The following is a 455161-nucleotide window of genomic DNA, read 5'->3' as shown; positions in this document are numbered from 1 at the left end:
CGTGACCAGCCGCAGCGCGAAGAACATCCGCATCGACGGCGCCGACGTGTCGGTGGACATCGAGCTGGGCTACCCGGCGAAAAGCCAGATGGATCACCTGCGCCGGCTGGCGATCGCCCGCCTGCGCGCCATCCCGGGCGTGGGCAACGTGAGCGTCAGCGTCAGCCAGAAGATCGTGTCGCACGCGGTGCAGCGCGGCGTGAAGCTGCTGCCCGGCGTGAAGAACATCATCGCGGTCGCCTCCGGCAAGGGCGGCGTCGGCAAGAGCACCACAGCGGTGAACCTCGCGCTGGCGCTGGCGGCCGAAGGCGCCACCGTGGGTCTGCTCGATGCCGACATCTACGGCCCGTCGCAGCCGCAGATGCTGGGCATCACCGGCCGCCCGGAATCGCCGGACGGCAAGTCGCTGTCGCCGATGACCGCCTATGGCATCCAGGCCATGTCGATCGGTTTCCTGATCGACGTCGAAACCCCCATGGTGTGGCGCGGCCCGATGGTGACCTCGGCGCTGGAACAGCTGCTGACCGAAACCCGCTGGGACGACGTGGATTACCTGGTGATCGACATGCCGCCGGGCACCGGCGACATCCAGCTCACGCTGGCGCAGAAGGTGCCGGTGACCGGTGCGGTCATCATCACCACGCCGCAGGACATCGCGCTGCTGGATGCGCGCAAGGGCCTGAAGATGTTCGAGAAGGTGGGCATCCCCATCCTCGGCGTGGTCGAGAACATGAGCCTGCACACCTGTTCGAAGTGCGGCCACGAAGAGCACATTTTCGGCGAAGGCGGCGGCGCGCGCATGGCGGCTGACTACGACCTCGACGTGCTCGGTTCGCTGCCGCTGGCGATGCAGATCCGCGAACAGGCCGACGCCGGCAAGCCGACCGTGGTGTCTGACCCGGACGGCCGTGTGGCCGAAATCTACCGCGACATCGCGCGCAAGGTAGCCGTGAAGATCGCCGACAAGGCGAAGGACATGACGGCCAAGTTCCCGAGCATCGTGGTGCAGAACACCTGACGCAGGCGGGCGATGCGCGCGTCGCCCGAACTGCTTCCAGCTCGACCCACGGCCCGCTGCTCACGCAGCGGGCCGTGTCATTTCAGCCCAGCGCGGCTTCGTCGCTGCGGGTGCGGCCCTTGTTGTCGGTCCAGTCCACGCGCAGCTTGTCGCCCTTGGCGCCGCCCTTGAAACGGAAGTGCAGGAAGGGGTTGCGCGACACGCCGGTGCCGAACTGGGCGACCAGCACGTCACGACCGTTGTGGGTGATGCGCACGTCGGTGATGTAGTGCGCCGGCACCAGCGCGCCGGCTGCGTCGCGTCGCTGGCCGGTTTCCATGTCGTGACTCATCAGCACCCTCACTTCGGTTTCGCCGCCGGTCACCGTGGCGCGGATGCGGGTGGGCTGAGGCGCCGCGCCGTCCGGCGCGCGACCCGACGGGTCGCCCGGGCCGCAGCCGCCCTGGGTTACTTTCACTTCGCGCGCGGCGCTGAAAACGCCGGCCTTCGTGTGCGCGACGCCCAGTACCCGCGAGCCTTCCGACATCTTGATGCGGGTGTTGATGTTGGCCTGCGTGCCTTCGGGCAGCGTGAAGCGCGCGATCAGCTGGGTGCGGTTCTTCTCGACCAGTATCGACAGCGCTTCGGTGCCCGCCAGCCCGCTCTGCACCGCAAGCGGCACCACCGAGCCGTCCTCCGCCACGTCGGGGGCAGTGATCTGGATGTCGCGAGTCGCGGTGGCCCTGTCGGCGCCCAGCGCCTTCAGCGCCTCGTCCAGCGTGGTGGCGGCAAAGGCCGGGCGCGGCTGCGGGTTTGCGAAGGCGTGCAGCGGCAGGAAGGAAGCCAGCAGCAGGCTGCTGCCGGCGGTGATGAACTGTCTGCGTTGCATGATCGGTTCTGGATTCGGACGTTAAAGGCAATGAAGTCGGAGGGTGCCGAGGGCGCGACTGCGCGCGATTCGCTGCACCGTGAGGGGCGCATCAATACCCTGCCTGCGCCTGCCTGACAAGTTGGGGTCGCTGGCCGCGCAACAGGTTCCGCGCCGGGACTTTTTCAGCCTTATCCGTTCTCCGGATAAGCAATGAACCATCGGTTATTTGAGCGAAGGCCGTTTTTTTAATAGCGTGTGAAGTGTTGCGGGACATGCCGTCCGGCTGCGTCCCGCCGATCCCGGAGACCAGGAGAAATTCCATGAGAAGAATCGCGCCGCTGGCCGGCGTCCTTGCCCTGTTGCTGTCGGCGGCCGCCCAGGCTGCCGACCCCCATCTTGCCCGCAATCTCGCGGCCACCTGCGCCAACTGCCATGGCACCGACGGCCGCAGCGCCGGCGGCATGGCTGTTCTGGCCGGTGAGCCGAAGGACAAGCTGCTGGCCAGCCTGACAGCCTTCCGCAGCGGCGACAAGCCGGCCACCATCATGCATCAGATTTCCAAGGGCTATACCGACGAGCAGCTGGACCTGATCGCCGGCTATTTCGCGGCGATCAAGCCGGCAGGAGGTGCCAAATGAGTCAGCACACCGATTTCGGACGCCGCGGTTTCATCCAGGGCGCGCTCGGCGTATCGGCCATGGCCGCGCTGTACGGTTGCGCCGGTGCAGGCAAGGGCAAGGGTCATGTGGTGGTGGTGGGCGGTGGCTTTGGCGGCGCCACCGTGGCCAAGTACATTTCGATGTGGAGCAATGGCGGCATCAAGGTCACGCTGGTCGAGCGCAATGCGGCCTTCGTGTCCTGCCCGATCTCCAATCTGGTGCTGGCTGGCGAGAAGCAGCTGTCGGACATCACCATCGGCTACGAGGGCCTGGCGAAGTACGGCATCAAGGTGGTGCAGGACGAGGTGGTCGCGGTCGACGCCGACAAGCGGGTTGTCCGGCTGGCCAAGGGCGGCGATTTGGCCTATGACCGTCTGGTGCTGTCGCCCGGCGTGGACTTCATGTACGACACGCTGCCCGGCCTGAATTCGGCCGCGGCGCAGCAGGACATCCTGCACGCCTGGAAGGCCGGCCCGCAGACGGTGGCGCTGCGCCGGCAGCTGGAAGCGATGCCGGACGGCGGCGTGTACGCGCTGACCATCCCGAAAGCACCCTACCGCTGCCCGCCCGGACCGTACGAGCGCGCGTGCATGGTGGCGCACTACTTCAAGACGAAGAAGCCGAAGTCCAAGGTGCTGGTGCTGGATGCGAACGACGAAATCGTGTCCAAGAAGGGCCTGTTCACCAAGGTGTTCAACGAACAGTACAAGGGCATCATCGAGTACCGGCCGCAGAGCGAGCTGCGCGATGTCGATGCGAAGAACCGCACCGCCATCCTGGAATTCGACAAGGTGAAGGCCGACGTGCTGAACGTGGTGCCGGCACAGCGCGCCGGCGACATCGCCGCCAAGTCCGGCCTGAAGCTGGTGAACGGCCGCTGGGTGGAGATCGACTGGCTCACCATGGGTTCGACCAGCACGCCGAACATCCATGTGCTGGGCGACGCCATCTTTCCGGCACCGACGATGCCGAAGTCGGGCCACATGGCCAACCAGCACGCCAAGCTGGCGGCGGCGGCCATCGTGAACCTGCAGGCCGGTCTGCCGCCGTCGGACGCGCCGCTGGTGATGAACACCTGCTACAGCTTCGTCGATGCGAAGAACGTGATCCACGTGGCGTCGGTGCATGCCTACGACCCGGCGACAAAGCTGGTGCAGCCGGTGAAGGGTGCCGGCGGCGTGTCGGCCGCGCCGAACGAACTGGAAGGCCAGTTCGGGCTGGCGTGGGCGAAGAACATCTGGGCAGACATGCTGACCTGATGGCGTTCTGATGCGAAACACGCGGCCCGGCTGGCGTCTGCCACCCGGGCCGCGTGCTTTTCCGGCCCGAAATTGCAACAATTGCGTCCTTTTGCGGCTCCTCCCCCGGGGCCGGCATGCATTCGAGGGCACGCAGATGAGCATCAAGTCCGACCGCTGGATACGCCGGATGGCGCAGGAGCACCACATGATCGACCCGTTCGAGCCGGGTCAGGTGCGCCATGTCGAAGGTCGCCGCATCGTGTCCTACGGCACCTCGAGCTACGGCTATGACGTGCGCTGCGCCTCCGAATTCAAGGTGTTCACCAACATCAATTCCACCATCGTCGACCCCAAGACCTTCGACCCGAACTCCTTCGTCGAGATGGATGCCGAGTCCTGCATCATCCCGCCGAACTCGTTCGCGCTGGCACGCACGGTCGAGTACTTCCGCATTCCGCGCAACGTGCTGGTGGTGTGCCTGGGCAAGAGCACCTATGCCCGCTGCGGCATCATCGTGAACGTGACGCCGCTGGAGCCGGAGTGGGAAGGCCATGTGACGCTGGAGTTTTCCAACACCACGCCGCTGCCGGCCCGCATCTACGCCAACGAAGGCGTGGCCCAGATGCTGTTCTTCGAGTCGGACGAACCCTGCGAAACCTCCTACCGCGACCGCGGTGGCAAGTACCAGGGCCAGACCGGCGTCACGCTGCCCAAGATCTGAATCCCGCTGTCCGGCCGTGCATAAGTCACTGTTGCGGTGTCCGCCGTAACAGTCGTTTGCAGGCACCCGCCGCAGGTGTGACTTTATGAACGGCCGGTGACAGGGCCGGTCCCTAGACTTCGCTCCATTCCTGAATTGCGCGGAGTCACCACGATGAACATCAAGAACCTGCTGCTTGCTTCCAGTCTGGCCCTGGCTTCGGCCGTGGCGTCTGCCGCCGCCCCGACCACCTGGATCGACGGCCTGTACAACACCGGCGAGGTGTTCTTCGCCGGCGAGCAGGACACCAACTACCGCTTCACCGTTGTCACCGGCACCGCGACCGGTACCGGCGGCTATGGCGTGGTGACGACCGGTGAAGGCTTCCCCTTCCCGATCTGGGCGGAAAACGATGTGGCGTCGTCCTGGCTCACGCCGAGCGCCAACGCCGGAGACAGCTACGACCCGTCGAGCAACGGCCTGTACAAGTGGTCGATCAGCTTCGACCTGACCGGCAAGGACACCGGCACCGCGTCGTTCGCCGGCCGCTGGTGGGCGGACAACCAGGGCTATGTGCAGCTGAACGGTCACACCATTTCCAGCGGTGTGAATCTGTCCAGCCCGACCTCGTTCGGCGCCAGTGCCGGTTTCGTGTCGGGCCTGAATACGCTGGATTTCTACGTTACCAACAACGCCCAGAACGGCGGCAACCCGACCGGCGTGCGCGTCGAATTCCTGACCAGCAACGCCGCGATCGCAGCTGCGGTGCCGGAACCCGAGTCGTGGGCGCTGGTGGTGGCCGGTCTGGCCGTGGTCGGTGCCATCGCCCGCCGCCGCATCGCCTGACGCCGGACAGACCCTGTTTCAGACAATCGGGGCCGCCTTGTGCGGCCCCGATTGTTTTGCAATACCGAACTGTTACCATCGCGCGCTTCAAGCCTGCAGCCCCGCTGCAGTCCGGGGGCGCCGCGTCGGGGTGCCCTCTTTTACTTTGAAGGTTGGGCACCATGCGCTTCGAGTTTCCGGTCATCATCATCGACGAGGACTTCCGTTCGGAAAACGCCTCCGGTCTGGGTATCCGTGCCCTGGCCGAAGCGATCGAAAAGGAAGGTCTTGGCGTGCTGGGCGTCACCAGCTACGGCGATCTGACCTCGTTCGCGCAGCAGCAGAGTCGCGGCTCCACCTTCATCCTGTCGATCGACGACGAGGAATTCGGCAGTGGCGGTGAAGCTGAAATCCGGGCGGTGCTGACCAATCTGCGCAATTTCGTTGCGGAAATCCGCCGCCGCAACGCCGACATCCCGATCTTCCTGTACGGCGAAACGCGCACCACGCGCCACATTCCGAACGACATCCTGCGCGAGTTGCACGGCTTCATCCACATGTTCGAGGACACGCCGGAATTCGTGGCCCGCTACATCGTGCGCGAAGCGCGCGCCTACCTGGACTCGCTGCCGCCGCCTTTCTTCCGCGCGCTCACCCACTACGCGCAGGACGGCTCCTACTCGTGGCACTGCCCGGGCCACTCCGGCGGCGTGGCCTTCCTGAAGAGCCCGGTCGGCCGCATGTTCCACCAGTTCTTCGGCGAGAACATGCTGCGTGCCGACGTGTGCAACGCGGTCGAGGAACTGGGCCAGCTGCTCGACCACACCGGCCCGGTGGCGGCGTCGGAACGCAATGCGGCGCGCATCTTCCATTCCGATCACCTGTATTTCGTCACCAACGGCACCTCCACCTCGAACAAGATGGTGTGGCACTCGACCGTGGCGCCGGGCGACATCGTGGTGGTGGACCGCAACTGCCACAAGTCCATCCTGCACTCCATCATCATGACCGGTGCGATTCCGGTGTTCCTGACGCCGACCCGCAACCACTACGGCATCATCGGCCCGATCCCGCTGTCCGAATTCAGTCCGGACGTGATCCGCGCCAAGATCGACGCCAACCCGTTCGCGCGCGAGGCGGTCAACAAGAAGCCGCGCATCCTCACCATCACCCAGTCCACCTACGACGGCGTGCTGTACAACGTCGAGGCGATCAAGGACGTGCTGGATGGCGAGATCGACACGCTGCACTTCGACGAAGCCTGGCTGCCGCACGCTGCCTTCCACGACTTTTACGGCGACTACCACGCGATCGGCGAAGGCCGGCCGCGCTGCAAGGAGTCGATGATTTTCTCGACCCAGTCGACCCACAAGCTGCTGGCCGGCCTGTCGCAGGCGTCGCAGATTCTGGTGCAGGACTCGCAGACCCGTTCGCTCGACCGCGACGTGTTCAACGAGGCCTATCTGATGCACACCTCGACCAGCCCGCAGTACGCCATCATCGCCTCGTGCGACGTGGCGGCGGCGATGATGGAGCCGCCGGGCGGCACCGCGCTGGTCGAGGAATCGCTGGCCGAAGCGGTCGAATTCCGTCGCGCCATGCGCAAGGTCGATGCCGAATTCGGCGCTGACTGGTGGTTCAAGGTGTGGGGGCCGGACCATCTGGCCGACGAAGGCCTGGGCACCCGCGAGGACTGGACGCTGCGCGCCGGCGAACGCTGGCACGGTTTCGGCGATCTGGCCGACGGCTTCAACATGCTGGATCCGATCAAGGCGACGGTCATCACCCCGGGCCTGGACGTCGATGGCGATTTTGCCGACTGGGGCATCCCGGCCGGCATCCTGACCCGCTATCTGGCAGAGCACGGCATCATCGTCGAGAAGACCGGCCTGTACAGCTTCTTCATCATGTTCACCATCGGCATCACCAAGGGCCGCTGGAACACCATGGTGACCGAACTGCAGCAGTTCAAGGACGACTACGACAACAACCAGCCGCTGTGGCGCGTGATGCCTGAGTTCGTCGCCGCCCATCCGCGCTACGAGCGGGTCGGCCTGCGCGATCTGTGCGTGCGCATCCACGAGATGTACAAGAAGCACGACATCGCGCGCCTGACCACCGAAATGTATCTGTCGCCGATGGAACCGGCGATGAAGCCGGCCGACGCCTGGGCGCGCATGGCCCACCGCGAGATCGACCGCGTGGCCATCGACGAACTGGAAGGCCGCATCACCAGCGTGCTGCTGACGCCCTATCCGCCGGGCATTCCGCTGCTCATTCCGGGCGAGCGATTCAACCGCACCATCGTCAATTACCTGTTCTTCGCACGCGAATTCAACCGCGCCTTCCCGGGTTTCGAAACCGACATCCACGGGCTGGTCGCCACCGGCGACGGCGACGAACTGGATTACGCGGTGGATTGCGTGCGCGACTGAGGCGGGGGCGCAGGATCAGGCCTGCAGCCGGCTGCAGGCAGCGTATCGTCCCCGGCCCCTGGCTGGAACGGAGGACGGGACTGATCTAGGCTGCGCGTCGTGCGTAATCGACGAAGGCGTAGCGCAGGCCGCCGGCACTGACCGCGTCTTCCCGGGCGGTTTCCACCCAGTCGGCGCGGTCGAAATCCGGAAACATCGTGTCGCCGTCGAAGGCGTCGGCGATTTCGGTCAGCAGCAGACGGTCCACCCGCGGCAGGGCCAGCGCGTACAGCTGGGCGCCGCCGATCACGAACGCTTCGTCGCCGCCCTCGACCGTGGCCGCCCGCTCGATGGCCGCGTCCAGCGAGGGCGCCACGTGCGCGCCGGCGATGTCCAGATCCGCCTGCCGGCTCACCACGATGCTGGTGCGTCCCGGCAGCGGCCGGCCCAGCGAATCCCAGGTCTTGCGGCCCATGATGATGGGGTGGCCCATGGTGAGCGCGCGGAAGCGCTTCAGGTCTTCCGGCAGATGCCAGGGCATGCCGTTGTCGCGGCCTATCATGCGATTGGCCGCCAGTGCGGCGATCAGCGCGAGCTTCATACCGCCACCTTGGCCGCGATGTGTGGCCACGGATCGTAGCCGTCGAGCCGGAAATCCTCCGGCGTGAAGGCGAACAGATCGGTCACGTCCGGATTGATCCACATGGTGGGCAGCGGCCGCGGTTCGCGCGACAGCTGCAGCCGGGCCTGTTCCAGATGGTTGGAATACAGATGGGCGTCGCCCAGCGTATGGACGAAATCGCCCGGCTTCAGCCCGCACACCTGGGCGATCATCATCGTGAGCAGCGCATAGCTGGCGATGTTGAACGGCACGCCGAGGAATATGTCCGCGCTGCGCTGATAAAGCTGGCACGACAATCGTCCGTCCGCCACGTAGAACTGGAACAGTGCGTGGCAGGGCGGCAGCTTCATCGAAGGGATGTCGGCCGGGTTCCAGGCGCTCACGATGTGGCGGCGCGAATCCGGGTTGCGGCGCAGGCCGTCCAGCAGTTCGGTGATCTGGTCGATGCGGCGGCCGTCCGGCGCCGGCCAGCTGCGCCACTGGGCGCCATAGACCGGACCGAGATTGCCGTCGGCGTCGGCCCATTCGTCCCAGATGCTGACGCCGCGTTCCTTCAGCCAGGCGATATTGGTTTCGCCGCGCAGGAACCACAGCAGTTCGACGATGATGGAGCGCAGGTGCAGCTTCTTCGTCGTGAGTACAGGGAAGCCCTGCGACAGATCGAAGCGCATCTGCCAGCCGAACACCGAACGGGTGCCGGTGCCGGTGCGGTCGGTCTTTTCGGTGCCGTGTTCCAGCACGTGCCGCATGAGGTCGAGATATTGCTTCATGGAAAAGTTCGCGCAGTCGCGTTACGCTACAGGGTCGGCATTCTAGATCACTGTGCGGTGAGCGCTGGAAGCCGTGCGTGGCGGCAGCGGATCGCCGCGCGACCATAATGCATGTATTGAGCGGTCCGGTCGGGGTTTCCCCGACGGCGGAGAGGTGGCAGGTATGTTCGGCGTGTTCTCTTCATCACCGGCAAGCGTGCTCGGCAATCCGGCCGAGCTTCGCCGCGTGCTGGCCGAAATTGCTGCTGCCCAGCCGGAACTGGCGGTCAACGAGCTGACCGGCTGGGTCGAATCGGTGGGCGAAGCCGCCAATATCGACCTCGCCCACCACGTCAATCTGCTCTACCAGTTCGATTCCAGCGCCCAGCCGCATCTGCGCAAGCTGGAGCAGGCCTACGCCGCCGACCCTCAGGGCAGCGACGTGATCTGGCGCACGGGCCGCGATTTCTGGTCCATCCTGTCCTCCGCCTACGAAGTCGCGCTCGACCGCTATCTGGCTGATCCGGCCCACGCCACCGTGCTGAGCGGTCTGTCGCGGCTGGCGTCGCGCACCCTGCGTGCCTGCCGCCAGCGCTTCAAGTGGGATGTCTATCACAACGGTCCGGTCGACGCCGGGCTGTGGCAGGTGGCCGGCCAGGCCTATCTGCTGGCGCAGGCGGCCAACGCCGAATCGCGTGAAGTGGTGAATGCCGCCGACGAGGTGCCTACCTCGGTCGAGCGTGAATACCTGCGGCTGATCGCGCTGCATGTCGCCGCACCCGAAGGTCTGGTGCCGGACAGCGTGCGTCTGGCCGAAAACCTGACCGGCTACTTCGCCGCCCGCTATTCGATGTCGCCGACCATAGAGCGCGGCAGCACCCACTGGCTGGACGCCAACCAGCCGTCGCCGCCGCTGCGGCTGGTGCGTGCGCCACAGCAGGTCGACGGCATCCGCTTCTTTTCCGGCATTGCCGCGGCCGATGCCGCGCTGGCGCTGGCGCGCCGGGTTGAAGGCGGCGATCTGCCGGATTCGCTCAGTCTCGACGACATGCCGGAGCGCGACGCGCTGTCCCGGCTTCTGCGTCATCTGGCGTCCAACTGGGCGCTCGATCCGCCGACCCGCCAGTACCGCCGGCATACGCTGGGCGGTGCGCTGGCAGTGGCCAACGGCATCAAGCACCTGCACCACGTGCTGCGCGGTGCACGCGACGAGGCGGTCATCTACCGCTGGGAAATGTCGGACGCCAGCCTGGGCGGCATCGGTGCCACGGCACCGACCGCCAGCGCTGAATGGGTGCGGGTCGGTTCTCTGGTCGGCATGCAGCCCTCGGGTGGCGACAACTGGCTGGTCGGTGTGGTGCGCCGCTACCTGCGCGGTCGCGATGCGCGCGGCACCGTGGGCATCGAAACGCTGTCGACCACCGCTCGCCCGCTGGAGGTGTTTTCCGAACGGCAGAGCGGCGAGGCGGTCGCGCTGGACGAGCCGGTGAGCGGCGCGGTGGTGCGCCTGGCCATCAACGGCACCGGCTATTCATCCGAATACCCGCTGCACGCATCGATCAACGGCCGTCATGTGCGGCTGGACCCGGTCGAGCTGATCGAGCGCGGCTCCAACTTCGACCTCGCCCGCTTCCGCGTCAGCGACTTCCGCTGAGCGCGCCGCCGGTTCGCGTCAGCGTTCCGGCAGCAAAAAGTCGCAGAGGCGGGTCAGTTCGTCGGCAAAGCACTGCAGGCTGTGATCGCCACCGGCGCGGATCACCATGTTCGCGCCGCGCAGCCTCAGCACCGCCTGCCACCAGTCCAGCACTTCGTCGCCGGTTTCCAGCAGCACCAGATAGCGCTCGGGCCGGGTGACCGCAGGCACGTCGAGCGCGCGCAGCGCATCGACATCCTGTTGCCCGAAGTGGAAGGTTTCGCCGGTGTACATATGGCTGTGTTCGCCGATGTAGTCGCCCAGCGACAGCGGCGCGACCACCGCCGGATTGACCAGCGCGGCGCGCAGGCCGTACTTCTCCGCCAGATGCAGCGCATAGAAGCCGCCCAGTGACGAGCCGGCCAGCGATACCTCGCAGCCGGCCTCCAGCGCCGGGCACAGCGCCGATTCGATCAGCGCGATCGCTTCCTGCGGCGCTGGCGGCAGCTGTTCGCACCACAGCAGATCGGCCTGTCCGCGCCGTGCCAGCCGGGCGCGCAGCTGCTGTGCCTTGGCCGACTGCGGGCCGGAGCGGAAACCGTGGAAGTAGAACAGCTTCTGCATCAGTGGTCAGCCCAGTCCACCCAGCCGAACCAGGCGCTCGCCAGCACGAACAGGCCGAAGGCGATGCGGTACCAGGCGAACAGCTCGAAGGTGTGGCTAGCGATGTAGCGCAGCAGCCAGCGCACGCTGAAGAAGGCGGCCAGGAAGGAGGCGACGAAGCCGGCCGCGAACACCGGCAGGTCTTCCACCCGCAGCAGCGCCCAGTTCTTGTACACGTCATACACCGTGGCCGCGAACATGGTGGGGATGGCAAGGAAGAAGCTGAATTCGGTCGCCGCACGGCGCGACAGCCCGAACATCAGGCCGCCCATGATGGTCGCACCGGAGCGCGACACGCCCGGAAACATGGCCAGCGACTGCGCGAAACCGACCTTGAGCGCGGCGCGCCAGTCCAGGTCGTCCGCGGTTTCATAGCGCGGCACATGGGTGCGGCGCTCGATCAGCAGGATGATGACGCCGCCGACGATGAGCGCGCCGGCCACCGTGAGCGGGTTGAACAGATAGGTCTTGATGATGCGGTGGAACATGAGGCCCAGCACCGCCGCCGGCAGGAAGGCGATGAACACGTGCAGCGCGAAGCGGTTGGCCGCCGGCACCCGGCCCAGGCCGCCCACCACGTCGACGATCTTGCGCCGGTATTCCCAGCAGATGGCCAGGATGGCCGCGAGCTGGATCACGATCTTGAACACCCGGCTGGTGTCGTCGGTGTAGCCGAGCAGGCTGCCGGCGATGATGAGGTGGCCGGTACTCGAAATCGGCAGGAATTCGGTCAGGCCTTCCAGAATGCCGAGGATGACGGCCTTGATCAGCAGCAGGTGGTCCATGGTTTGTGTGCGGTGCGGCAAGACGGAACAGGCGGCTGAGTATAGGCGAGCACGGTGAAGAGCCCGCATCGCCTGTCGCGCGAATTGTCGACCGGGCGGCGGTATTTCACCCGCCACCTGTAAAATCCGCCGCCATGTTCCTGAAACGCGCTGTTGCCCGCACCCCTGCCGTCGCTCTGGCCGCCGATACGCCGGCCGATGCCGGCGTGCCTCCGCTGGCGCTGGGCATTGCGCTGTCCATCCTGGTGCACGCCTTCGCGCTGGCCCTGCATTTCACGCCTGACCTGAAGCCGAAGCAGAAGGCGAAAGACCAGGCGCTGGAAGTCATCCTGGTCAATGCCCGCAGCAAGCAGAAGCCGATCGACCCGCAGGCGCTGGCCCAGGCCAATCTGGACGGCGGCGGCACGGTGGACCAGGACCGCCGCGCCAGCACGCCGCTGCCGGTCAGCCCGCGCGAAAAGACCGGCGACCAGCTGGTGGATACCCAGCGCCGGGTGCAGGAACTGGAATCGCAGCAGCAGAAGCTGCTGTCCGAACTGAAGTCAGGGCCGGCGCTGAACCGGCAGGAGCACCGGCTGGAACAGCCGGATCCGTCACCTGAACAGAAGAAGACGCTGACCGGAGACGAACTGGCCGCCAGCGCTGCCGCTACCGCGAAAAACCTGGCCGCGATCGCGCGCAACGTCGATGACTACAACAAGAAGCCGCGCAAGGCCTACGCACTCACCCGTACCCAGGAATACGCCTTCGCGCGCTACATCGACGACTGGCGGCAGAAGATCGAGCGCATCGGCAGCCTGAACTACCCGCCTGCCGCGCGCGGCAGGGTGTATGGCAACGTGACGCTCACGATCGAAATCCGCCAGGACGGCGAGGTCGCCTCGATCGCGCTGGAGCGCTCGTCCGGCCACAAGGTGCTGGACGACGCGGCCATCCGCATCGTGCGCATGGCCGCACCCTATCCGTCTTTCCCGGACCACATCCGGCGCGAATACGACATCCTGTCCATCACCCGCACGCTCATCTTCGCGCGCGGCGATCTGGTCGAATCAAACTGAGCGCTCACGCGCCCACCCACGTTTCCGAGCACCATGACTGACCGCTACGCCGTCATCGGCCACCCGATCGCCCACAGCAAATCGCCGGCCATCCACGCTGCCTTCGCCGCGCAGACCGCGCAGGATCTGAGCTATGAGGCGCTGCTGGCGCCGCTGGACGGCTTCGCCGCCGCGGTCGCGCAGTTCCGCGCGCAAGGCGGGCGCGGCATGAATATCACGGTGCCGTTCAAGGAAGAGGCCTTCCGAATGGCAAATCGGCTTACCGAGCGCGCCAAACTTGCCCAAGCGGTGAACACCCTAAGTTTTGAGGACGGCGAAATCAAAGGGGACAACACTGATGGCGTAGGACTGGTCCGTGATCTCGAACAGCTAGGTTGCCAATTGGCAGGGGCACGAGTGCTGCTGCTGGGGGCTGGTGGAGCTGTACGCGGCGTTGTCGCGCCATTGCTGCAGACAGGCGTGTCCAGATTGTTCATCGCAAATCGAACTGTAGAGCGCGCGGAGAAACTGATTGGTGACTTTGCTGATTTCTTCGCGTACGAGATGCCTGACACGTTGGCCGCCGGCGGCTGGCAGGAGGCCGCCGACGCACCGTACGACGTGGTGATCAACGCCACCAGCGCCAGCCTCAGCGACGAGGCGCCGCCGCTGCCGGCCGGCCTGTACGCGCAGGGCAGCCTGGCCTACGACATGGTGTACGGCCGGGGCCTGACCGCGTATCTGAAGCAGGCGCGTGATCAGGGCGCGGCGCGGCTGGCCGACGGCCTGGGCATGCTGGTCGAACAGGCGGCCGAAGCGTTCGCGCTGTGGCGCGGTGTGCGCCCGGATACCGCCGCGGTGCGCGACACGCTGCGTGCAGCCCTGCCGCCGCTGGTCTGACCCAGCCATGCGCAGCGCTTTCCGTCTGCTGAAGTGGCTGCTGGCCGGTGCGGTGCTGCTGGCGCTGGCCTACCAGCTGTGGGTGTTCGGCCACCTGCTGTGGTGGACCCGGTTCAACCCGTCGCAGACCAGCTTCATGTCGCTGCGGCTGGACGAACTGCGCCAACGCAGCCCGGACGCGCAGCTGCGCCAGCAGTGGGTGCCCTACGAACGCATTTCGGTGCACCTGAAGCGGGCGGTGGTGGCGGCCGAGGACGATGGCTTTGTCGACCACGAAGGCTTTGACTGGGAGGGCATCCAGAAGGCGATGGAAAAGAACCGCAAGAAGGGCCGCGCGGTGGCCGGCGGTTCGACCATCAGCCAGCAGCTGGCCAAGAACCTCTTCCTCAGCCCCAGCCGCAGCTATCTGCGCAAGGCGCAGGAGGCGGCCATCACCTTCATGATGGAAGCGGTGATGGACAAGCGGCGCATTCTGGAAATCTATCTGAACGTGGTGGAGTGGGGCGACGGCGTGTTTGGCGCCGAGGCGGCCGCCCAGCGCTACTACCGGGTGTCTGCCGCCCAGCTTGGGCCGGACCAGGCGGCGCGGCTGGCGGTGATGCTGCCCAATCCGCGCAAGTACGAAAAGACCTTCGGGCCGCGCCTGGCCGCCCACGCCGCCCGGGTGGCGGCGCGCATGCACTACTCGCAGGTGCCCTGAGCGGCGCTCAGCCCTGGGGCGGCCGCACCGCCGACTTCGGCCGGAAGGCCTTCACCACGGTGTCGTCGGTTTCGATGTAAGGGCCGCCGATCAGGTCGATGCAGTAGGGCACGGCGGCGAAAATGCCGGGCACGATCTGCTGGCCGTCCGCGTCCTTCAGGCCTTCCAGCGTTTCCCTGATCGACTTCGGCTGACCGGGCAGGTTCAGGATGAGGGTGCGACCGCGGATGACCGCGGTCTGGCGCGACAGGATGGCGGTCGGCACGAAGCGCAGGCTGATCTGGCGCATCTGTTCGCCGAAGCCGGGCATTTCGCGGTCGCCCACCGCCAGCGTGGCGTCCGGCGTCACGTCGCGCGGCGCCGGGCCGGTGCCGCCGGTGGTGAGCACCAGGTCGCAGCCGGCGCTGTCGCACAGTTCGGCCAGCGTGGCCTCGATCTGCGGCCGCTCGTCCGGAATGAGCCGGGTTTCGAACATGACCGGATTCTTCAGCGCGGCCGACAGCCATTCCTTCAGCGCGGGAATGCCCTGGTCCTGATAGACGCCGCTGGAGGCGCGGTCGGACACCGACACCAGCCCGACGGTCAGCAGATCCTGTTGCGTGTCACTCATCGTCGTATCCCTCCTGTTCGCTGTCGGAATCGGCATCGGCCTCCGCCTCTTCGCCGCGGGCGGCGTTGTCGAGCTGGCGCAGCTCGCGGAAGATTTCGCGGAAGGCGCGCGGCGGCCTGTTCTGTTCGCGCTCGCGCAGCGCGTTGCGGCGCAGCGTACGCAGCCGGGTCAGGTCGGCGCCCGGCCACTGGGTGGCGATGTCGCCCAGCACCTGTTCGTCCGCCATCAGCCGTTCGCGCATGCGCTCCAGCATGTGTTCGCGTGCCACCGCGGCGGCCGACTGGCCGCGGATCACGTCCAGCGCCTCGATCAGCGGTGCGGTATCGATGCCGCGCATCACCTTGCCGACGTACTGCATCTGCCGGCGCAGGCCTTCGTGGCTGCGGGTGCGCTGTGTTTCGGCGATGGCGATGCGCAGGCTGTCCGGCATGTCGATGCGCTTGAGCTGTTCGGCCGACAGCGCGACCAGTTGCGTGCCGATGTCCTGCAGCGCATGGGCGTCGCGCTTCTTCTGGCTCTTGCTCGGACGGTCGGGCAGATCCTGATCGTCCGGGTTTTCTGTGGTGGAAATCGATTTGGGGCGCATTGGAGATACAGAGGGCGGGGCTGAGCGTGGCAAGCAGCTATTATTGCAGCCTTTGCCCGACCACGAATCCGCCATGTCCCGACAGGGTTTCAGCCATACCGATGCCAGCCTGCGCGACATCGCGCAACAGCTTCTTGATCACGCCCGCGCGGGCGGGGCCTCCGCAGCCGAAGTCGATGTGTCCGAAGGCTTCGGCCAGTCGGTCACGGTGCGCCGCGGCGAGGTCGAAACCATCGAGTACAACCGCGACAAGGGCATCGGCGTCACCGTGTATGTCGGCCAGCGCCGCGGCTACGCCAGTTCGAGCGATTTTTCGCTGGATGCGATGCGCGCCACCGTCGATGCCGCGCTGTCGATCGCCCGCTTCACCGCCGAAGACGACGCGGCCGGCCTGCCGGACAAGTCACTGCTGGCCACCGAATTCCGCGATCTCGATCTCTATCACCCGTGGGACATCCAGGTCGAAACCGCCATCGACATCGCCCGCCGCTGCGAGGACGCCGCCTTCTCGGTGTCGCCGGACATCCGCAATTCCGAAGGCGCCTCGGTGTCGGCCCAGCAGTCGCAGTTCGTGTCGGCCAACAGCCTGGGTTTCATGGCCGGCTACGCCAGTTCGCGCCAGTACGTGAGCTGCTCGGTCATCGCCGGCGAAGGCGACGGCATGCAGCGCGAGGACTGGTATGCCAGCCGCCGCGCGGCCGGTGACCTGCCGGCGCCGGAGGCGATCGGCGAGTACGCGGCGCGGCGCGCGCTGTCGCGGCTGGACGCCCGCCGGGTGCGCACCACCCGGGTGCCGGTGCTGTTCGAAGCGCCGCTGGCCATCGGACTGCTCGGTCACTTCGTGCAGGCGGCCAGCGGCGGCGCGCTGTACCGCAAATCGTCTTTCCTGCTCGACAGCCTGGGCAAGCAGATCTTCCCGAAGCACATCAACGTTTCCGAACGCCCGCACCTGCCGCGCGCGATGGGGTCGGGCATGTTCGACGATGACGGCGTGGTCACCCGCGACCGCGAAGTGGTCGAGAACGGCGTGCTGAACGGCTATTTCCTGAGCACCTATTCCGCCCGCAAGCTGGGCATGCAGACCACCGGCAACGCCGGCGGCTCGCACAACCTGATCCTGCAGTCGGGCACGCAGAGCCTGGACGACCTGATACGCGGCATCAAGCGCGGCCTGCTGGTGACCGAACTGCTGGGCCACGGCGTGAACTACGTGACCGGCGACTATTCGCGCGGCGCCGCCGGCTACTGGATCGAGAACGGCGAAATCGCCTACCCGGTGCAGGAAATCACCATCGCCGGCAATCTGCGCGACATGTTCAAGGGCATACAGGCGGTCGGTTCCGACGCGCTGGTACGCGGCTCGAAGCAGAGCGGCTCGGTGCTGATCGACCGCATGCGGGTCGCCGGAGCCTGAGTGTGAGCCCCCGCGCTCACTTCGCTCGCGGCCCCTCATCTGAGCGGCGCGACCTTGAATGGATCCGGTGACATGACCGACCGCCGTGGCTTCCTGAAAGCGGCGCCGCTGGCCGCAGCGCTGGCGAGTGCGCCGGCCGTGCATGCCGCGCAGCCGGCCTTGCGCTGGCGACTGGCGTCCAGCTTTCCGAAGGCGCTGGACGCGCTGCATGCCGCCGCCGAACAGGTGGCGCAGCAGGTGAGCGCGGCCACCGGCGGCCGTTTCCAGATCCAGGTGTTCGCCGCCAACGAAATCGTGCCGCCCTTCGGCGTGCTCGACGCGGTGCGCGAAGGCACGGTGGAATGCGGCCATTCGGCGTCCTACTACTACATCGGCAAGGACCCCACTTTCGCCTTCGACTGCGCCATGCCCTTCGGCCTGAACAGCCGGCAGCAGAACGCCTGGCTGGTCGATGGCGGCGGCATGGCGCTGATGCGCGAACTGTTCGCCGGCTACAACATCGTCAATTTCCCCTGCGGCAATACCGGCGCGCAGATGGGCGGCTGGTTCCGCCGCGAAATCCGCAGCGTGGCCGACCTCAAGGGCCTGAAGATGCGCATCGGCGGCTACGCCGGCCAGGTGGTGTCGCGACTGGGTCTGGTACCGCAGCAGATTCCGGGTGCCGACGTCTATCCGGCGCTGGAAAAGGGCGCCATCGACGCCGCCGAATGGGTCGGGCCCTACGACGACCTCAAGCTCGGCTTCTACAAGGTCGCGCCCTATTACTACTACCCGGGCTGGGCGGAAGCCGGCCCGCAGCTCAGCCTGTACGTCAATCGCCCGGCCTTCGACGCGCTGCCGGCCGAATACCGGCAGATTCTGGAATCTGCCTGCGCGGCCGCCCATGTCGGCATGCAGGCGCGCTATGACGCGCGCAATCCGGCGGCGATGAAGAAACTGATCGAGGGCGGCGCCCAGCTGCGCATGTTTCCGCGCGACATCCTGCTCGCCTGCCAGAAAGAGGCGTTCGCGCTGTACCGCGAAACCGCCGCCGCTAACCCGCAGTTCCGCAAGGTGTTCGAACCGTGGAACCGCTTCCGCTCCGAGCAGCACCTGTGGACGCGCATCGCCGAGAACTCGGTGGATGCTTTCGTGGGCCGGCATCCGGTGGAGTGAAGGCCAGGCTTCAACTGGCGGAGCGCTCTTGCGCAGTGCCGGATGGCGCCGTGAAAGGTTCCGGTTCCGACGGGCGCTTGTGCCAGGTGCGGGTGAAGGTGGACTTTACCCACCTTGAGCGCACGAAGTAGGTGCCCCAGATCGCCAGCGAAAGCACTGACTGGACGAGCTCAGTGGGGTTGCGCGCGGTTTCGGCGGCTTCCCCGGCCAGCGGCAGCGCCATCACGAGCGCCTGGCCGATCGATTGCGATATCACGAGGCCCGCGGTCAGCGCGATGAAGAAGCGGGGTGTGCTGCTGCGACGCTTGATGAAGAGAACAAGGGTTAGCAGGGCCAGCATGCCGAGGCTCAGGGTTGCCAGCAGGTCGAACAGCAGCGCTGGCGCCCACAGCGGATCGTAAGTGCCTTCTCCTGGGTGGGTCAGCCGGACCCATGTGGGAACCGAGTACACCGATATGTTCGGCAGAAACTCGAGGAGCAGCCTGAATGGCAGCAGGATGAGGCTGAGTGCTGGCAGCAGCAGCCATCCGCGGATGCCGGTCAGCGCCGGGATAGGTGCGAAGTCTGAAGGTGGCGGATCATAGCGATACAGGCGGCGTGCAAGCCAGATCAGCGCGCCGGTGAGCATCGTAGCCAGCAGCGCGATCATCCAGTTGAAGCGCTCGGCAAGCGAGGCAGACGGCTGGTTCAGGTAATGGAAGAGCCGATAGCCCAGCGCATTGCGTGCTCGTTCCAGATTGGCGACATAGGACGGAATGGCGTCCATCTTCACGTGATCGAAGTGCGAGCGGAAATGATCGGTCAGCAACAGTTGCCGGTCGCTGCCTGTGACCTGACGTTCAAGTGTGAAGTGGGCATCCTCGATCCGCGTTGTCTCGGGTCTGATCGGCCACGCTTCCGGCAGCAGGGCTTCAGTGACCAGAGTGACATCCATCGGCTGCGCCAGGGCCACTGGCGAATGGCGTACGGTCGAAGAGGGCAGCCGCAGTACATCCATCATCTCCGGCGAATGGAAACTGGCTTCGCGGCGACTGCCACCTTCAACCAGTGGCCAGAAATCCGGAATGGCGTAGTACTCAGTCACCGTGAGGCGGTTGTGCTCGACGTCGTCGCTGACCGCCATGCCCCGGGTCACCTGAATGCGGGGGTAGTAGCGTGCGTAATAGTTCAGATACTGCTTCTGCAGCGTTTCCGGACTGGTTGTGGCGAGCAGATTGCGTGCCTCTTCGGCTTCGCGCCCCTCGCTTGTCGTTGTGATGGTGAGTTGGGCGGGCTGATCGAAGCCGTCGCGCGCGTCGAATCGTGCGTCGATGCGCCGCTTGATTGCCTCAGAGGGGTCGTGTCGCATCGGCAGCAATTCGCGCGTGGTATCGCTGACCAGCAGTGCGAGGCCGAAGTCCGGTTGATAGACCGCGTTGAGCGCACCCTGTTGCGGTGCGCGGGTCGGGTCCAGCCAGTAGCTGCGACCGTCGACTTTTACATGTACGAGTACGTGATTGAATGCCGCCGGATTTGGTGCCAAGTCGCTGACGCCGCGCGTTCGCACGGTGTTCACCAGCGCTGCCTGGGCGTCTATGCCCATGTGGTGCAACAGGCTCAGCAACAGCAGCGTCTTGTCCTTGCAGTCTCCGAAGCGACGGTCATACACGCGATCGGGCTGCGATGGCACAAAGGAACCGCTGCCGATTTCGACGCCGAGGTAGCGCACGTCGCCTTGCACCAACCGTAGTGCGGCGAGCACCTTGCCAGCTTGGCTGCGGGCGCTGGTTTCGATGGACAGCACTTTGGCGCGCAGTGAGGGGCCGAGCTGCGCCGGCGGACGGTAGAGTGGAACGGCCCAGCGCGCAACGGCATTCCAGTCAACGAACTCGCTCCATTCGAGCGCCGGATATGGATCGAACCAGCCCGGCGCATCGCGTTCGAGAGCCAGCGGTGCCAGCGGTGACTCGTCCCAAACGTATTCGCGATGGGTTGCCGTGATGCGAACGAGCGGCTGGCGCGTGCTGTTGCGGACGGTGATGCGTGTGTCGCGATCGATGGGCAGCAGCAGCCTGACATAGAGGCGCTCGACCGGCACCGCCCACTGCAGCGACTGGGTGCCGAATTCGCGTGTGCCGAATACCGGATTCGCGCCGTTTACGCTGTAGGCGTACTCGACGATATCGCCGGTACGGATGTCGTCGAGGACGATGTGGGCACTTTTTCGCCCGTCGTAGATGCGGTACTCCAGTTCCTTCTCGCGCTGCAGTACGCGGATGGTCGCCCTGTGCAGCTTGTCTATTCTCTTACCGTCGCGGACGACCGCCAGCGTATGGAGGTGCAGCGATTGATAGGATGGGTCGAACAGCAGTTCGATATTCGCGACCGCATCGACGCCTTGGTCGTTGAGCGCCTGTGTGGCGATGTGACGGAATTCCGTTCGACCTTCAGGGCCGCTGCGTGTCTGGAAATCGCCGAGCAGGAAGTGGGCGCCGCTGCTGATCTGATCGACAGGTACTTGTGTGCGACTTCCGTGCTCTATGGGTGTCACCCAGGCTGGCGTCGGTAGAACGCGGTAGTCGGCAGCTCTGGCATCCGCATGCCAGCAGAGCAGTACGAATAGCAGGCCGAATAGGCTGTGGAATGCTGATGTCGGCGTGCGCAAAAGCTCTCTCCGTTCCGGCCGGCAGTGCGACTCAGTGGGCTAAACGGAAATTTTCGCATATGCATTTTTCATTCATATGCGAAGTGCTTCGCGCTGCATCGACAACAGACTGACGGCAGGGCTGTGCAGCAACCCTGCCGTCAACCTCCAAGGAGGTGCCCGGGTCAGAGCCCGGCGTCGGCCCGCAGCGCGGCGGCCTTGTCGGTCGCTTCCCAGGTGAATTCCGGCTCGTCGCGGCCGAAGTGGCCGTAGGCGGCGGTCTTCTGGTAGATCGGGCGAAGCAGGTCCAGCATCTGCACGATGCCCTTCGGACGCAGGTCGAAGTGGCGCTTCACCAGTTCGGTCAGCTTTTCGTTCGAAATCTTGCCGGTGCCGAAGGTTTCGACCATGACCGAGGTCGGCTGGGCGACGCCAATGGCGTAGCTCACCTGCACCTGGCACTTCGACGCGAGGCCGGCGGCGACGATGTTTTTCGCCACGTAGCGGCCGGCGTAGGCGGCCGAGCGGTCGACCTTGGACGGATCCTTGCCGGAAAAGGCGCCGCCGCCGTGCGGTGCGGCACCGCCGTAGGTGTCGACGATGATCTTGCGGCCGGTCAGGCCGCAGTCGCCCTGCGGGCCGCCGATGACGAAGCGGCCGGTCGGGTTCACCAGATACTTGATTTCGCCCTTCACCAGTTCCGGCGGCAGCACCGGCTTGATGATGTCTTCGATCACCGCTTCGCGGATCGCTTCCAGCGACATGTCCGGGGCATGCTGGGTGGACAGCACCACGGTGTCGATGCGCTCCGGCTTGCCGTCGACGTAGCGGATGGTGACCTGGCTCTTGGCGTCCGGGCGCAGCCAGGGCAGGCGGCCGTCCTTGCGCAGGTGAGCCTGGCGTTCGACCAGACGGTGCGACAGGTGCAGCGCCAGCGGCATCAGCACCGGCGTTTCGTCGCAGGCGTAGCCGAACATCAGGCCCTGGTCGCCGGCACCCTGGTTCAGGTAGTCGTCGCTGGCGCGGTCTACGCCCTGTGCGATGTCCGGGCTCTGCTTGTCGTAGGCCACCAGCACCGCGCAGCCCTTGTAGTCGATGCCGTATTCGGTGTTGTCGTAGCCGATACGCTTGATCGTGTCGCGTGCGACGTGGATGTAATCGACGTTGGCGGTGGTGGTGATTTCACCGGCCAGCACGACGAGACCGGTATTGCACAGCGTTTCGGCGGCGACGCGGGCGGTCGGGTCCTGCGCCAGGATGGCGTCGAGAATGGCGTCGGAAATCTGGTCGGACACCTTGTCCGGATGGCCTTCGGACACCGATTCCGAAGTGAAGAAATACTCTGACATGCACCTGCTCCTATCAAACTTCCCTGTTGCGGTTCGTCGAACCGGCTCCGGGAAGCGAGCAGGCGACGCTTTAGCAGTATTTGTAGGCCGCCCTGCAAGTTGTCTCGTTTAACTCGGCGGAAACAGTAGTCTACCGCGTTCTGCAATATTCGCGTACCCAGCTTCCTGTCCATGTCCGACCTCGCGAGCCGTCTGGCCACGGGTGCCTTCCGGCTGCTGTCACTCCTTCCGCTGCGCACGCTGCAGGCCGTCGGGGCGGCGGCCGGCCGTCTGATGCACGCACGCTCGGCCAAGTTCCGCCGGGAATTCGACCGCAACCTCGCCGGCGCCGTGCCGCAGGCCGATGCCGCGCTGATCCGCGATGCGGCGGCCCATTCCGGCCGCACCATGCTGGAGCTGCCCTGGCTGTGGCTGCGGCCGCGCGCCGAGGTGCTGCGCGCGGTGGTACAGGTGAGCGGCTGGGAAACGGTCGAGCGTCTGCACGCCAGCGGCCGAGGCGTGGTGCTGCTGACGCCGCACATGGGGGCGTTTGAGATCGCCGCCCGGCTGATCGGTTCGCGCATCCCGATTACCGTGCTGTATCGCGCGCCGCGCCAGGCCTGGCTTGCGCCGGTGATGGCGCGCGGGCGCGAGGGCGACGGCGTATCGCTGGCGGCGGCCGACGGCAGCGGCGTACGGCGCCTGCTGCGCACGCTGAAGGACGGCGGACTGGTGGGCATCCTGCCGGATCAGGTGCCGGCCAACGGCGAAGGCCTGTGGGCGGATTTCTTCGGCCGTCCGGCCTACACCATGACCCTGGCTGCCCGGCTGACCTCGATCGCCGCCGGCACTGTCATGGTGTTCGCCGAGCGGCTGCCGCACGGCCGGGGCTATCACGTCCATTTCATCGAACCCGGACTGCCGGTCGAGGGCGATACGGTGCAGCGGGTCGATGCGATCAACCGCAATGTCGAGGCGCTGGTGCGGCGGTACCCGGCGCAGTACATCTGGGGCTACAAGCGCTACAAGCGGCCGCCCGGTGTCGAGCGGCCGGCGGCGGTAGAATGACGGCCATGTTCACGAATCCTGCGCCGCAGGCCATCGCTGACCTGTTGCGTGGCGTGCGCACGGCAGCCGTGGTCGGCCTGTCCCCGATCGAATCCCGTCCCAGTCATCGCGTCGCGCGCGGCATGCAGCGCTTCGGCTGGCGCATCGTGCCGGTGCGGCCGGCAGTCGATCAGGTGCTGGGCGAAAAGGCCTATGCCTCGCTGGCCGACATTCCGGACGACCTGCGCAGCCAGATCGATCTGGTCGATCTGTTCATCGCCGCCGACCGCGTCGGCGAGTTCGTCGACCAGGCGATCGCGCTGGGCCTGCCGGCCGTGTGGCTGCAGGACGGCGTGATCGACGAAGCGGCTGCGCTGCGCGCGCAGGCGGCCGGCCTGACCGTGGTGATGGACCGCTGCGTGTGGCGCGACTACAGCACGATGGTGACCGAATGAAACTCCGTTTTTCCAAGATGCACGGTCTGGGCAACGATTTCGTCGTGATCGACGCGATCCGCCAGCAGGTCGACCTGACGCCCGAGCGGGTGCGCTTTCTGGCTGACCGCCACTTCGGCGTCGGCTGCGACCAGCTGCTGGTGGTCGAGCCCGCGCAGCAGCCGGACGTTGATTTCCGCTACCGCATCTTCAATGCCGACGGTGGCGAGGTGGAGCAGTGCGGCAATGGCGCGCGCTGTTTCGTGCGTTTCGTGATCGAACAGGGGCTCACCGACAAGCGGGAAATCCGGGTCGAAACCAAGAGCGGCGTGATCACGCTGAGCGCGCAGGACGACGGTCAGGTCACGGTCAATATGGGCGTGCCGGTGTTCGAGCCGGCGCGCATCCCGTTCCAGTCCGATTCCGACGCCTTCGTCCAGCCGCTGGACGTGGCGGGTGCGGCGGTCGCGATCACCGCGGTGTCCATGGGCAACCCGCACGCGGTGCAGGTGGTGGCCGACGCCGACGCCGCGCCGGTCGGCGTGCAAGGGCCGCTGATCGAATCCCATTTGCGCTTTCCGGCCCGCGTGAACGCTGGTTTCATGCAGGTGGCCGACCCGCATCACATCCGGCTGCGGGTGTATGAGCGCGGCGCCGGCGAAACGCTGGCCTGCGGCACCGGCGCCTGCGCAGCGGTGGCGGCGGGCATCGTCCGCAACCTGCTGGAAAGCCCGGTGCGCGTGAGCACCCGCGGCGGCGAACTGAACATCGCCTGGGCCGGCGAAGGCACGCCGGTATTCATGACCGGCCCCGCGGTCACCGTATTCGAAGCCGACATCCATCTGGAGTAGCACCCCCATGAGAGCCGACGACGTCGCGCGTTATCTGCAGGACCATCCGCAGTTCTTCGATGAGTATCACGAACTGCTCGCCCACCTCAATGTGCCGCATCCGCATGGCGGCCGGGCGATTTCGATCACCGAGCGACAGATCCTGACGCTGCGCGAAAAGACCCGCTCGCTGGAACTGAAGCTGGCCGAACTGCTGCGTTTCGGTGAGGACAATGACGTCATTTCCACCCGCGTGCATGCGCTGTCGCTGGCACTGATGAGCGCCGGCAGCTTCGATGCGGTCATGAGCGCGCTGCGCGAGCAGCTGTCGGAAGGGTTTTCGGTGCCGCACACTGCACTGCGGCTGTGGAACAGCGTGCTGACCCGCGAAGGCGAGGTGTTCGAGCCGGTGGACGAGCGCATCCGCGTGTTCGCCAACGAGGCGCGCCAGCCCTACTGCGGCCCGGTAAACGACCTCGGCGTGGTGGCTTGGTTCGGCGAGGCCGCGCCCCGCGTGCAGTCGATCGCACTGGTGCCGCTGCGCCGCGACGCGCGCGTGGTCGGCCTGCTGGCGCTGGGCGCCAACGACGACGCCCGCTTCGTGCCGGACATGGGCACCCTCTATCTCGAACGCATCGGTGAGCTGCTCGGCGCGTCGCTGATTCGCGAGCTGGGTTGAGAGTGTGGGCCCCCACGCTCACTGCGTTCGCTCAGGAGGGCCGGCTTCGCAAAGCCGGCCCGTTCGGCAGGCGCAGCGCATGCGCTGCGAAACCCCTTGGTACGAGGCCCGGCTTTGCACAGCCGGGCCGTTCAGCCGGCGCGGCGCTTGCGCCGCGAAACCCCGGCTTCACCCCCGCCGAGGGGGCTGCGCTCATCCACGGTCGGCTTTGCACAGCCGACCGGTTGCGCGGGCGGCGAGCAGTGCTCGCCGAAACCCCCGCTACACCCCTCGGGGCGGCCCTTCGGGCGGCGCGTTGGCTCCCGCCCTCACTGTGTTCGCTCAGGAGGGCCGGCTTCGCACGGCCTGCCTGTTCGGCAGGCTCAGCGTCATGACGGATAGCGTATGAGTGCCACCCTGATTCTTGCACCGGGCCGCGAGCGCTCGGTCATGCGCCGCCACCCGTGGATATTCGCCGGTTCGGTCGACCGCCTCGAGGGGCGGGCCCGGCCGGGCGATACGGTGCTGGTGCAGGCGGCCAGCGGTCGCGTGCTGGGCCGCGCGGCGTTCTCGCCGGCGTCGCAGATCCGCGCCCGCATGTGGACCTTCGAGGACGAGTCGATCGACGACGCCTTCTTCCGTCGCACGGTGACGCGTGCGGTCGAACAGCGACGCGATCTGCCCGAACTGGCGGGCGAATTCGGCCCGCGCGGCGGCGTGCGGCTGCTGCACGGCGAGTCCGACGGCCTGCCCGGCGTGATCGCCGACCGCTACGCCGACGTGATCGTGCTGCAGATCACCGGCGCCGGCGGCGAAAAGTGGCGGCAGGCTATCGCCGACGCGCTGGTGCGCGCGACCGGCATCGCCCGCGTCTATGAACGTTCCGATTCCGACGTCCGCGCGCTCGAAGGTCTGGAGCCGCGCTGCGGCTGGCTGGTCGGTGACGGCGAGCCGCCCTTTCCGGTGATTGCCGAGCCCGGCGTGGCCGGCGACGTGAATATCGAGATCGATGTGGCCGGCGGCCACAAGACCGGTTTCTATCTCGACCAGCGCGACAATCGCCGGCTGTGTGGCGAACTTGCGCGCGAGCGCCGGGTGCTCAACTGCTTCTGCTACACCGGTGGTTTTTCGCTGCACGCGCTGGCCGGCGGTGCCGCCTCGGTGCTGTCCATCGATTCGTCCGGTCCGGCGCTGGCGACCGCGCAGCGCAACGTCGGCCACAACCCGCAGATCGACGCCGGTCGCGCCGAATGGCTGGAAGCCGACGTGTTCCAGGCGCTGCGCACCTTCCGTTCCGAAGGCCGCCGCTTTGACCTCATCGTGCTCGATCCGCCCAAGTTCGCACCGTCGGCCGCGCACGCAAAGGCGGCCGCCCGCGCCTACAAGGACATCAATCTGCTCGGCTTCCGGCTGCTTGCGCCGGGCGGGCTGCTGATGACCTATTCCTGCTCTGGCGGGGTCGATCCGGATTTCTTCCAGAAGATCGTGGCCGACGCCGCGGCCGATGCCGGCGTGTCGGCCCGGGTGCTGCGACGGCTGTCTGCGGGGGCCGACCATCCGGTCGGTCTGGCCTTCCCGGAAGGCGAGTATCTGAAGGGCCTGCTGCTGCGCGTGAGCTGAGTACCGGGCTGACCGTGGCCGGGCAGTGATCCGGTCGACGGTTTTTCATCAAAACATTGGTATCCTCTTCGCCTTTCCAAACCTTGGAGTTCATGCGGATGGCCACCAAGAATGCCAGCAAGGCCGACAAGCCGCTGACCGAAGCCGACGTCCTCAAGATGCCGGAAAAGGACTACATGAACGAAGCGCAGCTCGCGTTCTTCCGCGATCTGCTGGCGCGCATGCGCGACGACATCCTGCGCAAGGCCGACGAAACCGTCGAGCACATGCGCGAGGTGGACAATGTGTCCGATCCGGCCGACCGCGCGACGGTCGAGGAAGAGCACACGCTGGAACTGCGCGCCCGTGACCGCGAGCGCAAGCTGCTGAAGAAGATCGAACAGGCGATCGAGCGCATCGACAACGGCGACTACGGCTATTGCGATGAAACCGGCGAACCGATCGGCATCGGCCGCCTGCTTGCCCGTCCGACCGCGACGCTGACGATCGAGGCGCAGGAGCGCCGCGAACGCCTGCAGAAGCTGTACGGCGACTGAGGCCGGGCGCGGACACACGTGATGTTCAGGCGCCTGTCCGCGCTGCGGTTCGGTCCGCTGCGGTTCGTCCTGCTCGTGCTGTGCCTCGTCGGGGCGCAGCACGTATCCCTCGTTCACGCTTTCGAGCACCTGTCGCCGCGCGCGGCGGTGCTGGCTGACAGCGATGACGACGGCGCACCGACCCATGCGGCGGTGTGCCCGGACTGTCTGTCCGCCCATTCCCTGGCTACGCTGTTTTCCGGCACCGCGCCGGATACCGTGGTGGCCGACCTGTCCCATGTGCTGCGCGCTGCCTCGCTGCGGGTGGCGGTTCATGGGGCCGCGCCTGAGCCGTGTGCCCACGGCCCGCCCGTCTTTCCGCTGATCTGATCCGTCGCGCCGTCCGGCGCGTTTCATTCGATTCAGTCATGTCCGTGCGGCCATCCGCGCGGACGCGCCCGCCATGGCGGGCGCCGGGAGATATTTCATGCAGTTCAAGAGCCTTCTGGGCGGCGCCGTTGCGGCGGCCGCCTCCGCATCCTTTTCCGTGCCGGTGTACGCGCAGTCCATCCAGACCCTGCCGGCGGTGGTGGTGACCGGTAATCCGCTGGGCAGCGACCTGTCCGATCTGGTCAGCCCGGTATCGGTGATGGACGACCACGACCTTACGCTGCGCGGCGCCAGCACGCTGGGCGAAACCGTGGGCAATCTGCCGGGCGTCAGCTCGACCTGGTTCGGCCCGAACGCCAGCCGCCCGGTCATCCGCGGCATGGACGGCGACCGCGTGCGCATCCTCGGCAATGGCGGCGCCACCGTCGACGCGTCCTCGCTGTCCTTCGACCATGCCACCACGGTTGATCCGCTGGTGGTCGAGCGGGTCGAAGTGGTGCGCGGCCCGGCCGCGCTGATGTATGGCGGCAACGCGATGGGTGGCGTGGTGAACACGCTGGACAACCGCATTCCGCAGTCGGCCATGAGCGGCGCCAGCGGCCGGGTCGATGGCGTGGTCGGCGGTGCCGATTCCACCCGCGCACTGGCCGGCCGGGTCGAATTCGGCAAGGAAGGCTTCAACCTGCACGCCGACGGTTTTACCCGCAGCACGTCAGACCTGCGTATTCCGCGCAGCAGCGGTGCCTCCCGCCTGCGCAATTCGGCGGCCGACAGCGAGGGTGGCGGCATCGGTGCGTCCTGGGCTGGTGACAAGGGCTATATCGGCGCCTCCTACGGCATCTACGATTCGACCTACGGCACCGTGGCCGAGCCCGGCGTCACCATAGACATGCGCAGCGAGCGCTGGGATCTGGCCGGTGAAGCGCGCGATCTGGACGGCTTCATCACCGGCCTGAAATTCCGCGCCGGCCATACCGACTACCAGCATGTCGAGCTGGACGCCGGCACCCCCGCCACCCGCTTCTTCAGCAAAGGCAGCGACGTCCGGGTCGAAGCCAGCCATGCCGAAATCGGCCGCTTCCGCGGCGTGATCGGCGCCCAGTTCGACAGCAGCGACTTTTCCGCGCTGGGTGACGAAGCCTTCGTGCCGTCGACCCGCACCGACAGCCGCGCGCTCTTCCTGTTCGAGGAAACGCGCATCGGTGCGCTCAAGCTCACCTTCGGCGGCCGGCTGGAGCGGGTCGAGGTGGGCACCGACGGCGGTGGCCCGAACGATCCGAACACCGGTGCACCCCGCTTCGAGCCCGCGCAGGAGCGTCGCTTCACTGCCCGCAGCGCGGCGCTGGGCGCCATCTACCCGCTGAACGACACCTTTTCGGTCACGTCGCAGTTCGCGCATACCGAACGCGCGCCCACTTTCTACGAACTGTTCGCCAACGGTCCGCACGCCGCCACCGGCAACTACGAAGTGGGCAGCGCCGGTCTGCAGAAAGAACAGTCGAATTCGATCGATGCCCAGTTGCGGGTGAAATACGGCGAGCACAGCGGCAGCCTCGGCGCCTATTACAGCCGCTTCGGCAATTACATCGCGCTGGCCGGTACTGGTCGCAACCGCGAAGAGGACGGCCTGCTGAACCCGGCCGGCGAACTGCCGGAATTCGCCTACCAGGCGGTGCCGGCGAAGTTCTACGGAATGGAGGCCCAGGCTCACCTGCTGCTGTGCCGCTGCGCCGGCGAGCTTCACCTCGATCTTCAGGCCGACATGGTGCGGGCCACCAACCGCGACACCGGCGAACCGCTGCCGCGGATCGCGCCGGTGCGTGGCATGGCGGCGCTGAACTGGCATCGCGAGGCAGTGAACCTGCGCATGGAAGTGCAGGGCGCGAGCCGGCAGGACCGGGTGGCATCGGGCGAGTCCGAAACCGCCGGCTATGCGCTGGTGAATGCCTTCGCCAGCTACGACTTCAGGTCGGGCGGCATGAACTGGGAGGCCTGGCTGCGCGGCAACAACCTGTTCGACACCGAAGCGCGCAACCACGTGTCCTTCCTCAAGGGGCTGGCGCCCATGCCCGGCCGCAGCATCATGGCCGGGTTGCGGGCCAGTTTCTGAGCGGAGCGGGCCAGGCGGCGGATGCCGCCTGATACATCTGGGGGATGCGTGGCCCCCGGTTTGGCAGGTAAAGTGACGGTTCATATGCACTTAACTGCCGCCCGGCTGTCCGAGCCGCACCGGCACGCAAACCGACGCACCCGTGGCTTTTTCCTTTTTCAAGAAAACCCCTGCGACGCCGCAGGTCGAAACCCGGAAGCCGGCTCGTCCTGCCGCGCCCTCCGCGGTGCCGGCCAGCCGTGCGCCGGACAGCGCCTTTGAACACAGTGCGGCGCCGTCTTCGGCCGGGCTGATTTCGCTCGACTTCGTGTCCAGGGACCCGCTGGACGGTGCCCGCCGCACCGGCAAGGGCGAACTTGAAGTGCGCGATGTGTCCAGCGGCCTGAACCCGGTGGTTGAAGAAGCCGCCATGCTGTTCGCCAACGGCGACGACGAAGCTGCGCTGTCGGTACTGGAAAAGGCCACGTTCGCCGAATTGGGCAGTTCGACCGAACAGGTGTGGGCCATGCTGTTCGATCTGTGTCACGCACTGGGACGGGTCGATGCCTTCGAGGCGCACGCGCTGGCCTATGCCGAACGCTTCGAGCGTTCGGCGCCCACCTGGCCGGCCACGCCCTCGGGCGGCGCCTGTGGCGGACCGCCGACGCTCACTCTGTCGGGCAAGCTCACCGCGGCCAGCCAGCCTTCGATTGCGCAGATCGAACGCCTGAGCGCCAAGGCGCCTGTGGTGAGGCTGGATCTGGCGCGGCTGCACGAAGTCGACGAAGACGGCGCCCGCCTGCTGCTGGACGTACTGACCGACGTGCGCCGGCGCGGCCATGGCGTGGCCATGCTCAGCACGGCCGGCCTGCGCGACCTGCTGGCACCGCGCATCGTGCCGGGTGAGGCGCAGGGGCCGGCGCAGTGGCTGCTCTATCTGGAAACGCTGCAGCAGCTTGGCGACGAAGCCAATTTCGAGGAATTCGCCATCCAGTACGCGATCACCTTCGAGCTGTCGCCGCCGTCCTGGGATGCACGCTGGGTCGCTTCCGTGCTGGTGCCGCCGGCGGCCGAGACCGTACAGCCCGCCTGTGGCGGTCCGATCGCGCTGCGCGGAGAAGTCGTCGGTGCGCGGCAGGATGCCTTCGCAGCGCTGCAGCAGGCCGATCTGCCGCAGGGCGTGATGAAGGTCGACTGTTCGGAGCTGCGCCGGATGGATTTCATCAGCGCCGGCCTGCTGTTCAACGTGATCACCGCGGTACAGGCCACCGGCCGCCAGCCGCGGCTGGTCGATGTGCGGCCCATGGTGGCCGCGCTGCTGCTGCTGATCGGTGTCGCCGCGGTCGCGGAAATCCAGCAGCGGCGTTTCTGACACCACCCGCCCTGCCGTGCGCGGCGCCGCAAGACGCGCCCCCGGCTGCTTTCAGATCTTTTCGGGAATCGCCATGGAACAGTATCACGGCACCACCATCCTGTCGGTGCGTCGCCCCAATCAGGTCGCCCTTGGTGGCGACGGTCAGGTCACGCTCGGCAACATCGTGGTTAAAGCCACCGCGCGCAAGGTGCGCCGGCTGTATCAGGGCCGCATCCTGGCCGGTTTTGCCGGCGGCACCGCCGACGCCTTCACGCTGTTCGAGCGCTTCGAAGCCAAGCTGGAAAAGCACCAGGGCCATCTGGTGCGCAGCGCGGTCGAACTGGCGAAGGACTGGCGCACCGACCGCATGCTGCGCCGGCTCGAAGCCATGCTGGCGGTGGCCGACCGCGAGTCCTCGCTCATCATCACCGGCAACGGTGACGTGCTGGAGCCGGAAGGCGGCATCGTGGCCATCGGCTCCGGCGGTGCCTACGCACAGTCGGCCGCCCGCGCGCTGGTCGAGAACACCGATCTGCCGGCGAACGAGGTGGTGTCCAAGTCGCTGGGCATTGCCGGCGACCTGTGCATCTACACCAATCACAGCCACACCATCGAAACCCTGGAGTGGTGAATACCGTGTCCGCATCCGCCCAAGTCATGACCCCGTCCGAAATCGTGTCCGAACTGGACAAGCACATCGTCGGTCAGCAGCAGGCCAAGCGCTCGGTCGCGGTGGCCCTGCGCAACCGCTGGCGCCGCGCTCAGGTGGCCGAGCCGCTGCGCACCGAAATCACGCCCAAGAACATCCTGATGATCGGCCCGACCGGTGTCGGCAAGACCGAAATCGCGCGCCGGCTGGCGCGGCTGGCGAACGCGCCCTTCATCAAGGTGGAAGCGACCAAGTTCACCGAAGTGGGCTATGTCGGCCGCGATGTCGACACCATCATCCGCGATCTGGTCGAGATCGCGATCAAGGACCTGCGCGAGCGCGCGATGAAGGCGGTGCGTACCCGCGCCGAAGACGCCGCCGAAGACCGCATTCTCGACGTGCTGCTGCCGCCGGCCCGCCCGGTCGGTTTCGGCGTCGATGCGCCGGCGGCCGACGAGAGCGGCACGCGCCAGAAATTCCGCAAGAAGCTGCGCGAGGGCGAACTGGACGACAAGGAAATCGACATCGAACTGGCGGTGGCGCCGGCGTCGATGGAAATCCTGACCCCGCCCGGCATGGAAGAGCTGACCGGCCAGCTGCAGTCGATGTTCCAGAACATGGGCACGCAGCGCCGGCGCAGCCGCAAGATGACGGTGCGCGAGGCGATGCGTGCGCTGGCCGACGAAGAGGCGGTGCGCCTGGTCAACGAGGACGAGGTGAAGCAGCAGGCGCTGGCCGCGGTCGAGCAGCACGGCATCGTGTTCCTGGACGAGATCGACAAGGTGGCGTCGCGCTCGGATCACGGCGGCGCCGACGTGTCGCGCCAGGGCGTGCAGCGCGACCTGCTGCCGCTGGTCGAAGGCACCACCATCACCACCAAGCACGGCATGGTGAAGACCGACCACATCCTGTTCATTGCCAGCGGTGCCTTCCACCTGTCGCGGCCGAGCGACCTCATTCCGGAGCTGCAGGGGCGCTTTCCGATCCGGGTCGAGCTGGAGTCGCTGTCGGTGGACGATTTCGAACGCATCCTGACCGCAACCGATGCCTGCCTGACCCGCCAGTACGCCGCGCTGCTGGCAACCGACGGCGTCACGCTCGAGTTCGCGCCGGACGGCATACGCCGGCTGGCCGAGGTAGCGTGGTCGGTGAATGAGCGCACCGAGAACATCGGCGCGCGCCGGCTGCATACGGTGATGGAAAAGCTGCTGGAAGAAGTGTCCTTCGATGCTGGCCAGCACAGTCGCACCGTGACCGTGGACGGCGCCTATGTCGATGCGCGTCTGGGCGAACTTTCCCGCAGCGAGGACCTCGCACGCTACGTGCTCTGAGCACGCCTGCATCGCGCAAGCCCCTTACGCAACGATAACGAGAACACGATGACGCCCCTGGTCCGTACGCGCCTGTATTTCCTGCTGTCCTACTTCTGTTTCGGCCTGGTGGCCTTCGCGCTGTGGCTGCAGCATGTCGAGCAGCTGGCGCCCTGCCCGCTGTGCATCCTGCAGCGCTATGCCTTCGTCGGCGCCGGCGTGTTCTTCCTGCTGAGCGGCCTGTTCGGTGGCGCGCTCGCACGCAGCGGCCTGTGGGCGGCCGGACTGGTGGCAGCGCTCGGTGCCGCGGTTGCCGGCCGGCACGTGTATGTGCTCTACCACCCGTCGGTGAGCTGCGGTCTTGATCCGGTCGAGGATTTCGTCAACAGCCTGCCGCCGGCGCAGTGGCTGCCCCAGGTGTTCTTCGCCGATGGGACCTGTGGCGCCAAGCTGCCGCCCATCTTCGGTCTGGACATTCCGGAGTGGTCGCTGCTGTGGCTGGCGGTACTGACCATGGTGGCTGTGCTGCTTTCGTTGCGCCGTGGCTGAAGAGCCGACGGTGACTGTTCCGCCTCGATGACACCGGGCACGGTCAGACCGCCCGGCCTGCACAAGCGCCGGGCGCTGTAGCAGAATGCGCCGTCCGCTCCCGTGCAGGGCGGGTGGAGACCGCAGCAGACGGTCCCTAACGGTCTGAGGAGATCATGAATAATTCCAAGAAACCCGTGATCGTGGTGGTCGGCGGCGGCGCCGGCGGCCTCGAACTGGTTACCCAGCTGGGTGACCGCTATGGCGCCAAGGGCTTGGCCGACATCGTGCTGGTCGATGCCTCGCCCATCCACATCTGGAAGCCGCATCTTCACGAAGTCGCGGCCGGTCGCATGGACATGCACATGCACCGGCTGGAATACGTCGCGCAGGCGCGCTGGCACAGTTTCGAGTTCCAGATGGGCCGGATGACGGCCATTGACCGCGCGCGCAAGACCATCCATATCGAGGCGGTGGCCGACTTTGACGGCGAACCCATGCTGCCGGAGCGCGAGCTGCATTACGACCATCTGGTGATTGCCATCGGCAGCACGGTGAATACCTTCGGCATTCCGGGTGCGGAAGAGCACACGATGGCGCTGGACACCACGCACGACGCAGAGCGCTTCCGCCAGAAGCTGGTGGCCGCCTGCATGCGCGCGGACGCGCGTGCCGAGCGCGGCGAACCGCACGAAGTGTCGATCGCCATCATCGGCGCTGGCGCCACCGGCGTCGAACTGTCGGCCGAGCTGCGCCACACCAGCAAGGTGCTGCGCGCCTTCGGCGTGCACAGCATGGATCCGCGCAGCGACGTGCGGATCACGCTGATCGAGGCGGCCGACCGGGTGCTGCCTGCACTGCCGGCGCGCATTTCGGCCTCGGCTGAAAAGCTGCTGCGCGACATGGGCATCGACGTGCGTACCTCGGTGCGCGTCAGCGAACTGCGCCAGGACGGTCTGGCCACGCCGGGCGGCGAATTCATCCGCGCCGACCTCATGGTGTGGGCGGCCGGCATCAAGGCGCCCAACATGCTGTCCGGTTTCGGCGGGCTGGAATCGAACCGCATCAATCAGCTGGTGGTGGACGACCATCTGGTCACCACGCACGACCCGGACATCTACGCCTTCGGCGACTGCGCGGCCTGTCATTGGCTGGGCGGCGAAGGCACGATTCCGCCGCGCGCCCAGGCGGCGCACCAGCAGGCCAGCTATCTGGTGAAGATTTTCGCCATGCGGCTGGAGGGCAAGGGCGACCCCGGCCCCTTCCGCTACAAGGACTTCGGTTCGCTGGTGTCGCTGGGCAAGAGTGGCGCGACCGGCAATCTGATGGGTGGCGTGGTCGGCGGCAGCATGTTCATCGAAGGTCTGGTCGCGCGCATGATGTACCGCTCGCTGTACCAGATGCACCAGATCGCGCTGCACGGCTGGATCAAGAGCTCGCTCGACGCGGTGGCCCGCTTCATCAAGCAGAGCACCGAGCCGCACGTGAAGCTGCACTAGCCTTTTGAGGGGCTAGGGGCTAGGGGCTAGGGGCTAGGGGCTAGGGGCTAGGGGCTAGGGGCTAGGGTCAGGCGGTCTGACCCGCGCCGCATACCGCGCAGCCCGGGTCGCGCGGCAGCGTGATGCTGCGCCACTCCATGCCGAGCGCGTCCAGCAGCAGCAGGCGGCCGGCCAGCGTGCGGCCGGTCTGCGCCAGTATCTTCAGCGCCTCGGCCGCCTGTACCGTGCCGATGATGCCGGTCAGCGGCGCGAACACGCCCATCACCGCGCAGCGCACTTCCTCCGATTCGCCGCCTTCCGGAAACAGGCAGTGATAGCAGGGCGCGTCCGGCTCGCGGCTGTCGAACACCGCCACCTGACCATCGAAACGGATGGCCGCACCCGACACCAGCGGCGTGCGGGTCGCCACGCAGGCGCGGTTGATCGCGTGGCGGGTGGCGAAGTTGTCGCTGCAGTCCAGCACCACGTCCGCGGCCGCCACCTGTGCCTGCAGTTCATCGCCAGCCAGGCGCTGCTTCAGCGCAATCACTTCGGTGCCCGGATTGATATCGTGCAGCGCATCGCGCGCCGACTCCACCTTGGCGCGGCCGACCGACTGTTCGCGGTGCAGGATCTGCCGCTGCAGATTGGTCATGTCCACCTCGTCGTCATCGACGATGACCAGCGTGCCGACGCCGGCCGCTGCGAGGTAGAGGGCGGACGGGCAGCCGAGGCCGCCGGCGCCGACGATGAGGGCGCGCGAACCGAGCAGGCGGTCCTGTCCTTCGATGCCGATCGGGTCGAGCAGGATGTGGCGGCTGTAGCGCAGCAGTTGCTGGTCGTTCATGGGGGGCGGTGGCCGCCTCGGGGTGCGGGCGGCGAAATGTGGCGGGTGGGACGGCGTACTCAGCGGTATTCGCGCAGTTCGCTCGGGGTGTCGTCGTGGTCGCCGTGCGCGTGGTGTTCCCAGGCCTGCACGTAGATTTCGTTCGATTTCTTGATCAGCCGCTCCGGCTGTTTCAGGTTGCGCAGCTGGGTGTCCTCGCAGAAATAGAGCACGGCGCGAATGAGCCGCATGCCGATCGAGCGGTCGAGCACGAAACCGTGCTTGCGCAACGCCCGTTCAATGCTGCGGAAGCTGTGCTCGGCCAGGCTGTATTCGATCGCGATCACGCGCTCGCGCTGGCCGGTCACCACGATGCGGCCGATGCGCCCGATCAGGTCGAGCGCATCGCCGGCGCTGCGCGGACAGCGTTTGCAGAAGCGCAGTTCGCGGTGCTTCATCAGCCCGGCCTGAGGGCCGTAACCGGGTTTGCGCGGCGCGCGGTGCTCGCGGCCGAAACGACGCTGGCTGGCATGTGCGACCATGATTCAGCTCCTGCATCCGGTGGCGCCCGGCGGGCACCACCCGGTCGCGGCCTCGACAGGCCGCAGTAGGCCCGACCTCAGTTCTTCTGCATGATCTGTAGGCCCTTCAGCAGATTCAGGGCCTGGGTGAACTGGTAGTCCGAGCCGGTGGCGAATTCAAACGGTGCGGCCGGTTTGGCGTCGTCGTCGTCGTCCCGCCCCGGCTTGGCCTTGCCGGCCGCGGGCCTGACCACCGATTCCTCCGGTTCCTTGTCATTGCCCAGATGGCGGTCGAGGTCCGCTTCGCGCAGACGCAGTCCGCCACCCGAACCGTTGGGCGACTCTTCGACCACGATGTCCGGCACGATGCCCTTGGCCTGGATGGAGCGGCCGTTCGGCGTGTAGTAGCGCGCGGTGGTGAGCTTGATCGCGGTGTTGTTGGCCAGCGGCATGATGGTCTGCACCGAGCCCTTGCCGAAGGTCTGGGTGCCCATGATGACCGCCCGCTTGTGGTCCTGCAGCGCACCGGCGACGATTTCTGAGGCCGAGGCCGAACCCGAATTCACCAGTACCACCATCGGCACGGTCTTGGCACCCGCCGGCAGCGTGGCCAGGAAGTCCTCGCGCGAACCGCGCAGATAGTCTTCCGGCGCAGCGATGAAGCGGCGCTTGGCGTCTTCGGTGCGGCCGTCGGTCGACACCACCAGCGACTTCGGTGGCAGGAAGGCGGCCGACACGCCGACTGCGCCATGCAGCAGGCCGCCCGGATCATTGCGCAGATCAAGCACCAGACCCTTCAGTTCGCCGTCCCTGTACAGCCGGCCAATGTGCTTGGCGATGTCTTCGGCGCTGGCTTCCTGGAACTGGGTCAGGCGCAGATAGCCGTAGCCCGGCTCGACCAGCTTGGACTTCACCGACTGCACCTTGATGATTTCGCGGGTCAGCGTGACTTCAAGCGGCTTGGTTTCGCCCTTGCGCGCGATGGTCAGCCGGATGCTGGTGGCCGGCTTGCCGCGCATGCGCTTGACCGCGTCGCCCAGGGTCAGGCCCTTGGTCGAGGTGTCGTCCAGCTTGATGATGAGGTCGCCAGCCTTGATGCCGGCGCGGAAGGCGGGCGTGTCCTCGATCGGCGACACCACCTTGACGAAGCCGTCTTCCATGCCGACCTCGATGCCGAGGCCGCCGAACTCGCCCTGGGTGCCTGCCTGCAGGTCCTTGAACGCGTCCTGATCGAGGTAGGCCGAATGCGGATCGAGACCGGACAGCATGCCGCTGATCGCGTGCGTGATGAGCTTCTTGTCATCGACCGGCTCGACATAGCCGGATTTCACCGCGTTGAGTACGTCGGCGAACTGGCGAAGTTCTTCGACCGGCAGCGTGGAGCCGGGCGTCTTGTTCGCGTTGGCGGAGAAATTCAGGCTCAGCAGTACGCCGGCGCACAGTCCGATCAAGACCAGCCCGGTTTGCTGCAACTTCTTCTGCATCGATGCACTCCGCGAAAATGATGGCCAGGGCGGGCTGAAACCCTTACTGCGCAACCCATTTCAAGGGGTCGAGCGCTTGTCCCTGATGCCTCAATTCAAAGTATAAACCCGATTCCGAAGCCCCACCGCTGGCGCCCACCGAAGCGATCACCTCACCAGCTCGCACCGTGCTGCCGACCGCTTTGAGCACCGCTTCGTTATTGCCATAGATGCTCAGATAGTGATCGCCATGGTCAACGATGACCAGGTTGCCGAAGCCGCGCAGCCAGTCGGCGAACACCACGGTGCCGGCAGCGACCGCCTTCACGTCGCCGGAGGCTGCGCGGATGAAGATGCCGCGCAGCGGTGTGCCGCCATCGGCGCTTTGGGCACCGAAGCGGCGCGCAAGTTCTCCGCTGGCCGGCCAGGGCAGGCGCCCGCGCAGTTTCGTGAAGGCGACGCCGCCGTGGTCCACCGGCGCCGACTGCACCACCGGGCCGCTGGCTTCGCGGCCGCGCGGTGCGGCGGCCGTGCCCTGCGTATCCTCGCCGGCGGGCGTTGCGGGGCTGGTCGGCTGTGCGGCGGGGCGGGGGGGCGTGCGCACGCTGCGGCGTGACAGCGATTCGACCAGCCGGCCCAGCCGGGCCTCGTCGCGCTTGAGCTGGGCCAGTTCCTTGCGCTCGCTGCGCAGCTGGCCGGCGATGCGGTCCAGCACCTTGCGGCGCACGTCATGTTCGGCCTGCAGTGTCTTGCGTTCGCGTTCGCGCCCTTCTTCCAGTGTGCGCAGCTCTTCCAGCTGCGCATCCTGAGTGGCCAGCAGTTCGCGCTGCCTGGCCAGCGTGGCGCGGTGTTCGTCCATCAAACGGAGCTGGCTTTTTGACAGGCTGCGCAGATAGTGCAGGTCGCGCGCGCTCTGGTTGGGATCGGTGCCGGACAGCAGGTGGCGCAGCGCATCGGCTTCGCCGGCGCGCTGGTGGCCGCGCAGCAGCCGGGCCAGCTGCTCCTGCTGCGTATGCAGTTGCGCCTCACCGGCCGCGACCTCGCGCCGGTTGTCGAGAAGAGTGGCTTCAACCGCCCGGCGGCGGTCGCTGATGTCGCGCAGCGTGCGGGTGGCGTCGGAAATCGCTTTTTCCGAGCTGTGCAGCTCGTCGCGGGCTTCGCGGTGGGCGCTTTCAGACTGGTTCAGTTCATCGCGCAGCGCTTCCATGCGCTGCTGCAGAGCGCGCAGCTGGTCCGGTCCGGGCTGGACTGCGCGCTCGGCGAGGGCGGCTCCGGGCAGTGCGCACAGCAGCGCCCGGATCAGCCAGCCCTTCACTCCATCCACGGTGCGCGCTGTTCGGCCGATTGCGGCTCTTCGGATTCCGGAATCGGCGGGCGCTGACGCTGCGGCACCGCACGGCTCTGGTTGGCCACCGCGTCGATGGCGGCGCGGATGGCTTCCTGATCGCCGAGGTAGTAATGGCGGGTCGGCTTCAGGTTTTCGTCCAGCTCATACACCAGCGGCTGTGCGGTCGGAATGTTCAGACCCAGGATGTCCTGTTCCGACACGTTGTCCAGATACTTGATCAGCGCGCGCAGGCTGTTGCCGTGAGCGACGATGAGCACGTTCTTGCCGGCTTTGATCTGCGGCGCGATTTCCGCGTCCCAGAACGGGATGACGCGGGCCACGGTGTCCTTCAGGCATTCGGTGCGCGGGAATTCGGCGTCCGGCACTTCGGCGTAGCGCGGGTTCTTGCGGTCCAGGCGCGGATCGTCCTCTTCCAGCGCCGGCGGCGGGGTGTCGTAGGAACGGCGCCACACCAGCACCTGTTCCTCGCCGAACTTCTGCGCGGTCTGTGCCTTGTTCAGGCCCTGCAGCGCGCCATAGTGGCGTTCGTTCAGCCGCCAGGTCGGGCGGATCGGGATCCACATCAGGTTCAGCTGTTCGAGCGCGACATAGAGCGTTTTGTTGGCGCGCTTGAGCACCGAAGTGAAGGCCATGTCGAAGCGGTAGCCTTCACGGTTGAGCAGACGGCCGGCTTCGCGGGCCTCTATTTCACCTTTGTCGGTCAGACCGACGTCGGTCCAGCCGGTGAAGCGGTTTTCCTTGTTCCAGACGGATTCGCCGTGGCGCAGCAGAACGAGCTTGTACATATTTCGGGTGGGCTATGTGGTGACGCGCGACGCCCCGGTGAGACGTGCTGCACTGCGGACTCGTGGTCTGCAGGTGGACGGACCGCGCTTGGGCTAAAATGCGTATTTTCCCAGAAAACGCAGCGCGCGGCCCGGTAAAAATTGGCCCGGACATGACAGCTTGCAATCCGGCCGTTGCCGGATGAGCCGTTCCCGGTGATGATGCGGACCCCGTTACAGGAGGCCGTTTCCAGCCCCGGACCGCCCCGCCCACACTGCTCTCCAGCCTCTCCTCCCCATGGATTTCCTCACTCAGAACAACAACTACATCTGGGCCATCACCGCGCTCGGCAGCGGCATCGCCCTGATCGTGATGACGCTGCGCCAGAAAACCTTCGGCCCGCGCGTGTCGCCGGCCCAGGCCACCCAGCTGATCAACCGCGAGGACGCGCAGGTGATCGACGTGCGCGAACAGGCCGAATGGGCCACCGGCCGCGTCGCCGGTTCGCGCCACATCCCGTCCGGCCAGATCGAGTCGCGACTGGGGGATCTGGCAAAGTACAAGGATCGGCCGCTCATCGTCGTCTGCGCCAGCGGCCACCGTTCGGCCAGCGCCTGCGCCGCGCTGCGCAAGGCCGGTTTCGACAAGGTGTTTGCGCTCGACGGTGGCATCGGTGCCTGGGAACAGGCCGGGCTGCCGCTGACCAAGAAGTGACGCCATGGCCCATGTGCTGATGTACACCAGCGGCTACTGCCCGTACTGCGTGCGGGCAGAGCGGCTGCTCGCGGCCAAGGGCGTGACCGACATCGAAAAGGTGCGCGTCGACGAAGACCCGTCGCGTCGCGCTGAAATGATGGAGAAAACCGGCCGGCGTACCGTGCCGCAGATCTACATCGACGACTTCCATGTGGGCGGGTGCGACGAACTGCACGCGCTCGACCGCGAAGGCAAGCTGGATCCGCTGCTGCAGGGCTGACCCTGCGGCGTTCATCACCCACCGAGAATAGAGATATGGCCGACGAAGCAGTGCAACCCCAACAGCCCCAGGGCCCGGTGTTCTCGATCGAGAAGGTCTATGTGAAGGACCTGTCGATCGAAGTGCCGAATGCGCCGGAAATCTTCCTGACGCGCGACAACCCGAACGTGCAGATCCAGCTGCAGACCGAAGGCAAGGCGGTGCAGGACGGCGTGTACGACGTGACGCTCACCGTCACCGTCACTGCCAAGATCGCTGAAAAGACCATGTTCCTGGTCGAAGTGCGTCAGGCCGGCATCTTCCAGATCCGCAACGTGCCGCAGGAAGACCTGCAGCCCATCCTCGGCATCGCTTGCCCGAACATCCTGTTCCCGTACGCCCGCGAAAGCGTGTCGGACGCGGTGAACCGCGCCGGCTTCCCGCCGGTGGTGCTGGCTCCGGTGAACTTCGAGGCGCTGTATCAGCAGCGTGCCCAGGCTGACCAGGCCCAGAACGGCGCGCCCACCGTTCAGTGATGAAGCGTCTTGCGCTGGCGGCGCTTGCCGCCGTCGCCCTCGCGCCCGCCGCCCTGGCGGCGGGGCTCGAATACCGCTCGCTTGCCGACGTGGCCGTGCTGTACGACGCGCCGTCGAAGCAGGCGCGCCAGCAGTATGTGATCGCGCGCCAGACGCCGGTCGAAGTCGTGCGCACTCAGGCCGGCTGGGTCAAGGTGCGCGAACCGGGCGGCATGCTGGCCTGGGTGGAATCGTCCGCCCTGTCGCCGCAGCGCTCGGTCATCGTGACCGCAGAAAAGGCGCGCGTGCTCGCCAAGCCTGAAGACGGCGCACCGCTGGTGTTCGAAGCCGAACGCCGGGTGCTGCTGGAACCGCTGCTCAACGAGCAGGCGCCGGCCGGCTGGACGCGGGTGAAGCACCGCGATGGCCAGAGCGGCTTTGTCCGCATCAGCCAGGTGTGGGGGCTGTGACGCACCCGCAATCCGCATGAAACTTTGCATACTCGGCGCCGGTGCCTGGGGCACCGCGCTGGCGGTCGCCTATGCGGCCGATCATGAGGTCCGACTGCGGACCCGCGACGACGGCCACGCCGCTGAACTGCGCACTACCGGTCGCAATGAGCGCCTGCTGCCGGGCATCGCGCTGCCAGCGTCCATTTCCATCCACGATGATCTGCCGGCCGCGCTCGCCGGCTGTGAGCTCGCACTGATCGCCACGCCGATCGCCGGCCTGCGTGCATCGCTGGCCGCCGTCGCGCAGTCGGCGGTGCCGGCGGTGCTGTGGGCGTGCAAGGGCTTCGAACAGGGCAGCGGCCTGCTGCCGCACGCGGTGGCGCGCGAACTGCTGCCGGCCGGTGTCGCCCGCGGCGCCTTCAGCGGCCCCAGTTTCGCGATCGAGGTGGCGCGTGGCCAGCCGACCGCGATCACCGTCGCCAGCGAGGACCTCGCTTTCGCGCAGTCGGTGGTGAGCACGCTGCACAGCCCGCGGCTGCGGCTGTACGCCAACGACGATCTGGCTGGCGTCGAAGTCGGCGGTGCGGTGAAGAACGTGATGGCGATCGCTACCGGCGTGTGCGACGGCCTGGGTTTCGGCATGAATGCCCGCGCCGCACTGATCACCCGCGGTCTGGCCGAAATCGCCCGCCTCGGCGTTGCCCTCGGCGGTCGCACTCAGACCTTCATGGGTCTGGCCGGCATGGGCGATCTGATCCTGACCTGTACCGGCGACCTGTCGCGCAACCGGCGGGTCGGCCTGCTGCTGGCCGAAGGCCGTACGCTGGACGAGGTGCTGGCCACGCTTGGCCATGTCGCCGAAGGCGTGCCCACCGCACGCGAAGCCGCTGCGCTGGCCACCCGCCTGGGCGTCGACATGCCGATCACGCAGGCGGTGGCGGCGGTGCTCGATGGCCGTCTGGCCGCCCCGCAGGCGGTCGAACGCCTGCTGGCGCGCGACCCCAAGGTCGAAACCGCCGGCTGAGGCCGGCGACCTTTACCCGGGCTGCAAGGCCCCGTCGAATCCGTGCTGTCGCCAAGCCTCGTAGGCCACGATGGCGACCGAATTGCTCAGATTCAGGCTGCGGCTGTCCGGGCGCATCGGAATGCGCAGACGCTGCGCTTCCGGCACGGTGTCCAGCAGCGTCTGCGGCAGTCCGGCGGTTTCCTGTCCGAACAGGAAAATGTCGCCGGCGCGGTACTGCGGCTGCGTGTGCGGCGTACGGCCGCGGGTGCTCAGCGCGTACAGCCGGCCGTCGTCCGGCTGCAGGGCCAGCGCGTCCGCCAGCGCCGCCCAGTTCTCGTGCACCGTCACATTCACCAGATCGCGGTAGTCCATGCCGGCGCGCTTCAGGTGCTTGTCGCTGATGTCGAAGCCGAGCGGCTTCACCAGATGCAGCCTGAAGCCGCCATTGGCGCACAGGCGCATCACGTTACCGGTGTTGGGCGGAATTTCCGGCTGGTACAGGACGATGTGGAACATGGGGCGTGCGGAATCGATCGGAGGCCGGATTGTGCCGCGGATCGGCGGTGCGCACGCATTCAGCGCCCGCGCAGCTTCGGCGTGCGCGCCAGCACCAGCGCGGTCACCGTAAGTGCGCCGCCGGCCTTCAGCACCCGGGCCAGTTCGTGCAGGCTGGCGCCGGTGGTGAGCACGTCGTCCACCACCGCCACATGCAGGCCGCGTACGTCCGCGTCGCGGTGCAGCGCGAACGCGCCGCGCACATTGCGTCGCCGCTGCGACCACGCCAGTTCGCGCTGAGGCGGCGTGTCGTGCAGCCGCTCCAGCGCGAAGGCGTCGAAGGTCACTCCGGTGCGCCGGGCCAGCGCACGCGCGATCTCCACCGACGGATTGAAGCCGCGTTCGGCCAGCCGGCGCGGGTGCAGCGGCATGGCCAGAAGACGGTCGACCGGCGGCAGATCGAGCGCCGCGAGCGCGTCGGCGAAGAAGCGAGCAAGCGGCAGCCGGGCATGGAATTTCAGCGCGTGGATCAGGTGGTCGGCCGGCGCCGCGTAGCACCACAGCGCCAGCGTGGCATCGAAGGCGGGCGGGTGCTTGAGGCAGCGGCCGCACACCTGCGCGGTCGCCACCGGCAGTGCGCACACCGGGCAATGGGCGGCGGGCAGGGCCGGCAGATCGGCGCGGCAGCCGGCACACAGCGGGCTGTCGCCCGCGCGCAGACCGCACAGCACGCAGTCCTGCGGCAGCAGCGCGTCCAGCAGGCGGGCGATGCGCCGGGCCGGCGCGACCCTCATCACGCGCTGCAACATGAAGCCCCTGTTTTCGACGAAAATGGCGGCTTCGCCGTTCCGGCGCATTCGCGTGCGCCTCTTCCGTACCCATGCACACCCAGGTCATTCATCTGCCGCCGTCCTCCCGTTCGCAGCCCGCCCAGCGCTGGACCGTCGAACAGGTCGAGGCGCTGTTCGCGCTGCCGTTCAACGATCTGCTGTTCCGCGCCCAGACGGTACATCGCGAGAACTTCGATGCCAATGCCATCCAGCGCTCGACGCTGCTGTCGATCAAGACCGGCGGCTGTCCGGAAGACTGCGGCTACTGCCCGCAGTCGGTGCGCCACGACACCGGCGTGACCAGCCAGGAACTGCTGCCGGTCGACGAAGTGCTGGCCGCCGCCCGCGCCGCGAAGGACGCCGGGGCCACCCGCTTCTGCATGGGTGCTGCCTGGCGCGGCCCGAAGGACCGCGACCTCGACAAGGTGACCGAAATGATTGCGGCGGTGAAAGGCCTCGGTCTGCAGACCTGCGCCACGCTGGGTCTGCTGCGTGAAGGTCAGGCCGAAAAGCTGAAGGACGCCGGTCTCGACTACTACAACCACAACATCGACACCGCGCCGGAGTACTACGGCGAGGTGATCGGCACCCGCACCCAGGGCGACCGTTTCGACACGCTGGAAGCGGTGCGCGAAGCCGGCATGAATGTGTGCTGCGGCGGCATCGTCGGCATGGGTGAAACCCGTCGCGCGCGTGCCGGCCTGATTTCCACGCTGGCGTCCATGGACACGCCGCCGGAATCGGTGCCGATCAACAATCTGGTGAAGGTCGAAGGCACGCCGCTGGCCGACGCGCCGGATCTCGACCCGTTCGAATTCGTGCGCACCATCGCCGCTGCCCGTATCACGATGCCGAAGAGCTATGTGCGCCTGTCTGCCGGCCGCGAACTGATGAGCGACGAAATGCAGGCGATGTGCTTCCTCGCCGGCGCCAATTCGATCTTCTACGGCGACAAGCTGCTCACCACCGGCAACCCGCAGGCGGAGAACGACCGCCGCCTGTTCGAGCGCCTGGGACTGAAATCGGTCTGAACCCGGCTTGGCCACGCCCACCGTTCCTCCGGACTACGCACTCGATGCCCGTGCCGTCGCGCATGGCTTCGAGATTGCGCCGGCGCGCTTCGACAGCGCTGCAGTCCTGCACCGCGAAGTGGCCCGCCGGATGGCGGAGCGGCTCGATCTGGTCACGCTGAAGCCGGCGCGACTGCTCGATCTGGGCTGTGGCAGCGGGGCCGACCTGCAGCCGCTGCGGGCACGCTACCCGGACGCGCTGATGCTGGGGCTGGACCGTTCGGCCGCACTGCTGGCGCAGGCGGCGAGCCGTACGCCACGCTGGCGGCGCTGGCTGCCCGGCGTGCTTGGCGGCAGCCAGACCGCCGTCGTGCGCGCCGACATCGCCGCGCTGCCGGTCGCACCGCGCAGTCAGGACATGGTGTGGTCCAACATGGCGCTGCACTGGCTGCCCGAGCTGCCGGCCGCGCTGCGCGAAATTCAGCGCACGCTGAAGGTGGGCGGCCTGTTCATGTTTTCCATGCTGGGGCCGGACACGCTGCGCGAACTGCGCGCCGCGCTTGACGAAGCCGGCCTGCCCGGCCGCGCCCACCGCTTCATCGACATGCACGATGTCGGCGACATGCTGGTCGAAGCCGGCTTTGCCGAGCCGGTGATGGACATGGAACACATCACGCTCACCTTCCCGTCGCCCGAGGGGCTGTACCGCGATCTGGCCGATACCGGCAGCCTGGCCGCGCTGGCCGGGCGTCCGCGCGGACTGCTCACGCCGCGCGCCCGTGCGCGGCTGGATGCGGCGCTGATGCGCCGCGCCGAGGACGGCCGCCTGCCGGCCACGATGGAAATCATCTACGGCCACGCCTGGCGCGGCGAGCCGAAACAGACCGAAGACGGCCGCGCCATCATCAAGTTCGAGCGCGGCGGCCGGCGATGAACGAAAAGACCGCGGCCCGCCTCAGTCGCAAGCCGCGCACGCTGAAGCCGCGCAATCCGCTGGCCACCGCGGCGCTGCTGCGCAAGGGCGGCGAGCACGCGCGCACCGACAAGAAGGCCGGTCGCGCCCGCCAGAAGGCGGCCTGGCTGAAGTCGCGCGACGAGTGAGCGCGACCGCCGGCAGCGCCTCGGCGACGGTGCGGCTCACGCTGCTCATGTGCAGCGCCGAGGTGCTGGGCATGACCAGCCTCGCGGCCTTTCCGTCCTTCCTGACCGAACTGTCGGCGCTGTGGTCGCTCAGCGGCGCCGAAGCCGGTTTCATCGGCGGCGCCTTCTTCTTCGGCTACATGGTGGCGGTGCCCTTCCTGTCGGGCGCCACCGACCGCGTCGATGCGCGGGTGGTGTTCGTGCTGTCCAATCTGCTGATGGCGCTCGGCATGACCGGCTTCGCGCTTGCCGCGACCGGACTATGGACCGGCGCCCTGTTCCAGGCGGTCAGCGGGGCCGGGCTGGCCGGCTGTTACATGCCCGGCCTGCGCGTCTTGGCCGACCGGGTGCCGCACGATGCCGGCACCCGCCACATCGCTTTCTACACATCGAGTTTCGGCATCGGCACCAGCGCCGCGCTGCTGGTCGCCGGCGCGCTCGGCCGCGCCTTCGGCTGGCAGCACGCCGTGGCCCTGATGGCACTGGGGCCGGTGCTGGCCGCAGCGCTGGTGTGGTGGCGCATCGGAGAGGTGAAACCGCCGGCGGCGCACGAAGCGCGCTGGCTGCCGCGCTTCGGCCCGGTGCTGGCACATCCGCGGGTGCGCATACTGGTCAGTGGCTACGCGGTGCATTGCTGGGAGCTGTTCGGCCTGCGCTCCTGGCTGGTGGCTTTCATCGCCTTCGGCTGGACGCTGTCTGCCGCCGCCCCCTGGCTGACGCCGACCGAAGCGGCGGCGCTGGTCATGCTGCTGGGCCAGCCGGCCAGCATTCTGGGCAATGAAATGGCCGGCAAGGTCGGCCGCAGCCGCTGGATCGTGCGCGTCATGTTCGCGTCCGGCCTGATGTGCTGGCTGGCCGGTGCGGCGGTCGGCGCGCCCTGGTGGCTGCTGCTCGCGCTGCTGTCGCTGTACAACGTGACGGTCATGGCCGATTCGGCCTCGCTGACCGCGGGTCTCGTACACGCTGCGCCGCCGGCCCAGCGGGGGGCCGCGATGGCGCTGTATTCGCTGGGCGGCTTCGGCGCCGGCTTTGTCGCACCGCTGGTTTTCGGCGCCGCACTCGATCTGTCGGGGGGCACGAACACCCCTCTGGCGTGGACCGTCGCCTTCGGCACGCTGGGTACCGGCTGCCTGATCTGGGCGCTGTTCGCCCGCGGCGAAAGGTAGTCCGTTCGGACCATCAAGCCGGAGAAAACCGGCCCATGTGCGGTCATGTTGGTCGCCTAGTCTCGCGCTCCGCATCTGCCGGCTTTCCGCCGGCGACCTCGTTCCAGGAGCCGAAACATGAATACCCGTCCGCTGCGCAAGCAGGCACTCGCTGCCGCACTGTCCGCATTGTTCGCATCCACCGCCTTCGCCGAAGGCCTCACGCTGCTGCATGTCGGCGACCAGGAATCCTGGCTGCTGTCGGCCCAGGGCAATCTGCGCGACAACGCCTCGCAGGCGATTTCCTACTACGGCGGCATCGACCGTCTGGCTTCGGTCATGTCGGGCGCCGAATCGGCTGCAACTGCCGCCGGTCGCACCGTGTTCAAGCTGAACGCCGGCGACGCCTTCCTGCCCGGCCCGCGCCTGAACGCCAGCTTCGTGAATCTGGGCAGCGCCTACAGCGACGGCGGCCAGGATTTCTACGACGCGATCGCGATGCGCCACATCGGCTTTGACGCCGCAGTGTTCGGCAATCACGAATTCGACCTCGGTCCGACGGTGGCCGCGCGCTTCGCCGCTGTGTCCGGCACCACCTATCTGTCGTCCAACCTGAACTTCGGTGCCACCGCCGAGTTCTCGTCGCTGGCCTCAGCCGGCAAGGTGGCGCCCTACACGCTGCTCACCACCGACGGCGGCAAGAAGGTGGCGGTGGTCGGCGTGACCACGCCGCTGCTGCCCAGCATCAGCTCGACCGGCGCGGTGAACATGACCGCCGGCTGGAGCGCGACCAATACCGAAGCGCAGAACCTGAACGCGCTGGTGTCGCACGTGCAGGGCCAGATCGACGCGGCGCGCGCCCAGGGCGCCAACACGGTCATCGTCATGAGCCATCTGCAGAACGCGGCCAACGAGCGCAACGTGCTCATCCCGCAGCTGCGCAATGTGGACGTGGTGCTGTCCGGCGGCGGTCACGAGCTGATGGCCAATGCCGACAACACGCTGATTCCGGGCGACACCCGCGGCATCACCGGTCTGCCGCAGATGGTGAAGGGCGCCGACGGCCGCGATGTCGCGCTGGTCACCTCGAATTTCGGCAACCGCTATGTCGGCGAACTGAATCTCACCATCGACGACAGCACCGGCGCGGTGACCGCCATCGACGGCTCGCGCATGCTGCGCGTGAGCGGTGCCGCGGCCGACGCCGACCGCGTGAGCGGCGACAGCTTCCTGAAGACCGCGGTGGTCGATCCGGTGCAGTCCTACATCAGCGTGCTCAACGCCACTGTCATCGGCACTTCGCAGGTGTCACTCAATGGCGCGCGCGGCGTGGCCGGTGCTCCGGGCAGCTTCACCGCCGGTGTGCGCAATGCCGAAACCAACATTGGCAATCTGGTGGCCGACGCGATGCGCCACGCCGGCGGCACCGACATCGCCATCCAGAACGGTGGCGGCATCCGCACCTCGATCGCTGCCGGCGACGTGACCGTGGGCAACACCTTCGATGTGCTGCCCTTCACCAATCTGGTGAAGACCGCGCAGAGCGTGAATGCCGAACAGCTCAAGGCCATGATGGAACACTCGGTTTCCAACGCTTCGGAAAGCGGCAATGCCGACGGCCGTTTCTCCCAGGTTGCCGGCATGCGCGTCGTGTATGACACCACGCGCCCGGTTGGCAGCCGCGTCATCAGCATCACGCTGGATGACGGCACCGTGCTGGTGCTCGACGGCAAGGCGCTGGCCGGTGTGCGCACCGTGTCGCTCACCACCATCGACTTCACCGCCAACGGCGGAGATGGTTACGCTTTCGCGGCCTGGGGCGTGCTGTTCGACAACGCCACCAACACCATCACCTACCAGCAGGCGCTGCAGGAATACATCACTGACTCGGTGGCCGAAGGCGGTCTGGGTGGCGTGATTTCCGCCAGCCGCTACGGTGCCGCGAACCCGCTGGACAACGCCGGCCGCCTGGTCGACGCCGCCCTCGCACCGGTGCCGGAAGCCGATACCTGGGCCATGCTGATGGCCGGCCTGGGCCTGATCGGTTTCTTCGCACGCCGCCGCGCAGCCGCCTGATCGCGCATCGCTGATCCGCGCCCCGCGCCCCGCGCCCAGCGCGCGGGGCACTTCGATTACGCTACACCCTGTCGACGGAATATTCCCATGGTCTCGTTCTCCCGTACCGCTACGCTTCGCCCGGTTTCCCGCCGGCTTGTTCTGGCCGCCGCCGTGGCCGGCCTGTTCGCGTCGGTCGCTCATGCCGACAACATCGCCCAGCCGCTGCCTTTCGCGCAGGACTGGTCCAACATCGGTCTCATCACGGCCAATGACAACTGGGACGGTGTGCCCGGCATCACCGGCTACCGCGGTGACGATCTGGTCACCGCTACCGGTGCCGATCCGCGCGCCATCACGGTCGACGGCACTGGCGTAATCGACGTCAATGCCAACCAGACCGCCCCGAACACCTTCACCACCGGTGGCGTGGCCGAGTTCCATCTGGCTGACCCGGTGGTGGCCCTGACCGGCTCAGGCACTGCCGACGCCCCTTTCCTGCTGCTGTCGCTGGACACCACCGGCCGCAGCGGCATCACGGTGCGCTACGACCTGCGCGATCTCGACGGCTCGACCGACAACGCGGTGCAGCCGGTTGCGCTGCAGTTCCGCGTCGGCGGCAGCGGCCCGTTCACCGATGTGCCAGCCGCCTATGTGGCCGATGCCACCGAAGGCCCGTCGCTGGCCGGCAAGGTGACGCCGGTATCGGTCACGCTGCCGGCCGCGGCCGACAACCAGCCGCTGCTGCAGCTGCGCATCATCACCACCAACGCGGTCGGCAATGACGAGTGGGTGGGTGTGGACAACATCGTGGTTGAGGGCGGTACGGCCGGCGGTGTCAATGCACCGGTCATCGCGACCTGCCCGTCGCTGTCGCTGCAGGCCGGCCAGTCCGGCAACGTCACCGTTTCGGGCAGTGATGCCGACAGCGTGGTCAATGCGCTGAGCGTGGTCGGCAACCTGCCGGCCGGCGTCACGCTGGGCAGCCTGAGCCCGGCGGCTGCGGATGGCGATGCCGCCACCGCCTCGCTCGACGTGTCGAGCGCCACCGCCGCCGGTTCGTATGCCATCACGCTGCGCTTCGCCAACAATGAAGCGCAGAGCGGTGACTGCACGGTGAACCTGTCGGTGGCCGCCGCTGCGGCGATCACGCCGATTCCGGCCATCCAGGGCAGCGGCGAAACGAGCCCGCTGGTCGGCCAGACGGTGATCACCGAAGGCGTCGTGACCCGCCTGAACAACAACGGCTACTTCATCCAGAACGACCTGCCGGATGGCGACGACGCGACCTCGGAAGGCCTGTTCGTGTTCACCAGCACCGCGCCCGCGGTGAGCGTGGGCCAGCGCCTGCGCGTGACCGGTACGGTCACGGAATTCAACGTCGGTGCGGCCACCAATGCTGGCACGCTGGCTCACCCTGTCACCCAGCTGACGAATGCGACCGCAAGCCTGCTGGGCAGCGGATACGCCATCGCGCCGACCGTGATCGCTGCGATGCCGGCCGAAGGCCTGGAGCGCTACGAAGGCATGCTGGTGCGCGTCGAAGGCCCGATCACCGTGGGTCAGAACTTCTTCCTCGGCCGTTACGGCCAGCTCACGCTGTCCACCGAAGGCCGGCTGGAAAAGCCGACCAACCGCCACCCGGCCGCGTCCGCCGAAGCCGCCGCACTGACGCTGGACAACGCGCGCCGCAGCTTCCTGCTGGACGACGGCAGCAGCCTGCAGAACCCGAATCCGATTCCCTACATCGGTGCCGACAACACGGTGCGTGCCGGTGACACGCTGGCCGGCGTGACCGGTGTGATCGACTTCGGTCTGGCCACCAACAGCAATACCGGTCTGGCCGACTACCGTCTGCACCCGACCGAAGCGCCGGTGTTCGTGCGCAGCAACCCGCGCAGCGCCACGGCGCCGTCGGTTGGCGGCAACGTGAAGGTGGCCAGCTTCAACGTGCTGAACTACTTCAACGGCGACGGCCTGGGCGGCGGTTTCCCGACCAGCCGCGGTGCCAGCAACGCGGCCGAGTTCTCGCGCCAGAAGGCCAAGATCGTCGCCGCGCTGAGCGCGCTCAACGCAGACGTCGTCGGCCTGATGGAAATCGAGAACGACGGCGACGGCAGCCGCAGCGCCATCCAGGATCTGGTGGCCGGCCTCAATGCAGTGCTCGGCGCCGGCACCTACGCGGTGGTGCCGGACCCGGCCAACGGCACCGGCAGCGATGAAATCAAGGTGGCGATGATCTACAAGCCGGCCCGTCTGTCGCGCGCCGGTGCCTCGCTGAGCGATACCCGCGCGGTGTTCAGCCGCCCGCCGCTGGCGCAGACCTTTGCCGCCGCCAATGGCGAGAAGTTCAGCGTGGTGGTGAACCACTTCAAGTCCAAGGGCAGCTGCCCGACTTCGGGCGCCGATCTCGACCAGGGCGACGGCCAGGGCTGCTGGAACGCGCTGCGGGTGCAGCAGGCGCAGGCGCTGCGCGGCACCATTGCCGGCCTGCAGGCTTCGGCCGGTGACGCCGACGTGATCGTGATCGGTGACCTGAACGCCTACGGCAAGGAAGACCCCATCCTCGACCTGACCGCCAATGGCTATGTTGACCAGATCGATCGCTTCGACGCGTTCGGCTACTCCTACGTGTTCGACGGCGAAGCCGGCTATCTGGACCACGCGCTGGCCACCGTCAGCCTGAGCGCCCAGATCACCGGTGCCGCGCACTGGCGCATCAATGCGGACGAACCGTCGGTCATCGACTACAACACCGAGTTCAAGCCGCAGGACCTGTACGCGCCGAACGCCTTCCGCTCGTCTGACCACGACCCGGTGCTGGTAGGCCTGTCGCTGCAGAAGGCGATCCGGGGTGGTGCCGGTCGCGACACGCTGACCGGATCGGCCGGCGATGACGTGATCACCGGCGGCGAAGGCGCGGACACGCTGACCGGCGGCGCTGGCGCCGACACCTTCGTCTATCTGAGCCTGCGCGACGGCGTCGATACCGTGACCGACTTCGTGCCGGGCACTGACCGCATCGACCTGAGCGCACTGCTGGCCAGCCTCGGCCTCGATCGCAGCGTCGCCTGGGCCGCCGGCCACGTGCGCCTGCTCGACGGCAGCGCCGGCGTCACCGTGCAGATCGACACCGACGGTCTGGCCGGCACGGCCGCACCGCGTGCGCTGGTGACCCTGCGCGGCGTGACCGCCGCCCGCATCGACGCTGCCCGCGACCTTGGCCTCTAAAACGAAAGGAATACAGACATGAACATGCTGCGCAATGCCGTACTCGCCGCCGCTTCGGCGCTCACGCTGGCGGCTGCCCTGCCGGCCCAGGCCGCGATCCAGAACTGGGACTTTTCCGGCCAGTTCGACTCCGGCGCCTTCATCGGTGCCGCCTACAGCGGCAGCGTAGCCTTCGATGACGCCGCGCTGACCGGCGTCGGCCAGGAATGGCTGCTGCTCGACAGCTTCAGCTTCACGCTGCTCGGCCAGCACTACGCGCTGGCCGATGCTGCCGCGCCGGCCGAAGCGGCCTTTGTCGATGGCCGTTTCGTCGGCGTGGGTTACAGCGTCGCCAGCGGCGATCCGCTGTTCTCGCTGGTGGCGGGCTACGAGCAGATCGGCGAAGCCTTCGTCGCCTATGACACGGTGGGCGGTCTGTCCGGCGCCGGTTCGCTGGCCTTCACGCCGGCGGTGCCGGAGCCGGGCAGCTGGGCGCTGATGGCCGGCGGTCTGGCGCTGCTCGCCGGCATGGCCCGCCGCCGGGCCTGATCGCGGTTCAGGCCGCCTGCGCCTGCAGCGTGCGCTGCAGGCGCAGGGCGTGCCACAGCCGCAGTGCGAACAGCGTGCCCAGCACGCTGGCGTACAGGATGGGTTCGGTAAGGTCCTTCTTCACCAGCCACCAGTAGTGCGCCACACCGAGCACCGCGACCGCATACACCGCGCGATGCAGGCCCTGCCAGGTGCGACCGCCGAGCCGGCGGATCATCGCGTTCGTCGAGGTGGCGGCCAGCGGCAGCATGAGCACGAAGGCGGCAAAGCCCAGCGTCACGAAGGGGCGCTTGGCGATGTCTTTCAGCATGCCCGGCCAGTCGAAGAACTGGTCCAGCCACACATAGGTGGTGAGGTGCAGGCAGGCGTAGAAGAAGGCATACAGACCCAGCATGCGGCGCAGCCGCACCAGCCAGTGCCAGCCGGTGAGCTGGCGCAGCGGCGTGACCGCCAGCGTGAGCAGCAGCAGCCGCAGCGTCCAGTCGCCGGTGGCGCGGGTGATGTACTCGATCGGATTGGCCCCGAGCGCGTCGCGCAGGCCGGCCGACACCAGCATCAGCAGCGGCAGCAGGCCGGCCACCCACAGCGCGCGCCAGATCAGCGTGAACTGCCGGCGGTCCGGGTTGAAGCGGGGCAGGCGCATCTTCGGACCCATCGTGATACGCATGGTCAGAAATTCTTCTTCAGGTCCATGCCGGTGTACAGCGACGCGACCTGGTCGCCATAGCCGTTGAACATGAGCGTCTTGCGCTTGGTGAATTCCCCCAGCCGGCGTTCGCGCGCCTGGCTCCAGCGCGGGTGGTCGACATCCGGATTCACGTTGGAATAGAAGCCGTATTCGCGCGACGCCGCGCGGGTCCATGAACTGACCGGCTCCTTGTCGGTGAAGCGTATCTTCACGATGGACTTGGCGCTCTTGAAGCCGTATTTCCACGGCACCACCAGGCGCATCGGAGCGCCGTTCTGGTTAGGCAGCACTTCGCCGTACAGGCCGACCGCGATCAGTGTCAGCGGATGCATGGCTTCGTCCAGCCGCAGCCCCTCCACGTAAGGCCAGTCCAGCACGCCGCTGCGCACGCCGGGCATGGTCTGCGGGTCGGCCAGCGTGGTGAACTCGACGTATTTCGCGCTGCCCAGCGGCTCGACCTGCTTCAGCAGCGCCGACAGCGGAAAGCCCACCCACGGAATGACCATGGACCACGCCTCGACACAGCGCAGCCGGTAGATGCGCTCTTCCAGCGGCGCAAGCTTCAGCACGTCGTCGATGGCCAGCGTTTTCGGCTTGTTCACCAGACCTTCGATGCTCACCGTCCATGGCCGCGTTTTCAGGCGGTGGGCGTTGCGCGACGGATCGCTCTTGTCGGTGCCGAATTCGTAGAAATTGCAGTAGCCGGTGATGTCCGAATAGTCGTTCAGCTTCTCGCCGGTCGAGTACGGGCTCTTCACCAGCGGCCCCAGCGGCTGGCCACCGTAGCCGGCCGCCTGCGCGGTACGCGGCAGGCCGGCTCCGATCAGCGCGGCGCCCAGCCCGAGGCCGGCGGTACGGATGAAGTCGCGGCGGCTGTCGAACAGCGCGCGCGGGGTGATGTCAGACGGCGCGATATCGGCCGGGCGTTTGATCAGCATGGGTAAACTCCTCCTGTCACGGCAGCAGACCGTACGCGTTGCCCAGAACTTACCGATAGACCGCCCATGAGCCGAAAGATTTTTCACGAACTGCACGCCGCGCTGATGTGCGCCGACCCGGACGCCAAATGTGCGCAGGTGGCTGCGCTGTGGCGCGACTGGCAGGCGGGCGTGGTGTTCGACCACAGCGCCGGGCCGCCGCATGACATTCCCGACGCAGGCCGGCCCGAGCGGCCAGCACTGGTCGAACCGTCGGCACTGCGTTCGCGCCGCATGGGCAGCCGCGAAGGGCATGGCGCGATGATCCACGCCATCTGCCACATCGAATTCACCGCCATCAATCTGGCGCTGGACGCCGCGTGGCGCTTCCGCGAACTGCCGGACGACTACCTCGCAGACTGGCTGCGGGTGGCCGCCGACGAGGCGCGCCATTTCGGGCTGCTGCGCACCCATCTGCGGACGCTGGGCTACGACTACGGCGATTTTCCGGCGCATGCCGGACTGTGGGACATGGCCAGCCGCACCGCGCACGACGCGCTGATCCGGATGGCGCTGGTGCCGCGGGTGCTGGAGGCGCGCGGGCTGGACGCCACGCCGCCCATCATGGCCAAGCTGCGCGCCATCGGTGACCAGGCGGCGCTGGGCATTCTGGACATCGTGCTCACCGACGAAATCACCCACGTGGCGATCGGCGACCGCTGGTTCCGGCTGCTGTGCGCGCAGCGCGGGCTGGCGCCGGAACCCACCTTCCTGCGCCTGTTCAACGAATTCGACGCGCCGCGGCTGCAGCCGCCGGTGAACGAAAAAGCCCGCCTGGAGGCGGGCTTTTCGGCAGACGAGATCGCGACGCTGGCGGCGGAGCGCCGTGCGCCGCCCGGTGCCGGCTGAGCCGGCCCGGCGCCGCGCGCGGATTACTTCAGGCCGGCAGCGTAGTCGGCGACCGCCTTGATTTCGGCGTCGGTCATCTTCACCGCGATCATGCGCATCATCTTGGCCGGATCGTTGGCGCGCTCGCCGACGCGGAAGGTCTTCAGCTGGGCTTCGGTGTAGTCGGCGTGCTGACCGGCGATGCGCGGGTACTGCGCCGGCAGGCCGGCACCGGCCGGGCCGTGGCAGCCGGAACAGGCCGGCAGACCCTTGGACTGGTCGCCACCGCGCCAGATCTTCTGGCCCAGTTCGATGCTTTCACGCGAGCCGCGGGCCTGACCGCCGGCCGGCTTCTGGCTGGCATAGTAGGCGGCGACATTGCGCATGTCCTGATCGGACAGACCGGCCACCATGCCGGACATCACGCCGTTGACGCGCTCGGCCGGCTTGCCGTCCTTGCCCTTGAAATTCGTGAGCTGCTTGTACAGGTATTCCGGATGCTGACCGGCCAGCTTCGGGTTGGCCGGAATGGTGCTGTTGCCGTCGGCGCCGTGACAGGCCGCGCACACCTGGGTGGCGATCGCCTTGCCCGCGGCAGCGTCTGCCTTGGGAGCGGCTTTTTCTTCGGAAGCCAGCGCGCTGGCCGAAACGAGGGTCAGAGACAGGGCGAAACCGAGAGCGTTGAGGTGGCGCATGACTATCCTTGAGCGGGTGATGCCGGGCAAAGGTCCGGGAAAATTTCGGTGATACGCTAAACTCCCCATTTTACCGCGTTTTCCCGGGCGCGCATTGCGCGATTCTGATTTGTCCTCTCTGTTCCGTGGCGCTGCCTTCCATATCTCCGTAGCCAAGCCGACCGGTCTGCCGGCGGCGGCCGGACCCGAAATCGCGTTTGCCGGTCGTTCCAACGCCGGCAAGTCGAGCGCGATCAACACGCTGGTCGGCCATACACGACTGGCTTTCGTCAGCAAGACGCCGGGCCGCACCCAGCTCATCAACTACTTCAAGCTGGTCAAGGGCGGCTTTCTGGTCGATCTGCCGGGTTACGGCTTTGCCCAGGTACCGCCCGAGGTGCGTCGCGCCTGGGCTGGCCTGATCGAGCGCTATCTGAAGGAGCGCCAAAGCCTGGTCGGGCTGGTGCTCATCATGGATTCGCGGCATCCGCTGACCGAACTCGACTGGAACATGATCCAGTGGTTCTCGCAGAGCGGAAAGCCGATGCACGTGCTGCTCACCAAGGCGGACAAGCTCACCCGCAGCGCGCAGGCCTCTACGCTGGCCGATGTACGCAACCAGCTGTCCGGCATGGGCGATCAGGTGACGGTGCAGCTGTTTTCCAGCCTGAAGAAGACCGGCGTGGACGAAGTGGAAAAGGTGGTGGCGCCCTGGCTGACCGCCGCCCTGCCGGACGCGACCCCAGAGCCCTGAAAAAAAGAAACCCACGGCTCAAGGGGATGTCGCCGTGGGTACGAAACGCCTCGCTTGTAGGCACCCGCTCAGGGAGGTGAAGCGGGTGACGGCTCGCACCGTCCATGCCTGTGACCGGGCGGTGCGGATCAAGTTCCAGCTCTGTCCTGGACAAACAGAATTTCTTTGTGCGCAATGAATGTCGCGCCTTCGATGCGAGAACAGGTGGCACGAACGGGCTGCACATCAGGCCGCCAGACCGTTCGCCTTGAAGGGGCGTCCTGCAGGAGCCGCGCAGCGACTATCATCGCGCTCTGATCACGGCCCCCAGGCCGCCGTTCTGTCTTTCACACCGCCTTTCACGGATTTCCCGATGTCGAATAACGCGCCGTCCAGCAGTCATTTCCCGTCCACCCGCATGCGTCGCATGCGCCGCGATGACTTTTCCCGTCGCCTGATGCGGGAGAACCGTCTGTCGGCCGACGACCTGATCTACCCGGTGTTCGTGCTCGATGGCCCGACCCGCAGTGAGGCGGTGGCGTCGATGCCGGGCGTCAATCGCGTCAGCATCGATCTGCTGCTGGGCGTGGCGGAACAGGCGGTGGCGCTGGGCGTGCCGGCGCTGGCGCTGTTTCCGGTCATCGACAGTGCGCTCAAGACCGAAGACGCCGCCGAAGCCTGGAACCCGGACGGTCTGGTGCCGCGCACCGTGCGCGCGCTGAAGCAGCGCTTTCCCGAACTGGGCGTGATCACCGATGTCGCGCTCGACCCCTATACCTCGCATGGCCAGGATGGCCTGATCGACGCCTCCGGCTACGTCATGAACGACGAAACGCTGGAAGCGCTGGCGAAACAGGCGCTGTGTCACGCCCAGGCCGGCGCCGACGTGGTCGCACCGTCCGACATGATGGACGGCCGGGTCGGCCGCATCCGCTTCGAACTGGACGCCCACCGCCTCATCCACACCCGCATCCTTGCCTATTCGGCGAAATACGCGTCGGCCTTCTACGGCCCTTTCCGCGACGCGGTGGGTTCGGCTGGCAATCTGGGCAAGGGCAACAAGTACACCTACCAGATGGACCCGGCGAACAGCGACGAGGCGATCCGCGAAGTCGCGCTCGACATCGCCGAAGGCGCCGACATGGTGATGGTGAAGCCGGGCATGCCTTATCTGGACATCGTGCGCCGGGTGAAGGCCGAACTGGGGGTGCCCACCTATGCCTACCAGGTGAGCGGCGAATACGCGATGCTGAAGGCGGCGGTGGCCAACGGCTGGCTGGACGAGCGCGCCACCGCCATGGAGTCGCTGCTCGCTTTCAAGCGCGCCGGTGCCGACGGCATCCTGACCTACTACGCGCTCGATGCAGCGCGCTGGCTGAAGGAAGGCTGAGGTCGCTGACCCTCAAACCCGCGCCAGCGCACGGGCGCGGGGCAGTTGCAGCACCGACGGCAGCCGCAGGTCCACATACGGATGGTGGGCCGGACTGCGGCTGATCCACACGGTGCGCATGCCGAGCTGACGGGCGGTACGCAGGTTCTCTGCGGTGTCCTCGACCATGATGCAGCGCGACGGCCTGAGCCCGAAATCGCGCAGCAGGTGCAGGAAGCCGATCCGCCTCGGCTTGGGCGTGTAGCGTGAATGTTCGATGGCGTGCACGCCGTCGATCAGCGTATCCAGCCCGGTCGCCTGCAGCACCGCTTCGGCGTAGTGCAGCGGGCCATTCGTGAACACGATCTTGCGGCCGGGCAGGCGGCGCAGCATGTGGCGCACCGCGCGGTCGAACACGATGCCCGGGCGCAGTGCTTCGACATCATGGGTGCCGTGCAGGAAGTGCGCCGGGCGGGTGCCGTGGTGGCGTATAAGGCCGAGCAGGGTGGCGCCGTAGCGGTGCCAGTAGTGGGCGCGCAGGTGGTCGGCCGCCGCGTGATCCAGCCCGAGTTCGGTCATCAGCCAGGCGGTCATCGCCCGGTTCAGATGCGGAAACACGTGCGGATTGGCATCGTGCAGCGTGTTGTCCAGATCGAAGATCCAGACCGGCTGCCTGCCTGTGTCCGGATTGCGGACTCGAGTGTGCTCAGTGCGGATTTTTCACCCCCTCCGGGGGACGGGCCGGGCGATGCCCGGCCCCGGGGGCGCGTTTACTTGCTCTTGATCAGCGTGCCGACGCCGTCGTCGGTCAGCACTTCGAGCAGCAGCGCGTTCGGCACGCGGCCGTCGATGATGTGCACGCTCTTCACACCGCTGCGCGCCGCGTCGAGCGCCGAACCGATCTTGGGCAGCATGCCGCCGGACAGTGTGCCGTCGGCGATCATTGCGTCCACGTCGCGCGGCGTGATGCCGGTCAGCAGATTGCCCGCCTTGTCCAGCACGCCCGGCGTGTTGGTCAGCAGGATGAGCTTTTCCGCCTTCAGGATTTCCGCCAGCTTGCCGGCCACCACGTCTGCGTTGATGTTGTAGCTCTCGCCGTCCGGGCCGACGCCGATCGGCGCGATCACCGGGATGAAGTCGCCGCTGTCGAGGAAGTTGATGATGGTCGGATCGATCGACGAAATGTCGCCGACCAGGCCGATGTCCAGCATTTCCTCCGGCTTGTCCTTGTTCGGCATCATCAGCTTGGTGGCGCGGATGAAGGAGCCGTCCTGCCCGGTCAGGCCCACCGCCTTGCCGCCGGCCTGGTTGATCAGATTGACGATTTCCTTGTTCACATGGCCGCCGAGCACCATTTCGACGATGTCCATGGTCTCTTCGTCGGTCACCCGCATGCCCTGGATGAAGGTGCCCTGCTTGCCCACCTTCTTCAGCACTTCGTCGATCTGCGGACCGCCGCCATGCACCACCACCGGATTCATGCCGACCAGCTTGAGCAGCACCACGTCGCGCGCGAAGCCGAGCTTCAGCGCCGGGTCGGTCATCGCGTTGCCGCCGTATTTCACGACGATGGTCTTGTCTTGGAAGCGGCGGATGTAGGGCAGCGCTTCCGACAGCACCGCGGCCTTGGCGTGGGGCGTGATTCCGGAAATCAGGTCGTTCGTGGTCGACATGGCGGGAGGCTCGGGCATGGGTTTGTAAAGGCCCGGAATTCTAGCCGTGCACCGCACAAACAAAAAGCGGACACCTGGAGGTGTCCGCTCTGTGCCACTGTGTCTGCGGTGCTTACTGGATGGTGAGCTTGCGCGAACTGGCGGCCACCTTCTTCGGCAGCGTCAGCTCCAGCACGCCGTCGGCGAAGCGGGCTTGGGCCCTGGCTTCGTCGATGTCCTGGCCGAGCTGGAAGCTGCGCGATACCTTGCCGTAGTGGCGCTCGCTGCGCAGCACGCGTTCGCCTTCTCGGTTTTCGACGGCACGCTTCTTCTCGGCGCTGATCGACACCACCGCGCCTTCGATATTCACGTGGATGTCGTCCTTGGCCACGCCCGGCAGGTCGGCATGCACCGTGTAGGTGTCCTTGTCTTCCTTCACGTCGACCTTGAGCGCCGGTACGTCCGGATTGCCGGCGAGGTCTACCGGTTGCAGCACGAGGCCGCGAAAGTCCTTGAACAAATTTTCAAACGGGTCCCAGCGGGTCACTTGATTCATCGTTTCGTCCTTTCCATGTCGGGTGCGGGTATCCGCGTACACCCAAGCTAGGGTTGGAAAAAAACGATTTCAAGAGTGCCTGTTCAGCCGCTTGCGCTGCGTCAACATCCGGATCGCGTCGCGGTTGGTCCACGAAAAAACCGCGTCCAGCGCCTCGCGCCAGGGCAGCCAGCGCCAGTCGCGGTGCTCGTCCGGCGCCAGCCGCACCGGTGTGTCACGCGGGACGCACAGGCTGAAGGCGTGCTCGGTGTTGTGGGTGACGCCGGGTGGATAACGGTGGCGCCAGATCGGATAGATTTCGAAGCGGCTCGTGTGGTGCCAGCGGTCGAAGGCCTCGGGCGGCGCAACGATGCCGGTCTCTTCCTCCACTTCGCGCCGGGCGGTCTGTTCCGGCGTCTCGCCGGCTTCGATGCTGCCGGTCACCGACTGCCAGTAGCCCGGATGCTTGGCCCGCTCGATCAGCAGGATGTCGCCCTCCGGGCTGTGGATCAGCACCAGGACAGACTGCGGGCGTTTCATGCGCTGGCCATGAAGGCACGGCTGCGGCTGTGCGGCTGGTCGATCAGCACCCAGAACGGCGTGCCGCGGCCGCGCCACTCGTCGGCGGCGTCATTGAGCACCGCAACCAGCGCGTCGAAATCGTCCTTGCAGCGTTCGACCGGCTTGGCGCAGTTGCTCAGGTGCAGCAGATAGCCGTGCGCCTGAGGCAGCCAGGACAGATCGCCCAGGCTGTCGCCGAGCGCGTCGAGGTTGTGGCCGAAAGTGTCGGGAAAACCCAGGGTTTCGGCCAGTGCCTGCAGCAGTGAGGCCTGGTCGCGGGTGTCTTTCAGGTCGATGCCGATCAGCAGCAGGCCGGCCTGTTCGGCCACGCGGGCGGCACGGGCGGCGGCGGCCGGTTGGGCGGAGAACACGCCGCTGCGGGCGGCGTCGGCCAGACGGGCCTGCATGGAATCGGCAGGGGGCAGTGCGGACATGCTCTATTCCTTGATGCGGCGGAAGCTGCGGTAGTGGTCGCCGGTGTACCAGTATTCGCCGGAGCGTCGCACGTCGTTGGCCGGACCGCTGCCGGCGACGATGCGGCGCGCGCCGCGATGGTCCAGGCCCGGCGTGGGCACCGTGTATTCGCGGTAGTAGCCGCGCTTCTGCTCCGGCAGACGACGCTCCCGGTTCTGGAACACGATGCCGTCGCGCCGGTAGGGGAAGGGCCCGCCCTGCCGGATCAGCGTCAGCGTCTGCGCTGCCTCCGGCGGCAGCTCGGACAGCGCGACCTCGGGCGGTGCAAACCCCGTCAGCAGCAGCCACAGCGCCGCGATCAGCGGCGCGCGCATGAGCCAGCGGGGCAGGCGGGCCGTCATCGATCAGGCGCCGGCGTCGGCCTTCGGCGCGTTGCGCAGCTTGATGTGCAGGTCGCGCAGCTGGCGTTCGTCCACCGGGCTCGGTGCCTGGGTCAGCAGACACTGCGCGCGCTGGGTCTTGGGGAAGGCGATCACGTCGCGGATCGATTCGGCGCCGGTCATCATGGTGACGATGCGGTCCAGACCGAAAGCCAGGCCGCCGTGCGGCGGCGCGCCGTACTTCAGCGCGTCGAGCAGGAAGCCGAACTTGAGCTGCTGCTCTTCCGCACCGATGTTGAGTGCCTCGAACACGGTTTCCTGCACGTCGGCGCGGTGGATACGCACCGAACCACCGCCGATTTCCCAGCCGTTCAGCGCCAGGTCATAGGCCTTGGCCAGGCACTTGCCCGGATCGGTCTTGAGCAGCGCGATGTGTTCGTCCTTCGGGCTGGTGAAGGGGTGATGGCAGGCGTTCCAGCGCTTTTCGTCCTCGTCGTACTCGAACATCGGGAAGTCGACCACCCACAGCGGGCGCCAGGCTTCGCCGGTCACATAGCCCTTCTCGTGGCCGATCTTCAGGCGCAGCGCGCCGAGCGCGTCGGACACCACCTTGGTCTTGTCGGAACCGAAGAAGATCACGTCGCCGCTCTGGGCGCCGGTGCGGGCCATGATGGCGGCCAGCGATTCCGGGCTCAGGTTCTTGACGATGGGCGACTGCAGGCCTTCCTCGTTCAGCTTGGTGACGTCGTTCACCTTGATGTAGGCCAGGCCCTTGGCGCCGTAGATCTTGACGAATTCGGTGTAGCCGTCGATCTCGCCGCGCGACAGCGAGGCGCCGCCGGGCACGCGCAGCGCGGTGACGCGGCAGGCCGGGTCGTTGGCCGGGCCGGAGAACACTTTGAACGCCACGTCCTTCACCGCATCGGCGACATCCACCAGTTCCAGCGTCACGCGCAGATCGGGTTTGTCAGAACCGAAGCGCGTCATCGCTTCGGCATAGCTCATGCGCGGGAAGGGCGCCGGCAGCTCGACCGACAGCGCTTCCTTGAAGACATGACGGATCATGTCTTCCATCATCGCGGTGATTTCGTGCTCGGTCAGGAAGCTGGTTTCGATATCGACCTGGGTGAATTCAGGCTGGCGGTCGGCGCGCAGATCCTCGTCGCGGAAGCACTTGACGATCTGGTAGTAGCGGTCGTAGCCGGCCACCATCAAGAGTTGCTTGAACAGCTGCGGCGACTGCGGCAGCGCGAAGAACTGGCCGTCATGCACGCGGCTCGGCACCAGATAGTCGCGCGCGCCTTCCGGTGTGCTCTTGGTGAGCATCGGCGTTTCGATGTCGATGAAGCCGCGCTCGTCGAGGAAGCGGCGGAAGGCCATCGCCGTCCTGTAGCGCAGCATCATGTTCTTCTGCATCGCCGGGCGGCGCAGGTCGATCACGCGATGGGTCAGGCGCACGGTTTCCGACAGGTTTTCGTCGTCCAGCGGGAAGGGCGGCGTGACCGAGGCGTTCAGCACCTCGACTTCATGCGCCAGCACTTCGATCTCGCCCGACACCAGGTTGGCGTTGGTCGTACCTTCCGGGCGGCGACGCACGCGGCCAGTCACCTTCAGACAGAACTCGTTGCGCACCGACTCGGCCACCTTGAAGGTTTCCGCGCGGTCCGGGTCGCACACCACCTGCACCAGGCCTTCGCGATCGCGCAGGTCGATGAAGATGACGCCGCCGTGGTCGCGGCGACGGTGGGCCCAGCCGAACAGGGTGACGGTCTGGTCGAGATAGCCCGCATCGAGCAGGCCGCAGTATTGCGTGCGCATGGTGTGTTTCCGGAAAAGGGCGGGGTCGGAAAACCCCGGTTCAGTTGTCGAGTGCGGGCACTGCGGCCGCATGCGGTTTTGTTTTTCTGGGGGGCGGTACGACGCCCATCGACACGATGTACTTGAGAGCCTCATCCACCGTCATGTCCAGCTCGATCACTTCGCTGCGCGGCAGCATCAGGAAGAAGCCGGAGGTCGGATTGGGCGTGGTCGGCACATAGACGCTCACGTGGTCCGGCAGGTGGTCAGTCACGTCGCCGCCCGGCTGGCCGGTCAGGAAGGCGATGGTCCAGCTGCCCTGACGTGGATACTGGATCAGCAGCGCCTTGCGGAACGCCTCGCCTGAGCTGGAGAACAGCGTGTCTGATACCTGCTTCACGCCGTTGTAGATGGACTTCACCACCGGGATGCGCGACAGCAGGCCTTCCCAGTAGCGCAGCAGGCGCTGGCCGATGATGTTGTGGCCGACGATGCCGCTGACCAGGATGATGAGCACGGTCAGGATGACGCCCAGGCCGGGCACGTCGAAGCCGAACAGCTGGGCCGGCCGCCACTGGTAAGGCACCAGCAGCATGGTCTGGTCCAGCGTGCCCAGTATCCATGCCAGCACCCAGAGGGTGATGGCCAGCGGAATCCAGATCAGCAGGCCGGTGATGAAGTAACGCTTCATCAATGGCAGGCGCAGGAGCCGCCGCAGGGCGTGGACGGCGTGGAAGAACCGCTGTCCGAAGATGCCGCGGAGGACGAAGCGGCCGTTTCGGCCTTCGGTGTAGTCGTGCTGGCCGAGCTGCCGGAGCCGCCCTTGAAGTCAGTCACATACCAGCCGCTGCCCTTGAGCTGGAAGCCGGCGGCCGACAGCTGCTTGGAGAAAGTCGATGCGCCGCAGGACGGGCAATCGGTCAGCGGGGCGTCGCTGATTTTTTGCATTACGTCCTTTTGAAGACCGCAGGACGAGCAGCGGTAACCGTAGATCGGCATGTCGAGCTCCAGAAAACGCGAAATTATAGACTAAGCGATTGTTGCACATGCACATTTCGCGCCAGCGCGCAGGGCGGTGCAGGCGCGCATGTCCGGTACATGGCAGGCATTGAAAATGAGGGGCCGGGCGCGGTTATTCAAGCCCCGGCCGTTTCCGGAGGCGTCAGAACAGCCCCAGATAGGTCCGGTTGAGCGTTTCGCCGAAGAACAGCGCGATCAGGCCGGCCGCGGCCAGATAGGGACCGAACGGAATGGGCACGTCACGGCCGTGCGAACGCAGCGCGATCAGCGCGATGCCCACTACCGCGCCGACCACTGACGACAGCAGGATGACGGCGGGCAGCATCTGCCAGCCGAGAAAGGCGCCGATCGCGGCCAGCAGCTTGAAATCGCCATAACCCATGCCTTCCTTGCCGGTGGCCAGTCTGAATGCCCAGTACACCGTCCACAGCACCAGATAGCCGGCCATCGCACCGGTCACCGACGACGCCAGATCGGTGAAGCCGCCACTGAGGTTCAGCAGCAGGCCGGCCCATACCAGCGGTAGCGTGATGCTGTCCGGCAGCAGCTGGGTGTCCAGATCGATGAAGGTGAGCGCGATCATGGCCCATACGAAAACCAGCGCACCGATCATGTGCAACGATGGCCCGAAGGTCCAGGCACAGCCGGCGGACAGCAGGCCGGTCAGCAGTTCGACCAGCGGGTAGCGTGCGCTGATGCGTGTGCCGCACCCGCTGCAGCGGCCGCGCAGCCACAGCCAGGACAGCAGCGGGATGTTCTCCAGCGCGGTGATGGCGTGACCGCACTGCGGGCAGCGCGAACGCGGGCGAGACAGGGTCAGCGTGTCGCCGCCCGGTGCGGCTTCGCCGCGCAGGTCGGCGCACTGGGCTGCCCACTCGCGTTCCATCATGAGCGGCAGGCGGTGGATCACCACGTTCAGGAAGCTGCCGACCGCCAATCCGATCACGCCAGCCAGCGCCGGCAGCAGGCCGGCGTCGGCCAGCGATTCAAGTCCACTCATGATGCGCTTTGCCTGCGTCAGACCGACTGGGCGACCTTGAAGATGGGCAGATACATCGCGACGACCAGGCCGCCGATCAGCACGCCCAGCACCACCATGATGATGGGTTCCAGCAGGCTGGACATGGCGTCGACCGCGTCATCGACCTCCTGCTCGTAGAAGTCGGCCACCTTGGACAGCATGGAATCCAGCTGACCGGATTCTTCGCCGATGGACGCCATCTGGATCACCATCACCGGGAACACGTTGGTGTTCTGCATCGACACCGTCAGGCTGGTACCGGTACTGACTTCGGACTGGATCTGCTTGGTTGCGGTCTTGTAGATATGGTTGCCGGCGGCACCGCCGACCGAATCCAGCGCTTCGACCAGCGGCACGCCGGCCGCGAACATGGTCGACAGCGTGCGCGCCCAGCGGGCGATCGTGGCCTTACGGATGATGTCGCCGAAGACCGGCAGCTTGAGCACCGCGCGGTCGACCGCGATCTGCAGTGGAATCGAACGTTTCAGTGCGGTGGTGAAAGCCACCGCGCCGCCGATCAGGGCACCGAAGATGAGCCACGAGTACTCTACGAAGGCGTCCGACAGCGCGATCACGAACATGGTCGGAGCCGGCAGGTCGGCGCCGAAGCTCGAGAACACCTTCTTGAATTCGGGGATGACGAAAATCATGATCACCGCGGTGATGATGATGGCCACCACGATGATCGCGATCGGGTAGAACATGGCCGACTTGATCTTGCCCTTGATGGCCAGGATCTTTTCGCGATAGGTAGCCAGACGGTCGAGCAGGCCGTCCAGGATACCGGCCTGTTCGCCGGCGGCGACCAGATTGCAGAACAGCTGGTCGAAATGCTGCGGATACTTGCGGAAAGCCTGATTCAGGCTGGAACCGGATTCCACCTCCAGCCGGATGTCGCCCAGCAGTTTCGATACCGCGCGGTTGCCGGCGCCCTTGCCGACGATGTCGAAGGCCTGCAGCAGCGGCACGCCCGCCTTCATCATGGTCGCCAGCTGACGGGTAAACAGCGTGATGTCTTTTTCGGTCACCCGGCCACCGCGGCCGAAACTGCGTTTCTTGACCTTGGTGACCATGATGCCCTGGCGGCGCAGCGTGGCCTGCACCATGGCTTCGCCGCCGGCGCGCATTTCGCCGCGCACCAGCTTGCCGGTCTTGTCCTTGCCTTCCCAGTTGAAGACGGATTCCTTGGAACCGCTGTCCTTGCGTACGGGGCGGGTTGCGGTGGCCAAATCAAGCTCCTTGCCGGATAAGTCCGCCGCAGGGGCGGACGCGACGCGCGGCGTCGTTCATTATTCGTTGGTGGAGGCGAGCACTTCGGCCAGCGAAGTGACGCCCTGCCGGACCTTCAGCAGACCCGACTGGCGCAGATCCTTCACACCTTCGCGGCGTGCCTGATGGGCGATGTCGATCGAATTGCCGTTGGTCATGATGATATGCGCAATCTCATCCGAGATCGGCATCACCTGGTAGATGCCGACCCGGCCCTTGTAGCCGCTGCCCTTGCAGCGTTCGCAGCCCACCGGGCCATAGGGCTGCCAGCTGCCATCCACTTCGGCTTCGGTGAAGCCCGCTTCCAGCAGCGCTTCGACCGGGATATTCATCGGCTGCTTGCAGGAGCATAGCCGGCGGGCCAGTCTCTGTGCGGTGATCAATATGACGCTGGACGCGATATTGAAAGCCGCGATGCCCATGTTGCGCATGCGGTCCAGCGTGGTCGGCGCGTCATTGGTGTGCAGCGTGGACAGCACCAGGTGACCGGTCTGAGCGGCCTTGATCGAAATTTCCGCGGTTTCCAGGTCGCGGATTTCACCCACCATGATGATGTCCGGATCCTGCCGCAGGAAGGATTTCAGTGATGCGGCGAAGGTGAGGCCGGCCTTGTCATTCACGTTGACCTGGTTGATGCCCGGCAGATTGATTTCCGCCGGATCCTCCGCAGTGGAAATGTTGACGCCCGCCTTGTTCAGCAGATTCAGGCAGGTGTAGAGCGACACCGTCTTGCCGGAGCCGGTCGGGCCGGTCACCAGAATCATGCCGTAGGGCCGCTCGATCGCATTCATGAGCGCGGCTCGCTGCTCCGGCTCGTAGCCCAGCGCGTCGATGCCCAGCATGGCCGAACTGGGATCGAGAATACGCATCACGATCTTCTCGCCGTGCAGCGTGGGCAGCGTGCTCACCCGGAAGTCGATCGCCTTGGTCTTGGACAGCACGAATTTCATCCGGCCGTCCTGCGGCACCCGCTTTTCCGAAATGTCGAGCCGGGAAATGACCTTGATCCGGGATGCGATCTTCTCGCGCAGCACCAGCGGCGGCTGGGTGATCTCGCGCAGCACGCCGTCGGTGCGGTAGCGGATGCGGTAATACTTTTCGTAGGGCTCGAAGTGGACGTCGGAGGCGCCTTCGTTGATCGCGTCGAGCAGGATTTTCTGGATGAAGCGCACCACCGGTGCGTCGTCGATTTCGACCTGAGCGTCGTTGCCGGCCGGCGCTTCCTCTTCCGGCGCCATCTCGCCGTCGAAATCGAATTCGGCGGAAGACAGCGATTCGAGGGTTTTTTCGACACTTTCCGACATCTTGTCGACCAGCGCCGACAGCTTGTCGGTTTCCACCACCACCGGATCGACCTGCAACCCGGTCTGGAACCGGATTTCGTCGATCGCCCGCAGATTGGACGGGTCGGCGATGGCCACGGCCAGCCGGTTGCCGCGCTTCTTCAGCGCCAGCACCTTGTGGGTGCGCATCAGCTTCTTGTCGATCGCGTCGGCCGGAAACTGGTCGGCTTCGAACTGACCGAGGTCGAGCAGCGGGTAGCCGAAGGTTTCCGACGCGAATGCGGCCGCGTCGCGCGCGCTCATCTTGCCGCTGGCTATCAGCTGGGCGATGAAACCGTTACCGGACTGTGCGCCCTCGCGTGACAGCGTTTCCGCTTCGTTCTCGGTCAGGCGTCCGCTCTGCGCCAGCGCGCGGGCAAGACCCGACAGTGCAGTTTTGGCGGTGGCGGCCATGATGTATGGAAACGGGCGGGTTCAGTGTTGAAGTATCGTCTTCGATGATGACGATTCGGGCTTGATCTGTAAACGGTTTGTCCGGCCGTAACCTGAATGGCTCCGGTGGCTGCCCGCTGCTGCTCAGTGAGCGTCTGGGGGTCTGAACAGCCGTACGCTGCGCACCATGCGGTCTTCGGTGTGCAGGATTTCCATCGCCACCGTGCCGATGCGTACCGACAGGCCGGATTCCGGAATGTCCTGCAGGTGCTCCAGCACCAGTCCGTTCAGCGTTTTCGGCCCGTCCAGCGGCAGGTTGAGGCCCAGCTTGCCATTCAGTTCCCGCAGGCTGCGTCCGCCATCGACGATGACGCTGCCGTCCTCGTTCCAGCCCAGGCTCTGCGTGCTGCCGGGCTGGCCGGTGGTGAACTTGCCGACGATTTCCTCGATGATGTCTTCCAGCGTGACCAGGCCATCAACCTCGCCATATTCATTGACCACCAGGGCCAGTCGCTGCCGGTTTTCCTGGAAGAACTGCAGCTGGCTGTAGAGCGGCGTGGCGGCAGGCACGAAATAGGGCTTGGTCAGCAGACCGCGGATTTCGTCCTGATCCAGTTCGCCGGCTGACAGCGCACTGACCACCCGTCGCTGCGGAAGCACGCCGAGCACCCGGTCCAGGTCGCCCTCGAATACCGGCACCCGGCCGTGATGGCTGGTCGCGATCTGATGCTGAATCACGTCCAGCGGCTGTTCCAGATCAATGGCCTCGATCTGGCTGCGCGGGGTCATCACGTCTTCGACCGTCACATCCTCCAGTTCGAACAGGTTGATCAGGATGCGCCGGTGTGCGGCCGGAATGAAGTGCCCGGATTCGGTCATCAGCGCACGCAGTTCGTCCGCCGACAGCGTCTGCCCCTCGTCTGCACCGCCCGGCTGCAGGCGGGTGATCTTCAGCAGCGCAGATACGAACAGGTTCACTGTCCAGACCACCGGATAGAACACCTTGAGCAGCGGCACCAGAATGAAGGCGACGATGGGCGCGATCGCGTTGGCGTAGCCGGCGCCCACCACCTTGGGCGTGATTTCCGAGAACACCAGAATCAGGAAGGTGATGAGCAGCGTGCCCATGCCCAGTGCCAGTTCGCCATCGCCGAACAGGTCGATCGCGATCACGCCGGTCATGGTGGCGGCGGCGGCATTGATCAGGTTGTTGAACAGCAGGATGACGCCGAGCAGCTTGTCGGTCTGGGCCAGCAGGTCCAGCGCCCGCTGCGCGCCGTGCGATCCGGCCTGGGCTGCTGCCTTCAGCCGGAAGCGGTTGGCGGCCATCATCGATGTTTCCGCCATCGAAAAAAAGCCGGACAGCACCAGCAGCACCCCCAGCACGATCAGCTGGGTGGAGAGCGATATTTCATCCATGGACGGTCAGCCGCGCCCCAGCACGACTTCGAGTACGAACTGCGTGCCGATGTAGGCGAGCAGCAGCGTGAAGAATCCGCCCAGCGTCCAGCGCAGCGCCAGCCGCCCGCGCCAGCCGCGAAAGTGGCGGCCGGCCAGCAGCGTACCGAATACCAGCCAGGCCAGCAGCGCAAACACGGTCTTGTGATTGAACGACAGCGGCTTGCCGAATACCTGTTCCGAGAAGGCGATGCCGGTCACCAGTGTCGCGGTCAGCAGCACGAAGGCGATGGTGATCAGGCGGAACAGCAGGCCTTCCATCACCAGCAGCGGCGGCATGTTGTCCAGCAGCCGGATCAGCCGTCCGCGATGCAGGTTGCGCTCGACCGCAGACATCAGCATGGCGTGCAGTGCGGCCAGCGTGAACAGGCTGTAAGCCGTCATCGCCATCACGAAATGGGCGCGGAACAGAAGGGTGTCGGCGTTGCCGATGTCGTGCCGGCCCGGCCAGATGACCGGCACCGCGGCGCACAGCGCGGCCGCAGGCAGCGCCAGCATGTGCAGACCGTCCAGCCGTGACGACAGGCTTTCCACCCAGTAGAACACCAGCGCCAGCCAGGTCATGACGGCCAGCGCGTCGCCGGCGCCGAAGCGCATGCGGCCATCGGGGAAGATCTGCAGCGCCAGCACTGCGGCATGAATCAGCAGCGTCACCGCAAGTGCGCCGGTACGCAGCGCGGTCGCGCCGGTGCGCCGGCCATCCGCCGCCGGGCGCATGAACCAGAACGCCAGCGCCGCATACAGGGCGGAAGGAAGCAGTTCGATTAGAATCATTGACCTCAGTTTAACCCAAGGCGCCTGCCGCTCTCCCATGCTGGACAACCTTACCCAACGGCTCGCCAAGGTCGTCAAGACCTTGCGCGGGCAGGCCCGTCTGACCGACGAGAACATTTCGGACATGCTGCGCGAGGTGCGCATGGCCCTGCTCGAGGCTGACGTCGCGCTGCCCGTGGTGAAAGACCTGGTCGCGCGCATCCGCGAAAAAGCGGTTGGCCAGGAGGTGGTCGGTTCGCTGACCCCGGGTCAGGCGCTGGTCGGCGTGGTGCACGACGAACTGGCGGCGCTGATGGGCGGTGCCACGGCCAGCCTCAACTTCGCTACCCAGCCGCCGGCCATCGTGCTGATGGCCGGCCTGCAGGGTGCCGGCAAGACCACCACGGTGGGCAAACTGGCCAAATGGCTGAAGGAAACGCAGAAAAAGAAGGTGCTGACGGTGTCCTGCGACGTCTATCGTCCGGCCGCCATCGAACAGCTGCGTACGGTCACCGGCCAGGCCGGCGCCGAATTCTTCCCCTCCACGCCGGACCAGAAACCGGTCGATATCGCCCGCGCCGCGGTCGAGTTCGCGAAGACGCGCTATTTCGACGTGCTGCTGGTCGATACCGCCGGTCGTCTTGCGATCGATCAGGCGATGATGGACGAAATCCGCGCGCTGCATCAGGCGCTGAATCCGATCGAAACGCTGTTCGTCGTCGATGCGATGCTGGGTCAGGACGCGGTCAATACCGCCAAGGCCTTCAAGGACGCGCTGCCGCTGACCGGCGTGGTGCTGACCAAGCTCGATGGCGACGCCCGCGGCGGTGCCGCGCTGTCGGTGCGCCATGTGACCGGTGCGCCGCTGAAATTCGCCGGTGTCGGTGAAAAGCTGACCGGGCTGGAAGAATTCCATCCGCAGCGCATGGCGTCGCGCATTCTCGGCATGGGCGACATCATGGGCCTGGTCGAGGAGGCGCGCCGCCAGGTCGACGAAGACCAGGCCAAGGAATTCGCGCAGAAGCTCAAGAGCGGCAAGGGCTTCGATCTGAACGACTTCAAGACCCAGATCGCGCAGATGCGCAAGATGGGCGGGCTGTCGGCGCTGATGGACAAGCTGCCGGCCCAGTTCGCCGGTGCCGCGCAGCAGATGCAGGGCGGCGCTGACGACAAGGCGATCCGTCGCATCGAAGGCATCATCAATTCCATGACGCCGGCCGAACGCAGCAAGCCAGAACTGATCAAGGCCAACCGCAAGCGCCGCATTGCGGCCGGCTCCGGCACCTCGGTGCAGGAAGTGAACCGCCTGCTGAACCAGTTCGAGCAGACGCAGAAAATGATGAAGCAGTTCTCCAAGGGCGGCATGCAGAAAATGATGCGCGGCATGAAGGGCATGCTGCCCGGCATGCGCTGATCGGCGGCGGAGCGCGACGCGATGGCGCGTCCGCTGGTGTGCGTGCTGGACGATGACGTGTCCATGCGTCGTGCCCTGTGCCAGGCGCTGTCGGTGCTCGATGCCGATGTGCGCGGTTTTCCAGGCGCGAGTGCGCTGCTGCAGGATCGAGAATCGCTGGAACGCGCCGCCTGCATCGTGCTGAAAGCTTCGCTGCGCGGGCCGGACGGCCAGCCGGTGCAGGACAGCTTGCGCGCCATCGGTCACCGGGCTTTCCGTATTTTCGTATCCGGCCCCTGCGAGGTGGCCGACGCGGTGCGCGCGATGCGCGGCGGTGCGCTGGATTTTCTGGTGGCGCCGATCGAAGTGGGTGTGTTGCGGCTGCGGGTGGCGGAAGCGCTCACCCGTGCGGCGGATGCCGAAGCGCGGCGACGCCGGCTGCAGCAGATCGGCGATGCGCTGGCGGCGCTGACGCCGCGCGAGCGTGAAGTACTGGACCGGGTGGCGGCGGGGGCGTCGAACGCCGACATCGCGACCGGTCTGGGCATCAGCAGCAAGACGGTGGAACAGCACCGTGCGCGGGTGATGGACAAGATGCGCGCCGGTTCGCTGGCCGAGCTGGTGGCGCGGGTGACCGAGTGGCGCCTGCTGTCGGGTAGCTGATCAGGGATTGCTGGCCGCGGTCATTTCCGGCCACGACCAGTGGCGCTCCCAGGCGCCGCGCACCATGTTCGGGTATTCCGCCTTGCCCAGACTGCCGTTGTAGCGGCCCAGCGCGCGGAAGAGGTTGCCCTTCTCGATGTCCAGATAGTGGCGGAGGATGGTGCAGCCGAAGCGCAGATTGGTGCGCAGGTGGAAGAGGTTGCTGTCTTCGCTGCCGATCAGCTTGATCCAGAAGGGCATCACCTGCATGTAGCCGCGCGCGCCGGCGCTGGACAGCGCGTACTTCCGGAAGCCGCTCTCGACCTGTATCAGGCCGAGCACCAGCTGCGGGTCAAGGCCGGCGCGGGTGGCCTCGTAATGCACGGTCTTCAGGAATTCCATGCGCCCGGCCTCGTCCGGCATCCGTTTCGCCAGACGGTCCGACATCGTGCGCAGCCACATCTGCCGCTGCGGTGACGAGAAGGCCGGCAGGTCGGGGGCGGCGCGGTCGCTGATCGCCAGATGCAGGGCCGCGCGCACGCTGTCGGCCAGCGGTTCGTACTGCTGCGACGCGTGCGCACCGCCGGCCACCAGGGCCAGCGAGAGCGCGACAGTCGCAGTCAGGCGCTTCATCTTCAGGCCGGCTCGCCCAGCAGCGCGCGCACCGCGTCCGGTGCCACTTTTTGCGCCGCCGCGTCGCGCCGGTTCTGGTACTCGATCACGCCTTCCTTCAGGCCGCGTTCACCCACCGTGATCCGGTGCGGCACGCCGATCAGTTCCCAGTCGGCGAACATGACGCCCGGCCGCTCGTCGCGGTCGTCGAGCATGACGTCGAAGCCGGCTGCGGTCAGTTCGGCGTACAGACGGGTGGCGGTTTCGCGCACCTGTTCCGACTTGCTCCAGCCCACCGGGCAGATCACCACTTCGAACGGTGCGATCGACTGCGGCCAGATGATGCCGCGCTCGTCGTGGTTCTGCTCGATCGCGGCGCCGACCAGACGGGTCACGCCGATGCCGTAACAGCCCATCACCATGGTGCGCGGCTTGCCGGTTTCGTCGAGATAGGTGCAGTTCATCGCTTCCGAATATTTGGTGCCGAGGAAGAACACATGGCCCACCTCGATGCCGCGCTGGATGGCCAGCCGGCCCTTGCCGTCCGGTGACGGGTCGCCTTCGACCACGTTGCGCAGATCTGCCACTGCCTCCGGTTCCGGCAGGTCGCGGCCCCAGTTCACGCCGGTCAGGTGGGCATCCACCTCATTCGCACCGGTCACGAAATCGCTCATGTTGGCCACCGTCAGGTCGGCGATCACGTGCACCGGCTTCTTCAGGCCGACCGGGCCCAGATAGCCCGGCTTGCAGCCGAAATGCTCGACGATTTCGGCTTCGGTCGCGAAGCGGAAGCCTTCCTTCAGGCCGGCCAGCTTCGTGGCCTTCACTTCGTTCAGTTCGTGGTCACCGCGCAGCATGAGCAGCCACAGTTCGGTCTTGCCTTCCTTATCGGTCGCCAGCACCAGCGACTTGACCGTGCGGTCCAGCGGCAGGCCGAGCAGTTCGGCCACGTCCTCGCAGCGGGCCTTGCCCGGCGTGGGGGCCTTCGCCAGTGTCTGGGCCGGCGCGGCGCGCTCGGCGATCAGCGAAGTGGCTTGGGCCAGTTCGATATTGGCTGCGTAGTCGGAATCCGGACACCAGGCGATCAAGTCCTCGCCGGTGTCTGCGATCACCTGGAACTCGTGGCTGCGAGAGCCGCCGATGGCACCGGTGTCGGCCGCGACCGCACGGAATTCGAGACCCAGCCGACGGAAGATGCGCATGTAGGCATCGAACATGATGTCGTAGCTGCGGCCAGCGGCTTCGTCGTCACGGTCGAAGGAGTAGGCGTCCTTCATCGTGAATTCGCGGCCGCGCATCACGCCGAAGCGCGGCCGGCGCTCGTCGCGGAACTTGGTCTGGATGTGATAGAAATTCTTCGGCAGCTGGCGCCAGCTGTGGATTTCGGCGCGCGCGATGTCGGTCACCACCTCTTCCGAGGTCGGCTGAATGATGAAGTCGCGGTCGTGCCTGTCCTTCACCCGCAGCATTTCAGGGCCCATCTTGTCCCAGCGGCCGGTTTCCTGCCACAGCTCGGCCGGCTGGATCAGCGGCATCAGCAGTTCAATGGCGCCTGCGCGGTTCATCTCGTCGCGGATGATGCCCTCGATCTTGCGGATCACCCGCAGGCCCATCGGCATGTAGTTGTAGATGCCACCGGCGAGCTTGCGGATCATGCCGGCGCGAGTCATGAGCTTGTGCGATACGACCTCGGCGTCGGAGGGCGCTTCCTTGAGCGTGGAAATGAAGAATTTGCTGGCGTGCATGAAAAGTCGGCGTCCGCTGCGGATCGGTCAATAAACCTTGGATTCTAGCGGTTTCACGCGCGTCGGCCCCGACTGGCTGCCTCGCTTCAATTCAGTCCCGAAATGTGGAAGAATCCGTGGAAAATTTCACCAAGCAGGTCCAACCATGCTCGACCGGGAAGGGTACCGCCCGAACGTCGGCATCATTCTGATCAATGCGCGCAACGAGGTCTTCTGGGGCAAGCGCATAGGCGAACACGCCTGGCAGTTTCCGCAGGGCGGCATCAACCACGGTGAATCGCCAGAGCAGGCGATGTACCGGGAGCTCTGGGAGGAACTGGGTTTGCGTCCGGAGCACGTGCGCATTGTCGGCCGCACTCGCGACTGGCTGCGTTACGACGTGCCGCGCAACTGGGTGAGGCGTGAATGGCGCAGCGCCTATCGTGGCCAGAAGCAGATCTGGTATCTGCTGCGTATGGTGGGGCGCGATTGTGACGTCTGCCTGCGCGCCACCGATCATCCGGAGTTCGATGCCTGGCGCTGGAACGACTACTGGATACCGCTCGACTCGGTGATCGAGTTCAAGCGGCAGGTCTATCAGCAGGCGCTTACCGAACTGGCGAGGCTGGCTTTCCGCCCGGTCCGTCCGCGTGGCGCGTCCGCTCGCCCGCCCGGGCTGGAGGGCGAGCCGCCGGCCATGACGTCATCCGCGGCTGACGCGGTCGATCCGCTGCACTCCCACTCGTCTTCCTGAGCGGGCGGGGCTATCCTTCTGCAACGGGTCGTGCGCGCTCGTCGCACGACCGGGCCGGAGGAGATGACGATGCCGCTGAAGGGATCCCGAACCGAAGCTCATCTGAAGGAAGCGTTCGCCAGCGAGGCGCAGGCGAACAGGCGTTACCTGTATTTCGCTGCCAAGGCCGACATCGAGGGTCAGAGCGATGTGGCCGCAGTTTTTCGCTCCACCGCGGAAGGCGAAACCGGGCATGCGCATGGCCACCTCGAATACCTCGAACACTGCGGTGATCCGGTGAGCGGTCTGCCGATCGGCAGCACGCGTGACAACCTGAAAGCATCGATCGCCAGCGAAACGCACGAGTACAGCGATATGTATCCGGCCATGGCGCGCACCGCGCGGGAGGAGGGGTTCGACGAGGTGGCGGACTGGTTCGAAACGTTGGCCAAGGCAGAACGCTCGCACGCCAACCGGTTCAAGCGCGCGCTGGATGAGTTGCTGGATTGAGGGCGCAGGTGGTGCCGGCAATGCTGCGCGACAGTCTGCTCAGCCTTGAGCAGTACGCGCGTGAGAGGCCGGCTTTCCGCAGTCGGGTGATCGCGCACAAGAAGGCGCGCACGGTGACGCTTGGTGAGCATGTCGTGCTGCAGTTCGAGGATGCGCTGACCGTGCGTTACCAGATACAGGAAATGCTCCGTATCGAGCGCATCTTCGAAGAGGAAGGCATTCATGCGGAGATCGCGGCCTATGCGCCGCTGGTGCCGGACGGCAGCAACCTGAAAGCCAGCATGCTCATCGGTTACGATGATGCGCTGCAGCGCCGGCAGTGGCTGGCCAGGCTGGTCGGTATCGAGCATGCGGTCTGGCTGCAGGTGGATGGCCATGCGCCGGTGCACGCGATTGCCGACGAAGATCTTCCGCGCAGCGACGCGGACAGGACTTCAGCGGTACATTTCCTGAGATTCGAACTGACGGATGAAATGAGAAGGGCGCTCGCAGCGGGCGTGGCACTGTCGGCAGGGGTGGATCACGCGCACTATCAGGCGCGATCCGGCGCTCTGCCGCAGGAAGTCCATGCCGCGCTGTGCGCCGACCTGCTTCCTGTATGAAAAAGCATTTCCACTCCCTGCGGCCCATGGCCGCCCTGCTGCTGGCACTGTCGGCTGGCGTCGCATCTGCCCAGATTACCAACTGGCAGAGCCCCGAGCCCTTCCGGGGCGAGGAAAAGGATCCGTCCAAGGTGAAGGAGGACGATTACGTCATTCCTCCGATGCCGTCACGGCCTGACTGGCGCGAGTACTACCTCAATGCGCAGACCCGCAACCGCTACTACATCGCGCGTGAGCAGCTGAACGTGGGTACTGACGGCGCTGTGCGGTTCATTTCGCGGGTTGTGTCGCCCAGCGGCACCGAGAACATTTCGGTCGAGGGCATACGGTGCGGCACCGGAGAGCGCCGGCTCTACGCGACTCTGCAAAGGAATGGCGAGTGGAGCGAAACCCGCGGCAGCCGCTGGTTGCCGATAGGGGGAGGCAACCGCCTCAATTCCTACGTGTTCATGCTGTACTCGGACTACCTGTGTTCGGCCGGCGTCGCGATGGAGTCGCGACGCATCCTGGAAGTGCTGGCAGACAGCTTCAATGCCCGCACCGGCACACCGATCACCGGCTATCGATAAGTCACCGTTTTCCGGATCATCGCCATGCTTGACCGTCTGATCACCGAATTCGACCGCGCCCTGCGTACGCTGGCCGCACCGGCGCGTACCACGCGGCCGCTGCCGGGCGCCGAACTGCCCGAAGCCGAGCTCGACGAGGCGCAGCGCCGCCAGGTCGGCGCCCTGATGCGGGTCAATCACGTCGGCGAAATCTGCGCCCAGGCGCTGTATCAGGGGCAGGCGCTGACCTGCCGCGATCCGTCAGCCCGCGATGCGCTGCGCCACGCGGCGGTCGAAGAGACCGAGCACCTCAACTGGACGGCGTCGCGCATGTCCGAGCTGGGCAGCCGTCCCAGCCTGCTCAATCCGCTCTGGTATGGCGGTGCGCTGGCGATCGGCGTGACCGCCGGAATCGTGGGGGACAGGTGGAATCTGGGTTTCCTGGTGGAATCTGGGTCGGCGGAAACCGAAAAGCAGGTTGAGGCCCATTTGCAGAGCCATCTCGACCGGCTGCCGCCTGCCGACCAGAAGTCCTGGCGCATCCTCGAACAGATGCGACAGGACGAACGCGAACACGCGCATACCGCCGAGCGGCTGGGAGCAGCCGAACTGCCTGCCCCGGTGCGTCTCGCGATGCGTGCCGCTTCGCGTGTGATGACCGGCGTGGCCTACTACATCTGAAAACCACAGCGGCGCCCATTAGGGCGCCGGCCGTGCCGTTCAGGCTGCCGTGTCCACGATTTCCCACGTGTGTTCGATGGTGGCGGTCTTGCCCAGCATGATGGAGGCGGAGCAATACTTCTCGGCCGACAGATGTATCGCTCGCTCTACCGCTTCAGGCTTCAGACCGCGGCCGCTCACCTTGAAGTGAAAGGTGATGCGGGTGAATACCTTGGGATCTTCGCTGGCGCGTTCGGCCTTGATCGACGCTTCGCAGCCCTCGATCTGCTGGCGACCCTTTTTCAGGATGAGCACCACGTCAAAGGCGGTGCAGCCGCCGGTTCCGGCGAGCAGCAGTTCCATCGGACGGGGCGCCAGATTGCGACCACCGGCCTCCGGAGCGCCATCCATATTGATCACGTGCCCCGAGCCGGTTTCGGCCAGGAAGCTCATGTTGTCGACCCACTTGACCACGCATTCCATTGCAACACCCTCATTTGGTGAGCCGCGATTGTAATCGTGCTCAGTGCGATGTCGGGCGCAGCCCGTGTGTTGCGTTGCCGCAGCAAATGCCAGGTTCTGTCAGGGTTGTCTGCGTGTGAACGTTTGTACATCAACAGCTTGCGCAAGAGTGTCTCTTATATACACATGATTTGAAAGGATATTGACAGCCTGAGGGGCGGGCGAGACGGATCGGAAATGCGCGCTGTTTTTCTTGTGCGATGCAAAAAAATCTTGATTTCGGTCAGGTGCTCGGCAATAATCGAATCAAGTTTTCGCGGGTTGCGCCTCAAGCGGGGCCCGCCGCAGGTGTCTCCTCCACCCTCCTCCTTTGGTGTGGATTCAGCGCGACTCCCAGGAGTCGCGCTTTTTTTGTTGTCTTCCAGGGATTGACACGCTCAATATCGCGAGTTACATTCGCGGGCTTTTGGGCGATCTCGCCCAGAATCACAGGACGTTCGAGATGAAAACCTTTTCAGCCAAGCCGCATGAAGTCGTGCGCGACTGGTACGTTGTCGATGCCTCTGACAAGGTACTCGGGCGCCTCGCCAGCGAGATCGCACGCCGTCTGCGCGGCAAGCACAAGCCCGTGTTCACGCCGCACGTGGATACCGGTGACTACATCGTGGTCGTGAACGTGGACAAGCTCCGCGTGACCGGTGACAAGGCGCAAGACAAGAAGTACTACCGTCATTCGGGTTACCCGGGCGGTATCTACGAAACCAATTTCACCAAGCTGCAGCAGCGCTTCCCGGCGCGCGTGCTCGAGAAGGCTGTCAAGGGCATGCTGCCCAAGGGTCCGCTCGGCTACGCGATGATCAAGAAGCTGAAGTGCTACGCCGGCGCCGAGCATCCGCACGCCGCGCAGCAGCCCAAGGCTCTGGACATCTGAGGACGACGGTCATGGCATTCAAAGTTGATTATTACTATGGTACCGGCCGTCGCAAGACTGCAGTTGCCCGTGTCTTCCTGCGTCCGGGCAAGGGCGCATTCGTTGTCAACGACAAGCCGGTGGACGAGTTCTTCTCGCGTGAAACCGGCCGCATGGTCGTGCGTCAGCCGCTCGAGCTGACCGAGCATGTGAGCACCTTCGACATCCTGGTGAATGTCACCGGCGGTGGCGAATCGGGTCAGGCCGGCGCGGTCCGCCACGGCATTACCCGCGCGCTGATCGATTACGACGCGAATCTGAAGCCGGCGCTGAGCAAGGCTGGTTTCGTGACCCGCGATGCCCGCGAAGTCGAACGCAAGAAGGTCGGCTTCCACAAGGCGCGTCGTCGCAAGCAGTTCTCGAAGCGCTGATACGCTGCGCCCTGGCGCACAGAAAAGGCCGCCTTTCAGGCGGCCTTTTTCTTTTCTGGCATCATTCCATCTTTTCGCGTCCGGTCAGGGCTGTCCGGCGCGTGTTCCATCGCAGGAGGAATCGAAGTGGGCATCAGGGTGGGCATCGTCGGCGGTACCGGATACACCGGTGTTGAATTGCTGCGCCTGCTGGCGCGTCATCCGGAGGTAGAGCTGGCAGCAATCACTTCTCGTGGTGATGCCGGGCGCCCGGTGTCGGACATGTTCCCCAGCTTGCGCGGCCACGTCGATCTTGCGTTTTCGGACCCGGCACAGGCCGGACTGGAGCAGTGCGATGCGGTGTTCTTTGCCACACCCAACGGCATCGCCATGCAGCAGGTGCCGGCGCTGCTCGACGCAGGGGTGAAGGTGATCGATCTGGCAGCGGACTTCCGCCTGAAGGATGAGGCGTCCTGGGAAAAGTGGTACGGCATGCCGCATGCCTGCCCGGGCGTGCTGAAAACAGCGGTGTATGGTTTGCCGGAAGTGAATCGCGAGCAGGTGAAGTCGGCGCAGTTGGTGGCCAACCCGGGCTGTTACCCCACGGCCGTCCAGCTGGGCTTCATTCCGCTGATTGAAGCGGGCGTGGTAGACCGGGCTTCGTTGATCGCGGATGCCAAGTCCGGCGTGTCGGGTGCCGGCCGCAAGGCCGAGGTCCACACGCTGTTCGCCGAGGCCGGTGACAATTTCAAGGCCTACGGTGTGCCGGGTCATCGCCATCTCCCGGAGATTCGGCAGGGGCTGGCCGCAGTTGCCGGGGAAGAGGTCGGTCTGACTTTCGTGCCTCATCTGACGCCGCTCATCCGCGGCATCCACGCGACGCTATACGCCCGCCTCACCAAGGATTGCGATCTGCAGGCACTGTTCGAAAACCGTTATCGCGGCGAACGCTTCGTCGATGTGCTGCCGGCTGGCAGCCACCCGGAGACCCGGTCGGTACGGGCGTCCAACAACTGCCGCATCGCGGTGCACCGTCCGCAGGGCGGCGATACGGTGGTGGTGCTGTCGGTCATCGACAATCTGGTGAAGGGTGCGGCCGGTCAGGCGGTGCAGAACATGAACCTGATGTTCGGATTCGCCGAGTCGTGTGGGCTAGAGCTCGTTCCGGTCTTGCCCTGAGGGCGCGCCGCTGGCGCTTTCGTCACGGCATCGCCGCGCGGCGGGTGGCGATCCGCTCGCACGCACCGTGGTGGATGCGGCTGGTCGTCATTGCGCTGCTTTCACTGGTCGTCGTGCTGATCGCGCGCGGTTTCTATGATGCCGGCCGCGGCTGGTCCGGGCTGGATGTCGGGGGCATGCAGAGCGAGGTGGGCGCATTACGCGAAAAGCTGGCAGTGCTCGAAACCGAGCTCACCAGCGCGCGCCAGCAGGCGGATTCGGCTCACAGCACCTTGCAGATCGAGCGCTCGGCGCAGGAGCAGCTCGCGGCACGCATCCGCACGCTGGAGTCTGACAACGCCCGGCTGCGGGAGGACATGTTGATGTACGAAAGTCTGGCCGGCAGCGGTGCCACCGGGCTGGAGCCGGGTTTCCGCATCAACCGCCTCGCGATCGAACCGGATGCGGGTACCGGCGGGCGTTACCGTTACCGCATGCTGGTGGCGCGTGTCGGGGGCAAGGCCGAAGCCGATGTGCGGGGCGTGTATCAGATCGTGGCGTCGATTGACCGCGGCGGGCAGGGTGCTACCATCACGGTCTCGCCGGAAGCGGGGGGCGCAGGCAACCGTTTGACTTTCCGGCACTTTCAGCGCGTAGAGGGCGTTTTCGCGCTGCCTCAGGGCGCCCGGCTGCTTTCGGTCGAGGCGCGCTTCCTGCAGGATGGGCAGATCAGGGCACGGGCAACGGCCTCTCCCTGACTGCCGATAGCGATGGAGCTCACCGATGTTCGGCATGAAACCTGAAAAGCCCAGCAAGCGCATCGACAGCCTGATCGGCGCCGGTACTCGCGTAAACGGAGATATCCATTTCCGTGGCGGTCTGCGCATTGACGGTGAAGTGATCGGCAACGTCCGCGCCGACGACAACGAGCCCAGTACGCTGGTGCTGAGCGAACACGCGCGAATCGAGGGCGCTGTCACGGTCACCCACGCCATGATCAACGGCAGCGTGCAGGGGCCCATCGTGTCGACCGAATTTCTCGAACTGCAGCCGCAGGCACGAATTACCGGCGATGTTGTCTACAACAGACTGGAAGTCCACCTTGGTGCTATCGTCAAGGGACAACTCGAACATCAGGAGGCCGCGCCCCGCGCGGTCGAATTGAAGCTGGCCAGCGCAAGCTGAGGCCGGCACCGCTTTAGACAGGAGTACTGAAATGAATGCAGTGACCGATATGCCGCTCCCGTTCGTCTTCACCGACAGCGCTGCCTCCAAGGTGAAAGAGCTCATCCTCGAAGAGGGCAACCCCGACCTGAAGCTGCGCGTGTTCGTGTCCGGCGGTGGTTGTTCGGGCTTCCAGTACGGCTTCACCTTCGATGAGGTGACCAACGATGACGACACCGCGCTCGAAAAGAACGGCGTGACTCTGCTGATCGATCCGATGAGTTACCAGTACCTGGTCGGTGCGGAGATCGACTACAGCGAAGGTCTGGAAGGGGCCCAGTTCGTGATCAAGAATCCGAACGCGACGTCGACCTGCGGCTGCGGTTCGTCCTTCTCGGTCTGATCGTTCGGCCGTTTCAGGCCGGCCACAGCGTACCGAGTACGCGTAGCCCGCGTGCTCCGGTCACCTCAGGCCGGTTGCCCGGTGTGCCTTTGACGGTGCATCGGGCCAGCCAGGCGAAAGCCAGTGCTTCGACCTGTTCGGGAGGTACGCCTTCTTGCGCGGTGCTTCTGACGGTGCAGCCGGTGCAGGCGGCGATCCGCTGCATGAGGTGACCGTTGTAGGCGCCGCCTCCGCATACCAATACCTCGTCCGCCCGGAAGCCCGCGTCAGTCAGGGCTTGGGCGACTGAGCGCGCGGTCAGCTCCGCAAGGGTCGCCTGAACGTCCTGCTCGACCAGGCGTTCAGGTAAGTGTGCGTAAAGCCAGGGCAGGTTGAACTGCTCCCGTCCGCAGCTCTTCGGCGGCTTCTGGGCAAAGAAGGGGTGGGCGAGCAGGCGTTCGAGCAGCGCGGTGTCCACCTGCCCGCTGGCTGCCCAGCGACCGTCTGCGTCGTAGGCGCGCCCCAGCCGTTCGGTGATCCAGGTGTCCATCAGCGCATTGGCTGGTCCGCAGTCGAATCCCCTTACTGCTTCGTCCGGCGCCAGCAGCGTCAGGTTTGCCATGCCGCCCAGATTCAGGATGGCGCGCCTCTTTCCGTTGCCGAACAGATCGGCATGAAAGGCGGGCACCAGCGGCGCGCCCTGTCCGCCGGCAGCAATGTCGCGGGCGCGGAAATCCGATACCACCCGGATCCCGGTCCGCTCGGCCAGTATGGCCGGTGCGTTCAGCTGCACCGTGTATCCGAGCGCCGGCATGTGCCGTATGGTCTGGCCATGACAGCCGATGGCCGACACGGTGCCATGATCTTTACCTGCGGATGCCAGAAGGGCGAGCGTCAGATCGGCGTACAGGTGTGCCAATTCGATGGCGGCGCGTTGCGAACGGTCGATTTCGTTTTCATCTGGCTGGCACAACGCGAGCAGTGTGTCGTGCAGCGCCGGCGAAAAGCTGCGGTGAGCGTGGCCCAGAACGCGCGGGCGTCCGTCCGGAAAGTCCGCAAGCACGGCGTCCACCCCGTCGAGGCTGGTGCCTGACATCAGTCCCACGAACAGTTCGCTCATGCTCGGGCCGCCCCGGTTCGGTGCTGGCCGTCGCATGCGCTAACATCCTGCGCTTCGTGCGCGGCCGCAGTGAGTGCCGCAGTCATCCGGGATTCAGTCATGAGTGAAGTCGACAAGGCATTGGCACTGATCAAGCGCGGGGTGGAGGAACTGCTCCCCGAGGCGGATCTGATCGAAAAACTGAAGACGGGGCGTCCGCTCCGCATCAAAGCGGGCTTCGATCCTACCGCACCCGACCTGCACCTCGGGCATACGGTGCTGCTGAACAAGCTGAAGCACTTCCAGGACCTGGGGCACGAAATCCTTTTCCTGATCGGCGACTTCACTGGTGCGATCGGTGACCCCTCCGGCAAGAATGTGACCCGTCCGCCACTCTCGCGCGAGCAGGTGCTTGAAAATGCGGAGACTTACCGCGCGCAGGTCAGCAAGATTCTCGACGCCTCGCGTATGCAGGTCGTGTTCAACTCGGCCTGGATGAACGAACTCGGCGCCGACGGCATGATCCGCCTCGCGTCGCGCCATACCGTTGCGCGGATGCTGGAGCGCGACGATTTTGCCAAACGCTTCTCTGGCAACCAGCCGATCGCGATCCACGAATTTCTCTACCCGCTCTGTCAGGGCTACGACTCGGTCGCCTTGAAGGCGGACGTCGAACTGGGTGGCACCGACCAGCGGTTCAACCTGCTGATGGGGCGGGAGCTGCAGAAGCAGTACGGCCAGCCGCAGCAGGTGGTGCTCATGATGCCGCTGCTCGAAGGCCTGGATGGCGTGAACAAGATGTCCAAGTCTCTGGGCAACTATATCGGCGTGTCTGAGCCGGCCAATGAAATCTTCGGCAAGGTCATGTCGGTGTCCGACGAGCTGATGTGGCGCTACTACGACCTGTTGTCCTTCCGCAGTACGGAAGAGATCGCAGCCTTCCGGCAGGACATCGCTGGCGGTCGCAATCCTCGGGATGTGAAGGTGCTGCTGGCGCAGGAGCTGGTCGGGCGCTTCCATGGACAGGCTGCCGCAGAGGCGGCGCTGGCCGACTTCGAATCCCGCTTCCGCCAGGGCGGCATCCCGGACGACCTTGAGGACACCTTGTTGGATACCTCCGGTGCAGGCATTTCGATCGCTCAGGCGCTGAAGGCCGCGGGTCTGACCGCGACCACTTCGGAGGCGCTGCGCATGATCGACCAGGGCGGAGTGCGCCTTGATGGCGACAAGGTTTCGGATCGCGGGCGAGTGCTTGTCGCCGGTTCTTCTGTTGTTGCGCAGGTCGGCAAAAGAAAGTTTGCGCGCCTGATCGTCCGTTGATGGTTCGGATCAGCATTGATCCAAAAGGATTTGTTTGATGCTTTTCGCATCGCCTTTGCCGGCCTGAAAAGAAAACTTCAAAAATCTTTGGCGAAAGTGTTGACCACCTCGAAATTATCCGTAGAATGCGCACCTCTCGTTGCTCAGCAGCGAGCGTTCTTTAACAAACCAAACAGCCGATAGGTGTGGGCACGTTGTGGTTGAGATGGCGAGCAGCTGTCGTTTCCGGGTGACCGGGGTGATGGTTGGTCGCATGACAACTAAATTGAAGTGCTCATACGAATCAAAGGTTTTAAGCGAAAGCTTATACCTGTGAATTCTGACGAGTTTTGGGAATTAAACTGAAGAGTTTGATCCTGGCTCAGATTGAACGCTGGCGGAATGCTTTACACATGCAAGTCGAGCGGCAGCACGGGGGCAACCCTGGTGGCGAGCGGCGAACGGGTGAGTAATACATCGGAACATGCCCAGTCGTGGGGGATAACACTTCGAAAGAAGTGCTAATACCGCATACGTCCTGAGGGAGAAAGCGGGGGATCGCAAGACCTCGCGCGATTGGAGTGGCCGATGTCAGATTAGCTAGTTGGTGGGGTAAAGGCCTACCAAGGCAACGATCTGTAGCTGGTCTGAGAGGATGATCAGCCACACTGGGACTGAGACACGGCCCAGACTCCTACGGGAGGCAGCAGTGGGGAATTTTGGACAATGGGGGCAACCCTGATCCAGCCATTCCGCGTGAGTGAAGAAGGCCTTCGGGTTGTAAAGCTCTTTCGGCAGGAACGAAACGGTGAGCTCTAACATAGCTTGCTAATGACGGTACCTGAAGAAGAAGCACCGGCTAACTACGTGCCAGCAGCCGCGGTAATACGTAGGGTGCGAGCGTTAATCGGAATTACTGGGCGTAAAGCGTGCGCAGGCGGTTGTGTAAGACAGGTGTGAAATCCCCGGGCTTAACCTGGGAACTGCGCTTGTGACTGCACAGCTAGAGTATGGCAGAGGGGGGTGGAATTCCACGTGTAGCAGTGAAATGCGTAGAGATGTGGAGGAACACCGATGGCGAAGGCAGCCCCCTGGGCCAATACTGACGCTCATGCACGAAAGCGTGGGGAGCAAACAGGATTAGATACCCTGGTAGTCCACGCCCTAAACGATGTCGACTAGGTGTTCGGTGAGGAGACTCATTGAGTACCGCAGCTAACGCGTGAAGTCGACCGCCTGGGGAGTACGGTCGCAAGATTAAAACTCAAAGGAATTGACGGGGACCCGCACAAGCGGTGGATGATGTGGATTAATTCGATGCAACGCGAAAAACCTTACCTACCCTTGACATGTACGGAACCCTGCTGAGAGGTGGGGGTGCTCGAAAGAGAGCCGTAACACAGGTGCTGCATGGCTGTCGTCAGCTCGTGTCGTGAGATGTTGGGTTAAGTCCCGCAACGAGCGCAACCCTTGTCATTAGTTGCTACGCAAGAGCACTCTAATGAGACTGCCGGTGACAAACCGGAGGAAGGTGGGGATGACGTCAAGTCCTCATGGCCCTTATGGGTAGGGCTTCACACGTCATACAATGGTCGGTACAGAGGGTTGCCAAGCCGCGAGGTGGAGCCAATCCCAGAAAGCCGATCGTAGTCCGGATCGCAGTCTGCAACTCGACTGCGTGAAGTCGGAATCGCTAGTAATCGCGGATCAGCATGCCGCGGTGAATACGTTCCCGGGTCTTGTACACACCGCCCGTCACACCATGGGAGTGGGTTTCACCAGAAGAGGCTAGCCTAACCGTAAGGGGGGCGGTCGCCACGGTGAGATTCATGACTGGGGTGAAGTCGTAACAAGGTAGCCGTATCGGAAGGTGCGGCTGGATCACCTCCTTTCTAGAGTCACGACTGCGACGTGTCCACAACCTATCGGCTGTTATAGAAGCAACAAGGGCAAGGAGCTCGGGAGAGGCAGAGATGCTGATTCCGCAGTGAGCACCCGACCCTGGAAAGACCGGGTCTGTAGCTCAGCTGGTTAGAGCACCGTCTTGATAAGGCGGGGGTCGTTGGTTCGAACCCAACCAGACCCACCAGATTGCCTGAATGAGGGCATAGGGGGATTAGCTCAGCTGGGAGAGCACCTGCTTTGCAAGCAGGGGGTCGTCGGTTCGATCCCGTCATCCTCCACCACCATCTGGTTCTGGCCGGGATGTCGGCTGTACTTGTTGCCGTAGCTTTGAGTGTGAGGCGTGGGGTGCAGAAATGCTGCCCAGACCTCACCCGCAAGGGTGCGAAGTTTGATCTTTAAAAATTTGGAAGAAGTAAAGGGATGTCAGCGTTTCAACCGCGCTGGCATCTCATGGGTAGTGATTGCATCGTCCCACCACTTTGAACCAGCGGTGGGATAGATAGCGCGAGCGCTTGAGAACTATCCTGTAGTGCGGTGTGAGACGCAAGTCGAGCACAGCGTTATAGGGTCAAGTGAATAAGTGCATGTGGTGGATGCCTTGGCGATCACAGGCGATGAAGGACGTGCAAGCCTGCGAAAAGCTGCGGGGAGCTGGCAATGAAGCTTTGATCCGCAGATGTCCGAATGGGGAAACCCGGCCCGTAAGGGTCATCCCTGGCTGAATACATAGGCCAGAGGAAGCGAACCGAGCGAACTGAAACATCTAAGTAGCTCGAGGAACAGAAATCAACCGAGATTCCCAAAGTAGTGGCGAGCGAACTGGGAGTAGCCTGCACGACTAAACCATTTACTTAGCAAAACGGTCTGGAAAGTCCGACGATACAGGGTGATAGTCCCGTATGCGAAAAGTAGATGGCGGGTCTGAGCGTGCGACAAGTAGGGCGGGACACGTGAAATCCTGTTTGAAGATGGGGGGACCATCCTCCAAGGCTAAATACTCGTGATCGACCGATAGTGAACCAGTACCGTGAGGGAAAGGCGAAAAGAACCCCGGGAGGGGAGTGAAATAGATCCTGAAACCGCATGCATACAAACAGTGGGAGCCTCGAAAGGGGTGACTGCGTACCTTTTGTATAATGGGTCAGCGACTTACGTTCAGTAGCGAGCTTAACCGAATAGGGGAGGCGTAGCGAAAGCGAGTCTGAATAGGGCGATTCAGTTGCTGGGCGTAGACCCGAAACCAAGTGATCTATCCATGGCCAGGATGAAGGTGCCGTAACAGGTACTGGAGGTCCGAACCCACTAATGTTGAAAAATTAGGGGATGAGCTGTGGATAGGGGTGAAAGGCTAAACAAACTTGGAAATAGCTGGTTCTCCCCGAAAACTATTTAGGTAGTGCCTCATGTATCACTCTCGGGGGTAGAGCACTGTAATGGTTGGGGGGGTCATTGCGATCTACCCCGCCATAGCAAACTCCGAATACCGAGAAGTGCGAGCATGGGAGACAGACGGTGGGTGCTAACGTCCATCGTCAAGAGGGAAACAACCCAGACCGCCAGCTAAGGCCCCCAATGCGTGGCTAAGTGGAAAACGAGGTGGGAAGGCATAGACAGCCAGGAGGTTGGCTTAGAAGCAGCCATCCTTTAAAGAAAGCGTAATAGCTCACTGGTCGAGTCGTCCTGCGCGGAAGATGTAACGGGGCTCAAGCCACGAGCCGAAGCTGCGGATATGTCGTAAGACATATGGTAGGGGAGCGTTCTGTAAGTCTGCGAAGGTGTCTGGTAACGGATGCTGGAGATATCAGAAGTGCGAATGCTGACATGAGTAGCGATAAAGCGGGTGAAAGGCCCGCTCGCCGAAAGCCCAAGGTTTCCTACGCAACGTTCATCGGCGTAGGGTGAGTCGGCTCCTAAGGCGAGGCCGAAAGGCGTAGTCGATGGGAAACAGGTCAATATTCCTGTACCAGTCCATGATGCGATGGGGGGACGGAGAAGGTTATAGCAGCCGGGTGTTGGAAGTCCCGGTTTAAGCAGGTAGGCGTGCTGCGTAGGCAAATCCGCGCGGCTTAGCCGAGATGTGATGACGAGGAGCCACGTGCTCTGAAGTGCTAGATACCACGCTTCCAGGAAAAGCCTCTAAGCTTCAGTCATGGATTGACCGTACCGCAAACCGACACAGGTGGGCAGGATGAAAATTCTCAGGCGCTTGAGAGAACCCAGGAGAAGGAACTCGGCAAATTGATACCGTAACTTCGGGAGAAGGTATGCCCCTAGTAGGTAAAATCCCTCGCGGATGGAGCCAAACGGGGTCGCAGAGAATCGGTGGCTGCGACTGTTTAATAAAAACACAGCACTCTGCAAACACGAAAGTGGACGTATAGGGTGTGACGCCTGCCCGGTGCCGGAAGGTTAAGTGATGGGGTGCAAGCTCTTGATCGAAGCCCCGGTAAACGGCGGCCGTAACTATAACGGTCCTAAGGTAGCGAAATTCCTTGTCGGGTAAGTTCCGACCTGCACGAATGGCGTAACGATGGCCACACTGTCTCCTCCTGGGACTCAGCGAAGTTGAAATGTTTGTGAAGATGCAATCTCCCCGCGGCTAGACGGAAAGACCCCATGAACCTTTACTGTAGCTTTGCATTGGACTTTGACGGGACTTGTGTAGGATAGGTGGGAGGCTGTGAGACGTGGTCGCCAGATCACGAGGAGCCATCCTTGAAATACCACCCTGGTGTCGTTGAGGTTCTAACCTAGGCCCGTGAATCCGGGTCGGGGACCGTGCATGGCAGGCAGTTTGACTGGGGCGGTCTCCTCCTAAAAGGTAACGGAGGAGTTCGAAGGTTCGCTTGGTACGGTCGGACATCGTACCTAAAGTGCAATGGCAAAAGCGAGCTTGACTGCGAGACTGACACGTCGAGCAGGTGCGAAAGCAGGACATAGTGATCCGGTGGTTCTGTATGGAAGGGCCATCGCTCAACGGACAAAAGGTACTCTGGGGATAACAGGCTGATTCCGCCCAAGAGTTCACATCGACGGCGGAGTTTGGCACCTCGATGTCGGCTCATCACATCCTGGGGCTGTAGCCGGTCCCAAGGGTATGGCTGTTCGCCATTTAAAGTGGTACGTGAGCTGGGTTTAAAACGTCGTGAGACAGTTTGGTCCCTATCTGCCGTGGGCGCTGGAAGTTTGAGGGGGCCTGCTCCTAGTACGAGAGGACCGGAGTGGACATACCTCTGGTGTACCGGTTGTCACGCCAGTGGCATCGCCGGGTAGCTAAGTATGGAAGAGATAAGCGCTGAAAGCATCTAAGCGCGAAACTCGCCTCAAGATGAGACTTCCCGGGGACTCGATCCCCCTGAAGGGTCGTGGAAGACCACCACGTTGATAGGCTGGGTGTGGAAGTGCAGTAATGCATTAAGCTAACCAGTACTAATTGCCCGTGCGGCTTGACCCTATAACCGTGTGCTCAACAAATCGTTGAAACAGCACCGGTGATCAAAAGTGCCTCGCGCACACAATCACCCCAATCCTTTACTTCTTCCACATGGCGGCCCGATGCACCTCGCGCCTCCATGACAAAGCTTCAGCCTGGTGCCCATAGCGCTGTGGAACCACCCCTTCCCATCCCGAACAGGACCGTGAAACGCAGCCGCGCCAATGATAGTGAGCAATCCGCTCGCGAAAGTAGGTCAGCGCCAGGCTACCCAACAACACAACGCCCGATCACTCATCAGTGATCGGGCGTTCGTGTTTGTACGCCACAAAAGCGGCGCGCGGGGAGGACAATCCCGCACTTTGCGGTGATTCGGCCTTATTGGCCTGATCCTTCGCCTCAGGCCCCTCCAGGCGGTACATTTCGCGAGTGCGGGCAGGTTGCGTCCCGCGCAATCAGGACACGGTCAGCGCTTCATGAACGATATCTCCGACACTTCGAAACCCGCTCCACGTGCGTTTTCCGGGGTCGACCGACTGTACGGCCAGGGCGCGCACGCGCGGCTCGCCGGGGCCTGCGTCATGGTGGTCGGTGTCGGGGGCGTCGGTTCGTGGGCGGTCGAGGCGATTGCACGGCACGGCGTCGGACAGATCATGCTGGTGGATCTCGACAATGTCGCCGAGTCCAATATCAACCGCCAGCTGCAGGCGCTCGAGCCCACCTTGGGCATGGCCAAGGTGGATGCGCTGGGCGAGCGCATCGCACAGATCAATCCACGCTGCCAGATCACGCGCATCGAGGATTTCCTGACACCGGACAATGTTGCGTCCCTGCTGGAGAAGGCACCGGATGCGGTGCTCGACTGCACCGATCAGACCTCCGCCAAGGTTGCGATGGTCGAGCATTGCCACCTGGCGGGCATCGCGCTGTTCATGGCGGGCGCGGCCGGCGGGCGCACCGATCCGACCCGTATCCGCCATGCCGATCTGGGCGCAACCCAGGGTGATGCGCTGCTTGCCCGGGTGCGCAGCCTGCTCCGCAAGAATGGCCGCGTGCGCTGTGAGCGCAAGGAGCATTTCGGCGTACAGGCGGTGTATTCCGCCGAGCCGATGCGCCGTCCGGAAACCGCACGCTGTGACGCCGAGCGCACCGCGCTTCAGGGACTGAACTGCGCCGGCTACGGATCCAGCGTGTGCGTCACCGCCGGTTTCGGCTTTGCGCTGGCTTCCCGCGCGATCGAACATCTGCTCACAAGCGCGCCACGCGGCTGATCGCAGTGCGTGACCGCAAATGCGCTACACTGCGGGCGCGCCGTGCCAATAGGCGCTTTCCCTTGTCTGCCTGACAAGAGGAGGCATCAGCCTCCCTTCCGGAATCCACCCCTGTCTGCCTGTATTGGTGTCACTCAGTTGAGCGACGGGCCGTCGCTGGAGAACTGTTTGAACACTGAAGTCGATTTCGCCGGGCTGGGCCTGGCCGAACCCCTGCTGCGCGCCATTTCCGAAGAAGGCTATACGCGCCCCACGCCGATCCAGCAGAAAGCCATTCCGCTGGTGATCGCCGGTCGCGACCTGCTCGCCGCCGCCCAGACCGGCACCGGCAAGACCGCCGGTTTCACGCTGCCCATCCTGCACACCCTGCTGAACCGTCCCGCCAGCATTCCGGCCGGGCGCCCGCGCGTGCTCGTGCTGACGCCGACCCGGGAACTGGCCGCCCAGGTCGAGGAGTCGGTGCGCACCTATGGCCGCCACGCAAAGATGCGTTCAATGGTCATGTTCGGCGGTGTGGGCATGAACCCGCAGCTGCAGGCGCTGAAACAGCGCGTGGACATTCTGGTGGCCACCCCCGGCCGTCTGCTCGATCACGTCGGTGAAAAGTCGCTGGATCTGTCCGGCGTCGAGATTTTCGTGCTGGACGAAGCGGACCGCATGCTGGATATGGGCTTCATCCGCGACATCCGCAAGGTGATCGCCGTTCTGCCCAAGGTGCGCCAGACCCTGCTGTACTCGGCCACCTTCTCGCCGGAGATCCGCGAACTGGCGCACGGCCTGCTCAACGACCCGGCCGAGGTCGAGGTCGCGCCGCGCAACACCACGGCCGAGCGCGTCGCGCAGGAGGTCTACATGGTGGAGCAGAAGCAGAAGCGCCACCTGCTGGCTCACCTGATCAATCAGGGTGAATGGTCTCAGGTGCTGGTATTCACCCGCACCAAGCACGGTGCCAACAGGCTGGCCGAACAGCTGGACAAGCAGGGCATCACCGCAGCGGCCATCCACGGCAACAAGAGCCAGAACGCGCGTACCCGTGCGCTCGCTGATTTCAAGAGCAACACGCTGCGCGTGCTGGTCGCGACCGATATTGCCGCGCGCGGTCTGGACATCGACCAGCTGCCGCACGTGGTCAATTTCGAATTGCCCAACGTACCGGAAGACTATGTGCACCGCATCGGCCGTACCGGTCGTGCCGGTGCCAGCGGTGCTGCGATTTCGCTGGTTGATCGCGAAGAGGCCAAGCTGCTGACCGCCATCGAGAAGGTGACCCGCCAGTCGATTCCGCGTGCCACCGCGGAAGGTTTCGTTCCGGTTGCAGGCGCCACCGAAGACGCCGATCGCGGTCCGCGCCCGCAGGGTCGTGGCGGCCGCGGCGAAGCCGGTGGCCGATCCGCGCAGTCGAAGCCGGCGCAGCCGCGCCAGCCGCGCACCAGCGAAGAGCGGCCGGCGCGCAGCGCACAGCCGAAGCAGGCGCCGCGGGCCGGTGCGCCCGCGCAGCCGGGCAGCAAGCACGGTGGCGGGCGTCCGCAGGGCCGCAACGCGGCGCCGCAGGGCGGACGTCGTGACGGCGGCCGTAACGGCAATCGCGAAGTGAATGGCAACCGGGCTCTGCCGCCGGTGCGTGAGGACGAAGAGGACGACAACCGCGGCAACCGCATCCAGCCGGCCGCGCGGCCGCGCGAGGTCAATGGCAATGTGATGACGCGCAACGAAGGTGCCCGCCGCCCGCAGCAGCCGGCGCTGTTCTCGTCACGCAACCGCGGCGGTCAGCGCTGAGTCCTGCCTGCCGTCATCCGGACTGAAGCATGAGCGAAGCCGCCCTCAAGGTCCTGAAGGAGGTGTTCGGCCACGCCGGTTTCCGCGGCGCGCAGGCGGACATCGTCCAGCATGTGGCCGGCGGCGGCGACGCGCTGGTGCTGATGCCGACCGGCGGCGGCAAATCTCTGTGCTACCAGGTGCCAGCGCTGCTGCGCAGCGGCACCGCGGTGGTGGTGTCGCCGCTGATCGCGCTGATGCAGGACCAGGTGGCCGCGATGACCCAGCTGGGCGTGCGTGCCGCCTTCCTCAATTCAACGCTTGATCTGGAGCAGGTACGCGAAGTCGAGCGCAGCCTGCTGGACGGCACGCTGGATCTGCTCTACGTCGCACCTGAGCGGCTGAACACGCCGCGCTGTCTCGATCTGCTGAGCCATATCCGGCCGGCGCTGTTCGCGATCGACGAAGCACACTGCGTGGCGCAGTGGGGCCACGACTTCCGGCCGGAATACCTGCAGCTGTCGGTGCTGCACGAGCGCTTTCCGGATGTTCCGCGCATCGCGCTCACCGCCACCGCCGATCCGGCCACCCGCGACGAAATCATCGACCGTCTCGCGCTGCACGACGCGCGCGTGTTCGTGTCGAGTTTCGACCGCCCGAACATCCGCTACACCATCGTGGACAAGGACGACGCGCGCAAGCAGCTGCTGCGCTTCATCCGCACCGAACACCCGGACGACGCCGGCATCGTCTATTGCCTGTCGCGCAAGAAGGTCGACGAAACCGCGGAATGGCTGGTGGCGCAGGGCCTGAAGGCGCTGCCCTATCACGCGGGTATGGACGCGGCGACGCGCGCCGCGCATCAGGCCCGTTTCCAGCGTGAGGAAGGGCTGATCGTGGTCGCCACCATCGCTTTCGGCATGGGCATCGACAAGCCGGATGTGCGCTTCGTCGCCCACCTCGATCTGCCGCGCTCGATCGAAGGGTATTACCAGGAAACCGGCCGGGCTGGCCGCGACGGCGGCGCTGCGGACGCATGGATGGCCTACGGGCTGGCCGATGTGGTGCAGCAGCGCCGCTTCATCGACCAGTCGGAAGGCAGCGAAGCCTTCCGCCGCATTTCAGGCAGCAAGCTGGACGCGCTGCTCGGCCTGTGCGAAACCGCGCAGTGTCGCCGCGTGCATCTGCTGGCCTACTTCGGCGAAGAAGGCGCGCCCTGCGGCAACTGCGACAACTGCCTGAGCCCGCCGGAAACCTGGGACGCCTCGGTGGCCAGCCAGAAGGCGCTGTCGGCCATTTACCGCACCGGCCAGCGCTTCGGTGCCGGTCACCTGATCGATGTGCTGCGCGGCAAGGACGGCGAGCGCATCCGCCAGTGGGCGCATGACCAGCTCAGCGTCTATGGCATCGGCAAGGCGGAGGACGAACATCACTGGCGCAGCGTGTTCCGTCAGCTGGTGGCGCTGGGCCTGGCCCGGGTTGATCATGAATCCTACGGCGCGCTGGTGCTGACCGAAGCCGCGCGCCCGGTGCTGCGCGGCGAGCGGACGGTCATGATGCGGCGCATTCCGGAGCGGACCAAAGAGGCGGCGCGTCGTACGCGCAGCCCGTCGCCGGTGTCGATGGAAGGCGTAGATGCAAATCTGCTGGCGGCGCTGAAGGCCTGGCGGCTGGAGGAAGCGCGTACGCAGTCGGTGCCAGCCTACGTCATCCTGCACGACAGCACGCTGGTCGAGCTGGCGCGCCAGCGCCCGGATGATCTGGAGGGCCTGGCCGACATTCCCGGCTTCGGCGCACGCAAGGTCGAACGCTATGGCGACGCGCTAGTCGAGTTGCTGGGCGGTTTCGGCGGCTGAATCCGAGACGCTCTCCCAAGGGAGTGTTGCACTGCAAAGGTTCTGTTGCCGTTTCTGGCACGACTGTGGTGCGGTTCTGCGTCAGTGCCTTTGATGTGAAATTGTTCAAATACAAACAACTAATAAGAATTTGAGGGTGGGTCCGGATGTTGCATGATGCATATCGACCGTTTCACTACGCAATCGAGGTGCATCGTGCGACGCAACATTCTTGCCCTGCTGCTTGCCCTGTCCAGCAGTCTGGCCTCGGCGGCTCCCGCTGACGGCTGCGCTGCAGGCCGCCTGACGGCCGATGCGGGCGAGGCGCCCCGCCCGGTCTGCGACCCGTCCCGGCGTGCTGTCTACCCTTTTGCCGAATTGCTGGAAGATCCGGCCGCGTCACGGCCGGCTCTGGCGCTGGCGGCGGTGCTGCTCGGCGGCATGGCGCTGCGCGCGAGGCCGCGCTGAAATTCAGTCCGCCTCGATGCGGATGAAGCCGTCGCGGTTGGGCATGCGTACCGCCGGCAGCGACTGTGCGTCCATCACTGCATCCGCCGGTACCACACGGTTGACGTACAGCAGCCAGGCGCACAGCGCGTAGACCTCGTCCGCGCTCAGCGTGCCTGGTGCGCCCATGGGTTTTGCGCGGCGGATGAAGTCGAACAGCGTGGTCGCGTGCGGCCAGTAACTGCCTATGGTCCTGTCGGCGTCCGGGTCGTTCAGCGGACGTACCGCGCCGGCCAGTTCCTCCGCGCTGCCGCCGCGCGCATCGCGCCCGTGGCAGGCGGCGCAATGGCGGGCATACAGCGCGCCGCCCTCGGCCACCGTGCCGCGCCCGGCCGGGAGGCCGCGGCCGTCCGGAAACACGTTCACGCGCTGGTGAGCCAGCCACTGGGGATCGGCCGGCTGGCCCAGCCGAGGGGCGTTTTCGCGCGGGGTGGCCGGTAGTGCGGCGCAGCCGCCCATCCCGGCCATCCACGCGGCCAGCAGTGCGCACGCTCTGATCCGTACTTCAGTAGGTATGACTGACCGTGCCATCGCTGTCGATTGCCCAGGCGACAATCCCGTTGTAGTGGAAATAGCCGGCGCGACCGCGTTCGGCCACCAGCGCGGCGCGCTCCGGCTGCCGGTTGCCCCGCTCGTCGATGGCGCGGCTCTTGAGCACCGCCGGCTGACCGTTCCAGCGCCAGGGGATGCGGAAACGGGTGAGGCAGCGCGGCAGTACCGGTCCGTCGAGCGCAGCGTCGGCCCAGCTGCGGCCGCCGTCCGCCGATACTTCGACCTTGCGGATGCGGCCGTGGCCGCTCCAGGCCAGTCCGCTCACCTGATACACGTCCGGCTGCTTCAGCGACTGGCCGTGAGAGGGCGAGGTGATCAGCGACTTGCAGTCCATCGTGAAGGTGAACTGGCGTGCCTTGCCGGAGGGCAGCAGCTCGGTGTACTTCGCGGTCTCGTTGCGCGACATGACCGGCTGCTCCGACAGTTCAAGCCGCTGCAGCCACTTCACGTGCAGCACGCCTTCCCAGCCGGGCACGATGAGACGCATCGGGTAACCCTGTTCCGGGCGCAGCCGCTCGCCGTTCTGATACAGACCGATCAGGCAGTCCTCGCGCATCTTGGCCAGAGGAATGCTCATGTTCATCGCGCCCGCGTCCGCCCCTTCGGCGATCACCCAGCGCGCGTCCGGCTCGACACCGGCTTCGTCCAGCAGCACTGAAAGCGGCACGCCTGTCCATTCGGCGCAGGAAATCAGGCCGTGCACCGAACCGGCCGGCCGCTGTATTGGCGACTGATGCCAGCCGGCGTTGCTATTGCCACCGCATTCGATGAACAGCATCTGCGAGCGCATCGGGTAGCGCAGCAGCGATTTCACGTCGAACACGAGAGGCTGTTTCACCCGGCCGTGCAGCGTGAGCGTGTGCCGCGCCGGATCGATCTGTGGCACGCCGTTGTGGTGGCGTTCGAAATGCAGGCCGTTGGGCGTGATGATGCCTTCAAGCTCTTCCAGCGGCGTGAAGGACACGCCGTTGCCGGGCACCGCACTGTTGGCGCCGATGCGTCGCGCGGTCAGGCGCTCGTGCGGAGAGGGCTGGCCATAGGGCGTGAAGGGCGCGCCCGGTTCGTGCAGCCAGGGCGGGTCTCCGTCCGGCGTTGCCCGGGCGGTGGCCGCAGCCGCCGTGGCCGTGGCCAGCAGCAGACCCCGGCGCAGGAAGAGCCGTCGGTCGAGCAGCCCGCCACCGGCCACTTCGGGCAGCGTGTGCGGCGAGGGGCGGCGGGCGGGCATCGGACTTCGGGTGGCCGGGGTCAGAGGAAGAGGGTGAGCACGCCGGTGTAGCCGTACAGCTGGTCGTGCGAAATTTCGCCGCCGGCGAAGAAGCCGGCCACCGGCAGGCCGGGGAAGGCTTCTTCCAGCATGGCCGCTTCGGCGTTGTCGTCGCCGAACATGTGGGCGCCACGTGCGGCACAGGCCACATAGAGTGCGCCGCTCGGTGTCTGTTCCAGCGAATCGCGCAGCTCGGCCAGCATGCGGCGCATGTCGGCGCGGGCGCAGTCGGCGTCGCGCCGGAAGAAGCGCAGCCGCTGTCCGGGCTCCACCGCGTCGTTGATCGCGAGCAGGCCGTTGTCCGGATCCAGCCCGATCAGATTGCGCACCCGGAATTCGGCGTCATCGCGGCCGGGCACGCCCAGACCGGGCAGGATGTAGCGCGCGGCGCGTCTGAGGTCCTGGCCGAGCGAGGTGCCGGCCGCGTCGAGAAAGGCGTCCAGCGCCGGCCGGCCGTCGATTTCGGAAATGATGTTGTGTTCGCAGGCGGTGATGGTGCGCACTTCGCCGACCGCGCAGCAGCCCTGGGTGAGCCGGGTGGCAATGGCCACCTGCTCGGTGAAGGCGACGCCGCTGATGCCGCCGTGCAGCGCGCCGTTGGCGATCATCGGCGCCTGACCGCGCGCGATCGCCAGTCCGCCGGTGACGAAGCCGCTGGACACCTTGGTCGCCATGTCAGCCACCAGGTCGGGCATGTCCGGCGTGGCCGGGTCGGCGTGCACCACCGCGAAATAGGGCGGATCGGTGTCTTCGGCGTCCGCACCGGGCAGGCGTTCCCGGCCGGAAAACACGCGGAAGCTGCCTTCCGGCAGCCGGCCCACCATCAGCGACAGGCCCGGCTGTTCCTGACTGGCGATCGCGCGGCCGATCACGCCGACCGAACTGGTGCCGACCCAGTTGCGGATGCCGGTGAGGCGGCCCAGCCGCTCCACCAGATCCTGCACATCGGCACCGTAATGATCGGTCAGGTAGACAAAACCGAGATTGGCGTCCGCCGGCATGTCGAGCGCGGCCAGCGCCCTGTCCATCGCGACCGGCCAGTCTTCGTGGAAGGCCGTGCTTGCCGCGAACCGCCCCATGATCCGGCTCAGCTCCCGCCAGGAGGCGGGGTGTCTCCGCTGCTTGCGGAGCTGCCCTGCGGGTGGCCGGCGGCGTTCTGCATCAGCGTCCACGGCCACATGGCCGCATTGCCGAATGCGTTCATCGGATTGGCGGCGTCGTGACCGGCAGAGGCCGGCGACGGGTGACCTGCCGCACCCGCCGCCATCGCCTGCATGGTGGCCAGCGTCGCCCGCTGCACTTCGAGGCCCTGGATGCTGGTCTGGAGCATGCCCATATTCATGCGCAGCCAGCCCTCTACTGCCTTGAGATCAGCGATGCGCTTGTCCAGCTCGCCGACGTCCAGCGTCGGCGTCACGAAGCCGGGCACCGGAAACGGCATCTGGCCCCAGACCGAACGCAGGAATTCCATCGGATCGTACTGCGATGATTCGCCGGCCATGACATCACCTTTTATGGACTGTACAGACCAAGCATAGCGCGCCGGCTGATGGCTGTGGCCACCCATGCGGGAAAAGCGTGGCGCTGGAGGATGCCGCCGAGCCGCGCGGGGCACAAAGAAAACGCGGCCTCTAGGGCCGCGTGAAGGGAGACACAACGTGCACAACGCCTTCATTCTTGTCGCCGCCCCGGGCACCAGCAATCGTCCGTTCGGCTTAGAACCGCAGTGGTAATGGCGCTCGCCCAGCGGTGGCCGGGCGCGCTGTGGCCGCGCTGCTGTTCAGGCCGCCTGCTCCTTCAGCTTGAACTGGATCAGCGTGCGCAGCTTGGCCGGCATGACCGGCTTCAGCAGCAGGTGATGGCCGAGGTCCTTGGCCTCTTCCAGCCTCTCCGGCGTGGCGCTGCCGGTGACCAGGATGGCCGGGATGTCGCGGTCGAAATGGCGCCGCACCGCGGCCACCACTTCCGGGCCGACTTCGCCGTCGCGCAGTTGATAGTCGGCGATGATGAGATCGGGCGGTGCGCCATGTTCCTCGACCGCCTGCATTGCCTGCGCCATGCCGCCGGCGATCAGCGGGTGGGCGCCCCAGCTGCCGAGCAGTGCGGCCATGCCGTCCACGATGCTGGCTTCGTCGTCGATCACCAGGATGCAGCGGTCGCCCAGATCGGCCTGTGCGCGTTCGCTGCGGGTTGCGGTGGCGCGCACTACCGGTGCGCGGCCCATCGGCACGTCGATGCGGAACACGGTGCCACGGCCGGGGCGCGAGGCCATATTGACCGGGTGCGCGAGCAGGCCGGACAGTCTCTGCACGATGGACAGCCCCAGCCCCAGGCCCTTGCGGCGGTCACGTTCGGCATTCGCCAGCTGCACGAATTCCTCGAAGATGCGGTTCCGGTCTTCCTGTGCAATGCCCATGCCGGTATCCCACACCTCGAAGCGCAGCCGCCCGCCGTGCATGCGGGTGCTCACCAGCACGCCGCCGGCGGGCGTGTAGCGCATGGCGTTCGAAATCAGGTTGCGCAGGATGCGCTCCAGCAGCACCGGGTCGCTGCGCACCCAGGCCGCGCGCGAGCGGATGCGGAAGCTCAGGCCGCGTTCGAAGGCTTCAGGCTCGAAATCCATGCGCAGCCGGTCGAACAGTGCGCTGACCGATACGTCGGTCACTTCCGGCTTCACCTTGCCGGCGTCGATCTTGGAAATATCGAGCAGTTCGTTGAACAGCCCTTCCAGTGCCTCGACCGAACTGCTGATGCTGGTGACCAGATTGGCCACTTCCGGCTCGTGCGCCTTGGCCGACAGCGCGGCGGCGAACAGCCCCATTGCGTGCAGCGGCTGACGCAGGTCATGGCTGGCCGCGGCGAAGAACTGGCTCTTGGCGCGGCTGGCCTGATCGGCGCGGTCGCGCGCTTCCGACAGCTCAACGTTCTGTGTTTCCAGCCGCCGGCTGAGCACTTCGTTGGCATAACGGCTGCGCAGTGCGCGTTCGATCAGCGCGTTGAAGTTCCTGCCCACCCGCCACAGCGCGATCATCAGCACCGACAGGATGAAGGCCACCAGCAGATCGTGCCGGCTGCCTTCCCAGATGTAGCGCGCGATCACCGGCAGCAGCGTGGTGCCGAGGAAGGTGTAGTAGCTGGGCAGATGCATCGAGGTGAGCGCGGCGGCCACGCCGCACACCGATACCAGCAGCGAAATCAGCACGATCTGCTGTTCCGGAGCTTCCGGGGTGAAGAAAAGCCACAGTGTCGAACTCCACAGCACGCCGGAAATGGCGGCGCCGGCCAGCCAGTAGCTGCCCCAGCGCGGCGCGCTGGCGGCATCCGGCGCGGTACGGCGGTAGCTGCGCAGCAGCGTCAGGCGCGACAGCTGGTTGGCGATCGACGCGACGAACCACAGCGCGACCGTCCACAGCGGCGCCGCGTCATACACGGTCCACGCCACCAGCAGCGTGCCCAGGATCTGGCCGCCGAAGGCGGTGCCCAGATTCGCGTACAGCATCTGGATCTGGGTGGCCACCACCTCGCGGTCGAGTTCCGCCTGCTCTGCCGGCGCCAGCCGTGCTGCGGCGTCGCCGCGCTCGCGCGTCAGCGATTCGATCGTCGTGTCTTCGGCCAGCACGACCGGCGGCGGGAGGGCGCTCATGAATGACCGCCCGGGCTGCCCAGCTTCAGGCCGATGCGGCTGGCCGCCAGCACCGCCTGCGTGCGGTTGGAGGCGCCCAGCGCCTTCAGGATGGCGGTGATGTGCACCTTCACCGTGCCTTCGGCCAGATTCAGCTCGCGGCAGATTTCCTTGTTCGGCTTGCCCTGCACCATCAGCGTCAGCACTTCGGCCTGGCGTTCGGTCAGACCGATGTCGGAGGCGGTCTGCGGCCGGCGCGGCGCGTCGTCCGCCCGCTGTGCAGGCGCGCCGAGACCGAGTTCGCCGACGATGGCCTGGCGCGGCACATAGACGCCACCGGACAGCACCAGCCGCAGCGCACCGAGCAGGACCTCGTTGGTGCTGGATTTCGGAATGAAGCCCATGGCGCCCTGGTCGAGCGCGGCCAGCACGGTTTCGGAATCGTCGAATCCGGACAGCACGACAATCGGCAGCGCCGGATGTGCACCGCGGAAGGTCTGCAGCGCGCTCATGCCGCGGCAGCCGGGCAGCGTGAGATCGAGCAGCGCCAGGTCGAGATCGGGATGCACGTCCGCCAGCTTCAGGCCGGTCTCGCAGTCGGCCGCATCCAGCAGCTGGATGTCGGCCGCCAGCCCGGGCAGCACGTGGCGCAGCGCTTCGCGTATCAGCGGATGATCGTCGACGATCAGTATTTTCATGGGGGTCCGGATCGGTCTGCCGGGTGCATGAGGCACCGGGAAAGACCGCAATGATGGCGGAAACCCGGATTGTGCCGGAATCCGGATTATTACTTTCGTCTTAGTCCGCTTGGATGAAATGCACCGGCAAAGTGCGCATTCAGCCAGTACACTCGGCCCGCAGGCGTCCGTATGCATTGCGGGCGCACCTTTCATGCTGTCCGAGCGGAGACTGTTTCTTGGGTTGTGTGCTCATCGTCGAGGATCACGCGCTGGTGCGCGAGGGCATGGCGCAGACGCTGTCGCGGCTGGGTGCCGACTGGTGCGTGATCGAGGCGCCCGATGCGGCGCATGCGCTGACGCTGCTCGACGGCGGTGCCGACATCGATCTGGTGCTCACCGACATCATGCTGCCGGGCATGAACGGCCTGTCACTGCTGGCCACGCTGCGCGAGCGCGACCCGTCGCTGCCGGTCATCGTGGTGTCCGCGCTGTCGGACAAGCCCACCGTGGCACGCGCGATGCGTCAGGGTGCTTCCGGCTTCGTGTCCAAGGGGGATTCCGGTGACCAGCTGGTGCTGGCGGTGCGTACCGTGCTCGATGGCGGTCTGTACACGCCGCCTGACCGCCGTGTGCCGGCAGCTCGGGCCGGGCGCGCTACGCCACCCATACGCCCCGCGGGCGCCGACGGATTCGGCCTCACCCAGGCCCAGACCCGGGTGCTGCAGATGCTGGCCGAAGGGCGCACCAATCGGGAAATCGCGGAATCGCTGGGCCTGGCCGAAGGAACGGTCAAGGTGCATCTGACCCGCATTTTCCGCGCGATGAAGGTGACCTCGCGCGCACAGGCGCTGATCGCGCTGGCGCAGAGCGGCTTCCGCAAGGAAAGCTGAGCGCGGGCGGACACGGCGCTGGCCGCGCCGCCGGTGTCGCTCAGTGGGTGGTGCCGATCACCTGTTCGCTGTCCGCCTGCGGGCGGGCGTGGGCCGGCACCTCGTGTTCCATCGTCTCTTCGGCGTCGATGTCCACGTCTTCGTGGTCGATGCGCAGGATGTCCAGCACCGGCGATGCAACCCGACGGCAGGCGTTGGCCAGTGGGGAGGGCAGGCTGTCCGGAATGCGCTTCTGCAGCAGCAGCTTGGACGAGGAGATCGCGAACACCGGCTCCAGAATGCGGTTGCGGTACTGGCCGAGCTGGCTTTCGACCAGCTTGTCCGCCGCTTCGCGCGCCCACGGATTGGTCGGCCACTGGGTCGGGATGGCCAGCGCGCGCGGGAAGGTTTCCAGATCCTGCTGCACGGTGCGGATGTCTTCGTGCGAGTCGCGGAAGGGCAGCAGCACCAGATGGGCGAGGCTGTACAGATGGCGGTCCATCTCGCCGCGGTTGGCACCGCCGTCGATCACGCCCATCCATTTGTTCAGGCCGCGGATCTTTTCCACCACCTTGGCCAGTGCATCGCGCGAACGGGCATCGGCGGTCAGGTAGCGGCGGCCTTCCGGGTCCAGCGGCTCGCGCCCGAGGTCGGTCAGCACGCACACCGAGCGCTGGTTCAGCAGGCCCAGACCCTGACACAGCATGTGCGACAGCGTGGTCTTGCCGGTGCCGCCCTTGTTGCCGATCACGCAGATGATTTCAGCCATTTCGTGTTCTCCACCTACCGGGTTCGAGCAGCCATTATTCCGCGATCAAATGCGGGGCATCGGCGGGAACTGCTGCGGAAACCGGTGCCATTTCCCGGACCGTGCGGCCGTTTTTGCCGCGCCGTCCGGCAAATGTGTACACATATAGCGCACGCGCTGCCGGGTCGCTGTCGATGACGCGGTCCGCCTTCACGCCGGGGATTTCGAAGCTGTTTGCAATCAGCATCGCGTCCGGCTTCATTTCCACCGAAGCCTTGCGGCCGAGCTGGGGCATGGGCACCGGCGACAGGAAGGCGTAGATCACGTCGTAGTCGCCCAGTTCGAGCGACCACAGATCGTCACGCCGCACCGTCACATTGGGCAGGTTGCGGTTGCGCAGACGGGCGATCAGCCAGGGCAGCGGCGCGTTCTCGACGCCGGTGAAGCGGCAGTCGGGCCGCGACATGGCGAGCCGGCGCAGCAGTTCGCCGGTGCCGCAGCCGAGATCGACCAGATGGAGCGCACGGTTCTTCGGCAGCGCCTGCAGCAGCGCGCGGGCGGTGGCTTGATTGGTCAGGAACAGCGGCACCCGGCTGCGGAAGGTGGACCAGAACACCGCCGACAGCGCGAGGAAGGCGAACAGATACCAGGTCGGGGCGATGTCCAGCGTGCGGGCGGCCACCACCAGCGGTGAGAACAGCAGGTGTATCGCCACCCACCAGCGCGGCGCGCGCAGGGCCAGCGCGAGCGCAGCGGCGACGCCGGCCTGCATGATGACCACCGCTGCCATGCCAGCCGGCGGCGACACCGTGTAGCGCAGCGCGAACAGCGCGACGATCCAGGACACGAACTGTATGGCGAGGGCGCGGAACAGGTGCATGGCAGGCATACGGAAAGCTGACCCACTCACAGTAGACCAGCGGCCGTGCACAAAGTCACCGATTAGCGCGGACATTGGCCCGCATTCTCGGCTTTGCCGGGCGCCGGTCAGCGGCTGCCTTCTTCTTCCAGCTTGCCGAAGCCGAGCAGGCGGGCGCGCCGGCCTTCGGGATTCGGGCCGTACACGCCCAGCATGCGGGCGTGCTCCGGCGCGTAGTAGCGGCCGACGCAACCGGCCGGCACGCACACGGTATCGCCGGCCTGGGCTACAACGGTCACGCCATCGACCTCGACGTGCAGGCAGCCTTCGAGCACGTAGGCGTATTCGGTGTGAGCGTGCTCGTCCAGCCAGTATTCGCCGGTCAGTGCCCATTCCATCAGCACCGGTTCGGCCCAGCCTTCGGGCGCCGGATGGGTGATCCAGCGCGCCATCACGTCGGGGGTCGGGCGCAGCGGCGTGCGCGGGTAGAGCGTAGGGCCGGAGGCGGCCGCGTCGCGGGTGTCTGCAGCGTGCGTCATGGTGTCTGCCATCGGGATACGTAAGGATCCGCGCCAGTGTCGATGGCGCAGCGTACGGCCGCAATCACTCGAAGGGGGTAGTTGCCGCGACGGTGGCTCAGGGCGCCGTGTCGCGCTCCAGCCGCGCGAGCCACACCAGCGCGTGTTCGCGGCGGTCGCCGCACATGTCGGTCGACGGTTGCAGACCGCTGCAGCAGGCCGGGCGTTCCGGCTGGCCGAAAATGCGGCAGCGCAGCTCGGCGTCCAGCTGTACGCAGGGCACGCCCGCCGGCTTGCCGTCCGGCATGCCCGGTATCGGGCTGCTGATCGACGGCGCGATGCAGCAGGCGGCACAGCCTTCGCGGCAGGCGTGTGGCTCAGACATGGCCGGTCCGGGTCTGGGCGTCGAGCAGGCGGCGCACCGGTGCCGGCAGCGCAGCCGTGGCCAGTGTGGCGAGCGGCTGCCAGTGCAGCGTGCTGTCGGCGGCGAATTGCGTCGCTCCAGGCAGGCGGGCGAGCAGCGGCACCAGCCGCAGTTCGAAGTGGGTGAAGCCATGGCTGACCGCGGGCAGCGTCTGCACCTCGTCCGCCGCGAGGCCGCGCACAGCCAGCCAGCGCTGCGCTTCGGCCTGTGCTTCGGTTTCGGTCTGGGCGGCCAGTTCGGGCAGGCTGAGCAGGCCGCCCCAGATGCCCTGTCCGGGGCGGCGCTCCAGCAGCACCGCGTCCGGTGTGCGCAGCAGCAGTGCGTGCACCAGCCGCAGTGGCCGTACCCGGGCCGGACGCGGCGCCGGCAGTTCGCGCTGCCGCCCCTGTGCTTGGGCGACGCAGCGGTCGGCGACCGGACAGGCGTCGCAGCGCGGCCGGTTGCGGGTGCAGACGGTGGCGCCGAGGTCCATCAGCGCCTGGGTGTAGGGGCCACCGTCCCGTGCCGGCATCAGCTCGTGCGCCAGCGCCCACATGCGCTGCTCGATTGCGCGGGTGCCGGGAAAGCCGTCGATGCCGAACACGCGTGCGAACACCCGCTTCACGTTGCCGTCGAGAATGGGTGCCTGGGCGCCGAAGCAGAAGGAGGCGATGGCCGAGGCGGTGGAGCGGCCGATGCCCGGCAGGCTTTCGATGTCGTCCACCGTGCGCGGGAAATCGCCGCCGAAGCGCGTCATCACCTCGCGCGCGGCGCGGTGCAGATTGCGGGCGCGGGCGTAATAGCCCAGGCCGCTCCAGTTTTCCATCACGGCTGCCTCGTCGGCCGCGGCGAGTGCGGCCAGCGTCGGGAAGCGCTGCATGAAGCGGGCGTAGTAGCCGATCACGGTCTGCACCTGGGTCTGCTGCAGCATGATTTCCGACACCCACACGCCGTAGGCTTCGCCGGTCTGCCAGGGCAGGTCGTGCCGGCCGTGCTGCCGCTGCCAGCGCACCAGCGTGGCGGCGAAATCGTCGCTGGCGGCTACCTCTGAGTGAGTATTCATGGGGCGCGATTGTAGGGCGTGGCGCAAAAGCGGCGATAATCCGGGCTTACGCTCAAACCGCCTGTCCGATGAAGCTTCCCTCCGCCCGTGTCCTGCGCCCCCTGTCCGCGGTGCCCGTCTCCGTTCGTTCGCATGGAGCGGCACGATGAGCAATCCCGCGCACGACAGCCGCGCCTTTCGCGATGCGCTGGGCCTGTTCGCGACCGGTATCACCGTGGTCACCGCGCGTACACCGGACGGCGAGGCGGTCGGGCTGACCGTCAATTCCTTCAATTCGGTGTCGCTGGATCCGCCGCTGGTGCTGTGGAGCCTGTCGCTGGGTTCGCCGAGCGAGGCGTCTTTCCGCGCGTGTTCGCACTATGCGATTCACGTGCTGGGCGAAGGTCAGCAGGCGCTGTCGCGCCAGTTCGCCGGCAGCCGGGAACAGCGCTTTGCCGGCCTGCAGTGCGCCGACGGTCTGGGCGGTGCTCCGCTGATCGACGGCTGCCTGGCCCGCTTCGAATGCCGCAACGACCTGCAGTATCCGGGCGGCGACCATCTCATTTTCGTCGGCCGGGTCGAGCGCTTCGAGCGCGGCGCCGGTGAGCCGCTGCTGTATTTCGGCGGCGGCTACCGCGGCATCCGGCAGCCCTGAAGGCCTACCAGGCGTAACCCAGCCCGAGCTGCAGCGTGGTGTCGGTCGACTTGCGACCGGGCGCCGGCGTGCGCTCCCAGTCGGCATTGATCTGCGCCGACGCGGTCATGCCGCCGGCGATCGGCAGCCGCACGCCGGAGCGCGTCCGTATGGTCAGGAAGTCCGGATCGGACAGGCTGAGAAAGCCGTCCTGGTCGTGGAACAGTTCGGCGCCGCGTGCGAACACCTTGCGGCTGGCGCGCACGCCCCAGCCCAGTGCCGGATAGTCTTCGTCCATGCCGACCCGGCGATCCAGCGTCACGTAATCCAGACCGGTACGCAGCGACAGCCGGGTGCGGTCGTCGTCGTACAACTGCCAGCCGTAGCCGGCACCGGCCGTGCTGCGCAGCCGGATGTCCTTGAAGCGGTCCTGTTCCAGCGATGAGCGTGCGTACAGGAAGTGACGATCGTCGATGAAGCGGTCGTAGTTGCCATCGACCAGCCACTGCTGCGCGGTGCGTATGCCGCGCTCTTCCCGCCGGTCCACCTTCAGACCCAGACCCCAGGCGTAATCGCGCGCCCGTGCGTTGAAGGCGGCGTCGCCATAGACCCGCTCGTTCTCGCTGTTGCCGCGCACCAGCGCGGCCGACACATTGGCGTGGCCGCGATAGGTGGCGCCCTGGCCTGACTGTTCGGGCGTGGGGTTGATGAAGGCAATGTCCTCCGGTCGCACATTGCGGCTGCCGGTGGCGCTGTCGACGTCCATCGAGTCATCGTTGCGGCTGTCCAGCCGGGCGTCCTGGCTGAGTTCGCCGTTGCGCGTCATGACGGTGAGCGCGTCGTCGGTGCGCAGCGCGGCGACCTGGTCCCAGCGCAGCGTCAGCCGGCCGGCGTAGTCGGTGTCGATCACCAGATCGTTGCCGGCCTTGCTGACGATGCGACCCGTGATGCGGTCGCCGTTGGCCAGCCGTATTTCGTCGGCGCCGGCGCTGCCTGCCGCGCACAGGGCGGCAATCGAAAAAGAAAGTCGGAGCGGCAGGCGCCGCCATCGTGGCCAGTGCATGGAGGTCTCCCTGATCGTGGGGTGCGCGTGCCGGCGGGCCGTGTCGGACCGGCGGCGGGCACGAGGGTGAGGCGGGGAGTACTGCGGAGCGATGCGGGTCAGATGACCCGAGCCCAGTCTATCGAGGCGGCGCCACGAAGGCTGTAGGACGATCGGAAGCGGGACTGGCGGGAGATTTCAGGCGGTGCGGACTGGAGCGGGTGATGGGAATCGAACCCACGTATGCAGCTTGGGAAGCTGCCGTTCTACCATTGAACTACACCCGCGCAGCGCGGATTGTACGCGTGCACCGCGACCGCGCAAGGCGTGCTGCAGCCCGTCCGTGCCCGCCGTTCACTTCACCTCGATCACCGCCTTCATGCCGGCTTCAGTCAGCGCACGGGTCGACATGACATCTTCGAAGCGACCGGTGCGTACCGGCAGGATCCACCATTCGACCGCATGGCCGGCCGCGATCTCGATGCGGCGTATCGGTCCATACACCTCGGCCACGGTACGCCCGGTCGCGTCGAGTGCCACTACCTTGCGGGTATAGACCGCGTCGGCCAGCGACTGCGAGCCGAAGTAGCACGGCTTGCTGCCGCTGTTGTGCAGGCGCAGCGCGTACAGCTTTCCACTTTCCAGCGTCAGCGTGTCGGGCGAGAAGCGCGGCGGCGTGGCGTCGCAACCGATTTGCAGCGTAACGGCGACCGGCTCCTGCCGGGTGAGGTCGCCGGCGGCCCGGGCGGCGGGCAGTGCGAACAGCACTGCGCACAGCCCGAGCAAATGTCGGGAGAACCGAGTCCGGCGCCGGGGCGCGGGTGTCGTGAGCAGCCGTGCGGATGCTTGTGGCATGAGGGGGCGAGGATTCATCGAAGGTCTCCGGTGGGGGCGGCGAAGAGGCACGGGAGTTTTTCCCTGTGATCGGTTGCAGGCGCTCACTATATTCAGCGCCGCGCTAACAATTAGCACACAAATAAAAAATGTCCATCCGAGGAGATCGCCCCATGTCCAGATTGACCCTGCTGGCCGCCGCTCTGGCGGCCGGCTCCGTGCTGCCGTCCGCAGTCCGTGCGCAGACGCCCGAAACCTCGCCCAGAGTGGTGCTCGATGCGGTCGACATCACCAGCAGCATCCTGCCTTCGCGCATGGAACATGTCCCGGGCTCGACGGCGGTCATCGACGAGAAGGCGCTGGAAGCCCAGCGCCCCTTCACCGTCAAGGAGGCGCTGCGCAGCGTGCCCGGCGTGCACACGGTGGACGAAGACACCTTCGGCCTCGGCCTGAACATCGGCATCCGCGGTCTGGACCCGCGTCGTACTTCGCGCACCCTGCTGCTGGAGGACGGCATGCCGCTGTTCCTCGCGCCCTATGGCGATCCGTCCGCCCATTATTCGACGCCGCTGGACCGCGTGCAGCGCATCGAGGTGGTGAAAGGGTCCGGCCAGGTGCTTTACGGCCCGCAGACCGTGGGCGGCATGATCAATTTCGTTACCCGGCCGGTACCGAAGAACGGCGTCGAAGGCAGCGTCAGCGCCACCGTCGGCAACAATGATTTCCGCGGCTGGCACGCCAATGTCGGCGCCGGCGGCGAGCGTGGCGGCGTCATGCTGGACCTGCTGCAGAAGAGCGGAGACGGCGTGCGTCGCGGTCACGATTTTGACGTGCGCGAAGCCACCCTGAAAGGTCAGCTGAATATCAACCCGCAGCACACTCTGCTCGGCAAGGTGGGTTACTACGAAGAGGATTCGCACATCACCGAAACCGGCCTCGGCGCGGTGGAATATGCGGAAGACCCGCTGCAGGCGCCGACCGCGCGTCAGGACCGTTTCGAGCACGAGCGCAAGAGCGTGCAGCTGCAGCACATCTTCCAGATCAATGACGACGTGAAGCTGGCGACCCAGGCTTACTACGTCGATGCGCAGCGTGCGTCCTTCCGGCAGATCAACGAACCGGGCTCGCTGGGTGGCCGGTCGGAAATGGACCGCTGCTCGGGCGTCGTCGCCACCGAAGCCAATTCGCGCACCTGCGGCGGCCGCTGGCGTCCGCGTGACTACACCTACTGGGGCATCGAACCGCGGCTCGACTTCAGGCATGACCTGTTCGGCGTGCCCAGCGATGCCGTGGTGGGCTTCCGCTATCATGAGGAAGACATCGAACGCAGACAGTACCGGGACGGCGACCCGCGCGCCCAAAGTCTGGGGTGGGCGCGTCAGTTCGGCTCCTTCCGCGAACACATCGACATCCAGGTCGAAGCGAAGTCGTACTACGCCCAGAACACTTTCCACATCGGCGACTGGTCGTTCACGCCGGGACTGCGCTATGAGGACATGCGCATCCGCACCCATGTGCTGCAGGCCGAGGGCGAGTCGCAGAACAATCCGGAGGCACGGCTGACGAACAATACGTCCAAGCTGCTGCCCGGCTTCGGCGCCGCGTGGAACGGAATCGCGAACACGACGGTGTTCGCCGGCGTGCATAAGGGCTTCGCGCCCCCTCGCCCGGACCGCGACCTGAACGTGCCCAATTGCAATGGTGGCAGCGCGCAGGATTGCGCCATCGTGAACCGCACCCGGCCGGAAGAAAGCACAAACTGGGAACTGGGCGTGCGTTCGCGCTACTTCACCGGTGTCGGTTTCGAAGCCACGCTGTTCCAGACCGACTTCGACGACATCGTGATCCAGGACAACGGCCGCTTCTTCAATGGCGGCGAATCGAAGCAGGCCGGCGTCGAACTGGCGGGCCGGGTCGACTTCGGACCGATCCTGAAGACCGCGCACAATGTCTATGTGACGGCGTCCTACACCAACCTGTTCACTGCGAAATTCAAGAAGGATGATCCGGCGGAGAACATCGTGGCCGGCAACCGCCTGCCCTATGCGCCGAAGCACCTGCTGTCGGTGGCGCTGGGCTACCAGCATCCGGTTGGCTTCGATGCACGCATCGGCGCTGATCACGTAAGCAGCCAGTTCTCTGACGGCGAAAACACCCGCGTGGAAAACCTGTCCGGCGAGGAGGGCACCATCCCGTCCTACACGCTGTTCAACGCTTCGATGAACTTCCGGCCGGCCGGCTCGAAAACCAGCTACTTCCTGAGTGCCTACAACCTGACCGACCGCGAATATCTGGTCAGCCGGGTCGATGGCAAGTTCGCCGGCCGCGAACGGCAGGTGTTCGCCGGCATCCGTTACAGCTTCTGATCGCGCACATTCCTCTCGTGCGATTTCGGGCCGCCCTTCGGGGCGGCCCATTTTTCTTCCGGTCTGCGGTCTGACAGGGTGGGCGCTTCGCTGTAGACTTTCGCCCCATGACTCCCCCGAATGCATCCATCACCGTCACGGTGAATGGCGAGCCGCGCGCGCTGGACGCCGGCATCACGGTCGGTGCGCTGCTGCAGTCCCTCGATCTGGCCGGCAAGCGGCTGGCGGTCGAACGCAATGGCGAAATCGTGCCGCGTGCCACGCATCCTCACGCCGTGCTGGTCGAGGGCGACCGCATCGAAATCGTCGTCGCCGTCGGCGGCGGCTGAAACCGGACCATTCCCATGAGCAATGACATCCTGAAGATCGGCGCGCGCGAGTTCTCGTCGCGCCTGCTGGTTGGCACCGGCAAGTACCGCGACTTCGACGAAACGCGCGAAGCGGTCGACGCCTCCGGTGCCGAAATCATCACCGTCGCCATCCGCCGCACCAATATCGGCCAGGAGCCGGGCCAGCCCAGCCTGCTCGACGTGCTGCCGCCGGACCGCTACACGCTGCTGCCCAACACCGCCGGCTGCTACACCGCGGACGACGCGGTGCGCACGCTGCGGCTGGCGCGCGAACTGCTCGACGGCCACAACCTGGTGAAGCTGGAAGTGCTGGGCGACGCCGACACGCTGTTCCCGGACATGACGCAGACGCTGGCCGCGGCCGAAACCCTGGTGCGCGACGGCTTCGACGTGATGGTCTATTGCTCGGACGACCCCATCATGGCGAAGCGGCTGGAAGAGGTTGGCTGTGTCGCGGTGATGCCGCTGGCCAGCCTGATCGGCTCCGGCATGGGCATCCTGAACCCGTGGAATCTGCGGCTCATCATCGACAACGCCAAGGTGCCGGTCATCGTCGATGCCGGCGTCGGCACCGCGTCGGACGCGGCGATCGCGATGGAACTGGGCTGCGACGGCGTGCTGATGAATACCGCCATCGCCAAGGCGCAGAACCCGGTGCTGATGGCCAGCGCGATGAAGAAGGGCGTCGAGGCCGGCCGCGAAGCCTTCCTCGCCGGCCGCATGCCGCGCAAGCTCTACAGCGGCGCGCCCAGTTCGCCCACCACCGGCCTGATCACCGGCTGAACTCACTTTGCGCGACGCCTTGTGCGTCGCGCAGCAGGATTTTTCGCATGAACGAACACGACACGCCGGACAGTGCCGAAGGCGCAGACGACACGCGCCCGCAGCGCCACATTCGCAGCTATGTGCTGCGCCAGGGCCGCATGTCGCCGGGTCAGATCCGCAATATCGAAGAAGGCATGCCGCGCTGGGGCATCGAATATGCGCCGCAGGCCATCGACTACGCTGTCACCTTTGGTCGCAGCGCACCGGTGGTGCTGGAAATCGGCTTCGGCATGGGTTTCACCACCGCCGAAATCGCCGCCGCGCGGCCGGACACCGACTTCATCGGCATCGAGGTGCATGGGCCGGGTGTCGGCAACATGTTCAAGCTGATCGCCGAACAGCAGCTCGCCAACATCCGCGTCATCCAGCACGACGCGGTCGAGGTGCTGCGCGACATGATTTCCGATGGCTCGCTGGCCGGCGTGCATGTGTATTTCCCCGACCCGTGGCCGAAGAAGCGCCACCTGAAGCGCCGCCTGATCCAGGCGCCGCTGGTCGCCCAGCTCGCCGCCAAGCTCGCGCCCGGCGGCTATCTGCACTGCGCGACCGACATCGAGGATTACGGCCAGCAGATGCTGGACGTGCTCAGCGCCGAGCCACTGCTGGAAAACACGGTCGACGGTTTCGCGCCGCGTCCGGACTACCGCCCGCTCACCAAGTTCGAAGCACGCGGCCTCCGGCTGGGTCACGGCGTGTGGGACGTGATCTTCCGGCGCAAGGGCTGAAGCGTCGCCAGCGGCAGGCGGAGCGCCCGCCCGCAGGCAGCTCAGTCCAGAAAGCGCTGCAGCAGCTCGTTCAGGAAGCGGCGCCCCTGCAGCGTCGGCTTCACCCGCCCGCTGTCCAGTTCCAGCAGTCCGGCTTCGCGCGCTTCGAGCAGGCGCGGCATCAGCCGGTCCAGCGTGAGGCCGGTGTGGCGGGCGAACAGGTCAATGTGGAAGCCGTCGTTCAGCCGCGCGGCGTTCATCATGAATTCGAAGGGCAATTCGTCTGCAGTGACCGCGCGCGTGTCCTGCACGAAGTCGCCGCGCGCCGCGCCCTCCAGATAGGCGTTCGGGTGCTTGTGCCGCATGTCGCGGCGGATGCGGTCGTGGAAGCTCAGCTTGCCGTGGGCACCGGCGCCGATGCCGAGGTAGTCGCCGAACTGCCAGTAATTCAGGTTGTGCAGGCACTGCTGGCCCGGCTTTGCGAAGGCCGAGGTTTCGTAATGCACGAAGCCTGCTTCGGCCAGCCGCGCCTCGATCGCCTCCTGCATGTCAGCCGACACGTCGTCGTCCGGCAGTTCGGGCGGCTGCGCGGCGAAGGGCGTGTTCGGCTCCAGCGTCAGGTGGTAGCAGGACAGATGGCTCACGCCGGTGGCGATCGCGGTGTCGAGGTCGGTCAGCGCTTCGGCCAGCGTCTGCTGCGGCAGCGCGTACATCAGGTCGATATTCACCCTCTCGAAGGTGCGCAGCGCGAGTTCGATCGCGCGCCGCGCTTCGCGGGTGTCGTGAATGCGGCCGAGCGCCGCAAGCTGGCGGTCGTCGAAGCTCTGTACGCCGATCGACAGCCGGTTCACGCCGGCGTCGCGGAACCCCTGGAAGCGGTCGGCTTCCACCGTGCCCGGATTCGCCTCCAGCGTGATTTCCGCTTCCGGCGACAGATTCACCCGTGCGCGCACCGCGGTGAGCAGGCGGTCGAGCGCCTCCGGCGTCATCAGGCTGGGCGTGCCGCCGCCGAAGAAAATGGTCTGTACCCGGCGGCCCCAGATGTCGGGCAGCGATGATTCGAGATCGGCGATCAGCGCGTCGATGTAGGCGGCTTCGGGAATGCCGTCGCGCACCGTGTGCGAGTTGAAGTCGCAGTACGGACACTTGCGCACGCACCAGGGGAAGTGGATGTACAGCGACAGCGGCGGCGGTACGGTGAAGGCCGGCGCCTCCGAGGTGGCGGCCAATGCTGCGCCCGCCGTCACCGGCTGCGCGGCGCGCGCCGGCTTCAGCGGGATGACGCGACTCATGACGGAGTCTTGAGCCGGTCGAGCAGGTGGCGCATCGCCGCCGCGCGGTGCGACAGCGTGTTCTTCAGTTCCGGCGCAAGTTCGGCCGCGGTCTGTTCGAGCGTCGGTACGAAGAAGTGCGGGTCATAACCGAAGCCACCTTCACCGCGCGCCTGCGCGATGATTTCGCCATGCCATTCGCCGTCGGCGATCAGCGGCTGCGGGTCGTCGGCCGACCGTACCAGCACGATGACCGAGTAGAAGTGGGCGCGACGGTCGTCCACGCCGTGCAGGTCGGCGATCAGCTTGGCGTTGTTGGCGAGGTCGGATTTCGGTTCGCCGGCGTAGCGCGCTGACAGCACACCCGGCTTGCCGCCGAGCGCGCTCACGCACAGGCCGGAATCGTCGGCCAGTGCCGGCAGCCCGGTTTCGCGTGCCGCGTGACGCGCCTTGGCCAGCGCGTTCTCTACGAAGGTGGGATGCGGTTCTTCCGCTTCGCTGACGCCGAGCGAGCCCTGGGTCACCACCTCGATGCCCAGCGGCGCCAGCATGGCCGACAGCTCGCGCAGCTTGCCGGCGTTATTGCTCGCGAGTACCAGGCGTTCGATCGTCATGGGGTCAGATCTCCAGGGCGCGGCGCTGGGCGGCGATCAGGCCGTTGATGCCGCCTTCGGCCAGATCCATCAGCGCATTCAGTTCGCTGCGGGTGAAGGGCACGCCTTCGGCCGTGCCCTGTACTTCGCACAGGCCGCCGGACGCGGTCATCACCACATTCATGTCGGTGTCGCAGTTCGAATCTTCATCGTAGTCGAGATCGAGCACCGGACGGCCTTCATGGATGCCGACCGACACCGCGGCCACGAGTTCGCGCAGCGGGTTGGCGGGCAGCAGGCCCTTCTTCACCAGACCGGTCAGCGCGTCGTGCAGCGCGACGCAGGCGCCGGTGATCGATGCGCAGCGGGTGCCGCCGTCGGCCTGCAGCACGTCGCAGTCCAGCGTGATCTGGCGTTCGCCCAGCGCGACCAGATCGGTGACCGAGCGCAGGCTGCGGCCGATCAGGCGCTGGATTTCCTGGGTGCGGCCGCTCTGCTTGCCCTTGGCCGCCTCGCGTGCGCTGCGGGTGTGGGTGGAACGCGGCAGCATGCCGTATTCGGCGGTCACCCAGCCCTGGCCCTTGCCGCGCAGGAAGGGCGGCAGGCTTTCTTCCACGCTGGCGGTGCACAGCACGCGGGTGTTGCCCACCTCGATCAGCACCGAACCTTCGGCGTGGCAGGTGAAATTTCGGGTGATGCGCAGGTCGCGCGCCTGATCGGGCCGGCGGCCGCTGGGTCGTGTCACGTCATGGTCCCTTCGAGTATTTGTTGATTGCGGAATTGATTTCCGCGATCGCGGATTCGATTGCCGATTCGTCCCACTCTTCGCGCAGCGAGGCACGGTCGCCGAAGCTTTCGATCACCGTGGTGTGGCGGTCGAGCGGCAGTGTCTTGGTGGTGACCGCGCCGCGCGGTTCGTCGGCGTCGGCGTAGCTGTCGTGCCAGTTCAGGGCCACCGTGGTCAGGTTGTCGGCGGTTTCGCCGCCGGTGGTCTCGGCCAGATCCATCAGCCGCGGCACTGCGGTCATCACGTCCGGATTGTCGAAGGCCTTCAGCAGCGCTTCGTTGCCCAGCGGACCCCACACGCCGTCGCTGCACAGCAGTATGGTGTCGCCGGCCAGCAGCGGGGTCTTGCGCGAGTACTCGATCTGCGGGGCGATCGGGCCGCCGAGACAGCTGTAGATGCGGTTGCGGTGCGGGTGGGTGGCGGCGCCGTCCTCGTCCAGCAGGCCGCGATCGATCATGCGCTGCACCCGCGAGTGGTCGCGCGTCTGCGTCATCACGTGGCCGGCGCGCAGCACGTACAGCCGCGAATCACCGGCGTGCGCCCAGTAGGCGACCGAATCCTGGATCACGCAGGCGACACAGGTGGTGCGCGGGCCGTCCTCCAGATCGCGTTCGTCCGCGTAGTCGAGGATGGCGCAGTGCGCGTTGGTCAGCCCGCGCGACAGGAACAGGAAGGGGTCGTTCAGCCGCGGCTTGGCTTCGCGCTGGAAGGACTCGACCAGGTACTGCACCGCGATCTGCGCCGCCACCTCGCCCTGGAAGTGGCCGCCCATGCCGTCGGCGACCACCAGCAGCAGCGCATCGCGCGAATACGAGTAGGCCATGCGGTCCTGGTTGGACTTGCGCTTGCCGATCCGGCTGTCCTGAAAGATGGTGAATCTCATTTGCTCATCCAGGTGCTGAAGCGGCTGAACTGCGCGCGTACGCGGTCGAGCCAGTGATCGGCGTTGCGCGGCGATGCGGCAGCGGCCTGGGCGACCAGCGCCTCTTCATGTTCGCGGTCCCAGGTGGCGAGCGCCTTCTGCAGCGCGAACACGCTCTGCGGCCGCTTCAGGTGATTGAGCTGCATGCACAGGTCTATGGTTTCGAGCAGCTGTTGCGAGTACTGGCCTATCCAGCGCTCGGAAGCGAGGATGACCGTGTCGTTTTCCATGCGCTGATCGGCCGCCTGCGGCGGTCCGCCGGACAGGCAGGCATACATGCTGGCACCGATGCTGTAGATGTCGCTCCAGGGGCCGAGAAGGTCGCGGTTGCGGTAGTGCTCCGGTGCGGCGAAGCCCGGCGTGTACATCGGCTTCAGCATCGGCGTATCGACCATCAGCGTATTGCGTGCGGCGCCGAAATCGATCAGCACCGGCGAGCCGTTGTTGCGCAGGTAGATGTTGGACGGCTTGATGTCCAGGTGCAGCAGCTTGTGCGCATGCACTTCGCGCAGGCCGTTGAGCAGGCGGGTGAACACGTAGCGGATGAAGCTTTCGCGTATCTCGCCGCGCCGGCGCGTGATGTAGTCCTGCAGCGTGCGGCCGCGCTCGTAGCGCATGACCATGTAGACGGTTTCGTTGGCGCGGAAGAAGTTCAGCACGCGGACCACGTTCGGATGGTTCAGCCCGGCCAGCGTGCGGCCTTCCTCGAAGAAGCACTTCATGCCGTAGCGGAAGGCCGGCAGGAATTCCTCGGGAATGTTCGGCTTGATATGCCCCTCTTCCCGCAGCGCCAGCGCGTTCGGCAGGTATTCCTTGATCGCCACCGGCGTGTTGTCGCGGTCGTACGCCAGATAGACGATGGAAAACCCGCCCAGGCTCAGTTGGCTGTGGATGCGGTAATGATCGAGTTCAAAGCCCGGCGGCAGGGCGCAATTGACTTGTGGGGGCATTCTGCGGGCCGCTATGATCCTTGTTTCGGCGCGATTCTGGGCGTTCGCCCACGGGCTGTAAAGCGGGCCTGCCCGCGCTTCCCGGCACCGGCAAGGCGTTCCGGGGAGCATTCCGGGCGGAACGATTCATCGACAGGGGACATACGGGTGGCAGGCAGCATACACAGCATGACCGGTTTCGCGACCGTTGCAGTCAGTGTCGGCGGGGCGACGCTCAATCTTGAGCTGCGAACGGTCAATTCCCGTTTCCTCGACCTGCATTTCCGGCTGCCGGACGAATTGCGGGTGATCGAACCGCTGCTGCGCGAACAGATCACCGCTGCGCTGGCCCGCGGCAAGGTGGATTGCCGCGGCGGTCTGCAGGCGGGCGGCGAAGCCGCGCGCGAACTGGCGCTCAACCCGCAGCTGCTGGCCCAGCTGGTGTCGCTTGGTGACGCGGTGCGTAAGGCGCTGCCGCAGGCGGCGCCGCTGTCGGTGGCCGAAGTGCTGCGCTGGCCCGGCATGCTGGGCGACGACGCCATTCCGGCCGACGCGCTGAGCGAGGCCGGTGGCCGTGCCATCCGCCAGGCGCTGGCCGATCTGACCGCCTCGCGTGGCCGCGAAGGCGTGCGACTGGCCGCCATCCTGATGGAGCGCGTGGTGCGCATGCGCGAACTGGTGGCCCAGGTCACGCCGCGGGTGCCCGAAGTGGTGCGCGACTACCAGGCGAAACTGGTGCAGAAGCTGCAGGAAGCCATCGGCAGCGCCGACGACGAGCGCATCCGCACCGAAGTCGGCCTGTTCGCGGTGCGCATCGACGTTGCCGAGGAACTGAACCGGCTAAGCGCCCATCTGGATGAGGTGGAGCGCATTCTCGCCAAGGGCGGCAGCGCTGGTAAACGGCTCGATTTCCTGATGCAGGAACTGAACCGCGAAGCCAATACGCTGGCGTCGAAATCGGTCGCGGCCGATGTGAGCGGGGTGGCGATGGAGCTCAAGATCCTGATCGAACAGATGCGCGAGCAGGTGCAGAACATCGAGTGAGGCGGCGCGCGCCGCCTGTGTGTCACGCCGGCCGCGGCATGCGGGCCGGCATTCAGCAAAGTCCTTCAGGTCCAGCAGTCATGAGTTCTCGCGGCGTCCTTTTCATCGTCAGCGCACCGTCCGGTGCAGGCAAGACCACCCTGGTGCGGGGTCTGCTCGAACGCGAGCCGCAGATCGGGCTGTCGATCTCGCACACCACGCGCGCGCCGCGTCCGGGCGAGGTCGATGGCGTGGCTTACCACTTCATCAGCGTCGAGCGTTTCGAGGCGATGCGCGAAGCCGGCGACTTCCTGGAGTGGGCGCATGTGCACGGCAATTTCTATGGCACGTCTCGCCGCTGGCTGGACGAGCGGCTGAACGCCGGCCACGATGTGCTGCTCGAAATCGACTGGCAGGGCGCGCAGCAGGTGCGTGCGCAGTTTCCGGAGGCGGTGAGCCTGTTCGTGCTGCCGCCCTCGTTCGAGGCGCTGGCGCAACGCCTGACCGGGCGCGGCTCCGACGCGCCCGAGGTCATAGAACGCCGGCTGGCTGCCGCACGCGAGGAGATCGGTCATCTTCGGGAGTTCGATTTCGTTATAATCAACAACATACTGAGCCAGGCGCTGGACGAAATGGTCGCGGTTGCGCGCGCTGCGCGGCTGCTCCGTTCGAGCCAGATGGCCCGGAATCCCGAATTTTTCCAATCCCTGGGTGTGAATTGATATGGCACGCATTACCGTTGAAGACTGTCTGAAGCGCATTCCGAACCGTTTCCAGCTCACGCTGGCCGCCACCTACCGCGCCCGCCAGCTGTCCGCCGGCAGCACGCCGCAGGTCGATGGCGACAAGGACAAGCCGACCGTGGTCGCGCTGCGTGAGATCGCCGCCGGCAAGGTCGGCGTGGAAATCCTGAACCGGGGTCAGGCCTGATGAGGCCGGGCTGTCAGCGCTGAGTGGATCATCCGACCGGTGGATAAATTCATCATGCCCACTCCGGTCGCCCACATCCCGCCTGCACAGCCCCTGGCCGGTCTCGGACCGGCCGCTGACAACGACGCCGATGCCGGCACCCCGCCGGCGCCCTGTCCGACGCTGGCCGATCTCGAACGCCTGATCGCCGGCATTTCCGGCTACCTCCGCGAAGAGGACGTGCAGCGCGTGCGCGATGCGTACGCGATGTCGGCGACCGCTCACGCCGGCCAGTTCCGGATGAGCGGCGAGCCCTATGTTTCGCACCCGCTCGCGGTCGCGGAAATCCTGTCGGGCTGGCATCTCGATTCGCAGGCGCTGTGCGCCGCGCTGCTGCACGACGTGATGGAAGACACCGCCATCACCAAGGCCGAGATCGCCGAGCGCTTCGGCAAGGTGGTGGCGGAACTGGTCGATGGCGTGTCCAAGCTGGACAAGATCGAGTTCCAGTCCAAGGAAGACGCGCAGGCGGAAAATTTCCGCAAAATGCTGATGGCGATGGCGCGCGACGTGCGCGTCATCCTGATCAAGCTGGCCGACCGCACCCACAACATGCGCACGCTGGGTTCGATGCGGCCTGACAAGCAGCGCCGCATCGCCCGCGAAACGCTGGAAATCCACGCGCCGATCGCCAACCGGCTGGGCCTGCACGCGGTGTACCGCGAACTGCAGGACCTCTCCTTCCACGCCATGCATCCGATGCGTTACCGGGTGCTGGAGCGGGCGATGAAGGCGGCGCGCGGCAACCGGCGCGAGGTGGTGGGCAAGATTACCGAAGCCATCCGCACCCGCCTGCCTGAGCGTGACATCGAAGCCGATGTGTTCGGCCGCGAGAAGAGCCTGTACTCCATCTTCCGCAAGATGCGCGACAAGCACCTCACCTTCTCCCAGGTGCTGGACATCTACGGTTTCCGCGTCGTGGTGACGGACGTGCCGCACTGCTATCTCGCGCTGGGCGCGCTGCACGCGCTGTACAAGCCGGTGCCGGGCAAGTTCAAGGACTACATCGCCATCCCGAAGGCGAATGGCTACCAGTCGCTGCACACCACGCTGATCGGTCCGTTCGGTACGCCGGTCGAAGTGCAGATACGCACCTCCGAGATGCACCAGATCGCGCAGAACGGTGTCGCGTCGCACTGGCTGTACAAGGACAGCGAACAGTCGCTGGACGACCTGCAGGCCAACACCCACCGCTGGCTGCAGTCGCTGCTCGAACTGCAGAGCTCGGCGCCGGATTCGGCGGAATTCCTCGAACACGTGAAGATCGACCTGTTCCCGGGCGAGGTCTACGTGTTCACGCCCAAGGGCAAGATCATGTCGCTGCCGCGCGGCGCGACCGCAGTCGATTTCGCCTACGCGGTGCATACCGACGTCGGCCACTGCTGCGTCGCCTGCCGCATCAACCAGGAACTGATGCCGTTGCGCAGCGAGCTGAACAGCGGCGATCAGGTGGAAATCATCACCGCCACCCATCCGAATCCGAACCCGGCCTGGCTGGGCTACGTGAAGACTGGCAAGGCGCGTGTGCAGATCCGCCATTTCCTGAAAACCATGCAGGTCGAGGAATCAGCCCAGCTCGGCGAGCGCCTGCTCACCCAGGCGCTGCGCCAGTTCGGCGTGACGCCGGACGAGATCGGCGACGCCTCGTGGGCGCAGTGGCTGGAGACTGCGGAAGTGAAAAGCCGCAAGGAAGCGCTGGCCGACATCGGGCAGGGCAAGAGCTCGGCCACCTTCGTCGCGCGCAGCCTGCTCAAACTGCAGACCGCGAGCGAACAGCGCGGCACGCCGCTGGACACGCCGGAAAGCGCACTGCTCATCCGCGGTTCCGAAGGCATGGCGGTACAGATTGCGCGCTGCTGTCAGCCGATACCGGGCGACCCCATCGTCGGCCAGCTGCGGGTGGGCTCCGGCCTGATGATCCACGCGCACGATTGCCCCACGCTGCGTCGCAACCGCAAGGACGGTGACCAGTGGGTGGACGTCGAGTGGGAGCGCGACAGCAGCCGCGTGTTCGAGGTGGGCATCCGCGTCATTGCGGCCAACAAGCCCGGCGTGCTGGCCAAGGTCGCCTTCGAGATCGCCGAGTGCGGCGCCAACATCCAGAATGTGGGCATGGAGGAGGACGGCAGCCTCTATACCCAGATCCACTTCACGCTGCAGGTGACCGACCGCGTCCACCTCGCACGCATCATGAAGGGCCTGCGCCGCGTACCCGAGGTGGTGCGCATCGCGCGCGTCCGCGCCGGTGACAGTGCGGACCCGGCCCGCAAGACGAACTGAGCAGATCCATCCTTCCAACGGAGTTTCACGTGGCAGATTACGAATCCGATCACACGCGCTTCATGCGCGAGTACCTCGAAAAGCACCCGGAACAGGTCGACGAGCAACGCCGTGGCCGCGCGCTGTGGTGGGACAAGCCGCAGGATCTGGAAGCCCAGCGCCGCTTCAACGAAGCGCGCGTGGCACAGAAGGCCTACCCGTACCAGACCGATCTGAACCCGTCCGACACGCACTGAACCGCCGCCCGGCGGTGTTTCCTGCATGAGTCTGTTCGACCAGCCGCTGGCCATCGTCGACCTTGAAACCACCGGTGGCGACCCGCGCGCCGACCGGGTGACCGAGGTCGGCGTGGTGCTGATCGACGGCGGCGTGCGGCGGGAATGGTCCAGCCTAGTCAATCCGGGCGTGCCCATTCCGCTGTCCATCCAGCGCTTCACCGGCATCACCGACGACATGGTGGCGGGCGCACCGCGTTTTGCCGATCTGTCGGAAGAGCTGGCCGCGCTGCTGCACGGCCGGCTGTTCATCGCGCACAACGCGCGTTTCGACCACGGCTTCCTGCGCAACGAATTCGCCCGCGTCGGGCTGGATTTCTCGCCACGGGTGCTGTGCACGGTGCGTCTGTCGCGTGCGCTCTATCCGCAGTTTCCGAAGCACGGGCTGGACGCGCTGATGGCGCGCTTCGACCTGCACTGCGATGCGCGCCACCGCGCCATCGGCGACGCGCGGGTGGTGCGCGATTTTCTGGACATCGCTGTCCGCGACTTTCTGCCGGCGGCGATCGAGGCGGCGATGGACAAGGCCGGCCGCGTTGCCGCCACGCCGCCCGGGCTGAGCCCCGGCGCGCTGGACGACATTCCGGACGCACCCGGCGTATACCTTTTCTACGGTGAGCCGCCGGCCAGCACCGATCTGCTGCCCGCCGCGGCCGAACTGCCGCTCTATGTCGGCAAGAGCCGCAGCCTGCGTTCGCGCGTGCTGGCCCACTTCACCGGTTCGCACAAGGGCGGTCAGGCCGCGCGCATGCTGCGCGAAACCCGGCGCGTCGACTGGATCGAAACCGCGGGCGAACTGGGCGCACTGCTGCTGGAAGCCCGGCTGGTGAAGCAGTTGCAGCCGCTGTACAACAAGCAGCTGCGGGCGTCGGGCCCGGCGGTAGCGCTGGCGCTGCGCGGCGGGCCGGGCAACGAGGTGGTCGCCGGTGAGGCGGCGCTCACGCTGGTTGAGCTGGATCGCGTCGCGCCACAGCAGCTGGCCGGCCTGTACGGCCCCTTCCGTTCCCGCCGTGACTGCATGACCGCGCTGCGCGAAATGGCCACCGCCTGGCAGCTATGCCCCAAGCGCATCGGCCTGCAGGGCTTCGAGCGGCGCACCGCTGCCTGCGTGAACGTGCAGGTGAAGCGCTGCCGGGGCGTGTGCTGCGGGCGGGAGGATCCGCGTCAGCACGATCTGCGGCTGATGAGCGCACTGGATGGCCTGAGGATGCCGGAATGGCCTTGGGCCGGGCGGGTGGCGTTGCGCGAACGGCGGCCCGGCAGCACGCGCAGCGAGCGGCACTGGCTGCAGCACTGGTGCTATCTGGGCAGCGGCGGTGATGGCGAAGCTTCGTCGCCGCCGGTGGCTGATGCGCGCTTCGATTACGACCACTACCGCATCCTGCGCCGCCATCTCGACGGCCTGCCAGCCGACGCGGTCGACACCGTCTGAGCCCGCTCAGCGGCCGGTCAGGGTGCGCCGGAGATCGGCCAGCGGCATCGGTCGCGCGAACAGATAGCCTTGCCCTTCATCGCAGCCGAGCCGGGTCAGCAGATCGGCCTGTTCCGCCAGTTCGATGCCTTCCGCGATGGTCTTCATGCGCAGCGAGCGTCCGAGCGCCAGCATGGCGTCCATCATCGCGCGTGCGTCGTCGTTCTCGGTGAGGTCGAGCACGAATGAGCGGTCTATCTTGATACGGTCTATCGGCAGGCCGCGCAGCACGCTCAGCGACGAGTAGCCGGTGCCGAAGTCGTCGATGCTGATCGACACGCCCAGTCGCTTGAGCGCATCGAGGATGCCGGCACTCTGTTCGATCACCTGCACCGTCGATTCGGTGATTTCAAGCTCGAGCGCTTCGGCCGGAAAGCCGGTTTCGGTCAGCACTTCGAGCACCTGAGCGACGAAATCGTCGCGCAGGAACTGGCGTACCGACACGTTCACCGCCAGCCGCATCTGCCGGCCTTCGCCGTCCGGCAGGCCGACGATGTCGCGGCAGGCGCGGCGCAGCACCCACAGGCCCAGCGCCTCGATGATGCCGCTTTCTTCCGCCACCGGAATGAAACGCGCCGGCGCCACCATGCCGAGGTCCGGATGCGGCCAGCGCACCAGTGCCTCGACGCCGACTCGTTGCCGGTCACTCAGCCGCAGCTGCGGCTGGTAGTGCACCTCCAGCGCGTCGGACTCGATGGCACGACGCAGGCCCTGTTCCATCTGCATGCGTTCGTGGGTGCGTTCCGACATGTCTTCGGTGAAGAACTGATAGCGGTTGCGTCCCTGCGACTTGGCCGAATACATCGCGATGTCGGCCGCGCGCATCAGCACGTTGCGGTCGCTGCCGTGGTCCGGGAACACCGCAATGCCGATGCTGGCCGAGATACGGATCTGTTCGTCGCCGAGGTCGAAGGGCTCGCGCAGCGCCGTGAGTATCTTGACCGCGAGATGCGAGGCGTCCTCCGGCTGGGTGCCGCCGGTCAGCACCACGAACTCGTCGCCGCCAAGCCGGGCCAGCGTGTCGCTGCGCCGCAGCGAGGCACGCAGCCGCTGCGCCACGCCGCGCAGCAGGTCATCGCCGATGGCGTGCCCCAGCGTGTCGTTGACCACCTTGAAGCTGTCCAGATCGAGAAAGAGCAGGGTGCAGCGCTGCTGCGCGCGGCGGGCGTGTTCGATCGCGCGTTCGAAACGGTCGTCGAACAGCAGCCGGTTGGGCAGATCGGTCAGCGCGTCGTGGTGAGCCAGGTGGTTCAGTTTTTCTTCCGCGCGGTGGATGGCGGTGAAGTCGGAAAAGGCGGCGACGAAGTGGGTCACCCGGCCGTCGTCACTGCGCACCGCGCTGATGCTCTGCCAGGCCGGAAAGTATTCGCCCGATGCGCGCCGGCACTGCACTTCGCCCTGCCAGTAGCCATTGCCCGACGGTGCGATCAGGGCTGCATAGAAAGCATCGCCGTGACCAGTGCCGAGCACCGTGTCCGGATCCAGCCCCAGCACCTCGTTCTCGTGGTGGCCGGTGATGCGCGTGCAGGCGGCGTTGATCGCGCTGATGCGGCGCTGCGCGTCGGCGATCACGATGGCTTCGGCGGTGGTGTGGAACACCACGCTGGACTGGCGCAACCTGTCCTCGTCGCGGCGTCGCTGGGTCACGTCCTGCAGGATGCCGACAATGCGCCGTTCGCCACTTGGGTCGCCATAGGCGCGCGCGTGCGCTTCCAGCCGGCGCGCGCCGCCGTTGCCCACGGTGCGGAACTCGATGCGCACCGGATCGCCGTGCGCCAGCGCGGCGTTCAGCGTGTCGGCCACCCGCCCGCGGTCCGCCTCGTCCACCCGTGACTGGAAGGTGTCCCACGACTCGTCCAGCGGCACCGGGCGTTCGCCGAACAGCCCGGTCAGGTGGCCTTCGCCATGCAGCTCCATCGAATCGCCGCGCCACTCGAGCACGCCCAGCGAGGCGGCGTCGAGCGCCTGCTTGAACAGCTGCTCGTTGCGTTCGACGCTGACTTCCACCGCGCGCCGTGCCAGCGCCATCTGTATCGTCGCGTGCAGCTCGCGTGCCTCGCACGGCTTTACCAGATAGCCGAAAGGGCGGCAGTCGAGCGCCCGGCGCAGGGTGTCGTCCTCGGCATAGGCGGTCAGGAACACCACCGGCACCCGGTGCCGCGCCTGTATCTGCAGTGCCGCTTCGATGCCGTCCAGCGGGCCTTCCAGGTGGATGTCCATCAGTACCAGATCGGGCGCCACTTCGGCCACCCGATGCACCGCCTGTTCGCCGCTGGCCAGCACCGCGCCGACCCGGTAACCGAAAGACTGCAGCTGGTTCTTCAGGTCGAAGGCGATCACCCGTTCGTCCTCGACCAGCATCAGATTGATCGGCAGCGGAGCGTTCATGGCGTACCTCGCGATGTGGGCGCCGAGGGGAAGGTGATGCGGTAATGGGCGCCGCTGTCCGGCTCTATCTGCAGTGCGCCGTGCAGCTGGTCGACCAGCAGCGGCACCAGCTGCAGTCCGAGCGATTTCACCGTGGCCAGATCGAAGTCCGGTGGCAGGCCGACGCCGTTGTCGCGCACCCTCAGCGTCACCTGTCCGTCATGGCTGGATACCGCGACCGTGATGTCGCCCTGGCGCGGTTCCGGAAAAGCGTGCTTGAAGGCGTTGGTGACCAGTTCGTTGACCAGCAGGCCGCAGGGCACGGCGCGCTCAAGATCGAGGTATACCGGACTGGCCGGCCGGTCGAGCCGCAGTTCGACCCGGTCCGATCCGCTGCGGTAGGTGCCGCGCAGCAGCTGCGACAGCCGGTTGATGTAGTCGCCCAGATCGACGCGCGAGAAATCCTTGCGTTCGTACAGCAGCTGGTGGGTCAGCGCCATCGCCCGCACCCGGTTCTGGCTTTCGTTCAGGATGTCGCGCACCCGCGGGTCGTCGACGTTGTTCGCCTGCAGGTTCAGCAGGCTGGTGATGACCTGCAGGTTGTTCTTCACCCGGTGGTGCACTTCGTTCAGCAGCACCGTCTTTTCCTGCAGGGCCTGTTCGAGTACCTGCTGCGCGCGCCGCCGCTCGGTGATGTCCACGATGGACGCCAGCACCAGCATGCCGCGTCCGGTGTCCATCGGATTCAGACCGATCTCGACCGGAAATTCGCTGCCGTCGGCCCGGCAGGCGAACAGATCGCGTCCGGCGCCCATCGGACGCGGGCTGGGCGAGGTCAGGAAGCTGTGGCGGAAGGCGGCGTGGTGGGCGCGGGCGGCGGAGGGCACCAGCAGATCGACCGAGCGGCCGACCAGCGCGGACCGGGGATAGCCAAACAGGCGCTCGGCCTGCTGGTTCACCAGCACGATCATGCCCTCTCCGTCGACCAGCACCATGGCGCTGGGCGCGTACTCGACGACGCGACGGAAAGCATCGTCGCTCATCTGCGGCATCGAGGCGTCATCCGGCCCGGATGTCAGGTCAGTCCGAGTATCCATCGGTCATCCTCCCTGTGCCGTCGATCCGACAGCCTCATTTATTCTGGATGCCGCGTCGGGTCATGACAAGGCCGTGCCGCATGGGTATCTGTCCCACAAACGAAAAACCCCGCCGAAGCGGGGTTTCCGTGCTGCAGGCAGATGCCCGGATCAGGCTTCCGGGTCGTACATGCAGTGCTTGATCTTGTGGCGGTTGGCGATCAGTTCGTCGGCGGTCGGCTTGCCGGTCATGGCGCGGCTGATCGCGATCTTCATCGCTTCGTAGTTGGTGCGGTACAGATCCTTCATGTCCAGGTTGGGGTCCTTGACCGCATTCGGGTCCAGCCACACCAGGTCGATGATGACCAGTTCGTCCACCAGTTCCTTCGGGATGACGCCTTCAGCCACGCTGTCGACGACCGCGTCGGCGGTGGCCGACTGCACCACGCCGCCCAGCAGTTCGACGGTGCGCGAATTCTTGATCGTGACCTTGGGCACCATCATGGTGGCCGGCTTGGCCATCTGGTTGCAGTCGCGCACGGCGAGCATGCGGGTGTGACCGGCGGTCTGGCCCATCATCTGGGCGAAGGCCTGGCCGACCGGGCCGTCGATCGAGCCGATGACGATTTCCGGCATGGCGTCGGTGAATTGACCTTCCTTGGCGAAGACGGTGGCTTCACCGACCTTCATCACGATACGTTCGGACATTTCATTTCCTTTGGCAGTGTGTTCAGTTCGTTGGCGGACCCCGGAAGCGCGGGGCGCTGGCATCGGGGCAGGGCTCAGCCGCCGCGAAGTTTAGCGCGCATGCGGTCGATTTCACGCCGCTGGGTCTTGGTCGGCCGTCCGTGCAGCATCTGTGTCGGTTCCGGAGCAAGTCGTCGCTGTTCGCGCTCCCGTTCGCGCCGCTGCAGGCTGTCTTCGGTCTCCTGATACAGCGTGCGCGCCTCCTCCGCCGGACCGCGCCGGCCGGACAGCGCCCGCACCACCACGCTGTAGCGCACTTCGGCGGTCTGGATGTCCAGCCGGTCGCCCACCCGCACTTCGCGCGACGGTTTGGCGCGCGCGTCGTTCAGATGGATGCGGCCAGCGTCGATCGCGTCCGAGGCCAGCGTGCGGGTCTTGAAGAAGCGCGCCGCCCACAGCCATTTGTCCAGCCGCAGGCGTCCGCCCCCTGCGTCATCGTCCTCGCGTTCGGGCTTGCGGCTCACGGCAGCAGGCGTTCCCCGGCGTACAGGTCCTCGATGCGCTCGCGGGCACGGATCAGATGCATTGACTCGCCATCCACCATCACCTCGGCGGCGCGCGCACGGGTGTTGTAGTTCGAGCTCATGGTCATGCCGTAGGCGCCGGCCGAGAAGATGGCGACCAGGTCTTCCTGTTCCACCGCCAGTTCACGGGCACGACCGAGGAAGTCGCCGCTTTCGCACACCGGGCCGACCACGTCATAGGTGTCCGCCTTGCCGCGCGGACGTACTTCGGCGATGCGATGGTAGGCGTCGTACAGCGCCGGACGGGCGAGGTCGTTCATGGCCGCGTCGATGATGGCGAAATTGCGTTCCTCGCCACGTTTCAGGTACTCCACCTTCGACAGCAGCACGCCGGCGTTGCCCACCAGAGAGCGGCCGGGTTCGAGCAGCAGGCGTTCCTTGCGGCCGGCCAGCACCGCCAGCAGCGGCGCCAGATAGTCGCGGGTGGCCGGCACCGTCTCGTCGTCGTAGCGGATGCCGAGGCCGCCGCCGAGGTCGAGGTGACGCAGTTCGATGCCGTCGCGGTTCAGCGCTTCGGCCAGCGCAACAACCTTGCCTGCGGCTTCAGCCACCGGCGCCGGGTCCAGCAGCTGCGAGCCGATGTGGCAGGCGATGCCGCGTATTTCCAGCTGTGGCAGCTTCGTGGCTTCGAGATAGATGCGATGCGCGTCGGCGATCGGTACGCCGAACTTGTTGCACTTCAGGCCGGTGGAAATGTAGGGGTGGGTTTTCGGATCGACATCCGGATTCACCCGCAGCGCGATCGGCGCGCGCTTGCCCAGGCTGGCCGCCACTTCGGCCAGACGGTGCAGTTCGGCTTCCGACTCGACGTTGAAACAGTAGATGCCGTGTGTCAGCGCGGCGCGCATTTCGTCGCGCGTCTTGCCGACGCCGGAGAACACCACCTTGCCCGGATCGCCGCCGGCGGCGATCACGCGCGCCAGTTCGCCACCGGACACGATGTCGAAACCGGTGCCCAGCCGCGCGAACACATTCATGATCGCCAGGTTGGAATTGGATTTCACCGCGTAGCACAGCATGGCATCGCGGCCGGCCAGTGCCTCTGCGTAGGCGGCGTGCGCCTCGGTCAGCGCCGCACGGCTGTAAACGAAGGTGGGCGTACCGTGCTCGGCTGCGATGCGCTCCAGCGCAACGCCTTCGGCGTACAGCGCGCCGTCGCGGGATTCGAAATGCTTCATTGCTTGACGGCCTTGTTAGTATCTTGGGGTGCAGATGCGGGCGACGGCTTGGCGGCAGCCGGCTGGCTGCCCGGCTTGGGCGGCATGGTCAGCGGCCCTTTGGTGCCGCAACCCGCAAGCGCCAGGGTCAGTGCGGCGAGCCGCACGAGAGGACTGGAAAACATGGTGGATGGCCGGAACATGAATGAGAGTGAATTTAACAAATTGGCCGATGCGACGCTGGCCGCGATCGAAAGCGCGATCGAAGCCAGCGGCGCCGGCATCGATTACGAACTGCAGGCTGGCGGCGTGCTGGAACTGGAGTTCGAAGACGGCTCCAAGATGGTGATCAATCGCCACGGCGTTGCGCAGGAAATCTGGGTGGCGGCGCGCTCCGGCGGTTTTCATTTCCGGGCCGACGGCGGCCGCTGGGTGGGCACGCGCGACGGCAAGGACCTGATGCAGGCACTGGAAGAACTGCTCAGCCAGCAGGCCGGCGAGCCGGTGAAGCTGACAGTCTGACGCCCTGCGGTTGTGACGGCGCTGGCAGGCTGGCGCCGGGTACGATGTGGCCGCTGGGCGAGGGCCCCGGCGCCGGGGGCTGCAGTTCGCCTTCGGAGGCCGGGCCTTCCGGCTCGCCGGGCAGCGAGGACGGCGCGGGCGGCAGATGTTCCTGATACATCAGGTCGCTGCGCGGATGGCCCTTGCTGTCCACGCCGGCATCGATGCTGATCAGACCGTCGGGCAGGGTCTGCTGCATTTCCGGCACGTCCTTCAGTGCGTTCCGCATGTACTCCACCCACATCGGCAGCGCCGCCGAACCGCCGGTTTCGCCGCGGCCGAGCGAGCGCGGCGTGTCGAAACCGATCCAGGCAATCGCCACCAGCGAGGGCTGGTAGCCGCAGAACCAGGCGTCGATGTAGTCGTTGGTGGTACCGGTCTTGCCGGCCAGATCGCCGCGCTTGAGCGTGAGCGCCCGGGTGGCGGTGCCGCGGCGCACCACGTCCTGCATCATCGAGTCCATCAGGTAGGCGTTGCGGGCGTCAATCACGCGCAGCGAGTCGTCGCCGGCCGCGCGCGGCGTGAAGCGGGCGAGCACCCGGCCTTCGCTGTCGGTGATTTCCTTGACCACATACGGCTCGACCCGGAAGCCGCCGTTGGCGAATACGGCGTAGGCCGAGGCCATCTGCCAGGGCGTGACCGAACCGGCGCCGAGCGCCATCGTCAGGTAGGGCGGGTGGCGTGCCGCGTCGAAACCGAAGCGGGTGACGTAGTCCTGCGCATAGCGGGTGCCGATCGAGCGCAGCATCCGGATGGACACCATGTTCTTCGACTTCGCCAGCGCGGTGCGCAGCGAGATCGGGCCGTCGTACTTGCCGTCGTAGTTCTTCGGCTGCCAGCTCTGGCTGCCGGTTTCACCGGCCGACACCACCAGCGGCGTGTCCTCTTCCACCGTGGCCGGGCCGTAGCCCTTTTCCAGTGCCGCGGAGTAGATGAAGGGCTTGAAGCTGGAGCCCGGCTGGCGCCAGCCCTGGGTGACGTGGTTGAACTTGTTGCGGTTGAAGTCGAAGCCGCCGACCAGCGCGCGCACCGCGCCGTCCTGGCTGTCGATTGAGATCAGGGCAGCCTCCACTTCCGGCATCTGAGCCAGGGTCCAGCCCAGCTTCGCGTCCTGCATCACCCGCACCACTGCGCCGCGGCGCAGCTTGCGCGCGGCCGGCGCCTTGTCGTCCAGCATGGCCTTGGCGAACTTGATCGCATCGCCGTTCAGCGCAATCACCTCGCCACCGCGCTTGTACACCTTGAGTGCGGTCGGGCTGGCGGCCAGCACGACCGCGGCGTGCAGGCCGGCCGCGTCCGGCACGTCCTGCAGCAGATCGTCCAGCACCTCGTCGTCGTCGCTGTTCACGTCCTTCATGTCGACGAAGCTCTCGGCGCCGCGGTAGCCGTGGCGACGGTCGTAGTCGAACACGCCGCGCCGCACCGCCTGGATGGCGGCGTCCTGGTCGTCGCGCCGTATCGTGGTGACCACCCGCAGGCCGAGCGAATAGGCGGTATCGCCGAAGCGCTCGACCGCCATCTGGCGGGCCATTTCGGCGACGAAATCGGCCGGCTGGTGGCCGGCGGCAATCGGGCTGCTGTCGCGCTTCACCGCAAGCGGCTGATCGACCGCGGCCTTGCGGGTGGCTTCATCGATATAGCCCAGTTCGGCCATGCGCCGCAGCACATAGGCCTGGCGCAGTGCGGCCCGCTTCGGATTCACCACCGGATTGTATTTTGACGGCGCCTTGGGCAGTCCGGCCAGCATCGCGGCTTCCGCGACGCTAATGTCCTTCAGATTCTTGCCGAAATAGGCTCTGGATGCGGCGGCGAAGCCGTAGGCGCGCTGACCGAGATAGATCTGGTTGATGTAGAGCTGGAGTATCTGGTCTTTTGTCAGGCTGTTCTCGATTTTGAACGCCATCAGCGCTTCATACACTTTCCGTCGCAAAGTCCGTTCGCTCGACAGGAAGAAGTTGCGCGCGACCTGCATGGTGATGGTACTGGCGCCCTGGCTGCGGCCGCCGCTGGTGAGGTTGCTGATCGCGGCGCGGGCGATGCCCATGTAGTCGATGCCGGAGTGCTGGTAGAAGCGTTCGTCCTCGGCGGCGATGATGGCGTGCTTGAGGGAATCAGGGACCTGTTCGATCGGTACGACCGAGCGCCTTTCCTCGCCGAATTCGCCGATCAGGTGGCCGTCGGCGCTGAACACGCGCAGCGGAATCTTGGGGCGGTAGTCGGTCAGGATGTCCAGCGAAGGCAGCTGGGGGTAGGCGAGCAGCACGACGATGAGTGCAAGCGCTGCGCCGATGGCTGCCAGACCTGCAAATGCGGCCAGCGGATAGACGAACCAGCGGAATTTGGAAGGCAAAGGGAGGGGTGTCCGGAGCGGGTTGGAAGGCCAAATTATAGCCGGCGCACCGTGCGAAGCTTCTCGTTACGCTTACCCAAAATCTGTTTACTTGTCGATACCTTGCTGCTAGCATCTTAATGTAATTTGTCAGTATTGGGCCTAATCCACTGTCTTTAAAGGAAAAAGCTTGGCTTTCGACCTGTCGATATTCAACCCAGGAGCGCGTCCCCTTATGGGGCTTGACGTGTCGTCCTCGGCGGTCAAGCTGGTCGAGCTGTCCCGGACAGCGAAAGGCGAGTACCGCATAGAGCGCTACGCGATCGAGAATCTGCCGCGCGATTCCGTCGTGGACGGCAACATCGCCAAGCTCGAGGATGTGGCTGACGCCGTACGCCGGGCCTGGAAACGCATGGGCACCTCGACCCGCAACGTTGCGCTCGCTCTGCCGGCCGCAGCCGTCATCACCAAGAAGATCATCGTTCCGGCCAACCAGCGCGAGCAGGAGCTCGAAGTGCTGGTCGAGTCGGAAGCCAACCAGTACATCCCCTTCCAGCTCGACGAGGTGAATCTCGACTTCCAGGTGGTCGGGCCGGCGCCCGGCAATCCGGATGAGGTCGAAGTGCTGATCGCCGCTTCGCGCAAGGAAAAGGTGGAAGACCGCGTGGCAGTGGCTGAAGCCGCCGGACTGCGCGCGGTGGTGGTCGATGTCGAGTCCTACGCGGCACAGGCGGCATTCGAACTGGTCGAAAAGCAGCTGCCCGAAGGCGGCAAGGACACCAACATCGTGCTGGTCGACGTCGGCGCCAACGTGATGAACGTGATCATCCTGCGCAACGACCAGCCGGTGTATTCGCGCGAACAGGCTTTCGGCGGCTACCAGCTCACCCAGGACATCATGCGCAACTACGGCATGACGCCGGAAGAGGCGGAAGCGGCCAAGCGCACCAACACGCTGCCGGAAAACTACGAGAACGACCTGCTCAGGCCCTTCATGGACAACCTTGCGCTGGAAGTGTCGCGTGCCTTGCAGTTCTTCTTCACTTCGACCCAGTACAACAGCGTGGACCACATCGTGCTGGCCGGCGGCTGCTCCATCATTCCGGGCCTCGACGAAGTCGTGGCCAACCGGACCCAGGTCGAAACCCGTGTCGCCAATCCTTTCGTCGATATGCAGCTGTCGCAGGCGGTGACCGCCAAGCGGCTCAGCCAGGACGCGCCCTCGCTGCTGGTGGCGTGCGGACTCGCGCTCAGGAGGTTCGACGCATGATACGCATCAACCTTCTGCCGCACCGCGAAGAGAAGCGCAAGGCGCGGCGCCAGCAGTTTTACGCACTGTCCGGCCTGACTTTGGTGCTGGGCGGCCTCATCGTCGTGCTGGTGAACGGCATCATCGGCGGCTATGTGTCGGCGCAGGAAGAGAAGAATGCCTTCCTGAAGACCGAAATCGCTGCGCTCGACAAGTCGATCGACGAAATCAAGCGCCTGCGCGAACAGACCGAGGCGCTGCTGCAGCGCAAGCGCGTGATCGAGTCGCTGCAGGGCAACCGGTCCGAGGCGGTCGGGCTGTTCAATGAGCTGGCCAAGAACGTGCCCGAAGGCGTCTATCTGAAAAAGGTGGCGCAGCAGGGCAACAAGATCAATCTGGTCGGTTACGCACAGTCGAACGCCCGGGTGTCCAGCCTGATGCGCAATCTCGAGTCGTCCCCGCTGCTGGAGCGGCCAGTGCTGATCGAAATCAAGAGCGCTACGGTGGACAAGCGGCGCATGAGCGAATTCAGCCTGGATCTCTACATCACGCGCGCTGCCGACAGCCCTGATGCCGCCAAGGGGCAGAAGACATGAAGCAGATCCAGATGCCGCAGATCGATTTTGCGCGGATCGCCGACGATTTCCGGAACCTTGACCCCAAGGATGTCGGTAACTGGGCGGCTGCGCCCAAGGTGGCGGTGCTGCTTGGCCTGTTCATCGCTACGCTGGTGGCCGGCTGGTGGTTCATGTGGGACCCGCAACGGGTCGAGCTCGAACAGAAGCGCCAGGAAGAAACTTCGCTGAAGGACGAGTGGCTGAACAAGAAGCGCCAGGCGGTGAATCTTGAGCAATACCAACAGCAGCTGGCCGACATTGACAAGTCCTTCGGCGCGCTGCTGAAGCAGCTGCCGAACCGGGCGGAGATGGAATCGCTGCTGGTCGACATCAGTCAGGCCGGTCTGAGCCGCGGCCTGCAGTTTGAAATCTGGAAGCCGGGCGCCGAGGCGGTCAAGGACTTCTACGCCGAAATGCCCATCACCATCCGGGTGGTCGGCGGTTATCACGACCTTGGCAACTTCGCCGGTGACGTGGCCAAGCTTTCACGCATCGTGACCCTGGGTTCGATGACGGTGGATGCCGGCAAGGATGGTCTGAAGATGGACGCGGTCGCGACCACCTACCGCTACCTGGACGACGAGGAAATCGCACGTATCAAGCGTGAGAAGGCCGAGCACGCGAAGGGGGCGAAGAAATGAAGCGCGTCCTGTTGGTCGCGGCCGTGTGTGGTGGACTGGCCGGGTGCAATTCCGAGGATCACGGCGATCTGCGCGCGTGGATGGAAGAAAACACCCAAGGTCTCAAGGGCCAGGTCAAGCCGCTGCCCGAAATCAAGCCTTCGGTCATCGTTACCTACGAAACCGGGGCGCTGATCGAACCGTTCAGCGCCCAGAAGATAGAACCCGAGCGCAAGAAGGGCGCCGGCGGCGGCAGCGGGCTCATGCCCGACCTCGACCGTCGCAAGGAGCCGCTCGAACAGTATCCGCTCGACACACTGGCCATGGTCGGTGTGCTTGAACAGGGCAAGGCGGTGTATGCGCTGGTCAAGGCCGATGCCACCCTGCACCGGGTGCGCGCCGGCAACTATCTCGGGCAGAACTTCGGTGTCATTACCGGCATCACCGGCGATGGCATCACCTTGAAGGAAATCGTTCAGGACGCGGACGGCGAGTGGGTCGAACGTACCAGTACGCTCCAGTTGCAGGAGCAGGAGGCAAAGAAATGAATTTCGTCCGCAAACTTGTTGCCGCGCTCTGCGTGCTGGCAGCCGGACTGGTTCCGGCGGCAGTGCTCGCCCAGGCGCAGCCAAACAGCATCGAAGCCGTGCTGGTATCCCAGCAGGGGGGGAGGTGCTGGTCAAGGTCACGACCAAATCCGAACTGAAGGCGGTGCCCGCCAATTTCAGCGTTGCATCTCCGGCCCGGGTCGCCTTCGATTTCCCGGCCACCAGCAACGCGCTCGGTCGTTCGTCGCAGCTGGTGAATGAAGCGCATCTGCGCAGCTACAACGTGGTCGAGGTGGGTGACCGTACCCGTCTGGTACTCAACCTGAACAAGCTGTCGTCCTTCAACACGCGCCTGTCGGGCCGAGACCTGTACATCAGCCTGGCCACCCCGGCCAACTCAGAGGCGGTGACGCAGAGCGAGAAGAGCGCGCGTTTCGCCGAACCGACCTCGGCCGAAGCCGTGCAAACCCTGCGCAACGTCGGTTTCCGCCGCGGCAAGGATGGAGAGGGTCGTGTCGTGGTCGAGCTGTCCGATCCGAACACTGGCATCGACATCCGTCAGCAGGGCACCAAGCTGGTGGTCGATTTCCTGCGCGCCTCGGTGGCTGAAGAGTTCATCAAGCGCTACGACGTGACCGACTTCGGTACGCCGGTGACCCAGATGGAAGTGGTGCGCTCCGGTGCCAACACCCGTCTGACCGTCACGCCCAACGGCCTGTGGGAACACAACGCCTACCAGAGCGAAAACCAGTTCATCCTGGAAGTGAAGCGTCTGGTCGAAGACCCGAACAAGCTGGTGCAGGGCAGCAAGCCGGGCTATCAGGGCGAGAAGCTGTCGCTGAACTTCCAGAACATCGACGTGCGCTCGGTGCTGCAGGTGATCGCCGACTTCACCGACAACAACATCATTACCTCGGACACGGTGGGTGGTTCGCTCACGCTGCGTCTGAAGGACGTGCCCTGGGATCAGGCGCTGGACATCATTCTCGATGCCAAGGGCCTGGACAAGCGCAAGACCGGCAACGTGATCTGGATTGCGCCGCGTGACGAGCTGTCGGCCAAGGAAAAGCTGGCGCTGGAAAGCCAGCAGCAGGTGAGCGAGCTGGAGCCGCTGCGCACCGAAACCTTCCAGCTGAACTATCACAAGGCCGACGTTCTCTATAAGGCGATCTCGGACGACAAGGACAAGCGCTTCCTGTCCAAGCGCGGTTCCATCGTGATGGACACCCGCACCAACAAGCTCATCGTGACCGACATCGCGAGCCGGCTTGAGGACATCCGCCGCATCCTGATCGAGCTGGACATTCCGACCCGCCAGGTGCTGATTGAGGCGCGCATCGTTGAGGCGAACGAAGACTTCGCGAAGAACCTCGGTGCCCGGATCGGCATCAACCAGACCCAGGCAGGCTCTGCCCGTATCGGCCGCGCCGGCCTGAATATTGGCGGTTCGATCGCCGACACCGGTTTCAATACCGGTCAGGTGCAGACCACACCCAACTTCCTGACCGACACGCTGGGCACCAACCTGAGGGCGTCCAACATCAGCGGTCGTACGCCGGGTCAGCTGTCCTTCGTGCTGTTCAATTCGGCCGCCACCCGTTTCCTGAACCTGGAACTGTCGGCCCTGGAGCAAGACGGCAAGGGCAAGGTGATTTCCAGCCCGCGCGTCATGACCTCGGACCAGAACGAGGCGTTGATCGAGCAGGGTGTGGAAATTCCTTACCAGCAGGCCACCAGTTCGGGTGCCACCAGCATTTCCTTCCGCAAGGCCAATCTGGCGCTGAAGGTGAAGCCGCAGATCACGCCTGACGGCCGTGTGCAGATGGCGCTGGATGTGAACAAGGACACCCCGAACACCCAGCTGGCCACCGGCGCCGGTGTGGCCATCGACACCAAGCACGTCAAGACCGACGTGCTGGTCGAGAACGGCGGCACCGTGGTGATCGGCGGTATCTATACGCAGGAAGAGCGTCGCACCCAGACCCGCGTGCCCTTCCTCGGTGACCTGCCTTACGTCGGCTTCCTGTTCCGCAATACGGAAACCCGCGACAACCGCGCAGAACTGCTCATCTTCGTCACGCCGCGCATCGTCAGCGACAACCTCACGCTGCGCTGATCTCGGCAATCATCCATCGAAGCGGCCCCGGCGACGGGGCCGCTTCGTTTTTGCACTGCTAGAATCCGGCCGGTGGAACACAGCGACAACATTTTCCTGGTCGGCATGATGGGTGCCGGCAAGACGACCGTGGGGCGACAGCTCGCCCGTCGGCTGCGTAAGCGTTTCGTCGATTGCGATCACGAAATCGAAGCGCGCACCGGTGTGAGCATCCCGACCATTTTCGAGATCGAGGGCGAGGCGGGCTTTCGCCGGCGCGAAGCGTCCACCATCGAGGCACTGGCACAGGAGTCCGGCCTGGTACTGGCCACCGGCGGCGGTGCCGTGCTGGATCCGGCAAGCCGGGCCCATCTGAAGAGCGGTGGCTGGGTGGTCTATCTGGACGTTCCGCCCGATGTGCTGTGGGCGCGCACTCGTGGCGACCGTAACCGGCCGCTGCTGCAGGTTGAAGATCCGCGTGCGCGGGTGCGCGAACTTCACGGCCTGCGCGACCCTCTGTATCGGGAGGTTGCCGATTACATCGCCGAAAGTGGCCAGGGCAGTCCGCTGTCCATCGTGCGAAAACTTGAACGGGAATATCTGAACCGATGCGCAGCCTGAACGTGGCGCTCGACGAGCGCGCCTACGACATCCACATCGGCCGCGGCCTGATTGACCGCGGTGATCTGTTCGCCGCGGTGCTCAAGCGCAAGCGCGCTGTGGTCATCAGCAACGAGGTGGTGGCGCCGCTGTATGCGGCGCGGGTGCAGGCCGCGCTCGATTCGGCTGGCGTCGCACACCAGCTGGTGGTGCTGCCGGACGGCGAGGTGCACAAGGATTGGCCCACGCTGAATCTCATTTTCGACGCGCTGCTGAGCGCCCGGGTCGAGCGCTCGACCACGCTGATCGCGCTCGGCGGCGGAGTGATCGGCGACATGGTCGGCTTTGCCGCAGCCACCTATCAGCGCGGCGTGCCTTTCATCCAGGTGCCGACCACGCTGCTGTCACAGGTCGATTCGTCAGTCGGTGGCAAGACCGCGATCAATCACCCGCTGGGCAAGAACATGATCGGTGCCTTCTACCAGCCGAAGGTGGTGCTGGCCGACATCGACACGCTGGACACGCTGCCCGACCGCGAACTGAAGGCCGGACTGGCCGAAGTGATCAAGTACGGCCTGATCCGCGACCGCGAGTTCTTCGACTGGCTGGAAATCAACATGTCGCGCCTGCTGGCGCGCGACACCGAGGCGCTGGCCTTTGCCATCGAACGCTCCTGCCGCAACAAGGCTGAGGTGGTGATCGAAGACGAGACCGAGACCGGCGTGCGTGCCCACCTCAATCTGGGTCACACATTCGGTCACGCGATCGAAACAGGTCTGGGCTACGGCGAATGGCTGCACGGCGAGGCGGTTGCGGCGGGTACGTTGATGGCCGCCGAGCTGTCGCGCCGGCTTGGCTGGCTGAACGACGACGACGTGGCCCGCATCCGTCGCATTCATAAAGCCGCCGGTCTGGCGCTGCGCGGGCCGAAGATGGGTGTGGAGCGCTATCTTGAACTGATGTCGCACGACAAGAAGGTCGAAGCGGGCAAGCTCAGACTGGTGCTGCTCAAACGCATCGGCGAAGCCACGATCTTCGGTGACGCGCCTGCCTCGGACATCGCCGCTTCCATCGAGCACTGCTGCGGCGATGCCTGAACTCGCGTCCTACGCTGCCTGCGACGCCAATTCGCGCGGCCGGCGTCACCCCGAAGATTCACCGCACGGGCGCAGCCAGTTCCAGCGCGACCGCGATCGCATCGTGCACAGCACCGCCTTCCGCCGGCTGGAGTACAAGACCCAGGTTTTCGTGAATCACGAAGGTGATCTGTTCCGCACCCGGCTGACCCACAGCATCGAGGTTGCGCAGATCGCCCGTTCGATCGCTCGCGCGCTGAACGTGAATGAGGATCTGGCCGAAGCGGTGTCGATCGCCCACGATCTCGGACACACGCCTTTCGGCCACGCCGGTCAGGACGCGCTGAACGAATGCATGCGCGACTACGGCGGTTTCGAGCACAACCTGCAAAGTCTGCGTACCGTGGACCTGCTGGAAGAGCGCTACGGCGCCTTCGACGGCCTCAACCTCACCTTCGAAACCCGCGAAGGCATCCTGAAACACTGTTCGCCGGCCAAGGCGCGCGAACTGGGCGAGCTGGGCGAGCGCTTTCTGAATCGCACCCAGCCCACCATCGAGGCCCAGATCTGCAATCTGGCCGACGAAATCGCCTACAACAACCACGATGTAGACGACGGCCTGCGCTCCGGCCTGATCACCCTTGAACAGCTTGAAGAGGTGCCGGTGTTCGCGCGTTTCCGCCGCGAAGTGCTGGCGCTCTACCCCCGCATCACCGGCCGTCGCCTGATCCACGAAACGATACGGCGCATGATTAATGCCCAAGTGATTGATCTGGTGAGGGAAACCTGCGGTCGCATCGACGCGGCCGCGCCCGTCACCGTCGACGATGTGCGCGCAGCACCGGTGCTGGTGGCTTACAGCGAGGCGATGAAGGCCGAACAGCTCGAGCTCAAGCGCTTCCTGCGCGACAACCTGTACCGCCACTATCAGGTGCTGCGCATGACCGCCAAGGCGCGCCGCATCATCGCCGAGCTGTTCGCCGTTTTCATGGACGACCCGCGCCTGCTGCCACCCCAGTATCAGCAGATGGCCCGCGATGACAAGCCGCGCGCGATCGCCGACTACATCGCCGGCATGACCGACCGCTACGCGATGAGGGAACACCGGCGGCTATTCGCAGTGGGCGAAATATAAGCACGCTAATGCACTGATTTGGTGCGACAAAGCACCGTTGTGGTGCGCGTAAAAATGGTGTTGTAAGCACCGGGCGACAGTCCTATACTCCGCCGTCCACCCCAAAAGTGCCGTGGTTTGCGTGCGATTTTAAGACGCGCGCGAATGATGCAAGGCCACCCGAGCCGGTGCCCGCTGATCTTCCGACGACGGAAGCGACTGCGGTAGCCGGCTTTTTCACGGATGCGGCGGTGTGATTTCCCGCAGTGGCGAGCGATCAGAGCGATGCCGCGCGCGGTTGGCAAACGAGTTCCGAGGACGAATGCAATGGGTCTTCCCCATACTCAGGGTCTGTACGACCCCGAAAACGAGCGCGATGCATGTGGTGTGGGTTTCGTTGCGAACATCAAGAATCGCAAATCGCACGACATCATCGAACAGGGTCTGCAGATCCTGAAGAACCTCGACCACCGCGGCGCAACCGGCTATGACCCGCTGCTCGGCGACGGCGCAGGCATCCTGCTCCAGATGCCGGACGCGCTTCTGCGCGACGAAGCCGCAAAGATCGGCATCAAGCTGCCGGCCGCCGGCGACTACGCCTGTGGCATGGTGTTCCTGCCGCAGTCGTCGAATGGCCGCGCCGCCTGTGAATCGGTGGTGGCCCGCATCATTCACGAAGAAGGCCTGAACTTCCTCGGCTGGCGCGACGTTCCGCGCGACAGCAGCATCCTGGCCGAAGCTGCGCGCGCGATTGAGCCGCAGATGCGTCAGGTGTTCATTTCCCGCCCGGACACGGTGGCCGACCAGACCGCCTTCGAACGCAAGCTGTTCGTCGTGCGCAAGCGCGTCGAGCACGCAGTGCGCGCGCTCAAGCTGGCCGACGTGAAGCAGTTCTACCTGCCGTCGCTGTCCTCGCGCACCATCGTCTACAAGGGCATGCTGCTGGCCCATCAGGTCGGCGAATACTTCACCGATCTGGCCGATGCGCGCACCGCGTCCGCACTGGCACTGGTGCACCAGCGCTTCTCGACCAACACCTTCCCGACCTGGGATCTGGCCCACCCCTTCCGCATGATTGCCCACAACGGTGAAATCAACACCGTGCGCGGCAACATCAACTGGATGAAGGCGCGCCAGAAGTCGATGAAGTCGGCTGCGCTGGGCGACGATCTCGACAAGCTGTGGCCGCTCATCGTCGAAGGCGGTTCCGATTCGGCCTCGTTCGACAACGCGCTCGAACTGCTGGTCATGGGCGGCTACTCGCTGGCCCACGCCATGATGATGCTCATCCCCGAAGCCTGGGCCGGCAATCCGCTGATGGACGAAGAACGCCGCGCGTTCTACGAATTCCACGCCGCCATCATGGAACCGTGGGACGGCCCGGCCGCCGTGGCCTTCACCGACGGCCGCCAGATCGGCGCCACGCTGGACCGCAACGGCCTGCGCCCGGCCCGCTTCCTGGTCACCGACGACGACACCGTCGTGATGGCCTCGGAAATGGGCGTGCTGCCGATTCCGGACGACCGCATCGTCCAGAAGTGGCGTCTGCAGCCGGGCAAGATGTTCATGATCGACCTGGAAAAGGGCGCGATCGTCGAAGACGGCGCGCTCAAGCACGAGCTGTCGACCGAATATCCGTACGACACCTGGATCAAGGATTCGCGCTTCTTCCTGACCGAACTGGAAGACATCAAGTACGCCAGCGAGCGTGCCGAATCGCTGCTCGATACCCAGCAGGCCTTCGGTTACACCCAGGAAGACATCAAGTTCATCCTGGCGCCGATGGCCGCCGGCGGCGAAGAAGCCATCGGCTCCATGGGCAATGACAGCCCGCTGCCGGTGCTGTCGGACAAGAACAAGCCGCTGTACGCCTACTTCAAGCAGCTGTTCGCCCAGGTCACGAACCCGCCGATCGACCCGATCCGCGAAGAGATCGTGATGTCGCTGGCGTCCTTCATCGGCCCGCGCCCCAATCTGATGGGCGTGGCTGACAACGAAGACGGCCTGACCCCGCGCCTGGAAGTCACCCAGCCGGTGCTCACCAACGAAGACGTGCTGCGTCTGCGCGACATCGAGCGCCTGACCGGCGGCAAGTTCCGTTCGCTGGTGCTGGACATCACCTATCCGGCCGCCGATGGCGCCGCCTCGATCGAAGGCCACATCAAGCGCCTGCAGGAAGCCGCCGAGAAGTCGGTGGGTGATGGCTACAACATCGTCATCCTGTCCGATCGCGCAGTATCGCGTGGCCGCGTTGCCATCCCGGCACTGCTGGCCACCTCCTCGGTGCACCACCACCTGGTGCGCAAGGGCCTGCGCACGCTGACCGGCCTGGTGGTCGACACCGGTTCGGCCCGTGAAACCCACCACTTCGCGCTGCTCGCCGGTTATGGCGCTGAAGCGATCTGTCCGTGGCTGGCGTTCGACACCATCGCCGAAATCTCGAATGAGCTGCCGTCCGGCCTGTCGACCAAGGACGCGTCCAAGCGCTTCATCAAGGCAGTGGGCAAGGGCTTGAACAAGGTCATGTCCAAGATGGGCATTTCGACCTACCAGTCGTACAGCGGCGCGCAGATTTTTGAAGCCATCGGCCTGAATTCGGCCTTCGTCACCCGCTACTTCACCGGCACCGCCACCCAGGTCGAGGGCATCGGCCTGGTCGAGGTCGCCGAAGAGTCGCTGCGCACCCACGGTCAGGCTTTCGGCAGCGACCCGGTGCTGGCCAACGCGCTGGAAGCGGGCGGCGAATACGCCTTCCGCATCCGCGGCGAAGAGCACATGTGGACGCCGGACGCGATCGCCAAGCTGCAGCACGCGACCCGCGCGAACAAGTACGACACGTACAAGGAATACGCGCGCATCATCAACGACCAGACCCGCCGTCACATGACGCTGCGTGGCCTGTTCGACATCAAGCCGGCCGGCCCGCCGGTCGCGCTGGATGAAGTCGAGTCCGCGAGCGACATCGTCAAGCGTTTTGCTACCGGCGCCATGTCGCTCGGCTCGATCTCGACCGAAGCGCACACCACGCTCGCCATCGCGATGAACCGCATCGGCGGCAAGTCGAATACCGGCGAAGGTGGCGAAGATCCGATCCGCTTCAAGCCGGTCACCGAAGACACCACGCTCGACAAGCTCATCGGCTCGTCGCGCGTCGAAGTCGCGCTGCCGCTGAAGAAGGGCGATTCGCTGCGCTCAAAGATCAAGCAGGTCGCGTCCGGCCGTTTCGGCGTCACCGCCGAATACCTGGCGAACTCCGACCAGATCCAGATCAAGATGGCCCAGGGCGCGAAGCCCGGCGAAGGCGGTCAGCTGCCCGGCCACAAGGTGTCGGAATACATCGGCTTCCTGCGTCACTCGGTTCCGGGCGTCGGTCTCATTTCGCCGCCGCCGCACCACGACATCTATTCGATCGAGGATCTGGCCCAGCTCATCCACGATCTGAAGAACTCCAACCCGACCGCGTCGATCTCGGTGAAGCTGGTATCCGAAGTCGGCGTCGGCACCGTGGCGGCCGGTGTGTCCAAGGCCAAGGCCGACCACCTGGTGATCGCCGGCCATGACGGCGGCACCGGTGCCAGCCCGATCTCGTCGATCAAGCATTGCGGTACGCCGTGGGAACTCGGCCTGGCCGAAACCCAGCAGACCCTGGTGCTGAACCGCCTGCGCGGCCGCATCCGCGTGCAGGCCGACGGCCAGATGAAGACCGGCCGCGACGTGATGATCGGCGCGCTGCTCGGCGCAGACGAATTCGGCTTCGCCACCGCACCGCTGGTGGTCGAGGGCTGCATCATGATGCGCAAGTGCCATCTGAACACCTGCCCGGTGGGCGTGGCGACTCAGGATCCGGTGCTGCGCAAGAAGTTCTCCGGCCAGCCGGAGCACGTGGTCAATTACTTCTTCTTCGTCGCCGAAGAAGTGCGCGAGCTGATGGCCTCGATGGGCATCCGCCGGTTTGACGATCTGGTCGGCCGTTCCGACCTGCTCGACATGCGCGCCGGCATCGAACACTGGAAGGCGAGCGGCCTCGATTTCTCGCGCATCTTCTACATGCCGCCGGTTCCGGCCGACGTGTCGCGCGTGCACAGCGAAACCCAGGACCACGGCATCGAGCGTGCGCTCGACCACAGCCTGATCGCCAAGGCCAAGGATGCGCTGGAAACCGGCAAGCCGGTGGTCGTCGAATCGCCGGTCAGCAACGTGAACCGCACCGCGGGCACCATGCTGTCGCACGAAGTCGCCCGCCGCTATGGCCACAAGGGTCTGCCGGACAACACCATCATGGTGAAGCTGGCGGGTACCGCCGGCCAGAGCTTCGGCGCCTTCCTGGCCCGCGGCATCACGCTGGAACTGACCGGTCAGGGCAACGACTACGTCGCCAAGGGCCTGTCCGGCGGCCGCATCGTGATCAAGCCGTCGGACGCTTTCCGTGGCGCCTCCGAGAAGAACATCATCGTCGGCAATACCGTCATGTACGGCGCGACCGAAGGTGAGTGCTACTTCCGTGGCGTGGCTGGCGAGCGCTTCGCGGTGCGCAATTCGGGCGCCATCGCGGTGGTCGAAGGCACTGGCGATCACGGCTGCGAATACATGACCGGCGGTACCGTGGTCGTGCTCGGCCAGACCGGCCGCAACTTCGCCGCCGGCATGTCGGGTGGCGTGGCCTACGTCTATGACGAGGACGGCAGCTTCGGCAAGCGCTGCAACATGTCCATGGTCGAGCTGGACACCCTCAGCGGCGACCTCGCCAACGATGCGGACGACGACGTGATCGGCGAAGTGGCGATCAACCACCTCACGATGAGCGACGACGCCATCCTGCGTCGCCTGATCGCGCGCCACGCCGCCTTCAGCGGCTCGAAGCGCGCCGCCGACATCCTTGCCGACTGGGCCAACGCCCGCGGCAAGTTCGTCAAGGTGATGCCGACCGAGTACCGCCGCGCGCTGCGCGAAATGGCTGCCAAGGCGGATGCGCCGGCCGCAGCGATGGCCAAGTAACAGGAAACGATTCGAAATGGGAAAGTCCACCGGTTTTCTTGAGTTCCAGCGCCTGTCCGAGGCGTCGCTGCCGGTCGCCGAGCGCGTCCGCAACTACAAGGAGTTCGTGCTGCACCTGAGCGATGAAGAAGCGAAGGTGCAGGGCGCGCGCTGCATGGACTGCGGCATTCCGTTCTGCAACAACGGCTGCCCGGTCAACAACATCATTCCCGACTTCAACGACCTGGTTTTCCGCCAGGACTGGAAGCAGGCGATCGATGTGCTGCACTCGACCAACAACTTCCCGGAATTCACCGGCCGCATCTGTCCGGCGCCGTGTGAAGCCGCCTGTACGCTGAACATCAACAGCGACGCAGTGGGCATCAAGTCGATCGAGCACGCCATCATCGACAAGGCCTGGGAAAATGGCTGGGTCGTGCCGCAGCCGCCGGCCAAGAAGACCGGCAAGAAGGTCGCCGTCATCGGCTCCGGCCCGGCCGGCATGGCCGCCGCGCAGCAGCTGGCGCGCGCCGGTCACGACGTGACCGTGTTCGAAAAGAACAGCCGCGTCGGCGGCCTGCTGCGCTACGGCATCCCCGACTTCAAGATGGAAAAGTCGCACATCGACCGCCGCGTTGAGCAGATGCAGGCCGAAGGCGTCACCTTCCGCACCGGCGTGCTGGTCGGTGCGCTGCCGGAAGGTTCGCCGGTGCACAGCGACGCCGCCACCGTCATCAGCCCTGAACAGCTGAAGGCCGAGTTCGACGCGGTCGTTCTGGCCGGTGGCGCGGAACAGCCGCGCGACCTGCCGGTGCCGGGCCGCGAACTGGCCGGCGTGCATTTCGCGATGGATTTCCTGCCGCAGCAGAACCGCGTGGTCGCCGGCGACACCGTGCCGGGTCAGATCATGGCCACCGGCAAGCATGTGGTCGTGATCGGCGGTGGCGACACCGGTTCCGACTGTGTCGGTACGTCGAACCGCCACGGCGCCGCGGGCGTCATCCAGTTCGAACTGATGCCGCAGCCGCCGGAAGCCGAGAACAAGCCGCTGGTGTGGCCGTACTGGCCGATCAAGCTGCGCACCTCGTCCAGCCATGAAGAAGGCTGCGAGCGTGACTGGGCGATCGCCACCAAGGAATTCATCGGCGAGAACGGCAAGGTCACCCAGGTGAAGACCGTGCGCGTCGAGTGGAAGGATGGCCGCATGCAGGAAGTGGCCGGCTCGGAGCAGTTGCTCAAGGCCGACCTCGTGCTGCTCGCCATGGGCTTCGTCAGCCCGGCCGCCAGCATCATCGACAGCTTCGGCGTCGAGAAGGACGGCCGCGGTAACGCCAAGGCCACCACCGACGGTGAAGGCTGCTATGCCACCAACGTCGCCAAAGTGTTCGCCGCCGGCGACATGCGCCGTGGTCAGTCGCTGGTGGTGTGGGCGATTCGCGAGGGCCGTCAGTGCGCTCGTGAAGTCGATCAGTTCCTGATGGGCAGCACCACGCTGCCGCGGTAAGCCTCCTTCAACCCTCGCGAACGCCCTTCGGGGAGTGGGAAACACCGGCCGACCGGCCGGTGTTGGCGCGAGGGGCGCCAGTGCGCCCGTGAGGTGGATCAGTTCCTCATGGGTTCGACCACTCTGCCGCGTTGATCTCTCCGCCCCTCTCTGACCGCCCACGGGCGGGGAGAGTGGAACGCCGGCCGACCGGCCGGCATTGGCGCGAGGGCCGTCAGTGCGCGCGCGAAGTTGACCAGTTCCTGATGGGCACCACCACGCTGCCGCGTTAAGTCTCCTTCAGCCCTCGCGAGGGCTGGCAGGTCGTGATCGGCTGCAGTACAGAACAAAAGCGGGCTTCGGCCCGCTTTTGTTTTGTCTGCCGTCTGATTCTCTGCCGGTGATCAGGGATTGGTCGGTCGCGGCGCCTTCAGTACCGGCGGCGCGGGCGGGTCGGCCGGGCGGGGCGGGATGACCGGTGTGATCGGGTAGTGCCTGCGCACGATGCGCGGCGGGGCGTAGTACAGATCATCCGGCAGCGCCTGGTCGCAATCGACGCGGCGCTGTTCCTCGCAGCGCCGGCGTGCTTCCGCCCGGGCCTTTTCCTGATTGCGCTCGGCGTCCTGCGCCTGGGCGGCCTGTTCCCGCCGCAGGGCCGATTCGACCTCCTGGCGCACCGCGTCGCGGTCCAGTGGCCGGGTGGGCGCCGCGCCCGTTGCCGATGGTGCGGGTGGCGCAGGCGGCCCGGAGACCGTCATCGGGTCGGTGATCGGCACTGCCGTCGCATTGCGGCCGGGCGGCGGCTTGTCGCCGTAATTCACCACGCCGCGTTCGTCCACCCAGCGGTGCACCGTGCCATCGGCCAGCGCCCCGAGCGGCAGCAGGGCCAGCAGGCAGATGAATGTTCTTCCGTTCATCGACAAACCTCCACGATACGTCAAGGTATCCACACTAGAGTGGACCGCAGTTGCCCGGCGCAGTGCGCCGGATGCGGCCGCTTCCGCTGCGCATTATTTGACGGATGCACCCACTTCTCCGGCCTCCGGTGAGCCGGTGCGAGAACTGGTGCGCAGCAGGCTGTAATACCCCGAATGCTAGAATCCACGCGGATTTTCGCCACATGGTGCCCGATGCAGATCGTCATTCTGGCAGCCGGTCAGGGCAAGCGCATGCGCTCCGTCCTGCCCAAGGTGCTGCAACCGCTGTCTGACCGCCCGCTGCTCGGGCATGTGCTGCGTACCGCAGCGTCCCTCACGCCTTCGCACACCTGCGTGGTCTATGGCCATGGCGGGGAGGCGGTGCGTGCCGCCTTCCCGGACGAAGCGGTGGGCTGGGCGCTGCAGGCCGAACAACTCGGCACCGGCCACGCGGTCATGCAGGCGCTGCCGCTGCTCAACCGTGAAGAGCCGGTGCTCATTCTGTACGGCGACGTGCCGCTGCTGCGCGCTGACTCGCTGGTCAAGCTGGCCGAGGCCGCCGGCGGCGACAAGCTCGCCATCCTGACCGTGCAGCTGGACGACCCGACCGGCTACGGCCGCATCGTGCGCGATGCCGCCGGCCACATCGTGCGCATCGTCGAACAGAAGGATGCCTCCGAGGCCGAGCGCGCCATCCGCGAAGTGAACACCGGCATCATGGTGGTGCCCGGCGGCAAGCTCGCCGGCTGGCTCGACCAGCTGTCGAACGACAACGCCCAGCGCGAGTACTACCTGACCGACGTGGTCGCCGCCGCCGTGCGCGACGGCGTGCCGGTGGTGAGCACCCAGCCGGCCCGCGTGTCGGAAACCCTGGGCGTGAACGACAAGGCCCAGCTGGCCGAACTGGAACGCATCCACCAGCGCGAGAACGCCGACCGGCTGCTGACCGAAGGCGTCACGCTGCGCGACCCGGCGCGGGTCGACGTGCGCGGCGAGCTGATCTGCGGCCGCGATGTCGAGATCGACGTCGGCTGCATCTTCGAAGGCCACGTCGAGCTGGGCGATGGCGTCAAGGTGGGCGCGCACTCGGTGCTGCGCAACGTCACCGTGGCCGCCGGCACCCGTATCGCGCCCTTCTGCCATTTCGAAGACGCCGAAGTCGGCGCCGATTGCCAGCTCGGCCCCTATGCCCGCCTGCGTCCGGGTGCCAAGCTCGCCGAAGACGTGCACATCGGCAACTTCGTCGAAGTGAAGAACAGCACCATCGCCGCCCACAGCAAGGCCAACCACCTGGCCTACGTCGGCGACGCCACCGTGGGCAGCCGCGTGAACATCGGCGCCGGCACCATCTGCTGCAACTACGACGGCGCCAACAAATTCCGTACCGTGATCGAAGACGACGTGTTCATCGGCTCCGACACCCAGCTGGTTGCGCCGGTCACCGTCGGCCGCGGCGCCACGCTGGGCGCCGGCACCACGCTCACCCAGGACGCGCCGGCCGGTCAGCTCACGATTTCCCGCGTGCGCCAGACCACGATCGAAAGCTGGACCCGCCCGGTCAAGCAGAAGAAGTGACCGGCCGCTAATACGAACTTGCAGCGCAGACGTAGAGCGCAGACACACAACGCATCGCAACGCCAAAGGATTTCCCATGTGCGGCATCGTCGCGGCCATCTCCGGCCAGAACATCGTTCCCGTCCTGCTCGAAGGGCTGCGCAAGCTCGAATACCGCGGCTATGACTCGGCCGGCCTCGCGGTGCTGAACGGCGCCAACGGCACCGAGCTGCGCCGCCTGCGCGCGGTCGGTCGCGTGGCCGAACTGGCCACCCAAGCCGACGAACAGCAGCTCGACGCCGCCATCGGCATCGCGCACACCCGCTGGGCCACCCACGGCGTGCCGTCCGAGCGCAACGCGCACCCGCACATCAGCGACGGTCTGGCCGTCGTGCACAACGGCATCATCGAGAACTTCGAGCCGCTGCGCGCCCGCCTCACCGGCCTCGGCTACACCTTCACGTCGGAAACCGACACCGAGGTGATCGCCCACCTGGTGCGCCATCACCTCAAGAGCAACCCGGATCTGATCGACGCGGTGCGCGCCACCTGTGGCGAACTGATCGGCGCCTACGCCATCGCCATCGTCAGCGAAGGCGAAGACTCGCGCATCATCGTCGCCCGCCACGGCTCGCCGCTGGTGCTCGGCCAGTCGGACACCGGCAACTACGCCGCCTCCGACACCTCGGCGCTGCTGCAGGTCACGCGCAACATGATCTATCTCGAAGACGGCGACATGGCCGAGCTCACCCGCGGCGCGATGCGCATCATGCGGCTCGACGGCACGCCGGTCGAACGCCCGGTGCAGGTGAGCCAGCTTTCGGCCGACGCGGTCGAGCTGGGCAGCTACCGCCACTACATGCAGAAAGAGATTTTCGAGCAGCCGGCCGCGCTGTCGAATACGCTCGAAATGCTGGCCCAGGCCCGCTCCATCACGCCCAACCTGTTCGGCAGCGAAGCCGACGGCGTGTTCCGCTCGGTGCGCCGCGTGCTCGTGCTCGCCTGCGGCACCAGCTATCACGCCGGCATGGTCGCCCGTTACTGGCTCGAAGACATCGCCGGCATCGAATGCTCGGTCGAAATCGCCAGCGAATACCGCTACCGCAAGCCGGTGGCCGATCCGGCGACGCTGGTGGTCACCATCTCGCAGTCCGGCGAAACCGCCGACACGCTGGCCGCGCTCAAGTTTGCCAAGTCGCTCGGCATGACCCACACGCTGGCGGTGTGCAACGTGCCGGAATCGGCCATCGTGCGCGAGTCGTCGCTGCGCTTCATCACCCGCGCCGGCCCGGAAATCGGCGTCGCCTCGACCAAGGCCTACACCACCCAGCTCGCCGCGCTCGCGCTGCTCACGCTGGCCATGGCCAAGACCCGCGGCACGCTCAGCGTCGCGCAGGAAGAGAAATACCTCGGCGCGCTGCGCCACCTGCCGGGCGCGGTCACCCGCGTGCTCGAGCTCGAGCCCCAGATCCAGGCCTGGGCCGAACGCTTCGCCATGAAGCAGCACGCGCTCTTCCTCGGCCGCGGCCAGCACTACCCGATCGCGCTCGAAGGCGCGCTCAAGCTCAAGGAAATTTCCTACATCCACGCCGAAGCCTATCCGGCCGGCGAACTGAAGCACGGCCCGCTGGCGCTGGTCGACCGCGACATGCCGGTCATCGCCATCGCCCCGAACGACGCGCTGATCGAAAAGCTCAAGAGCAACATCCAGGAAGTCCGCGCCCGCGGCGGCGAGCTCTACGTCATCGCCGACGCCGGCACCGAAATGGTCGAAGGCGAGGGCGTGCACATCCTGAACATGCCGGAGAACTACGGCCTGCTGTCACCGGTGCTGCACGTCGTGCCGCTGCAGCTGCTGGCGTATCACGCGGCGCTGGTGAAGGGCACCGATGTGGACAAGCCGCGGAATCTGGCGAAGAGCGTGACGGTGGAGTAAGAGCGCACCACGCGCGCTTCACTGTCGATCAACCGGGGCGGTTCAACGCCTCGGGGATGAACCCTTCCGCCGTCAGTGCGCGGATCACGCCACGCAGCAGCACGCTGTTGCTGAAACCCACGGTGTACTGACGTGCGCCGTCGTGGATCGGTACGAGCATCCGGCGCTCCACCAGCTTGCGGATCTGGTAGGTGCGTTGGGCTTCCGTCATGCCGGGCATCGCCGCTTTCAGGTCGCCCGCCTTGGCGATCCCTCTGTGCGCCGTCGCCATGAGCACCCGCTCTTCCATCTGCGTCAATGACTCGCGCTCGCGCGCATGATGCAACGCTGGTGTCAGGATGCGGTCGATGAGATAGCCCTGATCGGTCAGCCGGGCCACCTTGTCCAGTTCGTCGCGCACGCCGGACAGCACGTAGATGCATCACGCCTCGCGTCCTTCCTGCGTGCCGGTGTCCGCCTGACTGAGCATGGCGTAATAGCGGTCGCGGTCGTTGCAGAACACCGCGGTCGGATTCAGCACGCGCCCGCCAGCCCTGACGTCGAAGCCGTACTTGATCATCAGGGTATAGGTCAGCAGCCGGACCACACGCCCATTGCCGTTGCCGAAGGGGTGTATCCACGCGAAGCGGTGGTGGGCGAGCGCGACCTTGATCAGGTCGTACTTGGGCGGGTTAGGCTGATTTATGAAGGTCACCAGCTCGCTCATGTACTGCGGCACCTGCATCGCCTCGGGTGGAAGGTGGTCGGACTGCGAAATCCGCACTGACCCCTGGCGGTAGGCGCCGGGTGTGGCATCACCCTCCCGCTGCAGGCCGCGCACCGTCAGCGCATGCAACTCGCGCACAAGATGTTCGGTGATGTCGTCGCCGGGCGCGAAATGCGCCTCGATGAAGGCCATGGCCTCTTCGATATTGGCCATTTCACGCAACGTGTCACTCACGCTTGCCGCAACGTCTTCCAGCCGGCTCTCGACATAGTCGGCCAGCGTGGTGTGGTTGCCTTCGATGCGGGCCGACCCCAGGCTTTCCAGCATGTGGAAGATCTGCTTGAGCTGGAAGAACACCGGTGCGGGCGTGCTGCCCTCCAGCCGGAGACGGCGCAGATGTTCGAGCTCCGTCACCACATCGACCAGGGGCGAGTCGAAGGTGGTGTTGAGGAGACTCAGATCATGATGGCGGAAGGCTGGCATGAGCGGCCTCTGTGCCGAAGTGAAGGCAAAGCCGTAGATTATCTGTAATCGACGATCTTGGTATCTTCAATGGAGCAAGAAAAATTCAGTCAGAACAAATACCTGAAATATGGATCAAGGAAAAATATCTTGAAAATTTCAGCGCTTTTTCTACAGTTTCTCCCACGCGTATCTTGAGCTCGTGTGCCTGACGTGGTGCTGTTTCAGAGCCCGGAGATGCGCCAGCGCCTTGTTCTCTCCGCCGGTTCACGGATCAGCTTCCGTATTTGCGTCCATGCATCGCACGCCCGCAGCAGATGAACAGACCCCTGTGGCGTCACCGCACTTGACTCGATAGACTGTACAGAATTCTGTCACCTTTCCATTGGGAGCCTGCCATGGGTTTTTCAGCGCGCGACGTGGTGCCCTTCACCCAGGCACGCGCCAATCTCTCGGAACTGGCCGAGCAGGCCAAGGCTGGCGCCGAAAAGATCATCACCAGGAACGGTGAAAGCTATGTCGCGCTGATCGACGCCGACCGGCTGGACTACTACCACCGGCTGGAACGCGAGCGCATCCATCTGCTTCTGCTTGAAGACGCCCGTCGCGGTCTGGACGACATTGCAGCTGGCCGAACCCAGTCGGCCGATGCCGCAATCGCCAGTCTCCAGAGGCGTCGCGCGAAGACAGGTGGCTGAAGACCTTCACCGGGTTGAGCTGACCGACAGCTTCCTGGCGCGCCTCGAAGCCATCGAAACCTTTCTGATCGAAGCCGATGCGGGCACGGCCTTCGACGACCTGCTCGATGACTTGCGTAGCCTCGTCATCCCGAATCTGGCCCGCTTCCCTCGCATCGGTCGGCGCTACCTCGACCACCCGCCCCAATCCGCCGAAGCGCTCACCTTGCTTACCACCATGCCGACGGGGACCGCCGATTCCCTTCGCGAGTATCTGCACGGCGACTACCTCATGCTCTACACCGTGGCTGATGAACTGGAGACGGTCTACCTGCTGACCATCCGCCACCATCGGCAGTTGTCGTTCGATTTCGCGGCGCATTGGCCGGCGGGAAATTGAGCATAGAGCGCCAGTGTCGTCGGGGTGCTGCCTGATGATCACGCAGGGGCACTTGAGTACAGTTCCCTGGCGCGGGGCGCCCGCGACATGCCGGTCATCGCCATCGCCCCGAACGACGCGCTGATCGAAAAGCTCAAGAGCAACATCCAGGAAGTCCGCGCCCGCGGCGGCGAACTCTACGTCATCGCCGACGCCGGCACCGAAATGGTCGAAGGCGAGGGCGTGCATGTTCTGAACATGTCGAAGACCTACGGCCTGCTGTCACCGGTGCTGCACGTCGTACCGCTGCAACTGCTGGCGTACCACGCGGCGCTGGTGAAGAGCACCGAGGTGGACAAGCCGCGGAATCTAGCGAAGAGCGTGACGGTGGAGTGAGGGCTGGGGGCACACACTGCGGGTGTTCTCTGCCATTAATGTCTGATACAAGGTCCAGGCGCTTGAGGAGGGCACCGCTTCAGGCGATCTCAGTCGTTTGCGGTTCAGCAGCTGAGCAGCTGCTCCAGCCCAAAGCAATTTATGCTATTCGGTAGACTAGGCAGGCGTCCGAGCAAGCGCCGCAGGGGCGCCCGGGCTGCCTGAAAGGGCCAATTCGCTTTACGAAGCTTAGTCGGCTCACAATTGACTGGATGTGGCGCCAACACCAGCCTACTAAGGGGTCGCTGCCGAAACTCCCGCCGTCGCGCGCTGGAGCGCTAGTTCCTGTGAGGTGTAAAAAATTCGAGATGGCTCACGCACTGAGCCGCGCGGCTCTCATCCTTATTTCTTCAGGGCTTTGGTCCGACCACCCTCGACCGCGGAGTTCACATGACTACGATTCACGCAGCAGTGCTGCACAAGCTGAGCAAGGATGCGCACAAGCCTGCTACGGTGCAGACTCGCGATGCTGAGCTTGAGCTGACGCCGGCGGTGCAGAGTTTGGTGAACCAGATCAATGACCTGTATGGCAATCGTGCCAGCAAAGGATATGGACGGTTTGAGGACGATGAGCTGACATATCCCACCGCGCCCGTGCTGCGTGACATGTTTAAGGATCGCAAGACCAGCTTTGTCGACGGGACGAAGCAGCTCATGAACGTCCTGGCCGGGAAGGCGATGCAGGCTTCGGCGTCCAAGGGCGGCTACGTACTCATGGTTCATGGTCGTTCGAAAACGGGTGATGACTGGCTGCTTGTAGCCATCATCAACAACGTCGCGAGCACCGCGGTCAACGAGAAGACGCTCGAGATCGAAGAGGCCGTGCACATCGACCTTGAGAACGTCCGGGTCGCCGGCCGCGTCAATCTTTCTGCGTGGCTGAGTGGCGATCCTCACACCCGGTACGTGGGTTTCCTCAAGGCACGCGGTGACGTCGCCGAGTACTTCATGTATTTCCTTGGCTGCAGGCAGGTGGTTCAGGACACGGAGGACACTAAGCGCCTGGTCACAGGACTGAAAGACTTCGCTCACAATGAAGGCCTTGACCAACAGGCCACCGATGAATTCCTGCGACGCGCCCACGGCTATTGCATCGAGCGCAGCAAGGCACGGGAGCCCGTCAGCCTTGAGGAATTGACGAACTTCGCCTGGCCGGCCGAACCAAAAAAGCTACAACAGGCCTTGGCTAGCGACGAGATCGAGCTCAGCGACGGTTTTGTGCCCGACCGTGGCAGCTTGAGGAAGCTGCTGAAATTTCATGGAAAGACGCCGTTCTGGACGGTAGACCTGGACCGTCGAGCCCTTAGCAAAGGGCACGCTGAGTACATTGCCGAGCGCGGCGAACTGGTGCTTCGCAATCTCCCCGATGCATTGAAAGCGGAACTGCAAGCTGAGATGAACGATGACTGATCTGGTCTGGACGGCGCTCGCGCTCGTTGCCAAAGGTTTCACGCCGGCGATGCCGGGTGCAACTCGCGGCAGCTTTTTCGTGGCGACGGAGGCCGACCGGACTGCTGTCGAGTTGTGCTTGAAGGAGCACGACAGGACCGGCTTGGAAGTCGTGGAGGGCGGCGACGCTGTGGTGATCGGTCGTACTGTCACGCTGTCCTTCGATCCAAAACCGGGCTGGGCATCGGTGGCCAAGGATTTGGACGAGTTGCTGGACGAACCCGGCAACCGCATACGAGCTAAGTCGAGATTCCTGGTCCTGGATACCAAGCAATCCTCCGACGACTTGCTCGATCAAGCGACCGAAGTCGGCCGATACATGGTCGTCATTGGCCTCGTGCAGGCGCTGAAGGAAGCCGCGGGATTTCTGGACACGCCAGAGCAGAACCTCGTGTTCATCAGCGGCGGACGTTTCGATCTGCCGGTGAGCTACACCGCGGCCGATTTGCGCAAGCTGAACCTAGATGAGGTGAGGGCGCTCACGACCCTAATCCCTGCCGATACGCACAAGAAGCAGTGTGCCGCAATCTTGGCAACGGCAATCACTGACTTGGTACGCGCTCAACCGACGCACAACCGATTCGCCTACCTACTCGCGCACGCCAAAGAGCTGCGTGCTGCCTATGACCAAGGCTACAAAATTTACGCCGCCGGATTTTCCTATGAAAAGCTGAAGGACACGGTGGAGGCGGCGCGCGTCGAGTTCGCCGGCAAGATTCACAAGGTCCTGTCCGATGTCCAGAACCAATTGCTGGGCATCCCGGTCGCCACGATCGTCGTCGCCACTCAGATGAAGCCGTCGGCCGATTTCGGAGCTGAGTTCATAGTGAACTCCGCCATCTTGTTAGGGGCGTGGGTGTTTGTCGGCCTCACGCTCCTACTGCTCTTCAACCAGTTTCAGACGCTTCTGGTGCTCGAGGGTGAGATCAAACGGCAGAAGGCGCAACTAGAGCGTGAGTACATGGCGGTCGCCGGCTCTTTGGAGGACGCCTTCAAGTCGCTTGCGTGCCGCGTTCTGAGTCAGAAGGTCATCTTGGGCGTAATCAGCCTCGTAGTGGTTTGCGGCCTCGCGATGGCACACTGGGCCTATGCGCGATTGACCCCGCTTGCCTGGGCCAGGGTGACCGGAATACCTGTCGCCGCCGATGCAAATCCAGCATCGGGAGTTTCCGCGGCGTCAAAACCCGCGCCTCCGCCGCCGGCTTCAGCTGTCAAGCCAAGTGCGCCGGTTTCGGCTGCTAATGCCGACGTAGTCAAGACGACGGATACGCAGAAGGATCAGATGTCACCGAAAGCGCAGAAAGCGGCAAGCTCCTCCTCTCGCTGAATCTGCTCGCCGTCAAGTCCTCGGCATCGATCTTTCGCTTAGGTTCCGATGCGAAGGTCTGCCAATGCGGCGGAGCTGGCTTCGCCAATTTTGTTTAAGCAGCAGCGGTCAGACATGTCGCTTCTTTGCTGTCTCCGCTGCCGCCCCAACGGCACTGACTTGCCCTGCTTCTACAGACCACGAATTACTTGAGAAGAAGTGTTTCATGGTTGTGACCTGACAGGTCTTGCTGGTGCAGCAGGCGGGGCCGGCCTACGATGCGTTGAACGCAGACCCGTCGCGCGCTTTTACGGCAGACGAGGTACGGGCAAGACTGGTGGCCGAACACGCGAAGACCCGATGAGTCAACAGGTCGCATTCTCGCCGGAGGCTGTCGACGGCGACGTTCGAATCACCCCATGACAGATACTACATCCCACAGAATCACCCTCCCCACCGCCGCCCGCGACCTCTACCGCGCCCTCTGGCTCCACGCCCAAGGTGCACGCGCGCAGATGCTCGGCGCGGCGGCGCTGCTGTCCGGCGCGCAGCTGCTGCGCCTCACCATGCCGTGGCTCGCCGCGCAGGCGATCAATGCCTTGCAGCAGGGCGACATGGCGACGGCGGGGCGGTGGATTCTTTATCTGGTCGGCATCTATCTGCTGTCCTGGCTGCTGCATGGGCCGGGGCGGGTGCTGGAGCGGAATGTCGGCGTGCGGGTGCGCGTGCGGCTGGCGGATGCGCTGTATGCGCGCATCGCGGCGGCGCCCTTGGCGTGGCGGGACGGGCGGCATTCGGGTGAGCTGCAGCACCGCGTGATGCAGGCGAGCCGGGCGCTGTCGGACTTCGCGCAGAACCAGTTCGACTATCTGCAGAGCGCGTTCAACTTCGTCGGGCCGCTGGTGGCGCTGGCGCTGCTGTCGCGCACCAGTGGCGCGATCGCGGTGAGCGGCTATGTGGTGATCGCGCTCATCATCCTGCGCTTCGACCGCACGCTGATGCAGCTCGCGCGCGCCGAGAACGATGCCGACCGCCGCTATGCCGCGGCGCTGCTCGATTTCGTCGGCAATGCCGGAACGGTGATCGGGCTGCGGCTGCAGGCGGCGTCGCGCGTGCTGCTGGGCCGGCGCATGGAGGCGGTGATGGCGCCGCTGCGGCGCGCGGTGATGGTGAACGAAGGCAAGTGGTTCGCGGTGGACCTGCTCGGCATGGGGCTCACCTGGGTGCTGGTGGTGGTGTATGTCATGCAGGTGCGCACGCCGGGGCAGGCGGTGGCGCTGGGCACGGTGTTCATGATTTACCAGTACGCGCAGCAGGCGGCCGGCGTGGTGGCTTCGCTGGCGTCCAACTTTCAGGGCTTCGCGCGCATGCATACCGACTACTGCAGCGCGGAGCCGATCTGGGCCGCGCCCGGTAAGCCGGATGCAGAGGTGCCCGCGGTGCAGGCGGATGCGCTGTGGCAGACGCTGGCGCTGCGCGGTGCGACGCTGCGTTATGGCGACGACGCGCGCGGCGGCGAGCGGGGTGGACTGCAGGGCGTGGATCTGGAACTGCGGCGCGGTACGCGCGTGGCGCTGATCGGCCCGAGCGGCGGCGGCAAAAGCACGCTTTTGCGTACGCTGGCCGGCCTCTATCTGCCGCAGCAGGGCGAGCTGCTGCGCGACGGTGTGCCGGTGCCGTGGGCTGAACTGCGCACACTGGCGACGCTGATTCCGCAGGAAGCCGAGGTGTTCGAAGCCAGTGTGGAAGAGAACCTCACCTTCGGCCAGCCGGCCGACCCGGCGGCGCTGCGGTCGGCGATGCACGCCGGCGTGTTCGACGAGGTGCTTGAGCGCCTGCCCGACGGACTGCAGAGCACGCTGAGCGAGCGCGGCGGCAACCTCTCCGGCGGCCAGCGTCAGCGGCTGGCGCTGGCCCGCGGTGCGCTGGCGGCGCAGGGCAGTTCGCTGCTGCTGCTCGACGAACCGACCAGTGCGCTTGACCCGCAGGCCGAGGGCCGGGTGTTCGACCGCATGGTGGCGGCCTTCCCGTCGGCCTGCATCGTCGCCTCGGTGCACCGGCCCAGCCTGCTCGCGCGCTTCGACACGGTGGTGGTGGTGGAAGCCGGCCGCGTGGTCGACGCCGGCCCGCGCGATGAAGTGCTGGCGCGGCGGGCGCACTGAAGGGGCTGCACCGTGCACAGATCGAAGCGCCGGCTAGACTGACAGCCCGATCTCCTTCATGCCGTGGCGATGCGCTTCAGCTCCTGCTCAGTCCGATGGCTGTGTGCCGTGCCGATGCTGGCGGCGTGCGCCAGCGTGGCCGCACACGGCGGCGGCCTGAACGCCGAGGGCTGCCACCACAACCGCAAGACCGGGGACTACCACTGCCATCGCGCCGCACCGGTGCGCGCGGGCGAGCCTGGCTACGGCCCGCACCTCGACCGCGACGGCGACGGCATCGGCTGCGAGCCCTGGCGCGGGCGCTGAGTGGCCCGCGCCAGGGCTACCGTCACTTCAGCGGCAGGAACACCAGCTTGCCGGCCATCATGTCCGGCATCAGCAGGGTGCGACCGTCCGCCGACAGCGCGATGTCCGCCGACGACTTGTGGCCTTCGGCGATCAGTTGCGGCGCCGACCGCGGCTTGCCCAGACGCCACACCTTGCCGCCCTTCCAGTCGCTCACGTAGAGCGCGCCGTCGCGATCGCGCACCAGCCCGTCGGCGCCGCCGAAGCCGCTGTAGAGCAGCTTGAGCGACGGTTTGCCGCCGCCCTTCTTCATCACCAGACGGAACAGCTTGCCGGTGCCGAAGTCGGCCACCAGCAGCGCGTTCGGGCCGTCGACCAGCAGACCGTTCGGGCGCACGATGCCGGCATTTGCGCCGAGCACGGTGCGGATGCCGCCGTCCGGGGCGATGGCGTAGATGCCGGCGCCCTTGCCCTTGTCGTCGCCGCTGTCCGACACATAGATCACGCCGTCGCCGGCGATCTCGATGTCGTTCAGGAAGACCGGCTTGTGCGGGAAGTCGCCGGGTTTGGCCAGTTCGCTTACCGTGCCGTCGAGGCTGATGCGCAGCACGCGGTCCATGTCGGTGACGTAGAGCTTGTCGCCGGCGAGGGCGATGCCCTTGGGATCGTTCAGCCCGCCGACCAGCGTTTCGGTGCGGCCGTCCGGATGCACCACGGTGACCTTGCCGTCACCCGGCTTGTTGAATTCGCCGATCTCGGTCACGAAGATGCGGCCGTCCGGGTGGGCGACCGCCGATTCCGGCATGGTGAGGCCGGCGATCTCTTTCAGCGCGGCGCCGGTGCGCTGCGCGGGCGGTTCCGCAGGGTTCGGCTCGGCGGCCAGGACGACCGCCGAGGTCAGGCCGGCCAGCGCGGCAACCAGCCATTTCGATCGCATGCTGCTTACAGGGGTGTTCTTCATGAAGCCCTCCGGTTGGGGTGAGGTGACGAGTGTATGGAATGACGGCAGGTGAAGGGAAAGGCAATGCGGCCGATGCGTCGGCGCCTGCAGCGTCGTCGCCATGCGGGTCGACTGCAGTCTGCCCCGGCAGTTCGGCCGCGGACACCGCCATCCGGTGCGTGAGCGAAGTGAACCGCGCGACGGATTCAGGCATTATCGCCCGCGCCTGCGTTCTTTCCTGGCGCTTTCCGACATGAGTACGGCATGACTTCGAACCACGACCGCTACCAGGCCAATCTCCGCGACGAACTCGACGGCGCTGCGCTCTACGCCGCGCTGGCCGAGGCCGAAACCGACCCGGTGCGGCGCGACCTGTTCCGCCAGCTGGCAGAAGCCGAGACGGCGCACGCGCAGCTGTGGCGCAGCAAGCTGGAGGCGGCGGGCGTGAAGCCGGAGGCTTTCCGGCCCAGCTTCCGCACCCGCACGCTGGCGATGCTGGCAAAGCGCTTCGGGCCGTCCTTCGTGCTGCCCTCGGTGGCGACCGCGGAATTCGCCGACCGCGACAAGTACGCCGGTCAGGCCGACGCGGCGTCGCTGTCGGCGGAAGAGCGTTCGCACGCCGCGGTGCTGGAGGCCGCGGCCGGCAAGCCGCGCGGCATGAGTGGCGCCGCCATCGCCAAGGGCGAGCGCTGGCATCGCGGCGGCTCGGGCAACGAGCTGCGGGCGTCGGTGCTGGGCGCCAACGACGGTCTGGTGTCCAACCTCTGTCTGGTGATGGGCGTGGCGGGCGCCGGCGCGCCGGCCAAGAGCATCCTGCTGACCGGGCTGGCCGGCCTGATCGCGGGCGCGGTGTCGATGGCGCTGGGCGAGTGGCTGTCGGTTACCAATTCGCGCGAGTTCGCGCAGGCGCAGATGGCGGCCGAAGCGGCCGAACTGGAAGAGACGCCGGAGGCGGAGCGCAAGGAGCTGGCGCTGATCTTTCAAGCCAAGGGGCTGGCGCGCGAAGATGCGCAGCGGGTGGCGACCGAACTGATGCGCGACAAGAAGGCCGCGCTGGACACGCTGATGCGCGAAGAACTGGGCATCGACCCGGCCGAGCTGGGCGGCAACCCGTGGAGCGCGGCCGGCTTTTCCTTCGTGCTGTTTTCGGCCGGTGCGCTGTTTCCGGTGCTGCCCTTCTTCTTCACCGAAGGCGTGGCCGGCATGGCCTGGAGCGGTGGCCTGTCGGCGGCGGCGCTGGCCGGCATCGGTGTGGCGACCTCGCTGTTCAGCGGCCGCGGCCCGGTCTATTCCGCGCTGCGTCAGGTGCTGATCGGCGTGGCGGCGGCCGGCGTCACCTACGGCACCGGTGCGCTGATCGGGGTGTCGCTGGCCTGATCGCCTGCCTCTGCGGCCAGGCGATCAGTTCGCTTCATCAGTTCGTTTCGCTCGACGCACGCCGGCCGCGCCGCCGGTGAAGCCGGCGGAGCGCTGGGGGCGGCCGCATTCACTGCGCTCGCTCCAGCGTCATGCCCGAGACGCGTACCTGCCGACCGTCTTCACTCAGTTCGGCCACGTCGCCGCCGGCGGCGAGCACTCCCAGCACCTCGACCCTTCGTGCATCGATGCGCCGCAAGGGCACGGCCGGCGCATCGCTGCCGAAAGCGGCGTGTGGCACGCTGCGCGACAGCAGTACGCCGGCGTCCTCAAAAACTTCGACATGGTCGATGAAGGCGGCTTCCGGCGTGCCGGCTTGCGGCCTGTAATGGCCGGTCAGCGAAGGCCCGGTCAGCAAAGGTCCGGGGCCATTGCTGTCGGGCCGCAGGCGTTCGCCTGCCAGCATCGCACCGCTCTTCGTGTGTGCGACCAGCATGTCCCGGCCGCTGATCTGACGACGTTCCAGCGCGATCTCGCCGAAGCGCCCGATCGGCACCGGTATCAGCCCGAGCAGCCGGTAACTCAGCCCGGCGCGGCCCTGGCTGTCGGGGATCAGTTCGAAGCGGGTGCCGGCCATGTCGGCGTGCAGACGCTGACCGGTGCGGCTCACCCTGACATGCCCGGCCACCGTGCTGTAGTCGCCCGGCCATACCGCCAGCTCTTCGGTGCGCCAGGGCTGTTCGCGCGCGGTGAAGCCGGCGGGCGAGGCCGCGCGCAGTCCCTTTCGCGCTTCGAGGAACAGTTCCAGTGCATAGGCGGCCGCGGCATGCACGGTCGGTCCGGCCTCTGCGCTGTTGCTGGCGACGATGACGCCCAGACGCTGTGCGGGCAGCGCGATCAGGCGGCTGCTGAAGTGCAGGGTGGCGCCGTCGTGCTGGATGACCGGCCCGACACCGACCGGGCTGTCGCTCCCCGGCATGTTCAGCAGCCACCCGAGGCCTGCCTGCAGATTGAGATCCATCGGGTTGCCGGCGTTCTGCGCCGTCTGCATCACGTCGTGCGCCGCCGCAGGCAGCAGGTGGTCTTCCGGGTCGAGTGCCGCGATCATGAAACGGCTCATGTCGAGCACGCTGGCATTCAGTCCGCCGGCGGCGATATCGCGCAGCGCTGGCTCCGGCACCACGCGGCCACCCCGGTGGGCGCGGGCTGCGTCGACGGGCAGCGCGGCGGTGAAGCTCGCGGTACGCATGCCCAGCGGGCCGAGCAGGGTACGTTCAAGGTGGGTGGCGTAGTCTTCGCCGCTGACCTGTTCGACCGCGAGCCCGAGCAGGGTGAAGCCGAGGTTGGAGTAGCTGAACACCTGGCCGGCCGGGTAAGCGGTGTCGATGCCGGCGAGCGTCGGCAGCACGCTGTGCATCGGCGCCACCGTGTCGCCCCACATGCCACCGGTCAGATCACGCGGCAGGCCGGCGTGATGGCTCATGATCTGGCGTGCGGTGAAGGCGACTGGCGCGCCGCCGGCATGGCGGTCGCGCATCTGCAGTGCCGGAAGCGCGGCGCAGAGGGGCGCGTCAGGATCGATCTGCCCGGACTGGGCCAGACGCATCGTGGCGGTGGCGGTGAAGAGTTTGGTGATGGAGCCCATGCGGTACACCGTGTCCGGCGTGGCAGGCAGGCGGGCGTTCGCGTCAGCCAGGCCTGCGCCGTGTGCCCACACCACGCGTGTGCCGTCGACCACCGCGATGCTTAACCCGGTTATGCCTTCACTGCGCATGCGATGCGCGAGCCAGGCTTCCATGTGGCGGGCGGCGGCGCCATCGTCGCCAGCGGGCGGCGGTGACGGGCGGGCCGGGGCGCCGGCGCAGGCGGCCAGCAGTTGCGACAGCGCAAGCAGCAGACAGGTGAGGCGGAGCGGGCTACGGGTCATGTCGGAGTTCTCGGGCATCGGAAGTCAGCAGCATGCCAAACGCTTCCTTCAGGAAAGCCAAAGACACCCTTCCCGCCGCGTGCCGTGAAAGCTAGTCTGCGCCGGTTCCCGGTAAAGACGCGGCCACACCGCATGCACATACTGATCGTCGAAGATGATGTCGGGCTGGGGCCGGCCATGATGGCGGCACTCAAGGCCGAGGGCTGTTCCAGCGTCTGGGTGCGCCGGCTGGCCGACGTGCCTCCACTGGCTGATCTGGCGCTCGACTGCGTGCTGCTCGACCTGTCGCTGCCCGACGGCGAAGGGCTGACGCTGCTCAGGCGCTGGCGCGCACGCGGCGAGGTCGTCCCGGTCATCGTGGTGACGGCACGCAGTGCGCTCGACGAGCGCCTGATCGGGCTGGACAGCGGCGCCGACGACTTCATCGTGAAACCGTTCGCGATGCCGGAACTGATGTCGCGGCTGCGCGCGGTGACCCGGCGCAGCGCGCGCCGGGCCAGCGACCTGTGGCAGAGCGGTGGCCTGCAGGTCGCACCGCGCGCCCATCGTGCATGGCTCGATGGCGTTGAACTCGACCTGTCTCCGCGTGAGTTCCGCTTGCTGCTCGAACTGGCGCGCGAGCCGGGCCGACCGGTGTCAAAGGGCGAGCTGGGCATGCGCCTGGCGCCGCTGGGCGAGCCGCTCGACGGCGCCACCATCGAAGTTCACCTCTCCAATCTGCGGCGCAAGATCGGCGCAGCGCGCATACGCACGCTGCGTGGCGTCGGCTACATGCTGGAGGAGGCATGACCCTGCGTTTCCGGCCGTCGCTCACCGGGCGCGTGATGCGCGCACTGCTGTGTGCCTTCGCACTGGTCTGGGTTGCGCTGGTGGCCCGCGACTTCGTCGGCTATCGCGCCTATGACGAAGATCCGTCGCCACTCGGCACGCTGGCCGAAGCGGTGCTGCAGTCGCTTGAATCGCTGGACGACGCGTCGGCGCGCATCGCGCTGGCAGCGTCCGATCGCCAGTACAACCTGCTGCGCCGGCAGTCTCTGCCCACCGAACTACGCCCGCTGCTGTTCGTGGCCGAGCGTGCCGGTCATGCGCCGGTCTATCGGTCGCCGTTGCTGGCTGCCGCGCGCGAGGGCTGCGCCGGTGCGCCCGCCCGTACCGAAGTCGAGCACGCCGGTCAGCGCTACTGGCGGGCCGAGCGCAGTGCCGGCGGCTGGTGCGTGGTGGTGCTCGAGCCGGTGCTGGCGCCCGGCACCGTGCTCCGCCTGATCAATGCCACGCTGCTGCAGCCCATGGCCATCGCGCTGCCGCTCATCCTGCTTCCGCTGTGGCTCACGGTGCGCGGCGGGCTGGCGCCGCTGCGCCGCTTTGCAGAGCGTATCCGGCGGCGTGCGCCGGACGATCTGTCGCCGCTCGACGTCGATCTGCGGCACGCCGAACTGGCCCCGCTCGGCGAGGCCTTCGACGCGCTGCTCGCGCGAGCCCGGGCCAGCATCGAGCGTGAGCGCAGCTTCGTGCAGGACGCCGCTCACGAACTGCGGACGCCGCTGGCCGTCATTACGGCAGAGGCGCACGCGCTGACCGGTGCCGCCGACGCTGAGGCCGCGCGGCGCGCGCAGCGCGGGCTTGAGGCGGCCGTCGCGCGTGCTTCGCATCTGGTCGGACAGCTGCTCCGTCTGGCTTCGCTCGAAAGCCGTGGCGACGGCAGCCCGCCGGCCGTCTGCGATGTGGTGGCGCTGCTGCGTGAGGTGCTGATTGCGGCACTGCCTGCGGCGACCGCGCGCCGGGTCGACATCGGGCTCGACGGCCCGGATGCACTGCACGCGCATCTGGATGCAGGTGCGCTGCATTCGGTGGTGGATAACCTCGTGCGCAATGCGGTGGCCTATGGTCGCGAGGGCGGGCGGGTGGACATCGTGCTCCGGCGGGTCGGTGACACCCTGCAGCTCGATGTGGCCGACGACGGACCTGGCCTTGACCCGGCGCTGCAGCCGCATCTGTTCGAACGCTTCCGTCGCGGCGCCGGCACGCATGCACCGGGCGCCGGTCTTGGCCTGGCCATTGTGCGCGAGGCCGTGCGGCGCCTCGGCGGGCAGATCGTGCTTGCAGCCGGGCTGGACGGACGGGGCACCGGATTCCGCATCACCGTGCCGGTCGTGGTCTCCCGACCGACCTGAGCAGGTCTGGGTTACAGCGGCAGGCTGGCTCTCGATGTATGCCGCCCCGGGCGGTGTCTGATGAATGCAGGTACATCGTTTGCGCCGGCGGCGACAGCCAGAACTCAGTTCGACCTCAGTTCGACCTCAGGCTTCGGTGTCGGACGCAGCGAGCGGCGGGCCTTTCCGCGACTCCCGGCGCTGTCCGAACCACTGCACCACTTCGGTGGCGGTCTCTCGCGGCATCTTGGCGGCGGTGCGGTTCGCCAGATCGGCGAGAGTGTGGCCGCGCAGCGCGTCGCGCATGCGTTTTTCGGCTTCCAGCATCACCGCGTGCACCGAGCACACGCCCTCGGTCGCCCACTGCGGCGGGCTGTCGCCGAAGACGGCGCAGCGGTGGCGGATTTCCCGGCAGTCGAACAGCGCCTTGTCGCCGTCGATGGCCAGCACGACGTCGTGCACGCTGATCCGCTCCGGCGCCCGGCCGAGCCGGAAGCCGCCCTTCACGCCTTCGGTGGCCACCGTGATGCCGGCCTTGTGCAGCCGGGTAAACAGCTTGGCGGCAAATTCGGGGGATATGCCCTGCATGTCGGCGAGGTCGCGCGCGCTGGCGCCCTCGGCTTCCGGCGGCAGCGCTGCGAGGAAGATGAGGCAGTGCAGTGCGTACTCGACGCCGGTGCTGATGTGGCTCACGGGGCTTCCATGCAATGAGGGGCGGCGGACCGGGACGGCTGTCCGCCGGCCTTCTGCGCCAGAGTGCGCATTCTCTCATTCCGGGCCGGTCGGGTAATGCCGCGCCGGCCGGTCGCGCTCAGGGCACGATGACGTAGTAGGGGTCGGCCAGCGCCAGTGCGGCGTCGCGGTCGGCGGCCGGCGGGTAGATCCACTGCGTGTTGATGGCCCGCTTCAGCGCCTTGGCTTCCTGGCCGCGCAGCTTGACCTGACGGTCCCAGCCTTCGGTATAGACCGCGCCCCAGGGGCCGAGGTCGAGGCAGGTGACGTATTTGGGCTGGCTGTAGCGCGCGGTGGGCAGGCCCACCAGTTCGGCGGCGGCGTTGTGGCCGGCCACGCGGCCCAGGCTCAGCGCGTGCTGGCAGGACATGACGGCCACGTTGCCGAGGTCGTCGGTGGCGGCCTGCACCACGTCGCCCGCGACGAAGATGGCGGGCGCTTCGCTGGCGCGCAGTTCGGCGTCGGACACCAGCCGGCCGTAGCGGTCGTGTTCGCCCGGCACCTGGGCGGCCAGCGCGTTGGCGCGGGCGCCGGCGGTCCACACCACGGTGGCGGCGGCGATGTGTTCGCCGCCTTCCAGCGTCACGCCGGTGGCGTCGATCGCGCTCACCCGTGCCGAGGTGCGGATCTCCACGCCGAGCGCGCCCAGTGCTTCGAGAATGACCGGCCGTGGGCCGGGGCCGAGATCGGGGCCGATGTCGGCCGCCTGTTCGACGATGAGTACGCGGATGTCGGCGCTGTCGCCGAACACCGCGCGCAGGCGCTGCGGCATGTCGGCCGCGGTTTCGATGCCGGTGAAGCCGCCGCCGGCCACCACCACGGTGCGGGCGGCAGGGTCGCTGCGGCCGGCCAGCGAGTGCAGGTGCGCGTCCAGCGCCTTCGCGTCGGCCAGCTGGTCGACAGCTCGCGCAGGCCCGGAATGTCCGGCGTGAACAGCCGGCTGCCGGTGGCCAGCACGAAGCGGTCGTAGCCGAGGGTGTGGCGGCTGCCGTCGTTCCCGCTCACCTCTACCGTGCGCTCGGCGGCGTGTATCTGCTCGACGCGGCCCGGCAGGTGGCGCACGCCCACCGCGGCGAACAGCGCCGACACGTCGGGCGCCAGTTCGTCAAAGGCGGTTTCGTACAGGCGCGGGCGGATGTGCAGTTCCGCGCTCGGCGACACCACGGTGATCGCGACCTCGCCCTCACGGCCGGCCTGCGATACCGCGCGCGCGGCGGCCAGTGCCGCCCATACGCCGGCGAAACCCGAGCCGGCAATCACGATGTTCTGCTGCGTCATGTCATGTCCCTTCTGGCGTGCATCTTGCACAGGTGTCTGTTCGAACGTCCGGCCGTGGGCCCGACGCCGTTCCGGTTGCCATCGCCGGGCAGCGGCCGCGACGGCGTGAATGCGATCTGAACGTGTTCCGGGCTCCGCCGGTGTGGCGGAGGGCTCGCTGCAACGCCGTTCAATAACTACGACTGTATCAATCGTAGTTAAGGTGCGCAAGCGGGGCGGATGCCGCGACCCGGCAATTCATGAATTCATCCAGCGGCGCAGACGGGGCATGAATGCCCGGGCTGGGCGGGGATGGGGAGGGGCGGGCCGCCATCGCGCTGCAACAACACGCGGGACGTCCGGGCGGTGCGCAGGCATCACTTTGATTTGACGGGCTTCCCGCCGCCCCGGATACTCCGCCCCCGGCACTGCCTCACCGGCGGCGCCAGCGCCGCGGCCCGCGCACGGGCTGCCTGCGCCACCATTCCTGTTTTCTTACGTCCTGCCGCCGTTCGCCCTGCGGGAGAACCCGCTGGAGTCGCCCCCGCATCATGATCACGCTCAGAAACGTCGTCCTTCGCCGCAGTGCCAAGGTGCTGCTCGATGGCGCCACCGCCACCATCAATCCGGGCGAGAAGGTCGGCCTGGTCGGCCGCAACGGCGCCGGCAAATCCACGCTGTTCGCGCTGCTCAACGGCACGCTGCACGAGGACGGCGGCGAATTCAGCATGCCGGCGCAGTGGCGCATGGCGCAGGTGGCGCAGGACATGCCGGAAACCGACCAGCCGGCCACCGATTTCGTGATTGAGGGCGACACCGCGCTGCTCGCCGCTCAGAAGGAAGTGCAGGCTGCCGAAGCGACCGACGACGGCGAGCGCATGGCCTATGCCTATATGGCGCTGCACGACGCCGGCGCGCACGACGCGCAGGCGCGGGCGCAGGCGCTCATCCTCGGTCTGGGCTTTACCGCCGACCAGATGTGCAATCCGGTGAACAGCTTTTCCGGTGGCTGGCGCATGCGCCTGCAGCTGGCGCGTGCGCTGATGTGCCCGTCCGACCTGCTGCTGCTCGACGAACCGACCAACCACCTGGATCTGGACGCGCTGGTGTGGCTGGAATCGTGGCTCAAGCGCTACGAAGGCACGCTGGTGGTGATCAGCCACGACCGTGAATTCCTCGACGCCATCACCACGGTGACGGTGCACATCGACGCCGGCAAGCTCACGCGCTACGGCGGCAACTACAGCACCTTCGAAGACATGCGCGCGCAGCAGATGGAGCTGCAGCAGAACGCCTACGCGAAGCAGCAGGACAAGATCGCCCACCTGCAGAAATTCATCGCCCGCTTCAAGGCCAAGGCGAGCAAGGCCAAGCAGGCGCAGAGCCGGGTTAAGGCGCTCGACCGCATGGAAAAGCTCGCGCCCATGCTGGCCACGGCCGACTTCACTTTCGAGTTCAAGGAGCCGGCCAACCTGCCCAATCCGATGCTGGTGATGGAAGACGCCAGCTTCGGTTACCCGCCGCCGGCCGACGCGCCGGCCGGTGCCGAGCCGATCACCATCGTGCGCAACGTGAACAAGTCGGTCATGGCCGGCCAGCGCATCGGCATTCTCGGCGCCAACGGCCAGGGCAAGTCGACCGCGGTGAAAACCATCGCCCGCGCGCTGGCGCCGATCGCCGGTAAGGTGACCGAAGGCAAGGGCCTGTCCATCGGCTACTTCGCGCAGCAGGAACTGGACGTGCTGCGCCCGCAGGACAATCCGCTCGAACACATGACCCGCATGGCGCGCGAAGGCCTGCCGGCCGGGCAGAGCGGCCGTGAACAGGACCTGCGCAACTTCCTCGGCACCTTCAACTTCAGCGGCGACATGGTGAAGCAGGCGGTCGGCACCATGAGCGGCGGCGAGAAGGCGCGCCTGGTGCTGTGCATGCTGGTGTGGCAGCGCCCCAATCTGCTGCTGATGGACGAACCGACCAACCATCTCGACCTCGCCACCCGCGAGGCGCTGGCGGTGGCGCTGAACGAATTCGAAGGCACGGTGATGCTGGTGAGCCACGACCGTTCGCTGCTGCGCTCGGTGTGCGACGAATTCTGGCTGGTGTCGCGCGGAGGCATTGAGCCTTTCGAGGGCGACCTCGACGACTACCAGCGCTACCTGCTGGACGAAGCCAAGCGCGCCCGGGAAGTGCTGAAGGACGCGACCCGGGCCTCAGCGGCCGAAGCCGCCCCGGTCGTGCAGGCCCCGCCGCCGGTCGTCGCGCCGGTGAAAAAGGCGCCGGTGAACCTGAAGGCGCTGAAGAACGAACTGGGCAAGCTCGAACAGCGCATCCTCGAACTGCAGACCAAGAAGCACGCGCTCACTGCAAAGCTCGCCACCGCGCTGCCGCCGAAGGAAATCGGCGAAGTCGGCAGCGAACTGCAGAAGGTGGATGACGAGCTGGACACGCAGGAAGTGCGCTGGCTCGAAGTGACCGAACAGATCGAAGCGGCGGGCTGACGCCGGGGCTGTTCAGGCGGCGACAGCGATGGAGCCATCGCCGAAGCGGCGTTGCCGGCCTGCCGTTGCGGGAGCGGTGTTGTGGGAGCGGCGCCCTCGCCGCGATCGGCCTCTGCCCACTGAGCCCCACTCCGTCTCTCGCCCGCATCGCGGCGGGGGCGCCGCTCCCACGGGTGTGACGCCGCGCCAGTCAGCGCGAGGCGCTGGCAATCCACAGCAGAGGCCGCCACCGGCGCCTCAGAGCTGATACGAATCCAGCACTTCCTGCGCCGCGCGGAAGGCCTCGCCGGCCGCCGGTACGCCGGCATAGACCGCGCAGTGCAGCAGCGTTTCGCGGATTTCTTCGACCGTGCAGCCGTTGTTCAGCGCGCCGCGCACATGGCCTTTCAGTTCGTGCGGGCTCTTCAGCGCGGTCAGCGCGGCCAGCGTGACCAGGCTGCGGGTGCGGCGGTCCAGACCTTCGCGCGCCCACACGCTGCCCCAGCCGTGCGCGTTGATGAATTCCTGCAGCGGGCGGGTGAAGTCGGTGGCGTTGGCGTGGGCGCGGTCGACGAAGGCGTCGCCCATGACGCTGCGGCGTATGGTTTCGCCGTTCGAGGGGTGGTCGCTCATTGCGTGGGTTCCGTACGCGTTTACTTGGCGGCGGCTGCGGCCTTGGCGTCGTCTTCGCAGCGGCGGATCGACGAATCCTTGGCGGCGCCGGCCAGCGGCTTGCCGTCCTTGCTCACCGCGCGTGCTTCGCAGCCGAGCGCCTGCACGGCGTCGCGCTGGCAGCGGCCGACCGATGCATCCTTGGCGGCACCGGCGAGCGGCTTGCCGTCCTTGCTCAGCGCCCTGGCTTCGCATTCGGCGGTGAGGCCGGCTTCGCGATAGCAGCGCTTCAGGAAGCCGTCCTTGGCGGCGCCGGCCAGCGGCTTGCCATTCTTGTCGATCGCGTTGGCGTCACAGCGGGCACCGGCCAGCGCGGCAGGCGAAGCGTCGGCGGAGAACGCGGGCGCCGCGCACAGCAGGGCGGCGGTGATCAGTGCGATGCGGGAAATCGATGCGGTGCGGGTCATGTCCGGCTCCTCGATGGGGTGGCGACAGCCCGCACTGTAGCGCCGACCGCCGCCGCCGCGCCACCCTCGCGGCATGACGGGCTGCCGGCGGCGGGCAGACTCAGTCCAGCTCGTAGGCGTTCTTGTAGTCGAGCTTGAGCGCCGGGTCCTGGCGCGACTTTTCCAGCACGCAGTTGCCGACCACCAGCAGGTCGATCTCGCTGCCCATCAGACAGCGGAAGGCGTCTTCCGGCGTGCTCACGATGGGTTCGCCGCGCACGTTGAACGAGGTGTTCACCAGCACCGGGCAGCCGGTCAGCGCCTTGAAGCGCGAAATCAGGCGGTGGTAGAGCGGATTGGTGTCCGCATGCACGGTCTGGATGCGCGCCGAGTAGTCGACGTGGGTGACCGCGGGGATGTCGGAGCGCGGCACGTTCAGCTTGTCGATGCCGAACAGCGCCTGCTGCTCGGCGGTCATCGGTTTCTGCTTCGCCTTCGCGACGTCGGCCACCATCAGCATGTAGGGGCTGTCGGTGTCGATGTCGAACCATTCACTCACGTCCTCGCGCAGCACGCTGGGCGCGAACGGGCGGAAGGATTCGCGGTATTTCACCTTCAGGTTGAGCTGCTTCTGCACGCTGGGCGAACGCGGGTCGGCGATGATGGAACGGCCGCCGAGCGCGCGCGGGCCGAATTCCATGCGGCCTTGATGCCAGCCCACCGCCTTGCCTTCGGCCAAAGCGCGGGCGGTACAGTCGATCATGTCGTCCTGCGACAGCGTGTCGAACACCGCGCCGGCCGCCTTCAGGCGACGCTCGATGTCGTCCTGCGCGTAGCTGGGGCCGAGGTAGCTACCGTGCATGCCGTCGCCGGCGCGCACGGTGCGCGGTTGCTTCAGCGCCAGATGGGTGGCGGCCAGTGCCGCACCGACCGCACCGCCGGCGTCACCGGCGGCCGGCTGCACCCAGATGCGGTCGAACACGTTCGCCCGCAGCAGCTTGCCGTTGGCCACGCAGTTCAGCGCCACGCCACCGGCCAGGCAGAGATTGTTCAGTCCGGTCGACTTGCGGATACCGCGCGCCAGCCGGATCACCACTTCTTCGGTCACCGCCTGCACCGACGCGGCCAGATCCATCTCGCGCTGGGTGAGCGTGCTTTCCGGCTTGCGCGGCGGGCCGCCGAACAGCGCGTCGAAGCGCTCGTTGGTCATGGTGAGACCGGTGCAGTAGTTGAAGTACTGCATGTCGAGCCAGAAGGAGCCGTCCTCCTTCACGTCGATCAGGTGGTCCAGCATGGTCTGCGCATAGCGCGGCTCGCCATAGGGCGCCAGACCCATCACCTTGTACTCGCCGGAATTCACCTTGAAGCCGGTGTAGTAGGTGATGGCCGAGTACAGCAGGCCGAGCGAGTGCGGGAAATGGATTTCCTTGTGCACCGACAGGTCGTTGCCGCGGCCGATGGCCAGCGAGGTGGTGGTCCACTCGCCGACGCCGTCCATCGTGAGCACCGCCGCCTCTTCGAACGGCGACGGGAAGAAGGCGCTGGCCGCGTGGCTCAGGTGGTGTTCCGAAAACATGAGGCGCGTCGACCAGTCGACGCCGCTGTCCGGGAACTGACCTTCGAGTGCGCGGGTGATGACCGACTTCTGGAACAGCTTGTCCTTCAGCCACACCGGCAGCGAGGTGGCGAAGCTGCGGAAGCCCCGCGGCGCGAAGGCCAGATAGGTTTCCAGCAGCCGCTCGAACTTCAGGAAGGGCTTGTCGTAGAACACGACCTGGTCGATGTCCTGCGGCTTCAGCCCGGCGTGGGCGAGGCAGTAGTCGATCGCGTGCTGCGGAAAGCCGGCGTCGTGCTTCTTGCGGGTGAAACGCTCTTCCTGCGCGGCTGCCACGATGTCGCCATCGACCACCAGACAGGCGGCCGCGTCGTGGTAATAGGCCGAGATGCCGAGAACCCGCATGCTCAGAACAGCGTGTAGATGAAGGGTGCGATCACCGAGCCCTGGGCGGCGATGAGCAGCGCACCGATGGCGACCATGATGATGATGACCGGCATCAGCCAGAGCTTCTTGCGGGTGCGCAGGAAAGCCCAGAGTTCCTTGATGAATGCGTTCATGCGGATCAGAACTGGTTCTTGAACGAATCGGCGGCCGGACCCGGCGGGTCGCGGTCGATCCAGTGGGTGCTCACGGTGCGGCGGCGCATGCGCAGTTCGTCGCGGCCACGCAGCCGGCCGAACAGCGCCACCGGCGTGATCAGGCCGAAAAAGATGACGCCCATGACGATGGGACTGACGATGCGGCCCAGCAGTTCGCCGAGCAGGTACCAGGCGCGGTTGAACGGCGCCAGCAGCCGCGGCGCGAACAGCGTCACTGCGGCGGTCAGCGCCGAGGCGGCGCCCCAGGCGATGGCGGCTTCGCGCTGCCAGCCCTTGTAAACGGCATAGCCCGCCAGACCGGCGAACACCACCGTAAACAGCAGGCCGAAAGAGCGTTCGGAAGGAGGGGAAGACGTGGATTTCACGGCCGGCACTCTACCATAGCGACCGCGACGGCTCCGGCGGTGCACAATCCGCGCCTTCGCCCGTATCGCCCCGACTCGACCCCGACCCGGAAAAGGATTTCCATGAGCGGCCTGCGCAGCCGGCTGGTCCGTTGGACCGGCTATTTCATCTTCTTCTTCATCACCACGGTGCTGCCGCTGAACTTCATCGTGCTGTGGTTCGTGAACCAGAAGGTGCTGACCGACGCGTCCTACTACGTGACCAAGACGCCGGTGTTCAGCTACCTGATTCCCGACCTGAAGCGCGGCGAGCGCGAGCAGGTGCTGTTCGTCGGCGATTCGCACGCCCAGGGCGCCGGTGACGCCTACCGCGACCGGGTGCACGACTACTCGCTGGCCCACATGTACGCCGCCGCGCACGAAGCGACCGTGCACATGACAGGCAAGGGCGGTTACGGCAGCCTGCGCGCGGCGCGCAATGCGATCTGGCTGGACACGCTGTTCCGCCGCTCGCTGTTCCTGCGCGACATGCCGGCCATCGACCGCGCCGTGGTGCTGTTCTACGAGGGCAACGACCTCAACAACAACATCCACGAGCTGAAGGAGTTCCGCGATCCGGATTCGCCGCAGGCGCTGATCGACCGGTCGCAGCCCACGCTGCGCGACATCGTGGTGGATGGCCATCTGGCCGGCGCGCAGGCGCTGCTGTACACCTTCAACGACCACACGGTACGTCCGCTGTTCGACCGGGCGGCCGGCAACGACCCGCACACCTCGGAAGACACCGCGCACGGCCATGTGGACATCACGGTGGCCGGAGAAACCCGGCGCGTGGCGCCGATGCAGTCCGCCGCGGTGGAACTGGACGACGCCCAGCTCGACCGCGCGCTGAAGGCGTTCGAGGATTCGGTCGCCGCGGTGCGCCAGCACTTCCGGCCGAAGCGGCTGGACATCGTGTACATCCCGTCGCCGCTGACCGTGTATCCGCTGCAGGGCGAGGTGCGCATCCAGCCCTATCACGCGAAGATGGACAGCGTGGATGCCGCCCGCAACGCCGAACGCAGCCGCGTCATCCGCAGCCGCATCGCCGCCTACGCGCAGCGCGAAGGCATCGCGCTGATCGACCCGACGGACGCGATGCAGGCTGCCGCGCACCAGCGCTTCCTGCACGGCCCCAAGGATTCAAAGCACCCCAACCTCGACGGCTACCGCCTCATCTTCGACTACTGGCAGAAGCAGGACGCGGCCGCGCCCGCGCGCTGAACTGGCGCCGCTTGCCGGCTTCAGCCGGCAAGCGTGCGCACCGCCAGACCGACCACCGCGCAAGCGGCGATCACGTGGATCACGTTCCGCCTGAAGCGGAACAGCGCCACTGCCGCGCCGAGCGCGATCAGCGCCGACGGCAGGTCGAAACGGCCGTCGAAGCCTTCCGGCCACAGCACGTGGTAGCCGAAGAACAGCGCCAGATTCAGGATGACGCCCACCACTGCGGCAGTGATGGCGGTCAGCGGCGCGGTGAATTTCAGGTCGTCGTGGGTGGCTTCCACCAGCGGCCCGCCGGCCAGGATGAACAGGAAGGAGGGCAGGAAGGTGAACCAGGTCACCAGCGTGGCCGCCACCGCACCGGCCAGAAAGAGGCTGTCCGGCCCGAATACCGCTTTCACGTAGCCGCCGACGAAGCCGACGAAGGCCACCACCATGATGAGCGGGCCGGGCGTGGTTTCGCCCAGCGCCAGGCCGTCGATCATCTGGGTCGGCGTGAGCCAGCCGTAATGCGATACCGCGCCCTGATAGACATAGGGCAGCACCGCATAGGCGCCGCCGAAGGTGAGCAGGGCCGCCTTGGTGAAGAACCAGCCCATCTGGGTCAGCGTGTGCGACCAGCCCAGCAGCAGCGTGAGCAGCGCCATCGGCCCGGCCCACAGCAGCGCGCCGAAGAGCGCGATGCGCGCCAGCCGGCCGATGCTGAAGCGGGCGTGCTCGGGCGTCGGCGTGTCGTCGTCGATCAGCGCTGGGGCGTGAGAGCCCTGTGCCGTGCCGTGGCCGCCGCCGGTACGGAAGGTGGCCGGCCACAGGCGTCCGCCCACATAGCCGATCAGCGCCGCCGCGCCGACGATGAGCGGAAAGGGCAGGCCGAGCGCGAAGATGGCGACGAAGGACGCGCCGGCAATCGCCCACAGCGTGTTGTTCTTCAGCGCGCGCGAGCCGATGCGGTGGGCCGCCTGCACCACGATGGCGGTGACCGCCGGTTTGATGCCGTAGAACAGCCCGGCCACCAGCGACACGTCACCGAAGGCGATGTACACCCAGGACAGCGCGATCAGGATGAACAGCGACGGCAGCACGAACAGCGCGCCGGCGATGACGCCGCCCCAGGTGCGGTGCATCAGCCAGCCGATATAGGTGGCCAGCTGCTGCGCCTCGGGGCCAGGCAGCACCATGCAGTAGTTCAGCGCGTGCAGGAAGCGGCGTTCGGAAATCCAGCGCCGGTTATCCACCAGTTCCTGGTGCATGATGGAAATCTGTCCGGCCGGCCCGCCGAAGCTGATGAAGCCGAGCTTGAGCCAGAACAGGAAGGCTTCTCGGAATGAAACCTGCACAGGTCGGTCGGCGGGTGCGGTCATCGGGAACGGGCGGCGGCAGTCGGAGCCGCATTGTGCCCGACGCCTGCGTCACGCGCGTTGCGGGGCGGACGCCGAAACGGCATCGTCTGCTGGCCTTCATCTTGCTACGGATCTCGTGTCCATGACCCGACGCGAAGTTGAGGAGCTTCGCGCGGCGACCGGCCTACCGGTCGATGGACACGCGACACCCATCCAGAACCCCACAAAAGGGAGCCGTCATGAAATACCCGCTGTTGTCCGGAACCTGCCTCCTTGCCCTCGTGCTGAGCGGCTGCTCAAGCATGAGTGGCAGTCCCGCTCGCGACAACTCGACCGAGCAGCACAAGCAGTACTGGGCCAATTACGAACACTCCCGCAGCGCCATGCCGGCGTCGTCCGAAAAGAAGCCGCTGTTCGGCAGCAGCAGTTCAGACCAGGACACCATGGCCGCCTCGCGCGCAGCGCGCATGGGCCCGGGCTGTACCGAACCCGGCGCCGACAGCACGCTCAAGCTCATCAGCCAGCTCGAAGCATCGGGCAAGGCCGCCGGCGGCCAGGTGGACGCCAATGTGGTCCGTCTGGCGGAGCGCGCACAGATGCTGAATTTCCTGCGCGAATCGCTGTACCGCACCTGCGAACGCGTGGCCGCCGGGCAGATCACCAAGGAAGAGGCTTCTGCCTCCTACGACAAGGTGATGAATTCGGTGCACGCCATCATCGAAACCGACCGCGACCTGGCCCGCAAGTCGGCGGCCGAAGCGCTGAAAGGACTGACGCCGGAACAGATCAAGGCGCTGCAGTAAGACCTTTCGCCCCTCAACCGGATCGCCCGATCCGGTTGAGACAGACAAGCCGGTGAGACTGTCGATGAGACAGTTGACCGGACGATCTGTCTCGTCTGTATCACCTGTCCGCGTCCGGACGAACGAATCGGTGAAGCTGGCAGCGGCTCACTGAGGTATTTTCGCGAGCCGTCAGGAGCCGCATCGCGGCGGGGCGCCGCTCCCACGACACTGAGGTACGGGGTGCAGGCGCGCGTGGGAGCGGCGCCCCGCCGCGATGCGGCCGTGAATCCTCTCCGCTGCCTGCCAGCGCCGTGCCCGCAGGCCATGCGGGCAGCGGCGCAGGCTACGGGCCTTACACCTTCTGGTAGATCTCCGCGCCGGACTTTACGAACTCGACCGCCTTCACTTCCATGCCCTTCTGCAGGGCTTCGTCCTCATTGAGGCCCTGCTTGGCGGCGAAGTCGCGCACGTCCTGCGTGATCTTCATCGAGCAGAAGTGCGGGCCGCACATCGAGCAGAAGTGCGCCACCTTGGCCGATTCCTTCGGCAGCGTCTCGTCGTGGAAGCTCTTCGCCTTGTCCGGATCCAGCCCCAGATTGAACTGGTCGTCCCAGCGGAACTCGTAGCGCGCCTTTGAGAGTGCGTTGTCGCGGATCTGCGCCCCCGGATGACCCTTGGCCAGGTCGGCGGCGTGGGCGGCGAGCTTGTAGGTGATGATGCCTTCCTTCACATCGTCCTTGTCCGGCAGGCCGAGGTGCTCCTTGGGCGTCACGTAGCAGAGCATGGCGGTGCCGTACCAGCCGATCTGCGCTGCACCGATGCCGCTGGTGATGTGGTCGTAACCCGGCGCGATGTCGGTGGTCAGCGGGCCCAGCGTGTAGAAGGGCGCTTCCTTGCAGTACTCGAGCTGCAGGTCCATGTTCTCCTTGATGAGATGCATGGGCACGTGACCCGGGCCTTCGATCATCACCTGCACGTCGTGCTTCCAGGCGATGTCGGTGAGTTCGCCCAGCGTCTTCAGCTCACCCAGTTGCGCGTCGTCGTTGGCGTCATAGATCGAGCCCGGACGCAGGCCATCACCCAGCGAGAAGGCCACGTCGTAGGCCTTCATGATTTCGCAGATCTCTTCGAAGTGGGTGTAGAGGAAGCTTTCCTTGTGGTGCGCCAGACACCACTTGGCCATGATCGAACCGCCGCGGCTCACGATGCCGGTCATGCGGTTGGCGGTCATTGGCACGTAGCGCAGCAACACACCGGCGTGGATGGTGAAGTAATCGACGCCCTGTTCGGCCTGCTCGATCAGCGTGTCACGGAAGATGTCCCAGGTGAGCTCTTCGGCCTTGCCGTCGACCTTCTCCAGCGCCTGGTAGATGGGCACGGTGCCGATCGGCACCGGGCTGTTGCGGATGATCCACTCGCGGGTTTCGTGGATGTTCTTGCCGGTGGACAGATCCATCACCGTGTCGCCGCCCCAGCGGATGGCCCAGGTCATCTTGTCGACTTCCTCGTTGATCGAGGAGCCCAGTGCCGAGTTGCCGATGTTGGCGTTGATCTTCACCAGGAAGTTGCGGCCGATGATCATCGGCTCGCTTTCCGGGTGATTGATGTTGTTCGGGATGATGGCGCGGCCGCGGGCGACTTCATCGCGCACGAATTCGGGCGTGATCTCGGCGGGGATGGAGGCGCCGAAGCTCTGGCCCGGGTGCTGGCGGGTGAGCAGCTTGGCCATCTTCTCGCCGGTCGGGCCGGTGGCGCGCAGGCTCTCGACGTAGGCGGCGCGGTTCATGTTCTCGCGCAGCGCGATGAACTCCATCTCCGGCGTCACGATGCCCTGGCGGGCGTAGTGCATCTGGGTCACGTTGCGGCCGGCCTTGGCACGGCGCGGGTGGCGGTGCAGGCCGGGGAAGCGCAGATCGTCGAGCGCGGCGTCGGCTGCGCGGATGCGGCCGAATTCGGAGGACAGGTCGGTGAGCTGCTCGGTGTCGCCGCGCTCCTCGATCCAGCGGGCGCGCAGCGCGGGCAGGCCCTTGCGGATGTCGATCGAGGCCTTGGGGTCGGTGTAGGGGCCGGAACAGTCATAGACGAACACCGGCGGGTTCTTCTCGCCGCCGAAGCCTGTCGGCGTGTCGGCCTGGGAGATTTCGCGCATCGGCACCCGGATATCCGGGCGCGAACCTTCAAGGTGGATCTTGCGCGAGTTCGGCAGCGGCGCAATCGCCGCTTCGTCTACATGTGCCTGCTCGGCGAGGAAGGTGTCTTTGGCGTTCATTGAAACTCCTGTTCGTGCTGCGGTCCGGTTCTTCGTTATTGCGGGTGCGTGAGCCGCACCTCGTGCCGGAGCTGACGCAAGTTCCAGTCCACGCGCCTGCGGGGATGCGGGTGATGCGCTCCGGCAGCGCGTGCAGCCTGTCTCACCCGCACGTCGCAAATGCGCTTTCGCGGCGAGACAGCTGTCGCAAACGCGCGGCGTCTCACCCGTACAGTTGTCGCACCCTTCTTTGTCTCATCGCCAAACCCCCAGGTTTCATGCGGGTTTGCGGGCGATTGCTTCAGTGGCATGAATGCTGCCTTAAGCCCTCCGACGGTAGTCCGGTCCGCGGACGCCGCATTTCAACCAGTGATTCATCACCAGCATCACACGGAGGGGAACATGACAAGAACTGGACGCAAGTCGCTGAACAGCGCCGCACTGAAAATCTCGCGCAAGCTCACGGTGGGCGCAGCCGCCGTCGCGGCGCTGTCCGTGATTTCGTCGCCGGCCATGGCCGATATCGTCATCGGCGAAATGGGCGGCACCAAGCTGTCGATGTTCGGCATCATCGACGTTGGCATGCTGTACAACAGCCAGGCCAACGCCGCAGGTGACAGCCGTACCTCGATGGAAACCAGCGGTCTGCGTCAGACCGTGATCGGTTTCAAGGGCGAGCGTGAGCTCGACGTGAACCTGACCGCCTTCTTCAACCTTGAGTCGCACTTCGACACCAACAACGGTTTCCTGCACGGCACCGGTGATGCAGCCGGCACCGGCCCCGGTGGCGTGAGCACCCCGCTGTTCCGTCGTCAGGCCAACCTGGGTGTGCGCGGTGACTGGGGTAGCCTGACCTTCGGTCGTCAGTACGGCCCGGCCCTGCTGGCCCACATCGGCACCGAGCCGCGTGCGTTCAAGGAACAGTTCTCCAACCTGTACGCCTGGGCCTACGGCCAGCTGTTCACCACCTTCAATGCTCCGGCAGGTGGTGGCGGTCGCAACACCAACAACGACGTCGGCATTTTCATGAACAATGCCGTGCAGTACCGCAATACCTGGGGTCCGGTGACCGTGGGCGTGCTGTACTCCTTCGGCGGCCAGGCCGGTGACTTCAAGGACAACAGCGCCTACGCGCTGGGTGTGACCTACAACGGTCCGGTCACCCTGTCCGGTTCGTACCAGGCCTTCCACGACGAACAGACCGGCAAGAAGGTGGTGGATCACACCTCCCTCGGCTTCGCGATCCCGTTCGGCGACTTCACCTGGAAGAACAACTGGATGAACGCCAAGAACGACAACAGCGCCGGCAACAAGCTGTTTGACGTGAATGGCTACAGCACCGGTCTGGACTGGAAGTGGAGCGCCAAGAACTCGGCTACGCTCGCGTTCTATCTGAACAAGGACGATGCCAACAAGACCGATGAAACCAAGTTCATCGTGATCAGCAACGACTACCAATGGCGTCCGGACACCACGCTGTACGTGCAGGCCGCCTTCGCTGACGCCGATCCGGGCGCAACGCTGCGCACCAGCATCGTCGCTGCCGGCGTGACCCCGGGCGAAAAGAGCACGCTGATCAACGTCGGTCTGAACTTCATGTTCTGATTCGCAGTTTCCGCAGTTGCAGCAAAGGCAGTACCGGTGACGGGGGACGCAGCCTCCGTCACCGCAAAAACATAATGGAGACCTGATTGATGAACCCGATTCGCAAGCAGTTCCGCCCCGCGCTGATGGCTTCGGCCATTGCAGCCGCGTCGATGATGTCGCTGTTCTCTGCCCCGGCTGCCGCCCAGTCCGGCCCGGGCTTCGAAGATCCGAACAACTGGCCGCAGTATCACCGCACCAGCAACGCCTGGCGTTTCAGCCCGCTGAACCAGGTGAACCGTGACAACGTGAAGAAGCTCAAGGTGGCGTGGATCCACCAGCCGGGCACCATCACGCACGGTCTGCAGGCGACCCCCATCGTGATCGATGGCGTCATGTACTCGATCTCGGCCAACAACAATGTGTGGGCCATCGATGCCGCCACCGGCAAGACCCTGTGGCAGTACGCCCCCAAACTCGACAAGATCGTCGAACAGGTGTTCTACGGCGCGGCCAGCCGTGGTGTGACCGTGGGTCGCGGCAAGGTGTTCGTTGGCACGCTGGACGGCCGCTTCATCGCGCTCGACCAGAAGACCGGCAAGGAAGTGTGGTCGACCCAGCTGACCAATCCGAAGACCCAGTACGGCGCGCTGTTCTCGGCACCGCCGCAGCTGGCAGGCGACGTGCTGTTCGGTGGCACCACCGGCGGCGACCAGCCGATCTCGGGCAAGATCTACGCGGTCAATGCCGATACCGGCAAGCCGGTGTGGACCTTCGACGTGATCAAGAACGATCCGAAGAGCTGGCCGGGCGAGAGCGGCAAGGTCGGTGGCGGCAGCGCCTGGATGCCGGGTACCTATGACGCCAAGAGCGACACCATCTACATCGGTACGTCGAACGCAGCGCCCGACTACTACAACTACGACCGCAAGGGCGACAACCTCTACACCGCGACGCTGCTGGCCCTCGATCCGAAGACCGGCAAGGTGAAGTGGCATCGCCAGGAAGTGCCGAACGATTCGTGGGATTACGATTCGGCGTACGAAGCGCTGGTCGTGCAGAAGGATGGCAAGGACGTCATCGTTCACCTGAACAAGGGCGGCTTCGTGTTCGTGATGGACAAGAAGGACGGCAAGCTCGAGAACGTGTGGCAGTTCGCCGAGAACGTGAACTGGGTCAAGGGCATCGATCCGAAGACCGGCGCGCTGATCGATCCGGTCTATCCGGAAGTCGACAAGACCAAGACCTTCTGCCCGAACCTGCTCGGCACGCGCAGCTGGAACCACGGCGCCTACAACCCGGGCACCGGCCTGTGGTACTCGCACGCGATGGAAGTGTGTAACGAGGTGGTCGCCGGCAAGGACGATCCGGACAACCTGAAGTCGGTGTCCTCGCTGTCGCTCGGCATCGAATCGATCAAGCTGGTGGCGCCCCCGGGCAGCAAGCCGCATGGCCGTCTGGACGCGCGTGACCCGATCACCGGCAAGCGCAAGTGGTCGATCAAGTACGACCTGCCGCCGCTTTCGTCGGTGCTGACCACCGCCGGTGGCCTGGTGTTCACCGGTGACATGGAAGGCAAGATCTACGGTTACGACGCCGATACCGGCAAGGAACTGTGGTCCTTCAACGCCGGTTCCGGCCTGCGCGGCGGCCCGGTCAGCTATTCGGTCAAGGGCAAGCAGTACATCGTGTTCCCGACCGGTCTGGGCTCCCACGCTCCGGGCTTCCTCGCAGGTGCTTTCCCGCAGATCAAGGATCTGCCGGGCGGTGCAGCGATGATCGCCTTCACGCTGGAGTAAGTGCTGTACCGCCCCGCCGTGCGGACACACGGCGGGGTGTCAATGTCTCCTCATTCACGGGCGGTAACGGGAGTGACCGCCCGTCTTTTTTTGTTCAGACTTCCGAACTCATAAGACACAAGAACATCAGAGAATCTGAGCTTCAACCCGGGCAGGAAAGCAGAACCATGAAAGACCGCAACGCCTTCATCTCTTCTCGTACTTCGTTCTTCCGCGGTGCCCTGAGTGCACTGCTGCTTGCGGGCGCTGCTGTTGCGCTGCAGGCTGGCAGCTCACCGGTGATGGCACAGGAAGCAGCCACTTCGGCCCAGCCGAAGCCGAGTTTCGATCTGGACGATCCGGCGCGCATTGCGTCCGGCAAGAAGCGCTTCAACAAGACCTGTGCCGGCTACTGCCATGGCGCAGAAGGAGTCGGCGGTCGCGCCCCCGACTTCAAGGGCCGTACCGACCTGCCGCCGGAAGCGGCCTTCCATACGATTTTTCACGGTCGTCGCGGCTCGGACATCATGCCGCCCTGGGGCGAGGCGTTCTCGACCGACCAGATCTGGGAACTGGTGGCTTACATCAAATTCCTCGGCACGCAGTAAGTCTGTTCGTTGCTGCCGCGAAAAAACCCGGTGCGCTTGTGCGCACCGGGTTTTTTGTTTGACGGACAGCGCCCATCGGCGGCCATCAAAAGAAACGGGGCGCCTGAGCGCCCCGTGTGAGTGGGTCAGCTGCGCGCCAGATCAGCCGTGGCCGACCACGCTGTCTTCGCCGTCCAGATAGTTCGGTGCGACGATGCGCAGCCGCGCCATCTTGCGATAGAAGGTGGCGCGCGACATGCCCAGCTGGCGGGCGGTTTCGGTCACCCGCCAGTGATTGCGGCGCAGCGCATCGAGCATTTTCTGGCGCAGCTGCATACAGGCTTCGTTCAGCGGCTCGCCGTCGCGCAGTTCGCAGGGGTCGGGTGCGGCTGCGCTGCTGCGCGGCACGCTGGGTGCGGCCGGCGGCTGCTGGGCCGGCTGCGGTATCACGCGTGCCTGGCTGGCGGCGCTGCCGCGCAGTTCCTGCGGGAAGTGCTCGATGGTGACCTGGTTGCCGTCGGCGATCGCGCAGGCGTAGCGGATGGCGTGGCGCAGCTGGCGGATGTTGCCAGGCCAGTCGTAGGCCAGCAGGCGGCCCATCGTGTCTTCCGCGATGCGCAGTTCCTCGCGGCTCATGGCGGCGCACTCTTCGCGCATCACCAGCTGTATCAGTTCGCGTTTGTCTTCGCGGTTGCGCAGCGGCGGCAGCATGAAGCTGGCGCCGTTCAGGCGGTAGAACAGATCTTCGCGGAAGCGGCCCTGGCGCACCAGTTCCGGCAGGTCCTGGTGGGTGGCGCAGATCACGTGCAGATTTACCGGCGTCGGCTGTTCGGCACCCAGCGGCACCACTTCGCCTTCGGCCAGCACGCGCAGCAGACGGCTCTGCAGAGACAGCGGCATGTCGCCGATTTCGTCGAGGAAGAGCGTGCCGCCATCCGACTGCAGGATCTTGCCCTTGGCGCCCTTGCTGCGCGCACCCGTGAAGGCGCCGTCGCGGTAGCCGAACAGTTCGCTCTCGATCAGGCTTTCCGGGATGGCGGCACAGTTCAGTGCAACGAAGGGCTGTTTGGCGCGCTCGCTGTAGTCATGGATGGCGCGGGCGAAGGCTTCCTTGCCGGTGCCGGTTTCGCCCAGCAGCATGACCGGGATGTCGCGGTTCGCGACTTTCACCGCGCACTGCACATTGCTCTTGATACGCGGGTCGCCCAGCGCGAGGTGGCGGAAACCGCGCGGTGCGGTGGCGTTCTCTTCGGTCTGCACCGGCTTGGACTGCGTGACCTGGGCCGGCGAGCGTGCGTTCGGCGCGCGCAGCACCGCGAACAGGCGGCGGCCGGTGGCCAGCATGCGCAGCGGGAAGGGCGTGCCCGGGCTGGCGTGGGCCGACACCATGATGTCGTTGGCCGAACACTCGAACAGATCCTGCAGGAACTCGGCGCGGCGACCGTTGTGCGTGATCAGTTCGTTGCGCGCCCGGCGGTTGCCGCCAAGGATGCGGCCGTCGTCGTCGAAGGCAATCAGGTAATCGGTCTCGACCGGCATGAACTCGGCGACCTGGCCGAGCTGCAGCGTCCAGTGGTTGCGCAGGCTGTAGTGGGCGTACGCGTCCTCGATCAGGCGCGCCTTCTCGCACACCATGCGGAACACCAGCAGCTGGCTTTCACGGCCGTCCGGCGAGTACAGCGCGGAGGCGTCCAGCACCGCGATCGGTTCGTCTTGCAGGCCCAGTATCGGTGCCGAGCTGCAGGTGAACTGCGTGTTGTGCGAACGGAAGTGTTCGTTGCGGTGGATCAGCGTGGGCTGGCGGTCGATCAGCGTGGTGCCGACGCCGCAGGTGCCTTCGCTCTCTTCCGACCAGCAGGTGCCGGCGCGGAAGCCTTCGTCCTTGAACTCGCGCTCCAGGTGAGGCACCGCGCGGTAATCGACGGTGACGCCGGCAGCGTCGGTGAGCAGCACACAGTAATTTGCCGGCAGCAGTTCATTGTGCAGGCGCTCGACCCCTTCACGCGCAATGCGCATGAAGGTTTCGATGCGGTCGCGGTGTTCGCGCAGTTCGTAGGCGGTGACCACCTTGGGTACCGACGACAGCGACGGATCGATCGAGTGCTTGTTCAGCGAGCGCTTCCATGAGCGCGCCACGCGTTCGTGATGGGGGTCGGACAGCACCGAATGGCCGCGGCCTTCGACGATGTTCATGACACGACCGACGTGGTCCGCGATCTCGCGACCTTGTCTCATAAAGCGCCTCCTCCGTTATCGGATATTTACTTCTTTGTGTGGCGATCTGTGCCGCCTGAGGGAATGCTTCCCCTGTGTTGTCTCGTGAGGGTAGGCGCGCTTTCGCCGGAAAGCAACGCGACGAATGTCTCCAAAAACTGAGACAGCTGTCTCAGACGGAGAGGCGCGCGGCGTCTCACTCCCCGCGCTTTTTGTCTCGCTCATGACGATGGTGTCGTCGAACGATGCAGAGAGTGCTTCCAAATCATCGGTTTGCGCACGGGAGGTGTCCGGTGCGACTGTATCTGGCACGACAGATGCAATGAAGGCATGAATCGCTTTCAGGAGTCGCATCGTCGTGTCTTCAAGTCCAGCCCGCCCGACCCGCGTCGGCATCATCGCCAACCCGGCTTCGGGCAGGGACATCCGCCGTCTCACTTCGCGCGCTTCGGTTTTCCCGAACGCCGAGAAGGCCAGCATGATCGTGCGCGCCATCGCCGGCCTGCAGGCCGCCGGTGTGCACGAAGTGCTGCTGATGCCGGACAAGGGCTCGATCTCTCCGCTGGTCTATCGCGCGCTCGACATGAACGGGCCGTCGACCGAAGGCCAGGGCGTGCGCTTCCTCGACATGACCGTCTCGGAAACCATCCAGGACACGCTGACCGCGACCGAGGCGATGCGCGATGCAGGCGTGACCGCCATCATCGTGCTCGGCGGCGACGGCACCCACCGGGCGGTGTCGCTGCGCAGCGGGCAGATTCCGCTGCTCGCGCTGTCGACCGGCACCAACAACGCCTTCCCGGAAATGCGCGAAGCCACCGTGGCCGGTCTGGCCACCGGTCTGATCGCCACCGGCGCGGTGCCGCCGGCTGCCGGCCTGCGGCGCAACAAGGTGCTGCAGGTGCATTGCGACGGTCGCGACGACATCGCGCTGGTTGATGCCTGCTTCACCGGCCACGAATACATCGGTTCGCGCGCGGTGTGGGACAGCGCGGTGGTGGAAGAGCTGTTTGTCACTTTTGCAGCCGCGGACGGTATCGGCCTGTCGGCCATTGCCGGTCAGCTCGAACCGGTGTCGCGCACCGCGCAGCACGGCCTGCATGTGCGCTGTGCACCGGTCGGTGACACGCCGCGCCGCGTGCATGCGGCGATCGCGCCCGGACTGGTGTCCGAAATCGGCGTGCGCGAATACAGCCATCTGGTGCCGCACGAACCGGTGCTCATCGAAGGTCGCAGCGGAACCATCGCGCTCGATGGCGAGCGCGAGATCGAATACCACAGTCGCAGCCGCATCGAAGTGAAGCTGGACCCGAACGGTCCGGTCACCGTCGATGTCGCCGCCACGCTCACCTATGCCGCACAGCATCGACTGATGCGCGGCTATGTCGGGGACGCCGCGTGATGCGGGCCCTCGACCGTTTAGTTCTCCACGGGGTTGCCGGCTTCAGTGTCCGGTGCTCACCCCGATTCAGGCCTGGGTTTGCCGACATTCAACCGGTGCGGCCGGTTGCATGTCCGCAGGCCCGTGTTCAGCCATCCGCCCGCAGCTGCCGGAGATACGCGGGCATTTCCGTCCACAACAAAGAGGAGCACTCATGACCAGTCCTTTGAACAGGGAAGCCCTTCTGCAGGCTTACCGGACCATGCGCATCATTCGTGATTTCGAGGAGCGCGTGCACGTCGATTTCGCCACCGGCGAAATCCCGGGTTTCGTCCATCTGTATGCAGGTGAGGAAGCTTCGGCGACCGGCATCTGCATGCACCTCAACCGCAAGGACTACATCGCCTCGACCCACCGCGGTCACGGTCACTGCATCGCCAAGGGCGTTGACCCGGTGAGCATGATGGCCGAGATCTGGGGCAAGGCCACCGGTACCTGCAAGGGCAAGGGCGGCTCGATGCACATCGCCGACCTCGAGGTGGGCATGCTGGGTGCGAACGGCATCGTCGGTGGCGGCGGTCCGCTCATCTGCGGTACCGCGCTGGCCTCCAAGATCCGCGGCGAGAACAACGTGGGTGTGTGCTTCTTCGGTGACGGTGCGTCCAACCAGGGCACCATTTTCGAAGCGATGAACCTCGCTTCGGTCTGGAAGCTGCCGGTCATTTTCGTGGCTGAGAACAACGGCTACGCCGAAGCGACCTCGAGCAACTTCTCGGTGGCGGTCGACAACATCGCTGACCGCGCCAGCGCCTTCGGCATGCCGGGCGTGATCGTCGATGGCTTCGATTTCTTCGCGGTGTACGAAGCCGCCGGCGAAGCGATCAAGCGTGCCCGCGAAGGCCACGGCCCGACCCTGCTCGAAGTGAAGCTGTCGCGCTACTACGGCCACTTCGAAGGCGACCAGCAGACCTACCGTGCCCCGGGCGAAGTGCAGAAGCTGCGCGAAACCAAGGACTGCCTGATGCAGTTTGCCAAGCGCGTCACCTCGCGCGGCGAGCTGAGCGCGGCTGACATCGAGGCGATCGACGCCGAAGTGAAAGCCATGATCGACGCCTCCGTCGTCAAGGCCAAGGCCGATCCGCTGCCGGCACCGTCCGAGCTGATGACCGACGTGTACGTGTCCTACTGAACCCGCGCCATACGCTGACAGGAGAAAACAGAATGGCAAGAAAGATCACTTACCAGCAGGCCATCAACGAGGCGCTGGACCAGGAAATGACGCGTGACCCGAGCGTCATCGTGATGGGCGAAGACGTGGCCGGTGGTGCAGGTTCGCCGGGCGAAGACGACGCATGGGGCGGTGTGCTCGGCGTCACCAAGGGTCTGTACGCCAAGCACCCGGGTCGCGTGATGGACACCCCGATCTCGGAATCGGGCTACATCGGCGCTGCGGTCGGTGCGGCCTGCAACGGCCTGCGTCCGGTCGCCGAACTGATGTTCATCGACTTCATGGGTGTGTGTTTCGACCAGATCTTCAACCAGGCTGCCAAGTTCCGCTACATGTTCGGCGGCAAGGCCAAGACCCCGGTCGTGATCCGCGCGATGTACGGCGCCGGCTTCCGTGCCGCCGCCCAGCACTCGCAGTGCCTGTACAACATGTTCACGCACGTTCCGGGTCTGAAGGTGGTTGTCCCGTCGAATCCGTACGACGCCAAGGGTCTGCTGATCCAGTCGATCCGTGACAACGACCCGGTCATCTTCCTGGAGCACAAGGCGCTCTACACGATGGAAGGCGACGTGCCGGCCGAAAGCTACATCGTGCCGTTCGGCGAAGCCGCTGTGGTGCAGGAAGGTGACGACGTGACCATCGTGGCGATCGGCCGCATGGTCAATTACGCCAAGGAAGCCGCTGCCAACCTGCGCAAGAAGGGCATCCAGTGCGAAATCATCGATCCGCGCACGACCTCGCCGCTGGATACCGACACGATTCTCGAAAGCGTCGAACGCACCGGTCGTCTGGTGGTGGTCGATGAATCGTCCCCGCGCTGCAGCATGGCGTCCGACATTTCCGGCTTCATCGCCCAGGAAGCGTTCGGCGCGCTGAAGGCCCCGATCCAGATGGTGACCGCACCGCACGTTCCCGTGCCGTTCGCCGCCTCGCTGGAAGATCTTTACATCCCGAGTCCGGCACGCATCGAAGAAGCCGTGATGAAGGTCAAGGAGTACCGCTGATGTCTGCAATCTTTACCGTCACCATGCCCAAGTGGGGCCTTTCCATGCAGGAAGGGAAGGTCAATCTGTGGCTGAAGGAAGTCGGTGACAAGATCGAACCCGGCGAGGAAATTCTCGAAGTCGAAAGCGAGAAGATTTCCGGTGCCGTCGAGGCCGCGACCACCGGCGTGCTGCGCCGTCAGGTCGCCCAGGCCGACGAAGTGCTGCCGGTCGGCGCACTGCTCGGCGTGATCGCCGACAAGGACGTCGATGACGCACTGATCGACGACCTGATCGCGCGCTTCCAGGCCGAATTCGTGCCGCCTTCGGCCGACGACGCCGACAGCGGCCCGCAGACGCAGACCGTCAAGGTCGGCAATGTCGAGGTGCGCTACCTGAAGCTGGGCGAGGACGTGGCAGGCAAGGATCCGCTGCTGCTCATCCACGGCTTCGGCGGTGACCTGAACAACTGGCTGTTCAACCACGCTCCGCTGTCCGAGTCGCGTGCCGTCTATGCGCTCGATCTGCCGGGTCACGGCAGCACGACCAAGGTGACCGGCATCGACTCGCTCGACGGTCTGGCCGAAGTCGTCGTCGGCTTCATGGACGCAGTCGGTCTCGAATGCGCCCACCTGGCCGGTCACTCGATGGGCGGCGGCGTGAGCCTGGCGGTCGCCAAGCGTGCGCCGAACAAGGTGAAGTCGCTGTCGCTGATCGCTTCTGCCGGTCTGGGCAGCGAAATCAACGGCGCCTACATCGACGGTTTCGTGTCGGCGGCATCGCGCAATGCGCTGAAGCCGGTGCTGGCCCAGCTGTACTCGAATGAGTCGCTGGTCACCCGCTCGATGATCGACGACATGCTCAAGTTCAAGCGCCTCGAAGGCGTCGACAGCGCGCTTGCGACGCTGGCCGGCGGCCTGTTCGCCGGTGGCCGCCAGTCCGCGCAGCTCGTCGCTGCCGCGGCCGGCAAGCCGACGCTGGTGATCTGGGGCGAAAACGACCGTGTCATCCCGTCCTCTCACGCCACGGCGATCCCGGGCGCGACGGTGAAGGTGATGCCGGGCCAGGGCCATATGGTCCAGCTCGAAGCGGCAGGCGAAGTGAACAAGCTGATCGGCGAGTTCATCGGCTGATGCTCTACCCCGGCCGCCGCAGCCTCTCCTGCGGCGGCCGATTTTTTCAGTACCGATTTCTGCACTACCGGATGCCGACATGAGTTCTGCAGTGGCTGGAGAAGGACTGCGCGGGCGCGAAAAGCTGGCCCGCATCCCGGTGAAGGTACGCGAGGACGTCGCGTCGCCGCCCAAACCGGCCTGGCTGCGCGGACGCGACCAGGACACGCCGGCAGTGCGCGCGCTTCAGGGCGTGCTACGCGAACACGCGCTGCACACCGTGTGCGAAGAAGCGGCCTGCCCGAACATCGGTGAATGCTTCGGCAGTGGCACCGCCACCTTCATGATCCTGGGGGCCATCTGCACCCGCCGCTGCCCGTTCTGCGATGTGTCGCACGGCCGGCCGCTGGCGCCGGACGCGGAAGAGCCACAGCGGCTCGCGCGTACCGTGGCGGCGATGAAGCTGCGCTATGTGGTGATCACCTCGGTGGACCGTGACGACCTGCGCGACGGTGGCGCGGCGCACTTCACCCAGTGCATGGCCGACATCCGCGCGCTGAGCCCGAACATCACGATCGAGGTGCTTACCCCCGATTTCCGCGGCCGCGAAGCGGTCGCGCTGGACGCGCTGGCGGTGTCGCCGCCGGACGTGTTCAACCACAACATGGAAACCGTGCCCCGGCTGTACCGCGAAGTCCGCCCGGGCGCGAGCTACGAAGGTTCGCTGAAGCTGCTGCGCGATTTCGGCCAGCGCTTCCCCAGCGTACCGACCAAGACCGGCCTGATGCTGGGCCTGGGCGAAACCGAGGCGGAAGTGGTCGAGGTGATGCGCGATCTGCGCGCGCACGGCTGCGACCTGCTCACGCTGGGCCAGTACCTGCGGCCGTCGCCGGCCCACCTGCCGGTGATCGAGTACATCACGCCGGAGCGTTTTGCCGCGCTGCGCGACATCGCGCTCGGCATGGGCTTCAGCGAAGTGGCCGCCGGCCCGCTGGTGCGTTCGTCCTACCGTGCCGACGTGCTGCACGCCGCGCATGAAAACCATGGCTGAAGTGGCGGCTCACACCATTTCGGTCAATGGCCAGCTGGAACCGCTGGACGGTGCAGCATCGGTCGGCGACCTGCTGGACCGCATGTCGTTGCGCGAGAAGCGCATCGCGGTCGAGCGCAACGGTGAAATCGTGCCGCGCAGCGTGTTCGACCAGACCGCGCTGGCGCCGGGCGACCGCCTGGAAATCGTCATTGCCGTCGGAGGCGGCTAGACCATGAATGCTCCCTTTGAAAAGGCGCTGACCGATCCGCTGGTGATCGGCGGCCAGCCCTTCGCCTCGCGCCTTTTGGTCGGCACCGGCAAGTACCGCTCGCTGGACGAAACCGCACGCGCGCTCGACGCCAGCGGCGCCGAAATCGTGACCGTCGCCATCCGCCGCACGCCGCTGGCCAGTACCAATGGCGAACCCGGCCTGCTCGACGTGCTGCCGGCCGGTCGCTACACGCTGCTGCCCAATTCCGCCGGCTGCTACACCGCCGACGACGCGGTGCGCACGCTGCGCCTGGCGCGCGAACTGCTCGACGGCCACGACCTGATCAAGCTGGAAGTGCTGGGCGACCCGAAGTCGCTGTACCCGAACATGCCGGAAACGCTGCGCGCGGCAGAAACGCTGATCCGCGACGGCTTCCGCGTCATGGTCTATTGCTCGGACGACCCGATACAGGCGCGTGTGCTCGAAAGCATGGGCTGCGTCGCCATCATGCCGCTGGCCAGCCTGATCGGTTCCGGCATGGGCATTCTGAATCCCTGGAACATCGGAATCATCCTGGCCGACGCCAGGGTGCCGGTCATCGTCGATGCCGGCATCGGCACCGCGTCGGACGCCGCCGTGGCGATGGAACTTGGCTGCGACGGCGTGCTGATGAATACCGCCATCGCCCACGCCCGTGATCCGGTGCGCATGGCCGGCGCGATGCGCCACGGCGTGATCGCCGGCCGCGAGGCCTTCCTCGCCGGCCGCATGGAAAAGCTGCCTTACCGGGCTGCGGCTTCGTCGCCGCAGACCGGCCTGATCCAGTAGTACCCAAACACCCACAACACCACACAACACATTCAACAGGGAGGAGGTCGGGATGTCTGCATCCAGGTCTGCATCAAGCGCGCGCCGCGTGGCGCTGGTTACCGGCGCATCGCGCGGCATCGGCGCCGAGATCGCACGGCGGCTCGCCAGGGACGGTTTCCATGTAGTGGTGCATTACGCGCACGGCGCAGCCGAAGCGCGCGATGTGTGCGCAGCCATCGAACGCGCAGGCGGTTCGGCGTCGCTGCTGCAGGCCGATCTGTCGATGTCCGACGGCCCGCAGAATCTGGCCGACGCCTTTACCGAGCCGCATCTGGACGTGCTGGTGAACAACGCCGGCATCGCGCCGTTCGAGGCGATCGAAGACATGAGCGAAGGCAGCTATGACCGGCTGTCCAACGTGAACATGCGCTCGATGTTCTTCGTCACCAAGTATCTGCTGCCCAAGCTGCGCGACGGCGGCCGCATCGTGAACCTGTCCAGCATCGTCGCGCGCACCGCCTTCCCGGGCATTCCGGCGTATTCGGCGACCAAGGGCTTCGTCGACGTGCTGACGCTGCAGCTTGCCGCCTCGCTCGGCGCACGCAACATCACGGTGAACGCGGTCGCGCCTGGCGTGATCGAAACCCGTCTCACCACCGGCCTGCTCGAAGGCGGCGGTTCGGACGCGGTGCAGGCCATGCAGGCGCTGTCCGGCATCGGTACCCCTGACCGCGTGGCCGGCGTGGTGTCCTTCCTGGTGAGCGCGGACGGCGGCTGGACCACCGGCCAGATCATCGACGTGAGCGGCGGCAGCAAGCTCTGATCGCTGGGGACCAGGGACTAAGGGCTGGCGGGGCGCAGTGTCTGCGCCAGCCAGCCCAGCCATTCGTGCAGCGCCCAGCCTGATTGCTGCAGCGCGCGCGAGCTGGGGATGAAGTCGGTGAACGCCATTTCGGGCGGACGCCGGATCACCGTCGGGGCGGCGACCGGTTCCAGCCCGGCGAGGCGGAACTCGGCCATCGAGCGACGCATGTGCACCGCATGGGTGACCAGCGCCACCCGCGTGATGCCGGCTTCCTTCAGCAGCGCGGCTGACATGCGGGCGTTGTCCGCGGTGTCGCGCGAGGCGGATTCCACCCAGCGCACCGGCACGCCGAATTCCGCCATCGCCTGCCGCATCAGTTCGCCTTCCGGCCGCCCGCGCCACACCACGCCACCGCTCACCAGCACCGGCAGTCCGGTCTGTTTCGCCAGCCGCGCCCCGGCGCGTACCCGCTCCAGCGCCCATCCATTCACCGTTTCGCCGTCGTAGTCGAGCAGGTTGTCGTAGGTGCCGGCACCCAGCACCACGATGGCGCCGACGTCCTTCGGTGGCGCAATGTCGCGGCAGCAGTAGGTGCTCTGTTCCAGCCAGCCGGACACCGCCGGCAGGCACAACGCGAACAGCGGCAGCAGGCCGCAGGCGATCAGCACCATGCCAGCGCGCCTGCGCCAGCGCGCCAGCAGCAGGCCGGCTGCCGCGAGCAGCAGCAGCCCGGCCGGTGGCAGCAGCAGCGTGGAAATCGCTTTCTTGAGCAGGAACAGCATGGACGCGAGCATCGGAGCCGGGCAGGGTGAAAAGGCCTTATTATCCGGCCCGGAGCGCCTGCGGGCGTCATTCTGTCCTGATGCGCCGCGCATTCAGCGCGGCCGGACCCTACGGAGCGGGATTTGATCGAACTGTCAGCGATGGGTTGGAAGGAGGCAGCGCTGCTTGCGCTGATCATCCTGTCCGGCTATCTGGGCTATGCGCTGATGCGCCTGTCCATGCTGAACGCACGGCGCGAGGCCGAGCCGGCACCGCTGCCTCCGCCGCCGGCTCCCGTATCGCCGCCGCCGCTGCCCGACCTCCAGGCCGAACTCGACAACCTGCTCGACGCCCGTCTGGCGCCGCTGATGCAGGCGCTGGAAACCCGCGTCGAAGTGATCGAGGACCGGCTGGATGGCGTGAGCCGGCGCATCGAAACCGTCAATCAGCTGCCGCCGGTGGCGCCGCAGTACAGCGAGGCGCTGTCGCTGGCCGCGCGCGGCCTGAGCGCCGAGGCGATCGCCGAACAGTGCGACATGTCGATCGGTGAAGCCGATCTGGTGCGTACGCTGGCACAGAGCCGCGGACTGGGAGAACAGCCATGAGTACGACGATCCGGATCACGGCCCGGCGCGACGAGGATGAGCAGGGGGCCACCGAGCAACGCAGCGCCCTGCTGCGCCGGATTGCGGTGGCCGGCGTGCTGATCGCGCTGCTGATCGGCGGGCTGGCGGTGTTCGACGCCAGCCGTCGTGCGCCGGATGATGACGATGAGGCGCTGCCGCCGGTTGCAGCGCCGGTCTTGCGCGCGCCGGCGGCCGCGCCAGCGGTGCTGCCGGAAGAGACGCCAGCGGTCGGTGCGCAACCGGCCGCGTTGCAGGACAGTCCTCCGCCCTTGCCCGAAGGCGATGCGGCAGAGCCCGCGCCAGCAGCCGGCGCCGCCGCAGCGCCATCGGCCACCGGCGGTGCGACCGCGCCTGCGCAGCCGTCGAGTGGCGCGGCGCCCGCACCCCGATCCCATCCGGCCCCTGCTGTTGTCGCCGAGCCCGTGGTGCCCGAATCGACCGCGCGTCCGGACGCTCCGGCAGCCGCGGCCGCCCCGGCGGCTGAAGCCCGCCGGCCTGCGGACAAGGTGACGCGCGCTGAGCCTGCGCAGCCTTCCCCGCCGCCGCTGACCCGCAGCCCGGCAGGCGGCTACGTGGTGCAGGCCGGCGTATTCAGTCAAACCGCCAACGCCGAGGAACTGCGCGCCAGGCTGGCGCTGCACGGCATTCCGGCGCAGATCGAGACGCGTGTGCTGGTCGGCCCCTTCAGCAGCCGTGCCGAAGCCGATCGTGCGCGTGCCCGGATGCGTGCGCTCGGTCTCGACGGCGCACCGCCTGTGGCCCGCTGAATCCATTCAAGCCGCATGGCCTGGCCGCCGATAGAACTGTCCTGATCATGCATGGGCGGGCAATTCGATGGCATTTCTTGGATGGGTGGCAGCACGCGAACATGAACAGCTCGGCGCCGAGCGCACGCGTTTGCAGGATGAAGTCGTCCGGCTGAAACTGGACATTGCCCGGCTGGAAGCCGAGCGCGGCAACCTGCAGCAGGAGAACGCGGACATCCGCGCCCGCGCCGCCTTCGACAATGGTCTGCTGGCCAATCTGACCGCTTACGCGGGCTCTTTCCAGCGTTTCCGCACCACGCTCGCGGCACTGGCCGACATCGTCAGCAGCGAGTCCGGCCGCGCGGCGGACACCGCCGGACAGTGTGCGCTGACCGCCGGCGGCAGCCGTACGGTGGCGGAAAGCCTGAGCGGCTATGCCAGCCGTCTGACCGAAACCGCGTCCAGCGTGAACACGCTGCGCGAGCGGGCCGAGCGCATCGGCGGCATCGTGCGGCTGATCCGGGAAATCGCCGACCAGACCAATCTGCTGGCGCTGAACGCGGCGATCGAAGCGGCGCGGGCCGGCGAACAGGGCCGCGGCTTTGCCGTCGTGGCCGATGAGGTGCGCAAGCTGGCCGAGCGTACCGGTGCAGCCACCGCCGAGATCGCCACCCTGGTCAGCGGCATCCAGGACGACACCAGCCGGGCCACCGAGCGCATGCAGGCGAATGCCGCCGACGCCGCCACCTATTCCGGCGAAGGTCTGGACACAAGCGCCCGCATGGAAGCGCTGAGCAGCCAGGCGCAGGCCAATGGCCGGCATATGCAGGCCACGTCGCTGCGCACCTTCGCCGAACTGGCCAAGGTGGATCACCTGGCTTACAAGATGGACATCTACCAGACCGTGTCCGGTCACACCGGACGTACCGTGGACAGCTTCGCCAGCCATTCCGGCTGCCGGCTGGGCAAGTGGTACTACGAGGGCGAAGGCCGCCGCTGCCACAGCCATCTGCCGGGCTTCCGCGAACTGGAGGCGCCGCACGAGGCCTTTCACAAGGTGGGCGTCGAAGCCCTCAGGCATGCCGAAGCCGGCCGTTTCGACGACGCGCTGGCGGCCATCGCCCGCATGGAGTCGCTCAGCCTGGACGTGATCGGCGAACTGGACCGCATGAGCGACGCGGCCGAGCACGCCGCTCCCGCCCTGCACGCGGACTGAGTCCGGCGGTGGCCGTCCGGCCACCCCTGCAGGCGGCGAATCCGCGATAATCCGGCGTCGTCCGGCCTGCCCGATTCCGTTCGGGCAGGCCGCGCAGCATTCCCGCACACAACTCCGGAGACTTCTCATGTCGCGCATCATCGTTTCGACCCCCGACGCACCGGCCGCCATCGGCACCTACTCGCAGGCGGTGAAGGTGGGCAACACCGTCTACATGTCCGGCCAGATCGGCCTGGATCCGGCCACCATGACCATGGCCGACGGCATCGACGCGCAGATCACCCGCGTGTTCGACAACCTGAAGGCGGTGGCCGTCGCCGCCGGCGCCACGCTGGACAACGCGGTCAAGGTGAATGTGTTCCTGACCGATCTCGGCAATTTCACCAAGGTGAACGAGGCGATGACCCGCTACTTCAGCCAGCCCTTCCCGGCGCGCGCCGCGGTCGGTGTGGCGGCGCTGCCGCGCGGTGCCCTGGTCGAGGTCGATGCGGTGCTGGTGATCGACTGATGAGCGACGGCCGGCTCCGCCCGGCCTTCTGCACCGGATGAGCACACGCAGCGAGGCACTTGCCGACGCGCTGGACAGGATGGGGCTCGGCTCCGACGCCGCGCTCGTCCTGCATTTCCCGCTGCGCTACGAGGACGAGACGCGCATCACGCCGGTGGCGCTGGCGCGCGCCGGCCAGCCGGTGCAGGTCGAGGTCGAGGTGACGCAGGCTGAAGTGAAGTTCCGGCCGCGCCGCCAGCTGGTGGTGACCGCCGGCGACGACAGCGGCACGGTCACGCTGCGCTTCTTCAACTTCTATCCGTCGCAGCAGAAACAGCTCGCGCCCGGCAAACGGGTGCGCCTGTTCGGCGACATCAATCCCGGTTTCTTCGGCGCCGAAATGCTGCACCCGCGGGTGCGCACGGTCGGTGAGGACACTGCGCTGCCGGACCGGCTCACGCCGGTCTATCCGGCCACCGCCGGCCTGTCGCAGGCCAGCCTGCGTCGCGCCATCGACGACGCGCTCGAACGTACCGACCTCGCGGACAGCCTGCCCGAGACGCTGCGCCGGCATTACGCGCTGGTGCCTTTCGGTGCCGCGGTGCAGGCGCTGCACCGGCCGCGGCCGGGTGAATCGCTGCGCGATCTCGACGAGCGGCTGGCGCCGGCCTGGCGCCGCATCAAGTTCGACGAGCTGCTGGCACAGCAACTGAGCCTGAAGCGCGCGCACGCCGCGCGCCGCAACCGCGACGCGCCGGTGCTGCCGCAGCCGGTGGCTACCGACGGTTCGCTGATCGACCGCTTCCTGCAGCAACTGCCTTTTGCGCTGACCGGCGCCCAGGCGCGCGCCTGGGCCGAGATCGCCGCCGACCTGTCGCAACCTTTTCCGATGCAGCGTCTGCTGCAGGGCGACGTCGGCTCCGGCAAGACGGTGGTGGCCGCGCTCGCCTGTCTGCGCGCGGTCGAGGCCGGCTATCAGGCCGCCTTCATGGCGCCGACCGAAATCCTCGCCGAACAGCACTTCCGCAAGCTGGCCGACTGGCTGGCGCCGCTGGGCGTGCAGGTGGCCTGGCTGTCCGGCAGCCTGAAGGTGCGCGAGAAACGGGCGATGAAGGAAGCCATCGCCAGCGGCGCGGCGCCGATCGCGGTCGGCACGCATGCGCTGATCGAGGACGCGGTCGATTTCGCCCGCCTCGGCGTCGCGGTGGTGGACGAGCAGCACCGCTTCGGCGTGCGCCAGCGGCTGGCGCTGCGCGCCAAGGCGGGCGACGTGAGTCCGCATCAGCTCATGATGAGCGCCACGCCGATTCCGCGCACGCTGGCCATGAGCTTCTACGCCGATCTCGACGTGTCGGTGATCGACGAGCTGCCGCCCGGTCGCACGCCGGTGCTCACCAAGCTCATCGCCGCGGCGCGCCGCGAACAGGTGATCGAACGCGTGCGCCACGCCTGTGAAACCGGTGCCCAGGCCTACTGGGTGTGTCCGCTGATCGAGGAATCGGAAACGCTGCAGCTGCAGACTGCGCTCGACACTTACGAACAGCTGGTGATCGCCTGCCCGGAACTGAAAGTCGGGCTGGTGCATGGCCGCATGAAACCGGACGAGAAGGCGGCGGTGATGGCCGGTTTCGTGGCCGGCGACACCCATCTGCTGGTTGCCACCACGGTGATCGAGGTCGGTGTCGATGTACCGAACGCCAGCCTGATGGTGATCGAACACGCAGAACGTTTCGGCCTTTCGCAGCTGCATCAGCTGCGCGGCCGGGTCGGCCGCGGCAGCCGCGAATCGGCCTGCGTGCTGCTGTACGAAGGCCCGCTGTCGCAGACCGCGCGCGAACGGCTGCGCGTCATCCACGCCTACACCGACGGCTTCATGATCGCGGCCGAAGACCTGAAGCTGCGCGGCCCCGGTGAATTCATCGGCAGCCGCCAGTCCGGTCAGCCACTGCTGCGTTTCGCCGATCTGGTGATCGATGAGGCGCTGGTCGAGCTCGCGCGCGAGGCGGCCGACACGCTGCTGCGCGACCATGTCGAGGCGGCTGACCGTCATCTCGATCGCTGGCTGGCCGGCCGAGAGGATCTGCTCAAGGCCTGAGTACCCTGGCCGTTATCCGAAACTGGCATTGAACACCTGGAGGCTTGCGGCCTCCGCTCGCATGAAAGCCGCAATAGAAACCGACATCCTGTTCCGCATCGCGCTGGTCATCGGCGAGGATGCGCATCTGGAACAGATGACCCGGCGCGTACTGTCCGAAATGCAGCGACTGCTGGACGCCCGCCGCTGCGCCGTCTATGCGCGCAGCGGCGAGCGCCTGCAGTGCATCTGCGCGGTGCCTGATCGGCTGGAGCCGGACGCGGCCTTCGAGGCCTTGCAGGCTGGCTGGCCGGACGCCGCAGGGCTGGCCGGCGAGGGCTGGCGCATGCTGGGCGACCCGGCACTGACCCATCATCTGATCGACCTGCCGGACTATGGCCTGCTGCTGATCGAGCGCAGCGGTGAGCCCCTGGATCCGGGCTTTCTGGACAATTTCCGCACGCTGGCCCGCAAGCTGGCGATCGCCTGTCGTGCCTGCGTCAACGAAGAGGAGCTGGAGCGTCAGAAGCACCGGCTCGAACTGGCCACGTCGGCGGCCTCCATCGGCATCTGGGCGTGGAACCGTGTCAGCGGCGCGCTCACCTGGGACGACCAGATGTGCCGGCTGCATGGCCTGGCACCGGCGCAGTGCGGTGGCGGGCTGGAGGGCTGGCTGCACCGGCTGCTGCCGGCCGAGGCGGATGCCTTCGCCCAGGCGCTCGACCGCGCTGCGCGGGAAGACACGCGGCTGGAACAGGACGTGCGGGTGAATCTGACGGATGGCAGCCATCGCGTGCTGCGCATTCTCGGCGGCGTGCGCGGTCATCCGGACGAGGTGGCCGGTGTCGCGGTCGATGTGACCGCCAGCCGTGAAGCCAAGGAGGCGCTGCGCCGCGCGCGCGATGCGGCCGAAGCGGCCAGCCGTGCCAAGAGCGAATTCCTGGCCAATATGAGCCACGAAATCCGCACGCCGATGAATGGCGTGCTGGGCATGCTGGATCTGGCGCTGGACGCTGCCGACGAAGCCGAGCGGCGCGAGTGCGTGGCAACCGCGCGCAGCTCCGCCGAGTCGCTGCTGGTCATCATCAACGACATTCTGGATTTTTCGAAGATAGAAGCCGGCAAGGTCGAGGTCGAAGCCGTGTCCTTCGATCTGGGCGAACAGCTGTCGCAGGTCGTGCGCACGCTGGCCGCGCCGGCGGCCCGCAAGTCGCTGGCGCTGGAACTGCAGGTGGCCCCCGGCGTGCCGCCGCGGCTGACCGGCGATCCGCTGAGGCTGCGTCAGGTGCTGCTGAATCTGGTGAGTAACGCGATCAAGTTCACGCACGAGGGCGGTGTGACGCTGCGGGTCGAGCGGGCGGATGCGGCGGGCGGCGAGCGGCTTCTGCTGTCGGTGATCGATACAGGCATCGGCATTCCGGCCGACAAGCAGGCGCATGTGTTCGAAGCTTTCGCCCAGCAGGACAGTTCGACCACCCGCGGCTACGGTGGCACCGGACTCGGCCTGTCCATCGCCAGCCGGCTGACCGGCCTGATGGGGGGCGGCATTTCGCTCGACAGTGCGCCGGACTGCGGCAGCACGTTTCGCGTGGATCTGCCGCTGTTGCGCGCCGATGCCGGTCCGGCTCTGCCGGCAGAAGGGCAGGCGGGCGAGACCGGCGCCGGCAAGGGACTGTCGGTGCTGCTGGTGGAAGACCATCCGGTGAACCAGAAGGTGGCCACCGTGGTGCTGGAGCGTGCCGGCCACCGGGTGTGCGTGGTGCACAACGGCATCGAGGCGATCGAGAAGGTTGCCGAAGGCGGTTTCGATCTGGTGCTGATGGACATGCAGATGCCGGTCATGGGCGGCGTCGAGGCGGCGCGCCTGATCCGGCAGATGGAACAGGAGCTGGGCCGTCTGCCGGTGCCCATCTTCGCGATGACCGCCAATGCGCAGGAAGAGGACCGCACCGCCTGCCTCGATGCCGGCATGAACGATTTCCTGACCAAGCCGCTGCTGCCGCGCGTGCTGCGAGAGAAGATCGCCGCACTGGCGACCGGCCAGCCGGACACGGACGATTCTTCGGAATGAAAAACGGGGGCCTCGGCCCCCGTTTTTCATGCTGCGGCGACGCCCGGGATCAGACGCGGCTGCGGCGGCGGGCGATCATGCCCATCAGGCCGAGGCCAGCCAGGAACATCGCGTAGCTTTCCGGTTCCGGCACGGCGGTCAGCTGGATGGTGCGATCCACGCCGTCCGCCGGATGCTGGATGTTCACGTAGGCCACGTTCGGGTTGAACTTGTCGAAGTACAGGCCGGTGAATTCCGAACCCGGCGTGCCGTTGGTGGCCCAGCGTGCCAGGCCTTCGCCGGCATCCAGCAGGTCGCCGTCCTTGTTCAGGTCGCGTGCGAACCAGATGTCGTCGTCAACCGCGCCGTCACGGTCTTCGATGATGTAGATGTTGCCGTTGGCGTCGATCGCCAGGTTGTCGGCGTTGCGGAAGCCGCCGCCCACCGCCAGACCGGTCGCCAGGTCGATGGTGGACGCGTCGGCGAACAGGCGCACCGCACCGGTGTTCACGTCCAGCGTGTAGACGCGGCTGCGACCGTCGCCGGTATTGCCGTTGATGTCCGAATCGGTGGTGGCGAAATACAGCACCTGCGAGCCGTCGGCACGGGTCTGGATTTCCAGGTCTTCCGGACGGTTGTAGCCGGTGCCACCCACCAGATCGGCCGCGGCACGGCCGTCCAGCGCGAAGTTGCCGCCGCCCAGATTCACCATGGCGCTCCAGGTCGCCGCATTGGCGGTGCCGGTGGCAGTGGTGATCGCTTCCCAGGTCGAGGCACCGGTGATCGCCGGGCCGTTGTTGCCTTCGAACTGGCCGCCCGCACCGACCTTCAGCACGAAGGTCTGGCCCTTGCTGAAGTAGTCGTCACCGCTGGCGGCGTTCGGGTTGGCCGACACGTACTTGTAGACCGAGCCGCCGTTCAGTTCGTCGATGAAGTAGAAGTTCTTGTTGCTGTCGAACGCCAGACCTTCGTGCGATACGCGCGGAATCACGTTGCGCTGGACGAAGGTGCCGCCGTTGGCGCCGGCGGTGGTCGAGTTGGTGATTTCGAACAGGCGGCCCTTGCTGCTGCCGGTGCCCCAGGATTCCTCGGCGGTCAGGTAGCTGCCCCACGGCGTCCAGCGCGAGGCGTCGCCCGACACGAAGCCCTGGCTGCCCGGCGCCACGATGGTGACGGTGCGGGTGGCGTAGTTGCTGTTCCACAGGTCGATACGCTGCACGCCGCCCGAACCGGTCTCGAAGGGCATGAACAGGTAACGGCCGGCGTCCGGGCCGGATTCGTTCGCGGTGATCATGTCCCAGCTGCCCGAGTTCGAGCCCGGCGATGCCAGGTTCTGGGTTGCGCGGTCGGCAATGGTCTTCTGCGAGAAGAAGGGCGACGACAGCGTGATCGGCGTGGCCGGCGTCGCAGTGGCACCGGCCGAGGCGCTCAGCGGCGTGAAGTTGTCGAAGTAGGTGAGGTCCGCAGCGAATGCCTGCTGGGCGGAAACGCCCATCAGACCAATGGCGGCGGCTATGGCGAGCTTGCGGGTTTGCATTGTGGACTCCCTGTTGGATGGATACCCCGCCTCATCGGGCAGGGGTCAGCGCAATCTAGAGAGTCCATGTGCCGTCGCGGTGACGCGGGACAGGCTTGCCGATAGTCCGTTCGGACTATTGGCTGTAAAGAAAATCAACTTGTTCGTATGCTAAGGGAGAGCACGCTCAGCAATCTCAGCGATTGGCGTGGGTGGCGGTGAAGACCGCGACGAACACTTCGCGCAGGAACAGGCTCAGCGACGTGATCAGCGCCAGCATCGCGAGCACGAACAGCACCGCCAGCAGATCGGCCAGCACCACGGTGAACAGCACGCCGAAGAAGGCGCAGGCCACCACCAGACAGACCAGCAGCGCGGCGGCCACCGAGAACAGGATGGCGAGGTAGATGAGCCGCGCGCGCTGCGCCAGCAGATCCAGTTCGGTCGCGTTGCTCAGCGTCGCGTCCTCGCAGGGCTGGCTGCCGCGCGCCAGCACCACCCGGCGGCGGTCGATGATGCGGCCGAGCCGGTTGTTCAGCGTGCCGATCAGCGTGGACAGCGCGGTAAGAAGGAACACCGGCGCCACCGCCAGACCGATGGCGTGGGTAATGGTGTCTATCGTGGTCTGCAGCAGCATGGCCTGCGCTCCGGCGGGGTGCCCGGCAAGGAGGGGTCGGGAATCAGGGAATCTGCGATTCCAGCTCGAACTTGGCGCCGGCGTCCTGCCCCAGCGTCTTCACCAGCCAGGGCATGACCGACTTCAGCGTGGCCGGCAGCGTCCATGGCGGATTGACGATGAACAGGCCGCTGCCGTACATGCCGAAGCCGTCGGCGGGCGGCGTGCGGGTGGTGAGCGCCACGTGCAGCCAGCTGTCCACCTTCATGCGCTTGAGCTTGGCCGGCAGGTCGCGCGAATCCATCTTCTGCAGTTGCGGATACCACACGCAGTAGGTGCCGGTCGGGAAGCGCACCACCGCCTCGCGCAGCGTTTCAAAGGTGTAGCGGTAGTCTTCGCGGATTTCGTACGGCGGGTCGATCAGCACCAGCGCGCGCCGGGTGGGCGGCGGCAGCATGGACTTCAGGCTGGAGAAGCCGTCATGCTTCTCGATCTTCACGCTGCGGCCGGCGCCGGCGAAAGCTTCGTTCAGCAGCCTGTTGTCGGTGGTGTGCAGTTCGAACAGCTTCATCCGGTCGTGTTCGCGCAGCAGTGCGCGCGCCACCATGGGCGAGCCCGGATAGGCGCGCAGCGCATCGCCCTCGTTGAAGGCGCGCACGATGTCGACATAGGTGCCGAGCGCGGCCGGCAGATCGCGCGCCGACCACAGACGGCCGATGCCTTCCGCGTATTCGGCATTTTTCGCGGCGTAGCCGCTGTCCAGCGCATAGCCACCGGCACCGGCGTGGGTGTCGATGTACCAGTAGGGTTTGTCCTTCTGGTTCAGGTGCTGGAGCAATTCGGTCAGCACGAAGTGCTTGAGCACGTCGGCCGGATTGCCGGCGTGGAAGGCGTGGCGGTAGCTGAGCATGGGGCGGGCAGATGAGCGTGACTGCGGAGTATACGCCGCAGCCGCGGTCTCGCCCGGCCACCGCACGAGCCGAGGAGCGAAAAACGGAAGGGCGCCTGACCGGGAGGGGCGGCGTGTGGCTTCCGGGGGCGCTGCCGGCGCCTCAGACCACGAAGCGGCCGACGTTGTCCTGCAGTTCCCCGGCCAGCACTTCCAGACCGTGGGTCTGGCCGTCGGCACGGCGGGTGATGTCGGCATTCTGCTCCGCCATGCCGGCGATGCGTTCCACACCCTGCGCCACCGACTGGCTGGCGCTGCTCTGTTCGCGGGTGGCGGCGGCGATTTCCTTCATCGCATCGGCGGTGCGCTCGCTGTGATCGCTGATCACGCGCAGCACTTCGCCTGCTTCGCTCGCCAGATTCACGCCAAGATCGACCTGGCCGCTGACTTCGCTGATGCGGCGGACCACCTTGTCGGCGTCGGCCTGCACGCTGCTCACCATGCTGGCGATTTCCTGAGTGGAGGCAGCGGTGCGTTCAGCCAGCTTGCGCACTTCGTCGGCCACCACCGCGAAACCGCGGCCGGACTCGCCGGCGCGGGCGGCTTCGATGGCGGCATTGAGCGCCAGCAGATTGGTCTGTTCGGCGATCTCCTGGATGATGCGGCCGACGTTGGAAATTTCGCGGGTGCGTCCGGCCAGATCGCTGACCGCGGTCGAGGCGTCGCTGATTTCGGCGGCGATGCGCTGCATGCCGTCCACCATGCTGGCCAGTTTGCGTTCGCCGTCGCTGGCCGCGGTGCGCGCTTCACGCGTGATGCCGTCAGCCACGCCGGCGCTGTCGGCGACATGGGTGATGCTGACTGAGAGCTGCTCGATTGCGGCGGCCAGGCCGGCGGCTGCGCTGCTCTGTTCGGTCGAACCGCTGACCACTTCGGACGAACCTGCTCGCAGGCTGCGCGCGGCGTCGCCCACCGCGCGTGCCGCGTCGGCGGTGGCGGTGATGAGGCTGGCGGTCTTGCGGGTGGCTTCGTTCATCTGCAGCGAAATCAGGTCCAGCTCGTTGTGGCTTTCGCCGCTGATCACCGGCAGGCGCTGGCTGAAGTCGCCGTTGCCGAGGCGGGTCATTGCGGCCGACACGTCACGCAGGCGTGACAGCCGGCTGCGGGCCAGCCACCAGGTCATGCCTGCGAACAGCAGGCCGGCGGCGACGCAGAAGCCGATCAGCAGATTGCGCAGGTGGGTGGTGTCGCGGGTGAATTCATCGACGTGGGCGCCGGAGGACACGATCCAGCCCCATTTGTCGGACTTGCGGAAGGCGGCGATCTTGGGTGACATCGAACCGTCGGCAGTCGGCCAATCGTAGATGTGGTCGCCTTCCTGCTGCTTGATCTGTTCGGCGATCACCCGGGTGAGCTCCGGATTGCCGATGTCCTTCATTGCCTTGCCCGCGTGTTTCGGGTGGTAGAGCATCTGCGTACTGTCGGCGTCGTTGCCCGGCTTGATCACGTGGATGTAGCCGGTTTCGCCGACCTTGATGGTTTTCAGCGAAGCGAACAGCTGGTCGATCACCGACTGCACGTCCACCCGCGCTGACAGCGCCCCGGCCACGCGGCCGGTGCTGTCCTTGATCGGTTCCAGCGAAGAAATGAAGAAGCGGCCGTTGCGCTCGACCACGCCGCGATAGCTGTCGCCCTTCAGCAGGGCCTCGGTTTCCGGCCCGGCCTTGATGGCAACCCCGGCCTGCGACTTGCCGTCCTTGTCCTTCAGCAGCGTGGCCACGCGGACGAATTCGTCACCCACCCGCACCATCACCGCCGGATCGGCACCGGTCAGGTCGCGGATGTGCTTCATCCGGTTCTCGTCGCCATTGAGTGCAACCGCGCCGACGCGGGCCACGCGTACCGCGGGGTGGTTGCCCATTGCCACCGTATCGTCGCTGACCGTCACCTCGCCACCGAGTGCGCGCTTGAACGCCGCCATGCCCTTTTCGGCATTCGTCATCGCGCCGTCGTAGCTCAGGTCCAGCAGCTTGGTGGTGGCGTCGGCCTGATCGCCAAGATGGGCACGGGTCTGGTCGATTGCCGTGCGATTGCTGGAAATCGAAACGACGGCAATCAGGCCGGTGAAGACGGTGAGGCAGAGCAGGCCGATCGAGCTGGACAGCTGGCTCACGACCGACAGGCGGTTGAATGCGAACATGACGGGGCTCCGGTCAGGTTTCCAAACAGGTGGTGTGCGCACCGGTGAGGCGCGACTTCGTGCATGAACTACGGCAGGAAGTCACGAAACTGGAGTCAGTCCGCCCTCTCCACGGTGAATCCCTGTGCCGACAGGCGTGACAGCATGCCGTCCGCCCCGGTCAGATGCGCGGCGCCGAAGGCCGCGAACACGCCGCCCTGGCGCAGTTCCGGCAGCAGACGCTGTTCGAAGCGCGCGTTACGCGCGCCCAGCAGCGCCTGCAGGAAGCGCTGGCCGTGCAGCTTCAGCGACGGCTCCACCGACATGAGCCGGGTGTTGATGCGCGCCAGTTCTCCGATGTCGCCGGCCAGCCAGGCACGGGTCATCGGCTCGATGCCGGCCTGTATCAGGTCGTGTCTGCGTGAGGCGTCGATCAGCAGCGCGATCTGGGTGTCTTCCGGCAGCAGTGCGATCGCGTCTATCTGTTCCTGCACCTGTTCGATTGCCTGCACCGGCACGCGCCGGGCGCGTGCGACATCGATCAGCGCCTCGTCCAGTGACGGCTGCTGCGCACTGACCGGCTGCAGCAGCGTGATCAGCGCCGCCCAGGGGCGCAATCGCGGCGCCACCCGCGCATCCACGCCGTGCAGGGCCAGCGCCTGTTCGATGCGTGGCCATTTCGCCTTGCCCACCCGGCGCGGCAGGTCGTCGCTGCCATAGACACTGGCCGCCATATAGATGCTGACCGCCTCGGCGTCGGTCACCAGCTCCGGCATGAACAGGCGAGCGCCTGCGATCGGCCCGCGCAGCGCCTCGACCCGCGCCAGCACTCGCGGGTCGCCACTGTGCAGCGTGCCGTAAAGAAAGCCGGGCGCCACGCCTTCGATGCTCACCCGCCACAGCAGGCCGCGCTCGAAGGCGGCGGGCGCGGCGCGCGCGAATGCAGGGGCGGCGGTCAGTGCCGCAGCCTGCAGCAGGAAGGCGCGCCGGCCGGTCATGACTAGAGCACCCAGGCGCCGCGTATCGCGGCAATGCCGTGCGCGCCGCAGGTCTGGGCCTGCGCCAGATGGCTGTCGTCCAGACCGCCGATGGCGAACACCGGCAGCGGGCTGCCGGCGACCAGCGCGGCGAAACCGTCCCAGCCCAGCGTGTCGCCGCCCGGGTGGGTCGCGGTGGGCAGCACCGATCCGGCCACCGCGTAATCCAGCCCCAGCCGTGCGGCCTGTGCCAGTTCTGAAGCCGTGTGGCAGGAGGCGCCCACCCATTCGAAGTCAGGGCGTGCCGCCAGCTCGGCCAGCTGGGCGGCCTTCAGGTGCACGCCGTCGGCACCCAGTGCCTGCGCCACCGCCACCGGGCCGTTCAGCACTGCCGGGCAGCCGTGATCGCGGGCGATGCCTATCGCCTCGCGTGCGAAATCGAGCGTGGCGGCGTCCAGCACCGGTTCGCGGATCTGCAGCATGAGCCGGTCGCGGCGGCAGGCCTGGCGCAGCGCATCGAGCTGGGCGGCGGCACCGATCTGGAAGGCGTGGGTGACCGCCATCCGCGCTGGCAGGCGCAGCGATTTCATGACCGGGCCGTTGGCCGGCAGCATGGGCGACACGGTGAGCGCGTCGGCGGTCTGCCAGGCCAGTGCGCTGTGCACATGGTCATGCACCCGGCCGTTCCAGCGCTCGACGCGGAAGAAGTGCAGCCGCACATGCGCGTGTTCGTACTCGTGCGACAGCGTGATCCAGGGCGTGCAGTGCTCGACGCGGATGCCCAGTTCCTCGTCCAGTTCGCGCTTCAGCGCATCCATCGGCGCTTCGCCCTTCTCGACCTTGCCACCCGGGAATTCCCAGTAGCCCGGGTAGAAGGTGCCGGGCGCGCGCTGGCCGAGCAGGAACTCTCGCCCCTGCGGCGCGTCGCGGAAGATGACCGCGGCGGCCACCGCCACCTGCTTGCGTTCGCTCATCGAGCGCCCCGGGCAGGCGCGGACACCGCGTGCTGGCCGGCCCAGTCGCGGGCGAACTGCCAGGCCACGCGGCCGCTGCGGGCGCCGCGCTCGATCGACCACAGCAGTGCGGCGCTGCGCGCGGCGGCGATCTGGTCGGCGTCCAGCCCGAAGCTCTTGAGCCAGTGGTTCACGATGTTCAGGTAGGCGTCCTGATCGAAGGGGTAGAAAGAGAGCCACAGGCCGAAACGCTCGGACAGCGACACCTTTTCCTCGATCGCCTCGCCCGGGTGCACTTCGCCGTCGACATGCCGGGCCTCGCGGTTTTCCGAGAAGTACTCGGGCATCAGGTGGCGACGGTTGGAGGTGGCGTAGATGAGCACGTTGTCCAGCACCGCCGATACCGAGCCGTCGAGAATGCTTTTCAGCGCCTTGTAACCGGGTTCGCCCGATTCGAAGGACAGGTCGTCGCAGTAGATGATGAAGCGCTCGGGCCGGTTCGCGATCAGGTCGGTGATGTCTGGCAGGTCGGTCAGGTCGTCGCGGTCGACCTCGATCAGCCGCAGGCCCTTCTTCGCGTACTCGTTCAGCAGCGCCTTCACCAGCGAGCTCTTGCCGGTGCCGCGCGCGCCGGTCAGCAGTACGTTGTTGGCCGGCTTGCCTTCGACGAACTGCTTCGTGTTGGCCTTGATGCGCGCCTTCTGTACGTCGATGTCGCGCAGGTCGGCCAGACGCAGCCGGTGCGGATGGGCCACCGTTTCCAGCCGGCCGCGGCCATTGACGCGGCGCCAGCGGAAGGCGATCGCCTTCCAGTCCGGCGCAACCGGCGGCGGCGGCAGAATGTGCTCCAGCCGGTCGAACAGCGCGTGCGCGCGGGCGATCAGGCCCTCGAAACCGTCAGCGCTGGCCATCGTCGTCCTTCCTTTCGGTCGGGTCGATGCGGGCCTTGTCCTTCTTTGGCAGGGTCCACCAGAGGATGAACAGGAAGAGCGCCAGCGCGGTGCCGGCCTCGAGCAGGAATAACCACATGGAACGGAGCTTTCATCATCGCACCGGCCCTTGGGCGCGGTGCTCGTTATCATGGCGCACTCGGCGCCGCGGGCGCATCAATCTAATTAAATCCCGATGTTCCAGCAAATCCGCCTGCGCACCGCCGGCGTACTGATGACGGTCACTCTGCTGCTGGCGGCCTGCGCCGGCACGCCGCAGGCCCCGTCCAGACCTGCACCGAAGCCCGAATTGGCGCCGGCCGTGAGCGTGCCCGCGCCGGTCGTGTGTCCGCCGCTGCAGACGCCGGCACCGGCCGCGGCCGCCTGTCCGGCGTGTCCGGCCGCGCCCGCCTGTGCCGCCTGCCCGGTCTGTCCGACCGTGCCGGCGCCCGAAACCAAGCCGCTGCCACCGAGGTTGCAGCCGGCGGACTGGTCGGCGCTCGAAGGCTGGCAGGACGACGACCTGCGCGAATCGCTGCCGGCGCTGCGCGCGTCCTGCAGCGCGGTGGCCAACAAGCCGGGCTGGAGCGAGCCGTGCGCGGCGCTGGTCATGCTGGACCCGAACGACCGCGGCGCGGTGCGCGCTTTCTACGAAGCCTTCTTCCGTCCGTGGCAGCTGCTCAACGGCGACGGCAGCGATCAGGGGCTGATCACCGGCTATTACGAGCCGCTGCTGAAAGCCAGCCGCAGCCGGGGCGGCGCCTACCGGCACGCCATCCACGCGGTGCCGGACGACCTGCTGGTGATCGACCTGTCGGCGGTCAATCCGGACCTGAAGAACATGCGGCTGCGCGGCCGGCTGGAAGGGCGCAAGGTGGTGCCCTACTGGAGCCGTGCCGAACTGGACGCGCGCGCCGCGGAGCTGGACCGCAAGGCGCTGTTCTGGGCGGCCGACGCGCTGGACGTGTTCTTCCTGCAGGTGCAGGGCTCGGGTCAGGTCGAACTGCCGGACGGCAGCCGGGTGCGCGTGGGCTACGCCGACCAGAACGGTCATCCGTACGCCTCCATCGGCCGCTGGCTGGTGGATCAGGGCGAACTTAAGCTGGAACAGGCGTCGATGCAGGGCATACGCGACTGGGCGCGTGCCAACCCGTCGCGGGTGGCGGCGATGATGGCCGCCAATCCGAGCTATGTGTTCTTCCGCGAACTGCCGATCGGCAAACAGGCGCCCGGCCTGCCTGAAGGCCCGCTCGGCGCGCTCGGCGTACCGATCGCCGGCGGCCGTGTGGTCGCGGTGGACCCGCGCGCGGTACCGCTGGGCGCGCCGGTGTGGCTCAGCACCACCCGGCCCAACAGCAGCCAGCCGCTGCGCCGGCTCATGATGGCGCAGGACACCGGTGGTGCGATCAAGGGTGGCGTGCGCGCCGACTTCTTCTGGGGCTTCGGCCCGGAAGCCGGAGCCCAGGCTGGCCGGATGAAACAGCAGGGCCGCATGTGGGTGCTGCTGCCGAACGGCGTGACGCCGGGCAACTGAGCGCCTGCTGCCGCGCTCTCGGTGAGAGGGGCGTTCAGACCGGCGCCCTGCCGGTTTCGTGGCGAAAATCCGTGCCCTCGAGGGCGGGTCTTGCGGAGGTCGCGGTCACGGCGCCCCGTGCGTTCCGGATATCCGCCGGCTCAGCCGGCCGCCCGCGCCGGGTCCTGCGCTTCGGCGCGCAGCGTGAGGTGGTCGACCACGATGCTGCCGACGATGTCGCCTTCCACATTCACCACGGTGCGCAGCGAATCGAGGATGCGGTCTATCGGCAGCAGGATGGCGATCGCTTCGGCCGGCAGGCCGACCGACTGCAGCACCATGACCATGGTCACCATGCCGGCGCTTGGAATGCCCGGCGCACCGACCGCGGCCAGCATGGACATGACGCACACCACCACCTGCTGGCCCAGGCTCAGTTCGATGCCGGCCAGGCTGGCAATGAACAGCGCCGCGGCCGCTTCGTACAGCGCGGTGCCGTCCATGTTCATCGTCGTGCCGACCGGCACCACGAAGCCGACCGTGGCGGGGCGTACGCCGAAATTCTGCTGCGTTACGCGCATGGTGATCGGCATGGTTGCCGAGCTGGAGCTGGTGGCCAGCGCGGTGATGAAGGATTCGCGCCCGCCGCGCCACAGCGTCAGCGGGCTCACCTTCGTGATCAGCCACAGCAGGCCGGGCAGCACCACCACGCCGTGGAACAGCGTGGTCCCCAGCACCACCGCAATGAAGCGGGCCATGGTTTCGAGCAGCGCCATGTCCTGGGTGGCGATCAGTTTCGCCAGCAGCGCGGCAATGCCCCAGGGCGCCAGCCGCATGATGGCGCCGACGATGCGCAGCGACAGGTCCTGCATTTCTTCCATGCCGCGGCTGATCACCGGATAGCGCTCGCCAGCCTGCACCAGTGCGATGCCCAGAATGAGCGCGAACACCACCAGCGCCACGATGTCGCCATTGGCCAGCGCGGAAAACGGATTCCTGAACAGCCCGGTCAGGAACTGCTGGACGAATTCGGGAAAGGGCAGCTGCTTCGCCTGGAAGCCGGCCAGCGCGTCGGCGAACATGTCCAGATGCAGGCCGGCGGCCGGGTCGAACAGATGGGCGGCGCCCAGCCCGAGCAGCACAGCGATGGTGACCGTGAGCAGATAGAACAGCAGCGTGGTCACCCAGACGCGGCGGATGCTGCCGTGCTGCCTGAGCTGGGCCACGCCGACCACGATGGACGAGAACACCAGCGGCACCAGCACCATCTTGAGCAGCGCGATGAACACGCTGCCGATCAGCCCGGCGAGATAGAGGCCCTGCACCCGCAGTCCGGCGTCCGCCGGCTGTGCGCCCAGAAACATCCCCAGCACCAGGCCGGCGAGCGCTCCGATCAGAATCTGTGAATTGCCGGACAGCCGCATGCATCGTTCTCCGCGTTTTTTGCCGACCTTACCACCGGTGCGCCGGATGAAACCAAGCCCGTGCCGCGCAGTCGGAGTCGCAGCGCGCATCCTCCCCCGCCGACCGGAGCCCACCATGAGAACAACCGTTGCCGCCCTGCTGATCGCCAGCGCCGCCTGCAGTGCGCAGGCGATGAACATCGCCACCGCCATACAGACCACGGTGCGGGTGCAGGCGGAACAGCCGGATGGCTCGATTTCCATCGGCAGCGGCGTCGTGCTGCCGGGCGAGCGGGTGGCCACTGCCTGCCACGTCATCACCGGCGCGAAATCGCTGAAAGCCAGTTACCAGTACGTTGCGAAGCCGGCCAGCGTGGTGCGCCGCGACGACTGGCGCGACCTGTGCGTGCTGTCGGTGCCCGGTCTCGCGGCACCGGCGGCGAAGATCGCCCGCGCTGGCGACCTGAAGCCGGGTGACCGGCTGCTCGGTTTCAACGGCGCTTACGGCGTCGATGTGCGCCTGCTGGTCGGCGCACTCGACAAGACCTTCACGATGGATGGCGCACCGGTGATGCAGGTGAGCGTGCCGTTCGCCATCGGCGACAGCGGCGGCGGCCTGTTCAACGTGGCCGGCGAACTGGTGGGCATTCTCGCCTTCGTCGCGAAGACGGCCGGTGAGGAACGCTACGCGATACCGATCGAGTGGCTGGAGGCGGACATCGACCCGGCCCGCACCGTGCCGTTCTGGAAGGCGGCGCCGGCCGACATGCCGGGCTTTCTGCGGCCGGCGCCCTGACCTCCCTGACCTCTTTGCCGCCGCAATCGCGACGGGGGCGTCGCTCCCTCGGTCCTGCGCCACCGCTGCTACGCTAGCGGTCAATTCACCCAGCTCCGTCCATCGTGTCCCGCAAAAGCTATCGTCCCGTGGCCGCCGCGCCCGAAGCCGCCATCCGCCTGCGCGGCGTGCGGCAGAACAATCTGAAGAACCTCGACGTCGATTTCCCGCTCGGCAAGCTCACCGTGGTGACCGGCGTGTCCGGCTCCGGCAAGTCCTCGCTGGTGTTCGACACGCTGTACGCCGAAGGCCAGCGCCGCTACGTCGAAACCTTCTCGCCCTACGCGCGGCAGTTCCTCGACCGCATGGACGCGCCGCAGGTGGACCGCATCGAAGGCGTGCCGCCGGCGATCGCCATCGACCAGACCAATCAGGTGCGCACCTCGCGCTCGACGGTCGGCACGATGACCGAACTGAACGACCACCTGAAGCTGCTGTTCGCGCGGGTGGCCACGCTGCACTGCCGCTGCTGCGGCAAGCCGGTGCAGGCCGACACCGCCGACCGCATCGCGCACCGGATCGCCGAGCGCGCCGCCGCAGCGGGTGACCCGCGACTGGCGGTGACCGCGCCGGTCACCGTGCCCGACAACTTCACCGACGCCGAAGTGCAGGGCTGGCTGGAGCGTCAGGGTTACACCCGCATCCACGCGCGCGACGGCAATGTGCTGCAGGTGGTGCAGGACCGCTTCCGCGCCGGCAACGCCGGCGAATCGCGCATCGCCGAGGCGGTCGAGGCGGCGCTGAAGCTGGGGCACGGCCGCATGCACGTGCAATTGCTCGACAGCGAGGGCGGTGAGCGCTGGGCGTTCTCGAACACGCTGCACTGCGCCGACTGCGACATCGCCTACAGCCCGGCCATGCCGGCCACCTTCTCGTTCAATTCACCGATCGGCGCCTGCGAAACCTGTCGCGGCTTCGGTCGCGTGATCGGCATCGACTTCGGCCTGGTCATTCCGGACGGCCGCAAGACGCTGCGCGGCGGCGCGGTGAAGCCGTGGCAGACAGAGTCCTACAACGAGTGCCAGACCGATCTGGAAAAGCTGGCACCGAAGTACGGCGTGCCGCTGGACGTGCCGTTCAACGAGCTGTCGGCGGAGCACCGGCAGTGGGTGCTCGAAGGCGACCCGAAGTGGAAGAGCTGGCAGAAGTCCTGGCCCGGTACCTGGTACGGCGTGCGTCACTTCTTCGAGTGGCTGGAAACCAAGGCCTACAAGATGCACATCCGCGTGCTGCTGTCGCGCTACCGAGCCTATACCGAGTGCCCGGCCTGCGGCGGCAGCCGGCTCAAACCCGACGCCGCGCTGTGGAAGATCGAGGGGCAGTCGATACACGACCTGATGCGCTGGCCGGTGGTGAAGCTGCGCGCGATGATGGACGCGCTCGACCTGCCGCCGCCGCTGGATTCGGCCACCGAAGAGCTGATGGCGGAAATCCGTACCCGGCTCGGCTATCTGTGCACGGTCGGCCTGGGCTATCTGAACCTCGACCGCCAGTCGCGCACGCTGTCCGGTGGCGAGGTGCAGCGCATCAACCTCACGACGGCACTCGGCACCTCGCTGGTGAACACGCTGTTCGTGCTGGACGAGCCGTCGATCGGCCTGCACCCGCGCGACATGGAGCGGGTGATCGGCGTGATGCAGCGGCTGAAGGACGCCGGCAACACGCTGGTGGTGGTCGAGCACGACCCGCAGATCATGCGCCACGCCGACCGCCTGCTCGACATCGGTCCCGGCGCCGGCACGCGCGGCGGCCACATCGTGTTCGACGGCGCACCGGCGGCCATGGCCGGTGCCGACACGCTGACCGCTGACTATCTCGCCGGCCGCCGCAAGGTGGACGCCGCGCTCGGCAGTCGCCGCCCGGTCGATGCCGCCACGCCGCGCCTGCTGCTGCGCGGCGCACGCGCGCATAACCTGAAGAATGTCGACATCGCGGTCCCGCTCGGCCGGCTGGTCGCGGTGACCGGCGTGTCCGGCTCCGGCAAGTCCACGCTGATTCAGGACGTGCTGCACCCGGCGCTGCTGAAGCACTACGGCCGGCCGACCGAAGCGGCCGGCGAGCACGATGCGCTCGAAGGGCTGGAACACATCGCCGACGTGGTGATGGTGGACCAGTCGCCGATCGGCAAGAGCGCGCGTTCCAACCCGGTCACCCATGTCGGCGCCTTCGACCCGGTGCGCGAACTGTTCGCGCTGCAGGCCGAGGCGAAACAGCGCGGCTACACCGCCGGCACCTTCTCGTTCAACGCCGGCAAGGGCCGCTGCCCGACCTGCGGCGGTACCGGTTTCGAACACGTCGAAATGCAGTTCCTGTCCGACGTGTATCTGCGCTGCCCGGACTGTGACGGCAGCCGCTACCGCGCCGAGGTGAGGGAGATCCGGCTCGACGGCCGCAGCATTTCCGACGTGCTGGCGATGACGGTGCGCGATGCGCGGGACTGGCTGGGCGAACTGGCGACACACGAGCGCACGCTGAAGCGCCACGTCGACGCAGCGGTAAACGGCCTGCAGGCGCTGATCGACGTCGGCCTGGACTACGTGACGCTGGGCCAGCCTGTGCCCACGCTGTCTGGCGGCGAGGCGCAGCGGCTGAAGCTGGCCGGCTTCCTCGCCGAGGCGGCAAACGTGAAGGGCGCCAAGGGCGCGAAGAAAGGTTCTACGGAGGGCGGCACTCAGGGTGGCAAACTCTTCCTGCTGGACGAGCCGACCACCGGCCTGCACTTCGACGACATCGCGCGCCTGCTCGGCGCCTTCGCCAAGCTGCTCGACGCCGGCCACACGGTGCTGGTGATCGAGCACAACCTCGACGTGATTTCCGCCGCCGACTGGCTGATCGACCTCGGCCCGGAAGCGGGCGAGGACGGCGGCCAGCGCGTGTTCGAAGGCACGCCGGCGCAGATCGTCGGTTGCGCGGCGTCGCACACCGGGCGGGCGCTGGCCGAGTACCGGCTGGCCGACACCTTCACGCTGGCCACGCATGAGGCGGCGCCGGTCGAACAGCAGGACGCGGCACACAGTGCCTTGCGCGCCCGCGCCGCGCACAGCATCGTGGTGCACCGCGCGCGCGAGCACAATCTGAAGAACATCGAGGTCGACATTCCGCGCGAGCGCTTCACCGTGGTGACCGGCGTGTCCGGCTCCGGCAAGTCCACGCTGGCGTTCGACATCGTGTTCGGCGAGGGCCAGCGCCGCTACCTCGAATCGCTGAACGCCTACGCCCGCCAGTTCGTGCAGCCGGAGAGCAAGCCTGACGTCGATGGCGTGTTCGGCATTCCGCCGGCGGTGGCGATCGCCCAGCGCACCAGCCGCGGCGGGCGCAAGAGCACGGTGGCGACGCAGACCGAGATCTACCATTTCCTGCGCCTGATGTACGTGAAGCTGGGCGTGCAGCACTGCCCGGACTGCGGCTGCGCGATCGCGCCGCAGAGCGAGGACGCGATGGTGGCGCGCATCCTGCGCGAGCGGCGCGGCCAGCACATCGGCCTGCTGGCGCCGCTGGTGATCAACCGCAAGGGCTATTACACCGAACTGGCGCGCTGGGCGAAGTCACACGGCCACACCCATCTGCGGGTCGATGGCGAATTCCTGCCGACCTCGCCGTGGCCGCGGCTGGACCGCTTCAAGGAACACACGATAGAACTGCCGATCCGCGATTTCGTCGTGAACGAACGCGACGAACGCACGCTGCGCGACGCGGTGCGCCAGGCCCTCGAACACGGCAAGGGCGTGCTGCACCTGATGTCGCCGCTGGACCGCCTGGGCCAGCCGGACGCGCCGGTGCCGACGGTCGAGGTGTACTCGACCCAGCGCGCCTGCCCGAGCTGCGGCACCGGTTTCGCCGAACTCGACCCGCGCCTGTTCTCGTTCAATTCGAAACATGGCTGGTGTTCGAAGTGCATGGGCACCGGCCTCAAACTGCAGGGTTTCGACGCGGAACAGACCGGCGAAGAAGCGACCTGGAACGAGTGGCAGGAAGGGGAGCCGGAAGAATGCCCGGCCTGCGACGGTGAGCGGCTGAACCCGGTCGCGCGCAACGTGAAGCTGTTCGGCCAGTCCATCGCGCAGCTGAGCGCGCAGCCGGTGTCGTCGCTGCAGACGGCGATTGCCGGCTGGTCGCTTGAAGGCCGCGAAGGCGAAATCGCGCGCGACGTGATCGCGGAACTGAACAGCCGGCTGCATTTCCTGAGCGAAGTCGGCCTCGGCTATCTGTCGCTGGACCGCGCCGCACCGACGCTGTCCGGCGGCGAGGCGCAGCGCATCCGGCTCGCCGCCCAGCTCGGCTCGAACCTGCGCGGCGTGTGTTACGTGCTGGACGAACCCACCATCGGCCTGCACCCGCGCGACAACCAGGTGCTGCTCGACACGTTGGTGAAGCTGCGCGACAAGGGCAACACGCTGCTGGTGGTCGAGCACGACGAAGACACCATCCTGCGCGCAGACCACGTGATCGACCTCGGCCCGGGCGCCGGCCGGCTCGGCGGCGAGGTGATCGCCGAAGGTCATGCCAGCGATCTGGCGAAGAACGCGGAGTCCATCACCGGCCGTTTCCTGGCCCGTCCGCTGGACCACAGTTTCAAGGCGCGCCGGCCGGTCAGCGATGACACGCCTTCGCTGCTCGTGCGCGGCGCCACGCTGCACAACCTGAAAGGCATGGACGTGCGGGTGCCGCTCGGCCGGCTGGTCGTGATGACCGGCGTGTCCGGCTCCGGCAAGTCGTCACTTGCGCGCGACGTGCTGCGCGATGGGGTGGCGGCGCGGCTGAACGATCCGAAGGCCGTGCTGACCGGCTGCACCGACATCGAAGGCTGGGGTGCGCTCGGCCGGGTGCTCGAAGTGGATCAGACGCCGATCGGCAAGACGCCGCGTTCCTGCCCGGCCACCTACATCGGCTTCTGGGACCAGATCCGCAAGCTGTACGCCGACACCCAGGACGCGCGCGAACGCGGTTTCACCGCTGCGCGCTTCTCGTTCAACACCGGCCCCGGCCGCTGCCCGGTGTGCGAGGGGCAGGGCCTGCGCCAGATCGAAATGTCCTTCCTGCCGGACGTGCGGGTGCTGTGCGAAGCCTGCAACGGCGCGCGTTTCAACTCGGAAACGCGGGCGGTCATCTGGCGGGGCAAGAGCATTGCCGACGTGCTGGCAATGAGCGTGGACGAGGCGGTGGAGTTCTTCGCCGCCCACCGCAAGCTGGCCGACACGCTGAAGCTGATGCAGGAGGTCGGGCTGGGCTATCTGACGCTGGGCCAGCACAGCCCGACGCTTTCCGGCGGCGAGGCGCAGCGCATGAAGCTGGTGACCGAACTGGCCAAATCACCGGCCGACGCGAACGACCCGGCGAACGCCCGGCGCGGCCGTGGCAATCCGCACACGCTCTACGTACTGGACGAGCCGACCACCGGACTGCACATGGCCGATATCGCCAAGCTGATCGGCGTGCTGCACCGGCTGGTGGATGCCGGTCATTCGGTGGTGGTGATCGAGCACGACCTCGACCTGATGGCGGAAGCCGACTGGATCGTCGACCTCGGTCCGGAAGGCGGGGAGGGCGGCGGCCGTGTGGTGGCTGCCGGCGCACCGGCCGACCTGCTGGCGCAGGCGGCGGTGTCGCATACCGCGCGCGAACTGGCGCGCTTCAGGCAGGCGCGCGACGCGCGCGCCTGAGACGGGTTCAGACCGGCAGTGCGCGGCGGCGGCGGGTGGCAAACGCTGCCACGCCAGCCAGGGCGATCAGGGCCAGCGCGCCCGGTTCCGGCACCGATTCGGCTGTGGCGGCGGCCAGCGGCGGCTTCGGCAGTTCGTAGAAGCGGATCACGTCCTGTGCCGTGGCGCTGGCGAAGATGTCGAAGCCGAATCGGGTCTGCTGCTGCGGCAGTGCATTGAGCCACTGCTGCGCCAGTGCGAGCGAACCGTCGGTTGCGCCCCAGGCCTTGAACGTGTTCTTCGACAGATCGAGGTTGTGGCTGGTCTCGTTGACGATTTCCCACACCGCGAGCTGGAAGGCGGCGGACGACACGCTGTTGTTCAGCGCCTGGTCATAGGCGATGGACGCCAGATTGCCCAGCATGGCGCCGCGCTCGGCCGACAGTGAGCCGTACTGTGCCAGCGTGACCTGGGTGTAGTCATTCACGGTCACGCCCAGTTTGGCCGGCTGGAAGATGTCGATGCACCAGGACACGAAGTTCTGCAGCGCCGGGTCGCTGGAACCCGTCAGTGACGAGTGGAAGCCGCCGGCATTCAGCTGGCCGTTCAGGCGTGGCGTCAGGTTGGCGAAGCGCACGGTGGTCGCCGGGCCGGTGACGGCATAGTCGCTGAGCAGCAGCGGCGCGGCCTGTGCGGTGGAGCAGGCGGCGATACCTGCGATGACCAGCGGGCGGAACAGGGAGCGGAGTTTCATTGCGTGCCTTCACTGCTTTGTCGGATTGGTTCGCACAGTACCGGCAGCGTCGCGCCCGCCGATAGCGACTAATTCAACACTTGCCGGGTCTTCACAATCTGAAGCATTCGTTGCGCACTGTGCCTTTCGCCTACGTCGGCACTTCATCCCGTCCTACAGGTCGCCGCCCGGCGGACTGCCATCCTGAACGCAGGAATATCCGATTACAGGTCCAGGTGCACCGCTTTGCGCTTCGCGCGTTGAAGGAGGCACCCGTTAAGGAGAAAGGACGATGAAAGCACTGATGATGGCGCTCGCTCTGAGCGCGACGGCCGGTTCTGCGATGGCGGCGGATGTCGGGGTGTCGATCTCGATCGGCCAGCCCGGTTTCTACGGCCACATCGACATCGGCGACTACTACCCGCGTCCGCAGCTGATCTATCCGCAACCGGTGGTGATCGTGCCGGGGGCGGTGATGGCGCCTGTATACATGCACGTGCCGCCGGGCCACGCCAAAAACTGGCGCAAGTACTGCGGCCGTTACGAGGCCTGTGGCCGGCCGGTCTATTTCGTCCAGGACCGCTGGTACAACGATGTGTATGTGCCGCGCTATCGCGAACGGCATGAGCATCACGAGGCGCGTTACGACGATCGCCGCGACTGGCGGGACGACCGTGGCGGATACCAGGGGCGCGGCGACCGCGACGACGACCGGCATGAACGCGGTGGCCGGGGACATGGAAACGGAAATGGAAAGGGGCATGGTCATGGACATGGCCGCGACTGAATGCAGCGGGCGGGGTCGCTCGCGCGGCGATGCAGGGAAATATTCCCGTAAAAACCGGGAATATTTCCCGAGAGAAGAGCGCCTTGACCGGCGTCCGGGAAGAATTCCCGCGTCGGAGCTAGACTTGGAATACCGCGCTGCAACATGCGCGGACCCCATTTCAAGTCCAAGGAATACGCCATGAAAAAAACAACGCTGCTCGCGTCCATGCTGCTGGCCGCCGGCTTCGCCGTACCGGCGATGGCCGCCAACCCCTTCCCGAAGACCGAGGCTGGCTTCGAAAAGTGCCTGAAAGCCGCGCTGAAGGCGAAGCCGGGCTCTGTGGTGAAGGTCGAACTGAAGAATGAGCGCGGCGAGGGCTACAACTACGAATTCGACATCGAAGGTGCCGACGGCAAGGCCTGGGATGTCGAGTGCTCGGGCAAGACCGGCAAGGTGACCGAGATCGAGGAAGAGGTGAAGAAGGACCATCCGAAATTCTCGGGGGCCAAGGTGAGCGAAGCCGCGGCGCGTGAAATCGCGCTGAAGAAGGTGCCGGGCGAAATCGTCGAGGTCGAGTACGAAATCGAATCCGACGGCAAGGGCTCTTACGAGTTCGACATCCGGACTGCCGACGGCAAGGAAGTGAAGCTGGAAGTGGATACCGAATCCGGCGAAATCACTTCGCAGTCGGAAGAGAAGTGGCAGATCGGCAAGGAGTGAAGCGGCAGAACGACCGGCTGAAACAGCCGGCCTGCTGAACGAAAAAGGGGGCTGCGGCCCCCTTTTTCGTTGACCGCCGCATGCGCCGTCACGGGGCATGACCGTCGCCTGATGCCGCTTTTGTGCGCCGCAGTGGTGCGCGCATGCACCACGAAAGTGATTTCTTATCAATCGCTTAACTTCTTCCTTTCACGGCCGTTCAGCCGGGTGAACCACTACTCGGAGCGACCGGTGACCTGGACTGAATCCCTGCTTCCCCATATGCGTGGCGTGCTCGCCTGCGAGCGCGAACTGGCTGAACTGCGTTTCACCTGGCAGCTGATCGAAACCACCGCCAAGATGGTGTGCCCGGCTGAAGCCAAGACCATCCTGCCGGCCATGGCCAGCACCCGCGAAGCTTTCGGCCGGCTGGAGCGCGAACTGGTGCGTGCGCTGGCGGCACAGAACGCAGACAAGGTGGCGCTGCAGATGCGCGCGCGCGCCCAGGCGGTGGTCGATGTGGTGGTGCGCAATCTGTACGAACGGACCGCCGATGTGGGCTTTCTGGCGACTGACGGGGACCTGCGTGCCTTTCTGGATGGCGGTGCGGTGACCCGCGAGGCGGTCGAGGCACGGCTGCACGAGTACATCCGCAAATACACGGTGTATGACGCGGTGTGCGTGCTCGCGCCCGACGGCCGGCTGTGTGCGGCCATCGGCGACGGCGTGCGACCGGACGGCGATGCTGCGCTGGCGGCTGAAGCGCTGGCCGCGGCGGGCTATGTCGAGCGCTTCGGTGCGTGCGCGCTGTTCCCGGGCCGCGAGCGTGCACTGGTCTACGCCCGCCGCATTGACGGCGCGAACGACCGCACGCTGGGCGTGCTGGTGCTGTCTTTCCGCTTCGACGACGAAATGGCCGGCATCTTCCGCACCTTCCGCCGGCCGCGCGACAAGGCGGTCATGCTGCTGCTGGACGACGCCGGCCGGGTCATTGCCAGCAGCGATCCGGACCATGTGGCGCTCGGCCGCACGCCTGAGATGGCGGATGACGGGCTGGGGGCGCTGACCGAATTCGGCGGTCGCGAGTACATCGCCTGCACCCGGCCAGCCACCGGCTACCAGGGCTATGGCGGACCGGGCTGGCGTGGCCACGTGATGGTGCCGGCCGATCTCGCCTTCCGTGACGATGCTTTCCGTACGGACGGCGTGGCGCAGGACGCCGTGCTGCAGTGCGCGGAACTGGCCGCGATCGAGCAGCAGGCCGGTGCGATCAAGGACGCGCTGAACCGCGTGGTGTGGAACGGCCAGGTCATGGCCGGCGGCCGGCGTGGCGATGCGCTCAAGCTCAAGTCCATGCTGCAGCAGATCAGCGAAACCGGCGAGCGTACCCGCGCGGTGTTCTCACGTGCGCTGGCCGCGCTGTCCGAAACCATCACCTCGTCCACGCTGCAGGACCTGCAGTTCGTGTCGCGGCTCATGATGGATGTGATGGACCGCAATCTGTACGAGCGCGCCAACGACTGCCGCTGGTGGGCGCTGGCGCCGGCATTGCGCGCGACGCTGGCAGAAGGAGGCGATCCGCGTGCGCTCGGGCCCTTGCTCGACGGCATCAACCGGCTCTACACCGTGTACGACCGTCTGTTCGTGCACGACGTCGAAGGCCGCATCGTGGCCTGCAGTGCGCTGTCCGGCGACGGCGACGCGGTGCGGGGTGCCCGTCTCGACGAGCGCATGCGTGACGCGGTGCTGAAACTGTCAGACAGCCAGCGCTACGCGGTGTCGCCATTCGAGCCGACACCGCTTCACGGCGGCCGGTCGACCTATGTCTATCACGCGGCCATCCGCGCGCCGCACGACGAGGCGCGGGTGGTCGGCGGCATCGGCATCGTGTTCGAATCGGACCGTGAGTTCCGCGCCATGCTGGGCGAACTGCTGCCCGACCGCGAAGGCGTGTGGGCAGCGTTCTGCGAGCGAGACGGCCGTGTCGTCGCCAGCACCCGCGACGACCTGCCGGCCGGAAGCGCGCTGGCGCTGGGCGCGTTCGCCACCGGTCTGGCGCCGGGCGAAAGCCGGCATGCCTTCGTCGATATCGCCGGCGTGCGGCACATGGCAGGCGTGGCGACGTCGGCCGGCTATCGCGAGTACAAGACCACCGGTGACTACCGCAACGATCTGCTGGCGGTGGTCGCACTGGCGCTGCCCGAATACGGTGGGACACCGGTCAGGCACGATCATGAACTTGTTGGCGAGTGCGCGGTGAGGCCGGGCGAGGGCGAGGAATTCGCGGTGTTCCGGCTGCATGACCGTCTGCTTGCGGTCACCGCTCACCGGGTGCAGGAGGCGGCCGAAAGCCATCGCATACGTCGCATCGGCAGTGGCGAGGGGCTGGTGGCCGGCGTGCTGGTGATGGACGACGGCGACGCCCATGTGCCGGTGATCAGCCTGCGCGCCTTCTTCGGGCTGCCGGCAGCGGGGGCCGCCAGCACGGGCGCGCATGTCGTGGTGGCGCAGTGCAGCCAGGGGCGGATGGGGCTGGCAGTCGATGACCTGGTCAGCGTGATCGAATGTGGCGAACAGGACATTCGCGCCATGCCGGACATGATGGCCGGGCGCTTCCGCTGGCTGGAACGTCTGCTGAGCACCGGCGCGGCGCAGCCACTGGTGTCGGTGCTCGATCTCGATGCGCTGTACGACATGCTGCGCGAGCGCATGCCGGGCGAACTGGACGCCCCGGACGCGGTACTGGCGCCGGCCTGAGCGGCGCCGGCCAAAAAAAAGCCCGCCGGGGAGGGCGGGCAATCAAGAAGGAGGGTTGGTCCGGGCCACTCAAAAGAGCAGTCAGCACACGATTCAGAGTATCGAAGCCCATGCCGGACAGGTGTGAACAGATGCAAGCAGGTGTAACGGCGATGTATCAGGCGGTGCTTCCAGATGAAGGCGTGTCATCGGTGGCGCTGTATTTGACGAGGCAGTAGCGGCCCTTGCCAGCGTGCTTGGCGCGGTACATCGCGCCGTCGGCGAGCCGCTGCAATGCCGGCAGCGTGCTGTCACCGCTGGCAATCACGATGCCTATGCTGGCGCCAAGACCGGCGTTGATCGCCTGTATCGCCTCGATCAGCCGTTCTGCCAGCGTGGCCGCGATCGCCTCGATCTGATCTGCCGGCGCCACCAGCGCCACCACGAATTCGTCGCCGCCGAGCCGGCCGGCCAGATCCGAGCCGCGCAGGCTCTGGCCGATCACGCCGGCCACTTCGCGCAGCACCTCGTCGCCCCGCCAGTGACCCTGCAGATCATTGATCGCCTTGAAATTGTCCAGATCGATGAACATGAGCGCGATGCGGTCGCTGTCCGGCAGATGCTGCTGCAGTTGCATGTAGGCGGCGGCGAAAGCTTCGCGACGGTACAGCCGGGTCAGCGAATCGCGCCGTGCCTGCAACAGTTCCGCTTCGGCGGCCCGGTAGTCCTCGGACAGCGTGTCGAGTGCCTCGTCCGAACGGCGGCGCTCCTGTTCCGCGCTGGCGAGGTGGTGCTGTATTGACTGCAGTTCGGCAACGCGCAGCCGCTGCGGTGTGCTGCCCGGCCGGGCGACGACGGTGAACTGGCGGGTGAGCGAACGCGATATCCACAGCGCGAAGCTCAATGCCAGCCCGAGCGACACCATGCCGATCACCGCGAACTTGGCCAGCGAATCGTGCAGCGGGCCGTACAGGGTGCCGTCCGGCACGCTGACGGCGACATCCCAGCCCCAGTTGCCCACCGGTCTGACCGCGGTGGTGACCGGTATGCCTTCCGAGGTGACGCGCTTGAAGATGCTGCGGCGGTTTTCGCGGGAGGCGGCGGCCAGCACCGTCGATGCGGTCTTGCCGACGAACTGTTCCGAACCCAGCGTGCGCGTAACCACGGTGCCCGAGCCGTCCAGCGTGGTGGCGATCCAGTCTTCCGGCAGGTCCTGGTCGCGCACCGTCTGCGCCAGCGTGTCGGCCAGCAGCACAAGCCGCAGGCAGTAGGCGACCTCGCCATTGATGCGCACCGGCACGCCGATCGCGACCACGTGGCGGTCGCTGACCGGCGCCTTGAACACATTGGACAGCACCGGCCGGCCACTTGAGAACACCTCGTGCAGCGCCGGCACATCGCTGACCGCAGGCAGGGCGGCACCGAAAGGACGGGCGGTGAAGAAGGCCATGCTCTCGTCGCGGCCGATCAGCACCACGGCACGGAATTCCGGGTTGTCGGTCACCAGCCGGTGCGACTGCTGGTAAGCGCGTTCGAGGTCGCCGGTCAGGAAGGATTCGTCCTGCGCCAGCGCGGTCAGCGCACCGACCGCACGGCTCAGCCGCTCGTTCAGCGCGCGCGCCACCAGTTCGGTCTGCTGGACCAGATTGTCCTTGGTGGCACGCTGGCTCTGTTCGCCCAGCGCGACCAGCAGATGGGTGGCGAACAGCGCCAGAGGCAGCAGTGACGCCAGCACCAGCCCGAGCAGCCAGTTGCGCATGCTGGTGAAGAAATACGGTGTCTGTTCGGCCACTGCGGGTGTCGGCGTCGGAAAGGGCTGAGCGGCCCTTATACACCGGCTTTGTTGCACCGGTCCGGCGGACACGTGTGCGTGCCCGCCGGACATGTCCGGTCGGTGCGGGTCGTGGTGGCGCTCAGGCGCGGCGTTGCGCGCCTTCGGTTTCGATCAGCTGGGCGAGCATGCGGCGGGCGCGCACCGGTGCCGGGTCGCCGGACAGCAGCACCGGCTTCAGCGACCACAGGTCGGTGGTGCCCATCTCTTCCTGGGCTGCTTCGATGATGGGTTTGTCCTCGGTGCTGAAGGCGGCCACCGTGCCGTCCATCTTCATCCGGTTCAGTTCGGCATCCTCGACCAGCCAGTTGCGGCGCGAACCGAAGAAGTAGTGGGTCGAGGTGTCGGTTTCCGGCGTCATCAGGTGGTGGTCCCAGGACAGCAGGCCGTCATCCGGATTGCTGCTGCCCTGCACCGCACCCACGGTGAGCAGCATGGTGCTGGGCGCGGTCCATACCACGCCCACGTGATGTTCGGCGCCGGTACCCGGCGTCGGCAGGAAGGGCGAGAAGAAGCCCATCGGCGGATCCTGGTGCCATTCCCAGCGCACGCTCACCGTGTTGCCGTCCTCGATCACTCTGGGAATCTGCGGCGTGAGCTTGCCGGCGGTGTTCAGCAGCGGGCCGTGCACATGGTCGACGTGGCTCAGATCCATGATGTTGTCGACGATGATTTCGTAGTTCGCCTTCATGTGCATATAGGCCCAGCCCTTGGAATTCGGGTGGCCACCATCCAGCAGCGAATAGTCGGGAATGCGGGCCGGGTCGGCCTTGTCGGCGTCGCCCGGCCATACCCAGACGAAGCCGTGGCGCTCGACCGCCGGGAAGGACTGCACCACCGCCGCGCGCGGAATGTGGCCTTCGCCGTGCGGGTTGTGCACGCACTTGCCGGTGCAGTCGAAACGCAGCGCGTGGTAGGGACAGACCACGTCGTCGCCGATGCGCTTGCCCATGTGCAGCGGCACGAAGCGGTGCGGACAGCGGTCGCGCAGGATGACTGGCGTGCCGTCGCCGCGGCGATAGATCAGCATCGACAGACCGAGAATCTTGCGGTGGAACAGCGCCTCGTCCTCGACTTCGGTCGACAGGGCCGCGACATACCAGGCGTTGTGCAGGAAAGCCATCTCTTCTCCTCCGTACGGGCCATGCCGGCCCTTTGTTGTTCAGGTGGCGCCGCCTTCGCAAGCGCCGTGCCACACGGAGGGGTTCTTCCAGCCTTTTGATGTGAAAGGATTTCTTGGCCGGGGCTGCAATCGCATCCTGTCTGACAGATTGAAAACGTGCGGTATTGGTAGTGTTGGAGTGCTGTGTGCATGATTTCATGCATGATGTGCGGCTCATCGATCATGGGGAGTTCCGCATGCAGCCATCCACCGCCGGCGTTCCGGACGCCGACAAGCGCCTGACCGAGCGCCTGCGTTTCGCGCCGGATACCGGTCACATCATGCTGTTCGACCAGCGCATGCTGCTGATGCACGGCTTCTCGATGGCCGAACTGCGGCGCGAACTGGTCGAGCGGCTGGGATCGGACATGGCGCGCGGCGTGTTTACCCGGCTCGGCTACCAGCAGGGTCTGGCCGATCACCGCCGGGTGCGCGACGCCTTCGGCGACGACGTGGCCACCGCGGTGTCGCTGGGGCCGCGCCTGCGCGACATGGAAGGCTATGTGCGCAACACGCCTCTGGAGGTGCGCTTCAATCAGGACGCCGGTGAATTCTTCGGCGACTTCACCTGGACCAGTTCGTGGGAAGCCGAGGCCCACCTGCAGCAGTTCGGCATCAGCGGTTCGCCGGCCTGCTGGATGAATGTGGGCTACGCCACTGCCTTCGCCACCAGCGCCTTCGGCCGGCCGCTGTTGGTGCGCGAGGTCGAGTGCGTGGCCATGGGGCACGCGCGCTGCCGGGCGGTCATCCGGCCGGTGGCCGAATGGCCGAATGCGGAAACCGACCTGCACTTCATGCAGGTGGAGGATTTCGTCGATCCGCCGATGCAGCGGCGCGCGGCCGAAGCCAGCGCGGAAGGCGAAGTCGGTTTCGAGGCGGTGTCGCCACTGGAACACGAGCTGGTGGGCGCGTCGACCGCCTTCAATTCGGTGGTCTATCTGCTCAAGCGGGTCGGGCAGACCGACGCCACCGTGCTCTTCCTCGGCGAGAGCGGTGTCGGCAAGGAGCGTTTCTCGCGCGCGCTGCACCAGATCGGCCCGCGCGCGGCCGGCCCCTTCGTGTCGCTGAACTGCGCCGCCATCCCGCACGATCTGGTCGAGGCGGAGCTGTTCGGCGTGGACCGCGGCGCCTTCACCGGCGCTTCGGTGTCGCGGCCGGGCCGCTTCGAACGCGCGCACGGCGGCACGCTCTTTCTCGACGAGATCGGCAGCCTGCCGCTGCATGCCCAGGGCAAGCTGCTGCGCGCGCTGCAGGAGCGCGAGGTCGAGCGGGTCGGCGGCAGCCAGCTGCGCAAGGTGGATGTGCGCATCGTCGCCGCCACCAACGAGGACCTGCGGCGCGCGGTGGCCGAAGGCCGCTTCCGGGCCGACCTGTTTTTCCGGCTCAACGTGTTCCCGATCCGCATTCCGCCGCTGCGCGACCGGCGCGAGGACATTCCGCTCATGCTGGGCGTGTTCGTCGAGCGCTTCGGCCAGCGCTTCGGCAAGCGCATACGCGGCATCACCCGCAATGCGCTCGACGCGCTGTGGCACTACGACTGGCCGGGCAATGTGCGCGAACTGGAAAACATGGTGGAGCGCGCGGTCATCCTGGCCGATACGGATGGCGCGCTCGACGTGCACCACCTGTTTTCCGGCGGCGAAGTGACCGACTGGCAGTCCTTCAGCGTGCTGCCCAGCGGCGATGTGGTGGCGCGCGGCGACGGCATGGCCGCACGCGCCGCCAGCGGCGATGCGCCCGATACCGCCGCCGGTCTGCTGGCCGGCGGGCGCACGCTGGCCGACATCGAAGAGGCGGTCATCCGTGCCGCGCTCGAACGCCACGGCGGCAAGCTGGCGCCGGCCGCACGCGAACTCGGGCTGGGTCGCGGCCAGATGCAGTACCGCGTGGCCCGCATGCGGCGCCGCACCACCTCTCCAGGCTGAAGGGCTTGCTGCGCTGCGGTATCCGGCTGGCGCGGCTGTGCGCCTGTTCATACCTTTACCGTATGGCGCCGCCGATCAAATGGTATTGGATCGTATTGTCCGAGCGGGGTAACTTTTTCTGGACACGACGCCCCGGGCCGCGCTGAACCGGACACACGGGGCGCGATGCGGAGGATGCATGGAGCCACAGGTTCAGCGTGTGCAGGCCGGTGAGGCAAGGCACGAAGCCGGGCACGCGGCAGCGAGTTACGCGGTGACGGTAGAAGGTCTGGATCGTGCCTTCAGCTGCCGCGCCGGCGATGCGCTGCTCACCGCCATGCTGGCGCGCGGTCTGCGCGACATACCGGTGGGCTGTCGCGGCGGGGGCTGCGGCGTGTGCAAGGTGGAAGTGCTGGGCGGGCGTTACGCCGCGCTGAAGATGAGCGTGGACCACGTGACCGCAGAAGACCGCCTGCAGCACCGGGTGCTGGCCTGCCGCATCGTGCCGCACAGCGACCTGACGGTGCGGGTGATCGGACAGATGGCGAATACCGTGCGGCGGCTGGTCGACAGCGCGTCGCAGGCGGAACGGAGCGGAGGCCGGAGCGGCCTCCCGAACCAGAGCTAGGAGGCAGCAGTGGCGAAGATCAGATGTGCGCTGATCGGGTCGGGCAATATCGGCACCGACCTGATCTACAAGCTCAGGCGCAGCGAGGTGCTGGAGCCGGTGTGGATGGTGGGCATAGACCCGGCGTCCGAAGGTCTGGCGCGGGCGCGCGAACTGGGCCTGAAAACCACCGCCGACGGCGTGGATGGCCTGCTGCCCCATGTGCGCGAAGACGGCATACAGATCGCCTTCGACGCCACCAGCGCCTACGTGCATGCCGAGAACAGCCGCAAGCTCAACGAGCTGGGTGTCATGATGGTCGATCTGACGCCGGCCGCCATCGGGCCGCTGTGCGTGCCGCCGGTCAATCTGCGCGAGCACATGGACCGCGTGGAAATGAACGTGAACATGATTTCCTGCGCCGGCCAGGCCACCATACCCATCGTGCATGCGGTGTCGCGCATCCAGTCGGTGGAGTACGCGGAAATCATCGCCAGCCTGTCCTCGCGCTCGATCGGCCCGGGCACCCGCGCCAATCTCGACGAATTCACCTACACCACCTCGAACGCGATCTGCCGCGTCGGCGGTGCGCGCCGCGGCAAGGCGCTGGCCATCATCAATCCGGCCGACCCGCCGATGATCATGCGCAACACCATCTACTGCCTGACCGACGACACGCCGGACGAGGCGCGCATCACCGAATCCATCCTGGCCATGATCGGCGAGGTGCAGTCCTACGTGCCGGGCTACCGGCTGGTGAACGGGCCGGTGTTCCACGAGCGCAAGGTGTCGGTGTTCATGGAGGTCGCCGGTCTCGGCGACTACCTGCCGCGCTACGCCGGCAACCTCGACATCATGACCGCCGCCGCCACCCGCACCGCAGAGATGTTCGCGCACGAGCTGCTGTCCGGCCGCATCGAGCTGAAACCCCTGGAGACCGCGTGATGAGCGCCGATCAGAGCCTGAAAGGACGCAAGGTCGTCCTACATGACATGTGCCTGCGCGACGGCATGCACGCCAAGCGCGAACAGATCAGCGTGGACCAGATGGTGCGCGTCGCCAGCGCGCTCGACGCCGCCGGCGTGCCGCTGATCCAGGTCACCCACGGCGCCGGCCTCGGCGGCAATTCGCTGCAGCACGGCTTCGCGCTGCACAGCAACGAAGACTATCTGCGCGCGGTGTGCCCGCAGATGAAGCAGGCGAAGATTTCGGTGCTGCTCATTCCCGGTCTGGGCACCATGCGCGAACTGCAGTCGGCCTACGACTGCGGCGCGCGCAGCGTCACCATCGCCACCCACTGCACCGAAGCCGACACCTCGCCGCAGCACATCGCCTTCGCGCGCAAGCTGGGCATGGACACCGTCGGCTTCCTGATGATGGCCCACCTGAATACGCCGGAAGGCCTGGCGCAGCAGGGCAAGCTGATGGAAAGCTATGGCGCGCAGACCGTCTACATCACCGATTCCGCCGGCTACATGCTGCCGGCCGACGTGCGCGCCCGCGTGGCCGCGCTGCGTGCGGTGCTGAATCCCGAAACCGAGATCGGCTTTCACGGCCATCACAACCTGGGCATGGGCATCGCCAATTCGATCGCCGCGATCGAGGAAGGCGCCAGCCGCATCGACGGCTCGGTGGCCGGCCTCGGCGCCGGTGCCGGCAACACGCCGCTGGAAGTGTTCGCCGCGGTGTGCGAGCGCATGGGCATGGACACCGGCGTCGATCTGTTCAGGCTGATGGACGTGGCCGAAGACATCATCGTGCCGATGATGGATCACCTGGTGCGCGTCGACCGCGAATCGCTGACGCTGGGTTTCGCCGGCGTGTATTCCACCTTCCTGCTGCACGCCAAGCGCGCGGCCGAACGCTACGGCGTGCCGGCGCGCGACATTCTGGTCGAGCTCGGCCGGCGCAAGATGATAGGCGGGCAGGAAGACATGATCGAGGACACGGCCATGACCATGGCCAAGGAAAGAGGGTTGCTTAAAAGCGTCGCCTGACGCTGCGGCAGCCATCTCCGGAAACGCGACCCCTACACATATAAAAGGAGGAGAGGAATGTCGCTGAGATCGGTGTTGAGACTGGGTGAGGTCGCCATACGCGTGCTCGACATGAAGGTGTCGAAGCAGCACTACGGCGACCGCATGGGCCTGCATGAAGTGATGACCGACGCGGACGGTCGCGTCTACTACAAGGCGTGGGACGAGCACGACCACCACAGCATCGTGCTGCGCGAGGCCGATGCACCGGGCATGGATTACCTGGCGTTCAAGGTGTATGACGACCAGACCCTGAACGATCTGGAACCGAAGATCCGCGCCTTCGGACTGGAAGTGAGCCACATCGAGGCTGGCGTCTATCCGAAGAGCGGTCGCCGCCTGCAATTCACGCTGCCCAGCGGCCACGTGATGCAGCTCTATGCGCACAAGGACCAGACCGGCAATACGCTGGGTACGCTGAATCCGGGCGTGCTGCCGGACGAAGGCGTCATCCGCGGCTTCCGCATCAACCGGCTCGACCACGCGCTGCTTGGCGGCGTGAACATCGACGAGACGGCACGGCTGTTCATGGAGGTGTTCGGCTTCGACCTCAGCGAAAAGCTGATCGACGCCGACAGCAAGCAGTCGCTGGCGCTCTTCCTCAGCTGTTCGACCAAGCCGCACGACGTGGCCTTCGTGCTGCAGCCCACGCCCGGTCGCTTCCATCACGTGTCCTTCCTGCTGGAATCGACCCATGACGTGATCCACGCGGCCGACCTGATCGGCAAGTACCGCATTCCGGTCGATGTCGGCCCGAACCGGCACGGCGTTACCCGCGGCGCGACCATCTACTTCTTCGACCCTTCGGGCAACCGCAACGAGGTGTTCAGCGGCGGCTATGTGCACTACCCGGATACGCCCACGCTGGTGTGGGACACGACCGAACTGGGCCACGCCACTTTCGCGCAGGACAACATCGTGCGCGAAAGCTTCCTCAACGTGCTGACCGGCTGATCGCGATGGACGGGAAGCAGGCAGAACTGGCGGTGGTCGTCGGTGCCACCGGCGACTTCGGTCAAGCCATCGTCGGCCGGCTGCTGCAGGCCGGACTCGGCGTCGTCGCGGTGGCGCGCAGCGCCGGCTCACTCGACGCGCTGTGCAGTGAGTTTGCGGGCGTGGGCGCGGGCGTGCGCGCCTGTGTCGCCGACATCGGTGACGACAGCGCCATCGCCGCGCTGACCGCGAGCGTGGACCGGCCGGTGCGCGCGGTGGTGCATGGCCCGGGCGTCGCCGTGGCCGGCGGCATTCTGAACGCGCCGACCGCGGCTCTGGTCGATGCGGTGAACATCAAGGTCGGCGGTCTGCTGCGTCTGGTGCGTGCGGTCGACGAGCGTCTGGTCGCCGGTTCGCGCCTGATCGCCATCGGCGGCCACTACGGCTTCGAGCCGACCGCCTACGCCGCCTCCGCCGGCATCGCCAACGCGGCGCTGGTCAATGCGGTGCGCCAGCTGAGCCTGGCCTATGGCGAACGCGGCATCACCGCCCACCTGATCGCGCCCGGCCCGGCCGACACCGCGCGCCTGCACCGGGTGGCCGCCGACCGGGCGGCGATGCGCGGCGTCACGGTCGACACGGTGCTCGACGACATGCGCGCCGAATCATCGATCCGCGCCTTCACCACGCCGGCCCAGGTCGCCTGGGCGGTGAGCACGCTGCTGGCGCCCGAAGCCGACGCCATGACCGGCGCCACGTTGATGCTGGATTCCGGCCGCCGCCGCGGCCTGCCCTGAATACGAGTCACGCCATGCCCATCGTCAATTTTCATCTGGTGGCCGGCAGCAGCACGCCGGAGCAGGACGAGCGCCTGCTCAAGCGCGCCTCGGCGCTGTATGCCGAGGTGCTGGCTTCGCCGATCGATCGCGTGCGTGCCTTCATCACGCCGCACGATCCGGAACAGTTCGCGGTCGCCGGCGAACTGGTGAGCGCCAGCGGTCAGCACGCGCCCTTCTTCGATTTCATCGTGCTCGCTGGCCGGCCGGCAGAGCAGCGCCAGCGCCTGCTGGCTGCCTTCACCGACCTGCTGGTCGAGGTGCTGGGCGTGCGCCGCGAACTGGTGCGCGGCTGCTGTCGACAGGTCGATCCGGAGGACTGGGGCATCGCCGGTCAGCCGGCCAGCGCACTGCGTCGCAGCGAGATCGAGGCACGCGCCGCCGCGGCCGCGAAGCCGGCATGAAGGCCGCGGCGGTGAGCGGCCGCATCGACCTGCCCAGCCTGGGCTGGCGCGCCGCACAGCGCGCGGTGGCCGCGGCGATCGAGAAGGCCGAATCGCTGGGCATACGGGTGGACGCCGCGCTGGTCGACCGCAGCGGCAATACGCTGGCCTTCCTGCACATGCCCGGCGCCTTCCTGCATTCGGCCGACCTCGCGGTCGACAAGGCCTATACCGCGGCCAGTTTCGGTTTTCCGACCGCACAGTGGATGCAGGTGTTCGGCGACGCCGAGCACCTGAAGATCGGTCTGTCCGCCCGACCGCGCCTGGTGGTGCTGGGCGGCGGCCTGCCGATACACGACGGCGATGCGTGCATCGGCGGCATCGGCGTGTCCGGCGGCAGCGAGGCGCAGGACGAAGCCTGCGCGCAGGCGGCGCTGGATGCGCTGCATGCGCCGGACGCATGAATTTCCATACCCGCCGCAAGGCCGGCGGGCGCAGCATGAAGGACTGAAGTCATGAACACAGCCACCTCCACCCTGTTTCCGGTGCGGGTCGCCCGCAAGACGGTCGACGCACTGGACATCTGCACCTTCGAACTGGTCGCGGCGAACGGCGGCGCACTGCCGCCATTTGCCGCCGGTGCCCATGTCGATGTCGAAGTGAAGCCGGGTCTGGTGCGCCAGTACTCGCTGTGCAACGACCCGGCGGAAAGTCATCGCTACCTGATCGGCGTGCTGCGCGATCCGAAGTCGCGCGGCGGCTCGGTCGGCATGCATGTCGACGTCGCCGAAGGTGCGCTGATCAACATCAGCGCGCCGAAGAATCACTTTGCGCTGGCTCACGAGGCCGGTCGCAGCCTGCTGCTGGCAGGAGGCATCGGGGTGACCCCCATCCTCTGCATGGCGGAGCGCCTGTCCTCGACCGGCGCGGATTTCGAAATGCACTACTGCACCCGCTCGAAGGACCGTACCGCGTTCTTCGGGCGGATCCAGGACAGTGCCTTCGCCGACCGCGTGCGCTTCCACTTCGACGATGGACCGGCGGAACAGAAAGCCGACCTGGCGGCACTGCTCGCGACGCCGGACGCCGGCACGCATCTGTACGTGTGCGGCCCCGGCGGCTTTCTCGATGCCGTCACCTCGACCGCGAAGCGGCTGGGCTGGGCGGAGGGCAACATCCACTTCGAATACTTCTCGGCGCCGGTCGATGCGAATGCCACGTCGGCTGCGTTCGAGGTGCAGATCGCCAGCAGCGGGCGGGTCATTCCGGTGGCGGCCGACCGCAGCGTGCTGCTGGCGCTGGCCGATGCCGGCATCGAACTGCCTTACTCGTGCGAACAGGGCGTGTGCGGCACCTGCCTGACCCGGGTGATCGACGGCACGCCGGACCACCGCGACGCCTATCTGACCGACGCCGAGAAGGCGAAGAACGACCAGTTCCTGCCCTGCTGTTCGCGCGCGCGCTCGCCGCGCCTGGTGCTGGATCTGTAGGCCCGGGCGCTCAGCCCGCGCTGGCGCGCTTCGCGTGCTCTTCGCGGAACTCGCGCACGGTTTCCAGGAAGGCGGACAGGATGGGCGATTCGTCGTCCGAGCGGTAGAGGCAGCTCAGGTCCACCGCCGCCTGGGCCGGCGGGTTGCGCAGCGGGCGGTAGATGACACCCGGAATCTTCAGGCTGGTGACCGATTCCGGCACCAGGCTGATGCCGAAGCCCGACGCCACCAGCGCCACGCCGGTCACCGCGTCACCCACCTCCTGCGAAATTTCCGGCACGAAACCCATGTCGCGGCACAGGCCCAGCACCTTGTCGACGAAGTTGGGCCGCTGCCCGGTCGGGAACAGCACCAGCGGAAATTTCGCCAGCACGTTCAGCGGCACCGTGTCCTGCGCCGCCAGTTCGTGCCCCTCGTTGATCGCCAGCAGCAGCTTTTCGGTCGCCACCAGCGTGGTCGACAGGTCGGGCAGCGGCGCCAGCATGCGGTTGAAGCCCACCGTGATGCGGCGCTGGCGCAGCGCTTCGATCTGTTCGCTCTTGGTCATCGTGTGCAGCACGATGTTCACTTCCGGATACTTGCGGCGGAAGGCGAGCAGCAGCTTGGGGATCGAATCGAGGATGGCGGAGCCGAAGATGGCCACGTCCAGCCGGCCCAGCTTGCCTTGGCCGGCGCGCTGCGTGCGTTCGGTCGCCTGCTCGACCAGCGAGCGGATGTTGCGCGCCTCGTGCAGCAGCACCTCGCCGGTCTGGGTCAGCTCCATGCCGCGCGGCGTGCGGTTGAACAGGCGCACGCCCAGCTCTTCCTCGAGCTGCTGGATCTGCCGCGTCAGCGGCGGTTGCGATATGTTCAGCCGTGCCGCCGCGCGGCCGATGTTCTGTTCCTCGGCGACGGCGATGAAGTACTTGAGATGTCTCAGATCCACGGTATCGACGGCCCGGAGCGCGCTGCGCAGGAGGGCCGGATTCTAACGCCGCACCGACGGCCGTGACCGGACTGCACGCATGACGATGGAACTGCTGCGCACCAAGCTGCACCCGCCGCTTGCACGCCGGCCGCTGCTGAAGCGGCCGCGCCTGATGCCCGACGCGCCGGCCCGGGTGCTGCTGCTCGCCGCACCGGCCGGCTATGGCAAGACCAGTCTTGCCGCCCAGCTGTATGCCGGGCACCGGGCGCAGGGGGGCGCCGCCGGCTGGCTCACCGCCGATGCGCAGGACCGCGACGCGGTGCGCTTCTGCGCCCATCTGCTGGCGGCGATGCAGGAGGCGGGCGCCCGGCCCGCGGCCGAGGCGCAGCGCCTGATCGCCAGTGGCGCCGAGCAGGGCGAGGCGCCGTCCGCCGCGGCGCTGACCCAGGCGCTGCTGTCCGCACTGGCCGCGGTCGACGCTCCGCTGCTGCTGGTGATCGACGACCTGCACCAGATCGACGATGCCGCCGTGCTCGAACTGCTGGCGACCCTGCTGCGCGCACCGCTCGACCCGGTGCGCTGGGTGATCGCCTCGCGCGGCGTGCCCGCGCTGTCGCTGGCCCGGCTGCGGGCGGCCGGCGACGTGACGGACATCGACGCCGCCGCGCTCGCGTTCACCCGGGCTGAAGCCGCGGGCTTCATGCAGGGCGCGGGCGCACCGCCGCTCACCGGCGACCAGATCGAACGGCTGCTGGCGCGCACCGAAGGCTGGGCCGCCAGCCTGCAGCTGGCCGCGATCGCGCTCGGCGGCGCCGGCGATGTCGACGCCTTCCTGCAGCAATTCTCCGGCGCCGACCGCGACGTGGCCGACTTCCTGATGGAGGAGGTGTTCAGCCGCCAGCCGCCGGCGCTGTGCGAATTCCTGCTGGCCACCTCGATACTCGAACGCTTCGATCATGCGCTGTGCGACGCGCTGTTCGACGCCGGCGGCAGCCGCGCGCTGATCGCCGAAGCCGAGCGGCGCGACCTGTTCATCCTGTCGCTGGACCGCGAGCGCCACGGCTACCGCTACCACCGGCTGTTCGCCGATCTGCTGCGGCAGCGGCTGCAGCGCACCCGGCCCGAGCGGGTGCCGCAGCTGCACCGGCGCGCCTGCGACTGGCTGGCGGCCCACGGTCAGACCGAGGCAGCGGTCGAGCACGCGCTGGCCGCGGGCGACATGGCGCGCGCCGGCGCGCTGGTCGATGCGCTCAGCACGCCGCTGTTCGTCAGCGGCCGCACCGCCACGCTGCGTGCGCTGGCCGCGCGGCTGCCACCCGAGGTGGCCGAGGCGCAGCCGCGGCTGCAGCTCGAACTGGCGTGGGAACACACGATACGCTGGCGCTTCGACGACGCGCGCCGCGCGCTCGACGCGGTGGCGGCACATGCCGACGCGCCCGCGCTGCAGCCGCGGCTGGCGCACCGCCGCTTCATGCTTCAGGTATTCACCGACGATGTCGACGGTGCGCTGAACGCCGGCGAGGCCTGGCAGGCCGCGCACGGTGGCGGGGCCGATTTCATGAGCGGTTCGGTCGCGGTGGCGCAGATGATGTGCGAACGTGAAAGCCACCGCTGCGCCCTGACCGCGGCGCGCGCCGCCACCTTCAGGCAGCGCTTCAGCGAAGCCGGTGCGCTGTACGGCATGGTGTTCAGCGAAACCGTCATCGGCAGCACCCACGCGCTGCGCGGCGAGCTTGCGCTGGCCCGCGCGGCGTTCGAAGAGGGCATGCGAGCCGCGGTGCGCATCCACGGCGAAGGCTCGCTGCTGGCCGCCATGCCGGCCGCCCAGCTGGCGGCGCTGGCCTGCGAAGGCAACCGGCTGGACGAAGCCGACGCGCTGCTGGCGCAGTGCGCCGCCGCGCACGGCGCATCCACCGAATTCGGGCTGGTCGATTCGGTCATCGCCCGCCACCTGACCGCGGCGCGGCTGGCGCGCGCGCGGCGGCAGACCGACGCCGCCCATCTGGCACTGGACCGCGGACTGCGGCTGGCCGACGAATACCGGCTGCCGCGGCTGCGCGCGCACATGCAGGCGGAGCGGGTGCGCCTGCTGCTGCTCGACGGTCAGCCCAGGGCGGCCGCGCGTGAGCTGGAAGGCCGTGCGCCGGCCGGCCTGCCGCCGGCGGCAGACCTGTTCTGCGGCAGCGCCGAAGTCGCACTGACGATGGCGCGGGCGCGCATCGATTTCGAGCAGGGTGCGCATGCCGAGGCGCTGGGCCGGCTGCGGCGCTGGGTGCACTGGCTGGCCGATCGCCAGTGTCTGGCGCCTGCGCTGCGGCTGTCTCTGCTGCGCGCGGCACTGGCCCGGCGCAGCGGCGATCAGGCCACCGCCCGCCGTGCGCTGGCCGATGCCTTGCGCTGGCGGGCCGGGGCGGACTTCGTGCGCAGCTTCGTCGACGAGGGCGAGGACATCCGCGCGCTGCTGGCGGAACAGCCGGGCGATCCGCTGTGCGCGGCGCTGCTGGGTGCGTTCGAAGGCGGCGCGGCGGCACTGCCGCCCGCGCCCGCCGCACCGGACGACCCACGCAGCCTGTCGGCGCGCGAACTGGACATCCTCGGCCTCACCGCGGCCAATCTGCAGACCGCCGAAATCGCCGCCCGGCTGGGCCTCGCCGACACCACGGTGAAGTGGTACTGGAAGCGCATCTTCGAAAAGCTGGGCGTGCGCCGCCGGCCGCTGGCGGTGCGCGCCGCCCGCCAGCGCGGCCTGATTCCCTGAACGGGCCCCTGAGTGAGCCCCTGAGCGGACCCCTGAGCGGGCGGGTGCGGCTTCAGGCGGTCGCGGCGCAGGCGCTGACCGTGGGTGCCGGTTCCGCTGCCTCTTCCTTCAGCAGCTTGTCGAGCAGCCACAGCAGCTTGCCCGGACCGGCGTCGTGGGCGTAGTCCACGGTGCGGAAGTCGGGCTTCTCCTTCATGCGCTGGTGCTGGCCTTCGAGGATGCGCTTGTCTTCGAGGAAGGCGGCGTTGATCGCCTCGTACAGCAGCTCGCCCAGGCCCGGCGCGTCGGTCGCCTTGCTGGCACCCCAGGAGTAGTAGTAATCGACCGCGTCGGCGTCGCAGGGCGTGATTGCCTGGCTGGAGAAGGTATCCAGCATGAGCTGCCCGTTCGACGGCCCTTCGGTCGCCGTGCCGGCGGCATACACCTGGAAGTGCAGGATGAAGTTGCAGGGGAAGCTCATCTGCGACAGGAAGTAGAGGTCGAACACCATGTCGGGCGGGAACAGGTGCTGCGCGAAGCGCGGTGCCGGCACGCCGCGCAGCCAGATTTCGGTGTCCATGCCGCGGGCCTTCAGCGTGTGTTTCGGCCGCGTGCTGGCATAGACCGTGGTGCCGCCGAAGGTCTGGTCATGCACCCAGGAAATGTGGGTGAGGTCGGACAGATTGGCCAGTTCCAGCCGGTAGTTGGTGTTCACGCGGACTTTGGAGGTGCGGATGTTCCAGTCCGGGTGGCCGGGGCCGACCGCCTTGCAGATCAGCGCCGGGTCCGCCTTCGCGGGATCGCCCATCCACACCCAGATCCAGTTGTCGCGCTCGACCACCGGGAAGGTGCGCACGCAGGCGCGCTCGGGGATCTGCGCCTGGCCGGGGATTTCGATGCAGCGGCCGTGCGGGCCGAACTTCCAGCCGTGGTACATGCAGCGCAGCGCGTCGCCTTCCTTGCGGCCCAGCGACAGCGGTGCCTGGCGATGACAGCAGCGGTCTTCCATCGCCACCACGCCGCCGTCCGGCCGCCGGTACAGCACCAGCGATTCGCCGGCGATGCGGCGGGTGAGCAGCGCGTCGCGGCCCTGGCTCAGTTCGTGGTCCCAGCCGGCGCAGTACCAGCAGTTCTTCAGGAACATCGGTGTCTCCTCGTGTCGTTGTCGGATCGGCCGCCGTCATGCGGCGCCTGCACACGGTGAGGCCGGCGCGCGGCGTGCGCACCCTCCCGCAGGGAGGGCGGCATACCGTCACGGTATGCGGCGGTGCGGCGCCGGGTATTGGACAGGCGCTTGCGGCGCAGGCTAAGGTGGCCGGCGAGGAGCAGGGCGCGCGACGACACCCGCGAGGAGCTTGCATGCACAACAACAATGAGCAGGATCTGCTGGACCGCTTTGCGCTGCGCAATCACCTGCGTTTCTGCACCGAAGAAGGGCGGATCTGGCTGCAGGAAAACCGCATGCTGCTGTTGCATGCGCGGGCGCTCGGCGCGCTGCGCCGCGAGCTGCTGAATTCACTGGGGCAGGAGCGCGCCCGCGCGCTGCTGGTGCGCATGGGCTTCGTGTCCGGCCAGCAGGACGCCGAACTGGCCAAGCGCCTGGTCGGCGACGGCGCGCTGGAAGACGTGTTCCTGCTCGGCCCGCAGCTGCACCGGCTGGAGGGGCTGGTGCGGGCGAGCACGCTGCATTCCGAACTGGATCTGAAGCGCGGCCATTTCCACGGCACTTTCCGCTGGGACAACTCGTGGGAGGCGGAAGCCCAGCTACAGGATTTCGGCCTCGGCGACGGGCCGGCCTGCTGGACCATGATCGGCTACGCCTCCGGCTACGTCACCCAGTTCATGAACCGCTTCGTGGTGTTCCGCGAAACCCAGTGCGTGAGCCGCGGCGATCCCTGCTGCGTGATCGAGGGCAAGGTGGCGGACGAGTGGGAAGGCGAGGGCGCGGAGGCGCACATCCGCTATTTCGAGCCGGAGAACATCGTCGGCGAACTGATGGCGCTGCAGGAACAGGTGTCGCAGCTGCGCGCCTCGCTCGGCGAACAGCGCGGCCGCGGCAATCTGATCGGCGCGTCGCAGGGCTTCCGCGCCGCCTTCGACCTGGTGCAGAAGGCGGCGGACAACCCGATCACCGTGCTGCTGCTGGGCGAAACCGGTGTCGGCAAGGAAATGTTCGCGCGCTGGCTGCACGACAACGGCGCGCGCCAGCTGAAGCCCTTCGTCGCGGTCAATTGCGCGGCGCTGCCGAACGACCTGATCGAGTCCGAACTGTTCGGCGTCGAGCGCGGCGCCTTCACCGGCGCGCAGCAGTCGCGCCCCGGCCGCTTCGAGCGCGCGCATGGCGGCACGCTTTTTCTCGACGAGATCGGCGACATTTCCCCGGCCGCCCAGGCCAAGCTGCTGCGTGTGCTGCAGACCGGCGAGGTCGAGCGGCTGGGCGACCACCGCACCCGCACCGTGGATGTGCGGCTGGTGGCGGCCACCAATGTGGATCTGCGGCGCGCGGTGAAGGAGGGGCGCTTCCGTGCCGACCTCTACTACCGGCTGAATGCCTACCCGGTCGTCATTCCGCCGCTGCGCGAGCGGCTGGCCGACATTCCGCTGCTGGTCGAGCTGTTCGTCGAGAAGTACGCGGCCATCTACCAGAAGCGGCTGGCCGGCCTGACCGACCGCGCGGTGCAGAGCCTGCAGGCCTATGACTGGCCGGGCAATATCCGCGAACTGGAAAACATGGTGGAGCGCGGCGTGCTGCTGGCGCCGCAGGGCGGTTTCATCGAAGCCAGCCACCTGTTCGCCGGCATCGAACCGGCCATCGAACCGGGCGAGGCGGTCGGCGCGTCCGGCAGCCTGTGTGCGGCCGGCAGCGAGGGCGACGCCGATGCGCTCGACCGCCTGCTGGTGCCCGGCTTCGATCTGGAACAGCACGAGCGCGCGCTGATGCGCGCCGCGCTCACCCGGGCACGCGGCAACGTGTCCGAAGCCGCCCGCCTGCTCGGCGTCACGCGGCGCCAGATCGCCTACCGGCTGAAGGACCTCGACGCCGGTCTGTGACCGCTGTTTGCGCTGCGGTGCAGCGCAAACCCGGCGTTGACAATTCTGTACAGCGCCCTTTCCACGCTTGACGTTTCTGGCAGGTCAGAACGGGCCCGCCGGGGCGTCATTGTTTGCGATTCCCTTGTCCTTCAATGGCTTGCCAATTCTGGCACGCCGGCTGCATTGATCACGGTGCAGCACCGATCCGGCCGCCCGACAAGGCCGGACGCCCATCCGACAGGACGAGGAGGAATCGCAATGCAGCAAACGCAGGCGGGCGATAGCCCGCAGGACGTTCTGGCGCGCAAGTTCGTGCGCGTCACCCATCGCCGGCCGGACGGGCTGGTCGAGTTCGAGTTCGCCATCGGCGAGCGCGCGCTGTTCGTCGAAATGATGCTGCCCGACCGGGCGTTCGACGAGTTCTGCGGCATCCACTCGGTCACCCGCATCGACGACGGGCAGGAAGCACCCGCCCTGTCCGCACGCCCCAGCTGAAACCCGCACCGGCCCGCGCCGCGGGCTTGCGCCGAAACCGGAGAACCTCATGCACATCGATCTGCGCACGGTGGCGATCACGCCACTGCGCCACACCTTCGACCACATCGCGCGGCGCATCGGCGCCGACAAGGCGGCCAGCCGCTACCAGGAAGGCACGCTGGACATCCAGCCCAGCGCCAACCTGCAGTACCGCCCGACCTGGGACCCGGCCCACCAGCTGTACGACCCGGCGCGCACCGCGATCGTGATGCAGGACTGGTACGCCTTCAAGGACCCGCGCCAGTTCTACTACGGCACCTACACGCTGGCGCGCGCCCGCATGCAGGAGGCGGCCGAAGCCGGTTTCGATTTCGTCGAGACGCGCGGCCTGGGCGACCTGATGCCGGACGACGTGCGCCGCCGTGCGCTCGACGTGCTGGTGCCGCTGCGCCACGTCGCCTACGGCGCCAACCTGAACAACGTCGGCATGTGCGCCTACGGTTACGGCACCGCAGTCACCCAGCCCTGCATGTACCAGGGCATGGACCATCTGGGCATCGCCCAGTACCTCACCCGCATCGGCCTGTGGCTGGCCGGCCCGGCTGAACTGGAAGACGGCCGCAGCCACTGGCTGGGCGACGGCCGCTGGCAGCCGCTGCGCCGTCAGGTCGAGAACAGCCTGGTGGTGAAGGACTGGTTTGAGCTGTTCGTCGCGCAGAACCTGGTGCAGGACGGTCTGCTGTATCCGCTGGTGTATGCGCACTTCGTCGACCGCCGGCTCAACGCCGAGGGCGGTGCCGCGGTGTCCATGGTGTGCGCCTTCATGAACGAGTGGTTCGCCGAATCCAGCCGCTGGGTGGACGCCACGGTGAAGACCGCGGCCGCCGAATCGCCGGCCAACGCGGCGCTGATCGCCGGCTGGCTCGCGCACTGGCGCGGCCGGGTGCGCGAGGCGCTGCTGCCGGTCGCGGAACTGGCCTTCGACCAGGACGGCGAAAAGGTGCTGGACACGGTGACCGAAGCGTTCGACGCCCGCGTCGCGAAGCTGGGCGTCGCGCTGAAGGAGGGCGGCCATGTCTAAGGTGTTCATCGCGTTGCAGGCCAACGAGGACAGCCGCTGCATCGTCGACGCCATCGTCGCCGACAACCCGGAGGCCACGGTCAATCTGCAGCCGGCCATGGTGAAGATCGACATGCCCGGCCGGCTGGTGATCCGCCGCACCTCCATCGAGGAGCGGCTGGGCCGCGACTTCGACCTGCAGGAAGTGCAGGTCCACCTGATATCGCTGTCCGGTCACGTGGACGAGACCGAAGACGAACTGACGCTGAGCTGGGACCGCTGAGGAGAACGCCATGGACATGAACGTAAAGAAGAAGCTGGGCCTGAAGGAAAAGTACGCGCTGATGACCCGCAGCCTGGGCTGGGAAACCAGCTACGAACCGATGGACGCGGTGTTCCCGCAGACCCGCTACGAAGGCATCCGGATCCACGACTGGGACAAGTGGGAAGACCCGTTCCGGCTGACCATGGATGCCTACTGGAAATACCAGGCGGAGAAGGAGCGCAAGCTATACGCCATCGTCGATGCCTATGCGCAGAATAACGGCCACCTCGGCGTGACCGACGCGCGCTACATCAATGCGCTGAAGATATTCCTGTCGGCGGTGCCCTCGCTGGAATACAACGCGCACCGCGGCTTCGCGCGGCTGGGCCGCGAACTGCCGGGCGTCGGTCCGCAGATCGCCTGCCAGATGCAGGCCATCGACGAAATCCGCCACGCGCAGACGCAGATCCACTCGCTGTCGAACTACAACCGCTTCTACAACGGCTTCCACGACTGGAAGCACATGAATGACCGGCTCTGGTACCTGTCGGTGCCGAAGAGCTTCTTCGAGGACGCGTGCACCTGCGGCCCCTTCGAATTCATCATCGCCATCGGCTTCTCCTTCGAGTACGTGCTCACCAATCTGGTGTTCGTGCCCTTCATTTCCGGCGCCGCCTACAACGGTGACATGGGCGCGATGACCTTCGGCTTTTCGGCGCAGTCCGACGAGGCGCGCCACATGACGCTGGGGCTGGAGGTGATCAAGTTCATGCTGGAGCAGGATCCGGCCAACCTGCCCATCATCCAGGCCTGGATAGACAAATGGGTGTGGCGCGGCGTGCGCCTGCTGTCCATCGTCGCCATGCTGATGGACTACATGCTGCCCAAACGCATCATGAGCTGGAAGGAGGCGTGGGAGGTGTATTTCGAGGAGAACGGCATGGCGCTGTTCAAGGACCTCGCGCGCTACGGCATCAAGGTGCCGGACTGCGTGGAACTGATCAAGAAGGAGAAGGATCACCTGTCGCACCAGGCGTGGAATGCCTTCTACACCGCCGGCAAGATGACCAACTTCCACACCTGGCTGCCGACCGAGGAAGAGATGGACTGGCTGTCGTCCAAGTACCCGGACACCTTCGACCGCCTGTACCGCCCGCGCTTCGAGCACTACCGGGAGATGGAGAAGCAGGGCAAGCGCTTCTACAACACCACGCTGCCCATGCTGTGCCAGGTGTGCCAGATCCCGATGCTGTTCACCGAAGCCGACGACCCGACGCAGATCTCCTATCGCCAGGTCACGCACCAGGGCGACAAGTACCACTTCTGCTCCGACCACTGCCAGCACATCTTCGAGCGTGAGCCGGACAAGTACGTCGAGGCCTGGCTGCCGGCGCACCAGATCTGGCAGGGCAACTGCTTCGCCGAAGGCGCCGACCCCGGCGCGCCGGATTTCGATCCGCTGAAGTCGGTGCTCGATTACTGGCATCTGGTCTACGGGCGCGACAACCTCGATTTCGAGGGCTCGGAAGACCAGAAGAACTTTGCCGCCTGGCGTGCCCAGGCCACCCGGAACTGAGGAGACCGTCATGCCCGTCGTTGCCATTGCCCCCTATGTCGGCGTACCGAAAGACACGGTCGACCGCTTCCACGGAAACCAGCTGCTCTATGTCGGCTGGGACAGGCACCTCATGTTCTATGCGCCGGTCTGCCTGTGCCTGCCGCCGGCCATGACCTTCGGCGAACTGGTGCGCGGCCCGCTGGCCGAGGCGTGGTCGGTGCATCCGCAGTGGTCGTCCATCGACTGGTCGGCCGTGCGCTGGCTGCGTTCGGGCGAAGCGTTCGATCCGGATTTCGAGCGCTCGCTGGCCGACAACGGCATTGGCCACAAGGAAGTGCTGCGGCTGCAGACGCCGGGGCTCGAAGCCCTGCCGGGCGCGGTCTGAACGGAGCGGCGATGACCTATCAGCTCACGATAGAACCGCTCGGCCAGACGATAGAGGTCGAAGACGGCCAGACCATACTGGATGCCAGCCTGCGCGCCGGCATCTACCTGCCGCACGCCTGCTGCCACGGCCTGTGCGCCACCTGCAAGGTGCAGGTGGTGGACGGCGAGGTCGATCACGGCGAGGCGTCCAGCTTCGCGCTGATGGATTTCGAGCGCGAGGAGCGCAAGACCCTGGCCTGTTGCGCGCGACTGGAAAGCGACGTCACCATCGAAGCGGATGTCGAGGAAGATCCGGATGCCGAATCGATTCCGGTGCGCGACTTCACCGGCGAAGTGAGCCGCATCGAGGCGCTCACGCCCACCATCAAGGGCGTGTTCATCCGGCTCGACCGGCCGCTGCACTTCCAGGCCGGCCAGTACATCAATCTGGACATCGGTGCCGAGCCGGGCATGACGCGCGCGTTCTCGCTCGCGTCGCCACCGTCCGCCGCGCAGGGGCCGACGCACGACATCGAACTGAACATCCGCATCGTGCCCGGCGGCCGCGGCACCACCTGGGTGCACGAAGCGCTGAAGGCCGGCGACCGGGTGAAGCTGTCCGGGCCCTACGGCCGCTTCTTCGTGCGCCACTCGGCGGCGCGGCCTTCGCTGTTCCTGGCCGGCGGCTCCGGGCTGTCCAGCCCGCGCTCGATGATCCTGGATCTGCTGGAGCGCGGCGATACGCAGCCGATCACGCTGGTGTACGGTGCGCGCAGCCGCGACGAGCTGTACTACCACGATGAATTCGTCGCGCTGGCTGCGCGTCACCCGCAGTTCCGCTACCTGCCGGCGCTGTCCGACGAGCCGGCGGACAGCGGCTGGAGCGGCTTCCGTGGCTTCGTGCACGAGGCGGCGCAGGCCGCCTTCGACAATGATTTCCGCGGCTGGAAAGCCTATCTGTGCGGGCCGCCGCGCATGATAGAGGCCTGCATCGCCACACTGATGCAGGGGCGGCTGTTCGAGAAGGACATCTACTGCGAAAAGTTCGTGTCCGCCGCCGACGCCCAGCAGGTGCGCAGCCCTCTGTTCCGCAACATCTGAGAGCAATGGGTCCCGGCTGCTGGTTGCGCGCGAGCCGGCCTCCGGCACGTGAGCGATGTTCTATCGAGCACCCAGGCGCGGGTCATAGGTCCAGAGCCGAAGCTTGGTTGCCGCGATGGAACGAGCGTCCGGGTGCAGAGGGTTGATCAGTACGTTGTTTTCCTCTGGTACCAGCACGGAGGGTACGACGAGGAGTGCGGAGTCCATGCTGGCGAGCCATTCGTCGCCATGGTCCATCGACACCATCCCGGCGGGTCGGGCGTCCCAGCCGACGCCGGCTGTCTCGGCGGTGAGAACCCGTGCCCGCTGTATCAACGACTCCGGTACATCGATACGGACGAGATAGCGGTTCAACGGCAGACCTGCCGGCCCAAGATGAACCAGTGTCTCAAGACAGGCGAGCGAGACCGAACTGGCGGCGTAGACAATCGGTGAGCCTTTCCTGTGCCAGCGACCGTCACTGTGCTTGCCGCCCTCTCCGTTCAGATCCGAAGCCTGGTACGACGGGGTGTCGACTCCGATACGCCATACCGTGGCCAGTGCTTCGCTCAAGCGTACGCCCCAGTGACGTTACGTGAGAGCAGATCGGCGAGGATCTGCTGACCGGTCATCGTATCGAGGTAATCGATGGGCCGCGCACCGCCCAGCGCAGGATGGGGCTCATCGAGCCATTTTCTGGTCCAGCTCGCTGCGTCGAAATCTTCCGGGTTTCCGCTTTCCTCGACCATGGCCTGTACCTGACCGATCAGTCGCTGAAGGCCCAGCAGGCGCTCTGTCTGATCCGGAGCCAGTTGGGCATTCTCCCGGACTTTCCGGCGCACGGTCGATTCGGGAATGCCCAGTGCGCCTGCGATCCGGAGTGACGGCAGTTCGAGTACGTTGGCCAGCATTCCGATGTTGCGCGCCGGTACGCCTTGCCGGATCGAGTCACGGATGGTTAAACGGTCGGTCACGTAATACGCCTTGAAAAGCTTGTTCCAGCCGTCGCGATTCGTTGGACCCCGTCCTTCCGTAAAACGGGCCTGCATGTCAGCGAATGCGGCCGGAGTCTTGGCTTGCTTGACTACTTGACCAGACACCGGTCGCTTGCGGGTCGTCACATGTTTCGTTTCCGCCCTGGCCGGGAGGACGAATTTATGCGCCATGGGGCATCTCCTTGCAGGATCTCAGTATAGGTTTAGGCTTGGTTTTATTCAAATGGCCGGATTTATTCGATCATTTGGCGATAATTCGATCGTTTGTTTCAATACCAAAATAGTATTGAAATCAAAATAAAAGGTATTGGACGGTATAGAGAAGCGGCTCATAGACTGTTCTCAACCCGACCGTTCCGGTGCTCGCAGCGCCCGCAGGCGCGACCGGTCGGCCCACTCTCAACGGAGCATGCATGCGCGTCATCGATCACTTCATCGACGGTGAATACACGTCGAGTCTCAGCGGCCGGCAGTTCGAGAAGCGCTCGCCGGTCGACAACAGCCTGGTGGCCCGGATCAGCGAAGGCGGCCAGCCCGAGGTGGAGGCGGCGGTCGCAGCCGCGCGGCGTGCGCTGACGGGCGAGTGGGGCCGGCTCACGCTGGATCAGCGGGTCGATCTGCTGTACGGCGTGGCCAACGAAATCACCCGCCGCTTCGACGACTTCGTCGCCGCCGAAATGGCCGACACCGGCCAGCCGCAGCACGTGATGAAGCACGCCTTCATTCCGCGCGGCGCGGCCAATTTCAAGGTGTTCGCCGACGTGATCCGGAACGTGGCGAACGAATCCTTCCAGACGCCGACGCCGGACGGCCGCGGCGCGCTGAACTACACGCTGCGCGTGCCCAAGGGCGTGATCGGCGTGGTGTGCCCGTGGAACGCCCCCTTCCTGCTGATGACCTGGAAGGTGGGCCCGGCGCTGGCCTGCGGCAACACGGTGGTGGTGAAGCCGTCGGAAGAGACGCCGCTGACCGCCGCGCTGCTGGGTGAGGTGATGAATGCGGTGGGCGTGCCGCGCGGCGTGTACAACGTGGTGAACGGCTTCGGGCCGGATTCGGCCGGCGCCTTCCTGACCGCGCATCCGGGCGTCGATGCCATCACCTTCACCGGCGAAACGCGTACCGGTGAAGTGATCATGCAGGCGGCCGCGAAAGGCATGCGCGACGTGTCCTTCGAACTGGGCGGCAAGAACGCCGCCATCGTGTTCGCCGACGCCGATTTCGATGCTGCGGTCGACGGCGTGTTCCGCTCATGCTTCCTCAATTCCGGCCAGGTCTGCCTGGGCACCGAGCGCGTCTATGTCGAGCGCCCGCTGTTCGAGCGCTTCGTGCAGGCGCTGAAGGTGCGCGCCGAGTCGGTGAAATACGGCCGGCCGGAAGACCACGCCACCACTTACGGTCCGCTGATCAGTCATGAGCACCGGCGCAAGGTGCTGGGCTACTACCAGCGCGCGGTCGAGGAGGGCGCAACCGTGGTCACCGGTGGCGGCGTGCCCGACATGCCGGCCGATCTGGCCGACGGCGCCTGGGTGCAGCCGACCATCTGGACCGGCCTGCCGGAAACCGCGGCGGTGGTGCGCGAGGAAATCTTCGGCCCCTGCTGCCACATCCGCCCCTTCGACAGCGAGGCGGAGGTCACCGCGCTGGCCAATGACAACGAATACGGCCTGTCCACCACGATCTGGACGCAGGACCTCGCGCGCGCACACCGCATGGCGGCGGCGATCCAGGTCGGCATTACCTGGGTGAATGCGTGGTTCCTGCGCGACCTGCGCACCGCCTTCGGCGGCTCCAAGCAGTCCGGCATCGGTCGTGAAGGCGGCGTGCATTCGCTGGAGTTCTACACCGAGCTGCGCAACGTCTGCGTCAAGCTCTGACACTCTCTTTACGCACATCATGGACGCACAAAAGATCCAGGCTTACGGCGACGAGCTTTATGCGGCGCTGGTCGAGCGCCGCACGGTGCCGCCGCTGCTCGAGCGCGAACCGGACATCACGCTGGATGATGCCTACCGCATACAGCTGCGCATGGTGCAGCGACGGCTCGACGCCGGCGAAACCATCGTCGGCAAGAAGATAGGCGTGACCAGCAAGCCGGTGCAGGACTTCCTCGGCGTGTACCAGCCGGACTTCGGCCAGCTCACGTCCGGCATGGTGTATCGCGAAGGCGAGCCGATAGACCTCGGCCGGCTGATACAGCCCAAGGCCGAAGCCGAACTGGCCTTCGTGCTCAAGCACGACCTGAAGGGGCCGGGCATCACCGCGATGGACGTGATCCACGCCACCGACTACGTGGCGCCCTGTTTCGAAATCGTCGATTCGCGCATCACCGACTGGAAGATCCGCATCCAGGATACGGTGGCCGACAACGCCTCCTGCGGCGTGTTCGTGCTCGGCGAAACGCGCGGCGACCCGCGCCGGCTGGACATCACCATGGCCGGCATGGTGCTGGAGAAGAACGGCGAACTGCATTCGACCGGCGTCGGCGCCGCGGTGCAGGGCTCACCTGCCAACGCGGTGGCCTGGCTGGCCAACACGCTGGGCCGGCTCGGCATTCCGTTCCGCGCCGGCGAAATCATCCTGTCCGGTTCGCAGTCGGCGCTGGTGCCGGTGACCGGTGGCGACGAACTGGTGTGCACCGTCGGCGGGCTGGGCAGCTGCCGGGTGAAATTCACCGGAAGGAGTGCGGTATGAGCAGCGAGCTGACGCTGTCCAGGGAAGACATCGTGCGTCTGTGCGAGCGCGTCGAGGGCGCGCAGACCCGGGCATACGCCATCCCGAAGCTGACCGACGAATACCCGGCGATGACGGTGGCCGACGGCTATGCGGTGCAGGCCGAGCTGCGCCGCCGCTGGCTGGCGCGCGGCCACCGGCAGGTCGGCTGGAAGGTGGGCCTGACCTCGAAGGCCAAGATGGTGCAGATGGGCGTGAACGTGCCCAGCATCGGCTTCCTGACCAGCGATATGGCGCGGCCGGAGAACTCGGCCATTTCCACCGGCGACATGGTGCATCCGCGGGTCGAGTGCGAAGTGGCCTTCGTCACCTGTGCGCCGCTGGCCGGCCCCGGCTGCACCCGCGAACAGGTGCTGGCGGCCACCGATTACGTGCTGCCCGCGGTCGAGGTGATCGATTCGCGCTTTTCCGGCTTCAAGTTCGACCTGCCCAGCGTGGTGGCCGACAACGGTTCGTCCGCCCGCTTCGTCGGCGGTGGCCGTGCGCGGCGGCCGCAGGACATCGACCTGCGCACGCTGGGCGTGGTGATGGAGAAGAACGGCGAAATCGTGGCCGCGGCGGCCTCTGCAGCGGTGCTCGGCCACCCGGCGGACGCGGTGGCCATGCTGGTGAACATCCTGGCCGAACAGGGCGAAACGCTGCCGGCCGGCAGCTTCGTCATGAGCGGCGGCATCACCGAAGCGATCGCGGTCAAGGCAGGCGACTGCGTGATCGCGCGTTTCCAGGAACTGGGCGACGTATCGATGCGCTTCGTCGACTGACGCGCAGCGCACAAAAAGACAAGGAGGAGAACATGCCCATCATAGAAATGCACCTGATGACCGGCCGCAGCGTGGAACAGAAGCGCGCGGTCGCCGCCGCCATCACCGACGCGGTGTGCACCACGCTCGGCGTGAAGGCGGAAACCGTGCGCATCCTGGTGACCGAGCACGGCAGCGAAGACTTTTCGGTGGCCGGCGTGACCGCCGGACTGCGCAGCGAGAAGCAGCAGGTGCCTGAAGGCATCTGAGCACCCTCGGTGCGTGGTCGGCCGGTGGCCGGCGGCGCGTACATCGCCGGGCGTGTCGCGTCATGCGGCGGCCCAAACCCATGAATTGAAAGTGTTTTGACCTGCGTTTTCCACACGCGGAGGAGGGCTTTCAAACGCGCATGTACATACTTTTTCGGTATTGATGTAGCTGTCAAAAAGTATTGGACGGCATGGCTGGCCCCTCTTATTGTCAGATCAGACGACCCGAAAAAAGTCGTTCCCGGCGTCGGAAAGGCCCGCTTGCGGACCCTTCCGGCGCACCCGGCAGGCGCCGGCGAATCTGCACCGCACGCGGGGTATCGCGTGCATCGCCGAGCACCGGTTCCGGACCCGTCAGCCGACTGGATCGCCGCATGAAAGACGGCGTGCAGGGATCGGCTCCATAAAAAAGGAGGAGAGGTAATGTTCGAACGCATCCCGGGCGCAGGCCGCTGCCCCGCCCACCGGCAGGCGCTGCTGCTCGCCATCGCCGCCGCGTTTTCGGCACCGTCCGCGTACGGTTTCGAGATCGCCAACGACAATCCGGATCTGAAGATCCGCTGGGACAACACCTTCAAGTACAGCGCTGCCTGGCGGGTCGAGAACCGCTCGTCGGCGCTGGTCAACGACGTGGCGCCCGGCTCGGCCAATATCGACCTCGATGACGGTGACCGCAATTTCGACCGCGGCCTGATTTCGAACCGGATCGACGTGCTGAGCGAACTGGACCTCTCCTACAGACAGCGGGTCGGCGCCCGCGTCAGCGCGGCCGCCTGGTATGACAGCGTGTACAACCGCTCGAACGACCACGACAGCCCGCTGCGCGCCAACCAGACCTCGGTGCCGTTCAACGAATTCACCGATGCCACCGAAAAGATCCACGGTCGCAAGGCGGAACTGCTCGACGCCTTCATCTGGGCGAAGAACGAGGATGGCGGTTTCCGCCTCGGCCGTCACTCGGTGCTGTACGGCGAAACGCTGTTCTTCGGCGCCAACGGCATTGCCGGCGCCCAGCAGCCGGTCGACGTGGTGAAGCTGCTGTCGGTGCCCGGTTCGCAGTTCAAGGAAATCATCCTGCCGGTGAACCAGATTTCGGCGCAGTACCAGATCAAGAGCAACCTCTCGGTCGGCGCCTACTACCAGTTCGAATGGCGCAAGTCGCGCATCCCGTCGTCCGGCAGCTATTTCTCGACCGTCGATGTGCTGGGCATGGGTTCGGAAAACTTCCTGTTCGGCCCGGTCGGCCTGGCGCCGTCGGTGGCGCGGCTGGACGACCTCGACGCCAGGGATTCCGGTCAGGGCGGCGCGCAGCTGCGCTGGCGTCCGGAAGGCATGGACACCGAGTTCGGCTTCTATGTCGCGCGCTACCACGACAAGCTGCCGCAGGCCTATCTGCGCCCGCTCGGTGCGCTGGGCGTGCCGGGTGCGCCGGCCAACTTCCAGCACGTGTATCCGGAAGGCATCAAGACGTACGGCATGAGCTTCAGTACCGAAGTGGCCGACTTCAACCTGTCCGGTGAAGTGTCCTTCCGCCGCAACGCACCGCTGGTCAGCGCGCCGGAAATCGATGTCAGCCCGACCGGCAGCGCCGGCATCAACGGCGATGCGCTGTACGCCATCGGCAAGACCGCGCACGCCAACCTGTCGGCCATCTTCTCGTTCAACCGCACCGCCTTCTGGGACAGCGCGATGCTGCTGGCCGAAGTGGCGTGGAACCGCGTCACCAGCGTCACCCGCAACCGCGCCGCGCTCGATCCGAACTCGTCGCGCGACGCCTGGGGCCTGCGCTTCATCCTGGAGCCGAACTGGTTCCAGGCGCTGCCCGGCCTCGACCTGTCGATGCCGATCGGCGTCGGCTACAACCCCAAGGGCAATTCGGGTGCGGTGGCGCAGTTCAACGGCGGCGTGGAAAAGGGCGGCGACTTCAGCATCGGTCTGAACGGCCTGTATCAGCAGGTGTGGAAGGCGGGCATCCGCTACACCCACTACTTCGGTTCGGAAGGCCCGGCCGTGGTGCTGCGTCCCGACCTGACGCCTGACCTCACCTTCAAGCAGAGCCTGGCGGACCGCGATTTCGTGTCCGTCACGCTGCAGCGCTCATTCTGAAAAAAGACGGAGGACAAGACATGAAACTGATGAACGCACTGTCGGTGGCGCTGCTGTCGCTGACGACCGCAAGCGGCGCACTGGCTGCCGTGGGCGCCGATGAAGCGGCGAAGCTGAAAACCGAACTGACGCCGCTGGGCGCGGAGAAGGCCGGCAACAAGGACGGCAGCATTCCGGCCTGGACCGGTGGCTATGCCAAGGCGCCGGCCGGCTACAAGCAGGGCACGCCGCGCATCGACCCGTTCGCTGACGAAAAGCCGCTGTTCACCATCACCGCGGCCAATATGGCGCAGTACGCCGACAAGCTGGACGAAGGTCAGGTCTACCTGCTGAAGAAGTACCCGGACTACAAGCTCAACGTCTACAAGACCCACCGTACCGCGGCGGCGCCGGAGTGGGTGTACGAGGAAACCTTCAAGAACGCCACCCGCACCAAGCTTGAGGGCTTCGCCGTCAAGAACGCCTTCGGCGGCCCCCCGTTCCCGATTCCGAAGAGCGGCGCCGAAGTGGTGTGGAACCACAACCTGCGCGTGCATCCGGCCGGCATCGTGTGGCCGATGCACAGCTACGTGATCGACGCCAGCGGCACCTCGGCGCTGGCCACCGGTGCGGTGAATGAAATCCGCGTGCCGTATTACGAGAAGTCGGAGTCGGTCGAGTCGCTGCAGAAAGGTTATTACTTCGGCGTGCTGCAGTCGGTGAGCGCACCGTCGGTGCGCGCCGGCGAACTGCTCATGTTCCGCGACAGCCTGGACAACACCCGTGCCTCCTGGCAGTACCTGGTCGGCCAGCGCCGCGTGCGCCGCGCGCCCAATCTGTGCTGCGACACGCCCAACTTCGTGAACTCCGGGGTCGACTTCTTCGACCAGCCCTTCATCTTCTTCGGCCCGATGGACCGTTACGACTGGAAGATCGTGGGCAAGAAGGAAATGTTCATCCCCTACAACAACAACCGTCTGCTGCTGACGCCGCACAAGGACCTGATCGGCAAGAACTACACCAATCCGGACGCCGTGCGCTGGGAGCTGCACCGGGTGTGGGAGATCGAGGGCACGGTGCGCGAGGGCCAGCGTGACGTGCGTGCGCGCCGCAAGCTGTATGCCGACGAGGACAGCTGGACCATGGTGATCGGCAACACCTGGGACGCGCAGGGCCGCCTGTGGCACACCAGCGTCGGCTATCCGACCCTGATGCCGGAAATGCCCGCCGTCAATCTGCGTCACTGGGTCACGATGGATTTCATCAAGGGTTCCTACACGGTCACGCTGAACACCGACGAGAAGAGCCCGATCCAGATCGCCGAGCCGCCGCCGTCGGCCAACCTGCTGACGCCTGAAGGCATGGTCGTGCGCGGCGTGCGCTGAGACCGCAGGCATCCGCCCAAACGTTCCGGAGATTCAGGTGGCAAACCGACTAGGCGCGACGTGCGCACTCACCATCGCCGTGGGGCTGGCCTGCGCCGCGCTCGGCAGTTTCGCGGTCGATCTCGACCCGCTCGATCCGCTGGCCCAGCCGTCGGCGCAGTCGGCCAGCGCACCGGCCGCCTTCCTGGTGGCGGCCACGCGGGCTGGCGACCGGCTGGTGGCCGCCGGCGAGGCCGGCGTCATCGTGTATTCGGATGACAACGGCCGCAGCTGGAAGCAGGCCCGGGTGCCGGTCAGCGTGTCCATCACCGGCCTGCACTTCGCCACGCCCACCCAGGGCTGGGCGGTGGGCCACAGCGGTGTGGTGCTGGCCAGCGGCGACGGCGGCCAGAGCTGGACGCTGCAGCTGGACGGCAACCGCATCGCGGCGCTGCCTGAAACCGGCGGCGAGGTGGCGGCCGACGCGCCGCCGGCCAACCCGGGCGACCCGCTGCTCGACGTGTACTTCAGCGACCCGCTGCACGGCCACGCGGTCGGCGCTTTCGGCCTGCTGCTGAGCACCGCGGACGGCGGCAGGACCTGGGTGCGCCGCAACGGCGCGCTGCCTAATCCGGAAGGGCGCCACCTGTACGCCATCCGCCCGTCGGGCGATGCGCTGTACGTGGTGGGCGAAAGCGGTTCCATCTTCGTGTCGCACGACCATGGCACGTCGTTCGCCCGCGTCGAGTCGCCCTACGAGGGCAGTTTCTTCGGTCTGGCCAGCCCGCGGCCGGGCGAGCTGCTGGTGTTCGGCCTGCGCGGCAACGCCTTCCACAGTGCGGATGGCGGCGCCCACTGGAGCCGGATCGATGCCGGTACCGGTGCGTCATGGACCGGCGCTGCGCTGCTTGCAGCGGAGGGCGGACAGCCGGGCGTGCTGATGGTGAGCCAGTCCGGCGAGGTGGCGGTCAGCCGGGACGGTGGCCGCAGTTTCAGCGTGATGGACCAGCGGCTGCCGTCGCTGTCCGGGGTGGTGGCCACCGCGGACGGCCGGGCGCTGGCGACCGGCGTGCTGGGCGTGAAGGCATTCGACCTGCCGGCGCACGCGGGGCAGGGTGAAGGCGGACAGGGCAAGGGATCATGAAACACGACATTCATCGCGCGGGCGCATCCGCCTCTGACGAGGTGACCCGCTTCGACGCGCGGGCCGGCTCGTCCATCGAGCGCCTGTTCTTCAACAACCGGCTGTGGGTCATCGTGCTGTGCGCGCTGCTCACCGCCGTGCTGGGCTGGCAGGCGCTGTCGCTGCAGCTGGCCGCCAGCTTCGAGCGCATGCTGCCGTCGAACCACAGCTACATCGAGAACATGCGGGCCTACGGCAAGCAGCTCGCCGGTTCGGGCAATGTGCTGCGCATCGTCGTGGCCACCGAGCGCGACTCCATCTTCTACCCGGAATACATGGAGACGCTGCGCCGGATCAATGACGAGGTCTATCTGTACCCGGGCGTCGACCGCTCCTTCGTGAAGTCGATCTGGATGTCGGCGGTGCGCTGGGTGGGCGTGACCGAAGAGGGGCTGGAAGGCGGCGAAGTGATGCCGCCCGGCTTCGACGGCTCGCCGGACATGATGGCGCAGCTGCGCAAGAACATCGAACGATCGGGCCAGATCGGCCAGATCGTCGCCGCCGACTTCAAGTCCACGGTGATCCAGATGCCGCTGCTCGACGTCGACTTCGACTCCGGCAAGCCGCTGGACTACCTGGACATGAATCGCCGGCTGGAAGACCTGCGCGCCCGCCACGCGAGCGAGGACGTGCGCATCTACATCACCGGCTTCGCCAAGGTGAGCGGCGACCTGATGGCCGGCATGCAGCAGATCATCGGCTTCTTCGCAGTGGCGCTGGGCATCTGTACCGCGGTGCTGTTCTGGTACACCCGCTGCGTGCGCAGCACCGCGCTGGTGGTGCTGTGCTCGGTGGTGGCCGTGGTGTGGCTGCTCGGCCTGCTGCCGCTGCTGGGTTTCGAACTGAATCCGTACTCGATTCTGGTGCCCTTCCTGGTGTTCGCCATCGGCATGAGTCACGGCGCGCAGAAGATGAACGGCATCATGCAGGACATCGGCCGCGGCGCGCCCAAGCTGGTGGCGGCGCGGCTCACCTTCCGCCGCCTCTTCCTCGCCGGCCTGACCGCGCTGCTGGCCGACGCGGTCGGTTTCGCGGTGCTGATGGTGATCGACATTCCGGTCATCAAGGATCTGGCGCTGGCCGCCAGCCTGGGCGTGGGCGTGCTCATCTTCACCAACCTCGTGCTGCTGCCCATCCTGCTGTCCTATACCGGCGTCAGCGCGGCTGCCGCGGTGCGCAGCCTGCGGGCCGAGGCGGCGAACGACGAATCCGGGCAGGCGGTGAAGCATCCGTTCTGGGCCTTCCTCGATCTGTTCACCGAGCGCCGCTATGCCACGGTCGCGGTGGTGGTTGCCGCGCTGCTGGGCGTGGCCGGTCTGGTGGTGAGCTTCGAACTCAAGGTGGGTGACCTCGAAGCCGGCGCGCCGGAACTGCGCCCGGATTCGCGCTACAACCTCGACAACGCCTACGTGGTGAGCCGCTACGCTGCCAGCAGCGACGTCTACACGGTGATGATTCCGACGCCCAAGGGCCGCTGTTCGGAATACGCCACGCTGCTGCGCGTCAATGCGCTGGAAAGCCAGCTGCGCGCGCTGCCCGGCGTCGAATCCACGCTGTCCTTCGTCGGCACCGCGAAGAACGGCCTGGTCGGTTTCGCCGAAGGCAATCCGAAGTGGTACGAACTGTCGCGCGACCAGGCCAGCATCAATTCGGTGGCGCAGTACGCGCCGCGCGAAACGCTGGACGCGCAGTGCAGCTTCCTCACCATCCAGACCTTCCTGAAGGACCACAAGGCCGACACCCTGCTGTCGGTGTCAGCGGTGGTGGAAGCCTTCGGCCGCAAGTACGACAGCGAGGCGGCGCGCTTCCTGCCGGCCGCCGGCAACGCCGGCATCGAGGCGGCCACCAACGACGTGGTGCGTCAGGCCAACCGGCAGATGCTGGCGCTGGTGTATGCCGCGGTGGTGCTGCTGTGCTTCGTCACCTTCCGTTCCTGGCGTGCGGTGGTGTGCGCGGTGCTGCCGCTCATGCTCACCTCGGTGCTGTGCGAGGCGCTGATGGTGTGGCTGGACATCGGCGTCAAGGTGGCGACGCTGCCGGTGGTGGCACTGGGCGTGGGCATCGGCGTCGATTACGCGCTCTACGTGCTCACCGTGACGCTGGCTGGCCTGCGTGCGGGCGACAGCCTGTCCGGCGCCTATTACCGTTCGCTGCTGTTCACCGGCAAGGTGGTGGTGCTGACCGGTGTCACGCTGGGCATCGCCGTCGCCACCTGGGCCTTCTCGCCGATCCGCTTCCAGGCCGACATGGGCATCCTGCTGGCCTTCATGTTCCTGTGGAACATGTTGGGCGCGCTCATCCTGCTGCCGGCGCTGGGCCACTTCCTGCTGCGGCCGGCGCCCGCCACGCAGGCCGCAGGCGCCGACCCGCTGCCGCAGGCACGCGCCGCCTGAACCACCGGCCGGCGTCGCGCGGCGCCGGCCTCACCGATCAGCTCCTCCTCCGGTTCCTGCGCACATCCCGCTGCGACGGGCCTGGAGGTGTTGTGCCGGGCGGAGTCATCCGTCTTCCGCCCGGCCCTTTTTATTCCGCCGGCCCCGCTGCCGCATCCATCCGCTCACGGAGAGTCCGATGACCCTGCACGCCCACCCTTTCCGTATCGCCGCCGAGTGCCCGCGATGAAGGTACTCATCGTCCATGCCCATCCGGAGCCGCAGTCCTTCAGCGCGGCGATGTGCCGCACCGCGGTCGGCACGCTGGCTGCGCAGGGCCACACGGTCACCGTGTCCGACCTCTATGCCCAGCGCTTCAACCCGGTGGCGTCCGCCGCCGACTTCGCGGAGCGCCGCAACCCGGACTACCTGAACTACGCACTCGAACAGCGCCACGCGCAGGAGGGCGGCACGCTGGCGCCGGACATTCGCGCCGAGGTGGACAAGGTGCTGGCCTGCGACCTGCTGATCCTGAACTTCCCGATCTACTGGTTCTCGGTGCCGGCCATGCTCAAGGGCTGGATAGACCGCGTGTTCGTGTCCGGCGTGTTCTACGGCGGCAAGCGCATCTACGACCGCGGTGGCCTGCGCGGCCGGCGCGCGCTGGTGGCCGCTTCGCTCGGCGGGCGTGAACACATGTTCGGGCCGCAGGCTCTCCACGGCGAGCTGAACGGCATGCTGCGGCACGTACTGCAGGGTTCGCTCGGCTATGTCGGCTTCGACGTGCTGGAGCCTTTCTACGCTCACCACGTGCCCTATCTGCCGGAGGCGGAGCGGGCCGCCATGCTCGAGCACTGGCGCGCCGCGCTGGGTGCGCTGGATGCGCGCCCGACCCTGCCCATGCCCTCGCTCGACCGCTTCGACGACACCTTCCGCCCGCTGGCCGGCGCCTGACCTTTCCGGAGAACATCGTGAAACGACTGATTGCACGCAAGGTGGCGGTGCTCGGCGCCGGTGTGATGGGCGCGCAGATCGCCGCCCATTTCGCCAACGCCGGCATTCCAGTGCGGCTGTACGACCTGCCGGGCAGCGAGGGCGATCGCCGCGGCGTCGCCCGCGCCGCGGTGCAGCGCCTGCTGGCGATCGAGCCGGCGCCGCTGGTCGAGGCCGCGCGCGCCGCGCTGATCGAAGCGGCCAGTTTCGACGACGATGCGCCGCTGCTGGCCGACTGCGATCTGGTGATCGAGGCGGTGGCCGAGCGCATGGACATCAAGCGCAGCGTCTATGACCGCGTGGCACCGCATCTGGCCGCGCACGCGGTGTTCGCCAGCAACACCTCGGGCATCCCGATCGCCGATCTGGCTGCAGCGCTGCCGGCCGCGCTGCAGCCGCGCTTCTGCGGCGTGCACTTCTTCAACCCGCCGCGCTACATGCCGCTGGTCGAACTGATCGCCGGTCCGGGCACGCAGCCGGCGGTGCTCGACGCGCTGGACACCTTCCTCACCTCGACGCTGGGCAAGAGCGTGGTGCGCGCGCTCGACACGCCCAACTTCATCGCCAACCGGGTCGGCATCTTCGCGCTGCTGGCCACCGTGCATCACGCAGCGCGGCTCGGTCTGGGCTTCGACGTGGTCGACGCGCTGACCGGCCCGCCACTCGGGCATCCGCGCAGCGGCACCTTCCGCCTGATGGACCTGATCGGGCTGGACACCATGGCCAACATCCTGCGCACCTTCGAGGGCACGCTGGCCGACGACCCGTGGCACGCGCACTACCGGGTGCCGGCCTGGATGAGCGAGCGCGTCGCCGCCGGGGCCCTCGGCCAGAAAACCCGTGGCGGGCTCTACCGCAAGGGCGCGGCCGGGCACGAGGTGTTCGATCCGGCGAGCGGCGCCTACCGCGCCGCCGACGGACAGATCGCGCCCGAAGTGGCCGACCTGATCGCGCTGCGCGACGAGGGCGAGCGCATGCGCCGGCTGCGCGCCTCGGCACATCCGCAGGCGCAACTGCTGTGGTCGGTGCAGCGCGACCTGTTCCACTACTGCGCCCGCCATCTGCAGGACATCGCACCGACCGCGCGCGACATCGATTTCGCGATGCGCTGGGGCTACGGCTGGCAGCGCGGTCCGTTCGAACAGTGGCAGGCGGCCGGCTGGCAGGAAACCGCGGGGGCGATCGCCGCGGACATCGAGCAGGGCGCAACGATGGCGGCCTGCGCCCTGCCCGACTGGGTGTTCGCCGACGCGCTGCAGCCGCGCCGCGCGGTGCACGAGGGCGCTGCTTCGTGGTCGGCAGCGCGCGCTGCCGCGCTGCCGCGGGCGGCCCTGCCGGTGCTCGCGCGGCAGCTTTTCCCGGACACCCTGCTGGGCGAGCACGCACCCGGCCGCACCGTGCTGGCCGAAACCGACGACGTGTCGCTGTGGCTGCCCGAGGGCGAGGCCGAACACGGCGCAGTGCCGGTGCTGTCACTGCGTACGAAGATGGGCGCCATCGGCCCGGGTGCCATCGAGGGCCTGCTCGACGCGATCGACCGCGCCGAACACGAATTCGATGCGCTGGTGCTGTGGCAGCCGCAGAGGCCGTTCAGCGTCGGTGCCAATCTGCGCCATGTGAGCGAACTGATGCGGCAGGGCGATCTGGCCGCGGTCGATCACTTCCTGATCCGCTTCCAGACCCTGACCTCGCGGCTGGCGCGGGCGCAGGTGCCGGTGGTGGCCGCGGTGTCCGGCATGGCGCTGGGCGGTGGCTGCGAAATCATGATGCATTGCACGGCGGCGGCGCTGGCACTGGAAAGCACGGTCGGTCTGGTCGAAAGCCGGGTCGGCGTGATTCCGGGCGCCGGCGGCTGCACCGTGTTCGCCCGGCGCGCCGCGCAGCAAGCCGCGCAATGGGGCCGGCCGGGCGTGGACGGCCTGATCGACGCGCTGAGCCGCCCGTTCGACCTGCTGGCCGCCGGCCGCACTGCGCCCAACGCGCAGCAGGCGGTGACGCTCGGCTTCGCGCGCGAGCGCGACAGCGTGGTATTCCATCCGCAGGAGCTGCTGTGGGTGGCGCAGCAGAAGGCGCGCGCGCTGGCGCGCACCGGTGGCACCGCGCGGCCGGCGCTGCCGGTGGCGGTGGCCGGGCGCGCCGGCATCGACGCCTTCGGTACGCGGCTGGCGCAGCGGCGCGCCGCTGGCGAACTGTCGGCACACGACGAGCGGGTGGGCAATGCGCTGGCCTGGGCGCTGTGCGGCGGCGATGTCGCGTCCGGCTCGCTGGCCGATGCGGCGCAGCTGCTGGCGGCCGAGCGTCACGCCTTCGTCGGGCTGGTGGCCACGGCGGAGACCGCGGCGCGCATTGCCCATATGCTGGAGACCGGCAAGCCGCTGCGCAACTGAACCCCGGAGATCGCTCATGGACAGCACCCCCGCCGAATCGGTCGATGTCACGCTGGAGGACGGGCTGTGGCACATCCGCCTGAACCGTCCGCACAAACGCAATGCACTCACGCTGCCCATGTTCGCCGCGCTGGGCGAGGCGCTGCGTGCCGGGCAGGCGCACCCGGCGGTGCGTGCGCTGCTGCTGACCGGCGCCGGCCATGACTACACCGCCGGCCACGATCTGGCGGCTTTCGCTCACTGGCCGCAGGGGCCGGATGACCCGATTCCGCGCTTCCTGCACGCACTGGCCGAGGTCGACAGGCCGCTGGTGATCGCGGTGCAGGGCGCGGCGGTCGGCATCGGCGCCACCAGCCTGCTGCACGCCGACTGGGTGTGCTGCACCGCCGACGCGAAAATCCGCTTTCCTTTCGTCGAACTGGGCATCGCGCCGGAAGCCGGCAGCACGCAACTGCTTGCGATGGCGGTCGGCCTGAACCGGGCCAAGCGCCTGCTGCTGGCAGGTGAAGTGCTGACCGGGGCGCTGGCGCACGAGTGGGGGCTGGTGAGCGAGATCGTCAGCGGCGACGCGCTGCACGACACTGCCCGCGAACGCGCCCGGAAACTGGCTGCCCACGACCCGGACGCCTGGGGCCGCACCAAGGCACTGCTGCGCCCGGATGGGCTGGCACAGCGCATCGACATCGAGATCGACCTGATCAACCGCGCGGTGATGGCGCGCCGCACCGGCCCCACTGATTGAAGCCCGTCGCGGCCGCGCTCTGCGGCACGGAACGCACAAAAGCAAACGGCCCGCATCGCTGCGGGCCGTTTGCTTTTGAATAAGTGGTGGTGATGGGGGGACTTGAACCCTCGACCTACGGATTATGAATCCGTCGCTCTAACCAGCTGAGCTACATCACCACGCGAAAGGACGCGGATTGTCCTTGAGCGACCGGGACTTGTCAAGAATGTGGCAGCGGCCGGACAATCCCGGGTTGGTCTGCACATGAACAGGTAGTCCGCGATGCAGCGGGATCTTGAATTCGACGTGGTGGTGGTGGGGGCCGGGCTGGCCGGGCTGGCGCTGTGCGCGGCGCTGCGCCGCACGCAGCTGTCGGTGGCGCTGGTCGAGGGCCGGCCGCCGGAGTGGCCGGTTGGCGGCTGGGATGCGCGGGTCTATGCGGTGAGCCCGTCCAGTGCGCGCTTTCTCGAACAGATCGGCGCCTGGTCCCATCTCGACAGTGCGCGGCTGCAGCCGATGGCGCGCATCGAGGTGTTCGGCGATCGCGGGACTCAGCTGGATTTTTCCGCTTTCGACGTGGGCGTGGGCGAACTGGCGTGGATCGCCGAATCCAGCCTGATCGCGCGCGAACTGTGGGAAGGCGTCAAGCGTCAGGCCAACGTGACCCTGCTGTGCCCGGCCAAACCGGCGGCGCTGGCGGTGGAGGGCGGACGTTCGCGGCTCGCGCTGGAGGACGGCCGCACGCTGGATGCCGCACTGGTGGTCGGCGCCGACGGCGTGCAGTCATGGGTGCGGGCGCAGGCCGGGCTGGAAGCCCGTTTCACCGACTACGAAGAACTGGGCGTGGTGGCCAATTTCCGCTGCGAGCGGCCGCATCTGGGGACCGCCTGGCAGTGGTTCCGGCCGGACGGCGTGCTCGCCTATCTGCCGCTGCCCGACGGCCACATGTCCATGGTGTGGTCGGCGCCTGAAGCGGTCGGGCGCGAACTGCTGCAATACGACGCGGCGACACTGGCGGCTCACGTTGCGGCGGCCGGCGATCACATGCTGGGCCGGCTCGAAGTGGTGACGCCGGCGGCCGGCTTTCCGCTGCGGCTGATGCAGGTGCCAAAGGTGGTTGCGCCCGGCGTGGCGCTGATCGGTGACGCGGCCCATGCCATTCATCCGCTGTCGGGCCACGGCGTGAATCTGGGCTTTGCCGACGCGCGCGAGCTGTCGGCACTGCTGGCCGGGCTGGATCGCAGCGTGCTGGGTGACCTGCGCGCGCTGCGCCGCTACGAGCGGCGGCGTGCCGAAGAGGTGAATGCGCTGCAGCTCACCACGCACGCGCTGCACGAACTTTTCCGGCCGCAGTGGCCGGCACTTTCGTGGCTGCGCAATACCGGATTGAAACTGACCGCACGCATTCCGGTCGTACGGAACGCACTGGTACGCTACGCATTGGGTTAATCGGCGCGCGCCGCGCGCCACAACGAGGACACTGCATGTTCATCAAGCACACCGCCGCACTGCTGTGCGCACTGTCGGCTTCATTCGCCTGGGCCAGCCCCGAGGAGACCATACGATCGACGGTGGAAGCCACGCTGGGCGCAGGCGCCAAGGTCGAGGGCGTGACCAAGACGCCCTACCTCGGTCTGTACGAGGTCCGGGTGGGCGGCGAAATCCTGTACACCGACGAAAAGGCCAGCTATCTGATCATCGGTGAAATCCTCGACGCGAAAACCCGGCAGAACATCACCCAGGCACGCGTGAACCAGCTGTCGGCGATCAATTTCGCCGAGCTGCCGCTGGACGTTGCGATCAAGCAGGTGCGCGGCAACGGCAAGCGCGTGATCGCCACTTTCGAAGATCCGAACTGCGGCTACTGCAAGAAGCTCGCGAAGGAACTGCTCACGCTGAACGACGTGACCATCTACACCTTCCTGACGCCGGTGCTGGGCCCGGATTCGCAGAAGAAGTCGGAATCGATCTGGTGTGCGACCGACCGCCAGAAAGCCTGGGGCGACTGGATGACCGCCAATGTGCAGCCGCCGGCCGCGGCCGCCTCCTGCGATACCGCCGGCCTGAAGAAGTCGGTGGCGCTGGGCGAGAAGTACCGTGTGCGTGGCACGCCCACCATTTTCCTCAGCAACGGTGAGCGTATTCCCGGCTATGTGCCGGTGGCCCAGCTGGAAAAGCGCATCGCCGGCGTGAAGTGAGCGCAGCGATGACGCAATGAAAAAGCCCGGCCTTGGCCGGGCTTTTTTGTGTGCATCCGCCGCGATGCAGCGTTGCGGGCACGGCGCCCGCGGCAGCGCCTACTGCACGGTGCAGGACGCGTCGCTGTCGCTGCCCAGGCCCGTGCTGCCCCCCATGCCAGCCGGCCCAGGGCGCGCTGCGGTGGAGGACGGCAGAGACTGATCCAGCCCCGGATTTTCCGGCAGCGACTGCGGTGCCGATTTGCTGTTCGACACCACACCGGCCTGGCCCACCTCAAAGGTCTTGCTGCCGCCCTCGTTCTTCACCTCGATGCTGCCTTCCTCGACGTCGAACACCAGCGCCGGTTCGCCGGCCTTGCGGTCTTTCGCTTCTTCCAGTGCCTTCAGGCAGGCCGGGTCGTCCTTCGAGTTCTCGTCGCACAGCAGCATGCCGAAGCGGGTGCCGCGTATGCCTATGGTCGCGGTCACCGTGCTGGCGCGGTAGCCCTCGCGATTGCGCTTGCCGATCAGGCCGGTCACCGCGCGCAGCCCGCCCTTCACCAGGCTGTACAGCAGGCTGTCCTTTTCCGGCTTCGCCTCGTCGAAGGCGAAGCCGTCGATCTTCACCTGGCTGCGCGGTTTCAGTGCCAGCGAGGAGCCATCGCCGAATTCGATGCGTGCCACCGTGGTCTTTTCGGTGGTGATCACGTCGCCGCTGTAGATGGCCGAGTCGCGCGCCAGGATGCGGGTCTTGTTGTCATTGGTCTGCACATACATGGTGCCCGACAGATAGCTCACCCGGCCGGCGGCCGGGCTGGGCGTCTGGGCGGCCGCCTGGCCGGCCACACACAGCGTGGCGACGGCGATCAGGCAGGTGAGGGCAGGCTGTGTTTGCATGAAACTCTCCTTAGCGGCACTGCAGGCGGCTGCCGCGGAAATCGCGCAGCGGCTGCTCCATCTGCGGGCCAGATGCGGTGGCGATGTTGTCGAGGGCGTCCAGGCTGGCGATGCTCACCGGTGCGGAGACTTGCGGCGCCGACGGTGCCGACGGCACGTCGATGCGTGGCGGCCTGAACACTTCGGGCAGCAGCGGTACGGTGACCTGCTGCACGATCGGCGTCGTCACCGCCGGCACCGATACCACGTTGAACACGACGTTGATCAGCGCGGTACCACTGCCGCTGCTCAGTTCGAATACGGCGCTCTGGCGGCCATTGAAGCCGTCGGGTGCGGTATAGGTCCAGCCCGCGGCCTGGCCGGTCAGTACGCCCTGGGACGGACCGCTGCGCAGGGCCGTGCCAGCACGCAGACTGAACACGAAGGGTGTGCCTGCCTGCGCAGAGAAGCTGCGGTTGATCACCGGCTGCACCGCTGACGAGAAGCTGAGGCTGCCGCTGCCACTGATCTGAATCTGGTCGAAGATGTCGTCCGGCAGTTCGCCGCCCAGTTCCATCGTTCCGCTGTTGCCGATGACAAAGGACGAACCTGCGCTGGTGCGGATGCCGCCGGTCAGTCCAAGGTTGCCGTTGCTGGCGTTCACGGTGCCGCTGTTCGAAAGCAGCACGCCGATGCTGGCGCTTCCGGTGCCCTCGGTGGTGCCTACCGTGCCGACCAGCGTGCCACGATTGACCACGCTGCCATTGCCGCTCACTGCGCTGTTGTTACCTAGACCCAAGCTGGCTCCGCTGCCGACGATGAGCTGGGCGCCGGCGTTCAGCGCGAGCTGGGTGTCGGCGTCGATCAGGCCGCTGCCGGCAACCGTCAGGCGTGCGCCGTTCAGGGTCAGCGACGAACCGTCCATCGCGGCGCTGCCACTGACGACGATGCTGCGGCCGGCACCGCCGATGCTGCCCGAAGTCCAGGTCAGGTTGCCGACATTGAGCGTGCCGCCGCCACCGATATTGCCGGCGACATCCAGCGTGCCGAAGTTCGCGTTGCTGTTGAAATTGACCAGGGTGTTGCCACTCACCCGGGTCGTACCGCCGACCGAATAGACACCATTCACATTGAAGGCGCCGCCGGAGAACGCGGTGAATTCGACGTTGCCGGCGCCGGTGATCGACGAGCCCGGACCGAAGTCACGGAAGGCGTCACGGAAGCGCAGCGAGGCGCCAGCGTCCACCGAATAGTCGCCGGTATCGGCCCCCGGGCCTGACGCGTCGGTGTCGTGCGCCAGCACGGACAGCGTGCCGCTGCGCACCTGCACGTCGCCGTTGTTCGCGAAGATCATGCCGCCACCGCTGCCGAATTCGACGGTGCTGCCGGTATCGGCAACGATCAGGCCGTTGTTGTTGAAGCGCGTGCTGGTCAGATTGGCCGGCGTGCCCGCCAGCAGATTCATCGTGCCGTTGTTGGTGATCAGGCCGGCAGTGAACACGCTGCCGCTCAGGTTCATCGTGCCGCTGTTGCTGAGCTGGCTGGCGTTCAGCGCGCCGCCGGCGAGATTCGCGGTCCCTGCGTTGGAGAAAAGTCCGCCGGAATTCAGCGTGCCGCCCAGCAGGGACATCGTGCCGCCAGCCTGCACCGTGGTCGGTGCGTTGAGCACGCCACCAGTCAGCGTGAAGCTGTTGCCGTTGCCTATGGTCAGGCCGGCCACGGTCTGCGCGGGCGATGCGTTCAGCGTGACATTGGCCCCCGGCACGATGTTGATGAAGACGAGATCGGTCAGGCCAGGCAGCAGATCGCCGGTCCAGTTCGCGGCGTCCATCCAGTTCGAGGTGCCGGCGCCGCCATCCCAGCAGATGCCGCCGCAGGTCAGCAGCGTGTAATTCAGGTTCAGCCGGTTGGGCGTGGCGGACAGGGTGTAATCGGCGGGCAGGTTGCGGGCGGCGAAGGCACCGCTGATACCGCCGTTTGCACTGACCAGTTCTTTGTTCAGCTGTATGCGGTTGTAGCCCGCTGCCTCACGCACTTCCAGCGTGCCGCCCAGGGTTGCGCTTCCATCCACGTGCAGACGGCCCGGCCCTGCGCTGCCCACCACAGATACCAGCGTGCCTGCGGCGTCCTGCACGTAGTTGCCACCCAGCCGCAGTGTGCCGGCGGCAAGTTCCACCGTGCCGCTGCTGATCAGCGTGGCGGCGGCAAAAGCATCGTTGCCCTGCTGCTTGACCAGTGCACCGGTATTCCGGATCAGCAGACTGCCCGGAGCAACCCATGCCACGTCGGCGATCTGTCCGAGCGCTGCGCTGGCGCTGCCCAGCTCCAGCCGGCCGGCATTGTCCAGCGTGTTGTCGAGATGGATGTGGATGTTGTCCACCAGCGACAGCGTGCCCTGGTTGTTCAGCGCGATGCCCGACAGGTCGGCGTACTGCGATCCACCGACGGTGAGCGACGCGCCGCTGGCGACCGTGACCGTGCGCGGTGCGGTCGGCATCTGGACGTACAGCGGGCCGAGGGCTGTGTCGTAGCCGCTCACGACGCCACTGGCCAGCGTGCCGTCGGTAATGGTCGAGTTGCTGCCGGTGAAGGTAAGTGCGCCGGTGCCGCCGAGCACCGCGTAGGTGGCCGGGTCGCCGACGGACCAGCCCATTTCGAGCCGGTTCAGCACGGTGTCGCCGTTGAAGTTCAGTACGCCGCCGCGCACGATGAGCGTATTGGCGAAGGTGAGTGCGGAGGCGAAGTCGGCGCGGCCGGCGCTGATGCGCGTGTTGCCTGTGCCGGCGATGCTGTAGTCGCCATTGACCGTCACCCGGGCGCCGGAGAACTCCACCGCGCCATTGCCGGCGATGTCGCTGCCGGCGGCCAGGATGCGCTGGCCGGCACCGAAGGCCAGCGTCGCGTTGCTGACGTAGCGGCCAGTGTCGGCGCCGCCATCGGCGTTCGACACGCGGATGTCCAGGCGGCCGCCATCGACCTGCACCGTGCCGAGGTTTTCGAAGCTGTAGTTGCCTTCCAGCCGCTGGTCGCCGCCGCTGCGCTTGATCAGCGTGCCGGCATTGACGAAGCGCGACAGCGGGCCGCTGTGGGTGCCAAGCGCCAGTGCGTTGCCGCCCGACAGGTCGATCACGCCGCCGGCCTCGTTGATCAGCGCACCGCCGTTGCCGTCGCTGGTCGAGTAGAAGTGCAGCAGTGCGCCATTGGCCAGATTGACGGTACCGGTGTTGTGCCAGTCCACGCTGATGCCGAAGCCCAGGCCGCCGGAGCCGGTGACCGTGGTCAGACCTGCAGTGGTGAAGGTGCCGGCGCCATCTAGATCGGCCTGGTCGCGCCAGTCGAAGTCGTCGCTGACCGTGAGGCGGCCGTTGGTGCGCAGCGTGACACCCTCGCCGCCGGACAGCGCGAGCCGGTTCACCGTTGCGATGCCGTCGAACTGGCTGAAGCCGCCGCTCTGGCGCAGGCTGGCGAAGCTCGCCTGGCCGCCCACGGTGAGCGTGCCGCCGGTGAGTACCACATCGCCGGCCACGGCCGAGGCGACGCTGCTGCTGCCGGACAGGCCGGTGATCGTGAGCGCACCGCCGGAAATGGTCAGCGTGCTGCCGGCACCGGTGTTCAGCGCGGCAATGCGCTGATCGCCGCCGGTCAGTCTGACCTGACCGCCAGCGCCCAGATTGATGAATACCAGGTCGTTCAGGCCGGGCAGCACATTGCCGGTCCAGTTGGCCGCGTCGGTCCACAGATTGGTGCCGGCGCCGCCGTCCCAGCAGATGCCGCCGCACACGATGGCGGCGTAGTTCAGACGCAGTGCGTTCGCGCCCTGCGCGACGGCGTAGCCCTCGGCCGGCAGGGTCACGGTGCCGAAGCCGCCACTCAGGCCGCCGTTTGCGGTGATCAGGTCGATCGCCACCGAATCGCGTGCATAGCCAGCGGCTTCGCTCACCACCAGACTGCCGCCCAGGGTCGCGCTGCCACTGACCGCGAGCCGGTCGTACTGGCCGGCGGCGTTGCCGCCCACTGCCATCAGCAGCCGGCCGCCGCTGCCCTGCAGATAGTTGCCGGTCACCTGCATCGTGCCGTGGGTGTTCACGCCATTGAACACGTCGCCCACCTGCAGCGTACCGTCGTTGCGCAGTGTGTTGCCGTTGCCGACGTCCAGCGTGCCGAAGCCCTGGATCGTGCCGTTTGCGGTATTGGTGAAGCCGCCGATGCGGCGCAGCGTGGCGCCGCTGTCGATGAAGGTGTAGCCGTTGTGGGTCAGGCTGCCGCCGAATTCCAGCAAGGCGCCGGCCACGACGTCGATCTGGCCGTTGTGGATGAAGCTGCCGCCACCCGGCGCACCGGCGTAGCCGACGCCAAAGCGCAGGCTGCCGCTGCCGACCAGGATTTCACCGTCATTGGTCACCACCGCATAGTTCGCAGTACCGCCCGGAATGCCCAGCGAACCGATGCTGGTTTCGCCGCCGCCGTTCTTGCGGATCAGCGCGCCGGCGTGGTTGTTCAGCGTGATCGTGCCGACGCCGACCGAGCGGTCGCCGAAACTGAAGTTGCCGCTGATGTCGAGCAGCCCGTGGTTGTCGACGCGGGCGTTGCCGACCACGTCGATATGGCCTTCCTGCCAGGCCAGCGTGCCGAAGTTGCTCAGCGAGCCGGTGCCGAAGCGCTTGTAGCTGGTGCCCTGCACGTCGTCGCTGCCGGTGCTGCTCAGCGTGAGCGTGGCGCCATTGCCGATGACGAGATTGCCGCTCAGCGTGCCGCGGGTCCAGCTGCCGTTGCCGAGCAGCGTGAGCGCACCGGTGCCGGCCAGCGTGCCGCCGGCCCAGCTGTACTGGCCGACCGCGGAGGCGGCATTCACCGTCAGCGTGCCGCCGGTCTGGGTCAGTGTGCCGGCCTGCAGGCCGGCCTGCGCAATGACCTGGGCGCTGTCCGCCAGTTCGAGCCGGGCAATGGCGGTCGGTGCGGTCGCGGTGAAGCGGGCGCTGTCCTGTACCCGCACGGTGAAGGTCGATTCGGCGATGGTCGGCGCGGTACTGGCTGCGGTGGCCTGGGCCGAGTTGATGAATTCGATCCGGCCGCCACCGGCGAACTGACCGCTGCTGTCCAGCAGATAGGTGGCGCTGCCGCCGTAACGTGCGGTCACGCCCTGCGCGACGTCGATCACGCCGGCATTGCTGGCGCCACCGGTCAGCGTGAGCACGCCGGACAGGTGACGCAGGGTGCCGCCCTGGCGGATGTCCAGGCGGCGCGCGGTGCTGCGGGTGCCGGCTGCGTAGTCCAGCGTCGAGCCGGCGGCCAGGATCGTGTTGCCGCTGCCGGTGATGTCGCCGCCGGTCCAGCTTGAGCCTGCACCGTTGAAGGTGATCGCGCCGCTGCCGCCCAGCGTGCCCGCCGACAGCGCCAGCCGGGCGATCGACGTGGCGGCATTCGCGGTCAGCGTGCCGCCGCTGATGTTCAGGTTGCCGGCCAGGGTCGAGGCGTTCTGACCGGATGCGCCGCCGCTCAGCGTGAGCGAACCGCCGGCCAGCGTGAGGGTGTTGCCGGCGGTAGTGGTGAGCGACGCGACCGTGTGGGTGCCGCTGTTCAGCAGCACGCTGACGCCGTTCTGCAGGTCGATGAACACCAGCGAGGTCAGGCCCGGCAGCAGATCGCCGGTCCAGTTGGCCGCGTCGGTCCACAGATTGGTGCCGGCGCCGCCGTCCCAGCAGATGCCGCCGCAGATCGCACCGGCATAGCTCAGCACCTGCCGGTTGCCGACCGCCAGCGTGCTGTAGCCGCTGGGCAGCGTGACGGTCGAGAAGCTGCCGGTCAGCGTGCCGGCGCTGACGATATCGCTCTGCAGCGTGGTCGGCGTGTAGCCGGTCAGCGAGCTCACCGTCAGCGTGCCGCCCAGCGTGGCGGTGCCGCTCACCACCAGTGCGTCGGTGCCCGGCGTACCGCGCTCGATCTGCAGCGTGCCGTCGGCGGCCTGGGTGTAGTGACCGGTGATGCGCAGCGTGCCGTCCTCGTTGCTGCCGCCCGGTGCGACGATGCCGCGGTTGAGCAGGCCGGTGCCGCCGATCACCAGCGTGCCGTGTCCGGACACCGTGCCGGTGTTGGTGAGCGCGGTATTGCCGGTGTTCAGAACGGCGCCGGACAGCGTGTGCAGCGTGCCGCTGTTGCTGGTGAAGTTGTCGGCGAACAGCGTGCCCTGCGCCACGGTCAGCGTGCCGGTATTGCTCAGCCGGACCGGGTTCCAGAAGTTGAAGGTGCCGTTGCCCTGCTTCACCAGCAGGCCGTCATTGACGAAGCTGCCGGCGGTGCCGCCATACCAGACACCGGAATTGCCGCCGGCGGTGTCGATGTAGAGCGCGGCGCCGGCCGCATTGGTGAAGGTGGCGCCGTTGCTGACGTACAGATAGCCGCCGGTCTTGTAGATGGAACTGCTGCCCGCCGCATTGGTGTGCCGCAGCGAGCGACCGTCGAGGCCGAAGCTGCCGGAGCCGCTGATCTGCAGTGCGCCGCTGACGGTCAGCACGCCACTGCCGCCGACGGTGCCGCCGGTCCATTCGTAGCGGCCGCTCAGCGTATTGCTGCCAGTGCCCGACAGCGTGCCGCCACTCTGCTGCAGCGTGATGCCGGTCGTCATGCCATCGTCCATCGCCAGCACGCCGCCGGTCAGGCGCAGCGGGCCGGCGCCTGACACGACCGCGCTGCTCGCCAGGCGGGTGCGACCGCCGTCGATGTCGATGCGGGCACCGGCTGCGATGGTCTGGGTGCCTGCCAGCAGATGTTCGGGCGGTGTGCCGCCGCTGCCGCCGAAGGTGATCCAGCCTGCATTGACGTTGAGCGTACCGGTCTGGCGCAGCGACACCAGGCCGTAGGTACCGATGTCCAGGCGGCCCGCACCGGTCTTGATCAGCGTGCCGGCGTTGTCGAACAGGCCAGCGTTGCCGCCGTCCTGGTCGATGTACATGACGCCGCTCGCCGATGCCACGTCAAGCTTCAGCGTGCCGGTGTTGCGGAAGGTCGAGCCGTTCTCGATGTTGAAGCCGCTGCTCGAAGTGTTGGCGATGCGGCTGTCGCCGCTGGTGTTGGTGTGCAGCAGCGTGGTGCCGTCGCGCAGATACACCGTGGTGTTGCCGGTCTGTTCGAACACGCCGGCCACCGCCAGGGTGCCGCCGCCGTTGATCTGGCCGCCGGTCCAGGTGAAGCGGCTGTTCTGCTGCAGCTGGCCGACCACGCTCAGCGTGCCGTTGCTCAGTGCCAGCGCGAGATCGGAGCCCAGCTGTACGCCATCGCCTATGGTCAGCGTGCCGCCGGCCACTTCCAGCCGGCCAGCGCCGGCAAAGGTGGCAGACGAAGCCAGCGCGGTCTGGCCGCTGGTCACCTGCAGCAGCGCGCCCGAGGCGATGGACTGGCTGCCGCTGATCTGGTGCACCGGCGGCGTACCGCCGCTGCCGCCCAGCGTCATCCAGCCTTCGTTGATGGTCAGCGCGCCGGCCTGGCGCAGCGACACCAGGCCGTAGGTGCCGATGTCCACGCGACCGCTGCCGGTCTTGATCAGCGTGCCGGTGTTGTCAAACAGGCCAGCGCTGCCGCTGTCCTGATCGATGTACATGATGGAGCCGCTGCCCGCCACGTCGAGCGTCAGCGTGCCGGTGTTGCGGAACACCGAACCGCTGTCGATGTTCAGACCGCTGCTCGATGTGTTGGCGATGCGGCTGTTGCCGCTGGTGTTCGAATGCAGCAGCGTGGTGGCGTCGCGCAGATAGACCGTGGTGTTGCCGCTCTGTTCGAGCACGCCGCTCACCGCCAGGGTGCCGCCGCCGTTGATTTCGCCGCCGGTCCAGGTGAAGGCGCCGTTCTGTCTGACGGTGCCGGTCACGCCCAGTGTGCCGCCAGCCAGACGCAGGCTGCTGTCGATGCGTGCGCCGTCGGCGATGCCGGTGCTGCCGGAATTCTGCTGGATCAGGCCGGCGCCGCTGAAGCGGGCACTGCCGGTGAAGGCGGTCGATTGTGAGCCGGTCAGCGTCAGTGCACTGTCGGCGGCGATCAGGGTGTTGCCCGAAAACACGTTGCCGGTGCTGTACGACAGATCGATGCTGCCGGCGCGGATGTCGAGCAGGCCGGCCTGTTCGAAGCGGGTGGGGCTGTTCACCCGGAACACGCCGGCGCCGGTCTTGATCAGCGTGCCCTGGTTCTGCAGCAGGCCGCCGGTGCCGCCGCTGTAGTAGGTGCCAAAGGTGTTGTCGGTGCTGTCCAGCGTGAGTACCGCGCCGGCCGCGTTGCGCAGCGTGGTGCCACTGCCGTTCAGATAGAAATAGCTGCCGGTCTTGGCCATGCGGCTGTTGCCGCTGCTGTTGGCATGGACCAGCGTGATGCCACCGCCCAGGCCGTAGGAGCCGTTGCCGGTGATGGTCATCACGCCGTTCTGGGTCAGCGTGCCGCTGCCGTTGATGTTGCCGCCGGTCCAGTCCAGCCGGCCGTTCGACACGGTGTTGCCGGCGACGTTGAGCGTACCGCCGCTCATGTCGAGGTCGGAAGACAGCGAGCCCAGATTCAGGTTCAGCGTGCCCGACTGCAGCTGTATCAGCGTCTGACCCTGGTCGGCATTCAGGTTGGCGGTGTAGTTGGCGATGCGCAGCAGCTGGGAGGGCAGGGCCAGCGTGGCGTCGTAATTGACCGTGCCGCCCCGGATGTCGAACACATCGAACGCCAGACCGGCTCCGGAGAAGGTGCTGGTGCCGCCGTTCTGCCGGTATTCGGCGATATGGCCGCTGTTGCGGGCGATGAACTGGCTGCTGCCATTCAACGTGACCGTGCCGAGATCCAGATGGCCCTGGGCCAGCAGCTGGGAGGCGTTGTTCAGCGTGAGCTGACCGGCAATCGCGGTTTCTCCGATGACGGTGAGCGAGCCGCCGGTCATCGTCAGATGCTCCTGCGAAATCAGCTCACCGATCGTCCAGCTGCCGGACGAAATGGTGACGGTCGGCGTGAAGCCGACGCGGTCCATCAGCACCGACATGGTGGCGCTGTTCGGTGCCACGCCCAGCGACCAGTTGGTGCCGGTCGACCAGTCGCCGCTGGCGTTGGAAATCCACTCGTTGATTTCCCCGTTCAGCGCCGCACCGCGAGCCAGCAGATAGGTGCCTGCGCCGTAGTAGCTGCCGTAGCCCGAACCCGCCGGCACATCCAGCGTGGCGAACTGCGAAGTGCCCGCGCGCGTCGCATACCGGATCAGCGGGAAGGCTTCGCTTGCGGCCGGCGTGAAGCCATTGGTATGGACTACCTGCAGCGTGCCGCCGAAGGTGAAGGTGCCATTCACGTCCAGCGCGCTGTGGCCGGTGCCGCGCTCGGTGCCACCGATGTCGAAGCGCAGCGTGCTGCCAGCGGCCTGGGTCAGGTTGCCGGTGACCGACAGCACGCCGCCTTCGGCATGGACCAGACCGGTGCTGGTGATGGTGCGGCCGCTGGCGTTGATGTTGCCGGCGCCGCGCAGCACGCCTGAATTGATGAAGTTGTCGCCGACGTGGAACTGCCCGCCATTGGCCAGATGCAGCGTGCCGGACTGGGTCCAGCTGCTGTTGCTGCTCCACGCGTTCAGCGAAATTTCCTTGCCGGCGGTAACCGCCTCGACCAGACCGGCGTTGGCGCCGTTGTCGCCGAAGTAGATGTAGCCGCCGTTGGCGCCTGCGACGGTGATGCCTGCGCCAATGGAGAGGCTGTAGGCGCCGGAGCCGTAGCCGAGGTAATTGCTGGCGCGCACGGCGTTGTGGTTGCCGCCGAACAGGATGGAGCCATTGCCGGCGATGCTCCATGCACCCGAGGTGCTGCGCAGGAAGGTGGAGCTGCTGTCGGAGGCGAGCGTGACCGACCCGTTGTCCAGCGTCAGCGTACCGATCACGCGCAGGTCACCGCCGTTGGCGACGGTGGTGCTGCCGCTCAGGCGGACGTTGTCCAGGGCGGCGGAGTTTGAGCCGCCGAAGGACGAACCGGACACGCCGGCGTAACCGGTGTTGAAGGCGCCGCCGGAGGCGTTGTCGATGGCCAGCGTGCCACCGGCAATGGTGCCGCCGGAGTTGAGCGTGCCGGTTGCGCCATTGAGGTTGAGGGTCGCGTTGGCGTTGTTCAGCGTACCGACGAGGTTGAGCGCGCCGCGATCGGCGTCGGCGGGTCGAACCAGGGTGTTGAACGAAGCGGTGCTGAAGGAGCCGCCGAGGAAGAGGGTGCCGCTGTCGAGCTGAATGCGTGCGCCGTTGCCGGCACTGGACCAGGCGTCGTTGAGGCTGAGCATGCCGCCGTTGGCGCGCAGGGTGCCGGTGTTGTTCCAGGTATCGGTGTTGTTCCAGGCATTGACGACGATTTCGCGGCCGGCGGTGGCTGCCTCGATGGTGCCGGCGTTGGCGCCGTTGTTGCCGAAGTAGATGTAGCCGCCGTTGGCGCCTGCGACGGTGACGCCTGCGCCGATGGAGAGGCTGTAGGCGCCGGAGCCGTAGCCGAGGTAATTGCTGGCGCGCACGGCGTTGTGGTTGCCGCCGAACAGGATGGAGCCATTGCCGGCGATGCTCCATGCACCCGAGGTGCTGCGCAGGAAGGTGGAGCTGCTGTCGGAGGCGAGCGTGACCGACCCGTTGTCCAGCGTCAGCGTACCGATCACGCGCAGGTCACCGCCGTTGGCGACGGTGGTGCTGCCGCTCAGGCGGACGTTGTCCAGGGCGGCGGAGTTTGAGCCGCCGAAGGACGAACCGGACACGCCGGCGTAACCGGTGTTGAAGGCGCCGCCGGAGGCGTTGTCGATGGCCAGCGTGCCACCGGCAATGGTGCCGCCGGAGTTGAGCGTGCCGGTTGCGCCATTGAGGTTGAGGGTCGCGTTGGCGTTGTTCAGCGTACCGACGAGGTTGAGCGCGCCGCGATCGGCGTCGGCGGGTCGAACCAGGGTGTTGAACGAAGCGGTGCTGAAGGAGCCGCCGAGGAAGAGGGTGCCGCTGTCGAGCTGAATGCGTGCGCCGTTGCCGGCACTGGACCAGGCGTCGTTGAGGCTGAGCATGCCGCCGTTGGCGCGCAGGGTGCCGGTGTTGTTCCAGGTATCGGTGTTGTTCCAGGCATTGACGACGATTTCGCGGCCGGCGGTGGCTGCCTCGATGGTGCCTGCGTTGGCGCCATTGTTGCCGAAGTAGATGTAGCCGCCGTTGGCGCCTGCGACGGTGACGCCTGCACCGATGGAGAGGCTGTAGGCGCCGGAGCCGTAGCCGAGGTAATTGCTGGCGCGCACGGCGTTGTGGCTGCCGCCGAACAGGATGGAGCCATTGCCGGCGATGCTCCATGCACCCGAGGTACCACGCAGGAAGGTGGAGCTGCCGTCGGAGGCGAGCGTGACCGAGGCGTTGTCCAGCGTCAGCGTACCGGCGACGCGCAGGTCGCTGCCATTGGCAACCACGATGCGGCCCGCGTCGCTGCCGCTGCCCAGTCTGGACACCGTCACGTTCGACAGCGTGCCGTTGCCGGTAGAGGTCAGACGACTGCCCAGCATCAGCTGCAGGGCACTCAGCGTGCCATTGCCCAGCACATTGCCGGTGCCGGCCGCGATCAGCCGGCCGCCGCTGACGGTGCCGCCGTTGAGCGTCATGGCACCCACTTCGAGCTGGCTGCCGATGGTGAGTGTGCCGCCCGTCATCGACAGCCGGCCGTTGATCACCGAGTCGCCGCGCAGCGTGAGCGTGCTGCCGGTGATTGCGATGTTCTCGTTCGAGCGCAGCGAATTGACCGTGAAGTTGCTGGCTGGCGAGGTGGCGCGGACGGTGACCGTGAGGTCGCCCGCCTGATCGATCACCACGTCGGTGCTGGCGGTCGGAATCAGACCGCCGGCCCAGTTCGCGGCGACATCCCAGAAGCCGGAAGTCTGCGAAATCCAGGTACTGGCAATGGTGCCGGTGGCGAAGCTGATTGCGTTCGAGAAGGTGGTCGGCGTGACTGCCAGACCGCCGGTATTCACGCTGGCGAAAGCGCCGCTCAGACAGCCGTCGGCGCCGCAGGACAGCACGGTATAGCGGTCGCTGGCACCGAAGGTGAGACCGTTTGCCGGCGTCAGCACCAGCGCGCCATCGAGCTGGGCGCTGCCGCTGACCACCAGGTGGTCCTGCTGTGCGGCGGTGGCGCCGAGCACGTCCGCCTCGATGCGGCCGCCCGCGGTCTGCACGAACTGGCCGGTGACGGTCAGCGTGCCGGTGCCGCTGGCGTCGCCCGGTCGCACGATGCCGGCATTGGTCAGCGTGCCGGCGCCAAGGTTGATCGTGCCGCTGCCCTGGATGACGCCGTTGTTCTGCAGGCTGCCGGTCGTAAGCATGCTGCCGGCGCGCAGATCGAGCGTACCGGCGTTGGTGGTGAAACCGTTGGCGCTCAGGCTGCCTTCGGCGACGCGCAGCGTGCCTGTGTTGCCCACCGGCATGGCCAGCGAGGCGCTGTCGCTGCCGGTCTTGAGCAGCAGGCCGGCGTTGTCGATGCGACCGCTGCCGAGATGGCTGAAGACCGCGCTGTTGTTCAGTTCCAGCGTGCCGCCGGACAGCACCGAAATGCGGGCACCGTCCTGAATCTGCACGGCGCCGCTCAGGTTGGAGGCCACTGTGCTGCCGGCGATTTCCAGCGTGCGACCGAGGCCGCGGGTGCTGCCGCTGAGGATGCGCGCCGCGCCGGCAAGGCGGGTGATGCCGCTGCCGGCCATGTTGCCGCCGCTCCAGTCCGTCGCGGTATTTACGATAAGCGTGCCTGGCCCGTTGATCGTGCCGGAGGTGAAGCTGAAGGTGCCGGCGCCGTCCAGGCTGCTGTTGCCGGTGGCGGTCAGCGTGGCGCCCGACAGTTCGAAGGTGCCGCTCGCGATCTGCGCCGATTCGCCGGCGTTCAGCAGCAGCGTGCCGCTGTCGGCGCGCAGCGAGCCACCGTTGCTGGACAGCACCGCGCCGGCGATGCGGCTGCCTGCGCTGTTGCCGTAGATCGACAGGACGCCGCGGTTGGCGGAAATATTGCCGCTGAGATCGAGATAGCGCAGATAGGCGGTACCGGTGCCGCCTGCCTTGCGGACCGTACCCAGGGCGACGATGCCGCCGGTGCCGCCACTGCTGGTCGAACGCTGGATCAGCACGTTGTCATCGAGATCCAGCGTGCGGCCGGCCGCGATTTCCAGTGTCCGGTCCAGGGTGCGGGTGCCGCTGCCGGTCAGCGTGACCGAGGTGTCCAGCCGTGTGGTGCCGGTGCCCGACATGGTGCCGCCGGTCCAGTCGAAGCCGGACGTGACGGTCAGCGTGCCGGTGCCGTTCAGCGTGCCGGCGGTCAGCGCGAACACGCCGCCGCCGGTGATCGACGTGCTGCCGCTGGTGCTCAGCGTGGCGCCGCTCAGTTCGACACGGCCGCCGGACACGGTAAAGGTCTGGCCGTTGGTGAGCGTGAACAGTCCGGAATCGAGGCGCAGCGCACCGCTGCCGCTGGTCGATGCGTTCACGCCGTTCAGCGAAGTGCCCACGGCGTTGCCGTAGATCGACAGCACGCCGCTGCTGGAGGCGATGTTGCCGCTCAGGTCGAGATAGGTGACATAGGCGGTCCCGGTGCCGGCAGACTTGAGCAGCGTACCCTGCGCCACGATGCCGCCGGTACCGCCATTGCTGGTCGAGCGTTGCAGCGTCACGTTGTCGCCGAGCGACAGCGTGCGGCCGGCGGCGATTTCCAGCGTGCGGTTCAGGTGACGCGCTCCGCTCCCGCTGAGCGACACGTCGCGCAGCAGGCGGGTGGTACCGGTGCCGGCCATGCTGCCGCCGGTCCAGTCGAACACCGAAGCAATGGTGATCAGTCCGCTGCCGGCCAGCGTGCCGCCGCCGGACAGCAACAGACGCCCGTCGCCGGTGAAGGCGGTTGCTGCGTCCGCGCTGAGGGTGCCGGAATCAAGATGCAGCGTGCCGTTACCGGTCAGATTGAAGTTGCCGGCGATGCCATTGTTGCCGGCGTTGTCCGCCCGCAGCACGAGCGTTGTACCGGTGGCCAGCTGGATGTTCGAACCGCTGTCTGCGCTGATCAGTGCGCTGCCGCCGGAGCCTGAAGCCAGGTAGATCACGCCGTCGGCACTGCTGGTGCCCAGCGTCGCATTGGCCGCGACGTGCAGTCGCCCGCCGTTGTTCAGCTGCAGGTAGTAGCCGCTGCTGTTGCCGAACATCAGGCTGCCGGTCACCGTGAGCCGGCGGTTCAGGAATTTGTAGCCAGCGGTGTTATCGACGGTGCCGCTGCCGGCAATTGTTGTGGTGCCGGTGCCTGCCATGGTGCCGCCGGCCCAGGTGAAGGCGCCGGAAAGGGTGGTGGCTGCGCTGCCGCCCAGCACGCCGCCGTCGAAGCGGAAAACGCTGTTGATGCTGAGCGCATGTTCGGCATTCAGCGTGGCGCTGCCGCTGAGCCGCAGCCGTCCGATGCCGTCGATGACGGTGGCTGCACCGGTCTGCAGCATGCCGCTGTCCAGCACGAGATCTCCGGCCCCGGTCAGCTCGAAGTTGCCGGCGATGCGGTTGCCGTTGGTGCCGTCGCTGCGCAGGAAAAGATCGGCACCGCTTGCGACAGCCACCCGCGCACCGTCGTCGGCGCTGAAGGTGGCGTTGCCGCCACTGCCGCCGGCCATGTAGATGACGGCGGTGCTGCTGTTCGTGCTCAGCGTGGCGCCGGCGTTCAGATGAAGTCTTCCGCCGGTGTTCAGCTGCAGGTAGTAACCGGTGGAGGCGCCGAAATCCAGCTGGCTGTCGATCACCAGCTGCCGGCCGAGAAATTTGTAGCCGGCGTTGTTGTCGATCTGCAGTCGGCCGGTCACGGTGGTGGTGCCGGTGCCGCTCATGGTGCCGCTGGTCCAGCGGCTGTCACCGGACAGCAGCACGCTGCCGCTGCCGGCAATGATGCCGCTTTCGAACACCAGCGGTGACGCGAATTCGGTGGTGTGCAGCAGGTTCAGCGTGGCGCCGTTCAGGCGCAGCAGGCCGTTGCCGGCAAACGTGGTGGCAGCGGCGGTGGTGAACTGGCCGGACGGCATGCGCACTTCGCCTGCGCCATCGAAGGTGAAGCGGCCGGCCAGCGTGTTGCCGGCATTGCCGTCGGATTGCAAGGTCAGCACGGTGCCGGCGGCAGCGGTGATGGCCGATCCGGCATCCGCGGACAGTGCGGCGCCGCCGGTGCCGGCCGCCAGGTAGATCATGCCGCTGGCGGTCGAGGTGGCCAGACGGCTGCCGGCTGCCAGATGCAGATTGCCGCCGTTGTGGATCTGCAGGTAATAGCCGCTGCTGTTGCCCATGGTCAGGCTGCCGGTCAGCACCACCCGGCGGCCGATGTACTTGTAGCCGGAGGTGTTGTCGATCGAGCTGCTGCCGGCCAGGATGGTGGTGCCGGCCGCATTGCTCATCGAACCGCCGCGCCAGTCAAAGTTGGCTGCGAGGGTGAGGGTTCCGGCACCGCCGATGTCACCGCCATTGCTCAGGCGTACGGTGCCGCTGCCGGTGAGCAGGGCCGTGTCGGTGACCGAAACGCTGCCTGAATCCAGCGTCAGCACGCCAGCGCCGCCGATGTTCAGCGTGCCGGACAGCCGGTTGCCGCCGGTGTTGTCGGTGCGCAGGTAGAGCTGGGCGCCGTCGCCGATCACGACGCGCGCGCCGGTGTCACCAGACAGCCGAGCGACACCGGTGGCGCCGGCATTCATGTAGATGTACGCGGCGCTGCCGTCGGTGGACAGCGTGCCGGTGGCGCCGAGGTGCAGGCGGCCGCCATCGTTGATGTAGAGCAGATAGCCCGAACTGTTGCCCAGTGTCAGTGTGCCGTCGACCTGCAGCGTGCGTGCGAGATAGTGATAGCTCGAACTGTTGTCCACTACGCCGGTACCGGACAGCACGGTGGTGCCGCTGCCGTCCAGCAGGCCGCCCTGCCATTCGAATCGGTTGCCCAGCGTGAGCCGATGGCTGCCGCTCAGCGTGCCGCCATTGAGCAGGCGCAGGATGCCGCTGCCGGTGAAGGTGGTATCCGCCGCGGTGGACAGCCGGCCATTGGCCACGATCAGTGCGCCGTCACCCGAGGTGTCGAACTGGCCGGCGATGGTGCTGCCGGCTGCGCTGTCGGTATTCAGCTGCAGCGAGCGGCCGGCAGCGATGGCGATCCGGCTGCCGGCGTCGCCGCTCAGCAGCGCACTGCCGCCGGTACCGGCGGCCAGTCGTATCATGCCGTCCGCAGTGGTCGATGACAGCGTGGCACCGGCGTTCAGGTGCAATTCGCCGCCGTTGCGGACGATCAGTTCGTAGCCGGTGCTGTTGGCCAGGTCGAACTGTCCGGCCACGTCGAGCCGGCGGTCGAGGTAGCGATAGGCGTTCGAGCCGTCGATCTGACCGGCGCCGTTCAGCGTGACACGGCCGCCAGCCAGCATCTGGCCGCCCTGCCACAGCAGTCCACCCACCGACAGCGCCGACGCGCCGCCGAGGTTGCCATTCAGTGTGAGCAGGCCGCTGATCGAGGCGTTGCCGCCATCGAAGCTGACGGTGCCGCCGCTCAGCAGGTAATTGCCGGTGATTTCCGTGCCGCCGGCCGCATTGAAGGCAGTGCCGCCGCTCACGGTGCCGGCCTGCATCGAAATGGTGCCGCCGCTGCGATAGCTGATGCCACGCAGATCGATGACGGAAGTGCTGCCGGCGCGCGCAAGAATGCCGCCGCTGGCGGTCTGCAGCACCGGCAGCACGATGTCAGCGCGCTGGTCGCCGACCTGGGTGCCGTTGCTGTAGCCGGTCTGCATCGTGATGCTGCCGCTGCCCTGGGTCACGATGCGCAGGCCGGCGCCGTGCCAGCCGCCGGTCACCAGATCGATGCCGGCACTCACGCCGCCTTCGCCGGCGCCCAGATTGCGGGTTTCGATCAGCAGGCTGCTGCCGGTTGCCAGCGTGAGCTGACCGGCGGTTTCGCCGCTCGCGTTGCCGCTGGCCGTGTAGTTGAACTGCGCGTTGCCGACCGTGACCGAACGCTGCGCGCGCAGGATGATGTCGGTGGTCTTGCTCTGTTCTTCGAGTTCGCTCTCATAGACCACGGTGGGACCGAGCGATTCGGCGGTGATGGTGCCTGCGGTGCCGCCGTTGTAGCTCAGGTTGCCGTCGTTGGCGCCGTCGCCGCTGCCGCCCTGGATCACGATGGACAGCGGATCGAGCAGCAGCGAACCGTTGCGGCCGCGCGCCGCCGACGTGTCGGTGCGACCGCGATACAGCAGCGCCACCTTGCCGGACACCTCGACCTGGCCGCCATTGCCGCCGTCGCGGCCGCCACGTGCCCAGATGTTGCCGTGGAAGGCGGAGGCCTGGTCGGCCCACACCACCACCTTGCCGCCGTCGCCATCGAGCAGCGCGTCGGCCAGCAGACGGGCGCCGCTGCCTACCCAGCTCACCTGCGCGTTACGCACCAGCGGGTTGGCACCCTGCCAGTCGCCACCGACCAGCACCGAGCCGCCGCCGGTGTCTCCCGAAGCGTCCAGCGTGGCGCTGCCGCCGATGGCCACGGTGTCCGCCGTGATCTGGATGTGGCCACCCTTGCCTGCATCCGCGACTGGCTGCACTGCGGGCGCCGGTGCCGGGCCGGCGGCGGTGACCGGCAATTCGATGTCGGCAGGGGCCGGTGCGGCTGCCGGCGGCGCCGGCAGTTTTCCGGTCGCGCGCAGCGTGCCGTCCACCGTGGCGCGCTGCCCGGCGGTGACATCGATGCGGCCGCCCTGAATGCCACTGGCGTCGACCACGGCTTTCGCCTCGATCTTCACTTCCGGCGCGCTGATCTCTATCGCGCCGCCATTGCCGTCGGCAGTACGGGCCGTGGTTTCGGAGGTTTCGGTCAGCGTGACCGACTTCGTACCGCGCAGCACGATGCGGCCGTCCGCGGTGCGCTGGGCGCCGGTGGCCGAAATCTTTCCGGCCTGGGTCAGTGCGGCGCCGAACATGCCGGCGTTGCCGCCTTTCGCGATCAGCTGACCGAGGTTGATCGCTTCGCCGCCTGCTTCGATGCGCACGCGCAGCGCAGGCTGGTGAGGATCGGCAATCTCGACGCTTTTGCCGGCCGCCAGCACGATGTCGCCGTTCTCGGCGGTGATCAGGCCGGTGTTCTCGATGTCGGTGGCGATCAGCAGCAGCGGGCCGCCGGTGGTTTTCAGCGAACCTTCGTTGCGGATCTTGCCGGCCGCGCCCTCGGCTTCGAACTTCAGGCGTCCAGCGTTGAAGTCCTCGTTCTTGATGTTGAGTGTGGATGCCACCAGACCGGCGGTATCGACCTTGGCGCCAGCGCCGAACAGCACGCCGTTCGGATTGATCAGGAATACCCGGCCGTTGGCGATCAGGTTGCCGAGGATTTGCGACGGGTCCTGGCCGACCACGCGGTTGAGTACGGTGGCGGTCGCATTCGGCTGGATGAAGCGGGTGGTTTCACCCGGCTGGATGGAGAACTGCTTCCAGTGGATGATGGCCTTGTCGCTGGCCGTGATGTTGAGCGTGCCGCCCTGCTGCTGGATGCCGACCTGGCCCTGCATGACCTGATGGCCGGTCGGGTTGGCGATCGACAGACCGGGCAGCGCCGCGGCCATCGCAGCCACCAGACGGCGCAGTGCGCGGCCGCCCTGACCCTTGCTGCGTGCACTGGTTTCTTCCGGCACCGGCACGTAACTGCCGTGCTCTTCGGAATACACCAGTCTGTAGCGCCCCTTGTTCATGTCAGCCTCAAGTTCTTCGAGGCCGGTCCGTCAATTCGAGCGCGGGAAGGAGCGCGCGGGTGGGGCCGGCCATGCAGCAGGAAAGTCCATCGTGTTGCGCGCGTCGATGCGTGCCGCGACAGTGTTCAAGCGTGTGAACAGAACATTGCCGTTCTCATACGGAACGGCATCCGTTTCAGAAATTCACACTGAAGCTTGCGTGCACGCGGTGACTGCCGGAGTCGTATCTGCCTGCTCCGTCAATAAGTTGAGCGTAGTCGATCCGGCCGGCCAGCCACGTGGAAAAGTTGACGCGCAGCCCCACGCCCGCAGAAAAGACACCGTTGCTCACATCTTCTGCAGCCAGCGGTCGCACCCGGTAGATGTGCGCCGCGTCGGCAAACAGCACGCCGCGCATGACCCAGGTGTCGTGCAGCCAGGCCGAGGTTTCCAGATCGGCGCTCAGACGCCAGCCCTTGTCGTCGGCCAGCACCCGTTCGCGCAGGCCGCGCACCGAATCGGCGCCGCCAATGCCGAACTGTTCGCCGGCCACCAGTTCGTCGGTCGTGTACTGCGCCTGGGCCTGCAGTCGCACACGCCAGTCGCGCGGCAGCAGCTGCAGCCACGACGCACCGGTGCGCACCACCCAGAAGCGCGAACTTGCGCCGTCGCGGGAGGCGCTGAAGGCGGTGCCGCCGCCGTGCTCGCCACCCGGCAGGTTGCGGGCGAAGCTCACGTTGAGCCCGGCTTCGCGCAGATCATTGCGCCAGTTGCCGTACCAGGACAGGCTGATCGGGTGGGTGATCACCCGCGGCACCAGGCTGGTATTGGTGTTTTCCACCACGAAGCTGCTGTCGAAGTCGCGCCAGTCAGCGGCCAGGCTGATGCGCTGGCTCAGTTCGCCCTCGCGCGGCAGATGCCAGTTGTAGCGGGCGGAGAATATGCGGCCGGCGCCGGACACGCTGGCGGTGGAGTTCAGCACCTGCACCTGACCCGAATTCACATTCGAGTAGCCAGCCACCAGGTCGATCGAATTGCCGCTTTCGTACAGCGGAATGCGGTAGCCCAGACCGAAGATGGTCACGTCGGACGGCTGTTCCAGCGAGGTGGTGTACTGGAAGGTGGCGACGTGGTCGCGGTTGAACAGATTCGCGTGCTGCAGGCCCACTGCGACGCGGTGGGTTCCGGTCGATGGCGTGCCGCTGTTGTCTACGGTGACGAAGCGGCGCACCGGATTGTCGTCCGCCACCGAAATCGTGGCGCCGATCTCGCCCGGCTTGCGCCCGGACTTGAAGGTGACGTCGGTCTGCTTCGAACTGTTTTCGTTGGCCAGCGACAGCTGGCGGGCCACGTCGGTGGTGTTGGGCATGCCACCGTCGGCCAGGCCGGGCAGGCTGCGGCGGATATTGGCCTCGTCATGGTGTTTCGCGCCCTGCAGCGTGATTTCGGTCAGGCGCGGTTCGAGCACTTCGAGGATGACGGTGCCGCCGGTCAGTTCCTGTTCCGGAATGCTGACCTGGGCAGCGCCGAAGCCGCGGCCGTGATAGGCCGCCTGCAGCGCGGTGCGCGCGGCTTCGATCTGGCTGAAACCGATTTCGCCGCCGGTGTACGGGGCGAGCAGTGCATCGACTTCTGAAGGCCTGAATACCGTGCCGCCGGACAGCGAATAGGCGCGTACCTCGAAGCGAGGTCCTTCTGCGGATTCTTCCGCCTGCGCGAGCAAGGGCACGCATGCGAGCAGCAGGCATGCAAAGCTGACCTTCACCGATGACCCCGTCTGTAAGTTCTTGTATCGGACGGAGTTTAGTGGGTTTGTATGTCTTTGGCTGTAATCCTTTAGCAATAGGCCGAACAGCCGAGCGCTTCGTCAAGCCGGGTGGCCCGTTCGGCGTCAGCCACCGCGAGACGATCCCGCATTTCACGTGCCGCGTCCTGTCCGCCGGTGCGGGCGTACGCCAGCGCCAGATGGAACAGCACGTCCGGATGGTCGGGGGCGATCTGCTGCGCCCGCAGCAGCGCGGGCAAGGCCTCTTCCGGCCGCCGGTCGTGCAGCAGGGCGACGCCGGTCTGGTGCCAGGCATCGGCATTTGACGGCTCCGCACTGGCCCACGCCTGCCCGAGCGCAGCGGCTTCCTGCCAGCGGGCGCGCGCGGTCAGCCTGGCCAGCCGCAGAAACCAGGGTTGGCCGTCGTCCGGGCCTTCCCACAGCGCCAGACCGTCTATCGGTCCGACCGCGGTTTCGGCCCGGGTGCGCAGCCGATGGATGAGGTCGGCCGGCATCGCGAAATAGCCACCGCTGTGGCCCGACGACAGAAAAGTGGTGACACCGATCAGGCGGCCATCGGCGTCGAACAGTCCGCCACCGCTGCCGCCCAGCGCGAAGCCGCTGGATGTTTCGAGCACCGCGCTGCCGTCATGCGGATGCAGCGTGGCAATCCGGCCGGGCGCGAAAAAGGCTTCGATTCCGCCCGAGTAGCCGTAATAGAACGACGTTTCGCCCGGTTTTACCGTGCCGGCGTCGCGCAGCGTTGCCGTGCGCAGCGGCATCGCCGCGGTGCGCAGCAGACAGAGATCGTTGGTCATGTCGACCTTCTGGCCGAACACCGGAAACACCAGCGGGCCCTTGGCCACTTCGATGTGTACCGCCTGGCGCGTCACATGGCAGTTGGTGATCACCTCGCCGTCGGCAACCACGACGCCGGAGCCGAAAAACCCCTTGCCGGCCGCATTGGCGACCCGTACCTGCACCACGCTCAGCGACAGGCCGGTATAGAAGGCGGAGCCGAACTGACTGGCCGTGCCACCGGCCAGTGCCGGCAGGCTGGTGCAGAACAGCAGACTGGCGAAAAGCGGGCGCATGCATGAGCTCCTTCGGCGGTCGTCGGTCGACCGTGCTGGGAGTTGGCGGGTGCGCCCGAAGTTCAGTCGCCGCCGGCAGGTTCGCCAGTGACGAAGAAGGCGCCACCCGCGACATGGTGCAGCGTGCGCAGCGCGTCGTCGTCCGGACCGAAGTGCCAGCGTCCGCCGCTGAACACCCGGTCGTCCGCCGAGGCGGCCACCACTTCGCCGATGAACAGGTCGTAGCGTGACTGGTTATGCGGCTCGGGGAGCACCCGGCATTCCAGCCAGGCGACGCAGCCTTCGATCAGCGGTGCGGCGATCTGATCGCCGGTGAAGTGATGCAGCCCGAGCGGGCCGAACTTGTCGCCGTCACGTCCGCTGCGATTGCCGACCGCGACCGTGGCGGCGAGCAGTGCGCGCGGCGGCACGCTGATCGCGAATTCGCCCGACTGTTCGATCAGCTCACGGGTATGGGTGGCCTTGTCCAGCACCACCGCGATCTTCGGCGGCTCGAAATCGAGCGGCATGCACCAGGCCGCGGCCATCACGTTGTGCCGGTCGCCGCTGGCGGCACCGACCAGCACGGTCGGGCCGTGGTTCAGCAGGCGATAGGCGTGTGCGAGTGCAACGGATTGCCGGGCCATGTGCGGCCCGGTTCAGCGACGGCGCGCCAGCGCGCCGCCGATCAGTGCCAGACCGCCGAGCAGACTGGCCCAGCTTGCGGGCTCCGGCACCGCCGGTGCGAGCGCATAGGTCCGGAAGGCGTAGTCGAAATTGGGGAAGCTGCCGTAGCCGGAGGTGGCAAAGGTGTTGCCGTCCGGATAGGGGTTGTTCAGGTGCCCGCTGACGCCGAGCGCGCTGTTGCTCGACTTGAACACCAGGAAATAGGTGGTGTCCGGCGTGACGGTCAGCGCGGGCCAGAACACGTCGGCCCAGTCACCGCTGTTGGCGAGCGTTTCGCCGCCGGCGAGCCGCTGGCCGCCACGGTTGGGCAGCTGGGACCACAGTTCTATCGTGATCGACGCGGGACTGCTGGCTGCCGTGCCGTTGAGCTGTATGCCGGCACCGGTGATGTTGTCGGCCAACTGGCGGAAAGACTGCGCCAGATCGCTCTGCGAGAAGAACGCCAGTACGGTACCGCCGTCCGGCGTGGACTGATCGATCACGTTCGCCACGCTTGCATGCGCGGTAAGCGCCGCGATGCTCAGGGATGCCAGTGCAATGCTGCGCAGGACTCGTGTCATGGGTTCACCTCGCTGATGGGTCGATTTGCGTGATCTGTCGGAAGCAGAACAGATGTTTGTGAAAATTCGTGAGCAATCTCCGTGCCCACCATGCCGGCACGGCTTGCCAACGTGCTTCCCGGACGCGTGCGGGGCGGGTGCCGGCGGCACTGTAAAGTCCGCCGACATCGCTGAAGGATATTGCTGCCTTATTTGCCCCAGCTGTCCTTCAGCGTGACCGCGCGGTTGAACACCGGGCGCCCCGCGGCCGAATCGATCCGGTCGGCGACGAAGTAGCCATGGCGCTCGAACTGGAATTTGTCGTCTGCAGTCGCAGATGCCAGACCGGGCTCGACGAAGGCCTGCACCGATTTCACCGAATCCGGATTCATCACGGTCAGGAAGTCGCGGCCGCCCGCGTCCGGGTGGGCTTCAGTGAACAGCCGGTCGTACAGCCGCACCTCGGCCGACAGGCCTTCGGCCACGCTCACCCAGGTGATGACGCCCTTCACCTTGACGCTGTCGGCGCCCGGCGTGCCGCTCTTGGTGTCCGGCACGATGGTCGCGAGCACCGCGGTGATGCGGCCGTCGGCGTCCTTTTCGCAGCCGGTGCATTCGATTACGTAGCCGTACTTGAGACGCGCCTTGTTGCCCGGGAACAGGCGGTGGTAGCCCTTGGGCGCCTCTTCCATGAAGTCTTCGCGCTCTATCCACACTTCGCGCGTCAGGTTGAAGCTGCGCGTGCCGTGTTCCGGATGGTGCGGATGCACCGGCGCGGAGCAGGGCTCGGCCTGTCTGCCGCCGAATATTTCATCCCAGTTGGTGAGCTTGAGCCTGAGCGGATCGAGCACCGCCATCGCGCGGGCGGCACGGCCGTCGAGGTCGTCACGCAGCGCGCCTTCGAGCGTCGAATAGTCGATCCACGAATCGGCCTTGGACACGCCGATGCGCTCGGCGAACAGCTGCAGCGCCTCGGCGGTGTAGCCGCGGCGGCGCAGGCCGACGATGGTGGGCATGCGCGGGTCGTCCCAGCCGCTGACGTGCTTTTCGGTCACCAGCTGCATCAGCTTGCGCTTGCTGGTGATCACATAGGTCAGGTTCAGGCGGGCGAATTCGTACTGCTTGGGCAGCGGATGCGCCAGCAGGCCGCCTTCGGCCAGGCGCTCCAGCACCCAGTCGTAGAAGGGGCGCTGGTCCTCGAACTCCAGCGTGCAGATCGAGTGGGTGATGCCTTCGACCGCGTCTTCCAGCGGGTGGGCGTAGGTGTACATCGGGTAGATGCACCACTTGTCGCCGGTGTTGTGGTGGTGCGCGTGCTTGATCCGGTAAATGGCCGGATCGCGCATATTGATGTTGGGGCTGGCCATGTCGATCTTCGCGCGCAGCACCATGGCGCCATCCGGGTGCCTGCCGTCGCGCATTTCGCGGAACAGCGCCAGCGATTCGTCCGCCGGGCGGTCACGCCACGGCGAATTCGTGCCCGGTTCGGTCAGCGTGCCGCGGTTCGCGCGCATCTCGTCCGGCGTCTGCTGGTCGATGTAGGCGTGGCCGGCGGTGATCAGGTGTTCTGCCGCGCGGTACATGAAATCGAAGTAGTCGCTGGCGAAATAGAGCTGCGAGGCGCCGAAGGCGTCCCAGCCGAAGCCCAGCCACTGCACCGCGTCCTTGATCGATTCGACGTACTCGACGCTTTCCTTTTCCGGATTGGTGTCGTCGAAACGCATGTGGCACACGCCGCCGTAGTCGCGCGCCAGACCGAAATTCAGGCAGATGGACTTGGCGTGACCGACGTGCAGATAGCCGTTCGGCTCCGGCGGAAAACGGGTACGGATCTTCGCCGGGTCAGGTTCGCCGGCAGCATGGTGGGCCGCGTCGCCCGGGCTGCGCGCCCAGTGGCGGCTGGCATAGGTGCCGTTGGCCAGATCCTTTTCGATGACGGCGCGCAGAAAATTTGACGCCGGGGCGGGTGCGTTGCGTTCGGACATGATGGGCAGCAGAGAACTCTGAAGATGGGTGTCGTTGCCTGGGCATGCGCGGCAGCCGGCAGGCTGTCCGCTCGATGCAGGGGCCAGACCGTGGCCCGGCAGAAGAACACGATTCTAGCTGCTTGCCGGCGAAATTCAGGGTTGACAGCTTTTCCCGGCTTGCCTATGGTCTTGTCCATGCTCTCGCATCAGACCCAACTGCTGTCCCTCTCCTCGACGCTGCTCGCGTCGGGTCTGCTGCTGCGCCCCGCGCGCACATAAAACTCCCCCCTCCTGTTGTGCTGTAGCCGCCTCCGGTCGATGGACCGGGAGGTGAATTCCGTTTTTCCGGAGCATTCCCGTCATGTTCGAGCCGTTTCAACACATTCCGATGCTGCGACTGCGCAGCGGTTGTCAGGCCAGGAAACCCGTGGCCGCCTGACAGCCCTGCATGCCGGCCACGTCTTTTCCCCATTTGCCGGAGCCCATCATGTTGAAGCAGCCGAATACCAAGTACCGCCCTGTCACCCCGATTCCGCTCGCCGATCGCCAATGGCCGTCGCGCAGCATCACCCGCGCGCCGATCTGGATGTCGACCGATCTGCGCGACGGCAACCAGGCGCTGTTCGAGCCGATGAACGGCGAGCGCAAGATGCGCATGTTCAAGATGCTGGTCGACATCGGCTTCAAGCAGATCGAGGTCGCCTTCCCGTCGGCGTCCGACACCGACTTCAGCTTCGTGCGCACGCTGATCGAAGGCGGTCACATCCCGGACGACGTGACCATCGAGGTGCTCACCCAGGCGCGGCCGCACCTGATCGAACGCACCATCGAGTCGCTGCGTGGCGCCAAGCGGGCCATCGTGCATGTCTACAACGCGACCTCGCCGACCTTCCGCCGCGTCGTGTTCGACATGAGCCGCGACGAAGTGAAGCAGCTCGCAGTCGACAGCACCCTGCTCATCAAGCGCCTTACCGACGCGCAGCCGGACACCGAGTGGACCTTCCAGTACAGCCCGGAAACCTTCACCGCGACCGAACTCGAGTTCGCGAAAGAGGTGTGCGACGCGGTGGTCGAGGCCTGGGGCGGCACGCCCGAGCGGCCGGTCATCCTCAACCTTCCGGCGACCGTCGAAATCGCCACGCCCAATCACTACGCCGACCAGATCGAGTGGATGCACCGCAATCTGGCGAACCGCGCGTCGGTCGTTCTCAGCGTGCATCCGCATAACGACCGTGGCACCGCGGTCGCAGCCGCCGAACTGGCGGTGATGGCGGGTGCCGACCGGATCGAGGGCTGCCTGTTCGGCCACGGCGAGCGCACCGGCAACGTGGACCTCGTGACGCTGGCGCTCAATCTCTACACCCAGGGTGTCGATCCGGGCCTGGACTTCTCGCGCATCAACGACATCGCGCGCACGGTCGAACAGTGCACGCAGATTCCGGTGCATGCCCGCCATCCGTATGCAGGTGACCTGGTGTTCACCGCCTTTTCCGGTTCGCACCAGGACGCCATCCGCAAGGGCTTCGCGGCGCAGAAGCCGGACGCGGTGTGGGAAGTGCCCTATCTGCCGATCGATCCGGCCGACGTCGGCCGCACCTACGATTCCATCATTCGGGTGAACAGCCAGTCGGGCAAGGGCGGCGTCACCTGGCTGCTCGAGAGCGAATACGGTGTCACGCTGCCGCGACGCCTTCAGGTCGAGTTCTCGACCGCGGTACAGCAGCTCACCGACAGCAGCGGCCAGGAAGTGCGTGCCGCCGACATCTGGAAGCTGTTCGCGCAGCAGTACTTCGAAACCACCGCGCCCTTCGCCTACGTCACGCATCACCTGCGCGAGGTGGGCGATGAACAGGGCATCGAGCTGGTGCTCCGGGTCGACGGCGTCGAGCGCACGCTGAGCGGGCGCGGCAACGGTCCGATTGCCGCCGCCCTCGACGCGCTCGGCGTGCCGGCGCGGGTGCATGATTTCGAGGAACGCGCGATCGGGCACGGCGCCGATGCCGCCGCCATCGCCTTCGTCGAATGCGTGATCGACGGCGTACCCGGCACCACCTTCGGCGCCGGCATGCATCGCAACATCATCACCGCCTCGCTGCTCGCGGTGATCAGCGGCCTCAACCGCGCAGCCGGCAAGCTCGACGCCGGCGCACGCGCCGCCTTCACCGGCGGTCGCGCGCTCAGCGCCGGCTGATGATGAACTGACCGGCGGGCTTCAGTCCGCCGGTGCCGCCTCACCGTCAGTGCGCTGCAGCCGGTAGCTCAGCTTGGGCCGGCTCATGCCGAGCCTGCGTGCCGCACGGGCGATATTGCCGCCTTCCTGGTCCACGCAGGTTTTCATCAGCTGCTGTTCCAGTGCTTCCAGCGGAATGCCGCTGCGCAGGATCTGCTCGACCAGCTGTTCGCGCACCGTGTCGCTGCAGCCTTCTTCCAGCTTGCCGCAGGCGGAAATGCCGGATTCGCGTGCCAGCACCGCTTCCAGAGACAGGAAGAGGTGGTGCGCCTCGATCCAGCCCTGCTGCGGCGCCAGCACCACGCCGCGCTCGATCACGTTTTCCAGTTCTCGCACATTGCCCGGCCAGTGGTGGGCGTGCAGCGCCTGGAAGCCCTTGTCCGACACGCCCTGCACATGCTTGCCGTGTGCCCGGTTGAACTTCGCCACCAGCGTATCGACCAGCAGGCGCAGGTCGGCCAGCCGGTCGCGCAGCGGCGGGATGTGGATCGGATACACATGCACCCGGTAGTAGAGGTCGGGCCGGAAGCGGCCTTCCTTCACCGCCTGCGCCAGATCGACGTTGGTGGCGGCCACCACGCGCACATTCACCTTGCGCGTGCGTTCGTCGCCCAGGCGTTCGATCTCGCCTTCCTGCAGCGCGCGCAGCAGCTTGGCCTGCGCGGCCAGCGGCATTTCGCCGATCTCGTCGAGGAACAGCGTGCCGCCCTCGGCGCGCTCGAACTTGCCGGCGCGTGAGGCGTGGGCGCCGGTGAAGGCGCCCTTCTCGACGCCGAACAGTTCGGATTCGATCAGGTCGTTCGGGATGGCGGCGCAATTGACCGCGACGAAAGGCGCGTCCTTGCGCGGACTCATCTGGTGCAGCACGCGGGCGAAGCGTTCCTTGCCGACGCCGGTCTCGCCCAGCAGCAGCACGGTCACCGTGGTGCCGGCGGCGCGCAGCATCAATTCGTAGGCGCGGCGGAAGCTGGCCGAACTGCCGATCAGGTCGGGCGGGGTCGGCGCATCGACCTTGTCGTCGCGCTGGGCGACACCGGCCCAGGCGGCAGAGGGCAGGTGGGCGATGCGGTTCTCCGGCTCGAAATAGCGGGCGTACTGTTCGCCGTCCTCCCATTCCTCGACCGGTTTGCCGACGATGCGGCAGTGGTTGGCGCCGCAGCAGGCGCACTCGGTTTCCTTGTACAGCACCATGCGGCCCATGAAGGCCGAGGTGTAGCCCGAGGCGTAGCCGATCTGCATCCAGCACACCGGATCGGCGGCCTGACCGAATTCGCGCAGGTGGAATTCGGCTTCCCACGAGTGTTCCCACAGGAATTCGCCATCGAATTCGCCGCTGCGCACATCGATATGGATGTGCACCGGCGTCACCTGCACGCTGCCTTCCAGCATGTGCAGCTGTGGGCCGACGAAGAAGGATTCGATCGGGTTCTGGTCCGGCCGTATCGTGCGCGCCAGTTCGGCGTCGCGCATGCCGGATTCGTAGCCCATGCGGGTCAGGATGCGGCGCGCCGATTCCGGCCCGACCGACCTGATGAGCTGCGCGCGCAGCGCCGACATGGCGACGCAATGCATCAGCAGCATGCGGTTTTCCGCCAGCCAGATCAGTCCGTCGTCGGCCGAGAATCTGACCAGCCGACGCAGATCGCTGTTGTGCGGGTATTTGATTGTACCCATTGCCCGTGCCTCCTCCAGACCGGTGCCGGTCACGCCGGGCCGGCGTGCCGATGTTGCGCTGCAGCGCTTGTTCGACCTCCTGCGAGCCGGTCCGGCTTCTTCCGTGGTGCCGGGTGACCCGAGTGGCCGGTCTTCTTCCGCCTGACGCGTTCATCAGTTGGTGAACACCTCTTCGGGTGCTTCATCAACTCATCAAGCAGTGGACGGGAGGACTGTACTCTCGCCCACCCAAAACCACCAAATATCGAGATTTTTATCGATTATCGAGTATGGCACGCTTCTTGGATAGGAGAGGGTGCGGCTGACGGCTGCATCCGGTGTTTCGGCAAGCGCTCTCCTGCTTTCTGCCTTTCCGAACCGCTGGTGCGCCGCAGCACGCACCACACAACAAAGGAGGACGGAGAAATGCCGATGACGGGCGTGCTGCGCCCGGGTCATGTCGCGCTACGCGTGACCGACCTGGATGCCGCGGTAAAGCATTACGGGCAGGTACTGGGCCTGATCGAGACCGGGCGGGATGCCCAGGGTCGGGTGTATTTCAAGGCCTGGGACGAACACGACCACCACAGCGTGGTGCTGCGTGCGGCGGAGGCGCCGGGCATGGACTACATGGGCTTCCGTGTGGACAGCGAAGCGACGCTGGACCGTCTGGCGGCGGAGGTTGAAGGCAGCCGTCTGGCGAGCGATCTGCAGTGGGTGCCGGCGGGCGAGCACCTGCACACCGGCCGGCGCTTCCGCTTCACGGTGCCGACCGGGCACGCGATTGAACTGTTCGCGACCAAGGACAAGGTGGGCAACGGACTGCCGGACGTGAATCCGGACCCGTGGCCGGACGGTCTGGTGGGCATGCAGCCGACCCGCTTCGACCACTGCCTGCTGTACGGCGACGACGTCGATGGGGTGGTGAAGCTGTTTACCGAGGTGCTGGGCTTCACCATCGCGGAACAGGTGATGGCCGGTGACGTGATGGTGGGCGTGTTCCTGACCTGCTCGACCAAGCCGCACGACATCGCCTTCATCCGCAATCCGGAGAAGGGTCGCTTCCACCACTGCTCCTTCATCCTCGATACCTGGAACGACGTGCTGCGCGCGGCCGACCTGATCTCGAAGCACGACGTGTCGCTGGATATCGGGCCGACGCGGCACGGCATCACGCGCGGCGCGACGATCTACTTCTTCGACCCGTCGGGCAACCGCAACGAGGTGTTCTCCGGCGGCTACATCTACTACCCGGACAAGCCCACGATCAACTGGACGGTGGAAGACCTCGGGCGGGCGATCTTCTATCACGACCGCAAGCTGAACGAAGCCTTCCTGAACGTCCACACCTGAGGCGGACATGGCGTCTGCATTCGATCCTTTCCGCAAGTACGTGCGCATCACCGCCGAGCGCGAGGACGGCTTCGTCGAGTTCGATTTCGCGCTCGGCGAGCCGGAGCTGTTCGCCGAAATGATGCTCACCCGTGCTGCCTTCGACGAGTTCTGCGCGGCGCAGGACGTGGTGCTGCTTGATGGCGGGGCCGGACAGCCTCCGGCAGTGGGCGCACGACTGAACGAAGTGCTGAACCGCGGCGCGCGCTGAGCGCGACCACGGGCGTCAATAGAACACATCCGAGGAGACTGGCATGCAGATCGATCTGCGTACCGTATCAATCAAGCCGCAGCGACAGACCTACGGCCACATCGAGCGCCGCTTCGGCGACAAGCCGGCATCGCGCTATCAGGAAGGCACCTTCGACCTGCAGCCGACCGCCAACTTCCACTATCGCCCGACCTGGGACCCGGACCACGAAATCTTCGATGCCGCCCGTACCGCGCTGAAGATGCAGGACTGGTACGCGTTCAAGGATCCGCGCCAGTACTACTACGGCGCCTGGACGCTGGCGCGCGCCCGCCAGCAGGACACCGCCGAATCGAATTTCGACTTCGTCGAATCGCGCAACCTCGGCGCGCTGCTGCCGGAAGACGTGCGCCAGCTCGCGCTCGACCTGCTGCTGCCGCTGCGTCACGTGGCCTGGGGCGCCAACATGAACAACGCCTCGGTCTGCGCCTACGGCTACGGCACCGCCATCACCCAGCCCTGCATGTTCCACGCGATGGACAACCTGGCCATCGCCCAGTACCTGACCCGCATCGGCCTGCTGCTCGGCGACCCCGGCGCGCTGGCCACCGCGAAGGAACACTGGCTGTACGCCGCCGACTGGCAGGGCCTGCGCCGTGTGGTCGAGGACAGCCTGGTGGTGCAGGACTGGTTCGAACTGTTCATCGCGCAGAACCTCGTGCTCGACGGCCTGGTGTATCCGCTGTTCTACAAGACCCTGGTCGAGGACGCGCTTTCGCTGCGCGGCGGCACCGCGGTCGCCATGCTGACCCAGTTCATGACCGAGTGGTATGCCGAAACCGCCAAGTGGGTCGATGCGCAGATCAAGACCGCCTGTGCCGAATCGCCGGAGAACGCCGCACTCGTGCGGGGCTGGATCGCCGCCTGGCAGAGCCGTGCGCTGGACGCCCTGACCCCGCTCGCACAGCGCGCGCTGGGCGAACGCGCCGGCGCGGCGCTGGACGATCTCGCCACCCAGTTCGCTGCCCGCGTCGCCAAGTGCGGCGTGCCGGCCTGAGGGGCGCGCCATGTCCAAGGTATTCATCGCGCTGCAGACCAACGACGACACGCGTCCGATCATCGAATCCATCCTGGCCGACAACCCGCACGCGCTGCCGGTCGAATCGCCCGCCATGGTGAAGATCGATGCCGAAGGGCGCCTCACCGTGAAGCGGGAATCGATCTCCGAGCGCATCGGCCGCGAGTTCGACCTGCAGGAGCTGCACACCCACCTGATATCGCTGTCCGGCCATATCGACGAAAGCGACGACGAATTCACGCTGCACTGGAACGACTGAGTCATACCCGAGGGAGAACGCGGGACACGGACGGCCCACCGCAGAGGCCGCACCCGCTCCGTCATTGAGGAGAAAAGCAGATGGACATGCAGGTACCGAAGAAGAAGCTGGGTCTGAAGGAACGCTACACGCTGATGACCCGTGATCTCGCGTGGGACACCAGCTATCAGCCGAAGGAGAAGGTGTACCCGTACGCCGACTACGAAGGCATCAAGATCCACGACTGGGACAAGTGGGAAGACCCTTTCCGGCTGACCATGGACGCCTACTGGAAATACCAGGCGGAGAAGGAGCGCAAGCTCTACGCCATCATCGATGCCTACAGCCAGAGCAACGGCCACCTCGGCGTCACCGATGCGCGCTACCTGAACGCGATCAAGATCTTCCTGACCGCGGTCACACCGCTGGAATACATGGCGCACCGCGGCTTCGCCCACGCCGGCCGCGCCTTCCCGGGCCCGGGCGCGCGGGTGGCCTGCATGATGCAGGCGATCGACGAGATGCGCCACGCGCAGACGCAGATCCACTCGCTGTCGAACTACAACAAGTACTACAACGGTTTCCACGACGCGCCGCACATGTACGACCGCGTCTGGTACCTGTCGGTACCGAAGAGCTTCTTCGACGACGCGATCACCGCCGGGCCGTTCGAATTCATCGTGTCGGTCGGCTTCTCGTTCGAGTACGTGCTGACCAATCTGCTGTTCGTGCCCTTCGTGTCCGGCGCGGCCTACAACGGCGACATGGGCACCATGACCTTCGGCTTCTCGGCGCAGTCCGACGAGGCGCGCCACATGACGCTGGGGCTGGAGTGCATCAAGTTCATCCTCGAACAGGACCCGGCCAACCTGCCCATCGTGCAGCGCTGGATCGACAAGTGGACCTGGCGTGGCGTGCGCCTGCTGTCCATCGTCGCGATGATGATGGACTACATGCTGCCCAAGCGCGTCATGAGCTGGAAGGAAGCCTGGGAGATCTATTTCGAGGAGAACGGCGGCGCGCTCTTCAAGGACCTCGCCCGCTACGGCATCCGGATGCCGGACTGCTGCGAACAGATCAGGCAGGAGAAGGATCACCTGTCGCACCAGGTGTGGGCCGCTTTCTACAACTACAGCGCGGCCACCGACTTCCACACCTGGATGCCGGACGAGGACGAGATGAAGTGGCTGTCGCAGAAGTACCCGGACACCTTCGACCAGCACTACCGGCCGCGCTTCGAGTTCTGGCGCGAGCAGCAGCAGAAGGGCAACCGCTTCTACAACAAGACGCTGCCCATGCTGTGCCAGACCTGCCAGATCCCGATGCTGTTCACCGAGCCCGGTGACCCGACGAAGATCTGCTATCGCGAGCGTGACTACAAGGGCAGCAAGTACCACTTCTGTTCCGACCACTGCCAGCACATCTTCGACAACGAGCCGGAGAAGTACGTCCAGGCCTGGCTGCCGGTGCATCAGATCTACCAGGGCAACTGCTTCCCCGAAGGCAGCGACCCGACCGCGCCGGGCTTCGACCCGCTGGCGGCGGTGCTGGAGCACTACCGGCTGAACGCGGGGCGCGACAACGGCGACTTCGAGGGCTCGGAAGACCAGCGCAATTTCGAAGCATGGCGCGGCATGGCCAAGCGCAACGACTGAGGGGGGACAAGAACATGCAAGTCGCTGCAGTGAAGGAATATGCAGGCACGCCGCGCGACGGCGTCGAGAACTTCCACGGCAACCAGCTGCTGTACATCGGCTGGGACGACCACCTGATGTTCTGCGCGCCGCTGACCTTTCCCTTCCCGCCGACCCTGCGCTTCGGCGACATCGTCGAGAAGGTGCTGCCCGGTGCCTACGGCTATCACCCGGACTGGGCCCGGGTCGACTGGTCGAAGGTCGAGTGGCTGAAGTCCGGCCAGCCGTGGACGCCGCACTTCAACCGCACGCTGGCCGAGAACGGTCTGGGCCACAAGGACGTGCTGCGCTTCCGCACGCCCGGCCTGACCGGCATCCAGGGATCGTGCAGTTGAAATGAGGCTCCCACGCTCACTTTGTTCGCGCAGGGTCGGCTTTGCACAGCCGACCCGTTCGGCAGGCGCGACGCATGCGTCGCGCACCCCCTGCCTCACCCCCGCCGTGGGGGCTGCGCCGACCACGGTCGGGTGTGCGCACCCGACCGGTCGTGCAGGCGGCGAGCGGTGCTTGCCGAAACCCCTGCTCCATCCGGTGGGGCGGCCCGGCGCGCGGCGCGGCGCATTGGAGAAACTGATATGAGCTACGCGCTGACCATAGAACCGCTCGGCCAGACGCTGGAGGTCGAGGACGACCAGACGGTGCTGGATGCCTGTCTGCGGGCGGGCATCTGGCTGCCGCACGCCTGCTGCCACGGCCTGTGCGCCACCTGCAAGGTGCAGGTGGTGGACGGTGAGGTGGACCACGGTGAGGCGTCCGACTTTGCGCTGATGGATTTCGAGCGCGACGAGGGCAAGACCCTGGCCTGCTGCGCGCGGCTGCAGAGCGACGTGACCATCAAGGCGGACATCGACGAGGAGCCTGACGCGCGCAATATTCCGGTCGAAGATTTCCACGGCACGGTGACCCGCATCGAACAGCTGACGCCGACGATAAAGGGCCTGTTCGTCGAGCTGGACCGGCCGCTCGACTTCCAGGCCGGTCAGTACATCAACCTCGACATCGGCGCCGAGCCCGGCATGTCGCGCGCGTTCTCGCTCGCAAACGCACCGTCGAATGGCAACGAAGTCGAGCTGAACATCCGCATCGTGCCCGGCGGCCGCGGCACCACCTGGATACACGAGTCGCTGAAGGCGGGAGACCGGGTGAAGCTGTCCGGTCCCTACGGCCGCTTCTTCGTGCGCGAGTCCGCGGCCCGGCCGCTCATCTTCATGGCCGGCGGCTCCGGGCTGTCCAGCCCACGGTCGATGATTCTCGATCTGCTGGCCAGGGACTATGCGCAGCCGATCACGCTGGTGTACGGCGCGCGCAATCGCGCCGAGCTGTACTACCACGATGACTTCGTCGCGCTGGCGGCGGCGCATCCGGCTTTCAGTTATGTGCCGGCGCTGTCCGACGAGCCGGCCGGCAGCGACTGGGACGGCTTCCGCGGTTTCGCGCACGAGGCGGCACTGGCCCACTTCCGCGAGGATTTCCGCGGCCACCAGGCCTATCTGTGCGGACCGCCGGTCATGATCGACGCCTGCATCAATGCGCTGATGCAGGGCCGGCTGTTCGAGCGCGACATCCACACCGAGAAGTTTTTCTCGGCGGCCGACGCACAGCAGGTGCGCAGCCCGCTGTTCAGGAAGATCTGACCATGGGGCGGTCGTACAGCATCGTGCTCGACGGCATCGGCCGCGAGTATCTGTGTGCGGAAACGCAGAACGCGCTGCGCGGCATGGAGGCGCTGGGCGGCCGCGGCATTCCGGTCGGCTGCCGCCAGGGCGGCTGCGGCGTGTGCAAGGTGGAGGTGCTGTCCGGCACCTATACCGCCGGCGTGATGAGCCGCAGCGCGATCAGCGAGGAGGACGAGCGCCGACAGTGCGTGCTCGCCTGCCGCATCTATCCGACCAGCGATCTGAAGCTGAAGGTGGTGGGAAAGATGGCGCGCAGCGTCGAGGCGCTGAAGCAGGAGGTGGCGCAGAAGGGCTGACGAGGCGAGATCCTGTGGGCGCGCTTGCTCGCGGCAGGGCCGCTGCACGCCGCGTGCGTCGATTGCGGCCGAGATCGCGAGCAAGCTCGCTTCCACCGGAGGCTTGCACGTGCCACCGACAAGGCGTGCATGTCCTGTCGGAGCGGCCCCGGTCGCGGCCGGGCGGTCGAGGTGCGGCTGCGCCTGACCTCAGCTTCCGTTCGCCACCTTGCGGCTCGCCGATTCCTGTGCAAACTCGGGGACAGCGGACACCGTGTGGAAGGCCCGCCAGATGTGGCCCGACAGCAGACGGCAGGCTTCGTCGGCATCGCGCGCGATCGTGGCCTTGAAAATCTGCTCGTGCTCTTCGTGCACGTCCTGCGGCACCGGCCGGTTCAGCACCGAGATGCGCCGGTAGCGCTCGGACTGCCGGTAAAGGATGGCCAGGAAGTGGCGAATCCAGCGCGAGTTGCAGGCGCCGATCAGCGTTTCGTGGAACCCCCGGTTTCTGTCTTCCCACTCGTTCACGCTGCCATCCAGATCGCCGGCCAGCTTCTCCTCGGCCCGGGTGAGCAGGTGGAAGGCGCTCACCAGATTGCCTTCCCACGCTTCGTCGCCGTTCTCGATGCTCTGTCGCAGCGCTTCGCTTTCCAGCATGACGCGGGTGCGCGTGATGTCCTCGAGATCGGCCAGCGAAATCGGCGCCACGCGAAAGCCGCGCTGGCCCTGCGCCACCACCAGCGAATCGCTCACCAGCAGCGCCAGCGCCTCGCGCAGCGTGCCGGCACCCACCTCGTAGGCGTCCTTCAGATGTTCGACCCGCAGCTTGGCACCGGGGGCGTGACGGCCTTCGATGATGTCGCGCCGCAGCTGCCGGTAGGCGCCATCGACCAGGGTTTTCGGCTCGTAGGCCTCGCCGTTGGCCTGAAATTCGCCGGTAATCAACTGATCCATTTGATGTTTCCCTGAATGCCCCCACGGGTTGAGCGGGCATGCATGCATTCTAGTGCCGAACTTTCTCCATGAAAAGCCAAAAATCTCGAGAAAAAACGTTGACGTCGAGATAATCGTTTTATATCGTTAAGTCCATCGAATATCGATTGAGTGAGAGGCCGCGATACAGCAGCCCCACGGAGGAGACGACATGGACGTGGCAGCACGGCAATCGACGGTGGGCTGGAGGGCGGCATCGGCAGCGGTGCAGGCGGCTGTGGCGCACGCGCAGTCGGTCGGCGCCTGCGTCAATGCGGCCGTGGTCGATCGCGCCGGACAGCTGGTGTCCTTCCTCCGCATGCCGGGCGCGCCGCTGCACTCGGTCGATATCGCGATCGACAAGGCCTACACCGCCGCCAGCTTCGGTCTGCCGACCGGCGACTGGGCGGTCGCCCTGTCATCCCATTCCGATGCCGTCCGCCAAGGGCTGCCGCTGCGCCCGCGCATGGTCATGTTCGGCGGCGGCCTGCCGCTGGTGGTGGCCGGCGAACGCATCGGCGGCATCGGCATTTCCGGCGGTTCCGAGGCGCAGGACGAGGACTGCGCTCGCGCAGCGCTCGCTGCGCTCGATTTGACCTCGGCGCGCTGACGCGCCGCTCCCACACGAAAGAGATCGATGAAACAGATCAGCCACTTCATCAACGGCGAGTTCGTCGCCGGCCGCGAAGGCCGCCGCTTCGACAAGCGTTCGCCGCTGGACAACCGCGTCATCGCCTCGGTCAGCGAAGCCGGGCGCGACGAGGTAAATGCCGCGGTCGCCGCAGCGCGTGCCGCGCTCGAAGGCCCCTGGGGCCGCATGACGGTGACCGAGCGCACCGAACTGCTGTACGCGGTCGCCAATGAAATCAACCGCCGCTTCGACGACTTCGTCGCCGCCGAAGTGGCCGACACCGGCAAGCCGGTCAGCCTGGCCAGTCACCTCGACATTCCGCGCGGTGCCGCCAACTTCAAGATCTTCGCCGACGTGGTCAAGAACGTGCCGGGCGAGTTCTTCGAGATGGCGACGCCGGACGGTCGCGGCGCGATCAATTACGCGCTGCGCAAGCCGGTCGGCGTGGTCGGCGTGGTGTGTCCGTGGAACCTGCCGCTGCTGCTGATGACCTGGAAGGTGGGCCCGGCGCTGGCCTGCGGCAACACCGTCGTGGTGAAACCGTCGGAAGAGACGCCGCAGACCGCGACCCTGCTCGGTGAGGTGATGAACGCGGTCGGCGTGCCGGCCGGCGTCTACAACGTGGTGCATGGCTTCGGTCCCGACTCGGCCGGCGAATTCCTGACCACCCACCCGGGCGTCAATGCCATCACCTTCACCGGCGAAACCCGCACCGGCGAAGCCATCATGAAGGCGGCCGCCGGCGGCGCACGGCCGGTGTCGCTGGAAATGGGGGGCAAGAACCCGGCCATCGTGTTCGCCGACTGCGACTTCGATGCCGCCATCGCCGGCACGCTGCGCTCCGCCTTCGACAACTGCGGCCAGGTCTGCCTGGGCACCGAGCGCGTCTATGTCGAACGGCCCATCTTCGAGCGCTTCGTGCAGGCGATGAAGGCCGGCGCCGAAGCGATGAAGCTGGGCCGGCCGGAGGACGACGCCACCGGCATGGGGCCGCTGATCTCTGCCGAGCACAGACAGAAGGTGCTGTCCTACTACCGCCGCGCGGTGGAAGAGGGCGCCACCGTCGTCACCGGCGGCGGCGTACCGGACATGCCGGGCGAACTGGCCGACGGCGCCTGGGTGCAACCGACGATCTGGACCGGTCTGCCGGAAACCGCCGCCGTCGTGCGCGAGGAAATCTTCGGCCCCTGCTGCCACATCGCGCCCTTCGATCGCGAAGAGGATGCGATCCGCATGGCCAACGACACCCACTACGGCCTCGCCGCCTCGGTGTGGACCACCGACATCACGCGCGGCCACCGCGTCGCTGCCGCACTCGACACCGGTCTGGTGTGGGTGAACGCCTGGTTCCTGCGCGACCTGCGCACACCCTTCGGCGGTGCCAAGCAGTCGGGTATCGGCCGCGAAGGCGGCGTGCATTCGCTCGAGTTCTACACCGAGCTGAAGAACGTGTGCGTGAAGCTGTGAGGACCGACGACATGAATGCACAGCTCAACCCCGAAGTCGCCCGCAGCATCGTCGCCGCCGGCATCAGGACCAACTATCACGACCTGGGCAGCGGCTTTCCGGTGCTGATGCTGCACGGCTCCGGCCCTGGTGTCAGCGCCTGGGCGAACTGGCGGCTGGTCATGCCTTCACTGGCCGAACGCGCACGCGTGATCGCGCCGGACATGGCCGGCTTCGGCTACACCGAGCGCCGCCCCGACCTCCGGTACGACATGGACACCTGGGTCGCTCAGGCCGTCGGCATGCTGGATGCGCTCGGCATCGAACAGGCGGATCTGGTCGGCAACAGCTTCGGCGGCGGTCTGGCGCTCCAGGTCGCCATCCGTCACCCGCAGCGCATCCGCCGCCTGGTGCTGATGGGCAGCGTCGGTGTGCGCTTCGACATCACGCCGGCGCTCGATGCGGTGTGGGGCTACACGCCGTCGATCGAAACCATGCGCGGCCTGCTCGACCTGTTCGCCTACGACCGTTCGCTGGTGAACGACGATCTGGCCAGGCTGCGCTACGAAGCCACCATCCGCCCGGGCTTCCAGGAGTCCTTCGCGTCGATGTTCCCGGCACCGCGCCAGCGCTGGGTAGACGCCATGGCCAGCAATGTCGAGGACATCAAGGCGCTGCCGCACGAAACGCTGGTGATCCACGGCCGCGAAGACCTGGTCATCCCGCTCGATACCTCGCTCATGCTGGCCCAGTGGATACCGAATGCCCAACTGCACGTGTACGGCAAGTGCGGCCACTGGACGCAGATCGAGCACGCGGCCCGCTTTGCGCGTCTCGTTGGCGACTTCCTCTCTGAACCCAATTGAACAGGCCCCGGACATGATGCAAGCCGACAAGATCCAGCGCTACGGCGACGAGCTGTACGCCGCGCTCACCACCCGCGAAACCGTGGCGCCGCTGACCAGCCGCGAGCCGGACATCACGATCGAGGATGCCTATCACATCCAGCAGCGCATGATTGCGCGCCGGCTCGACGCCGGCGAGCGCATCGTCGGCAAGAAGATCGGCGTCACCTCGAAAGTCGTGCAGAACATGCTGAACGTGCACCAGCCGGACTTCGGCTACCTGCTCGACGGCATGATCTACAACGAGGGCGAGTCGATCGCCGCGAACTCGCTGATCCAGCCGCGCGCCGAGGGCGAGATCGCCTTCATCCTCAAGCACGACATCATGGGCCCGGGCGTCACCGGCGCCGACGTGCTGCGCGCCACCGAGTGCGTGATGCCCTGCTTCGAAATCGTCGATTCGCGCATCACCGACTGGAAGATCCGCATCCAGGACACGGTGGCCGACAACGCCTCCTGCGGCGTGTTCGTGCTCGGCGACCGCGCGGTGTCGCCGCGCAATCTGGACCTCGGCCTGTGCGGCATGGTGCTGGAGCTGAATGGCGACATCGTCGGCACCGGCGCCGGTGCCGCCGCCCTCGGCCACCCGGTCAATGCCGTGGTCTGGCTGGCCAACACGCTGGGCCGGCTCGGCATTCCGCTCAAGGCGGGCGAAGTGATCCTGTCCGGTTCGCTCGCCGCACTCATTCCGGTCAAGGCGGGCGACAGCCTGCGCATCGCCATCGGCGGCCTCGGCGGCTGCTCGGTGCGCTTCGTCTGACCGCCCCACCGAACTCGAGACTCCACGGAGACCGCATGAACAAGATCAAGTGTGCACTGATCGGGCCGGGCAATATCGGCACCGACCTGCTCTACAAGCTGAAGCGCAGCCCGGTGCTGGAGCCGGTGTGGATGGTGGGCATCGACCCGGCGTCCGAAGGTCTGGCGCGCGCCCGCGACATGGGCATCAAGACCACCAGCGACGGCGTCGATGGCCTGCTGCCGCACGTGAAAGCCGATGGCATACAGATTGCCTTCGACGCTACCAGCGCCTATGTGCATGCCGAGAACTCGCGCAAGCTCAATGCGCTGGGCGTGATGATGATCGACCTCACGCCGGCCGCCATCGGCCCCTTCTGCGTGCCGCCGGTGAACCTGAAGGAACACGTCGGCAAGCGCGAAATGAACGTGAACATGGTCACCTGCGGTGGCCAGGCCACCATCCCGATGGTGGCCGCGGTGTCGCGCGTGCAGCCGGTGAGCTATGGCGAGATTGTCGCCACCGTGTCCAGCCGCTCGGTCGGCCCCGGCACGCGCAAGAACATCGACGAATTCACCCGCACCACCTCGGGCGCCATCGAGCGCGTCGGCGGTGCGGCGAAGGGCAAGGCCATCATCGTGATCAACCCGGCCGAGCCGCCGCTGATCATGCGCGACACCATCCACTGCATCACCGAATCGGCGCCGCGCGCAGCCGAGATCGAGGAATCGGTGCACGACATGATCCGCCAGGTGCAGGCCTATGTGCCGGGCTATCGCCTGGTCAATGGCCCGGTGATCGACATGGACACCCACCGCGTGTCCATCTTCATGGAAGTCGCTGGCCTCGGCGACTACCTGCCGAAGTACGCCGGCAATCTCGACATCATGACCGCCGCCGCCGCGCGCACGGCCGAGATGTTCGCCGAAGAAATCCTCAATGGCTCGCTCTCGCTTGAGCCGGTTCCCGCTTGAGCGCAAAGGACACGACCATGAATCTCAAGGGCAAGAAGGTCACGCTGCACGACAACACGCTGCGCGACGGCATGCATCCGAAGCGCCACCAGATCACGCTGGACCAGATGCTGGCGGTGGCGCGCGGCCTCGACGAGGCGGGCATGCCGCTGATCGAGGTGACGCACGGCGATGGCCTCGGAGGCGCCTCGGTGAACTACGGCTTCCCGCTGCACAGCGACGAGGAGTACCTCTCCACCGTCATTCCGGCGATGAAGAACACCAAGGTTTCGGCGCTGCTGCTGCCGGGCATCGGCACCGTCGATCACCTGCGCATGGCGCACGAACTGGGCGTGCACACGATACGGGTGGCCACCCACTGCACCGAAGCCGACGTGTCGGAACAGCACATTGGTCTGGCGCGCAAGCTCGGCATGGACACCGTGGGCTTCCTGATGATGGCCCACATGATCGAGCCGGAAAAGCTGGTCGCGCAGGCCAGGCTGATGGAAAGCTACGGCGCCAACTGCGTCTATGTGACCGACTCCGCCGGCTACATGCTGCCGGACGACGTGACGGCGCGCGTCAGCGCGGTGCGCCAGGCATTGAAGCCTGAAACCGAAATCGGCTTCCACGGCCATCACAACATGTCGATGGGCGTGTCGAATTCGCTGGCGGCGATCGAGGCCGGTGCCACCCGCATCGACGGTTCGACCAATGGTCTGGGTGCAGGCGCCGGCAACACGCCGCTGGAAGTGTTCGTCGCGGTGGCCAACCGCATGGGCATCGAGACCGGTGTCGACCTGTACCGCATCATGGACGTGGCCGAAGACCTGGTGCTGCCGATGATGGAGCATCTGGTGCGCATCGACCGCGATTCGCTGACGCTGGGCTACGCCGGCGTCTATTCCTCCTTCCTGCTGTTCGCCAAGCGCGCCGGCGCCAAGTACGGCATCGCGCCGCGCGACATCCTGATGGAACTGGGCCGCCGCGGCATGGTGGGCGGGCAGGAGGACATGATCGAGGACACTGCGATCACGATGGCGCGCGAGCGGGCGACCGCGGCGGCGGAGGGCTGAACGATGAGCCTCGACCGCATCACCATCGCGCTGCTTGCCGAGCGCCTCGAAAACTGCGAGCTGGAAGCGCGCGACACCACCAAGATCACCGACGACCACCCGGACATGGACTGGGAGGACGCCTATGCGGTGCAGGACGCGATACGCGCCCGCAAGCTGGCGCGCGGCGCACGCATCGTCGGCCTGAAGGCGGGGCTCACCTCACGCGCCAAGATGAAGCAGATGGGCGTCGAAGACCCGGTGTTCGGCTTCCTGGTCGATGACTTCGCGGTCGCCGACGGCGGCGACATCGACACGAAGAAGCTCATCCACCCCAAAGTCGAGCCGGAGATCGCCTTCGTCACCAAGGCGCCGCTGCGGGGCCCGGGCTGCCACATCGCCGCGGTGCTCGCCGCCACCGACTTCGTGGTTCCGGCGATCGAGATCATCGATTCGCGCTACCGCGATTTCAAGTTCGACCTGAAGAGCGTGGTGGCTGACAACTGCTCGTCGTCGCGCTTCGTGGTCGGCGGCACCGCCACCCCGGTCGAGGGGCTGGACCTGCGCACGCTGGGCGTGGTGCTGGAGAAGAACGGCCAGCCGGTGGCGCTCGGCGCCGGTGCAGCAGTGCTCGGCCACCCGGCCGCGGCGATCGCCATGCTGGCCAACATGCTGGGCCGGCGTGGCGAAGAGATCCCGGCCGGCACGCTCATCCTGTCCGGCGGCATCACCGAGGCGGTCGCGGTCGCGGCCGGCGACAGCGTGAGCCTGCGCATCCAGTCGCTGGGTTCGACCAGCGTGCGCTTCATCTGACCGCCGGTCGCTTTCCCTGGAGACATGAACGATGCCATTCGCACAGATCAACATGATCGAAGGCCGCACCGAAGACCAGAAACGCGCCGTCATCGAAAAGGTGACCCAGGCGCTGGTCGAGGCGGTCGGCGCGCCGCGTGAAACGGTGCGCGTGATGATCGTCGAGGTACCCAGTTCGCATTGGGGCATCGGCGGCGTCAGCGCCAAGGACCTCGGCCGCTAGCCACCGCAGCCTCAACACCCTACCCGAACGATGACCCGGCCGCAGAGCCGGGCAAGGAGGAGAAACACATGAACCATTACGGATTCAGGGCGCTGGCCGTGTGTGCCGCGCTTGCCTCACTGTCCGCCGGCTGCACCCAGGCGCCCGACCTGAGCGCCGCGCGCGCCGAGGCACAGAAGCCGCTGCAGCGCTACGACAGCATCCAGGCACTGGCGGCCCACGGTGACGTGGTCGCGGCCGGCACCCGCAGCGGTGCGGTGCTGGTGTCGGCCGACGGCGGCCAGAGCTGGCGACGCGAAACGCTGGCCGGCCCGTCGTCCATCACCGGCATCGACGTGTGCCCGGACGGCCGCTTCATCGCCATCGATTTCTACCGGAAGTTATGGACGGCCGACGCCCAGCTGTCCGCCTGGACCGCCCAGCCACTGGAGGCACCGCACACCGCGCTGGCCGTGCATTGCGACCGCCAGGGCCGCTGGTGGGTGGCCGGCAGCGGCGCGCTCATCGTGCGCAGCGATGACCAGGGCAAGAGCTGGGTCAGGACCGACCTGCAGGAGGATCTGCAGATCACCACGCTGCAGATGGTCGATGAGCAGAACGGCTTCGCGACCGGTGAATTCGGCACCGTGGTGGTCACCACCGACGGCGGCCACACGTGGACGAAGCGTGGCGCGCTGCCCGCCGAGTTCTATCCCTACGCGGCGCTGTTCGTGTCGGCCACCGAAGGCTGGGTCAGCGGTCTGGCCGGCCAGCTGGTGCATACCACCGACGGCGGTCTCACCTGGCAGGCGCAGGTGAATCGCGCCGGTGCGCCGCTGTACCGCATTTTCATGCACGCCGGCTCACCGCATGCGGTAGGCGCCGGTGGTGCCGTGGTCAGGCTGCAGGGCGACGAGTGGGTCGCGGTGGCCTATCCGGACGCGCGACCGGTACCGCTGGCCGCGGGCGTCTCGGTTGCCGCGAACAACACCCTTCTGATCGGCGGGCCCGGTGGCCTGCTGCGTGCCGTGACCGACGGCGGCGCGTCCAAACCCGGAGCAGCCCAATGATCGCCCCGATCCGCAAGTCCATCACCCACACGCTGCACAAGGCGGAAGGGTGGATCTTCGCCAACCCGAAGATTGTGCTCAGCATGATTTTCCTGGTCACGCTGGCCTTTGCCGCCGCGCTGCCCAAGCTGCGCATCTATTCCGATTTCTCCGACCTGCTGCCGCAGCAGCATCCGTATATCCAGACCTACAACCGGATCAAGGAGAACTTCGGCGGCGCCAACATGATCGTGATGGCGATCGAGGTGGAGCAGGGCACCATCTTCAACAACGACACGCTGAAGCTGGTGAACGAGGCGACACAGGGCATCGACAACCTGCCCAGCGTGAACCACAACCTGGTGGCTTCGCTGACCCACCGCACCGCGCGCAAGGTATTCCTGTCGCCGGAGGGCAGCTTCGTGTCGCAGCCCTACTACGACCCGGCGAAGACCTACTCGGCGGACGAACTCGCGCAGATGCAGCGCGACGTGATCGCCAACCCCAATCTGTACGGTCTGATGGTGTCGCCTGACTTCAAGGCGGCGCTGATCAAGGCACAGCTGAACGAGAGCGATCTCGACTACGTGGCCACCTTCGCCGCGCTGCAGAAGGTACGCGAAACGCTGGCGCGTGACGGCCACAAGGTGCACGTGACCGGCAATCCGGTGCTGACCGGCTGGGTCTACACCTATCTCGACCAGATTGTGCAGATCCTGGCGTGGACGCTGGCGCTGCTGGCCACGCTGCTCATCGTGTACTTCCGCCGCCTGTACGGCATCGCGCTGCCGCTGCTGGGCATCGCGCTGTCGTCGATCTGGGGCCTGGGCTTCATGGCGCTGGCCGGCATCAACCTCGAACCGCTGTCGCTGCCCATCCCCTTCCTGATCGCTGCCCGGGCCACCTCGCACGGTGTGCAGCTGGTGGTGCGCTACTACGAAGAACTGGCCATCGTGAAGAATGGCAAGCAGGCGGCACGCAATGCGCTGGACGCGCTGTTCCGCCCTGGGTCGCTCGCCATCATCGTCGATGCGGTGGGTATCGCGGTGCTGGTGCTCGGTGCTGCGCCCTTCAACTACAAGCTGGGTCTGGCTGCCGGCTTCTGGGGCTTCTCGGTCATCTTCACGGTGCACTTCATGGTGCCGCTGGCCCTGACCGTGCTGCCGCAGCCGAAGACGATGGAGAACGCCAACGAAGGCGTGCGCAATTTCCTCGGCAATGCGATGGCGCGTACCGGCGGCACCGACGGCGGCGCGCGCGCCATCCTGTTCGCGTCGCTCGCCTGCGTGGTGGTGGGCAGCTGGTACGTCGCCCACGTGCAGCTCGGCGAATCCGAGCCGGGCAGCCCGCTGCTCAACCGCGACCACGACTACAACCTCTCCACCGCGGCGATCAACACCCTGTTCCCGGGCTCTGAAGAGCTGCACGTGGTCGCCCGTACCGAGGACAAGGGCGGCATCAAGCGGCCGGAAGTGCTGCAGGCGATCGAGCGCTTCCAGGCCCACATGCTGTCCGACCCGACGCTGGGCGGCGCACGCGCGCTGCCGGGTGTGGTGCGGGTGGTGAACCAGCTCACCCACAACGACGATCCGCGCTGGGCGCAATTGCCGGACAACGCCGACGAAGTGGGCGGCCTGATGTTCGCCTACATGGCGTCCAGCCCGATTCCCGGCGCGCTGAAGGAGTACGTCAGCCCGGACGAGAACGAAGCCAACATGGTGTTCTTCTACAAGGACCACCAGGCGGACACCATCAACCGCGTGGTCGCGCTCGCCGAAGAGGGCAAGAAGCGCATCGAGGCCGAAGTGCCCGGCCTGAAGATCGAACTGGGCGGCGGCATCATCGGCGTCACCGCGGCGGCCAACCAGGCGCTGCATACCGACCACATGATCATCATTCCGGCGGTGATGCTGCTGGCCTTCTTCCTGGTGATGGCCTACTACCAGTCGCTGCACGCCGGCTGGCTGATGGTGCTGCCCATGCTGTTCGCCACCGTCATGACCTATGCCTACATGGGCTGGGCCAACATCGGCATCAGCGTGAATACGGTGCCGGTGATCGCGGTGGGCGTCGGCGTCGGCATCGACTACGCGGTGTATTTCATGGACCGCATCCGCGAGGAGATGGCGGTCACCCGCAACATCCACCGCGCGGTGATCAATGCGGTCGCCACCACCGGCTACGCGGTGTCCTTCACCGCCGCGACGCTGATCGCCGGCGTCGTCATGTGGATCTTCATGTCCGACCTGCGCTTCCAGTCGGATGCTGCTGTCCTGCTGTCCTTCATGCTCATCGTCAATGCGCTGGCCGCGATGCTCATCGTGCCGGCCTGGTGCGTGGTGTTCCGCCCGCACTTCGTGGTCGCCACCCACTACGACGAGGACGGCGTTCTGGAAGAGGACGACGCGCCGCGCGAAATCGCCCGCGCCGCCGCCTGATACCCGTTCGAACCGATCTGACCGGGCGGTCTGCCACCGCCCACGGTCATGGCAAAGAGGTTTTGCAGTGCCCTGGCAGGACAGACAAGCAGCACATAACGGAGGAGGAAGAAGGTGGATACACACAAGAAAAGAAGCCGCCTGTCGGCCCGCATAGGCCTCGGCGGCGCGCTGTGCGCCCTGATGTCGCTGGGCGCGACGGCGCAGGACAACCTGCCCGACCTGGGCAGCGGTGCCGACAAGTGGAAGGTGGATGTCTATTACGAGAACGACACCCGCTTCCGCGGCAAGGACAACACCGGTCGCACGGTCGGGCTGTCCAAGTTCCGCAACACGGTGCAGGTCGAGGCGGACCGTCCGCTGTCCAATGGCTGGGAGTTCCACGGCGTGCTGCGCGGCACCTTCGACGGTGCTTACCGCATCAACGATGACCAGTTCGGCAAGGAGGCGGGCGGCGCCATCACGCTCGACTCGACCACGCCGGGCGGCACGATAGCCAGTCCGCATGGCGGCGGCCCGATCAACAACGCGTCCGGCCCGCCGGGGAACGTGTTCGGCTTCAGCACGGTGGCCAATCCGAACGACGGTCTGCGTGTGCTCGGCGACCGCTGGCACGATGTCGAGGGCGGCATGGCCTTCGGTGTGCCGGTGCGGCCCTGCGACTACGACAAGCGCGGGTGTACCGACTTCGGCGGCTACGGCGACCTGAAGCGCTCGGAACTGGAATCGCCCGAATTCAATTCGCGTCTCGACTTCATCCGCGAAGCCTATGTGAAGAAGACCTTCGCGCTGGACGACCAGCGTTCGGTGTTCGTCAAGATCGGCAAGCAGCAGGTGGTGTGGGGCCGTACCGACCTGTTCCGGGTGCTCGACGTGATCAACCCGGTCGATTACTCGCGCAACAACATCTACGACGAGCTGGAGGACATCCGCATTCCGATGTGGATGGTGCAGGCCGAGTACCGCATGGGCGGCAGCGAGTCCATGCAGGAGCGCAACCTGCAGGTGGTGTGGAACTTCGACCAGTTCCGCGCCAACAACCTCGGCCAGTGCGGCTCGCCCAACGTCATCCTCGACGCGGGCTGCTTCTTCCGCGGCATGAAGAACCTGTGGGACAACGGCAGCACCGTGGCCAACTTCGCCAACGTGGCGCCCGGCACCTTTCTGGCCACTGACTTCGGTCCCGGCCAGATCGGCCTGAACGAGGTGAACCTGCCCGGCTGGAAGCTGAAGAACACCCAGCTCGGCGTGAAATACGAAGGCGTGACCCAGGACGGCCTGTCCTTCTCGCTGAACGCGCTGACCTACCGTTCGCAGCTGCCCAGCCTGCGCGGCGCCAAGCGCGCCTTCAATGGCTTCAACGGCGAGTTCCGCGATTACTGGCCCTACCTGATCTCGTTCGACATGTACTTCCCGCGGGTGAACCTGATCGGCGGTTCGATGGACTTCGAATGGGAAGCGGCGAACGCGGCGGTGCGCATCGAGGCGGCCTATACCAACGGCGAAGAGTTCGCGAACACCGCCAAGCCCGAGCTGTATTCGTCGAACGACGTGTTCCGCGCGGTGATCGGCATCGACCGGCCGACCTTCATCCCCTTCATCAACCCGCGCCGCACCACGCTCATTTCCGGCCAGCTGTTCTATCAGCACATCTTCGATCACACGCTGCGTGACGGCCCGCTCGGCAAGGTGGGCATTCCGGACTGGGAAGACAACGTGATCGGCACGCTGCTGATCAAGGCCTTCCTGAACAACGACCGGCTCAGCCCGCAGATCATCTTCGCGCACGACTTCCGCGCGCAGTCGACGGTGGCGGCGCCGCAGGTGGAATGGTTACTCAGCGACAACCTGAAGTTCACGGTGGGCGCCAACGTGAAGTTCGGCAGCAACAACGACCGCTACAAGTTCGATGACTGCCGTGCCTGCAACCCGTGGCCGCCCTTCACCGCCGGCCCGAACTATCCGGGCAACGCTGCGCAGGCCTTCTCGCGCGGTCTGGGCGGGCTGGAACCGCTGGGCCGCTTCCGTGCCGGCCCGATCGGCGCTGCCTGGGCCGAGGACGAAATCTTCGCAACCCTCCGCTACAAGTTCTGACCTTCAACCGCACAGCCGGGGCGGCCCGCCCCGGCTTCACAGGAGACGCACGCAATGAACAAGCTACTCGCCGCCGGTCTGCTCGCAGCCGGACTGTGCACCCAGGCCTTCGCTGCCAGCGAAGCCGATGTCGACACCGCCTTCGAGCCGTACAAGAAGGGCTTCCCGACCTTTCCGGGCCTGAGCGTGGGCACCGTCATCAGCAAGGACAACGTCGACCAGTTCAAGGACGCGCTGGACGCCGGCATGTACATGGTGATCAAGAACGGCTGGTACCAGATCAAGGTCGGCGAAACGCTGAGCTTCCCCAACCCCAAGGGCTATGTCGAGGCCACCCGCAAGAACCTGAACAAGACCAAGCTGGGCGCGAAGACCGGCGAGATCGAAGGCTTTGCCGGCGGTCGCCCCTTCCCGGAAGAACCCAGCACCTCCGATCCGCGTGCTGGCGAGAAGGTGGCGTGGAACTTCAAGTACGGCGCGAACTGGGGCGACAACGCCGCCATCCATCCGTTCTACTGGAAGTACCGCAACATGACGACCGGCCAGCTTGAGCGGACGCTGAAGTTCAACTTCTTCTTCCTGAACTTCAAGCACCGCACCGACCACGCGCCGACGCCCGAGGTGACGCCGAATGCGGCCAACCTCTATCGCGCCATCTACGCCCAGGTGCTGGAGCCGCAGGATCTGAAGAACACGCAGCTGCTGATCCAGAAGTACGAGGACGACACCAAGTTCGACGATGCCTACCTCTACCTCGGCTTCCAGCGCCGGGTACGCCGCCTGGCGGCGGGGCAGGTGACCGATTCCTTCCTCGGCTCCGACCTGATGATCGAGGACTTCGAAGGCTATGAAAGCCGGGTGTCGGACATGCAGTGGAAGTTCATCGGCACGAAGAACCTGCTGATGCCCTACTACAAGCACAACGACATGAAGCTGTCGGACGAATTCAAGGAAGAGGACGGCTACAAGTACGTGAGCTTCACCGGCCAGGGCGAGTGCTTCCCCGACATCACCTGGCAGTTGCGCAAGGTGCACATCGTCGAAGCGGTGGCGGTCAATCCGGCCCACCCGGTGAGCAAGCGCGTGATGCATTTCGATGCCCAGGTCTATGGCGCGTCGCGCACGCTGGTCTACGACCGCAAGGGCGAGCTGTGGAAGAGCTGGACCATCGGCAAGGCGCACCCGGACTTCCACCTGCCGATCAACAAGGGCACCGGTGTCGCGCTCGACGATTCCTTCTCGATGGTCGACGTGCAGGCCAAGCACTGCACGACCGGCCAGTTCAAGGGCAAGGTCGATCCCAAGCTGAGCCCGGCCAACCTGTTCCAGGTGCAGAACATGCGCGGCGGCAACTGAAGCCCGCCCCGGTCACGCGTGTCCGCGTGACGCCAACGGTGATGTGAGCAGCACTCCTCGTTCCCGGTTCGCCGGGACACGCCCCGACACGGATACCCCCCGTGCCGGGGCTCTTTTTTTCGGCCTACCGTCTTCGCGAACACGCCCGCTGACGATTTCCGCATTTGAAGAAAGCGCCGTCGCGTCAAATGCCGAAACCCTTGTGCGCAGAGCGACATCCGCCGGCTGCGGGTGCGGAAAACGCTTTCCGATCAGATGCTTGTCCTTCGGGTGGCGGATGGCACGGTGATTGCAAAACCGGATGCAGCGCGATCCGAGTTCGCGCATCACAAGAACATCCGGAGGACACATGAATCACTGCTGCAACCGGGCCAGCACGCAGAACGTGCAGGCCATGGCGCAAGGCGTTGCACGATGAGCGCCCCCGACCTGCCGGTCGTCGTGACCCGCCATGTGCGGGTCGCCGACGACATCGTTCATATCGTGCTGGAGTCGCCTGCTGGCACGCCGCTGCCGGCCTGGAACGCCGGCGCCCACATCGACCTCGAGCTGCCGAACGGCGCGGTGCGTCAGTACTCGCTGCTCGGCGACCCGGCGCAGGTCACGCGCTACGAACTGGGCGTGCTGAAGGAGGCTGGCGGTCGCGGCGGCTCGCGCAGCGCGCACGAGGACGTACGCGCCGGCATGCAGCTGCGCATCGGCGCACCGCGCAACCTGTTCGCGCTGCAGCCGGCGCGCCGCACGCTGCTGTTCGCCGGCGGCATCGGTATCACGCCCATGCTGGCGATGGCGCAGCAGCTGGCACACGGCCGGGCCGATTTCACGCTGCATTACTGCAGCCGCACGCCGGCGCGCACCGCTTTCATCGACCGTCTGCGCGACGCGCCCTGGGCCGACCGGGTGCGCCTGCACTTCGATGACGGCGACCCGCGGCAGAAGCTGGACACCGCCGCGGTGCTCGCCACGCCGTCGCCGGATACCCACCTCTACGTGTGCGGGCCATCCGGCTTCATGGCGCACGTGATCGACAGTGCGCGCGCTGCCGGCTGGGCCGACGCGAACATCCATTCCGAATCCTTTTCCGGGGGCGCCTCGGCGCGCAGCGGCGACGAGGCCTTCAGCGTGCGGCTCGCACGCAGCGGCGGCACGGTGGAGGTCGCCGCCGGCCAGACCGTGGCGGCGGCGCTGGCCGCCCATGGCGTCGACGTGGCGCTGTCCTGCGAACAGGGCATCTGCGGCAGCTGTGCGGTGCGCGTGCTCGACGGCGAGCCGGACCACCGCGACTGCTTTTTCACCGAGGCCGAACACGGTGCAGGCGGCTGTTTCACGCCCTGCTGTTCGCGCTCGAAATCCGCGCTGCTGGTGCTCGATCTCTGATCGGAGCCAGCGGACGCACCCAGGTGCCCGGTGTCCGCCGGGCGCATCACGACAAGACGGAGGAGACAGAAGAATGAATACCCATGTGCTGGAAAAGACGGTCGAAAAGAAGGTCGAAAGGAAGGTCGAGTTCCTGACCGACTGCTGGTATGTCGCGGCGCTTGCGGGCGAGGTGCCGGCGGAGGGCCTGTTCCACCGCCGCATTCTCGACACCTCGGTGCTCATCTACCGCAAGGCCGACGGCACGCCGGTGGCGCTGCACGACCGCTGCCCGCACCGCTTCGCGCCGCTGCACCTGGGCAAGCGCATCGGCGACGACGTGGTGTGCGCCTACCACGCGCTGCGCTTCGACTGCAGCGGCGCCTGTACGCACAACCCGCACGGCAACGGCCTGATTCCGAAGGCGGCCAAGGTGCGCAGCTTTCCGCTGCTGGAGAAGTACGGCTTCGTGTGGATCTGGATGGGCGACGCCGCGCTGGCCGACCCGGGGAAGCTGCCGGACTTCGGCCCGCTGGACGACGGCCATCCGAACGCGCTGGCGCACACCTACATGCGCATGGACGTGAACTACGAGCTCATCATCGACAACGTGATGGATCTGAGCCACATCGACCATGTGCACAGCGAAATCATCAGCACCCGCGGCCAGCTGTCGCCGCTGGTGCCGGCGGTGCAGGAGGGCGCCGCCAGCGTGAACGCCCGCTGGGAGTGGAGCCAGCAGCCGGCCATGCTCATCTTCGCGAACTTCCTGCCGGACCCGGCTGCGCCGGCCCGCCACTTCTTCGACATCACCTGGACGCCGCCGGCCAACATCCAGCTCACGGTGGCGGCGGTACAGGATGACGGCCCGCTGACGCTGGACCACTGCACCGGGCAGTACGACCTGCATACCTGCACGCCGGAGTCGGCGACGACCACCCATTACTACTTCGCCACCCGGCGCAATCACGATGTCGAGAACGCCGAGTACAACGCGATGAAGATACGCGCCATGCACGCCGCCTTCGAGAACGAGGACGGTCCGGTCATCCAGGCCACGCAGGACGAAATGGGCACCACCGATTTCTTCTCGCTGAGCCCGGTGCTGATGAGCAACGACATCGCCGCGGTGCGGGTGCGCCGGCTGCTGAAGAAGCTGATCGACGCCGAACGCAGCAGCGGTCTGCGCGCGGTCGGCTGACGTGGTTCGTCTGAATCGTCCTCGCGTGCAGGGGCGGGAGCCCGGGATACATGCCTGCGCCGGCGGGCACTGGAACGCCCCCTGCCCGTGATGCGGCGGTGAGCGGGCCGACGGCAGCGGTCAGCTCCGTGCGCCCGCGTCGCTCCGTTGGAAATCCCGCCCGCCGCCCTCATCTGTCCGGAACGACTTTCCGGCCGTCACGAATCCGTGTCATCGTGACGGCCGCATCGATTCCGGAGATCAGGGTGACCGAATTGCTGGCCCAGTACGGGCTGTGGCTTCTTTTTGCGGTGGTGCTGGCGGAACAGCTGGGCCTGCCGATCCCGGCGGTGCCGCTGGTCATGCTGGCGGGCGCCCGGGTGGCGGACGATCCGCTGTACGGCGTGCTGGCGCTCGCGGTTGCGGTGGCCGCCTCGGCGCTGGGCGACGCCGCCTGGTATGTCGCCGGCCGCCTGCACGGTCACCGCGTGCTGCGGCTGCTGTGCCGCATTTCGCTGTCGCCGGACACCTGCGTGCGGCAGAGCGAATCCACCTTCACCCGCTACGGCATCGCCACGCTGGTGATCGCCAAGTTCGTGCCTGGGCTGTCCACGCTGGCGCCGCCGCTGGCCGGTGCGCTCGGCATGAAGCCCTCCGCCTTCATGCTGTTCAACACCGCCGGCGCGGTGCTGTGGGCCGGCGCGGCGCTGTTGCTGGGTCTGCTTTTCGCGGCCCAGATCGACGCGGTGCTCGACGCGCTGGCCGAAATGGGGATCTATGCCGCGGCACTGGTCGCCGTGCTGCTCGCGCTCTACATCGGCTGGCGCTGGCTGGACCGCCGGCGCGCGCTGCGCCAGCTGCAGTCGGAGCGGGTGGCGCCGGAAGACCTGCTGGCCATGCTGGACCGCGGTGACGCGGTCACCGTGGTCGATGTGCGCTCCGGCCTGATCACCGAAGCCGAGCCGGTGCGCATACCGGGTGCGCTGCACATCGAACTTGAACAGATCGCCAGCCAGCTGCACCGGCTGCCGCGCGACCTGCCGCTCATCGTGTACTGCGCCTGCCCGAACGATGTGTCGGCAGTGCGCGCCGCGCTGAAACTGCACGCCGCCGGCCTGAAGCACGCGCGCCCGCTGCGTGGCGGTATCGACGGCTGGCGTGCCGCGGGCTACAGGGTCGAAGGTCTGGAGGCCCGCTTGTCCTGATGCTGTTCCGCGCCCCGGTGCCGGGCGCTCTGGAACAGGGGCGATGCCTGATCCGAGGCCGCATCGCGGCGAGGCGCCGCTCCCACGACACGGGCGACAGCCAGCGCAGATTCGGGTGGGAGCGGCGCCCTCGCCGCGATGCGGCGGGTGTCCGGCGCGGTCGTCTGAATCCAGGCCGCAATCGCAGTGCCCGGAAGACAGCGACCTGAACGAGGCCCTGCGCCAAAAAACGGCGCTCAGCTGCCGGTGCGCTTCTTCGTGCGGTATTCGAACTGCCCCCGCCTCAGCCCCAGCAGCCGGGCGGCGGCAGACAGGTTGCCGCCGGTGCGGGTCATTGCGTGGTCGAGCAGGCGCTGTTCCAGTTCTTCGAATCCGAGGCCGGCATCGACCAGCGAGGCGATCAGGCGGTCGAGGCCGTCCTGCGGGCGTTCGCCCGGCGCGGGCTCGGTGGCTTCGCGGGTGAGCCGGCCACCGGCCGACAGGTTGAACATCGGCTGGGTGAGCCGTTCGCCGCCGGAAAACAGATGCTGCACGTCGAGGTTGCCGCCGTCGTCGGCCAGGATGACCGCGCGCTCGACGATGTTCTCCAGCTCACGCACATTGCCCGGCCAGTCGTAGGCCCACAGCGCTTCGGCGGCGCGCTGGGTGAGGCCGGCGATGCGCTTGCCGAAGCGCTTCGCGTAGCGCTCGACGAACACGTTCACCATCAGCGCGATGTCCTCGCGCCGCTCGCGCAGCGGCGGAATCTCGATCGGGAACACATTGAGCCGGAAGAACAGATCCTCGCGGAAGCGGCCGGCCGCGACTTCGGCGCGCAGGTCGCGGTTGGCGGCGGCGACGATGCGTACATCCACCGGCCGCACCCGGGTGTCGCCGACCCGCTCGACCTCGCCCTCCTGCAGCACCCGCAGCAGCTTGCCCTGGGCCGGCATCGGCAGGCTGCTGATTTCGTCGAGGAAAAGCGTGCCGCCGTGCGCGCGCTCGAACTTGCCCGGCCGTGACGCATGCGCGCCGGTGAAGGCGCCGCGCTCGACGCCGAACAGCTCCGCTTCGACCAGCTCGGCCGGGATGGCGGCGCAATTCACGCCGATGAAGGGCCCGTTCGCGCGCGGGCCGATGGCGTGCAGGGTTTTCGAAAAGCGCTCCTTGCCGACACCGCTTTCGCCGGTGAACAGCACGGTGGCGTCGGTCGGGGCTACCCGGCGCAGCAGATGGGCGACCGAATTGAAGCCGGCGGAGGCACCGACCAGGTCTGGCAGGCCGGCCGGAGCTGCGGGCGCCGCAGCGGCGCCGGCCGAACTGCGGCCGCGCGGCGCCGATACGAAGTCCTCGATCTGCAGGAAGGCGAGGTCGTCCGCGCTGTCTTCGCATTCTTCCAGCGGCCGGCCGATCACCCGGCAGCGGGCGTGGCCCATGGCCACGCATTCCAGTTCACGCCACAGGATGGGGCGCCCCATCAGCGTGGTGGTGAAGCCGTTGGCATAGCCGGTCATCATCCAGCAGGCCGGCGAGCCGCTGACGCCGAAATGCTTCAGATGGGCTTCTGCCTCCCACGAGGCCTGCCAGTAGTAGTCGCCCCAGAACTCGCCGCTGTCGGTGCTGAACTGCATGCGTTCGACCGCCTGGTTGCGCACGAATCCTTCGATTTCGCGCAGCCGCGGGCCCAGCGCCAGCGTGCGCTTGAGCGTGTCGTCGGTGTCGCCGCCTTCGGCTTCGCGCAGGCAGCGCGCGTCGGCCACGCCCTGCTGGTAGCCCATGCGGGTGAACAGTTCGCGCGTGCGGTCCAGCCCGAGCCGCTCCACCAGTTCGTGCCTCAGCGCGGCCACCGAAAAGCCGTGCATCAGCAGCATGCGCTGGTCGAACAGCAGGATGTGGCCGCTGTCCGGCGCGAAGTGCACGTTCTTCGCCAGCGTGCGGTCGTCGATGGCGTCGGTGATGGCGGTCAGCGGGCCGTGGGAAGGACGGGGCATGGCGGAATCCAGTCGTCGGTATGCCGGAAATGCCGCAGGTGGCGGTGGGTGCGGTTTCGCCAAATCATGAAATCACTGGTGAAAAATGTCGAGATTTTTATTGAATCTTCGAATAAACAGGGGCTTGCCATGCAGCTTCTGGCTGGTACGGCGATTGCAAAGCCTTGCTGCCCGGACACGAGCCGGGCCATGACAACAGATGGAGGATGGAGAAATGCCGATGACGGGCGTGCTGCGCCCGGGTCATGTCGCGCTACGCGTGACCGACCTGGATGCCGCGGTAAAGCATTACGGGCAGGTGCTGGGCCTGATCGAGACCGGGCGGGATGCCCAGGGTCGGGTGTATTTCAAGGCCTGGGACGAACACGACCACCACAGCGTGGTGCTGCGTGCGGCGGAGGCGCCGGGCATGGACTACATGGGCTTCCGCGTGGACAGCGAAGCGACGCTGGACCGTCTGGCGGCGGAGATTGAAGGCAGCCGCCTGGCGAGCGACCTGCAGTGGGTGGCGGCGGGCGAGCATATGCACACCGGCCGGCGCTTCCGCTTCACGGTGCCGACCGGGCACGCGATCGAACTGTTCGCGACCAAGGACAAGGTGGGCAACGGACTGCCGGACGTGAATCCGGACCCGTGGCCGGACGGTCTGATCGGCATGCAGCCGACCCGTTTCGACCACTGCCTGCTGTACGGCGATGACGTCGATGGCACGGTGAAGCTGTTCACCGAAGTGCTCGGCTTCAAGATGGCGGAACAGGTGATGGCCGGTGACGTGCTGGTCGGTGCTTTTCTCACCTGTTCGACCAAGCCGCACGACATCGCCTTCATCCGCAATCCGGAGAAGGGGCGCTTCCACCACTGCTCCTTCATCCTGGATACCTGGAATGACGTGCTGCGCGCGGCGGACATCATTTCGCGCAAGGACGTGTCGCTGGACATCGGCCCGACCCGGCACGGCATCACGCGCGGCGCCACCATTTACTTTTTTGATCCGTCAGGCAACCGCAACGAGGTGTTCGCCGGCGGCTACATCCATTACCCGGACAAGCCGGTGATCACGTGGAAGGTGGAAGACCTCGGGCGGGCGATCTTCTATCACGACCGCAAACTGAACGAAGCCTTCCTGAACGTGCACACCTGAGGCGCCGGTACGGAGCGCCTATTGGCGCTCCGGCCGGTCGGTCAGGCCGTGGATGTCACGCCGCGGGTATCCTTCGGCGCGTATGCGCGTCCACACGGCGCGCTTCTCGTCCGGCGTCATGAATACCCAGTTCGCCACTTCCATGACGGTGCGGCCGCAGCCGCGGCACACCTCGTCGAACAGCGTGCTGCAGATGGCGACGCAGGGTGTGTCCGGCTCGTCGGCCGGTGACGGTTCGCTCATCGCATCAGGCCGGCAACGAAGGCATCGAGCTTGCGCGCATCGACGTCGAAGCGGCGTATGCCGTCCGACAGCTTTTCGACCGCCATCGCGTCCTCGTTGTGCAGCCAGCGGTAGGCCCGCTCGTCCAGCGTGACGCGTTCGGCCGGCGTGGTGCGGGTCGGGTCGAGCTGGCGCTCCAGTTCGCCGGGCAGGGCAGCCATCTGGTCCAGCAGATCGGGGGCGATGGTGAGCAGGTCGCAGCCGGCGAGCGCCTCGACCTGACCCACCTTGCGGAAGCTCGCGCCCATCACTTCGGTGTGATAGCCGTGCTGCTTGTAGTAGTTATATATGCGGGTGACCGAAGCGACCCCCGGGTCCTGTTCCAGCGGAATGTCGGCCACCTTCTGCTGCGCGCAGTACCAGTCGTAGATGCGCCCGACGAAGGGCGAAATCAGTGTGACGCCGGCGTCGGCACAGGCGATGGCCTGGGCCATGCCGAACAGCAGCGTGAGATTGCAGTGGATGCCGTCGCGCTCCAGCTTCTCCGCTGCACGCACACCTTCCCAGGTGGTGGCCAGCTTGATCAGTACGCGGCTGCGCGAAATGCCGGCTGCTTCGTACAGCGCGATCAGGTGGCGTGCCTTGGCGATGCTGGCTTCGGTGTCGAAGCTCAGGCGCGGATCGACTTCGGTCGACACCCGGCCGGGTACGTGTTTCAGGATTTCGCAGCCAAAGGCGACGAACAGCCGGTCGATCGCGCCGGACAGATCTTCGCCGGCCGCCTTCGCCTGCGCCAGCGCACCATCGAGCAGCGGCCGGTAGCGAGCGTCCTGCGCCGACTTCAGCAGCAGCGACGGATTGGTGGTCGCGTCCTGCGGCTTCAGCCGCGCAATGGATTCGATGTCGCCGGTGTCGGCGACCACGGTGGAGTGCTGTTTCAGCGAGTCGAGATGCGTGGTCATGCGGAAGTCCGTAACAAGATCATGCGGCGGGGCTGGCAGTGTGCCACCCCCGGGGGCAGGTTTGGCGGGCATTGCCGGTTTCGCGTATCGTGCGCCATCCTTGTTGCAGACCCTGGAGCGCCATGAAGCTGATGCCGGAGAGCTTCCGAACCCGCCTGGTGCTGCTGTGCGGCGGGCTGGGCCTGCTCATCGGCCTGCCGGCCTATCTGTACATCAATCACGTGTACGCCCAGCGTCTGCTGGACGACCGCGGCGAAGCGCTGCACGAACAGGCGGTCGCGGTGGCTGCGGTGATCGCCGAAAACCTGAACGAGCGCCGACGCGAGGTGGAGCTGCTGTCGCGCACACCGCTGTTCCGGCAGGCGCCGCTGGACAGCGTCGAATTCCAGCCCAGCCTTGAGCGGCTGCAGAAATCCTACCCCGCCTATTCCTGGATAGGACTGTCCGATGTGGACGGCGTCGTGCGCGCCTCCACCGCCGGCCTGCTGATGGGGGCCGACGTGTCGCAACGGCCCTGGTACACCGGCGGACGCAAGGGCCCGCATCTGGGTGACGTGCATGACGCGCTGCTGCTGAGCCGGCTGCTCAAGCCCGAGCCGGATGGTGCGCCCATCCGCTTCATCGATTTTTCGGTGCCGGTGTACGACGATTCCGGCCGCCTGCGCGGCGTGCTCGGCGCGCATGCTCACTGGCGCTGGGCGGGCGAGGTGCTGCAGGTGCTCAAACCGCGTGAGGCCGAAAAGCTGGGGCTGGAATTCCTCATCGTGAACCGACAGGGTCGGGTGATCCACCCGGAGCGCGATGCGCTGACGCTGCCGCTGGCCGAGCGCCTGCAGGCCCGGCGTTTCGTGATCGATCGCTGGGGCAGCCAGACTGACTACGTCACCGCGCTGGCGCCGGTGCGCGAAGTCGTTCCGGAGGCACCTCTGGGCTGGCAGGTGGTGGTGCGCCAGCCGCTGGATACGCTGACCGCCGACGTGGCCGAACTGCGGCGCGCGGTGCTGCTGTTTTCGCTGCTGGCCGGTGGCACGCTGTGCCTGCTGGCCTGGTGGGCTGCCGGCCGCCTGAGCCAGCCGCTGGAATACCTGGCGCTGCAGGCCCGGCGCATCGAAAAGGGTGACGAGTCTGCCGACCTCGCGATACCGGGCAGCACGCGCGAAGTGGTCCATCTGGGGGCTGCGCTGCGCAGCATGGCCGCTACGCTGATCCACCGGCGCGAGGCACTGGAAGCCAGCAACCGTGATCTGGAAGCCCGGGTGGCGGAACGGACCGCCGAACTGGCGCGCCTGAATGATGAACTGCGTGATCAGGCCAGGCGGGACGCGCTGACCGGCCTGCCCAACCGGCTGGCGGCCAACGAGCGGCTGCGCGGGGAATTCGTCCGCATGAAGCGGATGCGCAGCGCCTATGCGGTGCTGGTGCTGGACATCGACTACTTCAAGCGCATCAACGACGGCCACGGCCATGCGGCCGGCGACGCGGTGCTGCGCCATGTGTCGGCGGTGCTGCGCGGCGCGCTGCGCGAAACCGATTTCGTCGCTCGTTTCGGTGGCGAGGAATTCCTCATCCTGCTGCCTGCAACGCCACTGACCGATGCGGCCGCGGTGGGCGAGAAGGTGCGCACGGCAGTCGAGAACTCGCCGACCGAGGCGGTCGGCATGGTCACGCTGAGCATCGGCCTGGCCATGGCTGACCCCGCGCATCAGGACGAGGATGTCGCGGTGCGGGCGGCCGATGCGCTGCTCTATCAGGCCAAGTCGGCCGGCCGGAACCGGCTGGTCGCTCCGAAGGCGGCCTGAAATTTCCTTGCAGATCCACCCTTGAAATCGGAACTGGGCGCCACTACTATTAGCACTCGTTGGCAGTGAGTGCTAACACGGCGACGCGCTGTGTCGCATCGCCCCGAATATCGTCAAACGTCGCGACTGGGTTCGCGTCTTCAATCCTCAAGGAGTCATTGCATGAAAATCCGTCCGTTGCACGACCGCGTGCTGGTCAAACGTCTGGAAGAAGAGCGCAAGACCGCCTCGGGCATCGTGATTCCCGATTCCGCTACCGAGAAGCCGGATCAAGGCGAAATCATCGCCGTGGGCACGGGCAAGATCCTGGAAGACGGCAAGGTCCGTCCGCCGGCAGTCAAGGCCGGTGACCGCGTGCTGTTCGGCAAGTACGCCGGCCAGACCGTGAAGATCGACGGCGAAGAACTGCTGGTTCTGCGCGAAGAAGACATCGTGGCCGTGGTCGAGGCCTGAGCCTCCCCGTCGCTGCAACCCCTACATCGGAGAGATTAAATGCCTGCAAAGCAAGTCCTGTTTTCTGACGACGCACGCGCCAAGATCGTCAATGGCGTCAATGTGCTGGCCAACGCGGTCAAGGTCACCCTGGGCCCGAAGGGCCGCAACGTGGTGCTGGAGCGCTCGTTCGGCGCCCCGACCGTGACCAAGGACGGCGTGTCGGTTGCCAAGGAAATCGAACTGAAGGACAAGTTCGAGAACATGGGCGCCCAGCTGGTCAAGGAAGTCGCTTCCAAGACCTCGGACAACGCCGGTGACGGCACCACCACCGCGACCGTGCTGGCCCAGGCCATCGTGCGCGAAGGCTTCAAGTACGTCGCGGCCGGTTTCAACCCGACCGACCTGAAGCGCGGCATCGACAAGGCGGTTTCCGCCATCGTCGAAGAGATCAAGAAGATTTCGAAGCCGACCACCACCAGCAAGGAAATCGCCCAGGTCGGCTCGATCTCGGCCAACTCCGACAGCGACATCGGCAACATCATCGCCGAAGCGATGGACAAGGTGGGCAAGGAAGGCGTCATCACCGTCGAAGACGGCAAGTCGCTGAACAACGAACTGGAAGTGGTCGAAGGCATGCAGTTCGACCGTGGCTACCTGTCGCCCTACTTCATCAACAACCCGGACCGCCAGATCGCCGTTCTGGAAGCCCCGTTCGTGCTGCTGCACGACAAGAAGATCAGCAACATCCGTGATCTGCTGCCGGTGCTGGAACAGGTCGCCAAGGCCGGTCGTCCGCTGCTGATCATCGCCGAAGACATCGAAGGCGAAGCGCTGGCCACCCTGGTGGTGAACAACATCCGCGGCATCCTGAAGACCGTTGCGGTCAAGGCGCCGGGCTTCGGCGATCGCCGCAAGGCCATGCTGGAAGACATCGCCATCCTGACCGGCGGTACCGTGGTGGCCGAAGAAGTCGGCCTGTCGCTGGAAAAGGCCACGCTGCAGGATCTCGGCCAGGCCAAGCGCATCGAAGTGGGCAAGGAAGAAACGACCATCATCGACGGCGCCGGCTCGGAAGATGCCATCCAGGCTCGCGTTGCCAACATCAACACCCAGATCGACGCCGCCACCTCGGACTACGACCGTGAAAAGCTGCAGGAACGCAAGGCCAAGCTGGCCGGCGGTGTTGCGCTGATCAAGGTCGGTGCCGCGACCGAAGTCGAAATGAAGGAAAAGAAGGCCCGCGTGGAAGATGCGCTGCACGCCACCCGCGCTGCGGTGGAAGAAGGCATCGTTCCGGGCGGCGGCGTTGCGCTGCTGCGCGCTCGCGCCACCATCAGCGAACTGAAGGGTGAAAACCCGGATCAGGACGCCGGCATCAAGATCGTGCTGCGCGCGATCGAAGAGCCGCTGCGCCAGATCGTCGCGAACGCCGGTGACGAGCCGTCGGTCGTGGTGGCCAAGGTGCTGGAAGGCAAGGGCAACTTCGGCTACAACGCCGGCAACGGCACCTACGGCGACCTGGTCGAACTGGGCGTGCTGGATCCGGCCAAGGTGACCCGTTCCGCGCTGCAGAACGCCGCTTCGGTGGCCGGTCTGATCCTGACCACCGACGCGCTGGTCGCTGAACTGGCCGACGACAAGCCGGCCATGGGCGGCGGCATGCCGGGTGGCATGGGCGGCATGGGCATGGACATGTAATGTCCTTCCGGCCGCTGCGGCGGCCGGAGCCCGGTCAGCTGACCACGAAAGGCCCGCACTCAGGTGCGGGCCTTTTTTCGTCTACGCACCCGATTCATGCGGCGTGGATGGGCGCGCAGCAAAGGTCGGCCGGGGCGGGGCGGACGCGGCGGGTGAAACCGTACAGGGGAAAGGGGAGGGCGGCGCGCGCCAGAAAAATTGGTGGGGAGCACCCCGTGCAGGGGAAGGGTGCTCCCCGGGGCGTTCCGTGTGACCGGTGTGCCCCCGCGGACCAAAAGAAGAACAGCGCTGCGCAGACTATTCTTGAGCGCTTACATCTCCCTTACACTGACGCGCAGTGGGGTTATGCGGCTGACGGTCGCAGCGCCCGGACGAACGCAGCAGACGTTCATGGAGGAGGCGGCCGCAAGGCCGGATTGCGATGCATATTCTGCTTGCCGAGGACGACCCGGTCATTTCCGATGCCGTGGTCAGGGCGCTGCGACGCGCCGGTTACGCGGTCGACAGCGTGGCCAGCGGCGGTGAAGCCGACGCTGCGCTGCACGGCCAGTCCTTCGATCTGGCCATCATAGACATCGGCCTGCCCAAGCTGTCGGGCATCGAGGTGATCAAGCGCATGCGCGCGCGCAAATGCACGACGCCGGTGCTGATACTGACCGCGCAGGACGGCATCGATGACCGCGTGCGCGGGCTGGATGCCGGCGCTGACGACTACATGTGCAAGCCCTTCGCGCTGCCCGAGCTGGAGGCGCGGGTGCGTGCGCTCACCCGGCGCGGTACCGGCATGCCCACCCGCATCGAGGTCGGGGCGCTGGCCTATGACCAGACCGACCACGTGGCCAGCGTCAATGGCCAGCCGATCGAACTGTCGGCGCGCGAGACCGCGCTGCTCGAAGTGCTGCTGCTGCGTGCCGGCCGTCTTGTAAACAAGGAACAGCTGGTCGATCACCTGTGCGGTTGGGGTGAGGAAGTGAGCAATAACGCGATCGAGGTCTATGTGCACCGCCTGCGCAAGAAGATCGAGCACAGCGGCCTGCGCATCGTGACCCTGCGCGGTTTGGGCTACTGCCTGGAAAGACCGGATGCCGTCGCGTGACAAGCTGAAGCTGCGCCGTAACAAGTCCACTGGCGAGAAGACCGGCGAATACAACTCGCTGTTCGGCGAAATCCTCGACTGGATGCTCGCGCCACTGATGTTCGTGTGGCCGATCAGCATCGCCATCATCCACAACGTGGCTGACGACATCGCCCATGCGCCCTATGACAAGGTGCTCGGTGACAGCGTGTACGAACTGAGCCGGCAGGTGCGCTTCACGCCGGTCGGCGCCATCTTCGTCAAGCCGCCGCAGATGCGCGACCTGTTCCACATCGACGGCGAGGACATCATCTACTACCAGGTGCTGGGCGGCGCCGGCGAACTGCTGGCCGGTGACAGCGAAGTACCGGATGTGCCGGATGATCCGAAGTGGAAGCCGGGCGAGCTGTACTACCGCGGCGGGCGCATCAACAACGAGGACGTGCGCATCGCCTACATGTTCCAGCCGGTCACCACCATTCCCGGCTCCTATGTGACGGTGCAGGTCGCGGAAACGCTGAACAAGCGCGAGGCGCTCACCTCACGCATCCTGTCCGGCGTGCTGTTGCCGCAGTTCGTCATCATCCCGATCGCGGTGGTGCTGGTGTATTTCGGACTGGGTCGCGGTCTGTGGCCGCTGAAGCGGCTGCAGGCGGTGATCGAGACCCGGCGGCCGACCGACCTGTCGCCGATCGATGTGCGCAGGGTGCCGGAAGAGCTCAGGCCGCTGATTCACGCGCTCAATGACATGATGCTGCGCCTGGAACTGAATCTCGCCGCGCAGCAGCGCTTCATCGCCGACGCCGCGCACCAGATGCGCACACCGCTGACCGGACTCAGAAGCCAGGCCGAACTGGCGCTGCTGGAGCAGGATCCGGCACAGATCCGTGCCTGCATGGAAAAGATACTGCTCAGTTCCACCAATGCCGCCCACCTGATCAACCAGCTGCTGGCACTGGCGCGAGCCGAAGCCAGTTCGGAAAAAGTGCATGCGGTAGAGCGGGTGGAACTGAACGGGCTGCTCGAAAGCCAGGTTGCTGACTGGGTGCCGGCGGCGCGCCGGCGTCATATCGACATCGGCTTCGAGCGCGCGCACGTGCCGCTGCATGTCGACGCCAATCCTGTTCTGCTGGGCGAAATGTTCAAGAACCTGATCGACAACGCGATCAAGTACACGCCGCGCGCTGGCATGGTGACCGTGAGGCTGAAAGCCGACATACGCGCCATCGTCGAAGTCGAGGACTCGGGTCCGGGCATTCCTGCAGAAGACCGGGAGCGGGTGTTCGAGCGCTTCTACCGGGTGCTGGGTACCCAGGTCGAAGGGTCGGGGCTGGGTCTGCCCATCGTGCGCGAAATCGCCGAACTGCACCGCGCCGAGGTGGAGCTGCTCGGCGCCCATCCGGCGAGTGAGCAGGGCTACACCGGCCTCATCGTCCGCGTGTCCTTTCCGCGGGTGATCGAGGGGGCGGCAGTTGCACCGCGCGAGGCCTGAGCACGGGTATGGACGGAGTCGAGATTGCGCTGCGCTTGGTCGTTCTGCTGAAAGGGCTGAACGAACTGCTGCTGCTGACTCTGCTGGGTCAAGGGGCGCTATGGCTGCTGGCCGGCACGCGTCGCGAAGACAATCTGATCTATGGCGCCTTCAGCCGTGTCGGCCGGCCGCTGTTCCGGCTCTGTCGCCGGGTGCTGCCGCGCTTCGTGCCGGATCGCTGGATGCCGGTGTTCGCGTTCGTCTTCCTGCTGCTGTTCGAGCTGCTGCTCATCATCGCCAAGGTGGTACTGTTCGCGCAGATGGCGGCCGTCTAGCCGGGTGATCAGGCGTACTTGAAGGGTGCGGATGATCGGAAACCCTTTGACAGACTTCCGATCAACGACTATTATCTTCGACTCACCTGGCCTGGTAGCTCAGTTGGTAGAGCAGCGGATTGAAAATCCGCGTGTCGGTGGTTCGATTCCGCCCCAGGCCACCAGATTTCCGGACGGCCCGCCTTCATGGCGGGCCGTTTTCGTTTACGCGTCCGGATGGGTGCAGCGCCGGGATCGATGCGGATGGAATGAAGGGAAACGGCAGGGGAAGGGCGGCAGTGGCCGTCTGCGGGGTCAGTGACTCAGCGCTGCCGCGGACCTTTGTCCGGTGCGATTTGGATGACTCGTGCGGCTCAGGCCGGCAACGCGTAACGTGCCGACATCTCTTCAAGCAGCTGGTCGTACAGAGGCCGCATGAAGGGCGGAAGGTGCTCCATCAGTTCCCTGCGGTAGATGACCGAGGGTACGCGCTTGCCGCGGTGTTCCACCGCCTGGCCGATCAGGTGGATGCGGAATCCGAGCGCGGTCAGGTGGCGCGCCAGTCTTGCTTCTGTCAGCGTAAACAGATGTTCAACGCCGTGCAGTTCCGCGGCGGCGAGCAGGCCCAGATAGAGGCCGACCGGGATGTAGGGGAAGCGAGGCTGGTCGCGGGTGCCCAGATCTTCGTCTGAAATCGCGATCGGGCCGCCGCTGTCGCCCTTCCGCTTGCGGTAATCCGACAGCACTGCGAGTCGCGAAATTTCGACCATGTGCCGGCGATCGATGCGGGCGGGGTCGATGGTGGTACGGTCTATCGCGTCGCTGCACAGATGCTCGAAGGGCAGCTCGGCGGCCGGATCTGCCGGATCGACCTGTACCAGTCGCACGCAGCCGACGATGCGACCGCTGCCCTGCGCGCGCAGCGCGATCAGCAGCGACTGCGCATCGTACTGATCGGTTTCCTCGTGATCCGGATTGACTTCCTCGTAGCCCAGTTCCTCGCAATACACCTGGTGCCGGACGCGGTACACCTCATGCCTCATCGCTTCGTCCACGGCGGCTTCCACCGCGAAATACTTGGCGAAGTTTTCCTTGAGGCTTCCGACTTCGAGCAGAAACATGATGATCTGACCGGGTGAGCCGCGGGTGTGTATCCCGCGTGCGCTGAACTGTTCTTCTTACTGTAGTTTCTTCAGGTATTCCTTGTCGAACACCTTGTCCGGAATTTCGCGGATCTGCATGGCGCCGTACTCGAGTACCGACTGCTCGCCCGCCTTCAGTGCGTCCTGCATGGTCAGCCGGGTCGGTCGCAGCTTGCCACCCAGTGTCTTGTATTCGTCATAGACGCAGGTTTTCAGCAGCTTGTCGGACAGTGAATAGAACTCGGCCTTGTGCGGCGCATTGTTGGCGGCACGCACCCACAACAGCACACGGGCATAGGTCACGCCGCGGTCGACCGCACTCAGTTCGAGTACGTGGTGGTCCTGACCATCCACCTTCTCGGTGCGCAGCAGCTTGGGTGTGTAGTCACCGGAGAAATTGGCGCGCGCCAGATCGCCGTTGGCCACCTGACCGGTCAGTCGCTGTGCCAGCGACAGGCGGACCGGCTGCGATACGGTGGGCAGGAACACCCAGAGGTCGCGCGCCTTCATCAGCAGGATCTGGCCGCGCTCGGATGCCGGCTCGGTGGTCTGCACGATGGTGTTTTCGTTGCCCTTGGACAGGATGCGGTACTTGCGGAATTCCTCGCCGCTCGCGGTGGTCGAGGTGACGCTGACTTCCACCTGGAAGGGCTCACGCGGGAACCGGATGGTGTCGGCCTTTTCCAGTATACTTGCGGCATCTTGGGCGTACGCCTGCGACGCAACCCACAACGGTGCAGTACAGGCCGCGGTCGCCGCGAGGATACGCAGCAGGGCATGGCGGGCGCGTCGTGCGCATCCGGGCGCAGTCGTTGCCTGCGGTGCGCAAGGGGTGTTCGGATGATTCATGTTCTTGTCTCCAGCACCGGGCGCATGACCCGTTTTCTGAACCGGGCTTCCAGATGAACAACGTCGTCCAGATCCGGAATGTGAGCCGCAGCTACATGCTTGGCGGCCAGCAGGTCAATGCGTTGAAGAATATCACGCTGGATATTGAGGACGGCGTGTTCATCGCCATTGCGGGGCCGTCCGGCAGCGGAAAATCAACGCTGCTCAATCTCATCGGCTGCATCGATACGCCAACCTCTGGTCAGATACTGATCAACGGTCAGGACGTGTCCGGTCAGACGCCAGACGAACTGGCCAGCCTGCGTGCTCGCACCATCGGTTTCATCTTCCAGACCTTCAATCTGCTGCCGGTGCTGTCGGCCTACGAGAACGTCGAATACCCGCTGCTTCAGCTGCCGGAAATCGGCAAGGAAGAGCGTGACCGTCGCGTACGCTACTTTCTCGAAATCGTCGGTCTCGGGCAGAAGATGACTCACCGGCCGAATCAGCTCTCCGGCGGTCAGCGTCAGCGGGTGGCCATCGCCCGCGCGCTTGCGGTTCAGCCTGCCATCGTGCTGGCCGATGAACCGACCGCCAACCTAGATCGCAAGACCGGCGATGCCATTCTCGAACTGATGCGCGAGATCAACCGCACGATGAAGACCACCTTCATCTTCTCGACGCACGACAAGCGGGTGATGTCGATGGCGGATCGCCTGGTGCGCATCGAGGACGGCGAGCTGACTGCGCTGGGCGTGCAGAAAGCGCCGGGCGAATGGGCTTACGTCAAACCACCGAAAACCGCTTCACTTCAGGCAGCCGCTTCATGATGCGTCGTTCCTTTCCGTCCTTCCGCCGTGTGCCTCTGGCCGCGCTGACCTTTGCTGCAGCCTGCGCACTGTCGCCGGCGCAGGCTGCCGATTCGCTCGACGACCTGTTCGCGGACCCGCCGGCCGAAACCGATGGCAAGGCGAAACAGGCGGACGGCAAGGCGGCCGATGGCGCGGCGAGCAGTGGCGAAGGTATGTCCGGCTGGCGCGGTTTCAGCCAGTTCGAACTGGCGCGCACGGTGTCCGGTGACAGCCACTGGTCGAAGGCGCGCTGGCGCAACGAACTGGGCCGCAGCGGCAGTTTCGGCCAGGGCATCAAGTGGAAGGCGGTCGGCCGCATCGATTACGACCTCGCCTACGGCTGGGAGAACGATTTCTACCCGGCTGCGGTGCGCGATGACCGCCGCAGCGAATTCGCCTGGCGCGAGGTGTATGTCGACATGCCGGTCGGCGATGTCGAACTGCGGCTGGGTCGCCAGCACATCGTGTGGGGCGAAATGGTCGGCCTGTTCTTCGCCGACGTCGTATCGGCCCGGGACATGCGCGAGTTCTTCACCCAGGAATTCGATCAGCAGCGCATTCCGCAGTGGGCGGCCCGCGCCGAGTACTTCCGCAACGACTGGCGCGCCGAGCTGATCTGGGTGCCGTACGTGAGCGTGGACAACATCGGTCGCTTCGGCGGTGATTTCTATCCGACCCAGCCGGCGATCCCCGGTGTCAATGCCCGCTACGAAGCGCAGCAGCGGCCGGATTCGAAGCTGAGCAACTCGAACTACGGCCTGCGGGTCGGTACCCTTGTGAAGGGCTGGGACCTGTCGGCCTTCTACTACCGCAGCCTGGACGTGAATCCCACCTTCGCTCGCCGCTTCGCGTCGCCGACCACGGTCATCTATACGCCGGAGCATGACTGGATACACCAGTACGGCGCTACGCTGACCAAGGATTTCGGCAGCTTCCTGCTGCGTGCCGAAGGCGTGCTGACGCGTGATCGCCGGTTGCCGGTGTCGTCCGCGCTGCCTGATGGTCTGGTCCGGCAGGACATGGTCGACTATGCAATCGGCCTCGACTTCCCGTTCCAGAACGAATCGCGCTTCAACATCCAGTATTTCGAGCGCTACCACATCGACCGCAACGCCGACCTGCTGGCGTCGAAGCGCGAGAATGGCATGGCGCTGCTGTACAACCACAAGTTCGACGAGCGCCTTGAAGGCGAAATGCTGTGGGTGCAGTCGCTGGTGCGCAACGACTACATGTTCCGCCCCAAGCTCATCTGGCGGGTGCAGTCGAACTGGCGCGCCCAGTTTGGCGCCGATCTGTTCGGCGGCAATCCGAATGGCTATTTCGGCCGCTTCGGGAATTCCGACCGCTACTACGGCGAACTGCGCTACTCCTTCTGACCTTCACCGGAGGCCTGACATGAAGGTGCTGATCACAGGCGGAGCCGGCTTCATCGGCTCGCATACCGCCGATGCGCTGCTGGCCGCCGGCCACAGCGTGCGCGCGCTGGACATTCTCGATCCGCAGATCCACGGCGAGGCGCGCCAGCGCCCGGCCTACCTCGCCCCAGAGGTCGAGCTTCAGGTCGGCGACGTGTGCAATCCGGATGACGTGGCGCGTGCGCTCGACGGCGTGGATGCGGTGTATCACTTTGCTGCGCTGACCGGCGTCGGTCAGAGCATGTACGACATGACTCACTACGCCCGGGTCAATGCCATCGGCACCACCACGCTGATCGAAGGCATCGTGAAGGGTGGCCATGCGCTGAAGCGCCTAGTGCTGTCGTCCTCGCGCGCCATCTATGGCGAAGGGTCCTATGTCTGCCCGACGCACGGCGAACAGTTCCCTGCGCCACGCACCCGCGAGCGGCTCGAGTCCGGCCGTTTCACGATGCCCTGCCCGGTGTGTGAAGGCGATCTTGATGCGGTGGCCACACCCGAGCACAAGCGATCCGAGCCCTTTTCGGTGTACGCGATCACCAAGAAGCACCAGGAGGATTTCGTCCGTTACGCGGCGGAAACCTTCGGCGTGCCGGCGGTCATCCTGCGCTACTTCAACGTGTTCGGTTCTCGCCAGTCGCTGAAAAATCCCTATACCGGCGTCGTCTCCATTTTCTACTCGCGCATCTGCGCCGGTCAGCCGATCTCGGTCTATGAAGGCGGCCTGCCGGTGCGTGACTTCGTGCATGTGTCCGACGTCGTCGCGGCCAATATGCGCGCCCTGGTGGCCGACGTGCCCGCCGGCTCCACCTTCAATGTCGGGGCCGGCGTGGCCAGCACGATAGGCGACATCGCGAACGCGCTGGCGCGGGCGGTCGGCAAGCCGGTCACGATGGAAGACCGGGGTGAATTCCGGGTGGGAGACATTTTCGGCTGCGTCGCCGATCTGGCTCGATCCCGTGCCGAGCTGGGTTATGCGCCGGCCTGTTCGCTGGATCAGGGCATGGCCGAGTTCGCTGCCTGGGCCAGCGGTCAGCCCTCGGAAGACCGCTATCAGCAGACGGTGGCGGAATTGAGCCGCTTCGGTCTGTTCGGTCGCGCAAAGGGCGCGTGATGACGGCGCGCCGCCGCGTCCTGCTGGTGGCGGAAGCGGTATCGCTGGCCCATGTTGCGCGTCCGGTGGTGTTGGCGAATGCGCTGGCGGGTGAGCATGACGTGACGGTGGCTTCTGCGCCGGTTTTCGATCTCTGCTTCCGCGGTACCGGGCTGGCGCGCGAATCGCTTGAAAGCATTCCTGCTGCCATTTTTCTCGAACGGCTGGCGGCGGGTGCCCCGCTCTATACCCGGGCCGAGCTCGAACGCTATATCGACGAAGACGTGGCGCTGCTGCGCAGGTTGCGCCCGGATGCAGTGATCGGCGATTTCAGGCTGTCGCTGAGCGTTTCCGCCCGCCTGGTCGGCATTCCGTACTTCGCGCTGTGCAATGCTCACTGGAGTCCGTGGGCACTGCACGACCGCTTTCCGCTGCCTGACATCACGCTGACCCGGGTGCTTGGGCCCAAGCTGGCAGAACCGCTGTTCCGGCTGGGCCAGCCGATTGCGTTCCGGCTGCATGCCGGTCCGTTGAATGCGCTTCGCCGCAAGTTCGGACTGAGCACTTTTCCGGATGTCCGTTACGCCTATACCGATGGCGATCGCACGCTGTATGCCGACACGCCCTCACTGGTGCCGGTGCGACCGGATTGCCCGTCTCATCACCGCTATATCGGCCCTATCGTGTGGTCGCCGGCGATGGCGCTGCCCGCATGGTGGACTGCGTTGCCGGACGGCCCGCTCGCCTATGTCACGCTGGGCTCGACCGGGCGGGTGGATCTGCTGCCCGAACTGTTCCGTGCGCTCGAAGACTGCGGTGTCAATGCGATGACCGCTACGGCCGGGCGCTCAGATGTTGCGTCGCCGGGGCCGCACTGTTTCGTCGCCGATTACCTGCCTGGACTCGAAGCGGCTGCGCGCGCGGATTTCGTTATCTGCAATGGCGGCAGCGCGACCGTGTATCAGACGCTTTCACAGGGGCGGCCGGTAATCGGCGTCTGTTCGAACATGGACCAGTTTCTGACCATGGCGCGAGTGGTCGATGCGGGGGCAGGCATTGCTCTGCGTGCGGGCACCGCTGGCTATGGCGATCTGAGCGCCGCCATTCGCCGCATGACCGGTCCGTCCGGCGCGGCTTTCCGCGATGCGGCGCGTGCCGTACAGGCGGATTTCCTCCGGCACGATGCCGGCGAAGGCATACGCAGAGAGGTTGCTACGCTGTAAGGTGGGGATGCCCGGTCACCGATCGGGGCGACACGGTGTGCGCGTCGAGGCGGCTTGTGTTTTCCGAAGCTGGCGTTTCTTGCAGAACAGCACAACCGGAGCAGCAAAACAAAAACGGGAGCCGAAGCTCCCGTTTTTGATCATGCGACTGCTTGCCTATCAGGCCTTGCGGCGACGGGCCAGGGCGAGACCGCCGAGTGCCAGGCCAGCCAGCGCCAGGGTGCCGGGTTCCGGCACGGCTTGCAGCGGGCCGTTCGGGTCGGTCTGGAACAGAATGTCCGGACCCGAAGCAACCAGGCCAACGCCCGGCTGGAAGCTCGTGCCACCGTTGGTGGTGCCGACGTTCGGGGTGATCGAGCCGTGGAACTTCTCCGACGGATCCACCGAGGTGAAGGGCAGGTTCTGGTTGATGTTCGAGATCAGAAACTCGGTCAGGACGCCGTTCCAGAAGCTCAGATCATAGGTGGTCGGGATGACCGACAGCAGGTCGATGATCGGGGTGCTGCCGCTGCCATTCACGCTATTCACCGACGACAGGGACGAGGTGCCGTTCGAGGCATCGCCATCGCTGCCCAGCGGGGTCACGCCAGCGCCAACCTTGAAGTCGGAGAACACGCCAGCCTGGGAGGCGGCGGGAGCGACCTTACCTTCGAACACCAGCTTGCCGTCGTTGAAACCGTTGCCCGAGGCGTAGTTCGAAGCGACTGCACCGGCGTCATCCAGATCCTGGACATAGACGCGGAAGTAGTTGATGGTCTGGGTGGCAGCGAAATCGAAGAAAGCCTGGTTGGTCGGGAAGGTGTTCGCGACGCCAACGATTTCGGTGTAGGCCAGTTCGAAAGTGATTTCGTACTTGCCAGCGGTCGAGCCAGCGCCAGTCCAGAGGCCAGCGGTTGCAGCGCCGGTACCGTTCTGGAACAGGTTCAGACGACCTTGCGAGTACACCGTGAAGGCGTTGCCGGTCAGCGGGAAGCCTGCGGTGGTGTTGGTGATGCCGGCGACGCCGTCATTGGTGCCGTTCGCGAGCTTGACGAACGCTGCGTTACCGCCTTGGGCGAGCACCGGCGACGGGGCCCAGTCGAAAGCAGCGATGCCGCTCACTTGACCGTTGGGGGTGAACACGCTGATCGGCGCTGCGTGCGCTGCGGCGAAGGCGCTGGCCAGCGCTGCGGCAACGGCGATTTGCTTGAACTTGATCATTTGAATTACTCCGTTGGTTGGCTTGGGAGAACCACGGTTGGCTATAAGCAATCGACGGGCCAGTTTTAGACTATTCTTTTATCTCGTTGAAAATGAATGATGTTTTTTTCAACGAAGTTCTGTGTCCGGTGATTCGGTGTGCAGCGCCTGTGGTTCTGTAAGGTTTACCGACAGCCTGTTCAGCGATCCTGTGATGTATTCAATCGGGGCAGGGGCAGTCGGATCGAGCGGCCAGGTATGGGGCGTTTGCGGCCGAGTCGGCACACCCAGACCGTGCGATCGACGTTTTCCGGTGACAACAGCGTGCCCAGGCGGGCCGCTAGATCCGCGGCCCGGTGACGAGCGGATTCCTTTCCGGTGAAGTGCTTACCTTCACGTGCGTACTGATTGAAGATGAGCGGGGTCATTTCGGGCTGCGACTGCAGGCCCAGCTTTTCTGTCGTGAGCCACAGTCGCTGCATCGCCCGCCCGGCCGCGATGTGGTCGTCGATTGAAACCGGCGCTGACGGGGCCACCATGAAGGCGTGGGCCGAGCATGCGATGCCCGGGATGTAATCGAGCTGTATGCGGGGCGCCAGTGTGCCGAACAGCCACCTGTTAAAGAAATCGACGCGCCCCCAGCTCTGCATCACGAACTTCATCAGCCTGGCGGTCATCGGATCTACGCCGACCGCGACTTCCGGGATACGGTCCTCGCTGAAGCGGGCGCCCCATTCAATGATGGTCGAATGGGTACGGAAGGCCTCTGGAATCGTGAGCCGGATTTCCGCGCTGTCGAAATTCAGCTTGGCGATGCGCGACCGCTCGCCCAGCGTTTCGAACCACAGAATGCGGTAGGGCGCAACGGCGGCTTCCAGTGCCTTGCGCTCGTCCAGCGTCAGCGCGCGGCTGCCCATGGCGCGGCGTTGCACGCTGCGGGTTTCAATGCAGGGGATGAGCGGGCTGGGCTGGACTGACGAATCGGGCTCCAGCCGCACATCGAACAGCAGATGGGTGTCCGGCGTGTCAGGACGGCGAGTGATGTCGGCCCGCAGACCGTGGCCGCTGGCGGCGATGGACAGCGTTTCCAGCAGGGCGCCCACCGCGAGCTGACTGGCGTGGCCGTCCAGGTCATAGACGCACCAGTCTCGGGTGTCGAAACCGTGGATGACCACATGGTCGTCGCTCAGGATTTCGAATCGCCAGGTCTGGGTGTTATCGCCGCTGGGAGCCCAGCGGGCCTGATCGAGAATCTTTTCTATCGTGCGCATGGGGAGCTCCGTTAATCAGGCGCGGGTGATCTGCTTGAGCAGCTGCCGCCGGCCGAGGGCGATGATGAGGCGCTGCAAGGGGTTGCCGTTGCCGCCCGGTCGCCAGGTGCGGACCATCCGATTGCGGAAGGCATCGAACTGCAGGGCCCATGGAGCCGGTCTTACGTCGCCGCGGCCGAGCAGCAGCTTGACCGTTTCGGCGGCGGCGACGCCTGCGCAGAGGTTGCAGGCAATCATCGTGGACGGGCCGCGCTTGTTGGCCAGATCAATGCGCGAGGGCTCGACCAGATAGGGGCGGTGCAGTCCGGCTGGTGCCAGACCGACGAGGAAGCGCAAGGCCTGTTCGGTTTCGTCGCAGCCGTCCAGCCGGAAATACTGTTCGAAACTCATGCCCTGTGGTGAGAACACCAGCAGCCCGGTGCCCATGCCCAGCGGTGCTGCGGTCACCGCCGGGATGCCCAGGCGGTGGCAGGCGGCGAATGTGGCTCTGCGGGCGGAAAATGCAAAAAAATCAAGGCCGTCGACGTAGACGTCCGCACCCTTCAGAAAGCTGTCCGGGTCGTCCGGCGACACGCCCTGCGGAAAGCACTCGATCTCGATGTCCGGATTGATGTCGCGCGCCTGTTCGGTCAGCACTTCTATCTTGGAGCGGTCGAGCGTGCTCATGGTCGCGCCGACCTGGCGATTGAAGTTGTGTACGCCGAAAGTGTCGAAATCGGCGATCCGGAAGCGGCCTATGCCCAGTCGGGCCAGCGTGAGCAGGTGAATGCCGCCGACGCCGCCTAGACCGGCGATGGCGATCGTGCTCCGGCGCAGTCTGGCCTGTTCGGCTTCGGTGAACCAGCCGAGATTGCGGCTGAAAGCTTCTTCGTAATTGAACTGTGTTGTCATCGCTCCACCCGGTGTCCCGGCTATCTCCGACGCATGCGTCGACAGCTGGGGATGGTGAGGGGAAAACTGTTATGCTGGCAATACCTTAGCACCTGAAGTCTTGAATCCGGATGAAGTTTTGGCTGCTTGACCTGTGGCTGGCGATGCGCAGCGTCCTCCGTCAGGGACGCCGCACGCTCATTGCCATCGGTGCGGTCAGTTTCGGCGTGATCGCGATGATCCTGTCCGCCGGCTTCATCGAGTGGCTGATGGAGGGTATGCGGGAATCGACCATAAAGTCCCAGCTTGGCCATGTGCAGGTGGTGCGTCCGGGTTATGTCGAGCGCGGCACTTCGGATCCCTATGGCTTCGTGATCGACGGCGAGGACGCGCTCCGGCAGAAAATCGAATCCGGTGCCGACGTGAAGGTGGTCGCGCCGCGCCTGAGCTTCAACGGGCTGGCCAGCAAGGGCGACAATACGCTGGCCTTCCTCGGTCAGGGGGTTTCGGCCAAGGCCGAGTCGGTGCTGTCGAGTTCGGTCACCATCACCCGCGGTCGCAACCTGTCGGCCGACGGCGTGAACGAAATGATCATGGGCCGTGGTCTGGCGGCCAATCTCGGCGTGCAGGTCGGCGATACGGTGGTGCTGATGACCACCACCGCTGCCGGCAACGTGAATGCGGTCGAGGCGCCGGTGGTGGGTCTGTTCAATTCGGTCAGCAAGGAATACGACGACTCCGCGTTGCGCATGCCGCTTGCGCTGGCCCAGCAGCTGGTGCGGGTCAATGGTGCCCAGCAGTGGCTGGTGCTGCTTGACGACACCGCGCAGACCGACGCCAAACTGGCTGAGCTGAAAGGCGTGATGCCCGCCGGCAAGTTCGATCTGGTTCCCTGGTATCAGCTGTCCGACTTCTATAACAAGACGCGCGATCTGTTTGCCAGCCAGGTCAATGTGGTGCAGTTCATCATCCTGATGATCATCGTGCTGAGCATTTCCAACACGCTGTCGATGAGCGTGATGGAGCGGGTGAGCGAGATCGGCACCTGCATGGCGCTCGGACTGACCCGGGCGCGCATCCGTCGCATCTTCATGTCGGAAGGCGTGATGCTCGGGCTGGTGGGGGGCGGTCTGGGCGTGGTGATCGGCTGCGTGCTGGCACTGGCGATTTCGGCGGTCGGCATTCCGCTGCCGCCGCCACCGGGCATGGAACAGGGCTTCAGCGGCGAGATCCGGCTCACGTTCGGCATCGTCGCCAGGGCGCTGGCGATCGCGGTAGCCAGCGCTTTCGTGTCCAGTCTGTATCCGGCGTGGCGCGCCTCGCGCATGAATATCGTCGACGCGCTCCGGCAGAGCCGCTGACCGCCATGTTCAAGCTCGCCCTGCGCAACATCCTCCGCCAGAAATCGCGTACCGCGATGACGCTGGCCGCCATCATCTTCGGTGTGGCCGGTCTCATCCTGAGTGGCGGTTTTGTGGCCGACGTGCTCACCCAGCTGGGCGAGGCGACTATACACAGCCAGCTGGGTCATGTGCAGGTGTTCCGCAAGGGCTTCTACGAACAGGGTTCGCGTTCGCCCGAAAAATTCATGATCGACGATGCGGCCAGGATTGCCGAGTTTGCGGCGCGCATGCCGGAGGCGGATACGGTGCTGCAGCGAGTGAGCTTCACCGGCCTGCTCAACAACGGCAAGGCTGACTGGGCGGTGATGGGGGAGGGGGTGGAGCCTGACAAGGAGAGCCATCTCGGCACCTTCGTCCGCATCACGGCCGGGCGTGCACTGAAGGACAGCGACAGCGGCGGCATCCTGATCGGCGATGGCGTGGCCAAGGCGCTGGCGCTGAAGCCGGGCGATGCGGTGACGCTCATCATGAATACCGCGGACGGCGCGCTGAATACCACCGAATTTTCGGTGGTCGGCGTGTTCCAGAGTTTTTCAAAGGATTTCGACGCGCGTGCCGTAAGAATTCCGGTGGCGGCCGCCCGCAATCTGGTTGCGCGCGAAGGATCGAACTCCATCGTGCTGCTGCTGCATCGCACGGTCGATACCGCACGGGTGAAGGAGCTGCTGGTGCCCAAGCTGGAAAGTCTGGGGTTCGACATCCGTGACTGGGTGCAGCTTTCCGACTTCTATTCGAAGACCGTTGAGCTCTACCGGACCCAGTTCGGCGTGCTGCAGTGGATCGTGCTGATGATGGTGCTGCTGAGCGTGTTCAATACTGTGAACATGAGTGTCTTTGAGCGGGTCGGTGAATTCGGAACGCTCATGGCACTCGGCAATTCGCGAGGATACGTGTTCCGGCTGGTGCTGACGGAGAACGCGCTGCTGGGGCTGAGCGGCGCGATCTGCGGCGTGCTGGTCGGCGTGCTGGTGGCGCTGGCGATCAGCGAAGTCGGCATTCCGATGCCGCCGCCGCCGAATTCGAACGTGGGGTACACCGCGTCCATCCGGGTGATGCCGGAAAATGTAATGCTGGCCTTCCTGGTCGGCGTCGGGGCCACCGTAGCGGCGGCTCTGCTGCCGGCCCGCAAGGTGTCGCGCACGCCCATCGTTGATGCGCTGCGCTACAACATCTGACCGGCCGTGACGCATTAGAGCGCGCGAACCGGCGCCTTGGCTATGATTCGCGGCTTGTCTGGCCGCTGTCCTTTGGAGGAAGCAATGTTGAATTCTGACCGTCTGATGTCCATGCTGCGCCTGCTGGCGCTGCTGCTGGTGCCGCTTGCCTTCGCTGGCTGCGCTTCCTCGCCGTATCCGCCGGCCCCGACGCAGGCCTACAGCGACGATTACAACTACATCCTGGGTCCGGGTGACTCGGTGAGCATCGTCGTCTGGCGCAATCCGGAGATTTCTTCCACCGTCACCATCCGTCCGGACGGCAAGATCACCGGCACCCTGTTCGAGGATCTGCCGGCGGCCGGCCGTGACCCCTCGACCCTGGCCCGCGAGATCGAACAGGTGCTGGGTAAGTACATCCGCGATCCCATCGTCACCGTCATCGTCGCCGGTGGCATCGGCCCCTACAGCGAACAGATCCGCGTGATCGGCGAAGCCGCCAAGCCGCAGGCGCTGGCCTACAAGCAGAAGATGACGCTGCTCGACGTGATGATTGCGGTCGGCGGCATCACCGACTTTGCTGACGGCAACGGGGCCTCCATCCTGCGTACTTCGGAAGGCGACAAGCAGTACAACGTGCGCCTGAAGGACCTGATCCGTCGCGGCGACGTGAGCGCCAACGTCGATGTGAAGCCGGGCGACATCCTGATCATTCCGCAGAGCTGGTTCTGAGCGTGTCGGGTCATCGTGCTTCAGCCGGAAGGGTTCAGTAGCCGTGGATGATTTTCTCCGCCAGTTGTCGGGTTATCTCAGGTCTGCCTGGGGCTATCGCTGGGTTGGCCTGATCGCCGCCTGGGTGGTCGGTCTGGCCGGCATGGGCGTGGTGCTCGTGCTGCCCGATCAGTACCAGGCCTCCGCCAAGATCTATGTGGATACCCAGTCCATCCTGCGGCCGCTGATGTCCGGTCTTACGGTGACGCCCAATCTCGACCAGCAGATCAATATGCTGAGTCGCACGCTGATCAGCCGGCCGAACATCGAGAAGCTGATCCGCATGGCGGACCTCGATCTCGAAGCCAAGACCAAGGTCGAGCGCGACAAGCTGATCGACGACCTGATGGAAAGCGTCAAGCTGTCCAGCTCAGGGCGCGACAACCTCTACATCGTGTCCTATCGCGACAGGAAACCGGCGCGCGCGCAGAAGGTTGTGCAGGCGATGGTGACCCTGTTCGTCGAATCCGGCCTGGGCAGCAAGCGTCAGGATGCCGATCAGGCGCGCAAGTTCATCGAGGAGCAGATCAAGGCCTATGAGGCCAAGCTGCTGGAGGCGGAAAACCGCCTCAAGGAATTCAAGCTGAAGAACCTGGAGCGTGCAGGCGGCGGCGGGAAGGATTACTTCGGTTCGTTGAGCGAGGTGCAGGCTCAGCTGAATCAGGCGCAGCTCGACCTGCGCGAAGCCACCAATTCGCGCGACGCGCTCAAGCGCCAGCTGGCGGGTGAAGAGCCGACCCTGAATGCCGATGCGTCCTCGCTGGGCATCGGCTCCGGCGGTTCGAGCGGCCCCTCCACGGCGGAAATCGACGCCCGCATCTCGGCGCTGCGTAACGACGTGGAAGGCATGCTTCAGCGTTACACCGAAAAGCATCCGGATATCCAGCAACTGCGGGCACGCATCCGCAATCTCGAGGACGAGCGCAAGCAGATCATCGAGAAGCACGCGGCTGAAGCGGCCAAGAGCGCCGATGCCAAGCCGGCGCAGGGTGCTCAGCTGAGCGGCGCGCAGATACCCAATCCGGTGTACCAGCAGATCAAGGTTGCGCTGGCGTCCGCCGAAGCGTCGGTGGCGTCGCTGGGCGCGCGCGTGGGCGAGTATCAGACGCGTCTGACCACTCTCAAGCAGTCCTCTCGCCTGCTGCCTGAACTCGAAGCCGAATTCAGCCAGCTGAATCGCGATTACGAAGTGCATCGCACCAACTACAACAACCTCGTGTCGCGCCGTGAATCGGCGTCCATCTCGGAAGAAATGGATGCCACCGGCGTCGCCGAATTCCGGCTGATCGAACCGCCGCGCGTGGCACCGGAGCCCGTGGCGCCCAACCGTCTCATCCTGCTGACCGCGGTGCTGGCTGCGTCGATGCTGGTGGGGGTTGCGGCATCCTTCGTCGTGTCCCAGCTCAGGCCGGTGTTCCACGACGGTCGCGCTCTGGCCGAGGTGTCCGGCGTGCCGGTGCTCGGCTCGGTGTCGATGCTGCTCGCCAATGAGCGCAAGCGCTACGAGCGTCGCCGGACCTTCGTGTTCTTCGGTGGTCTGGGCGGTCTGGTGGCTGCCTATGTCGCCATGCTCGCGTTCGTGTCACTCGTGATGCGCAGTGCCTGAGGATCAATCATGAGCATCATCGAACAGGCCATCGAGCGGATGGCCCATCTGAAGCGTGCGGGTGTCGAGATCGGCGAGGACGGGCAGGCGCCCGCGCCGGCTGCCGAAGTCGCTCCGGCGGCACCGGCACCGATCAGCGCTGCGCCCGCCCCCGCACCGGTTGCGCCGGCAGCGGTCGCGGTGCCGGACAGCGTGAAGCCGGCTGCCGGTGAAAACTCCCGCCTGGTCGAGCTCGATCTGGCGCGACTGGATTCCATGGGTCTGGTGGTGCCGTCGGCACCGCGTTCCCAGATCGCCGAAGAATTCCGCGTCATCAAGCGCCCCATACTGGCCAATGCGCACGGCAAGGGCGCCGCACCGGTCGATAACGGCAACCTCATCATGGTGACCAGTTCGGTGCCGGGCGAGGGCAAGAGCTTCAACTCGATCAATCTCGCGATGAGCATCGCGATGGAACTGGACAACCGGGTGCTGCTGGTCGATGCCGACGTCGCCCGCCCGTCCATCCTGAACCTGCTTGGTCTGCCGCCCGCCAAGGGCCTGATGGACGTGCTGCTCGACGAGGACGTGCGTCTGCAGGACGTGATGCTGCGCACCAACGTCGAAAAGCTCACGTTGCTGCCGGCCGGCATGCCGCACAAGAATGCGACCGAACTGCTGGCCAGCGGCGCGATGCGTGCCCTGCTGGTGGAACTGGCGCATCGCTACGCCGACCGCATCATCATTTTCGATTCGCCGCCGCTGATGGTGACCACCGAAGCGCCGACGCTGGCGCAGTCGATGGGACAGCTGGTGATGGTGGTGGAAGCCGGGCGCACCACGCACACCATGGTCAAGCAGGCGCTGGCCAAGGTGCAGGGCTGCCCGGTCAAGATGCTGGTGCTCAACAAGGCCCGTTACGCCCGTACCGATGGTTACTATGGTTACTATGGCTACGGTTATGGCTATGGGACCGAAACCGGTTTCCGAGAAAGTGCCGAGAACCGCTGATGCGCGTGCTGAACTTACGGATGACTTCGCTGGCCGTGGCCATGGCGGGCACGGCTGGGGTATTTCCCGCTGATGTGCTGGCCGAGGGATGGCGGGTTGAAACCGGGGTCACCACCCGGGCGATTGCGAGCGACAACATCAATTTCTCGCCCACGGCGCCATCGTCCGACACGCTGCTCGAACTCAATCCGTCGGTGCGGGTAACGCGCAAAAGTCCCCGTCTGACGCTCGACGCCGCCTACACCCCGCGTTATCTGTACTACACCCAGGATACCTACGATTCCCGGCTGTCCCAGGACTTCAACGGCAGCGGGCGTTTCGAAGTCATCGATGACTTCATGTTCATCGATGCCCGGGCGATTTCGGCGCAGCGCAACCAGTCGGTGTTCAATGCGGTGCCGACCGACGCGACGCTTGCGGCCAACCAGCTGTCGCGCACCCGTACCTACTCGTTCACGCCGTCCTTCATGGGCACGATGAGGCTGAGTGATGTTGCGACCTGGCGCTCGAACTACAACATGGTGCGCAGCGAAACCTCCGGCCTGGCGGCCAATACGCTGACCAGCGAAACCTTCCATGGCTCGCTGACCAGCTATCCCGCCCGCCTCGGCTGGAAGGTGGACGTGATGTCCAACCGCACCGAGTCGGATCGCCGCGCATCGGTCAACCGCAAGAGCATTGTCGGTTCGCTGATCTACCGCCCGGATGCGACCGCTGATTTCACCGTGCGCTACGGCTACGAAGACACCAATTTCGCCAGCCAGCGCAGCGGGTCGACCTACGGCCTCGGCATGGGCTGGAATCCGTCGGAACGCACCACCTTCCGTGCCGACTACGACCAGCGTCCGTATGCGCGCACCAACAACGTCAATCTGACGCACCGGTTGCCGCGTACGTCCTTCACCGCCTCGTACTCCCGCAATCTGACCAACCGCGCCGAGCAGCTGCTGTCGCCGACCGGCACCACCGATCTGGTGCAGTCGCTGTCGCTGATCGAGCCGTTCGCCAGCGAACCGGATCCGGTGCTGCGTCAGCAGATGATCGAAGCCTATCTGCGTGCCAACGGCCTGTCGCGCTACGTGGTGGGCCTCAGCCCCATTCTGTCCGACCGCCAGTACCTGCAGACCCGCTGGCAGATGTCGGCCACCCGTACCGGTCCGCGCAACACGCTCTCTCTCAGCGTGTTCCAGACCGAAAGCGATGGCGGCATCGGCGCGATCGGGCCGGCGGTCGGTGACGACTTCGCGGCTTCGCGCGTCATCCGCCAGCGCGGGTGGACCGCCACCTATTCGCACCGTATGGGTTCGGTGTCTTCGCTGAGCGTGTCGTTCACGACCTCGAAGTCCGATGGGCGCACCCAGACGCTGTCATCCGACCGCGATGTGCTGAATACCACGTGGTCCACGCAATTCAGTCCGCGCACCACCGGTTCGATTGGACTGCGCATGACGCGTGCCACAGTCACCGCCGGGGATGTGGACGAGAATGCAGTGATTGCGACGCTCTCGACAATGTTCAACTGATTCCGGCCGGTTGCGTCTCCGGCCGGGGATGTCGCCAACCACGCCTGCGCCCCAATGTACGAGTCGTTCTACGGTCTTTCCGGCAAGCCCTTCCAGCTCAATCCCGATCCGTCCTTCTTCTTCGGCAGCAAGGGCCATCGCCGCGCGCTGGCCTATCTCGAATACGGCCTGCACCAGAGCGAAGGCTTCATCGTCATCACCGGAGAAATCGGTGCCGGCAAGACCACGCTGGTGCGCAGCCTGCTGCAGAAGCTCGATGCGAAGAAGGTGGTGGCCGCCCAGCTGGTGAGCACCCACCTCGACGCCGAGGACACGCTGCGACTGGTGGCTGCCGCCTTCGGTCTGCCCAACAAGCAGCTGAAGAAGGCTGACCTGCTGCTGTCGATCGAAATGTTCCTGCTGTCGCTGACCGCGGCCGGCAAGCGTGCGCTCCTCATCGTCGACGAGGCGCAGAACCTGACGCCGCGTGCGGTCGAGGAACTGCGCATGCTGTCCAACTTCCAGCTCGGCGAGCATGCGCTGCTGCAGAGCTTCCTGGTCGGGCAGCCTGAATTCCGCGAAACCATGCAGAGCCCGCACATGGAGCAGCTGCGCCAGCGGGTGATCGCGTCCTACCACCTCGGGCCGATGGATTCGGCAGAAACCGAGGCCTATATCGAACACCGGCTCAAGCACGTGGGCTGGCGCGGCAAGCCGTCGTTCGAAACCGGTGCGCACGAAGCGATCTTCAAAGCCACCGACGGTGTACCGCGCCGCATCAACACGCTGTGCGACCGTCTGCTGCTGGCCGGCTTCCTGAGTGGCGCGACCGCCTTTACCGCGCAGGACGTGGCGGGTGTGGTCAGCGAAATCCGCGATGAAGCCGGAGAGGCGGCCGCCGCGGCCGCTGCAGCCAAGCGACCGGATGGACCGATGCCGGGTGCCGCGGGTCTTGCCGCGTTCAACGGCAGCGGCCTGTTCGCCGCGCCCCCGCTGTTCGACATGGATCTGTCCCAGTTCAAGCTGGACGCGGATTCGGCACAGCGGGTACGCGACTACGTGAATGCCTACCAGGCCGGCAATCTGGAAGAACGCCTGTCGCGGATGGAGCGCACGCTGGAACAGACCATGGCGCTGCTGTACGAGATTGCCGAGCGGTCCACCGAACCTGCGGACAAGGATCAGGAATGAGTGACAAGCGCGTGACGGCACCGGTGCTGTGCGTGGTCGGCGCCCGCCCCAACTACATGAAGATGGCGCCCATCCTGCGTGCCTTTGATCAGCATGTGCCGGCGATACCGTGGGTGCTGGTGCATACCGGCCAGCACTACGACCACGCGATGAACGAGCGTCTGTTCAGCGGCCTGCGGCTGCCGACGCCGCATCACAACCTCGAAGTCGGCTCCGGCACCCATGCGGTGCAGACCGCCGAAATCATGAAGCGCTTCGAGCCGCTGGTCGACGAGCTCAGGCCGTCCTGCGTGCTGGTGGTGGGCGACGTGAATTCCACGCTGGCCTGCGCGCTGGTGGCGGTGAAAAAGCACGTGCCGGTGGTGCATGTCGAAGCCGGCCTGCGCAGCGGCGATCGCGCGATGCCGGAAGAGATCAACCGCATCCTGGTCGACCGCATTTCCGACCGTCTCTACACCACCGAGCGCAGCGCGCTCGACAATCTGGTGAGTGAAGGCGTGGCACCGGACTGGGTGCATTTCGCCGGCAACGTGATGATCGATTCGCTGCTGTCCAGCCAGCCGCTGGCGGTACCGTCGGCGAAGACGCTGGCCGATCACGGCATCGACCCGGCCCTGATCGCGGAGGGGCGCTACGGCGTGGTGACGCTGCACCGGCCGAGCAATGTGGATGACCCCGAACAGCTGAAACGTCTGGCCGCCATGCTGACACGGGCGGCTGAACGCCTCCCGCTGGTGTTTGCCATTCATCCGCGCACCCGCGGCAATCTGGAAAAATTCGGCCTGGGCGCGCTGCTGGACAATCCGCGCATTGCGCTGCTGCCGCCGCTGGGCTATCTCGAAATGCTGGGGTTGATGAGCGCTGCCACGGTCATGATCACCGACTCCGGCGGTCTGCAGGAAGAAACCACCGCACTGTCGGTGCCCTGCCTGACGCTGCGTGAAAACACCGAACGCCCGATCACGGTGGAGCAGGGCACCAATACCGTGATCGGCATCGACGACGCGCTGTTCGCCCGCAGCCTGGACGACATCCTGGCCACCGGTGGCAAGCGTGGCCGTGTACCGGAGTACTGGGACGGCCGCGCCGCCGAGCGCATCGCGGCCGACCTGCAGGGCTGGCTGCTGCAACGGAGTGCCTGACATGAATGCACCGGCCGATATCCGCAACGCCTTCACCGTCGACGTCGAAGACTATTTTCAGGTGTCCGCGCTGGCGCCCTATATCGAGCGCAGCCGCTGGGATTCGATCGAATGCCGGGTCGAGCGTAATGTCGACCGCATCCTCGGTCTGCTGGCGGGCAGCGGCAATCGCGCCACCTTCTTCACGCTGGGCTGGATCGCGGAGCGCCATCCGGGCATGGTGCGCCGCATCGCCGCCGCCGGCCATGAAATCGCCAGTCACGGCACTGCCCATCTGCGCGCCACCGACCAGACGCCGGCCGAGTTCCTCGACGACATTACGCGCGCCAAGAAAGTGCTGGAAGACATCGTCGGGGTCGAGGTGCGCGGCTACCGCGCGCCCAGCTTCTCGATCGGCCACACCAATCCGTGGGCGCTCGACTGCGTGGCGCAGGCGGGCTATCGCTACAGCTCAAGCATCTATCCGGTCAAGCACGACCATTACGGCATGCCGGACGCGCCGCGCTTTCCGTTTGCGTCGCGCGATGGCCTGATGGAAGTGCCGGTCACCACCGTGCGCGTTGGCAGCCGCAATCTGCCCGCCGGCGGCGGCGGTTACTTCCGGCTGCTGCCCTACGCCACCTCGCGCTGGCTGCTGAGCCAGGTGAACAAGCGCGATCGCAAGCCGGCGATGTTCTACTGCCATCCGTGGGAGATCGATGCCGATCAGCCGCGCGTGCCCGGTGTGGACCCGAAGTCGCGCTTCCGCCACTACATCAACCTGCACCGTACCGAAGGCCGGCTGGCGCGCCTGATGCGCGATTTCCGCTGGGGCCGTATGGACGAAGTGTTCCCGGAGATCGCCCGTGCGGCCTGAGGCGGAATTCGTGACTGCGGTTACCGTGCGTGCGGCCACTGACGCTGACCGCGCCAGCTGGAACGCCTTCGTCGACAGCTGCCCGCCGGCGACCTTCTTCCATCTGTTCGAGTGGCGCGACCTGATGCGCGACGTGTTCCGCCATCGCACTCATTACCTGCTCGCGGAGCGGGGCGGCCGCATCTGCGGCGTGCTGCCGCTGGCCGAAGTGAAAAGCCGGCTGTTCGGCCACTCGCTGGTATCGCTGCCGTTTGCGGTGTACGCCGGTGTCGCCGCCGAGGACGAAGCGGCCGCGCAGGCGCTTGAAGCCGAAGCGCAGCGCATCGCGCAGTCGCTGGGCGTGGCGCATCTCGAGTTCCGCAACGTGGCTGCGCGCCGTACCGACTGGCCGACCGAAGACTTGTACGTCACCTTCCGCAAGGTGCTGTCGCCGGACGTTGAAGAGAACATGAAGGCCATTCCGCGCAAACAGCGCGCGATGGTGCGCAAGGGCATCGGCAACGGCCTGAAGGCGACCTTCGATGCCGACAACGCGCGTTTCTTCGAACTGTATTCCGACAACGTGCATCGCCACGGCACGCCGGCGCTGTCGCGTCGCTACTTTGACGCGCTGCGCGCCACCTTCGGCGAGCGCTGTTCGGTCATGACGGTCGAAGGCCCGGACGGCGCGCTGCTCAGCACCGTCATGAGCTTCTACTTCCGCGACGAAATCCTGCCCTATTACGCCGGCGATGCGGTCGCGGCCCGCGACTTCGCGGCGAACGACTTCAAGTACTGGGAGTTGATGCGTCACGCCTGCGAGCGTGGCATCCGCGTGTTCGACTACGGCCGCAGCAAGCAGGGCACCGGCTCCTATTCGTTCAAGAAGAACTGGGGTTTCGAGCCGGCACCGCTGCACTACGAGTACTGCCTGTACAAGCGCGACAGCCTGCCGCGCAACAACCCGTCGAACCCGAAATACAAGCTCATGATCGAAACCTGGCGCCGCATGCCGCGCGCGCTCGCCAACACGATCGGGCCTTTCATCGTCCGCAACCTGGGCTGAGCGCGTGGAGCCGCTGCTCTTCCTCGCGCATCGCCTGCCGTTTCCGCCCAACAAGGGCGACAAGATCCGTTCCTATCACCTGCTGAAGCATCTGGCGCGTACGCATGCGCTGCACGTCGGCACCTTCGTCGACGATGCGGCCGACCTGCCTCATGTGCCGACGCTGGCGGCACAGTGCGCGCAGCTGCACACCGAGGTAATCGCGCCGCGCAGCCGCAAGCTGTGGTCGCTGCGCGCGCTGGCCACCGGCGAGGCGCTGAGCGTGGCCTACTACCGTTCGGCGGCGATGCAGCGCTGGGTCGATGACACCATTGCCCGTCACCGCATCACGCGCGCGGTCGTGTTCTGTTCCACCATGGCGCAGTATCTCGACCGCCATCCGCAGGTACGCCGCGTGGTCGATCTGGTCGATGTCGATTCGGCCAAGTGGTCCGAGTACGCGCCGCGCCATCGCTGGCCGATGTCCTGGCTGTACCGGCGCGAGGCGCGCACGCTGCTCGATTTCGAGGCGCAGGCGGTGGCCGCGGCCGACGCCGCCTATCTGGTGACGCCGGCCGAAGTGGCCCTGTTTGATGCGCTGGCGCCGGCCCAGAAGGGCCGGGTCAGCGCGGTGCCCAATGGCGTGGATACCGCTTTCTTCGACCCGTCGCAGGCTGGCGTGTCGCCCTACGGGCCTGACGTGCGGCCGGTGGTGTTCACCGGCGCGATGGATTACTGGCCCAACGTCGACGCCGCCTGCTGGTTCGCCCACGAGGTGATGCCCCTCATCCGGGCAGTCGAACCGGCTGCCCGCTTCTATGTGGTGGGCATGAATCCGGCGCCGGCAGTGCGCGAGCTGGAAGAGCTCGGCTGGGTCACCGTGACCGGCCGGGTGGACGACGTGCGGCCCTGGGTGGCGCATGCCGCCTGTGCGGTGGCGCCGCTGCGGGTGGCCCGCGGCATCCAGAACAAGGTGCTCGAAGCGATGGCGATGGCCCGGCCGGTGGTGGTGTGGGACACCCTGGCGGCCAGCCTCGATGCCGAGCCGGGCCGTGAATTCTTCACCGCGGGCGACGCGCAGGGCTATACCCGCGAGGTGCTGCGCCTGTTTGACCGTGCGATCGCCGACGAAGCGGGCCGCGCGGCGCGCGCGCGCATCGAACGGACCTATCGCTGGGACGCCGCGCTGGCCGGCATCGATGCCTGGCTGGGCACGCCGGTGAAACCGACTACCGAACGTGGAACGACCGACGATGTACACCCCGACCTCCTCCATGCCCGTGGCTGAGCAGCGACCGAACGCTGCCGCCTGGCGTGTCGCCGGCGCCGCCTTCCTGCTGCTGTTCGTGCTGCTGCTGTGGCTCTACCGTGATACCGCGATGTCGATGGCCGGCATCTGGTGGCGCTCCGAAACCTTTGCCCATGGCCTCATCGTGCCGCCCATCTTCCTGTGGCTGGTGTGGCGCAAGCGCAGCGCGCTGACCGCGCATCGGCCACGGCCCAGCGTGCTCGGGCTGCTGGCGCTGGCGCTGTCGCTGGCCGGCTGGCTGGTGGCCGACATGGCCGGCGTGCAGGTGGTCCGCCAGCTCGCTTTCGTGGCGGCGATTCCGTCCCTGGTGGTGGCGGTGCTGGGCTGGCGCATTGCGTGGGTGATCGCCTATCCGCTGGCCTTCCTCTTCCTCGGCGTGCCGATGGGCGAGAACCTGATGCTGCCGCTGATGAACTACACCGCTGACTTCACGGTGGCATCGCTGCAGTTGCTGGGTTTCCCGGTCTATCGCGAAGGCACCTTCTTCGAACTGCCGTCCGGCAGCTGGTCGGTGATCGAAGCCTGCAGCGGCCTGCGCTACCTGATTGCATCGCTCACCGTCGGCGCTCTCTACGCCTATCTGAGCTACCGCTCGCTGTGGCGGCGTGCGGCCTTCATCGTCGCATCGGTCGCGGTGCCGGTGGTGGCCAACGGTTTCCGCGCGCTGATGATCGTGCTGCTGGCGCACTACTCGGACATGAAGCTCGCCACCGGCGTCGATCACATCATCTACGGCTGGGTGTTCTTCGGCATCATCATGCTGCTGCTGTTCTGGGTCGGCTCCTTCTGGCAGGAAAACGAAGCGCCGGATGTCGTCCCTGCGGACGGCGCCGGCACGTCGCGTACGCTGTCGCGGTCGCGCCTGCTGGTGACCGGGCTGCTGGCGGCCGGCCTGCTCGGACTGCCGCTGCTGTACGCCGCGCACCTGGCGCAGCGGCCGCTGCCGCCGCAGCCGGCGCTCGCGCTGCCTGCCATGCTGGAGGGCGGCTGGCAGCGCGACGATGCGGTGACGCTGAGCGACTGGCGGCCGACCTTCCAGAACCCGGACCGCCAGGCCACGCTGCAGTACCGGCGCGGTGACGAAATCGTGGTCGTGCATCTGGCCTGGTACGGGCGCCAGCGGCAGGACGCCGAACTGATCAATTCCCGCAACTTCATGATCGAGCAGGAGCACGAGGTGTGGTCCAACGTCGGCGAGCAGGTGGTCGGCATGGCGCAGCACCCGGTGCGCGAAACGCGACTGCGCTCGTCGTCGCTGCGGCTGCTCATTCATGACTGGTTCGTGGTCGGCACCGTGCCCACCGTCAGCAGCGTGCGTGCAAAGCTGCTGTTCGCACGTTCGCAGCTGCTCGACGGTGAAGACAGCGGTTACGCGGTGGTGCTGTGGACGCCGCAGCAGGGAGAGGACCCGGCTGCGCGTGCGCGTCTGCAGGCTTTTTCGAACGCACTCGATGCGCAACTGCGGCAGGCCATGCAGCCATGAAGAAGGTGGTCCATGTGATCCACCATTTCGGCACCGGTGGTATCGAGAACGGCATGGTGAACCTGTTCAACAATTTTCCGCAGGGCGAGTTCGACCACCACGTGGTCTGTCTGCAGGGGCATTCGCATTTCGTCGAACGCATCCGTGCGGGAAGGGTCACCTTTCACGACGTGAAGAAGCGGCCGGGCAAGGACCCGGCCCACTACTTCCGGCTCTGGCGCATGCTGCGTGCGCTGCGTCCGGACGTGCTGCACACGCGCAACCTGTCGGCGTTGGAGGCGGTCATCGTCGGCTGGCTGGCCGGCGTGCCCGCGCGGGTGCACGGCGAGCACGGTCGCGACGTGTTCGATCTTGACGGCAGCAACGGCCGCTACAACCGCCTGCGCCGCATGGTGCGGCCCTTCGTCCACCGCTATCTGACAGTGAGCCGCGATCTGCAGCACTGGCTGTCAGCTGCCATCGGCGTCGAGCCCGGGCGCATCCGTCAGATCTACAACGGTGTGGACAAGCAGCGCTTCCACCCGCCTGTCGATGCGCGGCGCGAACTGCTGCCCGAGCGCTTTCGCGACAACTGTTTCGTGGTCGGCAGCGTGGGTCGCATGGTGGGCGTGAAAGACTATCCGACCCTGGTGCGCGCCTTCATCGACGCCGCCCTGCAGCCGGGCGGAGCGCGGCTGCGGCTGGTCATCGTCGGCGACGGTGGCATGCGTGCCGAGTGCCAGCGCCTGCTCGACGAGGCCGGCGTCTCGGATCGTGCCTGGCTGACCGGTGAGCGCAAGGACATTCCGGACCTGATGCGCACCTTCGATCTGTTCGTGCTGCCGTCACTGGGCGAGGGCATATCGAACACCATCCTCGAAGCCATGTCCTGCGGGCTGCCCATCGTCGCGACCGCGGTCGGTGGCACGCCGGAGCTGGTGGAAGACCGTGTGAACGGTCGTCTGTTCACGCCGGGCGACGTGGTGGCACTGTCTTCACATGTGCAGCAGTACGCATCCGATGCCGCGTTGCGGGACGGTCACGGTAGTGCTTCACGGCAAAAAATCGAGGCCTCCTTTAGCATCGAAGCGATGGTTGCGGCCTATCGCGACACCTATCTTGACCTGACCGGGCGGCATTGACGCGCGGGCGGCGTCTCCATCGGCAGTTTCATCACTGACAGGGTTCTCCGGATGTGCGGTTTCGTTGGCATTTTCGACACGCGCAGCAGGCGTGATGTAGGTCGCGACGTGCTGCACCGGATGAACGAGGCGCAGCACCACCGCGGACCCGACGAAGGCGATCTGCATCTGGAGCCTGGGGTCGGTCTCGGTCATCGCCGTCTGTCCATCATTGACGTGGCGAGCGGGCAGCAGCCGCTGGCCAACGAGGACGGCTCGGTCGTCGTCGTGTTCAACGGCGAGATCTACAACTTCCAGTCGCTGATTCCCGAACTGACCGCGCTGGGCCACACCTTCCGCACCCGCAGCGACACCGAAGTGATCGTGCACGCCTGGGAGCAGTGGGGCGAGGCCTGCGTCGAGCGCTTCCGCGGCATGTTCGCGTTCGCGCTGTTCGACCGCAATCAGGACGTGCTCTTCCTCGCGCGCGACCGCCTCGGCGTGAAGCCGCTGTTCTACGCACTGCTGCCGGACGGCCAGCTCATTTTCGGCTCCGAGCTGAAGGCGCTGACCGCACACGGCGGCCTGAACCGGGACATGGACCCGCTGGCGGTCGAAGAATATTTCGCGCTCGGCTACGTCGCCGATCCGCGCACCATCTACCGCCACGCCTTCAAGCTGGAGCCGGCGCACAGCCTGCGCATCCGCCGCGGCGAAACGCCGCCGGCGCCGCGCCGCTACTGGGACGTCGACTTCGGCCACGTCGAGCAGATCGACGCGGTGCAGGCGGAAGAGGAACTGATACGCCGGCTGCGCGAGTCGGTCGGTCTGCGCATGATTTCCGAAGTGCCGCTCGGCGCCTTCCTGTCCGGTGGCGTCGATTCGTCGGCGGTGGTGGCGATGATGGCGCAGTCGTCCGACTCGCCGGTCAACACCTGTGCCATCGCCTTCGATGATCCGGCCTTCGACGAATCGAAGTTCGCGCAGCAGGTGGCCGACCGCTACCACACCAATCACCGGGTCGAAATGGTCGCTTCGGACGACTTCGACCTGATCGACACGCTGGCCTGGCTGTACGACGAGCCCTATGCCGACAGCTCGGCGCTGCCCACCTACCGCGTGTGCCAGCTGGCGCGCAAGCACGTGACCGTGGCGCTGTCCGGCGACGGCGGCGACGAAAGCTTCGGCGGCTACCGCCGCTACCGCATGCACCTGATGGAAGAGCGCCTGCGCGCGCGCCTGCCGCTGGGCGTACGCAAGCCGCTGTTCGGCACGCTGGGCCAGATCTACCCCAAGGCAGACTGGGCGCCGCGCGTGTTCCGCGCCAAGAGCACCTTCGAGTCGCTGGCGCGTTCGTCGGTCGAAGCCTATTTCCATTCGGTGTCCATCCTGCGCGATCCGATGCGCGCCCAGCTGTTCAGCCCGAAAATGAAGTCGGCGCTCGGCGGCTACAACGCGGTCGAGGTGTTCCATCGCCACGCCGCCCGCCACAACTCCGACGAGCCGCTGTCGCTGGTGCAGTACCTGGATCTGAACACCTATCTGGTCGGCGACATCAACACCAAGGTGGACCGCGCCAGCATGGCGCATTCGCTGGAAGTGCGCGAACCGCTGATGGACCACCCGCTGGTCGAATGGCTGGCCACGCTGCCGGCTTCGCTGAAGATACGTGGGCAGGAAGGCAAGTACCTGCTGAAGAAATCGCTCGAACCGCATTTGCCGCACGACATCATGTACCGGCCCAAAATGGGCTTCGCGGTGCCGCTGGCCCGCTGGTTCCGCGGCCCGCTGAAGCAGCGGGTGCGTGATGCGGTGCTGGGCAGCCGGCTGGCGGATACCGGCTGGTTCAACCGCCCCTATCTCGAACATCTGGTCGATGCCCACCAGAACGGCCGGCGCGACTACAGCGCTTCGCTGTGGACCCTGCTCATGTTCGATGCCTTCCTGCGCAACAGCGACTCCGAATCGGCGCAGGGCGACGGCCGGAAGTGCGCATGACCGCGACCACGGCCGGAAGGTCGCAAACCTTTCTGCGCTCCATCCATGTATTCCGCGCGATGGCCATCGTGCTCATCGTCGGTGCGCACGTGCAGCCGGTGATCGACTGGCCCGACACGACGACCAAGCGTCTGGTCCTGGGCTTCACCAACGAGTCCTCGACCTACTTCATGTTCATTTCGGGCTTCCTGTTCCATCACCTGTCGGGTCGTTTCGCGTACGGCGACTACCTCGCGATCAAATCCCGCAACGTCGTTCTGCCCTACATCCTGCTGTCGCTGCCGGCGATCGTGATGTTCGTGTTCGTGAGCCAGAGGCCGGGGCTGTGGCCCGACTTCTACAACATGCCGCAATGGGAACAGGTGCTGGCTTTCCTCGTGACAGGCAAGCACCTGGCGCCGATGTGGTTCATTCCGATGATGGTGCTGTTCTATCTGAGTGCGCCGGTGTTCGTCTGGATCGATCGTCGCCAGCCCATGCTCTATCTCGCCATCCTTCCGCTGCTGGTGTACGCGGCCACCACCGGCCGAGGTGGCCATTACGGCCCGCTGAACATGTATGTGTACTTCCTGCCGGTCTATCTGCTGGGCATGTGGGTGTCGCGGAATTTCGCGTCCGTCATGGCGTGGTCGCGCAGATGGGTCTGGCCGCTGGGCGTCGCGGTGCTTGCGCTCTATGTGATGTACGTGCTGAAGATCCAGGCGGGCTTCACGCTGCAGACCGTGCTCAAGCCGCTGTCCATTCCGCTCGTCCTGCTGGCCTTCGATCACTGGGTGGAGCGTGTGCCGGCCCGGATCGATTACCTTGCCGACATCAGTTTCGGCATCTACTTCGTACATGCCTATTTCATTGCGGCATCCAAACTGGTCATTTCGACGCTGGCGGATGTGCCGACGTCCGCCACCGAAGTCCTGTTGCCCGGAGGTTTCCCGATGTTCGTGTTCGTGATGTGCGTGGTCATGCTGTTCTCGGCCCTGTCTATCCGCCTCGTCCAGGGCGTGTTCGGCCGTCGCAGCCGCATGCTGGTCGGAGCCTGACCCATGCGCATCCTGCACGTGCTGGACCATTCCATTCCGCTGCACAGCGGCTACACCTTCCGCACCGCCGCCATCCTGCGCGAACAGCGCAAGCTGGGCTGGGACACTCACCATGTCACCAGCGTCAAACACACCGCGCCTGGCCCGATGGTCGAAGAGGTCGATGGCCTCACCTTTCACCGCACACCGTGGACACCCGGCCCGATAGACCGCGTGCCGGTGCTGCGCGAGCGGGCGCAGATGCGCGCTCTGGAAAAGCGTCTGCTCGAAGTGGCGAGCGACATCAAACCGGACGTGATCCATGCGCATTCGCCGGTGCTGAATGCCTTCCCGGCATTGCTGGTCGCGCGTCGCCTCGACATTCCGGTCGTCTATGAAATCCGCGCCTTCTGGGAGGATGCCGCGGTCGACCACGGCACCACCACCGAAGGCAGCCTGCGCTACCGCGCCACCCGGGCGATGGAAACGCGGGCGGTGTTCACGGTTGATGCGGTCACCACCATCTGCGAAGGGCTGCGTCGCGACCTGGTGGAGCGGGGCGTGCCGGAATCCAAGATCACCGTGATTCCGAATGCAGTGGATATCGACAACTTCGCCTACCGGGTGCCGGCCGACGAGGCGCTGCGCGCCGAACTGGGGCTGAACGGAAAGCGGGTGCTCGGCTTCATCGGCTCCTTCTACGCCTACGAGGGGCTGGACCTGCTGCTGCGTGCGCTGCCCGCCATCCTGCGCCAGGCGCCGGACGTCGCGCTGCTGCTGACCGGTGGCGGACCGCAGGAAGAGAACCTGAAGAAGCTGACGCAGGAACTCGGTCTGCAGGACCACGTGAAATTCACCGGCCGGGTGCCGCACGCCGAAGTGCAGCGCTATTACAGCCTGGTCGATGTGCTGGTCTATCCGCGCCACTCGATGCGGCTGACCGATCTGGTAACGCCGCTCAAGCCGCTGGAAGCGATGGCGCAGGGCCTGCTGCTGGTCGCGTCCGACGTCGGCGGCCATAAGGAACTGATCCGCGACGGTGAAACCGGCATGCTGTTCCGCGCCGGCGACGCCGACGATCTCGCGCGCAGCGTGCTGCAGCTCATGTCCATGCAGGCGCGCTGGCCGCAGATGCGCGAAGCCGGCCGCCGCTTCGTCGAAACCGAGCGCAACTGGACGAATTCGGTCGCGCGCTACCGCGGCGTATACGGCTCCCTGCTCGGACAGGCGGCTGCATGAGTCTGGGCGGGGTCCGGCTCGCGCTGGTCGGGCCGCTGCCGCCGCCAGCCGGCGGCATGGCCAACCAGACGCGCCAGCTGGCGGACAAGCTCGCCGCCGAAGGCGTGCGCGTTGAACTGGTGCAGACCAATGCCCCCTACCGCCCCGCCTGGCTCGCGTCGGTGCGCGGGCTGCGCGCCGCCGGCCGGCTGCTGCCCTTTCTCTGCGCGCTGTGGCGCGCTGCCGGCCGCAATGACCTGATGCACGTGATGGCCAATTCCGGCTGGTCCTGGCACCTGTTCGCTGCGCCCGCGATCTGGATCGCGCATCTGCGCGGCTGTCCGGTCATCGTCAATTACCGCGGCGGCGAAGCGGCGTCCTTTCTCGAACGGCAGGCGGCGGTCGTCCGCTTCACGATGCGCCGTGCCGCGCTGCTGGCGGTGCCCTCCGGCTTCCTGCAGGGCGTGTTCGCGGGCTTCGGCATGCGCGCCGAAGTGCTGCCGAACGCGGTGGATGTCGAGCGCTTCGTGCCGCGCGCGCGCGCCTTCCGTCCGGACGCGCCGCACTTCATCGTTACCCGCAATCTGGAAGCGATCTACGACAACGAAACCGCGCTGCGCGCTTTCGCTCGGGTGCGTGCGCGCTGTCCGGACGCCCGCCTGACGCTGGCCGGCGAAGGGCCCGAACTGGCGCGTCTGCAGGCGCTCGCCGCGCAGCTGGGTGTCACCGCCTCGGTGCACTTCGCCGGGCGGCTGGGTCGTGAACAGGTGGCCGCGCTGTACGCCGACGCCGATGTGATGATCAATCCGTCGCGGGTCGACAACACGCCCAATTCGGTACTCGAGTCGCTCGCCTGTGGCGTGCCGGTGGTCAGCACCCGGGTCGGCGGTGTGCCCTTCCTGGTCGAGGACGGCCGGACCGCACTGATGGTGCCGCCGGCCGACCCCGACGCGATGGCACAGGCGCTGCTGCATCTGCTCGACCATCCGGACACCGCAGCGACGCTGCGGGCCGAAGGTCTGACCCATGTCGCGCAGTTCGCCTGGCCGGCGGTGCGGCAGCGCATCGAGAATGCGTACCGCAGCGTGCTCCCGGCCACGCAAGCCGGCGGCGCCAGCGGTTAAGCTAGCGCAGTCTGTCCTCCGTTGCCGCCGCGCGCTGCCCGCCCCCGCCCCATGGTTTTCGATCGTCTGCAGTCCTTGCTGATTTCATCCGTCGTGTTTCCGCTGCAGGAGCGCCTGAAGGGGCATTCCACGGTGGCCGACCGACGGGGGATGGAACAGTCACAGTGGTGGCCGCGCGACCGGCTGGAAGCGCTGCGGGTCGAGCGCCTGCGTGCGCTGCTGGGCCATGCCGCCACCCATGTTCCGTATTACCGCGACCTGTTCCGCAGTCTGGGCTTCGATCCACGGTCGGTGAGCGCGGTGACCGACCTGCAACAGCTGCCCTTTCTCGACAAGCCGCTGATCCGCGCGAACACCGATGCCCTGAAGGCCGACGATGCGCGCGGTCTGGCGCGTTTCAACACCGGCGGTTCGAGCGGCGTGCCGCTCATCTTCTACATCGGTAACGAGCGGGTGAGCCGCGACGTGGCCGCGAAGTGGCGCGCCACCCGCTGGTGGGGCGTCGATATCGGTGACCCGGAAATCGTGCTGTGGGGCAGCCCGATCGAACTGGGTGCCCAGGACCGTGTGCGCCGGCTGCGCGACGGCCTGATGCGTACCCGGCTGCTGCCGGCTTTCGAAATGTCGGACGCCCGGGTCGATGGCTTCATCCGAGACATGCGCGCCGTACGCCCGCGCATGCTTTTCGGCTACCCGTCGGCCTTTGCCCACATCGCCACCCGCGCTCGGCATACCGGCGTGCGGCTGGACGATATCGGCGTGCGCACCGTCTTCGTCACCTCCGAGCGCCTGTACGACCACCAGCGCACGCTGATCGAGGCGGTATTCGGCGCGCCGGTGGCCAATGGCTATGGCGGCCGCGACGCCGGCTTCATCGCCCACCAGTGTCCGCAGGGGTCGATGCACCTGACCGCGGAAGACATCATCGTCGAAATCGTCGATCGTGACGGCCGCGTGCTGCCCGACGGGCAGTCCGGCGAAATCGTGGTGACCCATCTGGCTACCCGCGACTACCCCTTCATCCGCTATCGCACCGGCGACATCGGCACGCTGGCCACCGCAGCCTGCAGTTGTGGCCGCGGCCTGCCGGTGCTGCAGGACATCCAGGGGCGCAGCACCGATTTCATCGTGGCGCAGGACGGCACCGTCATGCACGGTCTCGCGCTCATCTACATCCTGCGTGACCTGCCGGGGGTGGAAGCCTTCCGGATCGAACAGCTCACCACCGATCACACCAAGGTGGCGGTGGTATGCGGTCCGGCCTACCCGGCGGACGGCGACGAGCGGGTGAGGCAGGGCTTCCGGGCGCGGCTGGGCCGGACGGTGGACATCACGGTCGACCATGTCGACACCATCCCGGCCGAAGGCTCCGGCAAGTTCCGCTACGTGGTCAGCCGCGTCGCGGCCTGAGGAAGACAGCGAGCATGCGCGACATTCTGGTTTCATCCATCATTTTCACCGTGCTGCCCTTCGTGCTGCGCTTTCCGTGGGTCGGCATCATCCTGTTCACCTGGATCAGCCTGATGAATCCGCACCGGATGGCCTACGGCTTTTCGCTGCGCTTTCCGTTCGCGATGATCGTTGCGCTGACCACGCTGGTGGCGCTGCTGTTCTCGAAGGAGATCAAGAAGGTCATCTGGACGCGGGAAACCGTCACCCTGCTGCTGTTCGTGATCTGGATGTGCATCACCACCGCGTTTGCGATGTATCCCGATTACGCGGTGGTGCAGCTCGACAAGGTGCTGAAGATCCAGCTGATGATTTTTGTCGCGCTCATCCTGATGCGCAGCTTCGACCGCATCGAGGCGCTGGTCTGCATGTGCGCCGCGTCGATCGGTTTCTATGGCCTCAAGGGCGGCATCTTCACGATTTCCAAGGGCGGCGTGCACCGGGTGCAGGGACCACCGGGCACCTTCATCGAAGGCAATAACGAACTCGGTCTGGCCATGGCCATGACAGTGCCGCTGCTGTTCTTCGTGCGCTCGCGCGTCGCCAATCCGACACTGAAGCTGTTCATGACCACCTGGACCGTGCTGACCGCCTTTGCCGCCATCGGCACGCAGTCGCGCGGAGCGCTGCTGGGCATGTCGGCGATGGCGTTTTTCGTGTGGATCAACAGCCGCCGCAAATTCATGAGCGGCATCATCGTCGTGGTGACCGGGGCCTGCATTGCCGCGCTGATGCCGGAAGCCTGGTACGAGCGCATGGGCACCATCAAGACTCACGACGAGGATGCATCGGCGCGTGGGCGGGTGAACGCGTGGTGGACCAGTTTCAATATGGCCAAGGACAGGCTGATGGGCGGCGGCTTCGAGTGCTGGCAGTCGCCCACCTTCGCGCTGTACGCACCGGACCCGGACAATGTGCGCGACGTGCACAGCGTGACCTTCGAGGTGCTGGGAGAGCACGGCTTCATCGGCCTCGCACTGTTCCTGACGCTGGGCCTGATGACCTGGTACAGCGCCGGCTGGGCGGCGCGGCAGGCGCGCAAGATGCCGGACATCCACTGGGTGGCGGACATGATGCGCATGGTGCAGGTGAGCCTGATCGCCTATGCGGTCGCCGGCCAGTTCCTCGGCATGGCCTATTACGACTACTACTACATGCTGGTGGTGGCGGTGATTGCGACCAGCTGGCTGGTCCGCCAGCGGGTGGCCGGAATGTCCGACGAGGAATGGGCGCGCACCCGGCCCTCAGGCCTGCTGGAAAACGGCCGGCTGGTGATTCCCTGGCTGAAGAAGAAGCGCCCGGGCGGCGTGCTGCCGCACGGCTGAACGGGGTGGGGGCTCCGCTGGCCCCCACTGGCAGGTCAGCGGCCGAGCTGGCCGCAGTGTTCCAGCGTCTTGCGCATCACCGCGTGCCACGAAAATTCGTCGTGCGCGCGGGCCTGGGCGCGTGCCGCGCACTCGGCACCGAAAGGGCTGGTTGGATCGAGCAGGCGGAACAGCGCGTCGGCGATCGCCGGCACCGAATCACCTTCGCAGCGCAGGCCGGTCACCCCGTCCAGCACGGCCGAACCGGTGCCGCCGGTATTGCCGGCCAGCGACGCACGGCCGCAGGCGGCCGCCTCGATATAGACCATGCCGAAACCTTCGGTGTCGGCACCGATGTCACGGTTGGGCATGGCGAACAGATCGCTGGCGGCGTACCACAGCGGCAGATCGTCGGCACCGACGCCGCCGAGCAGATGGATGCGCTCGGGCGTCGGTGACGCAGCGCGCAGGCCCGCCAGATAGTCGGCGTCCTCACCCTTGCCGATGATCGCGTGGTGCACGTCCAGCCCCCGGCTCACGAGTTCGGGTATGGCCCGCATCACGTGGTCGAAGCTCTTGCGGCGCGACAGCCGGCCTACCGACAGCACCAGTTTCGACTGCGGGCCCAGGCCCAGCGAGGCGCGCAGGTGCGAGCCGTCGAGGCCAGGGCGGAAGCGTTCGGTGTCCACGCCCGGATTGATGATGACGATGCGCTCAGGCTGCACGCCCAGTTCCAGCAGCAGGTCGCGGGTGAAGGTGCTGTTGGCGATCACCAGATCGGCGCTGCAGTAAGCCTCGCGCATGCCCTTGATGCGCCGGGGCTGGCGCCAGGTGGTGATTTCCTCGCCGTGCGCGTAGATCACCACCGGCTTGCGCAGCAGGCGGGCGGCGCGCACGGCGACCAGACCTTCCGGCAGCACGCGGCCGGCGTGTATCTGTTCGATCGGGTGACGCAGGCCGACCGACAGCGCCTTCAGGAAGAACTCCACATAGACCGGCAGCGATTCCGGCCGTATCCACGGATAGCGTTTCAGGCCCAGCCGGTGCACGGTGTTCGGGCTGGCGCGGTCGTGCTCCTGCGCGCCCGGCACGTCGGCGGTCAGGATGTGCGTGCCGGCGCCGCCGAGCCGGCGGTAGACCTCGTCGAACCATACGGCCGTGCCGCCCTTGGTGGGCTGGAACAGTTCGGTGATGACCAGATAGCGGCGATCACCCGCCGCGGCGAGATGCGTACTCATGGGTCAGCTTTCCAGACGGGCATCCGGGTGGGCCTGCAGCCACTGCTCCAGCATCATGAGCACCCAGATCATGACCCCGTAGTAAGAGGCGTGTTCGCTGCGATGGCGTTCCAGCAGCTGGCGGACGAAGGCGGGCTGCACCACGCCACGCTGCACCAGCGCGTCGAGCGAGTCGGTCGCCAGTCTGCCCAGTGCGGCATCCTGCTGCATCCACAGTCCGAAAGGCAGGCCGAAACCGTGTTTGGACTTGGTGATGGTGGCCTGCGGCAGGAAGTCCTTCAGCGCGTCCTTGAAGAACCAGCGCAGCTGGCCGTTGCGCACCTTGTAGTCGGCCGGCAGCACGGCCGAAAAATCCATCAGTCGTTCGTCGAGCAGCGGGTACTGCACCTCGATGTCCGCCAGTTCGCACATGCGCGACACCTTGCGCAGGTCGCTGTCGGCCAGCGTCTGCTTCAGGTCCAGATGCATCATCCGGTTCACCATGGCGGACGAGCGGGTGCGTCCGTACACCTCGCGGGCGATGGCGCGCGGCCGGTCCGTGTTCACGCCTGACATGATGCGCGGCGTCAGCATGCTGGCCGCACCTTCGCGCTCGACATGGTTGAACACTTCCATGCGGTCGGGCAGCGGAATGTTGGCACGCTGCACGTAGTTGCGGCCCTTGCGCAGCACGCCCACCGCCAGCGCATCCGGCAGGTGGCCGAACACGCCGTCGAGCAGCATGCGCAGCGGCGCCGGCACGCGGCCATAGCGCTCGAACACTTCCTGGTCCGCATAGCGGGCATTGCCGCCGAAGATTTCATCGCCGCCGTCACCGGCCAGCATGCGGGTGCGCCCGTCGGCGCGGGCCATGCGCGCGCACAGATAGGTGGGCACGGCCGACGCATTGCCGAAGGGCTCGTCGTAGATGGCGGCGATCTTCGGAATCGCCGCCGCCACGTCCGCCGGGGTGACGTAGTACTCGTGGGTGGTGCAGCCGAAGTGGTTGGCCGCGATGCGGGCGAATTCCATCTCGTCGAAGCCTTCGGCATCGAAACCGATGGAATAGGTGTGCGGGCTGGCGCCGCCGGTCCTGGCCAGCATGCCGGCCACGGTCGAACTGTCGGTGCCGCCGCTCAGGAAGGCGCCGACCTGGCTGCCGGCGCTGGCGTCGCGCACCGACTCTTCGAGCAGGTGCCGGAATTCCGCGGCGTAGCGCGGGTAGTCATCGGCGCTGTCGTCGGCATACGGCATGCTCCAGTAGAAACCGGTTTCCAGCGCGCCCTTGCGCAGATGAACAAACTGCGCCGGCAGCAGCTTGGACACGCCGCGGTAGATGGTGGCGGGCGCGGGCACCATGTGGCAGTAAAGATAGTCGTGCAGCGACTGCGGGTCGATGTCCGGCCGCACTGCCGGGTGGGCGGTCACCGCGTCGGCGGTGGCACCGAACACCAGGCTGCCGCCACGCTGGGCAAAGCACAGTTCTTCCGCGCCGACGCGATCGATGGCCAGCAGCGCTTCGCCGCGCGCGCAGTCGAGCACCGCGAGCGAGAAGCGGCCGTGCAGCGCGGACAGCAATGCGCTGCCGCGCTCGCGCCAGGCGTGGGCCAGCGACTGGGCAAAACCGGTGTGTGCGGCGCGCGCTGACAGATCTGCGTCGTGCCAGCGCGGCTGGCCGGCAAGTGCGATCAGCAGGTCGCCGTCCTTGCCCAGTTCGATGTGGCCGGGCAGGCTGCGCACCCCCACCGCACCGGTCTGGCCGATGCGGGACTGGACGGTGCTGCCGGACAGGCCGCCGAGGCGCTGCGCCATCCGTTCGATCACCCGGTCACGGTCGGGCGTCGCGACCGTCGATGCGTTGCCGCCGTCCAGCCATCCGCAGATCTTGTTCATCGTTCATCCCTTTCGATGCGGCACGCCGCATTCATGTCGCGGCGCACGTCATTCATTCCGACTCTTCGTTCCGACCAGGCGCCGGTACAGCAGGCTGTAGCCATTCGCCACCTGCGACAGCGCGTAAGAAGCTTCCACCAGCTGCCGGCCGTTTTCGCCCAGCACGCGGCCGGCCGGCGACAGCGCTTCGCGCACCGCCTGGCCGAGCGAGCAGGCGTCGTCCGGCGCGTAGGTGTAGCCGGTGCGTCCGTGCTGAACCAGATCGCGCGTGCCGCTGACGTCGGCCGCGACGCAGGGCAGACCACAGGCCATGGCTTCGAGCACCACATTGGGCAGACCTTCGCGATGCGACGGCAGCACCAGCAGATCGGCTGCGCGCAGATAGCTTTCCATGCCGCTACTGTGAGGCTTGAGCATGAACAGTCGAGGTGCACGCGCAGCCAGCGCCTGCAGCCGGGAAATCACCGCGCCGTCCGGGTCTTCGCGGCTCTGCGGGCCGACCGCGAGCAGCCGCGCGCCGGTGCCGAAGCCCTCCTGTTCCACCCACTGACGCGCGAGCCATTCGATGTTCTTGCGCCCGTCCATCACGCCGGCATAGAGCGCCAGCGGTACATCCGCCGGCAGTCCGAGCGCAGCGCCTGCCGGCGTGCGTCGTCGGTGGGCGTGAACTGCGCGGTATCCACGCCGTTGGGCAGATAGTGGATGCGCTCCGGCGGCAGGCCGCAATCGCTGAATTCGCGCATCAGGTCGCGGCTGATCGCCACGCAGGCGTCGACCCGGCTGAGCAGGGCGCGGTGCAGCCGGCCGCTCAGCGTGCGTCCGATATTGTGCAGATCGTCGTTCGACAGGCTGGCCTTGACGATGGACTTGAGCCCGGCCGCCCGCGCCAGCGGGCCGACGATGGCATTCGTGTAATAGGCGCCGTGGCTGTGCAGGATGTCGAAGTCGTGCCGCCGCTTCCAGACGTAGGCGCACAGATTGGCCCACAGCCGCAGTTCGCGGTGCTTGCTGCCGCGTCCGGCGTAGAGCCGCGTGACCGGGAAGCCGTCGACCATGTCGCGCTCAGGCAGCGCGTGCCAGCGCACGGTGACGAATTCGACCTGGTGGCCGAGGTCGCGCAGCTGCCGGGCCAGCACCAGCGCCTGCTGTGCCGCACCGCTGAATTCGGGCGGAAAGTAGGTCGAGTACATCAGCACGCGCGGCAGTCTGGGCGACGCCACGTCGGCTGACGTGTGCGCCGCCGGGGGGCGGGTGCTCGATGCAGGGTGCAGACGACTCATGCCGGCCGGAAACGGAGGGATGCTTGACGGGCGCTCACTGTAGCCGAGGCATCGTGTCCGCTGCGCGGGCAGATGCCGCACTGTGGCGCTGTCCGAGCCACGCCGACAGCGATATCAGGGCCCATACCCGATGAGTGGCGTGGTCGTCGCCGGCGAGGAAGCGGTCGCGCCAGCGCGCGACTTCGGTGGTGTCCAGACCGGCGGCGTCCAGCGTGCCGCCTGCATTCAGCCAGGTTCGCACCAGCGCTGCACCGTCCTTGCGCATCAGCTGCGGCAGGTCGATGTTGAAGCCGCGCTTGGGCGCGTCCCAGAGCGCTTCCGGTACCCGGCGTGCGAGCAGGTCGCGCAGCAGCCGCTTCTCGCGCCCCGGCTGCCAGGCCCAGTCTTCCGGCAGCGCGCGCAGCAGGCCGCTGACCTGAGGTGCGCCGAAAGGATGGTCCACGCGCAGTCCGGTAGCCCGTGCGGCCTGCCGTATGCGGTCGTCCGGCTGGGCCTCGCCCTGCAGCACCGACAGCCGTTTCAGGTGACTGGCGCCGGCCAGTGCCGCGTGCGCGCGGTAGAAGCGGGTGCCGGACAGGTCGGGCGGGCGGCCGGTGAGGCGGGCGATGTCCTCGCCGCGAAAGCCCTGCCAGCGGATGTACAGATCCTGGGCCACGTCGAATTCGAACAGCCGGGCGTAGCCGCCCACCGCGGGCAGCGGGCGCAGGCCGCCGGCCAGTGCGCGTCGCAGCGCGCGCGGCAGACGGGCTGCGTGGTCGTGCGCGATGCGCCGCCAGCGCGCAGGCATGAGCCCAGCCAGCGCTTCGGCACCGGTGCCGTCGAGCGCGCGATCGGTCTGTACCGCGCAGGCTTCGTACAGCAGCCGCGTGGGCATGCCGGCCGGATCGCAGAAGGGCTGTTCGGCCCGTGCATGGACGCGCTCGAAGGCGGCTGCCAGCGCGGCGGCATCCGGCCGGACGATTTCGTGACGACAGCCCAGATGCGCAGCGATGCGCGCGGCGGTGGCTGATTCGTCGAGCACCGGGTCGTCAAAGCCGGCTGACCAGGCGGTGACCGGAAAGCCCGCGCGTACCGCGAGCGCGCACAGCAGCGCCGAGTCGATACCGCCTGACAGGAAGGCGGCCGGCGCACGCGCGCCGTCCAGCCGGCGCGTGATGGCGGCGGTCAGTGCCGCCTCGACCGTGTCGCAGGCGGCGGCATGGCTGTCGGGCAGGGCTGGTGCGGGCGCCGCCGGCAGCGGCCGTTCGCCGGCAGGGGCCAGCCGCAGCGCCTGGCCGGCTTCCAGCGCATACACCCGGTCGTAGATCGTGTTCGGCGGTGCAATGTCGAGAAAGCGCAGGAATTCGTCCAGCCCCTGCCGGGAGATCGCTGGTGCGTCCGGCAGACTGCGCAGCAGCGCGTCGAGGTCGGTGGCGAAGCGGATGCAGCCGTCGCGCCCGCGCTGCCAGAACAGCGACACCGATCCGGCCGGATCGCGCGCCAGCACCAGCGTGGACGCCGCCACGTCGTGGGCGACCAGCGCGTAGCGGCCATCGGCGCCCGGCGCGTGACCGGCGCGCAGCAGATCGTCCGCCGTCTCGCCCGGAAAACGTTCGCCGGCGATCCAGGTCCGGCCCTCGGCGACCCACGCGGCATCCAGCGACAGGGTGTTGCGGGTGGGGTCGAACAGGCCGGCCGCGGTGGCGCGCACGTTCATGACCGCAGGGACTGCAGCAGGTGGCCGAGCGCCTGCAGCGGGTGGGCCGCCGCTTCCTGCCGCGCAAGTCCGCGCAGCGCCCGGTTGCGCAGCGCGGCGATGCGTGCGCGGTGAGCGGCGGCATCCGGCTGGCGGGCCAGGCCTTCGAGTACCGCGATGTGCGCGCGCGCCATCGCGCCCGCGTTACGCGACAGATTGGCGCCATGACGGCGACGCAGCAGCGCAAGCGCGGGATGCCACAGCACGGTGTGGCGCAGGGCCGCGCGCAGCCACAGATCCAGGTCCTCGACCAGCGCGAGTGACGGATCGAAGCCGCCCAGCGCGAGAAAGGCTTCGCGCCGCATGATGACGCTGCCGGTGGTGATGAAGCCGGCATCGAGCAGCCGCGTCAGCGGATCGGTCACCCGCTGCGGATGGCCGAAGAAGCCGGCGTCCAGTCCGCCACTTTCGAACAGCGTGTGCCGGTGCGGCCGGTGCTCACCAAGACCATCGTCGTCGAACTGCCGGCAGTCGCCAAACACCAGCGCGGCCTCCGGCACCGATTCCAGCAGCGCCAGGCGGCCGCCCAGGCTGTCGGCAGGCCACAGGTCGTCGGCGTCGAGAAAGGCGATGAAGGCGCCGTGGCTGGCATCGACACCGGCGTTGCGCGCGGCCGCCGCACCCGACGCCGGGCTGTCGATCACGCGGGCGCCGGCGGCGCGGGCGATGGCCGCGGTGTCGTCGCGGCAGCGATCGGTCACGACCACCACCTCGACCGGCAGATGCACCGGCTGCGCGCGCACGCTGGCGAGCGCGTCGCCTATCCAGCGCGCCGCGTCGTGAGCCGGAATGACGACGCTCAGCATGTCGGCGATCAGACCTTGCGGCCGGTCAGCATGGCCAGCGCCAGCGAGGCGAGCAGGCGGCCGCGCGCCAGCGGTGCCAGCGCGAAGGCGTGTGCCAGATCGCGCAGACCGGCCAGTCGTTCGCCGTCGCGATAGCGCCATTTGGCGTAGTCGGCCAGCACGCCGGCCATCGCGTTGCGCCAGAAGGCACCGCGCGCCGCGGCGGGCAGCAGTGCGCGGTTCTTGTTCATCACCTGCAGCGCACTGCTGCGCATCACCTCGCGGTTGCGGCTCATGCTGCCCGGCGTGCGCAGGATGCAGACCAGACGCTCGCGCACGCAGTCGTAGCGGGCGACCGCAGCCAGCCGCATCCACATGTCGATGTCTTCGAGGCTGCGCAGCGTGGTGTCGAAACCGCCGGTGCGATCGAACAGCGCGCGCCGCGCGATCACCGCCGAGCCGCTGCCGGCCACGGTGGCATGGACGGTGAAGATGTCGGCCAGAATGTCGCCGCGGCTGGCCGGCGGGTCCCAGCTGCCCAGCGTGCGGCCTGCGTCGTCCACGGTCTGCGCAGCACCGCCGCAGAAGCCGAGAGCCGGATCCGCTTCGATCAGCGCGCACTGTGCGGCCAGCTTGCCGGGCAGCCACCAGTCGTCGGCGTCGAGAAAGGCGACCCAGTCGCCGCGGGCGGCGGCGATGCCGGCATTGCGCGCGGCCGACAGCCCGGCGTTTGACTGACTGACGACGCGGATCGCGTCGCCATAGCGCGCCAGCACGTCTGCGGTGTCATCGGTGGAACCGTCGTTCACGACGATGATGTCGTCCGCCGCGCGGGTCTGTGCGAGCACCGAATCGATCGCCCGCGCCACGCACCAGGCGGCGTTGTAGGCCGGGATGACGACGCTGACGGTCGGCGCGCTCATGACCGGTTGTCGTAGCCGAGCCGCGCCTGCATCGGCGCGATGCGGTCGAGGATGCGTTCGATCAGCTCCGGGTTCTGCTGCTTCCATTTCGCCTTGGCCGGCTTGCCCTTCACGATGCTGGTCGGGCGCTGGTCCAGCGTGCGACAGCGCTGTTCGATGTCAGCGGTGAATTCGAGATCAAGCCGTGCATAGACGTCGCGGAACATGTCGACCGGGCGTTCGAACAGATCTTCGTAACGCAGGTGTATCCAGCGGTCGGCCGGCAGCGCCGCCGCGGCATCGAGCGCGAGCTGATTGGCGCTGATCCACTGGAAGGCGCATACCTCCTCGATCGGCGCGTGGTTGTAGGCCTGCCAGCCGGGCGCCAGGAAGAAGGCCCAGTCGGTGTACTCACCATGATTGATCGCCACCGGCTCCGGGAACTGGCCGAGGAACTGCGACAGGTGGAAGTCGCCGTCGGTGCGGCCCAGCCGCCAGCCGTCGATCATCGAACTGATGTTGTCGCGGCCGTCGCGCTGGATGAACACGAATTTCGCTTCCGGGAACAGCGCGTGCAGATAGCCGATGCGCATCACGTTGATGCAGGTCTTGTCCAGGATGCGGCCGCCGCCCAGCCGGCGGTAGAAGAAGCGCAGCGCGGCGTCGCGGTGTTCCGGCCGCGCGTGTTCGGCGCCGGCGGCTTCCGAATGCCAGCCGTTGTTCAGCGGGCCGTACAGATCGTTCCAGAACTGCGGGATCTCGAAACCGAGATTGACCAGTTCGGTCGAGGCGCCGATGGTTTCGAAGGTGACCGTGGTACCGGAACGCGAACAGCCGACCAGGAACACCGGTGGCTTCGCGGCAGGGCGGGTGAGGTCCCACCACAGCCCGCGCGCGTCGCGCTTCAGTTCGACCAGGTTCTTGATGACGATTTCGCGGTCACGCAGTTTGGCGAGTTTGCTCAGCATCGGTATGCGGGAAGTGTCGGTTCAGCGGTTCTTGAGGGCGCCGTGCAGTTCGCCCAGCGCAGCTGCGAGGCGCACCAGGTAGTGCCGGCGACGGTGGCCGGCCAGCGACAGCGCGGCCGAGCCCAGATAGCCGGCCGCCTTGCGCAGCATGTAGGCGGCGGGGCGGATGCCTTCGATGCGGGCGACCGAGGACGAGCGCATGAAGGCCTTGCGCACCACGTAGCCGGTGGTCATCCGCGCGCCATCGACGTAGTGGTACTGGATCATGTCCGGCGCATAGACCAGGCGCGCGCCCTGGGCCAGCCCGCGCTTCACCCACTCGATGTCTTCGGCACCGCCGAGATTGTGGCCCTGCGGACCCAGTTCGGTGGAGAAGTCGCCGATGCGCGCGCACCAGGGTGTGCGTATCGCCAGATTGCCGCCGCCCGGAATGGCGCGGTCCGGCGACACCTCGGTCATCGTGTCACCCAGATCGAAGCGCGGCACTGGCAGCGGATAGATGCGGAAGGGGCCGGTGTCGTGTGCCCAGGCCGGCTCGCTGCCGTCCCAGTCGGGCAGGATGCGGCCGCACAGCAGGTCGGCGTCCGGGCGTGCGTCGAAGGCGCGGCATACCGCGTCGATATAGCCTTCATCCACGCGGTGGTCGTCGTCGACGAAGGCGATGCAGTCGTCGCTGACGGTCGGCAGCGCGCGGTTCAGCGCATTCGACTTGCCCGGCCGCGGTTCGTGGTCGACGCTGAGCGGCAGCCGGCCGCTGCGGCGGGCCAGCCAGTCCAGCGTGTCGTCGCTGCAGGCATTGGCCATCACGTGTATGCGCACGGCCCAGCCGGCTGGCGGCCGGGTGCGGTCGAGCGAAGCGAGCGCCTTTTCCAGCAGCGGCCTGCGGTTGTGTGTACAGATGAGTACGGTGAGCGTGGGCATCGTGCAGCTCAGGCGCCGGAGCGCGACGGGTCGGAGGAGGTGGTGCGCGCGCGGTAGCCGTTCAGCATGCCCAGCGTGTGCGCGACATTCATGGCCTGGCGCAGGCGGCCCGGACGGGCGCCGGCCACCATGCCCAGCCAGCGGCCGGCATGATCGAACAGCTGGCGCAGCAGCCAGGGCGGCATGCCGAGCAGGTGGGTGCCCGCATGTTCCAGCCGGTGCGCGCCGTAGCGCCGGCCGGCGGTGTAGTGCAGGCGCAGGAAATAGCGCCGCTCGCGTTTCCAGTCGTCCACCAGGTGGCGGATGGACATGTCGGGCCGGTAGCGGATGGGTGTGCCCCGGCGCAGCAGTTCGCGGAACATCATCGCGTCCTCGCCGCCACCCACGCCGAGGCCGGCGCGGTTGTAGCGCAGGTCGAAACGCAGCGCCGGGTCATCGCGGAACAGCGACATGTCGTAGGCGATGTTGCCGGACCACAGCGGGTGACTGTCGTCGGTCACCCAGAAGGCCTCGCTGCCGTAATCGACTTCGCCGAGGAAGGCCTGCAGTTCGTCGCTCATCCACGCCGGCCGGGTGGACGGCGTGTAGTCGACACCGATGTGCCCGCCGACGCAGCGCGCGCCCTCGACCGTGATGGCGTGATGCACCGCAGCCACCAGGCCCGGGTCCGGCAGTTCGTCGTCGTCGATGAAGATGAGGATGTCGCTGTCCAGCGCTTCCTGCAGCGCGCGGTTGCGGGCATGCACGATGCCCTGCGCCTGTTCGCATACCGCACGCAGCGGAATGCCGGGTGCGTCGGCCAGCGCAGCCAGCACCGCCGGCGTGTCGTCGCTGCTGTTGTTGTCGATCGCCAGCAGTTCGGCCGGTGCCGGAAAGTGCTGCGCGCGCAGCGCGGCGACCAGCGCCGGCAGCCGGGCGCTGCGGTTGTAGGTGCAGAAGGCGTAGGTGATCTTCATCGGGCGGGGCGCATCGATCCGAGCCGATCCAGCGTGCCGATCAGCCGGCAGTAGGCGCGCTCGGGCAGCAGTGCGGGCAGCATGCGCAGCCAGTCGGTCGCTCGGCCATAGCGGGCGGCCATCACGCGCCTGAAGATGAGGCGCGCGTCCTTCAGGTTGCGCTTCCAGAAGCACTCGTTGCCCCGGGTCAGCAGCGTGCCGAACACCATCTGCCGTACCCGGTCCGTACCCAGCGTGGCCGGGAAATCGGGGTGGTCGGCCAGATAGTCGAGCTGGGCATCGGCGAAGTCGAGGGCCGCACGTGCGTGCGCGCTCGAGGCCTGGGTGTCGGAATGGAAGTGGTAGAAGGCCAGCACCTCGGCCACCCGGGTGATCGGGGCGCGACCGGCGATGCGCAGCCACATCGCATAATCCTCGGCATTTTTCAGCGCGGTATCGAAACCGCCGGCCGCGGTTACCGCCTCGCGCCGGGTCAGCGTGGCGTGGATCGGCCAGCGACAGCCGGCGAACAGCGTTTCGCGCTTGCCCGCGGTTTCGTAGTCCGGCGGTACGAAAGGCTGTCCCCGCCCGCCGCTCAGTCCGATGTTCTGCCAGCCGCAGTAGGCAAGCACTGCGTCCGGCTGCGCCTGCAGCGCGGCTGTCATGCGGGCCAGAAAATACGGGCTCCAGTCGTCGTCGGCGTCGAGGAAGGCGATGCAGCGGCCGCGTGCTTCGCTCAGGCCGCGGTTGCGGGCGCGGCTGACGCCGCCATTGGCCTGGGTGTATACGCGGATGCGCGGGTCGCCAGCCGCCATCGCGGCCAAGCGCGCGGCGGTGTCGTCGGCGGAGCCGTCGTCGATGGCCACCAGTTCCCAGTCGCCGAAGGTCTGCGCCTGCACGCTGCCGACACTGCGGGCCAGATGGGCGGCCGCGTTGTAGCAGGGCATGATGATCGATACGTGGGGCAGGTTCATGCGACGCGTTTCGACGGCAGGGGTGGCGGTTGGCGGAGGGGGCCGGCGGACCGGCAGGCGCATCGCATGGTGCGGTGCGCCGGCTTCGCGATCAAGCGGAAAAGCGGCCCGGCCGTGCGCTGGGGCGCATTTCGGCTCATCCGCGCCGGCCCGGCGCGGTTCAGGCCAGCCTGGACCGCAGTTGCTGGACCATGTAGCGCGCCAGCGCGCCCAGGCTGCCGTCGTTGCTGGCCAGCACCAGCTTGCGGCACAGCGTGGACGCGGTGTCGTGATTGAACACGGTCAGCCGGCGCAGCGTGTAGGGATTGCCGTCGCGCAGTGCCCAGCCGGTGCGGGTGGTGCAGGCCTGGCGGTAGCCCGCGGCCTCGACCGCGCCGGCGCAGCGCGCGTCCCAGTCGCCGTAGGGGTAGGCGAAGCTGCTGACTTCGTCGCCCAGCACGTCTTCCAGCACGGCTTTCGAATCCGCCAGTTCACGTGTCAGATCGGCGTCGGACGCCTGGGTGAGCCGGCAGTGCGACACCGTGTGCGAACCCATCTCGATGCCGGCGGCACGCAGGTCGCGCAGTGCGGCCGCGTCCATCATGCGCCCGGCCGGGCGGCCGTCGTAGGGCCAGTCCGGTTCGCCGCCGATGGCGCCGCTGACGATGAACCAGGTGGCGGTCATGGCGCGGCGCTGCAGCGCCTCGACGGCCAGCAGATTGTCCTCGTAGCCGTCGTCGAAAGTGATCACTGCGACCGGACCGTCCGAGGCGGACACCCTGCCGCTGGCAATGTCGCCCATGGTGGCGGTGCGATAGCCGAGCGAGGACAGCAGATCGAGCTGCTGACCGAAACGTTCGAGCGAAACCGCCCATGGCCAGTCCGGCTGCCCGTCTGCGGTCACCGAGTGGTACATCAGCATCAGCGGGCCGTGGCCCGCTGACTTGCGGGCCAGCGTGCTGGCAATCGGATCAAGCACCGCGCATTCTCCGGATCAGGGCGGTGATCAGGCCGCGATAGCGGGCCTGTTCGGTGGCCAGCGATTCGATCGGTGCGAACAGGAAGGCCAGCCCGTAGGCCAGACCGGACAAGCCGGTCAGCACGATGGCGCCGGTCAGGTCCAGCCGCCCGTCCGGCCCGAGCAGCACCCGGTACAGACCGCCGCTGGCGGCCAGCAGAGGAAGGTTCAGCAGCAGCGCCGGGCGCAGTGCGCGCACCAGTTCATGCATCCGCGCGCGCAGGCATTTCGCGGCCAGCCAGAACATGACGATGCTGCTCAGGTAGAACACCAGCACGATGGCGGCAGCCACGCCCTCGATGCCGTAATGCTGACCGACATAGACCGCCAGCGCGGTCAGCGCCAGGGCACCGATCTGTACCGGCAGTTCGTAATGCAGCCAGTTCTGTGCGCCCAGCACCGCACCGGCCATGTTGTCGATCAGCAGCGCCGGCCAGGCCAGACAGATGATGGCGATCACCTGCGCCGATTCCAGCCACTTCTCGCCATAGACGAAGGCGACCAGCGGATCGGACACCCAGAACAGCAGGATGTAGAGCGGGGTCAGATAGACCGCCAGCAGGCCGATGCTGCGGAACAGCAGGTAGCGGCAGCGGTCCAGATTGTCCTGTTCCGCCGCAATGGCCCGGAACAGCACGTGATAGACCGATCCGGTCACGAAGCCGTGCGGCATCTTGGCCAGGCTTTCGCCCTTGTTGTAGAGGCCGACGGCGGCGGCACCCAGCGTGGAGGACAGGATGGCGGTACTGGCCTGCTGCCGCAGGTAGAAGATGATGTCGGTGGCCGAGGTGAGCGCGCCGTACTGCGCCAGATGCTTGGCGCGGCTGAAGTCGCGCGTGAAGCCGGGCCGCCAGCCGGTGATCACCTGCAGCACCACCACCGACACCAGCGAGCCGATCAGGCCGCCCAGTACCAGCGCCCACACTCCCATGCCGCCGAAGGCCATGACCACGCTCAGCACGTTGGTGACCACCAGGATGCCGAGGTTGAACAGCGCGATGGTGTTGAACTTCATGCCGCGGTGGAGCAGCGTGGTGGGCAGGTTAACGAAGGGCCGGATGATGAAGGACAGGGCCGACACCCGGAGCAGGTCGGTATAGATCGGGTTTTCGTACCAGACCGAAAAGGCCGGCGCGAGCACGAAGAAGAAGGCATAGATCGCGGTACCGATCGCCAGCTGCAGCGTGAACACGCTGCGGTAGTCGTCCGGCGTGGCTTCCTTGGAGCGGATCAGCGCCTGCCCCATGCCGCCGCCGGCGAGGAAACCGGCGAAACCGGTGAATACCTGGGTGGTGAGCAGTACGCCGAAATGCTCCGGCGCCAGCAGGCGCGTCAGAACGATGCCGAACAGGAAGCCAAGGATCTGATTGCCGGTGCTTCCGACGAAGAGCCAGCGCACACTGGAGCGGAAAGACTGGGCCGAGCTCATGAGGTGGGGGTGTCCATAGCCTGCCGACAGTAGCCGAGCCCGCTCGGTCTGTCCGTTGCACGGGTCACGGGAGGGGTGAGGGGCGGGCGGTATGATGCCGCAGGAACGGTTTCAGAGCATTGGAGGGTGAGACGATGGGTGTACGCTGGAAGACCTTGCTGGCCGCGTGCCTGGTGTCCGGGGGCGTGTGGGCCGGTGAGGCGACGACCTGGAAAGACAGTGATTTCGCGATGTATCCGCAGTATTGCCGTGCCCGGCTCGACAACAAGAGCAAGCTCATGATCCCGGTCTGGGAGAAGAAGATCGGCGCGGCGTCCTTCCTGCACGTGCACCACTACTGTTTCGGAATGAAGGCGGTCGCGCTGGCCTACGCCAATTACACCGACAAGAACCGCCGGCGTTTCTTCGCCAACGCGACGGTGTCCGAAACCGCCTACTTTCTTGAGCACGCGCCGGAAGAAAGCCCGTTGCGCGCCGAGGCGCTGGTGACCCAGGGGCGCGGTTTCGTGCTCGCCGACCAGCCGGACGATGCGCGGGAGCGTTTCGAAGCTGCGCTCGAGATCGATCCCAATCTGGTCGATGCCTGGGCCTTCCTCAGTGACGTGCACGTCGCGAAGGGTCGCAAGCAGGACGCGATCAAGGTGCTGCAGGACGCCAGGGAGAAGCTGGGCGACCAGAAGAAGATACTGCTGCGGCTGAAAGAGCTGGGCGTCAGCGCAGGCTGAGCCCGTGGCTCAGAAATCGAAGTAGATGAAGCGCTGCGTGCTGCCGCCGAACACCACCAGCGCCAGCACGCAGGCGGCGTAGACTGAGCCGCGCAGCAGTGCCGGCGTACGTGACCAGCGCTCGGTGCTGCGGGCGGCGAAGCCGACCAGGCGCGGTTCCAGCAGCACCAGCACCATCGACAGCGCGGTCAGGCTCCAGACGAAGCTGCGCACCGCCGGTGCCGGGCCGGTCGCCGCCGACAGGCCGAACAGGCGACTGCACAGCGTCAGCGCCGCGTCCAGGTCCGGTGCGCGGAAGAACACCCAGGTGACCCATACGATGATCATGCTGACCGCCCAGCTGAGTGCGGCGTAGAGCGCCGCCGGCAGCGCTGCGCCGGGCGCCGGCAGCCAGGGTCTGAGCAGCCGGTGCAGCACCAGCCAGCTGCCGTGCAGCGCGCCCCAGATGACGAAGGTCCAGGCCGCGCCGTGCCACAGACCGCCCAGCACCATGGTGATCATCAGATTGACCAGCGTGCGTGCGTGGCCTGCGCGGTTGCCGCCCAGCGACACATAGAGGTAGTCGCGCAGCCAGCGTGACAGCGTGATGTGCCAGCGCTGCCAGAATTCCTGCGGATTGCGGCTCACATACGGATAGAGGAAGTTGCGTGGCAGCGTGATGCCGAACACCCGCGCCAGACCGATCGCCATTTCGCTGTAGCCGGAAAAGTCGAAATAGATCTGCAGCGAGAAGGCGGTCACGCCCAGCCAGGCGGTCGCGCTGTCCAGCCGCTCGGGGTGGGCGAGCAGATCGTCCGCCACGCCTGCCAGATTGTCGGCAAACAGCACTTTCTTGATCAGGCCACCCATGAAGATGAGGGCACCCAGCTTGAGGTCGCGCGCCTGCAGAGGTTGCAGGCGCTCCAGCTGTTCGACCAGTTCGGACGCGCGCAGGATGGGGCCGGCCACCATGTGCGGGAAGAAGCTCACATACAGCCACCAGGCGCGGAAGCTGATGCGGGTGGTCCATTCGCCGCGATAGACGTCGATCATCACCGACAGCATGTGGAAGGTGTAGAAGCTGATGCCGAGCGGCAGCGCCCAGTGCGTCCAGCGGGTGTCGATGCCGCTCATGTCCGCACCGGCCAGTCCGGCGGCGGCGATCGCGGTGTCCAGCAGCATGCCCAGATACTTGATCACGCCCAGCAGGGCGAGGTTCAGTGTCAGCGCGACCACCAGCGTCCGGCGGCTGCGGGTGCGCGACAGTGCGCTGTAGAACAGGTAGTTCGCACTGACCGACAGCACCAGCAGGATGAGGTAGGCCGGCTTCCACGATGCATAGAACAGCAGGCTGCCGGCCAGCAGCGTGGCGGCACGCTCGCTTTGCGAGCGGCACAGGCTGTAGAGCAGCAGCAGTACTGCCAGGAAGACGAAGAAGACAGGCTGGCTGAATATCATGGCCGGGCGGCTCGTGTGCGTGCGTAGGCCTGTCCCAGCGAACTGCTGAAGACGCGGGCGCCGTGGTCGTTGAGGTGGCCCGGATCGGCGAAGTCGCCAGCCTCCAGCGCCCGCGACAGCGGCGTTTCCAGCCAGCGGGCACCGCGTGCCTGCAGCGCCGGCACGATGTCGGCGTAGGGGCCGGCCGCCACGTCCGGCCCGAAGGCGGACGCGCGCTCGAACATCGGCACCGCGATCAGGTGCACCCGGCTGCCGGCGCCGGCCAGTCGCTCGACCAGATCGAGCAGATGGCGGGTCATGCGCGGATCGGGCGGTGCGTGCGTGGCCCCTTCCTGTGCGCGCAGCTGTTCGGCGGACTGGAAACCGCCGCTGCGCCCCTTGCGGTAGCCGGCGGTGTGGGCGGCACTGCCGCCCACCGGTTCAACTTCGCTGAAGGTGGCTTGGACAAAGCGCCCGAGCTTGTCCGGTTCGCGCAGCTGGCGCAGATTGCCGCTGTAATACCAGCTGCGCAGCCAGGAGCCGAACAGCGCTGCGTGCAGCCGGTCGTCCCAGAGGTCGGTGCGCCGCGCGAAGAAACCGTAGTAGCCGAGCGAGTCTTCGTCCTGAAACAGCGTTTCGTCGAGCGCGATGAATACGTCGGCCGGCGGCTTCATGCCGCGTCCCAGCAGTCGCTCCACGACGCCGCGCAGCACCAGCGTGTTGGCCCCGGGCAGGCCCAGGTTGAATACGGCGGCATCGTCGGGCAGGCCAGCGCCGGCGCGGAAAGCGATCGGAGACAGGCCGTTGTCGGTGCGGCTGTTGCCGATGAACAGCGTGGCCGGCTGCCGGTTGGCGGCGTGCCGCATCTTGTCTTCTGCCCGGCCGGCCGCGAATACCGAGCGGTAACGGTAGAGCCAGGCGTCGCAGTGCAGCGCGGCTTCGAAGCCGAGCAGCAGTACCAGTGCCCAGGCCGCAGCCGGTCCGATGTGGCGGACCAGGGCGCGCATCAGGGATGCATCCATTCGCGCAGCGTCTGCATCCAGCTGCGTGCCGGCGCACGCGCCGCTCTGGCTTCCAGGCTGCGACGCAGTTCGGGCCGGGACGGGTCGCGCAGCGTGAGGTCGACCCCCAGCCGGTCCGGCTGGAACAGCAATTCCAGTGTGCGGCCGCCGGCTTCTATCCGGGCGCCGATGCGGCCATCGCCCGGCGTCAGCCGTTCGATCTTCTGTGGTGCAACGGCGGCGTCAGTGCCGGTGTGCATCACGACCAGGAAACGGTCCTGGCGCGATTCCAGCGCTGGCGACACTTCGATGCGCCAGGCACCGGCTTCGAAATCGGCGGCATGGCGGGATATTTCACCCCAGATGGCGCCGTTCTCGTCGTAGTTCTGTCCGTCGGCGAAGAACTCGAAGCCGCGGCCACCGATCGGCGTCAGCCGCGCGTCGGACGGGAACAGCACCGTGCCTTCGAGCTTGGCAGTGCCGGCCTGGTTGCCGCCCAGCGGGCGTTCGAACACGAAACGGTTGCCGCTGACCGCGGGCGCCAGCGTACCGTGCAGCAGCCAGCGCTTGGCCAGATCCGGCCGCGCGGCCTCGATGTCGTCATACACCACGATGGTGCCGCTCCGGCGGTCGTAGACAAACACCCGCCACGCCTTCTCGACCCGCCGCGTGCGGTGATGGAAGCTGTCCGGACCGCTCTGGCTGTTGGTATAGGCCGGCGTGATGTCGGCCAGCGCGACCAGCAGGCCTTCTTCATCGAACAGCGTGTGCAGCCGGCCGGTATGGAAGTCGTCGTACTGGCGCCGCCAGTCGTCCAGGTCCAGCGGTGCGGCATGCAGGTCCCAGCCCGAGCCGACCCGCCGCTGACCGCCGTCGTTCGCGATCGGGCGCGGTTCCTTGTCCTTGCGCGCCGGCTTGGGGGCGTTGTCGGCCGGATCGGTTACGGTGACCGTGTTGTGCGCGATGGTCTGGTAGTAATAGTTCAGGTAGTGGTCGCTGCCATAGCCGCCGCAGTAGCAGCCGCTGTCCAGCGCCAGCGGCACGCCGGTGTAGAGCGTGAAGGCACCCTGGTCGAGATGGCTGTGCGACCAGTAGTTGTCGCCGGCCTTGAAGCTCACGATGGTTGCGTTGCGGTCCCAGCCGCTGCGCGCGGTCACCAGTCCCAGACCGTCGGCGAAGTGGATGAGCGGGCGATCGGCCAGCTGCTCCGGCTCGGAGTACAGCGTCGCGTCGGGCAGCGGTCCCCAGGGCCAGGAGGTCGGCGCCAGCCTCGCCTTCGGCGAACCGAGCATGGAATAGGCCGGGCGGTCGCGGAATTCGAGCGCCAGCGCCAGCGCGTCATCCACCCTGCGACGCGGAAAGGCGACGTCGCCCCAGCGCTGTATGGTGCCGTCGGGCAGTGCGCGGTGGATCAGGAAGGTCAGGAAGCCGTGGATCGCCGGCTCGCGGGCGAACAGGTCGTCGCCGGTGGCGGCGCGCCACATCGCCGGCAGCTGGTAGATCGCCTGGCCGATGCCGATGCCCACGTATTCGCCGCCCTCGTGCCAGCCGCCGTTGCGCCCGCCGATCTGCCGCCAGACCGGCAGCACGCGGTTCAGCCAGTAGTCGTGGGTGAAGGCCATGACCGGCTCAGCGCGCGGATCATCGCGATAGACCGCCAGCGCGCACGCCATCAGCGCCTGCAGCGGCGAGTTGTACAGATAGACGTTGTAGGGCGACAGCCGCTCGGTGCGGATGACACTGATCTGGTACTCGCAGGCCTCGATCACCTTGTCCCTGAGGGCGGGCATCAGGTCGGGCGGAATGCGGCCGTGCAGCCAGTCGTAGGCCTGGGCGATCGGCTTGGTCTGTTCGTGGCCGCGCCAGCTCGGCTTCAGGCGGATCAGCCTTTCGGTCAGCGCCCGCATGTCCTGGCTGCCCGGGCGCAGGAATTCCGCTTCGATCGCGGCCGCCAGGTCGCCCTGCCCGCCGCGGGCGCGGGTCAGCAGCTGATTGATGTATTCCGGATTTTCCTGCGCGATCCGGGCGCGTTCGCCGGCATCCGGATGCGGCAGGCGCGGGTGGGCGGTACGGAAGCCGGGCAGGTCCGGCATCCTCAGTTCGGCCGGTTCCGGCAGCATGGCCTTGCTGGCTGAAGTGGCTGCCACTGCCGGCGGCGTGCGCGTGATCGACCACAGGCCGGCCACTGCACTGAACACGCATACCGCAGCAAAGGTGCCGGCCAGCCCGCCAGGGCCGGGGGCGCTGCTGCGCCGGGGCAGCTGTCCGACCGTCAGCGCCGCGGCGGTAAGCGCGATGACCGCCGTGGTGAGGTCGGGCGTGCGTCCGGGCACGTACTGCTGCAGCCATTCGAGCGCAAAGGCGAGGCCGCCGCAGCCGGCGACGATGACGCCGCTGGCGATGCGGCTGCGCGACGAACAACGGTACAGCGCCAGTGCGAGCGCCAGATAGGGCCAGGCGCTGTCCAGCAGCACGCTCAGGCCCTGCATCGGATTGCTCATGTGCGCCAGGAAGGGCACCGTGTTCAGCACGCGCAGTGGCCCCGGCTCCGGGGCCAGTTCGCCCACGGTGAGCGCCAGCGCCAGCATCAGCGCGGCCAGAGCCGGCCGCCGCGGTTTTAGCGCGCGCGGCGAGCCAAGTGCCAGCGTCAGACCGGCGAGTGCGCCGATCAGCGCTTCGGCCGATACCTGGCGGCTGACCACGAAGGCCTTGCCGATCAGCACGGCGAAGAAGAATGCCCACAGCGCACGCGTGACCGAGGCCGGACGCTGCCGCGCGTCGCGTATCAACAGTGCCAGCGCGGCGATTTCAAGTGCATAGGTGAGTGCCCGCACCGGTTCGAAGCGGGACGGGTCGTCCAGCACCTGAGCCAGCGGCTTGAGCCCGCTGCGCAGCAGGCCGATGTCCAGCGACGGTACGAAGGGTGCAAGCTGGGCCAGCGCCCACAGACCGGTGGCCAGCAGTGCGATATTGGCTTCCGGTCCCGGTTGCAGGTGCTGTTGCCGCCACGCGCCGAAGCGGCCGGCCAGGCGGCCGTCCGGCGCCAGCAGACCGGCCAGCAGCGCACCGGCCAGCGCACCGGCGGTATTGAGCAGCAGATCGGACAGCGCCGGCACCCGCTGCGGCAGGTGGGCCTGGGCGGTTTCAACCGTCAGGCTCAGCAGTCCGCCGAGCACGGTTGCGGCAATGGCCGCGGTCGCCAGACTGCGCCGCGCCATCGCCAGCCGGATGAGGACACCGATCGGGATGTAGATGAGGGCGTTCACCACCAGATCGGGCAGCGACAGCGGGCGGTGGGCGATGCCCGGTTCAAGGAAGGCCCAGGTATCCACGCCGCTGTGCCAGCCGCTGAACGGAAACAGGCTTCCGTACAGGATCAGCGCCACATAGGCGGTGAGCAGCAGCAGGGGGTGACGATTCGGTTCGGGGTGCATCGTGTCCTGTGGCGGGCGGCGCTGGCGATGGTTGGTCTCTGCCGGTGCGGAGGCCGGCGCGGCCGACAGCATGCCCGGGTTGCGTGGCGGTGCGAGTGGTGCGCGTCACGAAGGCCGCGATACTGCGGTTCCGCCCGCAGGCAGGCTGTGCGAAAGTCCGCTCCCGGAGGATGGACCGGATGTACGGGCTGATCGTGATCGGGCTGCTGTGGGCAGCCTTTCTTTTTCTGTTGCGGCGTGACCTGGCGAGCGCCTGGGCGGAGCCCTGCCTGCGCGCGCCGGTGCTCGTTTTCGAAGGCGACGACTGGGGTTTCGGCCCGCCCGCCCAGGCCGACGCGCTGCGCGACATCGCCGGCGTGCTGCGCCGGCATGCCGATGCAGAAGGGCGGCATCCGGTCATGACGCTGGGCGTGGTGCTGTCCGGCCCCGATCCCGAGCGGCCGGATGAGCCGGAAGCCGGCCTCCGGCTTGACGATGCGCTGCTGCGCCCGGTTCTGGACAGCATCAACGACGGTGCACGTGACCGCGTGTTCGCGCTGCAGCTGCACGGCATGCAGCATTACCACCCGGCGGTGCTGGACCGCGCCTGCCGTGCCGATCCGGCACTCGCTGCCTGGCGCCGGCAGCCGCTGCCGGCCACCGAAGACCTGCCTTCGCCGCTGCAGTCACGCTGGACCGACGCCTCGGTGCTGCCGTCGCGACCGCTGGACGCAGCGGACATCCGGCAGCGTGCCACCGCCGAGGTGACCGAGTTCGTCCGCGTGTTCGGTCAGCCGCCGGCAGTCGCCGTACCCCCCACCTTTGTCTGGAACGACCAGGTGGAATCCGCCTGGGCTGCGGCCGGCGTGCAGGTGATCGTGACGCCGGGCGAGCGTTACGAGGCGCGCGGGAGCGACGGGCTGCCGGTGGATAGCGGCCATCTGTACCGCAACGGCCAGCGCTGTCCGTCCGGTCTGATGGCGGTGGTGCGCAATGATTACTACGAACCGGTGCGGGGTCACCGGGCGCCGCAGGGGCTGGAGGCGCTGGTCCGCAAATGGCGCCAGCGTCGCCCGCTGCTGCTGGAAACCCACCGTTCCAACTTCGTCGGGCGCCACGCCCGGCATCCGGAAAGCCTGCAGGCGCTGGACGACCTGCTGCTCGGGGCGCAGCAGGGCTTTCCGGACATCCGTTTCCTGTCGGTAGAGGCGCTGGCCGCGGCCTATGCCGCCGGAAACGGACTGATCGACCGCCGACCGTGGGTCCGGCTGCAGGCGCTGGCGGCCCGCGTGCTGGTGTCCGGCCGCCGTCGCAAGATTGCCGCACTGCTGTCCGGACTCACCCTGCTGGCGCTGGCGGGGGCCTTTTAGCCCGGGTTTCAATGTGGAAATTTGTGTCGTCACCGGGGCCAGCCTGCCCTGAAACGGCGTCGCAACGTGCGTTAGTTATCACTGGCCACGTGTGCGGCGCCCTCTCGTGACCGGATTCACGCGTTCCGGCGGGCGCTGCCCATATCTTTCGCCCTCAACAAGCCGGCCGCACCGTGCCGGAAAGAATATTGCCGGCGAGCTGCCTGTACGCCGCAGACGCCAGAAGGGGTTGATTGTGGTCAGACTTTTCAGTCACTACGTACCGTCCGTCACGCTCATGAGATTGATTGCCGAAGCGATCGTGCTGCTGATCGCCGGTTTCGGCGCTGCCTGGATCAGCGCGCCGGCCAGCATTGAAACGCTGTTGCCCGCTCTGCTGCCGGCATCGGTATTCGCCATCCTGATGACCTTGCTGATGAGCGCCCTCGGCCTGTATCAGCGGGAACAGCCGCGCAATCTGTCCGAACTGGTCGGTCGCGTGCTGTTCGCGTTCCTGCTCGGCCTGCCTGTGGCGTACATGGTGTTCCGGCTGCTGCCGCAGGGCAGTGTGGCGATGCCGGCGCTGGACGTGTCCCTGTGCATGGGGTTCGGCGGCATCCTGCTGCTGCGCGCCGCCTCCTTCCTGCAGGCGGACGGTGCCGGCATGTTCACCCGCCGCATCCTGGTGGTTGGCACCGGCTCGGAAGCGGCTTCGGTGTGGGCGGCGGTGTCTACGTCGGCCAGCAGCACCCACACGATTGTCGGTTTCGTGCCGGTCGGCTCGGAAGATGGCGTCGAAGTGCCCTCGACCATGGTGATGCCCGAAGGCAGTTGCGTGATGCAGCTGGCCCGCGATCACCGCGCCAACGAAATTGTGGTTGCTGTGCGCGAACGCCGTGGTGGCGTGCTGCCCCTGCGCGAACTGCTGGACTGCAAGCTGGCCGGCGTGACCGTCAATGATCTGTCCAGCTTCTTCGAACGCATGCGCGGCCAGGTGCGGCTGGATACGCTGCGCGCCAGCTGGCTGATCTACGGCGACGGCTTCCGCCAGGGCTTCGCCCGGGCTGCGGTCAAGCGGGTGTTCGACATCGTCGCCTCCAGTGTGCTGCTGGTGCTGACCGCGCCCATCATGCTGCTGGCCGCGCTGGCCATCGCGATCGAAAGCGGCTTCCCGGTCATCTACCGGCAGGAGCGGGTGGGGCAGGGCGGTCGTACCTTCAAGGTGCTCAAGTTCCGCAGCATGCGCCTGGACGCCGAAGCTGACGGCAAGCCGCGCTGGGCCGGCAGCAACGACGACCGCATCACCCGCGTCGGTCACTTCATCCGCAAGACCCGCATTGATGAACTGCCGCAGATCTTCAACGTGCTGCACGGTGACATGAGCTTCGTCGGCCCGCGTCCGGAACGTCCTTTCTTCGTCGATCAGCTGACCGACCAGATTCCGTTCTACGCCGCTCGCCACAGCGTCAAGCCGGGCATCACCGGCTGGGCCCAGGTCCGTTACAGCTACGGCGCGTCGGTGGACGACGCGGTGCAGAAGCTGCAGTACGACCTGTACTACGTGAAGAACCACACCCTCTTCCTCGACATCCTGGTACTGCTGCAGACCGTGCGTGTCGTGCTGACCGGAGACGGCGCGCGCTGAGCCGGTTCCCGCCCGGGGAGCGGCTGCACGCCGGCGCCCCCGCGGGCACAATGCGGTTCCGCTGAACAGGACGTTGCCGCATGTCGATGGATTCGCTCCCCGCTGCCTTTGCGCTGTATGCCTACCTGGTGGCCGCGCTGGGTTTCCTTGCGCTGTCTCTGCAGCTGCTGCTCGGACCGGGCAATGCGCCGCGGGCGCGGCTGCTCGGGGGCTGCATGGCGGCCGGTGCGGTCTGGTGTGCGGCGCTGGCGGCCTTCGTCAAGCTGCCGAATGCCGCATTCTGGATGCTGGCTCATGCCGCCGATGCGCTGCACTACCTGATCTTCCTGGGTTTTCTTGCCGCCTGCGTGGTCGATCCCGACGGTCATCGGCCATTGCGCCGTCTCGTGGCCCGGCCGTCCTGGCTGATGCGTCTGGTGCTGCTGGCGGTTCTGCCCTGTACGCTGCTCTATGCCGGGGCGGCCTTCCTGCTGTCGCGCGATCACGCAGTGCTGTCGGTCATGATGGGCAGCGGGCTGGCGCTCAGCCTGCTGGGCGCGGTGATGACCGAACAGTTCTACCGGAACACGCCGCAGCAGTGGCGCTGGGGCATCAAGCCGATGACGCTCGGCCTGGCCTTCACGCTGGTGTTCGACCTGTACTACTTCTCCGAAGCGCTGATGTTCCGCGAGATCGACGCCACGGTGTGGGCGGTGCGCGGCATCGTGCACGCGCTGGCGCTGCCACTGTTCGCAGCCTCGTCGGCGCGGGTGCGCGAGTGGTCGATCCGGCTCAACGTGTCGCGCGAAGCGGTGTTCCACACCTCGGCGCTGGTGATCGCCGGGGCGGCGCTGCTCATCATCGCGCTGGCCGGTTACTACGTGCGCTTCTTCGGCGGCGAATGGGGCGCGGCGCTGCAGACCGTGGTGCTGGCGGCCGGGGCGCTGGGCCTGGTGGCCTCGATCGCCTCGGGCAGCGTGCGTGCCTGGCTGCGGGTGTTCATCAACAAGCATTTCTTCAGCCTGCGCTACGACTACCGTGCCGAATGGCTGAAACTGGCCGATACGCTGTACCGCGCCTCCAGCGTGGACAAGCTGCGTGAGGCATCCATCCAGGTGATGGCCGATCTGGTCGAAAGCCCGGGTGGCCTGCTGTGGCTGCGTGACGAACAGGGTGATTACGTGCCCGCCGCCCGTCTGAACGTGCCCGACATCGTTGCGCGTGAGCCGGCCGACAGCCCGCTGGTGACGCTGCTGCTGGGGCGCATGTGGGTGGTCAATATCGAGGAGCACCGCTCGCGGCCGGGCATTTACGGAAACATGCGTCTGCCCGAATGGGTGGCGGCCATTCCCGAAGCCTGGCTCATCTGCCCGCTGGGCAGTGAGGACATGCCGCTCGGCTTCGTCGTGCTGTGCCGGCCGCGCGCGCTGCTGGATCTGAACTGGGAGGTGCGCGACCTGCTCAAGACCGCCGGTCGTCAGGTGGCCGGCGTGCTGGGCCAGACCCAGGCGATGGAGGCGCTGATCGAGGCGAAGAAGTTCGAGGCCTTCTCCAAGATGAGCGCCTTCGTCGTGCACGATCTGAAGAACCTGATCGCGCAGCTGACGCTGCTGTTGCGCAACGCCCAGAAGCACAAGGACAACCCGGAGTTCCAGCAGGACATGCTGGAAACCATCGAACACGCGGTGGGGCGCATGAACAGCATGCTGCTGCAGCTGCGTTCCGGTACCCAGCCGATCGAACAGGCTGCTCCGGTGGCGCTGACGCCGCTGCTCGAAAGACTGCACCGTGCGAGGGCGCGCAGCGCCTGCGCGGTTGACCTTGAGGTGGAGGGCGGCCTGGTCATCCGGGCGCATGAAGACCGGATAGAAAGGGTTGTGGGGCATCTTGTGCAGAATGCACTGGATGCCACGCCGCAAACCGGTAAAGTCAGCATCAGAGCGCGCACCGAAGCTGCGGGCGTCGTGGTCGAGGTCGAGGACAGCGGCTGCGGCATGACCGAAGAGTTCGTGCGCGAGCGCCTGTTCAAGCCCTTCCAGTCGACCAAGGCAAACGGCATGGGCATCGGCGCCTACGAAAGTTTCCGCTACATCCAGGATCTGGGTGGACGCATCGAAGTAACCAGCGAGCCGGGCCGGGGCAGCCTGTTCCGGCTCGTGTTTCCTCAGCAGACGGCTGTGGTGGCCGCCGTCGCCTGACCGGGAGTGACATGGCTGACAAGGGTCGTACGCTGTTGATCGTCGAGGACGATCCTGCGCTGCAGAAACAGATGCGCTGGAGCTTCGACGATTACGAAGTGGTGCTGGCGAGCGATCGCGAATCGGCGCTGGCGCAGATCCGGCGTCACGAACCGGCAGTGATCACGATGGATCTCGGGCTGCCGCCGGCGCCCGACGACGTGACCGAAGGCATGGCGCTGCTGGGCGACATCGTGGCCCTTGCGCCGCAGTCCAAGGTGATCGTGCTGACCGGCCAGAACGACCGCGCCAACGCGCTGCGCGCGATCGGCATCGGTGCCTACGATTTCTACGCCAAGCCGTTCGAACCCGAACTGCTGTCGCTGCTGATCGAGCGCGCCTTCCGGCTGCACGACCTGCAGATGGAAAACGCCCGTCTTGCCAACCAGAGCCTGGGTGCCGAGGGCCGTTTCATCACCCGCGACGCCAATATGCTGCGCGTGCTGCGCACCATCGAGAAGGTGTCGGCCACCCGCGCCACCGTGCTGCTGCTGGGCGAGAGCGGCACCGGCAAGGAAGTGCTGGCCAAGACCCTGCACGACCGCTCGGAGCGGGCCGGTGAGCGCTTCGTCGCGATCAACTGTGCCGCCATTCCGGACAACCTGCTGGAAAGTGAACTGTTCGGCTATGAGAAGGGCGCCTTCACCGGCGCCACCAAGCAGACGCCGGGCAAGATCGAGGTGGCTCACAAGGGCACCCTGTTCCTCGACGAGATCGGTGACCTGCCCGGGCCGCTGCAGGCCAAGCTGCTGCGTTTCCTGCAGGAGCGGGTGATCGAGCGCCTGGGCGGCCGCGAGGAAATCCCGATCGACGTGCGCGTGGTCTGCGCCACCCACCAGAACCTGCAGAACCTGATCGCCGAAGGCCGTTTCCGCGAGGATCTCTATTACCGGCTGGCCGAGATCGTGGTCACCATTCCGCCGCTGCGCGAGCGCGAGGGCGATGCCGCGCTGCTGGCGCACTCCTTCGTCAAGCGCTTTTCCGGCGAACAGGGGCGCAGTTCGATGTCGCTGTCGCGCGAGGCGGTGGCGGCGATCGAAGCGCACAAGTGGCCGGGCAATGTCCGCGAACTCGAGAACTGCATCAAGCGCGCCACCATCATGGCCGATGGCAACCAGATCATGGTGCCTGACCTCGGCCTGAAGCCGGCGGAAGAGAACGCCGGCTTCTTCAACCTGCGCCAGATCCGCGAAGAGGCCGAGCGCAAGGCGGTGGTCAGTGTGCTCGCGCGCGTGGACGGCAATATGGTGAAAGCCGCCGAACTGCTGGGCGTCAGCCGCCCGACCCTGTACGACCTGATGAACCGTTTCGGCCTGCGCTGAAATCGAACCGGAGTCCTTCCTGCACATGTCCCGTCCCGTCATTTCGCGATTGCTTGCGGCGCTGCTGTGCGCCGTTGCCTTGACTGCCTGCAACCGCAGCAAGCCGCCGGAAGAACTGCTGGGCGACGCGCGCGCCGCCATCGAGCGCAACGACGTCCAGACCGCCGCCATCCAGCTGAAGAATGCGTTGCAGCAGGACGGAAGCAATGCGGCTGCACGTTTCGAACTGGGTCGTCTGCACCTGCGGGTCGGTGACGGGGCGTCGGCGGTCAAGGAACTGAATCGTGCGGCGGAACTGAAGCACCCGGAGGTGCAGGTGGCGCCGGCACTGGCGCGAGCGCTGCTCGAAACCGGGCAGTTCTCCGACGTCGCCTCGCGCTTCGCTGCGGTCCGGCTGGATCAGCCGGCCGCCCAGGCCGAACTGCGTGCCCTGGTCGGGCGTGCCCTGCTCGCCGCCGGCAATGCGGACGGCGCACTGGCGGCCTTCGACGAGTCGCTGGCCATCGATGCGATGCAGCCTGACGCGCTGGTCGGCAAGGCCCGCATGCTCGGCATGAACAAGGATTTCAAGGCAGCGCAGGCGCTGCTCGACAAGGTGCTCACCTCGCCCAAACCGACCGCCGACGCCTGGTTCCTGGATGCCGAAATGAAGGCCTTCCAGGGGCAGGGTGACCCGTCGCTGGCGTCTTACCGCAAGGTGTATGAGATCGCGCCGGAGAACGTGCGTGCCCGCTCCATCGTCATTTCGGCGCTGGCGAACGAAGGTCGCATCGAGGAGGCCCGCAAGGAACTGGACGGCTTGCGCAAGGTGATGCCCCGGTCGCCGGACATCAACTATCTCGACGGCATGCTGTTCGTGAAGGAAAAGAAATTCATCGAGGCGCGCGACCGGCTGAGCAAGGTGCTGGCAGTGGCGCCGGACTTCGTGCCTGCTCTGGGTCTGGCCGCCGCCACCGAGTACGAACTGCAGTCCTACGCGATGGCCGAACAGCATGCGGAAAAGGCGATATCGCGCGGCGCCGACACGCTGTTCATCCGCAAGCTGCTGATCGGCAGCTATCTGCGTAACGGTCGTACCGATAAGGCCAAGCAGGCGCTGGCTCCGCTGCTGAAGACCGGTGAAACGGATCCCGAAATCCAGGCGCTGGCAGGGCAGGTGTATCTGTCCGCCGGTGACGCCAAGGCGGCTGAACGTGCGTTCGCGGTCGCGGCCAAGCAGTCGCCGGACGATCCGGTTGCACAGACCCGTCTGGGCATCAGCCGGCTGGCCACCGGTGACCGCAGCGGTGGGGTGCGCGCGCTCGAAGGCGCGGTCAATCTCGGTGACAAGGACGCCCGCGCGGATCTGGTTCTGGTGATGACCCATCTGCGCAATCGCGAACCCGACCAGGCGCTGGTGGCCATCGACGCGATGGAGCGCAAGCTGCCCAAGGATCCGGCCGTGCAGAACCTGCGCGGCACGGCCCAGCTGCTGAAGAGCGATCCGCGGGCGGCCCGTGCCGCCTTCAGCCGTGCGGTCGAACTCGAGCCGGCCTATTTCCCGGCCGTGGCCAACCTGGCCCGGCTCGACATGCTGGATGGCAAGGTGGATGACGCCGAGGCGCGTTTCCGCAAGGTGATCGAGCACAATCCCAGGAATGCCGACGCCCTGCAGGCGCTGGCGGGCCTGAAGGCGCGCAACCGTGCCGGCGTGCCGGAAGCGATCGCGCTGCTGAACAAGGCGATCGAGGGCAATCCGAAGCTCGCGTCGCCGCGTGCGGCACTGGTCGACCTCTACATGGCGACCGGAGACGGACGCGCTGCGCTCAAGGCGGCAAGCGATGCGGCCACGGCGCTGCCGGAGGACACTCTGGTGCTGCAGGCACTGGCGATGGCGCAAGGGCAGTCCGGCGATTTCGATGCGGCTATCGCCACCCGCAAGCGCATCGTTGATCGCGAGCCTGGCAGCCTGTCTGCGCTGCTCATGCTGGCGGCGACCCAGATGAGCGGCAAGCGTGAATCGGAAGCGATCCAGACGGTGAAGAAGGCGCTGGTCGTGGAGCCCGAATCGCTCGAAGCGCAGAACATGATGATTGCCATCCACCGCTCACGCGGTGCGCTGGACGACGCGCTGCGCGTCGCCCGCGACGTGCAGCGTCAGCGTCCGAAGCAGGCGGTCGGCTTCATCATGGAAGGCGAACTGATGCTGGCTTCGTCCAAGCCGGACGTGGCCGCGCGCAGCTTCCGCGAGGCCTACTCGCGCGAGCACAACGGCTCCAACCTGACCCGGCTGCATGCTGCGCTCACGCGTGCCGGCGCCAACCGTGACGCGCAGACTCTGGTCGATGCCTGGATGAAGGAACAGCCAAAGGATGTGGTGGTGCCGCTCTATCTCGGCGACGTCGCACTCGCGCAGAAGAAGCTGGACGAGGCGAAGGGCCATTACCAGACGGTGCTGGCACGAGCGCCTTCGGAAGTGGCAGCGCTGAACAATCTGGCCTGGATTGCCGCGCAGTCCGGCGACGCCAAGGCGCGCGAATATGCGGAAAAGGCGTATTCGATCTCGCCGTCGAATCCGGCAGTGCTGGACACGCTGGGGGCCATCCTGGTCGATGCCGGCGATGTGGATCGCGGCGTGAAGCTGATGCGCGAAGGCGTGGCGATCGCACCGCAGTCGAATGATCTCCGGCTGTCGCTGGCGTCCGCGCTGGCGCGCGCCGGCCGCAAGGCGGATGCCCGCAAGGAACTCGAACCGCTGTCCGCGATGGGCAGCAAGTACCCGCGTGCGGCCGAAGTGGCTGCGCTGATGAAAACCCTTTGAACTGAATCCGGATACAAGACCATGACCAAAGTTGCTGTGATCGGCCTCGGCTACGTCGGCCTGCCTCTCGCTGTCGAATTCGGAAAGAAGATGCCCACCATCGGCGTGGACATGTCTGAAGCCAAGGTGGCGGCCTATCGCGAATTCGTCGATCCGACCGGTGAGGTGAGCAGCGAGGACCTGCGGGCGGCCAGCCAGCTGACGGTCACCACTGACGGCGCTGCGCTGAAGGACGCGGACTACATCATCGTGGCCGTGCCCACGCCGGTCGATGACGCGCACCAGCCCGATTTCTCGCCGCTGGTCGGCGCCTCGGAAACCTGCGGCAGGCACATGAAGCGTGGTGCGATCGTGGTGTTCGAATCCACCGTCTATCCCGGTGCGACCGAAGAAGTGTGCATTCCGGTGATCGAGAAGTTCTCCGGCCTGAAGTGGAAGCAGGACTTCAACGTCGGCTACTCGCCGGAGCGCATCAACCCGGGCGACAAGGAACGCACGGTTACCAAGATCCTGAAGGTGGTGTCGGGCGATACGCCGGACACGCTGACGAAGGTGTCCGACCTGTACAAGGCGGTCATCACGGCCGGTGTGTATGAAGCGTCCAGCATCAAGGTGGCCGAAGCGGCCAAGGTGATCGAGAACACGCAGCGCGACCTGAACATCGCCTTCGTGAACGAACTGGCCATCATCTTCAACAAGCTCGGTATCGACACCGAGGAAGTGCTGAAGGCCGCCGGCACCAAGTGGAATTTCCTGCCCTTCCGTCCGGGTCTGGTCGGCGGTCACTGCATCGGCGTCGACCCGTACTACCTGACGCACAAGGCGGACATGCTGGGCTATCACCCGCAGGTCATCCTGGCCGGCCGCCGCATCAACGACGGCATGGGCAAGTACGTGGCCGAACAGACGGTGAAGAAGCTGATCCAGAGCGGCGCGTCGGTGAAGGGCGCCAAGGCGCTGGTACTCGGCCTCACCTTCAAGGAGAACTGCCCCGACCTGCGCAATTCGCGCGTGATCGACGTGATCCGCGAACTGCAGAGCTATGGCGTCGAGGTGATCGTGCATGACCCGGTGGCCGAATCGGCCGAAGCCGAGCACGAGTACGGCGTGTCGCTGGTCGACTGGGATGCCGTGCCCAAGGTGGATGCCATCGTCGCCGCGGTTTCGCACGCCGAATTCAAGGCGCGCCCGGTCACCGACTACGTGGCCAAGCTGAAGGACGGCGGCGTGGTGGCCGACATCAAGTACCAGTTCGACGTCGATGCGCTGGCCGCGCACGGTGTCAGCGTATGGCGTCTGTGAGACCGGCATGACCGTTCCGACCACCCTTCCGGCGCCGCTGCAGGCCGCGCTGACCGCCGCGCCGCGACGCTGGCTGGTGACCGGCGCGGCCGGTTTCATCGGTTCCCATCTGGTCGAGGCCCTGCTTCACGCCGGCCAGACGGTGACCGGGCTGGACAATTTCTCGACCGGCCACCAGCGCAATCTCGACGAGGTCATGGCCGGTCTGCCGGCCGGAGCCGAAGCGCGCTTCACCTTCGTCGAAGGCGATATCCGTGATCTGGCGACCTGTGCCCGGGTCTGTGCCGGCACCGACGTCGTGCTGCACCAGGCCGCGCTGGGTTCGGTGCCGCGCTCGATCGCCGATCCGCTCATCTCGCACGACTCCAACGTCAATGGTTTCCTGAACATGCTGGTGGCGGCGCGCGACGCCAAGGTATCGCGCTTCGTCTATGCCGCATCCAGTTCGACCTACGGTGACTCGCCGTCGCTGCCCAAGGTTGAGGACGTGATCGGCAAGCCGCTGTCGCCGTATGCGGTGACCAAATACGTGAACGAGCTGTACGCGGATGTGTTCGGCCGCTGTTACGGCCTGCCCTGTGTCGGCCTGCGCTACTTCAACGTGTTCGGCGCGCGGCAGGACCCGGAAGGCGCCTACGCCGCGGTGATTCCGCGCTGGGCGCGCGCGCTGCTGCTGGGCGACACCGTGCAGATCAACGGTGACGGCGAAACCAGCCGCGACTTCTGCTACGTCGACAACGCGGTACAGGCCAATCTGCTGGCCGGCCTGACCGACAGCCCGGAGGCGGTGAACACGGTCTATAACGTCGCGGCCCACCGCCAGACCTCGCTGAATCAATTGTTTGCAGCGATGCGCGACGAACTCGTGAAACGTTTCCCGGACATCGCGGGCGCGCAGGCGCAGTATCGCGAGTTCAGGGCCGGCGACGTGCGCCACTCGCTGGCCGATATTTCCCGCGCCCAGACGCGTCTGGGGTACGCGCCGACGCATGATGTGTCGCGCGGGCTCGCGGAAGCGATGAACTGGTATGTGGCGCGCTTCGCGCCGGCCCGTGCCGCCTGATCCTCGATGAAATTCCTGCCGCTCTCCGCCGTCCTGCTGTCCGCCTGCCTGCTGGCGCCGTCTGCGCACGCACTCGAACCCGAGGCAGCGGCGCGTTCGCTGCTGGCCGAGGCGCGGGCGTTCGAGCACGGCGAGGGCGTGCGTCGCGATACGGCCCGTGCCGCGGCGCTCTACTGCCAGGCGGCCAAGCTGGGCGATGCCGATGCGCAGTTCAATCTGGCCTGGATGTACGCCAATGGCCGCGGTGTGGACCGCGACGACGCGCTGGCCGCCACCTTCTTCGATCTGGCCGCCCGTCAGGGTCACGAACACGCCCAGCGCATGCTGCGCTTCACCGGCGCGCCGACCCGCGAGCTGCCACTGTGCATGCAGGACCCGCCGGAGCCCGAGCCGGTCATGATGGCGCAAGCCATCAACCCGGATCTGGAAGCCGCGTTCGGCACCACGGCCGACCGCCGCCGGGTGATCGAAATCGTCCGCGAACTGGCGCCCCAGTTCGATATCGACCCGCATCTGGTGCTGGCCGTGATCGGCACCGAATCCAATTTCAACCCGAAAGCGCGCTCGCCGAAGAACGCGCAGGGCCTGATGCAGCTCATTCCGGAAACCGCGCTGCGCTTCAATGTGCGCGATTCCTACGATCCGGTACAGAACATCCGCGGCGGCATGGCCTATCTGCGCTGGCTGCTGGCCTACTTCGAAGGCGACGTGGTGCTGGCTACCGCCGGCTACAACGCCGGCGAGGGGGCGGTGGACAGGTATCGCGGCGTGCCGCCCTACCGTGAAACCCGCGAATACGTGAAGCGCATCCAGACCCTGTTCGGCAAGACCGAGCACCGTTTCGACCAGACCGTTACCCAGCCTTCCCCGGCACTGCGCCTCGTGTCCCGCCGTGGCTGATCCGCGCCGGCGCCTGCTGTGCGCAGCGCTGCTGTCGGCGCCGCTGCTGGCGCAGGCTGACCTGCCGGACACCATTGCCCGCATCAAGCCGTCCATCGTCATCGTCGGCACCAATATGCGGCTGCGGGCGCCCAATTTCGAACTGAAAGGCACCGGCTTCGCCATCGGCGACGGTACGCTGGTGGCCACCAATGCCCACGTGGCTGGCGTGCAGCTCGATGCCGATCGCTTCGAAACACTGGCGGTGATGGCCAGCATCGATGGGCGGCAGCAGATGCGCGATGCGCGCATCGTCGCGGTCAGTGTCGAGCACGACCTGGCCATCCTGCGCATCCAGGGTGCGCCGCTGCCGGCGCTGCCGCTGGGCGATTCGGCCCGGGTGCGCGAAGGTCAGGCCGTGGCCTTTACCGGCTTTCCGATCGGCAGCGTGCTGGGCTTCATTCCGGTCACCCACCGCGGCATCGTGTCGGCCCTGACACCCATCGTGATTCCGGTCGACAACATCGCCCACCTGAGCACGCCCAACCGCACGCGGCTCGCCCGCGGCAGCCTGACCGTGTTCCAGCTCGACGCCACCGCCTATCCGGGCAACAGCGGCAGTCCGCTGTTCGATCCGGAATCCGGCGAGGTGATCGGCATCCTGAACATGGTGCTGGTCAAGGCCGGCAAGGAAAGCGTGCTGGCTCAGCCCAGCGCGATCAGCTACGCGATTCCGGGCGTCCATCTGACGGCGCTGCTGGCCACCGTCCGCTGACGCTTCACGCCTGCCGGCTGACCGCCCGGGAGCGGCTGGTATAATCCGGCCCCGACAGGCGCTCTGCGCCGCATTCACGTCTTCAGCCCGCCCCACAATGTCCCTGTTCGCGCTCGGTCTCAACCACCACACCGCCCCGCTGGCGGTGCGCGAGCGCATGACCTTCCTGCCGGAATCGCTGCCCGATGCGCTGGGCGAACTGACCCGCGCGCGCCCGGTGCAGGAGGCGGCCATCCTGTCCACCTGCAACCGCACCGAGCTGTACTGTGCGACCAACGATCCGGACAGCGCGCTGGACTGGATGGCGCAGTACCACCGCATCGGTGCGCAGGAACTGGCGCCCTACATCTACCGGCTGGAGCACCAGCAGGCGGTGCGCCACGTGTTCCGTGTGGCCAGCGGGCTCGATTCCATGGTGCTGGGCGAGCCGCAGATCCTCGGCCAGATGAAGCAGGCGGTGCGCGTGGCGGAAGGTGCGGGCACGCTGGGTGCGCTGCTGCACACGCTGTTCCAGCGCAGCTTCGCGGTGGCCAAGGAGGTGCGTTCGACCACCGCGATCGGCGCCAACATCGTGTCGATGGCGGCCGCAGCGGTGCATCTGTCGGAGCGCATCTTCGGCAGCCTGTCCGGCCAGCGCGTGCTCTGTGTCGGCGCCGGCGAAATGATGGAACTGTGCGCCGCCCACTTCGCCGGCTGTACGCCGCGCGAAATGGTGATCGCCAACCGCACGCTGGATCGTGCCCAGGCGCTGGCCGACCGCTTTGCGCGCAGCGATCTCAAGGTCGGTGCCATCCGGCTGGACGAACTGGGCGAGCGCCTCGCCGAGTTCGACATCGTGCTGTCCTGTACTGCCAGTCCGCTGCCCATCATCGGCCTGGGCATGGTCGAGCGCGCGCTGAAGCAGCGCCGCCACCGTCCGATGGTGATGGTCGATCTCGCGGTGCCGCGCGACATCGAAGGCGAAGTGGACATGCTGGACGACGTATTCCTCTACACGGTCGATGATCTGGCGCAGATCGTCGATTCCGGTCTGGAAGCCCGGCAGGCGGCCGTGGTCGAGGCGCAGGCCATCATCGACGCACGGGTCGCCAACTTCCTGCAGTGGGTGCAGGCACGCGAGGCGGTGCCGGCCATCCGTGCGCTGCGCGGCCACGCCGAGGACATGCGCGCGGCCGAACTGGAGCGCGCGCTGCGCGCGATCGCCCGCGGCGAATCGCCCGATCGGGTGCTCGACACGCTGTCGCGCAACCTCACCAACAAGCTGCTGCACGGTCCGACCCGCATGCTGAACGAGGCGCCGCCGCAGGCGCGCGAACAGATCGAAGGTCTGGTCAAGCGCCTGTTCCCGCAGCACGGCGGCGACGCCTAGCGTCGCCCTCACGGTGTCGGGCACCGGCCCGGCGCCGTTTCACGCCTTTTCCCGTTCCGCCGACATGAAGCCGCGCATCGCCGAAAAACTCGAACAGCTGTCGACCCGTCTGGCCGATCTCGACGCCGCGCTGGCCGATCCGGGCGTGACCGCCGACATCGACCACTACCGCAAGCTCACCCGCGAACATGCCGAACTGACCCCGGTTATCGCCCTTTACCAGGCGTGGTGCAGGGCGCGGGACGACGGCGAAGCCGCCCGTGAACTGCTGGCCGACCCGGACATGAAGGAACTGGCCCAGGGCGAGATCGAACAGTCGGCTGCCGACATGGAGCGGCTGGAAGGCGAACTGCAGCGCGCGCTGCTGCCCAAGGACCCGGACGACGGCCGCAACGTGTTCCTGGAAATCCGCGCCGGTACCGGCGGCGATGAATCGGCGCTGTTCGCGGCCGACCTGTTCCGCATGTACTCGCGCTACGCCGAGCGCAGCCGCTGGAAGGTCGAGGTGGTGTCGGCGAGCGAGTCCGACCTCGGCGGTTACCGCGAAATCATTGCCCGCGTCAGCGGCGACGGCGTCTATCAGCGGCTCAAGTTCGAATCCGGCGGCCACCGCGTGCAGCGGGTGCCGGTGACCGAAACCCAGGGCCGCATCCACACTTCGGCCTGCACCGTGGCGGTGATGGCCGAGGTCGATGAAGTGGCCGAAATCGACATCAATCCGGCCGATCTGCGAATCGACACCTTCCGCGCGTCCGGTGCCGGCGGCCAGCACATCAACAAGACCGATTCGGCGGTGCGCATCACCCACCTGCCGACCGGCATCGTGGTCGAGTGCCAGGACGACCGCAGCCAGCACCGCAACAAGGCGCAGGCGATGTCGGTGCTGGCGGCGCGCATCCGCGACGCCCAGGTGCGTGCGCGCGACAGCCAGATCGCCTCCACCCGCAAAAGTCTGGTCGGCAGCGGCGACCGCTCGGAGCGCATCCGCACCTACAACTTTCCGCAGGGCCGGATGACCGATCACCGCATCAATCTGACGCTGTACAAGCTGGACGCCATCATGGACGGTGATCTGAGCGAACTGATGGACGCGCTGGCGCACGAGCACCAGGCCGAACAGCTCGCCCAGCTGGCGGAGGAGGGCGCCTGAGCGGCGCCGGCGCATGACGCTCGATGACTGGCTGCGCGCCGCGCGCGCGCGCATCGACAGCCGCGACGCGCAGGTGCTGGCGGCGCATGCGCTGGGCTGCGACCGCGCCGGCCTGATCGCGCGCGGGCGCGATTCGCTGGCCGATCCGGCGCGAGCCGCGCTCGACCATCTGCTCGAACGCCGCGCGGCCGGCGAACCGGTGGCCTATCTGGTCGGCCGGCGCGAATTCTTCGGGCTGGACATCGCGGTCGGCCCGGGCGTGCTGATTCCGCGGCCGGATACCGAAGTGCTGGTCGAGCGGGCGCTGGAATGCATCGCCGGGCTGCCGGCACCGCGCGTGCTCGACGCCGGCACCGGCTCAGGCGCGATCGCGCTGGCGATCAAGGCGCAGTGTCCCCGCGCCCGCGTGCAGGCGCTGGATCGCTCCGAGGCGGCACTGGCCATCGCCCGCGACAACGGGCAGCGGCTGGGGCTTGAAGTCGGCTGGATCGCCTCCAACTGGCTGGAAGCCGTTGCCGGTGAAGAATTTGACTGCGTCGTGTCGAATCCGCCCTACATCCGCACCGGCGACCCGCATCTGGTCCAGGGCGATCTGCGCTTCGAACCGTCGTCGGCGCTGGCCAGCGGCGCGGACGGGCTGGACGACCTGCGCATCCTGTGCCGGCAGGCGCCGCCACGGCTGGCCGATGGCGGCTGGCTGCTGTGCGAGCACGGCTACGATCAGGCGCCCGCGGTGCGCGCGCTGATGCGTTGCGCGGGGCTTGCCGATGTCGCGTCATGGCGCGATATTGCAGGCATCGAACGGGTCAGCGGCGGCCGCCGGCGCGGCGGCGACTGAATACCTTTACCCCCGGCGGCGCGGTGCCGACGGCTTTTTCAATATTGGCAATACCGACTTTTCAAAGGAAACGAAGATGAGCGCCCAGGACCGTATCAAGGAAACCGTCACCAGCAACCCGGTTGTGCTCTACATGAAGGGCACGCCGCAGTTCCCGCAGTGCGGCTTCTCGTCCACCGCGGTGCAGATCCTGAAGCACCTCGGCGTGCAGCAGCTGCACACGGTGAACGTGCTGGAAGACGCCGAAATCCGTCAGGGCATCAAGGAATACGCCAACTGGCCGACCATCCCGCAGCTCTACATCCGCGGCGAATTCATCGGCGGCTGCGACATCATGAAAGAGATGTTCCAGTCGGGCGAACTGAAGAAGGAACTGGAAGGCCTCTGATCCGCGTCCGCCCGGTCCCGGGCGGATCGCCTCAGTCGGTGACCGGCAGCCCCTGCGGGTTGCCGGTCCACACCCATTCCAGCAGTGCATCCAGCACCGGCTGCGCGCGTTTGGCGTTCGGGTGGTTCAGCCAGGCGACCAGCAGTACCCGCTTGCCATTGCGATCGAGCATGTAGCCGGCGATCGAGCGGGTGTCGGCCAGCGAACCGGTTTTCAGATGGGCCTGACCGGCCAGCGGCGAGGTCTTCTGCCGCCGGCGCAGGGTGCCGTCCACCGCATACACCGGCAGCGAAGACATGAATTCGGGCATGACCGGGCTGGCCCAGGCATGTCTCAGTATCGTGGCCAGATCGGCGGCGGACAGGCGTTCCGCACGTGACAGGCCCGAGCCGTTGTCCATCACCAGGCTGTTCAGCGTCAGCCCGCGCCGTACTGCCCAGGCGCGGAGGCCGGCCTGCGCCGCCGCGGTATCGGCCGGCGCTCCGGCCGGCGCCAGCGTCAGGAAGAGCTGGCGCGCCATCACGTTATTGCTGTACTTGTTGATGTCGCGCACCACCTCGGCCAGCGGCGGCGAATCGATGCCGCCGAGCGTCAGGGCCTCCGGCGGTACCACGCCATCGCGGATGCGCCCGGCGATGCGGCCGCCCAGCTCGCCCCACATCGCGCGCAGCGCGCGGGCGAAGAACTCGGCGTGCGGCAGCGGCGCCACATTCCAGATGCGTTCGCCGCAGTCGCGCGCATAGCGGCCGGCAATCTGCAGCGTCAGCCGGCCGTCGGCCGCCGGCTGCACCATGGCGGTCAGCGTGTCCTTCCAGTCGCCGCATTCGCCCACCACCAGCTGCACCCGGTTGTCGATCTGCACGCCCTCCAGCGGCGGTTCGGCCCACAGCGCCGGGCTGCCGCCCTCGATCGGCTGCAGCCGGATGCGCAGCGCGTTGTGGGCGAACAGCAGCGCGTCCGGGCCGACGTTGTACGGCGCCATCGGTTCGTTGTCGAAGGCGCCCGGATCGTAGGGCGCGGCGGCGTAGCGGCTGCGGTCGGCGATCACGTCGCCGCGGATGTCGCGCACGCCCCGGCTGCGCAGTTCGCGCAGCAGCAGCCAGAGCTGTTCCATGCCCAGCGCCGGGTCGCCGCTGCCGCGGATGTAGAGCGGGCCATCCAGCACGCCGTCGCGCGGCAGCCGGGTGACCAAGAGTTCGGTGCGCCAGCTGAAGGCGGGGCCCAGCGTGTCGAGCGCGGCGTAGGTGGTGACCAGCTTCATCACCGACGCCGGATTCATCGCCAGCTTTGCCTGATGACTGATGCGCGCCGGTCCGCCCTCGACCGGCTGCACCACCACCGATACCGCCGACGGCGGGATTTCAGCCGCTTTCAGCGCCTGCAGCACCGGTGCCGGCAGCACCGCCTGCGCAGCGGTGGACAGCGAGACCAGTGCAGCGAGAAACAGAACCCGCATCAGGCGATGCGCGACAGGTGACGGCGTACCGACGCGCTGGCGCCCAGCCAGCCGAGCAGCGCGCACAGCGCCAGCAGCACCGCCCAGTCGAGCGCGGCCAGCGGGCGCAGCACGAATTCCAGGCTGTACAGACCGGCCAGCTCGCCCATCGGCTCGGCCAGCATGCGGGTGGCGACCAGCGCCAGCAGGCCGGCCAGCGCGCCGCCGAGCAGGCCCTGCAGCGCGCCGAACCAGTGGAAGGGGCGGCGTATCCAGGCGTCGGTGGCGCCGAGCAGGCGGCTCACTTCGATCTCGTCGCGCTGGGTCAGCAGCTGCAGCCGTATCGTGTTGAAGGTGACCGCCACCAGCCCGAGGCCGAGTACGCCGGCCAGCATGGTGAGTGCCTGCCGGCCGAGCGCAATCATGGCGTCCAGCCGCTTGGCCCAGTCGGAGTCGAGCTGCACGTGCTCGACTTCGGGCAGCTTCGCGAGGTCGCTGCGCAGCGCTTCCAGGTGCTGCGCGTCCGCGTCCTTGAGCCGCACGACGAAGGCGTCGGCGAACGGGTTTTCCGGCAGCGCGTCGAGAATTTCCGACAGCCCGTCGTTGTCGCGGAAGCGCTTCAGCGCGGCGTCGCGCGAAATGAGCTCGACCCGGCCGTCCTTCGCGAGCAGCGCGCGTATCTTCTTCTCGGTGTCCTTCACCGTGTCGGCGCTGGCGGCCGGCTGCATGAACACCGAAATTTCCGGCGCCGCGCTGACCGTGCCGGCCAGCCGCTGCAGATTGCCCAAGAGCATGTAGCCAGTGGCCGGCAGTGCGGCGGCAATGCCCACCACCAGCGCGGCCAGCAGCGTATTGAAAGGCTGGCGCAGCATCTGCCGGGCGGCGCGCAGGCCTGCGCGCATCTGAAGACGCAGCCAGTTCATTGCAGCTTCCCGTGCGCGAGCGACAGCCGGCGCGGCGCGTAGCGCTCGAACAGTCCGCCGTCGTGGGTGGTGAGCAGCATGGTCACGCCGGCTTCGTTGAACGAACGGAACAGGTCGGCGATGTCGCGCGCGTAGGCGTCGTCGAGGTGAGCGGTCGGTTCATCCGCGAGCAGGATCTGCGGCCGGTTCACGATGGCGCGGGCGATGGTGAGCCGCTGCTGTTCGCCGCCGGAAAGTTCGACCGGCATCGCCTTGTCTCGCCCGGCCAGACCGACCCGCTCCAGCGCGGCGCTGACCCGCTTCGCCGCTTCGCGCGGCGGGTGGCTGCTGATGGACAGCGGCAGCATCACGTTGTCGAAGGCGCTGCGGTCGAACAGCAGGCGCTGGTCCTGCATGATGAGCCCGATCGAGCGGCGCCAGTAGGGCAGGGCAGCGCGCTTGAGCGCCGACACGTTTTCGCCGCCGACCAGCACGCGCCCTTCGGTCGGGCGTTCGAGTACCGCCAGCAGCTTGAGCAGGGTGCTTTTGCCGGCACCCGAGTGGCCGGTCACCACCACCATCTCGCCGCGCGCGATGTCGATATCGACGCGTTCGAGGGCGGTGTGGCCGCCGGTGTAGCGCTTGGTGACCTGTTCGAAGCGGATCATGCGCCGCTCAACCCGCCTGCGGGCTGTCGAACAGCGCGTCGACGAATTCGGCGGCGCGGAAGGGCTGCAGGTCATCCACGCCTTCGCCGACGCCGATGTAGCGCAGCGCGATCGGACGCGACGGCGCGTGCTGCTTGGCGATGGCGGCGATCACGCCGCCGCGCGCGGTGCCGTCCAGCTTGGTCATGACCAGGCCGGTCACGCCGATGGCGGCATCGAAGGCCTTCACCTGGGCCAGCGCGTTCTGGCCGATATTGCCATCCAGCACCAGCAGCACTTCGTGCGGGCCGGTCGGATCGGCCTTGGCGATCACCCGCTTCACCTTGGCGATTTCTTCCATCAGATGCAGCTGGGTGGGCAGGCGGCCGGCGGTGTCGGCCAGCACCACATCTATATTGCGGGCGCGCGCCGCGCTCACCGCGTCGAATACCACCGCGGCCGGGTCGCCCGAATCCTGAGCGATCACCGCCACATTGTTGCGGGCGCCCCAGGTTTCCAGCTGTTCGCGGGCGGCGGCGCGGAAGGTGTCGCCGGCGGCCAGCAGCACGCTCTTGCCCTGGGCCTGGAAGTGCTTGGCCAGCTTGCCGATCGAGGTGGTCTTTCCGGCGCCGTTGACGCCGGCAATCATGATGATGAAGGGCTTGTGCGCGTCGAGGTCCAGCGGCTTTTCCAGCGGCGCGATCAGCTTCGTCAGCGCTTCCTTCAGCACGTCGCGCAGCTTCGCCGGGTCTTCGATCCGCTCGCGGCGCACCCGCTCGCGCAGCACGTCCAGCAGATGGGTGGTGGCGTCCAGACCGACGTCGGAGGTGATGAGCAGGGTTTCCAGCTCTTCCAGCAGCTCGTCGTCGACCCTGGTGCGCGAGAACAGCGCGCTGAGCTGGCCGCCGATCTGCGCCCGGGTCTTGGACAGCCCGGCGCGCAGGCGCTGCGCCCAGGACATTTTCGGTGCGGCTGCCTCCGGCGCGCTATCCTGCGCGACCGCGGCCGGCGCGATTTCTGGCTGCGCGACCGCTTCGGGTGCGGCCGGCTTGTCCTTCTTGAAGAAACCAAACATGTGGGAAGACGGTCTGTGGAGCACCGTGCAGTGGCCGGACTTCTGTGGCCGCACGGCTGGAAAATTCAGGCGCGATCAAGCATTTGGCCTTGGTCGCGAACTTTGGCGGAGAGTGTATCAGATGGAATTGCGCCGTTTTTCCCGTGGCTTCGCGCTGTGCAGCGCGCTGGCCGCACTGCTGGCTCCGATTGCGCCGGCACGCGCGAACCCCTACGAAACCCGGCTCGATAACGGCCTGCACGTGATCGTGAAGGAAGATCACCGGGCGCCGGTGGCCATGCATATGGTGTGGTACCGGGTGGGCGCGATCGACGAGCATGACGGTACGACCGGGATTGCCCACCTGCTCGAGCACATGATGTTCAAGGGTACGAAAACCCTGAAACCGGGCGAATTCAACGAAATCGTCGCCCGCGCCGGCGGCAACGACAACGCCTTCACCAGCCACGACTACACCGCCTATTTCCAGCGGGTACCGGCTGCCGCGCTGCCGAAGATGATCGAGCTGGAAGCCGACCGCATGCGCAATCTGGTGATTTCGGACGACGAATTCGCGCGCGAGCTGAAGGTGGTCATGGAAGAGCGCCGGCTGCGCACCGACGACCAGCCGCAGTCGCAGCTGCACGAACAGCTGATGGCCAGCGCCTTCATTGCCCACCCCTACCGTCGGCCGGTGATCGGCTGGATGAACGATCTCGAGAACATGCGGCCGGACGATGCGCGCGACTGGTACCGCCGCTGGTATGCGCCGAACAACGCCTATGTGGTGGTGGTCGGCGACGTTGACCACAAGAAAGTATTCGAACAGGTGAAGAAGGCCTACGGCCACATGAAGCCGGTTCAGCTGCCGGTGCGCAAGATGACCGCCGAACCGGTGCAGACCGGCGAGCGGCGCATCACCGTGAAGGCGCCGGCCGAACTGCCCCAGCTGGCCATGACCTGGAAGGCGCCCAAGCTGGTCGATGTGGTGAACGACCGCGAACCCTACGCGCTGGAAGTGCTGGCCGGCATCCTGGACGGCCACGCGGCGTCGCGCCTGCCCAAGGCGCTGGTCCGCGGCAGTCAGGTCGCGGTCGAAGTGGGCGCCTATTACGACGCCACCGCGCGCGGCGAAACCACCTTCATGCTCGGCGGCACGCCGGCCAAGGGCCACAGCGTGGCCGAACTGGAAGCCGCGCTGCGCGCCGAGGTGAAGCGCATCGCCGACGAAGGCGTGTCCGAGGCCGAACTGGAGCGGATCAAGACGCTCACCGTCGCCGCCCAGGTCTACAAGCTCGACTCCACTTATGTGCAGGCGATGGAAATCGGCCGCATGGAGGCCTCCGGCTACCGCTGGCAGGACGCCGATCTCATGCTGGAAAAGCTGAAATCAGTGACCGCGGCCGAAGTGCAGGCGGTGGCGCGCAAGTATTTCGGCAGTGACACGCTGACCGTGGCGGTGCTCGACCCGCAGCCGCTCGATCCGAATGCCAAGCCGCGCGCCAAGCCGGCCGGCCTGCGTCACTGATGCGTTTCCGCAACGATTTTCTTCTGGTGAATCCGATGAACCGATTCTTCCGACATCCGCTGCTGCAGGCCGCCGCGCTGTTCGCGCTGTCCGTTCCGGCGTGGGCGAACGTGAACATCCAGCACTGGGTGGCCGCCAATGGCGCCCGGGTGTATTTCGTCGAAAGCCATGTGCTGCCCATCCTCGACCTGCAGGTCGATTTCGATGCCGGCGCCGCGCGCGACCCGGCCGGCCGCAGCGGTCTGGCCGGCATGACCCAAGGCATGCTGGACGCCGCTGCCGGTGGTCTGGATGAAGACGCGCTGGCCGAAAAATTCAGCGATCTGGGTGCCCGCCTGTCCGGCGTGGCCGACAACGACCGTGCCGGCCTGTCGCTGCGCACGCTGTCCAGCGCCCGCGAGCGTGACGGGGCGCTGGCGCTGCTGCGCACCGTGCTCACCCGGCCGGAATTCCCCGCTGCGGTGCTGGAGCGCGAAAAGGCCCGTGCCACCGCCAGTCTGCGTGAAGCCGATACCAAGCCGGACCAGATCGGCAGCAAGGCCTTCGCCCGGGCGCTGTACGGTGACCATCCGTACGGCCGCAGCGCCACCGTCGAATCGGTGGCCGCCATCACCCGTGACGACCTGCTGGCCCACTACCGTCGCCATTACGTCGCGTCGCGCGCGGTGGTGTCCATCGTCGGCGACGTGACCCGCGAACAGGCGGAGGCCATTGCGCTGCAGCTGACCGGCGATCTGCCGGCGGGCGAGCCGCTGGCACCAATTCCGGCGGTCACCATGCCGAAGGCGGTGACCGAGCGCATCGCGCATCCGGCCAACCAGAGCCACATTTTCGTCGGCGAGCCGGTCACCCGGCGTGGCGACCCGGATTTCTTCCCGCTGCAGGTCGGCAACTACATCCTCGGCGGCGGCGGTTTCGTGTCACGGCTGACCAAGGAAGTGCGCGAGAAGCGCGGCTACGCCTACAGCGTGTACAGCTATTTCAACCCGCAGCGCGAGCCCGGGCCGTTCCAGATCGGTCTGCAGACCCAGCGCGCGCAGGCGGCCGACGCGCTCAAGGTGGTCGATGAAACGCTGGCGAAATTCATCGCCGACGGTCCGACCGACGACGAACTGAAGGCGGCCAAGCGCAATCTGGTCGATGGCTATTCGCTGCGTCTCGACAGCAACCGCAAGCTGCTGGAAAGCCTTGCGGTGATCGGCTTCTACGGCCTGCCGCTGGACTGGCTCAGCAAGTTCCCTGAGCGGGTGGAAGCGGTGACCGCCGCCCAGGTGAAGGACGCCTTCCGCCGCCGTCTGTCGGCCGAGCACATGGTGCGGGTGATCGTCGCCGGCGACTGAGCGATCGGTCGCCGGCCGGCGCCCGACCGGCGCCGTCACGTGTGCGGGCAGGTGCGCAGGTAGAATCCGCGCCATGTCCCGCATACGCATCATCGGCGGCCAGTGGCGCAGCCGTCTCCTTCCGGTCGCCGCCGTGCCCGGCCTGCGCCCGACGCCCGATTCGGTGCGCGAGCGGCTGTTCAACTGGCTGGGCCAGGATCTGGACGGCCTGCACTGTCTCGATCTGTTCGCAGGCACCGGCGTGCTCGGCTTCGAAGCCGCGTCGCGCGGTGCTGCCTCGGTCACGCTGGTCGAACGCGACGCGCGCGCCTTCGGCCGGTTGCGCGAGGCGGTCGAGCTGCTGCCCGCACCCCAGGCCAGGCTGGTACGGGGCGATGCGCTAGAATTCGCCGCCCATCCGCCGCAGCGCTTCGATGTACTCTTTCTCGACCCGCCCTACGGCAAGGGCCTGCTCGAACGCGTGCAGCCGCATCTGTCCGGTCTGCTGACCGACGATGCGGTGATTTATTGCGAGGCGGAACAGCCGGTGGCCGAGCTCGGTGATTTCCAGGCGACGCGCGAAGGGCGGGCGGGGCAAGTCCATTACCAGCTGCTGGAACGATCATGAACGGCACCATCGCGGTCTACCCGGGCACTTTCGACCCGATCACGCGCGGCCACGAAGACCTCGTGCGGCGCGCTTCGGCACTGTTCGACCGCGTCATCGTCGGCGTCGCCGAAAGCCGGTCGAAACGGCCCTTCTTCACCACCGACGAGCGGGTCGACATGGCGCGGGAAATACTGTCCGCCTACCCGAATGTCGAAGTGCGCGGTTTTTCCTGCCTGTTGATGGATTTCCTGAACCAGTGCAATGCGCGCATCATCGTGCGTGGCCTGCGCGCGGTGTCGGACTTCGAATACGAATTCCAGATGGCTGGCATGAACCGGGTGCTGCGCCCGGATGTCGAAACGGTGTTCCTGACGCCGGCCGATCAGTACATGTTCATCTCGGCCACCATGGTCCGGGAAATCGCCTCGCTGGACGGCGACGTCAGCAAGTTCGTGCAGCCTTTAGTGCTGGCGCGGATAGGCGACAAGGTTGAAGCAATGCGTGGAGGCAAGTGAAGTGTCTTTGATCATTACGGACGAATGCATCAACTGCGACGTCTGCGAACCGGAATGTCCGAACGGTGCAATCTCGCAGGGGGCTGAAATCTATGAAATCGACCCGGACAAGTGCACCGAGTGCGTCGGCCATTTCGACGAGCCGCAGTGCCAGCAGGTGTGTCCGGTCGACTGCATTCCGCATGACCCGAACCGCAAGGAATCGAAAGAGACGCTGATGCAGCGCTACAACAGGCTGACCGGCAAGGTCTGACCCTGCATTCCGGCGGCCGGCGTCAGGCCGCCGCCGATACCACCCTCAGCACCGGCGCGCGCAGCGCCGAGTCCAGCGCCCCCTGCAGGCGCCCCAGTTCTTCCAGCTGCTGGTCTATCGCCGCGCCGGTCTGGCGCAGATCCTCGATCCGTTCTTCCAGCGTATCGGTCGCCTCGTGAATGCGCTTCACGCTTTCCAGCCGGCGCTTCAGCTGTTTCTGGTGTTCCCGCACCTGGTTTTCCAGCGGCGCCATGATGGCGCGCAGCCAGTGCTCGACGTCGCGGTTCACCACTTCCATGTGCTTGCGCACCTGCACCGCCACGGTTTCGAAGAAGCGCTGGGTGAGCAGGCGCTTTTCGGTGGTGAGCAGATTGAGCCAGGTGTTGAACTGCTGGTGGAAGGCGGTTTCCAGCCGGTTGATGTCCTTTTCGTAGCGCTGTACCGAGAACGGCACCGGTACGCCCAGCCGGAGGTCGTGCTCGGTCGAGAAGCGCTGGTACATCGCTTCCATCATGTGGAAGATTTCGTCCACGCTGGTGGCGGACTGGCGCAGGCTTTCGCGCACGCCTTCGAAGAAGGCATTCATCGCGTCGCGCAGCTGCAGCGAGAAGTTGGCCGCTTCCATCACTTCGCGTGTGTGATTGGTGCGGGTGCGCAGCGCGTCCATGCCGAGGTGGGCGAACAGCGCATTGGTCTGCGACGAGAACACATTGCGGGTGGCGTAGAAGCGTTCCAGGCCGCGCTCGAACTCTTCCTTCTCGGCTTTCACCCGCTTCAGCATGTACTGGATGACGCCGCGGTTCTTGCCGCGCAGGTCGGAAAATTCCGCCTGCTGCTCTTCCAGACCGCGCCGCCGGCCGGCCAGCAGTTCCTGCATGCGCTTGATCAGTTCACCGGCGTCGTGCTCGACCGCTGCCGCGACGATGTCGCGCTTGGCGGGCAGCAGGTCCTCGACCAGCGCGCGTTCCAGCTGCGGCAGGCGGCTGCGCGCCAGCAGCGCGTCGTCATGCTGGATGCGCGCCAGCAGGCCTTTCTGCGCCGAGACCGGAAAGACGCGTGAGGCCGGAATGTCCAGCGTGAGCGCACAGGATTCGATCTGGCGCTGTATTTCCGCCTCGATCTGGGCTTCGCTGCGCAGTCCGTCCCACAGGCTGTCCATCTTGTTCAGCACCGCGATGCGGCCCTGACGCGAACCGCCGGCGGCGGTCACGTGCGTCTTCCAGACGCCGAGGTCGCTCTGGGTGACGCCGGTGTCCATGCCCAGCACGAACAGCACCGCGTGCGCAGCCGGCAGCAGCGACAGCGTCAGTTCCGGTTCGGCGCCGATCGCGTTCAGACCCGGGGTGTCGAGAATGACCAGGCCCTGGCGCAGCAGCGGGTGCGGCAGATTGATCACCGCATGGCGCCAGGCCGGCACCTGCACGCCGCCCTGCGCGTCCGGCTGCAGGCCGGTTTCGCCGCTCAGGTCGATGCGGAAACCCATCGCTTCGGCATCGGAGATGGTGGCCCGGCGCTGTTCGCTGACCCGGGTGAGCGCCTGCTGCATGGCCGGCGTCGATCCGGTGTCGAGCGGGATGCGGGTCCAGGCCGCGGGCTGACTCTTGTAGTCGGCCACCGGCGTGTTGCCGCGCCGGGTGTCGATCGGCAGCAGGTCGATGCAGGCCGGGCGGGCCGGGTCGTACATCAGTTCGGTCGGACACATGGTGGTGCGGCCGGTGCTGGAGGGCAGCACCCGCGTGCCCTGGTCGCCAAAGAAGATGGCGTTGATCAGCTCCGATTTGCCGCGCGAGAACTCGGCGACGAAGGCGACCACCAGCCGGTCGTCACGCAGCTTCTGCAGAAGCTGGTCTATGCACTGGTCGTTGTGCGTATCGCTCAGATTGGCTTCGAACAGCCAGCCGCGCAGACGGGTAACCGTCTGTTCGACCCGCGTGCGCCATGCGCCATACGCCGACAATTCCTCCTGCATGCCCATCGCCGTCTCCTTCACCCATCTGTCAATCTAGCACAGGCCCCGGCTGCTAACGCTGGCAGGACGGACAGAAGAAGGTGGAACGCGCGCCCATGCGGCGCTGCCGTATCGCCGTGCCGCAGACGCGGCAGGGCTGACCGTCCCGGCCATAGACGAAATAGGACTGCTGGAAATAGCCGGGTTCGCCGTCCGCATGCAGGAAGTCGCGCAGCGTGCTGCCGCCGGCCGCCAGCGCGTCGTTCAGCGTGGCGCGTATCTCGTCGCGCAGGCGGGCGCATTGCGGGCCGGTCAGCCGCCGCGCCGCGGTGCCCGGCCGGATGCGCGCGCGGAACAGGCTTTCCGACGCATAGATGTTGCCGACGCCGACCACGACTGCGCTGTCCATGATGGCCAGCTTGATCGCGCAGCTGCGACGGGCGAGTGCCACCTGCAGCCCGGCAGCGGTGAAATCCGCACCCAGCGGTTCCGGCCCGAGGCTGGCCAGCAGCGCGTGTGCGTCGTCCGGCCCCTCGTGCCACAGCGCCGCGCCGAAGCGGCGCGGGTCGCGCAGGCGCAGCAGCCGGTCGCCGAACACGATGTCCAGGTGATCGTGCTTTTCCGGTGGCACCTCCGGGTCCAGCACGCGCAGGCTGCCGGACATGCCCAGGTGCAGGATGAGGGTGCCGCGGTCGAAGCGCAGCAGCAGGTATTTCGCGCGCCGGTCGATGTCGCGCAGCGTCTGGCCGGGCAGGGTCGTGCTCAGCCCGGCGGGCACCGGCCAGCGCAGCCGCGGTTCGCGCACGGTGACCGTGCTTACGGTGAGGCCGGTCAGTGGCGCGGCGATGCCGCGGCGGGTCACTTCGACTTCGGGCAGTTCGGGCATGGGACGGAAGCGGGTCGGGAAGGGAGCGGGGTCGAGGTGCGTCGGCGTGTGCGCGACCTGCACATCAGGCAGGGCATATTTGGACTAACATCGGGCCGACCGCCTGCATCATTGCAGGCCGCAGCGGTGTGGCGAGGTGCTGCAACGAATTCTAGCGGCCCCACTCAAAGCCCGTAAGCGCGTACATCTCACCCCTGCACACCCTGATCGGCACTTCTACAGGCCTCCGGCGATCATGCCCATGAAATTCCGTCCCCTGCTGTTCGCAGCCCTGCTTCCGCTGCTGCTGGGCGCTTGTGCCCACACCGTAAGGAAGCCGCCGGTTGCGGCCGCACCTGCCGAAGAACGCAGCGAACCGGCACCGCGTACGCCGCCTCTGCCCGAACTCGAACTGACCCGCCAGATCACTTACCAGCTGCTTTTGGGCGAGGTGGCTGCTCAGCGCGGCGAACTTGGGGTGTCGGCCGCGGCCTATCTGGATCTGGCGCAATCGACCCGCGACCCGCGCATCGCCAAGCGGGCGTCGGAAATCGCCGCTTTCAGCCGGCAGAACGACATCGCGTTGCAGGCCACCCAGCTCTGGCTGGAACTGGACCCGGAATCCATCCAGGCACGGCAGATGCTGTCCGGCCTGCTGGTCAATGCCAACCGGCCACAGGAGCTGGAGCCGCAGCTGGCGGCTCTGCTGGCGCAGGAGGGCGTGCAGATCGGCGAAAGCCTGATGCGGCTGAACCGTGTGCTGGCCCGGCTGACCGACAAGACCGAGGTGCTGGGCATTGTCGACCGTCTGACCGAGCCTTATCTGCAGTACCCGGAAGCGTGGTTTGCCCGCGCCCAGGCGGCGCTGCAGGCGCGCGAACCCAAGCGTGCGCAGGACGACGCGGCCAAGGCGCACGCGATGCGTCCCGAATGGGAGCTGGGCCTGCTGCTGAAGGCGCAGACCACCGCCGAAACCGATCCGCCTGCGGCCACGCGACTGATGGGCGACTATCTGAAGCGCTATCCGCAGGCGCGCGACGTGCGCATGCAGTACGCCCGCGCGCTGGTGTCCGAGCGCAATTTCCCGGCCGCGCGCAAGCAGTTCGAAGCGCTGCTGGGCGGTGCCCCGAACAATCCGGACGTGCTGTTTGCGGTCGGCGTGCTGGCCATGCAGATGCAGGACTATGCCGGTGCCCAGGGCTATTTCAAGCAGCTGCTCGCGCAGCGGCCGGCCGACCCCAATCTGATCCGTCTCTATCTGGGTCAGCTGGCCGAGGAACTCAAGCAGACGGACGAAGCGCTGGACTGGTATCGCCAGGTCGGTCAGGGCGATCACTACATGGGCGCGCAGGGGCGCTATGTGCTGCTGCTCAGCCGCAGCGGCAGGCTGGACGAAGCGCGCACCCACCTGCACGCGCTGGCGGCCCAGCCGGGTGGCGACAGGGCGCGTTCGGCGCTGATGGAATTCCAGCTGCTGCGCGACGCCGGTCGTGCCGACGAAGGCACCGCAGTGCTGGAAGAAGCGCTGGTTGCGCAGCCGGACAGCCCGGATCTGCTGTACGAAACCGCGATGATCGCCGAGCGGCAGCAGAAGATCGACGTGGCCGAACAGCGGCTGCGCCGGCTGATCGCGCTGAAGCCGGATCACGCCCATGCCTACAACGCGCTCGGCTATTCGCTGACCGAACGCAACATCCGGCTGGACGAGGCGCAGGCCCTGATTGCCAAGGGGCTGGAGCTGGCGCCGGAAGATCCGTTCATCCTCGACAGCATGGGCTGGGTGCTGTTCCGTCGCGGTGACCTGAATGGTGCGCTGGGCTATCTCGAGCGCGCCTTCGCTATCCGGCCGGATCCGGAGATCGCCGCCCATCTGGGCGAGGTGCAGTGGCTGCTCGGCCGCCGCGAAGACGCCGAAAAGCTGTGGCGCACCGTCGCGGCCCAGCACCCGGACAACGCGGCGCTCGAACAGACCATCAAGCGTTTCATTCCGTGATGCGCGCCTTCATCTGTGCCGGCGCGCTCGCGCTCGCCGGCTGTGCGGCCGTGCCGCCGCAGGTCGACGAACCGGCTTCGCCGGTTGCGCTGCGTGCCCGCGATGCGGTCGATCCGGCTTTCTCGCTGTCCGGCCGTTTCGTCGTCAAAGGGCCGGATCAGAGCGGGTCGGCTGCACTGGACTGGACGCATTCCACCCGGCACGACGAACTGCAGGTCAACGGACCGCTGGGCAAGGTACTGGCGCAGCTGGTGCGCGACGAGCGCGGCGTGCGGCTGATCGACGATCGTCAGCGGGTAACCGAGGCAGCGTCACTGGATGCGCTGTCGCGCACGGTGTTCGGCATGGATCTGCCACTGTCGCGCGCCGCGGTGTGGGTGACCGGCCGCGCCGGCAGCGCCGATGTCCGGGCACGCGACGCGGCCGGGCGCATCGCAGTGCTGTCCGAACGCAACTGGCGGGTCGAATTCACCGAGTACGATGGCGACGGCACGGAAGCGCTGCCGAGACAGATCGACGCCAGTGACGGCGAATACAGCTTCCGGCTGCGCATCGACGAGTGGTATCCGCTGCCATGAGCGATCCGCTGGCGGTGGCGTGGGGCGTATGGTTGCCTGCGCCGGCCAAGATCAATCTGTTCCTGCACGTGGTGGGCCGACGCGCCGATGGCTACCACCTGCTGCAGACCGCCTTCCGCTTCCTGGATTACGGCGACCGGCTGCGCTTCACGCCGCGCGACGACGGGCGGGTGCATCGGCTGAACGACGTGCCGGGCGTGCCCGCGGACGACGATCTGGTGGTACGCGCGGCCCGGCTGCTGCAGCAGGAAACCGGCTGCACGCAGGGCGTGGCGATCGAGATCGACAAGCGCCTGCCCATGGGCGGCGGTCTGGGCGGTGGCAGTTCCGATGCCGCCACCGTACTGATCGCGCTGAACCGGCTGTGGCAGCTCGATCTGCCGCGCGAGCGGCTGCAGGCGATCGGCCTCACGCTCGGGGCGGATGTACCGGTATTCGTGTTCGGCCGCTCGGCCTTCGCCGAAGGTGTCGGCGAGCGTCTGCAGCCGCTGCAGTTGCCGCCGGCCGCCTATCTGGTGGTGGCGCCAGGCGTTTCAGTACCGACGCCACGGATTTTTGCCGATCCGGATTTGACACGCGATACCGAAGCCTGCAAAATAGCGGACTTTGCTGCATCACCCTCGATTGACCGTCTTTTCGGTCGAAACGATCTGCAGCCGGTGGCCGCAAAGCTTTACCCGGAAGTCAGACAGGCGATTTCGCTGCTGGCTGCTCAGGCGGGTGAAGCGGTGGTCAGAATGAGCGGTTCGGGTGCATGCGTGTTCGTGCAGTGCGCGAATATCGAAGCAGCAAGGCAGTTGCAGGACAGAATGTCGGCGAAGTGGCCGGCAGGCTGGCAGGGGTTTGCTGCACAGGGGCTCGATGAGCATCCGCTTTACGGCAGCAGTCCTGAAGGAAGCTGAAGGTTTGAAACCGCGGCGCAACGGATACGTGCGACGGGGTCGATGCAGAGTTTGGGGAGTCGCCAAGTTGGTCAAGGCACCGGATTTTGATTCCGGCATTCGAAGGTTCGAATCCTTCCTCCTCAGCCAAATATGATCGGGCGGGCTCGCAGCCAGTGTGGGCCTGCCCGATGTGTTTTCAGGGCAGCAGGCATGCCGACGGGTCGAGACCGGTCATCTGCCTGAACAAGTTCCGAACTGGAACAGGACGTCGCAGTATCCGCCGATCGGGAAAGACAGGCCGGGCGGAACAGGGCGGCCGTACAGCAGGTCCGGCGCAAGCCGGTTTGAATTCAGCAACTACCGAGTTTCGCGAGGCAGCATGGCTTACGACAGCCTGATGATCTTTACCGGCAACGCCAACCCCAAACTGGCGGCGGACGTTGCCAAGCGGCTCAACATGTCGCTGGGCCGTGCCCAGGTCGGCCGTTTCTCCGACGGCGAAGTCAACGTCGAAATCCTCGAGAACGTCCGCGGCAAGGACGTGTTCGTGCTGCAATCGACCTGTGCGCCGACCAACGACAGTCTGATGGAACTGATGATCCTGGTCGACGCGCTGAAGCGTGCGTCGGCCGGCCGGATCACTGCGGCGATGCCCTATTTCGGCTACGCCCGCCAGGACCGTCGCCCGCGCAGCGCCCGCGTGCCCATCACCGCCAAGGTGGTGGCCAACATGCTGCAGGCCGCCGGTGTGCAGCGCCTGCTCACCGTTGATCTGCACGCTGACCAGATCCAGGGCTTCTTCGACATTCCGGTCGACAACATCTACGCCACGCCCATCCTGCTCGGCGACATCTGGAAGCAGGAATACCCGAACCTGATGGCGGTGTCGCCGGACGTCGGCGGCGTGGTGCGTGCCCGTGCCTTTGCCAAGCGCCTCGAGTGCGATCTGGCCATCATCGACAAGCGTCGCCCGAAGGCGAACGTGTCGGAAGTGATGAACATCATCGGCGACGTGACCGGCCGTACCTGCGTCATCATGGACGACATGGTCGATACCGCCGGCACGCTGTGCAAGGCGGCGCAGGCGCTGAAGGAACACGGCGCCGAGCGCGTGCTGGCCTACTGCACCCATGCGGTGCTGTCGGGCGAAGCGCTCAACCGCATCCAGAGTTCCGATCTCGACCAGCTGGTCGTGACCGACACCATTCCGCTGTCGCCCGCCGCCCAGGCCTGCGACCGCATCCGTGTCGTGTCCATCGCCGAGCTGCTGGCCGAAACGCTGCTGCGCATCAGCAACGAGGAATCGGTTTCGTCCCTCTTCATGGAATAAGCGAAGCGGGACACCCCGGGGTCGCCTGGTCGCGGGCGGCCCTTCAATCACCAGGAGTCATCATGTCCATCGAAATGAACGTCAAGAAGCGCGTTGCGCAGGGCACCGGAGCGAGCCGCCGCCTGCGTCGTACCGCCCAGGTCCCGGCCATCATCTACGGCGGCGACAAGGCCGCCACGCCGATCACCCTCGACCACAACGAAATCTTCCACGCCCTGCGCAAGGAAGCTTTCCATTCGTCCGTGCTGACGCTGAACGTCGAAGGCGAAAAGGAAACCGTGCTGCTGCGCGACACCCAGATGCACGCCTACAAGCTGCAGGTGCTGCACGTCGATTTCCAGCGCGTTGACGCCACCCACAAGCTGCACACCAAGGTGCCGTTCCACTTCGTGAACGCCGACGCAGCCCCGGGCGTGAAGCTGCAGGGCGGCATCGTGTCGCACGTGATGAACGAAATCGATGTCCAGTGCCTGCCCAGCCAGCTGCCGGAATTCATCGAAGTCGACCTGTCCAGCCTGTCGGTCGGCCAGTCGATCCACGTGTCCCAGATCAAGCTGCCGGCCGGCGTGGAAGCGCTGACCCACGGCACTGATCCGGTGATCGCCACGCTGACGCTGCCGCGCGGCGCCAAGTCGGACGAAGCTGCGGCTGCCGACGGCGAAGCCAAGTAAGTCTCCGCGATGTCCGGGAACGGTTCCAAGGCCGTGCCCCGGCTCGTCGTCGGGCTGGGGAATCCCGGCCCGGACTATTCCGAAACCCGGCACAACGCCGGGTTTTGGTTTTGTGAGGGGCTGGCACGCAAGCTGGGCGTCACGCTCAACCGTGAAGCGCGTTTCAACGGCTTCACCGGTTCGTCGCGAGCCGACGGCGTCACGATACTGCTGCCACAGACCTTCATGAACCGCTCCGGCCAGTCGGTCGGGGCTCTGGCGCGCTTCTTCCGCATCGCACCGGCCGAAATACTGGTGGTGCATGATGAACTGGACATCGCGCCGGGCGAACTGCGCCTGAAGTTCGGGGGGGGCCTTGGCGGCCACAACGGGCTGAAGGACATCAGCGCCCATCTGTCCACACACGATTACTGGCGGCTGCGCATCGGCATCGGCCATCCGCGCGACCGCGCGCCGGGTACCGAAGTGGCCGACTACGTGCTGCATCGCCCGCGCATCGAGGAACAGCAGGACATCGACGCCGCCATCGGGCGTGCGCTCGACGCCTGGCCGATGATCGCGGCTGGCGACTGGACTCGCGTGTCCACGCTGCTCAATGCCAAGCCGGGTGCCGGCAAGGCGCCGAAATTGCCCGGTCAGGCATCCACCCAGGGAAAACAGTCATGAGTCTCAAGTGCGGCATCGTCGGCCTGCCCAACGTCGGCAAATCCACGCTGTTCAATGCGCTCACCAAGGCCGGCATCGCGGCCGAGAACTATCCGTTCTGCACCATCGAGCCCAATGTCGGCATCGTCGAGGTGCCGGACCCGCGTCTCGCCCAGCTGTCGGACATCGTGAAGCCGCAGAAGATACAGCCGGCCATCGTCGAATTCGTCGACATCGCCGGCCTGGTCGCCGGGGCCAGCAAGGGTGAAGGCCTGGGCAACCAGTTTCTGGCCAATATCCGCGAAACCGACGCCATCGTGAACGTGGTGCGCTGCTTCGACGACGAGAACGTGGTGCACGTGAATGGCCGCGTCGATCCGATCGCCGACATCGAAACCATCGTGACCGAACTGGCGCTGGCCGATCTGGCCGCGGTCGAGCGCACCATCGCGCGCGACGGCAAGAAGGCCAAGTCCGGCGACAAGGATGCGCAGAAGCTGGTCGCGGTGCTTGAAAAGCTGCTGCCCCACCTGAACGAGGGCAAGCCGGCCCGCACGCTGAACCTGTCGGACGACGACAAGGTCATCATCAAGCCGCTGTGCCTGCTCACCATCAAGCCGGCCATGTATGTCGGCAACGTGCTGGAAGACGGTTTCGAGAACAATCCCTACCTCGACCGTCTGCGCGAGTTTGCGGCGAAGGAAGGCGCGCCGGTGGTGTCGGTGTGCGCCAAGATCGAAGCCGAACTGGCCGACCTCGACGACGAGGACAAGAAGGCCTTCCTGGCCGACCTCGGCCTCGACGAGCCGGGCCTGAACCGGCTGATCCGCGCCGGTTACGACCTGCTCGGTCTGCAGACCTACTTCACCGCCGGCGTGAAGGAAGTGCGCGCCTGGACCATCCATAAGGGCGACACCGCGCCGCAGGCGGCCGGCGTCATCCACACCGACTTCGAGCGCGGCTTCATCCGCGCCCAGACCATCGCGTTCGAGGACTTCATCGCCTACAAGGGCGAACAGGGTGCGAAGGAAGCCGGCAAGATGCGCGCCGAAGGCAAGGAATACGTGGTCAAGGACGGCGACGTGCTGAACTTCCTGTTCAACGTCTGAGTGCCTGCCCACGGCCAACAAAAAAGCCTCCGCAAGGAGGCTTTTTTGTTGGCGTCAGCACCTTTCAGCCGGCTGCGCCGTCGCTCTGCTGGGCCGCGACTTCTGCGCGTACCTTGTCCATGTCCAGCGCCTTGGCCTGATCGATCAGCTGGTCGAACTGACCGGCGGGCAGCGCGCCCGGCTGTCCGTACAGCACGATCTGGTCGCGGAACACCATCAGGGTCGGAATCGAGCGGATGCCGAAGGCCGCCGCGATGCCCTGTTCCTCTTCGGTATTCACCTTGGCAAACACGATGTCCGGATGCTTTTCCGACGCGGCTTCGAACACCGGGGCAAAATTGCGGCAGGGGCCGCACCACGGCGCCCAGAAATCGATGATCACGAAAGGACTGTTCTCTATCGTGCTGTTGAAGCTGTCTTCGGTCAGTTCTACGGTGGCCATGGCTGTCCTCGGGAATGAGCCGGCATGGTAGCCGATGCCCGACCCCATGTCGGGCGTTTCGCGCCCAGTCCGACCGGCCCGCTGCACAAGGGTTCGCTGGTGGCCGCACTGGCCAGCTGGCTGGATGCGCGGGCGACCGGCGGACGCTGGCTGCTGCGCATCGAGGACGTGGACGAACCGCGCTGTTCGCCCGCAGCGGCCGACACCATCGTGCGTCAGCTCGATGCGCTCGGCCTGCACTGGGACGGCGAGGTGGTGTGGCAGAGCCGGCGCAGCGCGCTTTACCGCGCCGCGCTGGATGCGCTGATCGCGCGGGGCGCGGCCTATGGCTGCGCCTGCACCCGGCGCGACCTCGAAGCGCAGCCGCTGGCCTCCGACGGTGCGCGGCGCTATCCGGGCACCTGTCGCGATCGCGCCGGTGTCGAGCCCCGCGCCTGGCGGCTGCGCGTGCCGCCGGGTGAGCTCGCGTTCGACGACCGCATGCTCGGCCGCATCGCGGTCGATGTGGCGGCGGATGCCGGCGATTTCGTGCTGTGGCGCGCCGACGGCTACTGCGCCTACCAGCTCGCGGTGGTGGTCGACGACGCCGATCAGGGCGTGACCCACGTCGTGCGGGGCGCCGATCTGCTGACCTCGACGCCGCGCCAGATCCTGGTACAGCGGGCACTGGGCCTGCCGCAGCCGGATTACGCCCATGTGCCGCTGGTGCTGGACGCGCACGGCGAAAAGCTGTCGAAACAGACGCGCGCACAGGCGCTGGAGCTGGAGAATGCGCGGGCCGATCTGGCCGAAGCGCTCACCTTCCTGCGCCACCCGCCGCCGGCGGATGCCATGACCGCGGGGCGCGATGCGCTGCTGAAATGGGCTGTGGCGAACTGGCGTCCGGAGCGGCTGGCAGCGGCGTGATCCGCGGTCAAGTGCGGTGGGCGGCGGCTGCATCGCGGCGGGGCGCGGCTCCCACGAGTCCGATGCTCCGCAGTGAGTGCCAGCGTGCAGGCGGCTGCGCCGCTCAGTAGTGCGGCGGAATGTCCTGCTGCGCGTCGGCCCGCTCGGCCGGCTGCATGCCCTGCACCTGCGCATACACATGCTTGAGCTGCAGCTGCAGTGATTCGATTGCGCGCTGCTGGTCGAACACGGTGCGGTTCAGCGCGTCCAGCAGGTCGTCCATCAGCGTGATGCGGGCTTCGAGGTCGTTCAGGCGGTCGGTCATGTCGGCGTGTCCGGAGAATGTTGTCGGGCCAGCGCCCAGGCGACGTGTTCGCGTACGACCGGTGAGACGTGGTCGGCGCGCGCCTGCAGCGCGGCAGTGATGGCGGGGGCGGCCGGCGCGTTGCCGAGCGCGACCGCGATATTGCGCAGCCAGCGTTCGTGGCCGATGCGCCGGATGGCGCTGCCTTCAAGCCGGCGGTTGAATTCGTCTTCCGACCAGGCAAAAAGCGCGGTCAGCGGGGCCCGGTCCAGACCGTTGCGCACCGCGAAGTCAGGCTCCATCGCCTTTTTCGCGTGGCGGTTCCAGGGGCACACCAGCTGGCAGTCGTCGCAGCCGTAGATGCGGTTGCCGATCAGGGGACGCAGCGGCTCGGGTATCGCGCCGTCCAGTTCTATCGTCAGATAGGACACGCACAGCCGCGCATCCAGCTGGTAGGGCGCGACGATGGCGCCAGTCGGGCAGACGTCGATGCAGCGGGTGCAGGTGCCGCAGTGGTCGGGCTGCGGCGCGTCCGGCGGCAGCGGCAGCGTGGTGAACAGTTCGCCCAGAAAGAACATCGAGCCGGCGTCGCGGTGGATGAGCAGCGTGTGCTTGCCGCGCCAGCCGAGCGCGGCGCGGCGCGCGATCTCCACTTCGAGCACCGGCGCGGAATCGGTGAAGGCGCGGTGGCCGAACGGGCCGGTCACCGTTTCGATGCGTTCCGCCAGCTTCTGCAGGCGGTTGCGCAGCACCTTGTGATAGTCGCGGCCGAGCGCGTAGCGCGACACATAGCCCAGTTCGCCGTCGTCCAACACCGACTGGGCGTCCGCCGCCTCATCCGGCCAGTAGGGCATGCGCACGCTGATGACCGACAGCGTGCCCGGCACCAGTTCGGCCGGGCGGGCGCGGGTGGCGCCGTGGCGCGCCATGTAGTCCATGTCGCCGTGACGGCCGGCGGCCAGCCAGTCGAGCAGACGCGCTTCGGCTTCGCCGAGATCGACGCCGGAAATGCCGACCGAGGCGAAGCCCAGTTCGCGCGCCCACTCACGGATGCGCGCCGCCAGTTCGTCAGGGGTGCAAGACAGGGCGTCGCTCATCGCGCGGCCGCCCCGGCGGATAATGGCGGCCGATCCGATTTCGCGCATACCGCCATGACTGATTCGACCGTCGTCATCGACCTCGCCGACACCGCCGCCACCGAAGCGCTGGGGGCGCAGCTGGCGCTCGCGCTGGCCCCCGGCCTGTGCGTTTTTCTCGAAGGCGATCTGGGCGCCGGCAAGACCACGCTGGTACGTGGGCTGCTGCGGGCACTGGGCCATACAGGAAAGGTAAAAAGTCCGACCTTCACTTTGCTTGAACCATATGCTATTTCTAGCTTAAACTTCCCGTTGTATCACTTTGATTTTTATCGCTTCACGCATCCGGATGAATTCATCGATGCAGGTCTGGACGAATATTTCGGGCAAACCGGTGAAAACGCAGGCGTCTGTCTGGTCGAATGGCCCGACAAGGCCGGCGCTCACCTGCCGTCGCCCGATCTCCGCGTGGCGCTCGCCGTGGTCGGCGAAGCGCGCCGCGCGCAGCTCGTCGCCTGCAGTGAAGGAGGTCGGGCATGTTTAAGCCGTTTGTCCGCCGTCGCGGCAAGCCGTCCGCCCGCGATCTGAGCCGGCGCGATTTTCTCGGATTTTCCGGCGCTGCGCTGCTGCTGTCGGTCAGCCCGGTCGGGCGTGCCGCCGCCACCTCACTGATGGCGGTGCGGGTGTGGCCGTCGCTGGAATATACGCGCATCACGCTGGAATCCCGCGACGCGCTGAAGTTCGCCCACTTCACGGTGCAGAACCCGGAACGCCTGGTGATCGACATCGAGGGCGTGGAGCTGAACAACGTGCTCGGCAGTCTGCCGGGCAAGATTTCCGACGCCGACCCCTATATCAAGCTCATCCGCGCCGGCCGCAACAAGCCGGGCGTGGTGCGGCTGGTGATGGAACTGAAGACCGAAGTGAAGCCGCAGGTGTTCACGCTGGCGCCGGTCGGGCAGTACGGTCACCGGCTGGTGATGGACATCTATCCGGCGCAGCCCATCGATCCTCTGATGCAACTGGCCCGCCAGGGCGACATCCAGTACCAGGGCGACGTCGCCCCGGACCAGCCGGATGCGCCGCCGCAGGCCGCTGCACAGGGCAATCCGCAGCAGGCACCTGAACCGGCACCGGAGCCGGTGCGCCAGACCGCGTCGCGCGACGGCGGCCGGCGCCCGCAGCAGCCGGCGGACGACGACGTGAGCCGCCTGGTCACCATCGTGCTCGACCCCGGTCACGGCGGCGAGGATCCGGGTGCGGTCGGCCGCGGGGGCAGTTACGAGAAGAACGTGACGCTGCAGGTCGCCCAGCGGCTGCAGAAGAAGATCGCCGCCGACCCGGCGATGCGCGCGGTGCTCACCCGCGACGACGACTATTTCGTGCCGCTGGGCACCCGCGTGGCCAAGGCCCGCCGGGTGAAGGCGGATCTTTTCGTGTCCATCCACGCCGACGCCTTCGTGCGGCCGGACGCGCGCGGCAGTTCGGTGTTCGTGCTGTCCGACCGCGGCGCCACCAGTTCGGCCGCGCGCTGGCTCGCCCAGCGCGAAAACTCGGCCGACCTGATCGGCGGCGTGAATCTGGAAGGGCGCGACCCCTATCTGGCGCGCACGCTGCTCGACCTGTCGCAGACCGCGACGATGAACGATTCGATGAAGCTCGGTCGCGCGGTGCTGGGCGAACTGGGTGGCGTGAACACGCTGCACAAGGCGCAGGTGGAACAGGCCGGCTTCGCGGTGCTGAAGGCGCCTGACATTCCGTCCATCCTGGTAGAAACCGCCTTCATTTCCAATCCGGAAGAGGAAAAGCGGCTGACCGACGACGCCTATCAGGACAAGCTGGCCGACGCCATCCTGCGTGGCATCCGCCGCTATCTGGCGAAGAATCCGCCGCTGGCCAAGTCCCGTCTGGCCATGCTCTGACCCCGGTCGGGCCGGCTTGACTCACGTCATGGGGGGCCGCCGGGCGGTCCGCCTAGAATGCGCTCCCATGTCCCCGAACCGCCTCCCGCGATGAACGCGCCGGAATCGCCGCTGAAGCTGCGGCCGGCCGACGCGTCTTCCGTCCCCTGTTACCACTGCGGCCTGCCGGTCGAGGGGGCGGTGCGCTATCGGGTGCGTCTGGGCGGCGAGGACAGGCCGATGTGCTGTGCCGGCTGCGCCGCGGTGGCCGAGGCGATCGCCGGCGGCGGGCTGGACGCCTTCTACGCCCACCGCGATGCGCTGCCCGAAACCGCGCCTGAGGGTGCCGGCCGGGACCTGAGTGCCTACGACCTGCCGGAAGTGCAGGCCGATTTCGTGCGCACGGTCGCCCACCCCGCCTGCGCCGACGCGCGCGAGGCGCTGCTCATCATCGAAGGCATACGCTGCGCCGCCTGCGTGTGGCTGAACGAACAGCATGTCGGCCGTCTGCCCGGCGTGCTGGCGCTGGACATCAACTACGCCACCCGCCGCGCCCGCGTGGTGTGGGACCCGACGCGCGTGCAGCTGTCGGCCATCCTGCAGGCGGTGGCCGACATCGGCTACGAAGCCTGGCCGAACGACCGCGCGCATGCCGAATCGCTCGCGCGCAGTGAACGTCGCGATGCACTCTGGCGGCTGGCGGTGGCCGGTCTGGGCATGATGCAGGTGATGATGTATGCGTGGCCGGAGTACACCGCGGGTGACGCCGAACTGCCGGGCAGCATCGCCGCACTGATGCGCTGGGCCAGTCTGGTGCTGACCGCGCCGGTGGTGTGCTATTCCGCCGCCCCCTTCTTTTCGCGCGCGTTGCGCGATCTGGCGGCGAAGCGGGTCGGCATGGACCTGCCGGTCGCGCTCGGCATCGGCAGCGCCTTCATCGCCAGCCTGTGGGCCACGCTGACGCATTCGGGCGTGGTCTATTTCGATTCGGTCACCATGTTCGTGTTTCTGCTGCTCGGCGGGCGCTATCTGGAAATGCTGGCCCGCCAGCGCTCGGTGCGTGGGGTGGAGGAACTGGCGCGTGTGATGCCGGCGCTGGCGCGGCGTTTCACCGCCTGGCCGGGCAGCGCGACCGAAGCGGTACCGGTGGCGCGGCTGGCCGCCGGCGACCATGTGGCGGTGGCGGCAGGCGAGGTGTTTCCGGCCGACGGCCGCCTGGTCGATGGCCGCAGCGAGGTCGATGAAAGCCTGCTCACCGGCGAGTCGCGCCCGCAGGCGCGCGCGCCGGGCGACCGGGTGGTCGGCGGCAGCCTGAACATCGCCTCGCCGGTGGTGCTGGCGGTGGAACAGGTCGGCGAGGCGACCCGGCTGGCGGCGATCCGCCGGCTGATCGGCCGCGCCTCGGCCAGCCGGCCGGCGGTGGTGCAGTTCGCCGACAGGGTGGCGGTGCATTTCGTGAAGGCGCTCATCGTGCTGGCGCTGCTCACCGCAGCCGTCTGGCTGTGGCTGGACCCGTCGCAGGCGCTGCCGGTGTTCGTCGCGGTGCTGGTGGTGAGCTGCCCGTGCGCGCTGTCGCTGGCCACGCCGGCGGCGCTCACCGTGGGCACTGGCGTGCTGTCGCGCGGCGGCCTGCTGGTGACCCGGCCGCACGCCATCGAAACGCTGGCCCGGGTGACCCACGTGGTGTTCGACAAGACCGGCACCCTGACCACCGGCGACATGAGCGTGCAGGCGGTCGAGCCGCTGGGTGCGTGCAGTGCGGACGACGCCCGCCGGTTCGCGGCGGCGCTCGAAGGTCCGTCCACCCACCCGATCGCCCGCGCGCTGCGTGCGGCGGCCGGCGGCACGCAGCCGGCTGTGAGCGAACTGGCCGCCGAAACCGGGCAGGGGGTCGAAGGCCGCATCGCCGGCCGGCGGCTGCGGTTGGGCCGGGCGGACTATGTCTGCGCACTGTCCGGCGCCGCGCAGCCGCTGCCGCCGGACGGTCTGGTCTCGCCGGTGTGGCTGGGCGACGAAGGCGGTCTGCTGGCCCGCTTCGACCTGAGCGACACGCTGCGCCCGGGCGCGCACGAACTGGTGGCGCGCCTGCGCGAGCGGGGTATCGAAATCAGTCTGCTGTCCGGTGACGCACCGGCGCCGGTGGCCGCGCTGGCCGCTGAACTGGGCATCGTCGATGCGCACGCGCGGATGACGCCCGAAGGCAAGCGCGCCCACATCGAGGCGCTGCAGCAGCGGGGCGCCGTGGTGGCCATGCTTGGCGACGGCGTGAATGATGCGCCGGTGCTGGCGCAGGCCCAGGTGTCGGTCGCCATGGGCAGCGGCACCGAACTGGCGCGCGCCCAGGGTGATCTGGTGCTGCTGTCCGACCGTTTCGACGCGCTCACCCGCGGGCTCGACAGCGCCCAGGCCACGCTGGCCGTGGTGCGCCAGAACCTGCGCTGGGCCTTCGCCTACAACCTGCTCGCCATTCCGCCGGCCATGCTGGGCTGGATTACGCCCTGGATGGCGGGTGTCGGCATGTCGCTCAGTTCGCTGATGGTGGTGCTGAACGCGCTGCGCCTGCAGCGGCGGACACCGGAGAAAAGCTGATGGACATCCTGTGGCTGCTGGTGCCGATGTCGGTGCTGATCGCGATCGGCATCGGTGCGGTATTCATCTGGTCGGCGCGCAGCGGCCAGTTCGACGACCTCGAAGGGCCGGCCCACCGCATGCTGATGGACGACGACCGCGCGCCCGAACTGCCGAAGGACGACGACCGGCCGGCGCGCTAGGCCGAGGCGGTATCATGCGGGCCGGTTCCGCTTCTTCACCGCATCCCCGATGACCCTGTCCCGAGCCGGCACCGCGTGGCGCTCGCCGGCCCTGTTCATGCCGCCGCCGCTGCGTGGCTGGCTGACCGATCCGCATTCGCTGACCGCCCGCATCCGTGCGCGCTGCCGTCATTTTTCGGTGCAGCCGCTGCGCACCGGGCGTACCGCGCTGGCTGTCGATGAAGCCAGCCTGGTCGGCTGCGGCCGTGCGCGCGCGGTGTCGCGCGAAGTGCTGCTGCATGCCGACGGCCAGCCGGTGGTGTTCGCGCACAGCGTGGTGAATCCGCGCGATCTGCACGGCGTGTGGCACATGTTCCGCGGTGTCGGCAGCCGGCCGCTGGGCGCGCTGCTGTTTGCCGACGCGCGCATCGCCCGCTCGCCGCTGGCGGTGCGCCGGCTGGACTGGCGGCATCCGCTGCATCGCCGGGTGCGCGCCGAAGGCATCGCGGTCAGCGGGCCGTTGTGGGCGCGCCGTTCGCTGTTCATGCGGCACGGCCGGCCGCTGCTGGTGACCGAGGTGTTCCTGCCCGCGATTTCGGAGCTTGCGCCATGAATCTGTCCGCCCGACTGAATGCCTGGGAGCGCCTGATGCGGCTGGACAAGCCGATCGGCATCCTGCTGCTGGCCTGGCCTACGCTGTGGGCGCTGTGGGTGTCCGGCGGCGGCAATCCGTCGCCCTTCATGGTCTGGATATTCATGCTCGGCACGGTGCTGATGCGCAGCGCCGGCTGCGTCATGAACGACTATGCCGACCGCAATTTCGACGGCCATGTCGAGCGCACGAAAAACCGGCCGCTGGCCACCGGCGAGGTGAGCACCCGCGAGGCGCTGCTGCTGGCGGCCGGGCTGTCGCTGTGCGCCTTCATCCTCATCCTGCCGCTGCACCGGCTGGTGATCGCGCTGTCCTTCGCCGCGCTCTTCCTCGCCGCCAGCTACCCCTTCACCAAGCGCTTCTTCGCGATTCCGCAGGCCTATCTGGGCATCGCCTTCGGTTTCGGCGCGCCGATGGCCTATGCCGCCCAGCTGTACGAAGTGCCGTTCGAGGCCTGGCTGCTGCTGGCCGCCAATGTGTTCTGGGCGGTGGCCTATGACACCGAATACGCGCTGGTCGACCGCGAGGACGACCTGAAGATCGGCATCCGCACCTCGGCCATCACCTTCGGCCGCTTCGACGTGGCGGCCATCATGGCCTGCTATGCGATCACGCTGGCGCTGCTGGCCTGGTGGGGCGCGCGCGAAGGGCTGGGGCTGCCCTTCTACGCGTCGCTGGCGGTGGCGGCGGGCATTGCCGGCTACCACTGGACACTGATCCGCGGCCGCGAGCGGGCGGCCTGCTTCCGCGCCTTCCTGCACAACAACTGGTTCGGCGCCGCGGTATTCGCCGGCATCGTGCTGGATTACCTGCTGCGGCCGTAAGCGCCGGCGCACTGGCGCGTCCACCGGAACAGTCCCAGGCTCGAGGAGTGTTTCCCATGATGCGTCCCGCTTTCTTCCCGCTCGCCGCTGCCTTGGCCGTTTTGCTGTGCCTGCCGGCCGCGCAGGCCGGTCCGTTGCGCGAGCGTCTGAGCGCCGGTCGCGGCGAATCACCCGCCACCGAAGCTGGCCTGCCCGCCGGCAGCCGGGTGCTGCGCGACCAGCCTTACGGCGCGGACCGCGCGCAGCGCATGGACGTGTTCATTCCGCCGGACGCACAGGGCGCGCCGGTCGTCTTCATGGTGCATGGCGGGGGCTGGCGGCGCGGCGACAAGGCGCACGGCCGGGTGGTGGACAATAAGGTGGCGCACTGGCTGCCTGCCGGAGCCATCGTGGTGTCGGTCAATTACCGCATGCTGCCCGAGGCCGACGTACCGACCCAGCGCGACGACGTGGCGGCCGCGTTGACGAAGGCGCAGTCACTGGCCTTGTCCTGGGGCGGCGATCCGTCCCGCTTCGTGCTGATGGGGCATTCGGCCGGCGCGCATCTGGTGGCGCTGCTGGCGGCCGCGCCGCCGGCCGGCGTGCAGTCCTGGCGTGCGGTGGTGCTGCTCGACAGCGGTGCGCTGGACGTGCCGCGGCTGATGGCCGAACGGCATGCACCACTGTTCGACCGCGCCTTCGGCAAGGATCCCGCCTTCTGGGCCGCCACCTCGCCACGTCATCGCCTGAGCGGCCCGACGCCGCCCTGGCTGGCAGTGTGCTCAAGCCGGCGCAGCCAGGCCTGCGATCAGGTCGACGCCTTCGCGCAGCGGGTGCGCGACACCGGCGGGCGCATCGAGGTGCTGCCGCTCGATCTGTCGCATGGCGACATCAATGAAGGTCTGGGCCGTCCCGGTGAGTACACCGCGCGGGTGGATGCCTTTCTGGACAGTGCAGGCATGTGGCGCAGCCCCGCGCGCTGACGCGCGGGGTGGCCGTGCTGCACGCCCCGCCGGCCAAGCAGGCGGGGCGCGCCGGATCAGAAGCGACGACCCTTGCGCCAGTTGCCGCGGATCACGAAGGTGAGGCCCGGGCTCTGCATGCTGACGAACATGAAGCGTCCGTCATGCGAGAAACAGGCGCCGGCGAATTCCGAGCCGTTCAGCATGTTCAGCGCGACTTCGAACAGCTCGCCGTCCAGGCCCACGCCCACCACCTTCTCGATGCCGGAGCCGTCTTCGCAGACGTACAGGCGGCCGTCCGGGCCGACCGTGATGTTGTCCGGCGCGGCCAGCAGGAAGCCGCCGTTGTCGGCGTACTGGCCGTTGCTGCTGGCCACCGATTCGACGAACAGCGTGACCGTGCCGTCTTCCGGGTCGTAGGCGAAGATCTGGCCGCGGCCGGCGTCACCACCGTTGCTGCAGACGAAATACACCTTGCCGTTGCCCCACCAGCAGCCTTCGCCACGGGTGAAGCGGGCGGCGCCCTTGGCGTAGCCCTGGGCGCGGTTCGATGCGCCGGCGGATTCGCTGTCCGGATCCGGCACCTCGATTTCGACCCAGTCGGTGGCCAGTGCCTTGAACAGCTTGTCCTTGAAGCCGGTTGCAGTGTTCACGCCCGGCATGTCGATGATGCGCAGCGCTTCCAGCACGCCGCCGGAGCGCAGGTTGCCGTACTCGTTCGGGCGGAAGCGGTACAGCAGGCTGTCGCCGCGGTCTTCGGTCAGATAGACGTAGCCGGTGCTCGGATCGACCGCGGCGGCTTCGTGATTGCGGCGACCCATTTCACGGATCGGCTCGATCGAGCCTTCGCCGTCGGCCGGCACTTCGAACACGTAGCCGTGGCGGATGGTGGCGGCGCTGCTGGCGGTGTTGAAGGTTTCCTCACAGCTCAGCCAGGTGTTCCACGGGGTCGGGCCGCCAGCGCAGTTGCGGGTGGTGCCGGCCAGCGAACCGACGTGGCTCACCAGCTTGCCCTGATTGTCGAGTACCAGCGTGGTGGTGCCACCGGCCTGCGTCGGGTCATAGGTCGAACCGCTGGGGGTGATGCAGCGCGGCGCGCCGGCGGACACGCCGCCCAGTTCGTGGTTGCGCACCAGCACCGTGCCGCCGGTCGGGCTGCGGAAGGCGGCCATGCCGTCATGGTTGCCGGGAACCAGATTGCCGTCGCTCAGCGTGTCGCCGGTCGGCGAAATCACCCAGTAGTCGAAGCCTTCCGGCAGCGCGAGGATGGGCTTGTTGCGCAGGTCACCGATGAAGGGGTTGTTCAGTTCGTCGGTGTTCAGCGGCAGCTTGGGGGTCAGCGGGCCGAAGCCGGCGCCGGAAGACGGGCCGCCCTTGGGGCTGGCGGCCGCGGCCTGGCCGGATTGCAGCGCGAGCAGCGGCGCGATGGTGAGGCCGGCACCGCCGGCGCCGAAGGTGGACATGAAACGGCGGCGCGAAGCGTCGGTCGTCGAGTCGGTCATCTGTATCTCCAGGTCTGTATCGGATGTGTGCCCTACGCGGCCGGGGTGAACGGCGGGTGCGGTCGGGAAGGCCCGGCGGCATGGGCGCCGCAGGGCTCCGAAACAGTCTGGTTAACGATCGTTAATTCTTCGTTGCCGAAGAATTAAGGTGCATCGAGCCGGGCGGGCCGATCTGACCGGCGAGTGAGCCCAGCGCCGCCATCGCGGCGTCGATCCGTGCGTCCCAGCGTACCGCGCACATGAGGCGGATGCAGTTGCGGTACTTGCCCTGGGGCGAAAACAGCGGCCCGGGCGCTACGCTGACGCCGGCGGCCAGCCCTTTGGCCTGAAGTGCCAGCGCGTCGACATGGTCCGGCAGTTCCACCCACAGGATGAAGCCGCCGGCCGGCCGGGTGCACCGGGTGCCGGCGGGGAAGTGACGGGCGATCGCGGTCTGCATGCGCTCCATCTGTTCCGCGTACTGGCGGCGGATGCGCGCGAGGTGACGTTCCCAGCGGCCGGTGGACAGATAGTCGGCCAGTGCGCGCTGGGGCAGCAGCGCGGTGGCCATGGTCGAGCCGTACTTCAGCCGCTCGACGTCGCGCCGCCAGCGCCCGGCGACGATCCAGCCCACCCGCAGCCCGGGTGCCAGCGTCTTGGAAAAGGACGAACACAGCAGCACGTGGCCGGTGCGGTCCCAGGCCTTGGCGACCCGCGGCCGCTCGCCGTCGTGCGCCAGTTCGCCATAGATGTCGTCCTCGATCAGCGCGATGCCGCGCGATGACAGCATCTGCACGATGCGCCGCTTGTTCGCGTCCGGCATCAGCGCGCCACTCGGGTTGCTGAAGCTGGTGCAGGCGAGGCAGGCCTTGATCGGCCACTTCTCCAGTGCCAGTTCCAGTGCGTCCGGACTGAGACCGGTCTGGGTGTCGGTCGGAATTTCCAGCGCCTTCAGGCCCAGCGATTCGATCAGCTGCAGCGTGCCGAAGAAGGCGGGCGATTCGATGGCCACGATGTCGCCCGGCTGGGTGGTGGCGCGCAGCGCCAGCGTCAGCGCCTCCTGGCAGCCGGTAGTGATGACGATGTCGTCGGGATGGATCTGGCAGCCGGATTCGACCGCGCGGCGGGCGATCTGCACCCGCAGCGCTTCTTCGCCGATGAATTCGCCGTAGCGCGCGCTGCCGGCATCGTCGGCGCGCAGCGCACGGCTGAGGCTGGCGCGCACGTCCTTCACCGGCTGAAAGTCCGGGTGCGGGATGGCGGTGCTGAACACCACCAGATCTTCGCGGTGCGATGCGCGCAGCACCTGCGCCACACGTTCCGACATGCTGACCTCGCCCGGACATTCGTCGTCGCAGGTCTGGTGGGCGCGCGGCGGCAGCGCTTCCGGCGTGCGGGCATAGAAGCCGGACTGGGGTCGTGCCTCCAGCCAGCCCTGCGCCTCCAGCTTGCGGTAGGCGGAAATGCAGGTGGCGATGCTCAGCCCCTGCTGGGTCGCGATGCGCCGCACCGACGGCAGGCGCTGGCCCGGTGGATACAGGCCGGCGCGGATGTCCGCGCGCAGCCGGTCGGCCAGTTGTTCGTAGCGGTTCATGCGGCGTCCTTTCCGGCGAGGGCTTGACGGCCATTACTGTACTGCGAGGGTCAATCAATGAATCGGTACAGTTGAGGTGCTGCCGCTTCGGTACAGTCGGAGATTGAGAGTGACTGTGTCGGTTCAATGTGTTTTTTCTGTGCATTCATCGGCACAGTTGCGGGCGGCATGATTCGGCATCCCATACGGAGACGCCGCCATGCCGATGATTACGCTGAATCTGTCCCGCCCGCTGGACGCGGAAACCCGACTGGCCGTCGTCCGTGCGGTCACCGACCTGACGGCCGAAGTGCTGGGCAAGAAGCGTGAGCTGACCGCGCTGGCGCTCGGTCACGTCGAGCACTGGTCGGTTGGCGCCGAGCCGGTGGGTGGTGCGCTCACCGCCTTCCATCTCGAAGTGCGGGTGACCGCCGGCACCAATACCAAGCCGGAGAAGGCGAACTACATTGCCGCGGTGTGGCAGTCGCTGGACGAACTGGTCGGCCCGCTGCATCCGGCCAGTTACATCGTGGTGAGCGATCTGCCGGCCGATTCGTGGGGCTATGCCGGAGAGACCCAGGAGGTGCGCCATGTCCGCTCAAGACTGGTGGTGTAGCCTGCGGCGACGCGTGGCTGAGGCGCGCAGCCGCCGCCGCGCCCGGGCAGAATTGCGGGCGATGGACGATCTGCAGCTGCGCGATCTTGGGCTGGGCCGCTCCGACATTCCGTCGGTGCTGGCCGGGCGCTTCGACGAGCCGGCCGGCCCGCACGCCCGCATCCACTGATACCTTTCCGCGTCCGGTCTGCCCCCGAATCCGACATGATGAAAGCCCACAGCCTGAGCATGGCCCGCTACCACGCCTGGGCCGGCGAGCGTCTGCTCGCCGCGCTCGACGGGATCAGCGACGCCGACTACCGGGCCGATCACGGCCTGTTCTTCCGCAGCCTGCATGGCACGCTGAATCACCTGCTGCTGGCTGACCTGATCTGGTATGGCCGCTTCACCGGATCGCCTTTCGCGGCGACCTCGCTGGCGGACGAAGTGGAGACGGATCGCGCCGCGCTGGCCGCGCGGGTGCGCAGCCAGTCCGCGCGCTGGCCGTCGCTGATCGAGACAGCGGACGACGCGCAGCTGGCGTCCCGCCTGCGCTACCCGAACATGGCCGGCGTTGCCTGCGACACGCCCTGGGCCGGCACGCTGCTGCACGTGTTCAACCACGGCACCCACCATCGCGGCCAGATGTCGGCGGTCATCACCCGGCTCGGCCTGCCGGCACCGGAGATGGATTACGTGTACTTCCTGCGGCTGGATGCGGGGCTGGCCGCATGACGCGTGTGGAGCCGGGCGCGCCTCAGCCGGTCGAATTTCACGCTGCCGACGGCTATCTGCTGCACGGCCGTCTGTGGTGTCCGGCATCGGATGACGGCAGCCGTCCGGCGGTGGTGATCTGCTGTGCGACCGGTGTGGCCGCCCGTTACTACGGCCGGTTCGCCGCCTGGCTGGCGGCGCACGGACTGCCTGCCATGACCTTCGACTACCGCGGCATCGGCGACAGCCGGTACGGCAGCCTGCGCGGCCTGCGTGCGACCAAGCACGACTGGGGCGCGCTCGACGCCGACGCCGCCATCCGCTGGCTGTCGGCGCGCTTCCCCGGTCGCACGCTGGTCGGCGTCGGCCACAGCATCGGCGGCTTCTGCCTGGGTTCGGCGCCGTCCAGCACCCGGCTGGCGCGGCTGCTGCTGGTCGGCTCGCAGTACGCCTACTGGCCGGACTACGCGCCGCGCGAGCGCTTGGGCTATCTGCTGCGCTGGCATCTGCTGATGCCGCTGCTGGCGCTGCTGCTCGGTTACTTCCCGGGCAAGCGTCTGGGCTGGCTGGAAGACCTGCCGCGCGGCGTGGCGCTTGAATGGGGGCTGCGGCTGTGGCCTGAATTCGACCGCCTTTACCGCTGGCTGCCCGGCGCCGCCGGTGCGCCGGACGGCGAGGCGGCGCGGGCGGCTTTCGCGGCCTACCGCGGTCAGGTACTGGCCTGCGCGTCGTCGGACGACCCGTACGCCACGCCGGCGGCGATGCAGCGTCTGCTGGACTGGTTCACCGCCGCCCGCACCCGCCGCGTGCAGTTCCTGCCGGCGCGCTTCGGCCTCACGAAGATCGGCCATTTCGCGCCCTTCCACGCCGACATGCAGCGCACGCTGTGGCCGCTCGGCCTGCGGTGGCTGCGCGGCCGCTGAAGCGCCGGCCTGCGCCGGCGGGCGAGTGCCGTCAGCGACTGCGCAGCAGCGCCTTCATCGCGGTGTCGCGCGGCAGCACGTAATCGTGCGCCGCCAGCGCGACATTGCTGGCCGGGTCGATCACCTTCAGGTTCAGGAACACCCGGTCCTCGCTGGCGCCATAGGTGCCGACGATGACCGCCCGTGCCTGGTGGCTCACCGCCAGATCCTTGATTTCGCGGGTGAGCATCAGTTCGCCCTGGTTCTGGCGGACATAGACGCTGTTGCGGAACTTCATTTCCACCATGTGATAGCCGGCGCGCGAAAAGCGCGACGACACCTGTTCCGACACCAGTCGGCCGAGTGTGGAAGACTGGTCCAGCGCGTCGATGTTCACCACGGTGGCGATGATGAGCGGATTGCCCGGGCCGACCCGGTCACCGATCTGCGCGATCAGCGCGTCGGCGGCGCGGTAGTTGGTCGGCACGAAGCGGTCGGCGGCCGCTTCGTCATAGGTGGGATCGGGCTTGACGGCCGGTGTGCAGCCGGCCGCGCACAGCGCGACGCAGCAGATCAGGGCGCTCAGTCGGCTTGAACGGCGCATGTCACTGCCCTCCCTTCAGATGGACGGCCTGCACGCCGTTGCCGCCTTCGTACAGCCTGCGGTCGGTGTCGGCCGCGTAATAGACCAGACTGCGATGGGCGATGTAGCGGTCGCCTTCGCTCACATGCACGGTGATCAGGATTTCGTTGGCCGGTGTGTCGCCACGGGCGAATTCCGAAGTGAGGGCCTGGTGCCCGTCGTAGGCGACGGCGCCGGCGGTGGCCACGCCGGCGGCGCTGGCATCGACTGCGGCCAGCGCCCACAGGCCGCCGGCGATCAGCGTGAGCCCGCCGACCTGGCGGTTCTGAAAGCGGTCCGGCGAAAAGCGCACGGTCTGCGTTTCGAAGGCCAGCACCTTCGCTGCGTCCGGGCTGCGGCTCACGCTGCGGCCTTCGGCCATCAGTGCCGACACCAGCTGACGCGAAAAGGCGCGCTCGAATTCGCTGGGGGCGCGGCTTTCCTGCACGTGCAGCGGCCCGCTGTCGCCGAGGTCACGCGAGATCTGGCGCGCCACGTCCTGTGCGATGGCGGCCCAGTGGCCTGCTGCCTGCACCTTTGGTTGTTTGCTGGTCGGGAAATTGGTGGCCAGCGGCGTTTCGCTGTGCGGCGCGGCGCAGCCCGTCGCGAGCAGGGCGAACGCAAGCGCGCTGCCGAAATTTCGGGTGTTCATCGACGGGACTCCTCCGCAGGATGGATGGCAGATATATTCATATGTCATATATCAGGCGCGCAAGTTACCAGAAAGCGGGGCAGGTGCGTCAACCGGGTGCGGAGAGGCCCCTCAGGAAGCGGGGCGGTGCAGCGTGCGTGCGGCGGAGATCGTGGCGAAGTGGATGGCGACGATGTCCTCGATCCGTTCGGCGTAGCCACCGGCCATGGTGACCGCCAGCGGCAGTTCGCGTCGGCGGCAGAAGTCGAACACGCGGGCGTCGCGCGCCGCCAGCCCGGCGCGGGTGAGCTTGAGCCGGCCGAGCCGGTCGCCCTCGAACGGGTCGGCACCGGCGAGGTAGATGACGAACTGCGGATCGAAACGCCGGCTCATCGTCGTCAGCGCCTGGTCCAGCGCGGCGAGGTAGGCCTGGTCGCCGGTGTCGTCGGGCAGCGCGACGTCGAGGTGGCTCACTTCCTTGCGAAAGGGGAAGTTGCGGTCGCCGTGCAGCGACAGCGTGAATACGTCTTCCGCGTCGCCCAGGATGTCGGCGGTGCCGTCGCCCTGATGCACGTCGAGATCGACGATGGCCACCCGCGCGATGCCGCATTCGGCCTGCAGCATGCGGGTGGCGACCGCGGCGTCGTTGAACACGCAGTAGCCGGCGCCGCTGGCGTGCTTGGCGTGATGGGTGCCACCGGCCAGATTCGCCGACACGCCCTCGCGCAGCGCGGTGCGGCAGGCGCTCATCGTGGCGCCGGCCGAGCGGCGCGAACGCTCGATCATTTCCGGTGACCACGGGAAGCCTATGGTGCGGATTTCGTTCACGCTCAGTTCGCCGCGGCTGGCGCGGTCGACATAGCCTGCGTCGTGCGCGCGGCACAGTTCGGCGTCGGTGGCCGCGGCAGGTTCGCGCAGTTCGACATCCGGCAGTTCGGCCGCCACCCGCTCGCGCAGCTGGCGGTACTTCGCCATCGGGAAGCGGTGGGTTTCGGGCAGCGGCAGCACGAAGTGGTCTGCGTACCAGGCAATCATGGTGCGGTCGTGAAGTGCGGGACGCGCATTCTGACAGTCATGAAGGTGTCCGGTTGCCGGCCGGCCTGAGACAGTCGACCGGAACGCTGCGCGCCGCGGCCGGTCAGTGTCGGCGGGCGCTGCGCCGAGGGCGTGTTCTCGCTTACCATCGGCCGCGAGCCGAGCCGGAATACAGAATGAAATACACCGATTTGCGCGACTTCATCGCGCAGCTTGAAAAGAAGGGCGAACTGAAGCGCGTCGCGCGTCCGGTGTCGCCTCACCTCGAAATGACCGAAATCTGCGACCGCGTGCTGCGCGCGCAGGGGCCGGCGGTGCTGTTCGAACAGCCGACCGGGCACCGGATGCCGGTGCTGGGCAATCTGTTCGGCACGCCCGGGCGGGTCGCGCTCGGCATGGGTGTCAGCGGCGACAGGTGGGCGGAAGCGCTGCGCGACATCGGCCGCACGCTGTCCATGCTGAAGGAACCGGAACCGCCCAAGGGCCTGAAGGACGCCTGGGACAAGCTGCCCATGCTGAAGCAGGTGTTCTCGATGGCGCCGAAGAAGGTGTCGTCCGCGCCCTGCCAGACGGTCGTGATCGAAGGGCCGGATGTCGACCTCGGCGCGCTGCCGGTGCAGCACTGCTGGCCTGGCGACGCCGCGCCGCTGATCACCTGGGGTCTGGTGGTGACCCGCGGTCCGGACAAGAAGCGGCAGAACCTCGGCATCTACCGTCAGCAGGTGATCGGCCGCAACCGGGTGATCATGCGCTGGCTGGCCCATCGCGGCGGTGCGCTGGATTTCCGCGATCACGCGCGCAGGTTTCCGGGAACGCCCTTCCCGGTGTCGGTGGTGCTGGGCTGCGACCCGGCCACCATACTGGGGGCGGTGACGCCGGTGCCGGACACGCTGTCCGAGTACCAGTTCGCCGGCCTGCTGCGCGGCAGCCGCACCGAACTGGTGAAGTGCATCGGCAACGACCTCGATGTGCCGGCCAGCGCGGAGATCGTGCTTGAGGGCGAACTGCGGCCGGACGCGAACCACCCGTCCGGTTACGAACACGCGCCCGAGGGCCCGTTCGGCGATCACACCGGCTACTACAACGAAGTCGCCGAATTCCCGGTATTCACGATCACCCGCATCACGATGCGGCGCGATCCGATCTACCACTCCACCTACACCGGCAAGCCGCCGGATGAACCTGCGATGCTGGGCGTGGCGCTGAACGAGGTGTTCGTGCCGCTGCTGCAGAAGCAGTTTCCGGAAATCACCGACTTCTACCTGCCGCCGGAAGGCTGTTCATACCGGCTGGCGGTGGTGTCGATGCGCAAGCAGTACCCGGGCCACGCCAAACGGGTCATGTTCGGCGTGTGGAGTTTCCTGCGCCAGTTCATGTACACCAAGACCATCATCGTGGTGGACGAGGACATCGACATCCGCAGCTGGCAGGAAGTGATCTGGGCGATGACCACGCGCATGGACGCGAAGCGCGACACCGTCATCGTCGACAACACGCCGATCGACTATCTCGACTTCGCCAGCCCGGTCGCCGGTCTCGGATCGAAGATGGGTCTGGACGCGACCAACAAATGGCCGGGTGAAACCAGCCGCGAGTGGGGCAGAGTGATCGAGATGGATGCCGACGTGAAGCGACGCGTCGATGCGATGTGGTCCGAACTGGGTCTCTGACCGGCCCGGCCCCGGCGCAATCAGGGCGGCCTGGACCGCCTTCATCACACAACCGGCCGCGAGAATCCGCGGCAGCAAGGAGTGCTTGAAATGGCCATCGGCCTCTACATCATCGGTGACGAAATCCTGTCCGGCCGTCGCCAGGACGGGCATTTCGCCAAGGTGCGCGAACTGCTGGGCGAGCGCGGGCTTCAGCTGTCCTGGGTGCATTACCTGGGCGACGAGCGGCCGCGGCTGATCGAAGCCTATCGCCGCTCGTTTGCGAGCGACGACATCGTGTTCTCCTGCGGCGGAATCGGCGTGACGCCGGATGACCACACGCGGCAGGCCGCCGCTGCCGCACTGGGTGTGGACTGCGTGCTGCATCCGGAAGCGGAAGCAGAAATCCGCGCCCGCTTCGGCGCCGAAACCACCGAGAACCGTCTGCGACTGGGCGAATTTCCGGCCGGCAGCCAGATCATTCCGAATCCGTTCAACCGCATCCCGGGCTTCAGCTGCCGCCACCATCACTTCGTGCCCGGCTTTCCGGAAATGGCGTGGCCGATGATGAAGTGGGTGCTGGACACGCAGTACGCCGATCTGCACCACACCCGTGACTGGGTGGAAGCGTCGATGTTCGTGTTCGATGCGCACGAGAGCAGGCTGCTGGATCTGATGCAGGCCATCGAAACCGAATACGGCGTGACCGTGTTCAGCTTGCCCAGCTTCGGTAATGCGCGGCATGCCGGTCCGCATATCGAACTGGGCGCGAAGGGGAGCGCCGACACGGTGCCCGCCGCGATGGCGGCGATGCGGGCCGAAGTGCTCAAGCGCGGCCTGGTGATCGCGCCGGACGCCTGACCGGACGCGTTCCGGCGCGTCAACGAAAAAGCCCCGCCGGAGCGGGGCTTTTTCTTGCAGCAGGTGCTGAAGACTTAGGCAGCAGCCTTCTTCTTCGCGGTGGTGCTGGCGGCGCCGACGGCACGCACGGTGGCCGAGGTCGCGGCATTCACGTTGGCTTCGGCCAGTTCCACGGCTTGCTTGGTGGCCTTGGCGATGCTGTCGTAGGCGCTGTTGGCGGCGGCGATGGCCGACTTCACGGCGGCGACGGCAACGTCCGAACCAGCCGGAGCTTGCTTGGCGGCTTGGTCCAGGGTCGAGGTGACAACCTTGTTCACTTCGCCGACCTGAGCTTCGACGACCTTGCTCAGCTCTTCCTGGGTCTGCGACACGATTTCATAGACGCTGCGCGAGTAGGCAACGACCTTCTCGATCGCCGGCTGCACCAGGCCGCTCTGCAGCGAAACGATGTCCTGCACGTCCTTGGCGCCGAGCAGCGTCTTGGTGTTGGCGACGCTGTCTTCCAGCAGCGCACGGGCGGTGTTCAGGTTCAGCGCAGCCAGACGTTCGGTGCTGGCGAAGGCGGTGTTGGCCAGGGTCAGCAGGGCTTCGATGCCGTTCTTGTTGGCGGCGGCGATGTTTTCCGGGGTAAAGGCCATGGTGGTTATCTCCAATACTTGACTTGTGTTGAAAGAGCGACCACGACCGGGCAAGAACTCCGACACCCACGAGGCCACCTGATTTTGTGTGCAGCCCGATCACCGACTGATTCACTCAGTCCGTATTGCGCTGCACCATGACTACGATTATAGGGGTGGTCGACGCGATGTCAACATGTTTTTGTTGCACTGCACACAAAAACTTCGGGTAAAAAAATCTTAATCTAAACAAAGATATGTGTACGTGCGTTCAAGACTTCGTCTTGGCTCGGGTGGGTTGTGCCACCGCAGCGGAAAGGGCGTGTTCAGCGCAGTTCGGACAGCAGGCGTGCTGCGGTGCGCTCGGTTTCCCGCCGGTAGGCGTCGCCGAACAGAATGAGGTGGTTAAGCAGGTGGTGCAGCCGGTAGAGGCCGCGGCGGGTGAGCGCGCAGGCATCGAGCGGGGCCGCTTTCTGATAGGCGGCGTACATGGATACCGGAAAGCCGCCGAACAGTTCGGTCATCGCATAGTCGGCTTCGCGGTCGCCGTAGTACGCGGCCGGATCGAATACTGCCGGCTGCTCGCCAGCCATGCCGGCATTGCCGTGCCACAGGTCGCCGTGCAGCAGTGAAGGCGCCGGACGGTAGTCGAGGAACAGGGCGGGCACCCGTTCGATCAGGGCGCGCAGCGTGCGGATCAGTTCGCCGCGTTCGCCGGCTGCGATCAGCCGGTCGAACGCCGGTTGCAGGCGTTTCTGCGCGAAGAACAGCGGCCAGGACGCCGCCCAGCCGTTTTCCTGCGGGCTGTCGCCCAGCCAGTTGTCGCGTCCCAGGCCGTAATGCTCGCCGCGCACCGCATGCAGTGCGGCCAGTGCCTGACCGAAGGCGCGACCGGCCGCCTCGCCGTTCACCGGCGTGAGGTCCAGCCATTCCAGTGCCAGCCAGGCGGTGTCGCCGCTGATACCCCGGCCGGCCAGTGCCGGCACGCGGAAGGCGCCGCTGCCGCGCAGCAGATCCAGACCGTCCGCTTCGGCCGACAGCCGCTCCGCATCGGCCGCTGGCAGGCTCTTGACGAACAGCCTGCCGTCAGAGGTGTCCAGCCGCAGTGCACTGCGGGTGCGGCCGGCCGGCAGCGCGGTTTCGCCGGTTGCACGCAGTCCGAGTGTGGTGGCGATGTCCAGGGCCAGCGGACTCATGCCGTTGCGCTCCCGCCATCGGCCAGCCGCATGTTGGCGGCGGACAGCCGGCCCGCCAGCACCAGCAGGAAGGCTTCGTAGAAACGCATGCGGCAGGTTTCAGAGGCGCGGCGGATGCTGTGGCCGTCGATCACGCACAGCAGACTGTCGGTACTCACCTGCACATCGTTGGCCCTGAGCTTGCGTTCCCGCGCGACCACAGACATTTCACCGCAGCATTCGCCGGCGGTCAGTATGGTGAGCGTGCGTCCGTTCTTCGCGATCGCCAGTTCGCCCTCGGCGATCACGTACAGCCGGTCGCCCTGTTCGCCGTCCTTCATCAGCAGCGTGCCGGCGGCCACACGTTCGAGTCGGGTGAAGCGGGCCACTTCCCACAGTTCGACGTCGCTGAACTCGTGGAAGAAGGCCAGCGTGCGCATCAGCCGGAACTGTTCAGCGTCGCTGCCCGCGTCCTCGCGCGGCTTGAGCCGGCGGTTGCGGAAGGCCTGTGCGAGGTCGTGCGTGAAATCGGCCCAGGTGGCGTAGCGCAGTTCCACGTCCTTGTGCATGGCGCGCGCCACCACGTCGTCCAGCGCCGGTGGCAGGCCGGGGCGGTGGGTGGAGGGCGGCGGCGGTTCGACGTGGATGATCTGGTACACCAGGCTGTACTTGTTGCTGGCCTGGAAGGGCAGTTCGCCGGCCAGCAGCTGGTACAGCACCACGCCCAGCGAGTAGATGTCGGTCTGGTGGTTCAGCGGCATTTCCCGCACCTGCTGCGGGCTCATGTAGGCGGGCGAACCGACGCCTTCGACCTGGGTGCGCTCCACCGTGGTGAACAGCGCGGCGCCGAAATCGGTCAGCTTGAGGTCGCCGTCGCGGGTGAGCAGGATGTTGGCCGGCTTGATGTCACGGTGGGTGACGCCGAGCTGGCAGGCGTAGTCGAGCGCGCGGGTGCACTTGAACATCAGTTCGACGATGCGATCGACCGGCAGCAGCGCCGGCCGCTGGATGTGCGCTTCCAGCGTGCCGCCGCCGACATACTCCATGACGATCCACGCGTGCTCGTCACCGATCACCGCGTCGTGGATGGCGGCGATGTGCGGGTGCTGCAGCCGGTTGGCGAGCGAAGCTTCGTTGATCAGCAGATTGCGGTGCAGCTTGCCGCGCACCCGGTCGTTCAGCACGTCCGGGTCGATGCACTTGATGGCCACCTCGCGCTGCGTTTCCGGGTCCCAGGCCAGCCAGACCGTACTGGTGCTGCCGCGCCCGATGATGCGGCGCAGCTGGTAGCGGCCGAGCGTGCTGCCCGCCGCGTAGTCCGGTGCCGGAACCGCGTTCATCGGCTCACACGCCGGTCAGCCGCTGGTTGGCCAGCGCGAGCCGTTCGACCAGGATGCGCAGGAAGGCGCGGTCGAAGCGGTGGCGGCAGGCTTCGGAGGCGTGTTCCAGCGTGGCGTTGGCGAAATGGATCACCACCGCTTCCGACAGCGTGGATACATCGGCGCCGCGGGTGCCGCGTTCCGGCGTGAGCCAGGCCATCTCGCCGACGCATTCGCCGGCCGACAGCACGTTCAGCAGCTTGCGGCCTTTGGTCACTTTCACCTCGCCGGCGGCGATGATGAAGAAGCCGTCGCCGGCGTCGCCCTCGCGCAGCAGCATCTGGCCACCGGCCACCCGGTGCCATTCGCCCAGTCGCACCACCTCCCACAGTTCAACGTCGGAAAAGTCGCGGAAGAAAGGCAGCGCTCGCAGCGAGTTGAATTTCTCGCTGTCGGCGATACGCGTGTCCTGTTCGCGCTGCGCCTCGCCGCGGAAAGCCTCGGCCAGATCGAAGGAAAAGGCGTCCCAGGTCGGGTAGCGGTCGTCCAGTGACTTCTGCAGCGCGCGCATCACGATGTCGTCCAGCGCCGGCGGCAGTTCGGGCCGCAAGGCGGACGGCGGCACCGGCTCAGCGTGGGTGATCTGGTACATCATGCTGTAGTTGTTGCTGCCCTGGAACGGCAGCTGGCCGGTCAGCAGCTGGTACATCACCACGCCCAGCGAAAAGATGTCGGTCTGGTGATTGAGCGGGTGTTCCTTGATCTGCTGCGGGCTCATGTAGGCCGGAGAGCCGACGCCCGACACCTGGGTTTCGTTGGCCGATACCGACATTGCGGCGCCGAAATCCGACACTTTCACATTCGTGCCGGCGGCCGCGCCGTCATCGGCGCGCATGATGTTGGCCGGCTTCAGATCGCGGTGGATGACGCCCAGGCGCCAGGCGAAATCCAGCGCGCGCGAGCATTTGAAGATGATTTCCAGCACGTCGCCGACCGGCAGCAGATTTTCCGGCTGAGTGTGGCGTTCCAGCGTGCCGCCGCGTACGTACTCCATGACGATGTAGGCCGGATCAGATTCGGCCACTGCGTCATAGATCTGCACGATGTGCGGATGGGTGAGCTTGCCGGCCAGAGAGGCCTCGGCGACGAAGAACTTGCGCTGATAGCGCTCGGTCTTGCCGCCGTCGTCGGCGCCACCTGCGACCACCTTGATCGCTACCTCGCGACGGCCGAAGGGGTCGTGCGCCAGATAGACCTTGGACGTGGCGCCCTCGCCGAGCAGGCGCAGGATGCGGTACTTGCCGAGCAGGTCCACGTCAGACCTCCTGCAGCCGGGCGGGCGCCCGGCGGGCAGTGGAGTAGCGGCGGCGGGAGCGTGTGGTCGGCATCATGGCGGCGGGGCGGACACCCGGCGACGGTGACCGGCGCCGGGCAGAGGTATTCCGCGTCAGCCGGCCAGACCGGCCCGGGCGCGGGCGATGGCGGCGCGCACCTGTTCCGGTGCAGTGCCGCCGACGTGGTTGCGGGAGGACAGCGAACCTTCCACCGTCAGCACCGCGAACACCGATTCATCGACCAGCGGCGAGAAGGACTTGAGCTCGTCCAGCGTGAGGTCGGACACGTCGCAGCCCTTCTGTTCGGCCAGACGCACCGCGCGGGCGACCGCCTCGTGCGCGTCGCGGAAGGGCAGGCCACGCTTGACCAGCCAGTCGGCCAGATCGGTGGCGGTGGCGTAGCCCTGACGCAGCGCACTGCGCATGGCGTCGGCCTTCACCCGCACGTTGAACACTTTCTCGCCATTCGCGCCGGTGCTGCTGCCCATCATGTCAGCGTAGATGCGCAGCGTGTCGATCACCGTGTCGGCGGTGTCGAACAGCGGTTCCTTGTCTTCCTGATTGTCCTTGTTATAGGCCAGCGGCTGGCCCTTCATCAGCGTGAGCAGGGCGATCAGGCTGCCATTTACGCGACCGGTCTTGCCACGCACCAGCTCCGGCACGTCCGGGTTCTTCTTCTGCGGCATGATGGACGAGCCGGTGCAGAAGCGGTCCGCCAGGTCGATGAAGCCGACGCGCGGGCTCATCCACAGGATGAGTTCTTCCGACAGGCGCGACAGGTGGGTCATCAGCAGGCTGGAGGCGGCGCAGAATTCGATCGCGAAATCACGGTCGGATACCGCGTCCAGCGAGTTCTGGCACACCTCGTCGAAACCCAGTTCGCGCGCCACGAATTCGCGGTCGATCGGGAAGGTGGTGCCGGCCAGTGCGGCCGAACCCAGCGGCAGGCGGTTGGTGCGCTTGCGGCAGTCGGCGAAGCGCTCGGCGTCACGCCGCAGCATTTCGAAATAGGCCATCAGGTGATGACCGAAAGTCACCGGCTGCGCCACCTGCAGGTGGGTGAAGCCGGGCAGCGGGGTGGCTGCGTGGTGTTCGGCCAGATCGAGCAGCGCGCTCTGGAAGTCGCGGATCAGGCCGACGATGGTGTCGATCGCGTCGCGCAGCCACAGCCGGATGTCGGTCGCCACCTGATCGTTGCGGCTGCGACCGGTGTGCAGGCGCTTGCCGGCGTCGCCGACCAGCGCGGTCAGCCGCTTCTCTATATTGAGGTGGACGTCCTCGTCGTCGAGGTTCCAGTCGAAGCGGCCGGCCTCGATCTCCTGCGCGATCTGCGCCATGCCGGAGCGGATGGCATCAAGATCGGCCTGGGCGATGATGCCCTGCTTCGCCAGCATCGCGGCGTGGGCCAGCGAGCCCTGGATGTCCTGACGCCACATCCGTTGGTCGAAGAACACCGACGCGGTATAACGTTTCACCAGATCGGACACGGGTTCGGAAAAACGGCCCGACCATGCCTTGGTCGGCTCGGACTGCGAAGATGCGCTCATGATGGAAAGACGTTCGGCACGCTGCGGGAAACCGGCAATTATAGGCCAGCGAGGCGAAATGCCTCAGCGGGTTGCCGACGCGTGTGCCCGGGGGGCGGCACGGTGAGGCCGGCGCGCGCACCGGACTGGCGCAACCTCGGCGTGATGCTGCGCAGCGTACTGCTGGTCAATGCACTGGCCGCGCTGGCGCTGCTGGCACGCAACCGCAGCGGCGAAGCGCTGCCCTTCGACCTGCTTGAAATGGCGGCCCGGGTCGAGCCGCCGCTCATCCTGACGCTGGGCCTGCTCTATCTGCTGGCGCCGGTCTTTGCCCGGTTGACGGTGCGCGGTGGCTGGGCGCTGGTGGCCGCAGTGGCGCTGGCCAGCACGCTGGCGGCGGACGCGCTGGCTGGGTGGGATCTGCCATCCGGCCGCGACTGGCCGGTGCGCGAAGCCGTATGGGCGCTGCTGGCCGCCAGCGCTGCGATGGTCTATTTCACCGTGCAGGAGCGCGCGCTCGGCCCGGCCATTGCCCAGGCCCGGCTGATGGCGCTGTCCGCCCGCATCCGGCCGCATTTCCTGTTCAACAGCCTGAACGCGGTGCTGGGCATCATCCGTGACGATCCGCGCCGGGCCGAGCGCGCGCTGGAAGAGCTGTCCGACCTGTTCCGCGTGCTGATGCGCGAGAACCGCGATCTGGTCACTCTGGGCGAAGAACTGGCGCTGTGCCGGCAGTACATCGAGCTGGAGCGGCTCAGGCTGGGCGAGCGGCTGGACGTGCAGTGGCAGACCGACGGCTGCCCGCCCGACGCGAAAGTGCCGCCGCTCATGCTGCAGCCCTTGCTGGAGAACGCGGTCTATCACGGGGTCGAGCCGCTGGCTGGCCGCGGTGAAGTCAGGGTCAGCGTGCAGCGGGCCGGCGGCGATCTGCTGGTCGAGATCGACAATCCGCTGCCGCCACCCGGCCGCGCCGCCGGTCATGGCGGCGGCAACCGCATGGCGCTCGACAATCTGCGCGAGCGGCTCATGCTGTTCTTCGACCTGGAGGCGCAGCTGGAAGCCGGCGAGCGCGACGGCCTCTACCGGGTGCGCATCCGCTTTCCGTACCGGAGCAGGGCATGACAGTGCTGCGCGTATTCATTGCCGACGACGAAGCGCCCGCCCGGCTCAGGTTGCGTGTGCTGCTGTCCGACATCGAGGCCGAACTGCCGAACCGGGTGGTGGGCGAGGCGGCCAATGGCGACGACGCGCTTGCGCTGCTGGCCGCGCTGCCGGCGGCGGATGCGGCGGATGTCGCGCTGGTCGATATCCGCATGCCCGGCATGGACGGCGTCGAACTGGCGTCGCGCCTGGCGGCGCTGCCGCTGCCGCCGGTACTGGTGTTCTGCACCGCCTATGACCAGTATGCGGTGCGCGCCTTCGAACTGCAGGCGACCGATTACCTGATGAAACCGGTACGCGCTGCCCGCCTGCTCGAAGCGCTCAGGCGGGTGCCCGGGCGCTCCACGACCGCCGTGGCGGATGCCGCGGGCGGCCGCAGCCAGCTGTCGTGCAGCGAACGCGGCCGCATCCTGCTGGTGCCGGTGGCCGACATCCTCTACCTGCGGGCAGAGCTGAAATACGTCACCGCCCGCACCGGCGAACGCGAATATCTGTTGGAAGAGTCACTGGCCGCGCTGGAGCAGGAGTTCCAGCGCCGTTTCGTGCGCATCCACCGCAACTGCCTGGTCGCCCGCGACGCGGTGGCCGGTTTCGAACATGTGCGTGACGGTGCCGACGGCCACTGGTCGGTGGTGCTGAAGGGGCTGGACGAACGCCTGCCGGTGAGTCGCCGCCAGTGGGCGCAGGTCAGGGCGGAGTTCGCCGACATCCGGACGGTGCAGTAGCGCTGTTCCGCCGGGCAGCGCCCGACGGAACAGTCCGCCCGATCTCCGCCTTAACCGCTGTTCCTCAGCGCGGCGGCGATGCCGTTGATGGTGAGGTGGATGGAGCGGCGGGTGCGGTCATGGCGGTTGCCGGCGCGGAAGCGGCGCAGCAGTTCGACCTGCAGGTGATTCAGCGGCTCCATATAGGGGAAGCGGTTGCGGATCGAGCGGGCGAGCAGCGGATTGGTCGACAGCAGTTCCGGCGCGCCGGTGATCTGGCGTACCGCGTCCAGCGTGGCCTGCCATTCGTTGCAGATGCGGGTGAAGATGGCCTCGCGCAACGCCTTGTCCTCCACCAGTTCTGCGTAGCGGCTGGCGATCGCGATGTCGGTCTTCGACAGCACCATGTCCATGTTGGAAATGAGCGTGGCGAAGAAGGGCCACTCGTGCACCATGGCCTGCAGGCGGGCCATGCCGTCCGCGTGCTGCGCGCGGTAGGCCTGCACCGCGCTGCCGAAGCCATACCAGCCGGGCAGCATGAGCCGGCACTGCGACCACGAAAACACCCACGGAATGGCGCGCAGATCCTCGATGCGCTGCCCCTTCTTGCGCGAGGCCGGGCGCGAGCCGATGTTCAGTTCGGCGATTTCGGTGATGACGGTCGATTCCCAGAAATACTTCTCGAAGCCCGGGGTTTCGTACACCAGATTGCGGTAGGCCGCGAACGCGTGACCGGACAGCTCTTCCATCGCGTCGGTGAATTCGGTCGGAGCGGCCGCTTCGCGCTTGCCCAGCAGCGTGGCTTCAAAGGTGGCCGCGGCCAGCACTTCGAGGTTGCGCCGGCCGACCTCCGGATTCGAGTATTTCGACGCGATCACCTCGCCCTGTTCGGTGATGCGGATCTGACCCTGCACCGCGCCGCCCGGCTGCGCCAGGATGGCCTGGAAGCTGGGGCCGCCGCCGCGGCCGACCGAGCCGCCCCGGCCGTGGAACAGCCGCAGACGTACGCCGTGGCGCTTGAACACCTGCACCAGCTTGGTTTCCGCCTTGTACAGCTCCCAGCCCGAGGTGAGGAAGCCACCGTCCTTGTTCGAATCGGAATAGCCCAGCATCACCTCCTGGGTGGCGCTGCGGGCATCGAGCAGCACGCGCCAGATCGGGATGGTGAACAGCCGGTCCATGATGCGCGGCGCGTTGCGCAGGTCGCCAATGGTTTCGAACAGCGGAATGACATTCATCGAGGCGCGCCGTTCGTGCACATTGAGCAGGCCGACTTCCTTCAGGATGAGCGCCACTTCCAGCATGTCGGACACGCCGTCCGCCTTGGAAATGATGTAGTTGGGCAGCGCCGCCTCGCCGTACAGCGCGTGCATTTCGGCCGCGGTGCGGGCGATCGCCAGTTCGCCCTCGGTTTCGGCCGAGAACTGCATGAAGGGCGAGGTGAGCGGGCGCGGCGTGCCCAGTTCGTTGATCAGCACCTCGATCCGCTGTTCCTCGCGCAGTTCGAGGTAGTTCGGGCACACATGCGCATTGGCCAGCATTTCCGACACCACGCGCTCATGCACGTCGGAGTTCTGCCGCAGGTCCAGCGCCGCCAGATGGAAGCCGAACACGCGCGCGGCGTGGCGCAGGCGGCGCAGGCGGCCGCGGGCGATCAGCGACGACTTGTGGCCGACCAGCGAGTCGTGGATCACGTCCAGATCGCGCACGAACTCTTCCGCGCTGGTGTAGGGATCAGCTTCGCCGACCGCCTTCCACAGCGCTTCGTGCTGGTCCAGCGTGCGCGCGGTCACCGCCAGACGGGCGTAGATGCCGGCCAGCGCGCGGCGGTACAGCTCGTCCTCGCGGTGCGGCGACTTGTCCGGCGCGGTGGCGGCCAGCACCCGCAGCTCGTCGCTCACGTTGTTCAGCAGCGTGGTCGGCGACAGGTCGGTGTCCAGGATGTGCACCTGGGTCAGGTAGTAATCCAGCGCCTTGGACGACTGCACGCGCAGCGTCGAGCGCAGCACATCGGCGGTGACGAAGGGATTGCCGTCACGGTCGCCGCCTATCCAGGAACCCATGCGCAGGAAACTGCCGATCTCGCGCTTGTGCTCCGGGAACGCCGCGGCCAGCTGGTCTTCGACCGCGTTGTAGACGCGCGGCAGTTCGCGCAGGAAGGTGTAGTCGTAGAAGGACAGGCCATTGACCACCTCGTCGCCGACCGACAGCCGGGTCCGGCGCAGCATGCGGGTCTGCCACAGCGAGGTGACGGTGCGGCGCACCGCCTCGTCGCGCTCTTCCAGCTCGTCCGGCGTCAGCCGCATGCGGTCGCGCTCGTCGATCAGCCGGGCGATCTTCATTTCCTGGCTCAGGATGCTCTTGCGCTGCACCTCGGTCGGGTGGGCGGTGAGCACCGGCACGATGAGGCCGTCGCGGAAGAAGGCGAGGATTTCGTCGGCCGGCACGTTCGCCTCCAGCGCCTTGTCGAGCGCGCTGGCCAGCGTGCCCGGCCGCGGCGGATCGCCGGCGATGGCGTGGGCGCGGGCGCGGCGGATGTGGTGCTGGTCCTCGGCGATATTGGCCAGGTGCAGGAAGTAGCTGAAGGCGCGCACCACGATGATGGTGTCGTCGTCCGACAGGCCATTGAGCAGCTTGGCCAGTTCGGCCCGGGCGTCCAGATCGTCGTCGCGACGGAAGCGCACGCACAGCTGGCGCACGTTCTCGATCAGCTCGAACATGCGGCTGCCTTCCTGCTCGCGCACCACGTCGCCGAGCATGCGGCCGAGCAGACGGATGTCGTCGAACAGCGGCTTGTCCTTGTCGTCCGCCGAGCGGTCGTGCACCGCGACCGGCGTCTGGGCCTGTTGATTCACTGGCAATCCTTCCGAAATCAGTGTCTGAATGTCTGCGCACCACCGGCCTGCACTGGCGGGGGCGCTGCGATGTTCCATCCGGGGCTGCTAGAATTCGGGCCGTGTCGCGCGCTGCCTGTAGGCACTCGTTCACGCCGGCGCGCGGTGTATCCAACTAATCGACCACCACACGCCTCTTTTCCATATGGATCATCCGGCCGGCCCGGCGGACCTCGATGCGGCGGATCGCGCGCAGTCAGTCCCGCAGCAGGAGCCCCAAGCTTACCCGAAGCCCACGCGCATCGTGATCGCGTCGCGCGAGTCCCGTCTTGCCATGTGGCAGGCGGAACATGTGCGTGACAGACTGTCCTCGCTGTACCCCTCCGCGACCGTGGACATCCTCGGCATGACCACCCGCGGCGACCAGATTCTGGATCGTCCGCTCGCCAAGGTGGGCGGCAAGGGGCTGTTCGTGAAGGAACTCGAAACCGCCCTGCTCGAAGGCCGCGCCGATCTGGCCGTGCATTCGATGAAGGACGTGCCGATGACGCTGGCCGACGAGTTCGCGCTGGTGGCCACGCTGGAGCGCGAAGTGCCGCAGGACGCCTTCGTGTCCTCCCGCTACGCCAGCCTCGACGAACTGCCGCCGGGCGCCGTGGTCGGCACCTCCAGCCTGCGGCGCGAATCGCAGCTGCGCGCGAACTTTCCCTATCTGGCGGTGAGCAGCCTGCGCGGCAATCTCGATACCCGGCTGCGCAAGCTCGATGAAGGTCAGTACGACGCCATCATCCTGGCGGCCGCCGGTCTGAAGCGGCTGGGTCTGGGGGCGCGCATCCGGGCATTGATGCCGGTAGAGCAGTCGCTGCCGGCCGCCGGTCAGGGCGCGCTGGGCATCGAGGCGCTGTCCTCGCGGCCCGAAGTGGCGGCCTGGCTGTCACCGCTGGTGTGTCCGGTCACCGAAGCCTGCGTCCGCGCCGAGCGCGCGGTGTCGCGCGCGCTGGCCGGCTCCTGCGAAGTGCCGCTGGCCGCCTACTGCGTGGTCGAGGGCGGTGCGCTGTGGCTGCGTGCCCGGGTGGCCATGCCGGACGGCAGCCGCATCGCCGCCGCCGAAGTGCGCGGCAATATCGCCCAGCCGGATGCGCTGGCGGCGGACTGCGTGGACGCGCTGCGGGCCGACGGCGCGCAGGCCATCCTCGACGACCTCGCCCATCCATGAACGCTCGCGGCGCGCTGGCCGGATGCGGCGTGCTGGTCAGCCGGCCGCGCGCGCAGGCGGCGGTGCTGGCGGACGCGCTGCGGGCCGCCGGCGGCAAACCTTTCGAGTTTCCGCTGATCGACATCGAACCGCTGGCCGACACGTCGGCCGTGGCCGGTGCCGATCTGGACGGTGCCGCGCTGGCGGTATTCGTCAGCGCCAACGCGGTGCGCCATGCGCTGGACTGCCTGCTGCCGCTGCGCGACTGGCCGGCTGCGCTGCCGGCCGCCACCGTGGGCGAACAGTCGGCGCAGGCGCTGCGCGCGCGCGGTGTCACCCGCGTCGTTACGCCGTTGCACCGCTACGATTCCGAGGCGCTGCTTGAATTGCCCGAACTGTCGGCCGCCGCACTGGCCGGCCGGCGGGTGCTCATCTTCCGCGGCGACGGCGGGCGCGAACTGCTGGGCGATACGCTGCGTGCGCGCGGTGCGATCGTCGAGCACATCACCTGCTACCGCCGCCTGCCGCCGCGCGACGGCGCGCCGCTGTGCGCCGCACTGCGCGCCGGCCGGCTGCACGCGCTGACCATCACCTCGTCCGAATCGCTGCGCAATCTCACCGTGCTGCCCGGGCTGGACTGTCTGGACGCGCTGCAGGCGCTGCCGCTGTTCGCGCCGCACGCGCGCATCGCCGAACAGGCGCGCGAACGCGGCTTCAGCCGCGTGATCGAAACCGCACCGGCCGACGCCGGCCTGCTGGCCGGCCTGACTGACTATTTTTCATCGCATCCCTGCGACCTGAACCGACCGACATGAGCGAACAGATTCCGACGCCGTCCCCCGCCGCCACGCCTGCCGTGATACCGGTGCCGCCCGCGAAACGCGATGGCGTGGTGCCGCTGTGGGCACTCGGGCTGGCGGTACTGCTGCTGGTTGCGCTGGGCGTAGCCAGCGCCTTCATGCTCACCCGCATGCGTACGCTCGAAGCCGAACTGCATCGCCGGGTCGAGGTGGTGGGCGAACAGGCGGCGCAGGCGCGTGACGCGTCCGAACAGGAAGCGGCCGGCATCGCCACCTACGGCAACCGGCTTGGCAGCCAGGAAGCGCAGCTGGCCGACCTGCGGGCGCGCATCGAGGCCTATGAATACCTGGCCGATGATCTGGTGCGCAGCTACGACGAACGCGTGCTGGCCGAAGTCGAACACGCGCTGGTGCTGGGCCAGCAGCAGTTGCAGCTGGCCGGTGACGCCAAGCTGGCGCTCAGCGCGCTGTCTACCGCCGAAGCGCGTCTGGCGCGGGTCGATACCGGCCGCTTCCTGCCGCTGCGCCGTGCCATGGCCAATGACATGGAGCGCCTGCGCCGTGCGCCGATGGCTGATCTGTCCGGCCAGGCGCTGCGCATCGATACGCTGCTCGGTTCCATCGACACCCTGCCGCTGGCTTTCGACCGCTCGCCGACGCGCGCCGGAGCCCCGGCTCCCGCCAAGGTTGCGGCAGTGGCCGAGCCGACCCTGGTCGAGCGGCTGGCGGAGGAGGTGTGGGCCGAAGTGCGGCAGCTGGTGCGCATCGAACGGCTGGACCGGCCCGATCCGGCGCTGCTGTCGCCGGAGCACAGCTTCTTCCTGCGCGAAAATCTCAAGCTGCGGCTGATCAATGCCCGCATCGCGCTGCTCCAGCGCAATGGCGCGGTGTGGCGCGAGGACATGCGGCTGGCGCGCGAATGGGTGGAGCGCTATTTCGACACCCGCGCCCGTCAGACCGACAACGCGCTGGCCACGCTGCGCCAGCTCGCCAGCGTCGATCCGGGCGAAGGTCTGCCCGGCCTCAACGAATCGATGAGCGCGCTGGCCCAGCTCAAGGCCCAGCGCCAGCGGCCCACCGTGCAGCGCGAGGAGAAGCGCTGATGGTGCGCCTGCTGCTGTGGCTGCTCGGGCTGTGCGCGCTGGCCGTGGGGCTGGTGATTGCGGCGCGTCAGAACGACGGTTTCGTGCTCATCCAGTGGTCGCCCTGGCGCATCGAACTGTCGCTCAACCTGTTCATCGTGTCGCTGCTGCTCGGCGTGGCGCTGCTGTACAGCGTGTTCCATTTCATCGACGGCCTGATGCGCATGCCGGCGCGTGCGGCCCGCTACCGCGCGCGTCAGCGCCGGCGCCGCGCGGTGACCGCGTTGCGCGACGCCGCCCGCCTGTATTTCGAAGGCCGCTACGGGCATGCCCAGCGCAGCGCCCGGGTGGCGGTCGAGGGCGGCGAATCGCCCGGCCTGGCCGCGCTGATCGGCGCCCGCGCCGCGCACGCGATGCGCGAACAGACGCAGGCCGACGACTGGCTGCGCCAGGCGGAGCGCTTCGATGAACTGAAGACCGCCCGCTTGATGACCGAAGCCGACATCCTGACCGACCGTCGCGAGTTCAGCGATGCGCTGGAGCGTATCGACGTGCTGCAGTCCGGCGGTCAGCGCCATGTCGCCGCGCTGCGTCTGGCGATGCGGGCGCGCCGCGGTCTGGCCGACTGGGGCGGCCTGCTGCGGGTGGTGCGCCTGCTGCAGAAGCATCGCGCGCTGACGCCGGAGCAGGCGGCACCGGTGCGCCGTCAGGCGCATCTGGGCGCGCTGCACGATCTGGATCCGGCCGAACTGGACGCTTACTGGAAAGCACTGCCGGCCACCGAGCGCGAAGACGCACAGGTGGTGCGCGCGATGGCCGAGGCGCTGGTGGCCGCCGGCCAGACCACGCAGGCGCGCAAGCTGATCGAGGCGCGGCTGGAGCACGGCTGGGAGTCGTCGCTGCTGGCGCTGTACGCCCATACCGACGGCGGCGATGCGCTGGGCCGCATCGCCAAGGCCGAAGCCTGGCTGCGCGACCATCCGGACGACGCCGAACTGCTGCTCGCGCTGGGCCGGCTGTGTCGCACCCAGCAGTTGTGGGGCAAGGCGCAGAGCTATCTCGAAGCCGCGCTGGCGGTGCAGCCCTCACGCGTGGTGCATGTCGAACTGGCGCTGCTGGCTGAACACCTCGAACGACCGGAAAAGGCGCAGGCCCATTTCCGCGCGGCCGCACTGATGCGCTGAACGCGCGCGGCAGGGCTGTGTCATGATCCGGGCATGTTCTTCCGCCCGGATCCCGCATGAACAATCCTTTCGAGAACGCGCCGCCGTCCGCGGCCACGACCACCTTCGCCGATCCCTTTGCTGCAGACACCGCGCCCCGCTCCGAGGCGCTGGTGTTTTCCGGCCGCGGCGGCGAATACTTCGGCATCTGGATCGTCAATCTGCTGCTCACCGTGCTCACGCTGGGCATCTACTCCGCCTGGGCCAAGGTCCGGCGGCTGCAGTACTTCCATCGCCACACCACGCTGGGCGGTGCCGCCTTCGACTATCACGGCGACCCGCGTGCCATCCTCAAGGGGCGGGTGATCGGCTTCCTGCTGCTGCTGGGCTACAACATTTCGTTCGAGGTGTCGCCGCTGCTCGGCTTTCTGGTTCTCGGCCTGCTGGCAGCCGCGATGCCGGTGCTGCTGATGCGTTCGCTGCGCTTCCGCGCGCTCAATACCAGCTGGCGCGGCCTGCGTTTCGGTTTTGACGGTGACCAGAGAGGCGCCTACAAGGCCTTCCTGATGTGGCCGCTGCTGTCGGTCTTCACGCTCTATCTGCTGGCGCCGATGTGGCACCAGCGCATGAAGCGCTACCAGCTGGACAACGCACGTTTCGGCGCCACCCGTTTCGAATTCACCGCGTCGGTGTCTGCGTTCTACCGGATGTATGGCGTGCTTCTGCTGCTGCTTGTCGCCGGCGTAGCGGCGATTGGCGGCACGGTGGCGCTGGTGCTGGGCGCCGCAGGCGACCGCCGCGAAGCAATGGCCCTGCTGCCGCTCATCATGCTGGCCGG

General features: G+C 66.7%; 396 protein-coding genes, 6 tRNA genes, 3 rRNA genes and 3 pseudogenes (2 of these 408 running past the window's edge). 258 read left to right on the top strand and 150 right to left on the bottom strand.

The window, feature by feature from the left end; genetic code table 11:
- Window positions 1–1018, top strand: the 3' portion of a protein-coding gene (apbC, locus tag METUNV2_RS0117535) for an iron-sulfur cluster carrier protein ApbC (RefSeq protein WP_018230778.1). It extends 71 nt beyond the left edge of the window; only the last 1018 of its 1089 coding nucleotides appear in the window; its start codon lies beyond the left edge, outside the window; the stop codon is at window positions 1016–1018.
- A gap of 82 nt (window positions 1019–1100) precedes the next feature.
- Here the strand turns inward: apbC and soxZ are convergent, their stop codons facing one another.
- Together soxZ and METUNV2_RS19925 are read right to left on the bottom strand one after the other, a co-directional pair.
- The gene (gene soxZ / locus METUNV2_RS19410; protein ID WP_018230777.1) at window positions 1101–1886 is read right to left on the bottom strand and encodes a thiosulfate oxidation carrier complex protein SoxZ; all 786 of its coding nucleotides are present in this window, start codon (window positions 1884–1886) and stop codon (window positions 1101–1103) included.
- A 91-nt stretch (window positions 1887–1977) separates the two neighbouring features.
- Window positions 1978–2190 (bottom strand): hypothetical protein, encoded by a 213-nt coding sequence (locus tag METUNV2_RS19925; protein ID WP_018230776.1) that lies wholly within the window; start codon window positions 2188–2190, stop codon window positions 1978–1980.
- Between METUNV2_RS19925 and METUNV2_RS0117520 the strand changes: the two genes are divergently transcribed.
- From METUNV2_RS0117520 to METUNV2_RS0117500, 5 genes are all read left to right on the top strand, one after another.
- On the top strand, window positions 2189–2506 hold the full coding sequence (locus METUNV2_RS0117520) for a c-type cytochrome (protein ID WP_018230775.1): 318 nt from the start codon (window positions 2189–2191) through the stop codon (window positions 2504–2506). The two genes, METUNV2_RS19925 and METUNV2_RS0117520, sit on opposite strands and share 2 nt — an antisense overlap.
- Window positions 2503–3786 carry an NAD(P)/FAD-dependent oxidoreductase gene (locus METUNV2_RS0117515; protein ID WP_018230774.1) on the top strand — a complete coding sequence of 428 codons (1284 nt, stop codon included), beginning with the start codon at window positions 2503–2505 and terminating at the stop codon, window positions 3784–3786. Before METUNV2_RS0117520 ends, METUNV2_RS0117515 begins: the two co-directional genes overlap by 4 nt.
- 136 nt (window positions 3787–3922) lie before the next feature.
- Window positions 3923–4489, top strand: coding sequence for a dCTP deaminase (gene dcd / locus METUNV2_RS0117510; protein ID WP_018230773.1), 567 nt, complete (start codon window positions 3923–3925; stop codon window positions 4487–4489).
- Window positions 4490–4642: 153 nt separating this feature from the next.
- The gene (locus tag METUNV2_RS0117505; protein ID WP_018230772.1) at window positions 4643–5314 is read left to right on the top strand and encodes a PEP-CTERM sorting domain-containing protein; all 672 of its coding nucleotides are present in this window, start codon (window positions 4643–4645) and stop codon (window positions 5312–5314) included.
- Window positions 5315–5475: 161 nt separating this feature from the next.
- Window positions 5476–7728, top strand: a complete 2253-nt coding sequence (locus METUNV2_RS0117500) for an arginine/lysine/ornithine decarboxylase (protein WP_018230771.1) — start codon at window positions 5476–5478, stop codon at window positions 7726–7728.
- Between the two features lie 85 nt (window positions 7729–7813).
- Here METUNV2_RS0117500 and METUNV2_RS0117495 read toward each other — a convergent pair whose 3' ends face one another.
- Together METUNV2_RS0117495 and METUNV2_RS0117490 are read right to left on the bottom strand one after the other, a co-directional pair.
- Window positions 7814–8308, bottom strand: a complete 495-nt coding sequence (locus METUNV2_RS0117495) for a dihydrofolate reductase (RefSeq protein ID WP_018230770.1) — start codon at window positions 8306–8308, stop codon at window positions 7814–7816.
- Entirely contained in the window at window positions 8305–9099 is a 795-nt protein-coding gene (locus METUNV2_RS0117490) for a thymidylate synthase (RefSeq protein ID WP_018230769.1), read from the bottom strand. The genes METUNV2_RS0117495 and METUNV2_RS0117490 overlap by 4 nt, the downstream gene beginning before the upstream one ends.
- A gap of 163 nt (window positions 9100–9262) precedes the next feature.
- On the opposite strand from METUNV2_RS0117490, the gene METUNV2_RS0117485 reads away from it, so the two are divergent.
- Window positions 9263–10732 carry a hypothetical protein gene (locus tag METUNV2_RS0117485; protein WP_018230768.1) on the top strand — a complete coding sequence of 490 codons (1470 nt, stop codon included), beginning with the start codon at window positions 9263–9265 and terminating at the stop codon, window positions 10730–10732.
- 18 nt (window positions 10733–10750) lie between these two features.
- Here METUNV2_RS0117485 and METUNV2_RS0117480 read toward each other — a convergent pair whose 3' ends face one another.
- Both METUNV2_RS0117480 and METUNV2_RS0117475 read right to left on the bottom strand, forming a co-directional pair.
- Window positions 10751–11335 (bottom strand): YqiA/YcfP family alpha/beta fold hydrolase, encoded by a 585-nt coding sequence (locus tag METUNV2_RS0117480; protein WP_018230767.1) that lies wholly within the window; start codon window positions 11333–11335, stop codon window positions 10751–10753.
- The gene (locus METUNV2_RS0117475; RefSeq protein ID WP_018230766.1) at window positions 11335–12159 is read right to left on the bottom strand and encodes an undecaprenyl-diphosphate phosphatase; all 825 of its coding nucleotides are present in this window, start codon (window positions 12157–12159) and stop codon (window positions 11335–11337) included. The genes METUNV2_RS0117480 and METUNV2_RS0117475 overlap by 1 nt, the downstream gene beginning before the upstream one ends.
- A gap of 134 nt (window positions 12160–12293) precedes the next feature.
- Between METUNV2_RS0117475 and METUNV2_RS0117470 the strand changes: the two genes are divergently transcribed.
- Genes METUNV2_RS0117470 through mtgA form a run of 3 tightly spaced genes read left to right on the top strand, consistent with a single transcriptional unit; the run spans window position 12294 to window position 14796 of the window.
- Window positions 12294–13217 (top strand): energy transducer TonB, encoded by a 924-nt coding sequence (locus METUNV2_RS0117470; RefSeq protein ID WP_018230765.1) that lies wholly within the window; start codon window positions 12294–12296, stop codon window positions 13215–13217.
- 33 nt (window positions 13218–13250) lie between these two features.
- Complete coding sequence (gene aroE, locus METUNV2_RS0117465) at window positions 13251–14096, top strand: shikimate dehydrogenase (protein ID WP_018230764.1); 846 nt, start codon at window positions 13251–13253, stop codon at window positions 14094–14096.
- Between the two features lie 7 nt (window positions 14097–14103).
- The gene (gene mtgA, locus METUNV2_RS0117460; RefSeq protein ID WP_018230763.1) at window positions 14104–14796 is read left to right on the top strand and encodes a monofunctional biosynthetic peptidoglycan transglycosylase; all 693 of its coding nucleotides are present in this window, start codon (window positions 14104–14106) and stop codon (window positions 14794–14796) included.
- Window positions 14797–14803: 7 nt separating this feature from the next.
- Here mtgA and mog read toward each other — a convergent pair whose 3' ends face one another.
- Together mog and yjgA are read right to left on the bottom strand one after the other, a co-directional pair.
- Window positions 14804–15406 carry a molybdopterin adenylyltransferase gene (gene mog, locus METUNV2_RS0117455; protein WP_018230762.1) on the bottom strand — a complete coding sequence of 201 codons (603 nt, stop codon included), beginning with the start codon at window positions 15404–15406 and terminating at the stop codon, window positions 14804–14806.
- Window positions 15399–15992 carry a ribosome biogenesis factor YjgA gene (gene yjgA, locus METUNV2_RS0117450; RefSeq protein ID WP_018230761.1) on the bottom strand — a complete coding sequence of 198 codons (594 nt, stop codon included), beginning with the start codon at window positions 15990–15992 and terminating at the stop codon, window positions 15399–15401. The genes mog and yjgA overlap by 8 nt, the downstream gene beginning before the upstream one ends.
- Before the next feature lie 73 nt (window positions 15993–16065).
- Here yjgA and pmbA point away from each other — a divergent pair, with 73 nt between their 5' ends.
- Together pmbA and METUNV2_RS0117440 are read left to right on the top strand one after the other, a co-directional pair.
- Window positions 16066–17406, top strand: a complete 1341-nt coding sequence (pmbA, locus tag METUNV2_RS0117445; RefSeq protein WP_026188259.1) for a metalloprotease PmbA — start codon at window positions 16066–16068, stop codon at window positions 17404–17406.
- 72 nt (window positions 17407–17478) lie between these two features.
- Entirely contained in the window at window positions 17479–18561 is a 1083-nt protein-coding gene (locus METUNV2_RS0117440) for a TRAP transporter substrate-binding protein (RefSeq protein ID WP_018230759.1), read from the top strand.
- Between the two features lie 10 nt (window positions 18562–18571).
- Here METUNV2_RS0117440 and METUNV2_RS0117435 read toward each other — a convergent pair whose 3' ends face one another.
- Window positions 18572–21205 carry a DUF3857 domain-containing protein gene (locus tag METUNV2_RS0117435; protein ID WP_081618557.1) on the bottom strand — a complete coding sequence of 878 codons (2634 nt, stop codon included), beginning with the start codon at window positions 21203–21205 and terminating at the stop codon, window positions 18572–18574.
- Between the two features lie 164 nt (window positions 21206–21369).
- Complete coding sequence (metK, locus tag METUNV2_RS0117430; protein ID WP_018230757.1) at window positions 21370–22533, bottom strand: methionine adenosyltransferase; 1164 nt, start codon at window positions 22531–22533, stop codon at window positions 21370–21372.
- Between the two features lie 171 nt (window positions 22534–22704).
- Here metK and METUNV2_RS0117425 point away from each other — a divergent pair, with 171 nt between their 5' ends.
- The 13 genes from METUNV2_RS0117425 to METUNV2_RS0117365 all read left to right on the top strand — a co-directional run bounded on the left by METUNV2_RS0117425 (window position 22705) and on the right by METUNV2_RS0117365 (window position 35435).
- The gene (locus tag METUNV2_RS0117425; RefSeq protein WP_018230756.1) at window positions 22705–23580 is read left to right on the top strand and encodes a lysophospholipid acyltransferase family protein; all 876 of its coding nucleotides are present in this window, start codon (window positions 22705–22707) and stop codon (window positions 23578–23580) included.
- Window positions 23577–24014 (top strand): CoA-binding protein, encoded by a 438-nt coding sequence (locus METUNV2_RS0117420; RefSeq protein WP_018230755.1) that lies wholly within the window; start codon window positions 23577–23579, stop codon window positions 24012–24014. Before METUNV2_RS0117425 ends, METUNV2_RS0117420 begins: the two co-directional genes overlap by 4 nt.
- A complete protein-coding gene (gene dapF, locus METUNV2_RS0117415; protein ID WP_026188257.1) occupies window positions 24011–24844 on the top strand; it encodes a diaminopimelate epimerase in 834 nt (277 codons plus the stop codon). The genes METUNV2_RS0117420 and dapF overlap by 4 nt, the downstream gene beginning before the upstream one ends.
- Before the next feature lie 7 nt (window positions 24845–24851).
- Complete coding sequence (locus METUNV2_RS0117410; protein WP_018230753.1) at window positions 24852–25502, top strand: DUF484 family protein; 651 nt, start codon at window positions 24852–24854, stop codon at window positions 25500–25502.
- Between the two features lie 384 nt (window positions 25503–25886).
- On the top strand, window positions 25887–27101 hold the full coding sequence (locus METUNV2_RS0117405; protein WP_018230752.1) for a class I SAM-dependent rRNA methyltransferase: 1215 nt from the start codon (window positions 25887–25889) through the stop codon (window positions 27099–27101).
- 98 nt (window positions 27102–27199) lie between these two features.
- Window positions 27200–27637, top strand: coding sequence for an RNA polymerase-binding protein DksA (dksA, locus tag METUNV2_RS0117400; RefSeq protein ID WP_018230751.1), 438 nt, complete (start codon window positions 27200–27202; stop codon window positions 27635–27637).
- Window positions 27638–27658: 21 nt separating this feature from the next.
- A complete protein-coding gene (locus tag METUNV2_RS0117395) occupies window positions 27659–28006 on the top strand; it encodes a hypothetical protein (RefSeq protein WP_018230750.1) in 348 nt (115 codons plus the stop codon).
- A 97-nt stretch (window positions 28007–28103) separates the two neighbouring features.
- Window positions 28104–30116 carry a TonB-dependent receptor gene (locus tag METUNV2_RS0117390; protein ID WP_018230749.1) on the top strand — a complete coding sequence of 671 codons (2013 nt, stop codon included), beginning with the start codon at window positions 28104–28106 and terminating at the stop codon, window positions 30114–30116.
- Between the two features lie 142 nt (window positions 30117–30258).
- Window positions 30259–31467: an STAS domain-containing protein gene (locus METUNV2_RS0117385; protein WP_018230748.1), complete on the top strand. Its 1209-nt coding sequence runs from the start codon at window positions 30259–30261 to the stop codon at window positions 31465–31467.
- 73 nt (window positions 31468–31540) lie between these two features.
- Entirely contained in the window at window positions 31541–32080 is a 540-nt protein-coding gene (hslV, locus tag METUNV2_RS0117380; RefSeq protein WP_018230747.1) for an ATP-dependent protease subunit HslV, read from the top strand.
- 26 nt (window positions 32081–32106) lie between these two features.
- Window positions 32107–33429 carry an ATP-dependent protease ATPase subunit HslU gene (hslU, locus tag METUNV2_RS0117375; protein ID WP_018230746.1) on the top strand — a complete coding sequence of 441 codons (1323 nt, stop codon included), beginning with the start codon at window positions 32107–32109 and terminating at the stop codon, window positions 33427–33429.
- A gap of 48 nt (window positions 33430–33477) precedes the next feature.
- On the top strand, window positions 33478–33957 hold the full coding sequence (locus METUNV2_RS0117370; protein ID WP_018230745.1) for a disulfide bond formation protein B: 480 nt from the start codon (window positions 33478–33480) through the stop codon (window positions 33955–33957).
- A 155-nt stretch (window positions 33958–34112) separates the two neighbouring features.
- Window positions 34113–35435: an NAD(P)/FAD-dependent oxidoreductase gene (locus METUNV2_RS0117365; protein WP_018230744.1), complete on the top strand. Its 1323-nt coding sequence runs from the start codon at window positions 34113–34115 to the stop codon at window positions 35433–35435.
- A 67-nt stretch (window positions 35436–35502) separates the two neighbouring features.
- Here METUNV2_RS0117365 and METUNV2_RS0117360 read toward each other — a convergent pair whose 3' ends face one another.
- The 5 genes from METUNV2_RS0117360 to gpmA all read right to left on the bottom strand — a co-directional run bounded on the left by METUNV2_RS0117360 (window position 35503) and on the right by gpmA (window position 40357).
- Entirely contained in the window at window positions 35503–36261 is a 759-nt protein-coding gene (locus METUNV2_RS0117360) for a HesA/MoeB/ThiF family protein (protein ID WP_018230743.1), read from the bottom strand.
- A 59-nt stretch (window positions 36262–36320) separates the two neighbouring features.
- Window positions 36321–36782: a hypothetical protein gene (locus tag METUNV2_RS0117355; RefSeq protein WP_018230742.1), complete on the bottom strand. Its 462-nt coding sequence runs from the start codon at window positions 36780–36782 to the stop codon at window positions 36321–36323.
- Between the two features lie 77 nt (window positions 36783–36859).
- Window positions 36860–38245 carry a S41 family peptidase gene (locus METUNV2_RS0117350; RefSeq protein WP_018230741.1) on the bottom strand — a complete coding sequence of 462 codons (1386 nt, stop codon included), beginning with the start codon at window positions 38243–38245 and terminating at the stop codon, window positions 36860–36862.
- A gap of 43 nt (window positions 38246–38288) precedes the next feature.
- On the bottom strand, window positions 38289–39548 hold the full coding sequence (locus tag METUNV2_RS0117345; RefSeq protein WP_232415707.1) for a murein hydrolase activator EnvC family protein: 1260 nt from the start codon (window positions 39546–39548) through the stop codon (window positions 38289–38291).
- Complete coding sequence (gene gpmA, locus METUNV2_RS0117340) at window positions 39536–40357, bottom strand: 2,3-diphosphoglycerate-dependent phosphoglycerate mutase (protein ID WP_018230739.1); 822 nt, start codon at window positions 40355–40357, stop codon at window positions 39536–39538. The genes METUNV2_RS0117345 and gpmA overlap by 13 nt, the downstream gene beginning before the upstream one ends.
- Window positions 40358–40634: 277 nt before the next feature.
- Here gpmA and METUNV2_RS0117335 point away from each other — a divergent pair, with 277 nt between their 5' ends.
- The 5 genes from METUNV2_RS0117335 to METUNV2_RS0117315 are packed head-to-tail and all read left to right on the top strand — an operon-like array spanning window position 40635 to window position 43283.
- Window positions 40635–41051, top strand: coding sequence for a rhodanese-like domain-containing protein (locus METUNV2_RS0117335; protein WP_018230738.1), 417 nt, complete (start codon window positions 40635–40637; stop codon window positions 41049–41051).
- 4 nt (window positions 41052–41055) lie between these two features.
- The gene (gene grxC, locus METUNV2_RS0117330; RefSeq protein WP_018230737.1) at window positions 41056–41313 is read left to right on the top strand and encodes a glutaredoxin 3; all 258 of its coding nucleotides are present in this window, start codon (window positions 41056–41058) and stop codon (window positions 41311–41313) included.
- 35 nt (window positions 41314–41348) lie between these two features.
- On the top strand, window positions 41349–41828 hold the full coding sequence (gene secB / locus METUNV2_RS0117325) for a protein-export chaperone SecB (protein WP_008062986.1): 480 nt from the start codon (window positions 41349–41351) through the stop codon (window positions 41826–41828).
- On the top strand, window positions 41828–42277 hold the full coding sequence (locus METUNV2_RS0117320; RefSeq protein WP_018230736.1) for an SH3 domain-containing protein: 450 nt from the start codon (window positions 41828–41830) through the stop codon (window positions 42275–42277). Before secB ends, METUNV2_RS0117320 begins: the two co-directional genes overlap by 1 nt.
- A gap of 16 nt (window positions 42278–42293) precedes the next feature.
- Window positions 42294–43283 (top strand): NAD(P)H-dependent glycerol-3-phosphate dehydrogenase, encoded by a 990-nt coding sequence (locus METUNV2_RS0117315; RefSeq protein WP_018230735.1) that lies wholly within the window; start codon window positions 42294–42296, stop codon window positions 43281–43283.
- 12 nt (window positions 43284–43295) lie between these two features.
- Here the strand turns inward: METUNV2_RS0117315 and trmL are convergent, their stop codons facing one another.
- Both trmL and METUNV2_RS0117305 read right to left on the bottom strand, forming a co-directional pair.
- The gene (trmL, locus tag METUNV2_RS0117310) at window positions 43296–43781 is read right to left on the bottom strand and encodes a tRNA (uridine(34)/cytosine(34)/5-carboxymethylaminomethyluridine(34)-2'-O)-methyltransferase TrmL (protein WP_018230734.1); all 486 of its coding nucleotides are present in this window, start codon (window positions 43779–43781) and stop codon (window positions 43296–43298) included.
- A gap of 59 nt (window positions 43782–43840) precedes the next feature.
- Entirely contained in the window at window positions 43841–44617 is a 777-nt protein-coding gene (locus tag METUNV2_RS0117305; RefSeq protein ID WP_018230733.1) for a ComF family protein, read from the bottom strand.
- 23 nt (window positions 44618–44640) lie between these two features.
- On the opposite strand from METUNV2_RS0117305, the gene bioB reads away from it, so the two are divergent.
- The 7 genes from bioB (at window position 44641) to METUNV2_RS0117270 (ending at window position 53699) form a co-directional block, all read left to right on the top strand.
- Window positions 44641–45621 carry a biotin synthase BioB gene (gene bioB, locus METUNV2_RS0117300; RefSeq protein ID WP_018230732.1) on the top strand — a complete coding sequence of 327 codons (981 nt, stop codon included), beginning with the start codon at window positions 44641–44643 and terminating at the stop codon, window positions 45619–45621.
- A gap of 7 nt (window positions 45622–45628) precedes the next feature.
- Complete coding sequence (locus METUNV2_RS0117295) at window positions 45629–46534, top strand: methyltransferase domain-containing protein (protein ID WP_018230731.1); 906 nt, start codon at window positions 45629–45631, stop codon at window positions 46532–46534.
- A complete protein-coding gene (locus METUNV2_RS19920; protein WP_018230730.1) occupies window positions 46531–46701 on the top strand; it encodes a hypothetical protein in 171 nt (56 codons plus the stop codon). The genes METUNV2_RS0117295 and METUNV2_RS19920 overlap by 4 nt, the downstream gene beginning before the upstream one ends.
- The gene (locus METUNV2_RS0117285; RefSeq protein WP_018230729.1) at window positions 46698–47906 is read left to right on the top strand and encodes an MFS transporter; all 1209 of its coding nucleotides are present in this window, start codon (window positions 46698–46700) and stop codon (window positions 47904–47906) included. The genes METUNV2_RS19920 and METUNV2_RS0117285 overlap by 4 nt, the downstream gene beginning before the upstream one ends.
- Before the next feature lie 117 nt (window positions 47907–48023).
- Complete coding sequence (locus METUNV2_RS0117280) at window positions 48024–49961, top strand: 5'-nucleotidase C-terminal domain-containing protein (RefSeq protein WP_018230728.1); 1938 nt, start codon at window positions 48024–48026, stop codon at window positions 49959–49961.
- Between the two features lie 87 nt (window positions 49962–50048).
- Window positions 50049–53171 (top strand): ExeM/NucH family extracellular endonuclease, encoded by a 3123-nt coding sequence (locus tag METUNV2_RS0117275; RefSeq protein ID WP_018230727.1) that lies wholly within the window; start codon window positions 50049–50051, stop codon window positions 53169–53171.
- An 18-nt stretch (window positions 53172–53189) separates the two neighbouring features.
- A complete protein-coding gene (locus METUNV2_RS0117270; RefSeq protein ID WP_018230726.1) occupies window positions 53190–53699 on the top strand; it encodes a PEP-CTERM sorting domain-containing protein in 510 nt (169 codons plus the stop codon).
- 7 nt (window positions 53700–53706) lie between these two features.
- Here METUNV2_RS0117270 and METUNV2_RS0117265 read toward each other — a convergent pair whose 3' ends face one another.
- Entirely contained in the window at window positions 53707–54342 is a 636-nt protein-coding gene (locus METUNV2_RS0117265) for a sulfite oxidase heme-binding subunit YedZ (RefSeq protein WP_026188256.1), read from the bottom strand.
- Window positions 54343–54368: 26 nt separating this feature from the next.
- Entirely contained in the window at window positions 54369–55325 is a 957-nt protein-coding gene (msrP, locus tag METUNV2_RS0117260; protein WP_018230724.1) for a protein-methionine-sulfoxide reductase catalytic subunit MsrP, read from the bottom strand.
- A gap of 66 nt (window positions 55326–55391) precedes the next feature.
- Here msrP and METUNV2_RS0117255 point away from each other — a divergent pair, with 66 nt between their 5' ends.
- Entirely contained in the window at window positions 55392–56213 is an 822-nt protein-coding gene (locus METUNV2_RS0117255; RefSeq protein WP_018230723.1) for a ferritin-like domain-containing protein, read from the top strand.
- A gap of 23 nt (window positions 56214–56236) precedes the next feature.
- Here the strand turns inward: METUNV2_RS0117255 and METUNV2_RS0117250 are convergent, their stop codons facing one another.
- Window positions 56237–56887: a c-type cytochrome gene (locus METUNV2_RS0117250; protein WP_018230722.1), complete on the bottom strand. Its 651-nt coding sequence runs from the start codon at window positions 56885–56887 to the stop codon at window positions 56237–56239.
- Between the two features lie 109 nt (window positions 56888–56996).
- Between METUNV2_RS0117250 and yihA the strand changes: the two genes are divergently transcribed.
- Both yihA and hemB read left to right on the top strand, forming a co-directional pair.
- Window positions 56997–57620 (top strand): ribosome biogenesis GTP-binding protein YihA/YsxC, encoded by a 624-nt coding sequence (yihA, locus tag METUNV2_RS0117245; protein WP_018230721.1) that lies wholly within the window; start codon window positions 56997–56999, stop codon window positions 57618–57620.
- 352 nt (window positions 57621–57972) lie between these two features.
- Window positions 57973–58989 carry a porphobilinogen synthase gene (gene hemB, locus METUNV2_RS0117240; protein ID WP_018230720.1) on the top strand — a complete coding sequence of 339 codons (1017 nt, stop codon included), beginning with the start codon at window positions 57973–57975 and terminating at the stop codon, window positions 58987–58989.
- Between the two features lie 12 nt (window positions 58990–59001).
- On the opposite strand, the gene METUNV2_RS0117235 is transcribed toward hemB, so the two are convergent.
- The 14 genes from METUNV2_RS0117235 to METUNV2_RS0117170 form a co-directional block, all read right to left on the bottom strand.
- Window positions 59002–59586: an HAD-IA family hydrolase gene (locus METUNV2_RS0117235; RefSeq protein WP_018230719.1), complete on the bottom strand. Its 585-nt coding sequence runs from the start codon at window positions 59584–59586 to the stop codon at window positions 59002–59004.
- A 152-nt stretch (window positions 59587–59738) separates the two neighbouring features.
- A complete protein-coding gene (gene argB, locus METUNV2_RS0117230; RefSeq protein ID WP_018230718.1) occupies window positions 59739–60641 on the bottom strand; it encodes an acetylglutamate kinase in 903 nt (300 codons plus the stop codon).
- 112 nt (window positions 60642–60753) lie between these two features.
- Window positions 60754–61176: an Hsp20/alpha crystallin family protein gene (locus METUNV2_RS0117225; RefSeq protein ID WP_018230717.1), complete on the bottom strand. Its 423-nt coding sequence runs from the start codon at window positions 61174–61176 to the stop codon at window positions 60754–60756.
- A 69-nt stretch (window positions 61177–61245) separates the two neighbouring features.
- Complete coding sequence (nudB, locus tag METUNV2_RS0117220; protein ID WP_018230716.1) at window positions 61246–61695, bottom strand: dihydroneopterin triphosphate diphosphatase; 450 nt, start codon at window positions 61693–61695, stop codon at window positions 61246–61248.
- Window positions 61692–62150 carry a barstar family protein gene (locus METUNV2_RS0117215; RefSeq protein ID WP_018230715.1) on the bottom strand — a complete coding sequence of 153 codons (459 nt, stop codon included), beginning with the start codon at window positions 62148–62150 and terminating at the stop codon, window positions 61692–61694. Before METUNV2_RS0117215 ends, nudB begins: the two co-directional genes overlap by 4 nt.
- A 3-nt stretch (window positions 62151–62153) precedes the next feature.
- Complete coding sequence (locus tag METUNV2_RS0117210) at window positions 62154–62531, bottom strand: ribonuclease domain-containing protein (RefSeq protein WP_018230714.1); 378 nt, start codon at window positions 62529–62531, stop codon at window positions 62154–62156.
- Window positions 62532–62534: 3 nt separating this feature from the next.
- Window positions 62535–64328 (bottom strand): aspartate--tRNA ligase, encoded by a 1794-nt coding sequence (gene aspS / locus METUNV2_RS0117205; RefSeq protein WP_018230713.1) that lies wholly within the window; start codon window positions 64326–64328, stop codon window positions 62535–62537.
- Window positions 64329–64368: 40 nt separating this feature from the next.
- Window positions 64369–64998 (bottom strand): DUF502 domain-containing protein, encoded by a 630-nt coding sequence (locus METUNV2_RS0117200; RefSeq protein ID WP_018230712.1) that lies wholly within the window; start codon window positions 64996–64998, stop codon window positions 64369–64371.
- Window positions 64998–65255 carry an FmdB family zinc ribbon protein gene (locus METUNV2_RS19715; protein WP_420038385.1) on the bottom strand — a complete coding sequence of 86 codons (258 nt, stop codon included), beginning with the start codon at window positions 65253–65255 and terminating at the stop codon, window positions 64998–65000. The genes METUNV2_RS0117200 and METUNV2_RS19715 overlap by 1 nt, the downstream gene beginning before the upstream one ends.
- A gap of 214 nt (window positions 65256–65469) precedes the next feature.
- The gene (locus METUNV2_RS0117190) at window positions 65470–66327 is read right to left on the bottom strand and encodes a prepilin peptidase (RefSeq protein WP_018230710.1); all 858 of its coding nucleotides are present in this window, start codon (window positions 66325–66327) and stop codon (window positions 65470–65472) included.
- A gap of 17 nt (window positions 66328–66344) precedes the next feature.
- Window positions 66345–67577 (bottom strand): type II secretion system F family protein, encoded by a 1233-nt coding sequence (locus METUNV2_RS0117185; RefSeq protein WP_018230709.1) that lies wholly within the window; start codon window positions 67575–67577, stop codon window positions 66345–66347.
- Window positions 67578–67637: 60 nt separating this feature from the next.
- Window positions 67638–69353 (bottom strand): type IV-A pilus assembly ATPase PilB, encoded by a 1716-nt coding sequence (gene pilB / locus METUNV2_RS0117180; RefSeq protein ID WP_018230708.1) that lies wholly within the window; start codon window positions 69351–69353, stop codon window positions 67638–67640.
- Between the two features lie 123 nt (window positions 69354–69476).
- Window positions 69477–70751 (bottom strand): HlyC/CorC family transporter, encoded by a 1275-nt coding sequence (locus METUNV2_RS0117175; RefSeq protein ID WP_018230707.1) that lies wholly within the window; start codon window positions 70749–70751, stop codon window positions 69477–69479.
- A 6-nt stretch (window positions 70752–70757) separates the two neighbouring features.
- On the bottom strand, window positions 70758–71564 hold the full coding sequence (locus METUNV2_RS0117170) for a cytochrome C assembly family protein (protein WP_018230706.1): 807 nt from the start codon (window positions 71562–71564) through the stop codon (window positions 70758–70760).
- A gap of 37 nt (window positions 71565–71601) precedes the next feature.
- Here METUNV2_RS0117170 and ffh point away from each other — a divergent pair, with 37 nt between their 5' ends.
- On the top strand, window positions 71602–72957 hold the full coding sequence (gene ffh / locus METUNV2_RS0117165) for a signal recognition particle protein (protein ID WP_018230705.1): 1356 nt from the start codon (window positions 71602–71604) through the stop codon (window positions 72955–72957).
- A gap of 21 nt (window positions 72958–72978) precedes the next feature.
- Window positions 72979–73599 carry a response regulator transcription factor gene (locus METUNV2_RS0117160; protein WP_018230704.1) on the top strand — a complete coding sequence of 207 codons (621 nt, stop codon included), beginning with the start codon at window positions 72979–72981 and terminating at the stop codon, window positions 73597–73599.
- Here METUNV2_RS0117160 and METUNV2_RS0117155 read toward each other — a convergent pair whose 3' ends face one another.
- Entirely contained in the window at window positions 73600–74211 is a 612-nt protein-coding gene (locus METUNV2_RS0117155) for a lytic transglycosylase domain-containing protein (protein ID WP_018230703.1), read from the bottom strand.
- Between the two features lie 2 nt (window positions 74212–74213).
- The gene (locus METUNV2_RS0117150) at window positions 74214–75935 is read right to left on the bottom strand and encodes a proline--tRNA ligase (RefSeq protein WP_018230702.1); all 1722 of its coding nucleotides are present in this window, start codon (window positions 75933–75935) and stop codon (window positions 74214–74216) included.
- A 145-nt stretch (window positions 75936–76080) separates the two neighbouring features.
- Here METUNV2_RS0117150 and METUNV2_RS0117145 point away from each other — a divergent pair, with 145 nt between their 5' ends.
- From METUNV2_RS0117145 to coq7, 5 genes are all read left to right on the top strand, one after another.
- A complete protein-coding gene (locus METUNV2_RS0117145) occupies window positions 76081–76668 on the top strand; it encodes an RNA pyrophosphohydrolase (protein ID WP_018230701.1) in 588 nt (195 codons plus the stop codon).
- Between the two features lie 69 nt (window positions 76669–76737).
- The gene (locus METUNV2_RS0117140; RefSeq protein WP_008062917.1) at window positions 76738–77157 is read left to right on the top strand and encodes a rubrerythrin family protein; all 420 of its coding nucleotides are present in this window, start codon (window positions 76738–76740) and stop codon (window positions 77155–77157) included.
- Between the two features lie 20 nt (window positions 77158–77177).
- Window positions 77178–77759 (top strand): DUF3501 family protein, encoded by a 582-nt coding sequence (locus METUNV2_RS0117135; RefSeq protein WP_018230700.1) that lies wholly within the window; start codon window positions 77178–77180, stop codon window positions 77757–77759.
- A gap of 26 nt (window positions 77760–77785) precedes the next feature.
- Entirely contained in the window at window positions 77786–78328 is a 543-nt protein-coding gene (locus tag METUNV2_RS0117130) for a CNP1-like family protein (protein ID WP_036271413.1), read from the top strand.
- 18 nt (window positions 78329–78346) lie between these two features.
- Window positions 78347–78988 (top strand): 2-polyprenyl-3-methyl-6-methoxy-1,4-benzoquinone monooxygenase, encoded by a 642-nt coding sequence (gene coq7 / locus METUNV2_RS0117125; RefSeq protein WP_198288892.1) that lies wholly within the window; start codon window positions 78347–78349, stop codon window positions 78986–78988.
- Between the two features lie 39 nt (window positions 78989–79027).
- On the opposite strand, the gene METUNV2_RS0117120 is transcribed toward coq7, so the two are convergent.
- Window positions 79028–79450, bottom strand: a complete 423-nt coding sequence (locus tag METUNV2_RS0117120; protein ID WP_018230697.1) for an OsmC family protein — start codon at window positions 79448–79450, stop codon at window positions 79028–79030.
- A gap of 481 nt (window positions 79451–79931) precedes the next feature.
- Between METUNV2_RS0117120 and rplM the strand changes: the two genes are divergently transcribed.
- The 6 genes from rplM (at window position 79932) to erpA (ending at window position 83474) form a co-directional block, all read left to right on the top strand.
- Complete coding sequence (rplM, locus tag METUNV2_RS0117115) at window positions 79932–80360, top strand: 50S ribosomal protein L13 (protein WP_008062912.1); 429 nt, start codon at window positions 79932–79934, stop codon at window positions 80358–80360.
- Window positions 80361–80371: 11 nt separating this feature from the next.
- Complete coding sequence (rpsI, locus tag METUNV2_RS0117110) at window positions 80372–80770, top strand: 30S ribosomal protein S9 (protein WP_008062910.1); 399 nt, start codon at window positions 80372–80374, stop codon at window positions 80768–80770.
- Window positions 80771–80896: 126 nt separating this feature from the next.
- Window positions 80897–81928, top strand: coding sequence for an N-acetyl-gamma-glutamyl-phosphate reductase (gene argC / locus METUNV2_RS0117105; protein ID WP_018230696.1), 1032 nt, complete (start codon window positions 80897–80899; stop codon window positions 81926–81928).
- Between the two features lie 74 nt (window positions 81929–82002).
- Window positions 82003–82665 (top strand): DUF6776 family protein, encoded by a 663-nt coding sequence (locus tag METUNV2_RS0117100; RefSeq protein ID WP_018230695.1) that lies wholly within the window; start codon window positions 82003–82005, stop codon window positions 82663–82665.
- A gap of 25 nt (window positions 82666–82690) precedes the next feature.
- Complete coding sequence (locus tag METUNV2_RS0117095; RefSeq protein WP_018230694.1) at window positions 82691–83092, top strand: bactofilin family protein; 402 nt, start codon at window positions 82691–82693, stop codon at window positions 83090–83092.
- A gap of 31 nt (window positions 83093–83123) precedes the next feature.
- Entirely contained in the window at window positions 83124–83474 is a 351-nt protein-coding gene (gene erpA / locus METUNV2_RS0117090; protein WP_018230693.1) for an iron-sulfur cluster insertion protein ErpA, read from the top strand.
- Window positions 83475–83487: 13 nt separating this feature from the next.
- Here the strand turns inward: erpA and METUNV2_RS0117085 are convergent, their stop codons facing one another.
- Complete coding sequence (locus tag METUNV2_RS0117085; protein WP_018230692.1) at window positions 83488–84573, bottom strand: anhydro-N-acetylmuramic acid kinase; 1086 nt, start codon at window positions 84571–84573, stop codon at window positions 83488–83490.
- Window positions 84574–84672: 99 nt separating this feature from the next.
- On the opposite strand from METUNV2_RS0117085, the gene tyrS reads away from it, so the two are divergent.
- From tyrS to METUNV2_RS0117035, 10 genes are all read left to right on the top strand, one after another.
- Entirely contained in the window at window positions 84673–85872 is a 1200-nt protein-coding gene (gene tyrS, locus METUNV2_RS0117080) for a tyrosine--tRNA ligase (RefSeq protein WP_018230691.1), read from the top strand.
- Window positions 85873–86210: 338 nt separating this feature from the next.
- Window positions 86211–87743 (top strand): 16S ribosomal RNA (locus METUNV2_RS0117075).
- 120 nt (window positions 87744–87863) lie between these two features.
- Window positions 87864–87940 (top strand) — tRNA-Ile (locus METUNV2_RS0117070).
- A gap of 21 nt (window positions 87941–87961) precedes the next feature.
- A tRNA-Ala gene (locus METUNV2_RS0117065) sits at window positions 87962–88037 on the top strand.
- A 285-nt stretch (window positions 88038–88322) separates the two neighbouring features.
- Window positions 88323–91210 (top strand): 23S ribosomal RNA (locus tag METUNV2_RS0117060).
- Window positions 91211–91343: 133 nt separating this feature from the next.
- Window positions 91344–91457, top strand: a 5S ribosomal RNA gene (gene rrf / locus METUNV2_RS0117055).
- Together the 16S, 23S and 5S rRNA genes with 2 tRNA genes alongside form the textbook arrangement of a ribosomal RNA operon.
- Window positions 91458–91665: 208 nt before the next feature.
- On the top strand, window positions 91666–92460 hold the full coding sequence (locus tag METUNV2_RS0117050; protein WP_018230690.1) for a tRNA threonylcarbamoyladenosine dehydratase: 795 nt from the start codon (window positions 91666–91668) through the stop codon (window positions 92458–92460).
- A gap of 168 nt (window positions 92461–92628) precedes the next feature.
- The gene (locus tag METUNV2_RS0117045) at window positions 92629–94236 is read left to right on the top strand and encodes a DEAD/DEAH box helicase (RefSeq protein WP_018230689.1); all 1608 of its coding nucleotides are present in this window, start codon (window positions 92629–92631) and stop codon (window positions 94234–94236) included.
- Between the two features lie 29 nt (window positions 94237–94265).
- Complete coding sequence (gene recQ, locus METUNV2_RS0117040; RefSeq protein WP_018230688.1) at window positions 94266–96071, top strand: DNA helicase RecQ; 1806 nt, start codon at window positions 94266–94268, stop codon at window positions 96069–96071.
- Between the two features lie 153 nt (window positions 96072–96224).
- Window positions 96225–96518, top strand: coding sequence for a hypothetical protein (locus tag METUNV2_RS0117035; protein ID WP_018230687.1), 294 nt, complete (start codon window positions 96225–96227; stop codon window positions 96516–96518).
- 3 nt (window positions 96519–96521) lie between these two features.
- On the opposite strand, the gene METUNV2_RS0117030 is transcribed toward METUNV2_RS0117035, so the two are convergent.
- The 6 genes from METUNV2_RS0117030 to METUNV2_RS0117005 form a co-directional block, all read right to left on the bottom strand.
- Window positions 96522–97016 (bottom strand): c-type cytochrome, encoded by a 495-nt coding sequence (locus METUNV2_RS0117030; protein ID WP_018230686.1) that lies wholly within the window; start codon window positions 97014–97016, stop codon window positions 96522–96524.
- 46 nt (window positions 97017–97062) lie between these two features.
- Window positions 97063–98334, bottom strand: coding sequence for a sulfite dehydrogenase (gene soxC, locus METUNV2_RS0117025; RefSeq protein ID WP_018230685.1), 1272 nt, complete (start codon window positions 98332–98334; stop codon window positions 97063–97065).
- A gap of 20 nt (window positions 98335–98354) precedes the next feature.
- Window positions 98355–99452, bottom strand: a complete 1098-nt coding sequence (locus tag METUNV2_RS0117020; protein WP_018230684.1) for an FIST signal transduction protein — start codon at window positions 99450–99452, stop codon at window positions 98355–98357.
- Window positions 99453–99460: 8 nt separating this feature from the next.
- Complete coding sequence (locus METUNV2_RS0117015) at window positions 99461–99874, bottom strand: PhaM family polyhydroxyalkanoate granule multifunctional regulatory protein (RefSeq protein ID WP_018230683.1); 414 nt, start codon at window positions 99872–99874, stop codon at window positions 99461–99463.
- Between the two features lie 279 nt (window positions 99875–100153).
- The gene (locus tag METUNV2_RS0117010) at window positions 100154–102016 is read right to left on the bottom strand and encodes an ATP-binding response regulator (RefSeq protein ID WP_018230682.1); all 1863 of its coding nucleotides are present in this window, start codon (window positions 102014–102016) and stop codon (window positions 100154–100156) included.
- A complete protein-coding gene (locus tag METUNV2_RS0117005; protein ID WP_018230681.1) occupies window positions 102013–102693 on the bottom strand; it encodes a response regulator in 681 nt (226 codons plus the stop codon). The genes METUNV2_RS0117010 and METUNV2_RS0117005 overlap by 4 nt, the downstream gene beginning before the upstream one ends.
- A gap of 227 nt (window positions 102694–102920) precedes the next feature.
- On the opposite strand from METUNV2_RS0117005, the gene METUNV2_RS0117000 reads away from it, so the two are divergent.
- Window positions 102921–103565 carry a response regulator transcription factor gene (locus tag METUNV2_RS0117000; RefSeq protein WP_018230680.1) on the top strand — a complete coding sequence of 215 codons (645 nt, stop codon included), beginning with the start codon at window positions 102921–102923 and terminating at the stop codon, window positions 103563–103565.
- Window positions 103566–103605: 40 nt separating this feature from the next.
- On the opposite strand, the gene METUNV2_RS0116995 is transcribed toward METUNV2_RS0117000, so the two are convergent.
- From METUNV2_RS0116995 to mutY, 5 genes are all read right to left on the bottom strand, one after another.
- On the bottom strand, window positions 103606–104313 hold the full coding sequence (locus tag METUNV2_RS0116995; protein WP_018230679.1) for a hypothetical protein: 708 nt from the start codon (window positions 104311–104313) through the stop codon (window positions 103606–103608).
- 34 nt (window positions 104314–104347) lie between these two features.
- Entirely contained in the window at window positions 104348–105181 is an 834-nt protein-coding gene (locus tag METUNV2_RS0116990; RefSeq protein ID WP_018230678.1) for a class I SAM-dependent methyltransferase, read from the bottom strand.
- 98 nt (window positions 105182–105279) lie between these two features.
- Complete coding sequence (locus METUNV2_RS0116985; RefSeq protein WP_051081984.1) at window positions 105280–105690, bottom strand: cupin domain-containing protein; 411 nt, start codon at window positions 105688–105690, stop codon at window positions 105280–105282.
- 97 nt (window positions 105691–105787) lie between these two features.
- A complete protein-coding gene (locus METUNV2_RS0116980; RefSeq protein WP_018230676.1) occupies window positions 105788–106054 on the bottom strand; it encodes a YkgJ family cysteine cluster protein in 267 nt (88 codons plus the stop codon).
- Complete coding sequence (gene mutY, locus METUNV2_RS0116975) at window positions 106047–107135, bottom strand: A/G-specific adenine glycosylase (protein ID WP_018230675.1); 1089 nt, start codon at window positions 107133–107135, stop codon at window positions 106047–106049. The genes METUNV2_RS0116980 and mutY overlap by 8 nt, the downstream gene beginning before the upstream one ends.
- 145 nt (window positions 107136–107280) lie before the next feature.
- Between mutY and METUNV2_RS0116970 the strand changes: the two genes are divergently transcribed.
- Window positions 107281–107769 (top strand): flavin reductase family protein, encoded by a 489-nt coding sequence (locus METUNV2_RS0116970; protein WP_018230674.1) that lies wholly within the window; start codon window positions 107281–107283, stop codon window positions 107767–107769.
- Between the two features lie 4 nt (window positions 107770–107773).
- Here METUNV2_RS0116970 and METUNV2_RS0116965 read toward each other — a convergent pair whose 3' ends face one another.
- From METUNV2_RS0116965 to METUNV2_RS0116955, 3 genes are all read right to left on the bottom strand, one after another.
- Window positions 107774–108811, bottom strand: coding sequence for a DUF481 domain-containing protein (locus tag METUNV2_RS0116965; RefSeq protein WP_018230673.1), 1038 nt, complete (start codon window positions 108809–108811; stop codon window positions 107774–107776).
- Window positions 108812–109003: 192 nt separating this feature from the next.
- A tRNA-Gly gene (locus METUNV2_RS0116960) sits at window positions 109004–109077 on the bottom strand.
- A gap of 67 nt (window positions 109078–109144) precedes the next feature.
- Window positions 109145–109558, bottom strand: a complete 414-nt coding sequence (locus METUNV2_RS0116955; protein WP_018230672.1) for a hypothetical protein — start codon at window positions 109556–109558, stop codon at window positions 109145–109147.
- A 239-nt stretch (window positions 109559–109797) separates the two neighbouring features.
- Between METUNV2_RS0116955 and METUNV2_RS0116950 the strand changes: the two genes are divergently transcribed.
- The 4 genes from METUNV2_RS0116950 (at window position 109798) to trmB (ending at window position 113890) form a co-directional block, all read left to right on the top strand.
- Window positions 109798–111990: a TonB-dependent receptor family protein gene (locus METUNV2_RS0116950; RefSeq protein ID WP_036271220.1), complete on the top strand. Its 2193-nt coding sequence runs from the start codon at window positions 109798–109800 to the stop codon at window positions 111988–111990.
- Between the two features lie 107 nt (window positions 111991–112097).
- A complete protein-coding gene (thiS, locus tag METUNV2_RS0116945) occupies window positions 112098–112319 on the top strand; it encodes a sulfur carrier protein ThiS (RefSeq protein ID WP_008061113.1) in 222 nt (73 codons plus the stop codon).
- Window positions 112320–112334: 15 nt separating this feature from the next.
- Entirely contained in the window at window positions 112335–113123 is a 789-nt protein-coding gene (locus METUNV2_RS0116940; protein WP_018230669.1) for a thiazole synthase, read from the top strand.
- A 47-nt stretch (window positions 113124–113170) separates the two neighbouring features.
- Complete coding sequence (gene trmB / locus METUNV2_RS0116935; protein WP_018230668.1) at window positions 113171–113890, top strand: tRNA (guanosine(46)-N7)-methyltransferase TrmB; 720 nt, start codon at window positions 113171–113173, stop codon at window positions 113888–113890.
- Between the two features lie 41 nt (window positions 113891–113931).
- On the opposite strand, the gene hemW is transcribed toward trmB, so the two are convergent.
- The 5 genes from hemW to METUNV2_RS0116910 are packed head-to-tail and all read right to left on the bottom strand — an operon-like array spanning window position 113932 to window position 118392.
- Window positions 113932–115161 carry a radical SAM family heme chaperone HemW gene (gene hemW, locus METUNV2_RS0116930; RefSeq protein WP_018230667.1) on the bottom strand — a complete coding sequence of 410 codons (1230 nt, stop codon included), beginning with the start codon at window positions 115159–115161 and terminating at the stop codon, window positions 113932–113934.
- Entirely contained in the window at window positions 115158–115754 is a 597-nt protein-coding gene (rdgB, locus tag METUNV2_RS0116925) for an RdgB/HAM1 family non-canonical purine NTP pyrophosphatase (RefSeq protein ID WP_018230666.1), read from the bottom strand. The genes hemW and rdgB overlap by 4 nt, the downstream gene beginning before the upstream one ends.
- 4 nt (window positions 115755–115758) lie before the next feature.
- Window positions 115759–116478: a ribonuclease PH gene (rph, locus tag METUNV2_RS0116920; protein WP_018230665.1), complete on the bottom strand. Its 720-nt coding sequence runs from the start codon at window positions 116476–116478 to the stop codon at window positions 115759–115761.
- Window position 116479: 1 nt separating this feature from the next.
- Window positions 116480–117403, bottom strand: a complete 924-nt coding sequence (locus tag METUNV2_RS0116915; protein ID WP_018230664.1) for a PP2C family protein-serine/threonine phosphatase — start codon at window positions 117401–117403, stop codon at window positions 116480–116482.
- Window positions 117400–118392, bottom strand: a complete 993-nt coding sequence (locus METUNV2_RS0116910) for a serine/threonine protein kinase (RefSeq protein WP_018230663.1) — start codon at window positions 118390–118392, stop codon at window positions 117400–117402. The genes METUNV2_RS0116915 and METUNV2_RS0116910 overlap by 4 nt, the downstream gene beginning before the upstream one ends.
- A 168-nt stretch (window positions 118393–118560) precedes the next feature.
- Between METUNV2_RS0116910 and METUNV2_RS0116905 the strand changes: the two genes are divergently transcribed.
- From METUNV2_RS0116905 to METUNV2_RS0116880, 6 genes are all read left to right on the top strand, one after another.
- Entirely contained in the window at window positions 118561–119415 is an 855-nt protein-coding gene (locus tag METUNV2_RS0116905) for a YicC/YloC family endoribonuclease (RefSeq protein WP_018230662.1), read from the top strand.
- Between the two features lie 80 nt (window positions 119416–119495).
- Window positions 119496–120116: a guanylate kinase gene (gmk, locus tag METUNV2_RS0116900; protein ID WP_018230661.1), complete on the top strand. Its 621-nt coding sequence runs from the start codon at window positions 119496–119498 to the stop codon at window positions 120114–120116.
- A 1-nt stretch (window position 120117) separates the two neighbouring features.
- Window positions 120118–120324 carry a DNA-directed RNA polymerase subunit omega gene (gene rpoZ / locus METUNV2_RS0116895; protein WP_018230660.1) on the top strand — a complete coding sequence of 69 codons (207 nt, stop codon included), beginning with the start codon at window positions 120118–120120 and terminating at the stop codon, window positions 120322–120324.
- A 54-nt stretch (window positions 120325–120378) separates the two neighbouring features.
- Complete coding sequence (locus METUNV2_RS0116890) at window positions 120379–122643, top strand: RelA/SpoT family protein (RefSeq protein ID WP_018230659.1); 2265 nt, start codon at window positions 120379–120381, stop codon at window positions 122641–122643.
- A gap of 29 nt (window positions 122644–122672) precedes the next feature.
- Complete coding sequence (locus METUNV2_RS0116885) at window positions 122673–122879, top strand: DUF3460 family protein (RefSeq protein WP_018230658.1); 207 nt, start codon at window positions 122673–122675, stop codon at window positions 122877–122879.
- Between the two features lie 25 nt (window positions 122880–122904).
- Complete coding sequence (locus METUNV2_RS0116880) at window positions 122905–124350, top strand: exonuclease domain-containing protein (RefSeq protein ID WP_018230657.1); 1446 nt, start codon at window positions 122905–122907, stop codon at window positions 124348–124350.
- 6 nt (window positions 124351–124356) lie between these two features.
- Here METUNV2_RS0116880 and METUNV2_RS0116875 read toward each other — a convergent pair whose 3' ends face one another.
- The 6 genes from METUNV2_RS0116875 to lptM all read right to left on the bottom strand — a co-directional run bounded on the left by METUNV2_RS0116875 (window position 124357) and on the right by lptM (window position 130445).
- A complete protein-coding gene (locus tag METUNV2_RS0116875; protein WP_018230656.1) occupies window positions 124357–126777 on the bottom strand; it encodes a two-component system response regulator in 2421 nt (806 codons plus the stop codon).
- A complete protein-coding gene (locus METUNV2_RS0116870; RefSeq protein ID WP_026188245.1) occupies window positions 126774–127853 on the bottom strand; it encodes a sensor histidine kinase in 1080 nt (359 codons plus the stop codon). Before METUNV2_RS0116870 ends, METUNV2_RS0116875 begins: the two co-directional genes overlap by 4 nt.
- Window positions 127854–128003: 150 nt before the next feature.
- Window positions 128004–128540 (bottom strand): formaldehyde-activating enzyme, encoded by a 537-nt coding sequence (gene fae, locus METUNV2_RS0116865; protein ID WP_018230654.1) that lies wholly within the window; start codon window positions 128538–128540, stop codon window positions 128004–128006.
- 74 nt (window positions 128541–128614) lie between these two features.
- On the bottom strand, window positions 128615–129043 hold the full coding sequence (locus tag METUNV2_RS0116860) for an RNA-binding S4 domain-containing protein (RefSeq protein WP_018230653.1): 429 nt from the start codon (window positions 129041–129043) through the stop codon (window positions 128615–128617).
- Complete coding sequence (lysA, locus tag METUNV2_RS0116855; protein ID WP_018230652.1) at window positions 129040–130281, bottom strand: diaminopimelate decarboxylase; 1242 nt, start codon at window positions 130279–130281, stop codon at window positions 129040–129042. Before lysA ends, METUNV2_RS0116860 begins: the two co-directional genes overlap by 4 nt.
- A complete protein-coding gene (gene lptM / locus METUNV2_RS19710; RefSeq protein WP_081618554.1) occupies window positions 130278–130445 on the bottom strand; it encodes an LPS translocon maturation chaperone LptM in 168 nt (55 codons plus the stop codon). Before lptM ends, lysA begins: the two co-directional genes overlap by 4 nt.
- On the opposite strand from lptM, the gene cyaY reads away from it, so the two are divergent.
- Window positions 130366–130782, top strand: a complete 417-nt coding sequence (cyaY, locus tag METUNV2_RS0116850) for an iron donor protein CyaY (RefSeq protein ID WP_232415703.1) — start codon at window positions 130366–130368, stop codon at window positions 130780–130782. The two genes, lptM and cyaY, sit on opposite strands and share 80 nt — an antisense overlap.
- Here cyaY and METUNV2_RS0116845 read toward each other — a convergent pair.
- A complete protein-coding gene (locus tag METUNV2_RS0116845; RefSeq protein WP_018230650.1) occupies window positions 130742–133171 on the bottom strand; it encodes a penicillin-binding protein 1A in 2430 nt (809 codons plus the stop codon). The genes cyaY and METUNV2_RS0116845 overlap by 41 nt on opposite strands.
- 214 nt (window positions 133172–133385) lie before the next feature.
- Between METUNV2_RS0116845 and METUNV2_RS0116840 the strand changes: the two genes are divergently transcribed.
- The 10 genes from METUNV2_RS0116840 to METUNV2_RS0116795 all read left to right on the top strand — a co-directional run bounded on the left by METUNV2_RS0116840 (window position 133386) and on the right by METUNV2_RS0116795 (window position 147547).
- A complete protein-coding gene (locus METUNV2_RS0116840; RefSeq protein ID WP_018230649.1) occupies window positions 133386–134420 on the top strand; it encodes a pilus assembly protein PilM in 1035 nt (344 codons plus the stop codon).
- On the top strand, window positions 134417–134995 hold the full coding sequence (locus tag METUNV2_RS0116835; RefSeq protein WP_018230648.1) for a PilN domain-containing protein: 579 nt from the start codon (window positions 134417–134419) through the stop codon (window positions 134993–134995). The genes METUNV2_RS0116840 and METUNV2_RS0116835 overlap by 4 nt, the downstream gene beginning before the upstream one ends.
- Window positions 134992–135657 carry a type 4a pilus biogenesis protein PilO gene (locus METUNV2_RS0116830; RefSeq protein ID WP_018230647.1) on the top strand — a complete coding sequence of 222 codons (666 nt, stop codon included), beginning with the start codon at window positions 134992–134994 and terminating at the stop codon, window positions 135655–135657. Before METUNV2_RS0116835 ends, METUNV2_RS0116830 begins: the two co-directional genes overlap by 4 nt.
- Window positions 135654–136184: a pilus assembly protein PilP gene (locus METUNV2_RS0116825; protein WP_018230646.1), complete on the top strand. Its 531-nt coding sequence runs from the start codon at window positions 135654–135656 to the stop codon at window positions 136182–136184. The genes METUNV2_RS0116830 and METUNV2_RS0116825 overlap by 4 nt, the downstream gene beginning before the upstream one ends.
- A gap of 124 nt (window positions 136185–136308) precedes the next feature.
- The gene (locus METUNV2_RS19265) at window positions 136309–138300 is read left to right on the top strand and encodes a type IV pilus secretin PilQ (protein WP_018230645.1); all 1992 of its coding nucleotides are present in this window, start codon (window positions 136309–136311) and stop codon (window positions 138298–138300) included.
- A 72-nt stretch (window positions 138301–138372) separates the two neighbouring features.
- Window positions 138373–138900, top strand: a complete 528-nt coding sequence (locus METUNV2_RS0116815) for a shikimate kinase (RefSeq protein WP_018230644.1) — start codon at window positions 138373–138375, stop codon at window positions 138898–138900.
- Window positions 138888–139976, top strand: a complete 1089-nt coding sequence (gene aroB / locus METUNV2_RS0116810) for a 3-dehydroquinate synthase (RefSeq protein ID WP_018230643.1) — start codon at window positions 138888–138890, stop codon at window positions 139974–139976. Before METUNV2_RS0116815 ends, aroB begins: the two co-directional genes overlap by 13 nt.
- The gene (locus METUNV2_RS0116805) at window positions 139969–141090 is read left to right on the top strand and encodes a deoxyguanosinetriphosphate triphosphohydrolase (protein WP_018230642.1); all 1122 of its coding nucleotides are present in this window, start codon (window positions 139969–139971) and stop codon (window positions 141088–141090) included. Before aroB ends, METUNV2_RS0116805 begins: the two co-directional genes overlap by 8 nt.
- Window positions 141091–141396: 306 nt before the next feature.
- Window positions 141397–146064: a glutamate synthase large subunit gene (gltB, locus tag METUNV2_RS0116800; RefSeq protein ID WP_018230641.1), complete on the top strand. Its 4668-nt coding sequence runs from the start codon at window positions 141397–141399 to the stop codon at window positions 146062–146064.
- A gap of 16 nt (window positions 146065–146080) precedes the next feature.
- Complete coding sequence (locus tag METUNV2_RS0116795; RefSeq protein WP_018230640.1) at window positions 146081–147547, top strand: glutamate synthase subunit beta; 1467 nt, start codon at window positions 146081–146083, stop codon at window positions 147545–147547.
- Window positions 147548–147930: 383 nt separating this feature from the next.
- Here the strand turns inward: METUNV2_RS0116795 and METUNV2_RS0116790 are convergent, their stop codons facing one another.
- Complete coding sequence (locus METUNV2_RS0116790) at window positions 147931–148443, bottom strand: DUF4124 domain-containing protein (protein ID WP_018230639.1); 513 nt, start codon at window positions 148441–148443, stop codon at window positions 147931–147933.
- 213 nt (window positions 148444–148656) lie between these two features.
- Between METUNV2_RS0116790 and glmU the strand changes: the two genes are divergently transcribed.
- Window positions 148657–150018, top strand: a complete 1362-nt coding sequence (gene glmU / locus METUNV2_RS0116785) for a bifunctional UDP-N-acetylglucosamine diphosphorylase/glucosamine-1-phosphate N-acetyltransferase GlmU (RefSeq protein WP_018230638.1) — start codon at window positions 148657–148659, stop codon at window positions 150016–150018.
- Between the two features lie 76 nt (window positions 150019–150094).
- Complete coding sequence (gene glmS, locus METUNV2_RS0116780) at window positions 150095–151933, top strand: glutamine--fructose-6-phosphate transaminase (isomerizing) (RefSeq protein WP_018230637.1); 1839 nt, start codon at window positions 150095–150097, stop codon at window positions 151931–151933.
- Window positions 151934–151961: 28 nt separating this feature from the next.
- On the opposite strand, the gene METUNV2_RS20050 is transcribed toward glmS, so the two are convergent.
- Both METUNV2_RS20050 and METUNV2_RS19260 read right to left on the bottom strand, forming a co-directional pair.
- Window positions 151962–152333: a hypothetical protein gene (locus METUNV2_RS20050; protein ID WP_198288866.1), complete on the bottom strand. Its 372-nt coding sequence runs from the start codon at window positions 152331–152333 to the stop codon at window positions 151962–151964.
- A 21-nt stretch (window positions 152334–152354) separates the two neighbouring features.
- Complete coding sequence (locus METUNV2_RS19260; RefSeq protein WP_018230635.1) at window positions 152355–153122, bottom strand: Fic family protein; 768 nt, start codon at window positions 153120–153122, stop codon at window positions 152355–152357.
- A 377-nt stretch (window positions 153123–153499) separates the two neighbouring features.
- On the opposite strand from METUNV2_RS19260, the gene METUNV2_RS0116770 reads away from it, so the two are divergent.
- The 7 genes and pseudogenes from METUNV2_RS0116770 (at window position 153500) to METUNV2_RS0116740 (ending at window position 159815) form a co-directional block, all read left to right on the top strand.
- Window positions 153500–153799 carry a type II toxin-antitoxin system Phd/YefM family antitoxin gene (locus METUNV2_RS0116770; protein ID WP_018230634.1) on the top strand — a complete coding sequence of 100 codons (300 nt, stop codon included), beginning with the start codon at window positions 153500–153502 and terminating at the stop codon, window positions 153797–153799.
- Complete coding sequence (locus tag METUNV2_RS0116765) at window positions 153792–154178, top strand: type II toxin-antitoxin system RelE/ParE family toxin (RefSeq protein WP_018230633.1); 387 nt, start codon at window positions 153792–153794, stop codon at window positions 154176–154178. Before METUNV2_RS0116770 ends, METUNV2_RS0116765 begins: the two co-directional genes overlap by 8 nt.
- Before the next feature lie 42 nt (window positions 154179–154220).
- Window positions 154221–154553: pseudogene (locus METUNV2_RS0116760) on the top strand (SIS domain-containing protein); the annotation flags it as partial.
- A gap of 429 nt (window positions 154554–154982) precedes the next feature.
- Window positions 154983–156002: a nucleoid-associated protein gene (locus METUNV2_RS0116755; protein ID WP_018230631.1), complete on the top strand. Its 1020-nt coding sequence runs from the start codon at window positions 154983–154985 to the stop codon at window positions 156000–156002.
- A complete protein-coding gene (locus METUNV2_RS0116750; RefSeq protein WP_018230630.1) occupies window positions 155995–157368 on the top strand; it encodes a hypothetical protein in 1374 nt (457 codons plus the stop codon). Before METUNV2_RS0116755 ends, METUNV2_RS0116750 begins: the two co-directional genes overlap by 8 nt.
- A gap of 494 nt (window positions 157369–157862) precedes the next feature.
- Window positions 157863–159509 (top strand): ATP-binding cassette domain-containing protein, encoded by a 1647-nt coding sequence (locus METUNV2_RS0116745; RefSeq protein ID WP_018230629.1) that lies wholly within the window; start codon window positions 157863–157865, stop codon window positions 159507–159509.
- Window positions 159510–159623: 114 nt separating this feature from the next.
- Window positions 159624–159815 carry an excalibur calcium-binding domain-containing protein gene (locus tag METUNV2_RS0116740; protein WP_036271219.1) on the top strand — a complete coding sequence of 64 codons (192 nt, stop codon included), beginning with the start codon at window positions 159624–159626 and terminating at the stop codon, window positions 159813–159815.
- 22 nt (window positions 159816–159837) lie between these two features.
- Here the strand turns inward: METUNV2_RS0116740 and METUNV2_RS0116735 are convergent, their stop codons facing one another.
- Window positions 159838–160755, bottom strand: coding sequence for an SMP-30/gluconolactonase/LRE family protein (locus METUNV2_RS0116735; protein ID WP_018230627.1), 918 nt, complete (start codon window positions 160753–160755; stop codon window positions 159838–159840).
- Window positions 160756–160998: 243 nt separating this feature from the next.
- Here METUNV2_RS0116735 and METUNV2_RS0116730 point away from each other — a divergent pair, with 243 nt between their 5' ends.
- A complete protein-coding gene (locus METUNV2_RS0116730; protein WP_018230626.1) occupies window positions 160999–162111 on the top strand; it encodes a VIT1/CCC1 transporter family protein in 1113 nt (370 codons plus the stop codon).
- A gap of 109 nt (window positions 162112–162220) precedes the next feature.
- Here the strand turns inward: METUNV2_RS0116730 and METUNV2_RS0116725 are convergent, their stop codons facing one another.
- Entirely contained in the window at window positions 162221–164017 is a 1797-nt protein-coding gene (locus METUNV2_RS0116725; RefSeq protein ID WP_036271411.1) for a serine hydrolase domain-containing protein, read from the bottom strand.
- 132 nt (window positions 164018–164149) lie between these two features.
- Here METUNV2_RS0116725 and METUNV2_RS0116720 point away from each other — a divergent pair, with 132 nt between their 5' ends.
- Together METUNV2_RS0116720 and METUNV2_RS0116715 are read left to right on the top strand one after the other, a co-directional pair.
- A complete protein-coding gene (locus METUNV2_RS0116720) occupies window positions 164150–164806 on the top strand; it encodes a response regulator (protein ID WP_018230624.1) in 657 nt (218 codons plus the stop codon).
- A complete protein-coding gene (locus METUNV2_RS0116715) occupies window positions 164803–166188 on the top strand; it encodes a sensor histidine kinase (protein ID WP_018230623.1) in 1386 nt (461 codons plus the stop codon). Before METUNV2_RS0116720 ends, METUNV2_RS0116715 begins: the two co-directional genes overlap by 4 nt.
- 126 nt (window positions 166189–166314) lie before the next feature.
- On the opposite strand, the gene METUNV2_RS0116710 is transcribed toward METUNV2_RS0116715, so the two are convergent.
- Both METUNV2_RS0116710 and METUNV2_RS19255 read right to left on the bottom strand, forming a co-directional pair.
- Entirely contained in the window at window positions 166315–166860 is a 546-nt protein-coding gene (locus METUNV2_RS0116710) for an RrF2 family transcriptional regulator (protein WP_018230622.1), read from the bottom strand.
- A 118-nt stretch (window positions 166861–166978) separates the two neighbouring features.
- Window positions 166979–168177 (bottom strand): annotated as a pseudogene (locus METUNV2_RS19255) (NAD(P)/FAD-dependent oxidoreductase).
- A gap of 530 nt (window positions 168178–168707) precedes the next feature.
- Between METUNV2_RS19255 and METUNV2_RS0116700 the strand changes: the two are divergent.
- The gene (locus METUNV2_RS0116700; RefSeq protein WP_018230618.1) at window positions 168708–170654 is read left to right on the top strand and encodes an ABC-F family ATP-binding cassette domain-containing protein; all 1947 of its coding nucleotides are present in this window, start codon (window positions 168708–168710) and stop codon (window positions 170652–170654) included.
- 237 nt (window positions 170655–170891) lie between these two features.
- Here METUNV2_RS0116700 and METUNV2_RS0116695 read toward each other — a convergent pair whose 3' ends face one another.
- The 5 genes from METUNV2_RS0116695 to METUNV2_RS0116675 all read right to left on the bottom strand — a co-directional run bounded on the left by METUNV2_RS0116695 (window position 170892) and on the right by METUNV2_RS0116675 (window position 174213).
- A complete protein-coding gene (locus tag METUNV2_RS0116695; protein WP_018230617.1) occupies window positions 170892–171266 on the bottom strand; it encodes a carboxymuconolactone decarboxylase family protein in 375 nt (124 codons plus the stop codon).
- A gap of 20 nt (window positions 171267–171286) precedes the next feature.
- Window positions 171287–171712, bottom strand: a complete 426-nt coding sequence (locus METUNV2_RS0116690; protein WP_018230616.1) for a hypothetical protein — start codon at window positions 171710–171712, stop codon at window positions 171287–171289.
- Between the two features lie 100 nt (window positions 171713–171812).
- The gene (locus tag METUNV2_RS0116685; protein WP_018230615.1) at window positions 171813–173651 is read right to left on the bottom strand and encodes a carbamoyltransferase family protein; all 1839 of its coding nucleotides are present in this window, start codon (window positions 173649–173651) and stop codon (window positions 171813–171815) included.
- Window positions 173652–173653: 2 nt separating this feature from the next.
- Window positions 173654–173806: a DUF5989 family protein gene (locus METUNV2_RS20045; protein WP_008061208.1), complete on the bottom strand. Its 153-nt coding sequence runs from the start codon at window positions 173804–173806 to the stop codon at window positions 173654–173656.
- 5 nt (window positions 173807–173811) lie between these two features.
- Window positions 173812–174213 carry an SxtJ family membrane protein gene (locus METUNV2_RS0116675; protein WP_232415701.1) on the bottom strand — a complete coding sequence of 134 codons (402 nt, stop codon included), beginning with the start codon at window positions 174211–174213 and terminating at the stop codon, window positions 173812–173814.
- A 102-nt stretch (window positions 174214–174315) separates the two neighbouring features.
- Here METUNV2_RS0116675 and METUNV2_RS0116670 point away from each other — a divergent pair, with 102 nt between their 5' ends.
- Complete coding sequence (locus METUNV2_RS0116670; RefSeq protein WP_018230613.1) at window positions 174316–175455, top strand: SGNH/GDSL hydrolase family protein; 1140 nt, start codon at window positions 174316–174318, stop codon at window positions 175453–175455.
- Window positions 175456–175475: 20 nt separating this feature from the next.
- On the opposite strand, the gene chrA is transcribed toward METUNV2_RS0116670, so the two are convergent.
- Entirely contained in the window at window positions 175476–176816 is a 1341-nt protein-coding gene (gene chrA, locus METUNV2_RS0116665; protein ID WP_018230612.1) for a chromate efflux transporter, read from the bottom strand.
- A 281-nt stretch (window positions 176817–177097) separates the two neighbouring features.
- On the opposite strand from chrA, the gene METUNV2_RS0116660 reads away from it, so the two are divergent.
- Window positions 177098–177598: a hypothetical protein gene (locus METUNV2_RS0116660; protein WP_018230611.1), complete on the top strand. Its 501-nt coding sequence runs from the start codon at window positions 177098–177100 to the stop codon at window positions 177596–177598.
- Between the two features lie 334 nt (window positions 177599–177932).
- On the opposite strand, the gene thiC is transcribed toward METUNV2_RS0116660, so the two are convergent.
- Window positions 177933–179849 carry a phosphomethylpyrimidine synthase ThiC gene (gene thiC / locus METUNV2_RS0116655; RefSeq protein ID WP_018230610.1) on the bottom strand — a complete coding sequence of 639 codons (1917 nt, stop codon included), beginning with the start codon at window positions 179847–179849 and terminating at the stop codon, window positions 177933–177935.
- A gap of 381 nt (window positions 179850–180230) precedes the next feature.
- Between thiC and METUNV2_RS0116650 the strand changes: the two genes are divergently transcribed.
- From METUNV2_RS0116650 to METUNV2_RS0116640, 3 genes are all read left to right on the top strand, one after another.
- Window positions 180231–181433, top strand: coding sequence for a porin (locus tag METUNV2_RS0116650; RefSeq protein WP_018230609.1), 1203 nt, complete (start codon window positions 180231–180233; stop codon window positions 181431–181433).
- Window positions 181434–181522: 89 nt separating this feature from the next.
- The gene (locus METUNV2_RS0116645) at window positions 181523–183211 is read left to right on the top strand and encodes a pyrroloquinoline quinone-dependent dehydrogenase (protein WP_018230608.1); all 1689 of its coding nucleotides are present in this window, start codon (window positions 181523–181525) and stop codon (window positions 183209–183211) included.
- A 167-nt stretch (window positions 183212–183378) separates the two neighbouring features.
- Complete coding sequence (locus METUNV2_RS0116640; protein ID WP_018230607.1) at window positions 183379–183798, top strand: c-type cytochrome; 420 nt, start codon at window positions 183379–183381, stop codon at window positions 183796–183798.
- Between the two features lie 141 nt (window positions 183799–183939).
- Here the strand turns inward: METUNV2_RS0116640 and METUNV2_RS0116635 are convergent, their stop codons facing one another.
- Window positions 183940–186012, bottom strand: coding sequence for a sigma-54-dependent Fis family transcriptional regulator (locus tag METUNV2_RS0116635; protein ID WP_026188239.1), 2073 nt, complete (start codon window positions 186010–186012; stop codon window positions 183940–183942).
- A gap of 337 nt (window positions 186013–186349) precedes the next feature.
- On the opposite strand from METUNV2_RS0116635, the gene METUNV2_RS0116630 reads away from it, so the two are divergent.
- The 8 genes from METUNV2_RS0116630 to METUNV2_RS0116595 all read left to right on the top strand — a co-directional run bounded on the left by METUNV2_RS0116630 (window position 186350) and on the right by METUNV2_RS0116595 (window position 193572).
- A complete protein-coding gene (locus METUNV2_RS0116630; protein ID WP_018230605.1) occupies window positions 186350–187393 on the top strand; it encodes an ATP-NAD kinase family protein in 1044 nt (347 codons plus the stop codon).
- 241 nt (window positions 187394–187634) lie between these two features.
- Entirely contained in the window at window positions 187635–188561 is a 927-nt protein-coding gene (locus tag METUNV2_RS0116625; protein ID WP_018230604.1) for a thiamine pyrophosphate-dependent dehydrogenase E1 component subunit alpha, read from the top strand.
- A gap of 32 nt (window positions 188562–188593) precedes the next feature.
- On the top strand, window positions 188594–189604 hold the full coding sequence (locus METUNV2_RS0116620) for an alpha-ketoacid dehydrogenase subunit beta (RefSeq protein WP_018230603.1): 1011 nt from the start codon (window positions 188594–188596) through the stop codon (window positions 189602–189604).
- A complete protein-coding gene (locus tag METUNV2_RS0116615; RefSeq protein WP_018230602.1) occupies window positions 189604–190716 on the top strand; it encodes an acetoin dehydrogenase dihydrolipoyllysine-residue acetyltransferase subunit in 1113 nt (370 codons plus the stop codon). Before METUNV2_RS0116620 ends, METUNV2_RS0116615 begins: the two co-directional genes overlap by 1 nt.
- A gap of 79 nt (window positions 190717–190795) precedes the next feature.
- On the top strand, window positions 190796–191746 hold the full coding sequence (gene lipA / locus METUNV2_RS0116610; RefSeq protein WP_026188237.1) for a lipoyl synthase: 951 nt from the start codon (window positions 190796–190798) through the stop codon (window positions 191744–191746).
- Window positions 191739–191957, top strand: coding sequence for a sulfur carrier protein ThiS (gene thiS / locus METUNV2_RS0116605; protein ID WP_018230600.1), 219 nt, complete (start codon window positions 191739–191741; stop codon window positions 191955–191957). Before lipA ends, thiS (METUNV2_RS0116605) begins: the two co-directional genes overlap by 8 nt.
- Window positions 191958–191960: 3 nt before the next feature.
- On the top strand, window positions 191961–192767 hold the full coding sequence (locus METUNV2_RS0116600) for a thiazole synthase (protein WP_018230599.1): 807 nt from the start codon (window positions 191961–191963) through the stop codon (window positions 192765–192767).
- A gap of 52 nt (window positions 192768–192819) precedes the next feature.
- Window positions 192820–193572: an SDR family NAD(P)-dependent oxidoreductase gene (locus tag METUNV2_RS0116595; protein ID WP_036271218.1), complete on the top strand. Its 753-nt coding sequence runs from the start codon at window positions 192820–192822 to the stop codon at window positions 193570–193572.
- A gap of 17 nt (window positions 193573–193589) precedes the next feature.
- Here METUNV2_RS0116595 and METUNV2_RS0116590 read toward each other — a convergent pair whose 3' ends face one another.
- Window positions 193590–194336: a YdcF family protein gene (locus METUNV2_RS0116590; protein WP_232415699.1), complete on the bottom strand. Its 747-nt coding sequence runs from the start codon at window positions 194334–194336 to the stop codon at window positions 193590–193592.
- Window positions 194337–194459: 123 nt separating this feature from the next.
- Between METUNV2_RS0116590 and METUNV2_RS0116585 the strand changes: the two genes are divergently transcribed.
- The 7 genes and pseudogenes from METUNV2_RS0116585 to METUNV2_RS0116560 all read left to right on the top strand — a co-directional run bounded on the left by METUNV2_RS0116585 (window position 194460) and on the right by METUNV2_RS0116560 (window position 201536).
- The gene (locus METUNV2_RS0116585; RefSeq protein ID WP_018230596.1) at window positions 194460–194921 is read left to right on the top strand and encodes a DUF2802 domain-containing protein; all 462 of its coding nucleotides are present in this window, start codon (window positions 194460–194462) and stop codon (window positions 194919–194921) included.
- A complete protein-coding gene (locus METUNV2_RS0116580; RefSeq protein ID WP_018230595.1) occupies window positions 194918–195709 on the top strand; it encodes an SPOR domain-containing protein in 792 nt (263 codons plus the stop codon). The genes METUNV2_RS0116585 and METUNV2_RS0116580 overlap by 4 nt, the downstream gene beginning before the upstream one ends.
- A 460-nt stretch (window positions 195710–196169) precedes the next feature.
- Window positions 196170–196442: pseudogene (locus tag METUNV2_RS20380) on the top strand (methyl-accepting chemotaxis protein); the annotation flags it as partial.
- 27 nt (window positions 196443–196469) lie between these two features.
- Window positions 196470–196904 (top strand): CZB domain-containing protein, encoded by a 435-nt coding sequence (locus tag METUNV2_RS20375; RefSeq protein WP_420038391.1) that lies wholly within the window; start codon window positions 196470–196472, stop codon window positions 196902–196904.
- A gap of 127 nt (window positions 196905–197031) precedes the next feature.
- Window positions 197032–197412, top strand: a complete 381-nt coding sequence (locus tag METUNV2_RS0116570) for a RidA family protein (RefSeq protein WP_018230593.1) — start codon at window positions 197032–197034, stop codon at window positions 197410–197412.
- A 37-nt stretch (window positions 197413–197449) separates the two neighbouring features.
- A complete protein-coding gene (gene recG, locus METUNV2_RS0116565) occupies window positions 197450–199486 on the top strand; it encodes an ATP-dependent DNA helicase RecG (RefSeq protein WP_018230592.1) in 2037 nt (678 codons plus the stop codon).
- A gap of 61 nt (window positions 199487–199547) precedes the next feature.
- Window positions 199548–201536: a hybrid sensor histidine kinase/response regulator gene (locus METUNV2_RS0116560; RefSeq protein WP_018230591.1), complete on the top strand. Its 1989-nt coding sequence runs from the start codon at window positions 199548–199550 to the stop codon at window positions 201534–201536.
- Window positions 201537–201585: 49 nt separating this feature from the next.
- Here METUNV2_RS0116560 and METUNV2_RS0116555 read toward each other — a convergent pair whose 3' ends face one another.
- The 8 genes from METUNV2_RS0116555 to METUNV2_RS20250 form a co-directional block, all read right to left on the bottom strand.
- Window positions 201586–203052: an alkaline phosphatase PhoX gene (locus tag METUNV2_RS0116555; RefSeq protein ID WP_018230590.1), complete on the bottom strand. Its 1467-nt coding sequence runs from the start codon at window positions 203050–203052 to the stop codon at window positions 201586–201588.
- A gap of 175 nt (window positions 203053–203227) precedes the next feature.
- Complete coding sequence (locus METUNV2_RS0116550) at window positions 203228–203668, bottom strand: DUF2721 domain-containing protein (protein WP_018230589.1); 441 nt, start codon at window positions 203666–203668, stop codon at window positions 203228–203230.
- A gap of 43 nt (window positions 203669–203711) precedes the next feature.
- Entirely contained in the window at window positions 203712–204557 is an 846-nt protein-coding gene (locus tag METUNV2_RS0116545) for a 23S rRNA (adenine(2030)-N(6))-methyltransferase RlmJ (RefSeq protein WP_018230588.1), read from the bottom strand.
- Window positions 204558–204699: 142 nt separating this feature from the next.
- Window positions 204700–206736 carry a methyl-accepting chemotaxis protein gene (locus METUNV2_RS0116540; RefSeq protein ID WP_018230587.1) on the bottom strand — a complete coding sequence of 679 codons (2037 nt, stop codon included), beginning with the start codon at window positions 206734–206736 and terminating at the stop codon, window positions 204700–204702.
- 95 nt (window positions 206737–206831) lie between these two features.
- On the bottom strand, window positions 206832–207713 hold the full coding sequence (locus METUNV2_RS0116535; protein WP_018230586.1) for a TraB/GumN family protein: 882 nt from the start codon (window positions 207711–207713) through the stop codon (window positions 206832–206834).
- Window positions 207714–207715: 2 nt separating this feature from the next.
- Window positions 207716–208666: a Nudix family hydrolase gene (locus METUNV2_RS0116530; RefSeq protein WP_018230585.1), complete on the bottom strand. Its 951-nt coding sequence runs from the start codon at window positions 208664–208666 to the stop codon at window positions 207716–207718.
- Entirely contained in the window at window positions 208663–209556 is an 894-nt protein-coding gene (locus METUNV2_RS0116525) for an ATP-binding protein (RefSeq protein ID WP_018230584.1), read from the bottom strand. The genes METUNV2_RS0116530 and METUNV2_RS0116525 overlap by 4 nt, the downstream gene beginning before the upstream one ends.
- Complete coding sequence (locus METUNV2_RS20250) at window positions 209543–209674, bottom strand: hypothetical protein (RefSeq protein ID WP_018230583.1); 132 nt, start codon at window positions 209672–209674, stop codon at window positions 209543–209545. Before METUNV2_RS20250 ends, METUNV2_RS0116525 begins: the two co-directional genes overlap by 14 nt.
- 96 nt (window positions 209675–209770) lie before the next feature.
- Here METUNV2_RS20250 and mltA point away from each other — a divergent pair, with 96 nt between their 5' ends.
- Window positions 209771–211108, top strand: a complete 1338-nt coding sequence (gene mltA, locus METUNV2_RS0116515; protein ID WP_018230582.1) for a murein transglycosylase A — start codon at window positions 209771–209773, stop codon at window positions 211106–211108.
- A 140-nt stretch (window positions 211109–211248) separates the two neighbouring features.
- On the opposite strand, the gene METUNV2_RS0116510 is transcribed toward mltA, so the two are convergent.
- The gene (locus METUNV2_RS0116510; protein WP_018230581.1) at window positions 211249–212511 is read right to left on the bottom strand and encodes a dicarboxylate/amino acid:cation symporter; all 1263 of its coding nucleotides are present in this window, start codon (window positions 212509–212511) and stop codon (window positions 211249–211251) included.
- 115 nt (window positions 212512–212626) lie between these two features.
- On the opposite strand from METUNV2_RS0116510, the gene METUNV2_RS0116505 reads away from it, so the two are divergent.
- The gene (locus tag METUNV2_RS0116505) at window positions 212627–213286 is read left to right on the top strand and encodes a S1 family peptidase (RefSeq protein ID WP_018230580.1); all 660 of its coding nucleotides are present in this window, start codon (window positions 212627–212629) and stop codon (window positions 213284–213286) included.
- A 128-nt stretch (window positions 213287–213414) separates the two neighbouring features.
- Entirely contained in the window at window positions 213415–218985 is a 5571-nt protein-coding gene (uvrA, locus tag METUNV2_RS0116500; protein WP_018230579.1) for an excinuclease ABC subunit UvrA, read from the top strand.
- A 7-nt stretch (window positions 218986–218992) separates the two neighbouring features.
- Here uvrA and METUNV2_RS0116495 read toward each other — a convergent pair whose 3' ends face one another.
- Window positions 218993–219718: a PEP-CTERM sorting domain-containing protein gene (locus METUNV2_RS0116495; protein ID WP_018230578.1), complete on the bottom strand. Its 726-nt coding sequence runs from the start codon at window positions 219716–219718 to the stop codon at window positions 218993–218995.
- 271 nt (window positions 219719–219989) lie between these two features.
- On the opposite strand from METUNV2_RS0116495, the gene METUNV2_RS0116490 reads away from it, so the two are divergent.
- The 3 genes from METUNV2_RS0116490 to METUNV2_RS0116480 all read left to right on the top strand — a co-directional run bounded on the left by METUNV2_RS0116490 (window position 219990) and on the right by METUNV2_RS0116480 (window position 223922).
- Complete coding sequence (locus METUNV2_RS0116490) at window positions 219990–220484, top strand: hypothetical protein (RefSeq protein ID WP_018230577.1); 495 nt, start codon at window positions 219990–219992, stop codon at window positions 220482–220484.
- A 180-nt stretch (window positions 220485–220664) separates the two neighbouring features.
- A complete protein-coding gene (locus METUNV2_RS0116485) occupies window positions 220665–221186 on the top strand; it encodes a PepSY domain-containing protein (protein ID WP_018230576.1) in 522 nt (173 codons plus the stop codon).
- Window positions 221187–221417: 231 nt separating this feature from the next.
- Window positions 221418–223922, top strand: a complete 2505-nt coding sequence (locus tag METUNV2_RS0116480; RefSeq protein WP_232415697.1) for a chemotaxis protein CheW — start codon at window positions 221418–221420, stop codon at window positions 223920–223922.
- A gap of 157 nt (window positions 223923–224079) precedes the next feature.
- Here METUNV2_RS0116480 and METUNV2_RS0116475 read toward each other — a convergent pair whose 3' ends face one another.
- Together METUNV2_RS0116475 and METUNV2_RS0116470 are read right to left on the bottom strand one after the other, a co-directional pair.
- A complete protein-coding gene (locus METUNV2_RS0116475; protein ID WP_018230574.1) occupies window positions 224080–225693 on the bottom strand; it encodes a GGDEF domain-containing protein in 1614 nt (537 codons plus the stop codon).
- A 121-nt stretch (window positions 225694–225814) separates the two neighbouring features.
- A complete protein-coding gene (locus tag METUNV2_RS0116470; RefSeq protein WP_018230573.1) occupies window positions 225815–226855 on the bottom strand; it encodes an aromatic ring-hydroxylating dioxygenase subunit alpha in 1041 nt (346 codons plus the stop codon).
- A gap of 236 nt (window positions 226856–227091) precedes the next feature.
- Between METUNV2_RS0116470 and METUNV2_RS0116465 the strand changes: the two genes are divergently transcribed.
- The 9 genes from METUNV2_RS0116465 to METUNV2_RS0116425 all read left to right on the top strand — a co-directional run bounded on the left by METUNV2_RS0116465 (window position 227092) and on the right by METUNV2_RS0116425 (window position 235083).
- Window positions 227092–228819, top strand: a complete 1728-nt coding sequence (locus METUNV2_RS0116465) for a sigma-54-dependent Fis family transcriptional regulator (protein WP_036271408.1) — start codon at window positions 227092–227094, stop codon at window positions 228817–228819.
- A gap of 178 nt (window positions 228820–228997) precedes the next feature.
- Window positions 228998–229426, top strand: coding sequence for a 2Fe-2S iron-sulfur cluster binding domain-containing protein (locus METUNV2_RS0116460; RefSeq protein ID WP_018230571.1), 429 nt, complete (start codon window positions 228998–229000; stop codon window positions 229424–229426).
- A 9-nt stretch (window positions 229427–229435) separates the two neighbouring features.
- Window positions 229436–230350: an acetaldehyde dehydrogenase (acetylating) gene (locus METUNV2_RS0116455; protein ID WP_018230570.1), complete on the top strand. Its 915-nt coding sequence runs from the start codon at window positions 229436–229438 to the stop codon at window positions 230348–230350.
- Window positions 230350–231402: a 4-hydroxy-2-oxovalerate aldolase gene (dmpG, locus tag METUNV2_RS0116450; protein ID WP_018230569.1), complete on the top strand. Its 1053-nt coding sequence runs from the start codon at window positions 230350–230352 to the stop codon at window positions 231400–231402. The genes METUNV2_RS0116455 and dmpG (METUNV2_RS0116450) overlap by 1 nt, the downstream gene beginning before the upstream one ends.
- Before the next feature lie 57 nt (window positions 231403–231459).
- Window positions 231460–232395: a catechol 2,3-dioxygenase gene (locus METUNV2_RS0116445; RefSeq protein ID WP_018230568.1), complete on the top strand. Its 936-nt coding sequence runs from the start codon at window positions 231460–231462 to the stop codon at window positions 232393–232395.
- A gap of 5 nt (window positions 232396–232400) precedes the next feature.
- Window positions 232401–233171 carry an SDR family NAD(P)-dependent oxidoreductase gene (locus tag METUNV2_RS0116440; RefSeq protein WP_018230567.1) on the top strand — a complete coding sequence of 257 codons (771 nt, stop codon included), beginning with the start codon at window positions 232401–232403 and terminating at the stop codon, window positions 233169–233171.
- Between the two features lie 14 nt (window positions 233172–233185).
- Window positions 233186–233614 (top strand): tautomerase family protein, encoded by a 429-nt coding sequence (locus tag METUNV2_RS0116435; protein WP_018230566.1) that lies wholly within the window; start codon window positions 233186–233188, stop codon window positions 233612–233614.
- A complete protein-coding gene (locus METUNV2_RS0116430) occupies window positions 233611–234057 on the top strand; it encodes a GlcG/HbpS family heme-binding protein (protein WP_018230565.1) in 447 nt (148 codons plus the stop codon). The genes METUNV2_RS0116435 and METUNV2_RS0116430 overlap by 4 nt, the downstream gene beginning before the upstream one ends.
- A 51-nt stretch (window positions 234058–234108) precedes the next feature.
- Entirely contained in the window at window positions 234109–235083 is a 975-nt protein-coding gene (locus tag METUNV2_RS0116425; RefSeq protein ID WP_018230564.1) for a PDR/VanB family oxidoreductase, read from the top strand.
- A 10-nt stretch (window positions 235084–235093) separates the two neighbouring features.
- Here the strand turns inward: METUNV2_RS0116425 and METUNV2_RS0116420 are convergent, their stop codons facing one another.
- Entirely contained in the window at window positions 235094–236008 is a 915-nt protein-coding gene (locus METUNV2_RS0116420) for a LysR substrate-binding domain-containing protein (protein ID WP_018230563.1), read from the bottom strand.
- A gap of 79 nt (window positions 236009–236087) precedes the next feature.
- Here METUNV2_RS0116420 and METUNV2_RS0116415 point away from each other — a divergent pair, with 79 nt between their 5' ends.
- A complete protein-coding gene (locus tag METUNV2_RS0116415) occupies window positions 236088–238748 on the top strand; it encodes a helix-turn-helix transcriptional regulator (protein WP_018230562.1) in 2661 nt (886 codons plus the stop codon).
- 52 nt (window positions 238749–238800) lie between these two features.
- Here the strand turns inward: METUNV2_RS0116415 and METUNV2_RS19250 are convergent, their stop codons facing one another.
- Window positions 238801–239871: an aromatic ring-hydroxylating dioxygenase subunit alpha gene (locus tag METUNV2_RS19250; protein WP_018230561.1), complete on the bottom strand. Its 1071-nt coding sequence runs from the start codon at window positions 239869–239871 to the stop codon at window positions 238801–238803.
- A 215-nt stretch (window positions 239872–240086) separates the two neighbouring features.
- Between METUNV2_RS19250 and METUNV2_RS0116405 the strand changes: the two genes are divergently transcribed.
- The 7 genes from METUNV2_RS0116405 to METUNV2_RS0116375 all read left to right on the top strand — a co-directional run bounded on the left by METUNV2_RS0116405 (window position 240087) and on the right by METUNV2_RS0116375 (window position 246587).
- A complete protein-coding gene (locus METUNV2_RS0116405; protein WP_018230560.1) occupies window positions 240087–241778 on the top strand; it encodes a sigma-54-dependent Fis family transcriptional regulator in 1692 nt (563 codons plus the stop codon).
- 240 nt (window positions 241779–242018) lie between these two features.
- Complete coding sequence (locus tag METUNV2_RS0116400; protein ID WP_018230559.1) at window positions 242019–242255, top strand: phenol hydroxylase subunit; 237 nt, start codon at window positions 242019–242021, stop codon at window positions 242253–242255.
- 49 nt (window positions 242256–242304) lie between these two features.
- Entirely contained in the window at window positions 242305–243318 is a 1014-nt protein-coding gene (locus METUNV2_RS0116395; RefSeq protein ID WP_018230558.1) for an aromatic/alkene monooxygenase hydroxylase subunit beta, read from the top strand.
- Window positions 243311–243580, top strand: coding sequence for an MmoB/DmpM family protein (locus METUNV2_RS0116390; protein WP_018230557.1), 270 nt, complete (start codon window positions 243311–243313; stop codon window positions 243578–243580). Before METUNV2_RS0116395 ends, METUNV2_RS0116390 begins: the two co-directional genes overlap by 8 nt.
- Window positions 243581–243590: 10 nt before the next feature.
- On the top strand, window positions 243591–245138 hold the full coding sequence (locus METUNV2_RS0116385; protein WP_018230556.1) for an aromatic/alkene/methane monooxygenase hydroxylase/oxygenase subunit alpha: 1548 nt from the start codon (window positions 243591–243593) through the stop codon (window positions 245136–245138).
- Between the two features lie 10 nt (window positions 245139–245148).
- Window positions 245149–245505, top strand: coding sequence for a phenol hydroxylase subunit P4 (locus METUNV2_RS0116380; protein WP_018230555.1), 357 nt, complete (start codon window positions 245149–245151; stop codon window positions 245503–245505).
- A gap of 11 nt (window positions 245506–245516) precedes the next feature.
- Window positions 245517–246587: an NADH:ubiquinone reductase (Na(+)-transporting) subunit F gene (locus METUNV2_RS0116375; protein ID WP_018230554.1), complete on the top strand. Its 1071-nt coding sequence runs from the start codon at window positions 245517–245519 to the stop codon at window positions 246585–246587.
- A gap of 60 nt (window positions 246588–246647) precedes the next feature.
- On the opposite strand, the gene METUNV2_RS0116370 is transcribed toward METUNV2_RS0116375, so the two are convergent.
- Together METUNV2_RS0116370 and METUNV2_RS0116365 are read right to left on the bottom strand one after the other, a co-directional pair.
- Window positions 246648–247139, bottom strand: a complete 492-nt coding sequence (locus tag METUNV2_RS0116370) for an RES family NAD+ phosphorylase (protein ID WP_026188231.1) — start codon at window positions 247137–247139, stop codon at window positions 246648–246650.
- The gene (locus METUNV2_RS0116365; protein WP_018230552.1) at window positions 247136–247732 is read right to left on the bottom strand and encodes an antitoxin Xre/MbcA/ParS toxin-binding domain-containing protein; all 597 of its coding nucleotides are present in this window, start codon (window positions 247730–247732) and stop codon (window positions 247136–247138) included. Before METUNV2_RS0116365 ends, METUNV2_RS0116370 begins: the two co-directional genes overlap by 4 nt.
- 242 nt (window positions 247733–247974) lie before the next feature.
- On the opposite strand from METUNV2_RS0116365, the gene METUNV2_RS0116360 reads away from it, so the two are divergent.
- The 11 genes from METUNV2_RS0116360 to METUNV2_RS0116310 all read left to right on the top strand — a co-directional run bounded on the left by METUNV2_RS0116360 (window position 247975) and on the right by METUNV2_RS0116310 (window position 262426).
- A complete protein-coding gene (locus METUNV2_RS0116360; RefSeq protein WP_018230551.1) occupies window positions 247975–249435 on the top strand; it encodes a 2-hydroxymuconic semialdehyde dehydrogenase in 1461 nt (486 codons plus the stop codon).
- A 19-nt stretch (window positions 249436–249454) separates the two neighbouring features.
- A complete protein-coding gene (gene dmpE, locus METUNV2_RS0116355; protein ID WP_018230550.1) occupies window positions 249455–250252 on the top strand; it encodes a 2-oxopent-4-enoate hydratase in 798 nt (265 codons plus the stop codon).
- Window positions 250249–251052, top strand: a complete 804-nt coding sequence (gene dmpH, locus METUNV2_RS0116350) for a 2-oxo-3-hexenedioate decarboxylase (protein WP_018230549.1) — start codon at window positions 250249–250251, stop codon at window positions 251050–251052. Before dmpE (METUNV2_RS0116355) ends, dmpH (METUNV2_RS0116350) begins: the two co-directional genes overlap by 4 nt.
- On the top strand, window positions 250995–251300 hold the full coding sequence (locus METUNV2_RS0116345) for a tautomerase family protein (RefSeq protein ID WP_269745077.1): 306 nt from the start codon (window positions 250995–250997) through the stop codon (window positions 251298–251300). The genes dmpH (METUNV2_RS0116350) and METUNV2_RS0116345 overlap by 58 nt, the downstream gene beginning before the upstream one ends.
- A 423-nt stretch (window positions 251301–251723) precedes the next feature.
- Complete coding sequence (locus METUNV2_RS0116340; protein ID WP_018230547.1) at window positions 251724–253406, top strand: DUF1302 domain-containing protein; 1683 nt, start codon at window positions 251724–251726, stop codon at window positions 253404–253406.
- Between the two features lie 20 nt (window positions 253407–253426).
- Window positions 253427–254770: a DUF1329 domain-containing protein gene (locus tag METUNV2_RS0116335; protein WP_018230546.1), complete on the top strand. Its 1344-nt coding sequence runs from the start codon at window positions 253427–253429 to the stop codon at window positions 254768–254770.
- A gap of 37 nt (window positions 254771–254807) precedes the next feature.
- Entirely contained in the window at window positions 254808–255893 is a 1086-nt protein-coding gene (locus tag METUNV2_RS0116330; protein WP_232415695.1) for a WD40/YVTN/BNR-like repeat-containing protein, read from the top strand.
- Entirely contained in the window at window positions 255890–258325 is a 2436-nt protein-coding gene (locus METUNV2_RS0116325; protein WP_018230544.1) for an efflux RND transporter permease subunit, read from the top strand. The genes METUNV2_RS0116330 and METUNV2_RS0116325 overlap by 4 nt, the downstream gene beginning before the upstream one ends.
- 225 nt (window positions 258326–258550) lie before the next feature.
- On the top strand, window positions 258551–259258 hold the full coding sequence (locus tag METUNV2_RS0116320; RefSeq protein WP_018230543.1) for an NAD(P)H-dependent oxidoreductase: 708 nt from the start codon (window positions 258551–258553) through the stop codon (window positions 259256–259258).
- A 17-nt stretch (window positions 259259–259275) separates the two neighbouring features.
- Window positions 259276–261684, top strand: a complete 2409-nt coding sequence (locus METUNV2_RS0116315) for a 3-hydroxyacyl-CoA dehydrogenase/enoyl-CoA hydratase family protein (protein ID WP_018230542.1) — start codon at window positions 259276–259278, stop codon at window positions 261682–261684.
- A gap of 16 nt (window positions 261685–261700) precedes the next feature.
- Window positions 261701–262426 carry an enoyl-CoA hydratase-related protein gene (locus METUNV2_RS0116310; RefSeq protein ID WP_018230541.1) on the top strand — a complete coding sequence of 242 codons (726 nt, stop codon included), beginning with the start codon at window positions 261701–261703 and terminating at the stop codon, window positions 262424–262426.
- Window positions 262427–262510: 84 nt separating this feature from the next.
- Here the strand turns inward: METUNV2_RS0116310 and METUNV2_RS0116305 are convergent.
- Window positions 262511–262587: transfer RNA gene (locus tag METUNV2_RS0116305), tRNA-Met, on the bottom strand.
- A gap of 103 nt (window positions 262588–262690) precedes the next feature.
- On the opposite strand from METUNV2_RS0116305, the gene METUNV2_RS0116300 reads away from it, so the two are divergent.
- Together METUNV2_RS0116300 and METUNV2_RS0116295 are read left to right on the top strand one after the other, a co-directional pair.
- Complete coding sequence (locus METUNV2_RS0116300; protein ID WP_018230540.1) at window positions 262691–263857, top strand: UbiH/UbiF family hydroxylase; 1167 nt, start codon at window positions 262691–262693, stop codon at window positions 263855–263857.
- Window positions 263858–263892: 35 nt separating this feature from the next.
- Entirely contained in the window at window positions 263893–264606 is a 714-nt protein-coding gene (locus tag METUNV2_RS0116295) for a DsbC family protein (protein WP_018230539.1), read from the top strand.
- Window positions 264607–264705: 99 nt separating this feature from the next.
- On the opposite strand, the gene METUNV2_RS0116290 is transcribed toward METUNV2_RS0116295, so the two are convergent.
- From METUNV2_RS0116290 to METUNV2_RS0116260, 7 genes are all read right to left on the bottom strand, one after another.
- On the bottom strand, window positions 264706–265482 hold the full coding sequence (locus METUNV2_RS0116290) for a FecR family protein (RefSeq protein ID WP_018230538.1): 777 nt from the start codon (window positions 265480–265482) through the stop codon (window positions 264706–264708).
- Between the two features lie 10 nt (window positions 265483–265492).
- Window positions 265493–284170 carry a filamentous hemagglutinin N-terminal domain-containing protein gene (locus METUNV2_RS19245; RefSeq protein WP_018230537.1) on the bottom strand — a complete coding sequence of 6226 codons (18678 nt, stop codon included), beginning with the start codon at window positions 284168–284170 and terminating at the stop codon, window positions 265493–265495.
- 175 nt (window positions 284171–284345) lie between these two features.
- Entirely contained in the window at window positions 284346–285914 is a 1569-nt protein-coding gene (locus tag METUNV2_RS0116280) for a ShlB/FhaC/HecB family hemolysin secretion/activation protein (RefSeq protein WP_051081941.1), read from the bottom strand.
- A gap of 71 nt (window positions 285915–285985) precedes the next feature.
- Entirely contained in the window at window positions 285986–287008 is a 1023-nt protein-coding gene (locus METUNV2_RS0116275; protein ID WP_018230535.1) for a tetratricopeptide repeat-containing S1 family peptidase, read from the bottom strand.
- 62 nt (window positions 287009–287070) lie between these two features.
- Entirely contained in the window at window positions 287071–287634 is a 564-nt protein-coding gene (locus tag METUNV2_RS0116270; RefSeq protein WP_018230534.1) for a flavin reductase family protein, read from the bottom strand.
- A 12-nt stretch (window positions 287635–287646) separates the two neighbouring features.
- Complete coding sequence (locus METUNV2_RS0116265) at window positions 287647–288234, bottom strand: PEPxxWA-CTERM sorting domain-containing protein (RefSeq protein ID WP_018230533.1); 588 nt, start codon at window positions 288232–288234, stop codon at window positions 287647–287649.
- A 188-nt stretch (window positions 288235–288422) separates the two neighbouring features.
- Window positions 288423–290198: a glutamine--tRNA ligase/YqeY domain fusion protein gene (locus METUNV2_RS0116260; protein WP_018230532.1), complete on the bottom strand. Its 1776-nt coding sequence runs from the start codon at window positions 290196–290198 to the stop codon at window positions 288423–288425.
- 469 nt (window positions 290199–290667) lie between these two features.
- Between METUNV2_RS0116260 and leuA the strand changes: the two genes are divergently transcribed.
- A complete protein-coding gene (gene leuA / locus METUNV2_RS0116250) occupies window positions 290668–292371 on the top strand; it encodes a 2-isopropylmalate synthase (RefSeq protein ID WP_018230530.1) in 1704 nt (567 codons plus the stop codon).
- A gap of 21 nt (window positions 292372–292392) precedes the next feature.
- Here leuA and METUNV2_RS0116245 read toward each other — a convergent pair whose 3' ends face one another.
- A complete protein-coding gene (locus METUNV2_RS0116245) occupies window positions 292393–294084 on the bottom strand; it encodes a sigma-54-dependent Fis family transcriptional regulator (RefSeq protein ID WP_018230529.1) in 1692 nt (563 codons plus the stop codon).
- Window positions 294085–294489: 405 nt separating this feature from the next.
- On the opposite strand from METUNV2_RS0116245, the gene METUNV2_RS0116240 reads away from it, so the two are divergent.
- The 8 genes from METUNV2_RS0116240 to METUNV2_RS0116205 all read left to right on the top strand — a co-directional run bounded on the left by METUNV2_RS0116240 (window position 294490) and on the right by METUNV2_RS0116205 (window position 300627).
- A complete protein-coding gene (locus tag METUNV2_RS0116240; protein WP_018230528.1) occupies window positions 294490–295416 on the top strand; it encodes a catechol 2,3-dioxygenase in 927 nt (308 codons plus the stop codon).
- Window positions 295417–295423: 7 nt separating this feature from the next.
- Complete coding sequence (locus METUNV2_RS0116235; RefSeq protein ID WP_008064249.1) at window positions 295424–295666, top strand: phenol hydroxylase subunit; 243 nt, start codon at window positions 295424–295426, stop codon at window positions 295664–295666.
- Window positions 295667–295709: 43 nt separating this feature from the next.
- Window positions 295710–296702, top strand: coding sequence for an aromatic/alkene monooxygenase hydroxylase subunit beta (locus METUNV2_RS0116230; protein ID WP_018230527.1), 993 nt, complete (start codon window positions 295710–295712; stop codon window positions 296700–296702).
- Between the two features lie 10 nt (window positions 296703–296712).
- Window positions 296713–296982, top strand: a complete 270-nt coding sequence (locus tag METUNV2_RS0116225) for an MmoB/DmpM family protein (RefSeq protein ID WP_008064252.1) — start codon at window positions 296713–296715, stop codon at window positions 296980–296982.
- A gap of 80 nt (window positions 296983–297062) precedes the next feature.
- Entirely contained in the window at window positions 297063–298616 is a 1554-nt protein-coding gene (locus METUNV2_RS0116220; protein ID WP_018230526.1) for an aromatic/alkene/methane monooxygenase hydroxylase/oxygenase subunit alpha, read from the top strand.
- Window positions 298617–298630: 14 nt separating this feature from the next.
- Entirely contained in the window at window positions 298631–298990 is a 360-nt protein-coding gene (locus METUNV2_RS0116215; protein WP_018230525.1) for a phenol hydroxylase subunit P4, read from the top strand.
- A 240-nt stretch (window positions 298991–299230) separates the two neighbouring features.
- Entirely contained in the window at window positions 299231–300289 is a 1059-nt protein-coding gene (locus METUNV2_RS0116210) for an NADH:ubiquinone reductase (Na(+)-transporting) subunit F (RefSeq protein ID WP_018230524.1), read from the top strand.
- A 2-nt stretch (window positions 300290–300291) separates the two neighbouring features.
- Window positions 300292–300627 (top strand): 2Fe-2S iron-sulfur cluster binding domain-containing protein, encoded by a 336-nt coding sequence (locus METUNV2_RS0116205; protein WP_018230523.1) that lies wholly within the window; start codon window positions 300292–300294, stop codon window positions 300625–300627.
- Window positions 300628–300816: 189 nt separating this feature from the next.
- Here METUNV2_RS0116205 and METUNV2_RS0116200 read toward each other — a convergent pair whose 3' ends face one another.
- Window positions 300817–301560, bottom strand: a complete 744-nt coding sequence (locus METUNV2_RS0116200; RefSeq protein WP_018230522.1) for a GntR family transcriptional regulator — start codon at window positions 301558–301560, stop codon at window positions 300817–300819.
- Between the two features lie 190 nt (window positions 301561–301750).
- On the opposite strand from METUNV2_RS0116200, the gene METUNV2_RS0116195 reads away from it, so the two are divergent.
- The 15 genes from METUNV2_RS0116195 to METUNV2_RS0116125 all read left to right on the top strand — a co-directional run bounded on the left by METUNV2_RS0116195 (window position 301751) and on the right by METUNV2_RS0116125 (window position 319003).
- Complete coding sequence (locus METUNV2_RS0116195; protein WP_018230521.1) at window positions 301751–302188, top strand: GlcG/HbpS family heme-binding protein; 438 nt, start codon at window positions 301751–301753, stop codon at window positions 302186–302188.
- A 27-nt stretch (window positions 302189–302215) separates the two neighbouring features.
- A complete protein-coding gene (locus tag METUNV2_RS0116190) occupies window positions 302216–303676 on the top strand; it encodes a 2-hydroxymuconic semialdehyde dehydrogenase (RefSeq protein ID WP_018230520.1) in 1461 nt (486 codons plus the stop codon).
- A gap of 11 nt (window positions 303677–303687) precedes the next feature.
- Window positions 303688–304521: an alpha/beta fold hydrolase gene (locus METUNV2_RS0116185; protein ID WP_018230519.1), complete on the top strand. Its 834-nt coding sequence runs from the start codon at window positions 303688–303690 to the stop codon at window positions 304519–304521.
- A 13-nt stretch (window positions 304522–304534) separates the two neighbouring features.
- Window positions 304535–305320 carry a 2-oxopent-4-enoate hydratase gene (gene dmpE / locus METUNV2_RS0116180; RefSeq protein ID WP_008064264.1) on the top strand — a complete coding sequence of 262 codons (786 nt, stop codon included), beginning with the start codon at window positions 304535–304537 and terminating at the stop codon, window positions 305318–305320.
- A 35-nt stretch (window positions 305321–305355) separates the two neighbouring features.
- Window positions 305356–306273: an acetaldehyde dehydrogenase (acetylating) gene (locus tag METUNV2_RS0116175; protein WP_008064266.1), complete on the top strand. Its 918-nt coding sequence runs from the start codon at window positions 305356–305358 to the stop codon at window positions 306271–306273.
- A gap of 17 nt (window positions 306274–306290) precedes the next feature.
- Window positions 306291–307331, top strand: coding sequence for a 4-hydroxy-2-oxovalerate aldolase (dmpG, locus tag METUNV2_RS0116170; protein WP_018230518.1), 1041 nt, complete (start codon window positions 306291–306293; stop codon window positions 307329–307331).
- A 3-nt stretch (window positions 307332–307334) separates the two neighbouring features.
- Window positions 307335–308123 (top strand): 2-oxo-3-hexenedioate decarboxylase, encoded by a 789-nt coding sequence (dmpH, locus tag METUNV2_RS0116165; protein ID WP_018230517.1) that lies wholly within the window; start codon window positions 307335–307337, stop codon window positions 308121–308123.
- Window positions 308124–308154: 31 nt separating this feature from the next.
- Window positions 308155–308346 (top strand): 4-oxalocrotonate tautomerase, encoded by a 192-nt coding sequence (locus tag METUNV2_RS0116160; protein WP_018230516.1) that lies wholly within the window; start codon window positions 308155–308157, stop codon window positions 308344–308346.
- Window positions 308347–308414: 68 nt separating this feature from the next.
- Window positions 308415–309395: a WD40/YVTN/BNR-like repeat-containing protein gene (locus METUNV2_RS0116155; protein ID WP_018230515.1), complete on the top strand. Its 981-nt coding sequence runs from the start codon at window positions 308415–308417 to the stop codon at window positions 309393–309395.
- Window positions 309392–311812 carry an efflux RND transporter permease subunit gene (locus METUNV2_RS0116150; protein ID WP_018230514.1) on the top strand — a complete coding sequence of 807 codons (2421 nt, stop codon included), beginning with the start codon at window positions 309392–309394 and terminating at the stop codon, window positions 311810–311812. The genes METUNV2_RS0116155 and METUNV2_RS0116150 overlap by 4 nt, the downstream gene beginning before the upstream one ends.
- Window positions 311813–311926: 114 nt before the next feature.
- Window positions 311927–313906 carry a DUF1302 family protein gene (locus METUNV2_RS0116145; protein ID WP_018230513.1) on the top strand — a complete coding sequence of 660 codons (1980 nt, stop codon included), beginning with the start codon at window positions 311927–311929 and terminating at the stop codon, window positions 313904–313906.
- Window positions 313907–313960: 54 nt separating this feature from the next.
- Entirely contained in the window at window positions 313961–315262 is a 1302-nt protein-coding gene (locus METUNV2_RS0116140; RefSeq protein ID WP_018230512.1) for a DUF1329 domain-containing protein, read from the top strand.
- A 414-nt stretch (window positions 315263–315676) separates the two neighbouring features.
- Window positions 315677–316639: a PDR/VanB family oxidoreductase gene (locus METUNV2_RS0116135; protein ID WP_018230511.1), complete on the top strand. Its 963-nt coding sequence runs from the start codon at window positions 315677–315679 to the stop codon at window positions 316637–316639.
- A gap of 73 nt (window positions 316640–316712) precedes the next feature.
- Window positions 316713–317819, top strand: coding sequence for an aromatic ring-hydroxylating dioxygenase subunit alpha (locus tag METUNV2_RS0116130; RefSeq protein ID WP_018230510.1), 1107 nt, complete (start codon window positions 316713–316715; stop codon window positions 317817–317819).
- A 245-nt stretch (window positions 317820–318064) separates the two neighbouring features.
- Window positions 318065–319003 (top strand): VTT domain-containing protein, encoded by a 939-nt coding sequence (locus METUNV2_RS0116125; protein WP_018230509.1) that lies wholly within the window; start codon window positions 318065–318067, stop codon window positions 319001–319003.
- 236 nt (window positions 319004–319239) lie between these two features.
- Here the strand turns inward: METUNV2_RS0116125 and METUNV2_RS0116120 are convergent, their stop codons facing one another.
- Entirely contained in the window at window positions 319240–320973 is a 1734-nt protein-coding gene (locus tag METUNV2_RS0116120; RefSeq protein WP_018230508.1) for a sigma-54-dependent Fis family transcriptional regulator, read from the bottom strand.
- 214 nt (window positions 320974–321187) lie between these two features.
- Between METUNV2_RS0116120 and METUNV2_RS0116115 the strand changes: the two genes are divergently transcribed.
- Window positions 321188–322114: a catechol 2,3-dioxygenase gene (locus tag METUNV2_RS0116115; protein WP_018230507.1), complete on the top strand. Its 927-nt coding sequence runs from the start codon at window positions 321188–321190 to the stop codon at window positions 322112–322114.
- 18 nt (window positions 322115–322132) lie between these two features.
- Here the strand turns inward: METUNV2_RS0116115 and METUNV2_RS0116110 are convergent, their stop codons facing one another.
- Both METUNV2_RS0116110 and tal read right to left on the bottom strand, forming a co-directional pair.
- Window positions 322133–322357: a DUF1289 domain-containing protein gene (locus METUNV2_RS0116110; protein WP_018230506.1), complete on the bottom strand. Its 225-nt coding sequence runs from the start codon at window positions 322355–322357 to the stop codon at window positions 322133–322135.
- Complete coding sequence (gene tal / locus METUNV2_RS0116105; RefSeq protein ID WP_018230505.1) at window positions 322354–323298, bottom strand: transaldolase; 945 nt, start codon at window positions 323296–323298, stop codon at window positions 322354–322356. The genes METUNV2_RS0116110 and tal overlap by 4 nt, the downstream gene beginning before the upstream one ends.
- A 122-nt stretch (window positions 323299–323420) precedes the next feature.
- Here tal and METUNV2_RS0116100 point away from each other — a divergent pair, with 122 nt between their 5' ends.
- The 7 genes from METUNV2_RS0116100 (at window position 323421) to METUNV2_RS0116070 (ending at window position 330275) form a co-directional block, all read left to right on the top strand.
- Window positions 323421–325097, top strand: coding sequence for a sensor domain-containing diguanylate cyclase (locus tag METUNV2_RS0116100; protein ID WP_018230504.1), 1677 nt, complete (start codon window positions 323421–323423; stop codon window positions 325095–325097).
- Between the two features lie 162 nt (window positions 325098–325259).
- Window positions 325260–325550: a co-chaperone GroES gene (gene groES, locus METUNV2_RS0116095; protein ID WP_018230503.1), complete on the top strand. Its 291-nt coding sequence runs from the start codon at window positions 325260–325262 to the stop codon at window positions 325548–325550.
- A 39-nt stretch (window positions 325551–325589) separates the two neighbouring features.
- A complete protein-coding gene (groL, locus tag METUNV2_RS0116090; protein ID WP_018230502.1) occupies window positions 325590–327230 on the top strand; it encodes a chaperonin GroEL in 1641 nt (546 codons plus the stop codon).
- Between the two features lie 421 nt (window positions 327231–327651).
- Window positions 327652–328326 carry a response regulator gene (locus METUNV2_RS0116085; RefSeq protein ID WP_018230501.1) on the top strand — a complete coding sequence of 225 codons (675 nt, stop codon included), beginning with the start codon at window positions 327652–327654 and terminating at the stop codon, window positions 328324–328326.
- Window positions 328313–329797, top strand: coding sequence for a sensor histidine kinase (locus METUNV2_RS0116080; protein WP_018230500.1), 1485 nt, complete (start codon window positions 328313–328315; stop codon window positions 329795–329797). The genes METUNV2_RS0116085 and METUNV2_RS0116080 overlap by 14 nt, the downstream gene beginning before the upstream one ends.
- Before the next feature lie 8 nt (window positions 329798–329805).
- On the top strand, window positions 329806–330111 hold the full coding sequence (locus METUNV2_RS0116075) for a hypothetical protein (RefSeq protein ID WP_018230499.1): 306 nt from the start codon (window positions 329806–329808) through the stop codon (window positions 330109–330111).
- Between the two features lie 88 nt (window positions 330112–330199).
- A tRNA-Phe gene (locus tag METUNV2_RS0116070) sits at window positions 330200–330275 on the top strand.
- 189 nt (window positions 330276–330464) lie between these two features.
- Here METUNV2_RS0116070 and METUNV2_RS0116065 read toward each other — a convergent pair.
- A complete protein-coding gene (locus METUNV2_RS0116065) occupies window positions 330465–331211 on the bottom strand; it encodes a PEP-CTERM/exosortase system-associated acyltransferase (protein ID WP_018230498.1) in 747 nt (248 codons plus the stop codon).
- Window positions 331212–331268: 57 nt separating this feature from the next.
- Window positions 331269–332081 carry an outer membrane lipoprotein-sorting protein gene (locus tag METUNV2_RS0116060; protein ID WP_026188224.1) on the bottom strand — a complete coding sequence of 271 codons (813 nt, stop codon included), beginning with the start codon at window positions 332079–332081 and terminating at the stop codon, window positions 331269–331271.
- A 53-nt stretch (window positions 332082–332134) separates the two neighbouring features.
- Here METUNV2_RS0116060 and METUNV2_RS0116055 point away from each other — a divergent pair, with 53 nt between their 5' ends.
- Genes METUNV2_RS0116055 through METUNV2_RS0116040 form a run of 4 tightly spaced genes read left to right on the top strand, consistent with a single transcriptional unit; the run spans window position 332135 to window position 336642 of the window.
- Window positions 332135–332890 carry an ABC transporter ATP-binding protein gene (locus METUNV2_RS0116055; RefSeq protein ID WP_018230496.1) on the top strand — a complete coding sequence of 252 codons (756 nt, stop codon included), beginning with the start codon at window positions 332135–332137 and terminating at the stop codon, window positions 332888–332890.
- Window positions 332887–334287, top strand: a complete 1401-nt coding sequence (locus METUNV2_RS0116050; protein WP_018230495.1) for a DUF1302 family protein — start codon at window positions 332887–332889, stop codon at window positions 334285–334287. Before METUNV2_RS0116055 ends, METUNV2_RS0116050 begins: the two co-directional genes overlap by 4 nt.
- A gap of 19 nt (window positions 334288–334306) precedes the next feature.
- A complete protein-coding gene (locus tag METUNV2_RS0116045; RefSeq protein ID WP_018230494.1) occupies window positions 334307–335440 on the top strand; it encodes an NAD-dependent epimerase/dehydratase family protein in 1134 nt (377 codons plus the stop codon).
- Window positions 335440–336642, top strand: coding sequence for a glycosyltransferase (locus tag METUNV2_RS0116040; RefSeq protein ID WP_018230493.1), 1203 nt, complete (start codon window positions 335440–335442; stop codon window positions 336640–336642). The genes METUNV2_RS0116045 and METUNV2_RS0116040 overlap by 1 nt, the downstream gene beginning before the upstream one ends.
- A 159-nt stretch (window positions 336643–336801) precedes the next feature.
- Here the strand turns inward: METUNV2_RS0116040 and METUNV2_RS0116035 are convergent, their stop codons facing one another.
- From METUNV2_RS0116035 to METUNV2_RS0116025, 3 genes are all read right to left on the bottom strand, one after another.
- A complete protein-coding gene (locus METUNV2_RS0116035; protein WP_018230492.1) occupies window positions 336802–337842 on the bottom strand; it encodes a PEP-CTERM sorting domain-containing protein in 1041 nt (346 codons plus the stop codon).
- A 179-nt stretch (window positions 337843–338021) separates the two neighbouring features.
- Entirely contained in the window at window positions 338022–339092 is a 1071-nt protein-coding gene (locus METUNV2_RS0116030) for a nitroreductase family protein (protein ID WP_018230491.1), read from the bottom strand.
- A gap of 15 nt (window positions 339093–339107) precedes the next feature.
- The gene (locus METUNV2_RS0116025; protein ID WP_018230490.1) at window positions 339108–339983 is read right to left on the bottom strand and encodes a ThiF family adenylyltransferase; all 876 of its coding nucleotides are present in this window, start codon (window positions 339981–339983) and stop codon (window positions 339108–339110) included.
- A gap of 110 nt (window positions 339984–340093) precedes the next feature.
- Between METUNV2_RS0116025 and METUNV2_RS0116020 the strand changes: the two genes are divergently transcribed.
- From METUNV2_RS0116020 to METUNV2_RS0115930, 19 genes are all read left to right on the top strand, one after another.
- Complete coding sequence (locus tag METUNV2_RS0116020) at window positions 340094–341323, top strand: ABC transporter permease (protein ID WP_018230489.1); 1230 nt, start codon at window positions 340094–340096, stop codon at window positions 341321–341323.
- A 5-nt stretch (window positions 341324–341328) separates the two neighbouring features.
- Window positions 341329–342540 carry an ABC transporter permease gene (locus METUNV2_RS0116015; RefSeq protein ID WP_018230488.1) on the top strand — a complete coding sequence of 404 codons (1212 nt, stop codon included), beginning with the start codon at window positions 341329–341331 and terminating at the stop codon, window positions 342538–342540.
- A gap of 84 nt (window positions 342541–342624) precedes the next feature.
- The gene (locus METUNV2_RS0116010; protein ID WP_026188223.1) at window positions 342625–343251 is read left to right on the top strand and encodes an XrtA/PEP-CTERM system exopolysaccharide export protein; all 627 of its coding nucleotides are present in this window, start codon (window positions 342625–342627) and stop codon (window positions 343249–343251) included.
- Window positions 343252–343294: 43 nt separating this feature from the next.
- Entirely contained in the window at window positions 343295–344896 is a 1602-nt protein-coding gene (locus METUNV2_RS0116005; RefSeq protein WP_018230486.1) for an XrtA system polysaccharide chain length determinant, read from the top strand.
- A gap of 9 nt (window positions 344897–344905) precedes the next feature.
- Window positions 344906–345886, top strand: a complete 981-nt coding sequence (locus tag METUNV2_RS0116000) for an XrtA-associated tyrosine autokinase (protein WP_018230485.1) — start codon at window positions 344906–344908, stop codon at window positions 345884–345886.
- 20 nt (window positions 345887–345906) lie between these two features.
- Window positions 345907–347409, top strand: coding sequence for a TIGR03016 family PEP-CTERM system-associated outer membrane protein (locus METUNV2_RS0115995; protein ID WP_018230484.1), 1503 nt, complete (start codon window positions 345907–345909; stop codon window positions 347407–347409).
- A gap of 54 nt (window positions 347410–347463) precedes the next feature.
- The gene (locus tag METUNV2_RS0115990) at window positions 347464–348579 is read left to right on the top strand and encodes an XrtA/PEP-CTERM system-associated ATPase (RefSeq protein ID WP_018230483.1); all 1116 of its coding nucleotides are present in this window, start codon (window positions 347464–347466) and stop codon (window positions 348577–348579) included.
- Window positions 348576–349721: a non-hydrolyzing UDP-N-acetylglucosamine 2-epimerase gene (gene wecB, locus METUNV2_RS0115985; protein ID WP_018230482.1), complete on the top strand. Its 1146-nt coding sequence runs from the start codon at window positions 348576–348578 to the stop codon at window positions 349719–349721. The genes METUNV2_RS0115990 and wecB overlap by 4 nt, the downstream gene beginning before the upstream one ends.
- Window position 349722: 1 nt before the next feature.
- Window positions 349723–350577 carry an XrtA system polysaccharide deacetylase gene (locus tag METUNV2_RS0115980; RefSeq protein WP_018230481.1) on the top strand — a complete coding sequence of 285 codons (855 nt, stop codon included), beginning with the start codon at window positions 349723–349725 and terminating at the stop codon, window positions 350575–350577.
- Window positions 350567–351622 (top strand): FemAB family XrtA/PEP-CTERM system-associated protein, encoded by a 1056-nt coding sequence (locus tag METUNV2_RS0115975; protein ID WP_018230480.1) that lies wholly within the window; start codon window positions 350567–350569, stop codon window positions 351620–351622. Before METUNV2_RS0115980 ends, METUNV2_RS0115975 begins: the two co-directional genes overlap by 11 nt.
- Window positions 351623–351626: 4 nt before the next feature.
- Window positions 351627–352889 (top strand): TIGR03087 family PEP-CTERM/XrtA system glycosyltransferase, encoded by a 1263-nt coding sequence (locus METUNV2_RS0115970; RefSeq protein WP_018230479.1) that lies wholly within the window; start codon window positions 351627–351629, stop codon window positions 352887–352889.
- The gene (gene xrtA, locus METUNV2_RS0115965) at window positions 352855–354393 is read left to right on the top strand and encodes an exosortase A (RefSeq protein ID WP_232415691.1); all 1539 of its coding nucleotides are present in this window, start codon (window positions 352855–352857) and stop codon (window positions 354391–354393) included. The genes METUNV2_RS0115970 and xrtA overlap by 35 nt, the downstream gene beginning before the upstream one ends.
- A complete protein-coding gene (locus METUNV2_RS0115960) occupies window positions 354390–355514 on the top strand; it encodes a TIGR03088 family PEP-CTERM/XrtA system glycosyltransferase (protein WP_018230477.1) in 1125 nt (374 codons plus the stop codon). Before xrtA ends, METUNV2_RS0115960 begins: the two co-directional genes overlap by 4 nt.
- 51 nt (window positions 355515–355565) lie before the next feature.
- Complete coding sequence (locus METUNV2_RS0115955; protein WP_018230476.1) at window positions 355566–357491, top strand: XrtA/PEP-CTERM system amidotransferase; 1926 nt, start codon at window positions 355566–355568, stop codon at window positions 357489–357491.
- On the top strand, window positions 357488–358528 hold the full coding sequence (locus METUNV2_RS0115950; protein WP_018230475.1) for an acyltransferase family protein: 1041 nt from the start codon (window positions 357488–357490) through the stop codon (window positions 358526–358528). Before METUNV2_RS0115955 ends, METUNV2_RS0115950 begins: the two co-directional genes overlap by 4 nt.
- Before the next feature lie 3 nt (window positions 358529–358531).
- Window positions 358532–359746 (top strand): TIGR04063 family PEP-CTERM/XrtA system glycosyltransferase, encoded by a 1215-nt coding sequence (locus tag METUNV2_RS0115945; protein WP_018230474.1) that lies wholly within the window; start codon window positions 358532–358534, stop codon window positions 359744–359746.
- Window positions 359743–360849, top strand: a complete 1107-nt coding sequence (locus METUNV2_RS20040) for a glycosyltransferase family 4 protein (protein WP_018230473.1) — start codon at window positions 359743–359745, stop codon at window positions 360847–360849. The genes METUNV2_RS0115945 and METUNV2_RS20040 overlap by 4 nt, the downstream gene beginning before the upstream one ends.
- A 51-nt stretch (window positions 360850–360900) precedes the next feature.
- Complete coding sequence (locus tag METUNV2_RS20035; RefSeq protein ID WP_018230472.1) at window positions 360901–362259, top strand: phenylacetate--CoA ligase family protein; 1359 nt, start codon at window positions 360901–360903, stop codon at window positions 362257–362259.
- Window positions 362260–362273: 14 nt separating this feature from the next.
- Window positions 362274–363623: a putative O-glycosylation ligase, exosortase A system-associated gene (locus METUNV2_RS0115930; protein ID WP_018230471.1), complete on the top strand. Its 1350-nt coding sequence runs from the start codon at window positions 362274–362276 to the stop codon at window positions 363621–363623.
- Window positions 363624–363658: 35 nt separating this feature from the next.
- Here the strand turns inward: METUNV2_RS0115930 and METUNV2_RS0115925 are convergent, their stop codons facing one another.
- From METUNV2_RS0115925 to METUNV2_RS0115870, 13 genes are all read right to left on the bottom strand, one after another.
- Window positions 363659–364840 (bottom strand): glycosyltransferase family 4 protein, encoded by a 1182-nt coding sequence (locus METUNV2_RS0115925; RefSeq protein ID WP_018230470.1) that lies wholly within the window; start codon window positions 364838–364840, stop codon window positions 363659–363661.
- A gap of 3 nt (window positions 364841–364843) precedes the next feature.
- On the bottom strand, window positions 364844–366712 hold the full coding sequence (locus METUNV2_RS0115920; RefSeq protein ID WP_018230469.1) for an asparagine synthetase B family protein: 1869 nt from the start codon (window positions 366710–366712) through the stop codon (window positions 364844–364846).
- A 48-nt stretch (window positions 366713–366760) separates the two neighbouring features.
- A complete protein-coding gene (locus METUNV2_RS20170; RefSeq protein ID WP_018230468.1) occupies window positions 366761–367297 on the bottom strand; it encodes a glycosyltransferase family 4 protein in 537 nt (178 codons plus the stop codon).
- The gene (locus METUNV2_RS20165; RefSeq protein WP_232415689.1) at window positions 367297–367992 is read right to left on the bottom strand and encodes a glycosyltransferase; all 696 of its coding nucleotides are present in this window, start codon (window positions 367990–367992) and stop codon (window positions 367297–367299) included. Before METUNV2_RS20165 ends, METUNV2_RS20170 begins: the two co-directional genes overlap by 1 nt.
- 34 nt (window positions 367993–368026) lie before the next feature.
- Window positions 368027–369688, bottom strand: a complete 1662-nt coding sequence (locus tag METUNV2_RS0115910) for an asparagine synthase-related protein (protein WP_018230467.1) — start codon at window positions 369686–369688, stop codon at window positions 368027–368029.
- Window positions 369685–370533, bottom strand: coding sequence for a glycosyltransferase (locus METUNV2_RS0115905; RefSeq protein WP_018230466.1), 849 nt, complete (start codon window positions 370531–370533; stop codon window positions 369685–369687). Before METUNV2_RS0115905 ends, METUNV2_RS0115910 begins: the two co-directional genes overlap by 4 nt.
- Before the next feature lie 8 nt (window positions 370534–370541).
- Window positions 370542–371435: a glycosyltransferase family 2 protein gene (locus METUNV2_RS0115900; RefSeq protein WP_018230465.1), complete on the bottom strand. Its 894-nt coding sequence runs from the start codon at window positions 371433–371435 to the stop codon at window positions 370542–370544.
- Entirely contained in the window at window positions 371432–372382 is a 951-nt protein-coding gene (locus tag METUNV2_RS0115895; RefSeq protein WP_018230464.1) for a sulfotransferase family protein, read from the bottom strand. Before METUNV2_RS0115895 ends, METUNV2_RS0115900 begins: the two co-directional genes overlap by 4 nt.
- A gap of 21 nt (window positions 372383–372403) precedes the next feature.
- Window positions 372404–373303: a glycosyltransferase family 2 protein gene (locus METUNV2_RS0115890; protein WP_018230463.1), complete on the bottom strand. Its 900-nt coding sequence runs from the start codon at window positions 373301–373303 to the stop codon at window positions 372404–372406.
- Window positions 373304–373311: 8 nt separating this feature from the next.
- Window positions 373312–374259 carry a glycosyltransferase gene (locus METUNV2_RS0115885; RefSeq protein WP_018230462.1) on the bottom strand — a complete coding sequence of 316 codons (948 nt, stop codon included), beginning with the start codon at window positions 374257–374259 and terminating at the stop codon, window positions 373312–373314.
- Window positions 374256–375212 (bottom strand): glycosyltransferase family 2 protein, encoded by a 957-nt coding sequence (locus METUNV2_RS0115880; protein ID WP_018230461.1) that lies wholly within the window; start codon window positions 375210–375212, stop codon window positions 374256–374258. Before METUNV2_RS0115880 ends, METUNV2_RS0115885 begins: the two co-directional genes overlap by 4 nt.
- A 160-nt stretch (window positions 375213–375372) precedes the next feature.
- Window positions 375373–376170 carry a polysaccharide deacetylase family protein gene (locus METUNV2_RS0115875; RefSeq protein ID WP_018230460.1) on the bottom strand — a complete coding sequence of 266 codons (798 nt, stop codon included), beginning with the start codon at window positions 376168–376170 and terminating at the stop codon, window positions 375373–375375.
- Window positions 376163–377638 carry a lipopolysaccharide biosynthesis protein gene (locus METUNV2_RS0115870; RefSeq protein WP_018230459.1) on the bottom strand — a complete coding sequence of 492 codons (1476 nt, stop codon included), beginning with the start codon at window positions 377636–377638 and terminating at the stop codon, window positions 376163–376165. The genes METUNV2_RS0115875 and METUNV2_RS0115870 overlap by 8 nt, the downstream gene beginning before the upstream one ends.
- A 134-nt stretch (window positions 377639–377772) precedes the next feature.
- On the opposite strand from METUNV2_RS0115870, the gene METUNV2_RS0115865 reads away from it, so the two are divergent.
- On the top strand, window positions 377773–378363 hold the full coding sequence (locus tag METUNV2_RS0115865) for a tetratricopeptide repeat protein (protein ID WP_018230458.1): 591 nt from the start codon (window positions 377773–377775) through the stop codon (window positions 378361–378363).
- A gap of 9 nt (window positions 378364–378372) precedes the next feature.
- On the opposite strand, the gene METUNV2_RS0115860 is transcribed toward METUNV2_RS0115865, so the two are convergent.
- From METUNV2_RS0115860 to METUNV2_RS0115850, 3 genes are read right to left on the bottom strand one after another with little or no spacing between them, the layout of a single operon-like run.
- Window positions 378373–379800: an MBOAT family O-acyltransferase gene (locus METUNV2_RS0115860; protein WP_018230457.1), complete on the bottom strand. Its 1428-nt coding sequence runs from the start codon at window positions 379798–379800 to the stop codon at window positions 378373–378375.
- Window positions 379797–380786 (bottom strand): hypothetical protein, encoded by a 990-nt coding sequence (locus tag METUNV2_RS0115855; RefSeq protein ID WP_018230456.1) that lies wholly within the window; start codon window positions 380784–380786, stop codon window positions 379797–379799. The genes METUNV2_RS0115860 and METUNV2_RS0115855 overlap by 4 nt, the downstream gene beginning before the upstream one ends.
- Entirely contained in the window at window positions 380786–384286 is a 3501-nt protein-coding gene (locus tag METUNV2_RS0115850; protein ID WP_018230455.1) for a VanZ family protein, read from the bottom strand. The genes METUNV2_RS0115855 and METUNV2_RS0115850 overlap by 1 nt, the downstream gene beginning before the upstream one ends.
- A gap of 107 nt (window positions 384287–384393) precedes the next feature.
- Here METUNV2_RS0115850 and METUNV2_RS0115845 point away from each other — a divergent pair, with 107 nt between their 5' ends.
- From METUNV2_RS0115845 to grxD, 13 genes are all read left to right on the top strand, one after another.
- On the top strand, window positions 384394–385563 hold the full coding sequence (locus METUNV2_RS0115845) for a hypothetical protein (RefSeq protein ID WP_018230454.1): 1170 nt from the start codon (window positions 384394–384396) through the stop codon (window positions 385561–385563).
- A gap of 277 nt (window positions 385564–385840) precedes the next feature.
- Window positions 385841–387187: a TIGR03013 family XrtA/PEP-CTERM system glycosyltransferase gene (locus tag METUNV2_RS0115840; protein WP_198288864.1), complete on the top strand. Its 1347-nt coding sequence runs from the start codon at window positions 385841–385843 to the stop codon at window positions 387185–387187.
- 86 nt (window positions 387188–387273) lie between these two features.
- Window positions 387274–389364, top strand: a complete 2091-nt coding sequence (gene prsK / locus METUNV2_RS0115835) for an XrtA/PEP-CTERM system histidine kinase PrsK (RefSeq protein WP_232415688.1) — start codon at window positions 387274–387276, stop codon at window positions 389362–389364.
- Between the two features lie 11 nt (window positions 389365–389375).
- A complete protein-coding gene (gene prsR, locus METUNV2_RS0115830; protein ID WP_018230451.1) occupies window positions 389376–390725 on the top strand; it encodes a PEP-CTERM-box response regulator transcription factor in 1350 nt (449 codons plus the stop codon).
- Between the two features lie 25 nt (window positions 390726–390750).
- The gene (gene prsT, locus METUNV2_RS0115825) at window positions 390751–393525 is read left to right on the top strand and encodes an XrtA/PEP-CTERM system TPR-repeat protein PrsT (protein WP_018230450.1); all 2775 of its coding nucleotides are present in this window, start codon (window positions 390751–390753) and stop codon (window positions 393523–393525) included.
- A 21-nt stretch (window positions 393526–393546) separates the two neighbouring features.
- Window positions 393547–394827: a nucleotide sugar dehydrogenase gene (locus tag METUNV2_RS0115820; protein WP_018230449.1), complete on the top strand. Its 1281-nt coding sequence runs from the start codon at window positions 393547–393549 to the stop codon at window positions 394825–394827.
- A 7-nt stretch (window positions 394828–394834) separates the two neighbouring features.
- A complete protein-coding gene (locus tag METUNV2_RS0115815; RefSeq protein WP_026188221.1) occupies window positions 394835–395890 on the top strand; it encodes an SDR family oxidoreductase in 1056 nt (351 codons plus the stop codon).
- Between the two features lie 6 nt (window positions 395891–395896).
- Window positions 395897–396790 (top strand): transglycosylase SLT domain-containing protein, encoded by an 894-nt coding sequence (locus METUNV2_RS0115810; protein ID WP_018230447.1) that lies wholly within the window; start codon window positions 395897–395899, stop codon window positions 396788–396790.
- Window positions 396783–397544 (top strand): S1 family peptidase, encoded by a 762-nt coding sequence (locus tag METUNV2_RS0115805; RefSeq protein WP_018230446.1) that lies wholly within the window; start codon window positions 396783–396785, stop codon window positions 397542–397544. Before METUNV2_RS0115810 ends, METUNV2_RS0115805 begins: the two co-directional genes overlap by 8 nt.
- 97 nt (window positions 397545–397641) lie before the next feature.
- On the top strand, window positions 397642–398913 hold the full coding sequence (gene hemA, locus METUNV2_RS0115800; protein WP_018230445.1) for a glutamyl-tRNA reductase: 1272 nt from the start codon (window positions 397642–397644) through the stop codon (window positions 398911–398913).
- Window positions 398914–398977: 64 nt separating this feature from the next.
- Window positions 398978–400063 carry a peptide chain release factor 1 gene (gene prfA / locus METUNV2_RS0115795; protein WP_026188220.1) on the top strand — a complete coding sequence of 362 codons (1086 nt, stop codon included), beginning with the start codon at window positions 398978–398980 and terminating at the stop codon, window positions 400061–400063.
- 13 nt (window positions 400064–400076) lie between these two features.
- The gene (gene prmC / locus METUNV2_RS0115790; protein WP_018230443.1) at window positions 400077–400901 is read left to right on the top strand and encodes a peptide chain release factor N(5)-glutamine methyltransferase; all 825 of its coding nucleotides are present in this window, start codon (window positions 400077–400079) and stop codon (window positions 400899–400901) included.
- A gap of 76 nt (window positions 400902–400977) precedes the next feature.
- Window positions 400978–401289, top strand: coding sequence for a Grx4 family monothiol glutaredoxin (gene grxD, locus METUNV2_RS0115785; protein WP_018230442.1), 312 nt, complete (start codon window positions 400978–400980; stop codon window positions 401287–401289).
- Between the two features lie 31 nt (window positions 401290–401320).
- Here grxD and dacB read toward each other — a convergent pair whose 3' ends face one another.
- From dacB to ftsY, 4 genes are read right to left on the bottom strand one after another with little or no spacing between them, the layout of a single operon-like run.
- A complete protein-coding gene (gene dacB / locus METUNV2_RS0115780) occupies window positions 401321–402745 on the bottom strand; it encodes a D-alanyl-D-alanine carboxypeptidase/D-alanyl-D-alanine endopeptidase (protein WP_018230441.1) in 1425 nt (474 codons plus the stop codon).
- Entirely contained in the window at window positions 402745–403647 is a 903-nt protein-coding gene (gene ftsX, locus METUNV2_RS0115775) for a permease-like cell division protein FtsX (protein ID WP_018230440.1), read from the bottom strand. The genes dacB and ftsX overlap by 1 nt, the downstream gene beginning before the upstream one ends.
- On the bottom strand, window positions 403644–404294 hold the full coding sequence (locus tag METUNV2_RS0115770) for a cell division ATP-binding protein FtsE (protein ID WP_018230439.1): 651 nt from the start codon (window positions 404292–404294) through the stop codon (window positions 403644–403646). Before METUNV2_RS0115770 ends, ftsX begins: the two co-directional genes overlap by 4 nt.
- 7 nt (window positions 404295–404301) lie before the next feature.
- Window positions 404302–405348 (bottom strand): signal recognition particle-docking protein FtsY, encoded by a 1047-nt coding sequence (gene ftsY, locus METUNV2_RS0115765; protein ID WP_018230438.1) that lies wholly within the window; start codon window positions 405346–405348, stop codon window positions 404302–404304.
- Window positions 405349–405469: 121 nt separating this feature from the next.
- Between ftsY and METUNV2_RS0115760 the strand changes: the two genes are divergently transcribed.
- The 5 genes from METUNV2_RS0115760 to METUNV2_RS0115740 all read left to right on the top strand — a co-directional run bounded on the left by METUNV2_RS0115760 (window position 405470) and on the right by METUNV2_RS0115740 (window position 409552).
- Window positions 405470–406855 (top strand): M16 family metallopeptidase, encoded by a 1386-nt coding sequence (locus METUNV2_RS0115760; protein WP_018230437.1) that lies wholly within the window; start codon window positions 405470–405472, stop codon window positions 406853–406855.
- On the top strand, window positions 406855–408195 hold the full coding sequence (locus tag METUNV2_RS0115755; protein WP_018230436.1) for a M16 family metallopeptidase: 1341 nt from the start codon (window positions 406855–406857) through the stop codon (window positions 408193–408195). Before METUNV2_RS0115760 ends, METUNV2_RS0115755 begins: the two co-directional genes overlap by 1 nt.
- Before the next feature lie 73 nt (window positions 408196–408268).
- Window positions 408269–408802: a 16S rRNA (guanine(966)-N(2))-methyltransferase RsmD gene (rsmD, locus tag METUNV2_RS0115750; RefSeq protein WP_018230435.1), complete on the top strand. Its 534-nt coding sequence runs from the start codon at window positions 408269–408271 to the stop codon at window positions 408800–408802.
- Window positions 408799–409299 carry a pantetheine-phosphate adenylyltransferase gene (gene coaD, locus METUNV2_RS0115745; protein WP_018230434.1) on the top strand — a complete coding sequence of 167 codons (501 nt, stop codon included), beginning with the start codon at window positions 408799–408801 and terminating at the stop codon, window positions 409297–409299. The genes rsmD and coaD overlap by 4 nt, the downstream gene beginning before the upstream one ends.
- Before the next feature lies 1 nt (window position 409300).
- A complete protein-coding gene (locus METUNV2_RS0115740) occupies window positions 409301–409552 on the top strand; it encodes a YfhL family 4Fe-4S dicluster ferredoxin (RefSeq protein WP_026188218.1) in 252 nt (83 codons plus the stop codon).
- Between the two features lie 22 nt (window positions 409553–409574).
- Here METUNV2_RS0115740 and METUNV2_RS0115735 read toward each other — a convergent pair whose 3' ends face one another.
- A complete protein-coding gene (locus tag METUNV2_RS0115735; RefSeq protein WP_018230432.1) occupies window positions 409575–411527 on the bottom strand; it encodes a dynamin family protein in 1953 nt (650 codons plus the stop codon).
- A 46-nt stretch (window positions 411528–411573) separates the two neighbouring features.
- Window positions 411574–412386 carry a bifunctional DNA-formamidopyrimidine glycosylase/DNA-(apurinic or apyrimidinic site) lyase gene (gene mutM, locus METUNV2_RS0115730; protein WP_026188217.1) on the bottom strand — a complete coding sequence of 271 codons (813 nt, stop codon included), beginning with the start codon at window positions 412384–412386 and terminating at the stop codon, window positions 411574–411576.
- Between the two features lie 241 nt (window positions 412387–412627).
- On the opposite strand from mutM, the gene METUNV2_RS0115725 reads away from it, so the two are divergent.
- The 8 genes from METUNV2_RS0115725 to ychF all read left to right on the top strand — a co-directional run bounded on the left by METUNV2_RS0115725 (window position 412628) and on the right by ychF (window position 419575).
- On the top strand, window positions 412628–414358 hold the full coding sequence (locus tag METUNV2_RS0115725) for a tetratricopeptide repeat protein (protein ID WP_018230430.1): 1731 nt from the start codon (window positions 412628–412630) through the stop codon (window positions 414356–414358).
- A complete protein-coding gene (lolB, locus tag METUNV2_RS0115720; protein WP_018230429.1) occupies window positions 414358–414936 on the top strand; it encodes a lipoprotein insertase outer membrane protein LolB in 579 nt (192 codons plus the stop codon). The genes METUNV2_RS0115725 and lolB overlap by 1 nt, the downstream gene beginning before the upstream one ends.
- The gene (ispE, locus tag METUNV2_RS0115715) at window positions 414933–415838 is read left to right on the top strand and encodes a 4-(cytidine 5'-diphospho)-2-C-methyl-D-erythritol kinase (RefSeq protein ID WP_018230428.1); all 906 of its coding nucleotides are present in this window, start codon (window positions 414933–414935) and stop codon (window positions 415836–415838) included. Before lolB ends, ispE begins: the two co-directional genes overlap by 4 nt.
- Window positions 415839–415890: 52 nt before the next feature.
- A tRNA-Gln gene (locus tag METUNV2_RS0115710) sits at window positions 415891–415967 on the top strand.
- A 232-nt stretch (window positions 415968–416199) separates the two neighbouring features.
- Window positions 416200–417150, top strand: a complete 951-nt coding sequence (locus METUNV2_RS0115705) for a ribose-phosphate pyrophosphokinase (RefSeq protein ID WP_018230427.1) — start codon at window positions 416200–416202, stop codon at window positions 417148–417150.
- 62 nt (window positions 417151–417212) lie between these two features.
- A complete protein-coding gene (locus METUNV2_RS0115700) occupies window positions 417213–417821 on the top strand; it encodes a 50S ribosomal protein L25/general stress protein Ctc (RefSeq protein ID WP_018230426.1) in 609 nt (202 codons plus the stop codon).
- A gap of 9 nt (window positions 417822–417830) precedes the next feature.
- Entirely contained in the window at window positions 417831–418487 is a 657-nt protein-coding gene (gene pth / locus METUNV2_RS0115695) for an aminoacyl-tRNA hydrolase (RefSeq protein ID WP_018230425.1), read from the top strand.
- Complete coding sequence (gene ychF, locus METUNV2_RS0115690; RefSeq protein ID WP_018230424.1) at window positions 418484–419575, top strand: redox-regulated ATPase YchF; 1092 nt, start codon at window positions 418484–418486, stop codon at window positions 419573–419575. The genes pth and ychF overlap by 4 nt, the downstream gene beginning before the upstream one ends.
- A 64-nt stretch (window positions 419576–419639) precedes the next feature.
- On the opposite strand, the gene trxA is transcribed toward ychF, so the two are convergent.
- The gene (gene trxA, locus METUNV2_RS0115685) at window positions 419640–420017 is read right to left on the bottom strand and encodes a thioredoxin (protein ID WP_018230423.1); all 378 of its coding nucleotides are present in this window, start codon (window positions 420015–420017) and stop codon (window positions 419640–419642) included.
- A 24-nt stretch (window positions 420018–420041) separates the two neighbouring features.
- Here trxA and gluQRS point away from each other — a divergent pair, with 24 nt between their 5' ends.
- A complete protein-coding gene (gluQRS, locus tag METUNV2_RS0115680) occupies window positions 420042–420923 on the top strand; it encodes a tRNA glutamyl-Q(34) synthetase GluQRS (protein WP_018230422.1) in 882 nt (293 codons plus the stop codon).
- Between the two features lie 103 nt (window positions 420924–421026).
- Here gluQRS and METUNV2_RS0115675 read toward each other — a convergent pair whose 3' ends face one another.
- Together METUNV2_RS0115675 and queG are read right to left on the bottom strand one after the other, a co-directional pair.
- Window positions 421027–421227 carry a SlyX family protein gene (locus tag METUNV2_RS0115675; protein ID WP_018230421.1) on the bottom strand — a complete coding sequence of 67 codons (201 nt, stop codon included), beginning with the start codon at window positions 421225–421227 and terminating at the stop codon, window positions 421027–421029.
- Window positions 421224–422303, bottom strand: a complete 1080-nt coding sequence (queG, locus tag METUNV2_RS0115670) for a tRNA epoxyqueuosine(34) reductase QueG (protein ID WP_026188215.1) — start codon at window positions 422301–422303, stop codon at window positions 421224–421226. Before queG ends, METUNV2_RS0115675 begins: the two co-directional genes overlap by 4 nt.
- 54 nt (window positions 422304–422357) lie before the next feature.
- Between queG and tsaE the strand changes: the two genes are divergently transcribed.
- The 7 genes from tsaE to METUNV2_RS0115635 all read left to right on the top strand — a co-directional run bounded on the left by tsaE (window position 422358) and on the right by METUNV2_RS0115635 (window position 429371).
- On the top strand, window positions 422358–422870 hold the full coding sequence (gene tsaE / locus METUNV2_RS0115665) for a tRNA (adenosine(37)-N6)-threonylcarbamoyltransferase complex ATPase subunit type 1 TsaE (protein ID WP_026188214.1): 513 nt from the start codon (window positions 422358–422360) through the stop codon (window positions 422868–422870).
- Window positions 422819–424204 (top strand): N-acetylmuramoyl-L-alanine amidase, encoded by a 1386-nt coding sequence (locus METUNV2_RS0115660; protein WP_018230418.1) that lies wholly within the window; start codon window positions 422819–422821, stop codon window positions 424202–424204. Before tsaE ends, METUNV2_RS0115660 begins: the two co-directional genes overlap by 52 nt.
- Window positions 424205–424294: 90 nt before the next feature.
- Window positions 424295–426772, top strand: a complete 2478-nt coding sequence (locus METUNV2_RS0115655) for a heavy metal translocating P-type ATPase (RefSeq protein WP_018230417.1) — start codon at window positions 424295–424297, stop codon at window positions 426770–426772.
- Entirely contained in the window at window positions 426772–426954 is a 183-nt protein-coding gene (gene ccoS / locus METUNV2_RS0115650) for a cbb3-type cytochrome oxidase assembly protein CcoS (RefSeq protein WP_008064474.1), read from the top strand. Before METUNV2_RS0115655 ends, ccoS begins: the two co-directional genes overlap by 1 nt.
- Window positions 426955–427003: 49 nt before the next feature.
- Window positions 427004–427546 carry a chorismate--pyruvate lyase family protein gene (locus METUNV2_RS0115645; protein ID WP_018230416.1) on the top strand — a complete coding sequence of 181 codons (543 nt, stop codon included), beginning with the start codon at window positions 427004–427006 and terminating at the stop codon, window positions 427544–427546.
- Complete coding sequence (gene ubiA, locus METUNV2_RS0115640) at window positions 427543–428409, top strand: 4-hydroxybenzoate octaprenyltransferase (protein ID WP_018230415.1); 867 nt, start codon at window positions 427543–427545, stop codon at window positions 428407–428409. Before METUNV2_RS0115645 ends, ubiA begins: the two co-directional genes overlap by 4 nt.
- A gap of 56 nt (window positions 428410–428465) precedes the next feature.
- The gene (locus METUNV2_RS0115635) at window positions 428466–429371 is read left to right on the top strand and encodes an alpha/beta hydrolase (RefSeq protein ID WP_018230414.1); all 906 of its coding nucleotides are present in this window, start codon (window positions 428466–428468) and stop codon (window positions 429369–429371) included.
- A gap of 56 nt (window positions 429372–429427) precedes the next feature.
- On the opposite strand, the gene METUNV2_RS0115630 is transcribed toward METUNV2_RS0115635, so the two are convergent.
- Together METUNV2_RS0115630 and METUNV2_RS19235 are read right to left on the bottom strand one after the other, a co-directional pair.
- Complete coding sequence (locus METUNV2_RS0115630; protein WP_018230413.1) at window positions 429428–430852, bottom strand: alkaline phosphatase PhoX; 1425 nt, start codon at window positions 430850–430852, stop codon at window positions 429428–429430.
- A 121-nt stretch (window positions 430853–430973) separates the two neighbouring features.
- On the bottom strand, window positions 430974–432425 hold the full coding sequence (locus tag METUNV2_RS19235; RefSeq protein ID WP_018230412.1) for an aminotransferase-like domain-containing protein: 1452 nt from the start codon (window positions 432423–432425) through the stop codon (window positions 430974–430976).
- A 199-nt stretch (window positions 432426–432624) separates the two neighbouring features.
- Here METUNV2_RS19235 and METUNV2_RS0115620 point away from each other — a divergent pair, with 199 nt between their 5' ends.
- Genes METUNV2_RS0115620 through METUNV2_RS0115605 form a run of 4 tightly spaced genes read left to right on the top strand, consistent with a single transcriptional unit; the run spans window position 432625 to window position 434636 of the window.
- A complete protein-coding gene (locus tag METUNV2_RS0115620; protein ID WP_018230411.1) occupies window positions 432625–433020 on the top strand; it encodes a tautomerase family protein in 396 nt (131 codons plus the stop codon).
- Window positions 432995–433189, top strand: coding sequence for a DUF1127 domain-containing protein (locus METUNV2_RS0115615; RefSeq protein WP_026188213.1), 195 nt, complete (start codon window positions 432995–432997; stop codon window positions 433187–433189). Before METUNV2_RS0115620 ends, METUNV2_RS0115615 begins: the two co-directional genes overlap by 26 nt.
- 35 nt (window positions 433190–433224) lie before the next feature.
- A complete protein-coding gene (locus METUNV2_RS0115610) occupies window positions 433225–433734 on the top strand; it encodes a DinB family protein (protein WP_018230409.1) in 510 nt (169 codons plus the stop codon).
- Window positions 433731–434636: an alpha/beta hydrolase family protein gene (locus METUNV2_RS0115605; protein ID WP_018230408.1), complete on the top strand. Its 906-nt coding sequence runs from the start codon at window positions 433731–433733 to the stop codon at window positions 434634–434636. The genes METUNV2_RS0115610 and METUNV2_RS0115605 overlap by 4 nt, the downstream gene beginning before the upstream one ends.
- 31 nt (window positions 434637–434667) lie before the next feature.
- On the opposite strand, the gene METUNV2_RS0115600 is transcribed toward METUNV2_RS0115605, so the two are convergent.
- From METUNV2_RS0115600 to METUNV2_RS0115590, 3 genes are all read right to left on the bottom strand, one after another.
- Window positions 434668–435219, bottom strand: coding sequence for a FlgO family outer membrane protein (locus METUNV2_RS0115600; protein ID WP_018230407.1), 552 nt, complete (start codon window positions 435217–435219; stop codon window positions 434668–434670).
- Window position 435220: 1 nt separating this feature from the next.
- The gene (locus METUNV2_RS0115595) at window positions 435221–435889 is read right to left on the bottom strand and encodes a hypothetical protein (RefSeq protein WP_018230406.1); all 669 of its coding nucleotides are present in this window, start codon (window positions 435887–435889) and stop codon (window positions 435221–435223) included.
- A gap of 111 nt (window positions 435890–436000) precedes the next feature.
- Entirely contained in the window at window positions 436001–436903 is a 903-nt protein-coding gene (locus METUNV2_RS0115590) for a histone deacetylase family protein (protein ID WP_018230405.1), read from the bottom strand.
- A gap of 176 nt (window positions 436904–437079) precedes the next feature.
- On the opposite strand from METUNV2_RS0115590, the gene ubiD reads away from it, so the two are divergent.
- Window positions 437080–438573: a 4-hydroxy-3-polyprenylbenzoate decarboxylase gene (gene ubiD, locus METUNV2_RS0115585; RefSeq protein WP_018230404.1), complete on the top strand. Its 1494-nt coding sequence runs from the start codon at window positions 437080–437082 to the stop codon at window positions 438571–438573.
- Window positions 438574–438663: 90 nt separating this feature from the next.
- Window positions 438664–439413 carry a competence/damage-inducible protein A gene (locus METUNV2_RS0115580; protein WP_018230403.1) on the top strand — a complete coding sequence of 250 codons (750 nt, stop codon included), beginning with the start codon at window positions 438664–438666 and terminating at the stop codon, window positions 439411–439413.
- A 74-nt stretch (window positions 439414–439487) separates the two neighbouring features.
- On the opposite strand, the gene METUNV2_RS0115575 is transcribed toward METUNV2_RS0115580, so the two are convergent.
- From METUNV2_RS0115575 to argH, 5 genes are all read right to left on the bottom strand, one after another.
- Entirely contained in the window at window positions 439488–440051 is a 564-nt protein-coding gene (locus tag METUNV2_RS0115575) for a phasin family protein (protein ID WP_018230402.1), read from the bottom strand.
- A gap of 305 nt (window positions 440052–440356) precedes the next feature.
- Window positions 440357–441226, bottom strand: coding sequence for a fructosamine kinase family protein (locus METUNV2_RS0115570; RefSeq protein ID WP_018230401.1), 870 nt, complete (start codon window positions 441224–441226; stop codon window positions 440357–440359).
- Entirely contained in the window at window positions 441223–442545 is a 1323-nt protein-coding gene (locus METUNV2_RS0115565; RefSeq protein ID WP_018230400.1) for a protein kinase domain-containing protein, read from the bottom strand. Before METUNV2_RS0115565 ends, METUNV2_RS0115570 begins: the two co-directional genes overlap by 4 nt.
- A 4-nt stretch (window positions 442546–442549) precedes the next feature.
- The gene (locus METUNV2_RS0115560; protein WP_018230399.1) at window positions 442550–443839 is read right to left on the bottom strand and encodes a protein kinase domain-containing protein; all 1290 of its coding nucleotides are present in this window, start codon (window positions 443837–443839) and stop codon (window positions 442550–442552) included.
- 132 nt (window positions 443840–443971) lie between these two features.
- Window positions 443972–445405 (bottom strand): argininosuccinate lyase, encoded by a 1434-nt coding sequence (gene argH / locus METUNV2_RS0115555; RefSeq protein ID WP_018230398.1) that lies wholly within the window; start codon window positions 445403–445405, stop codon window positions 443972–443974.
- Window positions 445406–445507: 102 nt separating this feature from the next.
- On the opposite strand from argH, the gene METUNV2_RS0115550 reads away from it, so the two are divergent.
- Both METUNV2_RS0115550 and METUNV2_RS0115545 read left to right on the top strand, forming a co-directional pair.
- Window positions 445508–446506: a sensor histidine kinase gene (locus METUNV2_RS0115550; protein ID WP_026188212.1), complete on the top strand. Its 999-nt coding sequence runs from the start codon at window positions 445508–445510 to the stop codon at window positions 446504–446506.
- Window positions 446503–447270: a LytR/AlgR family response regulator transcription factor gene (locus METUNV2_RS0115545; protein WP_018230396.1), complete on the top strand. Its 768-nt coding sequence runs from the start codon at window positions 446503–446505 to the stop codon at window positions 447268–447270. Before METUNV2_RS0115550 ends, METUNV2_RS0115545 begins: the two co-directional genes overlap by 4 nt.
- 50 nt (window positions 447271–447320) lie before the next feature.
- Here METUNV2_RS0115545 and ppc read toward each other — a convergent pair whose 3' ends face one another.
- The gene (gene ppc / locus METUNV2_RS0115540; RefSeq protein WP_018230395.1) at window positions 447321–450104 is read right to left on the bottom strand and encodes a phosphoenolpyruvate carboxylase; all 2784 of its coding nucleotides are present in this window, start codon (window positions 450102–450104) and stop codon (window positions 447321–447323) included.
- Window positions 450105–450288: 184 nt separating this feature from the next.
- Here ppc and hemC point away from each other — a divergent pair, with 184 nt between their 5' ends.
- The 5 genes in view from hemC to METUNV2_RS0115515 are tightly spaced (at most 56 nt apart) and all read left to right on the top strand, a layout consistent with a single transcriptional unit that may run on beyond the window.
- Window positions 450289–451299 carry a hydroxymethylbilane synthase gene (gene hemC / locus METUNV2_RS0115535; protein ID WP_018230394.1) on the top strand — a complete coding sequence of 337 codons (1011 nt, stop codon included), beginning with the start codon at window positions 450289–450291 and terminating at the stop codon, window positions 451297–451299.
- Entirely contained in the window at window positions 451296–452093 is a 798-nt protein-coding gene (locus METUNV2_RS0115530; RefSeq protein WP_018230393.1) for a uroporphyrinogen-III synthase, read from the top strand. The genes hemC and METUNV2_RS0115530 overlap by 4 nt, the downstream gene beginning before the upstream one ends.
- On the top strand, window positions 452090–453181 hold the full coding sequence (locus METUNV2_RS0115525) for a uroporphyrinogen-III C-methyltransferase (protein WP_018230392.1): 1092 nt from the start codon (window positions 452090–452092) through the stop codon (window positions 453179–453181). The genes METUNV2_RS0115530 and METUNV2_RS0115525 overlap by 4 nt, the downstream gene beginning before the upstream one ends.
- Window positions 453181–454344: a heme biosynthesis HemY N-terminal domain-containing protein gene (locus METUNV2_RS0115520; protein WP_018230391.1), complete on the top strand. Its 1164-nt coding sequence runs from the start codon at window positions 453181–453183 to the stop codon at window positions 454342–454344. Before METUNV2_RS0115525 ends, METUNV2_RS0115520 begins: the two co-directional genes overlap by 1 nt.
- Window positions 454345–454400: 56 nt before the next feature.
- Window positions 454401–455161, top strand: the 5' portion of a protein-coding gene (locus tag METUNV2_RS0115515; RefSeq protein ID WP_018230390.1) for a YjgN family protein. 334 nt of this gene lie beyond the right edge of the window; 761 of the gene's 1095 nt are visible here — the first part of the coding sequence; it begins with the start codon at window positions 454401–454403; its stop codon lies off the right edge, out of view.

This window comes from Methyloversatilis universalis EHg5 (genome assembly GCF_000378945.1).
Lineage (GTDB): Bacteria > Pseudomonadota > Gammaproteobacteria > Burkholderiales > Rhodocyclaceae > Methyloversatilis > Methyloversatilis universalis_A.
Note: the sequence above shows the minus strand (reverse complement) of the source record. Positions and strands in the feature narration are given on the sequence as shown.

What these genes read in the sequence shown, in the direction of transcription:
- soxZ (WP_018230777.1), bottom strand. Translation starts at nt 1,886, where the DNA reads ATGCAACGCAGACAGTTCATCACCGCCGGCAGCAGCCTGCTGCTGGCT.
- METUNV2_RS0117520 (WP_018230775.1), top strand. Translation starts at nt 2,189, where the DNA reads ATGAGAAGAATCGCGCCGCTGGCCGGCGTCCTTGCCCTGTTGCTGTCG.
- METUNV2_RS19925 (WP_018230776.1), bottom strand. Translation starts at nt 2,190, where the DNA reads ATGGAATTTCTCCTGGTCTCCGGGATCGGCGGGACGCAGCCGGACGGC.
- METUNV2_RS0117515 (WP_018230774.1), top strand. Translation starts at nt 2,503, where the DNA reads ATGAGTCAGCACACCGATTTCGGACGCCGCGGTTTCATCCAGGGCGCG.
- dcd (WP_018230773.1), top strand. Translation starts at nt 3,923, where the DNA reads ATGAGCATCAAGTCCGACCGCTGGATACGCCGGATGGCGCAGGAGCAC.
- METUNV2_RS0117505 (WP_018230772.1), top strand. Translation starts at nt 4,643, where the DNA reads ATGAACATCAAGAACCTGCTGCTTGCTTCCAGTCTGGCCCTGGCTTCG.
- METUNV2_RS0117500 (WP_018230771.1), top strand. Translation starts at nt 5,476, where the DNA reads ATGCGCTTCGAGTTTCCGGTCATCATCATCGACGAGGACTTCCGTTCG.
- METUNV2_RS0117495 (WP_018230770.1), bottom strand. Translation starts at nt 8,308, where the DNA reads ATGAAGCTCGCGCTGATCGCCGCACTGGCGGCCAATCGCATGATAGGC.
- METUNV2_RS0117490 (WP_018230769.1), bottom strand. Translation starts at nt 9,099, where the DNA reads ATGAAGCAATATCTCGACCTCATGCGGCACGTGCTGGAACACGGCACC.
- METUNV2_RS0117485 (WP_018230768.1), top strand. Translation starts at nt 9,263, where the DNA reads ATGTTCGGCGTGTTCTCTTCATCACCGGCAAGCGTGCTCGGCAATCCG.
- METUNV2_RS0117480 (WP_018230767.1), bottom strand. Translation starts at nt 11,335, where the DNA reads ATGCAGAAGCTGTTCTACTTCCACGGTTTCCGCTCCGGCCCGCAGTCG.
- METUNV2_RS0117475 (WP_018230766.1), bottom strand. Translation starts at nt 12,159, where the DNA reads ATGGACCACCTGCTGCTGATCAAGGCCGTCATCCTCGGCATTCTGGAA.
- METUNV2_RS0117470 (WP_018230765.1), top strand. Translation starts at nt 12,294, where the DNA reads ATGTTCCTGAAACGCGCTGTTGCCCGCACCCCTGCCGTCGCTCTGGCC.
- aroE (WP_018230764.1), top strand. Translation starts at nt 13,251, where the DNA reads ATGACTGACCGCTACGCCGTCATCGGCCACCCGATCGCCCACAGCAAA.
- mtgA (WP_018230763.1), top strand. Translation starts at nt 14,104, where the DNA reads ATGCGCAGCGCTTTCCGTCTGCTGAAGTGGCTGCTGGCCGGTGCGGTG.
- mog (WP_018230762.1), bottom strand. Translation starts at nt 15,406, where the DNA reads ATGAGTGACACGCAACAGGATCTGCTGACCGTCGGGCTGGTGTCGGTG.
- yjgA (WP_018230761.1), bottom strand. Translation starts at nt 15,992, where the DNA reads ATGCGCCCCAAATCGATTTCCACCACAGAAAACCCGGACGATCAGGAT.
- pmbA (WP_026188259.1), top strand. Translation starts at nt 16,066, where the DNA reads ATGTCCCGACAGGGTTTCAGCCATACCGATGCCAGCCTGCGCGACATC.
- METUNV2_RS0117440 (WP_018230759.1), top strand. Translation starts at nt 17,479, where the DNA reads ATGACCGACCGCCGTGGCTTCCTGAAAGCGGCGCCGCTGGCCGCAGCG.
- metK (WP_018230757.1), bottom strand. Translation starts at nt 22,533, where the DNA reads ATGTCAGAGTATTTCTTCACTTCGGAATCGGTGTCCGAAGGCCATCCG.
- METUNV2_RS0117425 (WP_018230756.1), top strand. Translation starts at nt 22,705, where the DNA reads ATGTCCGACCTCGCGAGCCGTCTGGCCACGGGTGCCTTCCGGCTGCTG.
- METUNV2_RS0117420 (WP_018230755.1), top strand. Translation starts at nt 23,577, where the DNA reads ATGACGGCCATGTTCACGAATCCTGCGCCGCAGGCCATCGCTGACCTG.
- dapF (WP_026188257.1), top strand. Translation starts at nt 24,011, where the DNA reads ATGAAACTCCGTTTTTCCAAGATGCACGGTCTGGGCAACGATTTCGTC.
- METUNV2_RS0117410 (WP_018230753.1), top strand. Translation starts at nt 24,852, where the DNA reads ATGAGAGCCGACGACGTCGCGCGTTATCTGCAGGACCATCCGCAGTTC.
- METUNV2_RS0117405 (WP_018230752.1), top strand. Translation starts at nt 25,887, where the DNA reads ATGAGTGCCACCCTGATTCTTGCACCGGGCCGCGAGCGCTCGGTCATG.
- dksA (WP_018230751.1), top strand. Translation starts at nt 27,200, where the DNA reads ATGGCCACCAAGAATGCCAGCAAGGCCGACAAGCCGCTGACCGAAGCC.
- METUNV2_RS0117395 (WP_018230750.1), top strand. Translation starts at nt 27,659, where the DNA reads ATGTTCAGGCGCCTGTCCGCGCTGCGGTTCGGTCCGCTGCGGTTCGTC.
- METUNV2_RS0117390 (WP_018230749.1), top strand. Translation starts at nt 28,104, where the DNA reads ATGCAGTTCAAGAGCCTTCTGGGCGGCGCCGTTGCGGCGGCCGCCTCC.
- hslV (WP_018230747.1), top strand. Translation starts at nt 31,541, where the DNA reads ATGGAACAGTATCACGGCACCACCATCCTGTCGGTGCGTCGCCCCAAT.
- hslU (WP_018230746.1), top strand. Translation starts at nt 32,107, where the DNA reads ATGACCCCGTCCGAAATCGTGTCCGAACTGGACAAGCACATCGTCGGT.
- METUNV2_RS0117370 (WP_018230745.1), top strand. Translation starts at nt 33,478, where the DNA reads ATGACGCCCCTGGTCCGTACGCGCCTGTATTTCCTGCTGTCCTACTTC.
- METUNV2_RS0117365 (WP_018230744.1), top strand. Translation starts at nt 34,113, where the DNA reads ATGAATAATTCCAAGAAACCCGTGATCGTGGTGGTCGGCGGCGGCGCC.
- METUNV2_RS0117360 (WP_018230743.1), bottom strand. Translation starts at nt 36,261, where the DNA reads ATGAACGACCAGCAACTGCTGCGCTACAGCCGCCACATCCTGCTCGAC.
- METUNV2_RS0117355 (WP_018230742.1), bottom strand. Translation starts at nt 36,782, where the DNA reads ATGGTCGCACATGCCAGCCAGCGTCGTTTCGGCCGCGAGCACCGCGCG.
- METUNV2_RS0117350 (WP_018230741.1), bottom strand. Translation starts at nt 38,245, where the DNA reads ATGCAGAAGAAGTTGCAGCAAACCGGGCTGGTCTTGATCGGACTGTGC.
- gpmA (WP_018230739.1), bottom strand. Translation starts at nt 40,357, where the DNA reads ATGTACAAGCTCGTTCTGCTGCGCCACGGCGAATCCGTCTGGAACAAG.
- METUNV2_RS0117335 (WP_018230738.1), top strand. Translation starts at nt 40,635, where the DNA reads ATGGATTTCCTCACTCAGAACAACAACTACATCTGGGCCATCACCGCG.
- grxC (WP_018230737.1), top strand. Translation starts at nt 41,056, where the DNA reads ATGGCCCATGTGCTGATGTACACCAGCGGCTACTGCCCGTACTGCGTG.
- secB (WP_008062986.1), top strand. Translation starts at nt 41,349, where the DNA reads ATGGCCGACGAAGCAGTGCAACCCCAACAGCCCCAGGGCCCGGTGTTC.
- METUNV2_RS0117320 (WP_018230736.1), top strand. Translation starts at nt 41,828, where the DNA reads ATGAAGCGTCTTGCGCTGGCGGCGCTTGCCGCCGTCGCCCTCGCGCCC.
- METUNV2_RS0117315 (WP_018230735.1), top strand. Translation starts at nt 42,294, where the DNA reads ATGAAACTTTGCATACTCGGCGCCGGTGCCTGGGGCACCGCGCTGGCG.
- trmL (WP_018230734.1), bottom strand. Translation starts at nt 43,781, where the DNA reads ATGTTCCACATCGTCCTGTACCAGCCGGAAATTCCGCCCAACACCGGT.
- METUNV2_RS0117305 (WP_018230733.1), bottom strand. Translation starts at nt 44,617, where the DNA reads ATGCGCCGGAACGGCGAAGCCGCCATTTTCGTCGAAAACAGGGGCTTC.
- bioB (WP_018230732.1), top strand. Translation starts at nt 44,641, where the DNA reads ATGCACACCCAGGTCATTCATCTGCCGCCGTCCTCCCGTTCGCAGCCC.
- METUNV2_RS19920 (WP_018230730.1), top strand. Translation starts at nt 46,531, where the DNA reads ATGAACGAAAAGACCGCGGCCCGCCTCAGTCGCAAGCCGCGCACGCTG.
- METUNV2_RS0117280 (WP_018230728.1), top strand. Translation starts at nt 48,024, where the DNA reads ATGAATACCCGTCCGCTGCGCAAGCAGGCACTCGCTGCCGCACTGTCC.
- METUNV2_RS0117275 (WP_018230727.1), top strand. Translation starts at nt 50,049, where the DNA reads ATGGTCTCGTTCTCCCGTACCGCTACGCTTCGCCCGGTTTCCCGCCGG.
- METUNV2_RS0117270 (WP_018230726.1), top strand. Translation starts at nt 53,190, where the DNA reads ATGAACATGCTGCGCAATGCCGTACTCGCCGCCGCTTCGGCGCTCACG.
- METUNV2_RS0117265 (WP_026188256.1), bottom strand. Translation starts at nt 54,342, where the DNA reads ATGCGCCTGCCCCGCTTCAACCCGGACCGCCGGCAGTTCACGCTGATC.
- msrP (WP_018230724.1), bottom strand. Translation starts at nt 55,325, where the DNA reads ATGCTGATCAAACGCCCGGCCGATATCGCGCCGTCTGACATCACCCCG.
- METUNV2_RS0117255 (WP_018230723.1), top strand. Translation starts at nt 55,392, where the DNA reads ATGAGCCGAAAGATTTTTCACGAACTGCACGCCGCGCTGATGTGCGCC.
- METUNV2_RS0117250 (WP_018230722.1), bottom strand. Translation starts at nt 56,887, where the DNA reads ATGCGCCACCTCAACGCTCTCGGTTTCGCCCTGTCTCTGACCCTCGTT.
- hemB (WP_018230720.1), top strand. Translation starts at nt 57,973, where the DNA reads ATGTCGAATAACGCGCCGTCCAGCAGTCATTTCCCGTCCACCCGCATG.
- argB (WP_018230718.1), bottom strand. Translation starts at nt 60,641, where the DNA reads ATGTCGACCACGAACGACCTGATTTCCGGAATCACGCCCCACGCCAAG.
- METUNV2_RS0117225 (WP_018230717.1), bottom strand. Translation starts at nt 61,176, where the DNA reads ATGAATCAAGTGACCCGCTGGGACCCGTTTGAAAATTTGTTCAAGGAC.
- nudB (WP_018230716.1), bottom strand. Translation starts at nt 61,695, where the DNA reads ATGAAACGCCCGCAGTCTGTCCTGGTGCTGATCCACAGCCCGGAGGGC.
- METUNV2_RS0117215 (WP_018230715.1), bottom strand. Translation starts at nt 62,150, where the DNA reads ATGTCCGCACTGCCCCCTGCCGATTCCATGCAGGCCCGTCTGGCCGAC.
- METUNV2_RS0117210 (WP_018230714.1), bottom strand. Translation starts at nt 62,531, where the DNA reads ATGACGGCCCGCCTGCCCCGCTGGCTCATGCGCGCGCCGCTGATCGCG.
- aspS (WP_018230713.1), bottom strand. Translation starts at nt 64,328, where the DNA reads ATGCGCACGCAATACTGCGGCCTGCTCGATGCGGGCTATCTCGACCAG.
- METUNV2_RS0117200 (WP_018230712.1), bottom strand. Translation starts at nt 64,998, where the DNA reads ATGAAGCGTTACTTCATCACCGGCCTGCTGATCTGGATTCCGCTGGCC.
- METUNV2_RS19715 (WP_420038385.1), bottom strand. Translation starts at nt 65,255, where the DNA reads ATGCAAAAAATCAGCGACGCCCCGCTGACCGATTGCCCGTCCTGCGGC.
- METUNV2_RS0117190 (WP_018230710.1), bottom strand. Translation starts at nt 66,327, where the DNA reads ATGAGTGGACTTGAATCGCTGGCCGACGCCGGCCTGCTGCCGGCGCTG.
- pilB (WP_018230708.1), bottom strand. Translation starts at nt 69,353, where the DNA reads ATGGCCGCCACCGCCAAAACTGCACTGTCGGGTCTTGCCCGCGCGCTG.
- METUNV2_RS0117175 (WP_018230707.1), bottom strand. Translation starts at nt 70,751, where the DNA reads ATGGATGAAATATCGCTCTCCACCCAGCTGATCGTGCTGGGGGTGCTG.
- METUNV2_RS0117170 (WP_018230706.1), bottom strand. Translation starts at nt 71,564, where the DNA reads ATGATTCTAATCGAACTGCTTCCTTCCGCCCTGTATGCGGCGCTGGCG.
- ffh (WP_018230705.1), top strand. Translation starts at nt 71,602, where the DNA reads ATGCTGGACAACCTTACCCAACGGCTCGCCAAGGTCGTCAAGACCTTG.
- METUNV2_RS0117160 (WP_018230704.1), top strand. Translation starts at nt 72,979, where the DNA reads ATGGCGCGTCCGCTGGTGTGCGTGCTGGACGATGACGTGTCCATGCGT.
- METUNV2_RS0117155 (WP_018230703.1), bottom strand. Translation starts at nt 74,211, where the DNA reads ATGAAGCGCCTGACTGCGACTGTCGCGCTCTCGCTGGCCCTGGTGGCC.
- METUNV2_RS0117150 (WP_018230702.1), bottom strand. Translation starts at nt 75,935, where the DNA reads ATGCACGCCAGCAAATTCTTCATTTCCACGCTCAAGGAAGCGCCCTCC.
- METUNV2_RS0117145 (WP_018230701.1), top strand. Translation starts at nt 76,081, where the DNA reads ATGCTCGACCGGGAAGGGTACCGCCCGAACGTCGGCATCATTCTGATC.
- METUNV2_RS0117140 (WP_008062917.1), top strand. Translation starts at nt 76,738, where the DNA reads ATGCCGCTGAAGGGATCCCGAACCGAAGCTCATCTGAAGGAAGCGTTC.
- METUNV2_RS0117135 (WP_018230700.1), top strand. Translation starts at nt 77,178, where the DNA reads ATGCTGCGCGACAGTCTGCTCAGCCTTGAGCAGTACGCGCGTGAGAGG.
- METUNV2_RS0117130 (WP_036271413.1), top strand. Translation starts at nt 77,786, where the DNA reads ATGGCCGCCCTGCTGCTGGCACTGTCGGCTGGCGTCGCATCTGCCCAG.
- METUNV2_RS0117120 (WP_018230697.1), bottom strand. Translation starts at nt 79,450, where the DNA reads ATGGAATGCGTGGTCAAGTGGGTCGACAACATGAGCTTCCTGGCCGAA.
- rplM (WP_008062912.1), top strand. Translation starts at nt 79,932, where the DNA reads ATGAAAACCTTTTCAGCCAAGCCGCATGAAGTCGTGCGCGACTGGTAC.
- rpsI (WP_008062910.1), top strand. Translation starts at nt 80,372, where the DNA reads ATGGCATTCAAAGTTGATTATTACTATGGTACCGGCCGTCGCAAGACT.
- METUNV2_RS0117100 (WP_018230695.1), top strand. Translation starts at nt 82,003, where the DNA reads ATGCGGCTGGTCGTCATTGCGCTGCTTTCACTGGTCGTCGTGCTGATC.
- METUNV2_RS0117095 (WP_018230694.1), top strand. Translation starts at nt 82,691, where the DNA reads ATGTTCGGCATGAAACCTGAAAAGCCCAGCAAGCGCATCGACAGCCTG.
- erpA (WP_018230693.1), top strand. Translation starts at nt 83,124, where the DNA reads ATGAATGCAGTGACCGATATGCCGCTCCCGTTCGTCTTCACCGACAGC.
- METUNV2_RS0117085 (WP_018230692.1), bottom strand. Translation starts at nt 84,573, where the DNA reads ATGAGCGAACTGTTCGTGGGACTGATGTCAGGCACCAGCCTCGACGGG.
- tyrS (WP_018230691.1), top strand. Translation starts at nt 84,673, where the DNA reads ATGAGTGAAGTCGACAAGGCATTGGCACTGATCAAGCGCGGGGTGGAG.
- METUNV2_RS0117050 (WP_018230690.1), top strand. Translation starts at nt 91,666, where the DNA reads ATGAACGATATCTCCGACACTTCGAAACCCGCTCCACGTGCGTTTTCC.
- recQ (WP_018230688.1), top strand. Translation starts at nt 94,266, where the DNA reads ATGAGCGAAGCCGCCCTCAAGGTCCTGAAGGAGGTGTTCGGCCACGCC.
- METUNV2_RS0117035 (WP_018230687.1), top strand. Translation starts at nt 96,225, where the DNA reads ATGATGCATATCGACCGTTTCACTACGCAATCGAGGTGCATCGTGCGA.
- METUNV2_RS0117030 (WP_018230686.1), bottom strand. Translation starts at nt 97,016, where the DNA reads ATGGGCGGCTGCGCCGCACTACCGGCCACCCCGCGCGAAAACGCCCCT.
- soxC (WP_018230685.1), bottom strand. Translation starts at nt 98,334, where the DNA reads ATGCCCGCCCGCCGCCCCTCGCCGCACACGCTGCCCGAAGTGGCCGGT.
- METUNV2_RS0117020 (WP_018230684.1), bottom strand. Translation starts at nt 99,452, where the DNA reads ATGGGGCGGTTCGCGGCAAGCACGGCCTTCCACGAAGACTGGCCGGTC.
- METUNV2_RS0117015 (WP_018230683.1), bottom strand. Translation starts at nt 99,874, where the DNA reads ATGGCCGGCGAATCATCGCAGTACGATCCGATGGAATTCCTGCGTTCG.
- METUNV2_RS0117010 (WP_018230682.1), bottom strand. Translation starts at nt 102,016, where the DNA reads ATGAGCGCCCTCCCGCCGCCGGTCGTGCTGGCCGAAGACACGACGATC.
- METUNV2_RS0117005 (WP_018230681.1), bottom strand. Translation starts at nt 102,693, where the DNA reads ATGAAAATACTGATCGTCGACGATCATCCGCTGATACGCGAAGCGCTG.
- METUNV2_RS0116995 (WP_018230679.1), bottom strand. Translation starts at nt 104,313, where the DNA reads ATGGCTGAAATCATCTGCGTGATCGGCAACAAGGGCGGCACCGGCAAG.
- METUNV2_RS0116990 (WP_018230678.1), bottom strand. Translation starts at nt 105,181, where the DNA reads ATGCCTGCCATGCACCTGTTCCGCGCCCTCGCCATACAGTTCGTGTCC.
- METUNV2_RS0116985 (WP_051081984.1), bottom strand. Translation starts at nt 105,690, where the DNA reads ATGACGCACGCTGCAGACACCCGCGACGCGGCCGCCTCCGGCCCTACG.
- METUNV2_RS0116980 (WP_018230676.1), bottom strand. Translation starts at nt 106,054, where the DNA reads ATGTCTGAGCCACACGCCTGCCGCGAAGGCTGTGCCGCCTGCTGCATC.
- mutY (WP_018230675.1), bottom strand. Translation starts at nt 107,135, where the DNA reads ATGAATACTCACTCAGAGGTAGCCGCCAGCGACGATTTCGCCGCCACG.
- METUNV2_RS0116970 (WP_018230674.1), top strand. Translation starts at nt 107,281, where the DNA reads ATGAGCAATCCCGCGCACGACAGCCGCGCCTTTCGCGATGCGCTGGGC.
- METUNV2_RS0116965 (WP_018230673.1), bottom strand. Translation starts at nt 108,811, where the DNA reads ATGCACTGGCCACGATGGCGGCGCCTGCCGCTCCGACTTTCTTTTTCG.
- METUNV2_RS0116950 (WP_036271220.1), top strand. Translation starts at nt 109,798, where the DNA reads ATGTCCAGATTGACCCTGCTGGCCGCCGCTCTGGCGGCCGGCTCCGTG.
- thiS (WP_008061113.1), top strand. Translation starts at nt 112,098, where the DNA reads ATGACTCCCCCGAATGCATCCATCACCGTCACGGTGAATGGCGAGCCG.
- METUNV2_RS0116940 (WP_018230669.1), top strand. Translation starts at nt 112,335, where the DNA reads ATGAGCAATGACATCCTGAAGATCGGCGCGCGCGAGTTCTCGTCGCGC.
- trmB (WP_018230668.1), top strand. Translation starts at nt 113,171, where the DNA reads ATGAACGAACACGACACGCCGGACAGTGCCGAAGGCGCAGACGACACG.
- hemW (WP_018230667.1), bottom strand. Translation starts at nt 115,161, where the DNA reads ATGAGTCGCGTCATCCCGCTGAAGCCGGCGCGCGCCGCGCAGCCGGTG.
- rdgB (WP_018230666.1), bottom strand. Translation starts at nt 115,754, where the DNA reads ATGACGATCGAACGCCTGGTACTCGCGAGCAATAACGCCGGCAAGCTG.
- METUNV2_RS0116915 (WP_018230664.1), bottom strand. Translation starts at nt 117,403, where the DNA reads ATGAGATTCACCATCTTTCAGGACAGCCGGATCGGCAAGCGCAAGTCC.
- METUNV2_RS0116910 (WP_018230663.1), bottom strand. Translation starts at nt 118,392, where the DNA reads ATGCCCCCACAAGTCAATTGCGCCCTGCCGCCGGGCTTTGAACTCGAT.
- METUNV2_RS0116905 (WP_018230662.1), top strand. Translation starts at nt 118,561, where the DNA reads ATGACCGGTTTCGCGACCGTTGCAGTCAGTGTCGGCGGGGCGACGCTC.
- gmk (WP_018230661.1), top strand. Translation starts at nt 119,496, where the DNA reads ATGAGTTCTCGCGGCGTCCTTTTCATCGTCAGCGCACCGTCCGGTGCA.
- rpoZ (WP_018230660.1), top strand. Translation starts at nt 120,118, where the DNA reads ATGGCACGCATTACCGTTGAAGACTGTCTGAAGCGCATTCCGAACCGT.
- METUNV2_RS0116890 (WP_018230659.1), top strand. Translation starts at nt 120,379, where the DNA reads ATGCCCACTCCGGTCGCCCACATCCCGCCTGCACAGCCCCTGGCCGGT.
- METUNV2_RS0116880 (WP_018230657.1), top strand. Translation starts at nt 122,905, where the DNA reads ATGAGTCTGTTCGACCAGCCGCTGGCCATCGTCGACCTTGAAACCACC.
- METUNV2_RS0116875 (WP_018230656.1), bottom strand. Translation starts at nt 126,777, where the DNA reads ATGAACGCTCCGCTGCCGATCAATCTGATGCTGGTCGAGGACGAACGG.
- METUNV2_RS0116870 (WP_026188245.1), bottom strand. Translation starts at nt 127,853, where the DNA reads ATGGATACTCGGACTGACCTGACATCCGGGCCGGATGACGCCTCGATG.
- fae (WP_018230654.1), bottom strand. Translation starts at nt 128,540, where the DNA reads ATGTCCGAACGTATCGTGATGAAGGTCGGTGAAGCCACCGTCTTCGCC.
- lysA (WP_018230652.1), bottom strand. Translation starts at nt 130,281, where the DNA reads ATGAAGCATTTCGAATCCCGCGACGGCGCGCTGTACGCCGAAGGCGTT.
- cyaY (WP_232415703.1), top strand. Translation starts at nt 130,366, where the DNA reads ATGGTCAGCGGCCCTTTGGTGCCGCAACCCGCAAGCGCCAGGGTCAGT.
- lptM (WP_081618554.1), bottom strand. Translation starts at nt 130,445, where the DNA reads ATGTTTTCCAGTCCTCTCGTGCGGCTCGCCGCACTGACCCTGGCGCTT.
- METUNV2_RS0116840 (WP_018230649.1), top strand. Translation starts at nt 133,386, where the DNA reads ATGGGGCTTGACGTGTCGTCCTCGGCGGTCAAGCTGGTCGAGCTGTCC.
- METUNV2_RS0116835 (WP_018230648.1), top strand. Translation starts at nt 134,417, where the DNA reads ATGATACGCATCAACCTTCTGCCGCACCGCGAAGAGAAGCGCAAGGCG.
- METUNV2_RS0116830 (WP_018230647.1), top strand. Translation starts at nt 134,992, where the DNA reads ATGAAGCAGATCCAGATGCCGCAGATCGATTTTGCGCGGATCGCCGAC.
- METUNV2_RS0116825 (WP_018230646.1), top strand. Translation starts at nt 135,654, where the DNA reads ATGAAGCGCGTCCTGTTGGTCGCGGCCGTGTGTGGTGGACTGGCCGGG.
- aroB (WP_018230643.1), top strand. Translation starts at nt 138,888, where the DNA reads ATGCGCAGCCTGAACGTGGCGCTCGACGAGCGCGCCTACGACATCCAC.
- METUNV2_RS0116805 (WP_018230642.1), top strand. Translation starts at nt 139,969, where the DNA reads ATGCCTGAACTCGCGTCCTACGCTGCCTGCGACGCCAATTCGCGCGGC.
- gltB (WP_018230641.1), top strand. Translation starts at nt 141,397, where the DNA reads ATGGGTCTTCCCCATACTCAGGGTCTGTACGACCCCGAAAACGAGCGC.
- METUNV2_RS0116795 (WP_018230640.1), top strand. Translation starts at nt 146,081, where the DNA reads ATGGGAAAGTCCACCGGTTTTCTTGAGTTCCAGCGCCTGTCCGAGGCG.
- METUNV2_RS0116790 (WP_018230639.1), bottom strand. Translation starts at nt 148,443, where the DNA reads ATGAACGGAAGAACATTCATCTGCCTGCTGGCCCTGCTGCCGCTCGGG.
- glmU (WP_018230638.1), top strand. Translation starts at nt 148,657, where the DNA reads ATGCAGATCGTCATTCTGGCAGCCGGTCAGGGCAAGCGCATGCGCTCC.
- glmS (WP_018230637.1), top strand. Translation starts at nt 150,095, where the DNA reads ATGTGCGGCATCGTCGCGGCCATCTCCGGCCAGAACATCGTTCCCGTC.
- METUNV2_RS19260 (WP_018230635.1), bottom strand. Translation starts at nt 153,122, where the DNA reads ATGCCAGCCTTCCGCCATCATGATCTGAGTCTCCTCAACACCACCTTC.
- METUNV2_RS0116770 (WP_018230634.1), top strand. Translation starts at nt 153,500, where the DNA reads ATGGGTTTTTCAGCGCGCGACGTGGTGCCCTTCACCCAGGCACGCGCC.
- METUNV2_RS0116755 (WP_018230631.1), top strand. Translation starts at nt 154,983, where the DNA reads ATGACTACGATTCACGCAGCAGTGCTGCACAAGCTGAGCAAGGATGCG.
- METUNV2_RS0116750 (WP_018230630.1), top strand. Translation starts at nt 155,995, where the DNA reads ATGACTGATCTGGTCTGGACGGCGCTCGCGCTCGTTGCCAAAGGTTTC.
- METUNV2_RS0116745 (WP_018230629.1), top strand. Translation starts at nt 157,863, where the DNA reads ATGCTCGGCGCGGCGGCGCTGCTGTCCGGCGCGCAGCTGCTGCGCCTC.
- METUNV2_RS0116740 (WP_036271219.1), top strand. Translation starts at nt 159,624, where the DNA reads ATGCTGGCGGCGTGCGCCAGCGTGGCCGCACACGGCGGCGGCCTGAAC.
- METUNV2_RS0116735 (WP_018230627.1), bottom strand. Translation starts at nt 160,755, where the DNA reads ATGAAGAACACCCCTGTAAGCAGCATGCGATCGAAATGGCTGGTTGCC.
- METUNV2_RS0116730 (WP_018230626.1), top strand. Translation starts at nt 160,999, where the DNA reads ATGACTTCGAACCACGACCGCTACCAGGCCAATCTCCGCGACGAACTC.
- METUNV2_RS0116725 (WP_036271411.1), bottom strand. Translation starts at nt 164,017, where the DNA reads ATGACCCGTAGCCCGCTCCGCCTCACCTGTCTGCTGCTTGCGCTGTCG.
- METUNV2_RS0116720 (WP_018230624.1), top strand. Translation starts at nt 164,150, where the DNA reads ATGCACATACTGATCGTCGAAGATGATGTCGGGCTGGGGCCGGCCATG.
- METUNV2_RS0116715 (WP_018230623.1), top strand. Translation starts at nt 164,803, where the DNA reads ATGACCCTGCGTTTCCGGCCGTCGCTCACCGGGCGCGTGATGCGCGCA.
- METUNV2_RS0116700 (WP_018230618.1), top strand. Translation starts at nt 168,708, where the DNA reads ATGATCACGCTCAGAAACGTCGTCCTTCGCCGCAGTGCCAAGGTGCTG.
- METUNV2_RS0116695 (WP_018230617.1), bottom strand. Translation starts at nt 171,266, where the DNA reads ATGAGCGACCACCCCTCGAACGGCGAAACCATACGCCGCAGCGTCATG.
- METUNV2_RS0116690 (WP_018230616.1), bottom strand. Translation starts at nt 171,712, where the DNA reads ATGACCCGCACCGCATCGATTTCCCGCATCGCACTGATCACCGCCGCC.
- METUNV2_RS0116685 (WP_018230615.1), bottom strand. Translation starts at nt 173,651, where the DNA reads ATGCGGGTTCTCGGCATCTCGGCCTATTACCACGACGCGGCCGCCTGT.
- METUNV2_RS20045 (WP_008061208.1), bottom strand. Translation starts at nt 173,806, where the DNA reads ATGAACGCATTCATCAAGGAACTCTGGGCTTTCCTGCGCACCCGCAAG.
- METUNV2_RS0116670 (WP_018230613.1), top strand. Translation starts at nt 174,316, where the DNA reads ATGAGCGGCCTGCGCAGCCGGCTGGTCCGTTGGACCGGCTATTTCATC.
- chrA (WP_018230612.1), bottom strand. Translation starts at nt 176,816, where the DNA reads ATGACCGCACCCGCCGACCGACCTGTGCAGGTTTCATTCCGAGAAGCC.
- METUNV2_RS0116660 (WP_018230611.1), top strand. Translation starts at nt 177,098, where the DNA reads ATGAGTGGCAGTCCCGCTCGCGACAACTCGACCGAGCAGCACAAGCAG.
- thiC (WP_018230610.1), bottom strand. Translation starts at nt 179,849, where the DNA reads ATGAACGCCAAAGACACCTTCCTCGCCGAGCAGGCACATGTAGACGAA.
- METUNV2_RS0116650 (WP_018230609.1), top strand. Translation starts at nt 180,231, where the DNA reads ATGACAAGAACTGGACGCAAGTCGCTGAACAGCGCCGCACTGAAAATC.
- METUNV2_RS0116645 (WP_018230608.1), top strand. Translation starts at nt 181,523, where the DNA reads ATGAACCCGATTCGCAAGCAGTTCCGCCCCGCGCTGATGGCTTCGGCC.
- METUNV2_RS0116640 (WP_018230607.1), top strand. Translation starts at nt 183,379, where the DNA reads ATGAAAGACCGCAACGCCTTCATCTCTTCTCGTACTTCGTTCTTCCGC.
- METUNV2_RS0116635 (WP_026188239.1), bottom strand. Translation starts at nt 186,012, where the DNA reads ATGAGACAAGGTCGCGAGATCGCGGACCACGTCGGTCGTGTCATGAAC.
- METUNV2_RS0116625 (WP_018230604.1), top strand. Translation starts at nt 187,635, where the DNA reads ATGCGCATCATTCGTGATTTCGAGGAGCGCGTGCACGTCGATTTCGCC.
- METUNV2_RS0116620 (WP_018230603.1), top strand. Translation starts at nt 188,594, where the DNA reads ATGGCAAGAAAGATCACTTACCAGCAGGCCATCAACGAGGCGCTGGAC.
- METUNV2_RS0116615 (WP_018230602.1), top strand. Translation starts at nt 189,604, where the DNA reads ATGTCTGCAATCTTTACCGTCACCATGCCCAAGTGGGGCCTTTCCATG.
- lipA (WP_026188237.1), top strand. Translation starts at nt 190,796, where the DNA reads ATGAGTTCTGCAGTGGCTGGAGAAGGACTGCGCGGGCGCGAAAAGCTG.
- thiS (WP_018230600.1), top strand. Translation starts at nt 191,739, where the DNA reads ATGGCTGAAGTGGCGGCTCACACCATTTCGGTCAATGGCCAGCTGGAA.
- METUNV2_RS0116600 (WP_018230599.1), top strand. Translation starts at nt 191,961, where the DNA reads ATGAATGCTCCCTTTGAAAAGGCGCTGACCGATCCGCTGGTGATCGGC.
- METUNV2_RS0116595 (WP_036271218.1), top strand. Translation starts at nt 192,820, where the DNA reads ATGTCTGCATCCAGGTCTGCATCAAGCGCGCGCCGCGTGGCGCTGGTT.
- METUNV2_RS0116590 (WP_232415699.1), bottom strand. Translation starts at nt 194,336, where the DNA reads ATGCTGTTCCTGCTCAAGAAAGCGATTTCCACGCTGCTGCTGCCACCG.
- METUNV2_RS0116580 (WP_018230595.1), top strand. Translation starts at nt 194,918, where the DNA reads ATGAGTACGACGATCCGGATCACGGCCCGGCGCGACGAGGATGAGCAG.
- METUNV2_RS20375 (WP_420038391.1), top strand. Translation starts at nt 196,470, where the DNA reads ATGGAAGCGCTGAGCAGCCAGGCGCAGGCCAATGGCCGGCATATGCAG.
- METUNV2_RS0116570 (WP_018230593.1), top strand. Translation starts at nt 197,032, where the DNA reads ATGTCGCGCATCATCGTTTCGACCCCCGACGCACCGGCCGCCATCGGC.
- recG (WP_018230592.1), top strand. Translation starts at nt 197,450, where the DNA reads ATGAGCACACGCAGCGAGGCACTTGCCGACGCGCTGGACAGGATGGGG.
- METUNV2_RS0116560 (WP_018230591.1), top strand. Translation starts at nt 199,548, where the DNA reads ATGAAAGCCGCAATAGAAACCGACATCCTGTTCCGCATCGCGCTGGTC.
- METUNV2_RS0116555 (WP_018230590.1), bottom strand. Translation starts at nt 203,052, where the DNA reads ATGCAAACCCGCAAGCTCGCCATAGCCGCCGCCATTGGTCTGATGGGC.
- METUNV2_RS0116550 (WP_018230589.1), bottom strand. Translation starts at nt 203,668, where the DNA reads ATGCTGCTGCAGACCACGATAGACACCATTACCCACGCCATCGGTCTG.
- METUNV2_RS0116545 (WP_018230588.1), bottom strand. Translation starts at nt 204,557, where the DNA reads ATGCTCAGCTACCGCCACGCCTTCCACGCCGGCAATCCGGCCGACGTG.
- METUNV2_RS0116540 (WP_018230587.1), bottom strand. Translation starts at nt 206,736, where the DNA reads ATGTTCGCATTCAACCGCCTGTCGGTCGTGAGCCAGCTGTCCAGCTCG.
- METUNV2_RS0116535 (WP_018230586.1), bottom strand. Translation starts at nt 207,713, where the DNA reads ATGACCGGCCGGCGCGCCTTCCTGCTGCAGGCTGCGGCACTGACCGCC.
- METUNV2_RS0116530 (WP_018230585.1), bottom strand. Translation starts at nt 208,666, where the DNA reads ATGAGCGAACGCAAGCAGGTGGCGGTGGCCGCCGCGGTCATCTTCCGC.
- METUNV2_RS0116525 (WP_018230584.1), bottom strand. Translation starts at nt 209,556, where the DNA reads ATGGCCAGCGCTGACGGTTTCGAGGGCCTGATCGCCCGCGCGCACGCG.
- METUNV2_RS20250 (WP_018230583.1), bottom strand. Translation starts at nt 209,674, where the DNA reads ATGTGGTTATTCCTGCTCGAGGCCGGCACCGCGCTGGCGCTCTTCCTG.
- mltA (WP_018230582.1), top strand. Translation starts at nt 209,771, where the DNA reads ATGTTCCAGCAAATCCGCCTGCGCACCGCCGGCGTACTGATGACGGTC.
- METUNV2_RS0116510 (WP_018230581.1), bottom strand. Translation starts at nt 212,511, where the DNA reads ATGCGGCTGTCCGGCAATTCACAGATTCTGATCGGAGCGCTCGCCGGC.
- METUNV2_RS0116505 (WP_018230580.1), top strand. Translation starts at nt 212,627, where the DNA reads ATGAGAACAACCGTTGCCGCCCTGCTGATCGCCAGCGCCGCCTGCAGT.
- METUNV2_RS0116495 (WP_018230578.1), bottom strand. Translation starts at nt 219,718, where the DNA reads ATGAAACTCCGCTCCCTGTTCCGCCCGCTGGTCATCGCAGGTATCGCC.
- METUNV2_RS0116490 (WP_018230577.1), top strand. Translation starts at nt 219,990, where the DNA reads ATGAAAGCACTGATGATGGCGCTCGCTCTGAGCGCGACGGCCGGTTCT.
- METUNV2_RS0116485 (WP_018230576.1), top strand. Translation starts at nt 220,665, where the DNA reads ATGAAAAAAACAACGCTGCTCGCGTCCATGCTGCTGGCCGCCGGCTTC.
- METUNV2_RS0116470 (WP_018230573.1), bottom strand. Translation starts at nt 226,855, where the DNA reads ATGGCTTTCCTGCACAACGCCTGGTATGTCGCGGCCCTGTCGACCGAA.
- METUNV2_RS0116465 (WP_036271408.1), top strand. Translation starts at nt 227,092, where the DNA reads ATGCAGCCATCCACCGCCGGCGTTCCGGACGCCGACAAGCGCCTGACC.
- METUNV2_RS0116460 (WP_018230571.1), top strand. Translation starts at nt 228,998, where the DNA reads ATGGAGCCACAGGTTCAGCGTGTGCAGGCCGGTGAGGCAAGGCACGAA.
- dmpG (WP_018230569.1), top strand. Translation starts at nt 230,350, where the DNA reads ATGAGCGCCGATCAGAGCCTGAAAGGACGCAAGGTCGTCCTACATGAC.
- METUNV2_RS0116445 (WP_018230568.1), top strand. Translation starts at nt 231,460, where the DNA reads ATGTCGCTGAGATCGGTGTTGAGACTGGGTGAGGTCGCCATACGCGTG.
- METUNV2_RS0116440 (WP_018230567.1), top strand. Translation starts at nt 232,401, where the DNA reads ATGGACGGGAAGCAGGCAGAACTGGCGGTGGTCGTCGGTGCCACCGGC.
- METUNV2_RS0116435 (WP_018230566.1), top strand. Translation starts at nt 233,186, where the DNA reads ATGCCCATCGTCAATTTTCATCTGGTGGCCGGCAGCAGCACGCCGGAG.
- METUNV2_RS0116430 (WP_018230565.1), top strand. Translation starts at nt 233,611, where the DNA reads ATGAAGGCCGCGGCGGTGAGCGGCCGCATCGACCTGCCCAGCCTGGGC.
- METUNV2_RS0116425 (WP_018230564.1), top strand. Translation starts at nt 234,109, where the DNA reads ATGAACACAGCCACCTCCACCCTGTTTCCGGTGCGGGTCGCCCGCAAG.
- METUNV2_RS0116415 (WP_018230562.1), top strand. Translation starts at nt 236,088, where the DNA reads ATGACGATGGAACTGCTGCGCACCAAGCTGCACCCGCCGCTTGCACGC.
- METUNV2_RS19250 (WP_018230561.1), bottom strand. Translation starts at nt 239,871, where the DNA reads ATGTTCCTGAAGAACTGCTGGTACTGCGCCGGCTGGGACCACGAACTG.
- METUNV2_RS0116405 (WP_018230560.1), top strand. Translation starts at nt 240,087, where the DNA reads ATGCACAACAACAATGAGCAGGATCTGCTGGACCGCTTTGCGCTGCGC.
- METUNV2_RS0116400 (WP_018230559.1), top strand. Translation starts at nt 242,019, where the DNA reads ATGCAGCAAACGCAGGCGGGCGATAGCCCGCAGGACGTTCTGGCGCGC.
- METUNV2_RS0116395 (WP_018230558.1), top strand. Translation starts at nt 242,305, where the DNA reads ATGCACATCGATCTGCGCACGGTGGCGATCACGCCACTGCGCCACACC.
- METUNV2_RS0116390 (WP_018230557.1), top strand. Translation starts at nt 243,311, where the DNA reads ATGTCTAAGGTGTTCATCGCGTTGCAGGCCAACGAGGACAGCCGCTGC.
- METUNV2_RS0116385 (WP_018230556.1), top strand. Translation starts at nt 243,591, where the DNA reads ATGGACATGAACGTAAAGAAGAAGCTGGGCCTGAAGGAAAAGTACGCG.
- METUNV2_RS0116380 (WP_018230555.1), top strand. Translation starts at nt 245,149, where the DNA reads ATGCCCGTCGTTGCCATTGCCCCCTATGTCGGCGTACCGAAAGACACG.
- METUNV2_RS0116375 (WP_018230554.1), top strand. Translation starts at nt 245,517, where the DNA reads ATGACCTATCAGCTCACGATAGAACCGCTCGGCCAGACGATAGAGGTC.
- METUNV2_RS0116365 (WP_018230552.1), bottom strand. Translation starts at nt 247,732, where the DNA reads ATGGCGCATAAATTCGTCCTCCCGGCCAGGGCGGAAACGAAACATGTG.
- METUNV2_RS0116360 (WP_018230551.1), top strand. Translation starts at nt 247,975, where the DNA reads ATGCGCGTCATCGATCACTTCATCGACGGTGAATACACGTCGAGTCTC.
- dmpE (WP_018230550.1), top strand. Translation starts at nt 249,455, where the DNA reads ATGGACGCACAAAAGATCCAGGCTTACGGCGACGAGCTTTATGCGGCG.
- dmpH (WP_018230549.1), top strand. Translation starts at nt 250,249, where the DNA reads ATGAGCAGCGAGCTGACGCTGTCCAGGGAAGACATCGTGCGTCTGTGC.
- METUNV2_RS0116340 (WP_018230547.1), top strand. Translation starts at nt 251,724, where the DNA reads ATGTTCGAACGCATCCCGGGCGCAGGCCGCTGCCCCGCCCACCGGCAG.
- METUNV2_RS0116335 (WP_018230546.1), top strand. Translation starts at nt 253,427, where the DNA reads ATGAAACTGATGAACGCACTGTCGGTGGCGCTGCTGTCGCTGACGACC.
- METUNV2_RS0116325 (WP_018230544.1), top strand. Translation starts at nt 255,890, where the DNA reads ATGAAACACGACATTCATCGCGCGGGCGCATCCGCCTCTGACGAGGTG.
- METUNV2_RS0116320 (WP_018230543.1), top strand. Translation starts at nt 258,551, where the DNA reads ATGAAGGTACTCATCGTCCATGCCCATCCGGAGCCGCAGTCCTTCAGC.
- METUNV2_RS0116310 (WP_018230541.1), top strand. Translation starts at nt 261,701, where the DNA reads ATGGACAGCACCCCCGCCGAATCGGTCGATGTCACGCTGGAGGACGGG.
- METUNV2_RS0116300 (WP_018230540.1), top strand. Translation starts at nt 262,691, where the DNA reads ATGCAGCGGGATCTTGAATTCGACGTGGTGGTGGTGGGGGCCGGGCTG.
- METUNV2_RS0116295 (WP_018230539.1), top strand. Translation starts at nt 263,893, where the DNA reads ATGTTCATCAAGCACACCGCCGCACTGCTGTGCGCACTGTCGGCTTCA.
- METUNV2_RS0116290 (WP_018230538.1), bottom strand. Translation starts at nt 265,482, where the DNA reads ATGCAAACACAGCCTGCCCTCACCTGCCTGATCGCCGTCGCCACGCTG.
- METUNV2_RS19245 (WP_018230537.1), bottom strand. Translation starts at nt 284,170, where the DNA reads ATGAACAAGGGGCGCTACAGACTGGTGTATTCCGAAGAGCACGGCAGT.
- METUNV2_RS0116275 (WP_018230535.1), bottom strand. Translation starts at nt 287,008, where the DNA reads ATGCGCCCGCTTTTCGCCAGTCTGCTGTTCTGCACCAGCCTGCCGGCA.
- METUNV2_RS0116270 (WP_018230534.1), bottom strand. Translation starts at nt 287,634, where the DNA reads ATGGCCCGGCAATCCGTTGCACTCGCACACGCCTATCGCCTGCTGAAC.
- METUNV2_RS0116265 (WP_018230533.1), bottom strand. Translation starts at nt 288,234, where the DNA reads ATGACACGAGTCCTGCGCAGCATTGCACTGGCATCCCTGAGCATCGCG.
- METUNV2_RS0116260 (WP_018230532.1), bottom strand. Translation starts at nt 290,198, where the DNA reads ATGTCCGAACGCAACGCACCCGCCCCGGCGTCAAATTTTCTGCGCGCC.
- leuA (WP_018230530.1), top strand. Translation starts at nt 290,668, where the DNA reads ATGTTGAAGCAGCCGAATACCAAGTACCGCCCTGTCACCCCGATTCCG.
- METUNV2_RS0116245 (WP_018230529.1), bottom strand. Translation starts at nt 294,084, where the DNA reads ATGGGTACAATCAAATACCCGCACAACAGCGATCTGCGTCGGCTGGTC.
- METUNV2_RS0116240 (WP_018230528.1), top strand. Translation starts at nt 294,490, where the DNA reads ATGCCGATGACGGGCGTGCTGCGCCCGGGTCATGTCGCGCTACGCGTG.
- METUNV2_RS0116235 (WP_008064249.1), top strand. Translation starts at nt 295,424, where the DNA reads ATGGCGTCTGCATTCGATCCTTTCCGCAAGTACGTGCGCATCACCGCC.
- METUNV2_RS0116230 (WP_018230527.1), top strand. Translation starts at nt 295,710, where the DNA reads ATGCAGATCGATCTGCGTACCGTATCAATCAAGCCGCAGCGACAGACC.
- METUNV2_RS0116225 (WP_008064252.1), top strand. Translation starts at nt 296,713, where the DNA reads ATGTCCAAGGTATTCATCGCGCTGCAGACCAACGACGACACGCGTCCG.
- METUNV2_RS0116220 (WP_018230526.1), top strand. Translation starts at nt 297,063, where the DNA reads ATGGACATGCAGGTACCGAAGAAGAAGCTGGGTCTGAAGGAACGCTAC.
- METUNV2_RS0116215 (WP_018230525.1), top strand. Translation starts at nt 298,631, where the DNA reads ATGCAAGTCGCTGCAGTGAAGGAATATGCAGGCACGCCGCGCGACGGC.
- METUNV2_RS0116210 (WP_018230524.1), top strand. Translation starts at nt 299,231, where the DNA reads ATGAGCTACGCGCTGACCATAGAACCGCTCGGCCAGACGCTGGAGGTC.
- METUNV2_RS0116205 (WP_018230523.1), top strand. Translation starts at nt 300,292, where the DNA reads ATGGGGCGGTCGTACAGCATCGTGCTCGACGGCATCGGCCGCGAGTAT.
- METUNV2_RS0116200 (WP_018230522.1), bottom strand. Translation starts at nt 301,560, where the DNA reads ATGGATCAGTTGATTACCGGCGAATTTCAGGCCAACGGCGAGGCCTAC.
- METUNV2_RS0116195 (WP_018230521.1), top strand. Translation starts at nt 301,751, where the DNA reads ATGGACGTGGCAGCACGGCAATCGACGGTGGGCTGGAGGGCGGCATCG.
- METUNV2_RS0116190 (WP_018230520.1), top strand. Translation starts at nt 302,216, where the DNA reads ATGAAACAGATCAGCCACTTCATCAACGGCGAGTTCGTCGCCGGCCGC.
- METUNV2_RS0116185 (WP_018230519.1), top strand. Translation starts at nt 303,688, where the DNA reads ATGAATGCACAGCTCAACCCCGAAGTCGCCCGCAGCATCGTCGCCGCC.
- dmpE (WP_008064264.1), top strand. Translation starts at nt 304,535, where the DNA reads ATGATGCAAGCCGACAAGATCCAGCGCTACGGCGACGAGCTGTACGCC.
- METUNV2_RS0116175 (WP_008064266.1), top strand. Translation starts at nt 305,356, where the DNA reads ATGAACAAGATCAAGTGTGCACTGATCGGGCCGGGCAATATCGGCACC.
- dmpG (WP_018230518.1), top strand. Translation starts at nt 306,291, where the DNA reads ATGAATCTCAAGGGCAAGAAGGTCACGCTGCACGACAACACGCTGCGC.
- dmpH (WP_018230517.1), top strand. Translation starts at nt 307,335, where the DNA reads ATGAGCCTCGACCGCATCACCATCGCGCTGCTTGCCGAGCGCCTCGAA.
- METUNV2_RS0116160 (WP_018230516.1), top strand. Translation starts at nt 308,155, where the DNA reads ATGCCATTCGCACAGATCAACATGATCGAAGGCCGCACCGAAGACCAG.
- METUNV2_RS0116155 (WP_018230515.1), top strand. Translation starts at nt 308,415, where the DNA reads ATGAACCATTACGGATTCAGGGCGCTGGCCGTGTGTGCCGCGCTTGCC.
- METUNV2_RS0116150 (WP_018230514.1), top strand. Translation starts at nt 309,392, where the DNA reads ATGATCGCCCCGATCCGCAAGTCCATCACCCACACGCTGCACAAGGCG.
- METUNV2_RS0116140 (WP_018230512.1), top strand. Translation starts at nt 313,961, where the DNA reads ATGAACAAGCTACTCGCCGCCGGTCTGCTCGCAGCCGGACTGTGCACC.
- METUNV2_RS0116135 (WP_018230511.1), top strand. Translation starts at nt 315,677, where the DNA reads ATGAGCGCCCCCGACCTGCCGGTCGTCGTGACCCGCCATGTGCGGGTC.
- METUNV2_RS0116130 (WP_018230510.1), top strand. Translation starts at nt 316,713, where the DNA reads ATGAATACCCATGTGCTGGAAAAGACGGTCGAAAAGAAGGTCGAAAGG.
- METUNV2_RS0116120 (WP_018230508.1), bottom strand. Translation starts at nt 320,973, where the DNA reads ATGCCCCGTCCTTCCCACGGCCCGCTGACCGCCATCACCGACGCCATC.
- METUNV2_RS0116115 (WP_018230507.1), top strand. Translation starts at nt 321,188, where the DNA reads ATGCCGATGACGGGCGTGCTGCGCCCGGGTCATGTCGCGCTACGCGTG.
- METUNV2_RS0116110 (WP_018230506.1), bottom strand. Translation starts at nt 322,357, where the DNA reads ATGAGCGAACCGTCACCGGCCGACGAGCCGGACACACCCTGCGTCGCC.
- tal (WP_018230505.1), bottom strand. Translation starts at nt 323,298, where the DNA reads ATGACCACGCATCTCGACTCGCTGAAACAGCACTCCACCGTGGTCGCC.
- METUNV2_RS0116100 (WP_018230504.1), top strand. Translation starts at nt 323,421, where the DNA reads ATGAAGCTGATGCCGGAGAGCTTCCGAACCCGCCTGGTGCTGCTGTGC.
- groES (WP_018230503.1), top strand. Translation starts at nt 325,260, where the DNA reads ATGAAAATCCGTCCGTTGCACGACCGCGTGCTGGTCAAACGTCTGGAA.
- groL (WP_018230502.1), top strand. Translation starts at nt 325,590, where the DNA reads ATGCCTGCAAAGCAAGTCCTGTTTTCTGACGACGCACGCGCCAAGATC.
- METUNV2_RS0116085 (WP_018230501.1), top strand. Translation starts at nt 327,652, where the DNA reads ATGCATATTCTGCTTGCCGAGGACGACCCGGTCATTTCCGATGCCGTG.
- METUNV2_RS0116080 (WP_018230500.1), top strand. Translation starts at nt 328,313, where the DNA reads ATGCCGTCGCGTGACAAGCTGAAGCTGCGCCGTAACAAGTCCACTGGC.
- METUNV2_RS0116075 (WP_018230499.1), top strand. Translation starts at nt 329,806, where the DNA reads ATGGACGGAGTCGAGATTGCGCTGCGCTTGGTCGTTCTGCTGAAAGGG.
- METUNV2_RS0116065 (WP_018230498.1), bottom strand. Translation starts at nt 331,211, where the DNA reads ATGTTTCTGCTCGAAGTCGGAAGCCTCAAGGAAAACTTCGCCAAGTAT.
- METUNV2_RS0116060 (WP_026188224.1), bottom strand. Translation starts at nt 332,081, where the DNA reads ATGAATCATCCGAACACCCCTTGCGCACCGCAGGCAACGACTGCGCCC.
- METUNV2_RS0116055 (WP_018230496.1), top strand. Translation starts at nt 332,135, where the DNA reads ATGAACAACGTCGTCCAGATCCGGAATGTGAGCCGCAGCTACATGCTT.
- METUNV2_RS0116050 (WP_018230495.1), top strand. Translation starts at nt 332,887, where the DNA reads ATGATGCGTCGTTCCTTTCCGTCCTTCCGCCGTGTGCCTCTGGCCGCG.
- METUNV2_RS0116045 (WP_018230494.1), top strand. Translation starts at nt 334,307, where the DNA reads ATGAAGGTGCTGATCACAGGCGGAGCCGGCTTCATCGGCTCGCATACC.
- METUNV2_RS0116040 (WP_018230493.1), top strand. Translation starts at nt 335,440, where the DNA reads ATGACGGCGCGCCGCCGCGTCCTGCTGGTGGCGGAAGCGGTATCGCTG.
- METUNV2_RS0116035 (WP_018230492.1), bottom strand. Translation starts at nt 337,842, where the DNA reads ATGATCAAGTTCAAGCAAATCGCCGTTGCCGCAGCGCTGGCCAGCGCC.
- METUNV2_RS0116030 (WP_018230491.1), bottom strand. Translation starts at nt 339,092, where the DNA reads ATGCGCACGATAGAAAAGATTCTCGATCAGGCCCGCTGGGCTCCCAGC.
- METUNV2_RS0116025 (WP_018230490.1), bottom strand. Translation starts at nt 339,983, where the DNA reads ATGACAACACAGTTCAATTACGAAGAAGCTTTCAGCCGCAATCTCGGC.
- METUNV2_RS0116020 (WP_018230489.1), top strand. Translation starts at nt 340,094, where the DNA reads ATGAAGTTTTGGCTGCTTGACCTGTGGCTGGCGATGCGCAGCGTCCTC.
- METUNV2_RS0116015 (WP_018230488.1), top strand. Translation starts at nt 341,329, where the DNA reads ATGTTCAAGCTCGCCCTGCGCAACATCCTCCGCCAGAAATCGCGTACC.
- METUNV2_RS0116010 (WP_026188223.1), top strand. Translation starts at nt 342,625, where the DNA reads ATGTTGAATTCTGACCGTCTGATGTCCATGCTGCGCCTGCTGGCGCTG.
- METUNV2_RS0116000 (WP_018230485.1), top strand. Translation starts at nt 344,906, where the DNA reads ATGAGCATCATCGAACAGGCCATCGAGCGGATGGCCCATCTGAAGCGT.
- METUNV2_RS0115995 (WP_018230484.1), top strand. Translation starts at nt 345,907, where the DNA reads ATGACTTCGCTGGCCGTGGCCATGGCGGGCACGGCTGGGGTATTTCCC.
- METUNV2_RS0115990 (WP_018230483.1), top strand. Translation starts at nt 347,464, where the DNA reads ATGTACGAGTCGTTCTACGGTCTTTCCGGCAAGCCCTTCCAGCTCAAT.
- wecB (WP_018230482.1), top strand. Translation starts at nt 348,576, where the DNA reads ATGAGTGACAAGCGCGTGACGGCACCGGTGCTGTGCGTGGTCGGCGCC.
- METUNV2_RS0115980 (WP_018230481.1), top strand. Translation starts at nt 349,723, where the DNA reads ATGAATGCACCGGCCGATATCCGCAACGCCTTCACCGTCGACGTCGAA.
- xrtA (WP_232415691.1), top strand. Translation starts at nt 352,855, where the DNA reads ATGTACACCCCGACCTCCTCCATGCCCGTGGCTGAGCAGCGACCGAAC.
- METUNV2_RS0115960 (WP_018230477.1), top strand. Translation starts at nt 354,390, where the DNA reads ATGAAGAAGGTGGTCCATGTGATCCACCATTTCGGCACCGGTGGTATC.
- METUNV2_RS0115955 (WP_018230476.1), top strand. Translation starts at nt 355,566, where the DNA reads ATGTGCGGTTTCGTTGGCATTTTCGACACGCGCAGCAGGCGTGATGTA.
- METUNV2_RS0115950 (WP_018230475.1), top strand. Translation starts at nt 357,488, where the DNA reads ATGACCGCGACCACGGCCGGAAGGTCGCAAACCTTTCTGCGCTCCATC.
- METUNV2_RS0115945 (WP_018230474.1), top strand. Translation starts at nt 358,532, where the DNA reads ATGCGCATCCTGCACGTGCTGGACCATTCCATTCCGCTGCACAGCGGC.
- METUNV2_RS20040 (WP_018230473.1), top strand. Translation starts at nt 359,743, where the DNA reads ATGAGTCTGGGCGGGGTCCGGCTCGCGCTGGTCGGGCCGCTGCCGCCG.
- METUNV2_RS20035 (WP_018230472.1), top strand. Translation starts at nt 360,901, where the DNA reads ATGGTTTTCGATCGTCTGCAGTCCTTGCTGATTTCATCCGTCGTGTTT.
- METUNV2_RS0115930 (WP_018230471.1), top strand. Translation starts at nt 362,274, where the DNA reads ATGCGCGACATTCTGGTTTCATCCATCATTTTCACCGTGCTGCCCTTC.
- METUNV2_RS0115925 (WP_018230470.1), bottom strand. Translation starts at nt 364,840, where the DNA reads ATGAGTACGCATCTCGCCGCGGCGGGTGATCGCCGCTATCTGGTCATC.
- METUNV2_RS0115920 (WP_018230469.1), bottom strand. Translation starts at nt 366,712, where the DNA reads ATGAACAAGATCTGCGGATGGCTGGACGGCGGCAACGCATCGACGGTC.
- METUNV2_RS20170 (WP_018230468.1), bottom strand. Translation starts at nt 367,297, where the DNA reads ATGGACGGGCGCAAGAACATCGAATGGCTCGCGCGTCAGTGGGTGGAA.
- METUNV2_RS20165 (WP_232415689.1), bottom strand. Translation starts at nt 367,992, where the DNA reads ATGAGTCGTCTGCACCCTGCATCGAGCACCCGCCCCCCGGCGGCGCAC.
- METUNV2_RS0115910 (WP_018230467.1), bottom strand. Translation starts at nt 369,688, where the DNA reads ATGAACGTGCGCGCCACCGCGGCCGGCCTGTTCGACCCCACCCGCAAC.
- METUNV2_RS0115905 (WP_018230466.1), bottom strand. Translation starts at nt 370,533, where the DNA reads ATGCTGAGCGTCGTCATTCCGGCTCACGACGCGGCGCGCTGGATAGGC.
- METUNV2_RS0115900 (WP_018230465.1), bottom strand. Translation starts at nt 371,435, where the DNA reads ATGAGCGCGCCGACCGTCAGCGTCGTCATCCCGGCCTACAACGCCGCC.
- METUNV2_RS0115895 (WP_018230464.1), bottom strand. Translation starts at nt 372,382, where the DNA reads ATGCTGAGCAAACTCGCCAAACTGCGTGACCGCGAAATCGTCATCAAG.
- METUNV2_RS0115890 (WP_018230463.1), bottom strand. Translation starts at nt 373,303, where the DNA reads ATGCCCACGCTCACCGTACTCATCTGTACACACAACCGCAGGCCGCTG.
- METUNV2_RS0115885 (WP_018230462.1), bottom strand. Translation starts at nt 374,259, where the DNA reads ATGAAGATCACCTACGCCTTCTGCACCTACAACCGCAGCGCCCGGCTG.
- METUNV2_RS0115880 (WP_018230461.1), bottom strand. Translation starts at nt 375,212, where the DNA reads ATGAACCTGCCCCACGTATCGATCATCATGCCCTGCTACAACGCGGCC.
- METUNV2_RS0115870 (WP_018230459.1), bottom strand. Translation starts at nt 377,638, where the DNA reads ATGAGCTCGGCCCAGTCTTTCCGCTCCAGTGTGCGCTGGCTCTTCGTC.
- METUNV2_RS0115865 (WP_018230458.1), top strand. Translation starts at nt 377,773, where the DNA reads ATGGGTGTACGCTGGAAGACCTTGCTGGCCGCGTGCCTGGTGTCCGGG.
- METUNV2_RS0115860 (WP_018230457.1), bottom strand. Translation starts at nt 379,800, where the DNA reads ATGATATTCAGCCAGCCTGTCTTCTTCGTCTTCCTGGCAGTACTGCTG.
- METUNV2_RS0115855 (WP_018230456.1), bottom strand. Translation starts at nt 380,786, where the DNA reads ATGCGCGCCCTGGTCCGCCACATCGGACCGGCTGCGGCCTGGGCACTG.
- METUNV2_RS0115850 (WP_018230455.1), bottom strand. Translation starts at nt 384,286, where the DNA reads ATGCTGTCGGCCGCGCCGGCCTCCGCACCGGCAGAGACCAACCATCGC.
- METUNV2_RS0115845 (WP_018230454.1), top strand. Translation starts at nt 384,394, where the DNA reads ATGTACGGGCTGATCGTGATCGGGCTGCTGTGGGCAGCCTTTCTTTTT.
- METUNV2_RS0115840 (WP_198288864.1), top strand. Translation starts at nt 385,841, where the DNA reads ATGAGATTGATTGCCGAAGCGATCGTGCTGCTGATCGCCGGTTTCGGC.
- prsK (WP_232415688.1), top strand. Translation starts at nt 387,274, where the DNA reads ATGGATTCGCTCCCCGCTGCCTTTGCGCTGTATGCCTACCTGGTGGCC.
- prsR (WP_018230451.1), top strand. Translation starts at nt 389,376, where the DNA reads ATGGCTGACAAGGGTCGTACGCTGTTGATCGTCGAGGACGATCCTGCG.
- prsT (WP_018230450.1), top strand. Translation starts at nt 390,751, where the DNA reads ATGTCCCGTCCCGTCATTTCGCGATTGCTTGCGGCGCTGCTGTGCGCC.
- METUNV2_RS0115820 (WP_018230449.1), top strand. Translation starts at nt 393,547, where the DNA reads ATGACCAAAGTTGCTGTGATCGGCCTCGGCTACGTCGGCCTGCCTCTC.
- METUNV2_RS0115815 (WP_026188221.1), top strand. Translation starts at nt 394,835, where the DNA reads ATGACCGTTCCGACCACCCTTCCGGCGCCGCTGCAGGCCGCGCTGACC.
- METUNV2_RS0115810 (WP_018230447.1), top strand. Translation starts at nt 395,897, where the DNA reads ATGAAATTCCTGCCGCTCTCCGCCGTCCTGCTGTCCGCCTGCCTGCTG.
- hemA (WP_018230445.1), top strand. Translation starts at nt 397,642, where the DNA reads ATGTCCCTGTTCGCGCTCGGTCTCAACCACCACACCGCCCCGCTGGCG.
- prfA (WP_026188220.1), top strand. Translation starts at nt 398,978, where the DNA reads ATGAAGCCGCGCATCGCCGAAAAACTCGAACAGCTGTCGACCCGTCTG.
- prmC (WP_018230443.1), top strand. Translation starts at nt 400,077, where the DNA reads ATGACGCTCGATGACTGGCTGCGCGCCGCGCGCGCGCGCATCGACAGC.
- grxD (WP_018230442.1), top strand. Translation starts at nt 400,978, where the DNA reads ATGAGCGCCCAGGACCGTATCAAGGAAACCGTCACCAGCAACCCGGTT.
- dacB (WP_018230441.1), bottom strand. Translation starts at nt 402,745, where the DNA reads ATGCGGGTTCTGTTTCTCGCTGCACTGGTCTCGCTGTCCACCGCTGCG.
- ftsX (WP_018230440.1), bottom strand. Translation starts at nt 403,647, where the DNA reads ATGAACTGGCTGCGTCTTCAGATGCGCGCAGGCCTGCGCGCCGCCCGG.
- METUNV2_RS0115770 (WP_018230439.1), bottom strand. Translation starts at nt 404,294, where the DNA reads ATGATCCGCTTCGAACAGGTCACCAAGCGCTACACCGGCGGCCACACC.
- ftsY (WP_018230438.1), bottom strand. Translation starts at nt 405,348, where the DNA reads ATGTTTGGTTTCTTCAAGAAGGACAAGCCGGCCGCACCCGAAGCGGTC.
- METUNV2_RS0115760 (WP_018230437.1), top strand. Translation starts at nt 405,470, where the DNA reads ATGGAATTGCGCCGTTTTTCCCGTGGCTTCGCGCTGTGCAGCGCGCTG.
- METUNV2_RS0115755 (WP_018230436.1), top strand. Translation starts at nt 406,855, where the DNA reads ATGCGTTTCCGCAACGATTTTCTTCTGGTGAATCCGATGAACCGATTC.
- rsmD (WP_018230435.1), top strand. Translation starts at nt 408,269, where the DNA reads ATGTCCCGCATACGCATCATCGGCGGCCAGTGGCGCAGCCGTCTCCTT.
- coaD (WP_018230434.1), top strand. Translation starts at nt 408,799, where the DNA reads ATGAACGGCACCATCGCGGTCTACCCGGGCACTTTCGACCCGATCACG.
- METUNV2_RS0115735 (WP_018230432.1), bottom strand. Translation starts at nt 411,527, where the DNA reads ATGGGCATGCAGGAGGAATTGTCGGCGTATGGCGCATGGCGCACGCGG.
- mutM (WP_026188217.1), bottom strand. Translation starts at nt 412,386, where the DNA reads ATGCCCGAACTGCCCGAAGTCGAAGTGACCCGCCGCGGCATCGCCGCG.
- METUNV2_RS0115725 (WP_018230430.1), top strand. Translation starts at nt 412,628, where the DNA reads ATGAAATTCCGTCCCCTGCTGTTCGCAGCCCTGCTTCCGCTGCTGCTG.
- lolB (WP_018230429.1), top strand. Translation starts at nt 414,358, where the DNA reads ATGCGCGCCTTCATCTGTGCCGGCGCGCTCGCGCTCGCCGGCTGTGCG.
- ispE (WP_018230428.1), top strand. Translation starts at nt 414,933, where the DNA reads ATGAGCGATCCGCTGGCGGTGGCGTGGGGCGTATGGTTGCCTGCGCCG.
- METUNV2_RS0115705 (WP_018230427.1), top strand. Translation starts at nt 416,200, where the DNA reads ATGGCTTACGACAGCCTGATGATCTTTACCGGCAACGCCAACCCCAAA.
- METUNV2_RS0115700 (WP_018230426.1), top strand. Translation starts at nt 417,213, where the DNA reads ATGTCCATCGAAATGAACGTCAAGAAGCGCGTTGCGCAGGGCACCGGA.
- pth (WP_018230425.1), top strand. Translation starts at nt 417,831, where the DNA reads ATGTCCGGGAACGGTTCCAAGGCCGTGCCCCGGCTCGTCGTCGGGCTG.
- ychF (WP_018230424.1), top strand. Translation starts at nt 418,484, where the DNA reads ATGAGTCTCAAGTGCGGCATCGTCGGCCTGCCCAACGTCGGCAAATCC.
- trxA (WP_018230423.1), bottom strand. Translation starts at nt 420,017, where the DNA reads ATGGCCACCGTAGAACTGACCGAAGACAGCTTCAACAGCACGATAGAG.
- gluQRS (WP_018230422.1), top strand. Translation starts at nt 420,042, where the DNA reads ATGGTAGCCGATGCCCGACCCCATGTCGGGCGTTTCGCGCCCAGTCCG.
- METUNV2_RS0115675 (WP_018230421.1), bottom strand. Translation starts at nt 421,227, where the DNA reads ATGACCGACCGCCTGAACGACCTCGAAGCCCGCATCACGCTGATGGAC.
- queG (WP_026188215.1), bottom strand. Translation starts at nt 422,303, where the DNA reads ATGAGCGACGCCCTGTCTTGCACCCCTGACGAACTGGCGGCGCGCATC.
- tsaE (WP_026188214.1), top strand. Translation starts at nt 422,358, where the DNA reads ATGACTGATTCGACCGTCGTCATCGACCTCGCCGACACCGCCGCCACC.
- METUNV2_RS0115660 (WP_018230418.1), top strand. Translation starts at nt 422,819, where the DNA reads ATGTTTAAGCCGTTTGTCCGCCGTCGCGGCAAGCCGTCCGCCCGCGAT.
- METUNV2_RS0115655 (WP_018230417.1), top strand. Translation starts at nt 424,295, where the DNA reads ATGAACGCGCCGGAATCGCCGCTGAAGCTGCGGCCGGCCGACGCGTCT.
- ccoS (WP_008064474.1), top strand. Translation starts at nt 426,772, where the DNA reads ATGGACATCCTGTGGCTGCTGGTGCCGATGTCGGTGCTGATCGCGATC.
- METUNV2_RS0115645 (WP_018230416.1), top strand. Translation starts at nt 427,004, where the DNA reads ATGACCCTGTCCCGAGCCGGCACCGCGTGGCGCTCGCCGGCCCTGTTC.
- ubiA (WP_018230415.1), top strand. Translation starts at nt 427,543, where the DNA reads ATGAATCTGTCCGCCCGACTGAATGCCTGGGAGCGCCTGATGCGGCTG.
- METUNV2_RS0115635 (WP_018230414.1), top strand. Translation starts at nt 428,466, where the DNA reads ATGATGCGTCCCGCTTTCTTCCCGCTCGCCGCTGCCTTGGCCGTTTTG.
- METUNV2_RS0115630 (WP_018230413.1), bottom strand. Translation starts at nt 430,852, where the DNA reads ATGACCGACTCGACGACCGACGCTTCGCGCCGCCGTTTCATGTCCACC.
- METUNV2_RS19235 (WP_018230412.1), bottom strand. Translation starts at nt 432,425, where the DNA reads ATGAACCGCTACGAACAACTGGCCGACCGGCTGCGCGCGGACATCCGC.
- METUNV2_RS0115620 (WP_018230411.1), top strand. Translation starts at nt 432,625, where the DNA reads ATGCCGATGATTACGCTGAATCTGTCCCGCCCGCTGGACGCGGAAACC.
- METUNV2_RS0115615 (WP_026188213.1), top strand. Translation starts at nt 432,995, where the DNA reads ATGTCCGCTCAAGACTGGTGGTGTAGCCTGCGGCGACGCGTGGCTGAG.
- METUNV2_RS0115610 (WP_018230409.1), top strand. Translation starts at nt 433,225, where the DNA reads ATGATGAAAGCCCACAGCCTGAGCATGGCCCGCTACCACGCCTGGGCC.
- METUNV2_RS0115605 (WP_018230408.1), top strand. Translation starts at nt 433,731, where the DNA reads ATGACGCGTGTGGAGCCGGGCGCGCCTCAGCCGGTCGAATTTCACGCT.
- METUNV2_RS0115600 (WP_018230407.1), bottom strand. Translation starts at nt 435,219, where the DNA reads ATGCGCCGTTCAAGCCGACTGAGCGCCCTGATCTGCTGCGTCGCGCTG.
- METUNV2_RS0115595 (WP_018230406.1), bottom strand. Translation starts at nt 435,889, where the DNA reads ATGAACACCCGAAATTTCGGCAGCGCGCTTGCGTTCGCCCTGCTCGCG.
- METUNV2_RS0115590 (WP_018230405.1), bottom strand. Translation starts at nt 436,903, where the DNA reads ATGATTGCCTGGTACGCAGACCACTTCGTGCTGCCGCTGCCCGAAACC.
- ubiD (WP_018230404.1), top strand. Translation starts at nt 437,080, where the DNA reads ATGAAATACACCGATTTGCGCGACTTCATCGCGCAGCTTGAAAAGAAG.
- METUNV2_RS0115580 (WP_018230403.1), top strand. Translation starts at nt 438,664, where the DNA reads ATGGCCATCGGCCTCTACATCATCGGTGACGAAATCCTGTCCGGCCGT.
- METUNV2_RS0115575 (WP_018230402.1), bottom strand. Translation starts at nt 440,051, where the DNA reads ATGGCCTTTACCCCGGAAAACATCGCCGCCGCCAACAAGAACGGCATC.
- METUNV2_RS0115570 (WP_018230401.1), bottom strand. Translation starts at nt 441,226, where the DNA reads ATGAGTCCGCTGGCCCTGGACATCGCCACCACACTCGGACTGCGTGCA.
- METUNV2_RS0115565 (WP_018230400.1), bottom strand. Translation starts at nt 442,545, where the DNA reads ATGAACGCGGTTCCGGCACCGGACTACGCGGCGGGCAGCACGCTCGGC.
- argH (WP_018230398.1), bottom strand. Translation starts at nt 445,405, where the DNA reads ATGAGCGCATCTTCGCAGTCCGAGCCGACCAAGGCATGGTCGGGCCGT.
- METUNV2_RS0115545 (WP_018230396.1), top strand. Translation starts at nt 446,503, where the DNA reads ATGACAGTGCTGCGCGTATTCATTGCCGACGACGAAGCGCCCGCCCGG.
- hemC (WP_018230394.1), top strand. Translation starts at nt 450,289, where the DNA reads ATGGATCATCCGGCCGGCCCGGCGGACCTCGATGCGGCGGATCGCGCG.
- METUNV2_RS0115530 (WP_018230393.1), top strand. Translation starts at nt 451,296, where the DNA reads ATGAACGCTCGCGGCGCGCTGGCCGGATGCGGCGTGCTGGTCAGCCGG.
- METUNV2_RS0115525 (WP_018230392.1), top strand. Translation starts at nt 452,090, where the DNA reads ATGAGCGAACAGATTCCGACGCCGTCCCCCGCCGCCACGCCTGCCGTG.
- METUNV2_RS0115520 (WP_018230391.1), top strand. Translation starts at nt 453,181, where the DNA reads ATGGTGCGCCTGCTGCTGTGGCTGCTCGGGCTGTGCGCGCTGGCCGTG.